The organism is Tenacibaculum litoreum, assembly GCF_964513915.1.
In the GTDB taxonomy this organism is placed as follows: domain Bacteria; phylum Bacteroidota; class Bacteroidia; order Flavobacteriales; family Flavobacteriaceae; genus Polaribacter; species Polaribacter litoreum.
This window is the reverse complement of the sequence record NZ_CAZEQS010000002.1, coordinates 1-461373: the sequence shown is the minus strand read 5'-3', so window position 1 is coordinate 461373 and position 461373 is coordinate 1. Positions and strand designations below refer to the sequence as shown.

Sequence of the window (461373 nt, the reverse complement as noted above, 5' to 3'; positions counted from 1 at the left end):
AAAGGAACAAATTCAAGCTTTAAAAGATGCTGAAAAAATATGTTTCGATTTAGGATTAACTACCGTTGACGATGCTGGTTTAGATAAAGAAGTTATTGAATTAATTGACAGCTTACAACAATCGGGTGATTTAAAAATGCGTGTATATGCAATGATTTCTAACAATCAAAAAAACCTTGATTATTACCTCAACAAAGGAGTTATAAAAACTGACAGACTAAATGTTCGTTCTGTAAAAGTCTATGCCGATGGTGCTTTAGGATCACGAGGAGCTGCCCTTAAAGATGAATATTCCGACAAAAAAGGTCACTTTGGAGCTTTGGTTAACTCGTATGAAAACTTACAAAAAGTAGCCAAAAGAATTGCAAATTCAGAATATCAAATGAATACCCACGCTATTGGAGATTCTGCCAACTATGTAATGTTGAAAACCTACAATGAAGTATTGAAAAACAAAAACGACAGACGTTGGCGTATTGAGCACGCTCAAATAGTAGACGTAAAAGATTTTGACTTATTCAAGAATGTACTTCCATCTATTCAGCCAACGCATGCCACTTCTGATATGTATTGGGCTGAAGAACGTGTTGGTTCAGAAAGAATTAAAGGTGCTTATGCTTATAAAGATTTATTAAAAGAATATGGAAAAGTTGCTTTAGGTACCGATTTTCCTATTGAACATGTAAGTCCATTATATACATTTTATGCAGCAACCATCAGAAAAGATTTAAAAGGTTATCCTGAAAAAGGCTATCAAATGAACAATGCATTATCAAGAAAAAATGCCTTAAAAGGAATGACAATTTGGAATGCTTACGCAAATTTTGAAGAAAAAGAAAAAGGAAGCATAGAAGTTGGTAAAGTAGCTGATTTTATCATTTTAGATAAAGACATCATGAAAATCGATGGAAAAGAAATTCCAAATACAAAAGTTTTAGCAACCTATATTAATGGAGAAAAAGTAAATTAAAAATGCATCTTTTTCTATTCGCTGTAGTCTGATTTACAAAATCAATAAATCATGACACAACTACAACGAAAACAAGAATTTTACAGGCAGTTAACCTTAGCTAAAAAGGCACTTAAAAGCAAAAGCTTTCAGGTGTCTTTTTATCATTTAGAAAACGCTCATGTATTAGGACAAAAGCATGTTTATAGACACACCCTATCTCATTATTGGATGCTAGTTTACGGAATAAAAACAAGCAGTAGTAAAGAAATTATTGGACAATTTTTTAGAATTATAGCTTCAATTTTATTTACTTTAATTTGGGTTCCTACAGGGAATACAGGAGGTACAAATATTTCAGCAGTCAAACCTATTCCTATTAGAAAAGAACTTCGAAAATATTTTTAAAAATAAATGCATCTTTTTACTCTTTTTCTAGTCTACTATATAAACACACAAAACATATAATATCATGAAAAATAATAATCAATGTAGCTGCACTTGCGAAGGATGTAAAACAGGTGACTGTTCAAATTGTACTTGTGAAAATTGCACATGCAACAATTGTAACTGTTAATTAAATTAACTTTTTAATATTTTGTCATTCTGAATATAATGAAAGTAAAACGTTCATTTTATTCAGCGTGACATTTTTCGTAAATTTATACTATGACAACGCAACAAGTTTGGAAAAAATACGCAGATGATGTAAAACACTTTATTTTAAGTAAAGTGAAAGACTCTACTGTGACTGATGATATCTTACAAGAAACATTTATAAAAGTTCACACAAAACTTCATACATTAAACGATATTACCAAACTAAAATCTTGGATTTTTACGATTGCTCGCAATACAATGATGGATTACTTCAAAAACACTAACCAAACAGTTGAATTAAAAAATTTTGAAGCTCAAACAGACATAAAAGAACACGAACATACCGAGAAAGATTGTTTACGCGGAATCTTGCAAAGCTTACCAAAAAAGTATAGAGATCCGCTTTTTTTATCAGATATCAAAGGACTAAAACAACAGGAAGTTGCTGATACTTTAAAACAAAATTTACCTACAACAAAATCTCAAATTCAACGTGCTCGTAAATTAATTGCCCAAGGTTTTATGGATTGTTGTGGGTTTTCACTTAACGAAGATGGGAAATTGGTAGGTGAAATTCAAGACAAAGAAGATTGTAAAGTTTGTAAGTAAGTTATATATTCAACTTTTCTTCTAACTTATTTTTCAACTTATGGTTTCATTCTTTATCAACTTTTATCGTTTTTGTAAACTTGTTTTTATAGGTATCAAAAAAGATACTGAATTTAGATATTTATTCTTTTTTCTCTCTTTACTATTAACAAGTTCTACTATATTCTATCACAAAATTGAGCATTGGGAGGTTATAGACTCTTTATACTTCTCTGTGATGACAATGGCAACTGTAGGTTATGGAGATTTTGTACCCACACATAACATTAGTAAAATATTTACTATTATTTACACTTTTCTATCTATCGGAACTTTTGTAGCCTTTACAGCAAAAATTGTTCAATTTACATTGCAAAAAGACAATCGAAAAACACCTTTGCATAAGATAACCTCCAAGTTTAAAAATAAGAATCCTTAATTTTTTTAAAACTTTCGTAACTTTGTGTAAATTCAACACTAAATGAAGATATCACAAAATATAAAAGTTGCTGTAGATGCTGTTGTTTTTGGCTACCAACAAAAAGAACTTTCTGTCTTATTAATAAAAAGAGGGATTGAACCTTTTAAAGGAACTTGGGCATTGCCTGGTGGATTAGTTTTAGAAAACGAATCACTAGAGCATGCTGTTGAAAGAGAGTTATTAGAAGAAACAGGAGTTACTATTGATTATCTTGAACAACTATACACATTCGGAACTCCCAAAAGAGACCCTAGAAATAGAGTTATTTCTGTTACCTATTTTGGCTTGGTAAGTCCCAATCATTTTAAAATCAGTGCGAATACAGATGCTGCTGAAGTGCAATGGTTCCCTATTCATGAATTACCCAAATTAGCGTTTGACCACAATATTATTTTAACCACAGCTTTACATAGACTTCAAAACAAAATAAACTACCAACCTATTGGTTTTGAACTACTAAAAAAAGAGTTTCCTTTTTCTGATTTAGAAAATTTGTATCAAACAATCCTTGATAGAAAAATCGATCGACGCAATTTCAGAAAAAAAATAATGAGCTTCGAAATACTTACCGAAACAGACAAAATACACCAGCCATCTAGTGGTAGACCTGCAAAGCTTTTTAAATTCAATGCTAAGAAGTATAAAGAATTAGAAAAAAAAGGGTTTCACTTCGAAATTAAGTTTGCGTAAAAAAAACACTAAAACATTTTTTATTTTAAAAAACCATACTATATTTGTGTAAAAATTACGCAATATGATTTTAAACTTAGATAAAAACTTTACTCCCTACGGGACGAAAAACAGTATAGACTATAACTTCTTTACTTTTTTAGGAGGAGAACCACATATTAAAATCATTTCTGAATTTGAAAATGTAACAGAAGTAACAATTACACATCGTATTCAGTCTTTTAATGATATAGGTACGTTATTATTAGCTACCAATGCGCTCAAAAATATGGGAATAAAAAAACTACATGTGGTACTTCCCTATTTTCCAGCTGCTCGTCAAGACAGATTGATGGTATCTGGGGAACCTTTATCAGTAAAAGTATATGCAGATATTATAAATGCTCAGAATTACGAGTCTGTAACTATTTTCGATCCACATTCGGAAGTAACTCCTGCCCTATTGAATGACTGTAAGGTTGTTGACAACCATAAATTCATAAAGCAAGTAACACAACAACTATCTGATGATTTAATACTAATTTCTCCTGATGGTGGTGCTCTAAAAAAGATATATAAAGTTGCTGCACATCTTCAAAACTATGAAGTAGTTGAATGCTCTAAAAGCCGAAATGTAAAAACCGGTCAACTAACAGGTTTTAAAGTATATACTGATAACCTACAAGGTAAAGATTGTTTGATTGTAGATGATATATGTGATGGCGGCGGAACCTTTTTAGGACTAGCTAAAGAACTAAAAGCTAAAAATGCAGGGAATTTATATTTAGCCGTAAGTCATGGAATATTTAGTAAAGGTTTCGAAGAGCTTGAAAAATATTTTACTAAAATTTTCACTACAGATAGTTTTAAAACTACTGAAAATAAGAATTGTATACAAATTGAATTGGGAAAATTGCTATAAGACCATAAAAAAATTGCTATGAAAAATAAAATCATTAAATGATGAATGATGTTAAGTACATAAAAGGAGATGCAACCCAACCAAAACAAGAAGGTAATAAAATTATTGTTCATGTTTGTAATGATATTGGTGGTTGGGGAAAGGGTTTTGTAATGGCAATTTCTAAAAGATGGAAAGCTCCAGAAAAAGAATATCGTAACTGGTATAAAACCAAAGAAAATTTTAATTTAGGAGAAGTTCAATTTATACAAGTTGAAGAAGATTTATGGGTTGCAAATCTTATAGGGCAACACAAAGTTAGGAAAGATGAAAATGGTAATCCACCAATTCGTTATGAAGCTATTCAACTGGGATTACAAAAAGTATATGAAAAAGCAAAAGAGTTAAACGCATCTGTTCACATGCCAAGAATTGGCTGTGGATTGGCTGGTGGAACGTGGGATAAAATAGAGCCTTTAATAATAAAAGAGCTCATAAAAAAATCTATTTCCACTACAGTATATGATTTTGACTAAAAATCTAAACTATGAATGAGAAAAACACAAAAAGAATAAGTAAGTTTTTAAGCCTAATATTAAGGCATCAACCAGAAAAAATTGGATTGACCTTAGATATAAATGGATGGGCTTTATTAGATGAGCTAATTACTAAGTCGGAAAATAATGGTGTTTCTTTTACTAAAGATGAATTGGATTTTGTCATAAAAACAAACGATAAACAACGATTTTCATTTAACGAAGACAAAACAAAAATAAGAGCAAACCAAGGACACTCTTTAAAAAATGTAACAATAGTAACTGAAACAAAAACTCCTCCTCCTTTTTTATACCATGGAACGGTTGCTAAATTTATTCCTTCAATAAAAGAAAACGGATTGCAAAAAATGAGCAGACAACATGTTCATCTAAGTTCCGATTTAGAAACTGCAAAAAAAGTAGGTAGCAGAAGAGGTAAACCTATAATCTTGACTGTGCAATCAGATGATATGCATAAAAAAGGGTTTAAATTCTTTTTATCAGAAAATGGAGTTTGGTTAACTAGTTTTATTCCGACTGAGTTTATCAAATTTGAAGATTTATAATTATGAGAACATTTGTTATTGGAGATATCCATGGAGGACTGAAAGCTGTTCCACAAGTTTTAAAAAAAGCACAAATCACCCCTAAAGATACACTCATTTTCCTTGGTGATTATGTAGATGGTTGGAGTGAGTCAGCACAAGTAATTGATTTTTTAATAGAGCTAAACAAAAAATATAAATGTATTTTCATTAAAGGAAATCATGATTTATGGTGTGAAGACTGGTTGAGAACTGGTGAAGGTGAAGCTATTTGGTTAGCACATGGAGGTGAAGAAACCAAAAAAAGCTACGAATCTTATTCAGAAGAACAAAAACAAAAACATCTGGTATTTTTTCAACAAATGAAGCCTTACTATATCGATGACAAAAACCGTTTGTTCATTCACGCTGGTTTTACCTCTATGCACGGAGTTGAAAAAGAGACTTTCAAATTAAATTATCATTTTGATAGAACCTTATGGGAAACTGCTTTAGCTACTGATAAAAACTTATCTGAAAAATCTGAACTATACCCAGAAAGGTTCAAACACTATTCAGAAATATACATTGGCCACACACCAACTATACGCTATAATTCATCAACCCCTATAAACGCTTTAAACCTATGGAATATTGATACGGGAGCTGCATTTACAGGATGTTTAACAATTATGGATATTGACAGTAAAAAGTTTTGGCAAAGTGATCAAGTAAAAACTTTGTATGCAAACGAAAAAGGAAGAAACTAGAAGATATTTTTCGTCTATGTCAATTGATTTTAAATAAAATCCTTAAAAATCATATATGGAGTGTAACTTTATATTTCAAATTCAATACATCTAATTTAAACCTCTGCGCACTGTAAAGTCATTTCCATAATGGCTGTAGAATAAAAAAACACTGTACTTTCTTTCATTTCTTCTCCTTCACAATACTCCTTATAAAGTTGAAGAAAAAGTTCAGAATTAATACTCCCCCATCTATTAAGTATTGAATTTTGCATCGCTTTTCGAATTATGCTGTCACTTTTTTTTCGTAAACTGTACTCCATGAAGGGAGTGAATGATTCGGTTATTTTTGGAAAAGTAACCTTCTCAGAACAGCCCTTTTTAGCTAAAAATTTTCTTTCTAATATTCGGTTTTTCCTCCAGTTCTCAGGTAGACTCCTGCAAAACCAAATAATTTCTTTAGAACAAAAAGGATCAACAGGCCATACTCCTCTACGTAGATACAATGCTGCACCATAGGCAACAGCTTCTTTTGAAGAAGTTGGTATTAAAGAGCGTGGTGCTCTATCAATAGATTTTTGAGAACTTAAATATATATCAATAACCTCTTTATTAATAAAAGCAGGAACTTTTAAATCTTCAAAAGAAACTTCTCTTAAAATATCTTCTTTTTCCATTAAATCTAGTTCATCCCAATGAGGAAAAAAGAGTTCATCTCCACCAACTCCAGTATACATTATAGTTCTTCCTGGCTGAATACACTCCTGTAACAACTTATCAGTTACTTCATAATAACACTCTTCCCAAGGCATTATTAATTCTTTTTTTACTCGGATACTATCTGCATCCAACGGTGGATAATTTTCAGCTATTATTTCGTAATCAGTATACCCAAATTTTTCAATCATCTCTGCTCTCCTTTCTTGTTGTATTACTCCTTCTTTTCCAGGAACTAAAATACCACACGTATTAATAGACTTATTACTTATCGTTGAGCAAACTGCAGATACAACACCACTATCTAATCCACTGCTTAATTCAGAAACAACATGTGCTTCAGGTGTAAGCCATCGATTAGCTGATTGAGACATTATTTTTTCAAACATTGATAGAACATCTACATTAGGTTTTAACTCCTTCTTATTTGGAGGTTTTATCTCTTTAGGGTAATCTATCTTAATAGAAGTACTTTCTTTATTTTTACTTTCCCAATTTGCGACAGCTCCTTCTGTAAGCATATACATATCTGAAAAGATTGTTTTTGCTGAATAAGGTGTTTCAAAAGCAGTTAAGAAATGAGCTAAACGTTCTTTATCTATTTTTTTACTCTGCATAGATTTACAAACTATTATAGGGTCCCATCCTCCAACAAGACCTTGTTTAGATACAGTAAGGAAAATTGGAGCTGTAGCCCATCTACCATTTTTTATTGACACTTTTAGATTATTAGATGTTGTAGATAAGCTAATTATCATAAAATGCAAAGGCCACTCTTTCATTTCCAACATGATATCCGAAAAATACTTCGTATTTATATCTCCTATTTCAGGAAAAGATAACTTTATTTGTTCAGAATATCCGTTTAATCTTTCTCGTACAATAAAAATCATTTCAGAGTTGCCCTTAAAAGCAAAATATTCTAAAGCAACATGATTAAAAGGTTCTATAAAACTTTGACTACTTTTCCATCTATAATTTTCGACTTTCCACGACTCTTTAAGCGCATCTTCTGAAAGGTAAAATTTTAGCATAATAATATAATTATTGAACTTGTTTTTTTACAAGAAAGAGATAAGCTTCAACCTACCTCTTTCTTATAGAAGTTTAGCTTTCTCTTTTTTGTCTCTTATCACCCGTATTAGATGTTTTCTTAGACATTTCAACACCGTAATGTTCTTCTTGTTCGTAAACTTCATTAATAATAGAACTTGTCGTTGCTTCAACGAACAATTCTTCACCAGTTTGAATTTTAGGGATCATAATACTTATAAATTATATTTTTCCTACTCTATTGGATAGGCTTTTCAGAATCCGCCTCCACATTTAACTGCGTGGAACAGGTTTATTAAAAATATCGTCACTTATTTTGTCATTACTTTTATTATGTAGAATAACCTTTTTGTTTCCATTATTAAGCCTTAATAATGGAAGTTTTAAAGTATCTCTTTAATACCTAACAAAACATAAACAACTGTATTACAGGTATTAAAGTTAAAAACTAACATGTATCATATTAATTTAAATGTCATGTTCGAGCTCTTTTACTATGTAGATGTGAACTATTTGGGTTTATTCGTAAGAAACAAGCATACATAAATTACAAATTACCTTTTATACAAATCCTAATAAAGAAACTCACAAAACCATAACAACCTCATTAATAAGTGTTTTAAATTAAAATAAAGACACAATAAGTGAGTCCTCATTAAACAATCTCTAAAGGCTACTTTTGAAAACTAGCTTTAGATACATCATGAAACAGAATTAAACCTTAACTTATGAGAAAGTAAAAACTAACAACCTAAACTTTGATAGAATTATAAACGTTTAAATAAAAATAGAAATATATTGTATGAATAATTTAATTTGCGTAAATTTGACACAAACAAAATAACAAACTATGAACCCATTATTATATACAGACGGTTATAAAGTAGACCACAGAAGACAATACCCTGACAACACTACTTTAGTATATTCAAACTGGACACCAAGAAAAAGTAGAATTCAAGGAGTTGAAAAAGTAGTTTTTTTCGGACTACAATACTTCATCAAAAAATATATCATTGAAGAATTTCAAACTAACTTCTTTAACAAACCAAAAGAAGAAATTTGCAAACAATACAGTAGAAGAATCAATAATTATTTAGGTGAAAACTCAGTAGGTATTGAACATATTGAAGCATTACACGATTTAGGGTATATTCCTATGACTTTTAAAGCATTGCCTGAAGGTGTTGAAGTTCCAATTAGAGTACCAATGTTTACCATGTATAATACTTTGCCAGAATTCTTTTGGCTAACCAACTATTTTGAAACCTTATTATCTACTACAGTTTGGTTACCATGTAATTCTGCAACCATCGCAAAACAATACAGAAAAATATTAGATAAATATGCGCAAGAAACCTCATCTGTTCCTGAAATGGTAGATTGGCAAGGACACGACTTTTCTATGAGAGGAATGGCTGGTTTAGAAGCTGCAGAAATGAGTGCTGCTGGTCACCTATTAAGTTTTACTGGTACAGACACAATTCCTGCTGTAGACTTTTTAGAAAAATATTACAATGCTGATTCTGATAATGAGCTGATAGGCAGTTCTGTTGCGGCAACTGAACACTCTGTAATGTGTATGGGAACCAATAGTGGTGAAGAAGAGACTTTTAAGAGATTAATTAAGGAAGTATATCCAAACGGTATCGTTTCTATTGTTTCTGATACTTGGGATTTATGGAAAGTACTTACCGAATATTTACCAAACTTAAAAGAAGAGGTCTTAGCCAGAGACGGTAAAGTAGTGATTAGACCTGACAGCGGTAATCCTGTGGATATTATTTGTGGAAACCCTAACGGTAAGACAGAAGTAGAGCAAAAAGGAGTTATACAACTGCTTTGGGAAGTTTTTGGAGGAACAACCAACGAAAAAGGCTATATGGAATTAGATAGTCATATCGGAGCTATTTATGGTGATAGTATTACCCTTGAAAGAGCAACGCAAATTTGTGAACGTTTAAAACAAAAAGGGTTTGCCTCTACTAACGTAGTCTTAGGAATAGGTTCTTTTACCTATCAATACAACACCAGAGATACCTTTGGATTTGCTATGAAAGCTACCTATGGAGAAGTAGATGGAGAAGGAAGAGAGATTTTTAAAGATCCAATTACCGATGACGGAACAAAAAAGTCTGCTAAAGGGCTATTAAAAATAACTCTAGAAGATGGAGAATATAAATTACACGATCAAGTAAGCTGGAAAGAAGAACAAAAAGGCGAATTACAAGAAGTTTTTAGAGACGGAAAATTGTTAGTTGATGAAAAACTAAGTGAAATAAGACTCCGTACTAAAAACAGTGTATTAGAATTTTCAGAATAACAAAAAAGCAGGAATAAAACTCCTGCTTTTTTTATTTAGAAGCCTCACAAAAATACTAAATACCAACACCTTACAAAAAACTCAATTTGCTTAACTCTTGATTTTTTCATATCTTAATTGCAACTAAAAAAGAAACTTATGACAGATCAAGAACAGAAAAGACTCGATACAATGAATTCCGTTTTAGTTAAAATGGAAGACATTAAAAACACTCAAAAAAGTTTAATTGAAAAAATTGGAGTTGTTGAAGTTCAACTATTCGATATCCAGTCAAAAGATTTAGACAAAGAACTCGAAAAAGTAATGGTAAGAGCTTCTGATACCTTAAATATTATAAAACAAGCTACTGAAGCTTTTGAAATGAAACGAAATCGTTTAGAAAACGAAGCATAAATAAAAAATCCGCCTAACAGCGGATTTTATTTTTATCTTCTCTTCTTTTTGAAACCTTTATTCTTTCTTCTAGAAGGTTTTGATGGTTTATACGTTACGGTATCATCAAATGTATTTTTAGCTTTTCCTGCTTTATTTTTACGCCACGAAGTATCTTCTGGAAGTAATTTTTTAAGCAAATCGTTACGTCCTACTTTGTTTAACGTATCTTTAATCCATTGCTTATTCTCTTTTTTATACCAAAAGAAAAACTTGTGCTGATCTTCTTTCTCCTTTTTGGTTTTTGGAGTTTTTACCTCTTTTAAAGTATACGGATGATATCCACTGTAATAAATTACTGTAGCTACCGTCATAGGTGTTGGCGTAAACCCTTGTACCTGTTCTAGCTGAAAGCCCATATCTTTAGTCTCAGCAGCTAAGTTTGCCATGTCTTCTGCCTCACAAGCTGGGTGACTTGATATAAAATAAGGAATTAATTGAAGTTTTAATTTCTTTTTGATGTTGATACGATCAAAGCGTTCTTTAAATAAATGGAAGTATTTAAACGACGGTTTACGCATCAATTTTAATACAGGGTCAGAAGTGTGTTCTGGCGCAACTTTTAATCGCCCAGAAACGTGCTTTGTCATCACCTCTTCAGTATATGCATCTAACTCTTTAGGATCAGCATTTTTATTGAACTCAGGTACTAACATATCGTGTCGAATACCACTACCAATAAATGATTTTTTCACTTTCGGATGCGCATCAACAGCTTGATATAATTCCGTTAACGGTTTATGTGAGGTATCTAAATTACTACAAATTACTGGTGAAATACACGACGGAGCAACACATTTGTCACAAATCGATTGTACTTTACCTTTCATTTTATACATATTCGCAGAAGGTCCTCCAATATCAGATAAGTAACCTTTAAAATCATCCATTTGGGCTACTTGATCTACTTCTTTTAAAACAGATTCTTGACTTCTACTTGCAATAAACTTTCCTTGGTGTGCTGAAATAGTACAAAAACTACATCCTCCAAAACATCCACGATGAATATTAATAGAAAACTTAATCATTTCAAACGCAGGTATCGGTCCACGTTTGTTATACTTTGGATGTGGCAATCGTGTAAAAGGCAAATCAAACGAAGCATCAATTTCTTCCTCCGTCATTGTTGGAAACGGTGGATTAATCATCAACTTTTTATTTCCAACCTTTTGAAAAATACGACGTGCGTATAATTTGTTAGACTCCTGCTCTATCACTTTAAAATTAGAAGCATACGCCTTCTTATCTTTCAAACAAGCTTCATGCGAACTAATTTCTACATCATCCCAGTTCTTATTCTTGGGAGTTTTTTCATTACCATCTAATAAAACAGCTGTCTGCTTAATGGTTTTTAAACTCGAAAACGGCACACCTTTTTGCAACAACTCAACAATTTCTCTTAGTGGTTGCTCTCCCATTCCATATACCAACATATCAGCTTTAGACGTTTCTAAAATCGTTGGTAGTAATTTATCAGACCAATAATCGTAATGAGTAACACGACGTAACGAAGCTTCAATTCCACCAATTAATACGGGAACATCTGGAAACTTCTCTTTTAAAATTTTAGAGTATACTGAAGTAGCATAATCAGGTCTGAACCCTTTATCTCCATTAGGGGTATAAGCATCCTTATCACGACGGCGTTTACTAGCCGTATAATTACTAACCATCGGATCCATACAACCACCAGTAACTGCAAAAAATAATCTTGGAGTTCCTAGCTTTTCAAAATCTTGTAAATTATCATGTACACTTGGTTGCGGAACAATTGCCACACGCAAGCCGTAACTCTCTAAAATACGTCCAATTACTGCAGGACCAAATGATGGATGATCTACGTATGCATCTCCACTGAATAGGATTACGTCTAATTCATCCCATCCTCTTAACTTCACCTCCTTATTTGTAGTCGGTAACCAATCTGAAAGTCGTCTAATTCTCATGCCGCTGCAAAGGTACGGGGTTTTATTTACACTACAATACAGTAAAAAACTGAAAACTACATTATAAACACATCTAACAAAAAAAGAAAATCGTAATTTTTAATTAGATTTATCTCCTAATTAATTTAAATAAACCTTAAAAATGAAAAAAAGCATTCCTTTTCTACTACTATTATTTTTATCATTTCAAACTTTCTCACAAATACAAGCAGAAAAAATTACCCCTCCTACCAAAGGTAAATCTGTAATTTACTTTCTTAGAACAACTGGTTTAGGAGCGCTAATGAACATCAGGTATTTTGATAAAGAACAATACTTAGGAAGATTTAATGGTGTTAACTATTTACGTTATGAATGCGATCCAGGAGAAAAAGTATTTTGGATTAAAGCAGAAAACATTGATGTTTTAGAAGCTAATTTAGAAGCTGACAAAGTTTATTTAGTTGAAACCAATGCTGTAATGGGTGCTTTTTCTGCTGGTGCAAAATTTAAACTAGTGGATTTCAATAAAAAGAATCAAGTAAAAAGAATTAATAAACTTTTAGAAAAAAAAGAGCCTAAAACTTTTACTCAAGAAACTCTAAATGAACAATTACAAAAAATGAAAGATGTTGTAAACAAGGGCTTAAAAAAAGTAAGAAAAAAAATAGAACGCAAAAAAACGACTAAGCTGTCACCTAATATGAATTATCAAGTATAAACTACTCACACCTTTTAGTTTAACTTCCCTTTAACAATTAATTAAGATAATACCGAAAGTAGTTTTACTAATTTCCGCCCTTATTTATTCAATTAATTTTTACAATGACTAAAAAAATACTTTCAACTATTTTAGTGGTATTTTTTGCTTTAGGATTTTCTTTGAATGCGGAAGCACAACGAAAGAAGAAAAAAGACGCAAAAAAAGAAACTACTGCTAAAAAAGACAAACCTAAAAAGGGTGGTATACAACCTTATGAAAAGGTAGTTACCAAAAAACACAAAACAGACGAAGGTTTGTTTAAAGTACACTCAAAAGATTCTAAATATTTATTTGAAATTCCAGATTCTCTTCTGAATCGTGAAATGCTAATGGTTACTAGAATTGCCAAAACGGCTAGCGGTATTGGTTTTGGTGGTGGAAAACAAAATACACAAGTACTACGCTGGGTAAAAAACAAAAAACAAATTTTACTAAAAGTAGTTTCTCACAATGTTGTTGCTGACACCATTTTACCTGTACACGAAGCTGTAGTTAATTCAAATTTTGAGCCCATCCTATTTGCTTTTCCTATCAAAGCATTTAGCAAAGACTCAACAGCTACCGTAATTGATGCTAGTCCTCTTTTTGAAGGTGATGTAAAAGCAATTGCTTTTCCTCAAAGAAGCAGAAAGCGTTATAAGATTTCTAAAATGGATAAAACGAGATCTTATATTGACAGAATTAGCAGTTATCCTCAAAACATCGAAGTTAGAAATGTAAAAACTTACATTGCTGGAAATCCTCCTTCAAATTCAAGTGTAGGTTCAGTAACTATGGAGTTGAGTAACTCTATGATTTTACTTCCTAAAACACCTATGAAAAGGCGTTATTTTGACGAGCGTGTAGGATGGTTCACTAGTTCTCAAACAGATTACGGTTTAGATGTTCAAAAAAGTAAATCGGTTACGTATTTAGATAGATGGCGTTTAGAAGTAAAAGACGAAGATTTAGAAAAATTTAAAAGAGGTGAATTAGTAGAGCCTAAGAAACAAATTATATACTACATTGACAGAGCTACTCCAAAGAAATGGCGTAAATACATCAAACAAGGTATTGAAGATTGGCAAGTTGCTTTTGAAGCTGCTGGATTTAAAAATGCCATCATCGCTAAAGATGCTCCTACTAAAGAAGAAGATCCTGATTGGAGTCCTGAAGATGTACGCTATTCTGTAGTTCGTTACTTAGCTTCTCCAATTCCTAATGCAAATGGACCTCACGTTAGTGACCCTCGTTCAGGAGAAATCTTAGAATCAGACATTAACTGGTATCACAATGTAATGACCTTATTACACAACTGGTATTTTGTACAAACAGCAGCTATTAATCCAGAAGCAAGAACAAATCAGTTTAAAGACGAAATCATGGGGCGTTTAATCCGTTTTGTTTCTTCTCACGAAGTTGGACATACTATCGGATTACCTCATAACATGGGAAGTTCTGTTGCGTATCCTGTAGATTCTTTACGTTCTGCTGAATTCACTAAGAAGAACGGAACAGCTCCTTCAATTATGGACTATGCTCGTTTTAATTATGTGGCACAACCAGAAGACAAAGGTGTAGCATTAATGCCTAATATTGGACCTTACGACAAGTATGCTATCAATTGGGGATATAGACCAATCTTAGATAAATCTGCTAAGGAAGAAAAATCTATATTAAATAAGTGGATTAAAGAAAAAGCTGGAAATCCTGTGTATAGATTCGGACACCAACAAGTTCGTAACATCATTGACCCTAGTTCTCAAACAGAAGATTTAGGTGACGATGCCATGAAAGCAAGTGCTTATGGTATTAAAAACCTACAACGTATTTTACCTCGTTTAGAAGAGTGGACTACTGAAGATGGTGAAACTTACGAAGAGTTAAAAACTATGTACGGACAAGTAGTTGGTCAGTTTAATAGATATATGGGACATGTGAGTTCAAACATTGGTGGTGTATATGAGTATTTTAAAACTGCTGATCAAGATGGAGCTGTATACATTCACGTTCCTAAAGAGCATCAAAAAAGAGCTTTACAATTTGTAAATAATGAATTGTTCAAAACTCCTACCTGGTTAATTGATGAAAATATCATTAGTAAAACACAACACTCTGGAGTTATTGAGCGCATTAGAGGTTTACAAGTACAAACCTTAAATAGAGTTTTAAAAACTGGAAGGTTAACACGTATGATTGAGAATGAAACTTTAAACGGAACTAAAGCTTATTCTCTTATTGAAATGATGGGTGATTTACGTAAAGGTATTTGGAGCGAAGTATACGCTAACAAAACCATTGATCCTTACCGTAGAAATTTACAACGTGCACATTTAGACAGATTGGACTTTTTACTTAACAAAGCGAAAGATCAAAAAGCACCAAAAAGTGACCGAGGTTACTTTAAACAAACAGCCGTTACTATCAATCAATCAGATATTAAACCAGTAGTAAGAGGAGAATTAAAGCGTTTACAAAGAGATATTAAAAGAAGTATTCCTTCTGCTCGTAATACGATAACTCGTTACCACTTACAAGATGCAGCGGATAGAATAGACACTATTCTAAATCCAAACAAATAATTTTTCTTAAATAACAGCAATCTAATAGGTTGCTGTTATTTTTTTTACATTTACCTTCCATCTACTAAAAAACTACAATGAAAAAAAACTTAGTTCTATTATTTATAATTGCAGTTTCATTTGCTAGTTGTACTAAGAAAACAACGGCAAAAAAAGCTGAAAAGACAGAAAACACTTACGTTAAAGACCACTACACTAAAAAAGAGGTAAAAATTACAATGAGAGACGGCGTGAAGCTACATGCCACCATCTATTCACCAAAAGATACTAGTAAAACCTACCCTATTTTATTACAACGTACTCCGTATAGTTGTCAACCTTATGGAGAAGATAAATTCAGAAAAAAAATTGGTCCTAATCCAGTTTTAATGAAAGAAGGAAACATTATTGTATACCAAGATGTTCGCGGACGTTGGATGAGTGAAGGAGTATACGACAACATGCGTGCTTACATTCCTAATAAAACAGAAAAACAAGCCGATGAAACTACCGATACCTATGACACTATCGATTGGCTAGTTAACAACGTAGCAAATAATAATGGTAAAGTAGGTACATGGGGAATTTCATATCCTGGTCACTACGCTACTGTTTCAACTATTGATGCACATCCAGCTTTAAAAGCTGCTTCACCACAAGCTTGTATTGGAGATTTCTTTTTCGATGATTTCCATCATAACGGAGCCTTCTTATTAAGCTACTTTAAAGCTATTTCTTTATTTGGAACTTATAAAGATCAACCTACCGATTCTGCTTGGTACTCTTTCCCTGATATGAAAACTCAAGATCAATATCAGTTTTTCTTAGACAAAGGACCATTAAAAAACTTAAACGAATATTTTCAGTACGACAAATTAGACACCAAAGTTGTTGAAAATAAAGAGCGTATTGATGATTTCTTTTGGAAAGAAATTGTAGAGCACCCTAATTACGACTCAGTATGGCAAAGTAAAGGAATCATTCAACATTTAGATAAGGTTCCATCTACTGTAGCGACGATGATTGTTGGAGGTGAATTTGATGCTGAAGACTTATATGGTCCATTGGAAACCTACAAAAACATTGAAAAAAATCAACCAAACAATTATAATACAATTGTTTTTGGACCTTGGGATCATGGCGGATGGTCTAGAAATAAAGTAGCTAACAAAGTTGGTAACTACTACTTTGGAGATTCAATCTCTTTAAAATTCCAAAAAGAAGTAGAAACAAAATTCTTTAATCACTTCTTAAAAGGTGATGGTACTAAAAATTCTGGATTACCAGAAGCTTATGTTTTTGATACAGGTAAAAAAGCGTGGAAATCATACGATGCATGGCCACCAAAAAATGCTCAAAAACAAACATTTTTCCTTTCAGAAAACCAAGAATTAACAGCAACCCAAAAAGGAATAGATAAAGTTAGTTTTATTAGTGATGTTAAACGTCCTGTTCCTTATTCAGAAGATATTAAAACGGTATTTACTCCGCGTAAATATATGACAGACGATCAGCGTTTTGCTGCACGTAGACCTGATGTATTGGTATATGAAACAGAAGTATTAACTGAAGATTTCACACTTGCTGGTGATATTTTAGCAAAACTACAAGTAGCTACCACAGGTTCTGCAGCCGATTGGATTGTTAAGGTTGTTGATGTACACCCTGCTGATTTAAAAAATGACAACAAAGAAATGCAACCACATTTAAAACTAAGCAACTACCATTTAATGGTGCGTAGCGAGGTAATGCGTGGACGTTTTAGAAATAGTTTTTCAAATCCAGAACCTTTTACACCAAATAAGAAAACAACAGTAAATATTAAGCTACAAGATGTTTTCCATACGTTTAAAAAAGGGCACAAAGTTCAAATACAAGTGCAAAGCACTTGGTTTCCTTTAATCGATTTGAATCCGCAAACCTATGTAAACAATATTTATAAGGCAGACGAAAAAGATTTTAAAACACAAACACATTCTGTATTTACCGACTCTAGTATAGAATTTACTGTATTAAAATAACAATAAGCTTTTTTCTATTTAAAAACTCACAACACTTAGGTATTGTGAGTTTTTTTTATCAAAAAAACAGCTTATTTATTAGTGAGTTTTCTACGCAACCTTTTCACACTTTGTACATCTATTTTAAAATGTATAAGCCCTAAAAGTGATAAAGAAGCAACCACTCCTTTTAATAACCATCGGATCTTTTTTCTCTTGCTCCAAAGACAATAATAAAGTTATTGATGACATACCAAACTCAAAGAACATAGAAGAACAAATAATAGGCAGATGGATGCCCGTACAAACACTTCTAAACGATCAGGTAACATACGATAGAAATATCCATACTGAATTTCTCAACGTATTAGGCATCAACTCATTGTTTAAAATAAATCAGTATATTTAAAACACTGATAAATAAATACTTTAAATGAAAAGGAAAATTGAAATTATTGGTTCGTGTATCACTTGGTTTGCGGTTATGACTCAATTTGTTTTAATGATTTTAAACAGACAAACAGATATACCTGAAACAATTATTCGTTTTTTTAGCTTTTTTACCATTCTAACCAACACACTTGTAGCTTTATACTTTACCAATAAGATTACAAAAAACCTTAGTATATTTAACAAAAAAGGAGCTTTAACAGCCATTACCTCCTTTATTTTAATTGTCGGACTCGTATATCAAATCATACTTCGAGCTACATGGAATCCCACAGGATTACAACTAATAGTTGATGAATTATTACATACTTTAATTCCCTTTTATATGTTAATTTATTGGTTATTGTATGCTGAATCCAGTAACTTTAAGTTAAAACCAATCTTACCTTGGTTAGCGTATCCAATAATTTATATAGTTTGTATTATGCTTAGAGGTGAATTTTCAGGCTTTTATCCGTACCCTTTTCTTAATGTTTCAAAAATTGGTTTTCAACAATCAATAATTAATATTTCAATAATACTTATCGTATCACTCATTCTTATGAGCTTTTTAATATTTGTAGGAAAAAAACTAAAATCAATAAAACTATAAACCACTAATAATGAAAAAAAATATTTTCTTAACACTATTTGTATTTGCTATGATTTCTTTCTCTTGCTCTTCAGTAAAAAACATGAATAGCGATAAACTTTATGAGTCTAAATGGGAACTTGAGTATATTTCAGGGCCTCGAATTGCTTTTCAAGGATTATACCCTAATAAAAAGCCTCAAATAACTTTTAACAAAGAAAAACAAAGAGTTGAAGGTAATAATAGCTGTAATGGATATTCAGCACCATACACTTTAGAAGCTAACTCAATTTCTTTTGGCCAACCAGGGCCTACTACTTTAATGTTTTGTGGGCAAGGTGAACAAGTGTTTTTAAAAACAATAAAAAAAATTAATAAGTATAACATTGATGCTGAAGGTAAGCTTAACCTAATGATTGATGATGTACCAATGATGCGATTTAAAAAAACTAAATAAAACATGAAAAACCTTATACCAATACTACTAAGTGCTTGCCTAGTAATTTCAGCATGCTCAAATAAGAAAGAGAAGAAAACTCCTGAAGAAAAAACCGTTACTACTACCGATTCAATTCCAAAAGCTTCTTCTGTTACTACTAAAAACACAATAACAGATGCTTATTTCAAAGCGCATGGAGTTGAACCTTTTTGGAGCTTGACTATTTCTGACAAGATGATTAAACTAAAAACACTTCATAATTCAGATTCTATTCTAACACCGCATACAGAACCTATTTATGCACAAGACAGTAATGTAAAAATGTATAATTTACACACCGAATTAGCTGAGGTTCGCATTCAAATTAGTCAAATGGAATGTATCAATGCTATGTCGGGTAAATCATTCCCTTATTCAGTGACCGTAAATTACAAAAAAGGAAAGGATAAGGAGTTTACTACCTTAGAAGGATGCGGAGAATACATCACCAATTATCGATTACACGATATTTGGGCATTAGAAGAGTTAAATGGCACAAAAGTTAGCAAAGACGATTTTGGTAAAGAATTGCCATATATAGAAATAAATTCTGGTAAGAATACCTTTATGGGAACTTCAGGCTGTAACAGGATCACTGGTAAACTTTTTTCTGAAAGAGAGAGAATTCGATTTACCAACATTGCTTCAACAGAAATGTTATGTACTAAAGGAAATGAAAAAGAACAAGAGTTTACAAAAGCCCTAGCAAGCACCATCTCTTACACAATTGGTAATAACCGATTAACACTTTTGAATCCTGATAAAACCTTATTGGTATTTAAAAAAGTTGATTAATAACTACAAAGACTCTCAATATGCTATTGAGAGTCTTTTACTCTCAGCACCTAATAAAACCAATCATCAAAGCAACTATACAACTCTTTTGTAGATAGTATTCATAATTAAAAACTATGAAAAGCTATAAAATAACTATGCTATTACCTCCTTAATTGGTGTATTTTTCAATAGGTTTGATACGCTAACACTGTATAAAATATAACCGATTATGAAAACTGGAATAATAACTGGGTGCAGTAGAGGAATTGGATTTGCTATTGCCAATCTGTTAACTGAAAACCTCAACTATAAAATTATTGGAACCTCTACTTCAGGAAATTCTCCAATTACAAAATCAAATTTTGAAGTCCTTCAACTAAATCTTTCTGAAAGTGATTCCATAGATGATTTTATCAAAAAGATTAAAAATACCAAGATTGATTTTCTTATTAACAATGCCGGAATCTTACTAGAAAACTGGAACGATGCATCCATAAACATCGAACAATTAAAACAAACGTTTAATGTAAATTTATTTGGAACAATTGAATTAACTGAAAAATTAATTCCTAACTTTAAAAAAGAAGGACAAATAGTTAACATTACATCTGATTGGGGTTCATTTAGTGAAAAGAATTTTGATGAGTTTCAACCTCATTATAAAATGTCTAAAGCTGCTTTAAATATGTACACAAAGCTATTAGCTAAAAGACTCGAAAAACAACAAATAATTGTTTCTGCTCTTGATCCTGGATGGACCCAAACCGATATGGGAGGAAATGAAGCATCTAGAAAACCTAACGATGTTGCAAAAGATGTTAGAGACTTAATAACTAACAACTCTAAGAGTGGATATTTTTGGCATCAAGGAAACATCAGAGAATGGTAAAACATCATGCTTTTACTTAATTAAAATTAACTCTAAGCTTAAAAACTACCAAGATGACACTAAACGAAATTGAACTAAAAACAATTGATATAAAACCAATCAAAGATTTTTATGCAAATGTCTTGGAACTTCCAACTATGCAGAGTGACAATAAATCAATTCGTATTAAAATTGGTACTTCCTATTTAAAATTCATAGAAGATTCTAAAAACCCTTCACCCGACTATCACTTGGCTTTTAACATCCCCGAAAATAAGTTACAAGAAGCCATCGAATGGTCTGCAGACAAGTTTGAATTCGTAAAAAAAGAAAACGAGGTACTGATTACTAACTTCGAGAACTGGAACGCCAATTCAGTATATTTTTATGATGTTGACGGAAACATATTAGAGTTTATTGCTCGACACGATTTAGACAATGCCACTACAGAACAGTTCAATAGCAATCAAATTTTAAACATAAGCGAGTTTGGAATTGTAAAAGACCGTCCTGATATATATGGAAAGTATTTGATTGACACTTACGGACTCCATTTATTTGAAAAAAATCATAACAGTGAAACATTCACTGCCCTTGGTGATGACAACGGACTATTAATCATAGTTAAAACGAACCGAAATTGGTACCCAACAGAAACTCCATCTAAAGCTAGTACCGCTACTATTAAATTAACCAACTCGGGTACCGAAACTATTTTAAAGATAACAGCATAAAAATGTATTTCACATCAGAAACATTCCCCATAAACAATATAAATGGGCTATCAAGCCCATTTATGTATACTCTTTCATAAGCAATTATTTGTATTAAAAATTAAAGTGTGGTTCCACCATCAACAATAATCTTCTCATTTCTTAAAACTTGTGATTTATCTGAAAGTAGAAACTCAACAATTGGAGCAATATCAGTTGGTTGAACAATTCTACCAATAGGAGAAGTACTTGAAAAATGTTCTAAAAGATTATCAATAGCCTCATCACTCATTCCTGACTTTTTCTGAATTGGACTTTCTGTAACCCCAGGGCTCACAACATTCACTCTAATTCCTTTATCTGCAAGCTCTATATTTAAAACCCTCGCTATACTTTCCAAAGCTGCTTTACTAGCAGTATATACGCTTGTATTAGAAAAAGATTTAAAAACAACAACAGAAGTATTTAAAACAACACTTGAAGGATTCTTAAGAATTGGAATGAATTTTTGAACCGTAAAAAAAGCTCCTTTAAAATTGATGTTCATTGTTTCATCAAACAATTGTTCAGAAGTTTCTTCAAAAGTAGAAGCTTTAAAAATACCTGCATTCACAAACAATCCATCAATTTTTCCAAACTCATTTTTAACCTTAGCTACTAAATTATCAATCTCAACTAATGAAGATGTGTCTGATAAAATACCTACCGAATTATTTCCTAAATCAGCAACAGCTTTATCTAAATTTTCTTTTGTTCTCCCTGTTATTATTACTCTATAGTTTAAATTTAATAAATATGCTGCACAAGCAAAACCAATACCTGATGTTCCTCCTGTAATTACTATAATTTTGTTATTCATCATGTGTTTTTTTTGCAAAATTGACGAATAACTTTACATTTGACAAGTACTTACCTTTTAGTAAGTAACTGACCTACAAGTCGGAAAAATGTACTTTTATATGAAAACAGAAGAAAAAATAATTGAAAAAAAATATCAACAGGCTAAAGAATGTCCAATAACCCTATTTATGGAACAAATTGGGGGTAAGTGGAAACCAGTAATCATTTGGCTTTTACTTTTAAATGAGGTAATGAGATTTAACGAACTAGATAAAGCTATTGATGGGATTAGCCAAAAAATGTTGTCTCAACAATTAAAAGACCTCGAAAAATTAAACATAGTAAATAGGAAAGTATATCCTGTAATACCGCCTAAAGTTGAATATAGCCTAACTGAAAAAGGGAAATCTTTAAAAGAAAATTTAACTATGATAATGGAGTGGAGTAACAAAAACCTACAATAAACTTCACAAACCAAAAACACTATTAATTTAGCTACTACAGCTTTCACTTTTTTATACTTAAAAAAAGCACTTTTATACCCTATTATTAAAGTGTAAAAGCATCAATTGTATCTATACAAACTAGTTATTAGTAACTTTAGAAGATAATTCTGCTATTAAATTCATGTGTTAGAAATCCACTAACTATTTTATTGCTATAACAAGTCTTTTCTGTTAATGCAATAAGATATAGTCTGGATTACTTGTTAACTATCACACAAAAGGTTAGCAAAAAACTACACACAACAACGGTTACTAAGTAATAACTACTACTTAAAATAATCAATTATAAAACTTTTTATCAACATCAAAACTAACTAAAGCTATGTCTAATCAAACCACTATTAAAGGAAATGTATCGTTTAACCAATCTAATAAGGTCACTGCAATTGTAAAATTGTGGGAGGCAAATAATAAAGAAGCAATTGGTGAGCATATCATTGCTCCAGAAACAAAAGGAAGGTTCACCATAAAAGCAACCCCTAAATCAAAAGATACTGTTCTCTATATTACTGCTGAACTGCAAAACTCTAAAGTAATGCTACTCTCTGTACTGTCACCTAATTTTGAAGAAGAGATTACAAAAAATGGAGTTATCATAAACGAGTTAACAACCGTAGCCTCTGCTTTTACCTGTGCTCAGTTTTTTAACGGACTTCAGTTAACTGGGAATCTACACGGAATAAGAATTGCCGCTAAAAACACTCCTAACCTTATCAATCCTGTAACAGGAACGTATGGTGAGGTATTAACGGATCCTTTCAATATTACACAAAACGAAACACTGGCTCGATTAAATACATTAGCAGCGTTAATCACAGCCTACGGCACGGTAGAGGTTGAAGGATACAATTGGAAGGAAAACTTCATGAAGTATACAACACCACTAGGAGGTAAAAAACCACAAAATACTGCCGAAGCTATGATTGGTGTCGCCCAATCGCCTTGGTTATATCCAGCGGATTTATTTCATCTTTTTGACAAAGCCTATCCATCACCAGAAGATGGTTTCCCTGCCAAACCTAACAGCAAAGTTCCTACAAGTCGACGCAATGCTCCTTTTGTGCCTTATTTAAGTTTTGCTCCTGAGGATTTCGCTATGATTTTAGCTTTCGGTCAAGGAGGAATCTGTGCTCCTGGAAAACTATCTCTTGACAAAGAAGGAAACTTATGGACGGGGTTAAACTGGATGCCAGGAGCACAAAATGGCGTGTATCAAGGTATCGGGGGCGGACTTGTAAAATTGGACTCTACTGGTAAATTACTATCTCCACCTGTTACGGGTTATACCGGAATGGGCGTTGATGGTGCTGGTTGGGGTACGACTGTTACCAAAGACGGTACTTGCTGGGTAACGAGTTTTAATGGTTCTATTGGTGTGTATAAACTAGAAGACGGTTCACCTGTCGTTGAAAAAGTTCCAGAACATATAGCGGAAGCTTTAAATGAAATTGGAGGTTTACAAGGTATTGGAGTAGCTCCAAACGGTGATATTTGGATTGTTGGAACCTCATCTAACATCATGCTTCATTTTCCTGACGGAGATCTTACCAGAGGTAGAGTTGTTGTAAATGAAAAACTTAATGAAGCGCTTTCTGCTCCGTTTGCTGCTTCGATAGATGCTAACAATCGTGTATGGATTAGTAATACCAACGGTGTATCGCTAGTTCGTTATGCTCCAAATGAAAAAAACAGACCTGTAGAACGCTTTATACTTGCTGGTGGCGGACGTGGAGTTGCTTTGGACTCCAAAGGAAATTGTTGGGTAGCCTGCAATACAAGTCCAGACTTCCCTCATACCACTACTACAGATGGCGTTTCTATTATTGAAGGATTTGCGCTTGGGTATCCGCACTTACAACAAACAGTGGGTCGTAAGAATAAAACAGGATCCGTTTTTATGATTCCTGCAGATGCTACACCTATAGACACAATTGATAAAATTACCCACAAATCTAATTTAACACCTTACGGAGATGGTGAACTAAATGCTCCTTGGGGAGTATCCATTGATGGTAACGATGATGTTTGGGTTGCCAATTTTATGGGAAGAGGCGTATCGTTTATGGCGGGTGCTTCACCAACTGGGCGAACCGAAGATTTTACTACAGGAGAGGTAATTCACACCATCCATTCGGGGAGTATACAAATGCTGACCGATGTAGTAGTTGACCAAGCAGGAAATCTTTGGTGTGCCAATAACTGGAACCTACCTCAAACGGTGATGGAAGCAAAACCCGACCCTGCTTATTCTACTTGGGGTGGCGGTTCTGGGGTCGTAGTGGTTTACGGAATAGCCAAACCTGCTCAAACTCCGCTTACAGGTCCAGTTAGAGCTGTTTAAAACCTATAATACTAAATAAGCGTCTTTAAAACAGACTCTTATCAAACCAACTAAAAACACTATTAATCAATCATTTACCGTATTTTTGTTTTTAGTTAAGTAAAATAGTCTACATATAGTTATATGTATGCAAAATTTCAGTTTATATATCTTATTATTCATATAAAAACTCAAAACTAGATTTGATTTCTGAAAAAAAACATAGACCAAATGCACCACTTAATCAATTTGTAGATTTTATATGGATTGGACAAGCTCCTGAATTAAATATTGAATCTAACCATTATGCTCCTTTGTTTACAGAACTAATATTTAATTATGGTGATATATTTCAAGTTGAAGGGCAAAATATCGAAAGTTTCAAAAGCAAATTTGTCCATCAAATAATCTCAGGATTAAAAACAGAACCTTTTAAAACCAAAGTATCAGGGACTTATAACTGCGTTGGTTTCATTTTGAAACCTTTTTGCTATAGTTATCTTATAGATAAATTAGGAACTCAAGATTTTGAACACCTCTCTGAAATCATTTACGAATCTCTTTTTGATTGTAAAACACCAAATTTTATAAAATTAGAATCTCATTTAGTAAATCTCTTTAGTAAACATCAAATGAATTCAAATCTAATAAAGTATGAAGAATATATTTCAAAAAAAAACATACATAATGGAGTAATTAAAGATTTTAATCTATCAATTGATATTTCTCAAAAAACCTTTACTCAAAAATTTAAAGAACATTATAAAATAACTCCTAATCAATATTTTAAACTTAAAAAAATTAATAAGGCTATCCAGTTAATTCAGAATAACAAAACTTATAATTTAACTCAAGTTGGTTTGAGTTCTGGATTTTATGATCAATCGCATTTTATTAAGACTTTTAAAAAATTTTGTGGCTATAGTCCTAAAAAATATTTAAAATCTAATCAAAGGTAAATTTTGTACAATTTTTTCTTCAAAAACTATATGAATTTTGCACTTGAAATTTTCAAACGATAATTATGGATAAAATAAATAAAGTATTTATTGCAACAAGTTTAGATGGTTACATTGCAGATAAAAATGGCAATTTAGACTGGCTACACTGTATTCCTAACCCAAATAATAATGATATGGGGTATATGGAATTTAATAAGGAAATTGATGCACTTGTTATGGGGCGTACAACTTTTGAAACTGTTCTTGGTTTTGATGTCGAATGGCCATATGACAAACCAGTATTTGTACTAAGTAATAAACTTAAAAAAATTCCTCAAAGCCATAAAGAAAAAGCTTTTCTAATTAAAGGAACTTTAACGGAAGTTTTAAATCATATTCATAAAAAAGGATTTAGCCGATTATATATAGACGGGGGGACCACTATTCAAAACTTTTTAAAAGAGGACCTAATTGACGAAATGGTTCTTACAACTATTCCTATTTTATTAGGTGGTGGATCTTCTTTATTTGGAGAACTTTCTAATAAATTAAACTTTGAACTAGTTGGAACTAAAACATATTTAAATCAAATAATTCAAAATCGCTACAGAAGAAAAAAAGAAATATAAAACTCCAACATTATATAGAAACTAATTATATTAAATAATCTATTGGGTTGTGTGTTTGATATATTCTTTGTCCACTCTAACAATGCATCTTCAAACACATAACTCTCCATATTCAAACAAAATTCTACAACCACTTCAAAAACTCCTCTCTAGGGATTTCTTACCCCCTATACCTAAATGTATTTATTATACTCTTTTTATTTTTTTATATTTGGATAAAAAAGTGCTATTATACCTCTATTTCGTTAGTGTAAAAACACTAAAAGCAGTTATATAAACAAGTTGCTAGTAATTTGAAATGACCGAAATTTTAAAGAAATACTTAGTTACAAAATGGTGGATTCCGATATTGCTTTTCGGAATTTCTATCGTTCTTTTCATTAGTGGAGCAATTCTACCAAATACTGAATTTGGATTTTATTCTCTCGTTTTTTTTGGGGCTGTACTGCTAATTTCATCGGTTTGGCAATTATTCAAAGGAAAAATAATAATTGGATTTTTACAATTATCAATTTTGGGAACACCTTTTTTATTCTTGGGGTTTATGACTTATCTGTTTACTGGAATAATGAACAAACCTGACGGAGAATTAGTTTTAGATAGAATTGAACCATTGATTAAAGAAAAAACAGACTTGATTATTCCTCAGGATTTTGAGGTTTTGGAAAATCTTATCGAACATACAGAAGGAGCTTTTAACTCTGATTATTCTATTGGACTGACAATTAAATACAAAGAATCTGATGAGAAAAATATTTTAGAGCAAATTCTTAACAGTGCGGAATTGGAATCGGATAAAGGTTCGTGGAAAAAATACGACAACGGATTTGATTTTGAACATAATTACGACGAAATAAATAGAGCTGAACCGTTTTATTTCAAAGTAGATACTTTAAACAATAAAATAGAATTGAATTTAAGTCACTTATGAATAAAAAACTACTGCTAACAATGTATAACCACAGTTACAACGGATTCGGACGTAGTCGAATCCACTCGGAATTGCTAACGTCTGTGCTAAACCAAAAATAAACGCTAATTTAACCCGTAACTAACGGTTATACAAGACCGTTGTAACCAATTTTGTCCATACACATGACTAAGGAACTAAAAAATGATTTAATAGTAATAATTATATTATTTATCGGAGCATTGTATTTGTTTCTAAACCCTGAAAAAATAAATGAAACCGAACTTAAACAAATCGCAGGAATATTAGAAAAAAAACCTGAATTATGTGAAGATTGTGGAAATATGGGAGACAATAATATTCGATTCAAATTAAAAACACATCCATTTGAATTTGACATTGAGGGTTATTCTTATGACAATATTAATAACAAAGAAAAATTTCTATCATTAAAAAAAGGAGAACCACTAATAATTTTAGTTAGAAAAGAAAGAACTACAAGAGAGAAAATCAATCGTGATATTGATTGTTTTGATATTCGATCTCCAGATGGTTTAATTTATTTAAAAGTATCAGAAGTTAACAAATACTACAATAACTCTTGGAAATTAATTCTATCTATTGGTTTTCTGTTTATAATAATTGTATTGTTGAAGAAAATAAAAATAAAAAATTTGAAAACTAAATATCATTCATAACAACCTCAAAAACTCCTCTCTAGGAATTTCTCTCGCGCCTAAACTTGCTAAATGGTCGTTATACACTTGGCAATCGATGAGTTTGTAACCTCCTTTTTGTGCTAAATGGATAAAAGCTACTTTGCTCATATTACTTACTTTGCTAAACATACTCTCGCCACAAAACACTCCGTTTCCTAAATCTACTCCGTACAAACCTGCCACCAATTTATCGTCCACCCATACCTCAATAGATTTTGCATAGCCTTTATCGTGAAGGTTTATGTAAGCATCTTCCATTTCATCGGTAATCCAAGTACCTAATTGATCAAAACGATTGATGTGTCGGCAATTAAAAATAACATCGTCAAAAGCCTTGTTTTCTGTTACGGTAAAACCACCTTTTTTCAATACCTGTTTCATCGATTTAGAAATCTTCACCTCCTCAGGAAACAACACCATACGCTCCCACGGAGAATACCAAACAATCGGCTCCCCCTCATTAAACCATGGAAAAATTCCATGTTGGTAGGCATACACCAATCGTTCAACCGATAAATCACCGCCCAAAGCCAATAAACCATCATCAGTAGCCAACTCATACGGAGGAAACTCTATTTTTTCAGAAAGCCAAATCATTCGTTACATTCTTTTTTACAAAAATACTATATCCGTGAATTCAACATAAAAGTTTTATTAATAAAAACGTGGTATAGTCGCCATCAGCGAAGTTCGCTGGCGTTTCCTCAACACAACGAAACCATCAGCGAAGTTCGCTGGCGTTTCCTCAACACAACGAAACCATCAGCGAAGCTCGCTGGCGTTTCCTCAACACAACGGAACCTTCAGCGAAGCTCGCTGACGTTTTCTCAACGCAACGAAACCATCAGCGAAGCTCGCTGACGTTTCCTCAACACAACGGAGCCATCAGCGTGACGCGCTGGCGTTTCCTCAACACAACGGAATCATCAGCGTGACGCGCTGGCATTTCCTCAACACAACGGAACCATCAGCGTGACGCGCTGACGTTTCCTCAATAAACTCTTAAAACAAGGTAAGTCCTAACAAATAAATTACGCTACCTACCACCATTGCAATTAACGTATAGGGTAAAATTTCTTTTGCTTTTAGTTTTGTAATTCCTAATAAGGGTAATGCCCAAAAAGGCTGTAACATGTTAGTTATTTGGTCTCCGTATGCTAGTGCCATAATTGCCTTAGGTAACGGAACCCCTAATTTTAATGCACTTTCTACCACAATAGGACCTTGTACAACCCATTGCCCTCCTCCACTCGGCACAAAAATATTGACCAAACCAGCACTAAAAAAAGTAAATATGGGTAAGGTAGTTGCGGTTGCTATCGACACAAAAAAATCAGAAATTAAAGTAACCATTCCCGTACTTTTCATCACCCCCATAATACCAAAATACAACGGAAACTGAATTAAAATTCCAGATACATCACTAATCGATTCCCCTACAGCGTTGGTAAACTTTTTAAAACTTCCGTGTAGCATAATTCCTAACCCTAACATAAAAAAGTTAATTAGGTTAGGTGTAATTTTTAACTGCAGAATGTCTGCCCAATAACAATAACCAAACGCCACTAAAATCAACACACCAAAAGCAATGGCTAACCATTGAGAACTATCTAGTTTTTCTGCTTGGGTACTAACCTTTTCATCAGTATGCATTTTATATTCTGGTAAATTAATCGCTGTAGGAGCTGCTTTCTTTCCTAAAAAATAAAAGGTTGCCGATACTGCAGCTACTACCACGAAAAAAATCAGCAAATTCCACCAACTAAAAATCGTTTGAGAATAATCAATCACATCTGGTATTTGAGCTAAAACCTCATCCGAAGAAACCGATTTCATAATACTTTTAATATGTCCGCTTTCGTTAATTTTTATGGGTGCAGAACCTGAAATTCCACCATGCCAAACCATCAATCCCATATAACCCGCCGCTCCAATAATTGGGTAATTTAGTTTGATATTGTGTTGTTGCGCATGTTCTGCTACTTTACGTGCCAACAAAGCTCCAAAGATGAGCCCTAACCCCCAATTAAAGAATGCCACCAACATAGTAGTACAACTTACAATAGCTGCACTGTTTGCTGTGTTTGTACAGAATTTTGTTACTTTTAAAATTAAATTACTCACAGGCTTACTCAACACCAATACATGCCCTAAAACCAAAATCAACATCATTTGATAGGCAAAAACAAGTAATCCGTTAGACCAAATTCCGTTTTCCCAAAATTGTAACACCTCTAAAGAATAGTTTACTACTGAGCTTTCTTCTGGTTTTGTAAAAAACAGCGCTAGTAAAAGAGTTACCAGTGTTAATAATATGGCGATGGTAAAAGGTGAGGGTAAATATTTTTTAAAAACATTTTCTATAACCTGCGTAATTTTCATAGTATAGGGTTTGATTTGCTAAAATAATTAAATAGACTGAATCTTATTTTAACTAGTTTTGCAGTATGGTTAAAGAACTTCAATTACGTGTTAATCTAGTAGAAGAACGCAAAGACAATATATTACAGCTAAAAGCTGCTAAAAAGCTAGGTATTAGTATTGCTGATATTACTAGCGTAAAGGTGTTACGTAAATCGATTGATGCACGTAAAAAAGAAGTTATTTTTAATTATAAAGTAGCGGTATACGTTAACGAACCGCAACCTGATACTCCTGATTATATTTTTGAATATAAAGATGTATCGAATGCGAAAGAAATTCATATTGTAGGTTTTGGTCCTGCGGGAATGTATGCAGCGCTTCGTTGTATTGAACTAGGGTATAAACCTATCGTATTAGAACGTGGTAAAAATGTACAAGATCGTCGTAGAGATTTACGTGCCATTAACCAATTTCATGAAGTAAATCCAGATTCTAACTATTGTTTTGGTGAAGGTGGTGCTGGAACGTATTCTGACGGAAAGTTATACACCCGTAGTTTAAAGCGCGGTGATGTTCGTAAAATATTTGAAAATTTAGTATATCACGGTGCTACCGATCAAATTTTGGTAGATGCGCATCCGCACATAGGAACGAACAAACTTCCGAAGATTATTCAAAACATTCGCGAAACGATTTTAAAACATGGTGGTGAAGTTCATTTTGAAACCCGTGTGACCGATTTTATCGTTAAAAACAATAAACTACAGGCTATACAACTACAAAACGGGACTGAAATGGCTGTTAATGCTGTTGTTTTGGCTACTGGGCATTCTGCAAGAGATATATACGAGTTATTGCATAAAAAAGACATTTTGCTAAAAGTGAAATCGTTTGCTATGGGGGTTCGTGTAGAGCATCCGCAAGAAATTATTGATCAAATTCAATATAGTTGTTCAGGTCAACGTGATGAGTTATTGCCTGCTGCTGCGTATAGTTTAGTACATCAAGTTGGAAACCGTGGTGTGTATTCATTCTGTATGTGTCCTGGTGGATTCATTGTTCCTGCGGCAACTGCCAATGGTGAAGTGGTGGTAAACGGAATGTCGCCTTCGCGTCGTAATAACAAGTTTGCCAACTCTGGTATTGTAGTTGAAATTAATGTTGACAAAGACTTACCAAAGTATGAGAAATACGGAGTTTTAAAAGGCTTACAATATCAAAAAGATTTAGAAAAGTTAGCGTTTAACGCAGGCGGAAAAAGTCAAGTTGCCCCAGCACAACGTTTAACCGATTTTGTGGAAGGTAGATTATCTTCTTCTTTAAATGATTGTTCGTATCAACCAGGGTTGAATTCTTCTCCGCTACACTCATTACTTCCTAAATTAATTGGAAGCAGATTACGTAAAGGTTTTGCGGCTTTCGGACAAAAGATGCACGGGTATTATACTGCGGAAGCAAACATTGTTGGAGTGGAGTCTAGAACCTCATCACCCGTAAATATTCCAAGAAAAGAAAACCTTGAACATCCACAAATTGAAGGGCTCTTTCCTTGTGGTGAAGGTGGTGGTTATGCTGGTGGTATTATTTCGGCCGCAATGGACGGTGAACGTTGTGCTGAGGCTGCCATTGCAAACCTGTAATAATTAACAAATATTTGTTGGTGTAATTTCCAATTACCTCGTACTTTTGCTATTCCTAAAAATTAGAGGCTTTTTTAGCGATGAGTAAAAAGAATAAAAAAAATAACAAAAAGAAAATAGATAAGCCGCATTATAAACGTTTGCACAACTACTATAATCGCACTGGTTTTTACATGTTCATTTGGATTAGCTTGAAGAAAGCTTTTTGGCCAATTGTTGGAGCTGTTGTTGGTATATTATTATTTAACAAGTATGTTTATAATATTAACGATGGTTTACAACATATGACCGAAACTTTTTCTAGAACTGGAGTTTTAGTTACTTTTTTTATTTCGGAAACAATTTTAGGATTAATTCCGCCAGAGATTTTCATCGCATGGTCTAAGAAAACAGCTGACCCTATTGTAAATATTTCTTTGTTAGCTACCTTATCTTATTTAGGAGGTTTGTGTGCTTATTTTATAGGTAGAGCTTCTTTAAAGATTGACTCTGTAAGAAATTATTTAGAGGTTAAAATGGCTAAAAACCTTAAAAACACAAGTAAATGGGGAGGTTTTTTAATTTTGGTAGGTGCTCTATTACCACTACCTTTTGCCATTAGCTGTTTAACTGCTGGTATGATTAAATATCCTTTTAAAAATGTTGTTTTTGTAGGCTTATTTCGTTTTGCTCGTTTTGCTATTTATGCATGGGCTATTTTTTCAGTAGTAAATTAACTTAAAACAATTATGGGACTAACTAACAACGATATTTTTAAAAAGCTACGAGTAGCACATAAACTAAGAGATACTGATATTATTGACATCTGCGCTTTGGTAGATTTTAAAGTTTCTAAATCGGAAATCAACGCAATCTTTAGAAAAGAAGATCATCCTAAGTATGTGGAGTGCGGAGATCAGTTTTTACGTAACTTTTTAAACGGATTAATTATTCATTTAAGAGGTCCGATGCCTGAGAAAAAGCCAACAAAAAAGTAACCACACCACTAACACTTATATAATTAAAAAACCTTCTGAATTAAATCAGAAGGTTTTTATTTTCCCCTTAAATTTCTCAATCAATAATTATTTATTGAATGATTATGATACAAATATATAACTGTCTTTTGATACATTAAAAGGGATATCCGTAAGTATAAATGTAGTTTTCCGCAAAACAAAAAAAGAGCGCTAATTTAGCGCTCTTTTTGTATTCATAGTTTTCTAAATATTCTTTTAGAAAGGTAAATCATCTGGTTCGTTTGCAGATAAATCTGGAGCTGGCTCAAATTGGTCAGCTGGTGGAATGTTTTGAGAAGAAGCTTGTGCTAAATTTTCAATTCTCCATCCTTGAACAGAGTTGAAGTATTTTGCTTCTCCTTGTGGGTTAATCCACTCTCTACCTCTTAAATTAATAGAAACTTTTACGTCTTGCCCTACTTGATAATTATTTAATAAATCACATTTATCTTGAATAAACTCAATCATTATCATTTGTGGGTACTGCTCATCAGTAGTTACGACCATTTCACGCTTTCTAAATCCATTAGATCCGAATGTTTGCGTTTCGTTAATTAATTTGATTTTCCCTATTACTTCCATTTCTAATCTATTTAATTAAAAGTACCTTCCAAGCACTTTCTACATCATTATTCTTTAAATACTCTTGTGCAAAAGTATGTTTTTTTTCAGTTGAAACCCCCACAAATTGTGAATGTTCTTTCGCAAAGTTATTAACAGCTTCCTCGTTAGGTAGCTGTTCTACATTACCTAACATACCTAAATTATTTCCTGTTAATACGCTACTATTTCTTATTTCAGCAGGTATTTGGTCTACTCCAATTCCTAAGGTAGTTAATGGTTTTGGTATTTCAAAAAAGCCATCTCTAGCTCTACTATAATAATTTCCTCCTGCTCTGGCTACTAAATCTATTTTATGTTGATCTATACTACCATCTTCTGCTAACACATCTTCATTTACATGTAATTTTACTACCTCACACACAATTAAGTTTCCTGCTCCACCTTCTTCACCTGTATAAATGATATCTTTTACTTTACATTCAAATTGTACAGGAGACTCCGCTACTCTAAACGGTTTTACCTCATCTGATGGTAACATTGTAAAACCAGCTTTTACAAACTCATTTACTCCTTTAGGGTACATCGTACTACTCAACGACATTTGCTGAACAATATCGTAATTTACAATATTAATAACCACTTCTCTGGTTGCTTCAGCATTGTCTAAAGTATGTTTGGTTTTATTTCCTCTTACACTACGTGCTGGAGAAAAAATCATAATTGGTGGGTTTGCCCCAAATACATTAAAAAAACTAAATGGTGATAAATTTGGGTTTCCATCTGCATCTACAGTACTTGCAAAAGCAATAGGTCTTGGAGCTACAGCTCCTAATAAATATCCATGCAGTTTAGAAGTTGGTATATCTTTAGGGTTTATTGATAACATTCTATATAATTTTAGTGTAAATATACTACCTATTTATAAATTTAGTTATTCTAGAGAATAGTTTATATTTGATTGATGGCTTTTTTTAGAAACACTTATTGGGTAAAGCGTATTGCAATTAGTATTTCCTTACTTATCGTTTTATTTATTTTATGGAATACTTACGTGTTTTTTCAAAAATTTAAAAAGGATGAACGCGCTAAGATGGAGATTTATGCCACTGCTATTAAAGAAGTGGTATCTAACCCAAATTCAGATGGTAACTTTAACTTAGTAAACAAAGTTTATGAAACCATAGAGAATATTCCTTCTATTTTGGTTGATAAAGATGGACAGATAAAGCAGTTCCACAACTTAGATTCTATAAAATCTACAGACCCAAAGTATCTTCAACAGCAATTGAACATTATGAAAAAACAGAATGAACCAATTGCTATAGAGTACTTAGGTATTAAAGAACATATTTACTACAGAAATTCTGATCTTTTATACAAACTTAAGTACTACCCGCTCGCCTTAGTACTAATTTTAGGTTTGTTTCTCACCATTATTTACATGGTGTACAAGTCTAACAAAGTTGCTGAACAAAATAAGTTGTGGACAGGTATGGCCAAAGAAACAGCACATCAAATAGGAACGCCACTTTCTTCTTTATTAGGTTGGATAGCTATTTTACGTGCTGAAAATGTTAGCAGTGATTATGTTGATGAAATTGAAAAAGATGTGAGACGCTTAAACACCATCGCAAATCGCTTTTCTAAAATAGGATCTCTTCCTGAGTTAAAACCCAACAACGTTGTATCGATTACTAAAACTGCTTATGACTATTTAGAAAATAGAAGCTCTAAACAAATTTCTTTTTCTTTTACAACTGAAGCAGAAGAAATCCGAATCAATTTAAACACCGAATTATATGGTTGGGTAATAGAGAACTTAATTAAAAATGCTATTGATGCTATGCAAGGCAAAGGAAGTTTATCAGTTAGCATTAGTGAAAGCTCTAAAAATGTAAAAATCCTAATTTCAGATACTGGTAAAGGGATACCTAAAACACAGTTTTCACAAATATTCAACCCTGGATTTACCACAAAAAAACGTGGTTGGGGACTAGGTTTATCTCTCTCTAAACGTATTATTGAGGATTACCACAACGGAAGAATACACGTATTAAAATCTGAAATAGGAAAAGGAACTACTTTTGAAATCTTATTGAATAAGGTTTAACTGTCTGCCTTTATTTTACTCATTAATAATCCATAAAACAATCCTCCAGCTCCCCATATAAGCCCCCCTACAAGCACTCTTTTTAAAGTTATTTCTTCTCCTTCAATCCATGGAAAAACAATAATCATCATTATAAACATAATTATTCCCCAGGCTATCCCCTCTTTAATCCACTTTTTCATAGCTCTTTTTTATTTATTCAAAATTCTTAGCAATCCCTTCAGCAACAGCTACAAACTCTTCGTTTGTTAACTTTTCTTTCTTTACAAATCGAATGTCCTCCATAGTTTGCAACGGAATTAAGTGTACGTGTACATGAGGTACTTCTAAACCAATTACACTCATTCCTACACGTTCGCACGGAATTGTTTTTTCAATCGCTTTGGCTACTCTGTAAGAGAAAGACATTAATCCGTCGTACTCTTCTTTCGATAAATCAAATAGTTTATTTTCTTCACGTTTAGGAATTACTAACGTATGTCCTTTTGCATTTGGATTGATATCTAAAAAAGCAAAAAAGTTATCATCTTCAGCTATTTTGTACGATGGAATTTCTCCGTTTATAATCTTTGTAAAAATACTTGCCATGTTTTTTAATTTAATTTTACAGTAAAAGTAAAAAAGAAATCGGGTTCTAGCGAAGCTAAAACCCGAATAAATCTTTACTCTTTTGTATTTGTTTTTTCTCTTATCGAGAAATCTCCATTACTTCAAACTTCATAATTCCGTTAGGCACTTGTATTTCGGCAACATCACCTACTTTTTTACCTAACAATCCTTTACCAATTGGTGAGTTTACAGATAACTTTCCGTTTCTTACATCACTTTCGCTATCTGCTACTAGCGTATACGTAAACTCCATTCCGTTAACTGTATTTTTAATCTTCACTATTGAGTGGATTAAAATTTTTGATGTGTCTAACTGACTTTCATCAATAATACGAGCGTTTGCTACCACATTTTTTAGTTTTGCAATTTTTGTTTCTAGCAACGATTGCTCTTCTTTTGCAGCGTGGTATTCTGCATTCTCACTCAAGTCTCCTTTATCACGAGCATCTGCTATTTCTTGAGAAACACGTGGTCTTTCTACTTGCTCTAAATGCGCTAATTCTTCTTTAAGTTTCTTTAATCCTTCTTCCGTATAATATGATACATTACTCATCTCTTCTCTCTTTTTAAAATCAACAAAATTTTATACACTTTCCTTAACGTTTTACAAGAAGCATATAACTTTTCTTCCTAAAACCCTGTGGGTTAAATTTAAAAATCTCACGCCGTTTAGGAATGAGATTGTCTTACAAATGTACAAAATATTTGTAACTTCGTTGCGTTACAATAACAACTTCTATACTAAAAAATGAAAAAAATATTTTATTTATTTCTCGTGATAATTTGTTTTAGCTGTAGTGATAACACTCCTATTAACAATTGCTTTTCTGGAATAAAAATGAACGCTATTATTGATTTATCACTTCCAGAGTTTAGTGGTTTATTAGTTCCTGGAGGAGAATCGCAAAACGTGATACAGGGAAGAAATGTTTTTATTTTTAGAACAGGAACTTCTGGTTACAGAGCTTTTGACCAACAATGCCCTGAAAAAAACTGTAGTTCTTTAATGACTTTCAACGGAGTGGAAATAACCTGCCCTTGCGACAATAAAAAGTATAACTACCTTTCAGGAGGTGCTCCTTTAGATGGTGAAGGTTGTAATGCTTTAATGTATTTTGTTACTCCTATTAGTAACAATCAGTTAAGAATATCTCGTTAATACTATTTGTACTAACAATTAGATTCTTATTTTTGCAGCAACAACAACACAATTAACACATTTATCGTGAAAAACTACTTTTCTTCAGACTTTAAATTGGGTGTTCTAGGAGGCGGCCAATTAGGAAGAATGTTACTTACCGAAACGCAAAAATTTGACATCTACACTGTTATTTTAGACGGAAACGCTGACGCTCCTTGCGCTCAAATATGTAACGAATTCCATCAAGGAGATTTATTAGATTATGATACTGTTTACAATTTTGGAAAACAAGTAGATTTGTTAACCATAGAAATTGAAAACGTAAATATTGATGCTTTAGATGCTTTAGAAGCTGAAGGATTAACCATTTTTCCGAAGCCTAAAAACTTAAGAACTATTCAAAATAAAGCACATCAAAAGGTGTTTTATCATGATAATAACATCCCTACTGCTGATTTTTCTAGATTTACTTCCTTAGAAGAGTTGAAACACGCCATAAGTAACGAAGCTGTTACTTTTCCTTTTGTATGGAAATCAGCTCGATTTGGATACGATGGTAATGGAGTAAAAATAGTTCGTGCTATTAACGATTTAGTAAACCTACCTACTGGTGAGTGCATTTCTGAAAAACTAGTTCCTTTTAAAAATGAATTAGCAGTTATTGTTGCTAGAAATGCAAGTGGAGAAACTAAGACCTACCCGGTAGTTGAAATGGAATTTCACCCAGAAGCAAATCAGGTAGAATATGTTATTTGTCCTGCAAGAATTGAAGATGCTGTTGCCAAAAAAGCACGCGAAGTTGCTTTAAAAGTTGCGGATGAATTTGATTTTGTTGGATTGTTAGCTGTGGAAATGTTTCAAACTAAAGATGACAACATCTTAGTAAACGAAGCTGCCCCAAGAACTCATAATTCAGGACATTATTCTATTGAAGCAAGTTATACTAGTCAATTTGAACAACACTTACGTAGTATCTTAAACCTTCCGTTAGGGAGTACCGAAAGTAAGGTTGCAGGAATTATGGTAAATTTAGTGGGTGCAGAAGGTTATACTGGTGATGTCGTATACGAAAACATTGAAGAGATTTTAAAGATTGACGGAGTTACTCCTCATATCTACGGAAAAAAGACAACAAAGCCTTTCCGTAAAATGGGACACGTAACTATTGTGAATGAAGATATAAATGAAGCGAGAAAAATCGCTCAACAAGTAAAAGAAACTATTAAGGTAATAGCAAAATAACCTCTCGACTAGGCTCGAGATGACAAAAACATAAATTTATGGTAGGAATTATCATGGGAAGCGATTCTGATCTTCCAATTATGCAAGAAGCAATTGATATTTTAGAGAGTTTTGACATTCAAGTAGAAGTAGATATCGTATCTGCACACAGAACTCCTGAAAAATTATTCGATTATGCTAACAATGCACACAAGCGTGGTGTACAAGTTATTGTTGCTGGTGCTGGGGGTGCTGCTCATTTACCTGGAATGGTAGCAAGTATGAGTCCGTTACCAGTAATTGGAGTTCCTGTAAAAAGTAGAAATTCTATTGATGGTTGGGATTCTGTTTTATCTATTCTTCAAATGCCAGGTGGTGTTCCTGTTGCAACTGTAGCTTTAGACGGAGCAAAAAATGCAGGTATTTTAGCCGCACAAATTATTGGAGCTTCTGACAAATGTGTCTTAGACAAAATTATCGCTTACAAAGAAGGCTTAAAACTGAAAGTTGAAAAAGCTTCAGAAAGAGTAAAAAAATAAGTACTTAGCTACACATAAGTTGAAATTCTTATGTGTAGCTATTTGAAACTTACATTCCTATAAAACTGTTACCAAAACGGTCTTTACTCTCTGGAGTTTGAGAAGTTAAAACCATATCATCTACCCAAAGGTATTGAGTTTTAGGAGCTCCTTAGTTCCAGTAAGTAAATTTTAAACTTCTTACTGCTTTAGCATCGCTAAACTTTAAGGTTTTTAAATATGTTGTTTCTTTCAACGATTCTCCATTTCCCCAAACCATACAACAGCCTCACCTCCATCATCCTTAGATTTTAAATTCCTCCTTATTATAACCAAAATTCTACTATCGTATAATTTTTATATGGTAATTATATACTTAATTTAGTACCATTAAAAAATAGTGACTTAATAAAAACGCAAATTTATGATATACAGAAAAGTTATTGTCTTGTTTTTACTTGCTTTTTTAACCTGTTGTAAAAGTGAAGATTCTGTGGTTCTTGTAGAAGATGAATCCGATGAAACTAATTTTATCTTTACTGATGATTTTGAGGGAGATATTGACAATACATTTTGGCTCGGTAACGGAGTATCTGTTGACTATGGCATCGAAGACCCTACGAATACTGATAATAAAGTAATGAAAATGAGTTATATTTTTAATAGTGAAGGAAATGGCGATTCTTGGACAGAGTATGACTTTAAACTTCCCATACATGCTACCGAAGTTGAAATTGTATTTGACATGTATACACCTTCTAACTATTACCATTTTGAAAATAATCATAAACTATTTGCTTTATGGTCTGGGGTCTATGGTAAATCTAAAGCCAACATTAGTGTTTCGAGTGAAATGTGGGGTAACAATAGTGGAGGTGCATCCCCCTCTATTTATATTGGAGTAGATCAAAATAACTATGGTCATGCAATGCTTTCTGAATATCCCTTAATTTTAGAAGATGGTGAGGGTACTTGGTCTAATTACAAAATTTCTCTTAAGCTTGCTGATAATGAGGCTAAATACGGTTCTTTAGAAATTTATAAAAACAATACTCTTATAACATCTACAAACCATCCAGATTTAACAAAACCTTACTCAAATGCTCCAGAACCATCAAAACTAATTCATTATGCTTTCTCTGGTAACTTTATAAACCAAGGTACTATTTTAGGGTGGGCAAATGGTGATGAATTAAGATCCTATAATCAAGAGATTCATTTTTTAATTGATAACTTTGTTTTAAAAGCTAACAAATAGAATTAAAATTAATAATTAAACTCAAAAAATGAATCCACTTCTAAAAGATTTTAATACTCCCCCTTTTTCTCAAATTAAAGAAGAAAATTATAAACCTGCTATAAAAGAAACTATACAAATAGCTAAAGACGAAATTGATGCTATTGTAGAAAACTCTGAAGCTCCAACTTTTGAAAATACTACAGTTGCTTTAGATAACATAGGTAATAAATTAGATAGAGCTACTTCTATCTTTTTCAACTTAAACTCTGCTGAAACAAATGAAGAAATTCAAAAAATAGCAAAAGATATTTCTCCTTGGTTAAGTGAGTTTGAGAATGATAAAGTTTTGAATGAAAAGTTATTCAAACGTGTAAAAACTGTGTACGATCAACTTTCTGATTTAAACTTGACTCCTGAAGAAGAAATGTTGCTAGATAAACAGTATAAAAGTTTTACACGCAATGGAGCTAACTTGAAGGAAGCTGACAAGACTGAGCTTCGTAAAATTGATGCTGAGTTAGCAAAATTATCGTTACAGTTTGGAGAGCATGTATTGGCAGAAACCAATGCGTTTGAATTATTAATTACGAATGAAGATGATTTAGCAGGCTTACCAGAAAGCGCTAAAGAAGCTGCTAAAGAACTTGCTAACTTAAAAGGTAAAGAGGGTTGGATGATTACCTTAGATTATCCTAGCTATATTCCTTTTATGACCTATGCTGATAATAGAGAATTGAGAAAAAAGTTAGCAATAGCTTTTGGTAAAAAGGGTTTCCAACAAAATGAATACAACAATGAGCAAATTGTAAAAGACATTGTAACCTTACGCCACAAACGTGCAAACCTATTAGGTTATAAAACCCACGCTCATTTTGTATTAGAAGATCGTATGGCAGAAACCCCTGAAAAGGTTATGGAGTTTTTAAATGAATTGTTAGAAAAAGCAAAACCTGCTGCACAACGTGAGTTTAATAATTTAGAGGCCTATGCTAAAAAACTAGACGGAATAGACCAGTTACAAAAATGGGATGGTGCTTACTATTCTGAAAAACTAAAAAAAGAGTTGTTTAATTTAGATCAAGAATTACTAAAACCTTATTTTAAGTTAGAAAATGTAATTGATGGTGTATTTACTGTAGCTAACAAATTGTATAACTTACAATTTGAAGAAATTGACACTATTGATAAGTATCATGAAGATGTTAAGACGTATGCTGTAACTGATACTGATGGTAATTTTGTTTCTTATTTTTACGCTGATTTTCATCCAAGACCAGGAAAACGCAACGGTGCGTGGATGACTTCGTACAAATCACAGTATATGAGTAATGGTACAAATGAAAGACCACAAGTCTCTATCGTTTGTAACTTTACCAAACCTACGCAAACCAAGCCTTCTTTATTAACTTTTAACGAAGTTACTACCCTATTCCACGAGTTTGGTCACGCCTTACATGGAATGCTTGCTGATACGACTTATAAAAGCTTATCAGGAACTTCTGTTTCTTGGGATTTTGTAGAATTACCTAGCCAAGTTTTAGAAAACTGGTGTTACGAAAAAGAAGCGTTGGAGTTGTTTGCAAAACATTACGAAACTGGAGAAATTATTCCTATGGAATATGTTGAAAAAATTAAAGAATCTGCGAGTTTCCATGAAGGAATGCAAACCTTGCGTCAATTAAGTTTTGGTTTATTAGATATGTCTTGGCATTCTGGAGATTCTCCTGAAACAATTACTAATGTTAAAGAGTTTGAAACAAATGCTTTTGCTGAAACTAAATTATATCCTGATGTAGCTGAAAACTGTATGAGCACTTCTTTTTCTCATATTTTTCAAGGCGGATACTCAGCTGGATATTACTCCTATAAATGGGCAGAAGTACTAGATGCCGATGCTTTTGAATATTTTAAAGAAAAAGGTGTTTTTAATAAAGAGGTTGCGGATAAATTCAGAAACAATGTATTATCTAAAGGAGGAACAGAAGAACCTATGGAGTTATACAAACGTTTTAGAGGTAGAGAGCCAAAACCAGATGCTTTATTAAGACGTGCTGGATTGATTGACAAGAATTAATAAATAAAATTTTATAACTTTAAATAGTTCCTTTTACATAAGAAAGGAACTATTTTTTTTAGAAAAAATTAACACAATTTCACATATAAAAAGTTCGCTAAGCACTTACTTTTGTTTCCCTACAGTTATAAAAAATGAGCTTGAATAAAAATAGCATATTTAGTAAAATCGCCTCTTTGTCTTTGGTGGTTCTTCTTATGCTTCCTATTCTTATAAAAGCTACCCATCATCATGAAAATGAAGCACACCATAATAACTGTAAAGAAAAATCTACTCACTTACACGAATCGGTAAACGACCATTGTGATATTTGTTATTTTTCTTTTGCTTCTTTTGATGTACCTACACAAAATTTCTCACAAGTTTTAGCTATTCTTCCTGGTAAGATAATAGTAGATAATTACAAGTCGATTATCTTATCTTCTTATCATTCTCTGAATAGAAAACTTAGAGGACCTCCAACTTACTCATAACATATTAATTTTAGAACATACTTAACTCTTTCTTGTATTAAGAATAGTTGTAAATGTAAATGTACATGCATGTGAACCTACTAGGTCTGTGTTGTGTTTACTATTTACTTTTTCTATTAGTTAACTGTCTGTTCTATATTATTTAATCAATAGTTGAGCACTTACTGTTCAACTGCTACAATTCGTTTTTAATTCTATTTACAATGACAAAACAAAGCTTAGGTGCTTTATTTTGTGTATTGTTTCATGCTATTCTTTTTAGTCAGAAAACTAATTCTGTTACTATTAAGGTAATTGATGCAACAACACAAAGTGAGTTACCCAATGCTCACGTGAGTATCGGTTCAAAGCACGCGTACACAAACACTAAAGGAAATAGTACTTTTTTCAAACTTTTAAACAAAGAGTATCTCTTAACTGTTACTCATGTTGGATATGTTACTTATCAAGAAAACATTTCTCCTACAAATTCAGTAATAGTTATCCCTCTCACACAAAACAACTCAGTATTGAATGAGGTGATAATTTCTCAAACCCCTAGAAAAACACTAACAAAATTCTCCAGTAATACACAAAGGATTGATGTTGGTTTTTTAGAGAAAAACAGAGACAATAGTTTAATGCAAACTCTTAAAGATATACCAGGAGTTAGCACAATAACTATTGGTTCTGGTCAATCCAAACCTACCATTAGAGGTTTAGGTTTTAATAGAGTTGTGGTGGTTGAAAACGGTATAAAACACGAAGCGCAACAATGGGGAGCCGACCATGGTTTAGAAATAGATCAATACAATATTGATAATATAGAAGTTACTAAAGGAGCTGCTTCTCTGCTCTATGGTTCAGATGCAATATCTGGTGTAATTAGCTTGAAAAACAACTTACTACCCGATGTAAATTCTTTTTCAGGAGAGTTAAACCTTACCAATAGAAGTAATAACGATTTTTATGGTGTTTCTTTAGGTATTAGACAACGTTATAATCATTGGTATTACAAAGCTAGAATAACTCATGAAGATTATGGCGACTATAAAGTTCCTACTAAAAAAATTACGTACGATAATTACATTTTTGACTTACATAAAAATTACTTACGTAACACAGCAGGATACAATCATAATGTTGGGGTTTATATAGGTTATGTTTCAGATAATATTAGTTCTATAACTTCATTTAGCAATGTAAATTCTAAAAATGGTTTTTTCGCTAATGCTCATGGTCTAGAAGTTAGAACCTCTAAAATAGATTACGATCGTAATCATAGAGATATTGATTTACCCCATCATAAAGTCAATCATTTTAAAATAACGAATAATACCAGTTTTCTATTCCCCAATTACACGTTAGATGTTGAGCTTGGGCTTCAAAATAATCATCGCGAAGAACATTCAGAACCTGTTCCGCATGGTTATATGCCCAAGCCGTCATCTACAATGGAACGTTTATTTAAAAAGAACACTTATAGTCTTAATGTAAAAAATCAATTACACAGTTTTGAAAAACATAAAATTACCACGGGTATAAACTTAGAATATCAAGATAATGCTATTGATGGTTGGGGATTTCTTATTCCTGAATACACACGCTTTACAGTTGGAGCTTTTGTATACGATCAAATTAAGCTCAACAACAATTTATATTTAGATGGTGGTGTACGCTACGATTATGGTATAGTAAAAACACAACCATATTACGAATGGTTTTTATCTCCAGTTACCGACGACAATGGAAATACTACTCAACAACAACTACAGCGTTCAGAAAAAAAGAATTTAACCTTTGGGAGCTTTAGTGCTTCTGCTGGATTGAGTTATGGGCTTAAAAACACGTCGTATAAAATAAATGTAGGTAAGAGTTTTAGAATTCCTTTAGCAAACGAATTGGCTTCTGACGGAGTAAACTATCACATGTATCGATATGAAGAAGGAAGTCTTGATTTAGAGCCTGAAAGTTCTTATCAAATAGATGGAGAGTTTAAAGCTAATTATAATAAAGCCTCTATTCAAATCACACCTTTTGTCAATTATTTTGATAATTATATCTATTTAAGTCCAACTTCAGAGTACTACGAAACGCTTCAAAAGTATCAATACAGTCAAAGTCGAGTTTTTAGATATGGTGGTGAAATTATGATCCAATATGAACCTATCAATAAATTTTCGATCACTGGTTCTTTAGAGTATGTAAAAGCAAAGCAGTTAAGCGGGAAAAAGAAAAATTTCACACTTCCTTTTTCTCCTCCATTAACAGGAGTTGTCTCGCTTGAATATACATTGAATCCTTGGTTAACTTTTGGCGATACTAAACTATTCTCAAGTGTACGATTGGTTTCGGATCAAAACAACATTGTACCTCCTGAAAAAACGACAAGAGGGTATTCATTAATAAATGTTGGCTTGCATACTAGTGTAGACCTTTTCTCTAAAAAACAACCTCTTAAAATTCAAGGGAGGTTAAATAACATTTTAAATAACAAAGTATTCGACCACACGAGTTTCTATAGGCTTATAGAAGTTCCTGAACCTGGAAGAAACTTTTCAATAACAATTATACAAACATTTTAATCATTTAATTTTTTTAATCATGAAAAACACATTTAAATCAGCAATCTTATTCTTTGTAAGTCTTTTAATTATTTCTTGTAGTGATGAAGATAACATACCAGAAACTTTTGATGAAAACATCAATACAGAACGCTTTAAAAGCATAGAGTTAGGTAATTCTGATTTTGTTTTACCACAATCAAACGTAGATGTTCATATTGAATTTGACTATGAAGGAACTAGTAGGATTTCTAAAATTTATTTTGATGTTGAAGCTTTTGATGTTCCAAAAGTCAATACAGGTGAGCTAATTTGGGAATTAAATAATCACTTAGTTCCTGTTGATCGTTATGAAGGTCAATTAAACCCTCACATACATTATCATGTATATTTTGATGAAGAGAACAAATACAATCCTTCTTTTACACCTGCTGAAGGAGTTTATAAGTTTAAAATTACAGTTGAACATGAAGACGGAACTAAAAGTGCCATCACTAAAAAGTTACATATCATTCAAAAATTTAAAGACTTAGAAATTGGTGATAACAACTCAATCGCTTTTGGAAAAGATGAGTTACACACAGAATTTGAATATGTTTCTGGTAATAATACTGTTACTGAAATTAAATATGAGTTTTGGTTCGAAGAATGGAGAGAAGGACAAAATGTTGAAGTTGGAAAGTGGGATAAAGTAATTTCTATTTTACCTAAAGAATTGTATGAAGGAGTTAAAAATCCACACATACATTATCACTACGATTTAATTCCTGGAGCTCCTGTAGGAAGCTACTGGTTAAACATCTACGCTAAAGAAAGCGGTGAAAGTGAAATGGTAAAATTGTCTATTCCAATCGAAATAAAGTAATCATACCCCAAAAGACTACTTGGTTTTTCAAGTAGTCTTTTGTAATAACAAACCATTATGAAATTATTAAAAATAACTAGTGCTTTTCTGCTACTAATCTTATTAAATGTAAGTTGTAGTAGTGAATCAGAAGAGCCTGATACTGAAAAACCAACTATTACCATAAATTACAACGAAGGTTTTCCCAAGTCGTGTACTGTATTAGAAAAAGGTAAGGAATACACAATACGCGTAAAAGTATCTGATAACATTGCATTGGCTACTTATGCTATCGATATCCATCATAACTTTGACCATCACACACACGATGATCAAGGTTCTAGTTGTGAATTATCTCCTATAAAAGATCCTGTTTCTCCTTTAATTTTTATGGAGAACTATACTATTGACAATAATCGCAAAGAATATGAAATAGTGCAAAACATTACAATTCCTACTGATATTGATTCTGGTGATTACCATTGTCAAATTTCTGTAATTGATGTTACTGGATGGCAAAGTAGAACTTCGGTAGATATTAAAATTGAATAAGTTCTATTTTTTATTCTTTTCCTCAATCCACTTGCTCATAAATTTTGTAGCCTGTAAGGTTTGATGTTGTAACAAACTTCCAAGAAAATTTTGTGTACGATGTACGTCAAGGTTTTCTTGGATTTTTTTTAACCTATTTACAAAAAAGATTACTAATTAAAAAAAGGAGTATAAACTTTACACCAGTTCAGTTTTGAGTTACTGGACACAAAATGAACCTCCTAAAAACAACTCTTACTTTAAAAGCTTTCGAGAGCACTCAGCTATATCTTGATATAACTAAACATAGACTTCTTTCTCTCATACTCTTTAAAAACTTACAAGGAATCCCATAAAACTCTACATTTTTTTGGTGATAAAACATCTAAAACAGATGACTGTTGAAGCATAATTAATTGATCTAATTTATTTACTTTAGCTTCTTTTTTAAAATAAATCATTATGAAAAAAATTATTTATGCCTTAATTGGTTTGTTTATTATTGGCTGTAGCAGCAGTGACTCTATTACCGAATACTATATTAATATTCAAATAGATAAAATACCACAGGAATATGCAAACCAGTATAACTTTGCTGATTTTAAAATAGCTATTTATTCTAGTAAAGAAGATTATTTCAATGAAACTAACCCAATACATGTTGGTAATTTTGATAGTTCAGGAAAATTCTCAATATCAAAAAACATCACCTCAAATAGTTATTATGTAGACATTTTCACTCCAGATTTTGTACTCAGTAATTGGCAACCTAGTGATTTAAATGTTGATTCTTCAAACATTATTGTATTCTTAGGGAATGATGTTGAAGATTTTTATGTACCTGTTGGTGTAAACGACCAAAGAGCTTTTGTTGGTGAATGGAATTTTATGAAGTATGATGGTCATTATAATCATGGTAGTCATGATAGAACTGAAAGAAGTAAGTTAATCATCAGTAAAGATTTTTCTATAACTTCATATGAAAAATATAATGGTATAGATTTTACAGTAACCTACCTATATGCAAATGGTATAAAACACATTTCAACTAATCCAGAACCCTATGAAAACAATTATCCTTATTGGGGAGTAGACAAGACTACAGGGAACGGCGGACTTCACAATTATGATAATATTATGTTATACTTTACCCCTAATACCAATAAAACAACTATAACATTTATTGATGTTGCTGATGAATGGGCTATGTATTATAAATAAAAAAAGAGCTTTCAAATTTGAAAGCTCTTTTTTTATTTATTTTTTTCCTCAATCCACTTGCTCATAAATTTTGTAGCCTGTAAGGTTTGATGTTGTAACAAACTTCCCAGAAAATTTTGTGTACGATGTACATCAAGGTTTTCTTGGATTTTTCTAACTCTCTTCATAAAAGGAATCTCTAACATTTCTTTATCATACAGTGAATTAATAATCTCTATACCTTTTTGTTGAGATTTTTTCCAAAGAATATCATAAGTATACAGCTCAATAGCTTTGTTAGCAAACTTCTCAAAATCATCCTCTATAAATCCATTCCAAGGTAAATCAGCATGCATTCCTTCTGCTCCTATCGAAGTGGTAACACTTGGGGTTCCACATTCCATTGCTTCAGTTAACTTCCCTTTAATTCCCGCTCCAAAACGAATTGGCGCTAACACTACTCTAGCATTTTTAACTACTTCTAGTGCATCTTCTGCAAAACCTTTAACTATAAACCCTTCTTTTGGTTTATGCAATTGCTTAATTTGTTGCGTAGCATAAGCTCCATAAATATGCAATTCTGCTTTGGGTAGTTGTTTCCTGATATGTTTCCATATTCTTTTTAATTGTAAAACGGCATCGACATTTGGAGCATGAAAAAAGTTTCCAACAAACACAAAATGTTCTCGTTCTTCAAAAGACTTCCAATTCTGAATAACTTCAGCATCTATTTTATCCAACAAAAAAGGCAAATGATATAACAAAGCTTCATCAATCTTAAAAACCTCTTTCAAAAGCTGGATTTCATAAGCTGAAATAATCAGACTCATATCACAACGTAAAATAGCAGCTATTTCTCTCTTTGCTTCATCTGACTTCAACAAAGCTTCTGTCGAAAATTGTTTTCCTTTTTTTAATTGTTGATGACGTGTTTTGCGTAAAAAGTGTAAATCTTCTGTATCCAAAACCCGTAAAGCTTTCGGATAATGTTCTGCAACACGCCAGCCGAATTGTTCTTCCATCATAAAACGATCGAACAATACAACATCAGGTTGCAGTTCTTTAACAAAATCATCAAAAGAGCTTGAATTCAATTCAATCGATTGCTCTTGAACTCCTAACTCTGATAAGTTTAAAGAATTTTCAGTTTTTTGAGCAGGAGTTGCAAAAGTGATGGTATAGTTTTGATTTTTAAAAACGTTGAGCAACTGTAACATTCGGTTACCAGCTCCGGTAGTTTTTTCAATCCAAACATACCCAATTATTAAAAGTTGTTGCATTAATTCTTAGTTCGCTAACTGTATTTTGTACTTACTTTGTACACTTTTAGCCCAGTTAATTACTTGCTCAACTTCTTCTTTAGTTAAACGAGCATCGGCATGTGTCCAAGTATATGAATCTAATGGCATTTTTCCTTTTTCTACTTCCTCCCAAACTTCTTCCATCTTATGTTCTTTTCTTTTTAGAGAATAGGTAGCCCATTCAGAAAAATTCAATTCTTCTTTTCCATGATTTATATGGTCAGCCAACCAATAGTTCACTGGCGTAATACTACTATACCAAGGATATCGGGTTGAATTACTATGACAATCAAAACATGCTTTTTTTAGTATTTTATGTACTTGATCATTTGGTTTAGTCTCTTTTATAAAAGGCTCAACTGTAGTTATTTTTCCTTCATTTTTTTCTGGCTGAAAAAGTTGTGCAATTACCAATAGTATTAGTAATAATCCTATAATTTTTTTGAGAATTTTCATACAACGAATTTAAGTTTTAAAGATATGAAAACTAATTTTATCGACAAATAATTGTACTTTTGTACCTCATTATTTATGAAAAAATAAAACACAACTCATGAAATACGATTTAATCGTTATTGGTTCTGGTCCAGGAGGGTACATTGCTGCTATCAGAGCCGCTCAATTAGGTTCTAAAGTTGCTATTATCGAAAAATACTCAACTTTAGGTGGAACTTGTTTAAATGTTGGATGTATTCCTTCAAAAGCTTTATTAGATTCTTCTCATCATTACTATGATGCAGTAAATCATTTCGAAGAGCATGGTATCTCTGTTGAGAAGCCTTCTTTTGACTTCGGAAAAATGGTAGCTCGTAAAGCAAATGTAGTAGAAACTACTACAGGAGGTATCAAATATTTAATGGATAAAAATAATATTGAAGTTTACGAAGGTTTAGGATCTTTTGAAGATGCTACTCACGTAAAAATCACTAAGAATGATGGTGCTGAAGAAGTAATCGAAGGTACTAACATTATTATAGCTACTGGTTCTAAACCATCTTCTTTACCTTTTATTACTATAGATAAAGAGCGTGTAATAACTTCTACTGAAGCTTTAAAACTTCCTGAAGTTCCTAAGCACTTATTAGTAATTGGTGGTGGTGTTATTGGTTTAGAATTAGGGTCAGTTTACAAGCGTTTAGGTGCTGAGGTAACTGTTATCGAATTTATGCCTGCAATTACTCCTACTATGGATAAAGATGTTTCTAAAGAGCTTACTAAAGTTTTAAAGAAGCAAGGTATGAAAATCAATACTAGTCACGGTGTGACTTCTGTTGAAAGAAATGGTGATGAAGTAGTGGTAAAAGCTACCAATAAAAAAGGTGAAGAGGTTACTTTCACTGGTGATTACTGTTTAGTTTCAGTGGGTCGTCGTCCGTATACTGAAGGATTAGCTTTAGAAAAAGCGGGTGTAAAAGTTACTGAAAGAGGAATGGTTGAAGTAAATGATCATTTACAAACTAACGTTTCTAACATTTATGCAATTGGTGATGTAGTTCGTGGAGCTATGTTAGCACATAAAGCAGAAGAAGAAGGTGTTGTGGTTGCTGAATATTTAGCAGGACAAAAACCTCATATTGACTATAACTTAATTCCTGGAATTGTTTATACATGGCCAGAAGTAGCAGCTGTTGGTAAAACTGAACAAGAATTAAAAGACGCTGGTGTTGATTATAAATCTGGAAAATTCTCTATGCGTGCATTAGGGCGTTCTCGTGCAAGTGGAGATTTAGACGGGTTTGTAAAAGTATTGGCTGATAAAAATACCGATGAAGTATTAGGAGTTCACATGGTAGGTGCTCGTGTAGCTGACTTAATTATGGAAGCTGCCGTAGCGATGGAATACAGAGCTTCTGCGGAAGATTTAGCTCGTATTTGTCATGGACATCCAACATACTCTGAAGCAGTAAAAGAAGCAGCGAAAGCAGCTTGGGATGGACAACCATTAAACGCTTAATAAAAAGCTTTAAAACATATTTTAAAAGGCAATCTCATTTGAGGTTGCTTTTTTAACTTTATATAATATCTTATTTCTATTTTAACTATGGTTGAATTTAAAAAAGTAACAAAGCTTCCAAATTTTTCACATCAGCTTGACAATAAAATATTATATTCTGAACATAATGAAGATATTGAAGTAAATTATAAATCTACCTATACATTAAAATATGTTATTGAAGGCTCTAAGTGCTATAATCTAAATAATAAAGACATTCATGTTTCTTCTGGACAATATTTAATCTTAAACGATAATAATATTAACACTAAAGCCTTTCAAGGCACTAAAGGGTTTTCTCTTTTCTTATCTCATCAATTAATATCAGAGATATACAACAATTTGTATTCTAATAGTAATTATTCTTTAGATTTTTTTGAGTTCCCACAATCAAGTTACAACAGTGAAGTTGGTAATCAGCTATATAAAACAATCTTTCTTTTTAACAATAATCCTTCTGTTTTTAAACTTCAAATGCACGATTTGTTTATTAAGCTTTCCGAAGTTGTAATTAAAGAACAAGTAGATTTAGAAAAGAGGTTTTCTGAATTAAAAATCATTAAATACAATACAAAAAAAGAAATTTTCAAACATGTTATTTCTACTAAAGAATTTATAAATGATAATTTTAATCTTAAAGTTACATTAGAAAAATTAAGTACAAGTATTGGTGTTAGTAAATATTATCTGCATAGATTATTCAGTGAGGTAACAGGAAATACTCCTTTAGAGTATTTGACTTTTGTCCGTTTAAAAAATGCGCAGCAACAATTAGAACATTCAAAAAAATCTGTTTTTGAAATTGCTATTGATTGTGGTTTTGACAATACTCCGTACTTTTCAAATATTTTTAAAAGTTATTTTGGAATTTCCCCTACTACTTATAGGAGAAACAAAATCAGCAAGATTTTATAAATCTTACTTTACAAGCTTAGTTATTTTTGTTATAAAGAGAATAACTTATGTTAAAAAGAATAGCTCATATTACTGACTCACATTTAGATGAGAAACTACCTAAAGAAAATAAAATTTCTACAAGAAATAGATTAAGTAATGTTCTACAGGATATTTTAAAACAAGGTATTAAAGAAATTGTATGTACTGGGGATATCGGTGAAAATAATAGCTTAGATTTCTTCTTTACTCAATGTAATGGTTTTAATCTATCTGTCACACTAGGCAACCATGACTCTTTAAGAAAAGTTCAAAAATATTTAAATTATGAAAAGACAAAAGAGCCCAACAAACTATATTATAGCCGACAAGAATTACATCGAAAATACATTTACTTAGATTCTTCATCGGGTCAAATTGATAACAGTCAATTTGCTTGGTTAAAAAGAGAACTTGTTAGTTCTACACCTATTATTATTTTTATACATCATCCAATACTTGGTCTGCCCTTAAAAGTAGATGAGATTGGTTGTTTAAGAAATAGAGAAGATGTTTTATCATTACTTTCCATACAACCCTACATGATTACTATTTTTTGTGGTCATTATCATATGGATAGTTTCATTTCTTATAAAAATATTGAACAATATATCACACCAGCAGTATCATTTCAAATTAAAAGCTCCAGCTGCTCTATAAAAATTGATAGTGAAACTTATGGCTATAGGATAATACATATTGAGAACAACAAGGTTACATCTAAAACGCAGCTATTTTATGAGTCAAACTAAAAAACAATCTTTAATAGAAAGTATCATTAATGTATCAATTGGCTTTTTTATAACTATACTTTCTTTAAACATTATCTTCCCTATTCTTGGAATAGAAAGTAATTCTAAGAAAAACATTGTTTTAACCTTTTATTTTACACTACTAAGTATTATAAGAAACTATATAATTAGAAGGTTTTTTAACAAAAAAAACCGAACTAATTAGAGCTCGGTTTTATATTTGTATGACGTTATTTTTTATTGAATTCCGTAGAAAGAACTCATGTTATCTTCAATATCAGACGCTTTTTTAACCGCCTCATACATTTGGAAAGTTTTGTTCTGTCTTTCGTTAGCAATACGCTTTCTGTACGTGTCGTAATTAGGTAATGCTGTTGGTAATTCTCTCTTTTCAATAACAAAAGCGAATACACCTTTATCTCCTACAACATTTTTAACTACTTCATTCTCTTTTGCGTTGATCATTGCTCCTACTACTTTTGGTTCGAAACCTACACCTGAAATAGTTGGTGATTGTAAGTTTACATCGGTAGCAACTCTTACTGTTTGACTTACAGACTTAGCGATTTCATCTAATGTTGAACCACTAATTTTATCTTCAATCATTTTTGCTTTGCGCTCGTTTGTTAAGATAGGACGTACACTTGCAGTTGCTTTATCAACTGGCATTAATCCTTTTTCCGTTTTAGTAGTTAATACAGCTACTACATATCCACCTTCAACATCAAAACGTTTGAAGTCTCCTTCGTTTACTTCTTTATCAAATGCCCAAGTAATAATTTGTCTTTCATTACCTACACCTGGTACGTTTTCGTCTAATGACTTTAATCCTACTGCTGGTAAAGAACTTAAGTTCTTTTCTTTTACAGCTTCCTCAAAAGCTTTTCCATTTGCTAATTCTAATGCAAATGTTTCAGCATTTTGGAAAACCGTATTTTCTGTTTCTTCTGAAGCTTCAATCTTACGTCCAAAAGTAGCTAGTTTAACTACTGGTTGGAAGTTCTTTTGTCCATCAATTTTAATTACGTGGAATCCGAACTGAGATTTTACAACTCCCATATCACCTTCTTTTCCTTCAAAAACAAAGTCTCTGAATGATGGTACCATTCTGTTATAAGCAAACCAATCATAGAATCCTCCTTTTTCAGCAGAACCTCGATCTGATGACATTTCTTTTGCTAAATCTGCAAACTTAGATTTATCTGCTTTTACAACAGCTAATAAACTGTCTGCTGTTTTCTTAGCTTCTTCTTCTGTTTGAACAACTGTTGCATCAGCACTAGCAGAACCTACAAAAGGAATTAAAATATGACTTGCTTGTGCAGAATCTGGTAATTGTTTTACCTCAGTAATTTTAGATAACTTAAAGAATCCTGCATCTTTGTATGGTCCAAAAACATCTCCTTCTTTACCGTTGAAAACTTCTTCAGCAATTACTTGAGGAACTTGAACTTTAAACTTATAGTTATTATCTAATCTTAAATCAGAATCGTTTTCTTCTAAGAACTCGTTATAATTTGTAGTGTTTTTTAATCCTTTAACAGGTGTATTGTTTACTACTGAATCATCAATTAATTTAGCTACATTAGCTTTGATAGCTTCTTCATCAGCTTCAGTAGGCTCTATATTAAACTTTACAAAGTTAATATCTCTTGAAGCTTCAACCTGAAAAGCATCTTGATGTTGGTTTATATAGTTTTGAACGTCGCTTTTCTTTAAAATTACTAAACTATCTGCGATTGTTGTATATGGTACATATACATACTTACCAGATACTTTTGTATTTTCAGTTAAGTATTTAGATTCTCCTTCTTTTAAAGAAGCCCCTAAACCAGCTGCTACTAAGTTATCGTATGTTGTTTTCTCTATATTGCTTTTTATAGAAGCCATATATTTTTGCCATGCACCCCATTCTTGTCCGTTCTCTTCTTTAATAGTAGCTAAATGCTCTTTTAACTTGTTTTTATCGAAAATTCCTGAGGTTTGGAATCTAGCATCATTTTGAATTACTGGAGTTTCATATAAGGCGTTTAAGATATCTGCATCTCCAACAGTAATTCCAGCTTCTTCTAATTGCTTTTTGTATATTTTTTGACGGATTAAATTATTCCATACTGCTTTTGCAGCTTGCATCTCAGACATGTTATTTCCTGTTTGTGCTTTATAAGCTTCTAAAGCTTCAGCAAACTCTTGACGAGAAATGGCTTCACCATTAACTTCACCTATTTCGTTTACTTTACTTGCGCTAAAAAAGTCTGATATTGTAGAAGGGTCTAATACAAAAGCAAAAAGTGCTAAACCAATTACAAGAATTAAGAACATTGAACGTTCTCTAATTTTCGATAAAATTGCCATACGTAATTTATTTTATTAACAGTGTGCGAAAATACAATTTCACATTAAATAATGCAATGTTTTTTTACGCTGTTTTTGAGGGAGTTCTAGGTAAAAGAAGGAAAATTAATCTTCTTTACGAATTACTTTAAAATAAATTTCATCAATCTTGGTTGCGCTTACTTTTAAGATTTTAATTTGGAAGTTTTCTATATGTAAGACTTCATCTTGCAGTGGTATTGTTTCAGTGTGGTTTAAAATAAAGCCTCCTATGGTTTCATAGGCTTCCTCTTTCGGAATTGCTAAACCGTATTCTTCATTTAGATAATCCACCTCTAAACGAGCTGAAAAATTAAATTCGTACTCACTAATTCGTTCTTCTAATAATTGCTGCGTATCGTGTTCATCTTCTATTTCTCCAAATAACTCCTCCACAACATCTTCAACCGTGATAATACCTGAAGTTCCACCATACTCATCAACTACTACTGCAATACTTTTACGCTTTTTTATTAAATTATTAAGCACATCGTTAATAATCATAGACTCTGGGACAAACTCTACAGGTAACAAAATCGACTTAATAGTCCGTGGTTTTTTAAAAAGTTCAAAGGCATTTACATAACCTAAAATATCATCTAATGAATTTTTATAAACCAAGATTTTTGACAATCCTGTTGTGATAAACATTTTTTTAAGATTGGTCACAGTTTCGTGCAAATCAACCGCTACAATTTCAGTTCTAGGCACCATAATTTCACGAGATTTCACCTTATGAAACTCTAATGCATTTTGAAACATTTGAATTTCAGAATCTACCTGTTCTTCATCATTTCCTGCGTCTAATTGTTCTGAAATATAGTGTCCAAGTTCTTCTTTACTAAACTCCGTTTGAATTTCATCTTCTTTTGTTCGGAAAAAAACATGCAAGAAAAAATCTGAAATTTTAGTAATTACCCATGTAACTCCATAAAAAATCACATAAAAAACATAAGCAGGTATAGCAAAGAACTTTAGCATTTCATTCGCATAAATTCTAAAGATGGCTTTTGGTAAAAATTCTGCTGTTACCAAGATAATTACTGTTGAAATAAGTGTTTGCGTTAGTAAACTTATATCTGACAATACATAGTTTACAACCGTATAATCAGAAGGCAAAAAAGATTGGAACCATCTCATTAACAATTCCCCCATAAAGTAACTATAAATTACTAAAGCTACGTTATTACCTACTAACATAGTAGTAATAAACTTTGAGGATTTTTCTGTTAACTTGGTTAGTATTTTAGAAAGTATTCCTTCTCCCTTTTTCTCTAACTCTATATGAAGTTTATTTGCCGAAATAAAGGCTATTTCCATACCAGAGAAAAAGGCTGAAAATAAAATAGAAGTAAGAATAATTAAGAGTTCGGGTTGCATTTAACGTTCCTTGTTTCTTTTTTCTACTTTTCTCCTAAAATGTCGTTTAAAGAAGAAAATTAATATGATAAAGATAGCAAATCCAAACATAATAAACGCTTCTTGTCTATCAGAATTCCATTTCAAAATTCCTTCAACAAAAAAGATTACCCCTATAATCAAGTATCCGTATTGTAAATATTTCCAAAGTGCGTTCATTATATATCTTTTTGTGTTGTTTCTATATCTCCTGTAATATCTTTAGCTATCCATTTGGTTAAGTCTTCGCTCGACTCAAACCCAAAGCCGTTAATTTCAGATTCAGGAGTTGTAAATCTAAAACCATCTTCTGTGAAAAAGTAATGTTCTTTTTGATCCCAGAACAACTGATTGGTTTCTAATTTTGTTTGATTGGTATGATTCGTAATAACCACATTTCCTCTAATTTCAGATATTTTTGTCTTATTATAAGTTAGTGCATAGTTACCTGAAATTGTTGTTGAGTCTATTCCGTTTTTATCTATAGTTACAATTTCGATTCCTTTAGGAAACTCACTATATGGATGATCTTTTCTGTTTGAATAGTCATAAAAAACTGGTGCTTTTGTTTTTGAACTTATTCTTCCAGAATCTTTATGAACATGATAGATATTTACTGCCGAACCTACTGGTAAGTTTTTATCTGCCAAAAAATCTCGCACCTCTTTCTTTGAATTGGTACAAGAAAAAAACATTGCCACCAAACAAATGGTAGCAATGCTATTGTATATATGTTTTGCTCTTTTAAGCATTAACTTCTATTAAGGTACACGAACAGTTTCTCCAATCCAACATCCTACTCTATAACTTGCTCCTGAAGACATTCCTTTTTGGAAAATTAACTTTTTAGATGGTACATTCTTTTTGTAACTAGAAATATATCTTCCAGCTCCACATCCTGGATCAACTTTATTAGCTTTTAAAGCCTTATTTAAAGCTGCTACATATACCATTCTTTTCTCAAATTCATCACTACCACAAGAGTTTGCACTTCTTTGGTATAAACTTGCAATGAATAAGTATGCTTTACCCATGTTAGGATTATATTTTAAAGCTTCATAAGCTAAAGCTCTTGCTCTACTTCCTCCTGCACTTTGAGCTTCTCTTAACTTGTACTTAGCCTTTTTAAACGGATCTGTTTCTAAGTCAAATGCTTTTTTTCTCATTTCAGCAGCCCCGCTGTTATCTCCGTTCTTAGCTAAAACTCCTGCTAAGAAGTTATAAGCATCTGCAGACTGTGTTACTTTAGCATACTCATTTGCTAACTTCTCAAATAAAGGATCTGTTTGACACTCTTTATTATACATTCTTGACACTGCTCTTTTTAACCAAACACCATCTGTTTTGTTTTCTTCGAAATCTCTAGAGTATATAGGTATTAATCTTTCACATGTTGCTATCTTAGAGATTTTTGCATCTAAACCACCTTCAACTTGACCTAAAGATGTTGAGTTAATTGTATAAGCTCTTAAGTTTCTTTTCTCTCTAGAAGTAATTGTTCCTACAGAATCTTTCTCTTGTAATTTTGCAATCTTCTTACTGTAGTCTTCTAACTTTTCATCTACAGATTCCATTACATCATCATAGGTATCGAATACTTTTTGTGGATCTGTATCTTGATACTTATCTGCTATCATTTGGAAATATCTGAAGATATTTTTAACTCCCATGTCTTTTGGAGAAATGTTGTAAGCCTTCTTTAAGATTTCAAAAACTTCATCATCTGACGCCAATTTATTTTCAATTAAGAACTCAGCATAATCACTGTGAGCTTTTGCAGCTCCTTTGTCTGGAAAATTAGATAATCTTGTTTCATATACTTTCTTTGCTAAAACAGGATCTTTTAAACTTTCAGCAACTTTAGCTCCATACTTGTAAATGTTAATAGATAATGTAGCGCAGTTATCTAACAAGTATTCTAAATTAGGTTTTGCTTGAGTATATTTCTTAGTTGTAGCATCTCCTTTAAAAAGGTTATACTTGATATGACATTCTTGGCTTGCTTGCGCTTTCGCTCCATTTACGGCTACAAACAAAAATAATCCTGTTAGTAAATACGTAATTTTTTTCATCGTTCTCAGTTTTTGTTAATCTATTTTATTCTTATGGAACCACTTAAGACTATTCAAAGATAAACTTAATCTTACGTTAAAGTAGTTTTCTTTTATTAAGTTATTGTTAGTCGTTCCTCTTTGCCCGTACTCAAATCCAACATTTACGTTTGATAATTGTCTCGGTAATGGCAATCCTAATCCAACATTTATGCCAAAGTCTTTTACAGCAGTAAAATTATTGGTCGACTTCACTAATAATCCCGTGTCCTCAAAACGCAAACCTGCTCTATAGGTCACTCTATCCCAATAACTTGAAATCGAATTAATTTTTGGAATATAGTATCCTCCTATAGCAAACTTACTTGAATCATCATATTTATGTGATGCTCCATTAGCTATAAAAACACTATTACTTCCTAAAGCACTTTGGAATTCTTGGTTAATTCCTATATACCATTTATTTTCCTTCCCTAAACCAAAACCATAAGTACTTTTTAAAGGTACATTTATATTTCCATCTAAGGTTCTATTAAATAATTCTTCTCTAGGAATTTCTTGTCCAGATCCGCTAAATGATAATGAGTACATTTTCTCAGACCCTTTTGCAGATAAATCCGTAGACATTGTAAATGAGGCTCCTGTAGATAATTGTAATTTATTTTTCAGTTCTGTTTTATATTGTAACCCTAGCTTAAATTGTCCTCCTCTAACATTGAAAGACTCTTCGTGTTTAGTTGCCAATGCAACATTGGCTCTTTGGTTTAAAATATTATTCTCTATGTTTCCAAAAATAAACCCTGCTTCAGCCCCAATAGATAATCCTTTATAGGCGTACATACCAAAACTTGCATATATTTTGTTAGCACCTCCTTCTCCTGTAAATAACGTAATATCATCAGCATTAACATCATCTAACAAAGAATATCCTACAGATGAAAAAGGTTGTAATCCAACAGATAACCCTGCTTTTTTACCAATAGGGAAACCTAATGATATGTATCTTAAATTTGTTGAGTTTCCTGTTTGAGAAGCGTTTTGCTCTTTAACAGTTAAAAAAGTTAAGCTTCCTCCTATGGCATAAGTTGCAGCTCTTAAATCAGCATTTGACGCTGGGTTTGTAAAATTTAGGTGATGATAATCTTTCATTGCAACACCAATACCTCCCATAGAAGCTTGCTCTACTGTTACTGCCTCAAAATTTTCACCAATACCAAAATAAGAATATGGTGAAGCACTGTTTCTTTGTGCTAAAATTGCTGACGTAGTTAGTACAAAAACTCCTAATATAAATCTCTTAATCATTCGCTAAATTGTGTATCAAAATAGTATGTAACCCCTCCAAAACAAAATTTGGATGGGCAAATATGACACTTTTTAATTGTTTAGACAAAAAATATGTATCCCCTCCTGTTAAAACTACTGTTAAATCTGGATATTTTTTTTGATATTGTGCTATAATTCCGTCTATTTCATTACAAACTCCATTGATAACTCCTGAATGGATTGAACTTTCAGTATCTGTACCAATAAAGTTTTCTAATTCATTTGCTTTTAGTAACGGTAATTTAGAAGTAAAAGTATGTAATGCCTTATACCTCATAGCTATTCCTGGTGAAATGGCACCTCCTAGATAGTTTCCTTCATCAGTTATAAATTCATATGTTATACAAGTACCAGCATCCAATATCAATACATTTTGATTTGGATATTTTTTTATTGCTGCTGATGCTAGTGCTATTCTATCTACTCCTAATGTTTTTGGCGTTTTATATAAGTTTTCAAATGGAACTTTTGTGTTTGAATCTAAAAAAACTGGATTCAAGAGTTCAGCTATTTTTTTCGTTTCCTCATCTGTAAAATTAGCTACAGATGACACAATACTATGCGAAATTGAAAAATTTGAAATTATTTTTTTCAGTTCTGGAATTATATTTATTTTTTCAAAAGTAAAGACTTCTTTAATAGTATCTGTTTCAAAAACAGCTACTTTAACTCTTGTATTGCCTACATCAATAATTAGGTACATATTTCATTTCTTAAAGCTTGTAAATTTACGTTACATTTTTTTAAAGTTTTTACTTTGTATAATTAAAAAACGATTGTATATTTGCATCCGCTTAACGAAAGTAGCAACTGGTGCCTTAGCTCAGTTGGTAGAGCAAAGGACTGAAAATCCTTGTGTCCCTGGTTCGATTCCTGGAGGCACCACAATAAAACTCGTAGCGCTTGTTGCGAGTTTTATTTTAAAGATGTTACTTTTTAAGCTATGACTGGTGCCTTAGCTCAGTTGGTAGAGCAAAGGACTGAAAATCCTTGTGTCCCTGGTTCGATTCCTGGAGGCACCACGATAAAAACCCGAACAAATTTGTTCGGGTTTTTTAGTTTTTAAAATGAAAAACTCGGTAGTTTACCGAGCTTCACTATCTATTTTAACCTAAATTTCATTTCAATAGGTAAATGATCTGATGCTTGCTCAAATTCTTTTAACACAGTTCCATCTATATATTCTATAGAGTCTTCAGTATAAAAAATATAATCAATACGCTCAACCGGATTTTTTGTATCAAATGTATTTTCAGGGTTTTCAATAAAGAAAGCTGCATTACCCACTCCTTCCATTGCAAACATTTTTTGAATAATAGCTTCACTATCTCTTGCTTTTGAATTAAAATCTCCTAATAAAATTGTAGGGTACTTATTTTTATACTTATTAAAAAGATTCATCACATACTCAAACTGTCTTACTCTAGTTGTTTTATCAAATGCTTCTAAATGTAAGTTTATTACCACCACCTCTTTTCCGTCTAAAGTAATTTTTACCACTTGTACCAATCTATCTAAATACAAAGCATCTCTATAAAAAGGGTTATCAGCTACTCGTTCTAAAACTATACGCTCATAATCTTTTAGCTCATATTTGCTTAAAATCGATTGCCCCGAAACTATTTTACCAAAGTGCATACTTGGTGGCCAATATGGAAAAGGCACGTAATGTTCATCCCAATTTACACCTCTAGCCACATAATTATAACCTAGTTCTGCTAATTTTTCTTCTTGGTTTACTTCATAGGATCTTGCCGCATTGTAATCAACTTCTTGAAGTGCTATAATATCTGGGTTCACTTTTTTTACTTCTGTAAGTACCTTTTTTAAATTTGAATCAAATAATTCTTTAGGCTTTGCTATTGCTAGGTTATTTGTCATTCCACTTAAATAACCAATATTATATGTTACTATACTATATATTGAATCATTATCAGTTGCACTCGCATACTCATGTGTAATAATTTTAGCATATTCTGCTTCATCCATTGTTGGAGATGATGCCCAGAAAAAAAACACTGCAAATAATCCTACTAATACTAGCAAAAACCTTAAAACAATTCTGAAAATTGACTTCATAAAAAATAAAAAAAGTGTTAAAAACAATTTCAAATTTAAACTTTTTTAATCTGGAACGGTCTTAGAAGCATAAATAATTAATGAACCTTAAAATTTAATAACATGAAGAAATTACTAACACTCTTGATTTTAGCAGTTAGTTTCACTGTTACTACTCAAGCACAGAAACGAGATAAGACTAAACATGAAGAGTTAAGTACTGAACAAAAAACAGAGTTAGCTGTAAAAAAAATGACATTACAGCTCGATTTAACTGAAGCGCAGCAAAATCAAATAAGACCCTTAATAGCAGAACAAGTTGCAGAGAGACAAAAAATGTGGGCAAAAAGAAAAGCAATGAAAGAAAGCGGTAAAAAAGCCACTGCGGATGAACGCTATGCTATGAAAAGCCATATGCTAGACAAGAAAATTGCTCATAAATCTGAAATGAAACGTATTTTAAACAAACAACAATACGAGCGTTATGAAAAAATGAATGCTAGAAAAATGAAGAGACATAAAAAGAAAGCTACTCATAAAAAGCATCAAGAGGAAAAGTAAGTCTAACCTCTTAGTAGATTAGTTTTTGATTGAAAAAAAGCTCGGTTTTGGAAACAAAACCGGGCTTTTTTACTTTTTCACTTACTCTTTAAACCAACTTGAATATTTTACGTAATTGTTCGCAATCCTGTCAATTTCTCCAGAAATGAGTTCTTTAGAAATATCTTTTACTTTTTTTGCTGGTACTCCTGCGTAAATACTTCCGCTTTCAATATGTGTATTTTTAGTTACAACAGCACCTGCTGCAATTATAGAGTTTGACTCTACAATACAATCGTCCATTATAATACTTCCCATACCTACCAACACATTATCATGAATAGTACATCCATGTACTAGTGCATTATGACCAATAGAGACATTATTTCCTATGGTAGTTGGTGATTTTTGATATGTTGCATGTATAACTGCGCCGTCTTGCACATTTACTTTGTCTCCCATTTTTATGTAATGTACATCTCCACGAATTACTGCATTGAACCATACACTGCATTCTTTTCCCATTACTACATCTCCTACAATAGTTGCATTTTCAGCAATGTAACAATCCTTTGGAATTTGTGGGTGTTTCCCTCTTACTGGTTTTATAATTGGCATAATTTTATTTAAAATATGATAATAAATTTGCTTTTTTAGATGCTGAGACCATAATTTCTTTCCCATTTGACAGCACAACACTTCCTCCTTTTCCTTTTTTATACTTTGTTATTTCATTAACGTTGACTAAAAACGATTTATGAACCCTAACAAAAGAACTGTCTTTTAAAGCTTCTTCAAAATATTTTAGTGTTTTACTGACTAATTTTTTAGAATTCTCAAAATAGATTTCGGTATAATTATCATCTGCTTTACAAAACAAAATTTCATTCACCAGTACTACTTCAAATCCATCCTGTTGTGGAATAGTAATCTTTCCATTTACTTGATGCGTTGTTTTTGGAGTTAACACAGCTGTTTCTAACTCATTTTCTTTTTCCTTAATTTCAGTTACAATGCTTACTGCTTTAATCAACTCATCTATCGAAATAGGTTTTAACAAATAATAAGTTGCTTGATTGTTTAATGCCTCAATAGCGTAATGATCATAAGCAGTTACAAAAACCGTTTCAAAAGTTTGGTTTTCTACTTTTTCTAACAAATCAAAAGCATTTCCAAAAGGCATTTCTACATCTAAAAACACCAAATCTAATTCGAGTTTTTCAATTAGCCTTTGTGCTTCTTCAATATTACTTGCTTCTCCTAACAACTCAACATTAGGACAATATTTAGCTATATAATTTCGTAGAATATCTCTACTAATTTGCTCGTCTTCAACTATAATTGCTTTTATTTTCATCGCTAATTTTTATCTTTTTTTAGTATCAATTCTACTTTAGTTCCACTTCCGTCTTCAAAAGCATCTGAAACCACCACTGATATTTTGTCTTGATACATATCATTTAAAATAGCAATTCTATTTTTTATTGTACTCATTCCTTTTGATTTCTGTTTGAGTTGGTTCTTCGTCTTCATTTCTATTGATTTCTCTCTTCCAATTCCATCGTCTTCAATTAAAATTGTAATAGAATCATTGTTTTTGGGAAGCATTGAAATTTGAAGTTTTCCTTTTTCTTTTTTGTATCGAAGTCCATGCCAAATAGCATTTTCTATATACGGCTGTAATAACATAGGTGGAATCGAGTATTCATCTAAAGGTATACTTTTATCTACATTGATGTTATAATCAAACTTGTCTTTAAATCGGTTATGCTCTAACTTCACATACAACTCTAACAACTCAATTTCTTTCGTTAGCGGAATGAAATCTTCATCTGAGTTTTCTAACACCGAACGCATCAATACTGAGAACTCTGATAAATATCGATTCGCACTTCGCTCGTCATTTACTGCAATAAAACTATTCACTGAGTTCAATGCATTGAAAATAAAGTGTGGATTCATTTGCGAACGCATCGATTTCAATGCTAATAAATTATTCGCTAACTTTTGTTGTTTATTCGTTCTGAACATAAAATACACCAACAAAACCATTAATAAAAAACCTCCTATTAATGAATAAATAATCCATTTTTGACGTTTATTACTTTCTTGAACCAATTGCTGATCTTTATATGCTAAATTTATTTTACTATCTGCTAATTCTTTGTCTTTTTCTAAACTCGCTATTCTGTTTTGATTATCTGAAATTCGCTTACTAAAACGTTTTACTTGCTGAATTTCCTGTTCTTTTCGTGAATACAGAGTATCTACCAATTCAACATAATCTTGATACGTTTTTAGGGCTTCCGTATAATCTCCAACTGTAGCATATACTTCCGACAAACGCTTAGTAGCATCTTTTTGAATGATTAAGTCTTTGTTTTTATCAGCATCTGCAATACTCTTTTTTAAATATGGAATTGCTTCTTCATATTCAGATTTTTGCATGTAGGCATTCCCTATTTTATAGTTGATTTTCTGCGAGGTAATTGAATCGACCAAAGATTCGTTATTTTCTGCCTCAACAACTATATCATCTGCTTCTTTTAGGCTTTCTTTTCGCAACTGAATTTCTTCATCATATCGCTGAGACCTATTATAAAAATCGGCTACTTTTTGTTGTTCTTTTAACGAACGTTTTTTGTTTTCTTCGGATGCTAATTTTAACGAGTTTTTAAAATAACCATCTGCTTTTTGAGTGTTCCCTTGTGCTGCAAAAACTTCTGCTAACTTAGAGTTTAAGTCTGTTATTTTAGGAGTGATTAGGTTCTTTTTCGCAATTTCCAGTGCTTTTTCATAATTAGCTTTTGCTTGATTGTAATTCTTCTGTACTAAATGCACGTCTCCTAATCCTTGGTAAGCAGTTAAACGCAAATAATTATTAAGTACTCCGCTTTGTAAGCTTTGTAAATAATTTTGTTCACTTTTGTTATAATCTTCTGATAAAAATGCTGCTTTTGCCAGTTTCAAACGAACTCTAGGTGAATTTACTTCTTGTAAAGAGATTTGATAATTCTCAATAGCTAAATCATATTGTTTCCAATAAAAATATACATCTGCTAATTCTTTGAATACATTAGCTCTCTGACTTTTACTCGGATTCGTCAACAATGTCTTTTCAACAAAAGACAAACTTTTATCAATATCTTTCTTTTTATAAAACTCAACTGAATCTAAGTATTGTGAGTATAAACCTATTTGTTTTCTTGTACTATAAGAACTTAGTTTTGATTTTCTTTTGGGTGTAAATCCTTCTACTTCTACTTTTATATCTTCATCATCTTTAATCGTATAAAAAACACGATTAAAATTAGGGTGTGATACTTCTAATTGACTTCCTGCTGTAGCTTTTACGGTATAACTTCCTGTTATTTCAGAAAATAGATAAGTTCGTCCGTTTACTTCTACTATTGCATCTTTAATAGGCTGACGCGTTTCTCTACTTACTACTTGAACTTTTACTAAAAATTCTTTCGATAGTTCTTTATCTACTTGGGAATAAACTGATGAAAACTTCAGTAAAAGTATAGGGAGTAATAATATGTAAAAAAGCTTTTTCATTCTTTATATCTTACTGTAAACATACATACAAAAACCCACACAAAAAAACGCCTACCCTACTAAAACACTATAAAAAATAGTCAAAAAGTGGAGCTTACTCATTTAATTAATCATTTACCTAAACGAAATAACCTGTTCACTCATTCTTCATTTTTTAAGAAGAAAGTTGAATGTAGTTTTGAGTAGAAATTAACACCAATCAAACTTTTACCCAATTAATAACTAAAAACAAAAATTATGAAAACGCACGCATTAAAAGTATTTTTATTTTGCTTAGTACTACTAACGGCAACTACGTTTGCTAATGAAAATCAACCTACAAGAAAAGTAAAAAAACAAACCGTCAAAGTTGCTTTATTACTGGATACAAGTAATAGTATGGACGGACTTATCAATCAGGCAAAAGCACAATTATGGGAGATTGTAAATGAGTTATCATATGCTAAATGCAGTGGTATTACTCCTAACTTAGAAATTGCTTTGTACGAATACGGAAACTCTAACTTATCTCCTAGAGAAGGATATATTCGACAAGTTTTACAATTTACTAGTGATTTAGATGAGATTTCTGAACATCTTTTTTCTTTAAGTACAAATGGTGGAAGTGAATATTGTGGGCAAGTAATACAAACGTCTTTAAACGAATTAGATTGGGGAGCTAATAAACGTGATTTAAAAATGATTTTTATCGCCGGAAACGAACCTTTTACACAAGGAAAAATTAATTATAGAGATGCCATTACCAATGCCAAAGAAAAAGATATTACTATAAATACTATTTTTTGCGGTGATTATAATCAGGGAATTACTGGAAGATGGCAAGACGGGGCTATTTACGGAGGTGGTGATTATATGACTATCAATCAAAACAAGCATATTGTACATATTGTAACTCCTTATGACAACGATATTATTATTTTAAATAAACGTTTAAACGACACCTATATTTACTATGGTTCTTATGGATATTCTAAATACAGTAACCAAGCAAAGCAAGATATGAATGCTGAGAGTTTAGATGAAGCTGTAGTAGTGAAACGTGCCGTAACTAAAAGTTCTAAACTATATAAAAATGCTGAATGGGATTTGGTGGATGCTTCAGAAGAAAAAGAAATTGATTATAGCTCTTTAAAAAAGAAACAACTTCCTAAACAGTTACAAAACAAATCCGCTAAAGAGATTAAGATGTATGTGGAGAAAAAACGTAAAGAACGTGCTGAAATTCAGCAAAAAATTCAAGAATTAAATAAAAAAAGAAAGACTTATGTAGCAAAAAAACAACGTGAAAGTTCTAAGAAGAATGAATTAGAAAGTGTTATGATTAAAGCTATCAAAAAACAAGCAAAAAAGAAAAATTACTCTTGGTAGTTTTGATTGGGGTTTGGTTAGTTGAAGCGGAGTTCTCACTCCGCTTTTTTTATTTTACCAACAAATCTTGTCCAATACTGATGTTATTGTCACTTAATCCGTTTACTTCTTTTAATCGTTGTACCGAAATATTATACCTTCTTGATATAGAATAGAGGGTATCTCCTTTTTTAACTTTATGAGAAGTTGTTTTATAAGTTGGTGTTTTCGCTGCTAAAGAACCATCTCGTCTTACTCTATCATATTTATCTAGGTTGTACTTTCTAATAATCGATATTAACTTTTGAGGATATTTTCTGTCCGTTGCATATCCTGCTCTTTTCAATCCATAGGCCCAACCTTTATAGTCTGTATGTCTTAACCTGAATAAGCTTGCATATCGTTTACGAGTTAATAAAAACTGCGAGTGGTCTTCATACGAAGTTTCAGGATATTTGTATTTTCTAAAACACTCTCCTTTTTCATCATCATCATGAGTTACACTATGCCCTTCCCAACCTCTATGGCATTTAATTCCGAAGTGATTATTCGATCTACGAGCTAACTGGCTTCTACCACTACCCGATTCTAACACTCCTTGTGCTAAAGTAATACTAGCAGGAATACCGTGTTCGTGCATTTTCTTAACCGCAATCGGTGCAAACTTTTGAATATATGCCTCGGTATGATTTGTTGTAGTTTTTAATGGTTTTTGTATCTGTTCTAACTGCGGTAATTCAGGTACTTTTTCTTCTCTGGGTTCTAAAACTACCTCATTTGGTGTATTCTTCACTACATTTTTACCTGATCCACAACTTGTCAATATTAAAGCACATGTTGCTAAAAAAACTACCTTTATTCTCATTAAACCTTTATTAACTCTTGTTTTTTATTCTTTAATTTCTGATTTACTCCTGCTATTCCTTGCAAACCTCCTGTATGAATTGTTAGTATTTTACTGTTTCTCGGAAATGTGTCTTTTGCCACTAAATCTAATATTCCAAACAACATTTTTCCTGTATAAATAGGATCTAGTAAAATACTTGTTTGCGCTTTAAATTCATTTATAAAACGGATTAATTCCTCATTATATTTTCCGTAGCCTCCAAAATGATACTCACTTTGTAAACTCCAATGATCATTCTTATTTACATAAGCCTTAATTTCTTCTACTAAAAAATCACCTTTTAACGCAGGAAATCCAATTACTTTTTGATGTTTTTTAGCTGCATTTATCAATCCAGAAATGGTTCCTCCTGTACCTACTGCACAACAAATATAATCGAATTTTTCATCTTCATTTGTTAAAATCTCTTCACAACCTTGTACCGCTAAAGCATTCGTTCCTCCTTCTGGAACCAGATAAAAATTACCAAATTCATTCTTTAGTTGATTAATAAATTCTTCGGAGGTTTTATTTCGGTACGCTTCTCTAGAAACAAACTTGAATTGCATTCCGTTTTCGTATGCATTTCTCAAAGTTTCATTTTGATAAAGAGTCTTCGTTACATCTTTTCCTAGTTCATCACCTCGAATAATCCCGATGGTTTTAAATCCCGAAATTTTTCCTGCTGATGAAGTAGCTGCAATATGATTTGAAAAAGCACCTCCAAAAGTTAACAAGGTTTCTTTACCTTGTCTTTTAGCATCTTCAATATTGTACTTCAGTTTTCTGAATTTATTCCCTGAAACAAATGGATGGATGGTGTCTTCCCTTTTTACAAAAAGTTCAACTCCTTTTGTTTTTAAAATAGGCAAGTGAATTTGTTGATTCTCAGGTATAGGGATTTCTAGTTGAAACAGCATTTTAAAAAATTATCAATGCAAAAGTAAGTCTTTAATCTATTTCTAGCTTATATCCTACTCCGTGAATATTGGTAATTTTTATAGAAGTGTCGTCTTGTAACTTTTTACGAAGTTTAGAGATATAAGTATCTAAACTTCTTCCAACAACTACTCCGTTATCTTCCCAAACTCTTTTGGTTAATTCTTCTCGTTTTATAATCTCGTTAGGTCTACTAATAAAAATTTCTAACAGCTCACATTCTTTTTTAGATAAGCTAATTTCTGTAGCCTGTTTTACTAATTTGTTCTGCTCAGGGTAAAACTTAAAAATCCCTAAACTTACTACATTAGTTACATTATCTGTTGCTGTTGTTTTGCTTTTTCTTTTCTTTTGATACGCCGCTACGCTGAACACTAAAGTTAAAAATAACAACCCATAAAAAATAAACTGACTGTTATTTGATGTATTCTTTTTAAGAAATTGAACTTCTATAAAATAACAATCCTTTGGCAACGCTCTTCCTTTACAGGGTATAATCGATTTTTCTTCTCTTTTTCGCATTTCATAACTATACACTACTTCTTCTTTAGTACAGCTTTCTACCTCTAAAATATAATCTGTTGGAAAATTAGACTTTTTAAAACTCCTGTTTACCAAAATCACTAAGCTATCAGGCTGAATTTTTAAACTGTCTTGAAAGCTTAATTTATAGGTTGCCTCATTTACCTGTTGTATGGGTAATACTAATGAGGAAGTATCTCCATTACTTAATAATAACTGGTGTCCTACATTTCTAAGTGAAACTTTTACACGTTGTGAAAAATTTTCGTTAGTAGCACACGAAGTAAATAGTGTAATTACAACAAATAAGTAGATACTTATTTTGTTAGTTATTAAATTAGAATTCTTACTCATACTGTTTACAAATATCCTACTTTTCAATGGCTTTAGGCAATAGTTGACATTTCTTTTACACTTTTTTGACATTTTTCACTCAGTTATTCCGACCAGAAGGAGTAATCTTATTAAAATCAGTAACTCACAATTTTGAGATTTCTCAGTCGCTCATAAAATCGCTTATTCGAAATGACATTATTTTATTATATTGAAACTCGAAAATTGAAATGAATAAAATTGCTGAAACTTCCGATTATCCTGCCTTAAAAGGAATATAATAGTAATTTTATTCTGCTTATAAACTATTACTAATAAAAATTGAAAAAAATATTAGCATATCTATTAATCCTAAACATTTTCTTTACTCCTGTATATCTTTTCTTTGTAATAAGAGATATAAATAGAGCCGTTCATATAGACGATTACAAGCTGATTAATGTAAAAATAACAAATATTATATATGATCATGACTCTAAATCTGGTGATTATATTTATATAAAATATCAGCCATATGATAATAACAATGAAATCGACGATATTAGATTTTCTCTAAAATCAAAACAATACGAACATTTCAAAAAAATGATAAAAAGAGGTGTTTCCTGGGAAGTTTTCAAAGCAAAAACACCTCCTGAAGTAGGAGATTGCATATGGGTTTGGCATAATAATACTGCTGAGGATTTCTATGCTTTTGGAAAAAATGATTCATTTGAAAAGAACAGGCAACTAATAATCAAAACGCTGATTATTTTCATTACGCTAACATCGATAAGTATAATAACTATTAGTTTTGGATTATCGAGAAAACTTCTTGAAAAAAAAGAAGGTTCTTTAGAGGACTTGAAAACCAAATTTCGCAAGAAATAACTGCAGGTGCAACTACTCATAGCCAAGACCGTTAAAACCCAGCAACCTGTTCTTCTACTTGCTCCCACTCTTCCATTAACTCATCAACTTTTGCCTTTTTAGCTTTGTAGTTTTCAAAAAAGTTAGGGCGTGCAGAAACTTCATCGTAATTCTGAGCCAGTTCTAAATCTATTTTTTCAATTTCAGCTTCTAAATCTGCGATTTGTGTTTCTATTTTGTTCAGTCTGTTTTTTAACTTTTTCAGCTCCTTTTCTTGCTCCCTTGATAATTGATAAGCTTCTTTTTTAGAAATGTCTTTTTCTTCTTTTACTACGGTTCTTTTTTCAGCATCACGTAAACTTTCCATTTTGTGTTGCTCTAAGAAATAATCAATATCACCTAAATATTCTTTTATTTCTCGGTCTTTAAATCCGTATACAGTAGTCGTTAATCCTTGTAAGAAATCACGGTCGTGAGATACTACGATTAACGTTCCGTCAAAGTTTTGTAAGGCTCTTTTCAGTACATTTTTAGAAGCTATGTCTAAGTGGTTGGTAGGCTCATCCATTATCAACACATTAAAAGGTGATAACAATAACTTACACAAGGCTAAACGGTTTCGTTCACCTCCTGATAGTACTTTTGCTTTTTTATCTACCGCTTCTCCACCAAACAAAAACGAACCTAACATATCTCGTACACGCATCCTATTACTATCGGTAGCAGCATCTTCCATAATCTCTAGCACTGTTTTCTCAGGTGGCAATTCTTCCGACTGATTCTGTGCAAAATATCCTATCTCAACATTATGTCCTAGCTTTAGGTTTCCTTCAAATGGAATCTCCCCTACCATCATTTTCGCTAAAGTAGATTTTCCTTGTCCGTTTTGTCCTACAAAAGCAATTCTACTATTACGCTCAATCAATAAATTAACATCTTTCAACACTTCTTTTTCACCGTAACTCTTAGATAGGTTTTCAGCCTCTACAATAATTTTCCCTGGCTCTTTCGAAATAGCAAAACGAACATTCATTACTGCGTTATCGTCCTGATCTACTTCAATACGTTCAACCTTATCAAGCTTTTTAATAAGTGATTGTGCCATCGAAGCTTTGTTGGCTTTCGCTCTAAACTTTTCAATCAGCTTCTCAGTATGTTCTATTTCTTTTTGTTGATTTTTTTGCGCTTGTAATTGCTTTTCTTTGATTTCGGCTCGTAATTTTAAAAACTCTGTATAGGGCTTTTTATAATCATAAATCTGTCCTAATGAAATTTCTATGGTACGGTTGGTTACGTTATCTAAAAACATCTTATCGTGTGATACTAACACGATGGCTCCTGCATAATTTTTTAAGAAATTTTCTAACCAAATAATTGACTCAATATCTAAGTGGTTGGTAGGTTCATCTAGCAATAAAATATCATTATTCTGTAAAAGTAGTTTTGCTAATTCAATACGCATACGCCAACCTCCAGAGAAAGTATCTGTCAGTTTATCAAAATCTTCTCGTTGAAAACCTAATCCTTGTAATATTTTTTCCGTTTCTCCTTGATAATTGTACCCTCCTAATAATTCGTAACGCTCTGTTTTTTCGTTTAAATCGATAATTAGCTGATTGTATGCTTCACTTTCATAATCGGTTCTTTCAGCTAATTGTCTATTTATCTCATCTAACTCTAACTCAATTTCTTTTATTTCAGTAAATGCTTGATATGCTTCTTCTAAAATAGTTCTTCCATGTACAAAATCAATATCTTGACGTAAAAAACCAATGCGTACGTCTTTATCAAACGCTAGCGTTCCTCCACTATTCTCAATATCTTTAGAAAGTACTTTTAATAAGGTTGACTTTCCAGCTCCATTTTTTCCAATCAATCCTATTCGATCTCCTTTTGTTAATTTAAAGGTGATTCCTGAGAACAAATCTGTTCCCATAAATGAAACTGATACATCGTGTACGTTTAACATATTTTTAGCAAATTACTTTGGTTTTGTAACTAGAGTTACAAACGAGAGTTTTATTTTTGTTGAAATTTGTGCAAACTTACAAAAAGCAAATAGTTAATTGAACTTAATACCTATAAGAAATGTTTGGAAAAGGAAGTAAATTGTATAGTATTTTTAATGGTAAATGCCCTCGTTGCCATGAAGGAGAGTTTTTTAAATACAAACTTAACTTCAACCCTAAAAAGGTTACTACTTTACACGAAAATTGCCCAAAATGTAATTTAAAATATATGATGGAACCTTCTTTTTTCTTTGGTGCCATGTATGTAAATTATGCTCTTGCCGTGGCTCTTTTTGTTGCTATTTTTATTATTGCAAAAATGTTTATTGGTTTATCTATTTTACATAGTTTTATAGCAATTGTAGTTGTTTCCTTAATATTAACACCTATTACGCTACGACTTTCAAGAATTATTTGGATTAACCTTTTTGTGAGTTACAAAAAAGACGCTAAAGAATTACAGTCAGAAAAATAAGCTATTTTAGGAGTAAGCTATTAACTTTTAGCTTCTAGTTCCTTAAAAGTATAACAATATAAAAAGGTTCGCTATTCAGCGAACCTTTTTATATTTATTTCTTTATCTAATTCTTCACCTTTTTCTAGGTGATTAAACAAGTTTTCAGCAACCGTTGGTGCAATCATTACACCTCTCGTACCTAAACCGTTTAAAACGGCTAATTTTGAGTATTGTGGGTGTTTTCCAACTAAAGGCCTCCTGTCTTTTACAGTAGGGCGTATTCCTGCTGATTGTTCAATTACGGTATAGGGAACTGCTATTATTTTTTGTAGTTTTTCTTCCAACTCTTTTCTTCCGTCTTCTGTTGGAATAGATGTTTTGTCTGTCCAGTTAAAAGTGGCACCTACTTTATAATTATCGTTACCTAACGGCATTACAAAAACACTTCCTTTTAATAAAAAATCTATTTGCAATTCGGGAGCATGAATTGTTATCGTTTCTCCTTTGGTACCATTTAAGGGTAAGTAATTAAAAAATGGGTTTTTCTTTAAACCAAATCCTTCACTAAACACAATTCGTTTAGCTGTGATTTTATCATAACTAACTTTGTCTTCTTGTATATTTACTTTTGAATAGTCAAAGGCTTCTTCTACAAGACTTTTTAACGACTTGATATATTCTTTGTAAGCTTTTACTAACAGAGGTGTATCAATTCTCCCTGTACCTTTTAGTTCTCCAAATCCATAATCACCTATAATTCCTTTGATTTTTTCTTTTGAAATCTTTGGATTCATGTAGTGAGACAACATCGGTTTATCTGAGGCTATGAACCAGTTGTTTTCATCTCCCACACTAGTGAATACTTTTTTAGTGGTGAACTTATAATCTAAGGTAAGTTGTAACTTTTCTTCTAACTCTTTATAAAAAGGGATTGCTTTTTCCAGTTGCTCATGCCCATTCCAAACAGGTGTGAATCGTTTTAAAATTACAGGATTGTATACTCCTCCTGCGACTACTGAAGATATTTGTGAGTCATTTTCAAAAACGATAAAGCTTTTATTGTTTTTAATTAGTTGTTCTGCAAAAGCTATTCCTGATAAGCCTAAACCAACAATGATGTAATCTACCTCTGTATTCATAGTTCAAAAGTACTATTATTACAACAAAAAAGAGCTTGCAATGCAAGCTCTTTTTTGTTTGTATTGAAAAGGAATATTAATAATTCCACATATCCATTTCTCTATTACGGATACCTTCTTTAATTCTGTTTGCTTCTAACAATTGAAATAAAGAGTTTCCTCGTATATAATCTGAAATAGCTCTGTCTCCGTAGATATTCTCTTCTTTTAAGATTGTAGAATTGAAACGTCTAGCATTTAACAGGTTGTCATACGACAATGGTTGTGCTGAATTTTCAGGATTGAATACTTTAGAGTTGTGTAAAGTTTCTCTCGCATCTGGGAAAAACACCCAAAATAACTCATACACATTTTCTTTATCATCAATCTCCTCAACTCCCATAACCTGTACATCTGGTCCCATTGGAGCTAATGCTAATAAACGATATTTTAACTCTCCTTGACGTTTGTCAAAATACCATAATCCTTTTAACATATACCCTCTAATATCTTGAGATTGTATGTAGTAATCATCTACATAATCACCATTCTGGCGTTGATTATGAACCATCATCTGAATTTCGTCCATCCCAATCTTAGTGGTAAAATAAGAATCGTTATACACTTCTTTTATTTCACCGTTTTTAATACCCTTTAAAAGGGTATCAAATAAAGAACGTCTTGTTAATCCAGCATTCATAGTATCAATTGGGAAATAATAAGGTAGATTAATTTTTTGGTTTAGATCTACATACTCCCACACCACTTTAGACCACAAGACATCTCTATCACTAATATAGCCATAAGGAAGTGGTTTGTCATCTTCCGAAGCAATTTGAGCTTCAGATTTAACTCCAATTTCATCTACCTTTTTAGCATTTAAAAGGTTAGCTTGTGCATTTGCATAGCTTGTTATGGCAAATGCGAATAAAACCATATAAAAACGCTTCCAATTCATACTTTCTTGTTTTTACTTATTAATTTGTAATTTCTACACTAACAGGTAATACCTTTTTAATTTTATAGTTAGAACCTGATACTGATGCTTTAATATCAAAAATAGTAATCACATCATTTCTTCTTGCTTTGTTAATAGCTGCTTTTGCTCTTGAATTCAAAGTTCTTCCACTTATTGAAATAGCAACTTGCCCTGGCACTTTAATTTTAAAGCTAGATACGTTTAATTTTAAATCGAATAAGAAGTCTGGTAAACCAGCTGCAACACTTATTCTTCCTAAACTTGCTTTAGGCATTTTCACAGTACCGTATTGTCCTCTTACCATACCTACCGCTGGTGGTATGTCTTTAATTCTAAATTTCTTAACAGAACGTACACCTTTAGATGCACCAGTTGGAGTTCCTGTAACTACAATGTTTACTTCACTACCTTTCCCTGGGTTCATTACATATTTATCTCCTTTAACTCTTCTTAAACCAGGTGCTTTTGCTGATATTTTGTTTCCAGGAACACCAGGAATAGAGATTGTCATTGGGTTAGATAAACCACGGTATACAACATTCATTTTATCTGCAGCTACTAATGCTTCATTAGGTCTAGGAATAACCGCATAAGCTCCTTTGATATCTATCTTTACAATAGAATCTCCTTCTTTAAATTGGAACTCTCCTTTTAACTCCTTATCTCCTACATTTCCAGCTGGACCGTCTAAAATAACTTGACCTGCTTGAATTTTTTCTTGCTCAACTTCTTTATCGTTAATAATAACTTTCTCTGCAGTTAAATTAGGATCTTTTTTACCTAATACAATTCTACCAGATAAGTTTTCTCCTGGATAGTAAGCACTTTTGTCAAACACAACCATAGCTTCATACTTGGTCATAGACACAGCACTTTGTAACTCTCCTTGTAATAAAGCTGTTAAAGCATCAGATTCAGTAGCTTTAATATCTGCTTGGATTTGAGTTAACTTAGTTAAAGATGCAATTAAAGGAAATCCTTCAAAGTGATATTTTAACCAATCAATTTTCTTACCATCTTTGTTTTCTTCTTTATCTGTACTAAAGCGAGCAGCAATAACTCCTGCAACTTCTGTACCTTCTAAAGCCGTTACTGCATCATTTCTGAATGCATCTATCTTAGCAACAAATTCTTGTCCTGCTTTTGATATTTTACCTCCTTTAAAGAATAATTCATCTAAAAACTTAGACTTATCCATTGTTTCATATGCTTGCTTGTCTTCTAAATCACCAGTCATTTGGCTCTTTAAATCTCCAACATAAGCATATAATTCATCCGCAGCTACTTTTAACTTGTCTGTTTTCTCTTTAGCTTCACCATATTGTTTAGCTTGTTCTGCTGCTTTTTGAGCTAACGTTTCGTAAGCTGTTTTATTTTTCTCAGTAGCCTTTTCGTTTGCTACTGTTAACTTTTCATTCATTAATCCAAAGGCTGATAATACCTCTTTACTCATGTTCATTGCTAACATTGCAATAAACACTAAGTACATAAGGTTAATCATCTTCTGCCTTGGTGATAGTTGTCCTCCTGCCATATTAATTAGTTTGTTTAGTTAATAAATTAGATAAACTAATTAATTATTTATTAGACATTGCTGTTAACATTCCTCCATAAACTCCATTTAATGAAGATAAGTTTGTTGCTAACGACTGCATTTGCTCTTGTAAACGTTGAGAATTTTCTACCATAGCAGAATTTAAATCAGCTTGCTTACTAGCATTTTCAACTTGTGTTTGATATAAACTGTTTAAAGACTCCATTTGAGCTGCTGCTCTAGACATTTGCTCATTGTAGCTATTAGTAGCTGAAATCGATTGAGAAGCTGAAGCTAATGGCTCAACTGCTCCTTGGAAGTTTTTAATGCTATCACCTAAACGAGATACTAACTGAGCATCTAACTTAGCTTCGCTTAAGATATTATCTAATTTTTGAGATAACATGCTTTGTGCTTCTTCTGGAGATGCTTCTTTTCCTTTTTTACCTCCTAATGATTGACCATCTGCTAACTCTGGGTATACTTTTGTCCAATCTAAATCGTCTTCAACTGCTTCAAACGCTGACAATGCGAAAACTGCTGCTTCAACAATCATACCTACCATTAATACTTCATTTCCAAAAGGCCAGTGTAAAATTTTAAATAATGCTCCAATGATAACTACTGCGGCTCCTAAACCGTAAGCCATATTGAACATTTTCTTAGTTGATTTTGATTGTGCCATAATTCTTGATTTTTAAATTTTGGGGATTAATATTTATTCTTGTTTTCTTATTAATTACTCTTATTTGTACCTAAATAATCTTGTACTGTTCTGAATCCGATGTAACTTCTTGCTGTATCTGCATATTCCCAGTCACGAGAACTTACTTCTAAAAAGTATGCTACATCTTTCCAAGATCCACCACGGATGATTTTTCTTCTGTTTTCTTTGATCTCTACGTTAGGGTTCATTGTAGACCCCATGTAGTAAGACATTTGGTTATAAGCTGTGTTTGTCCACTCAGAAACATTACCTGCCATATTAAACAATCCATACTCATTAGGGTTATAAGACATCGCTTCTACAGTATACAAAGCTCCATCAGCTGCATAGTCTCCACGAACTGGTTTAAAGTTTGCTAAGAAACATCCTCTATCACTCGTTGTACTTGGCCCACCCCATGGATATTTACCATAGTCTAAGCCACCACGTGCAGCATACTCCCACTCAGCCTCTGTTGGCAATCTGAATGCAGGTACTAAACCTAACTTCTGTCTTGATCTTTGAAAATTATTTTTTGTTTGAGTTCTCCAGTGACAAAATGCTTTTGCTTGATTCCAAGTAACTCCTACCACAGGGTAGTTCTCATACGCTTTATGCCCAAAATATTCTTGATGCATTGGATCATTATATGAATAGTTGAAATCTTTAATCCATACTGTAGTATCAGGATATATGTTAATAACCTCGTCTCTTAAAAAGTCTTTTCTATTTTTACCCGTTCTAGCAGCAGCCTCATTATCGAACCAGTAATATCTGTAGTTTAACAACTTTGTATTAAAAGTTCTGATCCCGTTTAAAGCCTCATCTTTTTTAATATATAAAGAATCCATTACTTCAACATAATCTGCATCTGGGTATTCTTGAGAGTCCCAAATAAGCTCTTCTTCCCAGTTCAATGGCTTTAATGAATCTAAGCCTTCTCCTAATTCGTAATAGTTTTCACGCATGTATTTTTCATACGGGGTCTCATTTACTGTATCTTTTGATGCAAAAGCATATAATTGAATTCCTTGTGCATTTTTACCAGAATTGGCTGCTTCATCTCCTCCTAAAGAGGCAAATTCAGCTTGATAAGCTAACTTAGTTCTTGTAATTGAATCTCTTACCCAATGAACAAATGCTTTGTACTCACTATTAGTTATTTCTGTTTCATCCATATAAAATGGCTGTACAGTAACAGTCTTAGTTGGAGCATTCATAGCTCCCATAGGATCTTCATCTTGTTTACCCATAGTAAAAGATCCTCCTGGAATTTTAGCCATCCCATATGGTTTTTCTGCAAACCATTTTCTTTTAGACTTTACTCCTACCAATTCTCCTCTATCTCCACTTGAACCACAAGAGTAGATGATAGATGCTAACAATGCAAGTACTGTTATTTTTTTCATATTATATCTTTCTTATAAAAGAGGCGTAAACCTATTATTTTTTTTATTAAAAAACAATTACGAGTTATTATTTTTTACAGAACATACAACTTTCTTCTAAACAAGCTTTTGTAACGCTTTATACCACCTTTCTGGTGTTTTTTGCTGTAATGCCTGTTCATAATCTCGATAGTTACATGGTATTAACGCATGTCTTTTGTGTTTATTATTCGAAATTAAATTTATTTCCATCCACCAACGACCACTTTTATCACTCTTATAAAAGTTTATTGGGTCATCGTCATTCAAAAGTACTGTAAACTTTTGGTAACTTTCTTTTGTAGCAAACGGGTAATCTTTAGCTCTTGAATTTACTCCTTCTATAAAGTACCAAATTACTTGAGCTATTAAATTTGCTGTTTGACAGTTTGAGTCTAACTTACTATTATACTCGTATATCCCAAAGGATGTTACTTTATCACTAATCCCTGCATAACGTGCAATAGCACATATTTCCTCTCCATAAAAACCATTTGGCGAAGCATTCTTATTAGCAGGAGCTTCGCTTTGTCGTACACAACCTATATCTATACTCACAACATCTGCATCACGCATTATAGGTTCTACTAACGTTACATCTTTCACTTGTCCTAGCCTATAAGCATCAAAGTATAGTTTATCTAGTAAATTTATTTCTTCTTGAGAATTAAAATATGTTTGATAGCCTATATTACTAAAGTTAAAAAGATTATTTGGTTGCTCCATTACAATCCTACTTACATAAGATCTAGAACTTAGCTCATCTTCTAATGTTCCTAAATCAAATCGACTATCCACAGCTACTAAATTAACTGTTTGCTCTAACTCATCATAAGCTCTGTAGTTTGCGTAAGTTAAATCTTGGCCTCCTCCAATTATTATTGGAAGTATATTTCTTTTCAACAAAAATGCTACTGATGACTTAACAGCAAAATAGGTGTCATCAAGTGTATTTCCTTTTTCTATATTCCCTAAATCAGCAATATGTGTATGCCAATTACCAGGAAATAACTGATATAAGTGTTTGCGAATTTCGTGTAGCTCTTTACCACTACCAGAATTATCTATTGCACCTCTATCATCTTTAACCCCTAAAATTGCGATAGTAACTTCTGTTAAATCTGGAAAACCATCTTGAACAGTATGAAGTTGAATATTTCTTCCTAATACAGAAGATGGCTGTAAAACTACGTGAGCAGCTACAGAGTCTTCAATAGGTGTAAAGAAGTCTATATTCATTATAAGGGGGAATTTAAGAGTCGCAATATACTAAACTATTTTTTTTCTGAAAGCTTCTTTATTTTTTTTTGGTTGCTTTCTTTTTAGCTGCTTTTTTCTTAGGCGTTTTAGCCTCTATCATTTTAACAGCCTCTTCTTGTGTTAGTTTTTCTATTTCTGTTGTTTTAGGAAGCTCAACTTTTATCTTCCCTTTTATCACATTAAAACGTCCCCAACGTGCTTTTTCTACACGAATACCCACTTCTTCAAAATTGTGGATTAGCTTTTCACGTTCTTTTCGTTTTTTATCCTCAATTAATTCTTCTAAATCTGCTTGACTTAAATTATCAAAGTCATATTTTTTATTTACGTTAATAAAAATAGAATTCCATTTAATAAACGGTCCAAAACGCCCTACTCCTTTTTGAATTGGCATACCCTCGTATTCTCCAATAGGAGCATCTGCTTTCCTTTTTTCTTCAATCAACTCAATAGCTCTATCCATATCTACAGACATTGGATTTTCTCCTTTATCTAACGACACATATTTACCATCAAACTTAATATAAGGACCAAATCTCCCATTAGCTACAACTACCTCTTTATCTTCATAGTTCCCTAGTGTTTTTGGTAACTTAAATAAATCCATTGCTTCTTCATAGGTAATCGAATTCATTGTTTGATCTCCTTGTAAGCTTGCGAAACGAGGTTTCTCTTCATCAGTAGCCTCTCCTATTTGCACCATTGCTCCGTAACGTCCTAAACGTACATATACATTCTTACCACTTTCCGGATCAACTCCTAACAAACGTTCTCCTTTTGCTCTTTCTGCATTCGCGGCAACATCTTCTACAACAACATGAAAGTTTTTATAGAAATCTTTAATCATCGCTATCCAATCTTCTTTTCCTTCAGCTATTTCATCAAACTCATTTTCTACTTTAGCTGTAAATCCATAGTCTAAGATAGTATCAAAATTAGCTACTAAGAAATCGTTTACTATATTCCCTATATCTGTTGGTACTAACTTCCCTTTATCAGAACCTACTCTTTCAGTTAAAACTTGCTCTGATACTTCTTGATTCACTAAACTTAGTTGTGTGTATTTTCTTTCTTTACCTTCAACTGTTCCCTTCTCAATGTACTCTCTTCTTTGAATAGTTGAAATAGTTGGCGCATACGTAGAAGGACGACCGATACCTAACTCTTCTAATTGTTTTACTAACGATGCTTCTGAAAACCTTGCTGGCGGTCGTGTGTAACGCTCTGTTGCTGTAATAAGATCATTAGTCAATTGTTCTTTCACTTTCATTTTAGGCAACATTCCTGCTTGCTCTTCCTCTTCATTATCCGTACCTTCCAAATACACTTTTAAGAAACCTTCAAAAGTAATAACCTCTCCATTTGCAGTAAATTGCTTTTTGTTTTTATCGTTGTCTATCTTTACAATAGTACGCTCTAACTGAGCTTCACTCATTTGTGAAGCTAATGTACGCTTCCAAATTAAGCTATATAATCTTGTTTGGTCATACTCACCTGTAATTTCATGATTCTCCATGTTAGTCGGACGAATCGCCTCATGCGCTTCTTGCGCTCCTTTAGATTTAGTCGCATAATTACGTGGCTTACTATATTCTTCCCCATAAGAAGCTATAATTTCTTCTTGAGCAGCATTTTTTGCATCATCAGATAAATTTACACTATCTGTTCTCATGTAGGTTATTAACCCTGCTTCATATAAACGTTGTGCTACCATCATGGTTTTAGCAACAGGAAAGCCTAATTTCCTTGACGCTTCCTGTTGTAAGGTAGATGTTGTAAATGGTGGTGCTGGAGATTTTTTTGCTGGTTTTTTTTGTAAATCAGCTACAGAGAATTCTGCTCCTAAACAAGAATTCAAGAAGTCTTCAGCTTCTTTTTTTGTTGAAAAGTTTTTCGCTAATTTTGCTTTAAACTTTTTCCCTTCTGCATTTACAAACTCCGCGTCAACACGATAAGAAGCTACCGGTGTAAATCCTTCAATTTCTCTTTCACGCTCCACTATTAAACGTACTGCAACCGATTGTACCCTACCTGCTGATAATCCCGGTTTTACTTTTCTCCATAGAACAGGCGATAATTCATATCCTACAATTCTATCTAACACACGTCGTGCTTGTTGTGCATCAACAAGGTTATAATTAATTGTACGTGGATTTTCTATTGCTTTTAAAATTGCTTTTTTAGTAATAGAGTTAAAAACAATACGTTTAGTGTTTTCATCTTTTAGTTTTAATTGTTCCGCTAAGTGCCATGCTATAGCCTCTCCCTCGCGGTCTTCATCGGATGCTAACCAAACAGTTTCTGCTTTCTTTGCTAAGTCTTTTAGTTTTTTTACCACCGCTTTTTTATCGGTAGAAACTATATACTTCGGTTTGAAATCTCCTTCTACATTTACACCCAACTCCTTTGATGGTAAGTCTGCAATGTGTCCAAAACTCGATTCAACCTGAAAGTCCTTTCCTAAAAACTTCTCTATTGTTTTCGCCTTAGCAGGTGACTCAACTATTACTAAATTTTTTGCCATACGTCTTATATCTCTTATCTCATTTTACACCTTAATAATATAGGTATAATTCAGTTTGCAAAAGTATATAGTTTTTTTTTAATGGGTCGTTTTTAACAAAATTTTACTTTTTCTTAAAAAAACAATCCATGTCAATTTGTCACAAATTACACTTTTTGGTTGTATCTTTGCAGCCTATTTTAGTACGATTTAACGATTTATGGAACACGTAGAGAAAGTAATTGATGAGAAAAAACAAGGAAAAGCCCTTGTTACAGATCACAAAGAAGGAAACAACAAGAAGCTTTTTATTGAAAGTTATGGTTGTCAAATGAATATGAACGATAGCGAAATTGTGGCGTCAATTTTAGCTGAACAAGGTTTTAACACTACACAAAACCTAGAGGAGGCTGATTTAGTATTGGTAAACACCTGCTCTATTCGTGAAAAAGCAGAAACCACTGTTCGTAACAGGCTTCAAAAATACAACGCTGTTAAAAAAACTAACCCAACTATGAAGGTTGGTGTATTAGGTTGTATGGCGGAACGATTAAAGGAAAAATTTTTAGAGGAAGAAAAAATCGTTGACTTAGTTGTTGGTCCTGATGCTTATCGTGACTTACCTAATTTAATTGAAGAAGTTGATGCGGGTCGTGATGCTGTAAATGTAATTTTATCAAAGGAAGAAACTTATGCTGATGTTTCTCCTGTTCGTTTAAACTCTAACGGAGTTTCTGCATTTGTATCAATTACTCGTGGTTGTGATAATATGTGTACATTCTGTGTGGTTCCTTTTACTCGTGGTCGTGAACGTAGTCGTGACCCTAAGAGTATTATTGAAGAGATCCGCAGCATGCAAGAAAAGAACTTCAAAGAAATTACCTTATTAGGACAGAATGTTGATTCTTATTTATGGTATGGTGGTGGATTGAAAAAAGATTTCAAAAAAGCATCTGAATTAGCACAGGCTTCTGCAGTAGATTTCGCTCAATTATTAGATATGTGTGCTACTGAGTTTCCTAAAATGCGTTTCCGTTTTTCTACTTCTAATCCACAGGATATGACGCTGGATGTGATTCATGTTATGGCAAAACACCAAAACATTTGTAAGTATATTCACTTACCTGTTCAAAGTGGAAGTAATAATATGCTAAAAGCTATGAACCGTCAACACACTCGTGAAGAGTACATGGAATTAGTTGACAATATCTACAAAATTGTTCCTGAAATGGCTTTAAGTCAAGATATGATTGCCGGTTTCTGTGGAGAAACTGAAGAAGATCATCTTGATACTTTAGACATGATGAACTATGTAAAATATAGCTTCGGATTTATGTTTGCATATTCGGAAAGACCAGGAACCTTAGCAGCTAAGAAAATGGAAGATGATGTTCCTTTAGCTATCAAAAAACGTCGTTTACAAGAAATCATTAACCTACAACAAGAACATAGTTTATACAGAGCTAAAGAACATGTAGGCAAAATTCAAGAAGTTTTAATTGAAGGAACTTCAAAAAGAAACGAAAACGAATGGAAAGGTCGTAACACACAAAACACCGTTGTTGTTTTCCCTAAGGAACACTATAAAATGGGTGATTTTGTAAATGTAAAAATTGAAGATTGTACTTCTACTACCTTAAAAGGTACGGCTGTTGGATATTCAGAAAACAATTAATTTTTAGTAAAAGTTTAGTCGTTTAAGAGTTTGAATACTTATTTCTTTCAAATTTTTGAATCAAAAAACTTTAAAACTATATAAATGGAAAATTTACAAGCTATAAAACAACGCTTTGGCATTATCGGTAACGATGTACAACTAAATCGCGCTATTGAAAAAGCGATTCGTGTTGCTCCTACTGATATTTCGGTACTAGTTACTGGTGAAAGTGGTGTTGGAAAAGAAAATATCCCAAAAATAATTCATCAATTATCACACAGAAAACATGCAAAATATATTGCTGTAAACTGTGGTGCTATTCCTGAAGGAACCATTGACAGTGAATTATTTGGGCATGAAAAAGGAGCTTTTACGGGAGCTACACAAACAAGAAAAGGGTATTTTGAAGTTGCAGATGGTGGTACTATCTTTTTAGATGAAGTTGGTGAATTACCATTAACAACTCAAGTCCGCTTGTTACGTGTATTAGAAAATGGAGAATTTATAAAAGTAGGATCTTCACAAGTACAAAAAACAAATGTTCGTATTGTAGCTGCAACCAACGTGAATATGCACGAAGCTATTTCTAAAGAGAAATTTCGTGAAGATTTATATTATCGTTTAAGCACTATAGAAATTCCGCTACCTCCTTTAAGAGAACGTGGAGAAGATATACATTTACTGTTCAGAAAGTTTGCTGCCGATTTTGCTCAAAAATATAGAATGCCAACTATCAGGTTAGGTGAAAATGCTGTAAAGGTTTTATTGAATTATCATTTTCCTGGAAATATTCGTCAATTAAAAAACATTGCAGAACAAGTATCGATAGTTGAAGAAGACAGATTCATTACTCCAGAAAAACTAGTTCAATATTTACCTGAAAACCGTAGTAACTTACCTGCTGTTGTCGGAGGTAAAACTACCAGTCAATCCGATTTTGCTAATGAACGAGATATTATGTATAAAATCTTGTTTGATATGCGTAATGACATTAATGATCTAAAAAAATTGACATTAGACTTAATGCAAAGTGGAAATTCTGAACAGGTTCAAGAAGACAATCATCGCTTAATTGAACGCATATATCAAGATCAAGATTTATCGGAAGCTTCAAACATTGAAGTAGTACAAATTCCAAAATCACCTTCTCTTCAAAATGATTATGACTATGCAGAAACAATTGAAGAAGACGAAAGCTTATCATTACAAGAAAAGGAAATTGAAATGATAAAAAAGTCTCTCGAAAAAAATAACGGAAAACGTAAGTTAGCTGCCAAAGAATTAGGAATATCCGAAAGAACTTTATACCGAAAAATTAAGCAATACGACTTGTAATCTATTTGTTTACTTTTACAACTCATTCAATTTTAAATGAAAAAAACTCTTTATATAATATCGTTATTTATTGGTTTAACAACTATTATTGGTTGTGGCGCATATTCCTTTACGGGTGGAAACACAGGAAATGCAAAAACAATTCAGGTTGATTTTTTCCCTAACCAAGCACCATTAGTTGAACCAATACTAAGCCAAAAATTCACACAAGATTTACAAGATTTATTTACACGTCAAACTAATTTAACCTTGGTTAATTCTGGTGGTGATTTACATTTTTCTGGTGAAATTGTTGACTATCGTATTACACCAATGAGTGCAACAGCTCAACAAACAGCTGCTCAAAACCGATTAACAATCACTGTAAATGTAAACTTTATAAATGCTTTAGAAGAGAAAGATAACTTTGAAAAACGTTTTTCTTTTTACTACGATTACGGAGCTAATCAACAGTTAACAGGAGGAGTTTTAGAAACTGCTTTAGATGAGATTATAGAACGTATTACGCAAGATATTTTTAATGCCTCAGTGGCAAAATGGTAATTTTTTGAATAAGGATTTATACATACAGTTATTAGAAAAGCCTGAATTAATTTCGCAAGAACATCTTTCAGACATTACTGATATTATTCAAGAATATCCTTATTTTCAATCAGCTAGAGCGCTTCGTTTAAAAATTTTAAAAAATCAAGAAAGTTATAAATACAACAACGAGTTAAAAATAACGGCAGCTCACACCAGTGACAGAACTGTTTTATTTGATTTTATTACTTCGGAAGCTTTTAAAGAAGCCCCTAAAAAAGAAGAAAAAACTAGTTTAAAAGATAAAATTCTTCCTAAAAGAAAACAGACAAAAGTTTCAGCAGTAGAGGAAGATTTAGCTATTGGTAAACCACTTTCTTTCACACAGAACGAAACTTTTTCTTTCAATCAATGGTTACAGCTATCATCAAAAAAAGCTATTGTTAGAACTTTAGATAATAAACCTTCAGAAGAACAAACAAAGAAAACTCCAGTTAAATCTGAGTACGAAGCTATTATTGATCGTTTTATTGAAACGGCTCCAAAAATTTCTCGTCCTAACAAAACAAATACTTCGGATATAAAAATATCCGAAAATCAACAAAATAATCAATTAGCTACCGAAACTTTGGCTAAAGTATATTTAGAACAAAAGAAATATGATAGTGCTATTCAAGCATATAAAATATTAAGTTTGAAATATCCAGAAAAAAGTGGTTTCTTTGCAGACCAAATTAAAAGAATACAAATTTTACAAAACAATAAATAGATGACAACGTATACTTTACTTTTAGTTTTAATATTGATTGTTGCAATAGCATTAATCTTAATTGTAATGGTTCAAAATCCTAAAGGTGGAGGATTATCTTCATCATTTGGAGGCGGTGGAGCTCAAAATATTGGAGGTGTACAAAATACGAATAGCTTTTTAGACAGAACTACTTGGACATTAGCTATTACTATGTTTGCTTTAATCTTAATAGCTAACTTTGCTATTCCAAGAGGAAATGCAGCTGACGCTCCTCAATTAAATGAAACTTTAAACAATATTGAAACTACAACAACTCCTGCTACACCAGCAGCGACAGATACTGCTAAAGACAGCGCTCAATAGTTTCTAAAAAATAGAATATAAAATGCCAACGTAAATGACACGTTGGCATTTTTTTTATTTGTTAATCTAATGTATTAGAAAAATTGTCAGCAAAAATCTATTGGCATAATTTCTGACAAAACTTAACCAGTAAAAATTAATTTAATCAATCAAAATATATAAAATGGGATTAAACATTAAACCTTTAGCAGACAGAGTTCTTGTTGAACCAGCTGCAGCAGAAACTACTACAGCATCAGGAATTATCATCCCTGACAACGCAAAGGAAAAACCACAAAAAGGTACTGTCGTAGCCGTAGGAAACGGAACAAAAGATGAGCCTTTAACTGTAAAAGTTGGTGATACTGTTTTATACGGAAAGTACGCTGGTACTGAGCTTAAATTAGAAGGAAAAGATTATTTAATTATGAGAGAAAGCGACATCTTCGCTATTATCTAAAATTTCTTTGCTATTAGCATTCTGCTATTAGCCAACTAAACAAAATTAAAAAACAGGTCGAAAGCTATAAGCTAAGACTAAAAAACTTAAACAAAATGGCAAAAGATATAAAATTTGATGTAGACGCTCGTGATGGATTAAAGCGCGGTGTAGATGCATTAGCAAATGCAGTAAAAGTAACTTTAGGACCTAAAGGACGTAACGTTATTATTTCTAAATCTTTCGGAGCTCCTCATGTAACTAAAGATGGAGTTTCTGTAGCTAAAGAAGTAGAGTTAGAAGATGAGTTAGAAAACATGGGAGCTCAAATGGTAAAAGAAGTAGCTTCTAAAACTAACGATTTAGCAGGTGATGGTACTACTACTGCAACTGTACTAGCTCAAGCAATCGTTAAAGAAGGATTAAAAAATGTTGCTGCAGGTGCAAATCCAATGGATTTAAAACGCGGTATAGATAAAGCTGTTGCGGCTATTACAGAAGATTTAGCAAAACAATCTAAAGAAGTTGGTGATTCGTCAGAAAAAATTAAGCAAGTAGCTGCAATTTCTTCTAATAACGATGCAGTAATTGGTAATTTAATCGCTGAAGCATTTGGAAAAGTTGGAAAAGAAGGGGTTATTACTGTTGAAGAAGCAAAAGGAACAGATACTTATGTTGATGTTGTTGAAGGAATGCAATTTGATCGTGGATACTTATCTCCATACTTTGTAACAGATGCTGATAAAATGATTGCTGACTTAGACAATCCTTATATCTTATTATTCGATAAAAAGATTTCTAACTTACAAGAAATCCTTCCAATTTTAGAGCCAGTTGCTCAATCAGGAAAACCTTTATTAATTATTGCTGAAGATGTTGATGGACAAGCTTTAGCTACTTTAGTAGTTAACAAATTACGTGGTGGATTAAAAATCGCTGCTGTAAAAGCTCCAGGATTTGGTGATCGTAGAAAAGCAATGTTAGAAGACATCGCTATTTTAACTGGTGGTACCGTAATTTCTGAAGAAAGAGGTTTCTCTTTAGAAAATGCAACTTTAGATTTATTAGGAACTGCTGAAACAGTAACTATTGATAAGGATAATACAACAATTGTAAATGGTTCTGGTGACGAAGCACAAATCAAAGCTCGTGTAAACCAAATCAAAGCACAAATTGAAACGACTACTTCTGATTACGATCGTGAGAAATTACAAGAGCGTTTAGCGAAGTTAGCTGGCGGAGTTGCTGTACTATATGTTGGAGCTGCTTCTGAAGTAGAAATGAAAGAAAAGAAAGATCGTGTTGATGATGCTCTACACGCTACAAGAGCTGCTGTAGAAGAAGGTATCGTAGCTGGTGGAGGTGTTGCTCTAGTACGTGCTAAAAAAGTATTAGAAACAATTACTACAGAAAACTTAGATGAAACTACAGGTATTCAAATTGTAAATAGAGCTATTGAATCTCCTTTACGTACGATTGTTGAAAATGCTGGTGGTGAAGGTTCAGTTGTAATCAATAAAGTTTTAGAGGAAAACCAAAACTTTGGTTACGATGCAAAATCTGAACAATATGTAGATATGTTAGAGGCTGGTATTATTGATCCTAAGAAAGTAACTCGTGTAGCTTTAGAAAATGCTGCATCTGTTGCTGGAATGATCTTAACTACTGAGTGTGCTTTAGTAGACATTAAAGAAGATAACCCAGGTGGTGGAATGCCTCCAATGGGTGGTGGAATGCCAGGAATGATGTAGTCGAGAAGCTCGACACCTAAATATTTAAAAACCTCGAGATAATTCTCGAGGTTTTTTGTTATCCAAAGTCTCACTCTTATGGATAAAAGTAAAAAAGTCTGAAAATATTACATGGAAGAACACAAATCAGCATCAAAAAGAATACAACAAACATAATAGTCTACTTAACAAACAATTACATTTTAATAATTACAATATTCTTCTTATGTAAATTGTGGGTATTGAAACCCCAAAAACTAAATTAATTATGTTAAAAAAATATGGTTCTATTGTATTTGTTTTTTCTATCTTATTAATAGCTTGTTCAAGTGAAAGTGAGGATGAATTAATAGAGGGTAACAGTTCTTATGAAACACCAACAATACTAAATAAAAGTACTGGCACATTTCAAATCACTGATCACTTTAATAATTGGCTTCAACAAAACGGATATGACTCTTATAATTTTAAAGGGAGTGTAGGTTATAGTTATGGTGGTAAAACTTCTAGCTCTGAAACGTTAAATAATCAGCCTGTTATCTTTATACATGGCAATAGTGATAAAGCTGACGGTTGGGAAGACCCCATTAACTATTTTTTAAATAACGGATACAACTCCAACGAGTTGTATACTTTTACTTGGGGAGATGCTAACCCTTACAATGCTTCTTCAAACTACCATAGTAAAGAATTTTTAGAAAGAGTTAGAGCTTTCATACAAGCTGTAAAAAGTTATACAAATGCTCAAAAAATAGATGTTATAGGACACTCAATGGGAGTTACATTAGGTAGAAAGGCACTTAAAGGAGGCAATGCTTATGATGAAAATTATGGTTCCTATAGCTTAGGCAGTCCATTAGATTATGTAGATACTTTTATAGGAATTGCTGGCGCAAACCGAGGTTTAACTTCATGCTATTATTCTGGTACTGGAGTTCCAACCTGTAATGATGTAAACGGTTTTTATCCTGGATATCTTCTTTGGGGAACAGGTCCTTATGGTGTTTCTGATTTTTTAACCGAATTAAATAGCAACCCTGTAAAAGAAGCTAATAATGTTTATTCTATATGGAGCTCCGCTGATCAAGTTATTGGCTATGGCTGCATTGTTTACGGAAAAAACACCTGTAGAATTAACACTCAAGACGGAGAAAAGTATTATGATTCAGCTCCATATGGACATTTTGGAGTTAAAAACTTATCAGGATACTATCAATTACAAATGGTAAAATACCACAGTACTTATTAGGTAATTAGTTTGTTTATTAACCAAAAACCCTCGAGAAAATCTCGAGGTTTTTATTTGGCCTAGTTTTTGTTATTCTTCTAGTTTAATACTAAAAATATAACACTATGAAAACAAAAGACTTATTACTTGTTATTTTAACTTTAATTTCTTTAAGCTTATCTGCTCAAGAAGAAAAACAACCGAAAGTAAAACCATTTGATATTATAGTTGATAACAACGAAATAAAATCAAACCAATTGCTTTTAGATTTTTTACAAAAGGATTTTAGACTTAAAAGTATGCAACTAAGTAAATTGATAGATTACCTAAGAATAAGCAATACAAGTAACCTCGAAAACTCTAATACAAGGAAATTAAAAGAGTTTGGTAAACCTAGCCCTACAGTAACTACAATTATTATTGATAATGAAGTTATTTTAGGAGATGGTATTAACAGACTCTATCTTTTAGACCAAATAAGAATGAAAGAAATAAATAAAATAGTCAGGTCTAATCCTGGTTTTGACCAAAAAATATATATCTATAAATTGTAAAAGATATTTCAAAACAAATACCATAAAAACCCTCAAGATTCTCTCGAGGGTTTTTATTTATTTTTAAATCTTACGCTCCACAACATAATCAATCATTTGAAGTAAGGAACTTTTATATTCTGAATCAGGAAAATTATCTAAAATAGCCAATGCTTTGTTTTTATAATCGTGCATTTTGGCTGTTGTATATTCTAAACCACCATTTTCTTTCACAAAAGCAATTACTTCTTTTACTCTTTTTTTGTTTTTGTTATGTTTTTTTACCGAATTGATTAACCACGATTTTTCTTTAGAAGAACAAGTATTCAATGTGTAAATCAGTGGAAGTGTCATCTTTTGTTCTTTGATATCTATTCCCGTTGGTTTTCCAATTTTATCTTCTGTGTAATCGAATAAATCATCCTTAATTTGAAAAGCGATACCTATATACTCTCCAAACTTTCGCATTTGCTGCACTGTTTCATTATTCGCACCAACTGATGCCGCACCAATACCACAACAAGCTGCAATTAATGTTGCTGTTTTTTGGCGAATAATTTCAAAATACACCTCTTCAGTAATGTCGAGTTTACGAGCTTTTTCAATCTGTAACAACTCTCCTTCACTCATTTCTCGAACCGCTATAGATATGAGTTTTAGTAAATCGAAATCTTCATTATCTATAGAGAGTAGTAATCCTTTTGAAAGTAAATAATCACCTACTAAAACAGCTATTTTATTCTTCCAAAGCGCATTGATTGAGAAAAAACCACGACGTCGGTTACTATCATCGACTACGTCATCGTGTACCAATGTTGCTGTATGAATTAATTCTACTACTGATGCTCCTCTATATGTACGTTCATCAAAACCGCCATTAGAAACCATTTTTGCTACCAAAAAAACAAACATTGGTCGCATTTGTTTTCCCTTTCTGCGAACGATATAATAAGTAATTCTGTTTAATAATGGAACTTTAGATAACATCGAGTCTTTGAACTTAGTTTCAAAGAGTTCCATTTCTTTAGCAATCGGAAGTTTTATTTGCTCTACTGGCTTCATTCGGATATCAAAAGTAAGGAATTAATCTTTAACTTTTATTTGCTAATTGCCCACAAGCCGCATCAATATCTTTTCCTCTAGAACGACGCACATTTACCACAATATCATTCATTTCAAGATTAGATATATAATTGTTTAAAGCTCTATCTGATGCTTGTTGAAACTCTCCATCATCTATAGGATTATATTCAATTAAATTGACTTTGCACGGAACATATTTACAGAACTGTACCAACGCATCAATATCTTCTTTTCGATCGTTAATTCCATTCCAAACAACGTACTCATACGTTATTTTTCGTCTAGTTTTTTCATACCAATACTCCAAAGACTCTTTTAAATCTTTTAATGGAAAAGTAGCATTGAATGGCATAATAGATGTTCGAACCTCATCTATAGCTGAGTGTAATGAAACTGCTAAATTAAAACGCACTTCATCATCTGCCATTTTTTTAATCATTTTAGGTACACCAGAAGTTGACACCGTAATTCTACGAGCTGCCATTCCCAAGCCCTCTTCTGAAGTTATTTTACCAATAGCTTTAATTACATTGTTGTAATTCATTAAAGGCTCTCCCATTCCCATAAAAACAATATTTGATAGTTTATGGTTATGGTATAGTCTACTTTGTTTGTCAATTGCTACAACTTGATCGTAGATTTCATCTGCATTCAAATTACGCATACGTTTTAAACGAGCTGTTGCACAAAATTTACAATCTAAACTACAACCTACTTGACTAGACACACAAGCTGTGGTACGTTTTTCAGTAGGAATTAAAACAGATTCTACAATTAACCCATCATGGAGTTTAATTGCATTTTTAATTGTACCATCATTACTACGTTGCATTGTATCAACTTCTATATGATTGATTACAAAGTTCTCGTCAAGCATTTTTCTTGTTGCTTTAGATAAACTTGTCATATCATCAAACGAATGTGCTGCTTTATGCCATAACCATTCATATACTTGGTTACCTCGAAAGGCTTTATCTCCGTTTTCAACAAAAAAATCACGGAGTTGTTCCTTAGTTAATGCACGTATGTCTTTCTTCTTTACTTTCATCAGGTACAAAAATACACAAAACCTCACAAGTAACTTGTGAGGTTTTGTTAATGGTTAAAAAACTATTTTATAAAATTAACATCGCATCTCCGTACGAGTAAAATTTATATTTTTCTTTAATTGCTTCTTTGTATGCTTCCATAACAAAATCGTGTCCTGCAAATGCAGATACCATCATTAACAATGTAGATTTTGGCGTGTGGAAATTCGTCACCATACAATTAGCTATGCTAAAATCATATGGAGGAAAAATAAACTTGTTAGTCCATCCTTCAAAAGCATTTAATTGGTTACTTGAAGATACTGATGATTCAATAGTTCTCATCACTGTAGTACCTACTGCACACACTTTTTTCTTGCTAGCAATAGCATTATTTACCATATCTGCACTGACTTGTGGAATAATAATTTGCTCAGAATCCATTTTGTGCTTTGATAAATCTTCAACCTCAACCGGATTAAAAGTACCTAAACCTACATGCAAAGTTGTTTCTGCAAAGTCTACTCCTTTAATTTCTAAACGTTTCATTAAGTGTTTAGAGAAGTGTAATCCTGCTGTTGGTGCTGCTACTGCCCCTTCATGCTTAGCAAAAATAGTTTGGTAACGATCTTCATCTTCTGGCTCTACCTCACGTTTTATGTATTTTGGTAATGGAGTTTCTCCTAACTCGATTAATTTCTTTCTAAATTCATCATAAGGACCATCAAATAAGAAACGTAATGTTCTACCACGTGAAGTAGTATTATCAATAACTTCAGCTACTAAACTTTCATCGTCTCCAAAGAATAATTTATTACCTATTCTTATTTTTCTTGCTGGATCTACTAATACATCCCACAAACGATTTTCAGCATTTAACTCACGTAATAAAAATACTTCAATACGAGCTCCTGTTTTCTCCTTGTTTCCGTACATACGGGCTGGAAAAACTTTCGTATTGTTTAACATCATTACATCTCCTTCATCAAAATAATCGATTAAATCTTTAAATAGTTTATGCTCGATTTTTTGTGTGTCACGGTGCAATACCATTAATCGTGCTTCATCTCTGTGCTCTGAAGGATATTCTGCCAATAATTCTTTTGGCAATTCAAAATTAAAATTTGATAATTTCATTTGTAAAATTTTCTTAACGATGGCAAATATACAATTTCAACATAGGGGTTGTCAAGCGATTGCCCTATTATTTTATGGTAACATTCTGAATTCCTACACTAAGCATATCTTTCCAGAAATTTCTATAAGATTTAGTTACTACTTCTGCCTCTAAAACTCCTAAAGAAACTTTTAAAGCTAGCGGAGCAAATGCCATTGCCATTCGATGATCATTATAAGTAGCTATTTGAATATTCTCTTTAATTTTTAAAGATGGTTTTAAGTGTAAACTTTCATTAGTGACTGAAATATCTGCTCCTAATTTTGTTAACTCTTCACGTAATGCTTCTAAACGATCAGTTTCTTTAATTTTTAATGTGTGTAACCCTGTTAAATCACAAGCAATGCCTAAACCAAAACAAGTAACTGCTATGGTTTGCGCTATATCTGGTGCATTTTTTAAATCTTCTTTTAATACTGCTGAACTATGTTCTTTTTCTTTCGTTAAAAGAATTGAGTTTTCTTTAAAAGTAGTCGTCACTCCAAAATGCTTATAAATTTCTTCCAAGCAACTATCTCCTTGCAAACTGTCTTTTTTATAAGCCGATAATTTCACAGAAGAACCAACTTTACTCAATGCTATAATCGAATAAAAATAAGAAGCTGAACTCCAATCAGACTCTACTACAATTGTTTGTTTCTCTACTGTTGATTTAGGTTTTATTTTAATAACCTGCCCTTCAAATTTAGCTTCAACTTCTAATTGAGCTAATAATTGTAAAGTCATATTGATATAGGGAACCGATGTGATTTTTCCTACTAACTCAATTTTAAGCCCTTTTTCTAAGCTTGGAGCAATTAGCATTAATGCTGAAATGTATTGACTACTTACATTTCCATTAATTGAAACTTTCTCTTTTGTTAGTTTTCTTCCCGATATTTTAAGTGGTGGATATCCTTCTTTTTCTACATATTCTATATCTGCTCCTAAATCATGAAGCGCATTAACCAAAATTTCAATTGGTCGATTATGCATTCGGTCTGATCCTTGCAATACTTTTGTAACACCTTCTTGTGTTGCAAAAAAAGCAGTTAGAAAACGCATAGCAGTTCCTGCATGTCCAATGTCTGCAATCGTATTATCAGAAGTTAACGCTCCTTGTAAATGATGTGTATCATCAGAGTTTGATAAATTTTCTATCTGTAAATCTGGATATAATTGCTGTAAAATCAACAATCTATTTGATTCACTTTTTGACCCTGAAATGGTTATATGAGTACCTGAATTAAAATCTTCAGTTTTTAATCTTAAATCCATAAAAAACTACTTCGTTTTTTTATTTACAATGTATATGCTATAAATAAGTGCGATTACAATCTTGCTCAACCAAAAACGAATCCACTGTTTATTTGCAAAGTGCACATTGTATACTGTTTCAAAGTCTGCTGAAAAAACAGCCCCTCCCGTTTTAAACAATAAAGAAAAAACAGCTACGATTATTAAAAATGGGGTTCCTACTTTTAAAACATTAATCCAAAAATTTCCTTTTTGTATATTTTTAATGAGACTCATTTATTGTAGTTTTTTGTTACTATGATGACGATCGTGATCTCTTTTAGTTTTAATATCTAGCTTCTTATCAAAGGCTTCTTGTAAATTTACGCCTGTTTGGTTCGCTAAACACAACACTACAAACATTACATCGGCCAATTCTTCACCTAAATCTTTGTTTTTATCACTTTCTTTTTCACTTTGTTCTCCATAACGACGCGCAATAATTCGAGCTACTTCTCCAACTTCTTCTGTTAGTTGCGCCATATTTGTTAACTCGTTAAAGTAACGAACTCCGTGATTTTTAATCCAATCATCTACTTGTTTTTGTGCGTCTTGTATATTCATGTTTTCTGCTTTCTTATTAAATATTCAAAGATAAAAACTTCTATTTCTTAATTGATTCGCCAAGGCGGATTTTTTCTGTGTTCTCCTGCTTTAAACAGAATTAATCTGTTACCATCTGGATCTAACAAATGGGCTTCTCTCCATAACCATGTTTGATCTTTGGGTAATTGGGTGAATTGAATTCCTTTTTCTTGTAATTCCCCTACTAATTCATCTAAATTCTCATCTTCAAAATACAATGTAATTCCTTCTCCTTTAGGTAACTTCTCTACTTGATGAATTGAGAAGGTTGCATCTCCATCAGGTACTTCAAATCGGACATATCTAGGACTTGCATCTACAATAAGATGCAAGCCTAGTTTTTTATAAAATAGTACAGATGCATTTACATCTATAGACGGAATTGTTACTTGATTTAAGTTCATGCGATTACTTTTTCTCTTTTAACAATTCGTACTAACATTAATAAAAATAACACTCCAATCCCCGATAATACAATCATAAAATTCCATGTATTATCAAATCCAATATTATCTATTAATTGCATTCCTGAATTGTGTCCAAATATGTGTGACATAGAAAATGCAATACTATAATATGCCATGTATTCTCCTTGATTTCCTTTTTTTGCTCGCTCCATCACAAAGGCATTTGAAAAAGGAAATGCGATCATCTCTCCTATTGTCATCAGTAACATTCCTACAATTAAAATTCCTACCCAACCGGTTAAGTTAATTACAACAAAACTTAATCCTGTTAATAGTAAACCAAAAAACATTAAAAACTCTTTGGTATACTTACTTTCTTCCAACCATTTAATAAGTGGCATTTCTAACAAGAAGATAAAGAATCCGTTAAGCCCCATTAATAAGCCTATTTCTAACTCAGTTAAATGATGAACATCTTTGTAATATAAAGGCATTGTTGAGAAGTATTGCAAGAAGATAAATCCGAAAATGAACATCCCTACAAAAAATACCCAAAAAGCCTTATCTGAGAATACTGATTGCGGATTTTCTACTTTTGTTTCATCTAAAGCTTTTGCTTTCTTAGGGTTTAATACATTCACCAGTAAAACAGTTGCTAAAATACAAGTAACTCCATCTACCCAAAACAGCCCACTATAATCCAGTGAGGTTATAATTAATCCACCAACCGCAGGACCTGCTGAGAAACCTAAGTTAATTGCTAAACGAATTAGCGTTACCGAACGTGTTTTATTTTCTGGTTTGCTGTAAGTACTTAACGCAACAAACATAGCTGGTCTAAACGTATCTGCTACTAACATTACTAAGAAAATGCCAATACAGAAACCTGCAAAGGTATTTACAAACTGTAAGGCTATAAAAAGTAACCCCGTCAAAAACAAGCTTGTCTTCATTACTTTATAAAAACCTATTTTATCGGTTAACTTACCTCCTAACCAAGATCCCAATACAGACCCTAACCCGAAACAAGTCATAATCCAACCCACATCTTTTAAAGTAAAGTGTAGGCTTTTAGTTAGGTACAATGATAAAAACGGAATCACCATGGTTCCTGCTCTGTTTATCAATGTTATTAATGAAAGCCACCAAACTTCGTTTGAGAGCCCTTTAAAGGTGTTTAAATAGTTAAAGTATAGTTTTTTCATATGGTTAAAGTTTGGTTGTTCTTACTAGTTATAAAAGTAAAAAGTCCGACTTTTCAGTCGGACTTTTTGTAATCATTATATTTTATATAAACATAGTTATAATACATACATCGCCCGATCGTTTCTGTGTCTTACCACAGTCGACTTACATTGCTTATATGTATTAAAAATTGTCATTATTATTTCTTGATTGAGCTGTAAAACTAGTAAAAAAATAAATATACCAACAAAAAAAGTTTTAAATAATTTCGTAAAGTGTAGGTTTACTAGGTGTAGCATCGTTTTCAAATGGCGCTACCATCAAGTTTAAAAAATAGGTTCCGTCTTTTATTTTATTGGATACATATATAAATTCTGTTATGGTTGCCTGCATTCTAATTTCTCCTTGTGTATTCCAAAAAGCATTATGTGCTAACAATTTTCCACCGTCTTTTTCTTTGTCTACCGATGGTAAATCAATTAGTAAATGTTCTATTCCTTTTTCTTTTAAGTATACAGCAGCTTCTTCTAACAAATAAGTTGGATTTGTATTTGAATAACGCATCGATTTTTTGTCTGATAGGTTCGGTAAGGTTCTTATTACAATTGCATCTCGCTTTTTGTTTCCTAAAACATTTTGTAATTGTTTTTTTGAAATTACAAAGTCCTTATTTTTTAACTGTTCTGGAGCAATAGTCACCACTTCTGCTAAGAAGAAAAATTTTGATAGTTCTTTGTTTACTGAATAAACTTCTTCTGTAATATGCCCCACACATTCGGTATGTGTAATATGTGAGTGCGGATTAAACTGGATATTATTAAAGTTTACATCAGCTCCTTGTTGTACACTTCCAATCCAATTGCCATCAGAAACAGGAAAAATTTTAGGATCATCTAAATACCAAGCATTTACATTTTCTTTTGAGGTATCAATGGCTATTGAAATGTCTAGTGGTTTTGATAAATCTATTTTGTACTTTCTTGAGTTGTATTCAATTGTTGCTATCATACTCAAATATACCTAAATTATGAATAACTCACTAGCCAATCCATCTGCTAAGAACTTTCCTTTTTCTGTAGTCTTCAAAACTTCATTTGTAATGACTAATAGCCCTTGATTAATAAACTTCTCAGCATTTTTAAGGAGATTTTTTCTAAATTCTTCCCCGAAATCCTCCTCAATTTTCTCTAACGACACTCCCCAAATGGTTCTTAATCCTGTCATTAAATATTCATTAAACTGATCTTTCTTTGTAAGTTCTTCTTGTTCTAAAGGGAGTTCTCCCTCTTGGATTGCTTTGATATATTTTGCATTGTTAGCTACATTCCAACTACGATGTGTTTTATTAAACGAATGTGCTGACGGGCCAATTCCAATATATTTTTTACCTAACCAATAACTGGTATTGTGTTTTGAAAAATAGTTCGGTTTTCCAAAGTTGGAAATTTCGTAGTGAACAAATCCATTTTTAGCGGTTTCTGCTACCAGAATATCAAAATGTTCTTTGGCTACAGCTTCCTCTACATCTGGGTATTTCCCTTGCTTGATAAACGAATCTAACGCTGTTTTAGGCTCTACCGTTAACGCATATGATGAAATATGATTGATACCGAAATCAAAAGCTATTTGCAGATTTTCTCTCCAACGTTCATTACTCATATTCGGAACTCCGTAAATCAAATCAATAGTAATATTATCAAAACTGCCAGTGGCAGCTGACAGACATTTTTTTGCTTCTTGTGCATTATGGGCGCGGTTCATTAACTGCAAATCTTCTTCAAAAAAAGATTGAATTCCAATACTTAAACGGTTAACAGGAGTTTTAGATAATTCAATAATTTTTTCTTCTGATAAATCATCTGGATTTGCTTCTAAGGTAATTTCTGGATTTGATACTACTGTATAGTTCTGATAAACAGTATCTATCAACAATTGTAATTCTTCAATCGACAATAAACTCGGTGTTCCTCCTCCAAAATAGATGGTTTCTATTTCTTCGTGTTGTAGTTCTTCCTTTCGAAATTCTAGCTCTTTCACCAAACAAGAAACTAACTCCTCTTTCTTTTTTAAAGATGTAGAAAAGTGAAAATCGCAATAGTAGCACGCTTGCTTACAAAATGGGATATGTAGATAAATTCCTGCCAAATCAGTTATCAGTTATCAGTTATCAGTTATCAAGATTATTTATTAATTCTTGTTTTCTTTAAAATTGAAAATAAAATTTTAGCTATTTCATCAGCTTTTTCAAACAACTCCTCATACTCACCTATTCTTAACTCTTCACTATCTTTTAACAAAGACAACCAATATTTAGTTTCTAAACATTCTTTATAAGCTATTGAAATTTTTGCTGAAAAATCTGCTTTAGAAATTGCTCCATTTGCTTCTACAATATTTGCTCCAACAGAGGTTCCACTTCTCAATACTTGTTTAGATAATACAAACTCTTTGTTTATAGTCATTAAGCTCTTACTTAATTTTATAATAGAGAGCGCAAAATCGTACGATTTATTTTGAAGTGGGTTATTCTCTAATTTCATAGCTATAAATTAATAATTTGTTACTGTTAATTGAGCATTGATAAAATTAGTTTTTGATTTTTTTCGGGTTCTGTTTTACAAACGCTGCCCAACCTGTATAGTTCTTACCTCCTACTTTAGTTCCTGAATTATAGTAGTGACATACGGCAGCTGCCAAACCATCAGTAGCATCTAAATTTTTAGGCAACTCTTTTAAGTTTAATAGCGATTTTAGCATTAACGCTACTTGTTCTTTACTAGAGGTACCTTTTCCTGTAATTGCCATTTTAATTTTCTTAGGTGCATACTCCGTTACAGGAATTTGACGTGACAATCCTGCTGCCATGGCTACTCCTTGTGCACGTCCTAGTTTTAACATGGATTGTACATTTTTACCAAAAAAAGGAGCTTCTAACGCTATTTCATCTGGATGATAGGTATCAATCAACTCAATAGTACGTTCAAAAATGATTTTCAACTTTAGGTAATGATCATCATATTTTTTTAAAAGTAATTCATTCATTTGAACAAATTCCATCTTTTTCCCTACTACCTTTATAATTCCGAACCCCATAATAGAGGTTCCTGGGTCAATACCTAATATAATTTTTTCTGTCTTCAAACTCTCGTTTATTTAACTTCTAAAGAAGTAAATTTAAATGTGTTCCCATCAAACAATCCTTTGTCAGATAGTTTTAAGGATGGAATTACCAACAACGCCATAAAAGATAAGGTCATATACGGAGCTCGTAACTTACTACCTAGTTGTTTTGCCATGGCATCCAATTCTGCATAAGCTTTTCCTATTTCAACCGCTGGTTTATCTGACATAATTCCTGCTACAGGAAGCGGAACTACTTTTTCTTCAGAAGATGTTACAGCACAAACTCCTCCTCTATTCTCGATTAGTAAGTTTACCGCCTTACAAATTAATTCATCTGAAACTCCAACTGCGATAATATTGTGAGAATCATGACCTACTGAACTCGCTATTGCTCCTTCTTTCAATCCGAAATTTTTAATAAAAGCTATCGAAGGTTCCGCATTTTGATAACGGTTCACTACTGTCATTTTCAATACATCTTTCTCTACATCTGAAACTAAATTTCCGTCTTTTATTAACGAATCTGCTTCTATTTCATTTGTTACTAATTCTCCATCCAAAGCCTCAATAACTCGAATCTTTTCAGACGTTGAATGAAACTCAAAATCAACAACGTTTTTTTTATCAGTATCAAAATTATTCAACACTTCAAAATCTACATGCTCTACAAATGATTTTCCATTTTCAGCCACTAATTCACCATTAATGTATGTTTGGAGTACTTCAAACTTTTGCAAGTCTTTTACTATAATAAAATCGGCATCATCTCCTTCGTTTAACGTCCCTACATCAAGATTATAATGTTTTACTGGATTGATACAAGCTGCTTGTAATACTTTAAACACATCCATTCCTTTTGCTACTGCACGCTCACATAACTGATTGATATGCCCTAATAACAAATCATCTGGATGTTTGTCATCCGAACAGAACATCATATTCTCATAATATTCAGGGAGTAGATTTATCAATGCTTCAAAGTTTTTTGCGGCACTTCCTTCTCGAATGATTACTTTCATTCCTTTTTGAAGTTTTTCTAAACCTTCTTCATACGTAAAACATTCGTGGTCTGTATAAATTCCTGCTGCTATGTACTTATCTAAATCTTCTCCTCTTAGTCCTGGTGCATGTCCATCCACTGGCTTGTTGTAGTGTTTTGCCCAAGCTATTTTTTTTAGCACTTCTTCATCTTGATAAATAACTCCCGGGTAATTCATCATTTCTGCTAAATATTTGATATCAGGATTCTGCATCATCTTTTTGATGTCTTCTGAATCAATTACCGCTCCGGCACTTTCAAAAGAAGTTGCTGGCACACAAGATGGAGCACCAAAATTGAATTTTAACGGAACTTTTTTTCCGTTTTCAATCATAAAATCAACTCCTTTTACACCCAATACATTGGCTATTTCATGCGGATCAGATACAGTTGCCACAGTACCATGTGTTACAGCTATTTTAGCAAATTCCGATGGCACTAGCATTGAACTTTCAATATGAATATGAGCATCTATAAACCCAGGTAAAATATAGTTTTCTTCAGCATGGTCTACTTCTTTTATTTTTGTAATCTTTCCTGCTTCAACCTCAACTTCTCCTTTGAAAATTCTTTTGTTTTTTATATCGACTATATTTCCCTGTACAATCATGCTAAAATTTATTTATTGCTAAAATACTGAGTATTTTTCATAAAAAAAGCATCCGTAACGGATGCTTTCTTGGTATTTATTTTTTTTAAAGGTTACGCTATTGGTCCTCCTTTAATAATTTCCTCGCTTGCCATTTCTTCAAACTGAGCAAAATTCTTTCTAAATGAATTCGCTAACTCCATAGCTTTTGCATCATAAGCATCTTTGTCTGCCCATGTTTGCTTTGGATTTAACACTTCATCAGGAACATTATCACAAGTAGTTGGCATTGATAATCCAAAAATTGGATGTTGTACAAATTCAACATTTTCTAAATTACCTTGTAAAGCTTCAGTAATCATAGCACGAGTGTACTTTAATTTCATTCTGCTACCAGTACCGTAAGCACCACCTGTCCATCCAGTATTAATTAACCAAACGTTCACACCTGCTTCTTGCATTTTCTTGCTTAACATTTCAGCGTAACGTGTTGGGTGTAATGGCATAAATGGAGCTCCAAAACAAGCTGAAAAACTTGGTAATGGCTCGTTAATTCCTGCTTCTGTACCTGCTACTTTTGCTGTATATCCAGAAATAAAATGATATGCTGCTTGACCAGGTGTTAATTTAGATATCGGAGGCAATACACCAAAAGCATCTGCTGTTAAAAAGAAGATATTCTTTGGATTTGCACCTTTAGATGGTTTTTGAATATTTTCAATGTGATAAATAGGATAACTTACACGAGTGTTTTGTGTAATTGATGTATCATGAAAATCTACATTCCCTTTATCATCCATCACAATATTTTCAAGGATTGCTCCTCTTTTAATTGCTCCGTAAATCTCTGGTTCTTTCTCTTGAGATAAGTCGATTACTTTTGCATAACATCCTCCTTCAAAATTGAAGATTGTGTTTTCAGCAGTCCAACCATGCTCATCATCACCAATTAAACTACGATTTGGATCGGTAGATAAGGTCGTTTTACCTGTTCCTGATAATCCGAAGAAAATAGCAGTATCTCCATCTTTACCAACATTTGCAGAACAGTGCATTGGTAATGTGTTTTTAAATACTGGTAAAATAAAGTTCAACGCAGAGAAAATACCTTTTTTAATTTCTCCTGTGTATCCTGTACCTCCAATTAATGCTACTTTTCTAGTAAAGTTTAAGATAGCAAAGTTGTGTTGACGTGTTCCATCTACTTCTGGATCTGCCATAAAACCTGGAGCGTTTACTACTGTCCATTCTGGAGAAAAGTTTTTTAATTCCTCAGCTGTTGGACGTAAAAACATGTTGTATGCAAACATGTTACTCCAAGGATATTCGTTTACAACACGAATATTTAACTTGTAATCTTCATCTGCACATGCATAACTATCACGTACAAATACCTCTTTGTTTGATAAATAGTTAGTTACTTTATCGTATAGCTTGTCAAATTTTTCTGAATCGAAAGGAATGTTAATATCTCCCCACCAAACTTGGTCTTTAGTTATATCGTCTTTAACGATAAAACGATCCATTGGAGAACGACCTGTGAACTCACCTGTTTTAACAGCTAATGCTCCAAAACTGGTTTCTACTCCTTGTTCTTTTTCAATAGTGATGTCGTGTAACTCGTCTGAAGTTAATTGATAACGAACCGTAGCGTCTTTTATGCCTAAGTTATCTAACGATATCGTTTTCGTATCAAGATTTGTCATCTTAAAAGATTTTAGTTGTGTTTAATTTTGGACAAAAATAGTTCTTTTTGATTAAAAAGATGAATCATACAAAGATTTTATCAACTTTAACTTTTAATAACTTTTTTAAAAAAGCTATATGTTAATAGGCTCCAACCCACGATTAATAGTATTCCTCCTAAAGGTGTTATAAACCAAATTGCTTTTGCTGGAACATTCGCTAGGTAAATTAGATAAATTGATCCTGAAAACAATAAAATTCCGGCTATTAAAAAATAGCTAATCCTGTTCTTTTCTTTGTTAGTAAACCCAGTAAACATGTTTACAAAAAGTAATAATAGCACATGAAAAAACTGATAACGTACAGCGGTTTCAAAACTCTCTAAAGCTTCTGGTGTTAATCTTGTTTTTAAAGCGTGAGCTCCGAAGGCTCCTAAAATAACAGCAATTACTCCTAAAATCCCTGCTATTGTTAAATTTTTATACATTATCTCAGTTTTTGTTTAAATTTAAACTTTTTTAGCGATATTGTCGCCTCAAAATTTATTGATAACAAAAATACATTATAATGAGAAATATATTGATAATTGGTGCTGGTAGATCAAGCTCTTCACTTATAAAATATTTATTAGATAAATCTTCACAAGAAAAACTACATATAACTATTGGTGATGTTTCATTAGAAAGCGCTCAATCTAAAGTTAACAATCATTCAAATGCTACAGCAATACAGTTAGATGTTTTTAACGCCGAGGAACGCTCACAAGCAATTCAAAAAGCAGATATCGTTATTTCAATGTTACCTGCTCGTTTTCATATTGAAGTAGCTAAAGATTGTATTGCTTACGGAAAGCACATGGTTACCGCCTCATATATTTCTGATGAAATGAAAGCTTTAGATGAAGAAGCTAAAGCTAAAGGATTAGTATTTATGAACGAAATTGGTCTGGATCCAGGAATCGATCACATGAGTGCTATGCAAGTTATTGACCGCATAAAGGAACAAGGTGGAAAAATGTTGTTATTTGAATCTTTTTGTGGTGGATTGGTAGCTCCTGAAAGTGATACTAATTTATGGAATTATAAATTTACTTGGAACCCAAGAAATGTGGTATTAGCTGGTCAAGGTGGAGCCTCTATGTTTATACAAGAAGGAACTTACAAGTACATTCCATACCAAAAATTATTTAGAAGAACTGAATTTTTAACCATTAATGGTAGTGGAAAATTTGAAGCGTATGCTAACCGTGATTCTTTAAAATATAGAAGTATTTATGGTTTAGAAGATATTAAAACCATGTATAGAGGAACAATTCGTAAAGTTGGATTTTCTCGTGCTTGGAACGTATTTGTTCAATTAGGAATGACTGATGACACTTATACTATTGAAGACTCAGAAAACATGAGCTATCGTGATTTCACAAATCTTTTCTTAGCATATTCTCCTTCCGATTCTGTTGAATTAAAATTCCGTTCGTATACAAAGATTGATCAAGATGATTTAATGTGGGATAAATTTGTAGAATTAGATATATTCAACCCAAATAAAAAAGTAGGATTAAAAAACGCAACTCCAGCTGAAATTTTACAAAAAATATTAATGGATTCTTGGACTCTTGAAGCTAAAGATAAAGATATGATTGTAATGCACCATATTTTTGGATATCAATACAAAGAAGACAAGTACCAAATTGAAAGTAGTATGGTGATTAAAGGTGATGACCAAACTTACACTGCAATGGCAAAAACTGTTGGACTACCTGTAGCTATGGCTACAGTACGTATTTTAAACGGTGATATTACCACTCCTGGTGTACAATTACCTATTAATAAAGAGGTGTACGAACCAATTTTAAAAGAATTAGAAGATTACGGAATTAATTTTGTTGAAAAAGAAGTACCTTATTTAGGGTATAACCCTGAGAGTATAAAGGGATAAAAAAATAAATAACGAATAAAAAGGCACCTAAACAAGGGTGCCTTTTCTTTTTTAGTTAAAAAGAACTAATTATAAAGTTAGTATTTTTACATTTCAATACTACACTAACAAATGGCCGAAAGTATTCTAACAGAACATATTAAAGGTTACACTTCTTTTTCCGAAGAAGAACTATCTGAAATAGTAACATTTTTCAATCATCAATCCTACAAGAAAAAAGAAACCTTACTATTTACTAGCCAACGATGTGATAAACTATTTTTTGTTGCTAAAGGTTGCTTGCAATTATACTTTATTGATGATTTAGGCTATAAAAAAACAACACAGTTTGCTTTAGAGAATTGGTGGCTAACAGACTTTTTAGCTTTTCAAAACCAAAAACACGCTAACTTTACGATAGAAACAATTGAAAGTTCTGAGGTTTTATCAATTTCCTTTTCAAAATATAACGAGTTATTAAATAAGTTTCCTTTATTAGAAAAATACTTCAGAAATATATACGAAACAGCTTACGGAGCTGCTTTAATGCGCTTAAAATACATAAACAGTTACTCTAAAGAAGAAATGTTTTTTAGATTTAGAGAAGACTTTCCTGAGTTTGTACAACGAGTACCCCAATATTTATTAGCAAGCTTTTTAGGGTTAACTCCTGAATATTTAAGTGAAATTAAAAGAAAATAACATTTCTTAAGCTAGTTTATTTTTTACTGAAATCTTCTTAACTACCTTTGTACTTATATTAATTTAAGGGCATAATATTATTATGAAAAATATGAAAAAAATCGTCGTTGTTGGCGGCGGTTTTGCTGGATTAGAACTTATAAAAGGATTAGGGAATTCAGAAAATTATCAGATTATTTTAGTAGATAGTAATAACTACAACTTCTTTCCTCCTTTAATCTACCAAGTATCCACAGGTTTTATGGAGCCATCTGCAATTAGCTATCCATTCAGAAAAATTTTAAGAAAATTTAAAAACGCCCGTTTTCGACTCGGCACCCTTGAAAAAGTTGTCCCAGAAGAAAACAAAATTGTAGTAAGTAATGGAGATATAGAGTATGACATCTTAGTAATGGCTACTGGTACAGAAACTAACTTTTTTGGAAATAAAAGCATTCAAAAGTATAGTTTACCAATGAAAACTATTAGTGATGCCTTATCTCTTAGAAATGTAATTTTAACTCGATTTGACCGTGCTACTAGAATCCACAATCTAGAGGAAAGAAAAAAGTGTTTAACTTTTGTAATTGCAGGAGCTGGACCTACTGGAGTTGAACTTTCAGGAATTTTATCTGAAATAAAAACTTCTATCATCATAAAAGATTACCCCGAACTAGACAAAAATGACTTTGGAGAAATACATCTTATTGATGGCCAAAATTCTGTTTTAGCTCCAATGTCTAAAAAAGCACAAGAATACACTTCAAAAAAATTAAGTGAACTAGGTGTTAAGCTAACAATGAATACAATGGTTAATGACTTTGATGGCGAAACCGTGTATTTGTCAAACGGAGAAGAAATACATACTAAAAACCTTATTTGGGCGGCTGGTGTATCTGCAAAAACATTTGATGGTTTTTCACAAGAAAGTTTTGGTGCTGGTAGAAGATTAAAAACAAATCAGTTTAACCTAGTGCATTCATATGATAATATTTATGCTTTGGGAGACTGTGCCTTAGTTTTAGGAGATGAAAACTACCCTAACGGACACCCACAATTAGCACAACCAGCATTACAGCAGGCTAAAAACTTAGCTAAAAATCTTAATAGAAAAGATAATAACTGGAAGACTTTTCAATACAACGACAAGGGTTCTTTAGCTATCATTGGACGAAATAAGGCTGTACTTGACTTTCCTGGACAAAAACAATCCTTAAAAGGTTTTGTTGCATGGTTAATTTGGATTTTTGTACACATTATGGGGCTTGTAAACTTCAAAAACAAAGTAAGAACTCTATACAACTGGTTAGGCTATTACATATACAAAGACCAATATTTTAGAATGATTATTAAACCTACTCAGAGAGATACTAAATAAAATACGCATGAAAAATTTAAGCATTGTTGCAATACTAATTTTTACAATTATTACTGTTAGTTGTAATTCAGAAAAATCGAAAACCAATAAAAAAACTGAAGAAGTTGAACAAGTTATATCTCCATCTGATACACTAACTAAACACCTAAAACCATTTAATCCTGATCTACCAACAATTGGACTTTTAATGTTTAACGGAGTTTTACAAGGAGAAGTTATAGCAACGTCAGATGTTTTTGGTAAAGTAGACAAAGATGGCAAACAACTTTTTAATGTAATAGCTATTGCTGAAACAGCTAAACCTATTACTACCGAAGAAGGAATGCATTTTGTTCCTGACTATACTTTTGATAATTGCCCTAAACTAACAGCTTTATTTGTACCAAGCGCATACGACATGTACGCACAAGTACACAATAATAAAGTTGTAGATTTTATAAAAACAAAAAATCAAGAGACCCAATACACTGTTAGTAATTGTGCTGGGGCTAATTTAATTGGTAAATCTGGTATAGCAGATGGTCATAAAATTGTTACATGGATTGGTGGTGGTGAGCAACTACAAAAAGACTATCCAAATTTAAAAGTTCAAAACGACAGCTTGGTGACTTTTGTTAAGGATGGTAAGTTTTTATCTTCAAACGGAAATTTAGCAAGTTATATTTCAGCGTTAGAGCTTCTTGAAATTATGACAAATACTGAACATAGAAAATTTGTTGAAAGCTATCTATACTTGGATCAACTTAAAAACTGGGAACAATAAACATTAGTTATAAATTTTCTTTTTCAAACATAAGCATCAATTTATTGATGTTTTTTTTATTATCAGTTCTAAAAAAATAATACATACATTTACCCCGATAAGTTCTTTACATACTTCATCAACCGAAAAGGTTTTACTTAGCTGTAGATTAATAGGGAATCGTGTGCAAATCACGAACTGTCGCGCAACTGTAAGTAACACACCAAAAGTTTTTATCCTTAGTATATCCACTGCCAAAAGCGGGAAGGATGATAAAAGCTGTTATAAGTCAGGAGACCTGCCTATTCGGATATTGACAATGCTTTCGCGATTTGAAGCTTTTGGGTCATACCGATGATATATTTTAACGCACACTTTCTTCTATGAAATGCTGTGCTTTTTTGGTATGTCATTATTTTTTCTCAAACATCTTATCGTTTTTTAGCATTGCGAAGCATCTAAAAGAACTTTTAAAATTAATGTTTAATTATAAAAGTTTAAAAGAAAATGCAAACGCACATTCTTGGCTATCCGCGTATTGGTAGCAACAGAGAACTCAAAAAAGCCTGCGAGCAATATTGGTCAGGTAAAACTAGTTTACAGGAACTTCTTGAAACAGGAAGAAACATCTGTCAACAAAATTGGAAAACACAACAAGAAGCAGGCATAGACCTCATTCCTTGTAATGATTTTTCTTATTATGACCAGGTTTTAGACATGACGCTTACTGTTGGCGCAATTCCTAAACGTTATAACGAAGTAGCCTTAAAAACTTCAAATTCTGAACTTGATCTTTACTTTGCCATGGCAAGAGGATATCAAAAAGATGACCTTGATATTACTGCTATGGAAATGACTAAGTGGTTTGACACTAATTATCATTATATCGTTCCTGAATTTTGTAAAGACCAGGAATTCAAACTATTTTCTAACAAAATTGTTAATGAGTTTGTTGGGGCAAAACAGGCGGGAATTAATGCCAAACCTGTAATTATTGGTTTGGTTAGCTACCTTCTTTTAGGTAAAGAAAAAGAAGAAGGCTTTGATAAATTAAATTTAGCTTCAAAACTACTTCCTGTGTATATTGAAATTCTACAAGAACTTCAAACACAAGGAGCTGAGTGGATTCAGTTTGACGAACCTTTTTTAGCATTAGATTTGAGTGAAAAAACCAAAGAAACGTATCAAGTTATCTATAATGAAATTAGAAAAAAGTTTCCTAAACTAAAGTTTATAGTTACTACTTATTTTGAAGGTTTAAAAGACAATCTTTCGTTAGCTAATACACTTCCTATAGACGCATTGCATATCGATTTAGTTCGTTGTGAAGAACAACTAGATGATGTATTGAATACTCTTCCTGAAAATAGAATCTTATCCTTAGGAATTGTAGATGGAAGAAACATTTGGAAAAATGATTTTGAAAAATCATTACAGCTTATTCAAAAAGCTACTGATGTATTAGGTTCTAACAGAGTTTTTGTAGCTCCTTCATGTTCTTTATTACACACGCCTTGCGATTTAGAGTTAGAAACAACTTTAGATAATCAAATTAAACAATGGTTAGCTTTCGCTAAACAAAAACTTACAGAAGTAAGCTTGTTAAAAAAACTATCTGAAGGAACTACTGATAAGGTTATTTTAAATGCTTTTGAAGAAAACAAAAAAGCTATTGCCAATAGAAAATCTTCAACATTAATTCACCACAATGATGTAAAACTTCGTGTTGACTCTATTAACGAAACAGACTCTAGAAGAAAAAATAGTTTTTCAATTCGTAAAGAAGCACAAGAAAAAGTATTGAATTTACCACTATTCCCTACTACAACCATTGGTTCATTCCCTCAAACTAAAGAAGTAAGAAGTTGGAGAGCTCAGTTTAAAAAAGGTATCTTAGGCAGTGAGGATTACAAGTATTTACTAAAAGAAGAAACTCAAAAAACCATTCAATGGCAAGAAAAAATAGGACTAGACGTATTAGTTCATGGTGAATATGAGCGTAATGACATGGTAGAATATTTTGGTGAACAACTTGCTGGTGTAACTTTTACAAAAAAAGGATGGGTACAAAGTTATGGTAGTCGCTGTGTAAAACCTCCTATTATTTATGGGGATGTTTACCGACCTCATCCTATGACCGTTTTCTGGTCACAATACGCTCAATCTTTAACTAACAAATGGGTAAAAGGTATGCTTACAGGTCCTGTAACGATTTTACAATGGTCTTTTGTTCGAGATGATCAACCTCGTAACATTACTTGCCAACAAATTGCACTGGCTATACGAGATGAAGTTAGAGACCTAGAAAATGCTGGTATTCGAATTATTCAAATTGACGAACCTGCTATTAGAGAAGGACTTCCTCTTCGAAAATCAGGTTGGAATGATTATCTAAAATGGGCTGTAGAAGCTTTTAAAATCTCTTCTTGTGGTGTAGATGACGCTACTCAAATACATACACATATGTGTTATTCAGAGTTTAACGATATCATTCAAAACATTGCTGATATGGATGCCGATGTAATTACTATTGAATGTTCTCGCTCTCAAATGGAACTATTGAATGCCTTTGCCGATTTCAAATATCCGAATGAAATTGGTCCTGGTGTTTACGATATCCATTCACCAAGAGTTCCTTCAAAAGAAGAAATGGTTGAATTACTACAAAAAGCACAAAAAGTAATTCCTGCTAACCTACTTTGGGTAAATCCGGATTGTGGTCTTAAAACTAGACATTGGGAAGAAACAGAGAAAGCTTTAATAGCTATGGTTTCAGCTGCAAAAGAAGCTTCTAATAAACATACCTCAAAAACCCTAGAAACAGTCAACTAATATTAATTAACTAAAAGGTGCCTAAAAATGATATTTTACATTTTTGGGCACTGATTATCTCAAAAACCCTCAGTAAGAAATGACTACAGAAGAAAAAATAGCACAATCAGAAACTCGAATTTTTAAAGCCGTATTTCCTAACACAACAAATCATTACGATACCCTTTTTGGAGGTACTGCTATGCAATTAATGGATGAAGTTGCTTTTATTACTGCGACACGATTTTGCAGGCAAAAAGTAGTAACTGTTAGTAGTGATAAAATAGATTTTAAAAAGCCAATTCCTGCAGGAACTATTATTGAATTAATAGGACAAGTTAGCTATATAGGTAACAAAAGTTTAAAAGTTACCGTTAAAATTTTTACTGAACATATGTATTCACATCACAGAGAAAAAGCCATTGAAGGTGAATTTACATTTGTTGCTATTGATGAAAACAAAAATCCTATTGCAGTAATAAAAACTGACACTGATAAATTACATTACTCACAACAAGAACATCATTAAAGCCAAATAAAAATTTCGAAAATGTAATCATGCAAAAGATTACATTTTCAAATAAAAATCTTTTGTAAGGTTAATATAGGCATCAGTATACTGGTGCCTTTTTGTCTCTATTATCAACTCTTCTTCTTGGATTGGAGTTTCTGCAAAAGATAACTCTAATAAACTACGTTTGATTTCTGTAGTAGGAGTTCCTTTTACTCGACAAACTCTGTTTAGATATAAATTATATTTTTTAGCTAGTTCAATAAAGTTTTTTTCTTCTTTAAACGGTATAATAGTTGAAAACTTCCCATACTCGGACAATATTTCACTAACTCCTTTTAATAACTCTTCAAAAGATAATGAACTCGTAAAGCGTGCTTTGTTTCGTGCTACATCTTCTGTTTCGTAGTTATCAGTATAAAATGGTGGATTGGATACAATTATATCATACTCTTCTTCATCTTCAGACATTTCTTCTGCAAATTCCACAAAAGAAGCATTGTAACAAAAGAGTCTATCTCCCCAATCAGACTGTTCAAAATTCTCAACCGTTTGTTCATAGGCGTCTCCATCCAATTCTACTGCATCAATAGTCATAGCATCGCTTCGTTGCGCTAACATTAATGAAATAACACCTGTACCCGAACCAACATCTAATATTGTGTCTGGAAACTCTCCTAAATTACACCATGCACCTAACAATACTGCATCGGTACCAACTTTCATTGCAGTTTTATCTTGATGTACCGCAAACTCTTTAAATTGAAATGGTTTCATTTATAAAAATCTTCCAAGGATTTTCTCTGCATTGAAAAACAAATACAATACAATAATTAATAAAATTACTAAGAACAATCCTCTTTTAGGATTTCCTCTTTTTCGATTACCGAAACGTCTTTTAAACTCCATCTGTTTGTTTTCTAATTTTTACCCCGGTTACTTAAAGTATTACTTCCTAACTTTAGTTCTACAAAGCATTTAGCTACGCTGAATATTACTCACCTACTTTCGTAGCTCGTAACATTTCTCTTTTTCCTGGAGGCCCAGGTAAGCGCTCTACATCAAACCCTACTGCTTGCATTGCTCGTCGTACACTTCCTTTAGCTGAGTAAGTTACTAAAACCCCTTCTGGTTTTAACGCAGCAAACATAATTCTAAAAATATCTTCTGTCCATAAGTCAGGTTGTACTCTTGCTCCAAAGGCATCAAAATAAATTAAATCAAATTGATTTTCATCAGTAATTTCAGCAAAAAACTGTTTACGCTTAGTCAATGAAAAATTGGGAGTAATATTGTGCTTTTCTTCCCAAGAAGCTTCGTGAATTTTATCAAAAAGGTCTTGTTTGTCACCTGCCTCTAACTCTGAAACATAATTTAGTTTCTCTACTTCTTCCTTGGCTACTGGATAAGCTTCAACACCAACGTAATCAATATTTCTATCTGCTTCTAAAAGCGTAATAAAACAATTGAGTCCTGTACCAAAACCTATTTCTAAAATAGAAACACTTTTAGTATCTACATACTTTAGTCCATTTCTAATAAATACATGATATGCTTCTTGTATTGCGCCATGCTTAGAATGATATTGCTCATTCCAATCTGGTAAATGAATGGTTGTAGAACCATCGGACGTTATGATAATTTCTCGTTTTATAACTAAACTATTTAATCAGTAACTTTTTAATTCTTGGTATTGGCCCTGTGCAAGTTGTTTTATGACAAGCAATACAACTATTTACTGCTTGGTTAAAATTTTGTTTTAAAGAATCTTTTGATCCCGAATACACTTGCTGTAAATTTTGAATATACTGTTTTGAAAAAGCTTCAAAACTTGCATTCCTATCTGCTGGATCAGTTAAAACTGCAGAGTGAATATTCAAGTAATTTTCAGGAAATTCACCTATTGATTCTCCTTCTAGAATCTTATTCTTAATTGTCATATTTCCTTCATACATAGCATTCATTAAAGCTGCCATTTCTGAAGATTGATACATAATAAGTTCTTCTTTTTGTTCTTCCTTTTTCTCTTTACAAGAAAAAAGCGCCAAAGACATCAATAAAACAATAATTAATTGTTTCATTATTTCTTCATTAATACTCCATCTGCCTCAAAAGCATAAGTATATTTTGGTTCTGTAATTTTTGCTATCTCTTCTTCCGATTTTCCTGCGTCTTTAGCATAATGTTGTAATTCATCTACAGAAATCTCAGTAACAAAAGCTTTACCATTTACTATCACCTCTTTATTATCTGCATTTAAAGGCATAAAAAAACCATAATCTTTAAAACGTACCATTGATTCTTGTTCTTCGCCCAAATCTAACTTCATCCAACATCCCTTTTTCTTACATACCTCATTAATTGTTGAAGCGAATTTTATGTTTAGGGTATCTCCTTTTTTTAAATTTTTGAATTTAGCTCGCATTTCTTTAGCAGAAATAGCTTCTCCGTCTGAAATTTCTTCTCCAAATGATGCATATTCTACTTTTTGTTCTTTAGCATTGTTTACATCAGGGGTTTCATTCTTTTTTTCAACCTTACAAGAAATAAATGCTATGCTCAAAACCATAGCAAAAACTAGTAGTCTTTTCATTTTCAAAATTTTAAAATTAACATTCAACAAATATACTTATATTTCTTCTAGCAAGGTGCTAAACTTAAAATATACCACTAGATTTCGTATCTTCGTGGCACTTCTAAAAACAACAACACAATGAATATTGATATTGAGCTTATAAAAGAGTCAAAAATAGATAAGGTAGATTTTAACAACTTAGCATTTGGTCGCACTTTTACTGACCATATGTTAGTCTGTGATTTTGCCGACGGAGAATGGAAAACACCTAAAATTATGCCTTACGGACCTTTATCTTTCGAACCTTCGGCTAGAGTTTTTCATTATGGACAAGCTGTTTTTGAAGGAATGAAAGCTTACAAGGATGATAATGATGATGTGTTTTTATTTCGTCCAGATGAAAACTTTCATAGAATTAATAAATCTGGTGCTCGTTTAGCAATGCCTCCAGTTCCTGAAAATGTATTTTTTGAAGGGTTAAAAAAACTTCTTGAATTAGATAATGCATGGATTAAAAAAGGAGTAGGGAACTCATTGTACATTCGTCCGTTTATTATTGCTTCTGAAGGAGCTATTGCTGCTTCACCTGCTGAAGAATATAAGTTTATAATTATTTGTTCGCCTGCTCAATCATATTATGCTGGTGAAGTTAGAGTTATTTTTGCTGAAGAGTATAGTCGTTCTGCTGATGGTGGTGTTGGTTTTGCTAAAGCGGCCGGTAACTACGCGGCACAATTTTACCCTACTAGTTTAGCTCAGAAAGAAGGTTACCAACAAATTATTTGGACTGATGCTAATACTCATGAATACCTAGAGGAAGCGGGAACAATGAATACCTTTTTTAGAATAGGAGACAAACTTGTGACTGCACCAACTAATGACCGTATTTTAGATGGTGTTACTCGTAAATCGATTATTCAACTCGCTAAAGACTATAATATAGACATTGAAGTAAGAAGAGTTTCAGTTGCTGAAATTAAAGAAGCTGCAAGACAAGGTGAACTAAAAGAAATCTTTGGTTCTGGTACTGCTGCCGTTATAAACCCTATAAAAGGATTTAAACACCAAAATGAAGCTTTTGAATTACCTGAAGTAAGTGATTCTTATGCTTCTTTCTTTAAAGATAAACTACTTAACATTCAGTATAACAAATTGGAAGACAAACATAACTGGAGAGTCAAAATTTAATCATTTCATTAAAAAAAGCTATATTAGTAAACAGAATTAAGTTATTTTAACAAAAAATTCTAAAGAAATGAGAAATATTATACCTGCTTTATTATCAATAGGAGTTGGTTTTTTTATTTCATTTTTTGGATTAGATTTTTATTCTAATTCATTAGAAAATGAAAATGAAATCATAGCCCAAAGTAATGAAATTACTGCTCCTGTAGAGACTGTAGAAACTTCTAAAGAAGAAGAAGCTCCTAAAGAAGATTTAACTGTCAATGAATCTTCAACAGGTTCAATTTCTGTTGATACTGGAGATATTCAGAAAAGTTTTGATAATTGGGAAGCTTATACAAAGGAAAACATTGACTTAATGTCAACTTTTACTCCTTTGGATGATGAAGGAGCTGTTATGGAAAAAGGAATCTTTTTAACCTTACTTCGTACTGGAGCTTACATTCCTATTAAGTCTGAAAAAGATGGTAAAGTACAATACCAACTTACAGGCATTAACGATTCTGCAGATGAAAAAATCAAGAAATCAATTGTTAGTAAAGCTTCAATAGCTCATCAATACTTTAAAATGGAAGGTAAAAAACTTCCTGATTATAATTTTGTTGATTTAAAAGGTAAAGCACACAATAAAGCCGATACAAAAGGGAAATTGTTAGTATTAAAATGCTGGTTTATTACTTGTAAGGTATGTGTTGAAGAGTTTCCTGAACTAAATGAATTGGTAGATAAATATAAGGATGATAAAATAGAGTTTGTTAGTTTGGCTTTTGATAAGAAAGATGAACTTGTTGAGTTTTTAGAAACTAAAGAATTTAAATACCCAACTATCCCTGAACAAAAAGAGTATATGGCTAAAAAGCTAAAAGTAAAGCAATATCCTACTCACTTAATTGTAGATGCTAATGGTATTATTATTAAAATGGTTAATAATGTTAAAACATTAACATCAGAATTAGAAAGAATTATGGGTAAATAATTATAGAAGAACAAAATGTAAAAAAAGCTCCTCAATGAGGAGCTTTTTTATTTATCTAAAATTTCTTTAATGTTTGGTTTGAAGTAATTTGGTCCTTTTAGTACCTTACCGTCTTCACGATAAATTGGCTTACCATCTTCTCCTAATTTACTCATATTACTTCGTTGTATCTCATTAAATACTTCCTCTATTTTATGTTGCATTCCATGTTCTATTATAGTTCCACATAAAATATACAACATGTCACCTAAAGCATCAGCTACTTCAACCAAATCATTGTTTTGAGCAGCTTCTAAATACTCTTCATTCTCTTCTTTCATCAAATTATAACGAAGTAAATTTCTTTCTTCTCCTATATTAGCGGTGGGGTCATTTTTAATTCCTAACCCAAATGCACTATGAAATTCATGTACTGCTTCGATTCTTTTTTTCATTCTGTATAACTTATATAATTTGTAATTCTGTTTTTACTTTTTGAAAATTAAATCTTGTCCAATCTTCAATATGACTCTTAATTCCTTCTTCTTTAAAATCTGATAAATTTTTATTTCTGATGCCTAAAAAATTTACCCCTAAGTTTTTTGCTGTTCTTAAATCCCAAATTCCGTCTCCTACCGAAATAATATTTTTGAATTCTTCTACTTGAAAATAACTTTTTGCTTTCTGAATCGCTGAACTTACAATTTCTTCTCTTGTGAACAAATTATTTGATGCTTCTACTAAATTTGGCACAAAGTTTATATCTGCCTGTTCTAATTTAATTAATGCTGGTTTTAATAATGATCCTGTTGCAAAACAAATAGCATAATCGGTTTCTTTCATGAAAAAATCAACTACCTCTCCTGCTCCTAATATCTCTTTAGTTTTTGTTAATGACAACAGTAATTCCGTCATTTTTTCTTCAAATTCAGGAATAAAAGAAAGACTAAAAGTTGTATTAAAATTGTCCTCATAGTTTCTTTTTAAAATATAACTATCAGTCATATTCTTATAGCTTTTCCAATCTTGGTTTACTTTAGTTATCCCAAAATCTTTCATTGCCTCTACATATGCTTTTTGATGTTGATTCTCACTTTTAGTTAATGTATCATCAATATCAAACACTATTAAATTTTCTTTTTTCATTAAGTTGCCATTTTTAAAACTCTAGCTGGTACAATTTTTAGTACCCAAGCTATCGACCTCCATCTTTTTGAGATATAAGCTACTCGTTTTTTTCGTTTTATTGCTGAATAAATTTGATCAACTGCTTTTTCTAGAGGAACCAACCAAAAAATACCATCACCTAACGCCATTGCAGTATCAACAAATCCTGGACGAATATCTGTAATAAAAACTTTTTTTGTTTTAATAGATTTTGTTTTGATATACAAGCTCTCTAAATACGCTTTTTGATATGCTTTAGAAGAAAAGTAATCTGGTGCTGCTCTATTTCCTCTAATAGATGCTATAGAGGAGATTCCCACTAAATGCCCAAAACCTTGTTTTTTAAATAGCTTATAAGCTAAAGCATATAGTTTAGTTACTCCTAAAACATTTGTGTTTATGGTTTGTTCTTGTTTATCCCAGTTCAACTTTGGGTTTACAAATCCAACTCCTGAAGATTGTATCACCAAATGAACTTCTCCTAATTCATCCACTAACTCATTAAACACTTTTTCTACTTCATCAACTTGTTGGATATCATTTTGTTTAATGAGCACTTGGTTGGAATACTTCTTCTTTAACTCTTCCAATTTTTCGAGTCTTCTCCCCGTTACTGCTACAATATAATTTTCTTGTATTAGTTTTTCTACAAGCCCTTTTCCAATACCAGAAGTACCTCCAAAAATAATTGCTGTTTTAGTTTTCTCCATTCTAAAATCATTCTTTAACTTTGCTAAAAATACAATTTTATGTTTATACTTATTGCTGCTAAAATGTTTACTACAGGCAGAATCATTTTTGCGAGTTTATTTGTCATAGCTTTTGTTATTTTGATGTTTTTTAGCTACAAAAAGGACGCAAAAAACAATAAGAAATACTACCAAAATGCGGCTATTTATGTGGCAATAGGAATTGCAGTAGTAATTGCACTGTTATTCTTATCAAAACTACTAACGAAGTAATTCTAATTCATTTTTGATATTTCACTTAATTTTGAGTGATCTAACACAGTGTTACCTGCTTCGTCAAAATAAAATGATGATGTATATTTCACATCTATTTCAAGAGAGGAAAAATTGTATGAAGTAATTTGATATACTTTTTGCCCGAAGGATTCTTCATGATACTGCATTAAAACATAAAGGATTCCGTTTAACTCACTTATTTCTTTATTTGAATATTTATGTAACGGACTTTTCTCGTCTATTTCATGTACGACTGTCCAAACGGTAGGCAAATACATAATTTTATTTCTTTCTAGTTTGAGTTCATAAAATTGTCGTTTGTATTCTCCGTTTGATTTTTTTTCTGAAAGGGATAAGGTTACTGTTATTTCAGGCTCTATCATTACTGTTTTACGACGATTCATTAACCGAAACATTAGTGCTCTACCTTCTTTAAAATCTCTTAAAATTAAATTATCACTAAAACGAATAGATGCTTTTGCTTTTGAAAAACGCCCGTATAACAATCCTGTAATAAAAGAAAAACTTAACAAACCAATCATTGCCTCAAAAGCTGCAATTACATTTGCTGCAATACCTTTAGGGGCGATTCCTCCATATCCAACCGTTGTTAAGGTTTGTGCACTAAAGAAAAGCCCATTTAAAAGATCAGCTAAAAAATTTCCTTTTGAGGGTGTTATTTGTTCTATCCCTATAAAAACATACACAAACGCAAAAAGAACATTCAACAGCAAGTACCCTAAGATTATCAAAGCAAAAAACTGCCACCATGGTAATTCAATAAAAAAAGTATACAAATCATCTGCTCCGAACCTTCTATTTGCATGTACCACATTAGAACTACCGTCTGCGTTAATTATTCTTTGTGCATTACTACTGGAGTTATAACCTAAACCAGGGTCTTTTACTTTTTTTGCCATTTATCTTTTATTAATACCTCTAAAAATACAAAACCGATTCTGATTAGAATCGGTTTTGATATTTTCAACTATTTTAAAACTGAACTTCTTAGTTTTTAACTGGTAAGAAGTTATAGTTTTTAGCATAGAAATTCATTTGCTCTTCAAAAGTTTCTGGTTGGATAATCTTAATATTAGTAATATTACCATCAGCGTCTGTTACTGGCTCTAATACAGGATTTACAAATCCGCTATAAGGAGCAGATGTAAACTGAGCATTACGATCTAAAACTTCTTTATGAATATCTTGATCTACTTTTACTCCATAACCTTCTACTAATGCTTTTGCAGCTTCAAAATCTCCTTCAGATTTAATTCTTTGTGCTTCTTTTAATAAACGACCAAAAATCTCACGAAGCTTTTCATAATCATTAATGTTATAAAAAGTTTTTCCATCTCTGGTAACTTTTTCAATTACATTATCTTTCGCTCCTTGTTCAAAAGCCCAAGCTGAAACCCATTGACGGTTAACCATGTGATCTTCTTCAATATCATCTCCTAAATTAATTCTAATTAACTGCGTCATTAATCCGTTTCTGATATATCCATCATAAGCAGCTTTACCTACTTTTTGCCAGTCATCAACTAAACCTAATTCTTGTAATTTAGGATCCATTAAATAATAAAGTCCTACTAAATCCGCTCTACCTTCTTCCATTGTAGAAGCATAGTTCTTTAACGTTTCTTTTGGTTGGCCAATTCCATCATTAATTACACCTGAAGCATGTCCGATTACCTCATGTAATGCTGTGTGTAATTTATCAGCTAACTTACCGTATTTAATCTCTAAATCGATTTCTTCTTGATCGTTAGCAAATTCTTTTAAACGTCCAGTTCCTCCAGCATTGTTATAAGAACCTATAATATTTCCTAACGATACCGATTTAGAACCGTGTTGTTGACGAATCCAGTTATTGTTCGGTAAGTTCACTCCAATTGGTGTACTTGGAGATGCATCTCCTGCTTCACCAGCAACATTTACTGTTTTATACGAAACCCCCACAACATCTTTCTTTTTGTGAGTTGGATCTAATGGAGAATTATCTTCAAACCATTGTGCATTGTCTGATAATACTTTCATCTTTTTAGACATATCGAAGTCTTTGATCTGTACAATTGTTTCGTACGAACCTCTGTACCCTTTAGGGTCATTATATACTTCAATAAAACCATTAATCCAATCAATATTTCCTTCGGTAGATTCTACCCAAGCAATTGCATATTCGTCCCAAGTATGTAAATCTCCTGTTTTATAGTATTCGATTAACAACTCTAACGTTTTTGCTTGTTTTTCGTTTTCTGCTACTTCTTTAGCTTTTCCTAACCAATAAATAATTTTATCGATTGCTTGTCCGTACATTCCACCAGACTTCCATACTTTCTCCACTAATTTTCCGTCCTCACGAACTAACTTCGAGTTTAATCCAGCCTCAATTGGTTGTCCTTCTGGGCCTTTATCAGCTTTAGCATAAAAATCTTCTACATCTTTACTTGTAATATCTGCTCCGTAAAAATTTACTGCTGATGCTAATACATTATCTACTCCAGCTTTTTTGTTTACTTTTTTAGCATCTTTATCATTAAAAATAACTTCTAATGCTTCTGTAGATAACTCAGTATTAGTTTCTTTTAATAAAGTTTCTAAATACTCTTTAGAAAATGTAGGTTTTAACTTATCGTTAGAGTAATGGTGGTGGATTCCGTTTGAAAACCATACTCTTTTTAAATAGGTAGTGAATGCTTTAAAATCTTCACTTTCTTTATCTCCTTTAAAGTTATTATTAATGTTTTCTAAAGCAGCTCTAATTTCAAGATTGTGACGATAGTTTTGATCCCACATAATATCACGCCCAGATAAACCAGCTTGTGTTAAATAGTACACTAATTTTTTTTCTTTTAGTGTTAACTCATCAAATCCTGGAATTTGATAACGTAACACTTTTATATCAGCAAATTGCTCAACAACATACTCAAACTCTTTTGCCTTTTTTTCTGCTACTTTAGGCTCTTTTTTTGCATCTACACCACAAGAAGTTAGCACTCCTGCTGCTGCAAACACACAAAGCATTTGTTTTAGTTTCATTTATATAGTTTTTAATTTATTTTTTTGAACGCTAAAATTACAAAATTTAAACTTCATGGTATCGGAAACAGTCGGTTGTATGGTCGTTTACCATTCCTGTCGCCTGCATGTGTGCATAAATTACTGTTGAGCCAACAAACTTAAACCCACGTTTTTTTAAATCTTTTGAAATCGCATCAGAAAGCTCTGTTGTTGCCGGTACTTCTTCTCTCTTTTCAAACTTATTTATTATCGGTTTTCCGTTAGTAAAATCCCAAATATATTTTGAAAACGTCCCAAACTCTTCTTGTACCTTCATAAAAGCTTGAGCATTAGTTATAGTAGCCTTTATCTTCAGCTTATTTCTTATAATTCCAGCATCTTGAAGCAATTCTTCATATTTATTTTCAGAGTATTTTGCTATTTTTTTATAGTCAAAATTATCAAATGCCTTTCTAAAGTTTTCTCTTTTCTTTAAAACTGTAATCCAACTTAAACCAGCTTGGAAAGTTTCTAGTATTAAAAACTCAAACAACTTATCATCATCATATACAGGTACTCCCCATTCATTATCATGATATTCAATATATAGTGGATCATTATTAACCCAAAAACACCTTTTCTTCATATTCTATTATTTAATGCTGAAAATTACTGTTAAACAAATTAAAAATCAATCAAAAATGGAATAATTTTTGCAACTTTATAATTACAAATCACACTGATTATGAAAACTTTACAACACATTCTTTTTCTTAGCATTATTGGAACTATGATATGGGCTTGCAGTTCCTCGCCTATAAAAAATACTTCTAACGCTCCTAAAGAAGAACCTGTTGTAATTGCTAATGATAGTTTAGAGTATGAAATCATAATTATAGACCCTGGTTTTACCACTTATTTAAATAGTATTGCAAAACCTGAAGGCTTTTACTCACAACAATATTTAGAAAATAAAAACCGTTTATATGTAACTACTTGGAATTACCGAGCAAGAAATCCTTTACAATTCAATTCAAACATTTATGAAAATGTAATTGATTACAGCCCACATATTGATTATGGTTACGAAGTAAATTACAAACTATTTAATTATTTTGAGTTTGCTCAACGAAAATACCGCATGAACTTAGGTGTGGGTATAAATCGTTGGAACTAGCAACTCTATAATAAAAGGCGTCTTTCGAAAAACTGTATATTTGCTCAAAAAAAATTAACCATACAACATGAAGTTTTTAAGAAATTTACTCGCCTCTATTCTAGGTTTTTTTATTGCCATATTTTTACTGTTTGTTTTCTTTTTTGCAGTTGCTTCCATTGTTGGGGCTGAAGAAAAAATTGTCGTAAAATCAAACTCAGTTTTAGAGTTAGATTTATCAACCCCCATTAAAGATTATGCACCAAAAGAAAACAATCCCATTGCAGAAGCTTTAGATTTAACAGATGAAAAATTAGCTTTAAACAAAATTATCAACGCTATTGAAAATGCGAAAAACGATAATAAAATTAAAGGAATAAGTATAAAAACAGCTTTTGTAAATGCTGGTATTGCACAAACACAAGCTATTAGAAACAAAATTGAAGAGTTTAAAGAGAGTGGTAAGTTTGTATATGCTTACAATGATATTTATACTCAAAAAAATTACTACTTGAGCTCTGTTGCTGATAGTTTATTCTTAAATCCTATTGGTGTTATTGATTTTAGAGGTTTATCTACCGAAATTTTATATTTCAAAGATTTTGAAGATAAATATGGAATTAAAATGGAAGTTATTCGTCATGGAAAATATAAGAGTGCTGTTGAGCCATTTTTGGAAAACGAAATGAGTGAGGCTAATCGTGAACAAACCACTTCATTTTTAAAATCTATTTGGTCAGAAATTACAGATGATATTAGCAAGAGTAGAAATATTTCTATTGAAAAACTAAACCTTATTGCTGATAATTACAATGGAAGAAATGTTACCATAGCAAAAGAGAACAATTTAATAGATGCTTCTATTTATGAAGATGAATATGAAGAAAAATTAGCAACAGAGTCTGATAGTAAAAAAGTAAACATTATTTCCATTGAAGACTACATCAGTTCTGGGAAAGGAAGAATTTCTTCAACTTCTAAAGATAAAATTGCTGTAATATACGCACAAGGGGACATTATATACGGAGAAGGAAGTGAAGATTATGTTGGACAAGGAATTATAAACAAAGCTATCAGAAAAGCCAGAAAAAATGATAATGTAAAGGCTATTGTACTTCGTGTAAATTCTCCTGGTGGTAATGCCTTAGCTTCTGAACTTATATGGCGTGAACTAGAATTAACAAAAAAAGAAAAACCTATAGTCGTTTCAATGGGGAACTATGCTGCTTCTGGAGGTTACTATATTGCTTGTAATGCTAACAAAATTATTGCAGAACCTACTACAATTACTGGATCTATTGGAGTTTTTGGAGCCATTCCTAACTTTAGTCAATTCACTGATAAAATAGGTATTAATGCAGAACAAGTTTCTACTAACGATAGTCCTTCTTATAGTGTTTTTGAACCAATGAATAAAAAGTTTTATGATGTTACAAAAGAGGGAATTGAACAAATGTATACCACTTTTGTAAACCGCGTTTCTAGTGGTCGTAACATGACTTTTGAACAAGTTAATGAAATAGCTCAAGGAAGAGTTTGGACAGGTAAAGAAGCTATTGAAAATGGTTTAGTTGACCAACTAGGAGGATTAAATGACGCCATTAAAGTTGCCGCTGAATTAGCTGAAGTTCAAAATTTCAGAGTTCGTAATTACCCAAATTACAAAACTGATTTGAAAGAGGCTCTAAAATTTTCTCCATTTATGAAAGCTTCAAAAGAAGAAATACTTAAAGAAACTTTAGGTGATGAAAATTACCAATTATACTACAATTTACAAAAAATGAAGAATTTAAAAGGAATTCAAGCTAGAATTCCATTTGTTTTTCAAGTGAAATAAAATCAAAAAGAAAAGCCTCGACAATGTCGAGGCTTTTTAGTTTTAATAGTTTAGTCTATTCGTAACTATAAGTAGCATTTATAGCAATTGATTCTTCACCTCCAACAGCTAACCCTTTCCCTGTTAAAGGATACCCATCTGAATCATAAGTGTAATCTACAGTTAAAGTACCTATAACGTTATCATCTGCGTCTTTATAGATAATCTTCGTTACGTTATTTAATGGCAATAATCTTCTAGCTTTAATTACTTCTGAAGCCTGAGGGTTCACACCAAAACTAACATCAACTCCATCTAAAATTTCTATAACTCCAGCAGATTCTAAAGTAGAAAAATACATATTTGGCTTATCGTCATAAAACATTTCTGCTGTATAACTTTTAACAACATTCATTTCAGTTTCCCAGTCATAAACCTCAACTTGAAATAAAACTTTACTAGGATTTTTGTTAGAATCATATTCTAATGCCATTCCTGTTTCATAAATATTATATGGTGATTGATACAACTCTTCTATTGAAAGGCTTTCTGAAGGATCGCTATCTTCTGTTACTTTAATAGTACTCCCATTATTGTTATAGTTTATTAAAGTAGCGTCTGTTCCATTTGTTCCAGAAATACTTACCAATTCTTTTTCAGCATTATACATAAACTGAGTAGTAATTGTTTCATTTTCTTGGTTTGTCGCTGCAACAGTTTTTAATCTTTTCTTTTTAGCTTCTCCGTTAACTTCATCAAAATCGTCTGAAGCAGAGCTACTACATGAGGTTAATAATGCCACTCCTAATCCAATAGCAAAAACATACTTTAATTTTTTCATTTTTTGTGATTTTTAATGAACTCATTTTTATTGTTCAAGCAAAAACTAAGCATTCCCCCCTACATAAAGTCTTTAAGACAATTAAAAAAATGAGTAAAAGAAAAAACAGCAATTTTTAGCAATTTGAAAAATATAAAAACAAGTTCGGTTTATATTGTTTTTAAATTTCACACAAAAGTAGCTGTATAAAAAAATACCTGCAATAAAAATTACAGGTATTTTTCACTATGTTTTTGTTTCGTTTATTACAGACCGAAACTCTCTTTTACTTTAGACACATAATCTAATTTTTCCCAAGTAAACAATTCAACTTCTATTGTTTTACTTTCTCCATTAGGTTGTGTAAATATTTTTGAAACTACTTCATTTTTTCTTCCCATATGACCATAAGCTGCAGTTTCGCTATACATTGGATTACGTAACTTTAGACGATCTTCAATAGCATGTGGACGCATATCAAAAATTTTAGAAACTTTTTGAGCAATCTCTCCGTCAGTTAAGTCAACTTTTGAAGTTCCATAGGTATCCACAAAAATTCCCATTGGCTCTACTACCCCAATCGCATACGATACTTGAACTAGTACCTCATCAGCAACTCCAGCAGCTACTAAATTCTTTGCTATATGGCGTGTTGCGTAAGCAGCAGAACGATCTACCTTACTTGGATCTTTTCCAGAGAATGCACCACCACCATGTGCTCCCTTTCCTCCATAAGTATCAACAATAATCTTACGACCTGTTAACCCTGTATCTCCATGAGGACCTCCAATTACGAACTTTCCTGTTGGGTTAATGTGATATTTAATATCATCATTAAATAATGCTTGAATTTCAGGAGTTAGTTGTGCTTTAACTCTAGGAATTAAAATCTCAACAATATCTTTTCTAATTTTTGCTAACATTGTTTCGTCATCAGCAAAATCATCATGCTGAGTAGAAACTACAATTGCTTCAATACGTTGTGGCACATTATCGTCGGAGTACTCAATTGTCACCTGACTCTTAGCATCTGGACGTAAATAAGTAATTTCTTTACTTTCTCTACGTATAACTGCTAATTCCTTTAAGATTATATGTGATAAATCTAACGCTAACGGCATATAATGCTCAGTTTCGTTCGTTGCATACCCAAACATCATTCCTTGATCTCCTGCTCCTTGCTCTTCCTTAGAAGCTCTATCTACTCCACGGTTAATATCATCTGACTGTTCATGAATTGCAGATAATACTCCACAAGAATTACCATCAAACATGTACTCACCTTTTGTATATCCAATTTTATTAATTACCTCACGAGCAATCTTTTGAACATCTAAGTAAGTAGAAGACTTTACTTCTCCCGCTAATACTACTTGACCAGTTGTTACTAATGTTTCACATGCTACTTTAGAATCTGAATCAAAAGCTAAAAAATTATCTATCAAAGCATCAGATATTTGATCTGCTACTTTATCTGGATGTCCTTCAGAAACACTTTCCGAAGTAAAAAAATATGACATAAATACTTCTTTTTAAAATTTAACTAAAAGAAAAAACTTGGATTGCTAAGTCGCTAAAAGGAGTAGAAAATTACTGCTTTAGCATTTTTATTCTGAACTCTTGTTCAATGAGGTTGCAATCAGTCAAATTTTTCCTCAAAAAATATTTGGCAAAGTTATAGATTATTTTACACACTTAAAAACAAACTTACAAGTAAATAGAAAGTATTGATATTATGATAATAAAAAGTAATTTTTGTAAAATTGTATTGGTAAAATATTTGTTTACATTTGTAGTGAATAAACAAGAAATTAACTTAGATAAAAAACATAAATAAAATGGCATTAGAAATTACAGATGCTTCTTTTGAAGAAGTAGTATTAAAATCTGACAAACCAGTATTAGTAGATTTTTGGGCAGCTTGGTGTGGACCTTGTAGAATGGTATCTCCTATAGTTGATGAAATTAGTAATGAATATGATGGAAAAGCTGTAGTTGGTAAGGTAGATGTAGATGCAAATCAAGAATTTGCTGCTAAATACGGTGTAAGAAACATTCCTACCGTATTAATTTTTAAGAATGGTGAAGTTGTTGATAAACAAGTAGGTGCCGCTCCTAAAAAAGCATATACTGATAAAATTGATGCTGCTTTATAACATATAAATAGTATTTTAATTTGATATTATAGGAAAGGTTTGGCAATTGCTAAACCTTTTTTTTATTTTGAGCTAATGAACAAACAACTAAAAATCATGTATAAATACCTCCTATTTTTTTGTTTATCCTTAAGTATAGCTTGTAAAAAAGAGCAAAATAAACTTCTAAAAATCACTAATGGTATTTCTTTAGAACTTGCTCAATTTAGAAAGCAACAAGTATCTGATGTTGTATACAATCTTAATTTTTCAATTCCTTTAAAAAAGGAAGATCCTATTCCTTCAGAACTTAAGATTAACCTCAATCTTACCAATGCTGAGAATGATCTAATCTTAGATTTTAACGAAAAAACAAATCGTTTAAAAAGTATACAGGTTAATAAAATAAACACTCCTATAATACACACTATGGAGCATATTATTATTGATAAAGATTTATTAAAATCAGGAGAGAATACTATTGATATAAATTTTGATGCTGGTGAACTTTCTTTAAACAGAAACAAGGAATACTTATACACTTTATTAGTTCCTGATAGGGCTAGTACATTATTCCCATGTTTCGATCAACCTAATATTAAAGCTCATTACAATCTTACTATAATTGCTCCAAAAGATTGGAAAGTTTTATGTGGTGCTTTTGAAAAGCAACAACTGGAAAAAGGTGATTTTATTGAACATCAATTTAAACAAACAGACAAAATGAGCACGTATTTATTCTCTTTTGTTGCGGGTAAGTTCAATGAAAACAATACTAATCCTGGTGCTTTTAACATGCGGTTTTTATTTAGAGAATCAGATAGCACAAAAATTAAGGAAAGTTTAGCTGCTATTTTTAACACGCATCAAAATTCTTTAGAGTTTTTAGAAGAGTATACACAGTATAAATTTCCGTTTCAAAAAATGGACTTTGCCTCTCTTCCTCCATTTCAATATGGTGGAATGGAACATACAGGAGCGATACAATATAGAGAAAGCTCTCTCTTTTTGGATGAAAATGCAACACAAACCCGCAAATTAAATCGAGCTAAATTAATTGCTCATGAAACTTCTCATATGTGGTTTGGTAATTTAGTAACCATGCGTTGGTTTAATGATGTTTGGATGAAAGAAGTCTTTGCCAACTTTATGGCTGACAAAATTATGAATCCTGTGTTTCCTGAAATAAACCACGATTTAGGTTTTATGATGTCTCACTATCCAAGTGCCTATTCTGAAGACCGCACCAAAGGTTCAAACCCTATAAGACAACAGCTAGATAATTTAAAAAATGCAGGTTCTTTATATGGTCGCATCATTTACAACAAAGCTCCTATTATGATGCGTCAACTCGAGCTTTTATTGGGCAAAGAAAACTTTCAGAAAGGAACTCAACAATATATTGCCACCTATGCTAATGACAATGCAGACTGGAATGATTTAGTGACTATTTTTGATGATTTATCTCCTAAAGACATTAAACAATGGAGTAAGGTTTGGGTAAACTCTCCTAGTCGTCCAATAATTTCTGATTCTATTAGTTATAATGACGGAAAAATAAGCACTTTTAACATCCATCAAAAAGCTGAAGACAAATCAAACAATACATGGGAACAATCTTTCGCTATTGGTTTGGTTTATAAAGATGAAATAAAAACAATTCATGTTGACGTAAACAAACATACTAACACAATTAACGAAGCAATTGGTTTACCTATACCTAAAGAAATTATTTACAACTATAATGGTTTGGGCTACGGAATCTTCCCTCTAAACACAACCGATATTCATTTAATTAAAAATGATGTTGCGCGAGGGCATTCTTATATAAACCTTTACGAAAACATGCTTCATGGGAACATTACTCCTTTGAATACTTTTAATTTATTTTTAAAAGGAATTCAATCTGAAAAAAACGAGTTAATTGTTAATTATTTATCTAGAGGCATCAATGCTATTTTCTGGAAGTTTTTACCAAAAGAACAACATCATAAGCTTTTAAACACCACTGAAAGTACAGTTTTTAAGCTACTTCAAAAAAAGCTTCCTAAAAATATTAAAAAAACACTGTTTAACTTATACTGTAATCTTGCATATAATGAAACAGGAAAAGAGAATTTATTTCGATTATGGAATAAAACTCTTGTAATAGATAACTTAACTTTAAACGAAACTGACTTAATTAAGTTAGCAACGAAGCTTTCTATCTACAAACATGCTAAATCAGAAGAAATAAATAAGCAGCAACTTGAAAACATTAAAAATAAAGACAAAAAAGAACGCTTTTTATGGTTACTTCCAACGCTATCTAATAATGAAAAGTTAAGAGATGATTTTATGCTTTCACTAAAAGAAGCCAAAAATCGTGAAAAAGAATCTTGGGTAGAAGCCGCTTTAGCTTCTATACACCATCCTTTACGTCAAAAATCTTCCTTCAAACATCTTAAACTTTGCTTAGATTTGTTAGAAGAAATACAACTTACAGGAGATATCTTTTTCCCTAAAAACTGGTTAACGAGCTCACTTGGAAACTACACTTCTAAAGAAGCTAACGAGATTGTTCAAGAATTTTTAAACAAGAATAAAAACTACAATCCTATTTTACTTAAAAAGTTATTAATTGTAGTTGATGATATCGACAGATCACAACATAAAATTAAACTATAAACCGATTTATTTTTTATTATACAAAAGGTTTGGCAATTGCTAAACCTTTTTTTTATCTTCGGAATTAATATGATTGACCTTAAAAACACAAGTTCTGAACTTAAAAATCTCGAGCTACTTGCTAAACAAGTAGTAGAAGGTTTTATCACAGGAATGCATAAAAGTCCGTTTCATGGATTTTCAGTTGAATTTTCTGAACATAAACTCTATAATAAAGGTGAAAGTACTCGCCATATAGATTGGAAGTTGTTTGCTAAAACAGAAAAGCTGTATACCAAAAAGTATGAAGAGGAAACGAATCTTAGATGTCATTTAATTATTGATAATTCTGCTTCCATGCATTACCCTGTTAGTAAAAACCAATCAATTGATTACTTAAATAAAATTGGTTTCTCTGTTGTAGCTGCTTCTTCATTAATGGATATTTTAAAACGACAGCGAGATGCTGTTGGTTTAAGTATTTATTCAGATACTTACGAATATTATGCTCCTGAAAAAGGAAGTGAACGTCATCGCAAAATGCTTTTAAATCAACTAGAGCTGTTATTATCCTCTAAATCAAATACCACAACAGAAACCTATCAATACCTACATGAAATAGCTGAAAAAATTCATAGAAGGTCTTTGATTTTCTTATTTACAGATATGTTTCAGACTAATAAAAATGAAGAAGAACTTTTTAATGCTTTACGACATTTAAAATTTAATAAACACGAAGTTGTGTTATTCCATACCTACGATAAAAAAACAGAATTTTTATTTGATTTTGACAATACTCCTAAAAAATTTGTGGATGTTGAAACTGGAGAAGAAATAAATTTATACGCTGAAAACGTACAACAAAAATATCAAGAATTAAGCAACATCTTCTTCAATAACCTAAAAAACAAATGCTTACAATACAAGATAGATTATGTTCCTGTAGATATAAATGAGGGTTATGATAAAGTCCTTATCTCTTATCTTATCAACAGACAGAATTTTTTATAAAATAACTCTTTTTTATTTAAAAAAAGGTTATATATTTGCATCCGCTTAGAGCAACGGTCTGGTAGTTCAGCTGGTTAGAATACATGCCTGTCACGCATGGGGTCGCGGGTTCGAGTCCCGTCCAGACCGCTAAAGTTTCTCTAAAAAATACAACATATTGCTTCAAGCAACGGTCTGGTAGTTCAGCTGGTTAGAATACATGCCTGTCACGCATGGGGTCGCGGGTTCGAGTCCCGTCCAGACCGCTAAAAGCTTCTCAATTTTTGAGAAGCTTTTTTCTTTTTTACTTTTTTTTCAAAAAAAAGTTTGGTTTAGTTAAATTTATTTCTAAGATTTGTCCCGTACAAAGAACACAAATACAATGATGTTACAAAACGTATGGCAAGGTTTCTATTTTTACTTTTACTTTTTTAGTAAGAGACGAGACTTTGTATCATATTGTTAACCTAACAAAAAATAATATATCCAATCAAAGTCTCGAATTTATCGAGGCTTTTTTTTTGATTTAAAATGAAGAAAATAGCCATTCAAGGAATACAAGGAAGCAACCACCATATTGTTGCAAACAACTATTACGGAGAAAACATCGACCTAGACGAATGTTTATCTTTTGATGTACTAGTTGATAGCCTTTTAAACTCAAGAAGTGAGCAAGCTATTATGGCGTTAGAAAACACCATCGCTGGCTCAATCATCCCCAATTATGCCCTAATCGACAAGTATAATTTGCACATTTCTGGTGAGTATTACCTACCTATACACCATCATTTAATGGCATTACCAAACCAGAAGATTGAAGATATTACTGAGGTTTGTTCACATCCAATGGCTTTATTACAATGTAAAGAGTTTTTCAAACAACATAAACATATTAAACTCATTGAAGATGTTGACACCTCTGCTGTAGCTAAAAGAATTACAGAACAACAACTAAAAGGAGTTGCTGCTATTGCGCCTAAAATGGCCGCTGATATTTTTAAACTATCAGTTATTGAAGACGAAATTCAAACCATTAAAAATAATGCTACTCGTTTTGTCTTTCTTCAAACAAACCTCCCTAAAAACGGTAAAAGTGAAATTAACAAAGCTTCATTAAAGTTTGAATTAGACCATAAAAGAGGGAGTTTAGCAGCGATGTTAAACGTAATGAGCGATTGCAAACTAAACCTCACCAAAATACAATCATTACCCAAAATTGAAACCCCATGGAAGTATGCTTTTTTTGTGGATGTAACTTTTGATGATTACGAAGATTATGAAAAAGCAAAAGCCATCATACAAATTATGGCAGAAGAATTTAAAATATTAGGTGAATACAAAAACGGAAGATTATGATACAGTTTGCTAATAGATTACAAACCGTACAAGAATACTACTTCTCTAAAAAGTTACAAGAAGTACGTCAATTAATTTCAGAAGGTAAACCAATTATAAATATTGGAATTGGAAGTCCTGATTTACAACCTCCAACATCAGTATTAAAGGCTATTCAAAATAGCCTACAAGATACTGGAGCGCATAGCTATCAGAGCTATCAAGGCTTACCTGAGTTTAGACAAGCTGTTTCAAATTTTTATCAAAAAAACTATAGAGTTACCATAAACCCTGCAAACGAAGTACTTCCTTTAATGGGAAGTAAAGAAGGGATTATGCATATCTCATTAGCTTTTTTAAACGAAGGAGATCAGGTATTGATACCTAATCCAGGATACCCAACTTACAGCTCTGTAACCAATTTACTAGGAGGGAAATCAATTTTTTACGACCTTGAAGAAGATACTAACTGGCAACCAAATTTTGAAGCTTTAGAAAAACTGGATACTTCAAAAATAAAATTGATGTGGGTAAATTACCCGCATATGCCAACGGGTGCCGATGCCACCAAAGAAACTTTTAAAAAGTTGATTGACTTTGGAAAAAGACATAACATAGTTATTGTAAATGACAATCCGTATAGCTTTATATTAAATGAACACCCTCAGAGTATTTTACAAATTGAAGGAGCAAAAGATATTGCTCTAGAATTAAACTCTGTAAGTAAATCTTTTAACATGGCTGGATGGCGTGTAGGGATGTTATTAGGTAAACCTGAATTCTTAACTGAAATTTTAAAAGTAAAAACTCAAATGGATTCTGGTATGTTTTACGGAATTCAAAAAGGAGCTACCAAAGCATTAGAGTTAGACAAAGATTGGTTTACCCAACTAAATAACATCTATAAAAAAAGACAAAAACTGGTGTTTGAGTTAGCAGAAAAACTGGGGTGTACCTACGACAAAAACGCATCTGGAATGTTTGTTTGGTGCAAACTTCCTGAAGGAAAAACATCTGAAGAAATAATTGATGATTTGTTATACAACAAACACATTTTTGCTGCTCCAGGAACTATTTTTGGAAGTCAAGGTGAAGGTTATATTCGCTTTTCATTATGCGTTCCAGAAGAAAAAATTAACGAAGTAATAGCTAGAATATGAAAAAAGAACTCAGTTTAATAAAGACCTATATAGAAGGGTACAACTCTTTTGATGTAGATAAAATGCTTTCAGTTTTAAATAAAAGCATTGTTTTTGAAAATTACACTAACAATTCATTGACTTTAAAACTCAATGGAATAAACCAATTTAAAAAACAAGCTGAGAAAGTGCTATTATTTTTTTCAAAAAGGAAACAAGAAATAGAAGAAATTATCACAAAAGAAGAACATTATGAAGTTCATCTTAAGTATACAGCAACATTACAAGTTGACTTATCTGAAGAACTTAAAAAAGGTAATCAATTAAACCTAAAAGGTAAAAGTATTTTCTTCTTTCAGAACGACACAATAACTAAAATAGAAGATTACAGTTAAAATGAACGTATTTATCATAGGACTAGGATTAATCGGCGGAAGTTTTGCCTTAGATATTCAGCAAGGATTTAAAAATGCTACTATCTACGGAATAGATTCCAACGAAGAGCATGGAGACCTTGCTTTAGAAAAAGGGATCATCCATGAAAAAGCGACTTTTTCAGAGTTGAAAAATGCAGATATAGTCATTATTGCTATTCCTGTAGATGTTTCACAAGAGGTTATTTTGAAAACATTAGATAACGTTTCTGATACTTGTTTGGTTTTCGATGTAGGTTCGACTAAAGAACTAATTTGTGATGCCGTTAAAAATCACTCGAAACGAAGAAATTTTTTAGCAACACACCCTATTGCTGGAACGGAATTTTCAGGGCCTAATGCGGCTTTGACAAATTTATTTAGAAACAAGACTAATATTATTTGTGAAGTAGAAAAAACTGCATTCAAATTACAGGAAAAAGCATTAGATATATTCTCGAAATTAGGAATGCGTATTCGATACATGGACCCAAAGTCACACGATAAGCATATTGCCTATGTATCGCATTTATCACATATTAGCTCTTTTATGCTTGGTAAAACTGTCATTGAAAAAGAGAAAAATGAACGTGATATTTTTGATATGGCTGGTAGTGGATTCGCTTCCACTGTACGTTTGGCAAAAAGCTCACCAGCAATGTGGACACCTATTTTTGAGCAAAACAAAGAAAATGTTATTGAGTCTCTGAATGAATATATTTATAACTTACAACAATTCAAGACTTTATTAGAAAACAACGATTTTCCAGAAATATATACGGAAATGGAAAACACAAATTATATAAAACAGATTTTAAACGGAATTCAAGAGGTTGTACCTCAATAATAAAAACTAAAATGGAGAATACAAAAGAGTTAAGAACATGGTTAGATGCTTTCGGATTAGGGCATCCACTAGTAATTGCAGGACCTTGTAGTGCAGAAACAGAAGAACAAGTATTACAAATTGCACATGAATTAAAAGACACTGATGCTACTGTTTTAAGAGCTGGTATTTGGAAACCTCGTACCAGACCAGGTAATTTTGAGGGTGTTGGTGCTTTAGGACTAAAATGGTTACAAAAGGCAAAACAAGAAACAGGAATATTAATTGCTACTGAAGTAGCCAACAAAGACCACGTAAAACTTGCAATTGAGCACGACGTAGACATTTTATGGATTGGTGCTCGTACTACTGTAAGTCCTTTTATTGTTCAAGAGATTGCAGATGCTTTAGAGGGGACAGATAAAATCGTACTGGTAAAAAATCCTGTGAACCCTGATTTACCACTATGGTTAGGTGCCATAGAACGTTTATATGCCAAAAACATTAAAAAACTAGGTGTTATTCATAGAGGTTTCTCTACCTATGAAAAAACAAGATACCGTAACAATCCCGAATGGCAAATTCCTATTGAATTACAAAACCGTTTCCCTGATTTACCATTAATTTGTGATCCATCACATATTGCTGGTCGTCGTGATATTATTTTTGATGTTTGTCAAACTGCCCTAGATTTAAACTTTGATGGTTTAATGGTTGAAACTCATTATGATCCAGATAATGCATGGAGTGATGCTGCACAACAAATTACTCCTAAATCACTAGTTCAAATGATGATTGATTTAAAAGTTAGAAAAGCCACAGATACAGAAACTGAATATAGAAACGCACTGAACACTCTACGTACTCAAATTGACGTAGTAGATCATCAATTAATTGAAATGTTAGGTAAACGTATGAAAATAGCAGATTCAATTGGTAAATTGAAAAAAGAGAAAAATGTTGCTATTTTACAAACTAAACGATGGAATGAAATACTAGGTAAAATGATTTTAGAAGGTGATGAACGTGGTTTAAGTGAAGAGTTTGTACTTAAAATGTTCAAAGCAATACACCAAGAAAGTATTAATCATCAAGAGAAAATTATTAACAGTTAAATATCTAAAAGACCGCTAACAAAATAGCGGTCTTTTTTATTCTATTTATTGTATTTTCATCCTACCAAACTTTAGCTAAATGAAACCTATTCATACAATTGATGATGTTATAGACATACTACAAGATATTATTAACGAGTCTATAGAAAACAAAAGCCCATTAGGCTATTTTGCTGCTTTATACCAAAAAGTAACAATAAAAGTAAAAGAAGGCATACAAAACGATTATTTTGATGATAACCAACGAATGGAAAAACTCGATATAATTTTTGCTAAAAGGTATATAGAGGCTTATTACAATTACCAAAACAATAAACCTATCACTTCTTCTTGGAAAAAAGCTTTTGGCATAGCTAATAAATATTGGTATGTAGTTTTACAACATTTACTAGTTGGCATGAATGCACATATTAATTTAGATTTAGGAATTGCAGCTGCAGAGGTTTCTAAAGAGAAAGACATTCAAAATCTGCATAGTGATTTCAATAAAATAAATGATATTTTATCCTCTTTAGTTAACGATGTTCAAAATGATTTAGCCAAAGTATATCCTTTTTTAAAGAAAATTCTTATCTGGACTAAAGATGTTGATGATTTTTTAGTTGACTTCAGCATGGAATTAGCAAGAAACGGTGCTTGGGATTTTGCTGTAGAATTAGCCAATACACCAGCTATTGATTTTGATAATACCATACACAAGAGAGATATTAAAATAACCGAAAAAGCAGACTTGGTTATTTCTCCAGGTTTTATCCCAAAATTAATTTTTATGATTATTAGAGTTTCAGAAAAAGGAACAGTAGCTCAGAAAATTAACGATTTAACAGATTAAACAATACTAAAACATTCAATTTTTATTCTCATCTTTGTTCTATGACAGGAACGGTTTATAAATCTACAGGAAGTTGGTATTGGGTAAAGTCTGAAGGCGAGCTATATAAGTGTCGTATTAAAGGGAAATTCCGTCTTAAAGGAATCAAAAGTACAAACCCTATATCTGTAGGTGATATTGTTAATTTTTCATTAGAAACTAAAAACGATGAAGAAACAGGTTTAATTACCAATATTCACGAACGTAAAAACTACATTGTTCGTAAATCTGTAAATCTATCAAAGCAAACTCATGTAATTGCTTCTAATATTGATCAAGTATTTTTATTGATTACGATAGACAACCCTCCTACATTTACAACATTTATCGATCGTTTTTTAGTCACTGCAGAAGCCTATTCAATCAAAACTGTATTAGTTTTTAATAAAATTGATTCTTATGAAATTGAGCAACGTGCTGAAATTTTATATCTAAAAGACATTTACGAAGCCATCGGTTATGAGTGTCTTGAAGTTTCTGCTACCAAAAACATTAATATTGATAAAATTAAAGAATTAATGACAGGCAAAGTAAGTATGTTTGCTGGTCACTCGGGCGTTGGAAAAACCACCTTGGTTAACGCTATAGAACCTTCTTTAAATTTAAAAACAAAAGAAATTTCTGAACAACATAAGCAAGGACAGCACACTACCACATTTGCTGAAATGTTTGATTTAAGTTTTGATGCTCGCATTATAGACACTCCAGGGATTAAAGGTTTTGGTGTAGTTGATATGGACAAAGATGAATTAGGCGATTATTTTCCTGAGTTTTTTGCTTTAAAACAACATTGCAAGTTTAATAATTGTATTCATATCAATGAGCCGCAATGTGCCGTTAAAGAGGCTTTAGAGAATGAAGAAATAGCTTGGTCTCGTTATAAAAGTTATCTACAAATTTTAGAAGGCGAAGACGAACACTACAGAACTGATATTTGGGAGTAAAACATTTTTTAGTCTAGCCTATACAAAGGCTCAGAACATCCAAATAACCAAAAAAATTCAACAATCTATATATAATGAAAATTGTAATTCAACGCGTTTCAAAAGCTAGCGTTACTATAGAAGGTGAAAGAGTAGCTGAAATACAAAATGGCCTTTTAATTTTACTTGGAATTGTTAATGAAGATACTCAAGAAGATATTAAATGGCTGTCAAATAAAATAACAAACCTTCGGGTTTTTAATGACGATGAAGGTGTTATGAATAAATCGATTAAAGATATAGATGGAGATATCATTGCTGTAAGTCAATTCACCTTACATGCCTCCACTAAAAAAGGAAATCGCCCTAGCTATATTAAAGCAGCAAAACCAGATATTGCCATTCCTCTATATGAAAAATTTGTTCAACAACTTGAAGTTGATTTAGGAAAAAAAGTACAAACAGGCCAATTTGGAGCCGACATGAAAGTAGAATTACTAAATGACGGACCTGTAACCATCATTATCGATTCTAAAGACAAAAAATAATTTCCATGGGAATTATTTTTAATTATATTTGTACCTGATTTATAATCATTATTAAAAACACAAAAATGAAAAAAACAATTTTAGCTATTGCTTTTATTGCAATTGGAGCAGTTTCTTGTAAGACAGAAAAAAACAAAACTGCTGTTAGCGACGAAGTTAAAGAAGTTGCAAAAACAGAAAACATCATCAATACTTATAAAGCTAATGTTGCAGAATCTACTGTAACTTGGAAAGGAAGCAAGCCAACTGGTTCTCACAACGGTGTAGTAAGTTTAGAAAAAGGAACTTTAGAGGTTGAAAACGGAAACGTAAAATCTGGAGAGTTCATTATCGATATGACTACAATTTCTTGTGAAGATTTAGAAGCTGGAAACGGTAAAGAAAAATTAGAAGATCACTTAAAAGCTAGTGATTTCTTTGATGTTGAAAAATTCCCAACTGCTAAATTTGAAGTAGCAAGTTCTGAATTAAAAGACGGAAAAGTACACGTTACTGGTAACTTAACACTTAAAGATGTTACAAAGAGTATTACTATTCCTGCTACTGTTACTGAAGCTGACGATATGGTAACTTTTAAAAGTGATGTTTTTAGTATTGACAGAACTGACTTTGGTGTTACTTACAAGTCTAAGAAAATTGATGCTGCTTTAAAAGATAAGTTTATCAACGACTTAATGGAAATTTCTTTTGAAGTAAAAGCTAAGAAATAATTTTAGTTTTTAAGAACTAAAAAGGGTTGACAATTGTCAACCCTTTTTTTTATTCCTTTATAAATTCTTCTACTTCAAATAATTCTTTAAAGTGCTTTATAATTTTCTCTTTTACTTCTTCTTCTGAAACCTTTCTTCCTAACTCAACCTCCATTGAAGTAACAGCCTTTCCACGGATTCCACAAGGAATTATATTATCAAAATAACCTAAGTTAGCATTTACATTCAAGGCAAAACCATGCATGGTAACCCATCTACTTGCTCTAATTCCCATAGCACAAATTTTTCTTGCAAATGGTGTACCTACACCTAGCCACACTCCTGTTTCTCCTTCACTTCTTTCCCCTTCCAATTCATATTCAGCAATTGTTAAAATAATTGATTCTTCTAACAAACGTAAATACTTATGAATATCAGTAAAAAAATTTTCTAAATCTAAAATTGGATAGCCTACAATTTGTCCTGGACCGTGATAAGTTATGTCTCCTCCTCTATTAATTTTATAAAAAGTTGCTTCTTTTTCTTTAAGCTTCTCTTCATTTAATAAAAGGTTATTTATATCTCCTGATTTTCCTAAGGTATACACATGCGGATGTTCAACAAATAAAAAATAATTAGGAGTTTCTATTTCACTATCTCCGTTTCTTCTTTCTCTTTTTAATGATACTATTTCATCTAAAAGGTTAGTTTGGTAATCCCATGTTTCTTTGTAATCTTTTCTTCCTAGATCACTAATTCTTATTTTTTTATTCATAAATTGTACCGCTAAACTACCTTACAAAGGTAGGGAAATTTAAAGTTTTACTGTTATAAACTATAACGTATATCAATTACAAAAATCATGTTAAAAAAAAGTACCCTTCCTTTTTTATTTGCTTTCTATCTGTCAATAGCTAACTTGTTTTCACAACAACTATGGACAAGAGTTCATAAGGATGCCATTACTCAACAAAAAAAAGAAGTTTTTAATACTAATTCTTTACCAAAGCAATACGTTTTGATGAATTTGAATTTAGATGGTTTTAAAAACACATTGCCTAATCTGCAATCTAAAAACACTTCAAATTCAGGAGTAATACAACTTCCAAATGCTAATGGACAACTAGAAAGATTTTCTATAAAAGAAACCTCTTATCTAGCTCCTTCTTTAGCTGAAAAATTCCCTATGATTAAATCTTTTTCGGCTCAAGGAATTGACAATCCTTCATCTTCTGCCAAGATAAGTATTGGAAAAGATGGAGTTCACGCAATTATTTTTTCTGCAAATGAAGGTACTTCATATATAAACCCATATACTAAAGATTATAGGGAGTATATTATTTACAAAAAAAGTAGTTTGACATCTGGTAAAGATGAGTTCTTGTGTAAAGTTGAAGACACTGTACAAGAAGAAAACACATCGCCACGTCAAAGAAGAAACGCTAATGATGGTAACTTACGAACTTATAGAATGGCCATAGCTTGTACTGGTGAGTATGCACAGTTTCATATAAATAATCAAGGAGTGTCATCATCTGCTAGTGATGCAGAAAAAAAAGCAGCCGTATTATCTGCTATGAACACTACAATTACCCGTGTTAATGCTGTTTATGAAAGAGATTTAGCTGTAAGGATGGTTATCGTAGATAATAATGATGCTTTAATCTTTTTAGATGCAAATACAGATGGCTTAACAAATGATAGTGCTGGAACCTTGATTGACGAAAGCCAGGAAAAATGTGATAACATTATTGGCGATGCTAATTATGATATAGGCCATACATTTAGTACTGGAGCTGGAGGACTAGCTCAACTAAACTCTGTTTGTGTTACAAACTATAAAGCTCAAGGAGTTACTGGTAGAAGCCAACCTATTGGCGATACATACGACATAGACTATGTTGCACACGAAGTCGGACATCAATTTGGTGCAACTCATACATTTAATAATTCTTGTGATGGAAACAGAAGTACTAACACTGCTGTTGAACCTGGAAGTGGTTCTACAATTATGGCTTACGCTGGTATTTGTTCACCAAATGTACAAAATGTAAGTGATGATTATTTTCATGCAGTTAGTATCGCTCAAATGTGGAGTCATGTACAAGGATCAGGAAGTTGTGCAACCTCAACAAGTACAGGAAATAATGCTCCAACTGCTAACGCTGGAAACGATGTAAGTATTCCTAAATCTACTCCTTTTATCTTAAAAGGACAAGCTACTGATGCTGATGGAACAGCTTCTTTAACATACTCTTGGGAGCAAATTGATAATGAAACTGCAACAATGTCTCCTTTACCTACTAACACTGGAGGTCCAATGTTCAGATCATTACTTCCATCTTCATCACCTAACAGATATATGCCTGCACTATCTACAGTATTAAGTGGCAATACTTCTACCACATGGGAAGTTTTACCTTCTGTAGCAAGAGAATTAGATTTTGCTTTAACTGTAAGAGATAATCATTCAGGTGGAGGAAGCTCAGCTAGAGATGATATGAAAGTAACTGTAACAGATGCTCAGCCATTCTTAGTTAATAGTCAACCCACTTGGGCACCTAATACAGCAAGAGAAATTAAATGGCTAGTTGGTGAAACAAATATTTCTCCTATTAACTGTCAGAACGTAAACATCAAATTGTCTACAAATGGAGGAACTTCTTTTGATGTAATACTTCTTGAAAATACTCCTAATGATGGAACAGAAACAATAACTCTTCCTAATATAGCTACAACAAACAATGCTATATTAATGATTGAAGCTGCAGATAATATCTTTTACAACATTACCCCACAATTTAAAATAGATACGACCCCTGACTTTGCTATCTCTAATTTAAGCGGAGATACTTCAATTTGTGGAACAGCTTCTAACAATATTAAAATTGAATTAGATTATGTAACCTCAAACGGATTTGATGAAGATGTTACCTTTTCAGCTTCAGGAACTCCAGAGAATTCAACTATTTCTTTTGACAAAAAAACTGTTAATACTGATTCTAAAATCATAATTACTATTGATAATATTAATAATATTCCTACTGGAGATCATGTAATTGATGTTACAGCTTCATCAGGATCAATAACAAAATCAGTAAGCCTTAATATAAATAAAAACAACAACATTTGTAAATCCACAGGAACAACAGAGTCTCAAATAAGCATTACTAATGTAACCTTTAATGACATTAACAATGACTCTGATAAAACAACTGGATATTCTGACTTTACTAATGAAAGCACATTAGTTGCTAGAGGTGCAACTTATGATTTATCAACTATAATTAAAACAGATGGCAATAGTAATATTAAAACTTTTGCTTGGGTAGACTGGAATCAAAACTGTGTTTTTGATACTAACGAAGCTTATGAAGTGATATCTAACAGTGTTTCTATAAGTGTACCAGAAAACGCTCCTCTGGGCTCAACAACTTTAAGAGTTTCTACCAAACTTAACTCATCACCTAATGCTTGTGAATCTAATATTAATGGTGAAGTTGAAGACTATACTGTTACCGTTGAAGAGAGCTTTGCTACAGACAATACTTTATTTGATGACTTACAAACATATCCTATCCCTTCAAACGGAGAACTCACAGTGAGCTTTAAGGTAAAAGACAAAGAGTCAACAATTATTAGGCTTTTTGATTTCAGAGGTAGATTACTTGAAACGCAAAAATTCTCAACTATTTCTAGTCAGTTTAATGAAAAAGTACAATTAACTAAAGCTGCTAGTGGACTTTACCTTTTACAAATTGAAAATGCAGGTAAACAAGTAACAAGAAAAATAGCTATTAGATAGTTTACAAGCTAAAAAATAATAACAAGAGCAACCAAATTTGGTTGCTCTTGTTATTTTATTACAAATTATACTTCACTGTAAACATAGCTATTCTGGGTTGAATTACATACGAAGAATTACTCACATAAATATCATTACTGCTATTCTGGTTCAACCCTGTTGAATTTAAAAGGTTAGTAACTCCAACTTTATATTCCCATTTACTATCTTTTTTCTGATACGTAAAGTCTGCCTTTAAAAAACCATAACTATCAATTGTTTCTCCATTATTTAGCACTCTATTATACACATACTTTGATGTAAAAATAAATTCTTTTAAGAAAAAAGCGTCAACGTTTATATACGGACTATGTGTTGTAAAAGTATTTTCAACTCCTCCAATATCTGAGTTATTAATAGACACGTTATAACCAACATCAAAATTCGGAGCTTCTTTAAAGTTTGTACTAAATTTAGAGGTATAGCTTTGTGAAAATGTTTTCGCTAATCGATTTTTTGTTTCCCCAGTTTGACGATCGGTAATTAAACTATTCGATTTTCCATAAGACACATTACCTCCTAATCGTAACTTAAATTTTCTAAAACTCTTTTGAAAATTTGCCCTTGCAGAAATAGACTCATCAGGAAAAGCAGAGTTTACCGAAGTTCTTACTTGGTTAACATCAATAAACTCTGTATTACTCTTAATTTCTTTAATACGTTTACTATAGTTAATTGTCCCAAAAACATTGGTATAATTAAACATATTAAAACTAAAATAATTCAAATTTATATTATGGTATAATGAGTTATCAAGAGTTCTATTTCCTGAATATAGACTATTATAATTATTAAAAACATAACCTTCCGCTAATTTATTTACATCAGTAAAACTAGTTTGCATGGCATAGTTTAAACGTAGTGTCTCTGATTTTTTTAAGTTAATTTTTACCGAAGCATCTGGTAACAACTTGATAAAGTTATCTTCATAAACAGAACCTAACTGCGTGTTTTTTGACACGTAGTTATGTAATGTAAAACCTTGATTAAAGGTAAAAATACCTGTTATGAATTTATAATGTAAGCCCATATACAAATCATCAAAAGAAAAATCTACATCATTACCTGTATTTGGCTCAGTAATTTCATTTTTATTTCCTTCTAAAATTTCAAAAATAGTAGAGTTAAATTGTTGATTACTTAAGGTCGCTCCAAAAGTCATATTTAAATTACTCTTAGAATTTAACACATAATAGTAATCTAATTTTGCATCTAACTTGTTTGTTTTTATTCTTTTATTCTGACTTACATTAAATAAATTATGATCCCCCGGATTTGGATTAACATTGGTCAACGATAATAGGTTATAAAAAGATAATTTTTCTAGTTCAGCATTGTAAAATGGATCTTCATTTTGCCATAAATGTTGCGCCTCAAAAGCAAAAATATTTTTATCATTTAAGGTATAATAATAATTTAAGTTTTGATTAATTGAAAACGGACTTTGCTCTGAAACTTGATGAATAGGCACTACCTCATCATCTGCATTTAAATATGTCCTTGATGATAATGTTGTTTGTAGTTGCTGTTGCTTTGAAACCTTAGCAAAAATATCATAATCAAGTTGATTGTTTGCGTTTGGCTTAAAACTTGAGCTTATTTTAAACAAACCTAAATCACTTTTTTGATTTGTTACATCTTGTGTTTGTTCGGTATCAATATACTTTATTGAAGACGGATTATTCTCATCATATGGAGGCAAGTTATTTATATCAACTCCAGCATTTGAGTACATACGCTCTGTAGTTTCCTCCATATCTGTTTCATTTCCTGAATAGATAGCAAATCCACTAATATCCCAAGTTTTCTTTGGAGAATAACTAAAGTTTAAAGCACCAAATTTTGATTCAATCTCTTTCGCTCTATTATTTCTTAAAGTTAAGAAAGCAATATCATTAGAACCTACATTAAAGTTTGTTCCGTTATTATCTCCAAACTGTCTAAAGCCTCCTGTAAACTTAAAATAATCTCTCATTGTAAAAGGCACTTCTCCAATATTGTTTACATCAGTTATAATGTTTAAACTATACTTAGGGCTATAATAAAATAACTTTGGATGTGCTATATACCGACTATCTTCCATACCTAACCCTAAACCAGCAGCAACTTCTCCAAACCAAAAGTTCTTTTTTCCTTCTTTTAATTTAATATTTATAACAACGTTATCCTCATTGTCAGTAACACGACTCATTTGCCCTACTTCACTATGATTTTTAAGTACTTGAACTTTATCTACCGCATTTGCGGGAATATTTTTAGTAGCTAATTTAGAATCTCCATCAAAAAAATCCTTTCCTTCAACCATCACCTTTTTTACAGTCTTCCCTTCAACTTCAATTTCACCATCATCATTTACTTCAACTCCAGGTAATTTTTGAAGTACGTCTCCTAATTTTTTTTCCGTTCCACTTTTAAAACTATCCGCATCATATACAATTGTATCACCTTTTACCGTAACTGGCATTTTATAAGTGATATTTACTTCATCTAAACTGTTATCTTCTTCTAAAGTAAGATCTTTAAACAAATTACTATCTTTCGTCTCTACATTAACTTCTGCTGTTTTTAAACCTATATAACTTACCTTTATACTGTAGGTAGCATTTTGAGCTAAATTTAATTTATAATTCCCCTTTGCATCAGTGAATCCGTAGGAATCTAACTTTTTGGTAGCTTTGTTAATAGCAATTACGTTTGCCATTTCAAGCGGAGTTCCTATACTATCTTTCACAACTCCTTTTAGTGTAATTTGGGCATTAACAGCCCAGGTAGCTATGCAAATAGCTATGAATAATATTTTTTTCATTACATGATTTTATTATTAAGTAAGTGGCTTTTTTAAACTATAGCACACTAATACTATAAATAAGAGATAGGATTTAAGTTTAATACAATAATGACTACCCTTGTATCTCTATACTAAAAGAGTTTCCGTCTTTACTTTTTCGTTTGTTTTTGAAACGCTCCATCATATCCTTCGTATGTTCATCCATTATGTTATCAAATTCTTTTTGAGTAACCTTCTTCCCCTTAGTAGGCTCTTTTATTTCTATTTTTTCTGACGGATTTAAAACGATTTCAGTACAAACAATTGTTTGTTTTCCATCTTGTACTTCTAAGATCAACCCTGGCAAACCCCAAAACTGTCCTGGACCATTACTAATAGGAATTTCAGGAGTATACCATGCCACAGTTTCAATAGTTACTTCTTCTTTCTTTTCTTCTGTTTCTCCATCAGTCATAGACATTGAAGTTCTGGTTTCTTTTCTAGTTTTAGTAGCTTTATAACAGGTATAGTTTCCTATATTTTTTGTTTCTCCTGTCATTTTCCAATCAAAGCTCTCTAACTTGTCTTTTATTAAAAAACGTTTACCACTTATTTCTGTTTTATTTACATATCTTTTATCCTTTATGTTTTTGTACAAAACATCAGTTCCACCTCCACTTCCCATTACTTGAATTTGCACTCCTCCTACTTGAGCTTGTGGTGAAGAAAGCTTTTTGTTTTGTTTATATGTAGAAGTTGACTTATTAAAATTTAACGTATATGTTTGCTGAAACTGCTTCATTAATTGTGCTTGCAATTTTTTTTGCATTTCAGAGTTTGGTACTCCTTTTTTATCCCCTATTTTAAGGTCAATTTTTCGATGTGTCTTGTAAGTAGCTTTTCCTTGAAAACTTTGTGAAAACATTGATGCACTTAGTAACAATATTAATAATGTGATATTTCTCATTTCTTTAGTTTTATATTCAACACTACAAATATGCTTAGCTATATTATCTTTTTGAGTTAATGAGTGTTAACGAGTGTTAACCGTGTTTTTTATTCACTTTAACACTTTATCTTTGAAACATGAATACAAAAAAACACCGCTGGATATTATATTTAATTAGCGCTACAATTGTTGTTACAATTCTGATACAGTTTTATTGGAATTACAAAAACTACCAACAAAACAAGCAACGTGTTATAAATGAAATTCAATTAAGTTTAGATAATGCTGTTGAAGAGTATTACGCTGCTTTAACTAAGCAAAACTTTTTTGCAATAGTAGAAGCTGACAAAACAACTTCAAAAAACAACCTTAACGACCAAAACATTTGGAAAGAAGTTTTTTCTTCTCAAGTTGAGAAAAAAAAGGACAGTATACAGTTTAAAATTTCTTCTTTTGATATTAAAACTGACAACCCGAAAGAGTTTAAAGAGATGAACTCTTATTTTGTTGATTCACTTCTTAATGATATGAGGCATGAGATTAACGACTCCACTTCTAAAAAGTATTCTAAAATCACCCAGATTACTCAATTTAATAAAGATCATACATCTGGTATTCATCTTGATTCTTCAAGAATTAAAGAAGTAAAAGTCTTTAAGGGTAAGAGAGCTACTGATAGCTTAAAATTAATAAAAGGATTACAAACCATTTTTATTTCTGTTCAAAATGATTCTTTAGATCATGTGAAACTGGATTCAATTATAAAAAAGCAATTAACAACTAAAGGTATTTCAACTTCTTTTTACTTAAATCACTTTAAACATGATACCCTTTTTTACTCATCAAAAAAAGAAGAAGCACCTACACTAAACCTACAAAGCGATGCTAAGTCTACTTATGTTAAAAGTGATGAAAAGCTAACCTTATTATATGAGAACCCGTCAAGTGAAATTCTTAAACGAAGTTCGACAGGAATTATACTATCTCTTTTACTTTCATTGGCTGTTATTACAAGTCTATTTTACTTATTAAAAGTCATCAATCAACAAAAAGAACTTGCTGAAATTAAAAACGATTTAATTAGCAACATTACTCACGAATTCAAAACACCGATAACTACCGTTTCAACTGCACTAGAAGCTATTAATAATTTTAATGCTATAGATGATAAAGAAAAAACTAAAAAATATATTTCTATTTCATCTGTACAGATAGAAAAACTTCATTTAATGGTGGAAAAATTATTAGAAACAGCTACACTTGATAGTGAAAAATTACTTTTAAAGAAAGAACCCGTCAATTTAGTTGAATTGATAGAAAACAACGCTAAAAAACATCAGTTTACCAACTCAGAAAAAACAATTCAATTCTCATCAAACAAACATGAAATAGTCACAGATATTGATGTATTTCACTTTGAGAATGCCATTTCAAACTTATTGGATAATGCTATCAAATATGGCGGAAACAAAATAGAGGTACACATTAACCAAGTATTAAACGCTATTGAAATAACTATTGCTGATGACGGTAAAGGAATTGACAAAAATCAACAAGAAAAGATATTCGATAAGTTTTATCGTATTCCTAAAGGGAACACTCATGACGTAAAAGGTTTTGGAATTGGCTTATATTATACCAAAAAGATTATTGAAAAACATGGTGGTGTTATATCCTTAACTTCAAAACCGAATAATACCCTTTTTAAAATTGTTTTAAATGATGAGTAAAATTATTACAGTGCTGTTAGCTGAAGACGAACCTAGCTTAGGACAAATTGTAAAAGAAAGTTTAGAAACTAGAAATTTTGAAGTATTTCATGCACTTAATGGTGAAGAAGCTTATGAAATTTACCAAACTAACTCACCTGACATTTTGGTTTTAGATGTAATGATGCCTAAAAAAGATGGCTTTACTCTTGCTAAAGAAATACGACAGGAAAACAAACACCTTCCTATTATTTTTTTAACTGCAAAATCACAAGCTAAAGATGTTGTTGAAGGTTTTGAACACGGTGGAAACGACTATCTTAAAAAACCCTTCTCCATGGAAGAATTGATTATTCGTATTAATGCACTATTGGATAGAATTGAGTTAAGAAGGAACTACGATGCAATTAACATTGGTAATTATATTTTTAATTACACCAAACAAGTTTTGTCTTTTAATGGTGAGATTAAAAAATTAACACATCGAGAATCAGAATTACTGTTTCATTTATCACAAAGAAAAAATGAAATTTTAGACAGATCTTTTATCTTGAAAAAGCTATGGGGAGATGACGATTTTTTTAATGCTCGAAGTATGGATGTCTTTATTTCTAAATTAAGAAAGAAGTTAAAACATGATGAAAATATTCAAATTGTAAACGTAAGAGGTTATGGCTATAAATTGATCTGTTAAATTGTTTATGAATTCCTTTTTTTATGTAATTTTACCGTCCCCTAATCTGGCAGTGCCAGCAATATTAAAAAACATTTTACACAGACAATTATTATGCACGTAGCAATTGCCGGGAACATTGGCGCGGGTAAAACCACTTTAACAAAATTATTAGCAAAACACTATAATTGGGAAGCTCATTTTGAATCAGTTGATGAAAATCCATACTTAGACGATTTCTATGCTGAAATGGAACGTTGGTCTTTTAATTTACAAGTTTACTTTTTAAATAGTCGTTTTCGCCAAGTGTTAGAGCTACGTAAATCTGGTAAAAAAATAATTCAAGATAGAACTATTTACGAAGACGCTCATATTTTTGCTCCCAACTTACATGCTATGGGGCTTATGACTAACCGAGATTTCAGTAATTATTCTTCGTTATTTGAATTGATGGAAAATTTAGTAACACCACCAGATTTATTAATTTATTTACGTGCAGATATTTCTACATTAGTAGGTCAAATTCATAAACGTGGTAGAGAATACGAAAACTCTATTAGTATTGATTACTTAAGCAGATTAAATGAACGTTATGAAGCTTGGATTAGTCAGTACACCAAAGGTAAATTATTAATTATTGATGTTGATAATTTAGACTTTGTCGACAATCAAGAAGATTTAGGTTATGTCATTGACCGAATAGATGCTCAAATAAACGGATTATTTTAAGCATTAAAACTTAATACAATAATAAATAAACCCTTTGTTTTCTAACATGAGAACAAAGGGTTTGCTATTACCTCCAATACTTTATAATTTCCTTCTTAGGTCAAGCTTATTACTACTTCTCAAAGAGTGTTATAATTTTAAAATTGTACCTCCCTTTTTTATAAATAGTCACATAGTCACCTTACTTTTTCTTATCAAATAGCTAATATTTGTGACAACTTATTTAAAAAAAAGCCTATTAACCTCTATTAGTTTAATCATTTACGGGTAACTGAAAATGTAATTTTTAAACTTAAAAAAATAGAGTAAGCAATTAACCTAAAATAAATAATCATGAAAAAAACATTTTTTCCTGTTGAAGAAATTGAAAAATTTTCAATCTTTCAAATAAACAACTTAAATACCATTAAAGGGGGAACTATTCAAACTTCTGCTAGTTATTCAGCAATTGTTGATCCAGATGAAGATGATAATGTTATTATAGCAAAACGTTTATCTCCTGAATCCTCTCTATTAGTTCCAAGTCTTAATCCTTAAAATAAACATCACAATATTAATTATTCTCATACTCAACCATACATTAAACAAAATGAGTATGAATATAATTTTTTCACAGGCAGCTGAAAATGTGATTTTAAACTAAAAAATAGAGTAAGCAATTAACTTAAAATTAATAATCATGAAAAAAACATTTTTTTTACCAAAAGGATTGGAAAAGTTTTCAAACTTACAAACTAACAATTTAGGCCTTATTAAAGGAGGTGCTATTTATGTTGAAGAAGAAATTTATTATCCTACTAGTGGTGGTGGAAGAGTATGCCCTGACGGATTAGTTTGGAGTGACAAACTACAAAAATGTGTAGGAATTATAGAAGTTGAAGCTGAAAAAGAGGTCTTTAAATTATAGAATAACTTTATAAAATCTTCTCAAGGAAATTGTACTTCTGTATAATTTCCTTGTTTTAATCAATATTTTTCAAATTATGAATTTTAATTCTTTAGCCATAAAAATTGCTAGTAGGTGTAACCTTAATTGCTCATACTGCTTCATGTATAATCTTGGAGATACTACTTACAAAAGCCAGCCAAAGTTTATGTCTACAGAAGTAGTTGATAATATCATTGAAAAAACGAAAAACTATATAAAAAAATATCAGAAAAAAGAATTTTCTTTTATTTTTCATGGAGGTGAACCTCTACTTGCTTCCAAAGATTTTTTCATAAATTTTATAAACAAGGTAAAAGAAATACAAAACGAGCTTACTGACGTTTCTTTTTCATACGACTTGCAAACAAATGGCGTCCTTTTAGATAAAAATTGGATAGAGCTATTTAAAAAATTAAACATTTACCCTAGTGTAAGTATTGACGGCACAAAAAAAGCACACGATATGTATCGAGTAGACCATAAAGGAAATGGTAGCTACGATACCGTTTTTGATAGTATTAAGTTATTAAAAAATGAAATGAATTTTGCTGATATCGCTTGTGTTATTAACATTGAAGAAAGTCCAAAAGAAATTTATGATAGCTTCAAGAAAATGAATGTTAGCTATGTAAATTTTTTAATTCCCGATTACACACACGACAATTTTCCTTTCGACAAAGACAAAACCTTAATGGCTGATTGGTTAATTAATTTATTTGATATTTGGATTGGCGACTCTAAAAGATTTAAAATTCCACTATTTTTAGGCCTACTAAACTCTCTTATGAGAGTTAATGAAAAAGCAAAAAACGAATCAACTGTTTTAGTTATAGAAACAAATGGAGAAATCGAGGCTATTGACTCTCTAAAAGCTTGTGGTAATGGTTTTACAAAAACGGGACTAAATATTAAAGAAAATAGTTTTCAAGATATACAGCATACATCTTTGGGTAAACTATATTTTAATGATTTTAATACTAAGCTTTGTAAACAATGCTTGGAATGCCCATTAAATGAAATTTGTAAAGGAGGCAGATTAGTTCATCGTTATAGCAAAAAAAGCGGTTTCAATAACCCTTCTGTTTACTGTAACGATCTAATCAAACTGATAGCTCATATACAAAAGTTTTTCATGTCATGTTATCCTGAATTACACGAAAAAGAAAATATAGAACCTATAAAACCTAAGGAAATCACAAATTATCTTTCTGCTTTTTATAAAAACACGAACTCTCCTTACAAAGAAGAATTGGAGTCTTTTTCTAAAGAAGATAAAGTGTTTGTTGTCTAAATATCTTAGACCATTACTCTTTTAAACTCACTTAATAGAATAGCTGTTGCAGTAGCTACGTTTAAGCTTTCAGTTTGTTGTAAATCTCCAAACCTAGGAATAGTTACACTGTTTTTTACAATTTCTGCAATTTCAGATGAAATACCATTTGCCTCATTTCCCATTACTAAAATAGCCTTTTGAGGTAATGAGGTCGTATATACATTATCACCATGCATATCTGCAGTATAAATAGGTAGTGAAGTATTCTTTAAAAACTCTGATAAATCAACATATGAAACATGAACTCTTGTTAGCGACCCCATTGTAGATTGCACCACCTTTTGATTATAACAATCAACCGTGTTTTTAGAACACACCAACTCAGAAACACCAAACCAATCACATAAACGAATAATTGTTCCTAGATTTCCTGGGTCGTTTATACCATCTAATGCGACCAAAAAGTTACTTTTATTAATTTCTTCTTCTTTTGGAATTTTAAACACTCCTAATACTTTATTTGGTGTTTTTAGAGTACTGATCTTTTTTAATTCGTTTTCAGAGATTAAAGTAATTTCTATATTTTTATTGGAAATAAATGACTCATCTGTAACATATAATTGTTCTAGTTCCAAGGAAGAATTTAGCAGTTCTTTAACCACCTTTACCCCTTCTGCAACAAATAATTGATACTTTTGTCTATACTTTTTTTGCTGTAAACTAGTTATTAACTTTATATTGTTTTTAGATAAACTCATTAAATTATTTTTAACACTCTAAAACCACTAAAAAATAGTATTTTTGATTCTTAATACGAGGCGTAAAGTTAATGAAAAAACTTTCTTTCTTCTTTTTATTAGTAGTCTTATTCAGCTCATGTAGCACGATTAAATATGTTAAAGAAAACGAGTTATTGCTAGCCAAAAACACGGTATATATTGACAGTGTAAAAAACTCAAGTGAAAACATCTCTGAATTACTATTACAACGTCCTAATGCTAAGGCTCTGGGTATGCCTTTATCATTACATTTTTATAATTTAGGAAATCCTGAAGCACCAAAAACACCAAGTGAATGGGCTAAAAAAAATCCAAAAACCTATAATTTTTATAAGAATATATTTTCAGAGAAACAAAGTATTGCTGTAGCTAAAACATTTATTGGTTTTAATAATTGGTTTTTAACTAGTGGACAAGCTCCCATTATAATTGATGATAAAAAAACTAACAGAACTGTAGATAATTTAAAAGCTTATTTCCAAACTGAAGGATACTTTAGAGCAAAAGTTTCCTCAAAAAAAGACACTATAGGTAAAAGGAAAGGAGAAATTAGTTATCATATTACAAAAGGAAATCCTTCTTACCTTGACACTATAAAAACCTTTATTACATCGCCAGTTTTAGACTCTCTATACCAGCTTACAAAAAACAAAAGCTACTTAAAGTCTGGAGATCATTATAAAAATGACAACTTCATAAAAGAAGCTAATCGACTTGTAAAACTTTTTAGAAATAAAGGAATATACCAATTCAATGAAAATTATATTTCATTTGAAAATGACACTTTAAAAAATTATGAAAAAACTGATGTAGATATTAATATTTCTGATAAAACAGTTCCTTTTCAAATTCAAAAATTAAAGAAAGTAAATGTTTTTACTGATTACACTTATAGTACTAGAAACTCTAAACATAAGGATACTACCTCTTACGAAGGAATTAACTTTTATGCTCTTCGAAAGTTAAAATACAACCCTAAGTATTTATCTCAATCTATATTTATAAAACCAAATACTGTTTACAGTGATTCGCTAAGAAATTTAACTCGTACACATTTAAGAGGACTGAAAAATTTCAAAGCCACTTCTATTCGATATAATGAACTAAGTGAAAATGAATTAGAAGCCAATGTATATTTAACTCCTATTGAAAAATATACGTTAGGTTTTGAAACTGAGTTATCACGTTCAAACATTCGTAATTTTGATGTTTCTTTAAAATTTTCATTAACGAATAGAAATACCTTTAAAGGTGCTGAACTTTTTAAATTATCAACTTTTGGTTCTTATTTTAACTCAAACAATGGACCTGGTTGGGAAATTGGTTCTGATATTTCATTAGAAGTACCTCGCTTCATGGCTCCTTTCGGGCTAAATAAACTAGTACCTAAAAGAATGTTTCCAAGAACTAAATTTTATTCAGGGATTGGAATTCAAAAAAATATTGGTTTAGACAAACAAAACATATCTGTTGGAATAGATTATAAATGGGACTATGACAAGAAAAAGTCTATTCAACTAGAACTTTTAAATACCCAGTATATTAGAAACCTAAATGTTGATAATTATTTTTCAATTTATAATTCAGAATATCGAAAATTAGCTGAAGTTGCTGAAATTTATGACCCATCATATACTTTTCCTGACAACACACCTAGTAGCTCTAATGAGATAATTAGTTTTGTCTCAAATGTGCTTACTGATACCGATTTTGCAGCTTCAAACCCTAATGAGTTTCAAAATGTTTTAAACCTTGCTAACAGATATAATATTGTAACTTCTGACTTTTTAATTCCTGAGATAGCCTACGGCTATACCTACAATAACCAAGAAAGCATTAAGGATGCTAGTTTTTCTTTCTTTAAGATTCGAATAGCTAATTCAGGAAATATTATGGGACTTTTATCTAAAAAGACAAATAACTCAGGACAAAAAACTGTATTCAAAATCCCTATCGCTCAATACTTTAAAACGGATATCGAATACAAAAAATATTGGGATTTAGGTGATAACAATGTATTAGCACACAGAACTTTTCTTGGAGCTATTTTTACTTACGATAATTCTGGTGTTCCTTTTTCTCGTAGTTATTTTGCAGGAGGTTCTAACGATATACGCGCCTGGAGAACATACGACTTAGGCCCTGGTACACGAGCTCCTGTTCTTGAATATAATATAGGTAGTTTAAAGTTTTTAACTAGTTTCGAGTACCGTTTTGACGTTTTTGGCTCTTTAAAATCTGCCTTATTTGTAGATGCAGGAAATATTTGGGATATAACCAATACGGAATTTGTTGATGACCCAGCTAAATTTAATGGTTTCAAATCGTTAAAAGATATAGCTGTTGGTGCTGGTTTTGGACTTCGCTATGACTTTAAATTCTTAATTGCAAGATTAGATTTAGGGTTCAAAGCACACGAACCATACCTAACTAATAATAAGTGGTTTCAAAACTTCAATTTCTCTAACTCTGTACTAAACATAGGTATTAATTACCCCTTTTAACAAAGTACTTTCTGTTAAAAATTTATCGCAACTTGTATAAAAAAGTGTAGATTTGTTCCATAATTTATGTAACACACTACTAAACAAATAAAAAATGATTAAACCTGGAGTTGCCACCGGAAAAGAAGTTCAAGAGATTTTTGAATTAGCAAAACAAAAAGGCTTTGCTTTACCAGCTGTTAATGTTGTAGGATCAAACACAATTAATACGGTTTTAGAAACAGCTAAAGAACTTAACTCGCCTGTAATAATCCAGTTCTCTAATGGAGGTGCTCAATTCAATGCAGGTAAAGGCTTATCAAACGATAATGAAAAAGCTGCTATTGCAGGTGCAGTAGCAGGTGCTAAGCATATACATTTATTAGCAGAGGCATATGGCATTCCTGTTATTTTACATACCGATCATGCTGCTAAAAAATTATTACCTTGGATTGATGGTTTATTAGATGCTAGTGAGCAATTTTATAAAGAAACAGGAAAACCTCTATACAGTTCTCACATGATTGATTTAAGTGAGGAACCAATAGAAGAGAATATTGAAATTTGTAAAGAATATCTTGCTCGTATGAGTAAAATGGGGATGACTTTAGAAATTGAATTAGGAATTACTGGAGGAGAAGAAGATGGTGTTGACAATACGGATGTTGATAGCTCTAAATTATATACTCAACCAGAAGAAGTAGCTTATGCTTACGAAGAGTTGATGAAAGTTAGTCCGCAATTTACTATTGCAGCTGCCTTTGGAAATGTTCATGGAGTATATAAACCAGGAAACGTAAAATTAACTCCAAAAATTTTAAAGAACTCACAAGAACACATTTCAGAAAAATATAATGTTCCTCATAATACAATTGACTTTGTTTTCCACGGAGGATCTGGTTCTACTTTAGAAGAAATTCGTGAAGCAATTAGCTACGGAGTTATAAAAATGAATATCGATACCGATTTACAATATGCATTTACTGAAGGTGTTCGTGATTATATGAAAGAAAAATCTGCATATTTGCAATCTCAAATTGGTAACCCTGAAGGTGATGATGTTCCTAACAAGAAATATTACGACCCTCGTAAATGGTTACGCGAAGGAGAACAAACTTTTAAAGCTCGATTAAAGAAAGCTTTTGAAGATTTAAATAATGTAAACACATTATAAAATTCTTTGAAAAAAGAAAAACCAAACAACTAAAGAATAAAAAACTAAATTATGGCTTGGTTTAAACGTACAGACAAAGGGATTCAAACCCCAACAGAAGAAAAAAAAGACACACCTAAAGGCTTGTGGTATAAAACCCCAAGCGGAAAGATAATTGACACTGATGAACTTAAAAGAAACCTATACGTAAGTCCAGAAGATGGATACCATGTACGTATAGGAAGTAAAGAATATTTTGAAATATTTTTTGACGATAATAAGTTCACAGAACTTGATCCAAAGCTATCTGCTAAAGACCCATTAAAATTTGAGGATACTAAAAAGTACCCTGAAAAATTAAAGGCTGCTCAGAAGAAAACAGGATTAAAAGATGCTGCACGTGCTGCTGTTGGTAAATCAATGGGAAAAGATTTAGTAATTGCTTCAATGGATTTTGCTTTTATTGGCGGGTCTATGGGAAGTGTTGTTGGTGAAAAAATAGCAAGAGCTATAGATTATTCTATCAAAAACAATATTCCTTTTTTAATGATTTCTAAATCTGGAGGAGCCCGCATGCAAGAAGCTTTACTTTCTTTAATGCAATTAGCCAAAACTTCTGCAAAACTAGCACAATTAGCAGAAGCTAAAATTCCATACATATCTTTATGTACCGATCCAACTACTGGAGGAACAACAGCTTCATTTGCTATGTTAGGTGATATAAACATTGCTGAACCAAATGCTTTAATTGGATTTGCTGGACCTCGTGTAGTAAAAGATACAACTGGTAAAGATTTACCTGAAGGTTTCCAACGTTCTGAATTTTTATTAGAACACGGTTTCTTAGATGCTATTTACGAACGAAAAGACTTAAAAAAACAGGTAAACTTGTATTTAGATTTAATACAAAATCAACCTGTAAGAGCATAACAAAAAAGCTAGCGTTTGCTAGCTTTTTTGCTTTGTAACTTTTTCATTTCCATTCCAAAAAATAATCGTACATTTGCAACTTCAATGTAAATGCATTGAGTACATAATAATCATTTAAATAATATTGGCATGTATTTAACAAAAGAAGTTAAAGAACAAATCTTCGCAAAACACGGTAAAGGAGCAAATGATACTGGTACTGCAGAAGGTCAAATTGCGTTATTTACGCACAGAATTAACCACTTAACTGAGCACTTAAAGAAAAATCGTAAAGATTTTAACACAGAACGCTCGTTAGTACGTATGGTAGGTAAGCGTAGAAGCTTATTAGATTATCTAAAGAAAAAAGAGATTAATAGATATCGTGCGATTATTAAAGAATTAGGAATTAGAAAATAATTCTACAAGAAAAGAGGCTCTATAAACGTGCCTCTTTTTTATTTTTACATGAAGTTTATTTCTGACTAACAAACAGAAATTTATATATAAAAAGCTCAAAATTACTAACAACAATTTTGATTTTCCATTGGAGCAACAACAACACAACAACAAACAAAAACGAATTAAAATTTAGAAGAATTAATTTATGATTCCAAAAGTATTTAACCAAGTAATAGATCTTGGAGATGGGAGAACCATCACATTAGAAACAGGAAAATTAGCAAAACAAGCAGATGGTTCTGTTGTTGTAAGAATGGGAGATACAATGTTATTAGCAACAGTTGTATCAGCAAGAACTGCAAATCCAGGTATTGACTTTTTACCATTAACGGTAGATTACCGTGAAAAATTTGCCGCTGCGGGTCGTTACCCTGGTGGATTTATGAAGCGTGAAGCACGTCCTTCAAACGAAGAAATCTTAACAATGCGTTTAGTAGACCGTGTATTACGTCCACTATTCCCAAAAGATTACCATGCTGAAACTCAAGTGATGATTCAATTAATGTCTCATGACGAAGAGGTAATGCCAGACGCTTTAGCTGGTTTAGCTGCCTCTGCTGCAATTCAATTATCAGATATTCCTTTTGAAACACCAATTTCGGAAGTACGTGTGGCAAGAATTAACGGAGAGTTTGTTATTAACCCTAGCTATACACAATTACAAGAGGCTGACATTGATATGATGATTGGTGCTTCTGCTGACTCTGTAGCTATGGTAGAAGGTGAAATGAAAGAAATTTCAGAAGAAGAAATGGCTGACGCAATTAAATTTGCACACGAAGCTATTAAAATACAATGTGCTGCTCAAGTTGCTTTAGCTGAAGCTGCAGGTAAAAAAGAAACTCGTGAGTATGAAGGTGAAAGAGAAGATGGAGAATTAGCTCAGAAAATTCACGATGCAGCATATCAAAAATGTTATGATATTGCTAAAAAAGGTACTTCTAAACAAGAAAGAGGTTTAGCTTTTTCTGAAGTTAAAGAAGAAATTACCACAATGTTTACCGAAGAAGAATTAGAAGACTTTGGAGACTTAGTTGGAAAATACTTTAACAAAGCACAAAAAGCTGCAGTTAGAGACTTAACTTTAAACGAAGGTTTACGTTTAGACGGACGTAAAACTACTGATATTAGACCTATTTGGTGTGAAGTAGATTATTTACCAAGAACTCATGGTTCTTCAATCTTTACACGTGGAGAAACTCAAGCATTAGCTACTGTAACTTTAGGTACTTCTAGAGATGCTAACATGGTAGACTCTCCAACATTACAAGGTGAAGAAAAGTTCTACTTACACTACAACTTCCCTCCTTTTTCAACTGGTGAAGCACGTCCTTTAAGAGGAACGTCTCGTCGTGAAATTGGTCACGGAAACTTAGCTCAAAGAGCTTTAAAAGGAATGATTCCTGAAGATTGCCCATACACTGTTCGTATTGTTTCTGAAGTATTAGAATCTAACGGTTCATCTTCAATGGCAACTGTTTGTTCTGGTACTATGGCATTAATGGATGCTGGTGTTCAAATGAAAAAACCAGTTTCAGGTATTGCAATGGGATTAATTTCTGACGGTGATCGTTATGCTGTTTTATCTGATATTTTAGGTGATGAAGATCACTTAGGTGATATGGACTTTAAAGTAACAGGTACTGCAGACGGTATTACTGCTTGTCAAATGGATATTAAGATTAAAGGATTATCTTATGAAATCTTAGTAAACGCATTAAAACAAGCTCGTGATGGTCGTTTACATATCCTAGAAAAATTAACTGATACTATCGCTACTCCAAATGACGATGTTAAATCTCACGCACCTAAAATGGTGAATAGAGTAATTCCTAACGATTTAATTGGAGCGTTTATTGGACCTGGTGGAAAACACATCCAAGAGTTACAAAAAGAAACAGAAACTACTATCGTTATTAACGAAGACCCTGTAACAGAAGAAGGAATTGTTGAGATTTTAGGAACAAACCAAGAAGGTATAGATAAAGTTATAGCTCGTATTGAATCTATGATGTTCAAACCTGAAAAAGGTTCTGTATACGAAGTAAAAGTTATAAAAATATTAGATTTTGGTGCTGTTGTTGAATATACAGAAGCTCCAGGAAACGAAGTTTTATTACACGTTAGCGAGTTAGCTTGGGAACGTACAAACAACGTTACAGATGTAGTAAACATTGGTGATGTTATTGACGTAAAGTACTTTGGTGTTGACCCTAAAACTCGTAAAGAGAAAGTTTCTCGTAAGGCATTATTACCTAAACCTGAAGGTTATGTGGCTAGACCACCAAGAGATAATAATAGAGACAATAGAGGAGGTCGTGATAACCGTAACCGCGATAATCGTCGTGATGACAGAAAACCTAGACAAGATAAAAAAGAATCTTAAGACTCTATTTTAGATAAAAAAAAGCAACCTTAAAAGGTTGCTTTTTTATTTTTATATACTTCTTTAAATGAAGAAAGGCTGCTAAAATTAGCAGCCTTTAACTTAGAGTTGTTTCAGATCATTCCCCAATAATCATATAAAAATCTTACTCTATAAAGAAATCCACTACTATAACAAGTGAAAAATAAAATACCCTACCTTTTTTTGAAAAATTTATTTAAATAAAAAATCTTTTTTTAGCTTTTCTTTTTTTAGTTTTAGTTTTCTTTGCATCCCATTCATGAAAATACAACGAATTACATACATTTCTATAGGAACCAATCAAGGAGATAAGCTAGCTAACATTCAGCAAGCAATTAACTTAATTGCTGATAAAATAGGCGCTGTATTAAAAGTAGCATCTGTATACGAAACTGCTTCATGGGGATTTGACAGTAATAATTTTTACAATACATGTATTAAAGTTTCAACGTATTTACCTCCTGAACAATTAATACTTAGATTACTCTCTATAGAAAAAGAGCTTGGAAGAACTCGAAAAAATACCGAAGGATATTCTGATAGGTTAATAGATTTAGATATTTTATTATTTGATGATGAAATTATCTTTTCTAAAACCTTAATCGTACCACATCCAAGAATGTTAGAACGTAAATTCGCTTTAGTTCCTTTGGTTGAAATTGCCCGCAATGTTATTCATCCAATAGAAAAAAAACATTTATATATTTGTTTAGAAAATTGCTCTGACACTTCTGAAATTACCAAATTGGATGTAAAATTAGAAAGACCTGTTCCTATTACCGAAAAGTATAATTACATTGCTATTGAAGGTAATATTGGAGCTGGAAAAACATCATTAGCCAATATGATGTCTGATGAATTCAATGCAAAAATTGTTTTAGAACGTTTTGCAGATAATCCATTCTTACCAAAGTTTTATAACGACAATGAACGCTATGCTTTTCCTTTAGAAATGAGTTTTTTGGCAGATAGATACCAACAACTTTCTGATGATTTAGCGCAGTTTGATTTATTTAAAAATTTTATTGTTTCTGATTACTATATTTTTAAATCACTCATTTTTGCACAAGTCACTTTACATAGTGATGAGTATAAATTGTATAGAAAAATGTTTGATTTAATGTATAAAGAAATTACAAAGCCAGATTTGTATGTATACTTATATCAAAACACAGAACGCCTGCTAGAAAACATTAAAAAACGTGGACGTGAGTATGAGCAAAATATAGAAGCGAGTTACTTACAAAAAATCCATGACGGATATAGCAACTTTATTAAAACACAACCTGATTTAAATATTCTAATTGTTGATGTTTCTGATTTAGATTTTGTAAACAATCCTAATGATTATGAGACAATTATTAATAAGATAAAAAATTACAACGCATAAAAAAAGCAGCTGTTAAAGCTGCTTTTTTTTATTTCTGAATTAACTCTAGCTTTTCAGCGAAATAGTCACAAAAATCGCGCATGGTAGCACTCATTTTTTCGTCGTTTGTAGCTCTTTCAAAAGAATTTGCCATAGATACTAAGGTTTGATGAAAAAATTGCTTCATTTCATCTACAGGCATATCCTTTGTCCATAAATCCATACGTAACGTATCTTTTTGTTTATGATCCCAAACAGATAGCATAATTGCTTTTGATGCTTCATCTTTTATACCTCCGTCTTCTGCATTCCAAGTAATTTCTTCTGGAATTCTATTTTCGTCTAACCCTACTTTAAATGTTATTTTTGATGTATGCTCTATCGCCATTATCTTTTTGGTTTATATCTTGAGTTTTTGAAGATTTCCTCTTCACTTGTTTGTAATAATTTATGCAAAGATACATCATTCTTTTGCATGTATGAACGTACGATTTGCCAACCAATCCACTCTCCTATTCTTCCTGGTGATTGACTATCTTCTTCCATATAAAACTTAGAAAAAGGAGCTAAATCTAAAAAGCGTTTATCAACATCTTTGCTTGTACTATACAATAAATCTTTTTCTATAAAATACATCCATATTTGCTCCTCATTACTTTTTGCCCAATCAAGTTTTTTTTGTGAATATCCTATTTTTATAGCATCAGGTACGTTAGGTAAATAAGCATCTAACAAATACATTTTTTTTCCTCGATAAATCATTTTATCTATGAAGCTCCTCTCTATACTTGGCAACATTTGTTTTCCTATAATAGCTTTAGCAACGTCTACAACAACATGTTCTTTAGTGTTATTTTGTTTTACATAAGCTGGATAATCATTATAAAACTCATGTTCTTCTCCTAAGTAAGCATCCAAAGAAATTAACAATAAACTATCCGTATATACAATTCTGTTATTATAGTCGATATTCGTTAGCATAGTAATCACTTTAGGGCTAACAAATCTTGGGTTATAATATTTTACATGCTTAAATAATGATGTTAACTTTTCTTTTTCCTCTTCAACACCTGAGAAAACTTTTTGAGTTTCAGTAAATAACTCTTGCTCATCTTTATTGTTAATCTTGTTTATCCAAACACTATCTGGTTGAGGAGGAAAAAGCATCGGATATTTTTCCTTTACCTTAGTAAGCTCGTTTGGTTTTGTGTTATAAAAATCAACATCAAAACGATCTAAGTCAATATTTACGTTAATATTAGATACATCAACATCTAACTTGTTACTTTCATCATTTTTACATGAAAGACTTATAAAAACTAAGGCAACTAGTGCTAAAATTTTTCTCATGAACTTTAGTATATTTACATTCTAAATTACAACGTCGAAATTACTAAATTAGTTTTTACCACTTAACTGTAAACTCGTAAAATATCACAAAAATGAATACTCCTAAGGTTGCTGAACACATTATAAATTGGTTAAAAGATTACGCTACTAATGCAAAAGTGAATGGTTTTGTTGTAGGAATTTCTGGTGGTATTGATAGTGCAGTTACTTCAACTTTATGTGCTAAAACTGGTTTACCTACGTTGTGTGTTGAACTACCTATTCATCAAGCCAAGAGCCAAGTAAGTAGGGCTAATGAACATATTAAATTATTAAAAGAACGTTTTAGTAATGTGAGCGAAGCTGAAGTAAATTTAACATCTACTTTTGAAGACTTTAAAACTGTAGTACCACAAGTTGAGCCTTCTGCTAAAGTTGATTTAGCTTTGGCAAATACTCGCGCTCGTTTACGTATGACAACCTTATATTATTTTGCTGGTTTACATGGTTTATTAGTTGCAGGAACTGGTAATAAAGTAGAAGACTTTGGTGTTGGGTTCTACACTAAATATGGTGATGGTGGTGTAGATTTAAGTCCAATTGCTGATTTAGTAAAATCAGAAGTTTATGAATTAGCCGCTCATTTAGAAGTACCTACATCTATTCAAAAAGCACAACCTACTGATGGTTTATTTGGAGATAGTAGAACAGACGAAGACCAAATTGGAGCTTCATACGATGAGTTGGAATGGGCTATGGAAATGCAAGATGCTGGTAAAACTGCAGATGACTTTTCTGGTAGAGAATTAGAAGTATATAAAATATATACGCGTCTCAACCGAATTAATCAACATAAAATGATTCCAATTCCTATATGTGAAATTCCTGAAAAATTAAAGTAATAATTAAATTGACTTTTCTTTTAAATTTAATATTTATTAAGTCACCTCTAGATTACACGGTTTAGTTTTTCAAAAAGACGCTTTTTTAACCCTGTATAATTACTTATTTCTTCTAGATTAGGAACAGCTTTTTGCTCTTGACTCTCTTGCATAATTTCTTTAATTTTTTCTTCAATTAATACTCTACGCAAGTTTAAAATAGCATCGGTAACTAACTTTGGAAGAATTTTAACTGTTTCTGTTACAAAAACTTCTTTACGCTCCCAATCACTTAGATTATATTTTTCTTCATCCATCAAAATATTAGTTACTAAACTAGATATTTGCGGATTTTCATGCATTACCAAATGATCTACTTTAATTTTTTCATCTTGATTTAATTGATGAATTAACTCATAATAAGTTAATCGAAATATTTCGTTGGTAAACTCTATTTCGTCTTCTTGTAAGTTCAAATACAACTCGTTTGAAACCGTGTTTTGATATTCTTCTTTTTCTAAAAACGGACGCCCTCTTTCATCAACTGCATCTACCCAATTTACAAAATCAACAACTTCATTTCCATATAACAACAATATTCTAATAACTTCTTTTTCAAGAATATTTAATTGATTGATGCTTTGCTGTAACTTTCCTTTCCCTCCTTTTATGGCTTCCATTGAAGCCTGCCCTTGCTCTTGAAAATATTCTGGAGGTGGTTGATTAGGGTCTTGACCTGCACTATTCTTTCTCGTTGCTGTTGCTCCTTTTTTTAACAACTGGGCTAACTCACTAAATAGTACTCTCTCAGAAATATCCATAATACGTGCACACTCTTGTACGTACACTTCTCGTTGAATACCATCAGGAATTTTAGAAATACTCGTAACAATATCTCGAATCAATCCTGCTTTTTTTACAGGGTCATTCGCTGCTTCTTTCATTAATAAAGAAACTTTGAATTCAATAAAATCTTGTGATTTTTCTTTTAAATATTCTTTTAACTCAGCATTAGAGTGCGCTTTGGCAAAACTATCAGGATCTTCACCTTCAGGAAAGGCTACTACCCTTACATTCATTCCCTGCTCAAGAATTAAATCTATCCCACGAATTGAGGCTCTAATTCCTGCTGCATCACCATCAAAAAGCACCGTTATATTCTGTGTTAATCGATTTACCAAGCGAATTTGATCAGGTGTTAATGCTGTACCTGAAGAGGCTACAACATTTTCAATTCCTGATTGATGAAATGAAATTACATCTGTATACCCTTCTACTAAAAAACAATTGTCTTCTTTAGCTATTTCTTTTTTAGCTTGGTATAGACCGTAAAGGATTTTACTTTTATGATAGATATCACTCTCAGGAGAATTCAGGTATTTTGCGGCCTTTTTATCGTTGGTAAGTATTCTACCCCCAAAACCTAAAATACGTCCCGACATACTGTGAATAGGAAACATCACACGTCCTTTAAATCGGTCAAACTTTCTATCTTCTGTTCCTCCTTCTTTTACAATTGTTAAACCAGTAGATTTTAGATATTTTAAATCGTAACCTTTGTCCAGCGCTGCTTTGGTAAAATTATCCCATTCATCTTTACAGTACCCTAAATCAAACTTTTCAATAGTGTCTTCTCTAAATCCTCTCTCTTTGAAATAAGACAACCCAATGGCTCTTCCGTTTTGTGTATTCATCAATACATCATGAAAGTAGTCTTTGGCAAATTTTGAAACCAAAAACATACTTTCTCGCTCATTTATCTGCTGTTTTTCCTCATCAGACTGCTCGGTTTCTTCAATTTCAATATTGTATTTTTTAGCTAACCAACGTATCGCTTCTGGATAGGTATAATGCTCGTGTTCCATTAAAAATGAAATTGCATTCCCTCCTTTTCCTGTACTAAAGTCTTTCCAAATTTGTTTTACAGGTGACACCATAAAAGAAGGGGTACGCTCGTCAGTAAACGGACTTAACCCTTTAAAGTTACTTCCTGATTTTTTTAACTGCACGAATTCTCCTATCACTTCCTCTACTCGAGCGCTCTCAAAAACTCTATCTATGGTTTGTTGGGTTATCATATTCTATAAAAATATAGCAAACAAATATACTACTAGTTTTAAAAGTTAGTTTATTGTTATAAAACTCTTGGCAAATTTAATTTGCTAAAAACATATAATTACATAATTTTGGCAAAAATTCCCCTTATGATGAAAACAATTACCCCCTTTTGTTTTGCAACATTATTTGCATTTAACATTTATTCACAAGAAACTATTCGAATTCCTGATATTGGTTTAGAAGAATGTTTAATCAATTTAAAAATTGATTCTAACGGTTTAAACGGTAGTATTACAATTAGTGATGCAGAATATGTTACTAATTTAAATGTTAATGATCCTGTTACAAACAAAGACTTACCTAACGTTTATTCTAAAATTAAAGATTTAACTGGTTTAGAAAGTTTTCCTAATTTAAAACGTTTGGATTGTTTTGGTAACGAGATTAAAAAGATTGATTTATCGCAAAGCTCTTCTATTAGTTTCTTAAACTGTAGTGAAAACAAAATTGAGCGTTTAGATGTTAGCAAAAATTCTAACTTAACTTATATAAGTTGTGATTATAACAAATTAACCTCTTTAATACTTGGTGAAAACCCTAATATTCAAAGTTTATATGCTAGTTACAATCAACTTACTACCTTAGATGTTTCAAACTGTCCTAACTTAGAAAGTATGGATGTTACAGGAAACAAGATTAAAACTATTATCGTTAGTGAAGAGCAACTAGCTAACATTCCTCAAGGATGGTATAAAGACGAAAAAACTACTTATGCAACAAGTAATGGTGTTGTTGCTGACAACAAGGTTACAGAAGAGATTGTTGAAGAAATTGTTGTAGAAGAGGCAGAAAAAAAGATAGTAGAAATTACTGAAGATGAACCTAAAGAGGTTAAAAAACCTGTACAAAAGTATGCTGAAAGCTTTAAACAATTAGTTATTTCTGAATATGAAAAAAGTGTTTTAAACGAAAAATACTTAAAGCAGATAAGAGAGGATCTTATGTATAAGTATGACATTAAAGATGAAGAAATTACTAAATGGATACAGCAATATAGTAAGCTTCATAAAACAGAATAACAATTTAGTTTATAAAATAAAAAAAAGCCATCAAAATTTGATGGCTTTTTTTTATTTCTTTCGGTAACTATTTTTAAGATGCTGCTCTTAATTTCTTTAATGCCGACTTTGTTAATTTCGACTCAGCATATTCTTTTGTTACCTTAAATTCTTTCTCTTCAGAACTTGGCATATCGAACATCGCATCGGTTAAAATAGCCTCACATAACGAACGTAATCCACGAGCTCCTAACTTATACTCTACAGCTTTGTTAACAATAAACTGTAATGCTTCTTCAGTCATTGAAAACTCAACATCATCCATTGAAAACAACTTAGTATATTGCTTTATAATTGAGTTTTTAGGCTCTGTTAAAATAGCTCTAAGTGTTTCTTCATCTAACGGATTCATATAACTCAATACTGGTAAACGACCAATGATTTCTGGAATTAATCCGAAAGATTTTAAATCTAATGGTGTAATGTATTGTAATAAGTTATCGTGGTCGATTTTATCTTCTTCTACCGAAGCACTATAACCAACCGCTTGCATATTTAAACGCTTGCTAATAAATCTATCTATTCCAGAAAAAGCTCCTCCAGCAATAAATAAAATATCCTTTGTATTTACTTCAATAAACTTTTGTTCAGGGTGCTTTCTACCTCCTTTAGGAGCCACGTTTACAACTGCACCTTCTAATAACTTTAATAAAGCTTGTTGCACACCTTCTCCAGAAACATCACGTGTAATTGATGGATTGTCTCCTTTACGAGCTATTTTGTCTATCTCATCAATGAATACAATACCTCTTTCAGCTTTTTCAACATCGTAATCAGCTGCTTGTAACAAACGACTTAAAATACTTTCTACATCTTCTCCTACATAACCTGCTTGTGTTAACACGGTAGCATCTACAATAGAAAATGGTACGTTTAGCATTCTTGCAATTGTACGAGCTACTAAGGTTTTTCCTGTTCCTGTTTCTCCTACTAAAACGATATTTGATTTTTCAATCTCAACTTCATCTTCATCATCTCTGGTTTGTAACAATCTTTTATAATGATTATATACTGCCACAGACATGGCTTTTTTTGTTTGATCTTGCCCTATAATATATTCATCTAAAAAAGCTTTAATTTCTCTTGGCTTTTTTAAGGTAAGATCTTTTGATAAATCACTTGTTTTAGCTTCAGCTATTTCCTCTTCTACAATTCCATGAGCTTGCTCAATACATTTATCACATATATGCGCATCTAAACCTGCGATTAATAAATCGGTTTCTGGTTTTTTACGCCCACAAAAGGAACATTGTAAATTTTCTTCTTTCGACATCTTATCAGCTTATTGCCAACAGCTCACTGCTATTAGCTGTTTATTATTTTCTAGTTAAAATTTCGTCTACCATTCCGTAAGCTTTCGCTTCGTCTGCTTTCATCCAATAATCTCTATCAGAATCTTGATTTACTTTTTCTACTGTTTGACCTGAGTGTTTTGATATTATTTGATACAACTCATCTTTTAATTTTAAAATTTCACGAGCTGTAATTTCAATATCAGACGCTTGTCCTTGTGCTCCACCTAATGGTTGGTGAATCATAATACGAGAATGTGGTAACGCCGAACGTTTTCCCTTTTCTCCTGCACACATTAACACAGCTCCCATAGAAGCGGCCATACCTGTACAAATTGTTGCTACATCTGGTTTAATAAACTGCATAGTATCGTAAATACCTAAACCAGCATATACTCCACCACCTGGAGAGTTAATATAAATTGAAATATCTTTATTAGCATCTACACTTTCTAAGAATAACAACTGTGCTTGAATTATATTAGCTACTTGGTCATTAATTCCAGTACCTAAAAAGATAATTCTATCCATCATTAAACGAGAAAAAACATCCATTTGAGTAATATTCATCTGGCGCTCTTCCATAATATATGGTGTTAAACTACTTGTAATTTTTCCGTAGTAGTTGCTATTTATTCCGTGGTGCTTTGTTGCGTATTTTTCGAACTCTTTTCCGTAATCCATTTTTAAAATGTTTTTGGGTTATAAAGATGTAAATATAAGAACTATTTCGTTAGTATTTTGTTACAGTTAATGGCTAAAAAAACCTGAATGTACATTCAGGTTTTTATTTATAACATCAGTTGTTAACTGTTACTTGTATACTTCTTTAATGAAATCTTCGTAAGAAACTTCTTTAGTATCAAAGCTCATGTTTTCTTTATAAAAAGCTAATAATTTTTGAGAAATTAATTGCTCTTGTAAACGACGTGCTTCGTCTTGATTTTGTAAGATTCTTCCCGCGATATCTTCTAATTCTTTTTCTTCTGGATTCATGTTTCCAAATTGAGCCATTTGAGCTCTAATAAATCCTTTTGCATAGTCTACTAACTCTGCATAGTCTAATTTGATGTCGTTATCCTTCATAATCTTCCCTTCGATTAATTGGTAACGTAATCCTTTTTCAGACTTGTTGTATTCTTCAACAGCTTGTTCAGCAGTTAATTCTTTTTCTCCTGCAGTTTGTAACCACTTTTGTAAGAATTCAACTGGTAAATCAAACTGAGTGTTATCTACTAAGTTCTCAGTAATTGCGTTTAACAATTGTTGATCTGCTTGTTGTTGGAATTGCTTTTCTGCGTCTTCTTTAATTTTTTCTTTTAATTCAGTTACAGTTTTTACACTTCCATCAGCAAATAACTTATCAAATAACTCTTGATCTAATTCTGCTGGTTCTATCTCAGTAATTTCTTCAATAGTAAATGTTACAGGAATGTCTAAATCGTGAACCTCGTCGTGAGATACACCTAAAGCTCCTTGTAACTTGTGCTCGTCTTCAAATAAGTTTTTAGTTTTTAATTCTAAAACGTCACCTACCTTAGCACCTACAAACTTTTTTAAGTTTGTTTTTCCTTTAATATCTTTTACAGAAATTGTAGATTTTTTGTTGATTTCTTTCTCTTCGTTTACGAAAGTACCAGTTACGTTAGTCTCTTCAGCAACTTCGTCTTTTGCAGACATTTTACCGTAACGAGATTGAATATTTTCAACTTCTTTCTCAATTAACTCGTCTGTAGCAACAATGTTATATTGAGTTACTTTGTTTTTTGGTTGTAAGTTTACGTCGAACTCAGGAGCTAACCCTAATTCAAACTCAAAAGAGAATTTATCAGCATCCCAATTGAAATCTTCTTGAACTCTTGGTAATGGATTACCTAAGATATCTAACTTCTCCTCAACTAAGAATTTGTTTAACGACTCTTGTAAAAGCTTGTTTACCTCATCAATCATTATTGATTTCCCGTATTGCTTTTTTACCATTCCCATTGGTACATGACCTTTTCTAAACCCAGGAATGTTAGCTGTTTTACGGTAATCGTTTAATACTTTTGTTACTTTATCTTGATAATCTTCTGCAACAATATCAACTTTTACAACTGCATTTAATGCATCTACGTTTTCTTTTGTTATATTCATCTTAAAAATCTGTTTCTTAAAAAATCGGGTGCAAAATTACTACTTTATTTATTGATAACCAAGACTTTTAGTTATAAGAATATTATCTTTTTTACCTCCCTTATTTTCTAGTTTTTAATGTTTTAGGTTACTTATTCGTCTCCTTCTTTTAATAGTGAAAACATTAATGATCTGAAAATTGACAGCAATACACTGAACAAGAGCGCTGTAAAAAATCCGCTAACTGCAAATCCTGACACTAGTTTATCTGCCAATAATATAATTACTGCATTAATTACAAACAAGAATAATCCTAGTGTAACGATGGTTGCTGGTAATGTAAAAAACACTAGTAACGGACGTACAAATAGGTTTAACAAAGCAATTACTAACGCTACAATTACTGCGGTTGTATAACTTGCTACGGTTACTCCTGGTAAAATATTTGCCAAAACAATTACTGCCAATGCAGTTAATAATACTTTTAAAAATGTTTTCATTTTTCTTTTTTATTTAATTGGTTATGAATTATAAATTTACTCTTTTTAACTGAAACTATTAATTCATAACACTTCATATACTTTACCACAACCATACCAAAAGTAGAAAACTGCTGTTTTGGCAGGTTCAAAAACTTTGTTTATTGCTTGATTTACTTTAAATTCGTTCAAAACACAAAAAAATAATTTACCAACCCAAACCACATATTAACAATTACACACCAATACTTACCATTAACCAAAACATAATTAATTATTGAATCCTGATTTCAACAAAAAAACTATTGAAACCTTAGCTAAAAGAGCTGCCTATAAATGTTCTAATCCTGAATGTAGAGTAAATACTGTTGGACCAAATTCAAATCCTGAAAAATCCACAAAAATTGGAGAAGCTGCTCATATATTTGGCGCAAGAATTGGTTCTAAAAGATATAATTCCGAGATGAACGACACTGCAAGAGCCGAAATTACAAATTCAATTTGGCTATGTAGAAACTGTCATAAGCTAATAGATACAGATGAAACAAAATACACTCCAAATATTTTATTTGCTTGGAGAGAGAAACATGAAGAATACATATCTTCAACATTAGGAAACAACACAGATCAAATTATCTACAAAGAACAAACTTCAATTCTTGCAGATTTTAAAGACTACCCTCCAATTATTAAACGAATCATACTTGACAAACCCTACGGTTGGGAATATCGTTTAACAGCTGAACTAATGCGTTATTTCAACACTCCTCTCTTTAGAAAACTAAAAGACTTAAAGGAAGGTTTATATTTAAAAAACATTACCACAATTGAACCAGAAAAATCATTTACTTGGATTCAAGACAGACTTAATGAGATGTCCAAAATAGCCACACCTGCAAAAGGACTACTTAAACTCTTGACAAAAAGCTGGGGAAAACCAGGTGAACCTGGCGACATTAAAGAGATCCATCATGCTACTAGCTTAATTAGAGATTATCTTGAGCATGTTATTTCTTTTGAAGAAAAAATTCATTTTGTAAATCCTCCTGAAGAATACGAAAGACCAGTTTCTTTACTTAAAAACTTAATAGGCTCTCAAATCAGAAAGCTTTCAAGCATACCTTCAGACCTTGATAATATTATTTCTTTATCTATTGAATACGAAAAAGAAAACAACACACCTAAGGAAATAAAAAAAGTGTTTGTTTTTGACTTACCTCAAAACTGGGAGATAGAATTCCATAAAGAGCTAATAAAAGCAAAAAGAAATCAGAGTCTTAATAAAAATGAAAACTCAGGATGCCTCTCATTTATAATATTTATTATCATAACTATGATAATCTTTTTATTATTTTAAACACAAATTCTTCCCTTCTAACCAAGGTTACCAACCTGTTAAACTTTATTTTTGTTTACACAAAAACTCCATTCCAAAATGCTCAAAAAACACTTAGCTTCCTACAACATTCTTTCCGAAGAAGAAATAGACAACTTTGTAAATTTAGTTAGGTATAAAAAACTTAACAAAGGTGATTTTTTTATACAAGAAGGTAATACTTGTAAAGAAGTGGCTTTTATTACTTCGGGTATTTTCAGATCCTTTTATCATTCGTCTGACGAAAAAGAAGTTACCTATTGTTTGCTATCAGAGAACTCTTTTGTTACCGCTTACTCGTCTTTTATTTCTCAAACAAAAACTAACGAAAATATTCAAGCATTAACCGATGCTGAGCTATACAGCATTACCAAAGAACAATTTGTAGCACTAGAAAATTCAAGTACTAATTGGTTACGTCTTTTTAAAATTTTTGCTGAACAAGAATATATAAATCTTGAAAACAGAATTTTTGTTTTGCAAAATGAAAGCGCTGAAAACCGCTACAAGAAACTACTAGAAACACACCCTAGCTATTTACAAACCATACCACTACAATATCTTGCTTCTTATTTAGGCATTACGCAACGACATTTGAGTCGAATTAGAAAATCGGTTTTTTATTAGACAATTGTCCTTTTTAAGCTTGTAAAACCAACCGTACTTTGCTTCATAATCTTAAATATATTATGAAGAATATTTTATTAATAAACGGACATCCTGATAAAAATAGTTTTAACCATGCACTAGCAGCTTCTTACAAAAGAGGCGCTTTGGAAACTGACGCTAAAATCGAAGAAATTACCATTACTGACTTAAACTTCAATCCTAATCTTAAATTTGGTTACCGAAAAAGAACGGAGCTTGAACCAGATTTACAAGATTCATTAGCTAAAATTAAAAAAGCAGATCATATCGTATGGTTCTTTCCTGTTTGGTGGGCAGGTTACCCTGCAATGATGAAAGGTTTTATTGATAGAGCTTTTTTACCCGGAATTACTTTTCAGCCTGTTGAAGGGAAACCTTTTCCTGAAAAGCTTCTAAAGGGTAAAACTTCTCGACTTATTATAACTTCTGATACACCTAGTTGGTATGATTACTTGTTTATGAAAAGACCTGCCATTAGACAATTTAAAAAAGGAACATTAGAGTTTTGTGGCATTAAACCTGTTAAAACTACTTTCTTTTCAGTAATGAAAGACTCAACTCCTAAACAAAGAAATTTGTGGCTAAATAAAGTATATACTTTAGGCAAGAACCTACTGTAACAGACCTTACTCTACAAGTTAAAAATGTTTTTAGCTTGTAGAGATTTAAACCTTCTAGTTTTTAAATAACTTTGCTAAAACTTCAATTAAAAACCAAAATGGATACTAGCAAAATTGTAACATCAATAAAAGTCACCGATTTAAATCAAAACGAAGTTGATTTACTTGATAAATATGCTAACAAAATTCTATTGCTTTTATTTTACAATAATGCTTGCTTGGGTTGTACTGGTAGAGCCATTCCACTAGCATATAAGTTTAAACAAACTTATCAAGACATTGAGGTTATTGGTATTCATAGTAACTTTAATAGCAACACTGTTTCTAAAGAAGACATTCTAAGTATTTTTACCATCAACGAGCTTCCATTCCCTATTTATATAGATAACAATCACAAAATGTATGATTTTTTTAATTCGGAAGGAACGCCACAGTGGGTACTACTAACCCCTAAAGGTGAAGTATATCGATCTATCTTTGGATCGCAAGATAATGCACAAAACAGGCTGTATTATGCTTTAGAAAGCCTGACTGAAAATGGAGGTTAAATTTAAAAGTAACTATTGGTAATTATTTTTTCAGAACTTCTGATACTTGAGTTGCGATTGCTTCTTTTACCTCTTTATCTTCTAACAACAAGTGTATTAAGTTATCTTTTACCTTGTTTTTTATATCTAGCAGATTGTATTTAGATGCAGGCTCACTAGCTTTATCTATATTGTTAAGAAACATTTCTCCTTTTCCTGTAAGTAACCATGTTGGGTTTATTTCTGGAAAAGAATGTAGAATTTTGTTTAACACATTACTTTTAAATGACGATTTTCTTCTTATTGCAGTACCAATAGAATTATTAGACACATCTATAATCTCTTCAAAAGACCTAATATTTAGCCTTTTATAATTAATTACTTCTTCTACTCTCTTATAAGTTTCATCTACAAAATCGCTCATTGAAAAATAACTTTTTTCTAAATTTTATTTAATTTTGTTTCTGTATTTAGATTTTTGTTTGTATTTTTACTTCGTAATAAGTACAGGATACGTACAAATATAAATTAAAAAGTGCTATCTACTTCTAAAAAACAACTTGAGTTTTTATGATAACTGCTATACAACGAAAAGAATTAGAAAAAATTAAACCACCTAAATACCGCGAAAAGGTAAAAAACTACCTGAGCAAAAATGGTCATGATTTTTCTTTGGAAACTATACAGAAGGTATATTCTGGTAAAAGAAAAAACTTAACTATTGAAAAAGCTATTGTGGTTGTTTTTCACAATTACATGAAAGACCAACAAGCAATAGACAATAATATAAACAGCTTAATTAACGAAATAAACAGTGATTTCCCTTAATAATTTTTTGTTTTTCGCCGGGGGGCGAGTATTTTAAGCGAGGGACTAGGAATCAATAAATTCCTCCTCGCTTTTTACTTTAGAAAAGTTATAGCTTCTTTATAAAAATCCTCTGGATTTTCAGCATGTAGCCAGTGCCCAGCATTGGCTACTGTTTTTATCACTGCTTTTGGAAAATGCGCCTGAATTAATGGCTCATCTTCTTTTGAAATATATCCTGAATTTGCTCCGCGTAAAAACAACGCCTCTCCTTCAAAAACAGTAAAAGAAGGTAACGCTACTCCTACTTCACTATTATTTTCAGTTAATGATTTTAAATTGAAACGAAATGCTAATTCGTCTTTTGTTTTTCGGTATACATTTTTTGCTAAAAATTGACGGATTCCTTTTTCTGGGATTAACTCAGCCAGTTTTTCATCCACTAACTTACGTGAAGTTTGTACCGAAAAATCTACAGAGTTTAATGCCGCTAAAATTTCGTGATGATGTGGCGGATACATTCTTGGAGAAATATCAGCAACAATTAACTTGTTTACTAGCTCAGGATATTCAGTTGCAAACAACATTACTGTTTTTCCTCCCATGGAGTGCCCTAGTAAGTCTACTTTTTCAAGCTTATGATATTGAATATAGTTATATAAATCACCCACCAACAACTCATAATCAAAAGCATCAGCATGAAAGCTTCGTCCATGATTACGCTGGTCTACTAAATGTACCTCAAAACCATCTTCTGCAAACTTATTGGCATGTGATTTCCAATTATCACCCATACCAAAGTATCCATGTAAAACAAGTAACGGTTGTCCTTCTCCAATTATTTTTGAGTGTAATACTTCCATAGTTATTGCAAACGATGTAAATACATATTCACAACATTTTCTAGGCCTAAATACAAACTTTCTGAAATTAGTGCATGCCCAATAGATACTTCAGCCAAATGAGGAATATTTTGTTTAAAAAATTGAATGTTATCTAAACTTAAATCATGACCAGCATTAACTCCAAGCCCTACTTCATTTGCCAAAACAGCTGCTTCTGCGTACACTTTTACAGCTTCTTTATTTCCTTTTTCGTACTGCGTAGCAAATTCTTCAGTATATAACTCAACTCTATCAGTTCCTGTTTTAGCAGCAGCTTCAATTAGTTTTAAATCTGTATCAATGAAAATTGATGTTCTAATTCCTGCTTCTTTAAATTCAGCAATTACATCTTTTAAATACGATTGATGAGTTATAGTATCCCAACCAGCATTAGATGTAAGTTGATCAACACTATCAGGCACCAACGTTACTTGTGTTGGTTTAATTTCTAATACCATTTGCTTAAACTTATCAATTGGGTTTCCCTCAATATTGTATTCAGTTGTTACAATTGATTTTAAATCATAAGCATCTTGGTAACGAATATGTCGTTCATCTGGTCTTGGGTGAATTGTAATTCCTTCCGCTCCAAAATCTTGTATATCGGCTGCTACTTTTAGTAAATTAGGTACGTTACCCCCTCTAGAATTACGAAGTGTAGCTATTTTATTAATATTAACACTTAACTTTGTCATGCTATAAAATTAGACTACAAAGGTAACGCATTCCAACATTTTAAACTATATTCGTAGTAATGAAAATCAACGATTTTATATTAAAAGAAATTAAAGCACTCTCACTAAACAGCACCGTAAAAAGTGCTCAAAAGCTGTGTAATGATTTGCCTATAACCCATATTCCTGTTGTTGAAAATAACAGGCTGGTAGGTTGTTTGCCTGAAAGTGATATTCAGACTATTGAAAATAAAGATGTTACTCTTAGAGAATACACTTATTTATTAGATCATTTTTATACAAATGAGAATGCTACTCTACTCGATTTAATTTCCTTATTTGCAGATAACGACTCAAATTTAATTCCTGTTCTTGATAAAAGCTTGTATTATGTAGGTTATTATGAATTGAGTGATATTTTAGATGCTTTTGCTAACAGCCCATTTTTACATTACGAGAGTGATACTTTGATTATTGATAAGAATAAAACAGATTATTCTATGAGTCAAGTAGCACAAATTGTTGAAGCTAGTAACGGTAAATTATTGGGCGCATATATTTCTTCTGAAAATATAAATAGCGTTGAAGTTACTCTTAAAATTGTTTCTGAAGAGATGAATGAAATTATTCAAACATTTCGCAGATACGGTTACAACGTTATTACACAACACGAAGATGATTTTTATTTAGAAGAACTTAAAGATAGAGCTGCTTATTTAAGGAAGTACTTAGATATGTAATTTTTTCAATAACCAAACAAAATTCCAACAGTGAAAAAAGTCGCTATTTACGGACAAGCTTATACCACACTTGCAGAAAAAGAAGTAAAAATTCTTTTAACTGTTTTAGAAAAACATAACATTGTTGTTTTTTTTGAACAACAATTCTATAATTTATTTGTTGAAAATAATTCGCTAAACAAAAAGTATCCTACCTACGCACATTTTAATGATTTATCAAATACTTTTGATGTGATGTTTACCATAGGTGGAGACGGTACTATTTTAAGAGCAGTAACCTATATTAGAGATTTAGATATTCCAATAATGGGAATTAACACTGGTCGCTTAGGTTTTTTAGCTACCATTCAAAAAGACCAAATTGAGGAAGCTATTAATTTAATGTTGAAAAAAGAATACACGCTTCAAGAACGCTCTTTATTACAAATAGAAACATCTCCTGCTACAGAAGATTTTGCTGAACTTAACTTTGCACTTAATGAAGTAACTATTGCTAGAAGAAACACTACTTCTATGATTGGCATTAAAACCTCATTAAACACAGAGTATTTAACCAACTATTGGGCTGACGGACTAATTATAGCAACCCCAACAGGATCTACAGGTTATTCTCTTAGTTGTGATGGACCTGTAATTTTACCAAATTCAAAAAGTTTTGTTATTACCCCTATTGCACCGCACAATTTAAATGCGCGTCCAATGGTAATTCCTGATGACACAGAAATTCTTTTGGAAGTTAGTGCTCGTGAAAAAGATTTTTTAATTTCTTTAGACTCTCGTATTACTACAGTTCCATTAGACACTAAAATAAAAATAAAGAAAGCTTCATTTACCATAAAAAGTGTTCTACCAAAAAATCAATCTTATTTGAATACCTTGCGTGGAAAACTTTTATGGGGAGAAGATGTACGAAATGAATCGTTATAACCATAGTGATTACAATAAAACCGTAAAAAAAAAGTTAATCAAAAAGACGGATTATTAACTTTTTAAAGCAAATTCAATTCCCTATATTTGCACGCTATTTTACAATGAGAGGACTTATTTTATTAATATTATTGGCTTGTGTAGTAACACCTTTACAATCGCAAACACACGAAATTGGTTTTTTTGCCGGTGGATCTAACTATGTTGGTGATATAGGTAGCACTAATTACATATCGCCTAACGAGTTTGCTGGCGGACTTGTATACAAGTACAACTTAAACCCTAGAATTGCTTTAAGAGGAACTTATACTTACATTCCTGTTTCTGGTAACGATAATGATGCCGATAATGCTTTTCGCCAAAATAGAGGTATTAGCTTTTCAAACACTATTCATGAGTTTGCTGCTGGAGTAGAATTTAATTTCTTTGATTATAACATCAACGATTACAGAACTACATTTACTCCTTACATCTTAGCTGAAGTTGCCGCTTTTAACTACAAAAGCCCGGAACCAACTTCATCTAGCAATACGATACTTTTAAAAAATAAATTTTCTTACACTGTACCTGTCGGTATAGGACTTAAAGGAAGATTAGCAGATAACTTTGCTATCGCATTTGAAACAGGTGTACGATTTACATTTGTAGACGATATAGACTTTACAACAGATAGAATAAACTCATTAGACTTTGGAGGTAATGGAAACGACTGGTATGTATTCTCAGGTGTTTCTATTGTATATACCTTTGGAAGACCGCCTTGTTTTGGTGGAATAGCAGAATAGATTATGGAAGAAAAACTACAGCGCATTGACTTACAAAAAGTACCAAACCACATTGCTATTATTATGGATGGTAATGGTAGATGGGCAAAAGGTAAAGGAATGCAACGTGTTTTCGGACATAGAAATGCTTTAACTGCCATTAGAGAAACAGCTGACACAGCTTCTGAACTGGGTATTAAGTTTTTAACTTTATACGCTTTTTCTACCGAAAACTGGAATCGCCCAAAGTTAGAAGTAGATGCTTTAATGAGCTTACTAGTAACTACCCTTAAAAAAGAACTCCCCGAATTTCAACGTAAAAATGTAAGAGTAAATGCTATTGGTAATTTGGCTAACTTACCTAGCAATGCTCAAAAAGTATTAAACAAAGTTATTGATGCTACTAAAAACAATACTAAAATCACTTTAACCTTTGCTTTAAGCTATGGTTCAAGAGAAGAAATTGTTAACGCAATCAAAAACATATCAAAAAAAGTTGTTAATAACGAGATAGAAATTGAAAAAATTAACGAGAAAATTATAAATAATCATTTATATACGTTTAATTTGCCCGACGTTGATTTAATGATACGTACAAGCGGGGAACAAAGAATAAGCAATTATTTACTTTGGCAAATGGCTTATGCCGAGTTGTATTTTACTGATGTATTATGGCCTGATTATAGGAAAGAACATCTTTACGACGCAATAATTGATTATCAAAACAGAGAAAGAAGATTTGGAAAAACCAGTGAACAGATTGAAACCAATGAATAAATATTCGTATTTACTAGTATTTTTTATCACCCTTTTTGCGGTGAGTACTCAAGCACAAAACACAACTCCTAAAGACAGCACCGTCACAAATGTTATTTCCTATGAAAAAGGAAAAGAATATATTTTAGGAGGCATAACTGTAACTGGATTACAAAAATTTAATGAACAAACAGTAAGAATATATACTGGTTTAGTAGAAGGACAACCAATTAAATTACCTGGTGACAAACTTACTAGTGCTATTAAAAAGTTATACGAAAGCAAACAATTTAGTGAAGTAGATGTTTATTTATCTAAACGTGATGGTGAAACTGTATACCTTCAATTTGATGTGACTGAATTACCTCAGTTAACTACAGTTACAATTTCAGGAGTAAAAAAATCACAAATAAAAGAGATAAAAAAAGAAACTGAATTAAAAAAGGGAGCAATGGTTACAGACAACCTTATTGTAACCACACGTAACTTTATTAAAAAGAAATATACTGATAAAGGTTTCTTAAAAACCAAGGTTTCTTTAGATACTAAAAGAGATACTTCAGATGTTAACACCGTTAGCATGGCTATTTTTATTGATAGAGGTGATCGCATAAAAATTAAAGAAATAAACTTTACTGGTAACGAAGCTATGTCTGATGCTACTTTACGAGGCGCTATGAAAAACACCAAACGTAAAATTTTTGGTCGTTTTTGGAAGGCTTCAAAGTATATTTTAGACGATTACAAAGAAGATTTAAAAAGCATTCTTGAAAAGTATAGTGAAAATGGATATCGCGATGCTAGAGTTTTATCTGATAAAGTTGTTTGGAATGATGATAACACTATAAACCTTGAAATTGAAGTTGAAGAAGGTCGTCAATACCGTTTTGATGAAATAGTTTTTATAGGAAACAAAGAGTACACAGACGAATTCTTAAGTAATATCTTACGAATTGACAAAGGAGATATTTATAACGGAAAAGTTTTAAAAGAACGTATTTCTGGAGATGGTACTCCTAATTCTCAAGACATCCAGACACTATATCACAATAATGGTTTCTTATTTTCTCAAGTAAACGCTGTAGAAACTAAAGTAGAAAATGATTCTATTACTGTTGAAGTTCGTATTAGAGAAGACGAACCTGCAACTATAAAGAAAGTTACAGTAACAGGAAATGACAAAACAAATGACCATGTAATCTATAGAGAACTACGTGTTAAACCAGGTGATTTATTTAGTCGTCAAAACATTATTAGATCTATTCGTGAAATAGGTCAATTAGGTTTCTTTGATACAAATGTAACTCCTGATGTTAAACCTAATTATCAAAATAAAACAGCAGATATTGATTTTTCTGTAGTTGAAAAAGGAGGAAGTCAAATTGAACTACAGGGTGGTTATGGTGGTGGTTCTTTCATAGGTACTTTAGGGTTATCTTTTAACAACTTCTCTGTTAGAAATATTTTTAATAAAGAAGCTTACAAACCTCTTCCTATGGGAGATGGGCAAAAACTATCTTTACGTTTACAAGCTAGTAGAACATACAATACCTATAGCTTCTCTTTTACTGAGCCTTGGTTAGGGGGTAAAACTCCACAATCTTTATCATTCTCTGTGTATTTATCAAATCAATATCGTTTTGATTATACAACCTACGATGTTAACAAAGATGAAAGCTTAAGTATCATTGGTGCTTCAATTGGATTAGGAAAACGTTTAAAGTGGCCTGATGATTACTTTACTCTTTCTCAAAACATTAGTTACCAAAGGATAGAACTACAAGATTATGGATATCGTGTAGGTTCTTCAAACAATATTCTTAGTCAAGGAGATTTGAATAACTTAGCTTATACATTTGCATTAAGCCGTAACTCTGCAGGTCCTAGTTTAATTTTCCCTACTTATGGTTCTGAATTTACAATAAAGGCTAAAGCTACTTTCCCTTACTCATTAGTAAACGGAAAAGACTATACTGAACCAACAAATCCAACACCTGATGAACGTCAAGCTTACTTAGCTGATAAATATAAATGGTTAGAGTATTACAAGATTTCAGCAAAAGGTAAATGGTATACATCCTTAGCTAATAAACTAGTGTTAATGTCTAATTTTGAAATGGGGTATTTAGGCTCTTATAATGATGATTTAGGTTTAACGCCAGTTGAAAGATATTTTGTTGGAGGAGATGGTATTGCTCAAGGGCAATTAGATGGACGTGAAACAATTGGTTTAAGAGGTTATGAGAATAATCGTATCTCTTCTCTTGATGGGGGTGCTATTTACAACAAATTTCAATTAGAATTACGTTACTCTATTACAGATAAACCTTCTGCATCTATTTATACAGTAGGGTTTTTAGAAGCGGGTAATTCTTATGACAATTTTAGCGAATTTAATCCGTTTAAATTAAAACGTTCAGCTGGATTAGGTGTTCGTATATTTATGCCTGCATTTGGATTATTAGGTATCGATTTCGCACATGGTTTCGATCCGTTACCTGGTTTAACTGAAAAGTCAGGTTGGCAAACGCATTTTATAATTGGAAGACAGTTCTAAAATCATGCATTTATAATGCGTCTAGGTTTTGGCACGGTTTTTTCTAAACACATTATACAAGATGAAAAAAAATATTTTATCAATCGTTCTTTTACTTGTAACAAGTATAACCGTTGCCCAAAAAAATCAACGTATCGCTTATATTGATATGGAGTACATACTTCAAAGTATCCCTGCATATTTAGAAGCTCAAAACTCCTTAGATGCTAAAGTTGAAAAATGGAAAGCTCGATTAGACAAAGAGGCTCGTGCTATTGAAGTTTTAAAAACTGATTTAACTAATGAGAAAGCCATTTTAACTAAAGATTTAATCGAAGAGCGTGAAGAAGACATCAGTATTAAGCAAGAATCTTTACGAAGATTAGAGTCTTTATATTTTGGTCCAAACGGTGATATGTATAATTTAAGAAAGCAACTAGTAAAACCTGTACAAGACCAAGTATACAACGCTGTACAAACAATTGCATCTAGAAAAAAGTACGACTTTGTTTTTGACAAATCTAGCGATTTAGTTATGCTATATTCCAACAAAAAACACGATATTAGCGACCTTGTTGTTCAAATGATTAATATAGATCAAAGAAGGCAAGCTAAGAAGGATAAAATTGAAGCTAAAAAGTCATTACTTAAAAATGACAACTTAAGTGATGAGCAAAAAGAAAAAATAGCTAAAAGAGAAGAATTAAAAAAGAAAAAAGAAGCTGATAGACTTGCTAAAATTAAACAAATTGAAGAAAAAAGAAAGCAACGTTTAGAAGAAAGAGCTAACAAAAGAAAGCTTTTACAAGAAAAGAGAAAAGCCTTATTAAAAGCTCAGGAAGAAGCTAGAAAGAAAAAAGAAGAAGAAACAAAAGAGAACAAATAAATCAAGAATAAAATAACATTAATTAAATTAAACAAAGATGAAACATTTAAAAACGTTATTATTAGTTGCAATTTTTACGATTGGATTAGGTGGTGTGGCGAATGCACAAAAAACTGCACATATTAACACTGATAAATTATTAGCTGAAATGCCTGCTACAAAAGCTATGAAAGCTGAGCTAGAGAAGCTAAACAAAACATACCGTGACGACATTGAAACAATGTATAAGAAACTAGAAGCTAAAATGAAAAAATATGAAGCTGAAGGTAAAAGTCAAACACAAGAAGTAAACCAAAAAAGAGCTGTTGAAGTTCAACAAGAAAGATTAAGAATTAGTCAAGCTGAGCAAGCTGCTGGTAAAGAAATGCAAAAGAAATACCAAGAAAAAACTATTCCTATTTTAAAGAGAGCTGAAGACGCTATTAAAGCTGTTGCTGCTGAAAAAGGAATTATCTATGTTTTAGATGCTGCTCCAGGTAAAGGTTTAATCGTTTACGACAAAGGAGAAGATATTTACGATGCTGTAAGAGCTAAATTAGGATTCTAAAAAAGAATACATATATTTATATAAAAATCCTGCTGTTTAAACAGCAGGATTTTTATTTTTGTTATGAGTATGAAAACTATTGCACAACAACCTATTGGTATTTTTGATTCTGGTATTGGCGGCACATCTATATGGAAAGAAATTCACCAACTCCTACCACAAGAACATACTATTTATCTATCAGATAGTAAGAATGCCCCTTACGGTCAAAAATCAACAAAAGAAATAATTGATTTGTCAATTAAAAACACCAAATTTTTAATTGAAAATGGAGCTAAAATCATTGTTGTTGCTTGCAATACAGCTACTACCAATGCTATTGAATATTTAAGAAGTAATTACAAAATTCCTTTTATTGGTATAGAACCTGCAATTAAACCTGCTTCATTAAATACCCAAACAGGTACAATTGGTATACTTGCCACAAAAGGCACTTTAAATAGTGCTTTATTTGAAAAAACCACTTCTAGTTTAAATGATGAAATAAATATTATAGAACAAGTTGGTGAAGGCTTGGTTGAGCTAATAGAAAATGGTAAAATTCACTCTGATGAGATGACCTTTTTATTAAAGAAGTACATAACTCCCATGTTAGAGAAAAAGTGTGATTATATTGTTTTAGGTTGTACACATTACCCATATTTACTACCCCAAATACAAAAAATTACTGGAAAAAAAGTCAAAATTATAGATTCAGGTGAAGCTGTTGCTAAACAAGTTAAAAATATTTTAACACAACAAAATCTACTCAATCTAAGTAACGAGATACCAAATAATACTTTTTATATTAATAAAGATAAAAGTGTTTTAGAAGTTATGCTTAAAAACTATGAAAACAGTAAAATTAGCTTTCTTGATTTTTAATATGTAAAACTTCCATTGATATTAGGACACGCTGCTGCTCTTCTTTTAGTGCAGAATAAATTTATCCCTAATGATAATTGATGAAAGCCTCCATTTGAAAATACCACATCTCCTGTTTGTTGTGTATATGTGTAAGCAAACATCCAATTTTTGTAGTTAACTCCTACAATAGGGGTTATATATTGAGAGTCCCCAAAAACATTTCCTCCGAAACTTCTTCTATAAGATAATGCTGCCCATAACTGAGCTGCACTTAAAGTTTTGTATACTTTAAAGTTTATATCTGCTATCTTCTCTTCAGTTTGTTCTTTATACTGAAACATTAATGAAGGTTCAAATTGTAGTTTTTTCTTATCTCCAAAGAAATACCCTCCTCCTAAAATATAATTTCTAAGATTATACGATTCAAAATCTGGATTTAAATTATTCTTTGCTGACAAAAAAATGTTTTTTACAGTAAAATAAGATGATAGCCCGTTTTTATGGTATGCCATTCCAAAATCAGCATTAAAATAAAAATCACTTTCTATAACCTGACTTACTGTAGGATCATTTACAAAAGTTCTTTGATCTCTTTCATTTTGGACTACAGAAAAAGACAATCCAAAAGACAATTGATTAAAAAGATTTTCATTTCCCATGTCAATATGGTATGCATAGGTTCCCTGAATGCCTTTTTGAGAATGATACCCATTTTTATCATTAAAAAGAATTACACCTAATCCAGTATTAGAATACTCTCCTAATTTTGCATGGAAACTAGCTGTTTGCAATGCTGGTGCATCATCTACTCCCAGCCATTGTTGGCGTGCCGTTAATCTTATTTTCCCGCAATCACCTATACCTGCAGCTGCAGGATGTAATAAGTATACATTGTCTGATAAATAATCTGCATAAATAGGTAATGTTTCTTGTCCTGAAACTCTATAGATTATACATAAAAATAAAAAAGTGATAGTAGCAATTCTTCCCCCCATAAATTTTGTAAATAGTAAAAGAACTCCAAATATAGTTAAGAGATATTATAATTTATGTTAATTTTTAAAAATAAGAGAGATTTAGACTTAAATAATACTTTTATAATTAATTTTTTTTCTTAAATATTGATGGACTAACATTTTTTACTTCTTTAAACTTCCTATTAAAGTTAGATAAGTTATTAAAACCACACCTATATGCTATCGAGCTGATTGCAAGACTTTTATCTGAAACTAATAACTTACATGCATTTTCAATGCGTAATTCGTTTAAAAAAGTAAAATATGTTTTATTTGTTCGTTGTTTAAAGTATCTACAGAAAGCATTAGGCGTCATATTTGCTTTTTCTGCAATCTCGTACAAATCTATATTTTTATCAAAATTATTCATTGTAAAATCCATAACATTACGCATCCTCTTTCCTTCATTATCTGTATATTTCTTTGGATAAATAAAATTAGCTAATTCAGCTGTCTTTGAATTAACTAATATTTTCAAAACCTGAAGTAAACCTATAAAACGATTAAGATTACTTGATTGCTGTAGCTCCAATAAAATATCCATCACTTGTTCTCTATTTTCTAACAGTCTAAACCCTGATGTGGATTTTTCAAAAAAAGGAATCAACTCTTTAAAATCATCCAGCAAGAAAAAATTCTTTCCAAATGAGTCTTTTGTAAAGAAAAGCGAAATCATAAAAGATTCTTTAATAACAGAAGCATCACTTTTAAAAACATGTGGTAAATTACTTCCTATTACTAGAACATCTCCTGATGAGTATTTATTTATAGTATCACCAACAACTAATGTACCTTCACCTCTAACTATTATGCATAACTGTATTTCTTCATGTTGATGAAATTTATCATAAAAATATTGTTCTTTATCTTCTTGATATATTAATCCAATATTTTGAGTTTTTGGTATTTTAAAGGGTAAAACTTTCATTGATAAATTGCTATTCTTATTCAAAAATATGCAAATACTATTAATATAATACAACAAAGACATTATATAGGTTAATATAGTATCACTATCAGATAATTTCAAGTTAAAACTCTCTTTATCTTACACATAACTTTGCAATAAAAAAACAATATTACAATGAGTATAAATTGGAAGGGTGTAATGCCAGCAGTAACTACAAAGTTTACAAATGATGATACTTTAGACTTAAAGATGTTTGAAGTGAACATAAAAGCACAACTTAATGCTGGTGTACATGGAATAGTATTAGGTGGTACTTTAGGAGAAGCTAGTACATTATCTGATGATGAAAAAAGAACACTAACAAGAACTACGGTTCAGTTAGTTAACAACCATGTTCCTGTATTAATAAACATAGCAGAACAAACAACTAAAGGAGCTATTGAAGCCGCCCAAAAGGCTGAAGAAGACGGAGCCAAGGGGTTAATGATGCTCCCTCCTATGCGGTATAAATCTGGTGATAGAGAAACTGTTGAATATTTCAAAGCAGTAGCAAAAAACACATCACTTCCAATTATGGTGTATAACAATCCTGTTGACTATAAAATTGAAGTTACACTAGATATGTTTGAAGAATTATTAAAATGTGATAATATTGAAGCTGTAAAAGAATCTACCCGAGATATTTCTAACGTAACAAGAATTAAAAACCGTTTTGGAAATCGTTTAAAAATAATGACAGGTGTTGACACTTTAGCTTTAGAAAGCCTATTAATGGGAGCTGATGGATGGATTGCTGGTTTAGTTTGTGCTTTTCCTAAAGAAACTGTTGCTATTTACGAATTACAAAAAGCAGGACGCATACAAGAAGCTTTAGAAATTTATCGCTGGTTTTTACCGTTGTTAGAATTAGATATAAACCCTAAATTAGTACAAAACATTAAACTAGCAGAAGTAGCTACAGGTATAGGTACTGAAAATGTACGAGCACCAAGGCTACCTTTAATTGGTGAAGAGCGTAAACACGTTTTAAGCGTAATAGAAACAGGTTTAAAAAACAGACCAACATTACCTGATTATAAATCGTTAGCTATTTAAATCTTCATCATTTATTCATTAATTTATCTAATATGATTACAGGAAAGAACTACATAGGAAGTCAATTAGTTGCATCAGGGAATAAAACGTATAAAACATTTAACCCTGAATCAAATCAGGAAAATGAGCATATTTTTACCGAAGCAACTCAAAAAGAAATTAATAATGCGGTCGATTTAGCTTCAAAAGCATTTAAAGAGTATAGAACTGTTTCTGGCGAAAGAAAAGCTGAATTTTTAAATGCTATTGCTGATGAAATTTTAGCCTTAGACAATGAATTGATACAAACTTATTGTTCAGAATCAGGATTACCAGAAGGACGTGCAAAAGGAGAGCGAGGAAGAACTGTATTTCAATTACGTTCTTTTGCTGATTTAGTTGAAGAAGGCTCATGGGTAGAGGCTACTATTGATACTGCTATTCCTGATAGAGAACCAAGCCCTAAATCAGATTTACGCAAAATGAACATTCCCTTGGGGCCTGTAGTTGTGTTTGGTGCAAGTAATTTCCCTCTTGCCTATTCTACAGCAGGTGGAGATACTGCAGCTGCATTAGCTGCTGGTTGTCCTGTAATAGTTAAGTCACACCCAATGCATGCAGGTACAGGTGAACTTATAGCTTCGGCTATTATTAAAGCCGCAGAAAAAACAGAAATGCCTAATGGTGTTTTTTCTAACATAAACTCTAGTGGTATTGAAGTAGGACAGCAATTAGTCGCTCACCCAAAAGTAAAAGCTGTTGGCTTTACAGGTAGTATTCGTGGTGGTAGAGCTCTGTTAGATTTAGCTGCAAAACGTGAAGAGCCAATTCCTGTGTTTGCTGAAATGGGAAGTATTAACCCAGTTATTATGCTTCCAAAAGCATTACAAAATAGAGCGGAAAACTTAGCGACAACTTACGCTAACTCTATTACGTTGGGTACGGGGCAATTTTGTACAAATCCTGGGTTAATCTTAGGAATAAAAAGTGATGCTTTGGATAGTTTTATTAGCTCTTTAGCTAAAAAAATTGTGGAAATCAATCCAACTTGTATGCTACATCCTAACATTGTTGGAGCATATGAGAATAACAAAACTAAAGCTATTGCTCAAGAAGGCTTAGCTGTAATTGCTAATTACAAAGAAAACACACAACCTAACTATGCTTCACAAATAATCACAACAGTTGAAGGGAAAACATTTTTAGATAATCCAACTTTACACCAAGAAGTATTTGGTCCATATTCTATGGTAGTTCAATGTGAAGACGAAAAACAGTTAGAAGAAATAATTTCAAATTTAGAAGGACAACTTACTGGAACTCTTATTTCTGATGCTAATGAAGTAGCAAACTATCCAACTATAATTGCTGCTTTACAAAACAGGGTTGGAAGAATTATTTTTAACGGTGTTCCTACTGGAGTAGAAGTTTGCCCGTCAATGGTTCATGGAGGCCCTTATCCTGCATCAACAGACAGTCGATTCACAGCTGTAGGAGTCCACTCTATTAAACGTTGGGTGCGTCCTTTTAGTTATCAAGATTGGCCAAACAATATATTACCTGATGAACTAAAAAATGAAAACCCTTTACATATTTTACGTTCTGTTAACGGTAAACTAACAAAAGAAGATATAGTATAACAAAATTTAATAATTTCTTTAGAAAATCTCTGAGTACAAAACCTTACTTTTGGAGCATCTAAAGAAATTGAAACAAAGCCAGCTTCGTCTTTCCAAATAGAAAAATTTGAAGGGTTTTTTCTACTACAGAATACAAGCTGGCGATTCAATTTTAAGATGAAAAAAACTTTTTTTTGCGTTGACGCACATACTTGTGGAAACCCTGTTAGAGTGGTTGCTGGTGGAGGTCCTAATTTAATAGGTAACAACATGAGCGAAAAACGTCAACACTTCCTTAAAGAATATGATTGGATTCGTAAAGGTTTAATGTTTGAACCTCGCGGTCATGATATGATGAGTGGCTCAATCTTATTTCCTCCTCACAACCCAGAAAATGATTTTGCTATTTTATTTATTGAAACTTCTGGATGTTTACCAATGTGTGGTCATGGAACAATTGGAACAATCACTATAGCAATTGAAGAAGGTCTAGTTACCCCTAAAGTTCCAGGAAAAATTAAAATGGAGGCCCCTGCTGGTTTAGTTGAAATTGAATATCAACAAACCGGTAAAAAGGTAAATTGGGTTCGACTAACTAATGTAAAAAGCTATTTAGCAGCTGAAGGACTAATAATAGATTGTCCTGAATTAGGAGAAATTACTTTTGATGTTGCCTATGGAGGAAATTATTACGCAATTGTAGATCCTCAAAAAAACTTTTCAGGAGTTCATGATTTTACTGCTTCTAAAATTATTCAATACTCTCAAGTTATTAGAGACCGTATTAATGAAAAATATCCTAATATGTTTATCCATCCAGAGAATGATACAATCAGAGATGTAACTCATATGTTATGGACAGGAAATCCAATTGACCCAACCTCATCAGGAAGGAATGCTGTTTTTTATGGTGACAAAGCGATTGACAGAAGTCCGTGTGGCACAGGAACCTCTGCTCGTTTAGCTCAACTATATGCCAAAGGAAAGTTGCAACTTGGAGAAGAATTTATTCATGAAAGTTTTATTGGAAGTAAATTTATTGGTAGAGTAGAAAAAGAAACTACTTTAAATGGTAAACCAGCTATTATTCCTAGTATTCAAGGGTGGGCTAAAATATACGGATACAACACCATTATTATTGATGATGAAGATGATCCTTATGCTCATGGTTTTCAAGTTATTTAATATTTTTATACGTTACAATATGTCATCTCGAGCATAGTCAAGAATTTTTATGAATAAAGATATTATTATCATCGGTGGCGGTATTATAGGTTTATCTACCGCATACTACCTTCAAAAAGAAGGCCACAAAGTAACCATAATCGAAAAATCTAATTTTTCATCGGGAGCTTCGTTTGTTAATGCAGGAATCATTACTCCCAGCCATATCGTTTCTTTGGCTGCTCCGGGAATGATTACAAAAGGACTTAAGTGGATGCTCAGTTCTACCAGTCCATTATCTATAAAACCTCGTCTAGATTTCGACTTTTTACAATGGGCTTGGTTTTTTAAAAAATCAGCAACTCGTAAAAAAGTTGCAACTTCTATTCCTGTTATCAAAGACATTAATTTATTCAGTCGAGAATTATACGAAGAAATAAAGGCTTCAAAAGATTTTGACTTTCATTATCAGCATAAAGGATTGATGATGTATTATAAAACTGATAAAATGGGTGAAGAGGAATGGAATGTTGGAAAACTTGGTATTAAGGAAGGACTAAAAGTTGAGCTTTTGACTAAAGAAGAAACTCAGAAGTTAGAGCCTAATATTCAATTGAATATTAAAGGGGCTGTATATTACCATTCTGATGCTCACATGACTCCAAATGAGTATATGAAACAAATGAAACTATATTTAGAACAAAATGACGTTACTTTTTTGTCTAATCAAGAAGTTTTAGACTTTCATATTTCTAATGGTAAAGTAATGTCTATCAGAACAGAAAACAATACTATTGTTGCAGATGAGTTTATTTTAACCACAGGGTCTTGGACACAAAAACTAGCTAAAAAACTTGGGATTAATATTCCTGTTCAAGCAGGTAAAGGATACCGAATTAATGTAAAAAGTAAGACCAATATTACAATCCCTGCTATTTTAACTGAAGCTAAAGTTGCAGTAACTCCTATGAATGGATTTACACGTTTTGGAGGCATGATGGAAATTGCTGGTATCAATAATAAAGTCAATAAAAAAAGAGTACATGCCATAGTTGATGCTAGTAAAAGTTACTATAACAATTTAAACATCAATCAAGAAGAAATAAACAATGTTGAAACTGGCTTACGACCTTGTTCTCCTGACGGTTTACCTTACATAGGCAGACTATCAAAGGTTAAAAATGTAACTGTAGCAACTGGACATGCTATGATGGGATGGAGTTTAGGTCCTGCTACGGGTAAATTAGTTTCTGAGATTATTGATATTAAAAAAACAAGTTTAGATATCACTCCATTTAATGTTGAGCGTTTTAACTAAACTAAAAACTCAAGAAGCTAAAACAATAGCTCTTGAGTTTTATTTAAAACAAACAATAAAAAAACAGACTTTTAAATATCTTTTACGTAGACTTTATCTATAAATTTCGAAATCAAGAGTCTAGCAACTCCCATATAACTAAGTTTAAATTTTACTTTATCGCCTACTTTATATTTTGTTTTTCCTGATTCATTTTTATTCAGACCTACATCAATCACTAACATATCTGAAGTAATTCCTACAAAAGAAATATCCTTATCTTCTACTTCTATATCATCTTTATCAACATCTAATAAACCAAAATCTAAAATAGCTTTGTAAGATGTTTCTTGTACATCATTTTCGTCATATTCTGAAGTGTGTCCAATACTTGCTTCACTAATAATACCATCAGGCACTATTTTTTTCTTTTCTAACTCTATCACATTTGCATAAAACTCAAATGTTTCTGTATGCAAATCTTTAAATCGCTTATTTTCTAACGGACTTACTCCAAAAAATGCAGCTTCTCCAATTCTAAAATGATTAATGTCTTTTGGAACAACTTTATTTTCTACCAATGGTAATGTAATTGATGTTCCTCCAGAAACGTACTTTAAATCTTTATTGAATTTTGCCGATATAAGCTCTTTATATAACGATAATTGTAATAGCTTATCATATGTAGGTTCCACTCCATACATGCATCCTAAATTTGAACCTATACCTATTACTTCGATATTAGATAAGTTAAATACTTTTTCATAAAACCCTAAAATGTCATCTCTTTTTACTCCTTCTCTTAATTCACCCATTTCAATCATAATAATAATTTTATGGATTTTATTTTTCTTCTTTGCTGCTTCATTAAGCGACTCTATAGTAGATAAAGAACTGTTTAAAGAAATATCTGCGTACTCTACCACATCATCTGCATAAATATTTGCTGGTGGTTTTATATATATGGTACGTAAATCTGGATTCACCTCTCTTAAGTTTCTTAAACTTGTTAACCTAGAGTCACCAATTGAATTTATTTTTTCTGTTACGTCAGAAGTTAAAATTGCTTTTAAGAATGTTTTATCTCCTGAGAAAACTTTTGTCACCAAGCTCCATTCAATATGATTTTCTTCAAAAAAGTCACTTAATTTCTTTATGTTATCTTTTATTCTTTCAGAATATATAATTAATTCTGCCATAATTATTTTGTTATTATTCTTGGTAAATTCTCAGGAAGTCGTGTTAATAATTCATAATTAATGATTTGTATCGAATCGTTAAATGATGAAACTGTTATTTCAACATCACCTTGACTTCCTATTAATACAACTTCATCTCCTTTTTCAATAGTATCAGCATGTGTTATATCTACTGCCATCATATTCATATTGATAGTTCCTATTATTTTATGTCTTTGTCCTCTAATTAAAACTTTTCCTTTATTACTAAGAGAACGGCTATATCCTGAAGAATACCCAACAGGAATAATTGCTATTTTGGTTTCTTGGTTTGTAAAGTATGATGTACCATAGCCAATAAACTGACCTGCTTTTATCGTTTTAACATCCATAACTTCTGTTTTCCAAGATATGATTCTTTTTAGCGGATTTTCTACAATTTTCTCTTTAGTTAAATAGTGAACTAATATTTCTTTTGTAGGAAAAAAACCAAATTGTAAAATCCCAACTCTTACCAAATCCAACCTTGTTGTTGGATATCGAATTGTAGCTGCTGAACTTGCTAAGTGGTAAGTTGGATTAAACAAATCAAGTTCTTTTATTCTCTTTGTTACATTTTTAAATTTTTTCTTTTGGTCAGTTATTCTCTTGTAATTTGATATACTTTCTGCTCCTGCCAAATGAGAACAAATTCCTTTAACATCAACAAATTCTTTATGCTTCTCAATATATTTAAGAACTTTTGTTGCTTCTTTCGGAATAAACCCTGTTCTGTTCATTCCCGTTTCGATTTCTAAATGAATTTTCGCTCTTCTTTTTACTTTTTTTGCTGCTTCTATCGCTTTTTGGAGTCTGTTTTCTTCAAAAACAAAAAATTCTACCCCATTTTCTATTGCCCATGGTAACTGACTGTTTTCAATCATTCCCATTATCATAATAGTTACATCTTCATAAGGTAGTGTTTTTTTTACATCAAAAGCCTCATTAGCATCAGAAACACTAAAGTGCCTTACACCGTACTTATACGCCAACATACAGTAGGTTTTAATTCCATGACCGTAAGCATTTCCTTTTACTACAGATGAAAAAACAGTAGTTTCTCCTATTATTCCACGTATAAAATTGATATTATTTTTTATTGCTGATTCAGATAATTCTAAATAAGATGTATGAGTCATTATTATTGAACTTCTTTTAAAATATTATAAAATAGTTGTGCTCCTGTAACTGTTATTTCATCAGGGAAATCATAGTCTGGATTATGTAGTGCTGGAGTATTCTTTCCTGCTCCTAACCCAAACATAGCTCCTTTATATTGCTGTGTAAACAATCCAAAGTCTTCACCCCATTTAAACGGGGTGTTTATTTCATTAATTGATAAATTTAGTTTTTTTGCTGCCGATTTTATATATACAACGGCTTCTTTGTTATTTTTATTTGCGTAAAATTCTTCAAACCAAGAAGTATTAATACTTAACTTTTCTTTTTCTTCAAGCTTTTGAAGTAGTTCTTCAAGGTTATTCTGTTTTTCTTTCATTAAACGTGTACTCCAACTTCTTAATGTAAGATGTACTTCTCCATACCCAGCTGATACTCCATAGGCTTTTTCTCCCATGGTTATATAAACAGGTGTAGCTAAGTAAAAATCAGGATTTTCAGGTGTATTTTTAGTTTCTGTTTTTATAAAATGAAGAATTTCAGCAATTGCGTTAGCTGGATTGTACCCTTTTTCTGGTTCTGCTGCATGTGCTGTTTTTCCTTCTAAAGTAATTACAACACTTTTTACATTGCTGGTAAACTCATTTTCTTTTACAACTATTTCTCGTTTAGTAAAACCAGGTAAATTGTGCAACGCAAAAACATAATCTATATTTAATTGTTTAAAACATAAATCTTCTAAAACTGACTGTGCTCCTCTTCCATTTTCTTCTGAAGGTTGAAAGAGCAACAACACTTTTCCTTTTGGCAAAGGATTTTCTGTAAGTAGTTTTGCTACTCCAAGTAAAATTGTTGTATGCCCATCATGTCCACATTTATGCGAGACCCCTTCATTTACAGACTTATGTTCAAAAGTATTGACTTCTTGAATGGGCAACGCATCAATATCAGCTCTTAGCATAACTGTTTTTCCCTCTTCATTTCCGTTAAATATTGCTAGTAACCCTGTTTTGGCTACTGGTAACACTTTACAAGATGTGTGTTCCTCTAAAAAAGTTTGTATTCTTTTCTTAGTTTCGTATTCTTCTTCAGAAACTTCAGGAAACTTATGTAATTCTTTTCTTACCTTCTCTAAAGTATTCTTTAGGCTTTCCATGTTTTTTGGTTATTGGTTAACTGAATTATTGAAAATACGATAGCAGATAATGTAATTCCAAAGAAATTTGCATCTAAACCAAAAGGTAGTTTTACCTCTAAAATAATTAATAGTAAAGTGGTAAGTCCTCCTGAAATCATAGCGTAAAAAGCGGCAATTGGTGATGGCTTTTTTAGTAATAATGTTCCTAAAACAGGAACTAACAAACCTGATACCATAAAAGCATACGAATACAACATTAACTCTAATACATTTTGCATTTTTGTTGCCAATACAATCGCTAAACCTCCTATTAAAAAGGTTATAAATTGTGAGTTTTTTATACTGATACTCTTCTTGAAATACCCAAAAATATCCGTTGTTAAATTCCCTGAAGCTGCCATTAAACAACTGTCTGCTGTAGACATGATTGCCGAAAAATAAGCCGACATCATTAATCCCATTAAACCTACTGGTAAAATACTTCTTAATAACAATGGAAGACCTAATTCTGCATCTAATTCTACCCCAGGAGCATATCCTATACTTGCAAACATTCCTTGTTCGTAAGCTACTCTTGAAAATAATCCTAAAGCAACTCCCATAAATGCCATTATTGGATATTCAAAAAACCCCGCTATTTTCCATGCTTTTTTTGCTGTTTTTTCATCTTTACATGCATAAATTCGTTGGTATAAAGTCATTCCAACAAACCAAATAGGTACTATAGTAATTATCCAGTTAAACATATCAATAAACGAAACGTTTGTTAGTGACAAAAAGCTGGCTGGTAAAATTTCTTTAATTCCATTCCATCCTCCGACTTCCATATAGCCAATAGGAATTCCAATACCTATTAAACCTACCATTAGAATTATCCACTGAATGGTATCTGTATAAATCACAGCTTTTATTCCTCCAATAACTGTATACACCACTGCAATGACTCCCATAATTAAAACTGCATTTGTTATAGATATTGACGGGAATGTAGCTGATGCTAGTTTTGCTCCTGCTAAAATTTGTGAACTTGTAAAACCAATGTAACCTATTAACGAAATAATTCCTGCCATTAGAGCTACTTTTGTATTGTAGTGAAAAGCTAATGACTCTGGAAACGTTAAAAAATGATGTTTTTTAGCTATGGGATATACTTTTGGGATTAAAAAAACGGCGCTTATCCAAGCACCTAATAATCCTGTAAAAAGCATCCAGCTACCGGAGAGTCCCATTAAAAAACCAAGACCTCCTAAGCCAATAGAAAAACCTCCTCCAACATCCGTTGCAACAACAGATAGTCCTATATGACCTGCTGACATGTTTCTTCCTCCTACATAGTAATCGTCTTTTGATTTGTTTTTATTCATGAAGTAAACCCCTACTCCAAGCATAAAAACCAGATATATCACAAATATTAATAGATCAATAAAATGTATATCCATATCTTATTTTTCCTGCTCTAATAAAAACTGCTCTTTGTACTGAGCCTTTTTTAATTGCTCCCTTCTGCTTACAGATGGTTTTGTGTATTCTTTTCTTTCTCTTATTTCTTGTAATACTTTTGTATTCCTATATTTTCTTCTGTAGCGTTTAATCGCCCTATCGATGTTTTCACCTTCTTTTACTTGTATTATTAACATATTTATATCTTTTTAAATTATTATTTCTACTTTCAATCAATTGAACAAAGTCGAAACTAACCTAAATAAGTTTGTAATACTTTGGTTCTCGATCTTTGTTTTAACCTTCTAATTCCTTTCTCTTTAATTTGACGAACACGTTCTCTTGTTAAATCAAAAGTTTCTCCTATTTCAGTTAAACTCATAGGTCGGTAATTTTCTAAACCATAAAATAGCTTTATGATATCGGATTCTCTAGGAGATAGTGTTTCTAAACTTCTACTAATTTCCAACTGTAAAGATTCTTGCATTAAGTCTTTATCTGGTTTAGGAGCTTCAGAAGCTTTCATAACATCGTATAAATTTGATGTTTCTCCTTCTTTTAGAGGTGCATCCATAGAAATATGCCTCCCTGAATTTTTCATTGACTGTTTTACGTCTGAAACCGTCATATCTAAAACTTTAGCAATTTCTTCTGGAGTTGGCATGCGCTCATTACTTTGTTCAAGCTTAGATACTGCCTTATTAATTTTACTAATGCTTCCTATTTTATTCAACGGTAAACGAACCACACGAGATTGTTCTGCTAAAGCCTGTAAAATAGACTGACGTATCCACCAAACTGCATACGATATAAACTTAAATCCACGTGTTTCATCAAAACGTCTTGCTGCCTTAACCAAACCTATATTTCCTTCATTAATTAAGTCAGAAAGCCTTAACCCTTGATTTTGATATTGTTTTGCTACCGACACTACAAAACGTAAGTTAGCATTTACCAAAGTTTCTAGTGCTCTTTGGTCACCTGCTTTGATTTTTTGAGCTAACTCAACCTCTTCATCTGCAGTAATCAAATCAATCTTACCTATTTCTTGTAAGTACTTCTCAATAGATTTTGATTCTCTATTGGTAACTTGTTTTGTTATTTTTAACTGTCTCATATTATCTCTTTAGTCTCATTTCTAAATACGGAGTGGTAAATCCTAGCTTTTCGTATAAAAACTTAGCTGGATTGTCTTTTTCTACATGTAAAGCAATATCTCCTTTACAGTTTTCAATAGCATGTGTCATTATTTTTCTTCCAACTCCTTTTCCTCTATATTCATTATGAGTGGCTATGTACACTAAAATGTTTTCTGGGATATACTCATCCATTCCAGTTTTATTTATTACCACTGCTCCTACAATTTCACCTTTATCTTCTATCGTAAAAACATACCCACCTAATCCTGTTCGCTCTTTTGCTGCATAGTCTATTGCTTTACGAATTGCTGATTTTTCATCTCCATATTTTTCAAGGTGTTTGTATAAAAAGTTAGTTACTCTTTCTATTTCTAAAGGGGTTATACGATTAAATGCATCGTAAGTTTTTATTGTCATAATTTTATTTTTATAAAAAAGAATAGGTATGTAATAATTATAAGTTCCTTTAGTTCTTTTTCTATTGAAACTTAAATAGCAGTAAATACAAAACCTATTTATTTTGGTATTTGTCTTTTAATGCGGAATACTTTTTAGAAAAGTGTACGATTATCTGTAAACGGATACTCGTAAGGTCAAAAAAAACATTTTATAAATCTATTTTTTAACTGGTAAATAGTTCTACAAAGTGTTTTTAAATATATTAGAGAAACTTCTCACAAAAGGAGGAGTTATTGTAAACTTAATTTAGAGCCCTGGTGGGATAAACTTGTCCGATTGATTACGGAACACAAGGTAGTTGAATGTAAAAACTCGTTGATTTTTTTTCTCGTGTGTAGTATCTACCATATCGTACAAAGGTACGAATTTTATAGATAATTTCAAAATAGCTACTGTAAAAGAACCTCTTACAATGCTTTGTAGATTTTTAACATAACGTAACTTAATAAAAAAGCACCTCAGATTGTTCTGAAGTGCTTTTTAATTATAACCTAATTTTTAATTACTTTTTAAAATTAGTAATCCCGTTTTCAAGCCAGTTATAGTATTCATCTACATCTGGTGTGTATGCTATAGGATCAATTATATTTGATTCATCATGATTCATTAATACATAAAATGGCTGTGAGTTTGCTTTATACTTAATGGTTTGCATTTCACTCCATTTTTGACCAATATATTTTAATTTCTTTCCTGGGTTTAACTTTGATTCTACCACCTCATCTTCTTCTAACGGTCTTTTATCATCTACATATAAAGAAATTAAGACTACTTTGTTTTTCAACACGTCTAAAACCTTTGGTTTTACCCAAACGTTCTGTTCCATTTTTCTACAATTTACACAAGCATGCCCTGTAAAATCTAACATTACTGGCTTTCCTACTTTTTTAGCATAGGCTAGTCCTTTATCATAATCATGAAACGACATAATATCATGCGGTGGCATTAAATGCGCTCCTTCTGGTAAACTCTCATGTCCATTTTCTTGATTACCTGAACTTACTACTGCTTGTTTTGTAAATCCTACTCCATAAGGTGACTCACTATAATGTTGTGGCGGTGGAAATGCACTGATTAAATTCAACGGTGCACCCCATAATCCAGGAATCATATAGATAGTAAAAGATAATACTATCAATCCTAAACTTAATCTTCCTACTGATATATGACTAATTGGACTATCGTGTGGTAATTGTATTTTCCCGAAAAGATAAAAAGCTAAGGCTCCAAAAATAGCAATCCAAATTGCAATAAATACTTCTCTTTCTAATAAGTGTAATTGCAATACCAAATCGGCATTTGATAAGAACTTAAATGCTAAGGCTAATTCTAAGAACCCTAATACTACTTTTACCGTGTTTAACCATCCTCCTGATTTTGGCAATGAATTTAACCATCCTGGGAAAGCTGCAAACAATGCAAATGGTAGTGCAATAGCTGAAGAGAACCCTAACATTCCAACAATAGGTGCTATTCCTCCTTTAGAAGCAGCTTCTACTAACAATGTTCCAACAATTGGTCCTGTACAAGAAAAAGACACAATTGCTAAGGCTAATGCCATAAAAAAGATTCCAATTAAACCTCCTCTATCAGCTTGAGAATCTACCTTAGTTGCCCACGAACTTGGCAATGTAATTTCAAAAGCACCCAAGAAAGACACTGCAAAAATTACCAAGACTAAAAAGAAAATTAAATTAAACCATACATTAGTTGATAACGCGTTTAAGGCATCGGCTCCGAAAATAAAAGATACTCCAGACCCTAATAGCACATAGATTACAACAATACATAATCCATAAATAATAGCATTCCTTATTCCTTGTGATTTACTTTTACTTTGTTTGGTAAAAAAGCTTACCGTCATCGGTATCATAGGAAATACACATGGAGTTAACAATGCTGCAAACCCTGATAAAAAAGCTATAAAGAAAATAGCCCATAAACCTTTCTTTTCCTCTTTTTTACTTTCTTTTGATGCAACTTTATCTGTTGTTTCTTTTACTTTATCTGCAGAAGCTTTAACTGCTGTAGCTTTTGTTAAATCAAACACTAAATCTACCTCTTTTGGAGGCAAGCACATCTCATCAGTACAAGCAATAAACTCTACAAAAGCATTTATTTGGGTTAAACTAGCATCAATCAGTTCTACTTCTTGTTTAAAAACTGCTTTGTGTGCAAAAGATTTAATATTCATTCCTTCATCACCAAAAAGTGTTGTAAACTTAATTTCTCCCTCTGGCTCTGTAGTATTTCCTACAATTTTAATTTTTCCTCCATCATCATCATAAGTAAAAGTTGTTGGAATAGGTCCTCCACTCGGAACTTCCTGTGCATACAAATGCCAACTTCCTTGAATTGTCGCGGTACTTACTAAGTTATACGTTGTTTCAGAAATTTTCTCTACACTCGTTTTCCATTCTATTGGATTGTGAATTTGGCTCATTGCCGAAAACCCAACAGTAAAACAAAGCAAAAATGCTAGTATTTTTTTCATCGTATTTGGGGAAAAGGATTAATTTACATTAAAAATTAGTTCTACTTCTTTTGGAGGTAAACAGTTCATTCCTGTACACACCATATACTCTACCGCTCCTTTAACAGTAAACTTCTCTGTAGTTTTTAAACGGATTCTCTGTGTAAAAGTAGCTTTAGTATCGAAATATTTAATTTTCATTTCAAAGATTGGATCGTCCACTACATGTCCTGCTTCTTCTTTAGTATTTCCTTTTTTCAAGTATTTAGTATCTCCTTCAAAAGTAAATAAGGTTGGAATTGGCCCTCCTTGTGGGATCTCTTGAGAATACAAGTGCCAATCTTTTTGAATTGTTGCAGTTGCTACTAACTCAGCTTCTTTATCGGATATCTTTTTTACAGAAGTACTCCATTTTACTGGGTCATGAACTTGAGCAAATGAAGCGCTAACAGTAACCAGTAATAGGATTAAAAATAATTTTCTCATTGTTTTTATTTAGTTGCATTATCTTCAATCTGTAAATGTAATGCCTTTATTAGCTAAAACACAAAAGATTAAAAAAAGTTTAACATTAACAAGTAGACACAAAACAAAAAAGGCTTTCAATTAAATTGAAAGCCTTTGCTTAGTAGCGGGAACTGGACTCGAACCAGTGACCTTCGGGTTATGAGCCCGACGAGCTACCTACTGCTCTATCCCGCGATTTGCGGTTGCAAATATACACCTTTTTCTTTGTACTATCCAAATAAAAAGCTAATAATCCTTACTTTGATTCTAAAGGTGGAACTACATCCTAACAAACTAAACAGAAATATCAACATTGCCTCAAAAAATATTTCGCCTAATAAAATATAATAAATGATAGTTATTACTAGATTATGCTCAAATCACAGAAGAAAAAATCAATGCTATTATCAATACAATTCAGTAAAATATAATCAAACAGGAGCAAATAGAGATGGATTTAGGATTTCTAAGACTTAAAATAAAATTCATAAGAATTGTGTTTAAGCATTAAAACATACCTACACGGATTTTTAATCACAAAAAAAAGGCTTTCAATTAAATTGAAAGCCTTTGCTTAGTAGCGGGAACTGGACTCGAACCAGTGACCTTCGGGTTATGAGCCCGACGAGCTACCTACTGCTCTATCCCGCGATTTGCGGTTGCAAATATACATTCTTTTTCTGGATCTACCCAAATAAAAAAGTATTTATTTTTCATATAAATATATTCCCCTAAATAACAAGTACATAAAAATAAATACTTCTTACATAAAACAACCTATCTTTGCACTATGACACATAAAGCAGGATTTGTAAATATTATTGGAAACCCAAATGTTGGGAAATCTACCTTGATGAATGCACTAGTTGGTGAAAAGCTATCTATTATTACCTCAAAAGCACAAACTACTAGACACCGTATTTTAGGTATTGTAAATGGAGACGATTATCAAATTATTTTTTCTGATACTCCAGGAATCATTAAACCTGCTTATGAATTGCAAGAGTCTATGATGGATTTTGTAAAATCTGCTTTTGAAGATGCTGATGTACTTATTTACATGGTAGAGGTTGGTGAAACCGCCTTAAAGAATGAAGCTTTTTTCAATAAAATCATCCACAGTAAAATTCCTGTTATTTTATTATTAAACAAAGTTGACAAATCGACTCAAGAAGAAGTTGAAGCCAAAATTGAATATTGGAAAAAGAAAGTTCCAAACTCATTTGTATATGTAATTTCTGCTCTTGAAAACTTTAATGTAGATACCGTTTTTTATAAAATTATTGAGCTTTTACCAGATTCACCTCCTTTTTATCCAAAAGATCAGTTAACTGACAAACCTGAACGTTTTTTTGTGAATGAAAAAATTCGTGAAAAAATTCTTCAACACTACAAAAAGGAGATTCCTTATTCTGTAGAAGTTGAAACTGAAAGTTTTGTTGAAGAAGATAATATTATAAAAATCCGTTCTGTTATCATGGTAGAACGTGAAACACAAAAAGGAATTATCATTGGTCATAAAGGAAGCGCCATTAAACGTGTTGGAACCGAAGCTCGTAAGGACCTTCAGCAGTTTTTTGACAAAAAGGTTTTTTTAGATTTATATGTAAAAATCAATAAAAACTGGCGTTCTAATGAACGTCAATTAAAACGATTTGGATACAAAGACTAACCTCTTTTTATTGTTCGTAACAACTGTTTGGTATACTCTTTCAATTCATCCATTTGTTTTTTTCCTGTTGATTTCCCCAGACTTCCTACTAAGTATAAAGCAACCCATACAATGGGTAAAACAACCAGCATTACTATAGGTAACATTGTTATCTTTTTTAGAGACCAATTGCTATAAGCTATAATAGCAAAAATCACAAAAGCTGTACCCACCAAAAAGTGTAAAAACATGAAAAAAGTCCACACTTGAGGTTTGGGACCAAACAATCCTTTTATATTTGATGAAGTCTCTGAAACTTCCTCTATTTCAATATGCAACTGCGGTGACCATAAATGAGATTCATTTTCTGGTACATCAATTACCACATGATTATCTACAACTTTCATTTTATATTTAGAAACGTCATTTAAATGCTTCTTTATTTCTTCTAACAAAACCTGAGAATTTATTTCATACTCTAATTGAAAACGAGGTTTTAAAAAAATCTGGTTGTATAATTTATCATCCATTAAATAAAATATTAGGTGCCAACAATATAGCAAAAACTATATACTATCTAAAAAACATTACAAATCGTATACTAAATTGTATCTTTGCACAAATTTTTTGCAAAATGAGTATTATTGCGATTGTAGGAAGACCAAATGTAGGTAAATCCACTTTATTTAACCGATTAGTAAAACGTCGTGAAGCTATTGTTGATTCTGTTAGCGGAGTTACAAGAGATCGTCACTACGGAAAATCTGAATGGAACGGAAAAGAGTTTTCTGTAATTGATACTGGTGGTTATATAGTTGGATCTGATGATATTTTTGAAGGAGAAATACGTAAACAAGTTCAGTTAGCTATTGATGAAGCTGATATTATTGTTTTTGTAGTTGATGTTGAACAAGGTATTACACCTATGGATGCTGAGGTTGCCAAAATTTTACGTCAGGTTGAAAAACCACTGTTTATGGCTGTAAATAAAGTTGACAATGCAATGCGTGATGCTGATGCTGTTGAGTTTTACAACCTTGGTTTAGGAGATTACTACACTATTTCTTCTATTAATGGAAGCGGAACAGGAGAGTTATTAGACGCTATTGCGGGAGAAATTCCTGAGCCTGAAGAAGACGAAGAAAAACAAGATGAGTTACCTCGTTTTGCTGTAGTTGGACGTCCAAATGCAGGTAAATCATCATTTATCAATGCTTTAATTGGTGAAGATAGAAATATCGTAACCAACATTGCAGGAACCACACGAGATTCAATCGATACAAAATACAATCGTTTTGGATTCGAATTCAATTTAGTTGATACAGCTGGAATTAGAAAAAAATCGAAAGTAAAAGAAGATTTAGAATTCTATTCAGTAATGCGTGCTGTACGTGCAGTTGAGCATTGTGATGTTGCAGTATTAGTTATTGATGCAACTCGTGGATTTGAAGGGCAAGATGAAAAAATATTTTGGTTGGCCGAGAAAAACAGGAAAGGAGTTGTCATTTTAGTAAACAAATGGGATTTGGTGGAAAAAGAAACCAACACTATGCGTGATTTTGAGGCTAAAGTTCGTCAGGCAATTGCTCCTTTTACAGATGTACCAATTATCTTTATTTCTGCATTAACCAAACAACGTATTTTTAAAGCTATTGAAACTGCTGTTGAAGTTTTTGAAAACAGAAAACGTCGTATTCAAACAAGTAAGTTAAACGAAACGATGTTAGAAATTATGGAGCATAACCCGCCTCCAGCCACAAAAGGTAAATTCATAAAAATAAAGTACTGTATGCAGTTACCAACGCATACACCTCAGTTTGCTTTCTTTGCTAATTTACCTCAGTATATTAGAGACCCTTACAAGCGTTATATCGAAAATCAGTTACGCGAACATTATAACTTTAATGGAGTACCTATTAGTATTTATTTCAGGCAGAAATAAGTTTAACAATATTTAACTCTTAGAAAGTAGTTTTTTCTTTTTATTTGTAGCTCTTTGAAAATCATTTTGCTATAAACAATGAAAAAACTACTTTTTATTTTTACCCTATTACTTACCAGTTCAATTTTTGCTCAATCCTATCCGTTTAAAATTACTGGTACAATTAATTCTGAAAAAGACAAAACTGCTATTGAGGCAGCAACAGTTCATTTAGAAAAAGCTAGAGACAGTTCTATTGTTACTTATACTATTTCTAACGATAAAGGAAAGTTTTCTTTAGAAGGAAAGTCTTTTAGTAAAGATGTAAAACTCTTTATTTCTTATGTTGGAATGGACAGTTACTCAAAATCAATACAGCTAGATAAAACCTCTAACCTTAATTTAGGAACAATATATTTAAAAGAAGAAAGTAACATACTTAGTGAAGTAGTTATACAATCACGAGCTCCAATTACTGTTAAAAAGGACACTTTAGAGTTTAATGTAAAGTCTTTTAAAACTAAAAAAGATGCTAATGTTGAAGATCTTTTAAAAAAACTTCCCGGTGTTGAAGTAGATGAAGATGGAAAAATTACTGTAAACGGGAAAGAAGTTAATAAGATTTTGGTTAACGGTAAACCTTTCTTTGGAAACGACCCAAGCATTACTACTAAAAACCTAACAAAAGACATTATTGAAAAAGTTCAAATAACAGATACTAAATCTAAATCAGAAGCTTTTACTGGTGAAAAAGGAGATGCAAATAACAAAACCATTAACCTTACCATAAAAAAAGAAAATAATAAAGGTTGGTTTGGTAGAGTATCTGGTGGCGCTGGAACTGACAAACGTTTTGAAGGAGCCGCCATGGTAAACCGTTTTGATAACAACCAACGATTTAGCGTATTAGCCAGTACAAACAATATCAATTCTCCAGGATTTAGCTTTGGAGAAATTCAAAAAATGTTTGGAGGTAGTAATATTTGGTTTGGCGGAGACGGCGGCTTTAGCGTTAACGGAAGGCGTTTTGGTGGTGGTAGCGGTATTATAAAGTCAAAAACCGCTGGTGCAACCTATGCTGACGAATTTGGTAAAGGTTTAGACGTAAATACCAACTACTTTTACTCTGGAAGTACTTCTAACAATGAATCAAAAAGCAATAGAGAATATACGCTTCCAGACAGGAAGTACTTTTCTAACTCAACTACTATTTCTGATGATGAAAACCACAATCATAGTTTTGACACTGATTTTGACATTGAAATAGATTCTACATTCTTAATCAACATTAAGCCCACTTTTGTATTTAACAAAAGAGAAGGAAGTAGTCGCAGACAAGAAGAATCTTTAGATAAAGACAACACACTTACTAATAGCTACGTGAGCTCTGCTTACTCTAAATCGGAAGCAAACAATTTTCAAAACAGATTAGATATTACAAAAAAACTAGGAGCAAAAGGTTCGTTTATTAAAGCCTCAATAAGTAATCGTATCGACAAAGCAGATACCGAAGAAATTAACAAGTCTACAATTGAAACTTTTGGAAGTAACCCTAGTACAGAAAATAGAGACCAAAAAAGCACTATTGAAAACAACTTAATGGGACTTACCACACGCCTAACCTATCGTTTTCCTCTTATTGCCAAAAAATTCTTTTTAGATACTAAGTATCGTTATCAACGTGATGAACGAGAAAACAAAGAAAACACCTTCGATTTTAACTCTACTACGCAGCAGTACAGTGATTTTAATACTGGATTAAGTTCTGACTTTATATACAACGATATTACTAAAACTCCCTCTGTAGAATTGGTATACAGAACTAAAAAATGGCGTTTAAATTTTGGAACTGGTTTTGTTAACAGAACCTTAGAAAACAATGATAAATTACGTCCTGAATTGAACTTAAAAAAAGAATATAATAATTTAGATTTAGATGCTAGTTTCAGATATAGATTTGACTCTAAAGCTTCTATTTACTTTGATTATCGTTTAAATAACAATGCTCCTAACATTAATCAAATACAACCTTTTTCTGATGTAACCAACCCTTCTAATATTATTACTGGTAATCCAAACCTAAAACCTACTCAAAATCACAGAGCATATATCAACTTTAACAAATTTAACTGGCAAGCCCGTACTGGTTTTTGGTTTTATTTAAGTGGTACTCTTTATCAGAATCAAGTAATAACTAATACTTCTATTGATGATGATTTAGTAAGAAACACTACCTATGAAAATACAGATGGTGGTTATGATTTTTGGGGAGGTGGTAGCTACAGTAAAAAAATAAAATTAGATTCTATTGTAAGCCTTCAACTTAGAGCTGGTACAAATGTTAGAGCTAGTAAAAATTTCAATATTTTAAATGACATCAAGGAAGGAGCTAAAACAACTTCAATAAGTCCTGTTTTTAGAGCTACTTTAGATTGGAATAAGGTCGCTTCTATTGAAGGAAACTATAATATTTCCTTTTCAAATACCAAGTACGATATAAACACTAATCAAAATCAAAATTTCACTAGACATTCTGTTAATATAAGAACCAAAACTACTGTTCCTAAAAAATTAGAATGGAGAAATGATATTCGCTATACATACAATCCTAACGTAATTGGGTTTAATAAATCAGCTTGGTTTTGGAATGCTACTCTTGCCTACTCTATCTTAAAAGATCAAGGTACTATTAGCTTAAAAGCTTATGATTTATTGAATCAAAACACCAACGCACAACGTAGAGCCACTTCAAACTATATAGAAGATTCTGAAAGCACCGTATTACAACAATATTTTATGCTAGGGTTTAGTTGGAAATTTAATAGCTTAGGTAAAAAAGGGAAAATAAAAAATTACGATTTTCATTTTTAAATCTCCCTTCAAAAAAACATAAAACTCTTATCAAAAACTGGTAAGAGTTTTTATTTTTTAACCCCATACCTAAGCATTATATTTAACATATAATTTAACTTTTCACCCCATTTATATCGTTCCCTTTTTTTGTTAATTTATCCCAATACATACTTATTTAAATTAAAAAATTAGCTATACAATGCCCAAATACAATTTATACAAATTAACAGCAATAATTCTATTCTTCATATCTTGCTCTAAGTCAGAAGACAATCAACTACCTCTTTCTACGCAACTAACTGTAAAAATTAGTTCAACTAATCCGTTAAACAGCAAAATAGAATGGACTAATACTGGTAATTTACAAAACAAAACCACCTATTACGACCTTTACTTAGGCGATGAATTAATCGCTGAACATATTGACGGGAACACTTTCGAGTTTGAAGAACTTAAAGGCTTAACTGAATACCAAGGTAAAGTAATCGCCAAAGACATAAATAACAAAACTATTACTTCTACTGAATACAAGTTTTTTACTGATAAAAAACAATTTGAAGGTAATGTAGAGTTAAAAAGTCAAGAAGATATTGACAGTTTTACCTCAAAAGGATACAATATTATTAATGGAAACTTAATTATAAATGGAGAAACTTCCAACATAACAACCCTTTTTAGTTTTACCGACCTTAATCAAATAAATGGTGATTTGTTTGTTGTAAACACCACACTTGAAAACTTAAACGGTTTGGAAAATACAACATTAGCTTCTCCTGATGCAAGACTTGTTATTATTAACAATGATGAGTTAACAAATATTGAAGCTGTACCTAATGTTACTAGTGTAAGTTCTCTTCGTATTTTAGGTAATAATTTATTACAAAGTTTAAACGGGCTTCATAACTTAAAAACTATTCAACAAGAATTATCAATTGGCTTAAACCCTGCAATAACCAATTTAAATACGTTACAGAACTTAAGTTTTGCACATAAAATAAACATTACGGGAAATGACGCTTTAGAAAATTTACATGGGCTAGAACAAATAAAAGATATAAACACTATTGTAATTAAAAATAATACTTCCTTAAAAACTATGGAAGGTTTACAAAACTTAACATCTTGTGAACTATATTTTACTATTGAAAATAATGGTCAACTTCATAGTTTAAAAGGCTTGTCTAAATTAACAAGTACAGGTGCTATTAAAATTATAAACAATGCTTCATTAAATAACATTTCTGATTTATCAAACTTAAAATCTGTGAGCTATTTAATAGAAATAAAAAACAACATCAAGTTAATTTCTCTTGATGGTATTCAAAACGTAGTTTATGATAACAGCTTAACAGGAAAGAAGCTTTATATTCAAAATAATCCTGAAATTACAACCTTGGAAGCTATTTCTAATTACACCTTTGAACGTGGAGTTATTAATATTTCAAACAATAGTAAACTCGATAACTTCTGTGGATTAAAAAAGTTACTAACCGAAATTACCCACAAAGAATTTGATGAAAACAACTTTATTTACAACAATGCGTATAATCCTAGCTCAGAAGATATTTTAAACAAAAAATGCTCTTCCTCTCGTTTTTAGGTTTAACTAAACACGCAAACAACCGTAACAATTAGTAGTACACTCAATCGTTTCTATTTTAAACATTTTTTATGGAAACGATTGTTAAAAATTAAAAAACAGTGACTTTAAAAGCTACTGTTTTTTGAAAGGGAATGGTAATAAAGACGACTACATGCTTACAATTTTGTAAATTTGTATAGACTCATTTTTTCATTCTATGAACATAAGACGAACAAAAGACATTCAAAATATAGAGCTCCCTTTTAAACTTAAAATAAGTTTTGAAAAAATTGTTGCTTTATTTCAAAAGTATGCAGCTAAAGAGCATGAGAGACATCCATATCATGAGTCTTCTAAAAATATAGTTAGAGAAGCAAAAAAAGCTCCTGAGTTAATAGATGGTTTTTCTGATGAATCTATATTAGAAAAACATAAGGATACTATTGAGTTGTTGCTAGAACCTTTATTTCCTGAGTTATTATTAGAGAATGAAATTAAAGCAGTTAGTATTCCATTTACTTTTACTTCTTTTAAGTTCACAAATCGGTTTGAAAAAATTTTACAAAATGCTGGAGATGACTACGAATTAAAAGTTCGTCATTTTGAAAATGATTTAATGTATAAATATGCTTGTAGTATCATATTAACTGATGTCTATAACTACTCTATCGACATAAAACGTCCCTTTTATTTTGATATTCCTGATAAAACAACCAACACAGTAAAAAAATATCGTGCAGCTTTTAATGCTGACTTCATGGAGATTTATCCAACCGAAAATGCTCCGAAAATAACTGAAGAAGATATTAAGTTTTTACTTGATAACTTTGATGATATTGACATTTGGAAAGAAAAATTCCCTCCTGAATCCTATATCTTTAAGGGGTTTGGAATAATGAATCTATTTGATGTTACAACCGATGAAATTATTTCAGAAATAAGAACCAGTCTTATAAAAAAAGATGATGACTTAGTTAGTACATTACAAGGAATATTCCGTAGATTTTTTGGCATAAATGACTTATCCCTAGGGTTTTCCATTTTCGAAACCGATTCTAACAACTTTTCTTCTTCACATATAAATAAAGAAGAAAGCCTTGTTTTAAACTATGAGAAAGATGTTTCTTGTGATTGTATTTTTTGTAATTATATTTTAGAAAAACTTTTTATAAACAACGAAACTCTTGCTATTTCTGATGTAGAAAAATACGGTAAACAAACCGAAAACAAGAATTTTTACGAACGTTTAAAAAACAAAAATATTGGTAGTATTATTTTAGTTCCAATACAAGCTTCAACCAATAATAGCTTAGCAATTATTGAGTTTGCTTCACCAAGACCTTTTGAACTAAACTCTATCAATCAAAACAAACTACAAGACTTAATTCCGCTGTTTAAAATAGCAGTTGATCGTTTCTCAGAAGAACATCAAAACATACTTGAAGCTACAATTCAGGAAAACTATACCTCAATTCACCCAACTGTAAAATGGCGTTTTTATGAGGCTGCTGAAAGATTCCATAGAGAATCATATGAAGCAAAGGAAAAAGTTAAAATTGAAGATATTATTTTTCCAGACGTACACCCTTTATATGGTCAATCTGACATTAAGGGTTCATCTATTGCTAGAAATAAGGCTATTAAAGAAGATTTAACTACTCAACTTTCTTTGGCTATTTCTGTCTTATTAGAAGCTTGTAAAATTGAAAGTCTTCCTATTTATAAAGAATTACGATTTAGGGTTGAAGAATATTTATCTGAAGTAAAAAAAGGATTGAAAGCTGGTGATGAAATAGCCATTTTAGACTTTTTGAAACGCGAAATCTACCCTGTATTTAATCATATAAAAATGGTTAATAACGATTTAAGCTCCTTGGTAGAATCTTATATTAATCGTTTAGATCCTAACTTACAAGTAGTATACGAAAAGCGAAAAGCCTATGAAGACAGTGTTACTTTACTAAATGATAAGTTGGCTTCTTTTATTGACGCTAGACAAGCAGAAGCACAACAAATGTTCCCTCATTATTTCGAACGTTATAAAACCGATGGTGTTGAGTATAACATGTATATAGGGCAGTCATTAACTAAAGAAAAAAAATATGACGACCTATACTTGTACAACCTTAGATTATGGCAATTACAAGTAATGTGTGAAATGGAAAACATAGCCTTAAAAGCTACTGAAAAAATGGAACACAAACTTAGAGTAGCTTCTCTAATTTTAGTCCACAGTAATCCATTGGCTATAAAATTTAGAATGGATGAAAAGCAATTTGACGTTGATGGTGCCTATAATATTAGATACGAAATAATAAAAAAACGTATTGACAAAGCTCATATAAAAGGAACAGAAGAACGACTAACTGTTCCTGGTAAAATAGCAATTGTATACTCCCAAGAAAAAGATGCAGAAGAATATTACAAATACATCAAATACTTGCAATCTAAAAAACTCTTGGGTAGTGTAGAAAAATTAGATATAGAGGATTTACAAGGTGTTTCTGGGTTAAAAGCATTACGTGTAGAAGTTATCTACAATAAAAATTATGATACTCAAAAAACAATGACTATCGATGAACTAATTCAAGAGTTCAAATAATAATTATTACAATAACACTGAAACTACCTCTCCTACTTTCGAGGCTTGTTCTTGCATATAAAATGCAATTGCAAACGATATTACACTTACTAAAATACCAATCATAAAAACGGTATAAGTAATTCGTAATATCTTATATTTTCTATTTAAAACCAATCCTAAGAAATATAAATCTTTGGTAAGAGAACCGTACAAATAATCACGGTCTTTCATCATTTCGCTCATAGCCCAATCAAAATCTGGCAACTTCATTTGATGAAAGTTTCCAAAGAATAAAAGGTTTACTTTTTTGTTAGCTACATCTTCTTTAGTAAATTTTCCTTCTGTAACATTGGGTCTTGTTGCTAAAACTGACAATACTATTGATATTACTGTGAAAAACACAAAAACTATGGTAGGTGTTATTAAATAATGATTTGACGGATTATCTAATTTTGGGATTAACGTCGATAATGTCATCGAAATAATAATTGCATTTACAGATAGTAAAATATTTGCCTTTGTATCGGCAATATCACTTAACGTAATATGATTACGAAGTGCCACACGAAACATAGTTTCAATACCTCGCTCTGGTAACTCAATCTTATTTTTTTTATACGCTAACTCCTCTTTTTTCTGCTTCAACTTAGCTTCTTCTTGTGTCTGCTTTTGTTTCCTTTTTAAAAGCTGAGCTATGTTTTTACTCTTTTGCTTCTCCCAAAGTTTAGAAGCTTTACTAGTGTAAAAACGGTGCTTTGTTAAAAATTCAAGATTAGAATCATCCCATTCAACCGTTTTTATTTTTTTATCACATACCAACTCTCTTTCCTTTCGCAGTAACTCATTAAAATCACTGTAGTTTTTACTTCCAACATGAGAACAATCAGCATCTCTCAAAACTTTTTCTAATTCAGTTACAGGTTTAGTTCCCATTTTCGTTGAAGTTATCAACTTAGAAACTTCGTCTATAACACTATTTGATGCTTCTTTACCTTGTAAAAAGTCTGTTGCTATTTTTATACTTTCCTCTTCATGATTTTCAGGGTTAACCGTATATCCAACATCATGAAACCATGCTGCTAGTGTTAAAACTTGTTGCTGTTCTTCTGAAAAATTTTCTCCTTCAATTAACTCAAGTGATTTTTCAACCACTCGTTGAGTGTGAGCTATATTGTGATATACAAAGTTTTTATCTAATTTCTCACTTAGCAAATCAATTACAAACTGCTCTGTTTCTTGTATCAAACTATTCATGAAAAAGGTTTTTGCTAAAATAATAAATTATTAACCAGTATTAATTTTTAATAAAGTGATAAAAAAGCGTATTTTTAAAAGAGTTTTTTTACACAAAATGACACACGAACTTAAAGAAATAATACAACAAGCTACTATAAATCAACAACAAGGTATACAAAATGTATTAGCAACAGTTGTAGATTTAGACGGCTCTTCTTACAGAAAACCAGGAGTTAGAATGTTACTATCTTCAGACGGAAAAATAATTGGAGCCATTAGCGGAGGCTGTGTTGAAAAAGAAGTACAACGTAGAGCACAATCGGTTTTTGAAAACAACAAACCTAAAGTAATAACCTATGACGGTCGTTATCGTTTAGGTTGCGAGGGAATATTATATGTTCTTTTAGAACCTTTTTACCTTTCAACTGAATTTATTCGTGCTTTCTCAGAAAACAATATTCAAAGAAAATCGTATAACATCACATCTTATTTTCAAAAAGAAGATGAATCTTATGGTAATTTTGGCTCTGTAATTAAGTTTAACAATCAACAAACCTATTCTTTTAATAAAGAGTTTTATCCTGAAAAAACAGACCATTTAACTAGCTTCAAACAAACTTTACAACCTTTATTTCGTTTACTTATTATTGGCGGAGAACACGACGCAGTAAAACTTTGCACTCAAGCCACTCAGTTAGGCTGGGAAGTTGATGTTGTTACTTCCATTAAGGATCCAAAAGAACTATCTGATTTTCCTGGAGCTAAATCGGTAGTTGCACAAACTCCAGAAGTAATTCAACTTTCTCAAGTAAATAACAACACTGCTGTTGTTATTATGAATCATAATTTTACATACGATTTACGTTGGTTGATTAAGCTACAAGAACAGAATCCTGTTTACATTGGTATTTTAGGAGCAGCCAAAAGACGAGAAAAGTTATTCAATGAGCTATTTGAATTTTCTCCAAATGTTTCTGATGAATTTTTGGATAAAATTCACACTCCTTCTGGATTAAATATTGGAGCAGAAACCCCAGAAGAAATTGCTTTATCAATCTTAGCAGAAATATTATCGGTAATTCGTAACAAGGAAGTATTTTCTCTAAAAAAGATTACTGGACGAATCCACAATTAATACAATGCAAAAAACTGCGATTCTTATATTGGCTGCAGGCAGTGCTTCCCGAATGGGAAAGATAAAACAATTACTTCCTTACAAAAATACTACGTTACTAGAATGGGCTATTGAACAAGCTCTAAAATCGACAGTAAAAGATGTGTTTTGTGTATTGGGAGCTAATAAAGATGAGATTGAAAAGCAACTTACAACAAAAACTATTGAAGTCATTTACAACCCTAATTATAAAGACGGATTAAGTACTAGCATTGTAGAAGGAATTAATCTTTTACAAAAGCACTGCTTTGACAATACTTTAATAATGTTAGCAGATCAGCCTCATGTTACCTCTGAATATTTGAACTCTATAATTGAAACTTCAAAAAACAATCCTTCTAACATAATTGCTTCTAGTTACCAAGGTAGTGTTGGAGTTCCTGCTCTTTTTCCGAAGAAATATTTTAATGATTTATTAAACCTAAAAGGAGATAAAGGAGCTAAGAATTTTCTGCTACAACACAACAACAATGTTATTAAAGTAAACTCCTCTCAAAACTTACTAGATATTGATACTCCTGAAGATTATCAGCATTTACTAAAGCAATAGTTTTAGCTTAAAAAGCCTTATTTTTACACAACCAAAAAACTAAACATGAACTTAACCAAGTTTTGCATGTATCTAGCTATAATTACCATAGTTAGTGCTTGTGCATCCTATAAAGCTAAGTACGCAGATAAAGCCTCTCCAAAAACAATTCAAACAGATAAAGAATTAATGCATTCTTTTTATTTAATTGGAGATGCCGGTAATGCCGAAATGGGGCAAACTACCCCTACACTAACCTACTTTCAAAAAGAGTTGGCCAAAGCTACTAAAAATGCTACTACCCTATTTTTAGGAGACAATATATATCCATACGGAATACCAAGTAAAAAACATAAAGATAGAGCCTTAGCTGAACATCGCTTACAAACACAAATTGATGCTTTGCAGGACTTTAAAGGAAAAACAATTTTCATTCCTGGAAATCATGATTGGTATAATGGTGTTGATGGTTTAAAACGTCAAGAAAAAATGGTTGAAAAAGCGTTAGGTAAAGACTCTTTTCTGCCTGAAGGAGGTTGTGGATTAGACAAAGTAAAAATTAATGACGAATTAACGTTAATTCTTATTGATAGTCGTTGGTTTATTATGGATTGGGATAAAGAGCCTAAAATGAATGATAATTGTGATATTAAAACACGTGAACGTTTCATTCAAGAGCTCTCTAGTTTATTTAAGAAAAATAGATATAAAAATGTAGTAGTTGCTGTACATCACCCATTGTACAGTAACGGACCACATGGAGGAAGCTTCTCTGTAAAAGACCACATGAAGCCTACACCAATTTTAGGTACGTTGAAAAATGCACTACGCTCTCATGCAGGAATTCAAACTGATATTTTCAATAAAAACTACAGTGATTTTATTAATCAAATACAAGCAGTATCTGATGATTTCACAGATAATGTTGTATTCGTTTCTGGTCACGATCACAACTTACAATACATAGAACAAGACGGATTCAAACAAGTAATTAGCGGTTCGGGCTCAAAACAATCAGCTGCTTTAATTGGTTATGGAGCACAATTTACCTACGGTAATCACGGGTATGCTAAATTGAACTACTACAAAGATGGTTCAGCTATTATTGAGTATTATGCCGCCAACACCAAAGACGGTCACAAACTTCTGTTTAGCAAAGAAATTATAAAACCAAGACAAACAAAAACCTATTCAAACTTTCCTGAATACGAAGAGCATAAGAAATTTGTAGAAACCTCAATTTACCCTCCAGAAGCTACAAGCCTTAGTGGTTTTCATAAATTTATGTGGGGAGATTTAAACAGAGACAAGTACGGAAAAACAGTTAAAGTTCCTGTACTAGAATTAGAAAATGTCTATGGAGGTTTAACTCCTATCAGAAGAGGTGGTGGTAATCAAACAAATTCGTTACGATTGGAAAACCCTGAAGGAAAACAGTATGTATTACGCTCAATGGTTAAAGACGGGAGTCGTATTATGGGTGGTATTTTAAAAGGTACTTTTTTGGTTGATGTAGTTCAAGATATTTTTACCATGTCGCACCCATACGCAGCTTTTGTACTTCCTGATATGGCAGAAGCTGTAAACATTTACCACACCAACCCAAAACTATATTACATGCCTAAACAACCTGCTTTAGGGAAGCATAATGATATTTTTGGAGGGCAATTATACCTATTAGAAGAACGACCTGCTGGCGACCGAAGTGAATTAGACAACTTTGGAAATTCAGATGATATTATTAGCACATTTGATGTGTTAGAAAAAATTAGAAAAAACGGAAAACACTCTATTGATCAAGAATGGGTGGTTCGTTCGCGTTTGTTTGATATGGTAATTGGTGATTGGGATAGGCATGAAGACCAATGGCGTTGGGCTACTTTTAAAACTGAAGATGGTAAAAAGTATTATCGTCCTATTCCTAGAGATAGAGATCAACCGTTTTCTAAGTTTGATGGAGTTATGATTCCACTATTTCAGCAATTTGCTCCCTTAGTAAAGAACATGCAAACTTTTGATAATGACATCAAAAACATGAAGTGGTATAACAATTACGCTCGTTTCTTTGATGCTGCCTTTTTAAATCAATTAACACTTGATGATTGGAATAAACAAGCTGAATATATTCAACAACATTTAACCGATGAAGTAATTGAAAAATCAATTCAACAATTACCAAAAGTTATTTATGATATTGATGGAAAAGAGACCATTGCTAAAATAAAAGCTCGAAGAGATAAATTAAAAGAAATTGTAAAACGTTATTATACCAAACTAAACAAAGTTGTACATGTAGTTGGTACAGATAAAGACGATAAATTCATTATTAAACGTTTAAATGATGAGGAAACTAGCGTTACTGTTTTTAGAAAAGAAAATGAGATTTATAACCGTATTTTTAAAACAAAAGAAACTAAAGAAATACAAATTTATGGTTTAAATGGAGATGATGAGTTTTTAATTTCTGGTGATGTGCACGATGGAATTTTACTACGAATTATAGGTGGTCAAAATCACGATGTGTATACCGATAATTCATCCGTTGCAGGTTGGGGAAAGAAAACTAAAATCTATGATTTTAAATCAAAGAAAAATACGATAAATCCAAGTTCTGAAACTGCAGATTTACGTTCTGATAGTTATTTTAAAAATACCTATGACGCGCACGACATTAACAACAATACAACTATTGTTTTTCCTAGCTTAGGTAGCAACCCAGATGATGGCTTCTTTTTTGGTGCTTCGGTAACCTACACGCAACAAGGATTCAAAAAACGTCCTTTTGCAAGTCAACATATTTTAGCGGCAAACTATTACTCTGCTACTGGAGGATACGATTTAGAGTACAATGGTGAATTTACTGAGCTAATTGGCAATTGGAGCTTACATTTGCGTGCTAAAGCTACTAGCGATAATTATTCCTTTAATTTCTTTGGGTGGGGTAACGAAAGTATTTATGATCAAAGTTTTGATTTAGATTATTACCGTGTTAGAAAAGAAGAAATTAGTTTTTCTCCTTCGTTATTAAAACGATTACGTGGAGGAAGTATCTTTAAAATTTCAGGAATTGTTGAAGCTATTGAAGTGGAAGATACTCCAAATCGATTTATCAATAATTTTGACAATCAACCTACTGCTATTTTTGACACTAATTATTTTTGGGGAGGTGAATTAAACTTTAATCACAACCGAGTAGATAATAGTAGTTTTCCTTCCAAAGGTATGAACTTTGATTTAGCTGTTGGGGCTAAAGCCAACTTAGACGATTTCGACAGACGTTTTGGTTACATTAAAAGTTCTTTGGCTATGTATCAAAACCTAGTATTCAACCGTTCATTAGTTTTTGCTTCTGAAGTTGGAACTCAAATTAATGTAGGAAATCGTTTTGAAGTTTACCAAGCAGCTACTTTAGGTGGTGAACGTAGTTTACGTGGATTTAATAGAGAACGTTTTTCTGGAACCGAAAGTTTTTATCATAGTAACGATTTACGTTTACGTTTTGGACGCATTCGTACAGGAATTATCCCTATAAAAGTTGGTGTTACTGGTGGTTTTGATTACGGTCGTGTATGGTCTCCGTACTCTCCAAATTCAAAGAAATGGCACACTAGTTATGGTGGTTCTTTTTGGCTAAGCGGAATTGACTTATTCACTGCAAATATTTCATACTTTAAAGGAAATTCACAAGAGGACAGAGTAGCTTTTAGTATTGGTTTTTCTTTTTAATTCTTAAAAAATATGACACAACAAATTGTATTAATTACAGGAGCTTTATTTGGTATGCTTGCTGTAATATTTGGAGCTTTTGGAGCACATGCTTTAAAGAAAATTTTAACTGAAGAACAATTAAAATCATTTGAAACAGGTGTAAAATATCAAATGTATCATGCACTCGTTTTATTATTCGCTGGAAGTTATTTTAATGTACCTAGTTCAGCAATATATTACGCTTTTGTAATTGGAGTTATACTGTTTTCCTTTAGCATTTATGGTTTAGTATTATCTGACGCAAAAGGTAAAAAAATGAAGTTTTTAGGTCCTATTACTCCTTTAGGTGGTTTACTACTAATTGTTGGATGGGCACTTTTAATATATAACATAAGCCAAACCATACACGTTTAATGTGTATGGTTTAGCTAACATGTATAAACAAAAATCATATTGTTAGTCAACACCTTGAGCGTCACTGATAATTCTATCAATAAATTCAGTTTTAATATATAATTGTCTAGCTAAGTTATATAGCACATCAACTTCAGCAGCATCTATGCTTCCATCCGCATAAGAAATAATAGATAAATCTCTTAGAATATTTAATTTTTGCATCACAGAAATTACAATGTCTAACTCTTTTGCTAGCGCTATAATCTCATCAATAATATCTTGCTCTGTTAATCCTTTAATAGTTAACATACACTGAGCAAAAACTGACGGAGATACCACACTACTCAACGCCTGTATTTCAGAATCATCAACAACTCCATCTGCCTTTGAAATCATATAACCACCTAAGAACATAAAACGTTGGATTTTTTCTGAATGTTCAGTTTCATTTCCTAAATCTTCTGGTTCCATTAACGACATAATTCGTTGTATTTCTAACTCCATCGCTTCCTCTGTTATTTCTCCATTAATTTCAGGATTGAATAACTCATACGTTTTACTCTTGTTAAACAACTCTAAAGCTTTAATACGAAGTGGGCTAAACGGGTGACTACTATACCAATCTGACGGATCGTGTGTGTCATCATTTAAAACTTCTTCTAAATCTGAAAACTGATTGATATACTCGGTTAATTTAAAATCTAAAGAATCAGAAGTTACTCCAGACGATAGTTTAAAGAATGTTCTTGCCGCCGCCTCAAAACTCTTACAGCATAGTAAACCAGCTCTATCGGCACTAATTTCAGCGTTACGATTCCATGCATATAATTTCATCGCATGAATCGGCGCTAAATCGTTTGCGCCTTCGTCTAAAATATGTTTTACTGGATAGTTAAAATGCTCGAATAATACATGTCCGATTTCATGACCAATAACAAAAGCTAACTCGTCTTTACTAAAACGCTCTAAAATTCCTGAAGTTAAAATAATGTACAGTTTATCTTTATCTGGCGGATAACATGATGCGTTGAATTTATCGTTTTGATACACAAAAAACTCTATATCTGCCTTTAATTTCAGCACCTCTTTACAGTGATTCCCAATTTCATGAAGTACAGGCGCTAACATTTTTGTTAAGCGTAAACTTGATTTTAACAAATGTCTTCTCGATTTAAAAACTGGATTGTTTTCTCGTATTTTTTCTAAAGTTTTTTGAATCAACTCATCCTCTTGAAACTCTAAAACATAATCACGATCACCGTCATACACCAACGCATTTAAATCAATGTCTGCTCTAGTGTTATCATACACCTCTTGAATATTCTCTGTTACATTTTTAAGGTTTAATTCGTTAATTTCTTCAATACGTTTTGTGTATTGTTCTGCTAATTCTTTAGCTACATTTTGAAAATGAACACTTGCTTGGTGAATTAACTCATTATCGCCTTTTTCTTGTGCAAGATTCAAATCTTCCATCATCTTATTTTGCGCCTGAGTTAATGCATCTTGATGCTCTTTTTCTAATTCTGATAGTGTGGTAGATTGATACATACTTTTTCTTTTTTAAGCTCCTACTGGAACTGTTGAGTTAGACAATTTTAACAACCTTCCTTTTAGGTCAAAAATTCCTAAAATTTGATCCTCTCCTTTTTTAGCAACGATATTATTTCCTGATACCTCAACCTCATATCCTTTTTGAGCTAAGTAACAAAACAATGCATGCTTGTGTTCAAAGTCCATTCGAGTAATTGTTTTTGAGAAATGTGAACAAATTAAAGCAGGAATGTTTATCTCTTTTTCATCAACCATATCCGTATATAATAAAACATACACAGTAAGTCCTTTAAAAGGTAATGGAGCGTAGCAGCTTGCCTGATTTACTCCTGTTGCTACGAATGAGAAATAATGTCCTGGATCGTGTTCTGTTTCTATTTTTGAGGAAAGTAAGTCTTCTATTCCATGGCGTTCTCCTAGAGCTTTCATTTGTAATGAAGCTTCTAAAAATTGTTCTGGAATACCACTTTGTTTATTTGCCCAAGCCCATAACCATGATTTTTCATTGTGAGAATATGTTCCTAATACCTGCATTTTAAAGGTAAGATCACCATAGGTTACCGTTCCCTGAAGCATATCACAATTCCAAGGTAAATCCTCAACAATATCTGCTAAGTTATCTTGCTTTTCAAAAGCTAAAGCTACATATTGATTATGCAACTGAGGTAAGCTCAACTTTATTGTGTTATCTCCCTTTCCTCCTACAATATTATTCGGATTTTCTGTACTCTCAACACTAGCTTCACTTCCTGCAAAATCTTCTAAATGAGTTTCTAAAAGGTGTACAATTCTTTCTGTTTTCTCTTCCACCTTATCAGCATTCATAATTGGACTGTGATTAATGGTTAACACCCCATCTACAAAAGTGATTGCTCTTTCTAAGTTATGTTCGTTATTTTCATTAACTATCCTTACTTCTTTTAATCCATTCTTTAGCAACTCTCCCCCAATTTCATCAATGTTTACAGCTTTGATTGCTTCAATTAACGGTTGAAAATATATTTTTGGAAACGTATCATTGTAAAGGTGCGAAAACTTATCTTCTACCAGTGTATCCCATGCTATGTTTAGTGATACGTTAAACCCTGCTTTATTGTTTATTTCCGCTTCTAATGCTGGAAACGATTCGTTTTTAAATGTTTGAACTGCTCTTTTTTCTTTAAGACCCATTTTTTAATAATTTTATTATTCTACAATACTTTTTCTATCTTTTCAATAAAAAGATTCTCTAATTCTTTTGGCAATACTTTAGTAATTACAACACCAATTTTCAACACACTTCCTTCTTTACTTACTTGTAATGTTTCTGTGTTAGTAATAGCAATAGTTTTTATTTCTTTCCATGCTACTAACCCCATTTCATCTTCTACTATTAGTTGTTTTGCTTTTAATAAGCTTGTAATAACATCTTTACAGTTTAATCGAGCATTTGCTTCTTGTAATACTAATTTTTCAAATGATAATTTGATAGTTGCTTCTAACAAAGGTTCTTGCTCAAGAATCCATCTTTTTAATTGTAAAGTACTAATGGGGTCTTCTCCTAACGGACGACTAATGCTTCCTTTAGATAAAGAAACTGCCATTTTTTTAGGATGTTTAATTCGTAAAACGGATACTTCTTGAAGATCGAAAAACAACACTTCTTGTTCTTCGGTTCTCATACATACAAATGTTTGATATTCTTCTTTTGTGATATCTACCACAAAACCTTCTATATAAAGTCCGTTTTTTAATGATAAAGCAACTTTTAATTGCTTCTTATCACTAAACATACTATGAATTATAGCTGCTGGTGATTGTGCTTTAAATTGATTGATATAATCTGTTTCCATAGCAATTTTGTTTTTTATTGTGAATTACTAGACTATAGGTTATTCTCTAATAAATCAACAAGCACATCTGTTCTATCTTGAACTTTATCTGCGTTTAAAATTGGACTATGGTTTACTTGTAAAACTCCTTCTTCAAAAGTATAAGCATGCGTTGGGTTGTGGTGATCGTCTTTGTTGGTAATAACTACTTTCTTTAACGATTCTGACAATGCTTCTTTCCCCATATCATCAGTTGCTATGGCTGAAAAAGCATCAATAAGTGGTTGGAAGTAAATTTTAGGGTAACTGTCATCATATAAGTGTAAAAACTTATCTTCAAACATGGTATCCCATTCTACATCTATTGTTACATCAAAACCTGCTGCATTGTTTATTTGCTCTTTTAATGCAGGATATTTTTCTTCTTGAAAAGTTTTTGTAAATCTTTTTTCTTTAAGTCCCATATGATTGTTTTTTAAGGTTACTTTCTATTATTTACCTCAAAACTACATGGAACTTTAGTACTCTTTTAATGAGTTTTATATGTGTTACTTTCTATTTTGTATTCGTATTAAAGTTCTCTAAAAACTGTTTTAAATACGTCTTCTTTCTTGATGATAAAGGAATGTTTTCTCCGCTTGATAATTTAACTGTATTAGCACTTACTGAAGCTAAATACTTTATATTAATTAAGTGAGATTGATGCACTCTAGCAAAGGCATGTGTACTTAAAATATTTTCATAATACTTTAAGTTTCTAGCACTCATTATTTTTTTATCTGTAGTATAAAAAAGCGTATAACTTCCGTCTGATTGACAGCGTACAATATCATCTACATGTAAAAAATGTTGCTCTTCGGTAGTTTTAATAAGTAATGTTTTTTGAGCTTCTTTTTTATCTAACTCATTTATTTTACTTAGTGCCTGTGTGTACTTTTTTTCTTTTTCAAAATCGGCTCTGAAACGCTCTACACAAGCATTTAATTCGTCAGAATCTATAGGTTTTAGTAAATAATCTACCGTGTCAAACTTAATTGCTTTTATAGCAAACTCATCGTAAGCTGTGGTAAATATCATTTTAAAGTTTATGGTTTCTAAGGCTTCTAATATTTGAAAAGCATTTCCACCAATCAGCTCGATATCTATAAATACCAAGTCTAAATTATTGTTACTCAAAAAGTCTATAGCCTCATCTACATTATCAATTTTAGCTACAATTTCTATATCTTTTTGTGTGTATTGCAACAATTTTGTTAATGTATTTAATGCATTAAACTCATCCTCTATTATAGCAGCTTTTATCATTTTATAACTTTAATTTAAATACAACTTTTGTTCCTGAAGGATTACCCTCTTTGTCATGCAAATCTTCTATAGTAAAAGATTTTTCTTCTCCTTTATTTCTTGTCTGTAGTCTTTCAATAAAAATATCGGTAGCGTGTAAATCTTTCGCAATTTTTTCTTGACTCTTTTTTTGTTTTCTTCCTACTCCATTATCTTCAATTTCAAAAAACAGTTCTTGTGCTGTTTTTCGAATATTGAGACTCAATATTCCTCCTGATTTCTTTTCTTTTAAACCATATTCAATAGCATTTTCAACAAAAGGTTGTAATAGCATTGGAGGTACTTTTACTTGTTTTGTATCACAGTTATCAGAAATATGTATGTGATAATTAAAACTATTATTGAAACGTAATTGCTGTGTATCTATATAGTTAGAAATCATAGCTAGCTCTTCTTCTAAGCTAATTTCTTCTTTCCGAACATAATCAAAATTTTGTCGAATGAGCTTTGAGAACTTAGCTATATAGTTTGAAGATTTTACAGGGTTTCCTTCTAAAGTAATGTTTTGAATCGCCGCTAAGGTGTTGAATATAAAATGTGGATTCATTTGAGCTCTTAGCAAACGTTGTTCTAATTTAGATGCTTTATTAGCTGCTCTTAGCTTGTTATTATATCCTATAAACAGGGCTGTAATTAGAATAAGTACCAACGATACAATTACACTAATTCCTAACCACCAATTTTGTTTGTTTATTTCTTTCTGATGGGTTAATGCTATTTCTTTTTCTTTGATTTTATAATTCACATTAGCAAAGTGAAGAAGCTTTTTATTTTGCTTTTTATTCTTTACCACCTCTATACTATCTCGTATTATTTGATGGTTCAATGCTTTTTGGTACTGTTTTTTAAGAATTGCTATTGATATTAGCTTATCTCGTATTTCTAATTCTTCTGAAAGGTTATTTTTACTCTTATAGATTGACATCGCTTTGTTGTAATTTACCTCTGCCGAATCTAGCTTATTGGCTACCAAAAAAAGAGTTCCCAAGCCTTTGTATGGAGCTCCATTAATTGTTTTAATTTTTTGATTAAGTTTTGCTGCTCCTCGTAAAAACTTCTCCGATTCTTCAAAACGTTTTGCTTCCAAATACGTGTACCCAATATTATTAAGAACACTAACAATCGTCTTAGGGTCTTTTGCTGACTCACCTAAAGCTAATGCTTCCGAAAACTGTTTTAGTGCTTTGTTATATTGTTTTAACTTCAAGTAAACTCCTGCAATATTACTTTTAATTGCTATGATTGAATTAGGATCGTTTGAATCTGTAAATAACTCCTCAGACCGTTTTATATAAAACAATGCTTTTTCATAATCTTTTAAAATAAAGTGAAGGTTGAATAGTTGATTATTTGCCTTAGCCTGCAATCTGGTATTTTCTATTTTCTTACCTATTTCTAAAGCTTCCAACGCGTACTTTTGAGCATCTTCTAACTCATTTAACTTCATACAGGTGGCACTTAATGTTATTAAGCTTCTTCCTTTATTATAATCGTCTTTTAGTTTTGTGAATAATCTATACGTTTCTAAATGAATGTTTTTTGCCTCTATTAATTTATCATTTAGGTAAAATAATTCTCCTTTACTAAACAATAGTAAAGCCCTGTTTTTAGAATTTTGTTTCTTTTCTAGTAAACTATCTATTTTTCTTAGCCCTTCTTTTGGTTTTTGCTGAGAAATACTATCAATAGTGTATAAATATTCTTGTAAGTTTTTGTCTACATTATTTCTCGTACATGCTGTAAAAACAAAGCAGATATAGGCAATATGTAAAAAGTATTTTTTCTTAAGCAAAGGCATTTTTCGTGAGTAATTAGCCAACTAAAATAATTATATATTTTCATTCCACCTCCATATCCATCACTTTAACAAAACGTTTATAAAATAATAGTATGCGATTATAAAACACCCAAAAATGAAAACGCAATTTCTATGATATTTGACTAAAAAATTAAATAATTAATAATGAGTACAGTTGAAACTATAGAAGAAGTTATTAAAACAGGATCTTGTGATTTAACAAGTTTTGAAAAGATTGAAGAGATTTCTAAACCTAAAGTTAGTATTGATGGAGCCTACCTTTTAATTTATAATTGGCCCGACGACCCTGATGGAGCTAACACTACTATTCACGTTGATCTTACCTATTTATTTATACATAACGATCAAGAATACAAAGCTATTACAAGAACTAAGTTTTATGATTTTGATGTTGCTAAGTTTGAAAACTTACCTAAAAAATACTTTATAACCGAATATCATAAATTAGTAGAGCAAGCTTTGATATTATCTAAACAAAAAATTGAAGAAAAATTTGAAGAACCTTTAAGCTCTATTATTCCGTTTAGTTTTAGCCGAGAAGATTCTATTTTATTAGCTATAAATGCAGGATATTCTAGACAGATTGATTACGTATAGACACCCAAACTAGGTGTTGATTATTCCCCTAATTCTCTCAGTTATCAATGTGCATTCATTGGTAACTGATTTTTTTAGTCCTTTAATACAAATTCATACAGTTTACTACTACCAATTTTATCAGCTTCATCTGTTATGTAAAGAGTTGTATTATCTTTAAAAGTAATACCTTCTTTTTGAGAAATATGATTGAATGTATATTCTTTTACATCTCCGCTAAAAAAATCGTCTCCGTTAAAATTAGTAAATACTAATACCGATTGATGTGTTAACAAGACCACTTTTTGTTTATCTGGCGATATCGTTGCTGCTGTAATTGCACAATGTACATCATCACAGTTTGAATATTCAGCTATATACTTAGCTGTATATTCTCCTTTTGTCGCAGGAACTTTGTACAGTATTGTTTTTCCGTACTTATTTTTAACCCTACTTTTTGTAAAAATGTAAAGAAACCCATCTTTATAAATTAAAGATTCTGCATCAAAAAAACGGTCTTTCTTTTTAGGCGGAAACTTAGTTTGATTGGGATATGAAAACTTTATTTTCTCCACCTCTACATTCTCTCCTTTTAACAATTCTTCTTCCTTAATTTTTAGAATTACTAAGTTCTTTCTTTTATTATTATTGTTACCAAAATCGGCGATGTATATGTTTCCTTCGCTATCAGAAGTTAGGTCTTCCCAATCGTGATTCTTTACTGCTAATACTCTTTTTTGTAAAATTTTTCCTTGGGTACTAACTTTAAACAATTCAGCTGCATTACCACTATCGTTATGCATCCATAGTACATTTAAGTTGTTGCTTTTCTCTACTCCAGAAACCTCTTTTAAATCTCCTGACAGGTACGACACTAACTTCAGTTCTCCATAATTGGTACAACTAGTAATTAAAAAAGTGGTTAATAATAAGAGAATTAGCTTTTTCATATCATAAGTTTTGTATCTATAAAAAAAATTATGTAAGTAAATATTATCTTTAATATCCTTAGTAAAAAAGGTATTTATTATTTTATACTCTTCTTTGTATAATTCTTGTAAAATTCTACTTCTATTAGTAGAACCACAAGAAGAAAAAATTAATATAATTAGAGTAAAATTAATTACACTTAGTACCTTTTGCATCGCTTTTCACATATATTTCATTGTTAATAATTTTTTGTATTGTTGTTTTTCCCGAATCACTTAACACTTGATAAGCTTATGAACTTTCCAATCCTCCCCACGACATGGCTTTATAGTAATCCATAGATTGTTGGTGATTGTCGTGAATAGATAAAATTATAAAAAATATGTCTAAAAGTTAACTTTCAGGCATATTAGCTTTTTTAATACACAGGGCGATTGTCTTCTTTTAAATAAGCTTTAATCACTATAGAGTCTCCTTGATTTAATGTAAACTCTTTTACATTTACAGAATATCTAGAAGGGAAAAAGAACCTTACATTAAACTTATTTTTAGGACTAGCGACAATATGCAACGGAACTGTTTTTTCTTCCTTATTAAAGTTTAAATCATAGTAAATATTATTTATTGTTAAACCTGCATTTAAATCATTTTTATATTCAAAATCATAAGCTTTAACATTGATACTTGAAAAACCACTTTTAGAAGTATATCTTTTTAAACTATATGTACCCTCCTCTATAATATTAACTCTTTTAGTTACTTTACATGAAGCATAAAGAATTAAAAAGGCTAGAATTATAACTGTTTTAATTACATTTAGTACTTTTTGCATCTTTAACATCTCTTAGATCAGTATTAACTTATCATAAAAAGTATATATAATTTTCCATTTACCTTTTTTCTTTTGCATTATGAAAACAGGAGTTTCAAATTTACTTTGCTTACAAAAAATAGCTAAATCATCAATAATCAAGGGCAAACTAATTAAGTACTCTTTTTTGTTAGTTAATTTTAAATTTTCACTTAAAATTCTATTCTTATCAATTTTGATTTTCTTTGAAGACAAAATTAATGTATGAAACTCTTCACGAACTTTCTTATTTAATAGAACCTTTAATGTATCTTCAGAAATGTATGACGGAATACCTCTAGATTCAATTATTGAGTCTATATTTTTTGAATTAAAATATCGAGCAATCTTTGTATCTATAAAAAATTTTTTGTGTAAGTAAATATTATCTTTAATACCCTTAGTAAAAAAGGTATTTATTATTTTATACTCTTCTTTGTATAATTCTTGTGAAATTCTACTTCTATTAGTAGAACCACAAGAAGAAAAAATTAATATAATTAAAGTAAAATTAATTACACTTAGTACTTTTTGCACCACTTTTATTGAATCTTTCATTTTTTTACTCTATCCAAACCGAATTAGCACAAATAGTTTCCCATTCTCCATTTACTTTTTGTAGTAATTTAAACTCTCCTCCATATGTTTGAGTGGAATAATAGATAGCCATAGTATTATTTCTAAATAAAATAGGCATGGAAATAAATGAGGTTACAAGTCGCTCCTTCTTCTTTGTTGTTTTCTCTTTAAGATTAGGAAATAATTTATCTATTCTCTGAACAGAAACACTTTTGACTTTTTGTTTTAAAAAAGCCACTTCTTCTTTAGGTATTTTAACTGGAGAGTCAACACCATTACTACATAAATAAAACTCTAAATATTCATTTTTTACATATGATTCTATAGGTATATTTCCTTCTTTTATTATTGTTTTATAATAAATATTTCCTCTTGATTTTTTTAAGACAGAACTCAGAACTTCATATTCAGCATTCATATTGTCAGCTGCCTCTTTGTAAGAAGAACAACTAGTTATAAAAATTACAACAATTATTATTTTAAGGACATTTTGTGCTTTTGGCATTACTATTGGCTTGTTATATTATTAATCTATTATATCATCATTTTTTAAATACGTCTTAATTATAATTGAATCTTTTTTCACAACTTTTACTTTCTTTATTCTATTGCTTTTACTACCAACAAAATGAAATGAAATGTCAAATTCATTCTCTGCCTTTACATCAAGTGCTATTGGAGAAAAGTCGTTATTCTCATATTTAAAATTAACATACACATTGTTTATCTCCGCAAAACCTCCAATCTTTTCTTTAGAATTATAATCATAAGCTTCTAAGGTTAACGTAGTACTCTTATTAGATTTTAATCTTTTTATACTGAAGAGTTCATCATTAACTAAAACATTTTTTGAAGTCTTACAACAATAAAAGCTTAGTAATAAGCTAACACTTAGTGCTTTTAATATGTTTTTCATTTTCTATAAACATCATAAATTAATCTACAATATTTTCGTCTGGTAAGTGAGCTTTGACGACTATAGAATCTTTTTCTTTAATAAGAAGTTTTATATCTATGCTTTGCTTACTTGGATAAAGTATTGACAAGTTATGTTTTCCTAACCCCAAACTAAATACTGTGCCTTCTAGATATACATTATTAATTACTTTGGTTGATGGTAATAACAGGTCTTTTTTAATATTATCATAAGTTTTTACTGTTACACCAGTAAAAAAACCTTTAGATTTATATCTTTCTATTTTATAGTTTTTATTGTTTGTATTATATTCTTTAGATGTTTTACATGATGTTATACAACAATAAAAGGTAAGTAGCAAACTAACACTTAGTGCTTTTTGCATTACTATTTGCAAGTCTTTCATTTTTTATGATTTTTTCAATTTTTGTTTTATCTGAATTACTTAAACTTTGGTAGGCACTAGACGATTCTAACCCACCCCAACCCATAGCAGCATAATACTCCATAGGCTGTTGATGATTGTCGTAAGCGGAATAAAAGAATAGGTTAAAAAAAGGAGTGGGTTTCCACCAGTCATGGTCGGATGATTTATTCTTCCAACCATGACTGAGCGTTCGCTAGCTTTTTTTATTATTTGATCACTTAACTCTCACTCTTTATTTTCTATTTTTAATCGATATACCATAATCAATTAAAAACAAAACACCTCCTACTAACAATATTAAGTACGAATAACCATGACTTATAACATAATATGTATCGTGTATATTTACAATTAGGTTTTTGTTAAACGTTATAATTAATAATATTAGCAACATTAGTACAATTATTATCTTATTTCTTCTATTCATAATTTTTTTCAATTTAGAAAAATGAAATCCTATAACAATCTGTAAAAAAGGCTTTCCTGAAATTAAATTCTTCATTTATTGTTAAATCAGGTATAGTTTCTTCTAAATACTGTAAAGGAAAAGCATTATAATTTAAAATTTCATTTATTTCTTTATTTATTATTCCCTCTATCTTGTCATTTAACTTAACATTAGAATAAATCTTTCTTTTTTCTAAACTTCCTTTTAACTCTACTATATGGTAAAATGGAATGAAAAAACTTATATAAATATTAATTGTATTGTATGACTTTTTATTTAAAATTATTTCTAACATAAAAGATGGAAAATTTCTATCACTTTCGTTTAATAAAACTTCTAAACCTAATAAATTTCTTAAATTTATGGCTAGTCTATTAAGTTTATCATTTTCAAAATAAGTCCATTTTTCCAATAGTTTCAAAAAATTTTTTCTCTCTATAGTTTCATCAAAATATAAATCCGATTCATTTATATTTTTAGGATAGTAATGATATGCACTAGTAATTAAAAAGTGTTCAAATAGATCTTTCATTGTTTTTATTTTTTTAATCACAGTTATCACTAAACCAAGTACTAGTTCTATATTTAGTAACAATTCCTGTAAACCCTAGAGGAGGTGTAAAGCTCGCACTTCCCCCAATAACTTCTCCATTCCTCATTTCATCTCTTAAGTATTCCCATATTTTAGCCCTGACCTGAGACTCAGTAGCATCGGTAGCTAAGAAGTAAGCTACTGCTCTTCTATGTGCCTGTTGCAAAGCATCTGCTGATAGTTCAGCTCCTCTTCCATTAGCTAAATTACCACCATTTACATCTGAGAATCTAGGGGTTGTAAAATAAATGGGTTGGCTAAATAATATATCTCTATTATGCCATGTTCCATAAGGGTCTTTATATTTTATCCTAAAAGTGATTCCTTTAACCCCAGCAGTCTGCGTATTGGTAGTTCCAACTTGGCTATAGTTAAAACTTTTACAACTTGGCGGTGCAACTACTTCCTCGCTTGTACTACTTGAAGAACCTCCACCGCCTCCTGGAGGTAATTGATCTTCATCTGATACATCATTTCCACATTCTCTTGTACTATATAAATACTCTCTATCAACTTCTATTCCATCAGCATAAGTAACTAAATACCAATTTACAACTTCACAATTTTCTCCTCTTCCTTGTAAATTAGCTTGTTTACTAGTTGAATATAAATTAAAACTACTAGTAAGTAAAGTGTTTGAACCTGAAAAAGTTATTTTATCAACATTTATACTTTCCTCAAAAATATTAGTTAATCTATCTGATACATAAACTTTAAATTCCTCTATATAATTTCCTTGAACTTCTTTTTGAAAGAGCAAGTAAGGGTATATGTACTTTATTTTACTATCATTCGAGTTTATTTGGACAGGAATATTATTTCCTACAGGCACATATACTTGTTCGTTAATAATTTTTGCTTTGTCCCAATTAGCATCCCCTATAAAAAAAGAGTTTTCTTCTAATAAAGTATTATGGTTTTTGTTAAACCATGCATGAGCTTTCGCTATTTCAGTATCAACAAATGTTGTAGTTTCATCTTGGCAGTTCCATAGCAACAGCGAAACCCCGAACAGGAAAACGCCTAGTTTTAAAAGGTTAGCAATTTGTTTCTTTCTTTTTTTCATACTATTTATAGTTTTAAAATTAGTTACAATTTTTTATTCAAAAGTAGTTGTTCATGGTTTTTTGCACAATAAGGGTTTCCCCTAATTGTTTTAGCTTCTTCTCGGGGATAACCCTGAGTTTTCTTTAACATTTTAGTATAAAAAACTAATAATCTGCTACTTGATTCCAAAATAAAGCATAAAAAATTAGAAACAGGTAAGTCAGTGACGTACTAAAAGTAAATCACTGACTTACTTTTTCAGTACGTCAATTGTACTGTTATCAGTATTTTAACTCTCAAAAAAAAGGCTTTTTGTACATTTTTTCATAGAAACCATCAGCGAAGCTCGCTGAACAATCCTCAACGCAACGGAACCATCAGCGAAACTCGCTGAACGTTCCTTTAAATAACAAAATTCTCCACAAGTATCTTCACAACCTACTTAGTAGGCAAACTTTAACAATTGTTAACTTTTTTAGAAACTTTTATACTCTTAAATTGCTAATGCTATGAAAGTTACCAAATCACTTTCTATAAATATTTAGTATTAATTTAAAAAATTAGCTTATGAACAGTCCGTATTTAAACCGGTATCGTAACGGTGAATATCTACAATACATGAAAGATATTTTACAACTTGTAAACTTACAAGATGTTGATGCATTAGCATTAACAAACCCCACTAACGAATTAACAACTATTGTTAATCGTATTGATTCTTTGTACCAACAAGTACAAGGTAGCAGCTTAACACAAGAAATAATAGCCCTTGACACTAGAAGAGATAAGGCTATTACAGGAATTAGAACACTTGTGAGTGCTTATGCAAATCATTTTAACGAAGCTACAATAAGTGCCGCAAACGCACTTCTTGCTACTGTAAATACCTATGGTACCGATATAGCTCGTAAAAGTTACCAAGAACAAACCGCTATCTTAGATAGTATTAGTAAAGATTTTGAAACTGAACCTGAGCTTATTCAGGCTATTTCTTTGCTTGATATAGCTACTTGGGTTGCTGAATTAAAAAATGCCAATACAGAGTTTTCTACCAAGTATATTGAGCGTGTAGGTGAAACAGCGGCTTCACCAGAAAACAATATTCAAGAGTTGCGTACTGAAGCTTCGCTTACTTACAGAAAACTTGTATTACACTTTGAAGCTCATGCAACGCTTTCAGAAAAAGAAGCCTACCCAACCTTACTTAATGAGATTGATGTGTTGGTTAAACAATATAATTTAGTAGTAGATAACAGATCCAAGTCTAGTACTCCTGCTACTGAAGAAGCATAACATTAGTTGATTTCGTATTTCTTTTATAGCATACAAAAAGGCTCCTGAATAACTCAGGAGCCTTTGATATGTTCTTATAATATATGATTATAAGGTTACTGTTTTTCCTATACTATTTGAGTAGGTTTTATTAGTAACAGTATCTACATAGTTCCAGTCAGTTTGTATACCTGCTGCTGTTACTGTAAGTTTCATATATCCTCTTTGAGAGAAATTACTGTATTGTAAATCATCTATCAACAAGCCTAATGCAGCTTCTAAATCTGTTGCAGATGCTCCTAAGTAGGTTTCTAACCCTGGTGATGATACCGAACTTGTAGCTACCTCTACTGCTACTTTTTCTCCTGAATTATTTTTCAAATCGCTATACCATGCATTGTGAGTATCTCCTGCTAGCACTACTACATTTTTACTTTTAAAGCTTGCTAAAATGCGTTCTCTTTCCATAAAATAACCATCCCAAGCATCTAAGTTATATGGTAGTACCGTTTCTATTCTTGCTCTCTCTTCTGCTGTTAACGTAGGATCGTTTTGTAAAGCTCTTGTTTTAATAGTTACCAACTCTGTAATAGAAGTTTTAAGCAAATTAAACGTTTCTTCACTTGCTGATCCTGTAGCAGATACTTCTGCCAATAGTTTTGCTAAAAGTGTTAGTAGTTCAGCAGGAATTAACATTTTCCCCATTAAAACTTGCTGTCCTATAATTTGCCATGTACTATTGCTAGCCGCTAGTTCACTTTCTAACCATCCTAATTGGGTAGTTCCTAAAAGGGTACGTTGTGGGTTTAACCATGCTTGCTGAAAAGCCGCTGCATCAAACTCGCCTTTTTCATTATAAAATGCTGAATATTCTAACTGCTTATCTCTTCCTACAATACGGGTATCTAGCATAATTAAATCTACCAGACTTCCAATTTTCAAGTTTCTGTAAATAATTGAATTATCTACCAAATTCGTCATGTTAGGTAAATACTCGCTGTATGCCTTTAATGCACTTTGTTTTCTTGAAGTAAAGCTTCCTTCATTTTCTTGATGATTTTCAGCTCCGTCTTTATACGTATCGTTTGCTACCTCATGATCGTCCCAAACACAGATAAAAGGTTTTCTTCTATGTAACTCTTTTAATTGCTCGTCTGAACGGTATTGACGGTAACGAGTACGATAATCATCTAACGAAATAATTTCTCCTTTTGGTTCTGGTGTTCTAAACGAACCGTAAGTGTTCTCACCATACTCGTATATGTAGTCTCCCAGATGGATAACAACATCTGCATCCGATTTTTTTATCTCTTCATATACGTTAAAATAGCCATAAGCAAAGTTTGCACAAGATGCTACTGACAATTTTACTTCGCTAATTGATTCGCTAAACGTTAGGGTTTCTCCTACTGGTGATGTTGCTTTATCGTCAACACTTACAAAACGGTAGTATAACTTTTGTCCTGCATCTAAATCTTTAATTTCAACAGCTACGGTAAAATCTCTTGAAGCATCGGTAGTTACTTCTGCTTGACGAACAACCTCTTTAAAGTTTTTGTCTTTTGCTATTTGCCAAATTAAGGTTGCTGAAGTGTTTTTGGTGCTATAACGAGTCCAGATGATAACTTGTGAGTTTGTAGGATCAAAACTAGCAACTCCTTGCTCAAAGTTTTTCTCTGCTAAGTTATCTGGAATAGGTAGTTCATCAATATCATCATCTTTACAACTAATAAAATTAGGAACTAAAAGTAGTCCTCCAGTTGCTAATAATGAGTTTCTTAAAAAGCTTCTTCTTTTAATGTTAGTCTTCATACGTAGGGGTCATTTAATTTTCCTGCATAAGTACTATTTCAACGTTGCTTTAACGTTAACTAACCTTTACCAAATAAATGAAGTTACTACCAGCCTCCTGTGGCTCCACCACCACCAAAGCCTCCGCCTCCGAAACCTCCGCCGAAGCCGCCTCCGCCTCCAAAGCCACCTGACGATCCTCCACCGAAGCTTCCTCCGCCAAAACCGCCTCTACCAGCGTTGCTTAAAATAATGGTTTCTAAAATACCTCTTGCTACATCCGATTTTCTATAGCCTCTTCCTCCTCCACGGTTTCCTCTACTTCCGCTTGAAATAATGATAAAGAATACTACCAGAATGATGATAAAGATAATAAAGCTAAAGTCTGTTTTTTTAGATTGCTTTCTAGAGCCTTTGTATTCACCACTCATTACTTTAAAAACAGCATCTACTCCACTGTTTAACCCAGCGTAATAGTCACCTTGTTTAAAGTAAGGAATAATGTCGTACTCTATAATTTGTCGAGAAACATAATCGGTTAATAAGTGCTCTGTTCCATAACCTGTTCGTATCGTTACTTTACGATCATCTTTTGCCAATAACATGAACACTCCATTGTCTTCCTTCTTTTGTCCTATTTCCCATTTGTGTGCCCAGTTGGTAGCTAAATATCCTATTTCTTCTCCTTTAGTTGAGCTTATAATTGCTACCACTACTTGGGTTGAAGTGGTATCAGCATACCTAATCAGCTTATTTTCTAAACTTTTCTTTTGATTGGGTGATAAAAGATTAATATAATCGTAAACACTTGTTTGCTCTTTAGGTGTCTCAGGAATTTGAAACCCTTGTGAGAAAAGAGTGTGTCCACATAAAAATGCAATAAAAAAAAGAACAACTTTTACCTTCTGTAACTTGTTTGTTCTTTTATATAATGACGTTTTATTTTTTATCATATTTCTTCCTTCTGTGAAGGTTTTAGCCTTTTGATATTTCATTGCTTAGCTCATCTTCATCATCTGTAGTCCATGGAAAGTGAGCCTGTAATTCTTTTCCTGCTTTTAGCACACCATCTATAATTCCTTGTTTAAAGTTTCCTTGTTTAAACTGATTTTGGATGGCTTCTTTGGTTGTTTCCCAAAAGTTTTCTGGAACTACCTTATTAATACCTTCATCACCATAAATCACAAATTTATGATCGTCAACGGCAATGTACAATAACACACCGTTTCGTTGCTGAGTATTAAACATTTTAAGCATTTGAAATACTTCTAGTGCTCGGTCGTAATGAGAAACATCAGTAGTTTTCTCTATATGTACACGAATTTCACCAGAAGTATTTCGTTCTGCTTCTCTAATAGCCTGAACGATTTCCTCTTCTTCTTTGGCAGTAAGAAAATCTTCTACTTTAGACATATATTTTTAGAATTTAAAATCTACATCAGGAGCATTCTCTGAACCTGCATCTGATTTATAACGTGTCATTTCTGTTAAATTGAACATACCTGCTAGCATGTTTCCTGGGAACATTTTAATGTGCTTATTGTAAATGTTTACAGCTTCGTTGTAACGATCACGTGCTACATTAATTCTATTTTCTGTTCCTTCTAACTGACTTTGTAATTCTAAGAAGTTTTTGTTTGCTTTGATATCTGGGTAACGTTCTACAGACACTAATAATTTAGATAAAGCTCCGCTTAACCCTGTTTGTGCTTGTTGAAATTGTGCCATTTTTTCTGGCGTTAAATCTCCTGCATTAATATTTACTGAGGTTGCTTTTGCTCTTGCATTAATTACGTCTGTTAACGTACTTTTTTCAAAATCGGCTGCTCCTTGTACAGTCTTTACTAAGTTACCAATTAAATCATTTCTTCGTTGGTAAGAACTCTCTACATTAGACCATGTAGTTTTAGCATCTTCTTGGTATGTTATTGCTGTATTATAGAATCCTTTTGCCCATGAATAAATTCCAAATACTAAAACTCCTATAATAATTAAAGGCACTAACCATTTTTTCATAATTTTTGATTTTTTGTAATTATAATTGATTTTTGATTTTTATTAACTCTGCTTTTACAGTTTCTAATCTACTAATAATTTCCTGATTATTTAAGACTCCTTCTGGGTTTTTCTTTAGTTTTTGTTTTGCGCCATCTAAAGTAAAACCTCTTTCTTTTACAAGGTTGTAAATAATTTTAAAGTTTTTTACGTCTTCTTGTGTAAACAACCGATCGCCTTTGGCGTTTTTTTTAGGATTGATGATTTCAAACTCTTTATCCCAAAATCGTATAAGTGAACTATTCACCCCAAAAGCTTTAGCAACTTCTCCTATTTTATAATATCGTTTATCGGGTAAGTCTACATACATTTTTCACAGCTTGTTACGTGTTTAGTCATACGACTGACCTTTTTGTTGTGAAGCTTTTTGCATAGCTGCAAACTCTTCTGGAGTTAAATCTCCGTAATAATAGTAAATAGGGTTTACTGGTCTACCATTTTTATGTACTTCGTAATGTAAATGTGGTGCTGCTGAACGCCCTGTGTTTCCAACATAACCTATTAAATCACCACGCTTTACTTTTTGTCCTCTCCTGGCTAAAATTTTACTCATGTGAGCATAAATGGTTTCATAACCATATCCATGATCAATATAAACCACTTTACCAAAAGTAGAACTTCTATGTGCTTTTTTTACAATACCATTTCCTGATGCAAAAATTGGAGTACCTGTTGGCGCAGTAAAATCCATTCCGTTATGCATACGCCACGACTTTAATATAGGGTGTAAACGCATACCATAACCTGATGCCATTCTTTTTAAATCTTGATTTTTTACAGGCTGAATCGCTGGTATTGAAGCTAACATTTTTTCTTTTTCTTTAGCTAACTCTACAATTTCATCTAACGATTTAGATTGTACTACCATTTGCTTTGATAAAATATCTAACTCTTTGGTTACTTTTTTTACCATTGAGCTATTATCAAAACCATCTAAGTGTTTGTACCTATTTACACCACCAAAACCTGCTTTTCGTTGCTCTTCAGGGATTGGACTTGCCTCAAAATAGGTTCTATAAATATTGTTATCTCTTTCTTGTAAATCGGTTAAGATTTCAGCACTTTCTTCCATTTTTTTAGAAAGTAACTCGTAATGTAATTTTAAGTTTTCTAATTCTCTCTTCTGAGCTCGCTCTTTTGGAGACATTAAAAACTGGCTAAAACCTATAAAACCAAAAAAAGCAATTAATAAAAAACTAAGTAGCCCCAAGAAAGTTTTCTTATACTTTTCACTTCTCTTAACCTCTATCTTTCTATATGATAAAGTGTCTGGGTCATAATAATATTTTACTTTTGCCATAATGCTAAATGTACTATTTTTGTGCTTTTTAAATTAAGCATCCTTTGAGGGGATGTACAATTTGAAAACTCACAAATTTACAAAATCTTTTAAAACTTCTTTTTACAAGCAGTTTTTTAAACATATTTTAACAAAATACAGATACCCAGAGTTGTATGAAATCTCAAGATATTAGAGCTAAATTTTTAGATTTTTTTAAATCAAAACAACACGAAATAGTTCCTTCAGCACCCATGGTGTTAAAGAACGATCCTACTTTAATGTTTACCAACGCTGGTATGGTACCATTTAAAGAGTTTTTCTTAGGAAACTCAACTCCTAAAAATGGTAGAGTTTCTGATACTCAAAAGTGTTTACGTGTTTCTGGTAAACACAACGATTTGGAAGAGGTTGGTTATGATACCTACCACCACACCATGTTTGAAATGTTAGGTAACTGGAGTTTTGGTGATTATTTTAAGAAAGAAGCTATTGCTTGGGCTTGGGAGTTATTAACTGAAGTTTATAAAGTAGATAAAGACATTTTATACGTAACTGTTTTTGAAGGTGATGAAAAGGACGGTACAAAAATGGATCAAGAAGCATACGATATTTGGAAGCAATACATTGCTGAAGATCGTATCTTAATGGGAAACAAAAAAGATAACTTCTGGGAAATGGGTGAACAAGGTCCTTGTGGTCCGTGTTCTGAAATTCATGTTGATATTCGTTCCGCAGAAGAAAAAGCTAAAATTGATGGAAAATCGTTAGTAAACGAAGATCATCCTCAGGTTGTTGAAATTTGGAACTTGGTATTCATGCAATACAATCGTAAAGCAGATGGTTCTTTAGTAGAGCTTCCAGCGAAACATATCGATACCGGTATGGGATTTGAGCGTTTATGTATGGTATTACAAGGAGTTCAGTCTAACTACGATACCGATGTATTTACTCCTTTAATTAGAGAAATAGAAACAATTACTGGTACTACTTATGGTAAAGATGAAAAAATTGACATTGCTATTCGTGTAATTGCTGATCACGTTCGTGCTGTTGCTTTTGCAATTGCAGATGGTCAATTACCAAGTAATAATGGTGCAGGTTATGTAATACGTAGAATTTTACGTCGTGCTATTCGCTACGGGTTTACTTTCTTAAACAAAAAAGAGCCTTTTATTTATAAGTTAGTAGAAACCTTAGCTCATCAAATGGGAGGTGCATTCCCTGAAATTAGAAAACAAAACACTTTAGTACACAATGTTATTAAGGAAGAAGAAACTTCTTTCTTACGTACATTAGACCAAGGGTTATTATTATTAGATCAAGTTATTGCAACTACTAATGGTAAAACTGTTTCTGGTAAACGTGCTTTTGAATTATACGACACTTACGGATTCCCTCTTGATTTAACACAGTTAATCGCTCGTGAAAAAGGATATGAAATCAATGAGGAAGAATTTAATGCAGGTATGAAAGCTCAAAAAGAGCGTTCTCGTGCTGCTTCTGCTAGTGAAACTGGTGATTGGGTTGTTTTATTAGAAGATGATGTTGAAGAGTTTATTGGTTACGATATATTAACCACTAATGTTAAACTAACTCGTTATAGAAAAGTTACTACTAAAAAAGATGGTGATCAATACCAACTAGTGTTTAACATGACTCCTTTTTATCCTGAAGGTGGTGGGCAAGTTGGTGACAGAGGGTATGTTGAATCTCCTAATGGTGATATTATTTACGTGCTTGACACCAAAAAAGAGAATAATGTTATTATTCATTTTACAAAGAATTTACCTAAAAACTTAAACGAAACTTTTAAAGCTGTTGTAAATAAAGAGCATAGACGTTTAGCTGCTAGTAACCACTCGGCTACACACTTATTACACCAAGCTTTACGTACTATTTTAGGTGACCATGTAGAACAAAAAGGTTCGTTGGTTAGTCCTGATTATTTACGTTTTGACTTTTCTCACTTCTCTAAAGTAGACAGTGATCAATTAGAGGCTGTTGAGGAATTCGTAAATGCTCGTATTCGTGAAAATCTTCCATTACAAGAGCAAAGAAATATCCCAATGCAACAAGCTATTGACGAAGGTGCTGTAGCTTTATTTGGTGAAAAATATGGTGATAGTGTTCGTACCATTCGTTTTGGACAATCAATGGAATTATGTGGAGGTACGCACGTGCAACAAACTGGTGATATTTGGTATTTCAAAATAAAATCAGAAGGTGCTGTTGCAGCTGGAATTAGAAGAATTGAAGCAATTACCAATGTTGCTGTTGGTGATTATTTTGAAGATGTTGAGCGCAACTACGACGCTATAAAGCAATTATTGAAAAACCCTAAAGACGTTGCTAAATCGGTTAGTAGTTTACAAGATGAAAATACTGCTTTAAAAAAGCAAGTTGAGCAACTATTAAAGGATAAAGCTAAAAACATGAAAGGTGAACTTAAAAACCAATTACAAGAAGTAAATGGAGTTCAGTTCTTAGCAACTAAAGTAGATTTAGACCCTAACAGCATTAAAAACTTATTATTTGAGTTAGGTGGAGAAATTAACAATTTATTTGTAGTATTTGCTACTGCTCCTTCTGCTGAAAAGGCAATGTTAACTTGTTATATTTCTAAAGAGTTGGCTAATGAAAAAGGGTATGATGCTGGAAAGGTAGTTAGAGAGTTAGGAAAACTAATCCACGGTGGTGGAGGTGGACAAAATTTCTTTGCAACTGCTGGTGGTAAAAACCCTGGTGGAATTCCAAAAGCATTAGAGAGAGCTAAAGATTATATCGCTTAATACATACTAAAAAAGGTTCAGAAAATTCTGAACCTTTTTTTATATATGAAATATGGAATATATTACTAAAGGAGAGTTAAATTCTAATCTTGAAATTTTCCACAAATCTAAAAGGATTTATCACTCAACGTTGACTAAAAAATGGTTTAAATCAGATGTAATTAAAGTATATAATTCAGAAAACTCTTTGCTTGTTGAAATAAAAATTAAAACCTTTACCAATGAGTATATTCTAAGTTACATCAATAACAATCTGCTAAATGGTAAATTATTTTTAAAAAACTCTAAGAAGATAATAGTAAATGACAAGCTAACTTTCAATTATATAAAAAACTGTATACCATATAAATCAAATATACTTTTAAATCAAAAAGAAATTGCCAAGGTAGAAACCAAACTTTTAAGTTTTAACCACAATCATAAAATTACATTCAGTAATGAAAACAAAGAACATATCAAATATTCTTTAATTTTATTTCTCATCTCTAATACTTTCTTAGACTTAGAATAATTATTGCAGTGCGTTTTTATATGTACTTATCGCTCGTTCTCTCGCAAACTTATGTTCTACCATTGGCTGTGGATAGGTTAGCTCATCAAAATCTTTCACCCATTTTCTAACATATTGTAAATCTTTATCAAACTTTTTTAATTGAGATTCTGGGTTAAACACTCTAAAATACGGAGCTGCATCGCAACCCGTACCTGCTGCCCATTGCCAATTTCCGTTATTTGCTGAAAGATCATAATCTAATAGTTTTTCTGCAAAGTAAGCTTCTCCCCAACGCCAATCAATCAATAAATGCTTGCATAAAAAGCCTGCTGTAATCATTCGTACCCTGTTGTGCATATATCCTGTTTTATTCAGCTCTCGCATCCCTGCATCAACCATAGGATACCCTGTTTTACCTTCACACCATTTTTTAAACTCTTCTTCGTTATTTCTCCAAGGAACAGCATCATACTTTTGCTTGAAATTCTGAGTAACTACTTTCGGGAAATGATATAAAATTTGCATAAAAAACTCACGCCAAATCAACTCACTTAAAAAAATTTGGTTGGTCTTTAAAGCAAAACGAATCATTTTTCGGGTACTTACCAATCCGAAACGCAGGTATGGCGACAAGTATGACGTTTTATCTTCAGCAGGAAAATCTCTCACCTCATCATACACCTCTAAATTAGATAGGTTGTATGGTTTTACTTTAATCATACTTTCTTCAAAACCTATGTAAACTAATGACGGAAACTCAAAAGAGAATTGATAGAAGTTAACAAAACCTATCGTAAACTCTTGTGTATCTCTCTTTTCTGAGAAATTTTGTAACCATTTATTCTTATACGGAGTAAAAACTGTATACGGAGTTCCGTCGTTTTTTAAAACTTCGTTTTCTTCAAAAGTTACTTGATCTTTAAAAGCATTAAATGTTATTCCTTTTGATACTAAAAAGTCTTCTACTTCCTTATCTCTTTTAATAGCGTAAGGTTCGTAATCTTTATTTGTGTAAACTTTCTCAATTATATATTCTTCAGTTAGTTTTTTCCAAATTGCTAACGGTTTTCCTTTTTTAACTAACAGAGAAGATTTATGTTTTTTCAGCTCTTCATCTAGGTTTTGTAAGGTTTCGTGAATAAAAGTTACTCGTGCATCATTTTTAGGAAGGCTTTCTAAAATATCTTCATCAAAAATAAATAACGGAACTACTTTATTACCTGATTGTAGCGCTTCATGCAACCCTTTGTTATCTTCTAAACGTAAATCTCGACGAAACCAAAAAATCGATACTTTATCTTCCATTAAATAATTTTTCTAACGTACTATAACGGTGTTTAAAAATTCCTTTTAACTGCCTTTTTATAAAGATTGATTGAGCTATATGACCTAGAAAACCGAAAGGTATTTTATACGATATTTTATCTTTCATTAAAGTTCTTCCTTCTGGTAATTCTTCAAACCAATGTTCGTGATGCCACATGCTATAAGGACCAAACCGCTGTTCATCTATAAAAAACTGTTGTTCTTTTACTTGTGTAATTTCGGTAACCCAACTAGACTTAATCCCTGGTAAAATTCCTATTTTATACGTAATTATTTGTCCCGCATATGCTTTTTTATCAATATCAGAAGTAATTTGAAACCCCATATGTGACGGTGTTATTTTTTGCAAATTTTCTGGAGCACTGAAAAAATCCCACGCTTTTTCTAACGGAACGTTTAATATTTGCTCAGTGGATAATGTATAAATTCCTGAATGCTTTTTAAAGTGAATCATTATAACAATTTGGTAATTTTCTTGCTCATTGGCTTTGTTATTGAATAAAAAACATCAACTAACCTTCCTTCTTCATCTACCAAATATTTTTGAAAATTCCATTTTACCGAAGAACTCATTTTTCCGTTTTTCTCTTTTTGTGTTAGCCATTGGTATAACGGATGTTGATTTTCTCCTTTAACCTCAATTTTTTCTGTCATAGGAAAATCTACTCCATAGGTTACACTACAAAACGATTGAATTTCTTTTATTGTTCCTGGTTCTTGGCCTCCAAATTGATTACATGGCAATCCTACAATTACTAATTTATCCTTATGTTTTGTGTATAACTCTTGTAAACCTTCATACTGATTTGTAAAACCACATTTTGAAGCTACATTTACAAATAATATTTTCTTTCCTTTGAATTGATGAAGATCTAGGTTATCTCCATTAATACCTTCAATTTTTATATCGTATAACGATTCTTTAGGCTCCACGGTTTGTGCTTTGCCTGAAAAACTAAATAATGCCATGATTAAAAATATTTTTACTGTGTTCATTTTATTGAATTGCTATTTTTATGATTTCTAACGAAAAGTCTTCGTCTTTTTTATTTCCTATTAAAATTGCTACTTCTTTTATTTGGTTAGCAGAAAAATTACCAAAGTTTAACTTTCTACCTCTAAAAGCAGGATAAAACCCTGTTAGTGGTAATATAATTTCTTGTTCTTGTGTATTTGTTCTAAATACTTGTACATAAGAGTAACGCTGAGACTCATTTGATTTTAATCGTAGCTGATACTGTTTTCCATCTCCTTTCACTCTTAATATAATCTTTGAGTGTTGTTTGCTTAAATTTATGTCTATTGGCATTCTCGTCATAGCAAATCCACCATTATTTTCAGTAGAAACTCTTCCTGAAAAAGCTAAACGTCCTTTCTCATTAATTTTTACAGAAGAGCTAGAAATACCTCCCATTACAGTATCGTTAACGATATACCATCTTTGAGCGTTATTATCTTTATCAAAAATTATAATTTCATCATTCAAAAACATAAGAAAACTTAGAATTAAAAGCCATTTCATTCTTTACTTTTTTAAATTTTTACACTTACAATTCCTGCATCCATAGGAATTATTTGCCCAGTAATTGCTGATGCTTCGTCAGACAATAAATAAGCGGCTAAACTTGCCACTTCTTCTGCTTTTAAATATTTTTTTAACGGATGTCTGTCCTGCATACTCTCTTGTTGCTTTTCATTTCGCAACAAACGAGCTGCCAAAGGTGTATCTGTTACCGTAGGAGCAATTGCATTGAATCTAATTTTAGTCGCATATTCTGCCGCTAGCGATTTTGTAAGTCCTTCTATTGCCGATTTACTTGTTGCAATGCTTGCATGAAAAGGCATTCCTAAAAACGAAGCTACAGTGCTAAACAACACTACACTTCCATTATTTTGAGTAAGCGAACTTTCATAAGCTTTCAACGTTTTAATTGCTCCAAGAACGTTGATCTCTAAATCGGATTGAAAGTCTTCTAATTTTAATCTTGAAAAGGATTTTAGATTGATACTTCCAGGACAATAAACTAATCCGTGAACTTCTTCTAATTCCGGAAGTTCATCTTTGGTAACATCACATGTGTAATGTTTTATATTTTCATGAGTCACTGGTACTGTCCTACTAATATTAATAATTTTGTGTGAATCTTTTAATTTATTAATAATAGCTTCTCCTATACCGCTACTTCCTCCTACTACTACAATTGTTTTCATACTTACGCTTTTATTAAATGATTAATCATTCCTTTAAATACAAATGCGTGAAAAGGTAAAACGGCATACCAGTACATTCTTCCCCAAATTCCTTTAGGCCTAAAAACTGCTCTTTGATATAGTTTGTCTTTTACTATTTTAAATTCTAACCACGCTTCTCCAGGTAATTTCATTTCAGCAAATAAAATCAACCGCTTATTCTTTTTATCTGCCAATAACACTCTCCAAAAATCGAGTGGGTCTCCTGGTTCTAATTCTGTTGGGTGCCTTCTTCCTCTTCTTAAACCTACACCTCCAAAAAGTTTATCTACATATCCTCTTATCTTCCAAAGAAAATTGAATTTATACCATCCTGTTTCTCCTCCTATACTCCAAATTTTATGTAGTGTCTCTGTTTCATTTTGCACTTCTCTAACTCTAATATCTTTAAAACATCCGTATTGAGGTATTTGAATATGTTTTGCTAGTTGGTCATGAAAAACACCACTACTCATAGCATCTTTCCAACTAGAAATTACTTCGTTTTGTTCTATTTTTTGAAAAGCTAATGCTACCGCTTCTTTATAGGTTATTGGCGCTACATTAAGTAACATATTAATAGCACTTGGTTTTGCTATTACTTCAACCTTCATACTATCCACTAGGGCTTGCGCCAGGTTAAAAGAGGTTGATGTTACAAAATATAACCAATAGGAAGACAGCTTTGGTGTTAAAACTGGGAGTGTGTAAATATATCTTTTAAAACCTCTTACCTCAGCAAACTGCGATAACATTTCTTTATAGGTTAATATTTCAGGACCGCAGATATCAAAAGATTTATTGTGTGTTTCTTTAACCTGTAAACTATTTTCTAAAAAAGCTAATACGTCTCTAACCGCAATAGGTTGTGTTTTTGTTTTTAGCCATTTAGGAGTTACCATTACTGGAAGTTTTTCTACAATGTCTCTTATAATTTCAAAAGAAGCACTTCCGCTTCCTACAATAATTCCTGCTCTAAAAGTTGTTAATGCATAACTGTTTGATTGTAGCTTTTTTTCTACTTCGTATCTTGACTGTAAATGTTTAGATAATGAATTATCATTTACAATTCCGCTTAAGTATACAACTTGTTTACAGTTGGTAGGCTCTATCAAACTTTTAAAGTTCTCTGCACAGGTTAACTCTAAGTTTTCAAAATTTTCTGATGTCGTAGCCATCGAATGTATTAAATAATACGCTGCATCGATATCTTTTGGAAAACTTGTATTTTCTGTATTTAAAAAATCTACTTTTATAAAAGTAACATTCGAATTATTTTCAAACTCATCTGGTATTCTATCTAAATCACGAACACAACAAACTAACTGGTGATTACTTTCTAGTAATCTAACAATTAATCGTTTTCCTATATAACCTGTTGTGCCTGTAACTAAGATTTTCATTCCTTTGGTCTTTGATATGATAATCTTGTATAGTTTTCTGCAACCATATAAGTGTCTAAACCATTAATGGCAGCTACTTTTTCAGTAGATAAATTTAACAAACCATCTTCTGACAACATAGAGTTTTTAAAATACAAATCAGTTACTTCGCCTAACACTAAAATAGTTCCGTTGACTTTTATATGATGCTCTTCTAAAAACTTCATTCCTATTTGTAAAGGTGATTCCGCTACAAAAGGAGCATAAAAATCATTCTTAAACTCTTCTGACAATGCTGTTTTATCAAATTCTGAAATTTCCGAAGGATATTTAGCTGAGGTATGATGCGCTTCCTCAATTATTGCTTCATTAATAGCATTGATTGTATAATATCCTGTTTCTTTTATATTGTTATACGTATTCCTAACAACGGTTGTAGGACGTAATACAAACCCTAAAATTGCTGGACTTGAACCATAATGCACTACCGAACTAAAAACTGCAACATTGGTTATGTTGTCGTTAGATTTTGTTGCAATAAGGTTTGCTGGTTTATAACCAGAAATGCTATTCATCAAATTTATTTTATACAGATGAGGAAACTCGTCTATTTGTTGACGTGTAATGTGCATTATATTGTGTTAAAATTATTGATTTTCACTTTGTTTGCTTTTAAGTCATGCATTAAGTTATACAAACCAAAAAATGTTCGGTTGATATAAATGAAGTGTTTTGAACCTCTATTTCCATTCATCTTTTTAAGCTCGGTACTTTTAGCATATTTCTGACCTAAATCTGCTATCTTGCAGAAGAACTCCTGATCTGAAAAATCAAATTCTTCTTGCTGAAAAGGTTGTGTAAAAAGCGATAACATTTCATAAAACAATGCTTTAAAAAATGTAATTTCTTCAGGCCTATCGTCTTTTCTTAAGATTTCTAATTCATAGAGTTTACTTTCAAAAAAAGCTGGATTATCTATATTATCTCTTTTCGCTAGTTCGAAATAAGGCACATAAAAACTTTCAGGAACTTCTTTCATACATCCAAAATCTATAACAATCAATTCATTTGATTTGGATACTAAAAAATTCCCGGGATGCGGATCTGCATGTACTTTTTTTAGCTTGTGCATTTGATACATGTAAAAGTCCCACAAAGCCTGCCCTAGTTTATTTGCAATGTCTTCAGTTTGTTCTTCTTTAGTAAATTCTGACAGGTGTACTCCATACATCCAATCCATTGTTAAAATTCTATCTGATGACAAGTCTGGATAGTATTTTGGAAATTTTAAGTTCGGAATGTGTTTACAGGCATCAGCGATTTCATTACTCTGTGCAAGTTCTAATTCGTAATTAGTTTCTTCCAAAAGCTTTTCTTCAACTTCTTTAAAGTATTCATCTGAACCTTCTCCCTTAATGTTAAACATTTTCATCGCAATAGGTTTCACCATTGCCAAATCGGTCGAAATACTATCAGCAACTCCAGGATATTGAATTTTCACAGCTAGTTCTTTTCCATCTTTTGTAGCTTTATGAACTTGTCCTATGCTTGCTGCATTCACAGATTCTACTACAAACGTATCAAAAACTTCATCTGGTGTTTTGTTGAAGTATTTTTTAAACGTTTTGGTTACTAAAGGCCCCGACAATGGCGGAACCGAAAATTGTGATAATGAAAACTTTTCTACATAAGCATTGGGTAAAATATTTTTTTCCATGCTTAGCATTTGTGCTACTTTTAATGCTGACCCTTTTAGCTCTTTTAATCCATCGTAAATATCAGTAGCATTATCTTCATTGAGCTGTTTTTTTGCTTCTTCTTCTGATTTGGTGATTTTATTTCCGTAGTATTTAGCATAATTTACACCAACTTTTACTCCTGTTGAAACTAACTTCGTAGCTCGTTCTATTTTTGATGTAGGTATTTTGTTTAAGGTTTTCATGTCATTGGTGATTTTTCTTTCCACAAAAATTTCGCTAAATCAATCACACTTTTTACAGGTGCTATTTGTTGAATATCAAAACTAGCCTTTACTGACTTCTCTATAAAAAGATCCGTTTTCTCAAAGTTTGGCGATTCGTCTTCTACCCAAAATCTTAAAATAAGCAATAGCTGCATCCAATACCCTTCTGCAATAGTTTTATCTTGAATTTTGTTGATTTTATCATTTTTAAAATCAATTTTTTCAAGGCTTATTTCATTTACAAAATGAATAAACTCAGTACGTAGTTCTTGAAGCACTTTTAATTTCGAAAAATCTGTTTTTATCCTTTTTAACTGTGCCAACACATACGACCTGTTTACTGTCAACAATTCAAAAAAGGTAAAATAAAAGCTCAGTAATTTATCTTTCGGTGAATAATCTTTGTAAGCTTCTGTTTTGTGTAGTAAATGAATGGTTTCTTTAGCGAAAATTCCAAAAACAGCTTTTTCTAAGCTTTCAAAGCTTGAAAAGTGTTTATAAAATTCTGCTTCTTCAAAGTTATTTTCTTTCGCAAAAGAAAATATTGAATTCGGTTGACCTGATGATAGTACCGTATTCATGTACCATTCTATTATTTTTTCTTGTGTTATATTCTTTTTTTTTGCCATAGTTTAATTGTTTAATACAATATATGCGTTGAGACTGGTTGCAATCGTCATCCATATTAAATACGGAAGTATAAATAGGGTATACCACTTTACTTTTTTTACATACTTAAAAGTGAAATAACCAATAAGTAACCATAATAAAGCGATTACAACTAAGCCTAGTTTTGTTAGATGTTGATTAAAGAAAATATAGTTCCAGCTTACGTTTAAAACCCACTGATCTATATACAAAATGAGCACTTTTTTATTTAAAAACTCATACTGAAAACTCACTTTTGTCATGTATACAGAAAACAAAACCATAATGGTTGTCCAAGCCACTCCAAAAACCCAACCTGCTGGTGTCCATGGAGCTTTATTTAAAGACAAGTACCAATCTGTCCTTGGTCCTTCATTCATTAACCAAGCCCCAATAGCTAAAGCCGAAAAATTAGCAATTAGGAATATTAAAAATCGTATGTATTTATTTTCTTTCAAGTTTTTTATTTTTTAAGAAATTGAAGATTAACTGTATTGAAAACAGCAGGGTAAATGCATAAAAAATATCTTCAAATGGTATAGTGAAAATTCTAAAATCCAAATTCTCTGCGTTATTGTACCAAACTACTGGTTCTTCTATAAAGCTTCCTGTTAAAATTCCGTTGACAATTAAAAAAGGAATTAATATCACTAAGAAACTAGGGTAGTATTCTTGCAATGTGCTTAAGTGATTTTTTAATGCATAACCTAACAATAATAAGAACAGTACAAAATTTACTGTGGTATACCACTTTCCGAAGTTAAAAATCAACAATAAACTCACTAAAACAATGAGGAAAAAGCTTATAATTACTGTCATTGATTTTGACATTTTAAACTTTGGAAATAAAAACTTTAACGCTTCATGTGTAAACAAACACGCGTATGGAATACAGAAGAAAAACATCCATTCTTCTATGGGCATATTCAGTAGCTTTAGCGACAAATGATAGTCTGGATTAAATCCCCATACTCCCATTTGCGTAAACCAACTGTCCCAGATTAAAAAAAACAAGGCAACTAACAAAATACTAAGCGCTGCTTGTTTGAAATATTGTATAAAGTGTAGTTTTTTTTCAAAAACACTATACAATAGCGGAATACTTAAACTGCCTAGATTTAATATTAGATATAAATACTGACTCACTGTCTTTTATTAAAATATTTAAAGGGTACAAACAACATTCCGAAACATTCTCCGTCGTGTTTTCCCATGTGTTTGTGATGAATTTTATGTGCTTTTCGTAATCCTTTTAAGTATTGGTTATTCGTTTTATCAAACCACTTAAATCTTCTATGAATTAACACATCATGTACCAAGAAATAAGCAATACCATACAACAGAATACCTAATCCTATAAAAAACAAAAAGTTTAACTCTGGTCGAATTCCGAAGTAAAATAATAAGATACTAGGGATTGCAAAGACCACGAAAAAAGCATCGTTTTTTTCAAAAACATGTGGATACCCTGGTTGATGGTGGTCTTCATGTAAATACCAACCAAAACCGTGCATCACATATTTATGTGTGCACCAAGTAACACCTTCCATAACAATAAACGTTAGTGTAGTTACTGCTATGTAAATTGCTATATTCATAATGATGTATTGTTAATTATATATGTGTGTAAATAACTTACACTGTCTTTTTTTTGAAGCACCTCTTTTAAAAACTGCTTGTCTTTTTTAATAGAAGATGTATATCCTAAAATACCTGGTGTATTTTCTTGTATTACTAACCTTATATACCTTAGATGGATATTGTTAGGGTTCTTTAAAATTAACTCTTCTAATTTGTTTTTATTAGTATTAAAAACTTTTAGTTTACTCCAAGGCATTTTTTTATATTTTGCCTGCTTCATTTCAAGAGAAATTACATACCCCTGAATACTTACTTCTTTACTATTTTTATAATTGGCTATGTAGGCTAACTCAGCTTCTTTTGTAGTCAAATTATGATATTTTACTACAAAATCAGGAGTGTTTTTAAAACCAATAAACGATATAAAGAACAGTACTCCTAAGATAATGCTTTTTATCATATTAAGTTCAATTTATACTTTACATAACTTCTTGCCAATAGGTTAATTTTCATCGGGTTTGAAATTCGAATTCTAGTATCCATTATTTTTGTTGAAGGTGTATCTTTTAGCTTTTTTAATAGTTTTTTGTAATACCTGTATGCCATATACACTCCAAATTTTGCTTCAACTGGTAACTTTAAAATTCCGTTTTTATAAGCAAAGTCAAAATCATCTTCTATTTCTTTAATAATCGTATTTTTTCCTTCTGCACTTAAATCTCCAAAATTGATATTTGGAAAATAAGATCTATTTAATTCGTTAAAATCTTCTTTTAAGTCTCTTAAAAAATTTACTTTTTGAAATGCTGACCCTAAACGCTTTGCAGGCTCTTTTAACTCCTCATATTTTTGTTCATCTCCATTTACAAAAACTTTAAGACACATTAACCCCACAACATCAGCAGATCCATAGATGTAAGCATTGTATTCTTCTGTAGTTGTATATTCTGTTTTGTACAAATCAGCTTTCATACTTTTTAAAAATGCTTGTACCAACTCATCAGAAATTTTATACTTATTTACGGTGTATATAAACGAATTTAAAATAGGGTTTAAGCTAATCCCTCTATTCTTAGATTCGTAATAATCTCTTTCAAACTTTAATAATAATTGTTCCTTATCGTACTGATGGAAAGAATCTACTATTTCATCTGCAAAGCGTACAAAACCGTAAATATTATAAATATCTGTACGTATTTTTGGTGATAACATCTTCGTAGCTAACGAAAATGAGGTACTATATTTTTGAGTTACCAACTTACTACACGCGTAAGAAACCTCATCAAACAATTGTTTCATCTTTGTACGTTTTTAAAATTAAATCTGAAGCTATTTTTCCTGAAATTAAAGACGGAGGAACTCCTGGTCCTGGCACCGTTAATTGTCCTGTAAAAAATAAATTCTTTACTTTTTTACTCTTTATCTTTGGTCTTAAAAATGCTGTTTGTGTTAAAATATTAGCTAGCCCATAAGCATTTCCTTTGTACGAATTATACTCTTTCACAAAATCATTAACACAAAAGCTTTCTTTAAACAATACATGTTCTTTTACTGATTGCCCTGTTAACTTTTCTAACCTCTCTATTATAACATCGAAATAGTGTTCTCTCAACTCTCGTGTATCTTCTAAACCTGGAGCTAACGGAATTAAAAAAGTGGCTGCTTCTTTTCCATTTGGCGCAAAAGAACCATCTGTAATAGAGGGAAAGCTCGCATAAAATAATGGTTCTTTTGGCCAACTAGGAACATCATATATTGTTTTTGCATGCACATCAAAATCTGTATCAAAAAACAGTGTATGATGACATACATTTTTTAATTTCTTATCAAACCCTACATAAAAGAGTAATGATGAAGGTGCAAATGTTTTTTTATCCCAATAACTTTCTGAATATTGTCTTAGATATTTAGGCAGTAAAGTTTCTGTATGATGATAATCTGCTCCACTTAACACTATATCAGATTCCTTTAATTTTCCATCAACCGCAACCCCAATCGCTTCTCCTTTATCATTTACTACAATTTCTTCAACATTTGCATTGGTTTGAAACTCTACTCCTAAGCTAGTAGCTAGAGTTGTCATAGCCTCAATAACTTTGTACATTCCTCCTTTTGGATGCCATGTACCTAAGCCAAAATCGGCATAATTCATAAAATTATAAAAAGCTGGGGTGTTACTTGGTTTTGCCCCCAGAAACAATACTGGAAACTCTAATATTTGAATTAGCTTTTTACTCTTAATTTTCTTTCTTACTTCATGTCTGATAGTAGAAAAAAACTGAAATATTTTCCCCATAGTAACAGGAGTCACCAGCTCTAGAGGAGAAATCCCTGGTTTATAAACTAAGTCGTTTATAGAAACATCATAATTATATTTTGCTGATTTTAGAAAAGACTTCAGGTGTTTTGAACTTCCTTTTTCTTCTTTTTCAAAAACCTCATAAATCTCATCTAATGTTCCTGGAATTATAATTGAATCTTTTTCTCCAAAATACACTTCATAAGCAGGACTTAACCTTTCTAACTCGTAGTAATCTGAAGGCAGCTTTCCAAAGTCTGTAAAAAACTTTTCAAAAACATCTGGCATCCAATACCATGTAGGGCCAATATCAAAAGTAAAACCGTTTTTTAACAATTGTCTCGCTCTACCTCCAATTGTAGCATTTTTTTCCAATACTACTACTTCATATCCAGCCTTAGCTAAATAACATGAAGCTGATAAAGATGAGAATCCTGAACCTATTATGTATACTTTTTTTTTCAAATTATTTCTTATAAATATAATTAAATTAACTACAAACGAGAAACATTTCTCGCTTGTAGTCAACAACTTAACACCTTAACTAAGGCAAAAGAACACTATCTACTACATGAATTACCCCATTCGTTCCTTGTACATCGGTCAATGAAATTACAACAGACTGTCCTGAACTTGTATCTAATTTTGCTCCACTTGATAAATCAACTGTAACCATATTACCATCAAACATTGTGATTTCTTGATTATCGCTTAATTCGTCTGACTGAACATTCCCTCCTGCAAATACATGATATTTTAAAACCGCTTCTATGGTTCCTATCGGAATATCTGCTAACGAATTCCAAGAATCGTTACTATCTAACAATGCTTGAAATGCTGCATTTGTCGGAGCAAATATTGTATATGGTCCTTCTTGACTTAATAAAGAAACAAAGTCAGTAGTATGACGATCATCTGTCAAAGCTGCAACCAAAGAGGTAAAACCACTGTTATTTAATGCTAAAGTCACTACATTAGCTGGCAACATTACTTTATCTATTGTATGTATAACCCCATTTGAAGCCATAATATCTGTTGCAATTGGTTTTGAATCTCCATTAAATTCTACAGCTCCATCAACTTCCACTTGCAATGACAACATCTCATCGTTTGGACCTGTAGACAATGTATTCACATACGTATTGGATAAATCAGCTGCTTTTACTTCTCCACTTATCACATGAAATAACAACACTGATTTTAATGTTTCTACCGGAATATCATCTAAAGAACTCCATGAGTCATTACTATCTAACAACGCTTGAAATGCTGCATTTGTAGGAGCAAAAACCGTAAAAGATCCTTCGGCTTGTAAAGCGGATACTAAATCAGCCTTTTGTAAAGCAGACACAAGAATACTTAAATTGGAATCTGCAACTGCCACATCAACTATAGTTTTGGGCTTTTCTACCACTGGATCGTCATCATCGCTACACGATGTTAACAAACCAAAACTTAAAAACAGCCCCAAAAAAAACACAGAGGTTAAATTTTTTACTTTCATAATTCTACACTTTAAAATTAATGCTTACTCTTTTTATTTTTTATAGTCTATTTTTCAGCCTCGATAGACTTTGTTTATTTTTAAGTAAAAAACATTAAACAAAATAAGTTTTACTAAAAAAATATGTCTTGAAAATCAAAACATTAGTCAAAATTACACTTTTTGTTTAATAAAAACAAATAAAAAATAAACAAAATAAAATAATTCAAAAAAAATTAGAATTGATTTAGGAATACTTTTAATGAAGAATACACTGTTATTTTCGCTTTAAAATCAACATTATCAACTGCCATAGCTTTATTCCCTATTGCTATCAATTCGTGATTTGTATTTTCAAGCACCTCCTCAATTTCTGAAAAGTATTCCTCTACCTTATCATCATATGGTTGAACAGTCATAGAAGTAATGAAACAGACCTTCTCTTTACTTTTAAAAAAACAATCTAAGTTATCTAAAGGTAAGCTTTGTCCTAAATAAATTGTGTTATACCCTCTTAATATAAGCTCGTAATTCAAATACATCAACCCTAGTTCATGAATTTCATTTTCAGGCAAAAACAACACATAACTCACTTCTGAATTACTATTAGAATACTCTAATTTCTCTATATTAATTTGAATTTTCTGCACTATTAAGTTAGAAATAAAGTGCTCATGAGCAGGCAACAATGTATCTGTTTGCCACAACAGACCTATATGATTTAAAAAAGGCACAAAAACATCCTTAAAGATCTCTCTAAACGTTTTTCTTTTAAGCAATCTATTATAAGCATTGTTAAATAATGTTTTATCAAACTGAAACATTGCTAACTTAAAAGAATTTATTGCTTCATCATTTACAGCCATTTTAAAAGCTAGCTCTCTGGCTTTTAAAACAATTGTATCATCAGACATTTCTGCTATTTTAGAAATCTTAATATTGTTTTTATTCAACAGTACAACATTTAGCAATTTTTGTAAATTCTCTGAAGAATAATAACGAATATTGGTATCCGTTCTCTCTGGCGATAACAAATTATAGCGCTTTTCCCAAATTCGTATCGTATGAGCTTTTATTCCTGAAATATTTTCAAGGTCTTTAATCGTGAATGTCGATTTAATATTGTTCAATTTATTTTAAATTCTTTTGAACAAAGATACAAATTTTAACGAATTACAAATCTACATCACTTCTTATGAAGATTTTATACTTATTTTTGATTGTTATTTTTCTTAAAATTTATGAATCTTCAGACGCAAATACCACTTACTAAACAAAAGTATAATCAAATTAATTATCAGTCAAAACTACTTTTACTTGGTTCTTGTTTTTCTGAAAATATTGGTAACAAACTGAACTATTATAAGTTTCAATCAAAACAAAATCCTTTTGGTATTTTATTCCACCCTAAAGCAATTGAAAACTTAATTACAAAAGCATTGAACAGAGAAGAATATACTGACAAAGATATTTTTTTTCACAATGAACGCTGGCACTCTTTTGAAGCACACTCTAGTTTAAGCACAATAGATAAAGATGAATTATTAAATAACTTAAATTTATTTTTACAGCAAACTTTTGAGCAACTACAAAACACTACACACCTTATCATTACACTAGGAACAGCTTGGGTATACAGAGAAATTACCTCAGACACTTTAGTTGCTAATTGCCATAAAGTTCCTCAGAAAAATTTTTTAAAAGAATTGTTAAACGTTGATGAAATTTCTGAAAGCTTAGAAGCTGTTAACTCTCTAGTTAAGTTAGTAAATAAAAACATCTCAGTTATTTACACGTTATCTCCTGTACGACATTTAAAAGATGGTTTTACGGAAAACCAACGTAGTAAAGCACACTTACTTTCAGCTATTCATAAAGTAGTAGAGCCTAGAAATGCTATTTACTATTTTCCTTCTTATGAAATTGTGATGGATGAGTTACGTGATTATCGTTTTTATAATGAAGACATGATTCACCCAAACAAAACTGCTGTGAATTACATATGGGAAAAATTTAAACAGGTTTGGATTACAGAAGATTCATATCAAACGATGCAGCAGGTTGAAACCATTCAAAGAGGATTAAACCACAAACCTTTTAACCCAGAATCTGAAGCTCATCAGTTATTTTTGAAAAAGCTACAACAAAAAAAGGAAACACTTTTACAAGCATTTCCTTTTATGTATTTTTAATCTTTTATTTATTTCACTAAATATTGATCTACATTTTGCCAAGGCCCTCCGTTAATTACATCTACTCCATGGCTTTGTAAAAACTGTGCTGCTTGACCACTTCTACCTCCACTTCTACATACTGCTATCACTGGTTTATTCCACGATTTAATCTCATCTACATTTGTAGGAATTGTTGCTAAAACAATATGTTTTGCTCCCTCACTATGCCCTTCATTCCATTCTGCTAAAGTTCTTACATCTAAAACAACTGCTCCTTTAGCTAAATATTCCTGTATTTCGTTACTCATATTTTTCTTTCTAAATAAATTAAATAATCCCATGTTATACTTCTTGGTAATTTTCCAACAAAAGTAAACCGTTTTCAATTAACGTTGTGTAACTCTTGTTACTTTTCATTTTTTCAAGATAATCACGTAACGTTTCTTTTATTGAAAAATTGTTTAACGTTGCCAGTTCTAACAACTCTAACGGTAATAACCAATCATTTTTAAAACTTGTATTTACTTCATTAAAAATTTCTTCAATATCTTTTTCAGAAATCGTGCCACTTTCTCTCATACCTCTCACTTTGTCATACAAACTATATAACTTTTTATCTGACTCAGAATATTGAATTTTATGCGTTTTGGTTTCCGATACCTTCCCTACATCTCCAAACGATGCTACATCAGCAGGACCAGCAAAAGCAGACACCACTTCTACACCTACAGCCATATCGTATACCCCCCAATCTGGGTGAAATAACAACGTGTCTCCATAAGTTACTGTACAGTTTTTGAAAGAAATTAATAAAATTCTACCTCGTAAATCCCTTGTTCCTGTTATTACTTCTCCTACAACTTTTACTCCACCTTCAAACTCTAAAGTAACTTGCTCTCCTTCATAAATCCCATAGGCTTTCAAATCACGCGGACTCATATTTTCTATCGGAATATTAATCCCTTTTAGCTTTCCTACAGGACTTCCAAAACCTTCTGCATGGTAATTTGTTCCGTGACCTATTAATTCTTTATCTCTATTTGCTAACGCAGTAGGACCTGTTGTTTGTATATAAATGGCTTTATTATTCTCATCAGTTATTACATTAGAGAAAACTCCAGACACTTGAATACCTGTACTTAACTCGATAGTTCCTAAACTTTTAGAATCTATTAATTTTTCTATTCCTTTTAATCCTCCAGTTCGTATAGCCATTTTATTAGCAAATTGCTCCAACACTAAACTTAAATGAGCAAAATCTGGTGTAACAAATAACTGAGGTTGAGGTTTTGTAATATCAAAACTCACATTAGCAGCATCTAAAGTATAAGGAACTTTCTGTACTTCATCTTTCATACACCATTTACTCTCACCTATTGAAGACAGCAGTCCTGCTCCATAAATTTTCGGATTTTCAAGAGTTCCTATCAACCCATACTCCACTGTCCACCAGTGCAAGTTTCTAATTTGAGCCATTTCTGAAAGCTCTCCCATATTATCTTGCAACCACTCTACTTTTTCTTGTGCTTCATCAATATCTTTTTGAGTAGAATTAGGATCTTCTTTTAAGATAGACAACAAACGAATAGCTTCATACATTTCGTAATCTTTTGCAGAAGAAATTGCTTTTGCTCCAATTTCACCAAAACGGCGTAAATATTCAGCATATTCTGGGTTTGCTATAATTGGTGCATGACCTGCCGCTTCATGGATAATATCAGGTGCAGGAGTATATTCTATATGATCTATTGTGCGCATATCAGATGCTATTACCAGCACATTATACGCTTGAAATTCCATAAAAGCATTTGGTGGTATAAAACCATCAACAGATACTGCTGCCCAACCTATTTCTTTCAAAATGCGGTTCATTCCTTGCATATGAGGAATTTTTTCTACTGAAATACCTGTTTTTTTCAACCCATCTATATACGAAGCATGGGCTACCTTCCCCAAATAATCTACATTCATACGCATTACATAGCGCCATACCGCTTGGTTTTGTGCTGTGTATTCATCATACGGTTGTTTTACCACAAATTTATGTAAGTGCTTGGGTAACTTCTTAGTAACTTCGTTTAACTCAAAGTGAGGCTCCATAATGTTGTTTGTTTTGCTGTGTAAATTTAAGTTTTTTATAGTTCACAAAAAATTGATATCCGTTAAATTATATATTTTGTACTTTTACTTTTGGGACTAATACAAAGAACTTATTGATGAAAATTAAAGGAGGTTTAAAAACTCGTTTACTCATAGGAATAGCTATAGTTGCTTTTGCCTATTTACGTAAATGCAGTCAACAAGAGGTAAACCCTTATACAGGAAAAACACAAGCTGTTAGCTTATCTCCAGAACAAGAAGTTGCTATCGGACTACAACAAGCACCTATAATGACTCAACAACATGGAGGTTTATACCCTAACGAAAACGCTCAAATACTTGTAGATAAAGTGGGTGCAAAACTTGTAAACAACACGGTAGCTAAAAAATCTGGTTATCAGTTCGATTTTCACTTATTAAGAGATGAGAAAACTATTAATGCTTTTGCTTTACCTGGAGGGCAAGTTTTTATAACTCATGCTTTATTTACTCAATTAAAAAATGAGGATCAATTAGCAGGAGTTTTAGGTCATGAAATAGGTCATGTACTTGGAAAACATTCTAACGAACGAATTACAGATGCTAATTTTTGGAAGCTTTTAACCATGGGAGCTTCAGTAGGAGCTGATTTAGGGCAATTGGCTAATAGTATTGGACAACAAACTTTATTAAAGAACGGTCGTGGTGACGAGTTAGAAAGCGATGAATTAGGTGTTAAATTAATGATTGACGCGGGTTATAACCCTGAGAATTTAATTGGCGTAATGGAAATTTTAAAAGCTGCAGCTGGTCCAAATAGAGTTCCTGAATTTCAAAGTACCCACCCTGATCCTGAAAATAGAATTGAAAAAATTAAAGAAGCTATACGTAAATACAAAAAATAAAAATCTTTTCGCTCTTATAATTTTTGTAACAAAAAAAAATTAAGAGTACTTATTAGTATAACACAAAAATTATTTGCTATGAGCTTTGGTTTTGGTCCAGCATCAGAAATGAACAAAACTGTTCAACACCTTAAAAGAAGTAAGCCTAATACATTAAAAAAATTAGGTCAACTCACTAATGAAAATAATTACACTATAACAGATAAAAAAGCCTCTCAAAAACAACTTAATGAAATAAGAAAAAAAGTAAAGAAAGAAAACCAAAAAGCTTTACTTAAAAAAGTATTGTTTTTCACTCTTTTTCTTATTCTTTTAATTTACTTTATATACTTTTAAAAAATTTACTATGAGTTTCGGTGGAGCGGTATCCGCAATGATAACCAGTTTAAAAAACAATAAAAGAAAAAGAGTTAGTGCTTTTGATAAACTAGAACGGTTTCAAAAAGAAAACAGTGATAGATTATATTTTAATAAATCTGCTAGCAAAAAGGAACTTGAAAAAATCCGCCTACAAACCTTAAGAAAAAACAGAAATCTATTTATTAATAATAGTATTGCTCTTTTTATAATCTTCTCAATACTAATATATATTGCTTTTGTTTTTGTGAATTCCTAAAATATTCCCCAAAAATCTTTCTTACTTTTGCAGTGCAACACACAAGAAATGAACAAAAAAGTAATTTTAATGATTTTGGACGGGTGGGGAATTACCCAAGATCCAAAAGTATCAGCTATATATAACGCAAAAACTCCCTTTATAAATTCGTTATACGATAAGTTTCCGCATGCACAATTAAGAACTGATGGTGAACATGTTGGTTTACCTGATGGGCAAATGGGAAATTCGGAAGTTGGGCATATGAATTTAGGTGCTGGTAGAATTGTATATCAGAATTTAGCCAAAATTAACAAAGCTGTAAATGAAGGAACTTTAGCACAAGAAAAGGAACTTCTAAACGCTTTTGAATATGCAAAGGCAAACAATAAAAACGTCCATTTTTTAGGGTTGGTTTCTAATGGTGGAATTCATTCACACATAGATCATTTAAAAGGACTTTTAACTGCAGCAGATAACTACGATTTAAAGAATGTGTACTTACACGCTTTTACTGACGGTCGTGATTGTGATCCTAAATCAGGGAAGTATTTCATCAACGATATTCAAGAACACATGCAAAAAACCACGGGTGAATTGGCAACAATTACTGGTCGTTACTATGCTATGGACCGTGATAACCGCTGGGAACGTGTGCAACTTGCTTACGAAGCTTTGGTAAACGGAAAAGGAACTTTTTCTTCGGATGCTTTAACTAGTATTCAACAAAGCTATGATTCAAATGTTACTGATGAGTTTATCAAACCAATTGTGATGGTTGATGAAAATCAACAGCCAAAAACCGTAATTAAGGAAGAGGACGTTGTTATTTTCTTCAATTTCAGAACAGATAGAGGTCGTCAATTAACAGAAGCTTTGAGCCAAAAAGATTTTCCTGAATTTAATATGAAAAAACTCCCGTTATATTTTGTTACCATGACAAACTATGACGATACTTTTAAAAACATTCATGTTATTTACGACGGAAAAAATATTGAAAACACTTTAGGTGAAGTATTAGAATCAGCTGGAAAAAGTCAAATTAGAATTGCCGAGACAGAAAAGTACCCCCACGTAACTTTCTTTTTCTCTGGTGGAAGAGAAAATGAGTTTACAGGAGAAAAACGTTTGCTATGTCCATCTCCAAAAGTAGCTACCTACGATTTAAAACCCGAAATGAGTGCTTATGAAATTCGTGACGCTATTGTTCCTGAACTAGAAAGCGGCAATGTTGACTTTGTATGTTTAAACTTTGCAAATGGAGATATGGTGGGACATACAGGTGTTTTTGAAGCTGCTGTTAAAGCTTGTGAAGCGGTAGACAATTGTGTACAAGATGTGGTAACTGCTGCTTTAGATAACGATTATACCACTATTTTAATTGCTGATCACGGAAACTGTGAAACAATGATTAACCCAGATGGAACACCGCATACAGCGCACACCACCAATCCTGTTCCTATGATTTTAATTGACAAGGAGTTAAAATCAATAAAAAGTGGTATTTTAGGCGACGTTGCTCCAACCATTTTAAAATTAATGGGGGTTGAACAACCTAAAGAAATGACACAACATTCGCTTATTTAAAAATATATCTTATGAAATGAGCCATAACTAAGGAGTTAATAAAACCGAAGTGATTATTGGCAAATTACATCTGATGTATTAAAAACAATAAAAATTAAACAGATGAAAAAAATCGTATACCTTTTTACAGCTTTACTAATAGTTTCTTGCGCATCAACACCAAAAAACCTTGCCACTAAAAACGAGAATGGAAATTTAGTTGGTATTGCTACTAAAAAAGATTTTCAACAAGAGCCATACGGAAGTGATTGGTTCAACGATTTTTATTCATATTACGAAACAGATAAAGCTACCGTAGAAAAACTAAAACCATATCTAAAAGACATAAAAATAAAAGGTTTTATGGGAACTTGGTGTGGAGATAGCAAAAGAGAGATACCTAATTTTTATAAAATTTTAGACGAAGCCGAATTCGATTATAAAAACCTTGAATTAGTTACAGTAAACCGTCAGAAAAAAGCTAATGGCTTAGAAGAAGGTTTCAATGTGATTCGAGTTCCAACCTTCATTTTTTATAAAGACGGAAAAGAAGTTGGTCGTTTTGTAGAACACGCTATTGAAGATAGCTCAGTTGAAGAAGATTTCTTAAAAATACTATCTGGTCAAGAATACGAACATCCATATCAAAAATAACTGTAAATTTGCGCCTCAATATTTTTACCATGATTAAACCAAAAACTAGAGAAGAAATTGAATTAATGCGCGAAAGTGCCTTAGTAGTATCAAAAACCTTAGGTATGCTTGCCAAAGAAGTAAAGCCTGGTGTTACTACATTGCAACTTGATAAACTTGCTGAAGATTTTATTCGTGAGCAAGGGGCTATTCCTGGTTTTTTAGGTCTATATGATTTCCCTAACACACTTTGCATGAGCCCAAACTCACAAGTGGTTCATGGAATTCCAAATAACACACCTTTACAAGAAGGTGATATCATCTCTATTGATTGTGGTGCTATAAAAAATGATTTCTACGGAGATCACGCTTACACTTTTGCTGTAGGTGAAATTGCTCCTGAAACTCAAAAACTACTTGATGTAACTAAAGAAAGTCTATATGTAGGTATTCGTGAACTTAAAGTAGGGAATCGTGTTGGTGATGTAGGTTTTGCTATACAAAACTTTACTGAAAAACATGGTTATGGTGTTGTTCGTGAACTAGTAGGACACGGTTTAGGGCGTAAAATGCACGAAGACCCAGAAATGCCAAACTACGGACGTAGAGGTCGTGGTAAAAAATTTATAGAAGGTATGGTAGTTGCTATTGAGCCTATGACCAATATGGGAACTCATAAAATCCGTCAACATAGTGATGGATGGACAATTACTACCTTAGATGGCAAACCATCAGCACACTTTGAACACGATGTAGCCATAGTTGATGGTAAACCAGAGTTACTATCTACCTTTAAGTATATATACGATGCTTTAGGTATTGAAAGTAATGAAGAAGACGAATTTAGACAACAACCATTAGTTATATAATTTGTGTCTTTATTTAAAGCAATACTTAATACTATTCCTAGACCCATATTAATCAAAGCCAGTTATTGGGCTCGTCCTGTTATTACTTGGTGGTTAAAAGGAGACAACTTTACAGATCCGATTGACGGAAAATCATTCAAGAAGTTTTTACCTTACGGATATGGAGTTCAACGTAAAAATGCACTATCTCCTTCTACATTGTCGCTAGAAAGGCATCGTTTAATGTGGCTTTTTTTACAACAGGAAAGTAACTTCTTTTCTTCAAATAAAAAGTTAAAAGTGCTACATATAGCTCCTGAACAATGTTTTTTAGATCTTTTTAGAAAACAGCAAAATTTAGAGTATACAACATCTGATTTAGAATCACCTATAGCAGATGTAAAAGCAGATATTTGCGATCTTCCTTTTGAAGACAACTCTTTTGATGTAGTATTTTGTAATCATGTATTAGAACATATCCCTAACGACACAAAGGCGATGCAAGAATTGTATCGAGTAATGAAAGTTGGTGGATTTGGTATTTTCCAAATTCCGCAGGATTTATCAAGGGAAATTACTTTTGAAGATGATTCTATTACCGACCCTAAAGAACGTGCAAAAATATTTGGTCAATACGACCATGTACGTGTATACGGTCATGATTATTTTGACAAACTACGTTCTATAGGATTTAAAGTTGATGAAATAGATTACACAAAAAAAATCGCTCCAGAAAAACTAGAACGATTTGCTTTAATGAAAGGTGAAATTTTACCTGTATGTTATAAAAACTAGTTCACAAACTCTACTAGCTCTCCTGCATTATCATGATATAACAATACCACTTTAAGCGCTGGGTGCTCTTCTAAAAACACTTTAGTCTTTTCTAACCCCATTGCTAAAAAAGCGGTCGCATATGCATCTACATCAGCACAATCTCCTTTTAATCGAACCGACACACTTAATAAATTACTTTCCTCTGCTAACCCTGTTTTTGCATTTACCGTGTGTACTATCTTTTTTCCTTCAGTATTTACCTTGTACTTTCTATAATTCCCCGAAGTTGCCATAGATTCATTATCCAACTCAATTATTTTTTGAACAGAACGTGTTCCATCAACATTTGGCTTTTCAATTGCTACTTTCCAAAGCTTTCCGTCTTTTGTTCCTCTTGCTCTTATCTCACCCCCTATTTCTACTAAGTAATCATGAATATTTTTCGATTCTAAAAATCTACCAACAACATCAACTCCATACCCCTTAGCAAAAGCATTAACATTAAACTCTATATTTTCACTATCTCTATAAACTTTTCTATTTTTTAACACAACTTTATCAAACCCTACATTCTCCATCAAAGCCGCAATTTCTTCAGAGGTCAAATCTTTCTTTTCTTTTCCTGAACCAAATCCGTAAGCATCTATTAACCTACCAATAGTCGGATCAAAATAACCATCAGTTTCTTTATAAATTCTTTTAGCCTTTTCAAAAACCTCTACAAACATATCATCAACTACTACAGTAGTGTCTCCTTGGTTAATTTTTGAAATATCAGAAGTAGGCATATACGTTGACAATGATTTGTTCACCAAATTAAACAAACTATCAATAGATTTTTGATAATCAACCTTGTTCAAATAAGTTATATGATACGTTGTACCAAAAACAGCTCCTTGTAACTTAGTTGTGTTTTGTTTTTTTTCTTCTTTACAAGCTACTACTAACAATAATAAAACTAACAAAAGCGTTATCCTTTTAATCATCTTTAAAAATTTAGCCACAAAAATAATGCTTTCACACTTCATAAAAGATTGTTAATTCTCTTTTTTGTGGCTTCATTTTTATAAATTTGCTTAACTATTAATAAATACATCTAAAAAAAATCAGAATAAAATGAGAAAAGTATTTTTATTCCTTACTGCTTCGATTTTACTAGCATCTTGTGCTTCAACAAAAGAGTTAGAAGCTATAAAAGCAAAACACGAACAGACAAAAGAAGAGTTATTAGCTGTAAAAGCTAACTTAACGAAATGTTTAGTCGAAAAAGAGAACTGTGAAGACAAAGCATTTTCTTTAGAGTCTAGAGTAACAGAATTAAAGAAAGATAAAGAAAACACTTTACAACAAGTTGAGAACTTAACTGTATTAACTAAAGGTGCTAATGACAATATTAAAGAAACATTAGCTCAGTTAAGTAAAAAAGATAAGTACATCAACAAAATTAGAGAAGCTGCTTCTAAAAAAGATTCTTTAAACTTAGTGGTTGCTTTTCACTTAAAGAGAGAATTACAAGACGGTATTGACGACGAAGACATTGAAGTAAATGTTGAAAAAACAGTAGTATTTATTTCAATTTCTGATAAATTATTATTTAAAAGCGGAAGCTACACTATCAACGACAAAGCTTCTAAAGTGTTAGAAAAAGTTGCAACTGTAGTTAACGGACAACCTCAAATGGATGTAATGGTAGAAGGACATACTGACAACACTCCTGTTGCTGCTGGGTCTACTTTAAAAGACAACTGGGGATTAAGTGTTTTACGTTCAACTGCTATTGTTCGTGAATTACAAGGAAAATACAATGTAGCTCCTGAAAGATTAATCGCTGCTGGTAGAAGTAGTTATGTTCCTTTAGTAGAAAACAACAGTCCTGCTAACAAAGCAAAAAATAGACGTACAAAAATTATCATCTTACCAAGATTAAATCAATTCTTTGATTTATTAGATCAGAAAGTAGAATAGTTTTTAAATATATAACTTAAAAAAGCATGCCTAAGGCATGCTTTTTTTATGCTCTTTGCTTAGTTAAAATATATAGTAGTAAAATTAAACTAACACGCTATTTGTCAATCAAATAATTAATCGTACATTTGCAGACCTTTTTAAAGGATAAAATTTAATTATTAATAAACAAAAACTAATCGTGTAATTATGAACACATTAAGTTACAAAACAGTATCAGCTAATAAAGCTACCGTAAACAAAGAGTGGGTTTTAGTTGATGCGGACGGGCAAACATTGGGTCGTCTAGCTTCTAAAGTTGCAAAACTTATTAGAGGTAAGTACAAGCCAAATTATACTCCTCACGTAGATTGTGGAGACAACGTTGTTATTATCAACGCTGAAAAAATCAACTTAACTGGTAACAAGTGGGCTGACAAGTCTTACATCCGTCACACAGGTTATCCAGGAGGTCAAAGATCATTAACTGCTACAGAAATGTTCGAAAAAGATCCTACAAGATTAATCGAAAAAGCAGTAAAAGGTATGTTACCTAAAAACAAATTAGGTAGTGCGTTATATAGAAACCTATATGTTTACGCAGGGACAGAGCATGATCAAGAAGCTCAAAAACCTAAAAGTATTAACCTTAACGATCTTAAATAATTATGGAAACTGTACACAAAATAGGTAGAAGAAAAACAGCTGTTGCTCGTGTTTATGTTTCTCAAGGAAGTGGAAACATCACTATCAACAAAAGAGAGTTTAAAAACTATTTCACTACACCAACTTTACAATACAAAGTTCAACAACCTTTAATGTTAACTGAAAACTTAGAGGCTTACGACATTAAAGTAAACGTATACGGTGGTGGTGTTACTGGTCAAGCTGAAGCTATTCGTTTAGCAATTACTAGAGCATTAGTATCTATCAACGAAGAAAACAAAGCTGTATTAAAGCCAGAAGGATTATTAACTCGTGATCCAAGAATGGTTGAACGTAAGAAATTCGGTCAGAAGAAAGCACGTAAGAAATTCCAGTTCTCTAAACGTTAATATTTTACTGAACTTGTTTCAGTATTTAAATGTTTCGAGACTGTTATTTATAAATTAATTTTTAACAGTTTAGTATCTAAATATTTCAGACTTAATAACTACTGAAATATTGCGAAAACAGAACGTAAACACATTTATTAAAATGGCAAACATTCAAGAATTATTAGAAAGTGGTGTTCACTTTGGACACTTAACTAGAAAGTGGAACCCTAACATGGCTCCATACATTTATACAGAACGTAATGGTGTTCACATCATCGATTTGTACAAAACTTCAGCTAAAATTGACGAAGCTTCTGCTGCGTTACAAAAAATAGCTAACTCAGGACGTAAAATCTTATTCGTTGCAACAAAAAAGCAAGCTAAAGATATCGTTGCTGAAAAAGCTAAAGCTGTAAACATGCCATATATTACTGAGCGTTGGCCAGGTGGTATGTTAACAAACTTCGTTACTATCCGTAAAGCCGTTAAGAAAATGACTTCTATTGATAGAATGAAGACTGATGGTTCTTTTGATGCATTATCTAAAAGAGAAAAATTACAAATTACTCGTCAACGTGAAAAATTAGAAAAGAACTTAGGTTCAATTTCTGATATGACTCGTTTACCAGGAGCTTTATTTGTAATTGATGTAAAGAAAGAACACATTGCTGTTGCTGAAGCACAAAAATTAAACATTCCAATCTTTGCAATGGTTGATACAAACTCGGATCCAAGACCAATCGATTTTGTAATCCCTGCAAATGATGATGCTTCTAAATCTATCGATAAAGTATTATCGTATGTAACTGATGCAATTGCTGAAGGCTTAACTGAAAGAAAAGCTGATAAAGAAAAAGCTAAAGCTGAAAAAACAGCTGACGCTCCAGCAAAAGAAGAAGCAAAATAATTTTTTAATTTAAAGGTTTCATTACATTGGAACCTTTAAATTTTTACAACTTTGTACAACAATATATTTACAACTAAAAAATAACGATAGAAATGTCAGTAAAAATTAGCGCTGCAGACGTAAAGAAATTAAGAGAAACTACCGGAGCTGGTATGATGGATTGTAAAAAAGCATTAGTAGAAGCTGAAGGTGATTTTGATAAAGCTATTGAAATTTTACGTAAAAAAGGACAAAAGATTGCTGCTAAAAGAGCAGATCGTGAGTCTACTGAAGGTGTGGCAATCACTAAAATTAGCGATGACAACACATATGGTGTTGCTATCGTATTAGCATGTGAAACAGATTTCGTAGCTAAAAACGATTCATTCAAAGCTTTAGCGCAAGAATTTGTTGACATCGCTTTTAACCACAAAACAAAAGAGGAGTTCTTAGCTGCTGATTTTGGTGGTGTAACTGTTGCTGAAAAATTAATCGAGCAAACAGGAGTTATCGGTGAAAAAATCGATATCACTGCTTTCGAAAGAATTGAAGCACCATACGTAGGAGCTTATACTCACGTTGGTAAAATTGCTGCAATGGTTGGTTTAACTGCTACTGTAGATAACGCTGCTGAGTTAACTAAAGATTTAGCTATGCAAGCTGCTTCAATGGGAGCAAGTACTTTATCTTACAAAGATTTTGATCCTGCGTTTGTAGCTTCTGAAACTGAAGCTAGAATTGCTGCTATCAAAAAAGATAACGAAGAGTTAGTACGTTTAGGTAAAACTTTAAAGAACGTTCCTCAATTCGTTTCTCGTTTACAGTTAACTGATGAAGCTATAGCTAAAGCTGAAGAAGAAGCTAAAGAGCAATTAAAAGCTGAAGGTAAACCAGAACAAATCTGGGACAAAATCTTACCAGGTAAAATGGAAAGATTTATCTCTGACAATACAACTTTAGATCAAGAACAATGTTTATTAGATCAAAAGTTTATTAAAGACGAAAAGAAAACTGTTGCAGAATATGTTTCTTCTTACGGTGATGTTGAAGTTAAAAACTTCGTAAGAGTTACTTTAGGATAATTCTCAACAACGATTTTATATGAAACCATCCATTTTTTGGATGGTTTTTTTATACAACTAATTTAGATTCATTTTCAACTCAATTTTAAATACATTAGCACTTCATCAAAAAAAACAGCTATGACAAGAGAAGAACATTTAAAATTTTGTAAAATTTGTAATAATCAAAAATTCGATAGTCAAAAAGGAATTATTTGCGGGCTAAGAAACTCTATTGCAGATTTTGAAGATACTTGTGAATCATTCGACGAAAACACACAGCTAAAAGAAAAACTTTTAGCAAAAAATAGTGAAAACGAATTAAGCAATCAAACTGCTAGTCAAGGTACGCGTTTTGCCAATTATCTTCTTGACAGAATATTTATATTAATAATCAGCTTTTTCTTAGGCTTTATACTTACTCTTCTCCTTACTATTATTTCTCCTAACTCTGCTGGGTATTTTGAGCAAATGGGAAAACTGGAAGAATTTGTATGGGGATTTATCATAGGAATGTTCTACTACTCTTTTTTTGAAGCTTTAACTGGTAGATCGATTGCTAAGTTTATAACAGGAACAAAAGTTGTTGATGAAAATGGTAACAAACCTACATTTGACGCAATACTATTAAGATCATTATGTAGATATATCCCTTTTAATGCTTTCTCTTTTTTAGGATCTGATGCTGTTGGTTGGCATGATTCTTTTTCAAAAACTCGTGTCATTAAAGTTAAGTAATAAAGAGTAACACTATAGTCACCCTCCTACATTTTCAGCATAAAACTCTCAAAAAAAATATGTAGCTTTGCACAACTTTCAACAAAACAAATGCAATACAAAAGAATTCTTTTAAAATTAAGTGGTGAGGCACTAATGGGTGAACGTCAATATGGAATTGACCCAAACAGACTTAAAGAGTATGCCCAAGAGATAAAACAAGTTTTAGATAAAGGAGTAGAAATAGCCATTGTTATTGGTGGTGGAAATATTTTTAGAGGAGTTGCTGGTGCTAGCCAAGGTATGGATCGTGTACAAGGTGATCACATGGGAATGCTAGCTACTTGTATTAATGGGTTAGCTTTACAAAGTGCCTTAGAAGATCAAGGAATTCACACTCGTTTACAAACTGCAATTGAAATTAAAGAAATTGCAGAACCTTATATAAAACGTCGTGCTAACCGTCATTTGGAAAAAGGGCGTGTTGTAATTTTTGGTGGAGGAACAGGAAATCCGTATTTTACAACCGATACAGCAGCTGTATTAAGGGCTATTGAAATTAATGCTGATGCTATTTTAAAAGGTACTCGCGTTGATGGTATTTACACAGCAGATCCTGAAAAGGATAAAGATGCAGTTAAATATAAAAACATTACTTTTAAAGACGTTATAGAAAAAGGCTTAAAAGTAATGGATATGACAGCTTTTACTTTGAGTGAAGAAAACAAATTACCAATTATTGTTTTTGATATGAACAAGCAAGGAAACTTATTAAAACTTGTTTCTGGAGAAAATATTGGAACAATAGTTGACAACGAATAAATCGAAAAATTACCCTCAACCTATTTGAGGTTTTTAAATACGAACAAAATGAACGAAGAGATTGATTTTATTTTAGATTCGACTAAAGAGGCAATGGATAAAGCTATTAGCCACTTAGAAAAAGAATTAGTAGGTATTAGAGCTGGTAGAGCTACTCCTGCTATGTTAAGTACAATTATGGTAGATTACTACGGTTCTCAAACGCCATTATCACAAGTAGCAAACGTAAATACTCCTGATGCTAGAACTATATCTGTTCAGCCTTGGGAAAAAAATATGTTACAAGAAATCGAAAAAGCTATTATGCTTGCAAACATCGGTTTCAATCCTATGAATAATGGAGAAAATATTATAATTAATGTTCCTCCGTTAACAGAAGAGCGTCGTAAAGGATTAGCAAAACAAGCAAAAGCTGAAGCTGAACACGCTAAAGTAGGAGTTCGTAATGCCCGTAAAGATGCTAATAACGAAATTAAAAAAGTTGATATTTCTGACGACATGAAGAAAAATGCTGAAGCTGAAGTTCAGAAATTAACTGATGATTATGTGAAAATAATCGACGAAAAGTATACTGTTAAAGAAAAAGAAATTATGACTGTATAATTTCTTTTAAGAAATAGTTAAAAAAGAGCGTCATATGACGCTCTTTTTTTCGTTTAATTAATTCATTTAACATAACTTTGCTGAAATTTTTTTTGGATGACTTTTTGGACTAAAATCGCAGGGTTCTTATTGCGAAATCGTTACTTAGTTTTAATTACTATTGCTATAATTACAGGGCTTTTAGTCACTCAGATGAAATATATGCGCTTCTCCTATACAGAAGCCAATTTACTTCCTACCGATCATGAGGTAAACATTGAATACAACAAGTTCTTAGAAATTTTTGGCGAAGAAGGTAATCTCATCATCTTAGGCGTAAAAGATTCTACAATATTTACACCTGCTAAATTTAATGCATGGAATAAACTTGTTAAAGATTTAGATAGCTTACCACAAGTAGACTTTACCGTTTCTATTGCTGATGTTCAACAATTAAAAGCAGACAGGAAACAAAGAAAATTTGTTGTTGAACCACTTTTTGAAGAGGCTCCTTCAACCGATAAAGAAATAAAAAATATAAAGAAGCAACTTTTTGAAAAGCTTCCGTTTTATAACAACCTACTATACAACGACAAGGGTACTTTACAAACAGCTATTTATTTAAATAAAGACATTGTAAATACACCTATACGTAAGGATTTTGTTTTTGATGTGTTAATCCCAACCATAAACTCTTTTGAAAAAGACCATAAAATAGATGTTCATGTTTCTGGTATGCCTTACATCAGAACCTTAAACTCTCAGAACATTACTGATGAAATGGGAATTTTTGTTATTGGTGCATTATTAATAACTGCCATTATCTTTTTCTTCTTTTTCCGTTCATTTAGAGCAACTTTTATTACGTTACTTGTAGTAAGTATTGGAGTAACTTGGGCTTTTGGTTTTATGGGGTTATTCCGCTATGAAATTACTGTATTATCTGCTTTAATTCCACCATTAATTATTGTAATTGGTGTACCTAACGCAGTTTTTTTAATTAATAAGTATCAGCAAGAAGTAAAAAAACACGGAAACCAAGCAAAATCATTACAACGAGTAATTTCAAAAGTTGGAAATGCCACTTTAATGACCAACATTACTACCGCTTCTGGTTTTGCTACTTTTATATTTGTTAAAAGTAGACTTATGCGTGAGTTTGGTGTTTTAGCCTCAGTAAACATCATAAGTATTTTTATTCTGGCATTATTAATCATTCCAATTATATATAGTTTTATGCCTCTTCCGGAGAAAAAACATTTAAACCATTTAGAAAAAAAATGGATGGGTAATGTTGTCTCTTGGATGGAACGCATGGTAAAAAAACAAAGAATTGCTATTTATATCACAACTGTTTCTATAATCATTTTAAGTATGATTGGGCTATACATGATTCGCGTATCAGGTAGTTTGATTGAAGACATGCCTAAAGGAAAACAGTTTTATAAAGACATTAAGTTTTTTGAGTATGAGTTTGGAGGGATTATGCCTCTAGAAATTTTAATTGACACCAAGAAAGAGAAAGGTGTTATGAAGCTTTCTACTTTAAAAAAGATGGAAAAACTCAATGAAACTATTGAAACTTTTCCTGAATTATCCAAGCCTATTTCTATCACAAACCTTGTAAAATACTCAAAACAGGCTTACTATAACGGAAACCCTAAATATTATCAACTTCCAACAAGTCAAGAAAAGAGTTACATTTTTTCATATACTAAAAACTCAAATAGTAACTCTGGAATGCTAAAAAACTTTGTAGACAGTACTGGTCGTTATGCACGTATCACTACCTTTATGAAAGATATTGGTACCGATAAAATGGATATCATCCAAGAACGACTACAAGCTGTAATCAATAAGCAATTTCCTGATGAAAAATTTGATGTTTCATTAACAGGGAAAGCATTAGTATTTTTGAAAGGAACTAACTATTTAATTAAAAACTTAGTTATTTCACTATCGTTGGCTATTATATTAATTTCAATTTTTATGGCGTGGATGTTCCGTTCGCCTCAAATGATATTAATCTCACTAATTCCTAACATGCTTCCGTTATTAATTACTGGTGGGTTAATGGGATTCTTTGATATACCTATAAAGCCTTCAACAATTTTAGTATTTAGTATTGCTTTCGGTATTTCGGTAGATGATACTATTCACTTCCTAGCTAAATATAGGCAAGAGCTACTGGCCAATAACTGGAAAATAAAACCTGCTGTATACTCAGCATTAAGAGAAACTGGAGTAAGTATGTTCTATACTTCAATAGTCCTTTTCTTCGGTTTCTTAGTATTTACTGTTTCAAGTTTTGGTGGTACTATCGCATTAGGAGGTTTGGTTTCAATTACATTATTATTAGCCATGGTTTCAAACTTACTATTGTTACCTTCTCTCCTACTTTCGTTTGAAAAGAAAATAGCAAACAAAAAAGTTTTAAAAGAAACTAAGTTTAAAATATTGCCTCCAAAAGAAGATAAGTAAATCTAATTGATACCAAATATTCAAAGCAACCATATTGTTTAAAATGATTGTTTTTCCTATTAAAGTTAACCTATAAAAGTTAACTCTTTATTCTTGTGTCTCTTTATTGCTAATTAACAGCAAAAAAGTATCTTTGCTTGATTTTATTGAAGATATAAAGACATGAAAAGAAGTAGCGTTAAAGATTTATTACAATCTGACAAATTTTTACAAGAAGTACACGTAAAAGGGTGGGTAAGAACTTTTAGAAGCAATCGTTTTATTGCTCTAAATGATGGTTCTACTATTAATAATATTCAGTGTGTTGTAGATTTTGAAAATACCAACGAAACTTTATTAAAAAGAATAAATACTGGAGCTGCTGTTAGTATCCAAGGTACTTTGGTTGAAAGTCAAGGTAAAGGACAAACAGTAGAAGTTCAAGTAAGTAATTTAGAAATTTTAGGAGATTCAAATCCTGATGAGTATCCAATCCAGCCTAAAAAACATAGTTTAGAATTCCTACGTGAAAATGCACATTTACGTGTAAGAACCAATACTTTTAGTGCTGTAATGCGTTTACGTTCTGCATTATCATTTGCAGTACATCAATATTTCCAACAAAATGGGTTTTACTATGTAAACACCCCAATTATTACTGGTTCTGATGCTGAAGGTGCTGGTGAGATGTTTAAAGTAACTCAATTTGAAGCAAACAAAGCTCCTGTAAACGAAGAGGGAGAAATTGATTATTCAAAAGATTTCTTTGGAAAAGAAACTAACCTAACAGTTTCTGGTCAGTTAGAAGGTGAAACCTACGCTATGGCATTAGGTAAAATATATACTTTCGGACCTACTTTTAGAGCTGAAAACTCAAATACAACTCGCCACTTAGCAGAATTCTGGATGATTGAACCAGAAGTAGCTTTTAACGACTTGGACGCTAATATGGATCTTTCTGAAGACTTTATTAAATATGTACTACAATATATATTAGATAACTGTAAAGATGATTTAGCTTTTTTAGATAATCGCTTGGCACAAGAGGAAAAAACAAAACCTCAAGCACAACGTAGTGAAATGGGCTTGATTGAAAAATTAAAATTTGTTGTAGATAACAACTTTAAACGTGTAAGCTACACAGAAGCAATTGATATTTTAAGAAACTCTAAGCCTAATAAAAAGAAGAAATTTCAATTCCCTGTTAACGAATGGGGTGTTGATTTACAATCAGAACACGAGCGTTATTTAGTTGAAAAACACTTTAAATGTCCTGTGATTTTATTCGATTATCCAGCAAATATAAAAGCATTTTACATGCGTTTAAATGAAGATGGTAAAACAGTACGTGCTATGGATGTTTTATTTCCTGGAATTGGAGAAATGGTAGGAGGTTCTGAAAGAGAAGAACGCTTAGATGTTTTAAAAGAAAAAATGGCAGAGCTTAATATTCCTGAGGAAGAATTATGGTGGTATTTGGATACTCGTAAATTTGGTACAGCAGTACACTCTGGCTTTGGTTTAGGTTTTGAGCGTTTAGTTTTATTCGCAACTGGAATGAGCAATATTCGTGATGTAATTCCATTTCCAAGAACACCTCAAAACGCTGAGTTCTAAAAAAATCATAAAACTTATAAATATCAATCGTCATTCCTTTACGAATGGCGATTTTTTTTGTCCTATTTCATATCTTTGTATATATGCTAAAACAAAGTTTACATCAAAAATTACTTCAAAAATTATCTCCACAACAAATACAGTTGATGAAGTTAATTCAATTGCCTACGCAAGCTTTTGAAGAGCGTTTGAAACAAGAAATTGAAGAAAATCCCGCATTAGATACTGGTAAAGACGAACCTGAAAATTTTGAGGATACTTTAGCCAATGATGTTGATTATGACGATTCGGGTAATGAAAAAATAGATGCTGAAGATATAAACATTGATGAGTATTTAAGCGATGATGAATACCCTAGTTATAAAACGCAAACCAACAACTATTCTTCAGACGATGAAGACAAGCAAATTCCTTATGCAGCCGGTACTAGTTTTCATCAATCTTTAAAAAATCAATTAAATACTTTTAGAATTGATGAAGAAGAACGAGCTATTGCTGAATTTTTAGTGGGTAGTATTGATGATAGCGGTTATATTCGTAGAGATATTATAGATCTAGTTGATGACTTAGCTTTTACCCAAAATGTTTTTACGAATGAGGAAAAGGTACAAGATGTTTTGGTAAATGTTGTTCAAAAGTTAGACCCTACTGGTGTTGGTGCTTTAAATTTAAAAGAGTGTTTAATTATTCAATTAAAAGCTAAATCTGAAAATGAAAGTAGAGCATTAGCAATAAGAATTTTAGAAGAAGCTTTTGATCATTTTGTTAAAAAACACTACAAGAAACTTCTAGAAAAATTCAATATTTCTGAAGAACAATTAAAAGATGTTATTAGCGAAATAAGCAAACTAAACCCAAAACCTGGAAGTTCTTACGCTGGAAATAATAAAATTGCAGAGCAAATTGTTCCTGATTTTTCAATTAAAATTATTGATGGTAACTTAGATTTAACTTTAAATGCTCGTAACGCTCCAGAATTGCATGTTTCCAGAGAATATAACAATATGCTAAAAGGGTATCAAGACTCTAAAGAGAAAACTAAATCTCAAAAAGATGCTGTACTCTTTATAAAGCAAAAACTAGATGCGGCAAAGTGGTTTATTGATGCTATAAAACAACGCCAACAAACACTTTTAGTGACTATGAATGCGATTATGCATCGTCAAGAAGAATATTTTTTAACTGGTGATGAGCGTAAGTTAAAACCTATGATTTTAAAGGATATTGCTGACGAAATTGGCATGGATGTATCAACTGTTTCTCGTGTTGCTAGCAGCAAATATGTTTCTACACCTTATGGTACAAAATTGATTAAGGAATTCTTTTCTGAATCGATGAAAAACGACCAAGGAGAAGATGTTTCAACTAGAGAAATTAAGAAAATTTTAGAAACTGTAATTAAAGAGGAAGACAAGCGAAAACCTCTTACCGATGAAAAATTATCTAAAATTTTAAAAGAAAAAGGATACCCTATTGCTAGAAGAACAGTTGCTAAATATCGTGAACAATTAGACATTCCTGTCGCAAGATTACGTAAAGAAATTTAATGCGCTGGCATAAATTCATATCAACTATTCTTCATCCTATTGTAATGCCTACTATAGGGATTATATTGTATTTTCTACTTTCACCAATAAGTTTAAACAAACAACAACAATACACAATATTGGCAATAGTTTTTGTTGCTACATACCTTATTCCTATGCTTTTGCTAGTTTTCTTAAAGTCTATTGGTTATATAAAATCTTTTCGAGTACATAGTATCAACGAAAGAAAGTTCCCTATTTTCTTTATGATGACTTTATTTTTGATTTTAGGAAAAATGTTTGCTAGTATGAGTATAGTAAAAGACATTAGCTACCTATTTTACGGAACTGTATTTGGTTTAGGGCTGATTTATTTACTATTTCCTTTTAAAATTAAAGGGAGCCTTCATTTATTATCAATGGGAGTTGCTGTTGGCTACTTCTTATTATTCCAACAAATACAAACTGTTTATATATTACCTATTATTATAGCTTTTATTTTTTTAGCTGGCCTTCTTGCAAGCTCCAGATTGCATTTAAAAGCTCATAAAGTAAGAGAAGTCTACTTAGGTTTTTTTATTGGCTTATTTAGCCCTTTCATTGCTTATTATATATTATAGTAGATAAAAGCTTAAACCAAGTTTAACTATTTTACTATCTATTGATTTTCCATTTAGAGTTACATTCTTAAACATTCGTGACAATCCGTAATATACATGGAAATTAAATGTACCATAACCTGCTGACAAGGTTAGACCTGTTTGCCATTTATTGTAGTTTTCAACGTTTGAAAAACTAACTTGTCCTGTTGGTGAATTGTATCGAAAGCTATTACTTATGTTATAAGAAACTTTAAAACCTGCATAAAAACGCCAAAATGAATACGTATTTGCATCTGAAGATCGCCATCTAAACTGAATAGGCATTTCTAAATTGTGAAGTTTTATTTTATTGGATGATATATTAGGATCAGTTTCATACTCTTTTACGTTTCCTTCTAATACTTTTAATTCATGACTAAATGAATCATAGTTATATCCTAACCCAATGGCTATAGCTGTTTTTCCTTTTCTATTCAAAGGTATATCTTTCATATAACCTAACCCTAACCCGTATGAGAATCCTGTTCTACCCAATTCTTCAGGTTGATCTTGTAATAAGTTATATGTAATATCAATATACAACTGATCTTCCCAATACTTATCACCTAACTGTAAAGAATCTTTCTGACAAAAAACACTTAAAGACAGAAAAAACATTAAAAAACTTACGATGTACTTCATAGATAATTATCTAACGATAAATATACTTTTTTTGTATAAAAAAAGAGCAATCTAATGATTGCTCTTTTTGTTTTATTTAAAAGTAATTACTTCTTAATAACATCTCCTTTATGAGTAGATAAACTTAATTTAAGAGCGTTAACATCTCTTAATTTCTCACGAATATCGGCTAATGTACCTACACTCGACTCTCTATCTGCTTTTATTGAAGTTGTCATAAAAGGTACTTCGGCTTCAGAAACATTATCTCTTTCAAGATAAATGAACGACGGTACTTCATCTGGAGTAGCTATTTTGTCGTTTAATTGTATTCTATTATATCCTGTACCATACTTTGGGTCTTTAGCTTTACCAACATAAATTGTACTCACTAAACTTTTACGTTCAAGTTTTTTTACCTCACTTGCGCTTGGTAAACGAGGTGAATCAATCTGTAAATCTGTTTCTCTCATGGTAGTAGTTACCATAAAGAAGAATAATAACATGAAAACAATATCTGGTAAAGATGCCGTAGATACAGCTGGCAATCCTTTTTTCTTCTTTTTAAATTTAGACATACTCTATTGTTTTACTATTATTGAACATTTGTTGGGTCTGTATCAGAAATAATTTGAGGGTAACTCGCCTTAATATCTTCAACTTTCTTTCTTAATGACTCATCTTTTCTTGCGCTGTCTTTAAAAGCTTGTTCTAATTCAGTAAAGCTCATACCATATTTTTCTTGGCATAATCTATTACGTAACTCTGTATAAGCTCTTAACAACTCATTTTGTACAGCAACATAAGTACCATACTCAGTTCCTCTATCACTCTCAACAGAGATTACTGCTTTAGTTGGATGATCTGATGATTCAGGATCCTTATCACCTTTACAGTAATTACAAGTAGTTCCTGCTTCCATTCCTGGCATTGGATTACCAATACCCCCACCATTATCAATAAATTTCATAGCCGCATCTTTTAAGTCTTTCAACTCCATCACCTGATCTTCAACTAAAAGTTGATTATTTCGGTTGATACTAACTTGAAAAATATTTTTTTCTTTAATAATTGGTGGTTTTACATCAGTCTTTTCAGCTAACTTTTTAGGGATACCTGAATCAACATCCATTGTAGTTGTTACAAGGAAAAAGATAAGTAGCAAGAAGGCAATATCTGCCATCGAACCTGCATTAATTTCTGGGTTTTCTCTTCTTGCCATACTAACTTACGATTTAACGATTCCTTTTAATAAATCCCAAACAAAGAATGCACCAGCTATTCCTCCTAAGAAAATGCTGTATGTAATTCCTGTTCCTACCCATTTAGATGTACTCCCTTGAGCTGCTAACTCTCCTCCGTCTGCTCCGATTACTTGTGCATCTGAAGATAAGAAATAAGAAACAGCAAAAAGAACTGCTAATGCTAAAACACCTAATAATACTTTTTTTAATGCTGCAGGATTTTTAAACATCCCCCACATTGAGGCTAATACTGCAGTCACTACCACTCCAATCAATAACCAAAAAGAATAAGTTACTAAAGGAGATACGGCGCTTGATACAGCCTCTACATCTTCTTTATCTATTCTTGCTACATTTAAGAACAATGCAGCACCGATAAGTGAAATTGCAGCTACTAGTAATGTTAATATTTTACTATTCATATTGATTGATTATTTTTTATACTTAGCTAATAAATCGATTAAAGAGATAGATGCGTCTTCCATGTTGTTAACGATACTATCAATCTTCGAAATAATGTAGTTATAGAAAATTTGTAAAATAATCGCTACGATAAGACCAAATACTGTTGTTAATAATGCAATTTTAATACCACCTGCTACTACGGCTGGAGAAATATCGTTTGCTACAGCAATTCTATCAAATGCATCAATCATACCAATTACAGTTCCCATGAATCCTAACATTGGTGCTAAAGCGATAAATAAAGATAACCAAGAAACGTTTTTCTCTAATAATCCCATTTGTACTCCACCGTATCCTACAACAGCTTTTTCAGCAGCATCTAATCCTTCATCAGCTCTTTCTAAACCTTGGTAAAAGATAGAGGCAACAGGACCTTTTGTATTTCTACAAACTTCTTTAGCAGCTTCTACACCACCTGAACTTAATGCTTCGTCAACGCTAGCTACTAATTTTTTAGTATTAGTTGTAGCCATGTTTAAATAAATAATTCTTTCAATTGCAATAGCTAAACCTAAAATTAAGGCTACCAATACAATTCCCATAAACTTAGGGTCTCCTTCAATAAAACGTTGCTTTAACTCTTGGTGAAAAGTTTTCTCAGCTTCTTGAGCATAAGTTGATTGAATAGCTCCTAAAAACATAAATCCTGTAATAGTTAGGATATTTACTACTTTTTTCATTTTGTTATAATTAATTTTAAATAGTTAACGGGTTAAAAATACAAATTTTACTATGAATATCTTATTTTTTTACAAATAAGTAATTCTTTACTTGTACTTATTACGCTTTTAATTTTACAGAGTGGCAAGTAACAAAAAAATGTTGGTACATTAAAAAAAATCTATAGGATTTCTATTAACCACACCTTTTTTAACTCTTTTCTATAGTATTTCAAGCAGTTACAAACACAAAATTAACGATTTATTTACAAACTAAGCCATTTCTCCTCTAAGAGGTGTTTGAAAATAATGCGTAAATTCTTCTTTTGAAAGCTTTTCTCCTAACAAATACATCATTTTAGCTATGGCTGTTTCTGTTGTAATATCCTTACCATCAACAATACCAATACGTTTTAATTCCGAACTTGTTTCATAATGTCCTAAAATTACACTTCCTCCTTTACATTGAGTTACATTAACAATGTAAATTCCTTTATTTACTGATTCTTCCAACAAATCAACAAACCATTTTTCGGTTGGAGCATTTCCTGATCCATAGGTTTCTAAAATAATTCCTTTTAAATCTGGAATATTCATAAAACTTTTAACTACAGATTCTGTTATACCAGGAAATAACTTTAAAATGGCTACATGATTATCTAAATTCTTTCTTACTACTAAATCTTTTTTATCTCCCTCTGGCTTAAGTAGTAATGGGTAATTAAAATTTAAATGCACACCACTTTCTGCTAAGGGTGGATAATTCATAGAAGCAAAAGCTTCGAATTGTTCAGCATTTATTTTTGTAGTTCTATTTGCTCTATATAATTTATATTCAAAATATAATCCTACTTCTTGAATTACTGGTTTACCATTTTCATAGGCTGATGCAACCTGTATAGAAGTAATTAAATTTTCTTTGGCATCTGTTCGTAAATCTCCAATAGGCAATTGTGATCCTGTAAAAATTACAGGCTTTTGTAAGTTTTCAAACATAAAACTTATTGCAGATGATGTATACGACATAGTATCTGACCCTGTTAACACAACAAACCCGTCAAACTTGTCATAATTATCAGAGATTATTTCTGCTATTTGTATATAATAATCCACACTCATGTTAGAAGAATCAATAGGTTCGTCAAACGATATCGTATTGATTTCACAATTCAGCTGCTGTAATTCTGGAATTTTGCTTGATATTTGACTAAAATCAAAAGCTTTTAGTGCTCCTGTATTATAGTCTTTAACCATACCAATAGTTCCTCCTGTGTAAACTATTAAAATTTTAGGTTGATTTGTCATTTTGACATTTTTTTATACCGTTAATAATTTGGAATAATTTATGTTGTAAATTTAACCAACAAAAATGATACAAAATTTTAAAACTATATAGATTATGATAGGATTTTATATTCTAATTGGTATTATATCTCTTTTCAGTTGGTTAGTGAGTAATACATTAAAAAGCAAGTTTAAAAAATACTCTCAAGTTCATTTACGAAATGGAATGAGTGGTGCTGAAATTGCTCAAAAAATGCTAGCTGACCATGGAATTTCTGATGTACAGGTAATATCCACACCAGGTAGATTAACGGATCATTATAATCCACAAAACAAAACTGTAAACTTAAGTGAAGCTGTATATAATCAACGAAATGCTGCCGCTGCTGCAGTTGCTGCACACGAGGTAGGACATGCTGTACAGCATGCTAGAGCTTATCAATACCTACAAATGCGATCTAAACTGGTACCTATGGTAAGTATTACTTCTCGTTTTTCTCAATGGATGGTGATTGGTGGTATTGCTTTTGGTGCTGCTTCTGGTAGTACAGGTATTGGCTTTTATATTGCACTAGCTGGTTTAGCTTTTATGGCTTTAGGTACTATTTTTAGTTTTATAACTTTACCTGTTGAATATGATGCAAGTAATAGAGCCTTAGCTTGGTTAGAAAATAAAAACATGGTTACTCGTGAAGAACTAGCTGGGTCTAAAGATGCTTTAAAATGGGCTGCAAGAACGTATTTGGTAGCTGCTCTAGGTTCTTTAGCAATGTTATTATATTGGGCTTTGCAAGTTTTAGGAAATAGAGATTAAAATTCAATGTAACAATTTGGAAATTTGATAATCTAATATAAAATCACCGTTTTGATTTCATCAAAACGGTGATTTTTCTATGTTCTTGTCACTCTATTCTAGTTTCTAAAAAAACTAGTCATTCAACTTCAATACCGCCATAAACGCTTGCTGTGGAATTTCTACATTTCCTACTTGGCGCATGCGTTTTTTACCTTTTTTCTGCTTTTCTAAAAGCTTACGTTTACGAGAAATATCTCCTCCGTAACATTTTGCAGTTACATCTTTACGTAAAGCTTTTACAGTTTCACGAGCAATAATTTTTGCTCCAATTGCTGCTTGAATAGGAATATCAAATTGTTGTCGCGGAATCAGTTCTTTTAACTTCTCACATATACGTTTTCCTATTGAATACGCATTACTATCATGTAATAAAGCTGAAAGCGCATCAACGATTTGTCCATTAAGTAACATATCTACACGAACTAACTTCGATTTTTGCATTCCTATTGGATGGTAATCGAACGACGCATATCCTTTAGATACGGTTTTTAACCTATCGTAAAAGTCAAAAACGATTTCTGCCAATGGCATATCAAAAATTAACTCCACTCTCTCTGGAGTTAAATAGGTTTGATTTACAATTTGTCCGCGTTTTTCAATACAAAGCGACATTACTTGTCCTACGAAATCAGCCTTTGTAATGATTGAAGCTTTAATAAATGGCTCTTCTACTCTATCTAATTTTGAAGGATCTGGTAAATCTGATGGGTTATTTACTATAATAACTTCATCAGGGTTTTTCTTCGTGAATGCATGGTAACTTACGTTAGGAACCGTAGTAATTACCGTCATATTAAATTCACGTTCTAGACGCTCTTGAATAATTTCCATGTGTAACATACCTAAGAATCCACATCGGAAACCAAACCCAAGTGCTGCTGAACTTTCTGGTTGAAATACCAAGGAAGCATCATTTAATTGCAGCTTTTCCATTGAAGCGCGTAACTCCTCATAATCTTCAGTATCTACAGGGTAAATTCCTGCGAATACCATTGGTTTTACATCTTCAAACCCTTCAATTCTATCAGTAGTTGGATTTGCAAAATCGGTAATAGTATCTCCTACTTTTACTTCCTTTGCTGCTTTAATTCCTGTAATTAAATACCCTACATCACCTGTTTTAATCTCATTTTTTACAACTTGGCTTAGTTTTAAAGTTCCAACCTCATCGGCTCCATACTGTCTACCAGTAGCCATAAACTTTATTTGTTGATTCTTTTTGATAGAACCATCAATTACTCTAAAGTAGGTTTCAATTCCACGATACGAATTGTATACTGAATCGAAAATCAATGCTTTTAAAGGTGCATCAGGATTCCCACTAGGTGCAGGAATTTTTTCAATAATTGCCTTTAAGATATTATCTACTCCAAAACCTGTTTTTCCACTTGCGTGAATTACATCCTCTGGCTCACACCCTAATAAATCAACAATATCATCTGTTACCTCCTCTGGGTTTGCTGAAGGTAAATCTACTTTATTTAATACTGGAATAATTTCCAAATCATTTTCTAACGCCAAATACAGGTTAGAAATAGTTTGCGCCTGAATACTTTGTGCCGCATCTACAATTAATAATGCTCCTTCACATGCTGCAATAGAACGAGAAACTTCATAAGAAAAATCTACGTGACCTGGAGTATCGATTAAGTTTAGAATATAATTTTCTCCTTCATAAACATAATCCATTTGGATAGCATGCGATTTAATGGTAATACCTCGTTCACGCTCTAAATCCATATTGTCTAACAACTGGTTTTGCTTTTCACGCTCGGTAACCGATCCTGTAAAATCTAACAATCTATCGGCAAGAGTACTCTTACCATGATCAATATGTGCAATAATGCAAAAATTTCTTATGTTCTTCATTCGTCGTATTCTAACTACTTGTAATTTGCAAAGATACTTTATTTGCAGGGTACTACAAACAAAATAAATAGCGAAAATTAAACATCTTCTTTAACTTATTTAACTAAGTACACCACCACATATACCTAATCCGATTATCAGGTACAAAACAGCTAGTATGTAAAATATTTTTGAGGCTGTTTTACTTTTTTTTCTGATAGCTGCGCCAATAACAGCCAATAATACGGGTGGACCAAACATAATTAAGCCTATAATTACGAATAAACCTGAAAGGTCACCTACTTCTAAAAATATCATATTCTTTTTCTTATATTTCTTTTCTTAACTCTTCTAAATACTCTTTTTTATCATCTCTATAAAACAAATTCATTGTTTCAAAAGGAATAATTTTATTGTCTTTGTTTACTATATGTACGCATGATTTTTTTACCGCTCGTACATCAAAATTATAAGCATCAATAAACTGCATGATTATAACTCTAAATAAATTATCGTACCCTAACTCTGGTGCATCAATATTAGGCAGACAACACATTATTGATTTTAAATTTTCTTCTGCAACTTCAACAGAATTCCCTGTACTGAATAACTCTATCATTTTCCCATGCAATGCTTCATCTTGCTCATAAATTATGGTGTTTTTACTATTATCTAACAAATCATTGGGGTTAATATATCTAGTTAACGGAAAAACTTCTCCTCCCAATTTAAGAGCATATCCCATTACCAAAGCATCAGGATTACAAGGTACTGGAATTAAATCGTCAGCATTAAAAACGTCAGTTTGCTCCATTATTTTTCTTCTTACTTCAGTAAGCGTCATTCTATCAGTTTCAGGATTAAAACTTTCCAACCTTCCTGCTATTTGTGTTGGTTGAAAAGTAACTCCTCTCACACATTTTTGCTGCAAGGCATAATCGATAATTTTCCCTATTTCGTGATCATTTAATCCTTTTTGAAGAGTAACTACTAAAGTTGTTGATAGATTTAACTTATTCAAGTTATCAAGTGCTTGCTTGCGAATACTATTCAAATCTGCTCCTCTCAACTCTCTTAGCACACTATCCTCAAAGGAATCAAACTGTAAGTAAACTTCAAAATCTGGCGTATATGTTTTCAATCGTTCTGCAAAAACAATGTCTTTAGCTATTTTAATTCCGTTAGTATTCAACATTAAATGCCTAATTGGAAGCGATTTTGCGTAATCTAAAATTTCCCAAAACTGTGGATGTATGGTTGGTTCTCCTCCACTGATTTGTACCACATCAGGTTCTTTTTCATTTTTCACCACAGCATCCAACATTGCTTTTACTTCTTCTAATGTTCGATGGCGCCCATAAGTAGGTGATGAACCTGCATAACAAGTAGGGCAAGTTAAGTTACATCTATCGGTAACCTCAACAACGGTTAAACATGAATGTTGTTCATGATCTGGACATAAACCACAATCGTAAGGACATCCATAATCTGTTTTTGTATTAAACGTATAGGGCATCTCACTGGGTTTGTTGTAATTTCTGATGTTTTTATAATATTCAATATCATCTGCTATTAACACTTTTGAGCTCCCATGTTCTCTACAGCGTTTAAGCATATAAACGTTATCATCTTCAAAAACAATTTTTGCATCTACTCTTTTTAAACATTCAGGACATAAGCTCAATGTAAAATCATAGTAGTTATATTTTCTTTCTGGCATTTTTTATTTTTTGAATTATAAATTTCGTGTAATATACATAACAAACTATACATAGTATTTGAATAGTACTTAAACCAAGTATAAAGAAAGTATTTGGTTTTAAAAACTCTATAAAAAAACGAAAACCAAAATAAGCCAACATAAAAAACTTAAAAAGTTCTCCTGATTGTAAAACGTATTCCTTTTGTAGGTATCTTAAACTTATGAATAGTATTATTAAAAACACCAACTCATACAAGGCTATTGGATGTCTTAAAACACCATCCCCTAAATCCATTCCTAAAAAGAATTTAGTTTCTACTCCGTAGGTAAACTCATTTATTCCTGAAAGGAAACATCCAATCCTCCCTATAAAAATCCCCACAATTATTGGAAGCACAAACAAATCACCAGATGACCTTTTTTCTCCAATTATTCTTTTTGCTAATTCAACACCTAACAAACCACCAAATAAACCTCCCATGATTGTTTTAATATTTAAAATCTGAATCATGTTTTTTGTAGAAAAAGTGACTAAAGGATTTTCTAATATCCCAACTAGTCGAGAACCAATTAAAGCTCCAGCTGCAGCCCCTAAAATAATTGACAACCTATTATTAGAAGAAATATAATCTTCTCTTTTCTTACGTAAGAAAACATAATAACGAAAGGCTAAAAAGAATGCTAAATATTCTAAAACAAGATGAATATTAACCATATAACCAAATAAAACAGGTTCAAAAGGTAGTTCCAATAAAAAAGTTTGTGAGTTAAAAAGCGAAATATACGTAATTACTCAAAAAAAAGTAACTTTGCAGCATGGTAAAAATAGGTAACATAGAACTTCCTGATTTTCCGCTGTTATTAGCGCCAATGGAAGATGTGAGTGATCCACCGTTTAGAGCTTTATGTAAAGAAAATGGTGCTGATGTAGTGTATACTGAATTTATTTCTTCGGAAGGATTGATTCGTGATGCAGCTAAAAGTGTAATGAAGCTAGATATTTACGAAAAAGAACGCCCTGTGGGTATTCAAATTTTTGGCGCCAATCTAGAATCTATGTTACGTTCGGTTGAAATTGTTGAAAAAACGAATCCAGATATTATTGATATTAATTTTGGTTGTCCTGTAAAGAAAGTAGTTTCTAAAGGGGCTGGGGCTGGAATTTTAAAAGATATTGACTTAATGGTTTCTCTTACTGAGGCCATGGTTAAACATACTAATTTACCTATTACTGTAAAAACTCGTTTGGGTTGGGACCATGATTCTATTCGAATTATTGAAGTTGCTGAACGTTTGCAAGATGTTGGGTGTAAAGCTATCTCTATTCATGGTCGTACACGTGCTCAAATGTATAAAGGTAATGCTGACTGGGCTCCTATTGCTGAAGTGAAAAATAATCCTAGAATGCATATTCCTGTATTTGGAAATGGGGATGTTGATTCTCCTGAAAAAGCCATGGAAATGCGTGATAAATATGGATTAGATGGTTGTATGATTGGTCGTGCTTCTATTGGATATCCTTGGTTTTTTAATGAGGTAAAACATTATTTTAAAACTGGTGAACATTTATCTAAACCAACAATTTCTGAACGTGTTGATATGGCTCGTCGTCATTTAGAAATGGCTATTGACTGGAAAGGGGAACATCTAGGCGTTGTAGAAACAAGAAGACACTATACAAACTATTTTAAGGGAATTCCTCATTTTAAAGAACACAGAATGAAAATGGTTACTTCTGATGACCCTAAAGATGTTTTTGCTGCTTTTGACGAAGTACAAACTAAGTTTGGTAATGCAACAATTCCTGAAATAGGATAGATGATAGGTTTACGTTTTATCGTTCAATAAAACTTTTTGAAATTCTAGAACTTGCGATTTTTGCTGCTAAATATCCTAAAGCTGAAATTGTAATAACTACTACCAATAAGTTTAACCACTTAAACTCTACTGGATATGCTAGATTTTGTGTAATCATTAACAGCTCAAAACGTTGTTGTATGATTACAAGGATAACACCTAAAACGATTCCTATCCCCATTCCTACAAGTGTTAATAAAAACCCTTGTAGCACAAATATCTTTTTTATATCATCTATACTACTTCCTAAATTAAAAAGAGTTTTTAAGTTTTGACGTTTATCGATAATCATCATAATGATTGATCCTATCACATTAAACAAAGCAATAGCAACAATTAATGTAAAGATTAAATATGAAATAAAGTTTTCTGTATTAATTACTTTATAATACAAAGTATTTAACTGCGCACGAGTTTGCACTTTTAATTCATTTCCTAAAACACTTTGTAAATTCTCTTGAAATGCATCAAGATCTACGTCTTTTTTTAAGCGAAGCTCAACTCCTGTAATTTGGTTATCGTTATATCCTAACAGTTCTTGAGCAAGTGAAGTTTCAGTAAACACATATTTGTTCTGAAATTCTTCCGACCCTGTATATACACCTACTATTTGTGTTGAAACAGATCGAAAAGCATTATTAGCATTAATAAATCCTTTTCCTGGTTTAGGTACTAAAATTTGAAGTGCTTCTCCAAAATTAAAAATCCCTAATGATAATTTATACGATATCCCATACCCTACTACTGCTGTATTCTTATATTCTTCGTCAATCCAAGTTCCTACTGTCAGCAAAGAATCTGTCGGAATAATTTTTGAATAATTAGAGTCTACTCCTTTAATTTGAGCTATATGTTCTTTGTTTTTGTATTTTAAAAACACACGCTCTTCCACTACTTTCGAAGCAGCTTCTATCTCTTTATTTTGCTGTAAAATACTATCTATTTTTTGAGAATACAGAAAAGTCTTCCCCTTAGATGCGGTAATTTTTATATCTGGATCAGAAGCATTAAGTAATGAATCACTAAACGTTTTTAATCCTGAAAAACCAGACAATACAACAAACAAAGCCAAGGTGCCCACTACAACACCAAAAACAGCAATTGCTGTGATTATATTAATTGCATTAGTACTTGTTTTTGAAAACAAGTATCTCTTAGCTATGTATAAAGGGAAGTTCAAGCATTAATAAATTTAGCTAGCCAAAGTAACAAAAATTATTAACGTTTTTGACGACGAGGCAAAACATCTGGATTTTTTATAGGGTCTACGTCTTTTCCTTTTAAAGACTTGTCAATCTCTTCTATATAATCCAAACTATCATCTCCAAAGAACAACAATTCTGGCATTCTTCGTAATTGATTTTTTGTTCGTTGTGCTAATTCATGACGAATTAAAGGTGTATTAGATTTTACTCCTTCAATAATTTCATCTCTTTTTTCAGAAGGGAATACACTTAAGTATACTTTTGCTACTCCTAAATCGGCAGTAACAGAAACTTTAGAAACCGATATAATCACTCCCTTCATTCCATCTTGAGCAGCACGTTGTAAAACGTCTACCAAATCCTGTTGCAACACTCCTGCTATTTTTCGTTGTCTATTTGTTTCTTCCATGTTGCAAATTTAAGCATAAAATTACGGAGTGTAAATTTTATTTTTTATGGCATACATAACTAAGCCCACTCTATTTCTTACATTTAGCTTAGTAAATAAACTATCTCGATAACCGTCTATAGTTTTTGGACTTAAAAACATTTTTTCAGCAATTTCCTTATACGTCAATTCAGAGCATGCTAACTTCATAAAAGTTATTTCATTATCCTTAAACGCTAAGTTATTTCGTGAGTTCTTTCCTGAAACGGAGTCTAATAATAATGTGGTAACATTTTTTGTGTGATAAAATCCGTTATCCATCATTTCTAACAACGCTTTCTCTAGGATTTCTTTTTTAGTATCTTTTAACAAGTACCCTACAGCACCTGCTTTTAACATTTTTAAAATAGTACCGTCAGCATCTTCTACAGACAGCGCCATAACATGAACTTGAGGATAGTTATTTACTATCCATTCTGTAGTCTCAATACCATTCATCACAGGCATATTAACATCAACTAAAACTAAATCTGGTATGTTTTTGGGTGATGCTAAAAACTTCTCTTCAACTTCTTTACCATTTTTGCAAGTGTAAAGCACCTTAAATTTATCAAAAGTATTTACCATACCTTCAATAGCTTGTGACAATAACGTATGATCATCTACAACAACAACTGAGTATTTCATAATTTCATGGGTTATATTGGTTATTAGTTGTTGGGGAAATACACTAAGGTTCTTTAAATATAGTAATTTATTATTAAACTTGTGCCTTTTTGAGGCTCTGACATAAACTTTGTTTCTGCATTAATTAGTTTTGCTCTCGCTTTTATATTCTGCAATCCTAAGCCTTTAAACCTAGCTCTTTCCATGTCAAAACCCACCCCATTATCTTGAGCTTTTACTTCTATTGAGTTTTCCTTATAACTTAAAAAAACTTCTAATTTAGATGCTTTAGAATGCTTTATAGTATTAGAAAAAAACTCTTGAAGGATTCTAAAAATAACTATTCCGTGCTTTTGATTAATCTCTTGTTCTTCTCCTGTAATTGTTAACCTAGCATCAATATAATTTAGCCTATTAAATCGCTCTACTTCTAAATTTAGTGCATCTTTTAGTTTTATATTATTTATAAAATCAGGATTAATAATTTTTGACAGCGCTCTTACTTCCGTTAAGCTTTTTGCTATAATTTCAGATATTTCTCCCATATTTTCAGGAGAAGCGTGTTGTAACTGTATTTTAGCTAAAGTTAGGAGTTGTCCTATATTATCGTGCAACTCCCAACTAATATTCCTTAAAGTCTCTTCTCTTATTTCTATCTGAGCCTCGGCAATCTCTCTTTCGTAACGTTTTTTATTTTTATCTCTTTCTTGCAACAGCTTATTTTTACGACGTTGAAATACCGTAAATAATGTCACTAAAAAAATGATAATAATGACTATTACTATTGTAGTAACTATTAATATTCTACCTTCTTGTTGCTCCATATTAATCCAAAAGATATAATGATATTCATTAAAACAATTAACGAGTGTAAAATCGGTAATAAATCTTTATTTTTCATATAATTCCAAAAACTAAAAAATGGAATTGCTGGCAAATGAAAAACAATAAGCCCTACTGACACCCAAAAAGGCAACAATCTTTTGTAGTTTATTATTTCGTCAGATAATAAGAGTTCTTGTAAATATAAAAAGACTAATACTCCTACATTAAATGAACCTATTATAACTGCATAATTAAAGTAATCTCTATTAACAAAAGTAACACACCAAACAACTACAAGTAAAAACAGAAGGATGTAAGAAAACTTTAAAGTTTTTTTATCCTTTAGAACACTTTTAAAAAGATAAAACAGTGTAAAATATTCAAAAACAGTATAAAAATGATACATCCAAAAATTTGGTTTCTTTATTCTACTTAGATATACCCCCATTAATTCAACTATTAATGTCATTACTAAAAACAGCATCAATAACTTCAAAAAAAGAGTTCTTTTTTTCATATAGAAAAGAATACTTAAGAAAGCTACGACGAGCTGAGAATATAAAGGAACATCAAATAAAGATATCATTCTTAATAGTGTATTAATAAGGCGGTTCTAAATGTCCATGATTCCCTGCTCCACTTAACAACTCATCATCTTGAGGTAAAGCAAACATAAACCCAGCTTTATTTTCTCTTACTGTTTTCATTCTATAATTATAATCATCTCTCTTCCCTTTTTCAAACTCTTCTCTTGTATTATATATCCATTTATACCCGTGTTTTGCTAGCATTTCTTTAAACGTTACTAATTTCCCTTGTTTTGCAGATTGTACAGGGTCAAAAGCTATTTGCTTTCCATCAATTGTAGTTGTAGGAATGTAAATTAAACTACTATAACTTTTTCCGGTATCGTTATGATTTTCTTTAGCTGTAGATATAAAACTAATTCCCGTAATTTTAATTTTTGCTTTTTTACTAAGGTTTTCTACGTGTCCTAAATACTTTTTAAACTGTACAAAATCGAATGTGTTTGCACGTGTATCTTCATATCCTAAAGCTTCTTCTAGTGGAGCTATTCTTGTTCTATCATAGCTTGACAGCATTTGAATAACTTCCTTGTAGTTTAGCATTTCTTTTGTTCTTCCTTCATCAGAGTAACAAAAAGTACCTTCTGGCACTTGAGACTGCCAATCATCACAATCACATTTATTGCCATTTATCTTATCACATGAAATAGCAAAACTCATTACAAGAGTTAACAATAATAATTTAAGTTGGTTAGTGTTTTTCATAATAAAATTGATTTTTTGATTTTCTAAATATAACGGCTTATTTCTTAATAAAAAAAACAGAATCGTACAGAAACCCTTTAAAACCGGAGTTATCAACTGGTTACTCAAGATTCTACAATCCACAAACAGGAAAAACCCCTTGTCTCTACAAATGTTTTAACTATTCCTTTTTCATGGCTTAAACTCTTGTTTTTTTCTTGTAAAAAAAGTTAAACATCCTTTCTACACTAATTTTACTACAGAAAAAGAGTTTTTACTTGGAATATTAAAAAAGTGTTCTTAAAATCTTTACTCATAATTTTCAAAAACACATAAATAATCTGTAATATAAGATTGTAGAGAAGTGATTTTTATTAAATTTTTCATAACATTTCAAATCTAATAACAATAACTATACAAAACAAAAACTTTTATTCCCTAAAATATACAGGAGAAAAACCACCTTTAAAACCTAGGGCTATTACATTTTTTTTACAGTTCTACTCCTCGAAAATATACTTTAGATTTCTTTCAATTTTGCCTTCAGTTATTTCGAAATACTAGGCGACAACCGAAAAGCCTCATAATAAACAGAGTAGGTACACAAAATAAAAAATATGCCAAATTTAGTTCCAGAATTAAACAGTTTAGACTTCAATGTATATGTTGGAGGTCCTTTACAAGCTGCAATACAAGCACAAACAGCAGCTTCTATGGCCACTGTAAATTTTATTAAAGAAGTAGGTTTTGAAAAAGACAATGATCCTGCTAATCCAGATTCATTACGTTATGTTGATTTTCAATATGAAAAATCAGTACCTAACCCTGATTACGATCCAAATGAAGCCATTGGTCCTGACAATCTAAAATTCATAAAAAGCGAAATTGAAATCAAAGTACCATTTTTAACGATGCTTACCATTCCATCAATTCGTATTGATGAAGTAAACATTGATTTTAATGCTCGTTTAAGCTCTACTGAAACGAGAAACGTATCTTCTGAGTTTGCTGCTAGTGCAGAATTAGGAATCAATTACAAAATCGTAAACTTTAAAGCATCTGCTTCATACAAAAGAAACACCTCTCAAGGCGTTAAGGTAGATAAAACATATAACCTTGGTGTAAAAGTTCGTGCTGTAAACGACGAATTACCTGAAGGATTAAGTAGAATCTTAAATATGTTAGAGGACAGTATTGCTGCTGTAGCTTAACATTTATAACGAGGTTGTACCGTACCAAACCGTACAACCTCTTTTTAAAAACTTTTTATTATGGTAAATTTAAATGAATATTTAGGTGGAATCGCCACCAGCATTGCAGAAGCACGTTTAATGTCTGATTTGAAATCTTTAGAGATTGCTGAGAAGTTTTCACGTCATGAACTCTTGAAACATTTTTCTATCCCTCGTTTTAAAGCGCAAAATATTGAACTTACAATTCCTGTAGCGATTGGAGAATTAGAAGAGACTTATGAGGCCGATTATGAACCTATTGACAATATTTCTTTCAATTCGCAAACCTATACAATTTTAAAAGATGCTTCAAAAATCACTGCTTTTGATAGAAAAACGTCTACTTTTCTTCGCTCAATAATAGCACAAAGAACAGATGAACTTGAAAAAAACATAAAAGCAACTGGAGAAATTGACTCTGTACTATCAAGATTTTCACAACAATTATCTGAAGAATTCATTTCTATTTATAATGAAAAAGTTAGTTATGATGTATTAGTTAAGAAACTTAACTCAGAATTAAGACCATCTATTAAAAGTAGGCAGATAACTCAAAAAAACACAAAAGTTATTGTAGAAGCTCATAAACTAAACGAAATCAAACCTGAAAATATAGTTCAGATTAAAATGACCTTAAATGAAGAAGGCATGGAGTGGTATACCTCAGAAAATGAAGATGGTGTAAGGGAAACCAAACTATTACCAGAATAGTTATGAGAAAATCAATTACAAAAATAACCAATCAACTCAAAACTCAATTGAATGAAATACATGAATTGGCGAATCAAATTGAGAAAAAAAATACACAAAGCACTAAAAATATTCGCGATTGGTTGTTAGCTACAGAAGAAGTTTTAAAAGCACTTAACTTACCAGAGTCATCAAAATTTGCAGTTAAAAGAGCCATGTTAAGTTCATTCATCCCAAATAGTAGAAATAAGAAAAAAGAGATTCTACAATTAGGAGCATCAACATTAACAGAAGCTCAACAAGACTTATGGGAAGTATACACTCCCTATGCTACCATTTTAGATAATTCAACAACCTTAATAGAGCAACTTTTAGCTGTAATTTACCAAACCAAACAGTTTAAATACGACACAAATGAAGATTTTACACAATTCCTAGAACAACTTTGGAGATTTTGTTGCAATCACGAACAACTCAAAGGGATTAGTTCACAAATACTTTCAATGATAAACCAATCGGATGTACTTATTATAATGGCTGAGAAAATAGCAATAGAAAGTTTATAGATAGTTCGCTATATTTTTTACTTTTACCTTATGAACAAAATCGAACATATTGGTATAGCCGTTAAAGATTTAGAAAAATCTAACTCGTTATTTGCTTCTCTTTTTGGAGAATCACATTATAAAATTGAAGAAGTTGCTAGCGAAGGTGTAAAAACTTCATTTTTTAAATCAGGACCTAATAAAATTGAATTATTGGAAGCTACAAAGCCTGACAGCCCTATAGCAAAGTTTATAGAAAAAAAGGGAGAAGGAATTCATCATATTGCTTTTGCGGTTGATAACATAAAAGAAGAAATTAAGCGTTTACAAGGTGAAGGTTTCATAGTTTTGAATGAAACTCCTAAAAAAGGAGCCGATAATAAACTAGTAGCTTTTTTACATCCTAAAACTACTAATGGTGTACTTATTGAGTTATGCCAAGAGATAGAAGAATAGGAACTATTTAAAAATTAAATATTTGTATCTTGCAACGCCTTAAAATCAGTATTTACTAATGACAACCTCTTTTGATTCTTTTCAAAAACGCCGATTACAATCTTCATACATATCTGTAGTAGTAAGTATTGCACTTGTACTTTTTATGATTGGTGTTTTGGGCCTAGTCCTTTTAAAATCAACAAAAGTTGCGAATCATTTTAAGGAAAAAGTAGTTATGACGCTTTTCTTAAAAGATGAAGTTGCTGATAAAAACATCAATACTCTTAAAGAATCTATTAAAAAAGAAGAGTTTGTTAATAAAGTGGTTTACATTTCTAAAGAAGATGCTGCCAAAGAATATAAAAAAGATTTAGGCGAAGATTTTTTACAGTTTTTGGGAGATAATCCGTTAAAAAATGGAATAGACATTTATCTGAAAGCAGATTTTGTGACTCCTGAAAAAATGAGTGAGCTTGAAAAATCTTTTGATAAAAATAAATTTGTTGCCGAAGTAAGTTATGACAAACCATTAGTGCAATTACTTACCAAAAACATCCAACGCATTAGCTTTTGGTTATTGGTGTTAAGTGGTTTTTTCGGATTGGTTGCTATTATTCTAATAAACAGTTCTATCCGATTATCGATTTACTCAAAACGATTCAATATAAAAACCATGCAAATGGTAGGTGCTACAAAAAGCTTTATTCGTAAACCTTTTATTTGGCAAAGTATAAAACTAGGATTATTAGGAGCTTTTATAGCAATAAGCGGATTAGGTATTTTAATTTATTATGTAGACAAATACATCCCTACATTAGAACTACTCACAGATTACGTTGCTTTAGGGTATGTGGCTGGTGGAGTTATACTTATTGCATTTTTTATTACGTGGATTAGTACCTTCTTTGCTACACAACGATTCTTAAATTTACAAACTAACGATTTGTATTACTAAAATATTTATGAAAAAAGACAATTCACCAAAACAAGAATTTCTATTCGGTAAACGAAATTATATCATTATGCTTATTGGTATCGCTGTAATTGCCTTAGGCTTTATTTTAATGGCAGGTGGCGGTAGTGATGATCCTAATGTATTCAATCCAGAAATATATAGTTGGCGTAGAATTCGTTTAGCTCCTACCTTAGTAATTATCGGATTAGGTATAGAAATTTATGCTATTTTTGCCAATCCTAAAAAATAAGCATGGATTTATTAGAAGCAATTATCCTTGGAATTATCCAGGGTCTTACTGAATTTTTACCTGTATCCTCTAGTGGTCATTTAGAATTAGCTAAAGCTTTATTTGGAGACACTTCTGTGCCTCAAGAGAGCTTAACTTTCACCGTAGTTTTACATGCTGCGACAGCATTAAGTACCATTGTAGTGTTTAGAAAAGAAATTGCTGAAATTTTTAGAGGATTATTTCAGTTTAAATGGAATGAGGAAATGCAATTTTCTGTAAAAATTATTCTTTCTATGATTCCTGCTGTGGTAATTGGTTTAGCTTTTGAAAAGGAATTGGAAAGCTTTTTTGGAGGAAAAATTTTATTAGTAGGTTTCATGCTTTTAGTAACTGCTGTATTGCTTTTATTAGCTGATAAAGCTAAGAACACTAACAAAAGTGTTTCTTTTAAAAGTTCTGTAATTATAGGAATCTCTCAAGCAATCGCTATGTTACCTGGAATTTCACGTTCGGGAGCTACTATTTCAACATCTGTGTTATTAGGTGTAGACAGAACTAAAGCTGCTCGTTTTTCATTTTTAATGGTGGTACCACTAATTTTAGGAAAAGTAGCTAAAGATATTTTAAGTGGAGATATTAATTTTCAGAGTTCAGAAATTGTTCCTTTATCTGCTGGGTTTATTGCTGCTTTTATCTCAGGATTATTAGCGTGTACTTGGATGATAGCTTTAGTTAAGAAGAGTAAATTATCATACTTCTCTTTATACTGTGCTATTGTAGGTTTAATTGCCATTGGCTATTCTTTATTTTTCTAGATGACTGCAGAAGATTACAAAAACGGACAGGTTTTATTAATTGACAAACCTTTAGAATGGACTTCTTTTCAAGTAGTAAATAAACTTCGCTGGCATATTCGTAAACGTTTTGATATTAAAAAAATTAAAGTAGGACATGCTGGAACGCTTGATCCCTTGGCGACTGGTTTGTTAATTATTTGTACTGGCAAACAAACCAAAAACATCAACGAATATCAGGGACAGGTAAAAGAATATACAGGTACGTTTGTTGTTGGTGCTACAACACCAAGTTACGATTTAGAAACCGAGATTAACGAGACGTTTCCTACAGAACATATAACAGAAGAATTACTACACAAAACTACAGAACAGTTTATTGGTAAAATTCAGCAAAAACCACCTATTTTTTCTGCTATTAAAAAAGATGGAAAACGTTTATATGAATTAGCCCGCAAAGGTGAAACTACTGAAATTAAAGCTCGTGAAGTAGAAATTAACGAGTTTGAGATCACTAAAATTGATTTACCTAATGTTGAGTTTAGAATCGTATGTAGTAAAGGAACTTATATTCGTTCTATTGCTAACGATTATGGGAAAGCTTTAAATTCTGGAGCACATTTATCTGTTTTAAGAAGAACTAAAATTGGAGATTTTTCTGTAGATAATGCGTTAAGTGTTGATGAATTTATAGAAAAGCTAACTCATAATGAGTAGGTATAAAAAACTAATAAAGAAATTTAAAACAAGTAATAAAAAAGAGCAACAATTAATAAAGTAGTAAAGACCATTATAAGGTTCAGTCTTTTTTTGTCTTTTTTTGCTTTGATTCTGATTTTTTCTTTTATCTTTTCTAGTTCTTCTTCAGGAACTTTTACAAATTTTAAGTTATTATTATTGCCTGTATAATTCTGTTTATTTTTAAATAGCCTTTTTCTATCCAGTAAACTCTTCTTATTTTCTCTTAAAGTTGAACTAATTTTACTCATATGTCCCTCTCCTGCCATAGTAATTACTTTACTATAGGACGAAAAAAAACAATAATGTTACAAAAATCGACTATACCAACTTTCTGTAATTGGCACTTCCCAGTAATTTTCTAATTCTATTTTAGTTTGTACCAAATTATCAAAAACTATTGTTTTAGCTGATACAGACTTCTTTTTAAGCAACTTTTTAAATTCTTTAACGTCTTTGTACTGAATAAATTCTCCTTGCTTAAAACACACATTCATCTTATCTAACAACTCTACTTCGTATTCTTGTTGTAGTTGTAAAATAAATGCTACTTGTTTATCAATATCTGCATTCGTTAATACTGAACCTTCTTCAACAGAAAAAATAATGAAACGATCATATTTCAGTTCAAAAGAAGCTTTGAAATCAGCATCTTCAGACTTCCACCCGTCTACAAAACCTTGTAACTTTTCTTTTAGCCCGTCAATTTCTTGTGGGTAAAATTTTCTACTTGATGGATATACCCAAACTTTTGCCTCTTCTGATAAACTACTGAATTCTACAAACATATTTATTCATTATGGGCGCAAAGATACAGAAAACAATTCCCCTTTTCGACAAAAACAAAAAGGGGAATCTCTAGCTATTTTATATGTTTTATTACTGAAGCATTGACACTATATCTTCCTGTGTATTTTCTCCTTTGTTTTTATTGTACCAAACTTGTAAATCTGTTTTAAAATCAGCATCCAAGCTACCATGTTTTTCTTTATAATCAACAACCATTTTAGTAGCTGTAGTAGGTCTTGGTCCCCAAGTATTGATTACTTCATTTTCTTTATTTAAAGCAATTAACTTAGGAATTGATCTTCCTCCATTGGTTAAAAAAGCATCCATCAACTCTAAGTTTTCATCTCTTAAAACCAATTTAAAATTGATGTTTGGATTTTCTTCTGCTATTTTGTTTATCACAGGAATATTTTGTGCTGCATCACCACACCAACCTTCAGTTAATACCAACCAAGTTTGTGGTTCTTTTACATCTTTAATTTTAGCAAGTGTTTCTTCGGTTAATTTTACCGTTTTGTCTAAACGCTTCATACGTTTATCATTTAACTTACTATAGTTTAATAAATCATCTGACTGATTAGGTCCAGTAGATTTTCCTTCTGCTAACAAACCGCTTACTAAATTTCTGTATTCTGTATAAGACAATGCTCTTTCTAAGCTATTTTGAATAATTTTTTTCATCGTTAACATATATTGTTATTACAAAAATATTTCATCTATAATAAAGAATATGTAACCTAAGTTACACTTCACTATAAAACTTGAATAACATAGACGAAAGCATAAATACAACCTTACACTTCTGCTGATTCTTCTGCCTTAGCTTGTAAATTGGTAATGATATCTTTAGTCATAGAAGCTAAATCAAACTGATGTCTCCATCCCCAATCTTTTCTTGCTGCTGAATCATCAATTACTTGAGGCCAACTATCAGCAATCGCTTGTCTAAAATCTGGATTATACGTGATGGTAAATTCTGGAATGTATTTTTTAATTTCAGTAGCTATTTCAGCTGGTGTAAAACTAATTGCCGCTAAGTTATATGAAGTTCTTGTTTTAATATTTTCTTCATCCGCTTGCATTAACTGGATAGTTGCATTGATAGCATCATCCATATACATCATTGGTAAACGTGTATTTTCTGACAAAAAGCACTCAAAAGTTCCTTTTTCTAACGCATCAAAGTAAATATCTACCGCATAATCAGTAGTTCCTCCACCTGGTAAAGTTTTCCAACTTATAATTCCTGGGTAACGAATACTTCGTACATCTACTCCATATTTATCATGATAATAATTGCACCAGTGTTCTCCTGCTACTTTACTTATTCCATAAACCGTAGAAGGCTCCATAATGGTTTGTTGTGGTGTATTCATTTTTGGTGATGTTGGTCCAAAAGCAGCCATTGAACTAGGCCAGTATATTTTTTGAATATGCTTTTCTTTTGCCAACTCTAACACCGCCAATAACGAAGTCATATTTAAATCCCAACCTTTTAATGGATACTTTTCCGCGGTTGCTGATAACATGGCAGCCATTAAATACACTTGGGTTACTTTATATTTTTGAACAACACTTAAAATTTGCTCTTGATTGGTAGCATCGATGATTTCAAAAGGTCCTGAACTCATCATTTCTGCATTTCCTTCTCTAATATCTGAAGCTATTACATTATCTGCCCCATAAATAGAACGTAATTTTTGGGTTAATTCTGTTCCTATTTGCCCGCAAGCTCCTAAAATTAATATCGTTTCACTCATTTTAAATTATTCAAAAATAGATGTTTGCAAAGTTATTAAATTTAAGATTTCGCAAAAAGCATTTGTTCTTTTTTAACTATCTACAAAAGAGATGGCTAATCTACTGATTTCAAACTTCTAATTTAATTCTACAAAGAATACCAAGTAAAATATGTACTTTTATCGCTTAATTATTTTATTAAAATGAGTCGTTTTTTATTTGTTATTGCTTCTTTATTTTTTTTAGCTACTTCTTGTAAAAAAAAGAGTGAGCAAAAGGAAGAGTTACCTACTAAAACTGAAATGAATATTTCGGTTAAACATACTGACTACTCTGAAATAAAAGAAAAGTACGTTGATGAAATTAAACCTTGGAAAGAATACTTTATTGTTGAAGATTTTTTGCACGAGTTGAAAAATACAACTCCTACTGAGGCTTTAAACAATGCTTTAGAGTTAAAAACACTTACCAAACAATTTAAGGATAGTTTAAATATAGAACCTCTTAAAACACCTGCTTTTAAAGCTCGTATTAATGTTTTTGAAAATGAAACTTTACGTTTAGCAGACATGACTTTTATTCCTTCTATTTCTGCCCAACAGGTTAACAATCAAGTTGAAAAAATTATGATTCTTTTCAGTAGTGTTAATGATAAAATTAATACGGTTTACACTAAGAAACAATTTGATAGTGAAATAAACCTTGACAGCTTATTTAAGAATCAATAGTTTTTAAAGCTTCGTATATTAAATTACTTTCAAAACCTCTGTACAAAAGATAGTCTGCAATTTTCTTTTTTCGTTTAAAATGATTGGTTTCTGAAACCGATGCATTTTTTTTCTCTACCAATTCATAAAGAGTTTTTATATATGCCTCTTCGTCAATTTCTTTCAAAGCTGATTTTATATTATAAGCAGAAATATCTCTAAATTTCAATTCTCTAACGATTCGGTCTTTTCCCCATTTTTTTATTCTGAATTTCCCTCTTGCAAAACTTTTTGCAAAGCGTTCTTCATTCAGAAAATTATGCTCTAACAAGTGCAGTAAAATATGCTCTCTTGCTTCTGGAATTAAGCTATAATCTTTAAGTTTTTTCTCTACTTCTTTATGACATCGATCTTGATACACACAATACTGCTCTATCTTCCTTTTTATTTCTTCAACTGTAAAAACCGGTTTGTTCATAGCACGAAAATATAAATTCTATTTCCATTGATTCAAAAAAGAGATTACCTTTTCTTTATAACTAGCTCCTATTGGAATTTCTTTTGAATTTATTTCAATATCGTTAATTGTAAAAGCTGATATTTTATTCGTATTGATAATATAAGATCTGTGAACTCTTAAAAAATTACTATTTAATTTTTCTTTAATATCGCTTATCTTATACTTAGTTACAACGCGTTTATCATTAACAGTATGAACTTTTACATAATCTTTTAAACTCTCTATAAATAATATATCTCCAATAAAGACTTTGTGATACTTACTTCCTGATTTCAACAACAAAAACTCTTCTGTGTTTTCACTTTCTTTAGTTATAGGTATATCACTCTCCTTTATTGACCTCAAAAAACGATCTATTGCTTTAAAAAAACGCTCGAAAGTTATTGGTTTTAATAAGTAGTCTAGCACTTCCAAATCATAACTTTCAAGGGCGTAATCTCTGTAGGCTGTTGTAAAAATTGTTTTTGGAGGGTTTTTAATTGTTTTTAAAAAATCTATTCCTGTAATGTTTGGCATTTTTATATCTAAAAACAATAAATCTACTTCTTGAGAACTTATAACTTCAAATGCTTTAAGTGCATTATCACAGCTCCCAACTATTTCAAGTGCTGGTATTTTTGATATATGATTCTCTATTAACTCTCTTGCTAAAGGCTCATCATCAACCACTAAACATTTTACTTTCATCAACTATTTAATTTGAATAAATCTTTAAAACTACATTAAATTCATTTCCTTCATTCTCTATTGTCAAGCTATATTGGTCTTGATAGATTAAATCTAATTGTTTTCTAACGTTTGACAAGCCTATACTCTCTTTTTTTAGGACATAATCTTTGGAAACCGTATTAGATATTTTAAACTTAAAGCTATCCTCTGAGCTTAAAAGCTCAATTTTAATTTCAGGCGACCCACTATCTTCTCCTGCACCGTGTTTAAAAGCATTTTCAACTAACGATAGCAATATCAATGGTGGTATCTTGATATCTTTTTCTACATTATTTATTAAGGAAACTTTTAAACGTGAGTCGTACCTTAGTTTTTCTAACTCTATATAGTTTTCTATCAATTTAATTTCATTAGAAAGTAATACAAACTTGGTATTGCATCTATACAATACATAATCTAACATTTCTGATAATTTACCTATTGAGGTTGGTGTTTTTGGCGAGTTACTCAAAGACAAACTATAAATATTATTAAGGGTATTGAATAAGAAATGTGGGTTTAATTGTGCTTTTAATGTTTTTAATTCTGCTTCCGTTTTTTCTTTTTCAAATACCAGTTCTTTTTCTTTAACTCTCTTATAATCCATAAAATATTTTACTGAAAGAAAAATCAAAGTTGTTAAATACATATTCGGAATATAACCAAACAACAACTTTTTCCAATCGATTAAAATCTCCAAAATAGGCTCTTGTGTAAACACTCCTTTCCTTATTAATGTTTCTCCTACATGTACAACCAAGATTCTATTAAACGCTGCAAATAAATATGTTGCTATTAAAAACAAAACAACTGTCATTACATATTTTTTCCTCAACAAAAACTTTGGAATAACATAATAGGCTAAGAAATAAGATGTAATTATCTTGGGAATCATATGACACATAGACATCACAAAAGTTCCTAAAAAAGAAAACTCTTCTTGGTATATAAGTGAATCTTTAGGAAAGTCTAAAACAAGAAACACACACCAAAATAGTACGTGTTGTAACACCCTACTCTCTGAAAAAAACTTAATAATTGCTTCTCTTGTAATCATAGTTTGTAAATATATAAATACCTTGAGTACTTATGACTCCAAATCGACAAACTAGAGCTTTTACCCCCTGAACAAAACCTTTCTCCCCCTTAAATTCTTCACCTATTGAATAGTTATTTATACGTCGATTATTTGTAGTGTTTTATCTATTACAACAAACCCGCATGTCTTTTAAATTCATCTTTGCTGCATAATTCAAATATTAAGTAATAATGAAAAAGTCTTTATTTATTCTACTACTATTTATTTCTATTCAGTTACCTGCTCAAATAACACTTACAGGTAAAGTTGTAGAAAGAAACACCAAACAACCTTTAGAGTTTGCTACTATTATTTTAACCAACCCAAATACAAATGAAGTTGTTGCTGGTGAATCTACTAATAGCCAAGGAGAATTTTTAATGAATATTAAAAAAGGCCAATATGATATTAAAGTAGAGTTTATTGGTTTTAAAAATCATTCAATGAATAATGTTTCACTAACCAAAAACCAATCACTTCAAACTATTCTTCTTCAAGAAGACTTACAAGCCCTAGATGAAGTAGAAATTACAGCCGAAAAATCTACTACGGAGTACAAACTAGATAAACGTGTATTCAATGTTGGTAAAGATTTAGTTTCTAAAGGTGGTTCTGTTAATGATGTTTTAAATAACGTTCCGTCAGTAAGTGTAGATATTGAAGGAGGTATAAGCTTACGAGGCAATCCGAATGTTCGTATTTTAATTAACGGGAAGCCTTCTGTTTTAACAGCAAACAATGGCTTAGAATCAATTCCTTCCGAAAACATAGAAAAGGTTGAAGTAGTTACCAATCCTTCTGCTAAGTATGACGCAAGTGGAACAGCTGGAATCATCAATATCATTTTAAAGAAAAATAAAAATGGTGGTTTTGGTAGTTCTTTACAGTTAACCACAGGAATTCCTGACAATCATAGCATCAACTACAATATGAACTACAAAAAAGAGAAATTTAATTTATTTTCTAATATTGGGTACCGTTATATGTCTTTCGATGGAAATGGTTATTTGAACAGAACTAACCTCGATAATGGGACAGTAACCTCTTATTCTAACAGAGTAACTAATACTACTAGAAGCCGTAGTACTTTTAACCTTTATTTTGGAAGTGATTATTACATTAATGATAAAAACACTCTTACCCTAAGTTACTACCATAGAAACAATACAAGTAAAAACAATGTTGATTATACCTTTAACTTTTTAGACAGCACACAACAAACAGATAGTATCCTTACTACACAAGAATCATATAAAGAACCTCAAAAAGCAAATCAAATTGAATTAAATTACGTAAAAACATTCACTAAAAAAGGGCAGAAATTTACCGCTAACTTTCAATACGATTTTTGGAATGATGACGAAAATGAATTAGTCAAAGAGCAACAACAATTCCCTGCGACCTCAGCTGTAAATATTCTACGAAGTAGAGACATAGAAAGTAGTAAAGATTTTTTATTCCAAACTGACTTTAAACTACCTATCTCAGAAAAATCACATGTAGAAATGGGAATAAAGGGAGAAATTAGAAATATTGATAGTGATTATAAAGTTTGGGATAATGCTGTTATAATTGATAGTTTAAACAATTTATTAAAGTATAATGAACGTATTTACGGAGCCTATATTCAATATGGAAACAAAAAAAACAAACTTCAATACTTATTAGGCTTACGTGCTGAACATGCCAATACTGGAAGTACCGACAGAAACAATCAATTTAAAACTAGTAAAAAGTATACTGATTTATTTCCTACTGCCCATTTTACATACAGCTTTAATCAAGCTACTAATTTGCAATTAAGTTATAGTAGAAGAATTAGACGCCCTAGTTTTTGGCACTTAAACCCTTTTGGTGGAATTTCTGACCGCAGAAACATACGTGTAGGTAACCCAGATTTAAACCCCATGTATACCAATTCTTTTGAGTTAGGTTTATTAAAAAGATGGAATAAATTCACTTTAAACCCATCAATATATTACCAACGAACTACTAATGTGTTTGAAACTTTAGTATCAACAAATTCTTTTGGAGCTTTAATATCCAAACCTATCAACTCAGGAATAGAAAAAAGATTTGGTGCAGAATTAGCCATTCGATATTCTCCTTATAAATGGTGGAGATTATCAAGTGAATTCAACTATTATTCTTTCAATCAAAGAGGAATATACACTGTTGATGACAACACATGGTCTACTCGTTTAAATTCTAGAATGAAGTTTTCAAGATTAACTATTCAATCTAGCTTAAATTATCTTGGAGAAAGACAAAGCGGACAAATTTTTACTGAAGCTCAGTATAGAGCTAACATAGGTGTGAGCAAAGATTTTTGGAACGACAAAGCCACACTTACTTTAAACATGAACAACATTTTTGATTCTAGAGTAAGTAAACAGTTAATTACTGGTGAAAATTACATCGCAACAAGATATAGTAAACCTATTGGTAGATATTCTTCTGTAACTTTTACTTATCGATTTAACAGAACGAAAAAGGACAGAGATCGATTACCTGATTAACTTTTTGTTCTACACAATTAAAAAAGGGTTAAAAGTAAATTACTTTTAACCCTTTTTATAGTTAACAAAAAATCAATTATAAAACGCTACGTAACCACATTTTAAACTTAGTGATTAAGTAGAATAATATCGGTACTACAATTAATGTTAAGAAGGTTGCTATAAACAATCCGTAAATAACAGTCCATGCTAATGGACCCCAGAAAATTACATTATCCCCTCCAACATATATATGTGGATTCAACTCACTAGCTAAGGTAAAGAAATTAATATTTAAACCTGTTGCTAATGGAATCAATCCTAAAATGGTTGTGATTGCCGTTAATAATACTGGACGTAAACGTGCTTTTCCTCCTCTAATAATAGCTTCTCCTAAAGTATGTACATCTACAAACTCATCTGCAGATAATCCATGCTCTACTTTCTTTCTATCTATTAATAACTGAGTATAATCGAGTAATACCACCCCATTGTTTACCACAATACCGGCCAGCGAAATAATCCCCATCATGGTCATCATAATTACGAACGGCTTAGCTGTTATAATTAATCCTCCAAATACACCTATTAAACTTAAAAAGATAGCTAGCATAATAATTGCTGGCTTAGAAACAGAATTAAACTGGAAAATTAAAATCAAGAAAATTAATCCTAACCCTCCAAAAAATGCTTTCATTAAGAATGCCATTTGTTTGTTTTGCTCTTCAATTTGCCCTGTGTAATCAACTTTTACTGAATCTGGTTTTTCAGTAAACGTCTTCATTTCATTTTGAATTTTAGACACAATAGCTGCTGCATCTGTATATCCTGGAGCTAAAGCTGAATATACTGTTACCACTCTTTTTACATCTTTATGCTTAATTGCACTAAACCCAGAGGTATTTGTTTGTTCTGCTACTGCTGATACAGGAATTTCTTTAATTGTACCTGAAGACATATCTCTAAAAGTAATTTTCTGATTGAAAATTGCACTTTTATTGTATCTGTTTTCTTTGTTAAAACGAACATAGATATCATAATCATCTCCATCTTCTTTATAAACTCCTGCTTTTGAACCAAAAATAGCGTTACGCAACTGGTTTCCTACTTGTGATGAACTTACTCCTAATTCTCCTGCTTTTTTACGATCAACATTTACCAACATTGATGGTTTAGATTTGTTTACATCAATCTTTAATTCATCAATCCCTGCAATACTCTTTGAATTGATAAAGTCTCTCATCTTTTCAGCAGTATTGATTAATTCTGCATAATCGTTTCCTTCTAACTCTATATTGATAGGATATCCTGCTGGTGGACCTACTGCTTCTTTTTCTACTGAAATTTCTAGTCCTGGATAAATTCCTTTTAATGCTTCGGTAACTTTTCTTTGTAACTCTTTACTATCTGCTCCTCTACGATATTTGTATTCACGCATGGAAGCAGTAATTTTTCCTTTATGAGGCATTTCCGCAGTTGAACCTCCATCTGTTTGTGGGTTTCCAGATCCTGCTCCTACTTGTGAAACGGCACTTTCTACTAAGAAATTATAACCATTATCAACATATTCTGGTGAGTTTAATACTTTATATACACGCTCTTCCAAATCTTTCATTATCAGATTTGTCTTTTCAATATCAGTTCCTTGAGGATACTCGATATACACAATAATCTGGTTTGGTGTGTTGTCTGGGAAAAACTCAACTTTAGTACGTTGACTTCCTATTGAGGCTCCAAAACCTCCAAAAGCAATAAATAATAAGACTAAAGTACCTAAAGAAATAATGTATGGTCTCCATCCTCTCAAGGCTGCTCTCAACATTCTTTCATAAAAACGTTCCCAACGCGGTAATACTGTATTTTGAAAACGATTTGCCCATGGACGTAAAGCTAATCGGTAAATCCACAACATAATAGCTGTAAAAATCATTACCGTTCCCAATGCTCTGTAAGTTCCACCTAAAAGTGCTATTAACAACCCTATCACTGCCATTACTGACGATAAGATTATAATACGTCTTAATGGCATATTTTTATCTTCAACACTCATAAACTGCGATACTAGCACAGAGTTAAAAAATATTGCCACAAATAATGATGAACCTAATACTACAGATAATGTTACAGGGAAATAAATCATAAATTGTCCCATGGTTCCTGGCCACATTCCTAATGGAATAAATGCTGCTACTGTTGTTGCTGTAGAGATAATAATTGGAAATGCAATTTCTCCAATTCCCTTTTTAGCAGCTTCAATTCTAGGCATCCCTTCATCCATTAAACGATATACGTTTTCAACGACTACGATTCCGTTATCTACCAACATTCCTAATCCCATAATTAACCCAAAAAGAATCATAGTATTCATCGTATATCCTAGCCAACTCAATATCATTAGTGACATGAACATTGACATTGGTATTGCAAATCCAACAAATAAAGCATTTTTGAACCCTAAGAAGAACATTAGTACTAATACTACTAAAATTACCCCAAAGATGATGTTATTTACCAAATCATCTACCTGACCAATAGTTTTTGAAGATTGATCGTTAGCTATGGTTACTTTTAAATTACTTGGAAATATATTGGCTTTGGTATCTTCTACAATTTTCTGAATTTTTTCAGCAGCCTCAACCATGTTTTTTCCTGAACGTTTTTTTACATCCAGCATTACTACTGCTTCTCCAAACTCACGAGCATAGGTAGTTTTATCTTTATCTTTAAAAGAAACTTTTGCAATATCTTTAAGGTAAATTGAATTCCCTTTTTCTGATTTTACAACAAAATCTTGTAATTCTTGTGGATCTTCAATTTCTCCTAAAATTCTAACAGTACGTCGTTGTCCACTAGCAATTAAATTACCTGCCGACATTGTTAAGTTACCTCCGTTAATTGCACTAATTACATCTTGGAAACTTACTTGCGCTGCCATCATTTTGTAAATATCAACAGCTACCTCAACTTCTTTTTCTTCAGCACCACGGATATCTACTTTTTTAATTTCTTGTAAATCTTCAATTTCATCCTCCAAATACTCACCAAATTCTTTTAATTTATCTACTGGATAATCTCCCGAGATATTGATATTTAGAATTGGCATTTCTTCAGAAATACTTAGCTCAAAAACATTCGGTTCTACTTTAGCTCCGTTAAACGTAGGCCAATCTTCTCCAGACGTTTCTTGATCTATTTCATCTTTTACTTTTTGCTTAGCTTGATCTACTGATATGTTTTCGTCAAACTCAACAACTACCATTGAGTAATCTTCTTGCGATGTAGACGTAATTTCTACTACATTGCTTACCGTTTTAAGTCTATCTTCTAACGGATCGGTAATTAATTTCTCAATGTCTTCAGCTGTATTTCCTGGATACAGAGAACTTATATAAATTTTGGTTTCTCTAATTTCTGGGAAATTTTCTCTTGGCATACTTAAAAAGGCAGAAATACCTGTTATAAGTATCATAACCATCATTACATAGATAGTTGTTTTATTATTTATTGCCCAAGAGGATAAACCAAACTCTTTATCTACTTGTTTTTTTTGTTTTTTATCAGTCATTAGACTTTAGTTTTTAGTCGTTAGTGTTTTTAAGGTACTTTTGAAGACTGCTTATCATCTTTGATAATTCTTCTAATCTTTCTCTTAAATTATTTTCTTCTTCTATTGAAATATACTTTTGATTTTTAGCGATTGCTACACAAACCACACATTCTTTAACAGAACCTAATGCTATTTGCAAAAATCTAGAAAATTGCGGGTTTGTATCTCCTGAGCCTTCTGCAATATTTAATGCAACAGAAGTGGCTGCCCTTATGAATTGTGACGTTAATCGATAGTTTTCTTCTTTTGGAAACGTATTGCTAACTTTATAAACAATATCTACAAAATCAAGTGATTTTTGATACACTTTTAAATCTTCGAACTGGAATTTAATCTCTTTCATTCTACCGACTAAAAAACTATTTACTAACAGCTAACACCTTAACCTCTTGTCCGTTTTTTACACTACGAGCTCCTTCTTCAATAATTTTTGTTCCGCTTTCAATTCCGCTTAAAACTTCAATAATATCTCCTTGCGTTTTCCCTGTAGTTATAATTGTTTGCTTAGCTGTTCCTACCTGATCTTTGATATCCTCTACCACATACACATATTGTTCACCATTAGCATTTTCAGAAATAATACTTTGCGGAATTAAAATTGCATTTTCATTAGAGTAATCGTTGATTTTTAACTTTGCTGTTAAATTAGGCTTAATCTTACCCTCATGGTTAGGCACTCCTACTTCTACCTTGAACGTTCTATTTGCTGGATTAATAAAATTACCTGCTTGACGAATTTTAGAAGTTAATTTCTCTCCTAAAACAGGAAACTCAACCTCTACATTTTTTCCTTTCTTAATAGAAGTAATGTAACTTTCAGGTACATCTGTTTCGATATACATGTTTTTTAAGTTAACAATTCTAAAAACTTCCGATCCCATTCCTGGTGCTACTACAGTTCCTTGCTCTTTTATTACATCATCAATTACTCCTGAAAAAGGTGCTGTAATTACTGATTTTGCTAACTGTCTTCTTAACTGACTAACGGCATTTGTTTGTGCTTCATAATTAGTTTTTGCTTGTAAAAACTGAATTTCAGATCCTATTTTTTGATCCCACAAACGCTTTTGACGCTTATAGGTTGTTTCTGCTAATGCAGCTTGTGCCTCTATTTGAGCTAATTGATTAGCTAAACCTCCATCGTCAATTTTTGCTAAGGTTTGTCCTTTCTTAACATACTGACCTTCTTTTACATAAATACGTACTAGTAGCCCTGGCATTTCTGGGTAGATTAATACATTTTGCTTTGTTTGTACTGCCCCTTGTAATTCTAAATAGTGATTAAAAACTTCTTCCTTTGCCGAAAGAACTGTAATTAATGGAATTTTTTTGTTTGTATCTAATTCAGAAATTTTATCATTTAAAATCTTAATTTCATCAGATAGTGTTTGCATTTGTGTATCTAACGATGCTTTTTTCTCTCTAATTTTGGCTAAATCGTTAGATGCTATTACGTCTTGTACAGACTGCTCTTTTTTACCTCCACATGAGGCTAAAAGCAATGTGATTACGAATAGTGAATATATTTTTCTCATTATAGTTGATTTTATTTTAGTAGTATGTTTAATGCGTTTTCTAATTGTGCTTTTTTAGCAATTACGTTCAACATTGATTGTACATAATTGTTCTGTTGTGTGTATAACTGATTTTGTGCTTGTAGTAAATCAAAACTTGAAGAAATTCCTTCAAAAAATTTTACTTGTTGCTTTTTTTCTATTCGTTCAGCTAACGCTAAATTTTTCTTAGCTGTTTCGTAGTTTTCAATTCCTAATTGATACTCACTTTTAGCTCTCTCTACTTGTAAGTTTAGTTTTTGTTTTGCTTCTTCTAATCGAATATCTGCATTTTCTAATGCTATTTTTGCTTGTGCTGTTCTAGAGCTTCTTCCAAAAGAACTGAAAATAGGCACATTTAATGTAACTCCCAATACAGATGTATTTACCCATTTTTGTGAAGTTTCGAAAAAAGAAAATGAATTTGAGTTCGCTACTGCATTGTAGTTAACAAATGCAGACAATGTTGGTAATGCTTTGCTTTTCTCTAACTTCATTAACAAACGTTTACTTTCTCTATCGTTTTGAGCTATTTTAAAATCGATATGATTATCAATATTAAATTGAGTAGCTAATAAACTTAAATCGGTATTATCAATAACCAAATTATCTAAGGTAGAAGTTAATGTTAATTTTGTTTCAATCGAGTTTCCTAAAGAAACATTCAACATTTGGTATGCAATTTCCTTTAGTCGTTCGGCGTTTCTTAAGTTACTTTCAACATTACCTAAAGTAATTTGTAATTGCTCTACGTTTTCTAACTCTGTCAACCCGTTATCGTATGTTTTCTGAGTTTCATTTAAGTTTTTCTCTAATATCTTCTTGTTATTTTCTAAAATTTCAATTGATTTTTCAGTAACTAATACATTTCCATAAGCGTTAATTACAGCTTCACGTGTTGCTAACTCTGTCTTTTCCTTTGCTTGTTCAGAAATTTTCAAGTATGTTTTTGCTGATTGCAATCCTACCAAATATGAACCATCAAAAATTAACTGAGATAATGTTACTCCAGCATTCACCGAATGCTTCGCTCCAAAATCAGGAAAACCATCATTATTAAAATCTACAGCATCAAACAACTGTTTTAGGTTATTTTGATAATCAACTTTTCCATTAACTTGTGGTAAACCTATCGTAGTCGTTTCCCATTTTTTCTTTTTAGCTGCTTCTATATCATTTAAGGATACTTTATTGTCGTAACTGTTTTTTATAGCATAATCAATCGCCTCTTGCATTGATAAACTCATTTCTTTTTCTTGAGCAGTTATGTACCCCGTAAAAAAGAACACAAATACACCGTATATGTATTTCCTCATTTTTTTTAGTTTTTGTTTATGTTTCTTAATTGTTTTTCTAATTCCTTTACTCCTTTTGGGGTAGCTATAGCTCTGATATGATACTCTAAAATTTCATACTCAATTTCCATAACTTCCTGCATATCGTTGCTGTATAGTTCACTTTCAAACACACCAAAAACTAGTGTGAAATAAAAATTAACTAATAATTCCCCTTTAATGTTTGCCCTATATAAACCTTGTTCTACTCCCTTTTTTAGGTTGTCAATATTACAATCTCTAAACATACACACCTCTCGTTCTATTAGTTTTGTATATGTTTCCGGATAGTATTTTTTTAATTGATACATAGGTGAAGTTTTCGCATTTTTAAACATTTCTTTAAAAATAGCCTTCACTGCAAACTCCTCTTCTACAGCATTATAATTCTGACTTTTAACTGCATCAATCGCTTCACTTATTGTATTATGTACCGATTCTGTACTAGCATCTACCAAAGCTGTTTTATTTGAAAAGTACTTGTATAATGTTTTCTTAGACATTCCAAGTTCCTTCGCAATATCATCCATCGTTGTGCTTTTAAACCCAAGGGTTAAAAACATTTCTCCTGCTTTATTAATTATTTTATCTCTCATAATTGCTTGCAAATGTACAACAGGAAACTCTAGAAACAAAAAAAGTTTCCAGAGTTTTAATCTTTTTTTAACATTACGTTATAGTTAAAATTTATCTTTACCTTATTTTTACAAAAATTTTCAAATTTGGACATATTATCATATCAATCAGACTTTATAACTTTTTTAGAATCTCAGAAATTTTCAAGAGAACCTAAAAACCTTTACGAACCAGTAGATTACATCTTAAGATTAGGAGGAAAAAGAATTCGCCCAATGTTAACCTTAATTGCTGCTGATGTTTTTTCAAACGACTATCAAAAAGCATTACCAGCTGCATTTGCTGTTGAAGTTTTTCATAACTTTACTTTAGTGCATGATGACATAATGGATGATGCTCCTTTAAGAAGAGGAAAGGAAACTGTACATGAAAAGTGGAATATAAATACTGGGATTTTGTCAGGTGACGCTATGCTTATTCTAGCTTATCAATATTTTGAAAATTACGAACCTGAAACTTTTCAAAAGCTAGCACAATTATTTAGCAAAACTGCCTTAGAGGTTTGTGATGGACAGCAATTAGATGTTGACTTTGAAACTAGAAATGATGTAACCATTGATGAATATATTAAAATGATTACATTAAAAACATCTGTTTTAGTTGCTGCTGCTTTAAAAATGGGTGCTATTGTTGCAAAAGCAGATGAAGAACAAGCTCAACACTTATATAACTATGGTTTGAACCTAGGTATTGCTTTTCAATTACAGGATGATTACTTAGACACTTTTGGAGATCCTGAATCTTTTGGAAAACAAGTTGGTGGTGATATTATTGAAAACAAGAAAACATACCTTTATTTAAAGGCTTTAGAAGTAGCAAATAGTACTGACAAAGAAAATTTACTAAATCTTTACAACGGAAAACAAAAAAATAACACTGAAAAAGTAACCACTGTTTCGGCTATTTTTAAAGAAAATAATATCCCAGAAGAGACACACAAACTTATTGAGTACTACACAGATAAGTCATTTGAAAGCTTAAGCTACCTTAACATTTCTGATAAGCATAAAGAAGGTTTACGTGCTTTTGGTAAAAATTTAATGAGCAGAAAAGTGTAAAAAAATAGGTATTTATTTAAAAAAGTTTTTATTTTTGCAATCCAAATTTAACGGGTCCTATAGCTCAGTTGGTTAGAGCACCTGACTCATAATCAGGTGGTCCTTGGTTCGAGTCCAAGTGGGACCACTTTTAAAGCATCAACATTACGTTGGTGCTTTTTTGTTTTACACACTAAAAATCAACACATTAAGACCTCAACCCCACTAACATAATCAATTGTTTTTACTAAGAAGGACCTCCTGATTAGTAGTAAGGAACCCCTTTCTATTTTTTTTATTTTCACAACATAAAAAAAGGGCTCTAAAACTGTTTTTTTTCATTCTTACGAATTTTTTACGAAACTTTCTTAACATAATTAATACTCAAGCATCATAATAAATTTTAACACACGTTACTTTCTTAAAATACAAAAACAACTATCAATCATAATCTTCCCAATTAATAGAAATATAAAATTTTAGATTTCCTAAAGTGATCCAAAAATTTTACTTTTGAATATAAAGAACAGAGAAATGATTAAGGATAAGGACAACGATAATAAGGAATTTGAAGAAAGAGCTGATTATATAGATATTAATAATCTAATTAATTGGACTGTTGACACACCTTTCTATCAAAAAATTCAAAAAAAAATTATAGAAAGGGGTGCTAAGCTAATTGTTGGTCCAAGAGGCACAGGTAAAACACATCAATTTAGATATGCATATTTTAACTGCCTAAACAGCAACACTAAACCGCTACCCTTGTACATTTCTTTTGGTAAATATTACCATTTAGAGCCCTTATTATTCAAATCTGCTAATGCTATTACAGTTTTCCACACTTGGATTTTAGCTAAAATTTGCTTGGCAGTTATAGACACATCTGATGCCTTAAAAAATGATATTTCAGAAATATTTAGCGAAAGAGATATTGAACTATCTGAAATAAAAGATTTTATTGAAAATGCTGAACGAAATTTAATCAACACTAGTAACGATCAATTAATTTCTAAAATTAGTATTCAATTTGTAATTAATTTAATAGAAAATTTGATCAAAAAATCTAAGAGAAAAAGATGCATTTTATTATTAGACGATGCAGCTTTAACTCTTACTCCTGATTATATGATTGAATTTTTTGATGTATTTAGAAGTTTAAAAACCCAATACATATCTCCAAAGGCAAGTGTTTATCCAGGTACCACCCAATATGGTCCAAGATTTCATATTGGGCAAGATGCTGAAGAAGTTTTAGCATGGTTAAATGTTGAAGATGAAAATTACAGTTCTTTTATGTCTGAAATATTACACAAGAGATTAAATATTTCAGATTTAAACAATGATATTGTTGAACTTTTCAAGTACGCTTCTTTTGGTATACCAAGAGCTTTTATAACATTACTTAGAGCATTTATCCATTCAAACGGAAAAACCACTCAACAAAAATTCAATAAAGTAATTGAAAACCAAAAAAATTTATTAGAAAAAGAATACTTATCACTTGCTTTAAAATTACCACAATATAAGTCCATCATAAGAATAGGCTACGATTTTTATGAAAATGTAATATCATTAGTAGAGGAGGCTAACAAACATAACCCTAGTGAGAAAAAAATTCACATAGGTATATTACAAGATAAATCGACTCCAAAAACCTCTAGAATGATTAAGTTTTTAGTTGAAGCGGGGTTGTTATACCAAATTCAATCATTAAGTGATGGTCCAGATCGAATATTTGATAGATACATCCCTCACTACCTTTTTTTACTAAATGCAAAAGTTTTTACCCACACTAAAGGTTTTAACCCAAAATCAATGTTGGATTCAATATCTAAAAAAACAGATAAACGACCAATTAGAAAACAATATAACACTGTACTTGATAAAAATGTTATTGAAAATTTAAAGTTAGATCTTCCATCATGTAATAATTGTGGTACAGAACGAATTTCTGAAGATCAAAAGTTTTGCCACAATTGTGGAGCTCCTCTCATCGGGCAATCTACTTTTGAGACAACACTTAAAACAAAAATAACTGATCTACCATTACCAAAATGGCAGATAGATGTAATATTAAGAGATACAAATTTAAAAACAATAGAAGATATATATTCTTCACAAAACTTAGCTAAAGATTTAAAAAATGCAAAAGGTATCGGTAAAGTAAGAACTACAAACATTGACAAGCTAGTAAAAGAACTAATCGATGAATTTTTAGCATAATGAATAAAAAGAAAAAATCTGAGTATATCTTTAAAATAAATGATAACGCAACTACAATTTCGAATTTTTCAACTAATAGTTGTTTTGACTCTGGTTATACAGAAACTAATTCATCCCCTATAGATAATTGTATTGAAAAAATTAATCAACTTAACTTAATTCATACACAATACTTAAGTATACCTAACTCGACAGATAAATTACCTACAGTTTACAACCTTGTTTTATTAGGCTATATCTCTGCAATAGAAAGTTACATTAGGGAAATTGTACGAAAAATAATCAACATAGATAAGTTTTCACGAATCCATTGTGAAGAAGAAGAATTAAGTTATGGTGCCGCTATTAATTACCCTTTAAATCTACTCCCCGAAGTAATCTTGGAAAAGGCCTCTTTTGCTAGTAAAGATAACATTATTAATTCCTTTAAAAAGTATTTAGGTTTAAAAGGTCACCAACCTGATGAATTACTAACAACTCTTGATGAATTTGAAAAAATTTGCCACTTGAGACATTGTATCGTACATCGATTTGGTAAATTAGGAAGTCAAAATGCTATTAAATTTGGATTAGATTCACATTCTGATTTAATTGAAAAACCACTAAAGCTTGATGTATCTATGGTATATAATTTATCAATAATTTGCACAAACACTGTTTTAGTCATAAACAAATATCTTCATAATAAAATCTTACAAAGAACAGCTTTAAAAGAATCTAACAGCTGGGAATGGGATCTCAGAAAAGATAAATCAACTTTTAAAAAATATCATGATTTATTTAATAGTTTATTAAAACCACATCCCGATTCATCTTTAAAAAATTCTTATGATGAACTTAAAAAATACTATAATTCACAATAAAACTTAAAGTCATCTCTAATAATAATCTAGACTTAAACAATAGAAAAAAGGTTATTTTAGACAATTTATTTACGAATTTTTTACGAAATAACCTTTTCAGTAAAACTTTCAAGTAATTGACAAGCAATCAATTAACCAGCAAAAATATAGTATCTCATAATCAGGGGGTCCATGGTTCGAGCCCATGTGGGACCACCTTTAAAGCTTCACTTTTTGTGAAGCTTTTTTGTTTTCACTAATTAATATTAATGGAATTCTGTTAATTCATCTATTTTTTTAGTCTTCTTTAACCTAAAACCTATAGCTAACTCATTTCCAACACCCAAGTAATAAAAAAACGTATTTTTTTCGTATCTTTAAATCACTCCTCGAGAAGTTTTTCCCCAAGAAAAATAAATTAATAATTTACTAGCGATTTAATTTTACAGTATAACAAACATGTTGAATTAATCAACAACAAAGAAATAAGATGAAACAAAACTAACACTACAACTCTTCATTAGTTACATCACTCTCAGTAAACCTTTATCGCACAAACTTTATAGAGATGACTACTAAAGAAACCGAACTTAAGGAAAGTATAGGCTTATTTACCACAAAAAAAGAGCCTAGAAAATCTTTCGCTACTTATCAAAGAAATCAAAATAAGTTCTACCTGAGTACTTTAAACTTAATTGATAGAAAAGCAGCTATTATGTTAAAAGTGAATGCTACAATACTTTCAGCATCTGTTATTTTTTTCAACTACATTACTGAGATTAACTTCGGTATTAAGATTGCCATTATATTAATTATAACGTCTTTTACCTCTTTAATTTTTTCCATATTAGCTTCTAAACCCAATAGTTTAGCCTTTTACAAACGGTTTAAAAGAGATGTTGTTTCTAAATACAAAAAAAGAGAGGAAAACCTTTTTATGATTGGTATGTCAAGTGGCAAAACATTGGAAGAATACGAAAAAGCTTATAACAAAGTTTTAAACAGTCAAGAATTACAAATAGGGAATCAAGTTCGAACTATGTTTTTATTAGAAAAAGAAATGAAACGTGGGTATTTTTATTTAGAACTGGCCTATAGCAGTTTTTTAATAGGACTTCTTATTTTAATTTTAGTCCTCTTTTTTGCTAACGTTTAAATTTATTCAATAAAGACTTCGCTTTTTTTAGAACGAAAAAGAAAAAATCCAATTCAATTAACAACTAATATTGCTATTTATAATCTAAATTGTTTGAACAATAAAAACAACAGAAAAACGAGTTAAATTATAAAGCTTAAGAATAATAAACTTCAACATAAAAGCTATCTAACAAGATATTTAAATGATATACATCAGTTTTATAGCATGATTTTCATTATTTTTAATAATAATTAATTGACGTACAATTAACTACAACATTAAAATCGACTTATGCTACGTTTTAATTTGATGATTGAACAGTTGAAATCTTTTTTTATAGAAATTGGGGAATTAGCTTTTTTTACCTCTCGTTTCTTTAAAGAGGTTTTTAAACGACCTTTTGAATTAAAGGAATTGATGCTGCAATGTTATCAAATAGGTTATCGTTCGTTACTATTAGTTAGCATTACTGGTTTTATAATAGGTCTGGTTCTTACTTTACAAACTCGCCCAACTTTAATGGAGTTTGGAGCTGTATCTTGGATGCCCTCTATGGTTGGTATTTCAATTGTAAGAGAAATAGGCCCAATTATCACGGCTTTAGTATGTGCAGGAAAAATAGGCTCTGGTATTAGCGCCGAATTAGGTTCTATGCGTGTTACCGAACAAATAGACGCCATGGAAGTTTCTGGTATAAATCCTTTTAAATATTTAGTAGTTACTCGAGTTTTAGCCGTTACCCTTATGCTTCCTTTATTAGTAATTATAGCTGATACTGTTGCTTTGTTTGGATCCTTTTTAGTTGAAAGCACAAAAGGAGATGTCTCTTTTATTTTGTATTTTAATCAAGTATTTGATGCTATAAAGTTTGGAGATGTAGTTCCAGCTACAATAAAGTCGTTTTTCTTTGGAGCTGCAATAGGAATTATTGGTTGCTTTAAGGGGTATAACTGTAAAAAAGGAACCGCTGGCGTAGGTAAAGCCACAAATACAGCCGTAGTAACTGCATCTTTATTACTTTTTATTATTGATTTTATAGCCGTTTTTGTAACAGATATCTTTTTTGAATTATGACGAGTACCCTTAACAAAAAAGTAGTTCTAGAAATTAAAGACTTACACAAAGCCTTTGGAGACAACCATGTGCTTAATGGGTTTAATATGCGGCTTTATGAAGGTGAAAACTTAGTAGTTATGGGAAAATCGGGTTCTGGAAAATCGGTTATGATTAAATGTTTAGTAGGTTTAATGGAAGCAGATGAAGGGATCATTTCAGTGATGCGTCACGATATAACTAAACTAGACCAAGAAGCCTTAGATATTTTACGAACAGATATTGGTTTTCTATTTCAAGGTAGTGCCCTATATGATTCTATGACTGTCCGTGAAAATTTAGAGTTTCCATTGCGAGGTCGTACAAGAAAGAATAAAAAATTAATTGACACAGAAAAACTGGTTTTTGAAGCTTTAGAAAATGTTGGATTAACACATACAGTAGACATGATGCCTTCAGAATTATCTGGTGGTATGAAACGACGAGTGGCTTTAGCCCGAACACTTATTTTACAGCCAAAAATTATTTTATATGACGAACCTACAAGTGGATTAGACCCGATTACTGCAAAAGAAATCATTATCTTAATGCAAGATATTCAAAAAAAATACAATACATCGTCACTTATTATTACCCACGATGTTGATTGTGCCCGTGTTATTTCAGATAGAATGATATTACTTATTGACGGTATTGACTATGCTACAGGAACGTTTAAAGAACTATCTAACTCTGAAGACCCCAAGGTTAAAGCTTTTTTTAAATAAGTATTATGAAAACAACAAACTCACAAAAATTTAGGTTAGGATTATTTATATCTATAGGTACAATTATTTTTGTTTTTGCTATTTACCTTATCGGGCAACGCCAAAGCATGTTTCAAAAAAACTTCACTATCAGTACTTATTTTCAAAATGTTAATGGGTTACAAAATGGTAATAATGTTCGCTATTCAGGAATAAACATTGGTACGGTAAAAGATATAATCATGATTAATGACTCTACAATAAAAGTAAACATGGTTATTGACAAAAAAATAGCCATTCATATAAAAAAGAATGCGGTTGCAACTATAGGTTCTGACGGACTGGTAGGAAATATGATTGTAAATATAGTACCAGGTAAAAAACCTGAAGCTTTAATTAATAACGGTGATGTTATTAGATCTTATAGTAAAATAGGAACTGATGATATTTTAAACACCTTAAGTGTTACCAATGAAAATGCTGCAATACTAACAGCGGACCTTTTAAAAATAACCGACAATTTGCTAGAGGGCAAGGGTACTTTAGGCGTTTTACTAAACGATACCATTATGGCTAAAGACATGAAACAATCTGTTAGCAACCTAAAGAAAATAAGTTACCAAGCATCAAACACTATTAATGAATTAAACCACATTATAACTTCATTAAAAACAGACGATGACACCGTTTTAGGGATGTTAATTAATGATTCTATTTCAGGTAAAAAATTAAAAAACATTGTAAATAATATAGATGCTTCCACTGTAAAAATTGATAGTCTTGTAGGAAATATTAATGTTTTGGTTAATGATTTTAACTCTAGTAAAGGTGCTTTTAATTATATTACAAAAGATACCTCTTTGGTAAACAACCTAAAATCTACAATTCAAAATATAAATGAAGGGACAGAAAAGTTTAATGAGAACATGGAAGCTTTTAAACACAACTTTTTAACACGTGGATATTTTAGAAAATTAGAAAGACAAAAGAAAAAAGCTGAAAAGAAAAAATAGCTAGTTCTCAACTCTTCAAACAAGAGTTACTCTTTCTTTTTTGAATCATCTTTTTTGAAACCAATTTTCCTTCTTGATTCTTGGTCTTTTCTTTTTAACTCTGCTTCTAACCTTTTATACCTACTTATATCTTTAATCGTTACAACCACAGCGGCAATATAATTTTCATTATCAATTATAGGTCTTCCACTCAACAATACTCTTCTTATTTCATTCGTTTCTTTGTTCATCAATAACACATCAATATCATTAGTCACTTTACCCTCCAAGGCTAGTTCAGCTGGTAGGTTTTGAACAGGAAAAACTTTACCATCATATGAGTTCAACACTTTAAAATGACCTGAAAAGTCAATAGATATTTTTGAATCATCTTCTATTCCAAAAAGCTCATTAGCAACTTCATTAGCCAATATAACCTGTTTATCGGTATTTGCTACTAACACTCCATCACTAATATTTTCTATAATCATATTCAACTTTTGTTGATTTTCATACAACTGATTCATTCTTTTTTCATCCTCTTCTTGAAGCAATAAATCTTTAGTAATATCTCTAGCCACAGCATATAATGTTCCTGTATCTGTATCTGAGGTAGCATTCCAAGACAACCATTTAATACTTTTATCCTTACAAACCCATCTATTATTAAAACTTACCAAGTTTGCTCCCTTTTCTAACTTCTTAATTGCCTCTTTTGTTTTTTCTATATCTTCAGGAAAAATATAGGTAGCAAACGGAGTACCCAAAAGCTCTTCTTTTGTATACCCTAGAAGATTACTTAACGAAGTATTAACTTTTAAAAACTTCTCATTAGACGCAATAACCAAACTATCTGTAGAGATATTAAAAAAGGTATCTGCCTCTTTTTGCGACTCCATAATCGCCTTTCTTTCTGTAATATCTGTAGATATACTTCCAATAGCATATACTCTATTAGAAGTATCAAATAAGGGAAATTTTACAGATAAATATATATGTGGTCCGTCAGGTTGCTCTACTATTTCTTCTATTTGAATTTCTTTTCCTGCTTTTATTGCCTCTAAATCAGCTTCAAGATATCTATCTGCAATTTCTTTTGGTAAAATATCATGGTTCGTTTTTCCTATTAAACTTTCCTCTGAGGTACCAAAAATTAATTGATACTTCTCATTTACTAATATATACTCACCGTTTATTTTTTTTACAGAAATGACATTGGTTGTGTTGTTTATTATCGATTGTAATAATCTTTGATTTCTTAAAAGCTCACCTTGCGACTTTTCTTTTGCTTTGATTTGTGTTTTTAAAACCAAAAAAACAATCGTTAACATTCCTAAAATAACAACTATTAATCCTAATGAAACCCAATTCCACCATGCATTAGTAGTATTAAAATTTATTTGTTTTAAATAAATAATACCCAGTGCTATAACCATAATACTATTTATGATATAACCATACAAGTTCTTTCTTTCCATTGAGGTTTTCATTTACGCACGATATTTATTATACTAATATATTGAATTTTAGAAACATAAAGAACGACAACCATCACTTAAAACACTAAAAACTAACATTTTTTAAGTCAATTTAACCTCTTTACATAAATTCTCTTAAGTCTTGCACACATCATTACTAGCCTTCGATTTATAATATATTTTTCAGTAAACTATCATCAAAAGCTCCAAAAACAGAATTGAATATTAGATATCCCGACCCCCATTTTTGGTTAAAAACTTTAATGCTTGAAAAGTTCTCTTTTTTGAAAACCCCTTTTTAATCAGTATCTTTGCACTCTTATGATAAAAAAACTCAAAGACAAAAAGAATAAACGAATATTTAGTTTTAACTTTTTAGTTTTTAGGAATCAGTCAGATAAATTCATTCCTCCCTCAGAATAATCATCTTTTTTTTAAGCTAAAAAGAGATTTCCCTTATCCTTTCACTTGAAAATGTGCTTTTACAAGTACACTTTCTTCACATTTATTAAAATAAACAATGAATTTCACAAAAAAAAGCCTAGCCTTAGTCGCTTTTTCTTTTGTTACAGTTATGTTTTCACAAGAAAAGCCTGAGGTTAAAATTGGCGGAGCACTACGATTTAACTACAACCTGTCTTCTTGGAAAGATGGTCAAAAAAAACGTGGAGGCGATTTCGGTTTCGACGTCTTCAGAATTAACGCTAAAGCAAAATACAAAGGAGTAAAACTTAATGCCGAGTACCGTTTTTACTCTCAAAGTTTTGGGGGCGGTATGCTCAAACAAGGTTGGTTAGGGTATGATTTTAATGAAAAAGACAACATTCAATTAGGATTAACGCAAGTACCTTTTGGTATTACTCAATACAACTCTCATAGTTGGTTTTTTGGTATTAACTATTACCTTGGTTTAGAAGATGACCATGATATGGGATTAAAATTTACCCATAAAGGGGAAAAGTGGGAATACGCTTTGGCTTTTTTTAAAAATGCTGAAGAACTTAGTTTTGGAAGTAACTCTGATGTTTCTGACAGCCGATACTCATACGATGTTGCCTCAATAGACATTGATGGAGATGGAGCCCTAGACTTAAGGTACAAAGAAACAAACCAATTAAATGGTAAAGTAAATTATCACCTCGGAAATAAAAACATACAACACAAAATAGGTTTTTCTGCACAATATGGTGGACTCTATAATTTAGATACTGAAGATACTTCTAGCCATCATGCCTTTGCCTTACACTATCAATTAAACGCAAAAAACTTTGATGCTAAAGCCCAAGTATCTACCTACAAATACAACACAAAAAACACTACCTATAGTGATCTTATAGCCTTAACTGCTTATGGAGCTCCTTACCTTACTGCCACTGAAGCAACAACATATACTTTAGGTACAGCTTACACTTTTCCTGTAAAATGGAAACCTATTTCTAGCATACAAGTATACAATGACTTTGGTTATATGGATAAAACAGCTGAGAATTTTAAAGACAGTATTATGAATGTTTTCGGATTCTTGGTAACAGCTGGTAATGTGTATACTTATATAGATTTTGCTGCAGGAAAAGATCATCCTTGGTTAGGACCTGTATGGACAAATGCTTTAGCCAATGGAACACCTAATGCTGATTGGGACATGAGATTTAACATAAATATCGGATACTATTTTTAATAGAATAAACATTAACACATGAAGAAAGCAAAAAAAATAATTAGAAGTGACGAACGGAAATCAATTTTTGGACTCGAAGTTAACGGACCTGTATTCTTCACATCTTCAATTGTAATTATACTTAGTGTAGCTTTAACTTTACTTTTTAAAGAAAGAGCCCAATCTTATTTTGATACAGCACAGACTTTTATAGCCAACAAAACTGGTTGGCTATTTATCTTAGCCGTGAATATTTTTGTGGCATTTATGCTTTACTTAGCTTTTAGTAAATATGGGAGCTTGCGTATTGGTGGAGCAAAAGCAAAACCAGAATTCTCAACTACCTCTTGGTTTTCAATGCTCTTTAGTGCTGGTATGGGTATTGGATTACTCTTTTGGAGTATTGCTGAACCTGTTTATCATTTTTCTTCTCCTCCTTTAGCTGATCCAAATACAGCTGCTGCTGCTAAAGAAGCTATGAACGTCACTTTTTTACACTGGGGGTTACACGCTTGGGCTATTTATGCTTTAGTAGGTTTATCATTAGCTTATTTTACGTATTCTAGAGGGCTACCTTTAACAATTCGCTCTGTTTTTTACCCTTTCTTAGGAGATAGGATTTACGGTAGAATTGGTGATATTATAGATATTTTTGCTGTTTTAGCCACTGTTTTTGGTTTAGCAACTTCGTTAGGATTAGGTGTTAAACAAGTTGCTGCTGGTTTGGAACATGTTTTTGGTTTAGATTCAGGTATCTCATTACAAATATGGCTAATTGTTGGAATTACATTAATTGCCACTATTTCAGTGGTTTCGGGAGTTGACAAAGGAGTAAAGTTCCTTAGTGAAATGAACATGCGTATTGCAGTACTCTTATTGCTTGCTGTGGTAATTTTAGGACCTACCATTTTCATTTTAAAATCATTTGTTCAAAATACTGGTAGTTATGTAAACAATTTAATTAACCTTTCTACTTGGGCCGAAGCTTATACTGGAACAGAATGGCAAAATTCATGGACTATTTTTTATTGGGGATGGTGGATTGCTTGGTCTCCTTTTGTAGGTATGTTTATTGCCCGTGTTTCTAAAGGAAGAACTATTAGAGAGTTTATTCTTGGAGTATTAATCGTTCCTACATTAATCACTTTATTTTGGATTACTGCTTTTGGAGCAACCTCTTTACACGAAATTTTAGGAGGAGATCCTACTATTGCTAATGGTGTAAACGATAATGTAGCCACCGCTCTTTTTGTCTTCTTAGAAGACTTCCCTTTTTCAATGGCGTTAAATATTATTGCTATTATACTTATTGCTAGTTTCTTTGTTACCTCATCAGATTCTGGTTCTTTAGTAGTAGACAGTTTAACTTCAGGCGGAAAAATTGACGCTCCTGTAGGACAAAGAATATTTTGGGCTCTTGCAGAGGGAGCCGTGGCTGCTGTATTATTATTAGGAGGAGGTTTAAAAGCACTTCAAACGGCTTCTATTGCCACAGGTCTTCCTTTTACCTTACTTTTGTTATTAATGTGTTACTCTCTCTTTAAAGGATTAAGAGAAGATTACAAGGAACACCTTAAACGCTTAAATCAAAAAGAAAAGGAAGAGTATCAAGAAACTATAAAAAGATTAATAGATTCGAAAAAACAAAAATCTTAAATTATGAAAATTAAAAATATACTAGTAGCCTTAGACCTTTCTGAACTAGATGTTACACTTATTAAGTATTGTAGCATGCTTGCAAAAAAACATGAAACAGAAAATGTATATTTTATTCATAATGTAAAAAGGTATGAAATAAGTAATTTATTTTCTGAACAGTTAGAAAACATAAGCATTGAAGATATTATTGAAGAAGAGTTAGATAACAGTATTAGCAAACATTTTGATGCCGATTGTAATTTTGAATTATTAGTTTCTGACGATGCTTATACAGAAAGTTTAATTAGTTATGTTGCCAATAAATATCATGCTGATTTAATTATTCTAGGTAATAAAAATACATATAAAGGTTCTGGTTCAGTTTCAGGAAAGTTATTACGAATGGCAAAATGTAATATCCTTTCTATTCCTAAAGAAGCCAACCTAAATCCAGAAAACCTAATGGTTGCAACCGATTTTTCTTCGGCTTCTCTTAAAGCTTTTAATACCGCTTCTTCTATTAACAAAAAGAAAGAGTCTGTTTTAAAAGTATTAAATGTTTTTAAAATTCCTCAGCTATTTTTCCCTTATATCAAAGTAGATAAAGCTCGCGAGAAAGTGGAAAAACATGTTGGATTACAATTTGAAAAACTGCTTAATAAAACTAAAGTCTCAAACGTAGAAACTATAAAAGCTTCAGCTGGTGAAGACAGTATCTCTGAAAAAATAAGAGCTGTTGCTGAGAAAGATAAAACGGATATTTTGTTTGTTGCCGATAAGGGTCACAACAACTTCACTTCTCTTTTAGTGGGAAGTGTTACTGAAGAATTATTCACTCATGATTTACACGTTCCTTTATGGGTGGTAAAGCGTTACATCGCTTCTTAAATTATAAAATAAAAAACGGAGCTCAATATTGAACTCCGTTTTTTATTTTCTATTCGGTTAATCCTTTTTTTTCTGATTTTGAAATCTTTTTTACTGTAGTAAAAAGTGTTTGCTTTAAATCTTGATATTCGTTTAAAAACTTACTAACCTTTGCTATCAACCTTCGGTGTTCGTTTTTGTAAACTTCTTCTTCTATTACTTGATCTACTCCATCTACCATTACCTCTAGCCCTCTTTCATGAGCTTCTACAATTTTGGTTAACTCTTCCGTTTTTTTTCTTGAATTACTCAGCGACTCTACTATTTTAGTGGTTTTCTTAAATTGCTCTGGTGCTATAAGCTCAAAAATGTATTTCCGTATTAAGTCTTCAAAAAAAAGCTGTTCGTCTTTTAAAAACGAGAGTTCAGACAACCATTGTTTTGACATTAAGTGCATATCTTCTGCACTTAACCACTCTACATATTTTAATTGTGTTTCTGTTGTTTTCATCGAGTTAGTTTTTAGGTTAAACTTCTATACCATTAACTCCTTTATAGCATGTAACTTTGGAATACAAACATTCCAATTCTTTTCTTTTTGAATTTTCAATCTAAAAGCATCTAAAGCTGTTTGCTCTCCATGAATAAGAAATACTTCTTCTGGTATGTTTTTAATATCACTTAACCAATTTAATAAGTCTTCTTGATCTGCATGTGCCGATAAGCTTTCTATACTCTCTACTCTTGCTTTTACAGGAAAATATCTTCCATAAAATTTTATTTCATGACATCCTTCTTGCAACTGCCTTCCTCTTGTTCCTTCTGCCTGATACCCTACTAATAAAACTGTTGTTGTTGGTTCATCTATCAATTGTTGTAAATAAGTTAAAACCCTACCTCCTGTTACCATTCCACTTCCAGCAATTATTATTTTTGACCTAGGATCATCTATAGTTTCCCATGTTTCTCTGTACGACTCTATAATATTTATATGGTTACACATCGCTTCGTATTCAGCCATGGGTAATTTATGCCATTGAGGATATCTTTTAAAAACCTCTAAAACGTTATTTCCCATTGGACTGTCAACGAAAATTGGTATGCTTGGTATTTTATTTTTCTTATAGAGCTTCCACAAAACATACATTAACATTTGTAATCGCTCAACAGCAAAACTAGGAATGATTAAATTCCCTTTATTTTCTATTGTTTCTTTGATGAGTTTCGATAGAATTTCTTCTATATTTTCTTTTGGATGCAATTTATGACCGTACGTACTTTCTAAAAAAAGATAGTCTGCCCAAACCGGTTTTTTGGGCTTCTCTAGTAAGTAATCCTTTACCCTTCCAACATCTCCTGAAAACACAAATGTTTTTTCATTAATATTTAATTCTATAAAAGTAGCTCCTATGATATGCCCATTATATTGAAACCTGTAAGAGATTTCTTCAGAAAAAGAAACCCATTTTCCTTCTTCTTCGACTTGAAATAAACTTATGGTATTTTCCGCTTCAGTAATCGTATAAAAAGGTAGTACCGGATTATGTTTACTATAATTTTCTTCTGCAGCTTTTTGTGCTTCTTCTTCATGAATTTTAGCACTATCTTTTAAAATAATTGCTGCAATAGCTAATGTTGGAGCGGTACCTATAATTTTCCCTCTAAATCCTTGCTTATATAAACGAGGTAAAAAACCCACATGATCTAGATGTCCATGAGTTAATAATACAATATCTATTTTCTTTACATCCACAGGAAGCTCTGCCCAGTTTAATTCTCTAAGTTCCTTTAACCCTTGAAACATACCACAGTCAATCATAATTTTCTTACTGTAGACTTCAATCAAAAACTTTGATCCTGTTACAGTACCTGCAGCCCCTAAAAAATGAACTTTCGCAAAAGTTAACATACCTCCTTCTTTTTAAACACTACACAATTGTTGTATTTCTGATAGAATCCTACTTTTTCTGGTATCTGAAACACCTAAATGATCTAGATAAAAGCTGTCTTTTATCAATTCTCTACATAACACTACATCTCTATTTAACAAAAACTGTTTTTCTCTTTTAGTTAACAGTGTAGAAACCGTTATTGGATATAGTCCTAACCTATCAATTATATCTTTTAAGCTATTTTCTTTCGGGTAATCCCAACTTAGCAAATACAAACCCGCACAATTACCATACTTCTCAGCATCATCCGTAAATCGTGTATTTGTAACTACCCAACCTTGAGTTAAGGTTGTTTTATGCTTATTGAAAGTATTCCAATGATTTTTTACATCTTGGTAACGAGAATGGATATACAAAGGAATTTTAACATTACAGACAAGTCCTTGCTCACTGTGAAATTTACATTCCACAACAGTAGTTTCATTGTTTTTATGTGCCAATACATCAACCTCATGTTGCACACATTCTCCTTGTAAAACCTCTCCTATTTTTACTTTATATCCAGAATATTTTAAAATTGCTGCTACAAAATGTTCAAAAGGAAAACCTGTCGGTCCTAACTCGTATATTGCTTTTTTTAATTTGTATTTTGAAGCAAATACATTCTTTTTTTTCTTTAGTAAAGCAAAAGCTCTATTGTAAATTTCTTTAGTAGTTATTCCCTCATATAGCTCATCTTGAACTATTTTTAAAATTTCAGATACTAAAGCGTCGTCTGCTCCAGTTCTTTTAAGCGACTTTTTTAATTTGGTTAACGAGAATAGCACAACCTCTCCAGAAGCCTTTACTATTGTTATTTTATTTGGGCTAGTTTCCATTATCAAAGAAATCTCTAATCAAGGCTTTTACTTGATTATCTGTCATACTATCAACCCTTTTTACTGTTTTAACCTTCGCATCTAGTTCTTTATAAGAGCTTTCAAGCTCTTTCTTAAATTTTTCAAAAGTTTCTGCAGGACCAAAAATAGCTAACGAATCAGCATTATTAACTTCTTCTGCAAGCTCATCAAAATATCTTTTTGTTTGATGCTTTTCTCTTTCTAAGTACCTACTATCCTGAACCACATCTTGCGGACCTCCTTTAAATCGAGTTCCTGAGCCTCCATGAATACGAAACGTTTCTATATTAGATTGTATCGTTTTCATATTTTCTGTTCCATTTTCAATGGTTACAACAAGAGCTTTCTCTTTATCTAACCAAACTCCTACGTTTTTCATTGTTTTACTTTTTAGTTTCTTAAATCATGTAACACCAACACAGGTACCTTTAACTTATACCCTACTTCTTTTACTAATGGTTTAGAGAATATAGTATCAAAAAATGCGTGCTTTTTATTTATAAAAGCCACCATATCACTCTCTCTACTTTCTACAAAACATTTTATTGCTGTAGACACAGTTACACAAGATAATGTATGAAATGAAAATTTTAAACCTTCAAGATATTCATTCAACATCTCCTTATGCTCTTTTTGATTTTCATCTATATCATCGTTATTAGTAATATGTAATACTCTTAAAGATGCATTACAGGCTCCAACTATATCAATTAAATAATCTAGCTCTCTTTTTTTATAATGTGTTCTATAACTTGTTGGGAAAACAATCTCTTTTGGTATTTTTCTCTTGGCTTTTTTTGGCACTACTAAAACAGGACAATTACGAATCTTCTCCATTACCTGTATTGCATTACTCCCAAATACAGAACTATTGTCATTAGTTTGTCCTTTTGTAGCCATTACAACCATTTCTATATCCTTTTGTTCCACTATTTCTTCAACTGCATTCAGTAGTGATTTATTTTTTTGTGATATGTAATCAAACTCATGAAAAGGATTCCCCTCCTCTTTAGATTCTATTAATTTTGATATTTTATTAAGCCCTTCTAATGATTTTTTCTTTGGTTCATCATATCCTTTCTCTCCTGGTTTAGGAGGAATTAAGTCTTCTATTAAATTATATGTCGTTTTAAAAACATTTAATATGTAAAAGCTACACCTTTCTGTTCTAAAAAGCTCTAAAGCATATACCATTGCATTATATGATGCTTCAGAAAAATCTGTTAGTAGTAAAATCTTTTTTTTCATTTCGATTTAAATTCGGTTAAAAAGGAACTATTCCGTAAGCTTCATTCAATAAAAACAGCCCTAAGAAAAACAACATCACATATAAGGCTTGTATAAATTTCAAATTGGTTTGTTTTAATAAGTTAATCATTTGCTTAGGAAAAGTAAATAAAACGATTCCTTTAATTAAAGCTAACCAACCAAACAGAGTAATCAAAAGTTTAATGTTTGCCTCCCATATATTATGTGCTAAAACATTAAGCAAACCAATTATAATAGCAAAGAGTGAAAGAATAATTAAAAACCTTGCATCCTGTAAATTATCTACTATTTGTTTTACTCTCTTAGGATTAAAACTTAGTACAAAAAAGAAAATAATACAGTACCATCCCCAAAACTTTAGTAAAAACACTGATATATCCATAACTTAATTAATTTACATCCTTCTCAAAGATACGAATATAACTTATTGATTTACATGACTTTTATCATAAAACCCAACACTTCTTTTAAAATTACCCCTAAAAAACACTTCTCTTTTCTAGGTGTTTTTTCCCTTTATTATGATTCATAAAGTATTAAATTTACTAGTTTTAAAAATTAACCTAACTTCCAAAATGAAAAACAACAAACCCTTCTTTATCCTAATGTTTATTACTGCTTTTCTTTCTTCTTGCAGTATCCTTAAAACAGCTCCTTATGATCAATATTCTTTTCAAAAAACTATTGAAATAAAAATAGACGCCAATCAACTTATAGATAAAGCTGAAAACTCTTACGAAGAAAACAGTAAAGAAATTGAAAAACTACAAAATGAAATTGCTAAAATTGTTGAATACGAAAAATACAAACCTAATAATGAAATAACCTACAAGATGTGGTTATTATTGGCTGACCAAGACAAAAACTTACTTGCTGGATTTTTGAAACGATGGAAAGAAAAGGATAAGCTTTCTCCTTTCTTTATTACAGAAGCTAAAGCACAAATAACTGAAGCTTTTAACCTGTTACTTGAGTATGAAAGCAAAAAAGAGCCTGCTACAAAAAACAAATTACTAGAACTTATTTTTAAAAATTAACCCGCTATGGATTTCGATAAAATATTACAAGAATTAAAAAAATCATTAGTTTCTTTATTTAATGATAAGTTTAGTGAGTTTTCAAAAGAATCAAAAAAAGATATTGAACTATTCTTGAGTGAATCAAAAAGCAAACTAGAAAGATGGACTTCTTTATTAGCACAAGGTAAGCTTACTGTAGAAGATTTTGAATGGCTGGTAAAAAGTCAAAAAGATTTATTTAAAATGAAAACCTTGCAAGCTGCAGGTATCTCAAAAATAAGTTTAGGTCATTTTAAAAACAAAGTTGTTAAAACTATCATTGACACAATAAAAGTCTTAGTTTTTTAAATTTAAAAAGACCATGAATATTTATTTGTTCATGGTCTTTATTTTTTCTTGACGCTCTTCTACTAAAAACCTTGGATTCTCCTGAAATTTCTTCCAAAGAGATAATAGTTCTTTAAAAACTGGTAGTTCAGTAGCCTTATCTCCATATTGAATAATCAAATAAGACAACAAATTATAACAAGCAGTGTATTCTCCACATGCGATAACATTGTTTAACATGTTATTTTCCTTGTCCTTTTGAGTAAACCATAAAGTAGTACCGAACGATGTACTTTTATTTGAATTTTTAATAATAGCTTCGCTTATCTCTCCTGTATATTTCTTTATTTCCTCCCAACCTCTTTCATTCTCTGGTCGGGTTGTTTGATTTCCTGAAGTATCTTTACATCGTAACTCATACACTGTAGATGTAATTATTTTATTTGGAAAAGTACTGTAAATAGCATTTGCATGTTGCCTTCTATCATTTTTAAGAAAAACTACACTTGCCATACGGACTAAAGATTTTGCTCTGTTAAGTATATAAAAACCAACCCTCCTTGGTGGTAAATACAATCTTTGATCTACACCTGTTTCATTTTGCATCAGTTTAGATAACGAGAAAAATAAAAAGTGTGTGAATACTAAAAAAGCCAATATTACAACGCTTATAGTATACCAAACCATCATTTTTTGCACTCCAAAAAACACTGTAACTATTAACATAAATAATAGGGTAAAAGCACTGGACACATATGATACATATTTACTAAACCATGAGTCAGAAGCAAACTTAAAGCCTTTTCCAGGATATGGTGAAGAGACATCACACAAGAAATATAAATCATGACGTTCTGGCTTCCCTTCACATTGATTTTGTGCTTCTGATACAAAAACAGAGGCTCCTTGATTATCAACAATACCTCCATCCATCAAGCCTATTTCTTCTAAATCATTATGATTAGGACTAAAATCATACGGAAACCCCATGGGTTCAAATCCTCCTGGAAAAGCAGTTGACGCTGCAATTACATCTCCTAACTTTATATCATCAATTACTTCTTTATACTTAGTATGTACTTTCCCATTTCCAAACCTTTTTTGGTTTCCTTTAATATTTTGAAACCTAAACTGATGTGTGCTATCAAAATCTGTAGCGTTAAACACCACTCTTTCTAAGTGTGTTTTACCTTGACTTATTACATCTTGAACTTGTCCTAAAGTTGCTTGATTTGTTAGCTTGTTATATTCTATAGCAAAGGCATTAATCGGATTCTTTCGCTTATGTTTATTTTCAGGCTGATTCCAAATTAAAGGCCATCTCAAATGACTAAGTGCATTACTTGTTAACTCATCCTTAGCTAACCATTTATAATACTCATCAAAAAAAACTTGAAAATCTTTTTCTTCAATTTGAGATTGTACATACTTAACCCCAGTAATTGTACCCCCAGAAACAGTAGAAATTGCTTTTACATTTTCTAGTAAACCTACTTTTTCTAATAATGATAGTGTTCCTAAAGAAAAGCAAGCTGCTCTATATCCTCCTCCTGAAAAACATAAGGCTATAGACTTAAATACCTCCATAGTTTTTGTATATTTTTTTATCCTCTTAAACTATGAAGTCTTGCTACATATTTACCAATTACATCAAACTCAAGATTTACTTTAGTACCTATTTTAAAGTTTTTAAAAGTTGTATGCTCATATGTATATGGAATAATAGCCACACTAAACTCATCCTTTTTAGAATTAACCACCGTTAAACTTACTCCGTTTATAGTAATCGAACCTTTTTCAATGGTAACATTTGAGCCATCAAAATCATATGAAAAAGTAAAAACTGTACTACCATCTGCATCTTCTATATTTTTACAAACCCCTGTTCCATCTACATGTCCTTGTACTATATGCCCATCTAATCGAGCCCCTAACTTCATTGCTCTTTCAAGGTTTACCTCGGCTCCTACCTGTAAATCACCTATATTCGTTTTATCTAGTGTTTCTTTTATCGCTGTAACTGTATACTCATCCTTATCAATTGCAACAACTGTTAAGCAAACACCATTATGTGCTACGCTCTGATCTATTTTCAACTCATTAGTTATTGTACTTTTTATTGTAAGGTGTAAATTCTCTTTTTCACGCTCAATACCTTTAACAATTCCAAGAGTTTCTATTATTCCGGTAAACATTCTATAAAAATTTAGTTACTTTTGTTAGCATCAAAAATACAACTTTACCTACGAAAGTAAACTATGGATAAAGCAAACAAAATTATTGTCGGAATTTCGGTTGGGGACATCAACGGGATTGGTATCGAAATTATTTTAAAAACATTTGAAGACAAACGAATGCTTGACTTTTGCACTCCAGTTTTATTTGCTTCAAACAAACTAATTTCATATCATAAAAAGGCTTTAAGACTTAATACCAGTATCCATGGAATTACTTCTTTAGACAAACTTGTACATGGTAAAGTTAATTTATTAAACAGCTGGAAAGAAGAAGTTAAAATAGACCTCGGTAAAACTACAGAAGAAGGAGGTAAATTTGCCTTAAAATCATTACAAGCAGCTGTTGGAGCTTTAAAAAATAATCAAATAGATCTTATTATTACAGCTCCTATTAACAAAGAGAATATTCAATCTGAAGAATTTAAGTTTCCAGGTCATACAGAATACTTAGAAGAAAACTTTGATGGAAAAAGTTTAATGATTTTAATGACAGATGAATTACGTATTGGTTTAATAACTGGTCATATTCCTGTTTCTAAAGTTTCAGAAGCCATTACTCCAGAACTTATAAAATCTAAAGTTGAAATCATGTACAACTCTTTAAAACAAGATTTTAATATTAGTAAGCCTAAAATTGCAGTATTAGGGCTAAATCCACATTGTGGTGACAATGGAATAATTGGTACTGAAGATGACGAAATTATTCGCCCTACTATTACTGAAATTAAAGAAACTGGTAAATTAGTTTTTGGTCCGTATGCAGCCGATGGTTTCTTTGGTTCAAAAACCTATGAGCAATTTGACGGAGTTTTAGCCATGTATCACGACCAAGGTTTGGCTCCATTTAAAGCTTTATCGTTTGGAAATGGTGTGAATTTCACCGCAGGTTTAAGCAAAATAAGAACCTCTCCTGATCATGGAACTGGATTTGATATTGCTGGTAAAAATAATGCCAATCCTACATCTTTTAAAGAAGCCTTATTTACCTCATTACAAATATTTAAGAACCGAAAAGAGTATCAAGAACTTACAAAAAACGCATTAAAAGCAAAATAGTTCATTTTTTTTTCTCAAAACATAAAAGTAAAAACATTTTTTATATCTTTGCACGCTCAAATTGATAGTTGTAGATGAAAGACTTAAAACAATTCAACGTACCTTTTGTAGGTTTAAAAGAAGGAAGTCATTTGTTTGAATATCAAATTGACAAAACGTTCTTTGAAGCATTTCAGTTTGACGAGTTTAACAACGCTAACATAAAAGCTGATATTACATTTGTTAAAAAAAGCACTTTATTTGAACTTGCTTTTAACATAAGTGGAACAGTTAATGTTCCTTGTGATATTACTAATGAGTTATTTGATTTACCTATTAATGGTAATTTAGATTTGGTTGTTAAGTTTGGACCTGAGTTTAATGATGAACATGATGAAATTTTGATACTTCCGCATGAAGCCTATCAAGTAAATGTGTCTCAATATATATATGAGTTAATTGTGTTATCAGTACCGAGCAAAAGAATACATCCAAATGTTATTGATGGCACCATGCAATCGGATGCTTTAAGAAAATTAAAGGAATTAAAAATAAACGAAGAAAAAACTGTTGAAGAAACATCAACAGACCCTAGATGGGATAAATTAAAGGATTTACTAACAGATAAATAAGACATAAAATGGCACATCCAAAGAGAAAAATATCTAAAACTAGAAGAGATAAAAGAAGAACTCACTATAAAGCTTCTGTACCTCAAATAGCTGTTGATCCTACAACTGGAGAAGCTCATTTATACCACAGAGCTCACTGGCATGAAGGAAAACTTTATTACAGAGGTCAAGTAGTATTAGAAAGTGCTGCTGCTGAGGCTTAAAAACTAGTTTAAAAAATTAAAAAACCCTCTACTTTGAGGGTTTTTTTATGTTTTTACATCAAAAATTACTCTTTTTGATGTTTTTTTCTATAAAAAAGTGAAATAATTTTCATTACTTTGAAAACTCGTTTTACTACAAAACAAACAACTATGACTAAAATAACTGCAGCTATAACAGCGGTAGGAAAATATATTCCAGAATATGCTCTAACTAATAAAGAGCTAGAGACAATGGTAGACACCAATGATGAGTGGATTACTACGAGAACAGGAATCAAAGAAAGAAGGATTTTAAAAGGCGAAGGTCTTGGAACTTCTTTCATGGCAATAAAAGCAGCAGAAGATTTACTTCAAAAATCAAATACAAACCCTGAAGATATCGACATGGTTATTGTAGCAACTGCTACTCCAGACATGCCTGTAGCTTCAACAGCAGCTTATACAGCTTCTAAAATAGGAGCCGTGAATGCTTTTTCTTATGATTTACAAGCGGCTTGTTCAAGTTTTTTATATGGTATGTCAACTGCCTCTAGTTATATTGAAAGTGGGAGATATAAAAAAGTATTGTTAATTGGTGCCGATAAAATGTCATCAATTATTGACTATAGCGATAGAGCTACTTGTATCATCTTTGGAGATGGTGCTGGTGCTGTTTTATTTGAACCTAATAACGACGGTTTAGGGTTGCAAGATGAATATTTAAGAAGCGACGGAATTGGTCGTGAATTCTTAAAAATTGATGCAGGTGGTTCAATTTTACCAGCATCAGAAGACACTGTTAAAAACAAGCAACATTTTGTTCACCAAGAAGGAAGAACTGTATTTAAATTTGCTGTTTCTAACATGGCAGATGTTTCTGAAAAAATGTTAACCAGAAACAACTTAACAAAAGATGACATTCAGTGGCTAGTACCACACCAAGCTAATAAAAGAATCATCGAAGCCACTGCTAATAGAGTTGGCTTAGAAGATGATAAAGTAATGATGAATATTCATAAGTACGGAAATACTACTTCTGCTACTTTACCGTTGTTACTTGCTGACTATGAAAAAGAGTTGAAAAAAGGAGATAATTTAATTTTTGCCGCATTTGGTGGAGGCTTCACATGGGGAGCTATCTACTTAAAATGGGCATATAACTCATAACTAAACAACTAAAATTTAGGAAAATGGACATTAAAGAAATTCAAAGTCTTATAAAGTTTGTAGCTAAGTCAGGTGCAAGTGAAGTGAAGCTAGAAATGGAAGATATTAAAATCACCATTAAAACTGGAAGTGACACTCCTGAAACTACTATCATTCAAGCTCCTGCCCCAGCAGCAGCTCAACAAATGATAGCTCCTGCCCCTGTTGCACAACCAGCTACACCAGCTGCAGCCCCAGTAGCAGCTGAATCTACAGACGACTCAAAATATGTAACTATAAAATCACCTATCATTGGTACTTTCTATAGAAAACCTTCTCCAGATAAACCTAATTTTGCTGAAGTAGGAACAGAGGTAAAAGTTGGTGATACTGTTTGTATCATTGAAGCAATGAAATTATTTAACGAAATTGAATCAGAAGTATCTGGTAAGATCGTTAAAGTATTAGTGGATGACTCTTCTCCAGTAGAATTTGATCAACCATTATTTTTAGTAGACCCATCATAATTTTTGGTTTAGAAGTTTTAAGTTTAGAAGTTTAGCATAGCTAAACTCTTAAACAACTAAACCCAATAAACTCATAAACTAAAAGACATGTTTAAAAAGATATTAATTGCCAATAGAGGCGAAATCGCGTTACGTGTAATTAGAACCTGTAAAGAGATGGGGATAAAAACAGTAGCTGTTTATTCTAAAGCAGATGCTGAAAGTTTACACGTACGATTTGCTGATGAAGCTGTTTGTATTGGACCTGCACCAAGTAGCGAATCTTATTTAAAAATGGATCGCATCATAGCAGCTGCAGAGATTACAAACGCTGACGGAATTCACCCAGGATATGGTTTCTTAGCTGAAAACGCTAAATTCTCAAGACTATGTGAAGAGCACGAAATTAAGTTTATCGGAGCTTCTCCAGAGATGATTGATAGAATGGGAGACAAAGCGAATGCTAAAGCTACCATGAAAGCTGCTGGAGTACCTTGTGTACCAGGTAGTGACGGTGTAATTACCACATTTGAAGAATGTGAAAAAGTCGCTGCAGAAACAGGATACCCTGTAATGTTAAAAGCATCTGCTGGTGGTGGAGGTAAAGGTATGCGTGCTGTTTGGAAAGCTGAAGATTTAAAAGATGCTTGGGATTCTGCAAGACAAGAATCTAAAGCTGCTTTTGGAAACGACGATATGTATATGGAGAAGTTAATTGAAGAGCCTCGCCATATTGAAATCCAAGTAGTAGGTGATGCTTATGGTAAAGCTTGTCACTTATCTGAAAGAGATTGTTCAGTTCAACGTCGTCACCAAAAATTAACTGAAGAAACTCCTTCTCCTTTCATGACAGAAGAATTACGTGATGCTATGGGAGCTGCTGCTGTTAAAGCTGCTGAATACATTAAGTATGAAGGTGCTGGAACGGTTGAGTTCTTAGTAGATAAACACCGTAACTTCTACTTTATGGAGATGAATACTCGTATTCAGGTAGAGCATCCAATTACTGAAGAAGTTGTAGACTACGATTTGATTCGTGAACAAATTTTAGTTGCGGCTGGTGTGCCAATTTCTGGTAAAAACTACAAGCCACAATTACACTCAATTGAATGTAGAATTAATGCAGAAGATCCTTATAACGGATTTAGACCTGCTCCAGGAAAAATAACCTCTTATCATGCTCCAGGTGGTCATGGTGTTCGTATCGATACTCACGTATATGCTGGGTACATGATTCCACCAAACTATGATTCAATGATTTCTAAGTTAATTGTTACTGCACAAACTCGTGAAGAAGCAATCAACAAAATGAAACGTGCACTAGATGAGTATGTTATTGAAGGTGTAAAAACAACTATTCCTTTCCATAGACAATTAATGGATCATCCAGATTACGTAGCTGGTAATTATACCACTAAATTTATGGAAGATTTTGAAATGGAATCATAACATATTTCAACATAGAATAAAAAATCAGTGAGTAACTTCACTGATTTTTTTATTTCATAAATTCGCATAATGAATTTTTTATACAATTTACTTCTTTTAATAGTATCTGTTCTGCTTCCGTTTGTGGCTTTATTCAACAAAAAAATAAAGTTATTTTATGAAGGTAGAAAAGAAACATTCTCAAAACTTGACAGTCTTTCAAAAACCGATAAAGTAATTTGGTTTCATGCTGCTTCTTTAGGGGAATTTGAACAAGGAAGACCTATTATTGAAGAGTTAAAACAGCTTTATACAGACTATAAAATAGTTGTTACTTTTTTCTCCCCTTCTGGATATGAAGTAAGAAAAAATTATCCATTAGCTGATGTAATTTGTTATTTACCATTAGACACAAAATCAAATGTTAAAAAATTCATCAAACAGGTACATCCTGAAATGGCAATTATGATAAAGTATGAGTTTTGGCCTAATCTATTATCTGAGTTAAAAAGACATCAGATTCCTACGATTTTAATTTCGGGGATTTTTAGAAAAAAACAATCCTTTTTTAAATGGTATGGAGGTTTTATGCGTGAAAAACTAACTGCTTTTAATCACTTTTTTGTACAAAACAAAACTTCTAAAGACTTATTAAATTCTATTAATTTTAATAACGTAACTATTGCTGGTGATACACGATTTGACCGTGTATACGATATTTTACAACAAGACAACTCTTTAAGTTTTATTTCGGAATTTAAAAATAATCAATATACTGTTGTTGCTGGAAGTACTTGGAAAGAAGATGAAGAACTTATTATAGATTATATAAATAATCATGCTTCCGATGATGAAAAATTTATCATTGCCCCACATAACATTCACAGAAAGCAAATTAAAGAGTTACAAGATTCTATCAACAAAAAAACTATTCTTTACTCTAAAAAAGAAAACAAAAACCTGTCAAAACATCAAGTTTTCATCATTGATACTATTGGCTTACTTACCAAAATATATTCATACGCTGATGTTGCCTATGTAGGAGGTGGTTTAGCAACAGGTTTACACAATATTTTAGAACCTGCTACATATGGCATTCCTGTTGTTTTTGGGGGTAACAAATACAGTAAATTTCAAGAAGCTGTTGATTTACTTAAAATAGGCGGTGCAAAAATCGTTGTAAATACTAACGAATTTTCTAGTAATTTTGCTTCATTAAAATCAGGCAAAAAACTTAGAGAGCAAATGGGGAGTGTTAACCACAATTACATTTTAAAAAATGTAGGGGCAACAAAAACCATTATCACTTATTTAAAAAATATATTATAATGGATTTTATATTACAACCTTGGCCTTGGTATGTTTCAGGGCCACTTATAGCTATTGTACTTTTCTTGTTTTTTTACTTCGGAAAAAACTTTGGTGTATCAACAAACTTAGAAACCATCTGCACCATGGCAGGTGCTGGTAAAATATCAGACTATTTTAAAAAAGACTGGAAAGAGCGTGACTGGGCCATTATCTTTTTAGCTGGTTTATTAATTGGCGGATATATAGCTATTAACTATTTATCTGCAACACCAGGAATTGATTTAAACCCTACCACAGTTAGCGAATTAGCAGATTTGGGGTTTGCTGACGCAGGAAAAACCTATGTACCAAACGAAATTTTCAGTGTAGAAAATATGTTAACCTTGAAAGGTTTTGCAATTTTATTAGTTGCTGGAATTTTAATTGGTTTTGGAACTCGTTACGCAGATGGCTGTACTTCAGGGCACGCAATTACAGGACTGAGCAGCTTTCAGTTACCTTCTTTAATTGCGGTAATTGGTTTTTTTATTGGTGGTTTAATTATGATCTGGGTACTATTCCCTTTAATATTTGGTTAAGATGAAGAATTTAAAATTTTTAGTTATTGGAATAGTTTTCGGAATTATTTTATCTAAATCAGAAGCTGTTTCTTGGTATCGTATTTATGAAATGTTTAAATTCCAATCATTTCACATGTATGGTATTATTGGTTCTGCCGTAGCCCTCTCTACTCTATTTATGTACTTCTTTAAAACTGGAAAAATTAAAGATTACTTAGGTAACCAAATTAATATTAAAGAAAAGAAAAAAGGGTTCATTAGAACATTAGTTGGAGGTACTATCTTTGGCTTAGGCTGGGCATTAGCAGGTGCTTGTCCTGCCCCTGTTTTTGTTTTGATTGGACAAGGAATACTTCCAATGATTATTGTGCTCTTAGGAGCGCTCTTAGGGGCTTTTATTTACGGTTTATTAAGTAAGAAGTTGCCGAATTAAATACGCTTTAATAATCTTATAATTAGTTTTTCTTTTCTCAAGTTACTTATAGTATCTAGTTAGACAGCTATATACTTTTCTACAGCTTCTATCTATACTACTTCTACAACCATATAACCTACTGTTTTTCAGTTTTTTTATTTCAAAAAATAATGTAATTTGCAGCCGATAGAAGAGAAAAATAATAATTGCTAATTTAATCACTATTACATTTTATGAAAAAAACTATGTTAAGCATTGTAATGATGCTGTTTTGTGTATGGGGATACGCACAAGAGTTACCTACAATTATTCCTCCCTCACCTGAAGCAACCTCTTTAGCAAAATTCACTGAAGTTCCTGTATCTCATTATACTGGGTTACCTAATATTTCCATACCTATTTATGATATAGAATCTTCTGGAACAAACATACCAATAAGTCTATCATACCACGCTAGAGGTATTCGGGTAGAAGAAATAGCCTCTAGGATTGGTATAGGATGGGCATTAAATGCAGGCGGTATAATATCTAGACAAGTAAGAGGAAGTATAGATGAGGGGGCACTTGGATATTATACTAAAGATTTTTACAGTGATTTTGGCACAAATGAATCAACAAGATCATACGTATATACTGAATCACTTTCAGGAGCTGAAGGTATAGATTTAGTCCCAGATCAATTTAATTTTCATTTTCCCGGAGGAAGTGGTAAATTCATTTTTGATCAAAAAACTAAAAAACCTCTTATTCAAAGTTACTCTGATATTAAAATAGAATATTCAGGGTTTAAAAAGTGGATAATTACTACAAGCAATGGCTATAAATATTATTTTGGAGAACCAGAAAACAATGATATTTCGAGATATGCTAAAGATGTAGATATATCTCATAATTATGTGTATGCAAATGATGGTTTATCTGATTTAGGAAAATCAGGTTATGATATTATAAACAGCTGGCATTTAATTGACATTGTTAGTCCTGATGGTAAAAAGATTCATTTTAATTATGAAAAAGAAAATTTAACTTATTACAGAAGGTCTTATGATAAATATGACAAAACTACAAACGGAGCGAGTTCTTTTTTCTCAAAAGTTTCCAGTACACAGTTTCAGTTAAAGGAAATAGTTTTTGAAACAGGGAAAGTAATTTTTAACAAATCAACAATTGAAAGAGAGGATTTGAAAGGCTCACATAAACTAGAATCTATAGAAGTAAAAGATTTAAAAGACCAACTAATAAAAAAGTACAAATTAATTCATAGTTACAGTAATGATGAATTAAGTAATAATGTTTTAAGTTATTTAAAAAATATAGAACCTTCTGCAAAAAAACGCCTTTTTTTGAACGCTATAAAACAAGTATCAAAAAGCGGAGAAGAAAAGCATTATTATACTTTTGAATACACTAATAAAGAAGAACTTCCCAATAGATTTTCTAATGCACAAGATCTCTGGGGGTACTATAATGGTAAAAATAATGGCTCTTTTTTAACTTTTTATAATTACGATAGAATAGTAAATAGAGAAGTAGATGAGTTTAAATCTAAGGTAGGATTAATAACTAAAGTTATTAATCCTACAAAAGGTTACAGTAAATTTACATTTGAATCAAATAAAGCTGTTCCTCCTGTATACTTTCATAACTTATATTTTAAAAACCCTAACCAAACATCATCAAGCTCAAAATCGACGAACTTATTAAAAAGTCCAGAGTATAAAGTAGCCAATGGCGATTATGAAAAGACCTTTAGTGTAGGAGACAATGCAGCTAATTTTAGATCACAAATTTCGTTTTTTGGAAGCTTTGGAACCTGTAGTACAACGGCAAACATTTCAGAGTGTAAATACCAAGTAAGCATTGTAGGCATTAATGGTACTTCATATTATAGAAGTATTTATATGGGAATGCATGATTACCCAACCATGTTGTCGGCAGGAGATTATAAGTTTGTAGTAAAAGTAATAGGAGAAGATGATCCACTTGATTCTCAAAACGGGTTTAGCATTGCTTTAAGTTGGGATGAAGTAGTAGTTTCAGAGCCCGATTTAACCTATAGTGGAGGAAATAGAATCAAAGAGATTGAAATTAATAGTATTGACAATGGAAAGATTATTAAATCATATGAATATCTAACGCCTGAAAGAGAGAGTAGTGGGTTGTTATATTCTTTACCTACGTATTATTTTAAAAACGAAACCTTTGATGCTTCAGGAGCAGTGATTACAGCTGAGGCGTATGGAGCAAGACCAGGAAGTCCATATACTTATGAACAAGGGAATCACGTTGGTTATAGCCATATTACAGAATATTTAAATAATGAAAATGAACAAGGTAGAGGAGGAAAAATAAATTATAAATTTACTTCAATGCCCGATGACGGAGAATTTTATAAGCCTCCATACACCTTACCTATAAATAATGAATGGTTAAGAGGCAAACCCATAGAAATTACTTATTTTAAAAAACAAGATAATAACTATTACCCTGTAAAAAAAGAAGAGTACAACTATTCTTATGCAGGTTTTCCTAACTATAAGGCTTTAACAATTCCAATAGATGAAACTAAAGAAAACCCTTTACTATACATAAATAATAAAAAACAATACCACCTACCTTTAATAACATTTAAGTTAAACGAAGATGCCCCTTTAGAATCTAATCATAATGATTATAAGATTTATAATTTAGTAGGTGGAGCTTCAAACCCGATTTCAAAAAAAGAAACAAGTTATTTTCAAGGTAAGGAGTTAATTAGTAGTATAGATTATTTATATAATTACGACAATCATTATCAAATAGCATCTACAGAAACAACTAATAGCAAAGGAGAAGTTTTAAAGACAAAAAACTACTACACTCCTGATGTAACTAGTGTAAATTCTTTAGGACATGATGATTTAACTCCTACGGAAAAAGCCATTATAGATCAATTAAAACTACAGAATAGAATTGCAACTCCTGTTCAAGTAGAAACTTTTAAAGATAATCTATTATATTCTACTCAACGTACAAATTATAACAATTTCAACGGTTTATTTTTGCCCGAGTTTATCCAAACTGCTAAAGGTACACAAACATTAGAAGATCGAATTATATATCATACCTATAATGATAAAGGTAATCCTGTAGAGGTAAGTAAAAAAGATGGTACCCATATTGTATATATCTGGGGGTATAATCAAACTCAGCCTATCGCTAAAATTGAGAATGCTACATTGTCAGACATTTCAACAACTACAATTTCCGATATACAGACCAAGTCAAATGCAGACAATGACAGAACAATAGGAAACGTAGGGTACGAAGGAACTTTACGTACAGCCTTAAACACTTTAAGAACCTCTCTTCCAAATGCTCAAGTAACCACTTTTACCTATGATCCATTAGTTGGAGTAACAAGTATTACCGACCCAAGAGGACAAACCATATATTATCAATACGATGGTTTTAACCGATTAGAATTTATAAAAGATGCCGACGGGAATCTTTTAAAAGAACACAAATACCATTATAAAAACTAATTAACTATGAAAAAGTATATTTTTTTTACAATAGCTATGTTTTTTTCTATATCATTCCAGAATATCCACAGTCAGTCAATCCCTATAGATCCTGATGGAAATACAATATGGTATAGAGATGCAGATGGGGATGGATATGGTAACCCTAACATTTCATATAAAACTTCAACACAACCTAATGGTTATGTACTTAATAATACAGATTGTGATGATAGTGATCCTAATATAAAGGCAGAAAGATTTTGGTATAGAGATAGTGATGGAGATGGATATGGTACATCATCAAATAAAGTACTATCCTGTACAGCTCTATCTGGCTATGTAAGCAACTCTAGTGATTGTGATGACAACAATTCTTCTCTCCCCCGGTATTATTATAGGGATGTTGATGGAGATGGTTACGGAACTTTGTCTAACAAAATATTAGGCTGTTCTGCTCCTTCAGGCTATGTAAGTAATGCTAGTGATTGTAACGATTCAAATGCTAGTCTCCCTAAGTACTGGTATGTAGATTCAGATAGTGATGGCTATGGGACAGGAATTGGAATTTTAGATTGTAATCAACCAACATTAACAAACCCTGATGGTTCATTAGCCTATTCAAATGTAAATGGTGATTGTAATGATAACAATCCTAACATTAAACCTGGAGCTCTTGAAATATGTGATGGTATTGATAATGATTGTGATGGACAGATAGATGAAGCACCTAAACCAAGTACTCCAAGTGCACCTACAGTCACTAAAAATTGTGGAAGTACAGTATTAAAAAGAGGTACTCCACCCAGTGGAATTACTTGGTATTGGCAAAGTAGTAGTTCTGGAATCAGTACCTCTAATTCAAGTACAAGCATTACCAGAACTAGCGGAACAATCTATTATCTAAGAGCTAGAAACAATACTACAGGCTGTTGGAGTAGCACAAGAAGTGTAAGTTATAGTATCAATACCGTACCTAGCACTCCTTCTGCACCTACAATAACAAAAAACTGTGGGAATACAGTGCTTACCAAAGGAAGCTCTCCTACTGGAATTACTTGGTATTGGCAAAGTAGCAGCTCTGGAACCAGTACTACTAATTCAAGTACGAGTATTACTAGAACTAGTGGAACGGTTTATTATCTAAGAGCAAGAAATAATACCTCAGGATGTTGGAGCAGTACAAGAAGTGTGAGTTATAGTATCAATACAGTACCAAGCACTCCATCAACACCTACAATCACTAAAAACTGTGGAAACACAGTACTTACCAAAGCAAGTTCTCCTAGTGGAATCACTTGGTATTGGCAAAGCAGCAGCTCTGGAACCAGTACTGGTAATTCAAATACTAGTATTACCAGAACTAGCGGAACAATTTATTATCTAAGAGCTCGTAACAATACCACAGGGTGTTGGAGTAATGCTAGAAGTGTAAGTTATAGTATCAATACGCTACCTAATACTCCTTCAACACCAACAATTACTAAAAATTGTGGAAGTACAGTACTTACTAAAGGAAGCTCTCCTACTGGAATTACTTGGTATTGGCAAAGTAGCAACTCTGGAACCAGTACTGCTAATTCTAGTACTAATATTACCAGAACTAACGGAACTATACACTACTTAAGAGCTAGAAATAATACTACAGGGTGTTGGAGTAACACAAGAAGTGTAAGCTATAGTATCAATACGGTACCAAGCACTCCAAGTACACCTACAATCACTCTAAACTGTGGGAATACTGTCCTTACCAAAGGAAGCTCTCCTACTGGAATTACTTGGTATTGGCAAAGTAGCAGCTCTGGAACTAGCACCTCCAATTCAAGTATCAGTATTACTAGAACTAGCGGAACTGTTTATTATTTAAAAGCTCGTAATAATACCACAGGGTGTTGGAGTAGCGCAAGAGGTGTTACTTATAGTATTAGTTCCCCACCAACATGGTATGCTGATACAGATGGAGATAGTTATGGTGACCCAAATAATACAACCAGTGCTTGTGAAACTCCTAGCGGATATGTAAGTAATAATGATGATTATGACGATAGCTCAGTAAATATTACCAATATTGCTCCACAAAGATTTTATTTAGATGCTGATGGAGATGGGTTTGGAGATCCAAACAATAGTGTATATTACAGCGTTAAGCCTGCAGGATATGTTACTAACAATACTGATAATTGTCCAAATGAAGCAGGTACCAACAATGGTTGTAGCTACACACCTCCGGTATTTAGCAACGAAAACTATGTGTTTACAAGAGCGTATCAAGAGCCCATGACAAACCCTACTGGAATAACACAAAATAAAGATGTACAAGAAAGTATAATCTATTTTGATGGTCTAGGAAGAGCTAAACAAAGTATAGCAATACAAGCAGGTGGTGTTTTGACGAATAATGAAACTCCTAAAGATATTGTTACTCATATAGAGTACGATGAATTTGGACGCCAAACTAAAGAATACCTCCCCTATGCTGTTGAAAGTGCTAATGGAGCAATTATAACAGGTGATGTTGCATCGGCTACAAAAAGCTTTTATCAAGTAAATTATAGTAATGATTTTACAGGCGTAAGCTTACCTGATGTAAATGCTTATTCAGAAAAACAGTTTGATAGTTCCCCTCTTAATAGAGTACTAAAACAAGCAGCTCCGGGGGAAGCATGGAAATTAGGTAACGGACATGAAATTGAGTTTGTATATGATACTAATATTGCTACTGAGGTTAAAAATTACTATGTAACTACCTCTTTTGCTGATAACACCTATACTCCTACTCTAGAACTTAGCACAGTGAATAATGGAAATTTTATAGCAGGAGAGTTGTATAAAACAGTTACTAAAGATGAGAATCATAATGGTAGCGCAAGTAAACTGCACACCACAGAAGAGTTTAAGAACAAGCAGGGACAAGTAATTTTAAAACGAACATATGCTTTAGTATCTGATATTGAAACAGCTCACGATACCTACTATGTGTATGACGATTTTGGAAACTTAACCTATGTGTTACCTCCAAAATCTGAACCACATTCAGCTAAACCAGATGAAACAGAGTTATCAGAATTGTGTTATCAATATAAATACGACTACAGAAACCGTTTGGTAGAAAAGAAAATACCAGGTAAAGGATGGGAATATATTGTCTATGACAAATTAGATAGACCAGTTTTAACTCAGGATGCTAATTTAAAAGCTCAAGACAAATGGTTATTTACTAAATATGATGCTTTTGGAAGAGTTGTTTATACTGGCTATATGTCAAATAGCGGCAATAGAGCTCATTTACAAAATATTGCTATTACAGGAGACTATACTCAATTTGAAAAAACAACCTCAAAACAAACCTATGGAGGGGCTGATATATATTATACTAAAACTGCAATTCCAAAAGGAGTTACAGGTGTTTATACCATCAACTACTACGATACGTATATTGATTTACCAGATGGTTTAGGACAAACTGTGACTACCAGTTACGGAATAACCTCCACTAGTCGAACTAAAGGTTTAGCAACGGTGTCTAAAGTCAGAGTTTTAGCAACAAACAACTGGATCACTACAGTTACCTATTACGATAAAAAAGCTAGACCTATTTATGTGTATTCTAAAAATGATGAATTAGGTACTATCGACATTGTAGAAAGTAAACTAGATTTTTCTGGTAAAGTGTTAGAAACCAAAGCTACACATATTAAAGGAACTAATTCTCCAATTGTAACTATAGATAGGTTTGAGTATGACCACGTAGGAAGAATGACAAAACAAACTCAAAAAATAAATGCACAAGCTACAGAAACTATTGTAACTAATGAGTATGATGATTTAGGACAACTAAAAACCAAAAAGGTTGGCGGTACTTTACAAGAAGTAGACTATACATATAACGTACGTGGTTGGTTAAAAAACATTAACCAAGATGGTAAAAATGATAAAGATTTATTTAACTTTAGTATCAACTACAACAACCCTCAAAATGGAGCTACAGCCCTGTTTAATGGGAACATAAGTGAAACGAGTTGGAGTACGTTAAATGTAGATACTAGTACGAGGACATACTCTTACGAATACGATGGATTAAATAGGCTGTTAAGTGCGACAGGAGTTTCAACCTCAAATTATGACTTATCGAATGTTACCTATGATAAAATGGGAAATATTCTGACACTTACAAGAAAAGGTCATTTGAACGCAGATGCAACTTCTTTTGGGGTAATGGATAATTTATCATATACCTATGATAATGGTAATAAGCTTTTGAAAGTTAACGATGCAGGAAATAAAACCTATGGATTTAAAGATGGCACAAATACCAATAATGATTTTGAATACGACATAAATGGAAACATGGTTGTTAATAGGAATAAAGGGATTACCAACATCATTTACAATCATCTTAATTTACCAACACAAGTAACCATTAATGGCAACAATATAAGTTTTATATATGATGCCAAAGGAGAAAAGCAGAAGAAAGTTTTAGCTAATAAGACGGTGGAGTATGCAGGAAACTTTGTTTATGAGAACGGAGCTTTAAAGCAATTTTCACATCCAGAAGGTTATGTAAAGAATGATAATGGTACGTTTAATTACGTGTACTCTTATACTGACCATTTAGGAAGTATAAGATTATCCTATTCAGACCTAAATAATGACGGAGTTATACAGGCATCTAGTGAGATTTTGGATGAAAGAAATACGTATCCATTTGGACTTGAACATAAGGGGTATAATTCAAATGTAATAGGAGCTGAGAATGATTACCAAACGTATTTAGGTCAAGAAATGAATAAAGAATTTGGCTTGAATTGGTTAACTTTCAGGTATCGTAATTATATGCCAGAGCTCGGTAGGTTTTTTGGAGTCGACCCAATCTCTGAAAAGTTTTATAATATATCCACATATCAAGTTTCTCATAATAACCCTGTATGGAAAATTGAAATAGAAGGTTTAGAGGGAGAAGAAACGTCTGGAGTTGATATTTCTGCTTCTGCGGGTAATAACCGAGATAGAAGTGCTCATAAAAAAGTAGAGGAAAAAAGCAAACTATTAGCATTCAGGGCAGGAGCGCCATATCAATGGTCAAATAGTTCTAGAGTTGTTGCTAATAGGTTTGCTAATAGAGCTCCAACAAAAGATGGTACAAGTGAAGATATTGTATTAAAACAAAATGGACCTGTGCAGACAGGAGGTCATAAAGATAGAGGTAGTGACCGAGGTGCATTTAGGCATGCATTATGGCAGGCATTAATAGCGAAAGAGTTCGGTTCAGAAGATGCAAAACTTGTAGGGGATACTCATGAAGGAAAACCAGTTGATACTTCAAAAAAATCAGGGATTGAAGGAATATTTGAAGCTGATCAAGTTGCAGATGAATCTAATAATGAGATTGGTAGAGCTTTTGGTGTAGGAAAAGGACAAGATTTAAACACAATAGATATTGCAAAAGGAATTTTAAATATATTCAAGGAAGAAGGTTTATTTACTATCAAAAAAGAAAAAGATGGTACTTTTACAGTGACTAGAACAAAAATAACTGAAAAACAGTATAATCAATTATTAAATAGATGGAAAGATTTGGGAACAGATGGTAAAGATAGAGTACAATTTCCTAAAAACGAATGGGGGTATTAGTTCTATTTATCTAAACTTTCTAAACCAGTTTGTATTTAGAACCGTGTAAAACATTTAATAACCAATGAAGAATATAATTTTGTTAGTTTTAATAACTTTAGTTAGTTGTAAAGAAAATAAAAACACTAGTGAGTTTAATGCTATTATTGCTGAAAGCTATAATAGATGTAATCAAAAGGATAATTGTGTTATTGATATGGGCGAAATTTTCCCTTTTGAATGGGATAAAATGTATGTGTTTTCAATGGATCACTATCCAGAGGCGGATGCAAAAGCTATTTCTAAAATTACAGGAGTTAAATATAATGGTAAAAGAAAGTTTCTAGAAAATAGATCAATTATATTCATTAATGAGGGGCAAATAGTTTATGAGGTATTAACATATTATGAGCCTGAAGGTTATATTGATACTAAACATATGTTTGTTGAGTTTATTTATGGTAATGATTTTCCTCCATATTTTACTAGCGACAACTCCAAATTTAAACTTACTAAGTTTGAAAAAGGCTTGGGTTTTAATTTAGAATATATCCGATAGCTCGGATTTGTAATCCGTGCGAGTATGTAAGTAACTATAAATTAACTTTTAAAATAATAAAGCTAAAGCCACAGCAGAGATGTTGTGGTTTTGTTGTTTTTAGGAGTAGGCTTTTTTGGCGTTGTAATCACGTATTAAGGCATCAATTACTTTAAATATTTGTTGTTGTTCATCTTCAGGCATATTATTGATAGCTTCCACACGTTGTAATATTTTTTTGTCTTTTACAATTACAGAATTATTACCAACCAAGAAATCTAAACTAATATCAAGAGCTTTAGCTATTTTATTAGCTATCTCAACTGAGGTAGTGTAGTAAAATAGTACTTATTGAAAATAAGTTTTGATTTCATTTAAAAATCAAGAAGTTAAATAAAGATGCCGTTCTAAAAAGGATGGCATCTTTTGTCATTTGAAATAGTAAAAATTCGTTAGAAACTATTAAATCTAAGTTTCTTTTCACTTCATGTAGTAAATTAGCACCTAAAAAAGCTATGAATTGTACAAAGTGTAATTCTTCCAATTCTATTAGAAAAGGGTTGCAAAATAATAAGCAGCGGTTTTACTGTAAAAATTGCAAGAAATATTTTCAATCAGATTATAGATATCAAGCATACAAATCAGAAACAAATGATTTCATAAAAAAATTACTTAAAGAAGGTTGTGGAATCAGAAGTATTAGTCGAATACTGAACATTTCTACTAAGACAGTTTTGTCAAGGATGTTAAATATTAGTAAGCAAATTAAAGCCCCATATTTTAATAAGTTCGGTTGTAAATTTGAAATAGATGAACTGTTTATAAAAATAGCCAATGATAAAAAACAGAATTGGTTAATCTATGCTATTGAGCAAAAGACTAAAAATGTTATCGATTTTATTATCGGTAGTAGGAATACGGAAAATTTAAAGTCGATTATAAATAAAGTACTCCTGCTCCATCCTAAAAGGATTTACACAGATGGATTAAATATGTACCCGAGTATTATTCCAAAAGAAATTCACAAACGATTTCAATATTGTACGAATAGAATTGAGCGAATGAATTTGAATTTAAGAACACACATAAAGAGATTAAGTAGAAAAACAATTTGTTTTACTAGAAATCAGAAATATTTAGAAGCCCATTTAAAAATCTATTTCTGGGGATAATTAAGATTAATCTTTTAGCAGTAACGATTCAAACATCTCTGAGTTAGTATTATCTACCACTTTCCAGTTGTAAATTTTAGAAAGTTGGTAAATCTTAGATAATTCTTCAAATAAACGTGTTTTAGCGTCTTTTTGCAGTTTAGACACAGTAATTGTCGATTGAATCTTTTCAATAGCTTTAGCGTTGAGCTTATTTAGTTCTTGCTTAGAAAAAGTATTAAACTGACTTTGTTGTAAATCAAAATATTTAATATCTGGGGAAATGAAAATTTCTTCCTCGGGAATTTTATTAATGATAATTTGTTTTCCAATACTGTCTATCTGAATATCTAATTTCGATAAGTCATATCCCACCTCAACTTTGGCATTCACAGAAAGCATTGCTTTTTTCTCGAATGTAAGATATCCATAAAAATATTTCTTTGCATCTGTAAAGCTATACATCTCAGAAAAGTTCCCTTCTGAAACTACTAGCTTACTTAAGTTCTGAATTCCGTTTAATACAACTTGAATTTCTTCTTGCTCGTACTTTTCTTCTTTCTTTTCATACCAAAATTTTGCAACTAAAAACCCTAATACAAAAACGGCAAGATATTTTAATAAACGCATTGTTTTCTTTTTCTATAAATATAGGAAAAGTATCTATAGTGTATTATGAAACTTGTTTTGTTTCTTTTTCTTCTTTAGGAAATGCTTGTTTATTGAAAATAAATAACAAAGCCACTCCTATAGTAATCCAAGAATCTGCCCCATTAAAAATAGCATTGAAAAACGTGAAGCTTTCACCTTCATAAATAGGAAAGTATAACATATCAACCACTTTTCCATGAAATAGTTCTCCGTAAGGATTATCTGAAAAAAGTGTAGCAACATTATGATAAGAAGAATCAAAAATTACACCATAAAAAACAGAATCGATGATATTTCCTACTGCCCCTGCTAAAATTAATGCTATCGCAATAATAACGGCTGTATGCGCTTTTCTCTTGATAGATTGCCATAACCAATACACAATACCTGTGACCGCAACAACTCTGAATAAAGTTAAAAATAATTTTCCTGCTTTACCACCAAATTCAAAGCCCCACGCCATTCCGTTATTTTCAGTAAAATGGATTCTGAACCAATCGTTAAAAACAACTACTTCTTCTCCTAGCTGAAAATGTGTTTTGATGTAAATTTTGCTAATTTGATCAATTAAAATTGCCAGAACTACGGTAAGTATTGCTATGTGTTTTTTAGACATTTTTTTTATTTAATGGAAACAAAAATAAGAAAACTATTTTTATGTTTTCTTTCTGGTTTATAGAAAGAAAAAGACCAATAAACTTTTAGTCATATTGGTCTTAACTTATATAGATAAAAAAGAAAACTATCCTTTTAACCAAGCTTTTCTTAGTTCTTTTTGTTTTTGTGTTGCGTTCGGGTTATCTTTTAAACTAGTTCCTTTTGTATATGATTGAGTTAAGGTTGTTTTAATAACCACCTCTTTACCATCTCTTTCTAATTTCACCTCAACTTCATTTCCTGGTTGCCACATAAACATTTTGGTAAAAACCTGGTTTGCATTTTCTTTTGTTACCGCAATACCATCTACTTCTTTGATTGCATCGTTAGGTTGTGCACCGTTTTCAGCCCAAAAACTATTATCTTTTACTGCTTCTGTAAATCGGATAGTTTGTGTCGCTTGATCTGGTCTAACAATAATTGCTCCATTATTTTGGATATAATTTGTTTTCACTTTTGACTCATTTAACATTAATCCTGCTTTAGCAAAAAACTCATTATAATTAATTGGTGTACCTCCTACTACATGTGTATTTAAAAACGCTCCTATTGATGGATATGTCATTTCAGTAATTTCTTCAATTAACTTATCATCTTCAAATGGTTTATTTTTTCCGTATTTTAATGATAATTCTTTCATTAATGATAACACACCTCTATCTCCATTACTTTCTTCACGCATTAAAATATCGATACACATACCTATTAAAGCTCCTTTTTGATAAACATTATAATACTGAGAAGCATACGGTTCTTCTAATACATTTTCACTCATTTTAGTGAAACTCATAGAGTCGTTCATAGAAGATGCTGTTTTAATTTTACCCATAATTTTACTGTAAAATTCATCTTCTGTTACCAAACCTTGGTTTACTTGAAATAATGTAGCAAAGTATTCTGTAATTCCTTCATACATCCATAAATGTTTAGAAAATGTTGGTTGATTGTAATCAAAATAATGTACGTCTTCTGAATGTACACTTAACGGAGTTACAATATGAAAAAATTCGTGAGACACTACATCAATCATACTTTTTGCCAATGCTTCATCAGGCATTGCTTCTGGTAACACTACTACTGTTGATGTATGATGTTCTAAAGCTCCGAATCCTTTAGGTGCTTTTTCAGTTCCGTCAGATAGATATAAATAAATATCGTAACGAGCAGTACTGTTAACACTTCCTAAATATGCTTTTTGTGCTTGCATCATTTTTTCCATCACAGCTTTAATTTTTTCAGCTGAGTGTTTTTTATTTGGAGAGTATACACTTAATACAATTTTAATATCACCTACTTTAAACTCTTCAACATCTAGATTTCCATAAAACATAGGATTATCAGTGATATCAAAATAACGTGGTGCAAAATAGCTTGAAGTTAAGGTTGAACCATCTTCACTTGTTTTTGTTCCTACCTCCTGTAAAGCAGAAGTTCTTTTAAAATTAGTAGGTGAAACAACATCTAACTTATATTGATTGTTTTTTAAAGAATCAAAATAACCTACAAATCCGTGAAGATTTAACACATAGTTTGTAGGCTCAATATTTGTTCCTGCAGGTGAAAATGGTGTTTCTCCTCCAATCCCTCCTGAAACTTCCATATCAAAAGTATCGTTTACTAAATAGGTTACTTTTTCTAATTTTTGAGCATTTTTAATTTCCCAAGTATTAGTATCAACTTTTGTAGCTTCTAATTCGTTTCCTTCATAGTCTAAAGCTTTAAAGCTGTCTACATATTTACCAAAATCACTCACAGAATATGTTCCTTGAACAACTCTTGGTAGTCGATATGTTACTTTTTCAACTGTAAACCTACCTGGGTTAATTATTACAGGTACTTTATCATTATCAACTTTTGTTAAATCTAAAGTTGTTACAATTGGGGTTTGAACAGCTAAATCGTTTGTTGTCTTTTTAGTAGAATTACAACTTGTTAATAGTAATGCTGCAATTGCTGCTGTGGTTAGTATACTTTTATTCATTTCTTAGTTTTTAATTAACCATTAGACAAAATGATGCTTCATTTGTTACGTCTAATTATTATAAATTTTTGTTAATTACTTTAATTCAATATTAATATTTGCATGAATAGAATTTATAGTAAGTGTTTTAGAAGCAGATGTCACTTCTTTAGAAAACGGTGATGTTTTTCTTTCTCCATTTATAAGGATTGTTCCATTGTTAGTTTTTAAATCTAACTTACTTTTTGAAGTCATTTGCGCAAAAACATTTCCCTGAAAAAGACCTATGTTTGAGTTTCCTTGAACAGTATTTAATTTTATATTTCCTCTTTCTATATAAATATTTATATCTCCTTTATAACTTTTTGAAGTTACTCCGATAGTTTTTCCATGAATGCTTATATGTTTGTTTTTGGGAACTTTTATAACTGCCCTAGCTCTTTCTAGCCTCCTCGTTATATATTTTCGAAAGACTTCTCTTTTTAATGTTGGAATATTTAATTCAAATGTTATTGTAAGAATCTCTCCTTCTTTTTTGAATAGTATATTGTGTGTATGTGGATTTTCATCTAATAAAATTACTTCAAGTTCTTCATCTTTGGAATTTTCTATAACAATATCGTCCAAACCGTAAGTGACGACTTCGAGTTCGTTTACTAAAATTTTTCTTTTCTGTATTATTTTTTCTTGACAGTAAAGAAGTTGAACACTTATTAGAGTAAATAATAATAGATATTTTTTCATACAAAAAAAGCCTCTAAAAGAGGCTCTATTAATTTTAACTTAAAAAGTTATTGTTTTCGTTTTGCTTCGATACTTAAAGTAGCATGAGGTACTAACTTTAAACGTTCTTTTTGAATTAGCTTACCTGTAACTCTACAAATACCATACGTTTTGTTTTCAATACGAACTAAGGCATTTTTTAAATCACGAATAAACTTTTCTTGACGAATAGCTAACTGCATGTTTGCCTCTTTAGCCATCGTATCAGATCCTTCTTCAAAAGATTTAAATGTTGGCGACGTATCATCGGTTCCGTTATCTGAACCGTTTTTATATGATGCTTGTAGCAATCTTAAATCTTCTTCAGCTTTTTCAATTTTCTTTTGAATGATTTCCTTAAACTCTAGTAAATCACTATCTGAATATCTTATTTTAACATCATCCATAATGCTATATTTTTTCAATTAACATTCTACTTTTAATGGTATCAAACTCAATTTCTGTACCATTTTTTAAATCATCAACAAAAACTAATTCATTTGTTAATGTTTCTGCTTTAATGTAATTTTCATTTGCCAATACCGATTCTCTTAAATCATCAGCTTGTAAAATGGTTAATTTTATTTTATCGGTTACTTCTAAACCTGTGTCTTTTCGTGCGTTTTGAATTCTATTAACTAATTCTCTTGCCACACCTTCTTTGCGTAATTCGTCGTTTATTGTAACATCTAAAGCAACTGTTAACCCTTCTGCATTGGCTACTAACCACCCTTCGATATCTTTCGATGAAATCTCCACATCAGCGGTTCCTAAAGTAATCATTTTATCGTTAATTTCCACAGAAATTTCACCTTCTTTTTCTATTTTGATGATATCTTCTTGTGTAAACCCTTGTATCTTATTAGCTATCAACTTCATATCCTTACCAAATTTAGGCCCTAATGCTTTAAAATTTGGTTTGATTTGTTTTACTAAAATTCCTGAAGCATCATCTAACAATTCTATCTCCTTAACGTTAACTTCTGATTTTATTAAATCTGCCACCGCTAAAATTTCTTCTTTTTGAGTTGCATCCAATACAGGAATCATTATTTTTTGTAATGGTTGACGCACTTTAATTTTCTCTTTAGCTCTTAAAGACAATACTAACGAAGATATTGTTTGTGCATTTTCCATTTTACGTTCTAATGACTTATCTACTAAATCAGCATTGTATTTAGGAAACTCTGCAATATGTACACTTTCAAAACTTTCTTTTCCTGTAGCTTTTGTTAAATCCTTATACAAACGATCCATAAAGAAAGGCGCTACTGGAGAGCCTAATTTTGCTACCGTTAACATACAAGTATATAACGTTTGGTATGCAGAGATTTTATCTTGTGCATATTCACCTTTCCAAAAACGTCTTCTACATAAACGCACGTACCAGTTACTTAAATGATCTTGAACAAAGTCAGAAATTGCTCTGGTAGCCTTGGTTGGTTCGTATTCAGCATAGAATTTATCTACTTTCTGAACTAATGTATTTAATTCAGATAAAATCCAACGATCAATCTCTGGTCGTTCATTAATAGCTATTTCAGCTTCACTATACGTGAAGTTATCAATATTAGCATATAATGAAAAGAATGAATAAGTATTATATAAAGTTCCGAAGAATTTACGCTTTACCTCTTCTATTCCTGCTAAGTCAAACTTTAAGTTATCCCAAGGATTTGCATTTGAAATCATGTACCAACGTGTGGCATCTGGACCATATTCTGACAACGTGGTAAACGGATCAACAGCATTTCCTAAACGCTTTGACATTTTTTGTCCGTTCTTATCTAATACTAATCCGTTAGACACTACATTTTTATAAGCTACAGAATCAAACACCATTGTTCCGATAGCATGTAACGTATAGAACCATCCACGAGTTTGGTCTACTCCCTCTGCAATAAAGTTAGCTGGATAACTTTCTTTATTATCTATTAATTCTTTGTTTTCAAATGGGTAATGCCATTGTGCATATGGCATAGAACCAGAATCGAACCATACATCAATCAAATCACTTTCACGCTTCATTGTTTTTCCTGAAGCAGAAACTAAGATAATTTTATCTACTACATTTTTGTGTAAGTCGATTTTATCATAGTTATCTTCTGACATGTTTCCTACTTCAAAATCAGCAAAAATATCTTCAGTCATCACACCTGCATCTACTGATTTTTGAATTTCTTCTTTTAATTCAGCTACAGAACCGATACAGATTTGCTCTGTTCCGTCTTCAGTACGCCATATTGGTAACGGAATTCCCCAAAAACGAGAACGTGACAAGTTCCAATCATTGGCATTTTTTAACCAGTTACCAAAACGTCCTTCTCCTGTTGATTTTGGTTTCCAGTTAATAGTTTCGTTTAAATCGAACATTTTATCCTTTACATCGGTTACCTTGATAAACCAAGAATCTAATGGATAGTATAAAATTGGTTTATCGGTACGCCAACAGTTAGGATAACTGTGCACATATTTTTCTACCTTAAAAGCTTTATTTTCTGTTTTTAACTGAATTGCTAATTCTACATCTACCGATTTTTCTGGAGCCTCACCTTCTGTATAGTATTCATTCTTTACATATTTACCTGCATATTCTCCCATTTCTGGGCGAAACTTCCCTTGTAAATCTACTAACGGAACTGGATTCTCATTTTCATCTAACACCAACATTGGTGGTACTTCTGGAGTTGCTTGTTTTGCAACTAATGCATCATCTGCACCAAACGTAGGTGCTGTGTGTACGATACCTGTACCGTCTTCTGTAGTCACAAAATCTCCGGAAATTACTCTAAAAGCATTTTCTGGATTTTGATATGGTAAAGCAAATGGTAATAATTGCTCGTATTTAATACCTACTAAGTCTTTTCCTATAAATTCTTTTACAATTGCATATGGAATTTGCTTGTCTCCTTCAGCATAATTTGCTAATTCCGCTACATCTTCTACTTGATTAAACTTCTTCCCAGCAAATTGTTTTGATACTAAGTTTTTAGCTAACACCACTTGAATTGGTTCAAAGGTGTATTGGTTGAATGTTTTTACTAAAACATATTCAATCTTTGGACCAACCGTTAATGCCGTGTTTGATGGAAGTGTCCATGGAGTAGTTGTCCATGCTAAAAAGTGTACATCTCCTTCAACTTGTAAAAACTCTGGTAATGTTTCTTTGATTGTTTTAAACTGAGCTACTACTGTAGTATCCGTAACATCTTGATACGTTCCTGGTTGATTTAACTCATGCGAACTTAACCCTGTCCCTGCTTTTGGTGAATACGGTTGAATTGTGTACCCCTTGTACAACAAATCTTTATTATAGATTTGTTTTAATAACCACCAAACCGACTCCATATATTTTGGTTTATAGGTAATATATGGATCTTCCATATCTACCCAGTACCCCATTTTTTGAGTTAGGTCATTCCAGATATCAGTGTAACGCATTACAGCTTTTTTACACGCTTCGTTGTATTCTTCAACCGTAATTTTGGTTCCAATATCTTCTTTGGTGATTCCCAATTCTTTTTCAACACCTAATTCTACAGGTAACCCATGTGTATCCCAACCAGCTTTACGCTTAACTTGGTATCCTTTTTGGGTTTTATAACGACAAAAAATATCTTTAATGGCGCGTGCCATTACGTGGTGAATTCCTGGTAAACCGTTTGCTGAAGGTGGTCCTTCAAAAAACACAAATGGTTCGTTTCCTTCACGTGTAGTAATACTTTTTTCAAAGATGTTGTTTTCTTCCCAATAGTTTAATATTTCTTCTGCTACTTTTGGTAAATCCAATCCTTTGTATTCAGTAAACTTTTTACTCATTTTGTCGGTATATTAATTGAATGTGCGAAATTACGTATTTTCTTGTAATTGTTGAATTTGAGATATAAAAAAACACCTCATAATTGAAGTGTTTTTTACGTTATTCCTAATTTTCTATGAACAAACTAACTAATTCCTCGTTCTTTTTTAATTTGTTCGTAAGCTGCTTGTATTTTTTGAAACTTCTCTTTAGCTCCTTCTTTATGTTCTTCTCCTAAGTTTTGCAACTTATCTGGGTGATGTTTTTTAGCCATTTTTCGATAAGCTTTCTTTACTTCATCATTCGTTGAATCTTTCTTTATTTCAAGCATTTTATAAGCTGCATCAGACTCATCATAAAACATTGCTTTTATTGAAGAATAATCATGTTCATTAATATACAAATAGCTTGCTATTTTTCTAATTTCTTCTTCCTCTACACTAGTTACTTGTCCATCTGCTTTTGCTATCCCAAACAAAAAATGCAGCAATTGTAACCGTGTAGCATGCGACATGTACTGGCGTATTTGTAAGCAAACCTGACGTGTAGATATTTGCTTTTTAATAATACCGTTAAATAATTTGAATGCATGATTTGCTCGTTCTTTACCATACATTTTCACAAAGTACATACGAACATAATCTAACTCACGCTTATCTATCTTTCCATCAGATTTGATAACTACCGATGCTAATATCAATAAGCTTATTTCAAAATCACCTGAAGTAGCTCTTCCCCTTCTTGGTTGACCTCCTGTCTTTTTTTGATATTCTTGCTGCTCTTGTACAAAATCTTCTACAGAAATTCCATCAATAAAACTTCCTACAGCAAACCCAATAATAGCTCCTATTGGCCCACCTAATGTAAAGCCAGCTCCTGCTCCAAGCCATTTTCCAAATTTTCCCATTGTTTGTTTTTTAGAGGTCACAAAGATAAAACATTACCAATCTATCTCCATACTTATTTCGGGTTGATTGTTGCCGTGAAAAGAAGTATCTTTGCCTTAAATTTTTAATTCAAAAATATGTATCCAGAAGAATTAGTAAAACCAATGCGCGATCAATTAATTGATGCTGGTTTTGAAGCTTTATATACTGCTGAAGACGTTGACAATGCTTTAGCCAAAGAAGGAACTACGTTAGTAATGGTAAACTCTGTTTGTGGATGTGCTGCAGGTACTGCAAGACCAGGTGCTATCGCTTCTTTAGGAGCAGATAAAACTCCTACTAACTTAACTACTGTATTTGCAGGTGTAGAAAAAGAATCTACAGCGAAGGCAAGAGAATATATGATTCCTTTCCCTCCATCATCTCCTGCAATTGCTTTATTTAAAGATGGTAATTTAGTACATATGTTAGAACGTCATCATATTGAAGGTCGTTCTGCACAAGCTATTGCTCAAAACTTGGCAGCAGCGTACGACGAGTTTTGTTAATCTTTTTTTAGACACAAAGCTTTTATACTGAAGAGTAAAGACTAAAAAATCCAGCAGTTTGCTGGATTTTTTATTTTGAAATTCTTCGCACAAAATTCAGATTGACTCTTTGATCTTTCTAAAAAAGTCTTGATTCTTCTGTCTAACAGCAAAGCGGTCTTGGTTCTCCGCTACACCTTCTTAATCACATTGGTAACAATTCCCCAAATAATAAAATTATTTTCTTCTGTAATTTTAATAATTGGATAATCTGGATTTTCGGGCTGTAACCATACCTCATTTCCTTCAACACGCAAACGTTTTACCGTAAACTCTCCATCTAAAAAACAAACGGCTATCTTATTATTTGTAGGCGGAATACTTCTATCAATCACTAACAAATCATTATCATCTAACCCTGCACCAATCATCGATTGTCCACTTACACGTGCAAAAAAAGTAGCCTCTTTGTTTCTAATAAGTTCTTCATCTAACGAAATACGTGTTTCTCTAAAATCATCTGCAGGAGAAGGAAATCCCGCAGAAATCCCTATGTCCATAAAGATAGCTCCCTCACTTTCGTTTAACTCTTTTGGTAAAAAGAAGGTTAATGAATCTGATGCTTTTACTTGTTTTAATTTTCGTAACATCTTATTGTTTGTTGTTGGTCTAAACTTACTTTACCTTGATAATATCCTTAATATTAGTAGTGTATTTTGGTGATAATCGCTCTTGACGCATCTTCCAAGTACGTTGCAAATCTTGATTAGCCAATTTAATCTTATCTGCTTTATAAGTCTGATTAATTTTATCTATTACACTCATTAAAGAAGCATGCTTTGGGTCTTCCTTTGCAAACATATCTAATTGATAATTATCTGAAGGTACCAATCCTGTTACAATTACCCCTGCTCTTTTATATTTAATTCCTTTTTTAAAAATAGCAGTTACCGCTTGTACCGCACTTTTACTTATAGTTAATGTAGAGTTTGTTGGGTACGGAAATACAACCGTTTTACTTGCTCGGTGTTGCTCTGTATCTTTTTTATGATAATCACTACGTAATAGTACAATTACCATATGACAACTAGAGTTTTGCTTGCGTAATTTTTCTGCACAACTTACAGCAAACGTAGAGATTCTTTCTTTAATATTATCTAAGTCAGAAAACGTGTATTCAAAACTTCTAGTTGTTGCTATTGCTTTTTTGTTAGTAGGTTCATCTAACTGTATTTTAGACTCTCCTTCTAAATCTTTTTTCAACTTCCAACCTGTTATTGAAAGGTTTTTCAATACCCAATCATCATTTAACTGTGTAAAATCGTACGCCTTTCTACACCCTTTAGCAAGTAGTCTCTTCTGTATACCTCTACCAATTCCCCAAACACTTTCTATAGGGATCCATTTTAATGCTTTGATCCTTTTTTCTTCGGAATCAATCACGTACACTCCTCCTGTTTCTTTCAGAAATTTTCGAGCAATTTTATTAGCAACTTTACTCAACGCTTTTGTTGGCGCAATTCCTACACAAGTTGGAATACCCGTCCATTGTAAAATTCTACTTCTTATTTCAATTCCATAAGAATTAAAATCATATTCATCAAAACCTTTGAATTGTAAAAAAGCTTCATCAATAGAGTATACTTCCACATCTGGAGAAAATTGTTCTAAAATTTTCATCACTCTAGCGCTCATATCACCATACAACGGATAATTTGACGACAACACTGAGATATTATTATTTTTACAGAACTGATCCCACTTAAAAATTGGGGCTCCAAACGGAAGTTCAAGTTCTTTTGCTTCGTCACTCATTGAAATAACACACCCATCGTTATTACTTAAAATAGCCACAGGCTTCCCTTGCAAATCCGGATTAAAAACCCGCTCACAAGAAGCATAAAAGTTATTACAATCTACCAACGCATACATAGTTGTAAAGGTACAGAATCTTCTGTTTTTACTCCTCTACAAATTCTAAAATATCTGCTGGTTGACAATCTAATGCTTTACAAATAGCTTCTAACGTAGAAAAACGAATAGCTTTGGCTTTTCCTGATTTTAGGATAGATAAATTTGCCGTAGTAATTCCCACAATTTCTGCCAGTTCTTTGCTTTTCACCTTCCGTTTAGCAAGCATTACATCTAAGTTTACAATAATTGGCATACCTATATTGTTAAGTCATTTTCTTCTTTCAATACATTTCCTTTTCCTACAATGAAAGAAATAAATTGTATAAATAAAGCCATTGCAAATATTGGTAGCATTTTACTTATTGAAGTACCTACAGTATATCCTAATATATATCCACTACTATATGATGGATCTGAGCTTGTACTTAAAGACAAGTTTCCATCAATTGCTAAACCTAATACTACTTTAAAACTTAAGACTACAATTCCATAAACAATTAGCCCTTTTCCTACCCTCCTTAATCGCTTACTATTTTCTGTTGTAAAAACATCATCTTTTGAAAAATTAAAAATTACTTGCCTAAAATCAACTGTTAAAAGAACCATATAAATAATTAGAGCTAAAGAAGTAATTGATAAAAAGTAATACACACTATCGGGCCAATTATCTGGTACTTGCATATTAAAAACTAAAGATCTTTCTCCTCCATTAAACAAGTAATAGAAAATTTTATGCAGCCTTTTTATAAAATCGATAAACACACTAACTACTAATAGTGTACAAAAAACCTTTAAAATACTTAATACTGATTTCATATTCAATTTTTGATTAATTAATGCGAGGTCAAATATAATAAAATTATCGAAAAACAATAATTTATTATTTTTTATTGATAATCAAACTTTCCTTATTTTTGTTTCATGGTTAGAAAATTAAAAATTGACGGAATTGATAAAATCATTATCAAACGCCTTGTAAAAGATGCACGTACCCCTATTTTAAGTATCGCCCGAGAAGTAGGAATATCTGGCGCTGCCATTCATCAACGATTACGAAAGTTAGACGAATCGGATTTAATTGATGGTTACAAAATGATATTAAACCCAAAAGCATTAGGATATACTACTACCGCTTTTGTTGGTGTGTTTTTAGATTCTTCTAGCTTATACTCTTCGGCAATTAAACGTTTAAAAGAAATTCCTGAAATTGTAGAAAGTCACTACACTACTGGTAACTACGCTATTTTCATCAAAATACTGTGTAAAAACAACGAAGACTTAATGCATTTGTTAAATAAGGATATTCAAACCATAAAAGGAGTTTCAAGAACCGAAACTTTTATATCTTTAGACCAACAAATAGATCGACAAATAAAAATTTAAAAACCCCGAATGAACGATTTTATCTTCTACTTTAAAATGGGCTTGTTTCATGTGTTAGACTTTAAAGCCTATGACCACATTTTATTCTTAATTGTATTAGCTGTTGTGTATCAATTTAAACAGTGGACAAAAGTTTTATGGTTAATTACTTTGTTTACTATTGGACACTCAATAACCCTAGCCCTTTCAGCGTACGGAATATTAAATGTACGAGCAGATTTAATTGAGTTTTTAATTCCATTAACCATTTTTATTACGGGATTAATGAATGTATTAACGGCTAAGAAGGCATCGGTAGGAAAAGAAAATCAGAATTTATTTTTTGCTTTATTTTTCGGGTTAATTCATGGACTTGGTTTTTCTAACTATTTTAAAATTATGATTGGAAAAACTTCTGATAAATTTTTACCTTTAGTAGAATTTGCCTTAGGTGTAGAAGTAGCACAAATTATTATTGTACTAGGTATTTTATTAATTGGTGCTTTAGTACAATCAATCTTTAGTGTAAACCGTCGTGATTGGATTTTAATCATGTCATCAATCGTAATCGGGTTCGCTTTACAAATGATGTTTGATCGTGTTTTTTGGTAAAAAATTAACGACTAACTAACTCAAATCTAATTACCTTAGCTTATCTAAGAAAAATCGTACTAAAAATTTTGAAGAAAAAACAATTAAAATATGACATTGCCTATTTAAAAATGGCAAATGAATGGGGGCAACTTTCACACTGTATTCGTAAAAAAGTAGGCGCCTTAATTGTTAAAGATCGAATGATTATTTCTGATGGCTATAATGGTACTCCTTCTGGTTTTGAAAATTATTGTGAAGATGAAGAAGGATACACCAAATGGTATGTACTACATGCCGAAGCCAATGCTATCTTAAAAGTAGCTTCTTCTACACAATCGTGCAAAGGCGCTACTTTATATATTACACTTTCTCCTTGCCAACAATGTAGTAAATTAATACATCAAGCAGGAATAAAACGTGTAGTATATGCTAGTGCATATAAAGACCGATCAGGATTAGATTTTTTAGAGAAAGCTGGTGTTGAACTGACCTATTTACCTTATGAACAAGAATAATTTACCTATATATTTATCTATTGCAGTAGTTTTCGGTATTCTTATCGGAACCTTTTTTAGCAATGGAGATTCAAGTAGTCTTATTGGAAAAAGCTCATCTAGTGAACGAAAGATAAAACGTTTGATTGATTACATTCAAAGTGATTATGTTGATGATGTTAACACTGATGAATTGTTAGACGGGGCTATTGCAGAGATGTTAGGTAAATTAGATCCTCATTCAGTATATATACCTAAGGAAAACTTACAATTGGTTACCGAAAATATGCAAGGTAATTTTGTAGGAATTGGTGTTCAATTTCGTATGATTGGTGATACTATTACCGTTATAGAACCTATTAAAGGTGGACCAAGTATTAAAGCAGGAATTAAAGCAGGTGATAGAATTTTACTTGCAGATAAGGATACTCTTTACGGGAAAAAACTGCAAACTTCCCAAATAATGAAAGCTTTAAAAGGGAAACCAAACACTAAAGTTGATTTACAAATTTATAGAAAAACCAATGATAGTATTTTTGATATCACTATTAATCGCGGTAAGGTAAATATCAAAAGTGTTGATGTTGCATATATGTTAAACGATAGTGTTGGTTATATAAAACTAGATCGTTTTGCTCGTAACACCTATATTGAGTTTAAATCTTCTTTAAACAAATTACTCACCAAAGGAATGACTGATTTGGTCTTAGATCTTCGCGGAAATGGTGGTGGTTTTATTGATATTGCTAATGATATTGTAGATGAATTTTTAGAAAAAGATAAGCTTATTGTATTTACAAAAAACAACAAAGGAGATATTGTAGAGTCTTTTGCTACTGATAAAGGTGATTTTGAACACGGTGGCTTGTATGTATTGATAGATGAAAATTCTGCCTCTGCTTCTGAAATTGTAGCTGGTGCTTTGCAGGATAATGACAAAGGAATTATCATCGGGCGTCGTTCTTTTGGTAAAGGATTGGTACAACAAGAAATGGATTTAGGAGATGGTTCCGCAGTACGATTAACTACTGCCAGATATTATACTCCAACAGGACGTTCTATTCAAAAGCCTTATAAAAAAGACGCAGATTCAGAAGAATACAGTCACGATTTTGAGCATCGACTAGAAAATGGAGAGTTGTTTACCAAAGACAGTATTAAAACTGTTGACAGCTTAAAATACACTACTCCTAAAGGAAAAATAGTATATGGTGGTGGTGGAATTATTCCTGATTATTTTGTAGCAGTAGATACCTCAGCTTATGTTCCTACGATTTTCTTCCGTCCTTTAAATGACTTTGCTTTTTCGTATGTAGATGATAATCGTAAAAAACTAGCTTCATTAACAGTTGAAGATTTTATTAACAACTTTGATAAAAACAATGAAATTTCTGATAAATTCTTAGCAAAATTAAAAGACTTTAGACTTTCTGAAAGAACAAAAAATCAACTTCGCAGTAACTTAAAAGTATTGATTGCTCGTGAACTTTTTAGTGACGAAGGTTTATATAAAGTAGATCAGCGAGATGATAAAATGCTACAAAAAGTATTTGAGTTAGAACAAAAACAAAATGAATAAGAAAGTACTTAAAGTAGTCGTGGTAATGTTTGCAATAGTGTTGACTTTTGAATTCTTCAGTTTTATTATTGAAAACTTCATACACGGATGGAATGCTCCTAACTAAAATCTCTTTTTAGCCTAAATTGTAGTCTTAGTATTACTTTGTTATGTACATAATAGTAAATTTGTGCTACATGTAAATTAATAAAGAGTAAGTTACAACGAATGAAAAAATCTACGAACACAAGAGCAACTATTTTACAACAAGCTTTTGAACTTATTTATAAGAAAGGGTATCAATCTACTAGTATTGATGAGATTATAGCTACCACTAAAGTAACAAAAGGTGCTTTTTATTATCATTTTAAAAATAAAAAGCAAATGGGAATTGCTGTTATTAAAGAAGTAATACAACCAAAAACCATTGATTTTTCAGTAAGCTTTCTTTCTTCTTCTAAAAGTTTACATAATTCTTTATATACAATGATTGAAGAGTTGCTTTTACACAATTCTTTTTTAACTATAGAGTATGGTTGTCCTTTAGCTAACTTAATTCAAGAAATGTCGCCTTTAGACAATGATTTTAAAGAAGCTCTTGATGAAACAAAGTCATTATGGACAAATGCTATTGCTACTTCTATTACCAAAGAACAACAAAACAATACTATTAATACAAATAGTAACGCCAAAGAAGTTGCCAACTTTATCATTGCTAGTTATTGGGGAGCTAGAACTCTTGGTAAGTTAAGCAATAAAACAAACACGTATACTCATCATTTAAAGCAATTAAAACTTTACTTAACTACTTTAAAATAATCTTAAACTTAAAAAAACATACTACTTGGTATGTTTTTGTTTTATATTTGCTTTGTCCTAAAAAAACAAGTAATGCAAATACATAATAACTATAGTCCGTCTGTACTCAACAGAAAAGAAATCCAGCAGTTTAAAAAGCTTTTAATTACCTCAAAATTAAAAGAGAGTTTCACTAAAACGCTATATAAAATTGGTATTAAATCTAAAATAAAGTTTGATATTGATACTATAAATATTCCAAATTCTAAGCTATCTAAACTAGCTTTAGAAGAGGCAAATGAGTTATGTAACCCTATATTGCTTTACCATTCTTATAGAACCTTCTTTTGGTCTGCAGGTATTGCTCTTTCAGAAAAGCTACATTATGATCAAGAGTTACTATTTGTTTCCTCAATGCTACATGATATTGGTTTAACGAATACTCACAACCACATATGCAGTAAACAATGCTTTGCCAATTACGGAGGTTCTTTCTCAAATGATTTTGTAAAGAAGTACGACAGTGAAAATAAAGCTTCCGCTATTAAAACTGCTATTGACATGCACTTGTACCCTACTGTAGATAAAAAGAAGTTTGGTAACGAGGCTTATCTACTTTCAAGAGGTGCTGCCATGGATGTTATTGGCTCACACTATTTTCAAGTTCCAACTTCTTTTATCAAAGAAGTTCATAAAACTTATCATAGAAATGGTTTTAAAGAAGATATTATTGAAACCATGGAAACATTAAACCATAAAGAAAATACTAGAGCTGATATTTTATACAAAATGGGATTTGCCTCAATGGCTTCAAAAAATATTTTAGATTCTAAAAAATTTACTTCTTAGAGGTAAACTTTGCTTCCCTCTTACTCTTATAAACCTCTTCAATGGTTGGGTTTTGAGGGTAGCTTTTTATTTGCTCAAGCTTATCACCTGATTTTACAGAACCTGTTTGAAGTATCTTAAAATATACACCTGGTAAGTTTTGCTGCCAAAATTGTTTTACAATCTTCATGTCGTTAAAACGCACCCCTAACTTCATACAAGGTTGACGCGGCTTGGTTACTTCAATAATAACTTCTCCCACTTTAAAAGTATCTCCCACATGCAATTGACTTTCCTCTAAATCCGAAACAGTTAAGTTTTCACCAAACATTCCATAATTCCAATCTAAATTAGGATACAACTCTTTCCAATACGCATAATGATTCTCTGAATAGGCATATACTGCTTGATCTATTCCTCCATGATATTTCCTATCACAAACAGCATCGTCTTTTACTTTTTCTACATCTAAAAAAATAGGAGTTTCAACAGGGAATTTAAAAATTCCTGTCGTCACAGTTTTTCCTTTCCAATCGATTTCTTTTCTTTCTCCTATGTTTGTTGCTACAATTTTCATTTTACTCTGTTTATTCTACTAAAAAATTTTGCAATACATCAGCTATTTTTCGATTATCTGATAGTTGTGGGATTTTATTCTGACCTCCAAACTTTCCTATAGATTTCATATACTCATGGAAACCTCCTTTTTTCACTTTTCTAATGATAAGTGGACGTAAAATTTTCCCTTCAATTAAATCGAAGTAATATACATTCTGCTCTTGCATCGATGCATCAATTTTAGATGCTAGTTCATCTAAATTTTCAGGTTCTTTTTCAAACTCTATAAACCACTCATGATAAGGTAATCCACTTTCTGGATTTACTTGCGGAGCTACTGTAAACTCACTTACATTAACATCTGTTCCTTTTATAGCATCATTCAATGCTTTTTCAACCTCTTTACCTATTACATGCTCCCCAAAAGCAGAAATAAAGTGTTTTATACGTCCTGTTACCTTTATTCTATATGGTTTTAAAGAAGTGAATTCTACAGTATCACCAATATTATACCCCCATAAACCAGCCGAGGTGTTTAAAATAATGACATAATTCACCCCTAACTGAACGTCTTTTAATGAAATTCTTGTTGGATTCTCATCAAAAAATTCATTTGCTGGAATAAATTCATAAAACATTCCTGAATTTAACTGTAACAACATTCCTTTTTCGGTTTGCGAATCTTGATATGCAATAAACCCTTCAGATGCTGGATACAACTCTACATAGTCTATCTTTTTTCCAATTAACGTTTCAAATTTGTTCTTGTATGGTTCAAAATTTACACCTCCATACACAAAGAAATTAAAGTTTGGAAAAATTTCAGAAACTGTTTTTCCAGTTTTCTCAATCAGTCGTTCAAAATACATCTGTACCCACGACGGAATTCCACTAATTACCGTCATGTTTTCTGGCAAGGTTTCTTCAACTACTTTATCTACTTTGATATCCCAATCTTCAATACAGTTGGTTTCCCAGCTTGGTAAACGATTTTTTAAGAGGTAATTTGGAACATAATGCGCTGCTATCCCGCTCAAACGACCTAATTTTACTCCGTTTTTATCTTCTAAAACTGGACTTCCTTGTAAAAAAATCATCTTTCCATCAACAAAGCTAGCATCATTTGTTTCTGTAATATAAAATAACAAAGCATTTCGAGCTGCTTTGATATGTGTTGGCATTGATTCTTTACTTATAGGAATATATTTTGCTCCTGAAGTTGTTCCTGAAGTTTTAGCAAAATACAAAGGCTTTCCTTTCCACAAGACATTTTCTTCTCCTGCTACAACTCTATCTACATAATGACGTAAGCCTTCATAATCGTTAATTGGAACTCTTTTTTTAAAATCTTCGTAATTATTGATTGATATAAAATCGTGATCTTTTCCAAACGCTGTTTTACATCCTTCAGTAACCAAATATTGAAAAACTTTTTCTTGTGTTTTATGCGGGCTGTTTGCCCATTTATACACTTGTTTACGAACAATTTTCGCAAATGGAATTGCTAATATTGATTTTATACTCATGCTCTTTTTCTGTTTACTGAAAATCTATATAGTTTGTTGGATTTACTGGAAACCCGTTATTCCACAACTCAAAGTGTAAATGGGGTCCGGTAGTTAATTCTCCTGTAGAACCTACACTTGCTATTGCTTCTCCTGATTTTACAACATCTCCCTGTTGCTTTAATAAAGTTCCGTTATGTTTATATACAGATATAAATTCGTTGGAATGTTGTATCGTTATTACATAGCCTGTTTCTGCTGTCCATTCTGCCAATATAACCGTACCGTCTGCTACTGCTTTTACAGGTGTACCTGTTTTAGCTACAATATCAATCGCATAATGTTTGTCATTAACATCAAACGGTTGCGATATACTTCCTGTTAATGGTGAAAAGAATACATTTTTAACTCTATTTGCTCCTCCATTATACAAAGGAAACAAGTCTTTACTCTCTATTTTTTCTCTAAACAATGAATCTTCCTTTGATGCTTGTAATTTACTTTCATCAAAAGCTATGGTTTTCATTTCATTTGTTATCGAATCTATCTTTTCTGGCTCAATTTGTCCTGTTAAAACAGGTTTTAAAGCTTTTGTATAACCTTCAAGAACCGACAACCTAGTTTTTAACGAATCTGCTTCGTACGTTAAGCGAGTAGCTTTCTTTTTTAAAGCTGTTGAAGAGTATCCTGGTATGTATTCTCGTATACCTGTGAAAGCAATTAACAAAGTAGTAAGTATAATGAGAAGTATGGAAAACACTCCTCCAAATACAAAAACATTTAATCGTGATAACTTTAAGGAAAACCGTTCTTGAAACGTATCTTCATTTATAATTACTAAGCGATACTTATCAGTAAGTTTTTGTTTTAGCTTTCGCTTTTTTTTATTTTTTGCCACGTTTTATACTTGTTTGGATTTCAAATATACAACGAAAAAACGGCGAAACTATTTTTTATAAAAATTCATCTCATCTATATACTTCCACACCTTTTCAGACAACAAAGGTTTACAGTTTTTCCCTTCATTTATAGCATTGCGAATCATGGTTGAAGATATTTGTACAATAGGAGCTTCTACTCTATGAATTTTCTTATGATCTTTAAATTGGTTTTCTACCACACCGTTTGATACTCTTGGGTAAACATAAATATCATAATCTTCTAAAATAACTTCATAGTTCTTCCATTTATGTAAACTTTTCAGATTGTCTTCCCCCATGATTAAACTAAATTTATGATGAGGAAACTTTTCTGAAATATGAACTAATGTATTTATAGTATAATTTGGTTGTGGTAGGTTAAACTCAATATCTGATGGTTGAATTTTCTCATATTCCTCAGTTGCTAAATACACCATTTCTAAACGATGATGATTATCTAACAACGAGCTTTTCTTTTTAAAAGGGTTATGAGGCGTCACTACCATCCAGATTTCATCTAAATCTGAGTTTTCAACCAGATGATTGGCTATAATTAAATGTCCTATATGAATTGGATTAAAAGTTCCAAAGTATAATCCTATGTTTTTCATATTTATAGATACTAGAATCTAGACCTATGAAGATGCTAGATTTATTCTTTTTTAACTTCTTTTTCTATTCCTAAAAAATCATCTACTAAATCTTCTGCTTCTTGTAAAGCTACAGGTAAATCGTAGTTTTTAATGATTTTGTCAAACTGTGGTGCTGTTGCTAATTCTACTGATGCTTTCGCAATACGCATATTGATTTTATCTTCGCTTTCAGTACTTCTTTTCTTTAAACGAATTTTCAATTCATCAACACTTGGTGGTTTTACAAACACAGCTAAGGTTTCTTCTGGAAATTTCTTTTTTATACGTAAACCTCCAACTACATCAATATCAAAAATCACATGTTTTCCTTGTGCCCAAATTCGTTCAACTTCTGTTTTTAACGTTCCATAAAAATTATCACGATACACTTCTTCCCATTCTAAAAACTCGTCATTTTTTATTTTTTGTTTGAATTCTTTTGCAGAGATAAAATAATAATCTTTCCCTTCAACTTCTTCACCTCTTGGAGCTCTTGAAGTAGCAGAGATTGAAAATTCCAAATTAAAACGTTCTTGCGCCAATAGATGACGTACAATAGTAGTTTTACCTGAACCTGATGGTGCTGAAAACACAAATAATTTCCCTTTAAACTCTTTCGACATTTTTATAAAACGTTTAAAATTTGCTCTTTTATTTTTTCTAACTCGTCTTTCATTTGGATTACTAATTTTTGCATTGGTGCAAAATTAGCTTTTGACCCTGTAGTGTTGATTTCTCTTCCTATTTCTTGTACTATAAATCCTAATTTTTTTCCATTAGAATCTTCGGTTGCTAATTGCTGTAAAAAATACTCTAAGTGATTAGCTAAACGTACTTTTTCTTCGTTAATATCTAACTTCTCTAAATAGTAAATTAACTCTTGTTCAAAACGATTTTCATCAACCTCAACTTTTAAATCTGTTAATGCTTTTTGTAAGCGTTCTTTAACATGTTCTATCCTATCACCGTCTAACTTTTTAACTTCTTCTAAAGCTGATTGAATATTAAGTATTCTTGTTTTAAAATCTTCTTCTAATGATTTTGCTTCGTCTATTCTGTACTGAATAATTTCTTTTAATGCTTCATCAATATGAGCATCTATTTGCTTCCACTCTTCTTCATCTAACTCTTCACGTTCTGTTTTTAAAGCATCTGGCATTCTAACAGCCATTTTCATTAACTCAACATCATCAGAAGTTCCTACTTGAGTTACATTTCTTAACTGCTGCATATACTCTCGTACCACGCCAGTATTCACAGTAGTTGAAGTCTCATCGGCAGTCATTTCTACATAAATAGAAAAATCTACTTTACCACGCACTAAATTACTTGCTAATTTTTTTCGAACATTTAACTCCTTTTCTCTGTAGTATGAAGGAATTCTAGTATTTAAATCTAAATTTTTACTGTTTAAAGATTTAATTTCGATTGTTACTTTTTTAGAGGGTAAATGTAGTACGGATTTACCGTAACCCGTCATTGACTGTATCATAACTTCGGTTTAATAATCCGCAAAGATACGTTTATTTATTGGGAGTTTCTGCTGGACGTTTGGTTACCAAAAATACTCCTAAAAAGATTAACAATGCTGCACCTATTTTAATTACATCTAAATGATCACTTCCTACAATCAATGCATAAATAGCCGCTACCACAGGTTGTAAATACATAAAAACACTTACTGTAGTTGGTTTTAGTTTTGATAATGCAAATAAATTAAACAAGTAAGTAATACAAGTAGTGAATAACACTACAAAACCCGCTTTAAAGAAAATTGAAACAGGCATTGTTTGCCACTGTACTTCTAACAATTCAAAGAAACCGAAAGGAAGCACCATTATCAACCCAAAAAGGTATAGCCATTTTACAAAAACAATAGGATTGTATTTTGCTATTAGTTTTTTTACAACCACCAAATACATACCATAGGATGCTGCATTAATAAATACTAAAAAGTTTCCTAACACCATATTAGTCGCATCTCCTTTAAGTGGATTTCCGTAAGCTATTAAAATTACTGCCCCAACCATCCCAACAATAACTCCTGCAATTTTTCTTAGAATTAATTTCTCTTTTAAAAGAATACTAGCAAAAATTAACACTAAAATAGGAGTGGTCACCATCATAACTGATGCATTGATTGGTGTGGTATAGCTTAATCCTTTAAAAAAGGTAAGCATATTAAAAGCAATACCAAAAAAAGCCGCCATTGCTACTCGTTTGTAATCTGCTTTCTCAATGGATGGTGCTTTTACAAAAAGCCCTAACAACCAAAAAATTATAGCTGCTCCTCCAACACGAAGTAATATAAAACCAAAAGGCTGAATATATCCTTCCATTACTTCTTTGGCTACAGTAAATGTAATTCCGTAAATAAGTGTTGCGATAGATGCTGCAGTAAGTGCTAACGCTCTTTGGTTCATTTTTAATAGTTTTAAAAACAAGTGCAAAGATGATGATAATATTCTTCTTTTCTACTACTTTTTTATCCCATACCAATCTTTAAATATCTCTTTTATATAAACTAAAAAAGCACTGCAAATGCAGTGCTTTTCCCTTTGGTTGATTAACTTTTGATTAGTCCACTAAAGGTGGTATTCTTAATACTTGTCCTGGATAAATTTTATCAGGATGTGTTAACATTGGTTTGTTTGCTTCAAAAATTACTGGGTACTTCATAGCGTCTCCATAAAACTCTTTTGCAATTTTACTTAATGAATCTCCACTTACTACTGTATGGAATTGAGCCATTGCAGCTTCTTCGATAACTTCAACCTCTTTAACTGTCATATTATCTTCTACAGAAGCAATTCCTTCTGTATTACCTACTACTAAAACTACTTTTTCTTTAGTAGCTAAGTCTACTGCTTCCCCTGTTACTGTAGCCTTATCATCTTCTACATTAACAGCTAAATTTTCAACAGAAAGTTCTAGTTTATTTACTGCGTCTACTAATTTCGCAGCTTTTTCTGTTGCTTCTTCTTCAGTTGTTTTTCCGATACCGAAAACTTTTGCTCCGGCATTTTTAATAAATGAAAAAATTCCCATTCTCGTTTTTGATTTTTTGTTAATATTCTTTTTACTGTCTGACTAAGATACAATTTTTATACCAAAACTCGTATTCCAAAATAATTTAAAAAGAGTCTTTTGAAAACTAAAAAAGCACCCAAACACGGGTGCTTAATCTATTATATTTTGTTATTCTCTACTCTTTATTAAAAGAATTCCAACCTTGTGCTTTTAATTCAATTTCTTGATTAGCACGTGTTACCAAATTAATTCCTTCATTTTTCTCAGTAATGTGCCCTATAACTGTTAAACTAGGATTTCCTTTTATTTTGTCATAGTCATCTATAGAAACCGTAAACAATAATTCATAATCTTCTCCACCACTTAAAGCTATCATGGTACTATCCATATTAAACTCTTCAGAAGTAGAAATAACCTGCGGATCTAATGGTAATTTATCTTCATATATTTTACATCCTGTTTTACTTTGCGTACAGATATGCATAATTTCAGAAGATAATCCATCAGAAATATCTATCATTGAAGTTGGTTTTACCTCTAACTCTTCTAATAATTTAGGAATATCTTTACGTGCCTCAGGTTTTAATTGACGCTCAATTATATAAGTATACTTATCTAAATCTGGTTGATTTTGAGGATTCACTTGAAACACTTGCTTTTCACGTTCTAATACTTGCAAACCTAAATATGCTCCTCCTAAATCACCCGAAACTACTATTAAATCGGTAGGTTTAGCTCCATCCCTATATACAATATCTTCTTTATTAGCAGCACCAATAGCTGTAACAGAAATTAATATTCCTTTTGTTGAAGAAGTAGTATCTCCTCCTACTAAGTCTACTTTATAAGTATCACATGCTAGCTGTATTCCTGCATATAATTCCTCTATAGCTTCTAACGGAAAACGATTAGATACAGCAATAGATACTGTAATTTGTTCCGCATTAGCATTCATAGCATACACATCCGATAAGTTAACCATTACTGCTTTGTACCCTAAATGTTTCAAAGGCATATAACTCAAGTCAAAATGTACTCCCTCTACTAACAAATCAGTTGTAATTACAGTTTCTTTACCTGATGTATTAATTACAGCAGCATCATCTCCAACTCCTTTTACAGTTGAAGAATGATACATTTTAAAATGTTTTGTTAAATGGTTTATTAACCCAAACTCTCCAAGCTCAGCTAACGAAGTTCTTTCTTGATTTTTATCTTCTAACATGCTGCAAAGATAACGACTAACAAACAAAAAGAATCATTTTACTTAAGGTAATCTATACAAAATAAAAATAGGGTTTTGTTGTTTTTGTATGTTATATAAATAGTTAATTACTTAATTTAGTGCTTATAAAACCCTACTACTCATGAAAAACCTTCGAATACTAGTTGTTTTAATCGGAATATTATTTATATATGCCTGTTCTTCTCCAAATGAAGATCCTGTAAGTGATCAGGATAACGATGGTATTGTTGACGCTCAAGACAACTGTCCAGCAACCGCAAACCCAAACCAAGAAGATGCAGATGATGATGGCATTGGTGACGTATGTGATGATAACACACCCACTAATAAAAAACCATGTAAAAATGGAATGGCAGATGGTTTTCCTTGTAATGGCTACGACCTCCTATTAAATATCCCTGTAAACACGTTTAATGCAGCAGAAGTAAATGATAGTTGGGGATGGACAGACCCAACTAACAATAAAGAATACGCTATTGTAGGCTTAGATAATGGTACCGCTTTTGTTGACATAACTGATACTGAAAACCCAGTATATTTAGGTAAACTTCCTACTCCTACTATTAGTAGCGCTTGGAGAGATTTAAAAGTATATAAGGATCATGCGTTTATAGTTGCTGACAATAACCAAGGTGATACAGGGCATGGTATGCAGGTGTTTGATTTAACTAGATTAAGAAATGTAACCAATCCTCCTAACACATTTACAGCAGATACACATTTTACCGATTTTGGGAAAGCGCACAATATTGTAATTAATGAAGATACTGGTTATGCATATCCTGTAGGTACTGATAGAGCTGAAACATACAAAGGAGGCCCTTTATTTATCAACATCCAAACCCCTAAAAACCCTGTAAGCGAAGGTGGTTGGGGAACCGATAATTACAGTCACGATGCCCAAGTAGTTACTTATAATGGCCCTGATACCGATTATGCTGGTAAAGAAATTTTAATAGGAAGTAATGAAAATGAAATTGTGATTGTTAATATTACCGATAAATCAAATCCAGTAACTATCTCTAAAATTTCATATGCTAATGTGGGGTACACTCATCAAGGTTGGTTTACTGAAAATCAGCAATATTTTATTTTAGGAGATGAGTTAGATGAGCAAAAATTTGGTAACAACACAAGAACAATTGTTTTTGATTTTTCTGATTTAGATAACCCTAAACAACATTTTACTTATAACGGACCTACCAAAGCAATCGACCATAATTTATATGTGAATGGAACTACTCTTTATTTAGCCAATTATACTGCGGGTATTCGTTTTATTGATATTTCTAACATTGAAAGTAAAAACATTACTGAAGTAGCTTATTTTGATACCCACCCAGAAAATGACAATGCTAATTTTAATGGTGCTTGGAATGTATACCCTTACTTTAAAAGCGGAAAAATTGTTGTAAGTGATATTAACAGAGGCTTATTTATTCTTAAAAAACAATAAATGCTTAAAAAACTTTCACTATTACTTTTCTCTTTGATTGTTTGCAACTGTAGCAAAGATGATGGTATACAATTTAACTCCTCTTCAAAAGCTCCTGAAGTTAGCTTAATTAAAACTCTTGGAGGTTCTGTAAACGAAAGTGGCAGAAGTGTAATAAACACTTCTGATGGAGGTTATATTGTAGCTGGCTACACTCAAAGTATTGATGGAGATATAGAAACCACTAGGAACACAATTCAATATGATTTTTGGGTCTTAAAATTTAATACAAACGACAATCTTCTATGGCAAAAAACCTATGGAGGTTCAAAAGATGACAAAGCATTTAAAATCATTCAAACAAATGACAATGGTTTTGCTATTGTAGGCTATGGAAAAAGTAATAATGGAGATGTAAATACAAACGAAGGGTTTGATGACGTTTGGGTATTAAAACTAGACAGCAGCGGTACAATAGTGTGGAAAAAAACTACTGGTTTCTCTGGAGCTGATCAAGGCTTTTCAATTATTCAAACTTCTGATGGAGGTTATTTTATTGGAAGTATTTTAGATGTTACTGCGTCAGGAGGCTTGGGCAATTCAAAAAAAGCAGCAAAGCACGCTGGTGGAGACTATTGGGGAATTAAGCTCAACACTAACGGAGATATTGAATGGAGGAAGTACTTTGGAGGAACAAATACTGATACTTGTTACGACGTAGCTGAAGCCACCGATGGCTATCTATTAATTGGCTCTTCTGATAGTAATGATGTAGATATAAAAAACAATAAAGGCTCTTACGACTTTTGGATTGTTAAAACTGACAAAAGCGGAAATTTACTTTGGGAAAAATCTTTTGGTGGTACAGAAATTGATGAGGCTAGAGCAATAACAAAAACCAATGATGGAAATTTTATTATCGTAGGAGATACTCGTAGCTCTGATAAAGATATATCTCAAAATAATGGTGGTGCTGATTTATGGGCTATAAAAATAACTAGTCAAGGAAAATTACTTTGGGAAAAGAATTACGGAGGAACTAGTTTTGATGTCGGTAGATCAATTAAAAAGACATTAAACGGAGACTTTCTAATATCTGGAAGTTCAAGAAGCGCTGACAACAATTTCACTAACAAAGGTCAAAATGACGCATTGATTATGAAAATAGACACAAACGGGAATCTATTATGGCAAAAGACAATAGGAGGTACAGAAATAGATTTTTGTTACGATGCAGTTGAGTTAACAAACGGAAATATTATTGCTGTAGGTGAAAGTAGTAGTAATAATCAAGACATAACAATAAACAAAGGTTTTTCGGACCTATTAATTATCAAACTAAAATAATAAATGAAATATTTTTTAACTTTCTTTCTTAGTGCATTACTTTTTTCTTGTAGCTCAGATAATGATGAATCTATCAAAGAAGTTTCAGTAAAGCTAAAATTTAGTCAAAACTGGGATGGTACTTTAATTGAAAAATCTGACCTAGAAAACACCGAGTTCACCAACAAAACAGGAAGTAAACTCTCTATAAGTAGACTACGCTATTTAATCTCACGCATTAGCCTTGTTAATGGCGCAGGAGATACAACAAAGTTTGATAGTTACAAGCTAATTGATGTAAGTAAACCGGACAGTTTAACCTATACTCTTTCTGAAAAAATATCAGAGGGAAGCTATAAGCTACTTTTTGCCTTCGGTTTTAATAATAGTGATAATCAAAGTGGAGTATATCCAGATTTAAACTCTGCTGATTGGAATGTACCCGATATGATGGGAGGGGGATATCACTTTATGCAACTAGATGGTAAATACAAAGACACTTTAGGAGTAGAAAATCCATATAATTTTCATGCAGTAAGAGCTTACAATAAAGAAAAAGACTCTATTCCAGACACTTCTTTTGGAGTTGAAACTGGTTCTATCCTATTAAAAAACAATGCTACTATAGAAATAAAAATGAATGTAGCTGGGTGGTTTAAAAGTCCTAATGATTGGGATTTAAACGAAAAAAGTGTTGATTTAATGATGGATTTTGAAGCTCAGAAAGAAATTTCTGAAAATGGGAAAAGTGGTGTATTTAGCTTAGGAAATATTTCTCAATAAAATGATAAAAAAAAGTATACATCTTACTTTACTAATACTTCTTTTAATAAGTTGTTCTTCAAAAGGAGAAGAAGAGAGTGTATACACACCTGTTCAAACTAGTTTAGAAATCCCTGAGTTATTTCAACAAAAATTAATAGCTCCTGTTATTCCAACTAACAATCCTTTAACAATAGAAGGAATTGCCTTAGGTAAAAAGTTATTTTTCGACCCTATTTTATCAAAAGATAATACACAATCTTGCGCTAGTTGCCACGACCCAAAAAACGCTTTTACCGATGATACTCGTTTTAGCGAAGGTATCGACGGAAAATTCGGAACACGAAACTCAATGCCGCTATTTAATTTAGCTTGGAATTTTGATGAACGTTTTATGTGGGACGGAAAAGAACTCAGTATTGAACGTCAAGCATTTTCACCAGTTCGTAATCCAATTGAAATGCATAGTGATTGGAAAAATGTAGCTAAAAAACTACAAGAACATGCTGAATATCCTACGCTTTTTAAACAAGCTTTTGGAGCATTAAAAATAGATTCAACCTTAGTTACCAAAGCAATCGCTCAGTTTGAAAGAACCTTAATTTCTGGGAATTCAAAATTTGACCAATACCTTTTAGGTAAAGTTGAGTTAACTCTGGAAGAACAAAACGGGTTTAATGTGTTTATGGATGAAACTAGAGGAGATTGTTTTCATTGTCACGGAAGCGACAACAATCCTTTATGGACAGACAACAAATTTCACAACAATGGCTTAGATGAAACTTTTACTGATTTGGGGTTAGGCGCTGTTACAGGTGATCCAAATGATCATGGAAAATTTAGAAGTCCTTCCTTACGAAACTTGAAATTTACCGCTCCTTATATGCACGATGGACGATTTGCTACTTTAGAAGAAGTAATTAACCATTATTCTGAAGGGTTAAAACTATCTTCTACAATTGATCCTTTAATGAAAAAAGCTAACCAAGGAGGTGTGCAACTTTCAGATAAAGATAAAGCAGACTTAAAAGCTTTTCTTTTGAGCCTTTCCGATGATGATTTTGTAAACAATCCTAAATTTCAACAATAATCTTCTAACAATCAGCAAGTAGATTTAAAGTATAAACAATTTTTATCGCTTAATAACTATATTCATTTCAAAAAATGATATAAATCATATTTTGTCATTATCTTTGCAGTCACTTAGATTTAATCTATTTAAACGATGATAAAAGTTTCAGACACAGCAAAAAAGAAAGTCATTGAACTAATGACCGATGACGGATTTGATACCAGAACCGACTTTGTTCGTGTTGGGGTGAAAAGTGGCGGTTGTTCAGGATTATCATACGACTTAACTTTTGACAAAACCCAACAAGAAAACGATAAGGTTTTTGAAGATAACGATGTAAAAATTGTTGTTGACAAAAAGAGTTTTTTATACCTAGTTGGAACAACTTTAGAATATTCTGGAGGTTTAAACGGTAAAGGATTCGTTTTTAACAATCCTAATGCTAACAGAACTTGTGGTTGCGGAGAGAGCTTCTCTCTATAAGCCTATACATCACAAAAAGAATACAAAAAACTGATGAGTAAATACACCGAGGACGATTTAAGAGAAGAATTAAAAACCAAAGAGTACGAATATGGTTTTTATACTGATATTGAAAGTGAAAAGTTTCCTAATGGGATAAACGAGGATGTCGTTCGTGCCATTTCTAAAAAGAAAAATGAGCCAGAATGGATGACTGAATGGCGTTTAGACGCTTTTAGAGTTTGGGAACAAATGGAAGAACCAGAGTGGGCTAATGTTACCTATAAAAAACCGAGTTTCCAAGATATTTCTTACTACTCAGCACCTAAAAAGAAACCTAAACTAAACAGTTTAGATGAGGTGGATCCTGATTTACTAGCAACTTTTGAAAAATTGGGAATTTCTTTAGAGGAACAAAAAAAATTAGCTAATGTAGCAGTTGATATTGTAATGGATTCTGTTTCTGTAGCTACTACTTTTAAAGAAACGTTAGCTGAAAAAGGAATTATTTTCATGCCTATTTCTGAAGCAATTCAAGAGCATCCAGAATTGGTAAAAAAATATATTGGTTCAGTGGTACCACCAACTGACAATTTTTATGCAGCATTAAACTCTGCTGTATTCTCTGACGGATCTTTCTGTTATATTCCGAAAGGAGTTCGTTGTCCTATGGAATTATCTACTTACTTCCGTATTAACGAAGGAGGGACTGGTCAGTTTGAACGTACTCTAGTTGTTGCTGATGAAAGCAGTTACGTTTCTTATTTAGAAGGATGTACAGCTCCACAACGTGACGAAAATCAATTACACGCAGCAGTTGTTGAGCTTATTGCTTTAGACGATGCTGAAATAAAATATTCAACAGTTCAAAACTGGTTCCCTGGTGATTCAGAAGGTAAAGGTGGAGTTTTTAACTTTGTTACCAAAAGAGGATTGTGTGAAACCAATGCTAAAATTTCTTGGACACAAGTAGAAACTGGATCTGCTATTACATGGAAGTATCCTAGTTGTATCCTTAAAGGGAACAATTCAGTAGGTGAATTTTATTCGATCGCAGTAACTAACAATCATCAGCAAGCTGATACAGGTACTAAGATGATTCACTTAGGAAAGAATACTAAGTCAACCATTATTTCTAAAGGAATTTCAGCAGGTAAATCACAAAATAGTTACCGTGGTTTAGTTCAGGTAAATTCTAGGGCAGAAAATGCGCGTAACTTTTCACAATGTGACTCATTATTAATGGGGAACGAATGTGGTGCACATACTTTCCCTTATATAGAGGTTAAAAATAAATCCGCTCAAATTGAACACGAAGCTACTACAAGTAAAATTGGTGAAGACCAATTATTCTATTGTAATCAACGTGGTATTGATACAGAAAAAGCTATTGCATTAATCGTAAACGGATTTAGTAAAGAAGTATTAAATAAGTTACCTATGGAATTTGCTGTAGAAGCTCAAAAACTACTAGAAATTAGTTTAGAAGGAAGTGTAGGCTAACCAAAACCGCAATAAAATGAAAAAAATATTTTTATTAGCTCTTATAACTATTGCTACATTTAGTTGTAAAAATGCTAAAAAGGAACAAACTACAGAAGATAAAACAGTTGAAAAACCTCAAGTAAAACTTCATGTTTTAGATGGTGGCTCAATTTTAGTTAACAAACTTGAAGTTTTTTCTCAAGATACAACATACACAGGACAGTCTAAACAGTTCTCTGATGCTTACTATGTAATATCTCACCCTAAAGGAAATTTAATGTGGGATGCTGGTTTACCTGAAACTTTAATTATAGACAAACCTTTTACAGAACCTTCTGGCACCTTTACTTTACAACGTAAAGATTCATTAAAAAACCAGTTAAAATCAATAGGGTTAACTATTAACGATTTTAAATACTTTGCATTATCACACCCTCATTTTGATCATACTGGTCACGCAAATGAATTAAAAAATGCAACTTGGTTAGTTCAAGAGAATGAGTATGATTTTATAACTAATGATTCTGCAAAAGTTAAAGATCCTGACACTTATAATTCTATTAAAGAATTAAAGAATGTAGAAAAAATTAATGGTGACCATGATGTTTTTGGAGACGGTACAGTAGTTATCAAATATATGCCAGGTCATACAATTGGTCATCAAGCTTTATATATTGAAGCTGGTTTAGAAAAACCTATCTTATTAACAGGTGATTTATATCACTTTGAAGAAAATAGAAAGACTAAAGGTGTTCCTTCTTTTAATTACAATGTTGAGCAAACTCTAGAAAGCATGGAGAAGTTTGAAGCTTTCGCAAAAGAAAAGAATGCTGAGGTAATTATACAACACTCACCTAAAGATTTCAAAAAATTACAAAATCTATTAAAAAAGTAACTATACAGTAATGTTAAAAATAGAAAACTTACACGCACAGGTAGAAGATAAAGATATTCTTAAAGGAATTAACTTAGAAGTAAAAGCAGGAGAGGTTCATGCGATTATGGGACCAAACGGTGCAGGTAAAAGTACCTTATCATCTGTAATTGCTGGTAATGAAACTTACGAAGTAACTTCTGGTTCTATTGAATTAGAAGGTGAAGATATTAGCGAATTAGCTCCTGAAGAAAGAGCTCATGCTGGTGTATTCTTATCATTTCAATACCCTGTAGAAATACCTGGTGTTACTGTTACAAACTTTATTAAAACAGCAATTAACGAATCTCGTAAAGCTCAAGGTTTAGAAGAAATGCCTGCTAAAGACATGCTTAAGAAGATTCGTGAAAAATCAGAGTTATTAGAAATTGATCGTAAATTCTTATCTCGTTCCTTAAACGAAGGATTTTCTGGTGGTGAGAAAAAACGTAATGAGATTTTTCAAATGGCTATGTTAGAACCTAAACTAGCTATTTTAGATGAAACTGATTCTGGTTTAGATATCGATGCTTTACGTATTGTTGCTAATGGAGTTAACAAATTAAAATCTAAAGATAACGCTGTTGTGGTTATTACTCACTACCAACGTTTATTAGATTATATCATTCCTGATTATGTACATGTTTTACACGATGGAAAAATCGTTAAAACGGGTGACGCTTCTCTTGCTTTAGAGCTTGAAGAGAAAGGGTACGATTGGATTAAAGAAGAGGCTAATAGTTAGAAAAGTTGAAAAGTAAAAAGTGAAAAGTTGCTCATAAAACAAGCATCTTTTCAGCTTTACAAACTTTTATACTTTATAAACTTTACAACTAAAAATAATGGAGTTGAGAGAAAAAATATTATCATCATACGTAGCTTTTGAAGACAGTGTAAACATTAATTCAGATTTACACGAAATAAGAACGAAAGCACTACAAAATTTTGAAAAACTAGGCTTTCCTACTAAAAAACTAGAAGCTTGGAAATACACTTCTTTAAATTCAATTTTAAAAGAAGATTATAGTATTTTTCCTGATAGAGATGCTTCTGTAGAGTTTGCTGATGTAAAAAAATATTTCATCCACGAAATAGATAGCTATAAAATAGTTTTTGTAGATGGAAAATACAGCTCTTTTTTATCAACTACTACTCATGATGGAAAAGATGTTTGTTTATTATCTGCTGCTTTTTCAAAAGAAAAATACAAACCTATTGTTGAAAAATATTTTAACAAAATAGCAAAACAAGATAATTTAACATCTTTAAATACTGCTTTTGCTACTGAAGGTGCATTTATTCACATTCCAAAAAATGTGGAGGTTGAAAAACCTATTCAGATAATTAACTTTACTACAGGTAAAGAACATGCAACGATGTTACAACCACGTAATTTAATTGTGGTTGAACAAAATGCGCATGTTCAAATTATAGAACGTCACCAAAACCTTAATAATAATGCTGTATTAACTAATACTGTGACTGAGATTTACACAGACACACATGCTACAGTAGATTATTATAAGATTCAAAATGACAACAATGAGGCTTCTTTAGTTGACAACACATACATTGAACAACAAAAAGAAAGCACTTGTTCTGTGCATACTTTTTCTTTCGGAGGAAATATCACTCGAAATAACTTAAATTTCTATCAAAAAGGAGAGCATATAAACTCTATCTTAAAAGGAATTACTATTATTGAAGGTAAACAACATGTTGACCATCATACTTTAGTAAATCACATAGAACCTAACTGCGAAAGTCACCAAGACTACAAAGGTATTTATGCTGATCGTTCTACTGGTGTATTTAATGGTAAAGTTATTGTTGAAAAAGAAGCACAAAAAACCAACGCTTATCAGCAGAACAACAATGTTTTAATTAGTGATAAAGCAACTATAAATGCAAAACCTCAATTAGAAATTTTTGCTGACGATGTAAAGTGTTCACATGGTTGTACTATCGGTCAATTAGATGATCAAGCATTGTTTTATATGCAACAAAGAGGTATTCCTAAAAAGGAAGCAAAAGCGCTATTAATGTATGCGTTTGCTAATACTGTTTTAGAGAGTGTTAAAATACCAGAAGTTAAAAAAAGAATTACCAAATTAATAGCCAATAAACTAGGCGTTAACATTGGTTTTGAACTATAAAACAAATAAAAAGGCATTATTAAACATAATGCCTTTTTAATTCTTTAATGTTATGAAATCTAAGTTTTTTAAAAACTTGTCAATTCCTTACCCTTATTTATTTCATACCAAAAGAAATCTTATCATTGCTTCTGCATTAAGCATAGTAATATTCCTAATTAATTATTACTTTACTCAAAATACTATCACAGATAAACCATATGCCTGCTTAACGGCTAGCGTAGTTACTTTTTTGAGCATCTTATTTTTTACTGAATTTGTTCCTAAAGTTTTTTTCACTGCTGAAATTAAAGAAAACTGGAACACTGTAAGAGAGTTTTTCTTTACAATTGGCATACTTATTTCTATAGCTATTTTTCAAAATAGTTTTTTATATCCTTTTAAAAGTGGTGTTAAAAGCAACTTTTTTTTAAGCCTTATTAATACTTTCTCTTACGTTATTTTAATAGGTACGATACCTATACTTATCATTATATGGATAAATTATGTTATCATCTTAAAAGAGAATTTAAGAAGTGTTAAAGCATACAATAAAGAGTTAGAAAAGGAATTAAAACAGAAAGACAAAGAAGTTGTTTTATCGATAAAAACAAATAATGTAAACGAAACATTAATACTTGACCTTACTACTTTTTTATTTGCTAAATCTGAAGGGAATTATGTAGACGTTTACACCAAAAATCTTAATTCAGTCGATATAAAACCCTATAGAATATCAATTCAAAAACTGCTCAATAGTTTATCAGATTATTCCTTTGTTTTAAGTACACATCGTTCTTATATAATCAATATTAAAAACATAAGAAGAACCTCTGGAAACGCAAGAAACTATAAAATTTCATTTCCCGATGTTTCACATGAGGTTCCTGTATCAAGAAGTAAGTTTAAATTATTTAAAGAGGAGTTTGACAAGTATTATAAATAGATTTTTTTATAATGTGTATCCTACTCCCATTCCAAAAAACAACCTTGAATCAAAGTCTCCTGGTCTGAATCTTCCACTATCAGTAATTCCTTTTAACGAACTCCAAATATCAAAAGTTACTGTTACCCTATTAAAAGTATAACCTAAAGAATTTATCATTCCATAATTAAAATAAGAATATGAGTGCTTATATTTTTCATAAACGTTTAAATGATCTACATATAAACTCCCTTTAGATTTTAAATTCGTATACCCTAAAAAAGTTTGAACCGACATATAAAATCTCCTTTTGTTAAATGGATAAAAACTAAAATCGAATAAACCAACAACTGATAAATCCCTTGTATAACCATCAACATGATCTGTGAACATGTTTTCGTTTTCATTTATAAAACTGTTTTGATATGCAGCCCCAGCCATTAAAGTTATTTTTTTACTTTCTAATAGCTTCCTTTTTGCTTTAAAAACTAAACCATAATGTTCTCCAAAACTAGTATTGATTATATCAGTTGTGTAACCTAATTCCAATTTCCACTTTCTAGTAGTATTAGATTCTTGAGCGTTCATTATAAAACAACTCAATAATAGTATATATAAGATATTCTTCATTTTTTTCTTATTCAATAATTTGTAATCCTTTTTTAAAACCTTGTATTGGGCTATTTCTATGTGAAGTGTTTTCAAATCTTTCATAACTAAAATTAAAATCATTATAGTTACTCAGCTCAAGTTGATTCGCCAAAGCATCAAAAGACGCATTCATACCAACTCCTTCTATGTCTCCCATAGACATATAAATACTTTTTCCTGCTAATAAATTCAATTCCTTTACCTCTACTTCTAAATCGAATATAAAAGAGTTATACCACATTAAATTAGGACTTACAGCTATTGCATTATCAAAAGGATTTTTTTGTCCCTCTTGCATCATTATATATAAAGCAAAATAGCCTCCTAGTGAATGTCCGTAAATTGTTTTAGTCAAACTCATTATTTGGTAATCTTCCTCAATCATAGGTATTAACTCAGAATTTAAAAAGTCAATAAATCTCTTTGCCCCTCCAGAATCTCCATCAAAATCTCTATCGTACGGGTAAGAATAATCTGTTCCTCTTTCGTTATCGCCAACATAACCAATACTTACTATAATGATATTCTCTTTGTTTTCTGAGCTTAGTATTTGCATACATTCATTGTAATAATCGTCACCATCTAGTAAATAAATTACATGATAATCTTTGGCAGTATCAACTTCTTTAAGGCTTCCTATTTTAACAGCGTATTTAAAATTTGTTGAGTTTGATTTTATAGTAAATTTTTGCTGTTTTATATTAGAAGGTAAATCTTCTTCAATACAACTCGTAAAGAAAAAGAGTATAAAACTTAAAAATAAGAACGGTCTTTTTGTGTAAGAATACATATTCATTTTTGATATTTTTTATTAATTCATATCAAAAATATCTCTCCTATATTCCTTCATAAATTATTAAAAGATATATGGTATGAAATGTTCCTTATTTGTGATAAAAAGACATTTTTAATTATATAAAAAGCTTACTAAAATTATTCATTTAGCTTTATAAATTGTTTTTCTTATCTTTATAAGAAACAGTTCTATCATGAATAACTCACTTAAAACAGTTGCTTTAATTTCCGGAATAGTAATTTTAGCGTACGGAGTATACACTCTTTTTAAACCAGAAACTCAAATTTCTATTGGCGATGTAGATCTAATAGAAGCTCAAGATAATACCAACTCTTATATTACCATCGCTGTTGGAATTATTGTTATTGCCTTAAGTTCAGTGATAGGTAAAAAATAAAAGCTACTTTTTTCAATTTAAAAACCACCTTTTAAAGGTGGTTTTTTACTTATATAAAATTTTATGTAATGAATTAAAATTAGCTACGTCAAAAGTACCGTAAACTAATTTATTTACTTAAAATTTAAAAAATGCGAAAAACAATTACCCTCACTTTTACCTGTTTACTACTTTTCGTAAGTATTCAATCAAAAGCACAAACCGATGTATATGATGCACTTTTAAAAACCTACGTTAGCCCTGAAGGAGATGTAGACTATAAAGGATTAAGAAAAAATCGTGCTTTGTTAGATATTTATATTAAGCATTTAGAAAATACCATACCAAGTAACAAATGGTCTACAAATGAAGCTAAAGCTTTTTGGATAAACGCCTACAATGCATATACTATTAAATTAATTTTAGACAGTTATCCTCTAAAGAAAATTACCGATATAAAACGTAAAGGGAGAAATGCATGGAAAATTCCATTTGCATCAGTTGGTAAAAAATTGTACTCACTTGACTACATTGAACATAAGATACTTAGAAGATGGTATGACGACCCTAGAGTTCATGTTGCTTTAAATGCAGCTTCTAAATCTGGACCTAGATTTGCAAACTTTGCTTTCACAAAGGAAAATATAGAAAAGGAATTACAAAATTTAATAAAAGCTTTTATAAATGATACTACGAAAAACAACATAACCCTAACCAAAGTTGAAGTATCAAAAATATTTCAATGGTACCAAGAAGATTTTACTTCTCGCAACACCTTAGTCGATTATATCAATAAATATTCAAGTATTAAAGCTAATGATAATGCTGAAGTTGTCTATTTAGAATACGATTGGAACTTAAATAGTAAATAATTAACATTCCTCTTTATATATTAAAGTAGCGGAAACAATTACTGTTTCTGTTACTTTTTTATACATGTTGATCTATTAAAATTGTATTACCGTCAGGATCAAAGAAAACAATACTTGCTGGCCCTTCAGTATCTTTATCTACTTCTTTTTTTAACTTAATATGGTTCTCTTTCAAATGCTTTTGAATAGCTCTTACATCATCAAAATCGTCTAATTTATTGGCGTTTTCATCCCAACCTGGGTTAAACGTAAGAATATTATTTTCAAACATACCTTGAAACAATCCAATCAATGAATTACCATTTTTCATAATCAAGTAATTTTTTTCTATTTGCCCTGCAAAAACAGTAAATCCAAGCATTTCATAAAAATCTTTTGATTTATCAATATCCTTTACAGCTAAACTAATTGAAAAAGCCCCTAATTTCATAATCTTATATTTTTAATTTCTTTCTTCAAACGGTATAATGATTCCTTTTTCTACGTAATTTTTAAGTCCATTTAATAGCAACGCCCAACAATAAGAAGAATGCTTAAAGTGATTACTTTGTTCAGTCCAACCTTTATGAAAAAAATGTACCCATGTGACTCCTTCATCCTTTTCAAACAAATCAAAACCAAAAGTGGTTGGATTCCAATCTTCATCCGACTTCGTCATTTTTATATAAAAAGATGTGTTTTTTTCGCACTTAATTACTTCTCCATACCAATTGTATGGTTCTCCAAAGAAAAAATTATACTCTGCTCCCAACTTGGGCACACCACTACATTTTAACGGCCACCAATGTACCAAATCATCCGGGTTAGTTATTGCCTTATAAACTTTGTTAGATAACTCATTTATAGGAAAGTTATGGTAAACGGTAAATCCTTCTTCAGTAACTTTCATAATAACCTGATTTTATAGTTATTAAAGTTACTAAAAAAATAAACAAACTCCCCATACAACATGTTGTATGGGGAGTTTAACTTACTAATAACTTTTTAAATTATATTACGCAAACATTATTAAACTTTATTCAGGACAATGTCCATTTAAACAATCTGCTCTATATTCAAAGCTATTATTATCACTTCTTTTTATCCAATATACTAACTCTGTTGTAGAAGCATTTACTGATGTATTACTTTGACCATTAAAATAGTCAACTTCCTCATCTGCATCTTCATCAAAAGCATTCCACCAATAATCACTATTTCCACTTCCCCAGTCAAGAGAAGGAGTAGTAACTGAATACTTCAATACAATTCTATAAATATATTCTCCACTTGCTCCATCATATACTTTACTCCAGCTATAACTCTTATGGCTATAATCTGGTCTATTTATTGCTTCACTAGATACCTCTATCACATTATCATCCTTTACCATTACCGTTGCTTTTAACCCCCACTTATTGTGAAAATAGATATACTTAATATTATACCAATCTGGTGTTTGAACTATGACCTTCTCTCCTCTATAATCATTTCTTGCTTCATTTTCTTGAACCGTACCAAAATCACTAATCAAATCCCTTTCACTACAAGAGATAAACACCAATGCTATAAAGCAAACTATCAAGGTTTTTACTGTTTTAATTTTTTTCATAATTTTTCATTTTTATAGCGTAATATAATTAAGTAACTATTTTTTTAATTACTTTGTTCGAAATTTAATAAAAAATATAAAACAAGCAAAATCCCACACTTTCATGTAGGATTTCAATATCAAAAAATCTAATTGTCTAAATTTATAACAATATCGACTACATTTCTAAGGCTTTCTTAGGATTGTTATCCATTAATAATTCTACTGGATTTTCTAATGCTTCTTTTACAGCTACTAAGAACCCAACAGACTCACGACCATCAATAATTCTGTGATCGTACGATAACGCTACATACATAATTGGCTGAATAACTACCTCACCATTTACCGCCATTGGACGATTAACGATGTTATGCATTCCTAAAATTCCACTTTGTGGAGGGTTGATAATTGGTGTAGATAACATAGAACCAAATACACCACCGTTAGTGATAGTAAAGGTACCACCCGTCATTTCATCAACTGTAATTTGTCCGTCACGAGCACGTAATGCTAAACGCTTTACTTCACTCTCAACACCTCTAAATGTTAAGTTTTCAGCATTTCTAATTACTGGCACCATTAGCCCTTTAGGACCTGATACTGCAATAGAAATATCTTGGAAATCGTGGCTTACTTTGTAATCTCCATCAATCATAGAGTTTACATCTGGATACATTTTTAAAGCTCTTACCACTGCTAAAGTAAAGAATGACATAAACCCTAAACCTACACCGTGTTTTGCTTTAAACTCTTCTTTATACTCGTTACGTAAGTCAAAAATTGGCTGCATGTTCACTTCATTAAATGTAGTTAACATCGCTGTTTCGTTCTTTACAGAAACTAAACGTTGTGCCACTTTACGACGTAACATAGATAATTTCTTACGCTCTGTACCACGAGATCCCATTCCTGGAGTTCCCATTGAAGGCACTGCTTTTACAGCATCTTCTTTTGTTACACGACCGTCTTTACCAGTTCCTTTAACATCAGATGCACTCATTCCTTTTTCAGCTAATACTTTCTTAGCTGCTGGAGATGCTGTACCAGTTGCATATGTTTCTTTTGCAGGTTCAGCTTTTGGTGCCTCTTTTTTCTCTTCAGCTTTTGGTGCCTCAGTTTTTGGCGCTCCAGCTCCATCAGGTTTTGCAGCATCCATATCAATATGACAAACTACTGCTCCTACTGCTACTGCATCACCTTCTTCAGCTTTTAAAGTGATTATTCCGCTTTCTTCCGCAGGTAATTCTAACGTTGCTTTGTCAGAATCTACTTCGGCAATTGGTTGATCTTTCTCAACGTAATCACCATCTTCAACTAACCAAGTTGCGATTTCTACTTCTGTAATTGATTCCCCCGGAGAAGGAACTTTCATTTCTAAAACCATCAGTTCTAAATTTTATATATCTGAATTATTTTATTTCTTTTATTTGGGCGTTTCCCTCTCGGGTCGGGCTTTTCGCGCTACACGGTAGCTTGCTTCAATCCCTAACGCTTTTATTTTTTAATCAAAAACCTTATCTATAATAGCTTGATGACGTCTTTTAAAACGTGCACTTGAACCTGCAGCCGGTGCCGAACGATACTCTTCTGAAGCACATTCTAACCTAGCCAATTCAAAACGTTCTAACATATAACTCCAAGCTCCCATATTTTTAGGTTCTTCTTGTGCCCAAACATAACGTTCTACATTTGGATACTTGTCCATTACTTCTTTAATTTTATCATTATGTAATGGGAACAATTGCTCTATACGAACTAAAGCTACGTCTTCTCTTCCTAATTTTTCACGCTCTGCTAATAAATCATAGTAGAATTTACCTGTACAGAACACCATTTTCTTAGCTTTTGACGTATCAATAGTATCGTCAATTACTTCTTGGAAAGTTCCGTTTGCTAAATCTTCAATAGGATTTACTGCTTTTGGTAAACGTAATAAACTTTTTGGCGTGAAAACAATTAACGGCTTTCTAAAGTTACGTTTCATCTGACGACGTAATATGTGGTACATATTTGCTGGCGTAGAACAGTTAGCTATTGTCCAGTTGTCAGTAGATGATGATTGTAAGAAACGCTCTATTCTTCCTGATGAGTGTTCTGGTCCTTGACCTTCATACCCATGAGGTAATAACATTACCAATCCATTTTGTAATTTCCATTTATCTTCTGCTGAAGAAATATACTGGTCGAACATAATTTGTGCTCCGTTGGCAAAATCACCAAACTGAGCTTCCCAAATTGTTAACGTGTTTGGAGCAGCCATCGCATATCCATAATCAAAACCTAACACTCCGTATTCTGATAAGTGAGAGTTGTAAATAGTCATCTCTCCTTTATTCTTTGGATTCGTGTTTAATAAGTTTACACGATCTAAGGTTTCTTCATCACGCATAATTGCATGACGGTGAGAGAACGTTCCTCTTTCAACATCTTCTCCTGAAATACGCACATCATATCCTTCTTCTAATAATGTACCATATGCTAAGTTCTCAGCCGTCCCCCAATCTAACAAGTTATCTTCAAAAACCATTTTTTCACGACCTTTTAAGATACGTTCTGCTTTACGAACAAACTTGTGTCCTTCTGGTGTTTTTGAAATAACTCTTGCGATATCTTTTAAATCATCTACTGAGTATGTTGTATCTACAGGTTGTAACATATCTTGTAATTGCTTACGTACAAACCCATCCCATACATCAGGCATGAACTCTTGAATTTTAGACGTTTTTTTCTTTTTAGATTCTGTAAATTCAGCTTCTAAGTGCGCCTTAAATTCATCTGTTATTTTCTGTAAGTAGTCCGCTGTTATGCTTCCTTCTTCAATTAATTTATTAGCATAAATTTCTCTTGCATTTTTGTGCTTAGAAATTGCTTTATATAGTTTTGGCTGTGTAAAACGAGGCTCATCTCCTTCATTATGACCGTACTTACGATATCCTAATAAATCAATAAAAATGTCTTTATTGAACTTCATACGATATTCAACTGCCATTTCCATTGCATGGCACACTGCTTCAGCATCATCAGCATTTACATGTAGTACTGGAGATAACGTTACTTTTGCCACATCAGTACAATATGTACTTGAACGTGCGTCTAAGTAATTGGTTGTAAACCCTACTTGGTTATTTACCACAATGTGGATAGTACCTCCTGTTTTGTATCCATTTAATTGTGCCATTTGCACAACTTCATATACAATTCCTTGTGCTGCCACTGCGGCATCACCATGTACTAAAATTGGAAGTACTTTATTTTCGTTTCCTTTGTAGTCTTTCTCTATTTTAGCTCTAACAATTCCTTCTGCAACTGCATCAACTGTTTCTAGGTGAGATGGATTTGGAACTAAATTCATCTTCATCTTTTGTCCACCTTGATACGCTTTGCTTAAAGTTAAACCTAAGTGATACTTAACATCTCCATCAATTTCTTGATCTTCAAAATCTTTCCCTTCAAACTCACTAAATAAATCGCGAATTGGCTTTTTGAAAATGTTTACTAAAGTATTTAAGCGCCCACGGTGTGCCATTCCTAACACACACTCTTCTACTCCATATTCTTCAGCCGCGTCTCTCAACGCTACACTTACTCCTGGGATTAACGTTTCACCTCCTTCTACAGAGAATCGTTTTTGCCCTACATACTTCGTTTGTAAAAAGCTTTCGAAAGTTGACGCTTGGTTAAGCTTCGTAAGAATATACTTCTTAGACTCTACATCATAACTAGGATGGTTTGCGTTTTTATTCAAACGCTCATTCCACCATTTTAACTCTTCAGGATTTCGTACATACATGTACTCTACTCCGATGCTTTCACAGAAAACAGATTTTAAATAGTTTATGATTTCTGCTAAACTTTTAGGTCCTATACCTAAAATCTCTCCCGCACTAAAAACAGTGGATAAATCTGATTGATTTAGTCCAAAGTTCTCAATGTCTAACGTTGGAGTGTATGTTCTTCTATTTCGTACTGGGTTTGTTTTGGTAAACAAATGACCACGGGTACGGTAACCATTGATTAAATCGATTACTAAAAACTCTTTACGTACTTCTTCAGGGACTTCTACCGAAACTTCTTCATCTGTTAATGAGTAATTCTCGTTAGCCAAATCATATCCTTGAAAAAAACTTCTCCAACTTGGTTCTATCGCATCAGGATTTTTTTGATATTGTTCATACAAATCACCTATAAAACCTGCATGTGCTGCGTTTAAGAACGAAAACTTGTCCATATATTTTGTTATACTTTTCTATCTATAAGAATAATGGTGACAAAAGTACAACTTTTACGAAAAATACCATTCCTTTTTAGTCTAATTTTAAACTCTTTAACGAGTATTAGCTTTTTGTTAAATTTCAGTTAAAAGCACATTTTTTAAAAAATAAATTGCTGAATTTCAGAAATAAAAGATTTTACTTGTACTTTTTATTAAAAATAATTTGCAGATATAAAAAAAGCCCTTAAATTTGCACTCGCATTTTAAGACAAGCATGTTTTAAATTCCTCCTTAGCTCAGTTGGTTAGAGCATCTGACTGTTAATCAGAGGGTCCTTGGTTCGAGCCCAAGAGGGGGAGCAAAAGGCAACGTAGAAGCCGATAATTTCTACAACACATATATATTGTTCTATATGAACATTCCTCCTTAGCTCAGTTGGTTAGAGCATCTGACTGTTAATCAGAGGGTCCTTGGTTCGAGCCCAAGAGGGGGAGCAAAAAGTAAAAGCCAATCTACAATAGATTGGCTTTTTATTTTAACTTAACTTAAACTTCACGCAGTAGCCTTACTTACCGAAAAAGACAAACTTGACTACTGTGTTCTTATATATTCAAAAATTTAAAAAACAAAGATTATTATTTAACTTTATTGCGCACTCCAACCTCCATCTAAAGCAAATGAAGTTCCTGTAATTGTTGATGACGTTTCTTTTGCTAATAGCAAAGCCATATCAGTAATTGTTTCTAACGGAACAAACTGTTTTACCACCTGTTTTTTTAGCATTACTTTTTCTACAACTTCTTCTACAGACATATTATGTGCTTTAGCTTGGTCTTTTATTTGACCTTCTACTAAAGGTGTTTTTACATACCCTGGGCAGATTGCATTACATGTTATGTTATAAGGCGCTCCTTCTAATGCCAAGACCTTAGTCATACCTATTACACCATGTTTTGAAGCCACATACGCTGTTTTAAATTCTGACGCTCTTAAACCATGAACTGACGAAACATTGATGATTCTACCAAATTCCTGAGCTTTCATAAAATTCCATGCTTTTTTGGAAGCATAGAAAGCTGCATTCATATTAATAGCAATGATATTTTCATACCTATTATTCGGAAAGTCTTCAATTGGAGCAACGTACTGTATTCCTGCATTGTTAATAAGCACATGCAATGCTCCAAACACTTTTATTGTTCGCTCAATTAATTCTTCAACCTCATCAGCAACAAGTAAATTCGCATTTGAAAAAGAGACCTCTACATTATACTTCCTCCCAACTTCCTTAGCTATTTTATCACCATCAGCTTCTAAACCATGAAACATAATACTATAGCCCACCTTAGCAAAACCTTCTGCAATACCCAAACCGATACCACTAGTGCTTCCTGTTATCAACGCTACCTTATTCATGATTCAAAAATTTTTCAAGTGTTTTATTAAATGCTTCTGGCTGATCTATAACTACTCCATGCCTTGAGTTTTCAATTACTGATAATGTTGCATTCTGCATTCTTTTTACATATTCTTCCTTAAAAGATACTGGTGTATAATCCATATCAGAAGCTACCACTAGCGTTCTTGTTTTAATTTCTTCCAGCTCATCTCCTAAGCCCCAATCCATCAATGTGACAAATGAATTATAATACGCATCATAATTATTTTTTTTACATCTATCTTCAAATTCACTTCTCATTTCAATCTGAGTATCTTCAGGAAACATATTATAAGCAATTTCTTTTGCTAAAGGTGTTAACCCTTTTGTCTTTAAAAACTCAGTTCTTGAACTCAACAGATCTTCACCTATTTTTCCCATTTTATTAAAATCTGGACCACTATTTACAATAACCAAATTATGTATGATTTCTGGATAGTTAGAGGTTAATTGAAAAGCTACTGCTCCTCCCATAGAAAATCCTATGACCGTAACTTTTTCTATTTTTAAAACATCTAGCAATTGTTTAACATCTTCAGTCATAAATTCAACTCCATAGTCTTTAGAGGGAATGGAAGTTTTTCCATGCCCCCGAAGATCTACTACCACAACACGATATTTTTTTGAAAAGAAAGGAATTTGCGCATCCCAATCTGCTTTGGTAGAACCTAATCCATGAAGAAACAGAAGAACGTCTCCTTTTCCATATTCTTCATAATCAAGCTCTATATTGTTTACTTTTACTTTTGGCATACTTTATAAGCTTAATAGATTTGGTTTTTATTTTTTCTTAAATGCGTTAAAGTTATATTTAAGCTCGAATGAAACCAATCTCCTTACTTCCGGAGAAGCTACAAACTCTCTTATGCTAGCATCGAAAAGGTTCGTTACATTTACACCTACTGACACATTATCGTTTAAATTATATCCTAGGTTAGCATCTACAGTAAACCCTCCTAAAGGACCATAATTCCATGTTCTTCCTATACGTGTATTTTCAACGATTTCATTTACTCCATCTCCATCTAAGTCTTGTGTTTTAGCGGCAACATTGATTCCTGAAAAGAAGTCATAGTCTTGCACCCAACGTCCGAAAAGGGCTCCGTAAAATTTCTTTCCTCCATAATGTAATCCTAGACTCAATTTATTTTCAGGTGTATTGATAGGCAACTCACTTTCTAAAACAACTCCATCTAAATTACCATCATTGTTCATATCATTTTTATCTAAACTACGTCCGAAATACGAATAGTTTAACGATGTTCTAATCGCATCCGTAAAATAGTAGTTCAACCCAAGGTCGAATCCGTAAGTGTCTACATTTCCAAAATTGCTATACGTTAACAAAAGTGGTGATGCACTGGCTCCTGCCGAAACCTCATCAATAGGTTTATCTCCCATATGAGTTACATAATTACCATTAGCTGCATCGACTATATTACGCAAAGGACTTATGAAGTTTTCCGACATATTATAATATGCACTTGCATCAATATAAAACTTATCAGTAAGCTTGCCTTTATAACCAAACTCAAAAGAGTTGATGGTTTCTACATCTAACTTATCGATTTTAGTTCCATCGGTTAACGTAAATCCTTCTCCGTTTCCTAACACTAATCCTCCAAATAAGTTTCCTTGTAAGTTTAATATTGATGGTACTGCCATACCTCTACCATACGTTAATCTAAATGTTCCTTCACCAATTGTTTTAGTAACTGCTGCTTTTGGCAAGAAGTTAGTACCATATAAATCATGATTATCTGCTCTTATACCCGCTAAAAAGTTCCAGCCCGATTCTAATTTATATTCAAACTGGCCATACACTCCTTTTTGAGCGATATCAATCGAACCATCTTGATCTAACAAATAAGTACCTTTAGAATCTGCCATATCTAACTGGTATTGCGCCCCTGCTGTTACATAAAACTCCCCCCAATTATTGTTATACTGCGCCTCTGCATTGAATCTTTCAGATGCATCTTTAAAAAGCGCTCCTCTTGGAACCGCTATACCATAAGCGGGAATCCACTGTTCATATAATGCACGACTCCAAGCTTCTTCTTCTGAAAAACCATTTTCAACAAACGACACATAGTTTTGTGTACGCTGATTAATTGCATAAGTTTCATCTGTTTTACTCCATGTATAATATGCATTTGCGAAAAAGTTTTTAGACACATATTTTAATTGAGCAATATCTAAAGTCCAATCTTTAATTTGGTTACGACCAGCATTTGTAACCGCTAAATTGGTGTTATTACTATGCCCATAATATGCTGTAATTTCTGAACTACTAGTAGGCTTGTAGTATAACGAAGCTCCATATTTTAAGGCATTAAAATCACGATCTAAGTTTTTCTCTCCATATGCTTTTGTTCCAACATATACGCTATCTACATACTCAAATTCTGTTCCTTGTGTACTTTCTAAATGAATCTTGTATGCAAACTTATCACTTAACACCTGCGCATGACGCAACCTCCCTGTAACTACATTTTGACTCCCTGCTCCAATTGCAATTGTAGTTCCTTCTGAAGTTCTCGGGTTTTTAGTTATTGTACTTACCAAACCATTATGAGCATTCGGCCCATACAATGTTCCGTTTGGTCCCAATAAAATCTCTACACGCTCAACATCATCTTTAGTAACTGTTGAAAACGAACCATAAGGTAATCCTGTTGCAATTAACATAGAAACTCTATCGTCGGTCATTTGTAAATTCTTTGAGTTGAACGCTGAGTTAAACCCTCTAATATTAATACCTGTTCCTAACACTCCGCTACGCACAAAATCAACTCCTTTTTGTCTTGCTGCCAATTCACCTATGTTAAAACTTGGAAAATCCTGAATATCTTTAGCACTAATTACATTAACAGTTGCTGGTACTTCTGTAATTTTTTGTGGTTTTTTATTTGCTGTTAGTATAACTTCATCTAAAACACTACTTGCTTCTTTTAAAGAAATATTTAGTTGTGTTTTCTTTCCTTTTTGAATAGCTACTGTTTTGGTTACACTTTCAAAACCCACAAATGAGACAAGCACATTATAAGATCCTTCTTCAATATTTTCAATTGCAAATTTCCCATCAAAATCGGTATCAGTCCCCTTATCTATACTTTTAATATACACTGTAGCACCTGGTAAAGGCACTCCATTTGTATCTGTAATTATCCCTTCAACACTTCCTGTACTCTGAGCATTCACTGGTAAAGAGCTAATTAAGACTAAAAAGAAAAATAGTTTTTTCATAATTTTAGATTGTTATTAAGTTTGTTTCTCTTGCAATCTATTGGGAAATAGAAAATAAACTATTTGAAAAACAAAAACTATAAAGTGTGACTTTTAATTACTTTTATTTTTTTAAGCATAAAAAATCACAAAAAAATTAGATATAAAAGTAAACTACTCTATATGAGACTTTAATTTTAAAAAAGCTTCTGGGAGATTATCTGACAGTTTATTTATCACCTTAAACATTAACTGCTTTTGATTTATGGTGGGTTGAATATTTGTTAAAGGCTGCTTTATTTCTTCTAGTAAACGGCTTGAATTAATCTTTCCTTCCATGTATCTTGAAAGCGAAATACTCCATGAAATATTAGGAACATAATTGCTTTTCTTCTGACGTTCTTTTTCTTTTTCAATCAAATTAAATTTTGAAGCCAACTTTAACACTTCATCATATTTTTCTTCTGTGACTAATACATTAATATATGATGTGAAGAAATGATGCCAGCGATGTTTCAATACTTCTTTTTTATACTTTCTTAAAAAGGTTTTTGCTGTTGCTTCGGCTATTTTATGTTTATGGAGTTCTGAAAGCACCCGAACTTTATAAGAACAATACCCTATTTTTTGATGATAATTATGAATTTCTTTATAGAGCCCTTCATACTTTTCAAGTAAATAATATGCTTCTTCAGGTTTGTTATTTCGCAATAAAATAGCTACCAAATTATTCAGATACATTAAGGTGTCATTATTATTCTGTCTAATAGAAAGATACCCATAGAATTCTGCTTCTTCGAACTCATTTTGTTTTGAATGCAACAAAACTCGACTAGCATAATAGTTAGAAAGCAGACGCCTTGAATACATTTTCCCTTGACTGAAATAGACGTCTATCTGATTGAAAAGTAATTTCAACTTATCATTCTCATTATAATTTGTATACATAAACGCCAACAACACAAATGCTTGATAGCGATTTTTACCATCGATAGATTCATCTTTAAACACTTGCAGCAACCAATCTTCTAAATGTTTTGTTTCATTATTATTTAAAGTATACTGATTGGTAATTTCTGTAGTTGCTTCATACAATTTTTCGTGTATTTCTTTTGCCGCTATATAATTAGCCTCATACTCCTTAATGAAGTTAGCTACAATTTTGTGATCTTTATAACGCATTCGCACCAACAAATACGATTTGTATTCTTTAGCAAGATTATAAAGGCTCTGAAAATTATGCTCGATGGATTTGTAAGTAATTATATACTGAAGAAATTCTTTTTCCTCTTGTGAAGTGATAGCATCGGTTAAAATCTTCTTTTTTAACGATATTAACCAATCTATAGTAACATCAACATCTATACTTCTAAGTTTTTTTTGAGTCCAGTTTTTTACATATGAATACTTTCGTTTATCTATAGAAGTATCAAAATCTGTAAAACCATTTTTTGACAATGCATTTTCTATAATAAGATCACTTATTACACATTTTTCTTCTCCTTTAAACTGATACACTGTTTGAAGATATTTTGCTTCATTTGGCAAAATAGTTTTACTAAACTCTGTGAATTTTTTAAGTTTCGTTTTCATTAATCACTTTCTACAAATTCTTGTATGAGCAAGTTAACTTTTTTAAACTTTTCAAATTGCGCAAAATGCCCAGAGTTTTCTACATACTTTACAGTAGCATTTTTAATTTTATCTTTCGCAACATCTCCTACATCTTGAATCGTTAATGTTGGGTGTAAATATCTATTCGGGATTAACATGTCTTTATCTCCAAAAACAACCAAAGTTTTTATAGAAATTTTCTCCAAATCGTCATGTACAGGATCATCTAACATTCCAAATACACTTTTTACAATAGCATTACAGTGTGCATCAAAATCGGATGCTTGTTTAATTCTAATACGATCTTCAATCATTTTTGAAACCTCTGTTGGTTGTTCAAAAAAGTTAAGCGCATAATTTTTTGCAATTTGCTCGTTTGTTGTGTTCTTTACTACTTCTGCTGTGTATACACTTTTAAGAATATTTCCTTGATCTTTCGTAAATTTCTCCAATCCTGCTGGGGCTATCAATACTAATTTTTGCACCACATCTGGATTTTTCAATGCAAGTTTCATACTCGCCTGCCCACCCATAGAATGTCCGACTAAAACTACATTTTTTAATCTTTTCTTTTTGATAAATTTAGATACAATATCAGCAAAAAAAGTAGGTGTATAGGCTACTTCTGGTTTTGAAGATTTACCATGACCAGGCAAATCGACAGCAACACAGGTATAATTCTCTTTTAGAGCTTCTATATTTTTAGACCAAGCATCTGCATTACTACTTAAACCATGTAAAAAAAGTAAAGTCTTGGCTCCTTTTCCTTCTTTAAGATATGTAATTTCTATACCATCAATTTTTACACATCTAGTTTTAAATTCATAGTCTGAAAGCATTTCTTTCATTGTTTTTTTTGTGCTTTGTGCTAATGCAATGGCGTTTATCAATGTAAAAATCAACACCAAACTTATCTGTTTCATCTTTTATGTTTTAATCGAATTAAAATAGCGCAACAAATCTTTTCTCGACACTTTACCTACACTTGTTAAAGGTATTTCATCTAAAAAGAATATATATTTTGGATGTTTATATGACACCAATGTTCCCTTTAATTCTACTCTTATATCTTCAACTGTAATTTCTTTATTTTCAAGTGTTATGAAAGCCACCCCTATTTCTCCCCATTTTTCATCTTTCATACTTAACACTACAGCTTTTTTAATTCCTGCTAGTGTTTCTAAGTGCGCTTCTATTTCTTGCGGATAAATGTTTTCTCCTCCAGATATATACATATCATTTTTTCTCCCTTTCATATACAGATAACCATCTTCGTCCATATACACAAAATCACCTGTAAACAGCCATCCTTTCTTAATAGTATTATTGGTTTTTACAGAGTTATTCCAATACCCGGGAGTTACAATATTACCTCTTATACACAATTCACCTACTTCATTGAACTTTACTTCCTCTCCTTCTTTATTTACTATTTTGGTTTCTAAATAAAAATTAGGTTTGCCTATTGAGTTAGGTTTTAACGCTGCCATTTTATGGTGAAGTGATGTTATACTAGGGCCTGCTTCTGTTAAACCATACCCTGGACGTATGTATATGTTTTTTTCTTTCTTCCAATATGACACCATTTCAGGTGGTACCTTTTCTCCACCAGAAATAATATAACGCAACTCTTGAAGACCAATCTTTTTAAAAACAGGCGTTTTTTGCATCATTAACAACATTGTTGGAAGTGCCATAAACAATGTTGTTTCATTTAACTCTAGCAAACACAAAACCTTTTCCGCATCAAACTTTTCTAGCATCCCTATATGTGCTCCTTTGTGCAATAACGGAGTAACAAAAACATTCCATCCTGATGTATGATAAGGCGGTAAAGTATTTAGTGTTGAATCTCTAAATGTGATACCCAACTGCATAGAAGTGTTCAAACTATTCCAAAACAACATTTTATTAGTGTATAACACTCCTTTTGGGGCTCCTGTAGTACCTGAGGTGTAAAATATAAATAATGGATTTTCTTCCTTAATAGTATAGTCTTTTCTTACAACTTCAACCTCTTTATTTTTATAGAAATATTTTACATCATTCATTAACAGTATAGAAGTATTCACCAACTCTAAACTCTCAAACTTCTCTATAAAGCTCTTACTGTAAACAAGTAGTTTTGGTGTACAATCATCTACTAACTTTTGTAATTCATTTGCTGAAAAGCGATAATTCAGAGGCACTAAAATAGCCCCCATTCTTTGACAAGCAACAAAAAGAACGATATACTCTAAACCGTGTTCTGCTAAAACAGCAACTCTATCTCCTTCTTCTATACCCCTTTTAGTAAACTTAGCTACTAATCTATCCGCATACATATCTAAATCACTATACGTATAGTTTTCATGAGTATCATAAGAAGTAAGCGCTACTTTGTTAGGCGTATAATCTGCCCACTTAGCTATCCAGTTTAACGTGCTCATTTGTTTTTTTAGCGTCTAATTTATAAAATATATACCCCACCACAAGTGATGCAACTATACCAAAAGCAGCAGAAACTCCCGGATTATTCACAGGCTCTTGCATGTAAGGTGTAAGTCTACCATAATAAATACCAAAATGTACTATGATAGCAGTAATACTTGCTATGAAAACTGACCTTACAGACACATTTTTCAAGAAAGTTCCAAACAAAACTGGCACAAATGCAGCTGCAAAATAAGCGTATACTCCATTTTGCGCAAAGATTGCCACACTTACATCTGGATTTTTAATTTGCTCCCAACTCAACAAAAAGCTTACGATTGCTAAAATGACAATCACTATTTTATTCACTGCAATTGTATTTTCACCAATCTTGTCTTTAAAAATAGGCTCCAATATATCCGAAGTAATTGTGATTGACAACGACTGTATTAAACTTTCTAACGTAGAAAGTCCTGCTGAAATAAGCCCCACAACTATAATTAGACCTACTCCAACAGAAAACTTAGCTACCACATACGTTGGTATGATTTCATCCATTTTTAGTGCCCTTCCATCAACTGTTAAATCTGGAAAACTAATTCGCGCATATAATCCTACAATAACTACCAAAAAGAACACAATCATGAAAACGATTCCACTAAACAAGTAGTTATTTATTTTTTTAGCATCTTTTAGTAGCAGTGACTTGGTTATAATATGTGGTTGACAAACAATAGCAACCCCAATAATTACCTGAGTGACAATAATTTCAAAATAATCTCTAAATAAAAAACTTGACGGATTTGTAGGCTTCGTTAAATTAGGATCAATACTTGATAATTTATCCATAAAACCACCAAATCCTCCTTTAAAAAACTCAAAGCCAGACCCCAATAAAATCAATGCAACTACAAACATTATGATAGCTTGAATAGTATTGGTATATACCATCGAATTTGCTCCACCAAACATCATATATCCAAAAACAAATGCAACGATTCCCATCAACACATAAAAAGGATCTACATTTAATGCTTTAGAAATAACCTGTGTGAGTCCTACATTAATTAAAACGATAAACGTGATTAATAACAACGCTATGATTCCAAAGAAAAAAGCATAGTTTTTACTTTCATAACGCTTACCTATCCACTGTGCCATTGTAGTAGCCTTTACAGCACTACCATATTTAGCAAACCCTTTTGTAAAAACAACTAAAGAAATAAACGCAGCAATTGGTAAAACCACGGCAAAAGAAATTACCCCCGAAATACCATAAAGTGAAATAAACCCTGGATTGATAATAAAAGTTGCAGCACTTGTCATAGATGCAGCTAATGATAAGCCCACCACCCAAGCAGGAAATCCTATATTTCCAACAGCGTAATCTTTTATATTTGTATTCTTTCGTGCACCACGCACTACGAAATATAAAATCACAGCAGCATATACTGCTAACAAAACATACATGTAAGTTACTAACTTTTCTGACGCTATCATAAATTATAAGATCTGTTAAAAAACAAATAAAAAAACTTTAAGACATTAAAGCTGATAAATTTAATCTTATTTAAGTGAGACTTTGTTAAAAAAACAGACCATTTATATTATTTTCTTTTAAAAATAAGAATAATTAAAAGTGAGACTTTGTTAAATTAACACTTTTACTCTTATGTTAAGATTTCTAGCTAAAGAACCTCAATATTAAAAGTGCTTCTTTATTTTTACATTATGGAATTTCCTAAGAAACTATATCAAAAAATTACGCAACGGGAGGCACAAAACTCTTTAAGAAGACTTGGTAAAGAAAATTCACTTATTGATTTTTCTTCTAATGATTATTTAGGGTTTGCAAAATCTGAAGTTTTATTTGATAAGACACATAAGTTCTTAGTCGATAATAATAGTAAGATTAACGGAGCTACAGGATCTCGGTTACTTTCTGGAAATCACAAACTATATACAATAGTTGAAAAACAATTAGCTAAACTTCATAATTCAGAAACTTCTTTGATTTTTAATTCTGGTTATGATGCTAATATTGGTTTTTTTGCTTCGGTGCCTCAACGTGGTGATGTTATTTTATATGATGAACTCATTCATGCATCCATAAGAGATGGGATTCAATTATCCAATGCAAAATCTTTTAAGTTCAAACATAATGACACAAAAGATTTAGAAGAAAAAATACTTCGGTTTACTCAGAATAACGATTCAGAAGTTTATGTGATTACCGAATCTGTTTTTTCTATGGATGGAGATTCTCCCGACTTAATAGCAATGTCACAAATAATCAAAAAACATACAAATGTACATTTTGTTATAGATGAAGCCCATGCTTTAGGTGTATTTGATTTTGGATTAGTTCAAAAATTACATTTAGAAAATGACATTTTCGCCCGAATTATTACCTTCGGAAAAGGGTTAGGATGCCATGGAGCTGCTATTTTAGGAAGCGGGCAATTACAACAATACCTCGTTAATTTTTCACGCAGTTTTATTTACACTACAGGATTATCTCCTCATGCTCTAGCTACCATAAAAATTGCATACGAAGAATTAGCTATCAGCAATTCTAAAGCACAACTTCTACAAAATATTCAACATTTCATATCAGAGTCTAATAGGCTTAAATTAAACTTCATTAAAAGTAACTCTGCTATTCATTGTTGCATAATCTCAGGAAATGAACATGTAAAAAGTATTGCTTTACAATTACAACAACATGGTTTTGAAGTAAAACCTATTTTATCCCCTACCGTTCCTATAAACCAAGAACGTTTACGTTTTTGTTTACATGCATATAATTCTAAAGAAGAAATTACGAATGTTTTAAAGAACCTTGCTACTTTTGTTTAAAAAAGTATAATGCAAGATAATTACACCATTTTAGCTGTGTTTGAATACTCTACTGAAGCACAAGTTGTGAAGGCTAAATTAGACTCTGAAGATATCAAAACCATGTTAATGGATGAAAAAACAATTGATTCTGACCCTTTAATTAGTCAAGCCATTGGTGGAGTGAAGCTATTGGTACACAATAATGATCTAGAAAAAGCTGCTACTGTCTATAACGAAATAAGGGATTACGTAAAGGATGAAGAAGGAAATAATATTCATTGTCCAAAATGTGATTCAACAAAAATATTAGTTGCCGATTTACAACGTAAAAACATCTTTTTTATGCTCTTTCCTTTTTTTGAAAGTAAAAAATTCATCTGCAACGATTGTAAAACAATTTTTAAATGAAAAAATACTTTATCACCGGAATCTCAACAGAAGTAGGTAAAACCATTGCTTCTGCTATTGTAACAGAAGCTTTACAAGCAGATTATTGGAAACCTATTCAGTCAGGTGACTTAGAATATTCTGATACTCATAAGGTAGAAAAACTAATTTCTAACTCAACAACTGTTTTTCACCCAAACTCGTATGCACTACAAACACCAATGAGTCCGCATGCATCCGCAGAAATTGACGGAGTTACCATTGAAATTGACAGCATTAAAGAGCCTTCTACTAAAAATCATTTAGTTATTGAAGGGGCTGGTGGATTACTGGTTCCTTTAAACGATAAAAACACCTTGTTAGACGTTATTAAACCTGATTATAAAGTTATTGTAGTTTCTCGTCATTATTTGGGAAGTATTAATCATACCTTATTAACAGTTAGCTTATTAAAAGAAAAAGGGTTTGAAGTCTCATTAATTTTTTCAGGAAACGAACATAAAACAACGGAAAACATTATCAAAAAAATGACAGGTGTGTCTGTAATTGGACGTATTGAAGAAGAACCTTATTTCGATAAGAATGTGATTAAAGAATATGCTGAATTATTTAAAAGCAATTTATAAATGAAACCTGTTACCGCAAAACATCTTTGGTCTTTCCCTTTAATTTTTGGTTTTTTAGGAGGGATTATAGGGCTAGTTTTGCGTTATGCCTTTACAGGAAATATTGCTAACTTTCCTTTTAAGTTTGTATTGCACTCCCATTCACACATTATGTTATTGGGTTTTGTTTTTAACGCTTTAATAGTACTGCTTTTTACAAGGTTTACGAATGGAATTGATAAAACTTCTTATCGATTATATCTTGCATTACAAGTTTGTGTAGCTGTTTTGTTGGTAGGGTTTATTATGCAAGGGTATGCATTGGTTACTATTACATTCTCTACCTTACACTTGTGGATTAGTTATTGGCTAGTTATTAGACTATGGAAACGATTAGTTGGTGAAAAATCAGACCTAACATTAATAAAAGTAGGAATTATCTTTCATTTTATTTCTTCCATTGGTCCGTATGCACTAGGACCATTAATGGCAATGAAAATGCAAGCTTCTCCTTGGTATCAACAAGCTATTTTTTTCTACTTACACTTTCAGTATTTCGGTTCCTTTTTTCTTTGGATGCTTGCCATTCTTTTTCACAGAACAGCTATTGAGCTATCAAAAAAACAAACCATCTTAATTATTAGTGCTCTTGTGCTATTATATGCACACTCATTAAAGTATAGTTTTAATCTTCTTACTATTCAAATTACAGGAGGTATTGGTTCTATAATCCTGATGCTATTTTTCCTGAAACTAAAAAAATCATTTTCAAAGCAAAAACTCACATACCAATTGTTTTTGGGGATTCTACTTTTTATCGGAATCATGAACTGCTTTGGTAGTATTCCTTACTTTTCGAACTTAGTTATAACGAACAGATTTATGCTCATAGCTTGGTTACATTTACTGTTTTTAGGAATGTACCTGTCTTTTATTTGGATAGAATTAAAGACAAAAATCCATCCAAGTATCTGGATTGTTTATACCTTTTTCTTACTTTCTTCAGAAGCCTTTTTAGTTTTTCCTGCATTTTTTTCCGAATTCTTTTCAACCTCAGTTATGTGGCTATTGTTTATTGCCTATTTCGGAGTGGTTTTATGTATTTCTATTGTACATTTGACAGCTCTTTTTCAAAAGAACAAAACATATGAACTTACAAGAACGCGATAAAAAACATTTGTGGCATCCGCTAAAACAACATCAAACACATCCAAATAGTTTAGGAATTGTAAAAGCAAAAGGATGCATACTAACCGACGAACACGGTAACGAATATATTGATGCTATTTCGTCTTGGTATACCTGTATGTTTGGACATTGTAATGATTTCATTACAAATCAAGTTTACCAACAAATGCAAACATTAGATCAAATAATGTTTAGCGATTTCACCCATGAACCTGCCGTAAAATTATCGGAAGAATTGATTAAAATTCTTCCTAAAAATCAAAATAGAATTTTCTTTAACGATAATGGTTCTACCGCAGTTGAAGCTGGTATTAAAATGGCGCTACAATACTATTTTAATAAAGGTGAAAAACGTACAACATTTATTGCTTTTGAAGATGGTTTTCATGGTGATACTTTTGGTGCTATGTCTGTTTCTGGATTATCAGTGTATAACGGTCCATTTGAAGATTTTTTAATGGATATTCAACGTATTCCTGTCCCAAACGGAGAAAATAATAACCTCATAGCCGAACAACTAAAACAAATTATTTCAGAAAACCAAGTTGCTGGATTCATTTATGAACCTTTAGTTCAAGGAGCTGCTGGAATGAAAATTCACAAAGCTGAGGATTTAAATAGCATCTTAGCAATTTGTAAAGAAAATAACATTTTAACTATTGCTGATGAAGTAATGACTGGTTTCGGAAAAACTGGTAATCATTTTGCTTCTGATGAAATTGTTACCAAACCAGATATTATATGCTTAAGTAAAGCGTTGACCGCTGGATTGGTTCCTATGTCAATTACTTCATGTACTGAAGAAATTTATACTGCATTTTTAGACAACGATATTTCTAAAGGTTTTTTCCATTGCCATACCTATTCTGCAAATCCAATAGCTTGTAGTGCTGCATTGGCAAGTATTGAGTTATTACAAACCAAAGAGATTCAGGACAACATCCAATTTATTGAAAGCTCTAATACGTCTTTCTCTGAAAAGATTAAAAATCACCCAAAAGTAAACTCTACAAGATGTAAAGGGGTTATTTTAGCTATCGATTTAAACACCAATTCTGGTCGTTATGGATCGCTTCGTGACCAACTTTTAAAATCTTTTATGGATGAAGGAGTCTTCTTGCGTCCGTTAGGTAACACTATTTATATTCAACCTCCTTATGTAATTACAAAGGAACAGCTTGATAAAATTTATGCAACAATTGAAAAAGTTCTAGATAGTCTCTAGAACTTTTTCCTTTTCTAATAAATTGATCTCTTCTTTAGTTTCTTTAATATGAACATATAAATCTTCATAAATCCATTTCCCATCTACCTTAATTCCTCTAACTACAAGAGTTCCTTCTCCTTTATTTCCTCTTATCGGAATAGAAAAATCTACATTCCCATCATCATTGGTAAGAGAAATATTTCCAGAGGGAATTCCATATTTTTCGATTGGCTCTCCTAAGTTTTCAATAACCAACTCGTTTTTAGATGCCTGCTCAATAGCATATTCAACAGGAGTAGAACTTGTCATTATTTTCGACACTCCGAAAAATGCTGCTCCCACACCTAAAACAATTAATAAAATAAACCCTAAACATCCTGTTAATGGTATAAACCACAACCAGTTTCTTCCAAACCAACTTTTTTGATGTTGCTCACTCATAACTTCAATAATTTTATCCCAAGATAAATATTTTTATTTTCTTTAGAATACTTGATTTTACCTTTATTTTTGCTGAAATTTTATAGTGTTGAAAGAACTTATCTCAATAACATCATTTGCATCTGTTTCAGCCTTAGGAAGTGATCCTGAAAAAATATGGGAGAACTATCTAAACAACCATCACTTTTTAACCTTAAAAGAGTTTGATGACTTTAAAACTTGGGTTGCACAATTAACTGATCAGGATAAACACGCTATTGAAGATGTTAAAAATTCAGATAATAAATATAAAAACTTAGACCCATCTGTTTTATACACGTTGTTTGTTGCTAGAAAAGCAATGGAGCAGACCAATTGGAAAGCTTCTGATAACTTCGGAATTAATATAGGTTCTTCTCGAGGAGCAACTTCTTTATTTGAGAAATACCATAAGGAGTTTTTGGCAACAGGTAAATCATCTACTTTAAGCTCTCCAACCACTACTTTAGGAAATATTTCTTCTTGGATTGCACATGATTTACAGAGTAACGGACCAGAAATTTCACATTCTATAACTTGTTCCACAGGGTTGCATTCATTACTTAATGGAGTGGCTTGGTTACAATCTGGAATGTCAGAAAAATTTATGATTGGTGCTAGTGAAGCTTCTCTAACTGATTTTACTATTGCTCAAATGCAAGCATTAAAAGTATATTCTAAAGAAAACGATGAATATCCTTGTAAAGCTTTTGACCTAAATAAAACCAAAAACACAATGGTTTTAGGTGAAGCTGCTTCAGTTTTTTGTTTAGAAAAAGGAACTAAAGAAAATGCTTTAGCTTTTATTGAAGGAGTTGGATATGCTACAGAAGTTTTAAAACACAACACTTCTGTTACCACCGATGCTGAATGTTTTCAAAAATCTATGAAAATGGCATTGGGCACCATTTCTCCAGATGAGATTGACGCCATTGTAATGCATGCACCTGGAACAATTAAAGGAGATCAGTCAGAAATTAATGCGATTCAAAAAGTATTTTGTAACAAAACTCCGTTTTTAACTACCAATAAATGGAAACTCGGTCATACGTTTGGTGCTTCTGGCTTGTTAAGTTTAGAATTAGCCGTACTAATGTTACAGCACCAACAAGTAGTTGAAGTTCCTTTTGCTGAACCTCAACAAACTCCTAAAAAACTCAATAAAATATTAGTAAATGCTGTTGGTTTTGGAGGGAATGCAGTTTCTGTTTTAATTACAAAATAAAAATTGTCGTTTTCAGGCAATTTATATACTTTTAGTCACTCATTTAAATAATTGCTTTATGATGGAATGGTTTTCTGAATTAACCTCTTTTCAACAAGTTTATTGGGGAATAGCAGGTGTCTTTACATTAATTTTTGTGTTTGTTCTTATTGGAAGTTTTATAGGAGCTGACACTGATGACATTGGTAATATTGATACTGAAATAGATGCCGACACTGGTGCTGGTTTTCAATTTTTCACCTTTAAAAATATGGTTGCATTTTTCACCATCTTTGGGTGGAGCGGTATTGCTAGTATGGATGCTGGATATTCAAATACAACTACCCTTTTTATTTCTATTATCTGTGGTTTAGTAATGATGACTATTATGGCTACCTTATTTTACTACATTAGTAAGTTAACAGATAGTGGTACCTTAAAAATGAAAAACGCACTGAATCAAATTGGTGAAGTGTATTTAACCATAGGAGCTAACCGCTCTAAAATGGGTAAAGTACATATTAAAGTACAAAACTCGCTTCGAGAACTAGAGGCCTTGACAGATAATGACTCTGACTTAACACAAGGAATGATTGTTAAAGTAACCGAAGTAACCTCAAATGGAATATTAATCGTTGAATCTCAAAAATAAAAATTGACTATGTTAAAATTTACATTATTACAAATTGATGGCTTTGGGTTTGCAGGCCCTATTGGACTTGTTATTGCCATTCTATTTATTTTTATCTTACTAATAACTTTAATAAAACGCTATAAAAGGTGTCCTTCTGACAGAATCTTAGTTGTATATGGTAAAGTTGGTGGCGGACAATCTGCTAAATGTATTCATGGTGGGGCTGCATTTATCTTTCCTGTAATTCAAGATTATGAGTTTTTAGACTTAACTCCTATTTCTATTGAAGTAAATTTGGTAAATGCGCTTTCTAAACAAAATATTCGTGTAAATGTTCCTTCTCGCTTTACTATTGGGGTTTCTACAGAACCTGGAGTAATGCAAAATGCTGCTGAGCGTTTACTAGGTTTAGCTATGAATGATGTTCAGGAACTAGCTAAAGAAATTATTTTTGGTCAACTACGTTTAGTGGTTGCTTCAATGGATATTGAAGAAATTAACTCTGATAGAGATAAATTTTTAACTAACATATCACAAAGTGTAGAATCAGAATTAAAAAAGGTTGGTTTAAAATTAATTAACGTAAACATTACTGATATTGTTGACGAATCAGGATATATCGAAGCATTAGGTAAAGAAGCTGCTGCTCATGCAATCAACGCCGCTCGTAAATCTGTGGCTGAGAAAAATAGAGATGGTTCTATTGGTGAAGCAAATGCTGTACAAGATGAGAGAACTCAAGTAGCTGCCGCTAATGCACAAGCTGTAGACGGAGAAAACACTGCAAAAATTGCTGTTGCAAACTCTGACTCATTACGTCGTCAAAGAGAAGCAGAGGCTGAAAGAGTAGCTATTGCTTCTGAAAAAGTACAATCAGCAAAAGCTTTAGAAGAATCATATGCTGCTGAGAAAGAAGCTGAAATTGCCAGAGCTGAAAGAGAACGTTCTTCTCAAATGGCAGATGTAATTGTCCCTGCTGAAATTGATAAACGAAAAGTAGAAATTGACGCAGAAGCGGAAGCAGAAAGAATTCGTAGAAAAGCTAAAGGAGAGGCAGATGCTATTTTATTCAAAGCACAGGCAGAAGCTCAAGGTTTATATGAAGTATTAACCAAACAAGCAGCTGGTTTAGACCAAATAGTTCAAGCTGCTGGTAACGACTCTCAAAACGCTGCTTTATTATTAATTGCTGATAAATTACCAGAATTAGTAAAACTACAATCTGAAGCTATTAAAAATATTAAGATTGATAAAGTTACTGTATGGGAAAACGGTGGAGGAAAAGATGGAAAAACCTCAACTTCAAACTTTATTTCTGGGATGTATAATGCGGTACCGCCATTACAGGAAATGTTTAATATGGCAGGTATGCAACTGCCCGATTATTTAAAGGGCAAAGAGCTTCCTAATGATGGCTCAAAAATGATTGAAGAAGGCGATTCTCCTTCCGAAGAAAAATAAGACTCATAAAATTCCGCTTTCGAAGCGGAATTTTTTATTTTTACCACCACAAACAACTCGAATTTATGACTGAAATTAGACACGATTGGACGAAAGAGGAAATTCTAGAAGTATACAATAAGCCTTTAATGGAGCTTTTGTACGAAGCTTCAACTATGCATAGAAAATACCACGACCCAAACACAGTACAAGTAAGTACATTAATTTCTATAAAAACTGGTGGATGTTCTGAAGACTGTGGATATTGTCCGCAGGCAGCACGTTATCACACCAATGTTGAAGGAAATGATTTGATGACTGTAAACCAAGTTAAGGCACAAGCTTTACGTGCAAAAGAAGGTGGTTCATCAAGAGTTTGTATGGGAGCAGCATGGAGAAATGTAAAAGACGGACCAGAATTTGACCAAGTGTTAGAAATGGTACGTTCTATTAATAAACTAGATATGGAAGTGTGCTGTACCTTAGGTATGGTTACCGAAAACCAAGCAAAACGTTTAGCAGAAGCTGGTTTGTATGCTTATAACCATAATATTGATACTTCAGAAGATTATTACGACGATGTAATTTCTACACGTGCTTTTAAAGATAGAGTAGACACTATTGAAAATGTACGTAAAACAAATGTAACTGTTTGTTCTGGAGGGATTATCGGTATGGGAGAGTCATTAGAAGACAGAGCTGGAATGTTAGAAACCTTAACTCGCTTCTCTCCACACCCTGAATCTGTACCTATCAATGCATTAGTTGCTGTTGAAGGAACTCCGTTAGAAGAGCAACCTCCAGTAAACATTTTTGAAATGGTTCGTATGGTAGCTACTGCTCGTATTGTATTACCAGACTCACAAGTACGTTTATCAGCAGGTAGAACGCAAATGAGTAGAGAAGGTCAAGCAATGTGTTTCTTTGCAGGAGCTAACTCAATTTTTGCGGGAGATAAATTGTTGACTACTCCAAATCCTGATATTAACGAAGACATGAAAATGTTTGAAGATTTAGGTTTAAATACGCAGAAGCCTTTCTTTAAGCATGAACAAAGAGAGTCTGTTGAAGCAGAAAACTCTCAATACCAATCGTTAGGTGAAAAACCAAAATGGACAAGACCAGATCATAAAATTGAGCGTAACGAACAAAAAAAGCAAGAGGCTAAAGAAATAAGAGCCTAATCTTAAATAAAAAATAACCGTCAAATTAATTTGACGGTTATTTTTTTATCATTTTCACAAACAACTCCATACCTTTTCTACCTTTTGATGAGTTATAACAAGGCTCTATACTCCCTGTAAAATAGGGTATGAAGTAATCCTCATATTCTTGTTTACTACCTCCAAAAGGAGGGTGATCTTCATTTAATTTAGCATCAAATAACAATCCAACTAATTTTCCTTTTTCAGCAAGTAATTCATGTGTTTTTTGTGCATACTCTAGTCGAAATTCAGGATTGATAGCGCAGAAAAAAGTTTGTTCTATAATTAATTCAAAAACATTTTCTAATTTAAAAAAATCAGCGTGAATTAAATTTTCCTTCGGGAAGCTAGGAACTCTGTTTTGAATTCTTTTTAAAGGTTCTTTGGCAATATCAACTACAAAAACATTCTTAAATCCTTTATTAAATAAATACTCCGCTTCGTATGAGTTCCCTCCACCAGGTATTAAAATTCGAAGATTTTTATCTTCTAATTGATCAAAATACTCTTTTAATGGACTAGATATTTTTCCTAAATCCCATCCTGTTTTGTTATTTAAGTACTTATTGTTCCAAAATGTTTCTGACAACTCTATCATTTCTTCTTACTTTCATTTTCACAAATTTAGAAATAATGTTTTATGCTTATTTATTTAACTACTGTTAAAAAGAATGCCTTGTTATTAAAGAGCTTAATATCAAAAAAAAGCGATGTATAAAACACCGCTTTTTTATTAGAAGTCAAACCCTATATAAAACTGCCAGACTCTATTTTTGGGTTTATCTTCATCATAAATATCATTTAAACCTAGATGGTACCTTACTCCTAAACTTACTCCACTATTTGTTTTAAAACCTCCACCAAAATTCAATCCCCAATCAAAATTTCTAGGATCAAACTCTTTTGAGGTATCATACAGAATAAAGCCACTATCAAAAGTTTCTTTATGTGCTATTGAAAGTCCTATTTGAGGTCCTGTCTCTAAAAAAAAGTTTTCAGAAGGGTATAGTTTTACCATTAAAGGAAGATTTATATAATCTAACTCTTGCTTATAAGTACCACTTCCATCTATAATTTTATATCCTTGTTGTGAATACAGTAATTCCAATTGAAGTGAAACATTATTTCCTATAAATGACTCTCCATAAAAACCTATATGGAAACCATGTAGCTGTTCTGTTTCAGAGTCTCCATTAAAACTCACTGCAGACAAGTTATATCCTCCTTTAATACCAGCTTTGGACTTTTTACTACTATCTTGTGCAACTATAGATGCACTAATCATTGTTATAAATAATATTACTAACTGAATTTTTTTCATTTCTTATCGATTTAATTTTACAACCTACCTTCCACCATTAGCCTGTAAATCTGCTATACATTGGCTATCTAGTGTTGGAATTTGATTTGATGAGAATAAGTTCCCAATACCTTGACTAGTCTCTGCTGCCCAATACATTAAACAACTTTCTTCGTTACAATGTTTTGGATGATCTGCATCTTCATGGTCTGTCTGCAAAGGAGTTCCTAAATTTGTAAGTCCTAAAATATGTCCGAATTCATGATGAATTACACTAGATTCTAATAAACTTCTTTCTGGTTCAAATGTACCATTACTTAGTTCTCTAATAGTTTCTTCAAAAATCACAAATGACGTGTTATAATATGCGGTACCTAAAACAAAAGAAGAATCGGAATCTTTTGAAGATTTACCATTTACAAACAATGCCCAAACCGCTATGGTATTTTGTGTATTATAATAAGTTCTATACTGATTTTCAATAGCTACAATATCGTTAATTGTATATACTTCTTTTCCAGTATCAGGTATTAGTTTCGTATATAACTCTACTCCGTTTGATTTAAAAGTTCTTTCTTCAATAAAGCTTTTAAAATTATTCTTTGCTTCTTCTGTAGGCTCAAAACCTTCAATATAAGCTAGCTCAACAATCATTTTTTTATAGATGTTATTTGATAATAAATCATTTGCTGATGCTCCTGTAGGCTTTCTGTTCTCTTTTACAGCCTCAGCACTATCATTAATTATTGATTCACTTTCTGTTGAGCATGCCCAAAACAAAACACTGAACAATAAAACTATAAAAAACTCTTTTCTCATTATTATTCCTTTACCTTACTTACGTAATTTTAGTGTCATTGGTTTTTAAAACTTTAGGCTACTACTAGAGTAGCCATAAAGTTCCAAAATCAACTAACTTAAAAAATATTTAATTCTTTATATCTTTTTAAATGTTAATGTTACTGAAGTATCTATTTTACTTTGTAATGTTAGTAAAGTACTTGTATAAGTAGTTACAACCCATTCATTATTTAAAGCGCTTACAGCTGTTCCGGTTCCAAACTGAACTTCTAAAAGGACTCTTGTATCTGACTCTACATCATATTCTCCTTCAATGTTTTCTAAAGTTGTGCTTACAATATTTCTTGCTATTAATTTTCCATCATTAGTAAACTCTATAGTATATGCAGCATATTCTTCAGCTTTTTCCACTCCTGCCTCAATAAAGCTTTCTACCTTAAATTTAGCTTTACTTATAATGGTTTCTAATTCGTCAGCTGCTTCTTCTGCTGCTTCCTCCTCCTCTTCATAAGAAGTACACTCTTCAACAGCATCTTCAAATTCAGAATCACTATTAATTTCCACAAAACTACCATTGCTTAGAGTTACAATTATTGGATACTTCACAGAGAATAACTCATTTGAATCTAAATTATCCACAAAGTTGTACAACTGCTTCTCTGATTCAATTACAACAGTACCCGTTTGCTCTAAGTTAATATCATAGGTTAGCATTGATATTGGAAATTCTATTTTTGCACAAGAGATAGCGTCTTCCATTTCATCTGATGCTTCATCACATTTTCTATTTAATTCTTCCAATTCTGTTTGTGAAGTAATAGTTACTTCTGTATAGTTATTTAACTTTACTGTTATTGGGAAATTAAAAACTACTGTATCATCATCATCATTAAACTCATCCATTATTTCAAGAACTAAACTATAGTCTAGTTCATTTATAATAGTTACTTCTTTACCATTTACAATTGCTGTCACTGGAAACAATAACTCAGCACATGAATTTCCATCTAAAAAATCATCTTCTGATCCATCGTTCATACCTGTTCTTTTATACTTCTTTGCCGTTTCAGAAGTTGGGGTATTTGCATTTGGATTTGTACCTACTTGTTCATTTTCTTCTGATTGACATGAAGTAAAAATTGTCAAAGTAGCTAATGCAAGTATGGTTATTAATTTTATCGTTTTCATCTTAATAAATTTTAATTTTTTAAACATTTGTTTTTTGAGCTCTTTCTGTCCTTTAGAAAACTATAAATCGTTTTACCCTACCTTTGTTTTCGATTTTTTTTCTATTTTAACTCTATAAAAGCATTCATATGACTAAAAAATCACTGTGTAATGAGGAAGACTTTAACGAGTTTTATAAAACTAATATTCAATTCGTTACCAACTTCTCATCTTATAAATCTAATGATAAAGATACTGCCCTAGATTTAATACAAGAAGCTTTTTTAAAAATGTGGGAAAAATGTTCAGAAATATCATATGAAAAAGCAAAATCGTACTTATTTACCAGTGTAAACAACCTTTTTTTAAACAAATTAAAGCATGAAAAAGTTGTTTTAAACTATGCTAAAAACTCTCCTTATTTGGATATAAATAATCAAAGTCCAGAATATTTATTAGAAGAAGAAGAATTTAAAAACAAATTAAAAAATGCTATCGAAAATTTAACAGAGGCTGAACGAGAGGTATTTTTAATGAATAGAATAGACGGTAAAAAATATCGAGAAATTGCTGAGTTACTAAATATCTCGCAAAAAGCCGTTGAAAAAAGGATGTCTTCAGCATTAAAAAAATTGAGATCAAAAATAGAATTATTGTAAGGGTAGGGAAATTTACTTCTTTATTGTCTAAAAGTTAGTTAAGCACAAAATGAAAGATGAACAATACATATTAAAATGGTTAAATGGAGAAATCTCCGATGAAGAACTGTCTCTATTAAAGCAAGATAAAAACTTTAAAAATCTTGAAAAAATAGCGCATTACTCTTCTCACATAGAAACTCCTAAAGTGGATATTGAAAAGGCTTTTAAAGAGTTTGAATTGAAAAAAGCTACTACTAAAAAAAGCAAGGTCGTTCCATTAAACTACAAGAACTTTTATAAATATGCTGCCGCAGTTATTGTTTTACTAGTTTCTTCTTATTTCTTACTTTTCAATAATTCAGTAAACTTTAGTACGCAATATGCAGAAACAAAAACCTTTAACTTACCAGACGAATCTGAAGTGATTTTAAATGCAAATTCTAATGTATCTTTCAACAAAAAGGATTGGAAAAACAGTAGAGACATACAACTTAAAGGAGAAGCTTTTTTTAAAGTCAAAAAAGGAAAATCTTTTACCGTAAATACTTCTGTTGGAAAAGTTACTGTTTTGGGAACCCAATTTAACGTTAAAGAAAGAAAGAATTATTTTGAAGTAAAAACCTACGAAGGTTTAGTTAGTGTGAACTACAACAACTCACTAATTAAATTAGCTAAGGGAAAAAGATTTAAGGTTATAAATGGTAAAATTGACACTTTAAATACTTTTAATATTAATAATAAATCTTGGTTACAAGATGAGTCTAATTTTAAAAGTACTCCTTTACAATTTGTGCTAGACGATTTACAAAACCAATATGGTTATGTTATAAAAACTAAGGATGTTAATTTAGAACAACTTTATACTGGTGGTTTTACCCATAAAGACATAAATGTAGCTTTGCAAGCAATTACAATTCCTTTACAGTTATCATATAAAATAGAAGAAAAAAGAATTACTATTTACAAGAATGGTCAATAAAAAAACTACTTTTTTATTTCTCTTCCTATTTTCCTTTGCTATCAAAGCACAGGACATTATTACCAAAACTTTACTGAAAGATGTCTTAATTGAAATTGAAAAAAAGCATCAGGTAACTTTTACTTATTCCGATAAGGATTTAGAAAATGTATACATTACCAAGCCTGATGATAGCTTATCATTATCTGAAACTATAAACTACTTAGAGTCTGTTACCATCTTTAATTTTAAAATTTTAGATAATCGGTTTATTACTGTATCATACTTGGAAAAGAAAATTCCTGTTTGTGGAACGATAGTAGACAGTAACACACTTGAACCATTAGTTTTAGCTACTATCTTAGTTAATAATACTAGTAATGGAGCTACATCTAATAATAACGGTGAATTTAATATCAACTCAGTTCCTGCAAATGCAAATATTTCTATTTCTTACGTTGGATACAAACCTATTATACTACCTGCCAAAGATTTATTCTCTCAAAACTTGTGTAAAGAAATACATCTAGAAAGTTTGTCAGAAGAGTTATCAGAAGTAATTATTCCTAACTTTTTAACTACTGGTCTTCAAAAAAACATTGATGGAAGTACCGTTTTAAAAACTAAAAAATTTGGAATTCTTCCAGGTTTAATAGAGCCTGACATTTTAAAAACAATTAAAGTACTTCCTGGTGTAGAAAGTGTGAATGAAAGCGTATCAAACATTAATGTGCGAGGTGGAACAAACGATCAAAACTTAATTCTTTGGGATGGAATTAAGATGTACCATACGAGTCATTTTTTTGGTTTAATTTCTGCATATAACCCATATTTAACAGAAAAAGCTACAGTTATCAAAAATGGCACTAGTACAAAGTTTAGCGATGGTGTTTCCAGTACCGTCAACATGCAAACCAACAACAAAATTACTAACACATTCTCTGGAGGAGCTGGTTTTAATTTGCTAAGTGCAGACGCTTTTTTACAGGCTCCTATAACTAAAAAGCTCGAAATTCATGCCTCAGCTAGAAGATCTTATACCGATTTTTTTGACACCCCAACCTATGACAAATATTTTAGTAGAAGCTTTCAAGAAAACTCTATAGCTTCCAATAAAGAAAATGAAGCCTCTACTGATTTCTATTTCTATGATTACTCTTTTAAAGTATTATATGACATCAATAAAAATCATTCATTAAGAGCTAATTTAATAAGTATAAAAAACAACTTAGAATACACAGAAGAATATACAAACAATGGTTCAACAGTAGAAGAAAACAGTAATTTAAAACAAGAGAATCTTGGAGCTAATATTAGTTGGAATGCCAATTGGTCGCCCAAATTTTCTACAGAACTCTCTACTTTTATTTCTGATTATAAAATAAATTCATCAGACTTTAATAGAGAGACTGATCAATTTCAAACTCAATTCAACAATGTTTTAGAATCTGAAATTAGGTTTATTGCTAATCATCATTTTTCAGATGTTTTTCAACTTACAAACGGTGCTGTTTTTAATGAAATAGGTGTTGCCAACAAAACAACTGTTAATGCTCCTACATTTTCTAAATCTGTAAAAGACGTTTTACTTAAATCTGCTCTTTTTTCTGAAGTAGTTTATCGTAAAAATAACACTTATGCTAGAGTAGGTTTTCGTGCTAATTATTTTCACGATTTTAATAAACTTATCATAGAACCAAGGATTAACTTAAGACAACAACTTTATAATAGTCTATTTTTAAAATTAGAAGGAGAGTTTAAAAACCAAACAACTGCACAGAAGATAGATTTTCAAGATAACTTTTTAGGTATAGAAAAAAGAAGGTGGGTTTTGGCCGACAATGATAAAACGCCTATTATTAAAAGTAAGCAAGTATCTTTTGGAGCAGAGTATTCAAAAAACAACCTACAAATAGAACTTACTGGTTTTTATAAGTTTGTTAATGGTATTACTGTTGCCAATCAAGGTTTTTATAACAATGTCCAAACACTAAATTCTATAGGAGACTACAAGGTAAAAGGTGTTGAATTTTTAATTAATAAAAAAACTAAAAAACTTAGCAGTTGGTTAAGTTATACCTTTGCTGAAAATAATTATACATTTAAAACTTTTACACCTGATACTTTTCCTAGTAGTTTAGATATTACACACTCTTTTAGTAGTGCTATTAACTATAACATTACCAACAATGTTAAGCTCTCTTTAGGTGCTATTTTACGTTCAGGCACACCATATACAAAACCTGTTAAAGACAATGAGACCATTCAAGATGGTAATAGAATTATTGTAAACTATGATACTCCAAACAAAGAAAGACACCCTAATTTCTTCAGAATTAATGTTTCTGGAAGCTATAACTTTAATCTTACAAAAAATTTAAGATCAACTATAAGAGTTGGTTTCACTAATATTAGCAACAGAAAAAATATTATAAACACCTATTATGTTGTTGATGAAAACAACACTGATAATGCTAAGGAGATAAATACTTACTCATTACCCTTTACACCAAATATTAGTTTCAGAGTTAATTTTTAAAATCCACTCATGGTTTGGCTTAATTTTTAACATTGTTAACTCAAAAAAACATCATAACATTTTCTTAACTTTGCTTCTCGAAAAAATTGAATGTATGGGATTACAGTTGCAACAAATAGACAGAGTAGAAACCATTACTAAAGAAGACTTTATTAAAAAATACTTCAAACCTCAAAAACCTGTAGTTATTGAGCGTTTTATTGAAGATTGGCCGGCTTATAACAAGTGGTCTCTGGAATATATGAAAGAAGTAGCAGGCGATAAAACAGTTCCGTTATATGATGATAGGCCTGTAGATTATAAGGATGGTTTTAATGAGCCTCATGCAACCATGAAAATGAGTGAATATGTAGATTTACTAAAACGTGAGCCTACTAAGTTCAGGATTTTCTTATGGAATATTTTAAAAGAAGTTCCTCAGTTACAAAAAGATTTTACTTTTCCTGATTTTGGTTTGCGTTTAATGAAAGGATTACCAATGCTATTCTTTGGAGGTCGCGATTCTTATACATTTATGCATTATGATATTGATTTAGCTAATATTTTTCACTTTCATTTTGAAGGGAAAAAGAGATGTATTTTATTTGACCAAAAGCAAAATAAATTCTTATATAAAATCCCTCATTCGTTAATTACTCGTGAAGACATTGATTTTAACGATCCTGATTTTGAAAAATGGCCTGCGCTAAAAAATGCAAAAGGTCATATTGCAGAGCTTGAACACGGTAATGTATTGTATATGCCCGAAGGATATTGGCATTATATGCGTTATGTAACTCCTGGTTTTTCAATGAGTTTGCGTGCTATTGCTCGTAATCCTAAAAACTTAGGAAAAGCTGTCTATAATGTATTTATTATGCGTACGGTAGATAATTTTATGCGTCGTATTAAAGGTCAAAAGTGGATTGACTGGAAAAATGAACAAGCTATAGTTAGAACAAATAAAGCAAATAATATTGCATCATAAAAAAAGCGCCTATTGGCGCTTTTCTTTTATCCTTATTTTCCAAAGAGTCTTTGAAAAAAAATTTTAGTTTTGGTTTTAGTTTCTTGAAATTCTTCGTTAGCATCTTCTGCAAAATCGGCAATATGTTCACTCGCCTCTCCTGCCACTTCTGAAGCTTTTTCAGTGATATTCTCTAACACTTCTTCGGCTTCATTAGTTAATTCGTTTGCTTTTTCCTTAGCTTTTTGAATTGATTCATCGGAAATAATTTCTTCAACTTTTTCTTTTACATCTTCTACTATATCTACCAAGTGTTCACCTGTTTCTCCAGCCAACTCACTAGCTTTTTCTGTTATGTTATCCATAACTTCCTTAGCTTTATTTAAGTTATCCTTTGTGTTTTTATCGTTAGACATAGTATAAATATTAAAAAAGAATGTTTAGAACCAACCCTTTTGGTTTACTTGATAAGTTTCTATAAACTCTTCGTCAGATTTTGTTAAATAGATGATTCCTTCAATAAAAGGAATAATTCCTGCTAATCCACAAGTTATAAAAGTAGCTACAATTTGTATGATTCCTTCTTTAGTATAACCTAAAATAAACTTATGTATTCCTATCGAACCTATTAAAATTGCTAAAATACCTGCTAACACACGTTTACTTTCTTGATTAGGAACAGTATTCCCGTTTTCATCAATTACATTCATTTTTTTATTTTTTATTTATTAGACGGTGCTAAATTTATAAAAAAGCTTCGTCTTTTGGCTCCCATAACTCAATTTTATTTCCGTCTAAATCTACAATCCACCCAAACTTTCCATAATCGTACTCTTCTATTTTATCAATCACAGTAACTCCTTTTTCTTTCAACTCTTCTAATAACTCTACTAAATTTTCAACTCGATAGTTAAACATAAAATCTTTTTTAGAGGGTTCAAAGTAGTTAGTATCATTACTAAACGGGCTCCATTGTGTTGAAGCTTTTTTACCTTCATTGTCTTTCCACCAAAATGTACAACCCCAATCGTCTGTATTAAAACCTAAATTACTTTTATACCAATCTTTTGTTGCTTTAGGGTCTTCAGTTTTAAAAAAGATTCCTCCTATACCTATTACTTTACCTTTTTTCTTCATTTTATTTCTTTTTTACGACTGATTCATAAATAGAAATCCATTCATCTACAGTCATTTTTGTACATAATTCTGAAATTAATTCGTACGGAATATCATCCAGCTTTTTAAAACGAATGCAGCTTTTCCCCATATCTAGTTTCCTTTTTGAATATTTAGGATATTCTGCTACAAACCAATCATGCAACTCTTTTTTGGCATAAATTCCACTATGATATAGATTTATTGAGTTTTTTTGTGAGGCAAGATTCAAGAAAGGAAGTGGTAATTTTGGATCACAATGATAACCTTCGGGGTATTTTGAATGTGGAACATAATACCCAATCATATTATAATTGATTCCTTCTTCAAAACCTCGAGGTAAGGTTTCTTTGATAATTTTACAAAGCTTTTGTAAAACTTCTTGTCGTTCTTCAGGAACTTGAGAAATATATTCTTCTACTGTTGATGCTTCATATTTCATGTTATATGAATTTGAAGCATCAAGTTAGCAAAATTTTTCTTTAATTTTATCTACAATAGTTTGCGCTAGCTTTTCTTTACTTTCTATGGTCCAACCTGCAACATGAGGAGAAAGCAACACATTTTCTGCTTTTATTAAATACTGAAATGCCTCGGGCATTTCTTGATTTGTAAATAGGTTTTCAAACGATTTTTTTTCATACTCCAATACATCTAATCCAGCTCCTAAAACTTTTCCTGATTGTAAGGCTACTACTAGATCTTTTGTAACTACTGATTTTCCTCGAGCTGTATTTAACAACCAAAATGGTTTTGAAAAACTATTGATAAAATCTAAATTAACCATATTCATTGTCAGTTCTGTTTGTGGAGTATGTAAACTTAAAACATCAGCTCTTTTTTGAAGTTCTTCTAAAGAAACTTGTGTACAGTTTTCATCACCAGCATTCGATTTAATATCGTAACAAATTACTTCAACATCAAATCCACGTAGTTTTTTTGCAAAGGCTTTCCCCATATTTCCATAGCCAATGATTCCTACAGTTTTCCCATCCAACTCTATACCTCTGTTTTCTTCTCGTAACCATCTACCTTCTCGTACCTCTTTATCTGCTTTATTAAGTTTGTTAAATAAAGAAAGTAACATTCCTAACGTATGTTCTCCAACTGCATTTCTATTACCTTCTGGTGCTGAAATTAAATGTACTCCTTTTTCTTCAGCATAATCACAATCAATATTTTCTAAACCTGCTCCAACACGTCCTATAAACTTAAGGTTTGTTGCTTTATCTAAAAACTGTTTATCAATCGTAAATCGACTACGAATAATAACTCCATCGTACAAATGAATTTTAGCTTTAATTTCTGATTTTGAAGAGGTATAATCCTCATGATTTTCAAAACCTAAATTCTTTAGTTGATTTATTAAGAGAGAGTGATTAGTGTCTAAATGAAGTATTTTCATTTTAAAAATATGGTCTTAAACAAAAAAGTCTCCCAAAAAGGAAGACTTTTATATTAATATTGTTCTTCTTCGTTTGGAAAGTCTTGACTTTTTACATCAGCAATATACTGTTCAAATGCATTTGTCATTCCAGTATATAAATCTAAGTATCTACGTAAAAAACGAGGGTTGAACTCATGCGTCATTCCTAACATATCGTGAGTTACCAATACTTGTCCATCTACACCTGCTCCTGCTCCAATTCCTATAACTGGAATCGTTAAAGCTTCAGCAACTTTTTGTGCTAACTTTGCTGGAACTTTTTCTAATACAATAGCAAAACATCCTAGTTTTTCTAACATTAAAGCATCTTTCATTAACTTTTCTGCTTCTTCTTCCTCTTTTGCTCTTACTGTGTAAGTTCCGAACTTATAAATGGATTGAGGTGTTAATCCTAAATGTCCCATCACAGGGATACCTGCATTTAAAATTCGTTTGATAGAGTCTTTTATCTCTTTACCTCCTTCTAATTTTATTGAGTGCGCTCCACTTTCTTTCATGATTCGAATAGCTGAGCGTAATGCCTCTTTAGGATCTGATTGATAACTACCAAAAGGTAAGTCTACAACTACTAGACAACGATCAATTCCTCTTACTACAGAACTAGCATGATATATCATTTGATCTAATGTAATAGGTAATGTAGTTTCATGACCAGCCATTACATTTGATGCTGAATCTCCCACTAAAATTACATCTATTCCTGCACCATCAACAATTTTTGCCATGGTATAGTCGTAAGCTGTAAGCATTGAGATTTTCTCTCCATTGGCTTTCATTTCAACAAGAGATTTAGTGGTTATTCTTTTATATTGTTTTTTTGCTACTGACATTTCTTTTGTTTTATGGATTGTAAAAATACATAATTATTCAATGGTTTTATTTATTCTAGACTTATAAGCATTTTGTTTTTCACTTTTTTAGCCTAGTTAATCTTCTGTTAATTAAACTTTATCCGCTTATTTTTTTAATAGTTTTACCTTGCCAAACTAAACTAACATGCAAAAAATATTTACTTTATTAATCGTTTTTGTTCTTACAACAGTTGTAAGTGCTCAAGAAAACTCAGAAAAAAAAGCTATAAAAAAAACCATTGAAACTTTTTTTGATGGATTGCATAAAGGTGACAGCACACTAGTAAGTTCTACACTTAATTCTACAATTAAAATTCAAACTACCTTTACAAATAAAGAGGGTAAAAATGTTTTGATTACCGAAAGTAGAGTCAAACTACTTACCAATATTGCTAATAAAAAACCTGAGCATACTTATTTAGAAAAACTGGTATCGTGGGATATAAAAATTGATGGTAACTTGGCTTCTGTTTGGACACCTTATGAGTTTTACCTAAACGAAAAGTTTAGTCATTGTGGAGCAAATTCTTTTCAGCTTTTCAATAATAATGGAAAATGGGAGATCATATACTTAGTTGATATGAGACGTAGGAATAATTGTAAAGTTCTTAAACAATAGTCTTATGAAAAAAGTTGGATTTCTTTTTTTGTTTATTTCTTGCTTTGGTTTTGCACAAAAGTCTGAATTATTCTTACCTCAGTTATTTAATGGGTTACCTAATGTTAGGGATTTTTCAATGAATAAAAATCAAAATGAGTTTTATTTTACTGTTGAAAGTTATTTAAAAGAGTACTCTTTTATTGCTTATTCAAAAAAAGTTAATGGAAAATGGCTAGAACCTAAAGTTGCTAGTTTTTCTGGTCAATATAAAGACTTGGAACCTTTTTTATCTCCTGATGGGCTGAAACTTTTCTTTGCTTCTAATAGAAAAAACAATGACTCTGGAGAAGTGAAAAAAGATATGGATATTTGGTATGTAACACGGAAGTCTTTTTCTCATGATTGGTCTGAACCTATAAATATCGGTTCAATAATCAATACTTCTGCCAATGAATTCTACCCTTCAGTTACAGATAAAGGAGATTTATTTTTTACAGCAGAATATGAAAACTCTAAGGGTAAAGAAGATATTTATGTAAGTAGACTTATTAATGGTGTTTACACCAAACCTGTTTCTCTTGGTTCCGGAATAAACTCTGAGAAATATGAGTTTAATGCTTTCGTAGCACCAGACGAAAGTTTTATAATTTTTACCTCATATGGTAGAAAAGATGATTTAGGAAGAGGAGATCTGTACATTAGTAAAAAAGGGAGTAATAATGAATGGTTACCCGCGGAGCATTTAACAAATCTTAATTCAAAAAAACTAGACTACTGTCCTTTTGTAGATCTTACAAATAATAAAATTTACTATACAACTAGTAAAAGTAAAATCTCAAATAAATTAAATAAAAAGAAGAACCTTAAAGAAATAATTGACTTTATTAAAAATAATCCTAATGGGTTAAGTAGAGTTTACATTACCCATTTCACCAAAAAATAACTTATCTTTGATTTAATGAATCTAACAAATCTTTCAAATACTTTATCTCCTGATAAATGGGTAGACAATTATGCTGATTACCTGTTTAATTATGCTGTTGTACGTGTAAACAACTCAAATGTTGCTAAAGATTTAGTACAGGAAACTTTTTTTGCTGGATTAAAATCTGCAAAAAATTTTGAAGGAAAGTCTACAGAACGAACATGGTTAGTTTCAATTTTAAAAAGAAAAATAATAGATTACTATCGAAAAATAAACTCAAAGAAAGGGCAAGCTGAAGTACGAATGAGTTTTTATGACAGCGGTGAAAACGAAGGTAGCTGGATTGAAGAACGAGTACCGCAAACTTGGGGTAACGATGCTGATAAAGATATTGAAAATGAAGAATTAAAAAATCAGTTAGACGAGTGCATTGATAATCTCCCAGAAAAATACGCTATGGTTTTCAAAATGAAAACCATACAACAGTTTGAAACTGAAGATATTTGTAAGGAGCTAAATATTTCTCCGTCAAACCTATGGGTTATCATTCATAGAGCAAGAACACAATTAAGAGGCTGTATGGAAAAAAACTGGTTTAATAAGTAAAAATATAATGTTCAAATTTTTTAAAATTACATGTGATGAGGCGACAACCATTTGCGACAAAAGTCAATATGGAGAGGCTTCAGTATATGAGAAGTTACAACTTAATTGGCATTTGTTCGTTTGTAAAGTATGTGCTTTATACTCTAAACAAAACAAAAGAATGTCACAAATTTTGAAAGTAAAAACTAATAACTGTAATAAAGATAAAGCTTGTTTGTCAAGCAAAGACAAGGAAGAATTAAAAGAACAATTAAGTAAACTTAATTAGACAATTTTGGTTTTTTAAAAACCATTTTTTGATTTTTTGTTAGATTGAAACGGAATTTATTATAGTGATAAATTCCGTTTTTTTAATTTTGCGCATTAAAAACAACCCACATGCACTTTTTACCTGAAGAATTAGATAATTATGTTGTTAAACATTCTCAAGCCGAACCGAAAATACTACAAGAACTAAGTAGAGAAACTTGGCAAAAGGTGTTAAATCCTCGTATGTTAAGTGGAGCCTTTCAAGGGAGGGTTTTATCAATGATTTCAAAACTAATTCAACCTAAATCAATTTTAGAGATAGGTACATACACTGGGTATTCTGCTTTATGTTTAGCAGAAGGGTTATCTAAAGACGGTATGCTTTATACAATTGATAAAAATGAAGAATTAGAGGAGCTTCAACATAAATATTTTCAAAAATCTGACTATAAAAACCAAATAACACAATATGTTGGTAACGCTTTAGATATTATTCCTTCTATTGATTCTAAATTTGATCTAGTATTTATAGATGCGGACAAATCTAATTATGTGAATTATTTTCACTTAATTATTGAAAAAATGAATAAAGGAGGGGTTATTTTATCTGATAATGTCTTATGGAGTGGAAAAGTTATTGAAGAGCTAGATCCTAAGGATATTGACACTAAAATTCTTTTAGAGTATAATAGGCTTTTAAATGAAGATGATCGCTTAGAAACCGTGTTACTACCCATACGAGACGGCTTAACTATTAGTAGAGTTTTATAGAATTAAAAAAGCAACCTTAATAGGCTGCTTTTTGTTTTTATAACTATGAAAAAGGTTTAATTATGAGTTAATCTTTCTGCAATAAACAACTCCTTTGTGTAGTCTTCAATAAATGCATCTATTTGACATTTTTCTATCCCTGGAACACAAATAATGTGAGCCATATCGTTTTCTGAAGCCAATTGGTATTTCTTACACAAAGCATTAGATGGTTTTTCTAACACCACTGTAAGTGCTTCATTATTCCTCCATGCCTTAATTCCTATCTCTCTTAATCTCATCTCAGTATATGCCGCAAGTTCTTGTGATTTTCTTGCTCTAGCTATCAACCCTTCTTTTCCGTACTTTTCTATAAAAGCCCATAAAAGTAGAGGTGTTAATCCATTTCTTGAACCTGTAATCGTGGTATCTAAGGTCCCTACATACGAAACCGAATTTACGATTCTATTTCTATGTTTACGTTTTGCTAAAACTATTCCACATGGTATCGGTCCTCCAATAAACTTATGTCCAGATATAGAAATACTATCAATTCCCTCAGCAAAATCAAACTTTGGTTTAGGGTCGACAAAAGGAGCAATACACCCTAGAAACGCTGCGTCACAATGAATATAATAATCTTTAATGGCATACTTTTTAATAATTCCTTTAATTTTATCTAAATCATCTACTGCTTCGGTCATTGTTGTACCTATGTTTAAAAAGAAAATTGCTGGCTTATCTCTATGAAGTGTTATAAGACTTTCTAAATCATCATAATCAATCTCTCCATTGTCTTGGCTCCTTACTACAATATTTTTTAAGTTTAGTAAGTGTAAGTTCTTTTTAACACTATAATGTGTAGATTCACTATAATATACTACTGGATTATTAAAGCTTTCTCTTGCTAAATACAAACCATAAAGGTTACCTTCTGTACCTCCGTTGGTAACATATCCCCATACATCATTAGTTGAAGAGGATAATATGTCTGCAAAAAAGCTAATAACTTCCCTTTCTACATCTTTAGTATCTATTGATAAGGTTGAAGGAGATTCTGGGTCACCTACATTATTAATACATAAATTTAAAAAAGGCGCAAATTCACTGTAGTTAAAATCTTTAGCTAAAGGATAACCTAAAAAGTTAGATGAAGCCTCACTTATTCTATCATAAATTTCTTTTATTCTACTCATATCTACCTAGTTTAAACATTATTAAATTACTTAACAAATATACTTTTAAAGAACAAAAAACTATTTAACACATTCAAATAAAGAAAAAACAACTATTTTTAAAAATTAAACAGAAATAAAACCTGTTTACAATATTGAAAATATTTTAAAACAGAAAAACTTACCATGGATCAGTTAGATAATGTAGACAAAAAACTATTGGAAGAATTACAAAAGGACTGTAAACAATCTATAAAACAACTAGCAAGTAAAGTAAACCTTTCTATTACTCCAACTCATGAGCGAATAAAAAAAATGGAAGTAAGTGGAATTATAGATAAGTATGTTGCTTTATTAAACTTAGAAACTATTGATAAAAGTTTGATAGTGTATTGCCAAGTAACTCTTGTTAAGCATCAAGAAACTGCTTTTAAAGAGTTTGAAGATTATATGTCTAAAATAGATGAAATAGTAGAAGTATCTTATATAGCTGGAGTCTACGATTTTTTATTGAAAATTGTTTTAAAAGACATGAATGAATATCAGGATTTTGTATTAAAGAAATTATCACAATTAGAAGTTATTTCTAACATTCAAAGTTCTTTTGTCATGAAACAGGTAAAAAACACTACAAAAATAAAAATGGTGTAGTTTGCAAACTACACCATTTTTATTTTTTCTTAACGGTTCCTTTTTATAGGACCAGTGAAATCGTCAATATTGTCTTTTACTTCGTTTACTTCCTTATTAATATCTCTTACAAAATCTGTATCTATACCTTGCTTTTTTGCACTATCATTAATCTCTTTTTTAATATCATTCGTCGCATCCTTAATTTGACGCATACCTTTCCCTAGTCCTCTTGCTATTTCTGGAATTTTATCTGCTCCAAATAACATGACAACTATTAACAAGATTACAAAAATCTCAGGACCTCCAATAAATAAAAATGTTCCATTCATCACTGCAAAGATAATTAAATTCAATCTGGTATTCTTTACTGAACAAAAAAAAGCCAAACAATATTTGTTTGGCTTTTAATTTTTATGATTAAAGCGTCTTAATCTGCAAGAATAATTGCTTTATTGTCTTTCATTTCTATAGTTCCAGACTTAATTTTTAAAGTTAAAACTTTATCATCTTCTGGTAACCTTTCAATACTTCCATGTAAATCATCAAAAACTAAATGATCTTGAGTATGTACATGTACTTTTACTCTTCCTTCATTTAAAACAGATACCACTGGTGCGTGATTATTTAACATTTGGAATTCTCCATTTACACCTGGTACTACTACAGAATCAACTTCTGATGAAAACAAGATAGCTTCTGGTGTTACAATTTCTAAATACATATTTTAATGCTTTAGGGCTTTAAGCTATTGCTTAAGGCAATTAATTATGCTTCTGCTAACATTTTCTCTCCAGCATCAATTGCTTCTTGAATTGACCCTTTTAAGTTGAATGCTGCTTCAGGATACTTATCTAATTCACCATCCATAATCATGTTAAATCCTTTGATAGTATCTTTAATATCTACTAGTACACCTGGAATTCCTGTAAATTGCTCTGCTACGTGGAATGGTTGAGATAAGAAACGTTGTACACGACGTGCTCTGTGAACTACTAACTTATCTTCCTCAGATAATTCTTCCATACCTAAGATCGCAATAATATCTTGTAGTTCTTTATAACGTTGTAAAATTTCTTTTACTCTTTGTGCACAGTTATAGTGCTCATCTCCTAAAATATCAGCAGTTAAAATTCTTGATGTAGAATCTAATGGATCTACCGCTGGGTAAATACCTAACTCTGCAATTTTACGAGACAATACTGTAGTAGCATCTAAGTGAGCAAACGTTGTTGCTGGTGCTGGATCCGTTAAATCATCCGCAGGTACATAAACCGCTTGTACAGATGTAATAGATCCTTTCTTAGTAGAAGTAATACGCTCTTGCATTGCTCCCATCTCTGTTGCTAATGTTGGTTGGTATCCTACCGCTGATGGCATACGACCTAATAAAGCCGATACCTCTGAACCTGCTTGTGTAAAACGGAAGATATTATCTACGAAGAATAATACATCTTTTCCTTGTGCTTCACCTGCTCCATCACGGAAATATTCAGCAATTGTTAATCCAGATAAAGCTACACGAGCACGTGCTCCTGGTGGCTCATTCATCTGACCGAATACGAAAGTTGCTTTAGAATCTCTCATTCCTGGCTTATCAACTTTAGATAAATCCCATCCTCCGTCTTCCATAGAATGCATGAAATCATCACCATATTTGATAATTCCAGATTCTAACATCTCACGTAATAAATCATTTCCTTCACGAGTTCTTTCACCTACACCTGCGAATACAGATAAACCTCCGTGTCCTTTTGCGATGTTGTTAATTAACTCCTGAATTAATACTGTTTTTCCTACTCCTGCTCCTCCAAACAATCCAATTTTACCTCCTTTTGCATAAGGCTCAATTAAATCGATTACTTTAATTCCTGTAAATAGTACTTCGGTAGAAGTTGATAATTCTTCAAATTTTGGTGCTTGACGGTGAATTGGTAAACCAGCATCACCTTCTTTAGGTAAATCTCCTAATCCATCAATAGCATCACCTGTTACATTAAATAAACGACCGTAGATATCATTACCTATTGGCATTTGAATTGGGTTACCTGTAGCAAATACTTCTTGCCCTCTTTGTAAACCATCAGTTGCATCCATAGAAATGGTACGAACTGTATCTTCACCAATGTGTTGTTGAACTTCTAAAACTAAAGTTGAACCGTCTGCTTTTTTAATTTCTAACGAATCATAAATCTTTGGTAATTCAGCATTTTCTGTATTAAACTCAACATCGATTACTGGACCAATAATTTGAGAAACTTTACCTGTTATTGTAGACATTACTATATGTAATTAAAGTTATTTTATTTACTATATGAGTTTTAACTCATTTTTTCAAGGTGCAAAGGTAATTTTTTTAGTGGAATTTAAAAAACCTTTCGTAGTATTTTTCCATAAAAAAAAGCCTCACATTTGTGAGGCCTTTATTGATCTTATAATTGTAATTAAATTACTTTACTAATTTAATCTCAACACGTCTGTTTTCAGCTCTACCAGCTCTTGTTTTGTTATCAGCAATTGGGTAGTCTTCACCAAATCCAGCAGAAGTTAATCTTTTTGAATCGATTCCTCCTTTAGTGATTAAGTAATCTAAAACAGCTTTAGCTCTTTTTTCAGATAATCTTTGGTTTAAAGTGTTAGATCCTGAACTATCAGTGTGACCTTGAATGCTAAAGTTAGCTTTAGGGTACTCCTTCATAATTCCTGCGATTAAATCTAATTTACCAGTAACTCCTGTTCTGAATGAAGTCTTACCTGAGTTAAAGTAGATAGCTCTTGCGAACTCATTTAATTTCTTAACAGCTTCTTCTTTGATTACTACTTCAGGACATCCGTTGTTAGATGCTACACCTGCTTCGTTTGGACACTTATCGTCTTTGTCTAATACTCCGTCTCCGTCAGTATCTGGCCAAGGACATCCGTTGTTAGCAGCTGGACCAGCTTCGTTTGGACACTTATCTTTTCCGTCTACAACACCGTCTCCATCAGCATCAGGACAACCGTTGTTAGCTTTAGTTCCTTTTTCAGTTGGACAAGCATCATCTTTATCAGCGATACCATCTCCATCAGCATCAGGACAACCATTTAAAGCAGCTAAACCTGCAACTTCTGGACATGCATCGTCAGAATCTTTGATTCCGTCTCCGTCAGTATCAGGACATCCGTTGAATTCTTTTAAACCTGCAACTTCTGGACAAGCATCGTCCTTGTCATATACTCCGTCTCCGTCAGTATCTTTTCCTCCGAACTTAAATACTAAACCAATTGAGTGTTGGAAGTGATCTCTAACTTTATCAGCAAATTCTTTCTTTCCACCTGTTTGGAAGTTTAAACCTAAGTTATCGTTAAACCAAACGTTGAATCCAGCACCAGCATTTAACATACCTTCTCCTTCATCAGCTAATGAAGTATAACCTCCACCAACGTATACATAAGGATCCCACCAACCAGTGTTACCAAATAAATTGTTTAAGTCATACTTTACGTTAGCATCAATAGCCCAGTAAAGCTCATCCATATCATCTTCAGTACGGAAAGTCTCAATCTTGTTTAACGACCCTGCTAATTGTAATGTAAATCCATCGTTTAAGTATCTATCAACAGTTACTCTTGAAATTGATGGTAAGATATTCCAGTCACTAGTACCGATATAATCTTTAGCATAATCTCCAAAATCTGAAGGGATCCTAACGTCTACTGCGTTAACCCCGAAACCAACCGCCCAAGGGTTGTCTGAATCCTGTGCGCTAACGTTTACTGCGGCAAACGCAAATAAAGCCATCACAGCTAATTTTAATTGTTTCATTATTAAAAATTTAAATTAAAAGTTCGTTTATATATTACGCAAATGTAAGTTGTTCAAACTTATTTACAAAAACAAATCTACAAAAACTTACAATAAATGCAAGTTTTTGACCGACTATTTTATATCACTTTCAACTCTTTCCCAACCTTGATAAATGCGTTTATTGCCTTATCTAAATGCTCTTTTTCATGAGCTGCTGATAACTGTACTCGAATTCTTGCTTGCTCTTTTGGAACTACTGGATAGAAAAACCCAATCACATAAATACCTTCTTCTAACAATCTATTTGCCATTATTTGTGACAATTTAGCATCGTACAACATTACAGGTACAATCGCTGCATCAGCTCCTACTAAATCAAATCCTGCTTTTTCCATTTCCTTACGGAAATAGTTGGTATTCCACTCTAATTTATCTCTTAAAGTTGTGTCATTTGATAACAAATCAAACACTTTTAAAGATGCTCCTACAATGGCTGGTGCTAATGAGTTTGAGAACAAATATGGACGAGAGCGTTGACGTAAAATCTCAATAATTTCTTTCTTTCCTGTAGTATATCCTCCCATGGCTCCACCAAGTGCTTTACCTAAGGTTCCTGTAACAATATCAACACGATCCATTACATTTTTTAACTCTACAGTTCCGCGTCCAGTTTTCCCAATAAATCCAGCAGCATGACATTCATCTACCATTACCATAGCATCGTACTTATCAGCTAAATCACAAATCTCATCTAACTTCGCTACGATTCCGTCCATAGAAAAAACACCATCGGTTACAATAATTTTAAAACGATGTCCTTGTTTATTCGCTTCGATTAACTGTTCTTCTAAAGAAGCCATATCATTGTTATTATAACGATAACGTGCTGCCTTACACAAACGAACTCCGTCAATGATAGATGCGTGATTTAAACTATCAGAAATAATCGCATCTTCTTTAGTTAATAAAGGTTCGAAAACACCACCATTTGCATCAAAAGCTGCTGCATATAATATAGTATCTTCTGTAGTATAAAAATCTGCAATCTTTTTTTCTAATTGCTTATGAATATCTTGCGTACCACAGATAAAACGTACAGATGACATTCCAAACCCATGCGTATCCATTGTATCTTTTGCTGCTTGAATTACTTCAGGGTGATTAGATAACCCTAAGTAATTGTTTGCACAAAAGTTAATTACCTCTTCTCCTGTAGAAATTTTAATAACTGCATCTTGTGATGAAGTAATGATACGTTCTGATTTATACAATCCAGCATCTTTAATATCCTGAATTTCCTGTTGTAATTGTTCTTTTATTTTCCCGTACATAAGTTATGTTTGAAAGTTGTTTGCTATAAAAGGTCAAAGTTAGGTTTTAAACTTCTTCAACCAAAATTTCTTCATCAATATATATGAGTAGTTTTTTTAATACCTTAAAATTCATCGTTTGCAATACTCTTGAATACCTCAATAATTGTTGATGGTATACTTTGGAGGGCTTTCCTGTTTTATAATCAATAATCACTACTTCATTGTTTTGATTAAAAATCAACCTATCTGGAATTACAATTTGACCATCAACATCTACAATTTCTCTCTCATTAAACACCACAGCTTTTCCCGAAAAATATTCTTTTAGCTCAGAGTGCCCAACTATTCTTTGGATGTTTTTTATTACTTCTAATGATTTTTCTTGTGGTAATATTCCTTGTTGTTCATAACGATAAACCACCTTATCTACATCTTCTTTTGTAATGATTTCTGCCATCATTTCATGAATCAAATTACCAAACTCAATAGCTTTTCCTTGTTCAGTATCCCACAATTTTGATGCACTTGCTAACATGTGAATATTATGTTCCTTCCAAGGAGTAGATATAAAACCTTCCTGTATTTGAACTCCTGATTTCTTTTCTTTTTGAACACTCACCCTTTTCTTATCACCAAAAGAATAATCTAAGACTTCATCATTCCATTCACCTAACTTCTTTAAATAATTAATAAAAACTCCAGAATAAAAATTAGTATTCTCTTCTCCTTTTGACGAAATCTTCTTTTCTGTTACAATATACAATTGTTCAACTGCTCTAGTAAGAGCAACGTACAACAGATTAAAGTTATCTAACTCCAACTCTTCTCTTTGCTGCTGGTAAATTTCCATACCTCGGTCATTTACATAATTCAAATCTTTATTAAAAGGAACTAATAATTCTTTGAATCCATCAAAATTTTCTGGCAGCTCATTTAACCAAACTTTCGGGTTCACTTGTCTGTACACATCTAAATCATACGGAAAAATAACTACCGGAAATTCCAAACCTTTTGATTTATGAATTGTCATAACTTGTACTGCGTTTCCACTTTCAGGAGCTACAATACTTAGTTTATCTTTTTTTTCTGACCAGAAATCTAGAAACTCTTGAATACTAGTTCCTTTTCGTTGCTGCTCTAACACCACATCTAAAAAAAACTGCACATAGGCATCTGATGTAGTAATTAATTGAAAACCTCTAATAATCTCTTCTATTTTTTCGTAAAAAGGTAGCTGATGAAACATCGACAATTCAAAAGATATTCCATATTTTTTTAATTCTAAAAAGAGTTTTTCATTTGGTTGATGTATTAAACTATCGATAAATAAATGTTTATCTTTCGCTACTCTTAAATGTTCTTGCAAAAAATAAAGCATTTCTAGGCAGGTTTCCTTGTCATTTGGATGCTGAATTACTTGTAAAACATTTGCTATAAAATTAACTTTTGAACTATTTTCTAATAATAACGTCTCTGAAGAAATAATATTAACTCCATTTTCTGACAAATAGTTTGCTACAGCAATTCCATCTTTCTTTTTACGAACTAAAATACAAATCTCATTCAGCGTAAAGTCAGCTTCTAAATTTTTAACAAGCTCTAAAATTTTCTTCGGATACTTGTTTTTTTCCTCTTCTTTATCTTCTTCTTTCCCTAAAAAGGAAAGCGACACAAAACCTCCTTTTTTAGCTGTTGTTAACTGTTTATTCCCCTCAACAAATAACTCCTTATACGAATCGTTTTGTAGAAAGTTTGCAGTGTGTTGAAAAAACTGATTATTAAAATTTATCACCTCAGCATAACTCCTAAAATTGGTTTCTAAGGTTTTTACTTCTTTCGAAATTTGAAAAGGATTATCTTTTTCTGAACCTAAACCTATAAATTGTTCTGATTTCCCTCCTCGCCAACGATAAATTGCCTGTTTTCCATCACCTACCAGTAACAAATTACTGTTTTCTTGTGCCAATGCATTATCGATTAGCGGGATTAAATTTTGCCATTGCAAGGTTGACGTATCTTGCATTTCATCAATAAAATAATGCATAAATCGCTGCCCTATTCGCTCATAAATAAACGGAGCAGGCTGGTCTTTGATGTTTTCAGAAATTAAATGATTAAACTCCGCATTCAATCGTAAGTTATTCTCTTCCTTTAAATGTGTTAACTCTTGATTGATATTATTTAAAACTGCTAATGGAATAATACTTTTCAATGCTAGTTTATTCATTGAAAATTGTTGATACAGTTGCTCAGATTCCATGTACAATTTTAAAAGCTCTGGCAGGACTCCTTCAATAACTGATATAATATCTTCTGATTTTGATTTTGAATAAAAAGAACCTTCTTCTATCCGTTCTCTTAATTTACTTTGGTCAAAAAACTTTGCCTTTTCTGGGTTTTTAGCTAGTGCTACAAAATGATTTGGCAACATTGATCGATAAAAATCTTTATGATCTAACTGTACTAATTGAATAGCCTGTAAACCTTCTTCTCCAATTTCTTTCCAGCGTTTTTTTATTTGTGTTTGATGTTTTGACAACTTGGTTTTTAAATTGGTAAAATCGGTAAGTTGCCTATCAGCTAATTTTTTAAAATGTTTTGTATCATCTTCATTCAACAAAATTTTGGCGAACTCATTTAATTCACGAGAAACATCCCAAGATTTATCATCATCTGCTTTATCTAGAGAAAAGTCTATTAATAATTTAGTTAATGCTTCATCACTTCCTATTTTAGAAATCAATACATCTACCGCTTCATTTAGTAAAGAAACAGCATCCATTTCTACTTCAAAATTAAGTGGCAACCCTAAATCATAAGCAAAACTTTTTATGATTTTATGGGTAAAGCTATCGATGGTAGTAATTGAAAATGCGGAATAATTCCGAAGGATTTCGTCTAATATTTTTTTACTTCGTTCTTTTACTATAATTCTATCAAGTGAAGTTTCTTCTAAAATAATATCTAGTAAATCATTACTATCTCCTTCTGAAAAAACTTGTAAATTATGCAACACACGCTCTTTCATTTCGCCAGCAGCTTTATTAGTAAACGTGATTGCTAATATTTTTTGAAAGCGAAAAATATCTTCAGATTGCAGTAACACCTTTAGATACTCTTTTACTAAAGTGAAGGTTTTTCCACTACCTGCAGAAGCGTTGTATACTTGAAAAGTTGACAGATTTTCTAACAAAGTAAAATATAATTAAGTAAGCAATTTAACCAAAAAAAGATTCCCGCTTTTGCGGGAATAGTACTTTTTATGTTTTACACTAAAGTTTTTCTAACCTAAACCAACATCTAACGACATCATTACTATAAATCCTCCTATAAAACCTAAGGTGGCTATATCTGTATATTTATCACGTTGTGTTTCTGGAATTACTTCTTCAACTACCACAAAAATCATTGCTCCCGCTGCAAAAGCAAGTGCATATGGTAGAATTGGTGTAAAAAACGACACAGCTACTGCACCTAAAACTGCCGCCATAGGCTCCACTATAGCTGATAATTGTCCATACCAAAAACTTTTAAAACGACTTACTCCTTGTCTTCTTAATGGCATTGCCACTGCAAATCCTTCAGGGAAATTTTGAATCCCAATACCAATAGCTAATGAAATAGCCGCGATAATCATTTCAGTTTGCTCTACTCCTACCATTGTCGAAGCTGCTCCAAACAACACCCCTACTGCTAATCCTTCTGGAATGTTATGCAAGGTAATTGCCAAAACCAACAATGTTGTTTTGTGCCAGCTTGTTTTTACACCTTCAACTTCGTGTTCTTTAAAGTTAATATGCAAGTGTGGTAATATTTTATCCATACCAAATAAAGCCAAAGCTCCCAAAGCAAAACCGACTGCAGAAGGAAGTACTTTTAAAAACCCTTCTCCTGGGCTATTATCTATTGCTGGAGCTAATAAACTCCAAAAACTTGCTGCAACCATTACTCCTCCAGTAAAACCAAGCATCCCATCTAAAACAGCTCTGTTCATTTTTTTAAAAAAGAACACTAAACTTGCTCCTAAAGCTGTTAAACCCCAAGTGAATAGTGACGCATATAATGCAGCTTGAATTGGGTGTTCTTTACCAAAATTTACTAATTGATTAAATAAATTCATTTATAAAAAGTTATTTCTTGTTATGTGCTTAACGTGATTTTTGAATATATAAGTTACTTGCTATTTTATTGGATACTGTGAGAGTTTTCTCATCCATTTCTATAACTAAAGACCCATCAAAAGGTTCTTTTTCTAACACTTTTATTTGTTTACCTAATGCTATTTCTTGCTTGTCTAAAAAGCGTAAAAACTCCGAAGAACTATCATCAACACCAACACAAACACCTATTTCGTTTTTCTTTAAAGTAGACAACAAACTTTTTTCTATTATTTGCAAGTTTCCTTCTTTATCTGGAATGGGGTCTCCATGAGGATCTCTTTTTGGATAATCTAAAAAAGCATCCAACTCATTAATTAATTTTGGAGATTTAATATGCTCTAACTGTTCTGCTACTTCATGTACTTCATCCCAAGAAAAATTGAGTTTATCTACCAAGAAAACTTCCCATAACCGATGTTTACGAACAATATTCGCTGCTATTTTCTTTCCAAAATCAGTTAATGTTACTCCTTGATATTTTTTATAGCTAACCACGTTTTTTTCTGATAACTTTTTAACCATATCAGTTACTGAAGATGCCTTTGTTTCTAACTTTTTTGCAATCGCATTTGTACTAATTCCTTTCTTGTAATCAGCAGCTAAATGATACATTGTTTTTATATAGTTTTCTTCAGACTGGCTAAACATCGTTATATTTTTAGGTATGCAAATATATAGTTTTTGATTTAATTAAACATATTTTTAGTCAAGACTAAAAATTAATTTATATTTGCAAAAATATTAAGTTTCAAAAACTGTTCAACAGTAAACTATTTTCAACATGAAAAATCACATAGCCTTAGCAGTTATATTATTATCAAGTATTGTAAACGGACAAATAATTAAAGGAAGAGTTACTTCTTCTTCTGGAGAAACCATACCATTTGCTAATGTATTTATAAAAGGAACAGAACACGGAACTACTACAGATGAGTCTGGAAACTATATATTAAAAACAACAAAAAACAAACTCATATTAGTTGCTTCTAGCATTGGTTTTTTATCAGAAAGAAAAACTATCAGTATAAACCCTAACGAGGAGAAAACAGTAAATTTTATATTAACTGAAACTGCAGAGATTTTAGATCAAGTTACTGTTACTGGAACACGTACTGATAAACGCAGAACTAACAGCCCAGTTATAGTTAATGTTATTAATAGCCAAACCTTGTCAGATGTACAAGCTTGTAACTTATCTGAAGGGTTAAAATTCCAAACTGGTTTACGTGTAGAAACTGATTGCCAAACTTGCAACTACACGCAACTTCGTATGAACGGCTTAACTGGTGGGTATTCACAAATTTTAATTAACGGCCGCCCTATTTTTAGCCCATTAACTGGATTATACGGACTAGAACAAGTACCAACAAATATGATTGAACGTATAGAAGTAGTCCGCGGTGGTGGTTCTGCCTTATATGGTTCAAGTGCTATAGGAGGAACTGTAAATGTAATTACAAAGATTCCGAAGAAAAATAATTACAGTATTGGTTACACTTATCAAAATATTAAAGGAGTTTCAGATCACATAATTGCTGGAAATGCCACAATAGTAAATGAAGAAAGAAATGCTGGCGCTTCGTTTTTTATCAATAATAGAAAAAGAGACCTGTATGATGCTAATGGTGATAATTTTTCTGAATTGCCTGAATTAAAAAATAATTCATTTGGTACTAATTTATTTTTCCTCCCTACAGATAATCAAAAAATAGAGGTTAACTTTAGTAAAATGAATGAATATCGTTATGGTGGAGAAATGATAGAAAAAGCTCCTCATTTTGCGCTACAATCAGAAGAACGTGTTCATGATGTTTATATAGGAAATATTGATTATCAAATTAACTTTAATGATGATAAAAGCTCTATAATTTCTTATTTAGCCACACAATATACCGATAGAGAGCATTATACAGGAATTCGCCCAGACATCAACACTCCTGAAGACACAGAACATTTAACTAAACCACCATATGGAAACTCCACGACTACTACTTTTCAAGGAGGTTTACAATTCAATTATAGGTTAGAGAAATTTTTAGGCGGAAATAATGTACTGACTTTAGGTGGTGAATTTGTACAAGATGATGTTTTTGATGTTATAGAAGCATACGAGTATAAAGTAGATCAACTAACTCAAAACTTCGGATTCTTTTTCCAAAGCGATTGGGAAATCAACAAGCAATTAAATTTACTAACAGGTGTTCGCTACGACAACCACAAATTAAACACCTTAAAACAAAACGGAACTGAAAAAATTATTGTAAATAACGTTGCTAGCCCTCGAGTATCTTTGTTATTTAAACCTTTTGAAAACACACAAATCAGAGGAACCTGGGGAACTGGTTTTAGAGCACCACAAGCTTTTGATACTGATTTACACATAGCTTTTGCTGGCGGTGGAATTTCTCGAGTATTATTAGCCGACAACCTAAAAAGAGAACGTTCAAATAGTTACACCTTGTCTTTTAATTACGACAAACCTACTGAGCATTACATTTACGGATTTACTTTTGAGAGTTTTTACACCAACTTAGAAGATGCTTTTTATTTAGAGTCTATAGGAGAAGATGAGTTTGGTGAAGTTTTTGAAAAAAGAAATGGTGATGGTGCCGTTGTAAAAGGTATCACTTTAGAAACACGATTAAATTATGATGGTATCTTGCAACTAGATGCGGGCTTTACCTATCAGTCAAGCAAGTATAACTCAGCCGTTAACAATTCAGACGAACTATCTTTAAAAAAAGAGTTTTTACGTACACCTAACACCTATGGGTATGCTACTGCGACTTATACTCCAAACCAAAAATTTAAAACAGCTTTAAATTTAGTGTATACAGGAAATATGGAAGTACTACATTTAGCTTCTCCACAAAACCTAACAGCAGATGAGTACTTTACCTCTCCTTCTTTTTTTAACTTAGGAATTAACACTAGTTATACTTTTAATTTAGAAAAACTAAGCACTAATTTAGAGCTTACTACTGGAATTAAAAATATTTTTGATGCATATCAATCAAAGTTTGATATAGGTAAAGAGCGTGATAGTAATTTTATTTACGGTCCAGCTACACCGAGAACCTTTGTTTTTGGCTTAAAATTTACAAACAATTAATACTCTAATAACATATCAGAAGCTAGTTAACATTAACTAAACATTCTAATAATACAAACGTAATTCCTACGTAACATTAGCTTTACTATTTAACTTGAATTTTGCGGGATAAATAAACAGAATTCAAAGATTAGAATGAAAAAAATATTATTTATAGCTTTTTTAAGCTTATGTAATCTAGCATTTTCTCAAGGCAAAGGCTCTATTAACGGTACAGTTACTGATAAAGAAATGAGTGGAGAGGCGTTACCTTTTGCGAATGTCTTTATTAAAGGAACTTCTATCGGGGGGACAACCGATATGGATGGCAAGTATACTCTTAATGTACCTGCAGGAAATCAAACTATTGTTTTTAGTTTCGTTGGTTATCAAACTATTGAAAAACAAATAGTAGTAAAAGAGAATGAAACAACTACAGTTAATCAAGAATTAGGTGCTAATGAAGGGGTAGCATTAGACGAGGTTAAAATTAACGCTACTGTTAGTAGAGAAAAAGAAACTGCTTTACTATTAGAACAAAGAAAAGCTACAGTAATTAAAGAAAGTATTGGAGCACAAGAATTATCTAAAAAAGGAGTTAGTGATGCTGCTGCTGCAACTACAAAAATTTCTGGTGTTAACAAAAGTGAAGGTTCAGGAGATATCTATATTCGTGGCTTAGGCGACAGATACTTATCTACTACTATGAATGGATTACCAATTCCTTCAGACGATGTAAGCAATAAAAATGTTAACTTAAGTTTATTCAACACAAATGTTATTCAAAATGTAGGTATTAGTAAAACATATGCTACCTCAAGTTATGCCGACCAAGCATCAGGAAATGTAGATATTGCTTCTAAAGAGTACACAAAAGATATGTTTTCTATAGGTATAAGCGGAGGTGTTAACACAAACGCTATTGAAGTTGACAACTTCAGAAACACTATTATTAGTGACGATGTAACTTTTGGGTTCCACCAAAAGAAATTCGCTCTTCAAAACCAAATGACTTTACAAGGATGGGATACTAAAAAAGGGGAAGCACCAATTAATTACGGAATTTCATTGTCAGGAGCCAAAAGGTTCAACTTATTTAACAAAGAGTGGAAAATCTTAGCTTCTGCTTCACATTCAAAATCATCTGAATATAGAAATGGCTTATTTAAAGCTTACAGATCTAATGTATTAAATAACTCATTTACCGATGTTGAAAACTTCATTGCTAAGACAAATTCTACTGGTTACATAAGAGTTGACTTAAAACTAAACGATAATAATAAATTAAAGTACAACACTTTATTTGTTAACAAAGGTGAAGATGGGTTATATGAACAAGGTAGAAATGGAGAAGGATATGTATTTGACCAAGATCCACAAGAAGAGGGAGCTTTTGTAAGAGACCAAAACTTTAAACAAACCACTATGTTTGTTAACCAATTAATGGGAGAACATAAGTGGAATAAAAACAATCAATTAAACTGGGCTACAGGTTATAATTTTGTTTTAGCAGAAGAGCCAAACCGTATTAGAAATGAAGTAAACATTTTAGATATTAATTCTAGTCCATTAATTCAATTTGCTCATGTTGGAGATTACCAACAAAGAAAATCTTCTCAAAAAATTGAAGATACTGAATACAATGCTTTAATAGAAAACCAATGGTCTTTAGGGTATACTGCAGATGAATATGAAGAAAAACCTTATAAATTGAATTACGGATTAAACTTCCGTAAAAAAGAAAGATCTTTTAACTCTTTATTTATCGGATTTAGAGCAAAAGATTTTACAGCTTCTTCTGTTGATCAAATCTCAGAGACTTTACAACAAGGAACTAATGCTGGTTTAATTTTAAGAGAACAGCAACCAGATTTATATCAAGGAGAATTATTTGTTTTAGCAGCTTACACAAACTTCGATTTTAAGTTTGACAACAAATTATCTGGTAATATTGGATTACGTTTTGAGAGAGATGAAATCGATATGGCATGGAATGTAGCTAACCGTCCTGGCAGATTTGGATCAACTAATAGAGTTTACGAAAGCTTATATCCAAGTGTAAACTTAAAATATGAATTAAACGATAGAAACTTTATCCGTTTTGCATCAAGTGTAACTCAAACGTTACCTGAATTTAAAGAATTGTCTCCTTTCGAATACGTTTCTCCAACTGGTCGTGTTATTGGGGGTAACGAAGATTTAGAAAAATCTGACATATATAATGTTGATTTAAAATGGGAGTTTTTCCCAAGCAGAAGCCAATTAATTTCTGCAACAGCTTTTTACAAACAAATCAACAACCCTATAAACTTAACACAAGATCAAGGTTCATCTGGTTACTTTAAATTCTTCAATACAGGTGAACAAGCTGATATTCTAGGTTTCGAATTTGAAGGTAGATTAGATCTTTTAAAGAATGAAGACGAAGAAACGGTATTAAATGCTACAGCTAACTTAACTAAGATGTGGTTTAATCAAGATTTATCTCCTAGATATCAATTTAAAGGAAAATCTGAATCTGAATTACAAGGAGCTTCAGACTTTATTGTTAATGGTTCTTTAAGCTATTCAAACAATAAAGAAAACGAATTCATTGCTACTTTAACTGGTAACTATGCTTCAGATAAAATTTACGCTCTAGGTGCACCTGAAGATTTTGACAATAGCGCTACTCTTTACAACGATGAAATTATTGAAAAAGGTTTTATAACTCTAGACCTTGTATTAAGCAAGCAAATCTTTAAAGGGTTTACTGCCAAGTTAGTTGGTAAAAACTTATTAGACCCTAAAATTGAACAAACTCAATTAGTTCGTGATTTAAACACCTTAATTGAAACTAATGAAACTGTACTTTCTTACAAAAAAGGGAGACAAGTTTCTCTAAGCTTAAATTATACATTCTAGACCTCTTTAACTTTAAATTAATATTAATGGTTTTATATAACAATCAATTAATATTCAGTTAAAAGAAACAAAAGATATAGGTTTTTTATTTGTACAATAAAATTAAACTAAAGAAATCAAAATGAAAAGATCATTTAAATTATTAAGTATAGCAGCTCTTTCTGTTGCAGCTTTAACTTTTACAAGTTGTGGTAGCGATGACCCAGCAATTTTACCTCCTGATGTTTCTGATGTTGTAGAGAAGTTACAAAACGGAATCATGAGCGGTGAGCTTTCTGAAGATTATACATTATCAAATGCCTCTTATGCGTTAACTAGCTCTTTCGTTATCAAAGACGGAGCTACATTAACTATTCCTGCAGGAACAAGTATTGTTGCTGATGCTAAAGGAACTGATGTTTATATTGCTGTTTTACAAGGTGGAAAAATCAACATTAACGGAACTAACAGTAACCCAGTAGTTATGAGTTCTAGTGATGGTAAACCAGGTGACTGGGGTGGTTTAACTATTTGTGGTAAAGCTACTACTACCGCTGGTACTAATGTTACTGCTGAAGTTGGTGGATTTATTTACGGTGGTACTCAAGATGACGATAATTCTGGTGTTATCAAAAACTTAGTAATTAAAGGTACTGGTGCTCAAATTAACACTGAATCTCAATACAACGGAGTATCTTTCTATTCAGTAGGTTCTGGAACTACAGTTGAAAATATTGCAGTTTTTGATGGAGCTGATGATGGAGTTGAATTCTTTGGAGGAACTGTTTCTGCTAAAAATATATATTTAGAAAACTTAGAAGACGATGCTATTGACTGGACTGAAGGATGGAATGGTACTGTTGAAAACTCTTATGTAGTAAATACAAAAGCTGGTTTCTCAACTGTTGTAGAAGCTGACAAAGACAACAAAAATCCTAAGTTAGTTAACTTAACAGCTAAATCAATTGTTGGTGGTACTGCTTTACAATTTAAAAAGCAATCTGGTGCTACTATTACAAACTTATTCTTAGAAGGATATGATGACAATATCGATATGAAAGACGGTGGTCCTTTAGCAAACGTTATTATCGAAGGAGAATCTGCAAAATTAGACACTGAATACAAAGCAGGAACTAAAGTTGATATCTCTGGTTGGTCATTCATCAATGGTGAAATCGTTGAAATTACTCCTTTAGTAGGTGAGGTTACTGGAAACGTTACATTAACTTCTGATAAGACTTACAACTTAACTGGGTCTTATATCGTAAAAGACGGAGCTACTTTAAATATTGAAGCGGGGACAAAAATTATCGTTGACCCAAAAGGAACTGATGTTTATATCGCTGTTTTACAAGGTGCAAAAATCAACATTAACGGTACTGTTGATGCTCCTGTAGTGATGGCTTCAGCTGCTGGAAAACCAGGAGACTGGGGAGGTTTAACTATCTGTGGTAAAGCTACTACTTCTGCTGGTACAGATGTTACAGCTGAAGTTGGAGGATTTATCTATGGGGGTACTCAAGATGACGATAACTCTGGTGTTATCAAAAACTTAGTAATTAAAGGTACTGGTGCACAAATTAACACTGAATCTCAATATAACGGAGTTTCTTTCTACTCAGTAGGTTCTGGAACTGTTGTTGAAAACATTGCTGTAATTAACGGTGCTGATGATGGAGTTGAGTTTTTTGGAGGAACTGTTTCTGCAACTAACCTATACTTAGAAAATAACGAAGATGACTCTGTAGATTGGACAGAAGGATGGAACGGAAAAGTAACTAACACTTATATTTCTCATACTATTGCTGGTTTCTCAACTGCTTTTGAAGGAGATAAAGTTAACAACAATCCTCAGTTTGAAAACTTGACAGCTATTTCTACTGTTGGTGGTACGGCTTTACAGTTTAAAAAGACTTCTGGAGCTACTATTACTAACATTTGGTTAGAAGGGTATGACAAGAACATTGACATGAAAGATGGAGGTCCTTTAGCAAACGTTGTGATTGATGGAGAAGCTGCTTCTACTACAGCTGACTATAAAACGGGAACTAAAGTTGATATTTCAACTTGGTCTTGGAGAGAAGCTGGGTTATAATAGCTAACTCAATATATAATTTATTAAAAACCGAGCGTATTGCTCGGTTTTTTTTATTTCTATTTATTTACTTTTTGTTAATCCCTGGTTAACTGATAAACAAGAAAAAAACTTGATTTTTATAATGTTTAATTATAAAATATAAAAACTATGAAAAAAATTACTTTATTATTTTTATTCACTATTCCTTTATTTTGCTTTGGACAGTCATACAAATACCACAGGGTTAAAGATTTAGGAAACTCTATTTCTGTTGCAACTGAATCTTTTTGTAATGATTTAGGTTCAAAATATCATAAACTGAATATATATTTAGTTTCTAAACTAGAAGTAAATGAAGTTTATTATTTTCAAGATGTAGATGGTCTAAATTTTTATGGAAAAATAGTTCAGGCTGAGGATAGTTCAGATCAAGATGCTGATGAATTTATCAATGAAAGTAATGTTAGTAATGTTATAAACATTACTTGTAATACAGACACTGATGGAGATGGGATAAATGATATTGAAGACAATTGTCCTAATATTTCAAATGCAAATCAAAATGACATCGATAATGACGGTATTGGTGATGCATGCGACTCACAAGATAATAGAGATTCAGATGGTGATGGGGTACAAAACTGGCAAGACAACTGCCCTAACCAAGCAGGTCCTTCTTCTAACAATGGATGTCCTGTTGGGGATCCTGATTTTATTGTCACTAGCATATCTATTAATGCTGGAGGAACTTATACTAGTACAGATACTTCTGGAGCATTAACTCTTAGAACTAACCAAAACCATAAATTCTGTGTTAACATTAAAAATATAGGAGTTGCAACTGGTACAATTAATAACACGGCTTTAATTTTAACAAACAGCTCAAGCTTAAATAGTTCAAGTATTGTTGCTAACCTTCCTTATCCTAATTCTTCGTTAAGCATAGCACCAAATCAAACTAAAGAAATGTGCTCAGAAGTATATATATGGGATAATTATTTAGGCTACAACCTTTCTAACTTTAATTATTTACATGCTATAGCAGACTACAATGGAAATACGTCTGAATCTAATGAAGGCAACAATCAGGCTTATGCTAGTGTTAATTCCTCTTCTTTTAAAACTCCAACTCAGTTAACCATCCATGATGTAAATGGAAATAAAATCAATGAGACTACAATCAACAATAAAACAGAAGAAACTGATATTATTAAAAGTCTACCTGAAGGTTTCTACTTTATTGATAAAGACGGTAAAAAAAGTAAAATTTATAAAGAGAATTAATATTCTTTCTCTTTATAAAAAAACCGAGCAAATTGCTCGGTTTTTTTGTTTATTATTTTACACCCGAAAGCCTATATAAAAAATCTTCTAGTTTTTTTAATTCTTTTGGCGGGTTGCCAGCATCAAATGTGATTGATTTGTATTCCTTATCAGCTATTTTGATAGTAAATTCTGCATGCAAAGCTCCATCGGTTATTCTTTTTTCACTTGGTGCTTTTAAATTGCTTATTTCTTCTAAATTTAACTCATTAATTATAGCTTTTAACTCTTCTAGTTGTCCTTTAGTTACTTCTTTGGTTCCTTCCTTTTGATACGTTTTGTATGATAAGTTATTTCCTTCAACAGTTAATTGCACCATGCTTCCTCTTGTTTGAGCTTCATAAGCTATTTTATCAAACTCTTTCGTTTTATTTTGTGCTGCACAGTTCATCATCAATAAAAATACTACAGGAGTTATTATTTTTAGGTATTTCATCTATTTCTTACTTTTTAGTTTATGATAATAAAAAGACGCTCTTTTACATAAAGAACGTCTTAATATATGAATTTCGTATTGGAAAAAGATTAGTCTGCCATAGTAGCTCTAAATCCTCCTGGAGCAAATACTGCATCCATTCTAGCTTTTTGACCTTCTGTAAACATATACATACAGCTGTCATCAGAATAATCCATAAAGTTCATAGTCATGTTAGCACTTCCACATTCAATTACTGGGTAAGTAGGGCATCCTCTACTATTTCCATCAGCATCAGGAGTATCAGCAACAAAGTCGCTAGCACCACATCCACCATCACCCCAAATGTGACGTAAATTTAAGTAGTGACCAACTTCGTGTGTTGCAGTTCTTTGGTTGCGCCCTACAAAACTGTGTGCTAAAACTACACCATCAGTAGACCAGCTACCTCCTGGGAATTGTGCATATCCTAAAATTTGCCCTCCTCTATATGGCATAACGTTAACAATCCAAATGTTTAAAAACTCTTGTGGGTTTACAACATCACTACCACCTGAAGAAGTAAATTTCATTGAATCATCTGGTCTCCAACTTCTCTTTTTATCATTTTGAACTCTGATTACATCTTCTATAACAAAATCGATATTTACATTTGCTTCAACTCCAGCAAACTCAGCAGGCATTGCCCCTCTATTAGGATTCTGCATGTTAAAGTCTTCATTTAATGCATCAATTTGATCTTGTAATACTGATAACGATAAGTTTTCACTTGCTTGACGGTAAATTACGTGATAAACAACTGGTATCTGTATCTTTCCATTTACTAATCTAGCTTGTACTTCACCAGACTTAACTTTTTGTAAGTACGATGCTGTAAAGTTTTCAATATTTTCCATTTTGCTTTTTAAGCTAGGATCATTAGCCATATTTGCTTCTAGAACATCGTTAGCAAAACATTGCTTTTCTGCTTTTTGCAACGTTGTTACATCTGCCTCTGGTTCTAAATCTGGATTTTGCTCGTTTGTTTGGCAACCTACTAAAATTCCAGCAGCAATTGCCATGGTAAGAAAAATTCTTTTCATGTTGTGAATGTTTAAAAATTAGTATTAGAAACACTAAAAGTGTTGTTTGTTTTGTTAAAAAACTACAAACAAAATTCTTTTAAAGAAGATAAATTGTTAATATTTTATTATTTCAATAATAATTTGAAGGGTTTTTTAACGATACGCAATATATAATTTTCAACACACAATCAAAACTTTTTTTTCTCACTCATTTACAACACCTTACTCCCTTTAAACATCACTTGCGAGTAATAATGGATAATAACATCTTTTTTAAAGCCCTTGATAATGAATGGGGTAAAAAAAGTCATTTTTAATCATCAAGCATAAAAAAAGGTGCCTAATTAGGCACCTTTTATATTCTATATTAAAGTAAATGATTACTTAAGTTTTTTCTTAACTGCAACTTCAGTATAAGCTTCTAATGTATCTCCTTCTTTAATATCGTTATATCCTTTTATTTGAAGACCACAATCGTATCCTTTAGTTACTTCCTTAACATCGTCTTTAAAACGTTTTAACGAAGCTAATACACCATCATGAACTACAATTCCATCTCTAATTACACGAACTTTAGCATCTCTTGTAATTTTCCCTGTAATCACCATACATCCTGCAATGTTACCAATCTTAGAAATTTTATAAACTTCTCTAATTTCTACATTACCAAGAACTTCTTCTTTCATTTCAGGAGATAACATTCCTTCCATTGCATCTTTCAGGTCGTTGATAGCATCATAAATGATTGAGTATGTTCTGATATCAACTTCTTCTCTATCTGCTACCGAACGTGCGTTTCCTTGCGGACGTACGTTAAATCCAACGATAATTGCATCTGAAGCAGTTGCTAATAACACATCAGATTCGGTGATTGCTCCAACTCCTTTGTGAATAATATTCACTTGAATTTCTTCTGTAGATAATTTTTGGAACGAATCTGTTAAAGCTTCTACAGAACCATCTACATCTCCTTTTAAGATAATATTTAATTCTTTGAAGTCTCCTAATGCAATACGACGACCAATTTCTGCAAGTGTTAATGTTTTTTGCGTTCTAACTGATTGTTCACGTTGTAATTGAGAACGTTTTGCTGCTATTTGCTTAGCTTCACGTTCATCTTCAAATACATTGAACTTATCACCAGCCTGTGGCGCTCCATCTAAACCTAAAATTGATACTGGTGTAGAAGGTCCTGCTTCTTTTACTTTTCTTCCTTTATCATCAAACATAGCTCTTACTTTACCACTATGTTTTCCTGCTAACATGTAATCTCCAATTTTTAATGTACCTGCTTGTACTAATATTGTAGATACATATCCTCTACCTTTATCTAATAAAGCTTCTACTACAGCTCCGTTTGCATTTTTATTAGGGTTTGCTTTTAACTCTAATACTTCTGCTTCTAATAATACTTTTTCTAATAACTCATCAACCCCTTGTCCTGTTTTAGCAGAAATTTCTTGTGATTGAATGTTACCTCCCCAATCTTCTACTAATAAATTCATAGAAGAAAGTTGTGTCTTAATATTATCTGGATTCGCGTTAGGCTTATCTATCTTGTTTATTGCAAAAATAATTGGCACTCCTGCTGCTTGCGCGTGAGAAATTGCCTCTTTTGTTTGTGGCATTACATCATCATCGGCAGCTACTACAATAATAACTAAATCGGTTACTTGAGCTCCACGAGCACGCATTGCCGTAAAGGCTTCGTGACCTGGTGTATCTAAGAAGGCTATTTTCTGATCTCCTACCTTTACTGCATAAGCACCAATGTGCTGTGTAATACCTCCTGATTCACCTTCAATAACATTCGCATTACGGATGTAATCTAGTAATGATGTTTTACCGTGATCTACGTGTCCCATTACTGTAATAATTGGTGCACGAGTTATTAAATCCTCAGGCTTATCTACTACTTCTTCAATAGATTCTTCAACTTCAGCTCCAACAAACTCTACAGTATAGTTAAATTCTTCTGCAACAATTTGTAATGTTTCAGCATCTAAACGTTGGTTCATTGTTACCATCATTCCTAGCATCATACAACTAGAAATAATTTGAGTAACAGGAACATCCATCATCGTAGCAACTTCACTTACTGTAACAAACTCTGTTACTTTTAACACCTTACTTTCTGCTTGTGCTGCTTGTAATTCTGCTTCACTTTGCTGACGGTGTGCGTCTCTTTTATCTCTACGATATTTTGCACCTTTTCCTTTCTTAGATTTACCTTGAAGTTTTTCTAAGGTTTCTCTAACTTGTTTTTGGATTTGTGCTTCTGTTAGCTCTTCTTTTGGAGCAGTAGTTGGTCTTCTACCTCTTTGACCTCCTCGGTTTCCACCTCTTTGGCCTCCTCGGTTTTGACCACCTCTATTGTTTCCTTGTGGTTTTGCTCCTGATCCTGGAGTTCCAGGTTTGCTAATTCTCTTACGCTTCTTCTTATCTCCGTCTGTCTTATTAGCTTCTGGTTTTTTCTTTTTTGGTCTTTCAAATTGTTTTAAATCAATTTTTTGACCTGTAAAATTAGGACCTTCTAATTTCTTATACTGAGTTTTAATTTTCTCAGCATTTTCTGGAGTAACCTCAGTTTCTTTTTCTGATTGCTTCACCTCTTTAACCTTTTTTTCAACAGTCTTTTTTACTTCTATAGGCTGTTCTTTTTTTACTTCCTTTTTAGGAGTATCAACTGTTTTTTCCTTCGGCTTTTCAGTTTTTGGAGGCTCTGGCTTTTTCTCTTCAACCTTTACTGGTTCTTCTACTTTTTTAGTTTCTTGAACTGGTTGAACAGGCTCTTCTTTCTTAGGTTCCTCTACTTTCTCCTCTTTTTTTGTAGGCTCTGGTTTTTCTGGTTTTACTGCTTCTGGTTTATCTTCAACAGCTTTACCAGTTTCAACATCTATCTTACCTACTGTTTTAAGTTCTAACTTTTCAGCTTTGGCTTTTAAAACTTCTTGTTTTTTAGCTTCTTCCTCTAATCGTTTTCTTTCTTGCTCTTGCTCTAATTGCTGACGAATTGCCTCTTTCTCTTTTTTCTTTTCTTCGCTAACTTCTTTAGAGGCCACCTTTTTAGATTTATCAGTTTGAAAACCATCAAATAAAATTTGATATTCTTTATCTGATATTTTGGTAGTAGGGCGAGCTTCTATCTCATAGCCATTTTTAGCTAGGTGTTCTACAGCTCTATCTAAAGAAATGTTTAGTTCTCTTAAAACCTTATTTAGTCTTAATTTTTTGCCTTCAGCCATATATTGTTTTATACTTTTTATTGAAAAAACACACTTTACACGTAAAACGCATAGTTATGCTTTTTTTCTGCTTTTTGCTAGATTTTATATGAGTAAATCCACATAGGAAACTAGCTTCCTTTATAATTTATATTTAGTCTTCGAATTCTTCTCTTAAAATTCGTTGAACATCTAAAATTGTTTCTTCTTCTAAATCGGTTCTTTGTACTAACATTGATACGTCTTTTTCTAAAACGCTCTTTGCTGTATCTAAACCTATTTTCTTGAATTCTTCAATTACCCAAGCTTCGATTTCGTCAGAGAATTCTGTTAATTCTACATCTTCCTCTTCAATTCCTTCTCTCTGAACATCTATTTCGTAACCTGTCAATTCACTTGCTAAACGAATGTTAACACCTGCTCTACCAATTGCTTTTGATACTTCTTCTGGTTTTAACAAAACGTTTACACGTCCTTTTTTACCGTTTTTCTCTTCTTCATACATTTGAATGTCTACAGAAGTTACTTTTGCAGGACTTAATGCTCTTGCTACGAATAACTGTTCGTTTTTCGTATAATTGATTACGTCTATATTTTCGTTTCCTAATTCACGAACGATACCGTGAATACGAGAACCTTTTACACCAACACAAGCTCCAACAGGGTCAATTCTATCATCGTAAGAATCTACTGCTATTTTTGCTTTGTCTCCAGGAATTCTTGCAACACCTTCAATAGTAATTAAACCGTCGAAAACTTCAGGAATTTCTTGTTCAAATAATTTCACTAAGAACGCTGGCGAAGTTCTTGATAAAATAATAGCAGGTTTATTACCTCTTAATTCTACTGATTTTATCACTCCTCTAACTGCATCTCCTTTTCTAAAGAAGTCTGAACGAATTTGTTCACTCTTTGGTAAAACAATCTCGTTTCCTTCGTCGTCCAACAAAATTACAGCATTATGTCGAATATGGTGTACTTCTGCACTATAAATTTCTCCTTCTAAATCTTTAAATTGTTTAAAGACGTTTGTGCTATCGTGTTCGTGAATTTTAGAAATTAAGTTTTGACGTAAAGCTAAAATAGCACGTCTTCCTAAATCTACTAACTTTACTTCTTCAGAAACATCTTCACCAATTTCAAAATCTGGCTCAATTTTTCTTGCTTCTGAAAGTTCAATTTCCTCATTATCGTCTTCAGACATTCCATCTGCTACCACCACACGGTTCCTCCAAATCTCTAAATCTCCTTTATCTGGGTTGATAATGATATCAAAGTTTTCATCTGACCCAAATCTACGTTTTAAGGCAGCACGAAATACTTCTTCCAAGATAGACATTAATGTTACTCTGTCTATGCTTTTATTATCTTTAAACTCCGAAAATGATTCTATTAACGCAATATTTTCCATTTCATTCTCTAATTAAAATATGATCTTCACTTTTGCTTCTTTAATATCTTGATACGCTAGTGTCTTTGTTTTCTCTACCGTATGTTTCCCTTTACCTATTGGTTTAGGTTCTCTTGTTTTCCATTGTAACGTAATATTATCTTCTGTTACCTCGGTTAATGTTCCTTCGAATTCTTCAGTTGCTGTTTTAACTTTTAGAATTCTATTGATATTCTTTTTATACTGACGCTTAACTGTTAATGGCTGAGCAATATCTGGTGTTGTAACTTCTAACGAAAAATCTTCTTCTTCTCTATCTAAATTATGCTCTATATTTCTACTAATACGAATACATTCGCTTAGAGGTACACCAGAGTCACCGTCTACTATTACTTTTATTTTATTGTCTGCCAAAAATTGTAAATCTATTAAATATAATGATTCGTTTTCTTGTAAGGCTTCTTGTAATAATTCTTTAACTCGTTCTTGATTCATCTTAGGTATAAAAAGAGGGGACTCTCGTCCCCTTCATCTATCTGATTAATAAATTTGCTGCAAATATAGTAAGTTATTCATTAACACACAAATATCTTTTATTTGTTAATTGTTTTTTCGTATATTTAAGAGACTATCTCTCTTTAAATCTTCTTATTATGAAAAAAATACTAGTACCAATCGATTTTTCAAAACCTTCGGAATATGCTTCGAAGTTAGCCTCGACAATAGCTAAAAAAGCTAATAGCGAAGTTCATCTACTTCATATGGTTGAACTTCCTACTGGATTTGTAGACATGGGATCAGGAACTAATTTTAGTATCCCTGAAAGCATGTTGTATATTAGAAAAGTTAGAGATAGAATGCTTGATTACAAAAAACAGTTTTTTCCTAAAAACAACAATATCAAACATGCTATCCGATTTCAAAGTCCTTATGATGGAATTCAAGATTACTCTAAAAAGAATGGAACAGATCTTATTATTATGGGGGCTAAAGGTCACACAAATTTAGAGGAGATTCTTATAGGCTCTAACACTGAGAAAATTGTAAGAAATTCTGACATCCCTGTTATTGTTACTAAAAAAAATGGGGATCATTTCATCCCTAAAGACCTTGTGTTTGCTTCAAGTTTTAAACCTGATAAAACACAAGCTTTTGAACGATTTTTAGAATTTGCTGAAAATTTTGACAGCAAAATTCACCTATTAAAAGTAAACACTCCTCAAAAATTTGAAAACACTCAAGAAACCAATAAACGAATTAAAAAATTTATCGAAAAATATGATTTAAAAAATTACACTATTAACGTTTACAACGATTCTTCAATCGAAAAAGGAATTTTAAACTTTTCTAACAAGATTAATGCAGACATTATTGCATTAGCAACCCACGGAAGAAGTGGCTTAGCTCACATTTTTAATGGAAGCATTACTAAGCATTTATCTAAAAAATCAATAAAACCTATGCTTACCTTTAAAGTTTAATAAAACTTCCAACAAATTAGAAACGCTAAGACGATCGTCTTAGCGTTTCTTTTGTTTGATTAGTTTTGGTTTCAAGGGTATGTTTAGAGAGGCTTTTTTATCAGACCTCTCTAAACAACTCATAATTCAGATTACTTTCTCTTCTTAGGTCGCATTGCTATAACTTTTTTATTAACAACGCCTCTACTCGTAATCATTCTTACAATCAAGGCTTGATTTTGAACATTTGACAAATCAATTATCATTTGTTCTTTAGTTCCTTTGATATAAGAATTATTTTCAACTCTCTTAATCAAAATACCGTTCATACTATATATTTCGATAGCTATATTAGTATCAAACTTATAATTATACTCCAATGTCAACTCATTTTCAAATGGAACAGGATAAGCACTAAAACTTAACGGTTCTTGTTGACTAGCCTCAGCAACCTCTTCTGAACAATTTACAGATCCTCCAGGAGTAAACGTTCCTCCATCATCAGTTGATTCATGACATCTACAAACTTCTTCACAAGTTACTGCATGAGCAATTACATATATTGGTCCGCTAGCTTCAATAGGACCTACCGTATAATTCGATACATAATCTAAAGTGCTTGTATTGAAATTAAATTGTCCAGGCGCTACTGTTTCTTTACCATTTTTTGTAGGATATTTCTCACACCCTATATACACATGTGCCACACTCATTACATATCCTTCAAATAAATTATACTCAACCGATACGTATCCATCTAAATAAGTAACTGTTACTTCTCCTGTTTGATCTCCATTTGATGGATTACATTGAGCTGCCCCTGTATATAAAGGTATAGTATACGTGCCTTCTTCAGCAAAATAATTTGTCCAACCCCAACGGTTAAAGCCATCATCTAAGAAACATGTATTATTATCAGCTCTTGCAAACGCAGTTCCACAATTTTCAAACAGATCTGTTTTGTTTGACATTGTTACTGTCTCAGTAACACTATTACCACAATCATCCGTTGCTGTGAAAACATAATCTGCGTACTGAACACAACCTTCTTCTCTTATGTTTGTAGGATACGCCACCAAGTCTCCACCAACAGAACAGTTATCTGTCCATTTAGCATTTAACATTTCTGGTAATCCTTCATCACATAATTCAAGACTTTCAGGTAAATCAACTATTACAGGATCAGTCTCATCGTACATTCTCGTTACACGGATTACGACTTCTGCTGCTGGATTTTCACAATCGTCAGTAGCGTTGAACATGTAGTCTCTATATTGAGTACATCCGTCTTCGCCTGCCATCACTTCGCCGGCTACTCCGTTGATGCTGCCTGATTTCTCTCCACCAATGCCACA

General features: G+C 31.8%; 453 protein-coding genes, 9 tRNA genes, 1 pseudogene and 1 riboswitch (1 of these 464 only partly in view). Of the genes and pseudogenes, 232 read left to right on the top strand and 231 right to left on the bottom strand.

Annotated features, from left to right (window positions below; all coding sequences use genetic code 11):
• The 9 genes from ACKTTR_RS03470 to ACKTTR_RS03430 all read left to right on the top strand — a co-directional run.
• Positions 1-970: the 3' portion of an amidohydrolase gene (locus ACKTTR_RS03470; protein ID WP_408026539.1), read on the top strand. 644 nt of this gene lie to the left of the window's left edge; 970 of the gene's 1614 nt are visible here — the last part of the coding sequence; its start codon lies beyond the left edge, outside the window; it ends in the stop codon at positions 968-970.
• Between the two features lie 51 nt (positions 971-1021).
• Positions 1022-1357, top strand: coding sequence for a DUF3703 domain-containing protein (locus tag ACKTTR_RS03465; RefSeq protein WP_133534685.1), 336 nt, complete (start codon positions 1022-1024; stop codon positions 1355-1357).
• A gap of 261 nt (positions 1358-1618) precedes the next feature.
• Positions 1619-2158 (top strand): sigma-70 family RNA polymerase sigma factor, encoded by a 540-nt coding sequence (locus ACKTTR_RS03460; RefSeq protein ID WP_133534686.1) that lies wholly within the window; start codon positions 1619-1621, stop codon positions 2156-2158.
• 40 nt (positions 2159-2198) lie between these two features.
• Positions 2199-2576, top strand: coding sequence for a potassium channel family protein (locus ACKTTR_RS03455; RefSeq protein ID WP_133534687.1), 378 nt, complete (start codon positions 2199-2201; stop codon positions 2574-2576).
• A gap of 42 nt (positions 2577-2618) precedes the next feature.
• On the top strand, positions 2619-3308 hold the full coding sequence (locus ACKTTR_RS03450) for an NUDIX domain-containing protein (RefSeq protein ID WP_408026538.1): 690 nt from the start codon (positions 2619-2621) through the stop codon (positions 3306-3308).
• A 64-nt stretch (positions 3309-3372) separates the two neighbouring features.
• The gene (gene prs / locus ACKTTR_RS03445; RefSeq protein WP_408026537.1) at positions 3373-4209 is read left to right on the top strand and encodes a ribose-phosphate diphosphokinase; all 837 of its coding nucleotides are present in this window, start codon (positions 3373-3375) and stop codon (positions 4207-4209) included.
• A 41-nt stretch (positions 4210-4250) separates the two neighbouring features.
• Positions 4251-4724: a macro domain-containing protein gene (locus ACKTTR_RS03440; RefSeq protein WP_408026996.1), complete on the top strand. Its 474-nt coding sequence runs from the start codon at positions 4251-4253 to the stop codon at positions 4722-4724.
• An 11-nt stretch (positions 4725-4735) separates the two neighbouring features.
• Positions 4736-5290, top strand: coding sequence for an RNA 2'-phosphotransferase (locus ACKTTR_RS03435; RefSeq protein WP_408026536.1), 555 nt, complete (start codon positions 4736-4738; stop codon positions 5288-5290).
• A gap of 2 nt (positions 5291-5292) precedes the next feature.
• Complete coding sequence (locus ACKTTR_RS03430; protein WP_408026535.1) at positions 5293-6018, top strand: metallophosphoesterase family protein; 726 nt, start codon at positions 5293-5295, stop codon at positions 6016-6018.
• A 95-nt stretch (positions 6019-6113) separates the two neighbouring features.
• Here the strand turns inward: ACKTTR_RS03430 and ACKTTR_RS03425 are convergent, their stop codons facing one another.
• Positions 6114-7748 carry an adenine nucleotide alpha hydrolase family protein gene (locus ACKTTR_RS03425; RefSeq protein ID WP_408026534.1) on the bottom strand — a complete coding sequence of 545 codons (1635 nt, stop codon included), beginning with the start codon at positions 7746-7748 and terminating at the stop codon, positions 6114-6116.
• 73 nt (positions 7749-7821) lie between these two features.
• Complete coding sequence (locus ACKTTR_RS03420) at positions 7822-7977, bottom strand: hypothetical protein (protein ID WP_408026533.1); 156 nt, start codon at positions 7975-7977, stop codon at positions 7822-7824.
• 640 nt (positions 7978-8617) lie between these two features.
• On the opposite strand from ACKTTR_RS03420, the gene ACKTTR_RS03415 reads away from it, so the two are divergent.
• Together ACKTTR_RS03415 and ACKTTR_RS03410 are read left to right on the top strand one after the other, a co-directional pair.
• Positions 8618-10090: a nicotinate phosphoribosyltransferase gene (locus ACKTTR_RS03415; protein WP_408026532.1), complete on the top strand. Its 1473-nt coding sequence runs from the start codon at positions 8618-8620 to the stop codon at positions 10088-10090.
• Between the two features lie 138 nt (positions 10091-10228).
• A complete protein-coding gene (locus ACKTTR_RS03410) occupies positions 10229-10483 on the top strand; it encodes a hypothetical protein (protein ID WP_047788492.1) in 255 nt (84 codons plus the stop codon).
• A gap of 32 nt (positions 10484-10515) precedes the next feature.
• Here the strand turns inward: ACKTTR_RS03410 and ACKTTR_RS03405 are convergent, their stop codons facing one another.
• Entirely contained in the window at positions 10516-12468 is a 1953-nt protein-coding gene (locus tag ACKTTR_RS03405) for a YgiQ family radical SAM protein (protein ID WP_408026531.1), read from the bottom strand.
• A 142-nt stretch (positions 12469-12610) separates the two neighbouring features.
• On the opposite strand from ACKTTR_RS03405, the gene ACKTTR_RS03400 reads away from it, so the two are divergent.
• From ACKTTR_RS03400 to ACKTTR_RS03360, 9 genes are all read left to right on the top strand, one after another.
• Positions 12611-13168 (top strand): hypothetical protein, encoded by a 558-nt coding sequence (locus tag ACKTTR_RS03400; protein WP_408026530.1) that lies wholly within the window; start codon positions 12611-12613, stop codon positions 13166-13168.
• A 104-nt stretch (positions 13169-13272) separates the two neighbouring features.
• Positions 13273-15771 carry a zinc-dependent metalloprotease gene (locus ACKTTR_RS03395; protein ID WP_408026529.1) on the top strand — a complete coding sequence of 833 codons (2499 nt, stop codon included), beginning with the start codon at positions 13273-13275 and terminating at the stop codon, positions 15769-15771.
• A 77-nt stretch (positions 15772-15848) separates the two neighbouring features.
• The gene (locus ACKTTR_RS03390) at positions 15849-17771 is read left to right on the top strand and encodes a CocE/NonD family hydrolase (protein WP_408026528.1); all 1923 of its coding nucleotides are present in this window, start codon (positions 15849-15851) and stop codon (positions 17769-17771) included.
• Between the two features lie 145 nt (positions 17772-17916).
• A complete protein-coding gene (locus ACKTTR_RS03385) occupies positions 17917-18159 on the top strand; it encodes a hypothetical protein (RefSeq protein ID WP_408026527.1) in 243 nt (80 codons plus the stop codon).
• 24 nt (positions 18160-18183) lie between these two features.
• Positions 18184-18792: a Pr6Pr family membrane protein gene (locus ACKTTR_RS03380; protein WP_408026526.1), complete on the top strand. Its 609-nt coding sequence runs from the start codon at positions 18184-18186 to the stop codon at positions 18790-18792.
• Between the two features lie 10 nt (positions 18793-18802).
• On the top strand, positions 18803-19228 hold the full coding sequence (locus tag ACKTTR_RS03375; RefSeq protein ID WP_408026525.1) for an META domain-containing protein: 426 nt from the start codon (positions 18803-18805) through the stop codon (positions 19226-19228).
• A gap of 3 nt (positions 19229-19231) precedes the next feature.
• Positions 19232-20044, top strand: coding sequence for an META domain-containing protein (locus tag ACKTTR_RS03370; protein ID WP_408026524.1), 813 nt, complete (start codon positions 19232-19234; stop codon positions 20042-20044).
• Between the two features lie 211 nt (positions 20045-20255).
• Positions 20256-20915, top strand: coding sequence for an SDR family NAD(P)-dependent oxidoreductase (locus tag ACKTTR_RS03365; protein WP_408026523.1), 660 nt, complete (start codon positions 20256-20258; stop codon positions 20913-20915).
• Positions 20916-20968: 53 nt separating this feature from the next.
• Positions 20969-21628: a VOC family protein gene (locus tag ACKTTR_RS03360; protein ID WP_408026522.1), complete on the top strand. Its 660-nt coding sequence runs from the start codon at positions 20969-20971 to the stop codon at positions 21626-21628.
• Positions 21629-21728: 100 nt separating this feature from the next.
• Here ACKTTR_RS03360 and ACKTTR_RS03355 read toward each other — a convergent pair whose 3' ends face one another.
• A complete protein-coding gene (locus ACKTTR_RS03355; RefSeq protein ID WP_408026521.1) occupies positions 21729-22466 on the bottom strand; it encodes an SDR family oxidoreductase in 738 nt (245 codons plus the stop codon).
• Positions 22467-22566: 100 nt separating this feature from the next.
• On the opposite strand from ACKTTR_RS03355, the gene ACKTTR_RS03350 reads away from it, so the two are divergent.
• From ACKTTR_RS03350 to ACKTTR_RS03325, 6 genes are all read left to right on the top strand, one after another.
• Positions 22567-22911: a winged helix-turn-helix transcriptional regulator gene (locus ACKTTR_RS03350; RefSeq protein ID WP_408026520.1), complete on the top strand. Its 345-nt coding sequence runs from the start codon at positions 22567-22569 to the stop codon at positions 22909-22911.
• A gap of 364 nt (positions 22912-23275) precedes the next feature.
• Positions 23276-25294: an NHL repeat-containing protein gene (locus ACKTTR_RS03345; RefSeq protein ID WP_408026519.1), complete on the top strand. Its 2019-nt coding sequence runs from the start codon at positions 23276-23278 to the stop codon at positions 25292-25294.
• A 182-nt stretch (positions 25295-25476) separates the two neighbouring features.
• Positions 25477-26232 (top strand): helix-turn-helix domain-containing protein, encoded by a 756-nt coding sequence (locus ACKTTR_RS03340; protein WP_408026518.1) that lies wholly within the window; start codon positions 25477-25479, stop codon positions 26230-26232.
• Positions 26233-26297: 65 nt separating this feature from the next.
• A complete protein-coding gene (locus ACKTTR_RS03335) occupies positions 26298-26843 on the top strand; it encodes a dihydrofolate reductase family protein (RefSeq protein WP_408026517.1) in 546 nt (181 codons plus the stop codon).
• A gap of 298 nt (positions 26844-27141) precedes the next feature.
• The gene (locus ACKTTR_RS03330; RefSeq protein WP_408026516.1) at positions 27142-27774 is read left to right on the top strand and encodes a hypothetical protein; all 633 of its coding nucleotides are present in this window, start codon (positions 27142-27144) and stop codon (positions 27772-27774) included.
• Between the two features lie 164 nt (positions 27775-27938).
• Positions 27939-28451, top strand: coding sequence for a hypothetical protein (locus ACKTTR_RS03325; protein WP_408026515.1), 513 nt, complete (start codon positions 27939-27941; stop codon positions 28449-28451).
• Here the strand turns inward: ACKTTR_RS03325 and aat are convergent.
• Both aat and ACKTTR_RS03315 read right to left on the bottom strand, forming a co-directional pair.
• Positions 28446-29069 (bottom strand): leucyl/phenylalanyl-tRNA--protein transferase, encoded by a 624-nt coding sequence (gene aat / locus ACKTTR_RS03320; protein WP_408026514.1) that lies wholly within the window; start codon positions 29067-29069, stop codon positions 28446-28448. The two genes, ACKTTR_RS03325 and aat, sit on opposite strands and share 6 nt — an antisense overlap.
• A 405-nt stretch (positions 29070-29474) precedes the next feature.
• Positions 29475-30854: a short-chain fatty acid transporter gene (locus tag ACKTTR_RS03315; RefSeq protein WP_408026513.1), complete on the bottom strand. Its 1380-nt coding sequence runs from the start codon at positions 30852-30854 to the stop codon at positions 29475-29477.
• Positions 30855-30919: 65 nt separating this feature from the next.
• Here ACKTTR_RS03315 and ACKTTR_RS03310 point away from each other — a divergent pair, with 65 nt between their 5' ends.
• The 3 genes from ACKTTR_RS03310 (at position 30920) to ACKTTR_RS03300 (ending at position 33453) form a co-directional block, all read left to right on the top strand.
• Entirely contained in the window at positions 30920-32476 is a 1557-nt protein-coding gene (locus ACKTTR_RS03310) for an NAD(P)/FAD-dependent oxidoreductase (protein ID WP_408026512.1), read from the top strand.
• Between the two features lie 80 nt (positions 32477-32556).
• A complete protein-coding gene (locus tag ACKTTR_RS03305; RefSeq protein WP_121146097.1) occupies positions 32557-33192 on the top strand; it encodes a YqaA family protein in 636 nt (211 codons plus the stop codon).
• A gap of 12 nt (positions 33193-33204) precedes the next feature.
• A complete protein-coding gene (locus ACKTTR_RS03300; RefSeq protein ID WP_408026511.1) occupies positions 33205-33453 on the top strand; it encodes a DUF1456 family protein in 249 nt (82 codons plus the stop codon).
• Positions 33454-33690: 237 nt separating this feature from the next.
• Here ACKTTR_RS03300 and ACKTTR_RS03295 read toward each other — a convergent pair whose 3' ends face one another.
• Both ACKTTR_RS03295 and ACKTTR_RS03290 read right to left on the bottom strand, forming a co-directional pair.
• The gene (locus ACKTTR_RS03295) at positions 33691-34056 is read right to left on the bottom strand and encodes a DUF3127 domain-containing protein (RefSeq protein WP_408026510.1); all 366 of its coding nucleotides are present in this window, start codon (positions 34054-34056) and stop codon (positions 33691-33693) included.
• Positions 34057-34063: 7 nt separating this feature from the next.
• The gene (locus ACKTTR_RS03290) at positions 34064-34924 is read right to left on the bottom strand and encodes a flavin reductase family protein (protein WP_408026509.1); all 861 of its coding nucleotides are present in this window, start codon (positions 34922-34924) and stop codon (positions 34064-34066) included.
• A 75-nt stretch (positions 34925-34999) separates the two neighbouring features.
• Here ACKTTR_RS03290 and ACKTTR_RS03285 point away from each other — a divergent pair, with 75 nt between their 5' ends.
• Complete coding sequence (locus tag ACKTTR_RS03285; protein WP_408026508.1) at positions 35000-36148, top strand: sensor histidine kinase; 1149 nt, start codon at positions 35000-35002, stop codon at positions 36146-36148.
• Here ACKTTR_RS03285 and ACKTTR_RS03280 read toward each other — a convergent pair.
• The 3 genes from ACKTTR_RS03280 to greA form a co-directional block, all read right to left on the bottom strand.
• On the bottom strand, positions 36145-36330 hold the full coding sequence (locus ACKTTR_RS03280) for a hypothetical protein (protein WP_408026507.1): 186 nt from the start codon (positions 36328-36330) through the stop codon (positions 36145-36147). The two genes, ACKTTR_RS03285 and ACKTTR_RS03280, sit on opposite strands and share 4 nt — an antisense overlap.
• Before the next feature lie 13 nt (positions 36331-36343).
• Positions 36344-36736 (bottom strand): HIT family protein, encoded by a 393-nt coding sequence (locus tag ACKTTR_RS03275; protein ID WP_408026506.1) that lies wholly within the window; start codon positions 36734-36736, stop codon positions 36344-36346.
• Between the two features lie 100 nt (positions 36737-36836).
• Positions 36837-37310, bottom strand: coding sequence for a transcription elongation factor GreA (greA, locus tag ACKTTR_RS03270; RefSeq protein ID WP_047788513.1), 474 nt, complete (start codon positions 37308-37310; stop codon positions 36837-36839).
• A 285-nt stretch (positions 37311-37595) separates the two neighbouring features.
• Between greA and ACKTTR_RS03265 the strand changes: the two genes are divergently transcribed.
• The 9 genes from ACKTTR_RS03265 (at position 37596) to ACKTTR_RS03225 (ending at position 47363) form a co-directional block, all read left to right on the top strand.
• Positions 37596-37916, top strand: coding sequence for a Rieske 2Fe-2S domain-containing protein (locus tag ACKTTR_RS03265; RefSeq protein ID WP_408026505.1), 321 nt, complete (start codon positions 37596-37598; stop codon positions 37914-37916).
• 66 nt (positions 37917-37982) lie between these two features.
• The gene (locus ACKTTR_RS03260) at positions 37983-39140 is read left to right on the top strand and encodes a 5-(carboxyamino)imidazole ribonucleotide synthase (RefSeq protein WP_408026504.1); all 1158 of its coding nucleotides are present in this window, start codon (positions 37983-37985) and stop codon (positions 39138-39140) included.
• Positions 39141-39178: 38 nt separating this feature from the next.
• Positions 39179-39658 carry a 5-(carboxyamino)imidazole ribonucleotide mutase gene (purE, locus tag ACKTTR_RS03255; RefSeq protein WP_099215934.1) on the top strand — a complete coding sequence of 160 codons (480 nt, stop codon included), beginning with the start codon at positions 39179-39181 and terminating at the stop codon, positions 39656-39658.
• Positions 39659-40061: 403 nt separating this feature from the next.
• Positions 40062-40895, top strand: a complete 834-nt coding sequence (locus ACKTTR_RS03250; RefSeq protein ID WP_408026503.1) for a hypothetical protein — start codon at positions 40062-40064, stop codon at positions 40893-40895.
• A gap of 28 nt (positions 40896-40923) precedes the next feature.
• Positions 40924-42951, top strand: a complete 2028-nt coding sequence (locus ACKTTR_RS03245; protein ID WP_408026502.1) for a M3 family metallopeptidase — start codon at positions 40924-40926, stop codon at positions 42949-42951.
• Positions 42952-43085: 134 nt separating this feature from the next.
• Positions 43086-43424: a hypothetical protein gene (locus ACKTTR_RS03240; protein ID WP_408026501.1), complete on the top strand. Its 339-nt coding sequence runs from the start codon at positions 43086-43088 to the stop codon at positions 43422-43424.
• A 203-nt stretch (positions 43425-43627) separates the two neighbouring features.
• Positions 43628-45988: a TonB-dependent receptor gene (locus ACKTTR_RS03235; protein WP_408026500.1), complete on the top strand. Its 2361-nt coding sequence runs from the start codon at positions 43628-43630 to the stop codon at positions 45986-45988.
• A 19-nt stretch (positions 45989-46007) separates the two neighbouring features.
• Positions 46008-46832 (top strand): hypothetical protein, encoded by an 825-nt coding sequence (locus ACKTTR_RS03230; RefSeq protein WP_408026499.1) that lies wholly within the window; start codon positions 46008-46010, stop codon positions 46830-46832.
• A gap of 57 nt (positions 46833-46889) precedes the next feature.
• The gene (locus tag ACKTTR_RS03225) at positions 46890-47363 is read left to right on the top strand and encodes a DUF4625 domain-containing protein (protein WP_408026498.1); all 474 of its coding nucleotides are present in this window, start codon (positions 46890-46892) and stop codon (positions 47361-47363) included.
• A 317-nt stretch (positions 47364-47680) separates the two neighbouring features.
• On the opposite strand, the gene ACKTTR_RS03220 is transcribed toward ACKTTR_RS03225, so the two are convergent.
• Complete coding sequence (locus ACKTTR_RS03220; protein WP_408026497.1) at positions 47681-47803, bottom strand: hypothetical protein; 123 nt, start codon at positions 47801-47803, stop codon at positions 47681-47683.
• A 1-nt stretch (position 47804) separates the two neighbouring features.
• On the opposite strand from ACKTTR_RS03220, the gene ACKTTR_RS03215 reads away from it, so the two are divergent.
• Positions 47805-48563, top strand: coding sequence for a hypothetical protein (locus ACKTTR_RS03215; protein ID WP_408026496.1), 759 nt, complete (start codon positions 47805-47807; stop codon positions 48561-48563).
• 32 nt (positions 48564-48595) lie between these two features.
• On the opposite strand, the gene ACKTTR_RS03210 is transcribed toward ACKTTR_RS03215, so the two are convergent.
• The gene (locus ACKTTR_RS03210; protein WP_408026495.1) at positions 48596-49822 is read right to left on the bottom strand and encodes a glycosyltransferase; all 1227 of its coding nucleotides are present in this window, start codon (positions 49820-49822) and stop codon (positions 48596-48598) included.
• A 6-nt stretch (positions 49823-49828) separates the two neighbouring features.
• Positions 49829-50299 (bottom strand): heme-binding domain-containing protein, encoded by a 471-nt coding sequence (locus ACKTTR_RS03205; protein ID WP_408026494.1) that lies wholly within the window; start codon positions 50297-50299, stop codon positions 49829-49831.
• A gap of 97 nt (positions 50300-50396) precedes the next feature.
• On the opposite strand from ACKTTR_RS03205, the gene lpdA reads away from it, so the two are divergent.
• The 4 genes from lpdA to ACKTTR_RS15755 all read left to right on the top strand — a co-directional run bounded on the left by lpdA (position 50397) and on the right by ACKTTR_RS15755 (position 53726).
• Positions 50397-51797, top strand: a complete 1401-nt coding sequence (gene lpdA, locus ACKTTR_RS03200; protein WP_408026493.1) for a dihydrolipoyl dehydrogenase — start codon at positions 50397-50399, stop codon at positions 51795-51797.
• 87 nt (positions 51798-51884) lie between these two features.
• The gene (locus ACKTTR_RS03195) at positions 51885-52751 is read left to right on the top strand and encodes a helix-turn-helix transcriptional regulator (RefSeq protein ID WP_408026492.1); all 867 of its coding nucleotides are present in this window, start codon (positions 51885-51887) and stop codon (positions 52749-52751) included.
• 47 nt (positions 52752-52798) lie between these two features.
• Positions 52799-53521 carry a metallophosphoesterase family protein gene (locus ACKTTR_RS03190; protein ID WP_408026491.1) on the top strand — a complete coding sequence of 241 codons (723 nt, stop codon included), beginning with the start codon at positions 52799-52801 and terminating at the stop codon, positions 53519-53521.
• Positions 53508-53726: a DUF7220 family protein gene (locus ACKTTR_RS15755; protein ID WP_456243488.1), complete on the top strand. Its 219-nt coding sequence runs from the start codon at positions 53508-53510 to the stop codon at positions 53724-53726. Before ACKTTR_RS03190 ends, ACKTTR_RS15755 begins: the two co-directional genes overlap by 14 nt.
• Positions 53727-53758: 32 nt before the next feature.
• On the opposite strand, the gene ACKTTR_RS03185 is transcribed toward ACKTTR_RS15755, so the two are convergent.
• The 7 genes from ACKTTR_RS03185 to ACKTTR_RS03155 form a co-directional block, all read right to left on the bottom strand.
• Positions 53759-55876, bottom strand: a complete 2118-nt coding sequence (locus ACKTTR_RS03185) for a peptidylprolyl isomerase (protein WP_408026490.1) — start codon at positions 55874-55876, stop codon at positions 53759-53761.
• Positions 55877-55981: 105 nt separating this feature from the next.
• The gene (locus ACKTTR_RS03180; RefSeq protein WP_408026489.1) at positions 55982-57274 is read right to left on the bottom strand and encodes a hemolysin family protein; all 1293 of its coding nucleotides are present in this window, start codon (positions 57272-57274) and stop codon (positions 55982-55984) included.
• Entirely contained in the window at positions 57275-57472 is a 198-nt protein-coding gene (locus ACKTTR_RS03175; protein ID WP_330487512.1) for a hypothetical protein, read from the bottom strand. It abuts the gene before it with no gap.
• Positions 57472-58044 (bottom strand): LPS export ABC transporter periplasmic protein LptC, encoded by a 573-nt coding sequence (lptC, locus tag ACKTTR_RS03170; protein ID WP_408026488.1) that lies wholly within the window; start codon positions 58042-58044, stop codon positions 57472-57474. Before lptC ends, ACKTTR_RS03175 begins: the two co-directional genes overlap by 1 nt.
• Positions 58045-58053: 9 nt before the next feature.
• Positions 58054-59364, bottom strand: coding sequence for a hypothetical protein (locus tag ACKTTR_RS03165; RefSeq protein ID WP_408026487.1), 1311 nt, complete (start codon positions 59362-59364; stop codon positions 58054-58056).
• 15 nt (positions 59365-59379) lie between these two features.
• On the bottom strand, positions 59380-60648 hold the full coding sequence (locus ACKTTR_RS03160) for a hypothetical protein (RefSeq protein ID WP_408026486.1): 1269 nt from the start codon (positions 60646-60648) through the stop codon (positions 59380-59382).
• Positions 60641-61372 (bottom strand): type III pantothenate kinase, encoded by a 732-nt coding sequence (locus ACKTTR_RS03155; protein ID WP_408026485.1) that lies wholly within the window; start codon positions 61370-61372, stop codon positions 60641-60643. The genes ACKTTR_RS03160 and ACKTTR_RS03155 overlap by 8 nt, the downstream gene beginning before the upstream one ends.
• A 109-nt stretch (positions 61373-61481) precedes the next feature.
• Here ACKTTR_RS03155 and ACKTTR_RS03150 point away from each other — a divergent pair.
• Positions 61482-61554, top strand: a tRNA-Phe gene (locus ACKTTR_RS03150).
• 64 nt (positions 61555-61618) lie between these two features.
• Positions 61619-61691: transfer RNA gene (locus ACKTTR_RS03145), tRNA-Phe, on the top strand.
• 79 nt (positions 61692-61770) lie between these two features.
• Here the strand turns inward: ACKTTR_RS03145 and ACKTTR_RS03140 are convergent.
• Positions 61771-62748 (bottom strand): endonuclease/exonuclease/phosphatase family protein, encoded by a 978-nt coding sequence (locus ACKTTR_RS03140; protein WP_408026484.1) that lies wholly within the window; start codon positions 62746-62748, stop codon positions 61771-61773.
• 102 nt (positions 62749-62850) lie between these two features.
• Here ACKTTR_RS03140 and ACKTTR_RS03135 point away from each other — a divergent pair, with 102 nt between their 5' ends.
• On the top strand, positions 62851-63288 hold the full coding sequence (locus ACKTTR_RS03135) for a Spy/CpxP family protein refolding chaperone (protein ID WP_408026483.1): 438 nt from the start codon (positions 62851-62853) through the stop codon (positions 63286-63288).
• Positions 63289-63369: 81 nt separating this feature from the next.
• Here the strand turns inward: ACKTTR_RS03135 and ACKTTR_RS03130 are convergent, their stop codons facing one another.
• Genes ACKTTR_RS03130 through ACKTTR_RS03120 form a run of 3 tightly spaced genes read right to left on the bottom strand, consistent with a single transcriptional unit; the run spans position 63370 to position 66828 of the window.
• Positions 63370-63885, bottom strand: a complete 516-nt coding sequence (locus tag ACKTTR_RS03130) for a gamma carbonic anhydrase family protein (protein WP_408026482.1) — start codon at positions 63883-63885, stop codon at positions 63370-63372.
• A gap of 4 nt (positions 63886-63889) precedes the next feature.
• Entirely contained in the window at positions 63890-64624 is a 735-nt protein-coding gene (locus ACKTTR_RS03125; protein ID WP_408026481.1) for a LytR/AlgR family response regulator transcription factor, read from the bottom strand.
• A gap of 2 nt (positions 64625-64626) precedes the next feature.
• Positions 64627-66828: a tetratricopeptide repeat-containing sensor histidine kinase gene (locus ACKTTR_RS03120; protein ID WP_408026480.1), complete on the bottom strand. Its 2202-nt coding sequence runs from the start codon at positions 66826-66828 to the stop codon at positions 64627-64629.
• A 237-nt stretch (positions 66829-67065) separates the two neighbouring features.
• On the opposite strand from ACKTTR_RS03120, the gene ACKTTR_RS03115 reads away from it, so the two are divergent.
• Positions 67066-68196, top strand: a complete 1131-nt coding sequence (locus ACKTTR_RS03115) for a vWA domain-containing protein (RefSeq protein ID WP_408026479.1) — start codon at positions 67066-67068, stop codon at positions 68194-68196.
• A 49-nt stretch (positions 68197-68245) separates the two neighbouring features.
• Here ACKTTR_RS03115 and ACKTTR_RS03110 read toward each other — a convergent pair whose 3' ends face one another.
• From ACKTTR_RS03110 to ACKTTR_RS03100, 3 genes are read right to left on the bottom strand one after another with little or no spacing between them, the layout of a single operon-like run.
• Positions 68246-69040 (bottom strand): glucosaminidase domain-containing protein, encoded by a 795-nt coding sequence (locus ACKTTR_RS03110; protein ID WP_408026478.1) that lies wholly within the window; start codon positions 69038-69040, stop codon positions 68246-68248.
• On the bottom strand, positions 69040-69981 hold the full coding sequence (locus ACKTTR_RS03105; protein ID WP_408026477.1) for a 1-aminocyclopropane-1-carboxylate deaminase/D-cysteine desulfhydrase: 942 nt from the start codon (positions 69979-69981) through the stop codon (positions 69040-69042). Before ACKTTR_RS03105 ends, ACKTTR_RS03110 begins: the two co-directional genes overlap by 1 nt.
• A gap of 31 nt (positions 69982-70012) precedes the next feature.
• On the bottom strand, positions 70013-70876 hold the full coding sequence (locus tag ACKTTR_RS03100; RefSeq protein ID WP_408026476.1) for a winged helix-turn-helix domain-containing protein: 864 nt from the start codon (positions 70874-70876) through the stop codon (positions 70013-70015).
• 300 nt (positions 70877-71176) lie between these two features.
• On the opposite strand from ACKTTR_RS03100, the gene ACKTTR_RS03095 reads away from it, so the two are divergent.
• Positions 71177-71725, top strand: a complete 549-nt coding sequence (locus ACKTTR_RS03095) for a hypothetical protein (protein WP_408026475.1) — start codon at positions 71177-71179, stop codon at positions 71723-71725.
• Positions 71726-71756: 31 nt separating this feature from the next.
• Here ACKTTR_RS03095 and ACKTTR_RS03090 read toward each other — a convergent pair whose 3' ends face one another.
• Positions 71757-73673: an ABC-F family ATP-binding cassette domain-containing protein gene (locus tag ACKTTR_RS03090; protein ID WP_408026474.1), complete on the bottom strand. Its 1917-nt coding sequence runs from the start codon at positions 73671-73673 to the stop codon at positions 71757-71759.
• A 119-nt stretch (positions 73674-73792) separates the two neighbouring features.
• On the opposite strand from ACKTTR_RS03090, the gene ACKTTR_RS03085 reads away from it, so the two are divergent.
• Complete coding sequence (locus ACKTTR_RS03085; RefSeq protein WP_408026473.1) at positions 73793-74188, top strand: DUF983 domain-containing protein; 396 nt, start codon at positions 73793-73795, stop codon at positions 74186-74188.
• Positions 74189-74259: 71 nt separating this feature from the next.
• On the opposite strand, the gene ACKTTR_RS03080 is transcribed toward ACKTTR_RS03085, so the two are convergent.
• From ACKTTR_RS03080 to topA, 7 genes are all read right to left on the bottom strand, one after another.
• Entirely contained in the window at positions 74260-75309 is a 1050-nt protein-coding gene (locus tag ACKTTR_RS03080) for an NAD(P)/FAD-dependent oxidoreductase (RefSeq protein ID WP_408026472.1), read from the bottom strand.
• A gap of 76 nt (positions 75310-75385) precedes the next feature.
• A complete protein-coding gene (porN, locus tag ACKTTR_RS03075; RefSeq protein ID WP_369919289.1) occupies positions 75386-76246 on the bottom strand; it encodes a type IX secretion system ring subunit PorN/GldN in 861 nt (286 codons plus the stop codon).
• 19 nt (positions 76247-76265) lie between these two features.
• Positions 76266-77801, bottom strand: a complete 1536-nt coding sequence (gene porM, locus ACKTTR_RS03070) for a type IX secretion system motor protein PorM/GldM (protein WP_408026471.1) — start codon at positions 77799-77801, stop codon at positions 76266-76268.
• 43 nt (positions 77802-77844) lie between these two features.
• The gene (gene porL / locus ACKTTR_RS03065; RefSeq protein ID WP_274639177.1) at positions 77845-78486 is read right to left on the bottom strand and encodes a type IX secretion system motor protein PorL/GldL; all 642 of its coding nucleotides are present in this window, start codon (positions 78484-78486) and stop codon (positions 77845-77847) included.
• A 50-nt stretch (positions 78487-78536) separates the two neighbouring features.
• Complete coding sequence (gene porK / locus ACKTTR_RS03060; RefSeq protein ID WP_408026470.1) at positions 78537-79916, bottom strand: T9SS ring complex lipoprotein PorK/GldK; 1380 nt, start codon at positions 79914-79916, stop codon at positions 78537-78539.
• Between the two features lie 96 nt (positions 79917-80012).
• Positions 80013-81173 carry a formimidoylglutamase gene (locus ACKTTR_RS03055; RefSeq protein WP_408026469.1) on the bottom strand — a complete coding sequence of 387 codons (1161 nt, stop codon included), beginning with the start codon at positions 81171-81173 and terminating at the stop codon, positions 80013-80015.
• 58 nt (positions 81174-81231) lie between these two features.
• Positions 81232-83718, bottom strand: a complete 2487-nt coding sequence (gene topA / locus ACKTTR_RS03050) for a type I DNA topoisomerase (RefSeq protein ID WP_408026468.1) — start codon at positions 83716-83718, stop codon at positions 81232-81234.
• Positions 83719-83917: 199 nt separating this feature from the next.
• Here topA and miaB point away from each other — a divergent pair, with 199 nt between their 5' ends.
• The 9 genes from miaB to ACKTTR_RS03005 all read left to right on the top strand — a co-directional run bounded on the left by miaB (position 83918) and on the right by ACKTTR_RS03005 (position 92255).
• Positions 83918-85372, top strand: coding sequence for a tRNA (N6-isopentenyl adenosine(37)-C2)-methylthiotransferase MiaB (gene miaB / locus ACKTTR_RS03045; RefSeq protein ID WP_408026467.1), 1455 nt, complete (start codon positions 83918-83920; stop codon positions 85370-85372).
• 84 nt (positions 85373-85456) lie between these two features.
• Positions 85457-86689, top strand: a complete 1233-nt coding sequence (locus tag ACKTTR_RS03040) for a sigma-54 interaction domain-containing protein (protein WP_408026466.1) — start codon at positions 85457-85459, stop codon at positions 86687-86689.
• Between the two features lie 36 nt (positions 86690-86725).
• The gene (locus tag ACKTTR_RS03035; protein WP_408026465.1) at positions 86726-87232 is read left to right on the top strand and encodes an LptE family protein; all 507 of its coding nucleotides are present in this window, start codon (positions 86726-86728) and stop codon (positions 87230-87232) included.
• A 4-nt stretch (positions 87233-87236) separates the two neighbouring features.
• Positions 87237-87980 carry a hypothetical protein gene (locus ACKTTR_RS03030; RefSeq protein ID WP_408026464.1) on the top strand — a complete coding sequence of 248 codons (744 nt, stop codon included), beginning with the start codon at positions 87237-87239 and terminating at the stop codon, positions 87978-87980.
• Complete coding sequence (secG, locus tag ACKTTR_RS03025) at positions 87981-88325, top strand: preprotein translocase subunit SecG (RefSeq protein ID WP_408026463.1); 345 nt, start codon at positions 87981-87983, stop codon at positions 88323-88325.
• A gap of 163 nt (positions 88326-88488) precedes the next feature.
• The gene (locus tag ACKTTR_RS03020; RefSeq protein WP_047788560.1) at positions 88489-88764 is read left to right on the top strand and encodes a co-chaperone GroES; all 276 of its coding nucleotides are present in this window, start codon (positions 88489-88491) and stop codon (positions 88762-88764) included.
• Between the two features lie 95 nt (positions 88765-88859).
• Positions 88860-90494, top strand: a complete 1635-nt coding sequence (gene groL, locus ACKTTR_RS03015; RefSeq protein WP_408026462.1) for a chaperonin GroEL — start codon at positions 88860-88862, stop codon at positions 90492-90494.
• Between the two features lie 247 nt (positions 90495-90741).
• Positions 90742-91722, top strand: a complete 981-nt coding sequence (locus ACKTTR_RS03010; protein WP_408026461.1) for an alpha/beta hydrolase family protein — start codon at positions 90742-90744, stop codon at positions 91720-91722.
• A 104-nt stretch (positions 91723-91826) separates the two neighbouring features.
• The gene (locus ACKTTR_RS03005) at positions 91827-92255 is read left to right on the top strand and encodes a hypothetical protein (protein ID WP_408026460.1); all 429 of its coding nucleotides are present in this window, start codon (positions 91827-91829) and stop codon (positions 92253-92255) included.
• Between the two features lie 63 nt (positions 92256-92318).
• On the opposite strand, the gene ACKTTR_RS03000 is transcribed toward ACKTTR_RS03005, so the two are convergent.
• From ACKTTR_RS03000 to ACKTTR_RS02930, 15 genes are all read right to left on the bottom strand, one after another.
• Positions 92319-93296, bottom strand: coding sequence for a polyprenyl synthetase family protein (locus ACKTTR_RS03000; RefSeq protein ID WP_408026459.1), 978 nt, complete (start codon positions 93294-93296; stop codon positions 92319-92321).
• Positions 93297-93324: 28 nt separating this feature from the next.
• Positions 93325-94365, bottom strand: coding sequence for a 23S rRNA (adenine(2503)-C(2))-methyltransferase RlmN (gene rlmN, locus ACKTTR_RS02995; protein ID WP_408026458.1), 1041 nt, complete (start codon positions 94363-94365; stop codon positions 93325-93327).
• A gap of 67 nt (positions 94366-94432) precedes the next feature.
• Positions 94433-95482 carry a tRNA preQ1(34) S-adenosylmethionine ribosyltransferase-isomerase QueA gene (queA, locus tag ACKTTR_RS02990; RefSeq protein WP_408026457.1) on the bottom strand — a complete coding sequence of 350 codons (1050 nt, stop codon included), beginning with the start codon at positions 95480-95482 and terminating at the stop codon, positions 94433-94435.
• Positions 95483-95549: 67 nt separating this feature from the next.
• The gene (locus ACKTTR_RS02985; RefSeq protein ID WP_408026456.1) at positions 95550-96779 is read right to left on the bottom strand and encodes a 3-phosphoshikimate 1-carboxyvinyltransferase; all 1230 of its coding nucleotides are present in this window, start codon (positions 96777-96779) and stop codon (positions 95550-95552) included.
• Between the two features lie 6 nt (positions 96780-96785).
• Positions 96786-97034: a hypothetical protein gene (locus ACKTTR_RS02980; RefSeq protein ID WP_408026455.1), complete on the bottom strand. Its 249-nt coding sequence runs from the start codon at positions 97032-97034 to the stop codon at positions 96786-96788.
• Positions 97035-97361 (bottom strand): nucleotide pyrophosphohydrolase, encoded by a 327-nt coding sequence (locus ACKTTR_RS02975; protein WP_408026454.1) that lies wholly within the window; start codon positions 97359-97361, stop codon positions 97035-97037.
• A gap of 47 nt (positions 97362-97408) precedes the next feature.
• Positions 97409-97786, bottom strand: coding sequence for a VOC family protein (locus ACKTTR_RS02970; RefSeq protein ID WP_408026453.1), 378 nt, complete (start codon positions 97784-97786; stop codon positions 97409-97411).
• The gene (locus ACKTTR_RS02965) at positions 97783-98994 is read right to left on the bottom strand and encodes an MDR family MFS transporter (protein WP_408026452.1); all 1212 of its coding nucleotides are present in this window, start codon (positions 98992-98994) and stop codon (positions 97783-97785) included. The genes ACKTTR_RS02970 and ACKTTR_RS02965 overlap by 4 nt, the downstream gene beginning before the upstream one ends.
• A gap of 238 nt (positions 98995-99232) precedes the next feature.
• Positions 99233-99982, bottom strand: a complete 750-nt coding sequence (locus ACKTTR_RS02960; RefSeq protein WP_408026451.1) for a cyclase family protein — start codon at positions 99980-99982, stop codon at positions 99233-99235.
• Between the two features lie 12 nt (positions 99983-99994).
• Entirely contained in the window at positions 99995-101119 is a 1125-nt protein-coding gene (gene hemW, locus ACKTTR_RS02955) for a radical SAM family heme chaperone HemW (protein ID WP_408026450.1), read from the bottom strand.
• Positions 101120-101154: 35 nt separating this feature from the next.
• Positions 101155-101514, bottom strand: a complete 360-nt coding sequence (locus tag ACKTTR_RS02950; protein WP_408026449.1) for a four helix bundle protein — start codon at positions 101512-101514, stop codon at positions 101155-101157.
• A gap of 46 nt (positions 101515-101560) precedes the next feature.
• Positions 101561-102115 carry a crossover junction endodeoxyribonuclease RuvC gene (gene ruvC, locus ACKTTR_RS02945; protein WP_133534773.1) on the bottom strand — a complete coding sequence of 185 codons (555 nt, stop codon included), beginning with the start codon at positions 102113-102115 and terminating at the stop codon, positions 101561-101563.
• An 8-nt stretch (positions 102116-102123) separates the two neighbouring features.
• On the bottom strand, positions 102124-103746 hold the full coding sequence (gene ade / locus ACKTTR_RS02940) for an adenine deaminase (RefSeq protein WP_408026448.1): 1623 nt from the start codon (positions 103744-103746) through the stop codon (positions 102124-102126).
• Positions 103747-103838: 92 nt separating this feature from the next.
• Positions 103839-105431, bottom strand: coding sequence for a phosphoenolpyruvate carboxykinase (ATP) (gene pckA / locus ACKTTR_RS02935; protein ID WP_408026447.1), 1593 nt, complete (start codon positions 105429-105431; stop codon positions 103839-103841).
• A gap of 86 nt (positions 105432-105517) precedes the next feature.
• The gene (locus tag ACKTTR_RS02930) at positions 105518-105898 is read right to left on the bottom strand and encodes a DUF423 domain-containing protein (protein WP_408026446.1); all 381 of its coding nucleotides are present in this window, start codon (positions 105896-105898) and stop codon (positions 105518-105520) included.
• A gap of 80 nt (positions 105899-105978) precedes the next feature.
• On the opposite strand from ACKTTR_RS02930, the gene ACKTTR_RS02925 reads away from it, so the two are divergent.
• The 6 genes from ACKTTR_RS02925 (at position 105979) to ACKTTR_RS02900 (ending at position 113469) form a co-directional block, all read left to right on the top strand.
• Positions 105979-107349: a saccharopine dehydrogenase family protein gene (locus ACKTTR_RS02925; RefSeq protein ID WP_408026445.1), complete on the top strand. Its 1371-nt coding sequence runs from the start codon at positions 105979-105981 to the stop codon at positions 107347-107349.
• Positions 107350-107460: 111 nt separating this feature from the next.
• Positions 107461-108030 (top strand): Crp/Fnr family transcriptional regulator, encoded by a 570-nt coding sequence (locus ACKTTR_RS02920; RefSeq protein WP_408026444.1) that lies wholly within the window; start codon positions 107461-107463, stop codon positions 108028-108030.
• A gap of 82 nt (positions 108031-108112) precedes the next feature.
• Positions 108113-109387, top strand: coding sequence for an NAD(P)/FAD-dependent oxidoreductase (locus ACKTTR_RS02915; protein ID WP_408026443.1), 1275 nt, complete (start codon positions 108113-108115; stop codon positions 109385-109387).
• A gap of 7 nt (positions 109388-109394) precedes the next feature.
• Positions 109395-110150 (top strand): DJ-1/PfpI family protein, encoded by a 756-nt coding sequence (locus ACKTTR_RS02910; RefSeq protein WP_408026442.1) that lies wholly within the window; start codon positions 109395-109397, stop codon positions 110148-110150.
• 111 nt (positions 110151-110261) lie between these two features.
• A riboswitch (cobalamin riboswitch) is annotated at positions 110262-110449 on the top strand.
• 187 nt (positions 110450-110636) lie between these two features.
• Positions 110637-112961 carry a 5-methyltetrahydropteroyltriglutamate--homocysteine S-methyltransferase gene (gene metE / locus ACKTTR_RS02905; RefSeq protein WP_408026441.1) on the top strand — a complete coding sequence of 775 codons (2325 nt, stop codon included), beginning with the start codon at positions 110637-110639 and terminating at the stop codon, positions 112959-112961.
• 79 nt (positions 112962-113040) lie between these two features.
• Positions 113041-113469: an acyl-CoA thioesterase gene (locus tag ACKTTR_RS02900; protein WP_408026440.1), complete on the top strand. Its 429-nt coding sequence runs from the start codon at positions 113041-113043 to the stop codon at positions 113467-113469.
• Between the two features lie 39 nt (positions 113470-113508).
• On the opposite strand, the gene ACKTTR_RS02895 is transcribed toward ACKTTR_RS02900, so the two are convergent.
• The 5 genes from ACKTTR_RS02895 to ACKTTR_RS02875 form a co-directional block, all read right to left on the bottom strand.
• Positions 113509-114228: a tRNA1(Val) (adenine(37)-N6)-methyltransferase gene (locus ACKTTR_RS02895; protein ID WP_408026439.1), complete on the bottom strand. Its 720-nt coding sequence runs from the start codon at positions 114226-114228 to the stop codon at positions 113509-113511.
• The gene (locus ACKTTR_RS02890) at positions 114229-114360 is read right to left on the bottom strand and encodes a hypothetical protein (protein ID WP_262706942.1); all 132 of its coding nucleotides are present in this window, start codon (positions 114358-114360) and stop codon (positions 114229-114231) included. It abuts the gene before it with no gap.
• Between the two features lie 85 nt (positions 114361-114445).
• A complete protein-coding gene (gene mnmD, locus ACKTTR_RS02885) occupies positions 114446-115105 on the bottom strand; it encodes a tRNA (5-methylaminomethyl-2-thiouridine)(34)-methyltransferase MnmD (protein ID WP_408026995.1) in 660 nt (219 codons plus the stop codon).
• A gap of 7 nt (positions 115106-115112) precedes the next feature.
• On the bottom strand, positions 115113-115532 hold the full coding sequence (locus tag ACKTTR_RS02880; RefSeq protein ID WP_408026438.1) for a hypothetical protein: 420 nt from the start codon (positions 115530-115532) through the stop codon (positions 115113-115115).
• Positions 115532-116044, bottom strand: coding sequence for a DUF4920 domain-containing protein (locus ACKTTR_RS02875; RefSeq protein WP_274639143.1), 513 nt, complete (start codon positions 116042-116044; stop codon positions 115532-115534). Before ACKTTR_RS02875 ends, ACKTTR_RS02880 begins: the two co-directional genes overlap by 1 nt.
• A gap of 120 nt (positions 116045-116164) precedes the next feature.
• On the opposite strand from ACKTTR_RS02875, the gene ACKTTR_RS02870 reads away from it, so the two are divergent.
• Both ACKTTR_RS02870 and ACKTTR_RS02865 read left to right on the top strand, forming a co-directional pair.
• Complete coding sequence (locus ACKTTR_RS02870; RefSeq protein ID WP_408026437.1) at positions 116165-117214, top strand: branched-chain amino acid aminotransferase; 1050 nt, start codon at positions 116165-116167, stop codon at positions 117212-117214.
• 67 nt (positions 117215-117281) lie between these two features.
• A complete protein-coding gene (locus tag ACKTTR_RS02865) occupies positions 117282-118187 on the top strand; it encodes a TlpA family protein disulfide reductase (RefSeq protein ID WP_408026436.1) in 906 nt (301 codons plus the stop codon).
• Between the two features lie 47 nt (positions 118188-118234).
• On the opposite strand, the gene ACKTTR_RS02860 is transcribed toward ACKTTR_RS02865, so the two are convergent.
• The 3 genes from ACKTTR_RS02860 to ACKTTR_RS02850 are packed head-to-tail and all read right to left on the bottom strand — an operon-like array spanning position 118235 to position 120043.
• Positions 118235-118621: a pyrophosphohydrolase domain-containing protein gene (locus ACKTTR_RS02860; protein WP_408026435.1), complete on the bottom strand. Its 387-nt coding sequence runs from the start codon at positions 118619-118621 to the stop codon at positions 118235-118237.
• Positions 118622-118631: 10 nt separating this feature from the next.
• Entirely contained in the window at positions 118632-119312 is a 681-nt protein-coding gene (locus ACKTTR_RS02855) for an HAD family hydrolase (protein ID WP_408026434.1), read from the bottom strand.
• A complete protein-coding gene (locus ACKTTR_RS02850) occupies positions 119312-120043 on the bottom strand; it encodes an SDR family NAD(P)-dependent oxidoreductase (protein ID WP_408026433.1) in 732 nt (243 codons plus the stop codon). The genes ACKTTR_RS02855 and ACKTTR_RS02850 overlap by 1 nt, the downstream gene beginning before the upstream one ends.
• A gap of 39 nt (positions 120044-120082) precedes the next feature.
• Between ACKTTR_RS02850 and ACKTTR_RS02845 the strand changes: the two genes are divergently transcribed.
• Positions 120083-120295, top strand: a complete 213-nt coding sequence (locus ACKTTR_RS02845; RefSeq protein WP_408026432.1) for a hypothetical protein — start codon at positions 120083-120085, stop codon at positions 120293-120295.
• A 2-nt stretch (positions 120296-120297) separates the two neighbouring features.
• On the opposite strand, the gene ACKTTR_RS02840 is transcribed toward ACKTTR_RS02845, so the two are convergent.
• The 3 genes from ACKTTR_RS02840 to ACKTTR_RS02830 form a co-directional block, all read right to left on the bottom strand.
• Positions 120298-121218 carry an ion channel gene (locus tag ACKTTR_RS02840; protein WP_408026431.1) on the bottom strand — a complete coding sequence of 307 codons (921 nt, stop codon included), beginning with the start codon at positions 121216-121218 and terminating at the stop codon, positions 120298-120300.
• A gap of 88 nt (positions 121219-121306) precedes the next feature.
• Positions 121307-123340, bottom strand: a complete 2034-nt coding sequence (locus ACKTTR_RS02835; protein WP_408026430.1) for a dipeptidyl-peptidase 3 family protein — start codon at positions 123338-123340, stop codon at positions 121307-121309.
• Positions 123341-123386: 46 nt separating this feature from the next.
• Positions 123387-123947, bottom strand: coding sequence for a DNA-3-methyladenine glycosylase I (locus tag ACKTTR_RS02830; protein ID WP_408026429.1), 561 nt, complete (start codon positions 123945-123947; stop codon positions 123387-123389).
• Between the two features lie 99 nt (positions 123948-124046).
• Between ACKTTR_RS02830 and ACKTTR_RS02825 the strand changes: the two genes are divergently transcribed.
• Positions 124047-124478, top strand: a complete 432-nt coding sequence (locus ACKTTR_RS02825) for a DUF6146 family protein (RefSeq protein WP_408026428.1) — start codon at positions 124047-124049, stop codon at positions 124476-124478.
• 67 nt (positions 124479-124545) lie between these two features.
• Positions 124546-126294, top strand: a complete 1749-nt coding sequence (sppA, locus tag ACKTTR_RS02820) for a signal peptide peptidase SppA (RefSeq protein WP_408026427.1) — start codon at positions 124546-124548, stop codon at positions 126292-126294.
• A gap of 55 nt (positions 126295-126349) precedes the next feature.
• On the opposite strand, the gene ACKTTR_RS02815 is transcribed toward sppA, so the two are convergent.
• Complete coding sequence (locus ACKTTR_RS02815) at positions 126350-127114, bottom strand: hypothetical protein (RefSeq protein WP_408026426.1); 765 nt, start codon at positions 127112-127114, stop codon at positions 126350-126352.
• Between the two features lie 245 nt (positions 127115-127359).
• Positions 127360-128613: a methionine adenosyltransferase gene (metK, locus tag ACKTTR_RS02810; RefSeq protein WP_408026425.1), complete on the bottom strand. Its 1254-nt coding sequence runs from the start codon at positions 128611-128613 to the stop codon at positions 127360-127362.
• Positions 128614-128931: 318 nt separating this feature from the next.
• Between metK and trxA the strand changes: the two genes are divergently transcribed.
• From trxA to ACKTTR_RS02740, 14 genes are all read left to right on the top strand, one after another.
• The gene (gene trxA / locus ACKTTR_RS02805; RefSeq protein ID WP_028892415.1) at positions 128932-129249 is read left to right on the top strand and encodes a thioredoxin; all 318 of its coding nucleotides are present in this window, start codon (positions 128932-128934) and stop codon (positions 129247-129249) included.
• 75 nt (positions 129250-129324) lie between these two features.
• Positions 129325-131895 carry a M1 family metallopeptidase gene (locus ACKTTR_RS02800; protein ID WP_408026424.1) on the top strand — a complete coding sequence of 857 codons (2571 nt, stop codon included), beginning with the start codon at positions 129325-129327 and terminating at the stop codon, positions 131893-131895.
• A 69-nt stretch (positions 131896-131964) separates the two neighbouring features.
• Entirely contained in the window at positions 131965-132885 is a 921-nt protein-coding gene (locus ACKTTR_RS02795; RefSeq protein WP_408026994.1) for a DUF58 domain-containing protein, read from the top strand.
• 55 nt (positions 132886-132940) lie between these two features.
• A tRNA-Asp gene (locus ACKTTR_RS02790) sits at positions 132941-133014 on the top strand.
• Positions 133015-133056: 42 nt separating this feature from the next.
• Positions 133057-133130: transfer RNA gene (locus ACKTTR_RS02785), tRNA-Asp, on the top strand.
• A 265-nt stretch (positions 133131-133395) separates the two neighbouring features.
• Entirely contained in the window at positions 133396-134220 is an 825-nt protein-coding gene (locus ACKTTR_RS02780; RefSeq protein ID WP_408026423.1) for a prephenate dehydratase, read from the top strand.
• Positions 134217-135359 (top strand): pyridoxal phosphate-dependent aminotransferase, encoded by a 1143-nt coding sequence (locus ACKTTR_RS02775; protein WP_408026422.1) that lies wholly within the window; start codon positions 134217-134219, stop codon positions 135357-135359. Before ACKTTR_RS02780 ends, ACKTTR_RS02775 begins: the two co-directional genes overlap by 4 nt.
• Positions 135356-135733: a nuclear transport factor 2 family protein gene (locus ACKTTR_RS02770; protein ID WP_408026421.1), complete on the top strand. Its 378-nt coding sequence runs from the start codon at positions 135356-135358 to the stop codon at positions 135731-135733. The genes ACKTTR_RS02775 and ACKTTR_RS02770 overlap by 4 nt, the downstream gene beginning before the upstream one ends.
• 1 nt (position 135734) lies before the next feature.
• Positions 135735-136598 carry a prephenate dehydrogenase gene (locus ACKTTR_RS02765; RefSeq protein ID WP_408026420.1) on the top strand — a complete coding sequence of 288 codons (864 nt, stop codon included), beginning with the start codon at positions 135735-135737 and terminating at the stop codon, positions 136596-136598.
• A gap of 11 nt (positions 136599-136609) precedes the next feature.
• Positions 136610-137692, top strand: a complete 1083-nt coding sequence (locus tag ACKTTR_RS02760) for a chorismate mutase (protein ID WP_408026419.1) — start codon at positions 136610-136612, stop codon at positions 137690-137692.
• Between the two features lie 79 nt (positions 137693-137771).
• Complete coding sequence (locus ACKTTR_RS02755) at positions 137772-138524, top strand: DUF5995 family protein (protein WP_408026418.1); 753 nt, start codon at positions 137772-137774, stop codon at positions 138522-138524.
• A 41-nt stretch (positions 138525-138565) separates the two neighbouring features.
• Positions 138566-139507: a ribosome small subunit-dependent GTPase A gene (rsgA, locus tag ACKTTR_RS02750; protein ID WP_408026417.1), complete on the top strand. Its 942-nt coding sequence runs from the start codon at positions 138566-138568 to the stop codon at positions 139505-139507.
• Positions 139508-139581: 74 nt separating this feature from the next.
• Positions 139582-140034 carry a D-aminoacyl-tRNA deacylase gene (gene dtd / locus ACKTTR_RS02745; protein WP_408026416.1) on the top strand — a complete coding sequence of 151 codons (453 nt, stop codon included), beginning with the start codon at positions 139582-139584 and terminating at the stop codon, positions 140032-140034.
• A gap of 65 nt (positions 140035-140099) precedes the next feature.
• A complete protein-coding gene (locus ACKTTR_RS02740) occupies positions 140100-140744 on the top strand; it encodes a YceI family protein (protein WP_408026415.1) in 645 nt (214 codons plus the stop codon).
• Between the two features lie 49 nt (positions 140745-140793).
• On the opposite strand, the gene lipB is transcribed toward ACKTTR_RS02740, so the two are convergent.
• Positions 140794-141498 (bottom strand): lipoyl(octanoyl) transferase LipB, encoded by a 705-nt coding sequence (lipB, locus tag ACKTTR_RS02735; protein WP_408026414.1) that lies wholly within the window; start codon positions 141496-141498, stop codon positions 140794-140796.
• An 87-nt stretch (positions 141499-141585) separates the two neighbouring features.
• Between lipB and ACKTTR_RS02730 the strand changes: the two genes are divergently transcribed.
• Positions 141586-144528: a zinc-dependent metalloprotease gene (locus tag ACKTTR_RS02730; protein WP_408026413.1), complete on the top strand. Its 2943-nt coding sequence runs from the start codon at positions 141586-141588 to the stop codon at positions 144526-144528.
• Between the two features lie 58 nt (positions 144529-144586).
• Here ACKTTR_RS02730 and ACKTTR_RS02725 read toward each other — a convergent pair whose 3' ends face one another.
• Entirely contained in the window at positions 144587-147373 is a 2787-nt protein-coding gene (locus tag ACKTTR_RS02725) for a carboxypeptidase regulatory-like domain-containing protein (RefSeq protein WP_408026412.1), read from the bottom strand.
• 94 nt (positions 147374-147467) lie between these two features.
• A complete protein-coding gene (locus tag ACKTTR_RS02720; protein WP_408026411.1) occupies positions 147468-148301 on the bottom strand; it encodes a GLPGLI family protein in 834 nt (277 codons plus the stop codon).
• A 119-nt stretch (positions 148302-148420) separates the two neighbouring features.
• Here ACKTTR_RS02720 and ACKTTR_RS02715 point away from each other — a divergent pair, with 119 nt between their 5' ends.
• The 6 genes from ACKTTR_RS02715 to ACKTTR_RS02690 all read left to right on the top strand — a co-directional run bounded on the left by ACKTTR_RS02715 (position 148421) and on the right by ACKTTR_RS02690 (position 153613).
• Entirely contained in the window at positions 148421-150013 is a 1593-nt protein-coding gene (locus ACKTTR_RS02715; protein ID WP_408026410.1) for a sensor histidine kinase, read from the top strand.
• Complete coding sequence (locus ACKTTR_RS02710; RefSeq protein WP_408026993.1) at positions 150006-150686, top strand: response regulator transcription factor; 681 nt, start codon at positions 150006-150008, stop codon at positions 150684-150686. The genes ACKTTR_RS02715 and ACKTTR_RS02710 overlap by 8 nt, the downstream gene beginning before the upstream one ends.
• Positions 150687-150779: 93 nt before the next feature.
• The gene (locus ACKTTR_RS02705; RefSeq protein WP_408026409.1) at positions 150780-151394 is read left to right on the top strand and encodes a deoxynucleoside kinase; all 615 of its coding nucleotides are present in this window, start codon (positions 150780-150782) and stop codon (positions 151392-151394) included.
• Between the two features lie 333 nt (positions 151395-151727).
• Entirely contained in the window at positions 151728-151931 is a 204-nt protein-coding gene (locus ACKTTR_RS02700) for a hypothetical protein (RefSeq protein ID WP_408026408.1), read from the top strand.
• A 142-nt stretch (positions 151932-152073) separates the two neighbouring features.
• On the top strand, positions 152074-152301 hold the full coding sequence (locus ACKTTR_RS02695; protein WP_408026407.1) for a hypothetical protein: 228 nt from the start codon (positions 152074-152076) through the stop codon (positions 152299-152301).
• A 76-nt stretch (positions 152302-152377) separates the two neighbouring features.
• Positions 152378-153613 carry a radical SAM protein gene (locus ACKTTR_RS02690; RefSeq protein ID WP_408026406.1) on the top strand — a complete coding sequence of 412 codons (1236 nt, stop codon included), beginning with the start codon at positions 152378-152380 and terminating at the stop codon, positions 153611-153613.
• A 5-nt stretch (positions 153614-153618) separates the two neighbouring features.
• On the opposite strand, the gene ACKTTR_RS02685 is transcribed toward ACKTTR_RS02690, so the two are convergent.
• A complete protein-coding gene (locus ACKTTR_RS02685; protein ID WP_408026405.1) occupies positions 153619-154353 on the bottom strand; it encodes a TrmH family RNA methyltransferase in 735 nt (244 codons plus the stop codon).
• Positions 154354-154424: 71 nt separating this feature from the next.
• Here ACKTTR_RS02685 and tamL point away from each other — a divergent pair, with 71 nt between their 5' ends.
• The 6 genes from tamL (at position 154425) to folK (ending at position 163178) form a co-directional block, all read left to right on the top strand.
• Positions 154425-156878: a translocation and assembly module lipoprotein TamL gene (gene tamL / locus ACKTTR_RS02680; RefSeq protein WP_408026404.1), complete on the top strand. Its 2454-nt coding sequence runs from the start codon at positions 154425-154427 to the stop codon at positions 156876-156878.
• Between the two features lie 94 nt (positions 156879-156972).
• A complete protein-coding gene (fbaA, locus tag ACKTTR_RS02675) occupies positions 156973-158031 on the top strand; it encodes a class II fructose-bisphosphate aldolase (RefSeq protein WP_408026403.1) in 1059 nt (352 codons plus the stop codon).
• 51 nt (positions 158032-158082) lie between these two features.
• Complete coding sequence (gene accD / locus ACKTTR_RS02670; protein WP_408024470.1) at positions 158083-158940, top strand: acetyl-CoA carboxylase, carboxyltransferase subunit beta; 858 nt, start codon at positions 158083-158085, stop codon at positions 158938-158940.
• Positions 158941-159069: 129 nt separating this feature from the next.
• Positions 159070-159339 carry a 30S ribosomal protein S15 gene (rpsO, locus tag ACKTTR_RS02665; protein WP_047788611.1) on the top strand — a complete coding sequence of 90 codons (270 nt, stop codon included), beginning with the start codon at positions 159070-159072 and terminating at the stop codon, positions 159337-159339.
• 187 nt (positions 159340-159526) lie between these two features.
• Entirely contained in the window at positions 159527-161767 is a 2241-nt protein-coding gene (locus tag ACKTTR_RS02660; protein WP_408026402.1) for a polyribonucleotide nucleotidyltransferase, read from the top strand.
• Between the two features lie 280 nt (positions 161768-162047).
• The gene (gene folK / locus ACKTTR_RS02655) at positions 162048-163178 is read left to right on the top strand and encodes a 2-amino-4-hydroxy-6-hydroxymethyldihydropteridine diphosphokinase (protein ID WP_408026401.1); all 1131 of its coding nucleotides are present in this window, start codon (positions 162048-162050) and stop codon (positions 163176-163178) included.
• Positions 163179-163206: 28 nt separating this feature from the next.
• Here the strand turns inward: folK and gldC are convergent, their stop codons facing one another.
• Positions 163207-163545: a gliding motility protein GldC gene (gene gldC / locus ACKTTR_RS02650; protein WP_047788614.1), complete on the bottom strand. Its 339-nt coding sequence runs from the start codon at positions 163543-163545 to the stop codon at positions 163207-163209.
• Positions 163545-164507 (bottom strand): gliding motility lipoprotein GldB, encoded by a 963-nt coding sequence (gene gldB, locus ACKTTR_RS02645; RefSeq protein WP_408026400.1) that lies wholly within the window; start codon positions 164505-164507, stop codon positions 163545-163547. The genes gldC and gldB overlap by 1 nt, the downstream gene beginning before the upstream one ends.
• 92 nt (positions 164508-164599) lie before the next feature.
• Here gldB and nadE point away from each other — a divergent pair, with 92 nt between their 5' ends.
• Positions 164600-165388 carry an NAD(+) synthase gene (gene nadE / locus ACKTTR_RS02640; RefSeq protein WP_408026399.1) on the top strand — a complete coding sequence of 263 codons (789 nt, stop codon included), beginning with the start codon at positions 164600-164602 and terminating at the stop codon, positions 165386-165388.
• Between the two features lie 47 nt (positions 165389-165435).
• Here nadE and dnaG read toward each other — a convergent pair whose 3' ends face one another.
• Positions 165436-167445, bottom strand: a complete 2010-nt coding sequence (gene dnaG, locus ACKTTR_RS02635) for a DNA primase (protein WP_408026398.1) — start codon at positions 167443-167445, stop codon at positions 165436-165438.
• Positions 167446-167571: 126 nt separating this feature from the next.
• Here dnaG and ACKTTR_RS02630 point away from each other — a divergent pair, with 126 nt between their 5' ends.
• Positions 167572-168504, top strand: a complete 933-nt coding sequence (locus ACKTTR_RS02630) for a leucine-rich repeat domain-containing protein (RefSeq protein WP_408026397.1) — start codon at positions 167572-167574, stop codon at positions 168502-168504.
• A 73-nt stretch (positions 168505-168577) separates the two neighbouring features.
• Here the strand turns inward: ACKTTR_RS02630 and clpX are convergent, their stop codons facing one another.
• The 4 genes from clpX to ACKTTR_RS02610 form a co-directional block, all read right to left on the bottom strand.
• Positions 168578-169816, bottom strand: coding sequence for an ATP-dependent Clp protease ATP-binding subunit ClpX (gene clpX / locus ACKTTR_RS02625; RefSeq protein WP_408026396.1), 1239 nt, complete (start codon positions 169814-169816; stop codon positions 168578-168580).
• A 43-nt stretch (positions 169817-169859) separates the two neighbouring features.
• Positions 169860-170519 (bottom strand): ATP-dependent Clp endopeptidase proteolytic subunit ClpP, encoded by a 660-nt coding sequence (gene clpP / locus ACKTTR_RS02620; RefSeq protein ID WP_408026395.1) that lies wholly within the window; start codon positions 170517-170519, stop codon positions 169860-169862.
• Between the two features lie 129 nt (positions 170520-170648).
• On the bottom strand, positions 170649-171971 hold the full coding sequence (tig, locus tag ACKTTR_RS02615; protein ID WP_408026394.1) for a trigger factor: 1323 nt from the start codon (positions 171969-171971) through the stop codon (positions 170649-170651).
• A gap of 131 nt (positions 171972-172102) precedes the next feature.
• Complete coding sequence (locus ACKTTR_RS02610; protein WP_408026393.1) at positions 172103-172450, bottom strand: phage holin family protein; 348 nt, start codon at positions 172448-172450, stop codon at positions 172103-172105.
• Between the two features lie 256 nt (positions 172451-172706).
• On the opposite strand from ACKTTR_RS02610, the gene ACKTTR_RS02605 reads away from it, so the two are divergent.
• The 4 genes from ACKTTR_RS02605 (at position 172707) to ACKTTR_RS02590 (ending at position 175620) form a co-directional block, all read left to right on the top strand.
• Positions 172707-173786, top strand: coding sequence for a hypothetical protein (locus ACKTTR_RS02605; RefSeq protein WP_408026392.1), 1080 nt, complete (start codon positions 172707-172709; stop codon positions 173784-173786).
• A 78-nt stretch (positions 173787-173864) separates the two neighbouring features.
• Positions 173865-174431, top strand: a complete 567-nt coding sequence (locus ACKTTR_RS02600; protein WP_408026391.1) for a Crp/Fnr family transcriptional regulator — start codon at positions 173865-173867, stop codon at positions 174429-174431.
• A gap of 62 nt (positions 174432-174493) precedes the next feature.
• Complete coding sequence (locus tag ACKTTR_RS02595; RefSeq protein WP_408026390.1) at positions 174494-175072, top strand: NAD(P)H-dependent oxidoreductase; 579 nt, start codon at positions 174494-174496, stop codon at positions 175070-175072.
• 98 nt (positions 175073-175170) lie between these two features.
• The gene (locus ACKTTR_RS02590; protein ID WP_408026389.1) at positions 175171-175620 is read left to right on the top strand and encodes a TlpA family protein disulfide reductase; all 450 of its coding nucleotides are present in this window, start codon (positions 175171-175173) and stop codon (positions 175618-175620) included.
• 22 nt (positions 175621-175642) lie between these two features.
• Here the strand turns inward: ACKTTR_RS02590 and ACKTTR_RS02585 are convergent, their stop codons facing one another.
• Positions 175643-176023 carry a hypothetical protein gene (locus ACKTTR_RS02585; RefSeq protein ID WP_408026388.1) on the bottom strand — a complete coding sequence of 127 codons (381 nt, stop codon included), beginning with the start codon at positions 176021-176023 and terminating at the stop codon, positions 175643-175645.
• Between the two features lie 146 nt (positions 176024-176169).
• Here ACKTTR_RS02585 and ACKTTR_RS02580 point away from each other — a divergent pair, with 146 nt between their 5' ends.
• On the top strand, positions 176170-176427 hold the full coding sequence (locus ACKTTR_RS02580) for a hypothetical protein (RefSeq protein WP_408026387.1): 258 nt from the start codon (positions 176170-176172) through the stop codon (positions 176425-176427).
• Between the two features lie 74 nt (positions 176428-176501).
• Here ACKTTR_RS02580 and ACKTTR_RS02575 read toward each other — a convergent pair whose 3' ends face one another.
• Positions 176502-177269, bottom strand: a complete 768-nt coding sequence (locus ACKTTR_RS02575; RefSeq protein ID WP_408026386.1) for an alpha/beta fold hydrolase — start codon at positions 177267-177269, stop codon at positions 176502-176504.
• Between the two features lie 2 nt (positions 177270-177271).
• Positions 177272-177985, bottom strand: a complete 714-nt coding sequence (locus ACKTTR_RS02570; RefSeq protein WP_408026385.1) for a pyridoxine 5'-phosphate synthase — start codon at positions 177983-177985, stop codon at positions 177272-177274.
• A gap of 59 nt (positions 177986-178044) precedes the next feature.
• Between ACKTTR_RS02570 and ACKTTR_RS02565 the strand changes: the two genes are divergently transcribed.
• The 8 genes from ACKTTR_RS02565 (at position 178045) to murI (ending at position 185984) form a co-directional block, all read left to right on the top strand.
• Positions 178045-178704, top strand: a complete 660-nt coding sequence (locus tag ACKTTR_RS02565; protein ID WP_408026384.1) for a CBS domain-containing protein — start codon at positions 178045-178047, stop codon at positions 178702-178704.
• Positions 178705-178734: 30 nt separating this feature from the next.
• Positions 178735-179631, top strand: a complete 897-nt coding sequence (locus ACKTTR_RS02560; RefSeq protein WP_408026383.1) for an NAD kinase — start codon at positions 178735-178737, stop codon at positions 179629-179631.
• A gap of 104 nt (positions 179632-179735) precedes the next feature.
• On the top strand, positions 179736-180416 hold the full coding sequence (gene porG, locus ACKTTR_RS02555) for a type IX secretion system protein PorG (RefSeq protein ID WP_408026382.1): 681 nt from the start codon (positions 179736-179738) through the stop codon (positions 180414-180416).
• Between the two features lie 3 nt (positions 180417-180419).
• Entirely contained in the window at positions 180420-181172 is a 753-nt protein-coding gene (locus ACKTTR_RS02550) for an isoprenyl transferase (RefSeq protein WP_408026381.1), read from the top strand.
• Positions 181165-183708, top strand: a complete 2544-nt coding sequence (gene bamA / locus ACKTTR_RS02545) for an outer membrane protein assembly factor BamA (protein WP_408026380.1) — start codon at positions 181165-181167, stop codon at positions 183706-183708. The genes ACKTTR_RS02550 and bamA overlap by 8 nt, the downstream gene beginning before the upstream one ends.
• 61 nt (positions 183709-183769) lie before the next feature.
• Positions 183770-184573, top strand: coding sequence for an OmpH family outer membrane protein (locus ACKTTR_RS02540; protein ID WP_408026379.1), 804 nt, complete (start codon positions 183770-183772; stop codon positions 184571-184573).
• A gap of 37 nt (positions 184574-184610) precedes the next feature.
• Positions 184611-185120, top strand: a complete 510-nt coding sequence (locus ACKTTR_RS02535; RefSeq protein WP_408026378.1) for an OmpH family outer membrane protein — start codon at positions 184611-184613, stop codon at positions 185118-185120.
• A gap of 69 nt (positions 185121-185189) precedes the next feature.
• On the top strand, positions 185190-185984 hold the full coding sequence (murI, locus tag ACKTTR_RS02530) for a glutamate racemase (RefSeq protein ID WP_408026377.1): 795 nt from the start codon (positions 185190-185192) through the stop codon (positions 185982-185984).
• On the opposite strand, the gene ACKTTR_RS02525 is transcribed toward murI, so the two are convergent.
• Positions 185981-186961, bottom strand: a complete 981-nt coding sequence (locus ACKTTR_RS02525) for a PorP/SprF family type IX secretion system membrane protein (RefSeq protein ID WP_408026376.1) — start codon at positions 186959-186961, stop codon at positions 185981-185983. The genes murI and ACKTTR_RS02525 overlap by 4 nt on opposite strands.
• Positions 186962-187067: 106 nt before the next feature.
• Positions 187068-187910: an AraC family transcriptional regulator gene (locus tag ACKTTR_RS02520; protein ID WP_408026375.1), complete on the bottom strand. Its 843-nt coding sequence runs from the start codon at positions 187908-187910 to the stop codon at positions 187068-187070.
• A gap of 156 nt (positions 187911-188066) precedes the next feature.
• Between ACKTTR_RS02520 and ACKTTR_RS02515 the strand changes: the two genes are divergently transcribed.
• The 4 genes from ACKTTR_RS02515 to ACKTTR_RS02500 all read left to right on the top strand — a co-directional run bounded on the left by ACKTTR_RS02515 (position 188067) and on the right by ACKTTR_RS02500 (position 193067).
• Positions 188067-188987 (top strand): dihydrodipicolinate synthase family protein, encoded by a 921-nt coding sequence (locus tag ACKTTR_RS02515; RefSeq protein ID WP_408026374.1) that lies wholly within the window; start codon positions 188067-188069, stop codon positions 188985-188987.
• 32 nt (positions 188988-189019) lie between these two features.
• Positions 189020-190606 (top strand): aldehyde dehydrogenase (NADP(+)), encoded by a 1587-nt coding sequence (locus tag ACKTTR_RS02510; protein WP_408026373.1) that lies wholly within the window; start codon positions 189020-189022, stop codon positions 190604-190606.
• Between the two features lie 156 nt (positions 190607-190762).
• Complete coding sequence (locus ACKTTR_RS02505; RefSeq protein WP_408026372.1) at positions 190763-191770, top strand: 4-hydroxyproline epimerase; 1008 nt, start codon at positions 190763-190765, stop codon at positions 191768-191770.
• Between the two features lie 49 nt (positions 191771-191819).
• Complete coding sequence (locus tag ACKTTR_RS02500) at positions 191820-193067, top strand: NAD(P)/FAD-dependent oxidoreductase (RefSeq protein WP_408026371.1); 1248 nt, start codon at positions 191820-191822, stop codon at positions 193065-193067.
• Positions 193068-193138: 71 nt separating this feature from the next.
• On the opposite strand, the gene ACKTTR_RS02495 is transcribed toward ACKTTR_RS02500, so the two are convergent.
• The 11 genes from ACKTTR_RS02495 to ACKTTR_RS02445 all read right to left on the bottom strand — a co-directional run bounded on the left by ACKTTR_RS02495 (position 193139) and on the right by ACKTTR_RS02445 (position 203189).
• Positions 193139-194245, bottom strand: coding sequence for an alanine racemase (locus ACKTTR_RS02495; protein WP_408026370.1), 1107 nt, complete (start codon positions 194243-194245; stop codon positions 193139-193141).
• Positions 194246-194247: 2 nt separating this feature from the next.
• The gene (gene alr / locus ACKTTR_RS02490; protein ID WP_408026369.1) at positions 194248-195402 is read right to left on the bottom strand and encodes an alanine racemase; all 1155 of its coding nucleotides are present in this window, start codon (positions 195400-195402) and stop codon (positions 194248-194250) included.
• Positions 195403-195404: 2 nt separating this feature from the next.
• Positions 195405-196538, bottom strand: coding sequence for an amidohydrolase (locus ACKTTR_RS02485; RefSeq protein ID WP_408026368.1), 1134 nt, complete (start codon positions 196536-196538; stop codon positions 195405-195407).
• The gene (locus tag ACKTTR_RS02480) at positions 196526-197884 is read right to left on the bottom strand and encodes a sodium:solute symporter family protein (protein ID WP_408026367.1); all 1359 of its coding nucleotides are present in this window, start codon (positions 197882-197884) and stop codon (positions 196526-196528) included. Before ACKTTR_RS02480 ends, ACKTTR_RS02485 begins: the two co-directional genes overlap by 13 nt.
• 78 nt (positions 197885-197962) lie before the next feature.
• The gene (gene rpsU, locus ACKTTR_RS02475) at positions 197963-198157 is read right to left on the bottom strand and encodes a 30S ribosomal protein S21 (RefSeq protein WP_099215800.1); all 195 of its coding nucleotides are present in this window, start codon (positions 198155-198157) and stop codon (positions 197963-197965) included.
• Between the two features lie 56 nt (positions 198158-198213).
• Positions 198214-199077 carry a sigma-70 family RNA polymerase sigma factor gene (locus ACKTTR_RS02470; RefSeq protein WP_330487649.1) on the bottom strand — a complete coding sequence of 288 codons (864 nt, stop codon included), beginning with the start codon at positions 199075-199077 and terminating at the stop codon, positions 198214-198216.
• 1 nt (position 199078) lies between these two features.
• Positions 199079-199516 (bottom strand): GNAT family N-acetyltransferase, encoded by a 438-nt coding sequence (locus ACKTTR_RS02465; RefSeq protein ID WP_408026366.1) that lies wholly within the window; start codon positions 199514-199516, stop codon positions 199079-199081.
• 544 nt (positions 199517-200060) lie between these two features.
• Positions 200061-202052, bottom strand: a complete 1992-nt coding sequence (locus ACKTTR_RS02460; RefSeq protein ID WP_408026365.1) for a protein-disulfide reductase DsbD family protein — start codon at positions 202050-202052, stop codon at positions 200061-200063.
• A gap of 18 nt (positions 202053-202070) precedes the next feature.
• Entirely contained in the window at positions 202071-202517 is a 447-nt protein-coding gene (locus ACKTTR_RS02455; RefSeq protein ID WP_408026364.1) for a protein-disulfide reductase DsbD domain-containing protein, read from the bottom strand.
• A gap of 143 nt (positions 202518-202660) precedes the next feature.
• Positions 202661-202733, bottom strand: a tRNA-Met gene (locus ACKTTR_RS02450).
• Positions 202734-203116: 383 nt separating this feature from the next.
• Positions 203117-203189: transfer RNA gene (locus tag ACKTTR_RS02445), tRNA-Met, on the bottom strand.
• A 130-nt stretch (positions 203190-203319) separates the two neighbouring features.
• Here ACKTTR_RS02445 and era point away from each other — a divergent pair.
• A pseudogene (gene era, locus ACKTTR_RS02440) lies at positions 203320-204210 on the top strand (GTPase Era); the annotation flags it as partial.
• On the opposite strand, the gene ACKTTR_RS02435 reads toward era, so the two are convergent.
• Positions 204207-204719, bottom strand: coding sequence for a GTP-binding protein (locus ACKTTR_RS02435; RefSeq protein WP_408026363.1), 513 nt, complete (start codon positions 204717-204719; stop codon positions 204207-204209). The pseudogene era and the gene ACKTTR_RS02435 sit on opposite strands and share 4 nt — an antisense overlap.
• Positions 204720-204823: 104 nt before the next feature.
• Between ACKTTR_RS02435 and der the strand changes: the two genes are divergently transcribed.
• From der to ACKTTR_RS02415, 4 genes are all read left to right on the top strand, one after another.
• The gene (gene der / locus ACKTTR_RS02430; protein ID WP_408026362.1) at positions 204824-206131 is read left to right on the top strand and encodes a ribosome biogenesis GTPase Der; all 1308 of its coding nucleotides are present in this window, start codon (positions 204824-204826) and stop codon (positions 206129-206131) included.
• 78 nt (positions 206132-206209) lie between these two features.
• The gene (locus tag ACKTTR_RS02425; RefSeq protein ID WP_408026361.1) at positions 206210-208981 is read left to right on the top strand and encodes an outer membrane beta-barrel protein; all 2772 of its coding nucleotides are present in this window, start codon (positions 206210-206212) and stop codon (positions 208979-208981) included.
• Between the two features lie 181 nt (positions 208982-209162).
• Positions 209163-210563 (top strand): hypothetical protein, encoded by a 1401-nt coding sequence (locus ACKTTR_RS02420; protein ID WP_408026360.1) that lies wholly within the window; start codon positions 209163-209165, stop codon positions 210561-210563.
• A 199-nt stretch (positions 210564-210762) separates the two neighbouring features.
• Positions 210763-213147, top strand: a complete 2385-nt coding sequence (locus tag ACKTTR_RS02415; RefSeq protein WP_408026359.1) for a GAF domain-containing protein — start codon at positions 210763-210765, stop codon at positions 213145-213147.
• Positions 213148-213153: 6 nt separating this feature from the next.
• Here the strand turns inward: ACKTTR_RS02415 and ACKTTR_RS02410 are convergent, their stop codons facing one another.
• Positions 213154-214383, bottom strand: coding sequence for a Pycsar system effector family protein (locus tag ACKTTR_RS02410; RefSeq protein WP_408026358.1), 1230 nt, complete (start codon positions 214381-214383; stop codon positions 213154-213156).
• A gap of 97 nt (positions 214384-214480) precedes the next feature.
• On the opposite strand from ACKTTR_RS02410, the gene ACKTTR_RS02405 reads away from it, so the two are divergent.
• The 4 genes from ACKTTR_RS02405 (at position 214481) to ACKTTR_RS02390 (ending at position 220190) form a co-directional block, all read left to right on the top strand.
• Positions 214481-215500: an XdhC family protein gene (locus ACKTTR_RS02405; RefSeq protein ID WP_408026357.1), complete on the top strand. Its 1020-nt coding sequence runs from the start codon at positions 214481-214483 to the stop codon at positions 215498-215500.
• Positions 215501-215504: 4 nt separating this feature from the next.
• The gene (locus ACKTTR_RS02400) at positions 215505-216089 is read left to right on the top strand and encodes a nucleotidyltransferase family protein (protein WP_408026356.1); all 585 of its coding nucleotides are present in this window, start codon (positions 215505-215507) and stop codon (positions 216087-216089) included.
• A gap of 66 nt (positions 216090-216155) precedes the next feature.
• Complete coding sequence (locus tag ACKTTR_RS02395; RefSeq protein WP_408026355.1) at positions 216156-219794, top strand: ShlB/FhaC/HecB family hemolysin secretion/activation protein; 3639 nt, start codon at positions 216156-216158, stop codon at positions 219792-219794.
• A 12-nt stretch (positions 219795-219806) separates the two neighbouring features.
• Positions 219807-220190: a DUF423 domain-containing protein gene (locus ACKTTR_RS02390; protein ID WP_408026354.1), complete on the top strand. Its 384-nt coding sequence runs from the start codon at positions 219807-219809 to the stop codon at positions 220188-220190.
• A gap of 42 nt (positions 220191-220232) precedes the next feature.
• On the opposite strand, the gene ACKTTR_RS02385 is transcribed toward ACKTTR_RS02390, so the two are convergent.
• The 6 genes from ACKTTR_RS02385 to ACKTTR_RS02360 form a co-directional block, all read right to left on the bottom strand.
• Positions 220233-221723, bottom strand: coding sequence for a M48 family metallopeptidase (locus ACKTTR_RS02385; protein ID WP_408026353.1), 1491 nt, complete (start codon positions 221721-221723; stop codon positions 220233-220235).
• A 12-nt stretch (positions 221724-221735) separates the two neighbouring features.
• Positions 221736-222896, bottom strand: coding sequence for a DUF6882 domain-containing protein (locus ACKTTR_RS02380; protein ID WP_408026352.1), 1161 nt, complete (start codon positions 222894-222896; stop codon positions 221736-221738).
• Positions 222897-222916: 20 nt separating this feature from the next.
• Positions 222917-223558, bottom strand: a complete 642-nt coding sequence (locus tag ACKTTR_RS02375) for a hypothetical protein (RefSeq protein ID WP_408026351.1) — start codon at positions 223556-223558, stop codon at positions 222917-222919.
• A gap of 32 nt (positions 223559-223590) precedes the next feature.
• The gene (locus ACKTTR_RS02370) at positions 223591-224001 is read right to left on the bottom strand and encodes a hypothetical protein (protein WP_274633299.1); all 411 of its coding nucleotides are present in this window, start codon (positions 223999-224001) and stop codon (positions 223591-223593) included.
• A gap of 91 nt (positions 224002-224092) precedes the next feature.
• A complete protein-coding gene (locus tag ACKTTR_RS02365; RefSeq protein ID WP_408026350.1) occupies positions 224093-224842 on the bottom strand; it encodes a LytR/AlgR family response regulator transcription factor in 750 nt (249 codons plus the stop codon).
• Position 224843: 1 nt separating this feature from the next.
• Positions 224844-226679: a tetratricopeptide repeat-containing sensor histidine kinase gene (locus ACKTTR_RS02360; RefSeq protein ID WP_408026349.1), complete on the bottom strand. Its 1836-nt coding sequence runs from the start codon at positions 226677-226679 to the stop codon at positions 224844-224846.
• Positions 226680-226844: 165 nt separating this feature from the next.
• On the opposite strand from ACKTTR_RS02360, the gene ACKTTR_RS02355 reads away from it, so the two are divergent.
• A complete protein-coding gene (locus ACKTTR_RS02355; RefSeq protein WP_408026348.1) occupies positions 226845-227297 on the top strand; it encodes a hypothetical protein in 453 nt (150 codons plus the stop codon).
• A 74-nt stretch (positions 227298-227371) separates the two neighbouring features.
• Here ACKTTR_RS02355 and ACKTTR_RS02350 read toward each other — a convergent pair whose 3' ends face one another.
• From ACKTTR_RS02350 to ACKTTR_RS02315, 8 genes are all read right to left on the bottom strand, one after another.
• Positions 227372-228421 carry a hypothetical protein gene (locus ACKTTR_RS02350; protein WP_408026347.1) on the bottom strand — a complete coding sequence of 350 codons (1050 nt, stop codon included), beginning with the start codon at positions 228419-228421 and terminating at the stop codon, positions 227372-227374.
• Between the two features lie 203 nt (positions 228422-228624).
• Complete coding sequence (locus ACKTTR_RS02345) at positions 228625-229038, bottom strand: hypothetical protein (protein WP_408026346.1); 414 nt, start codon at positions 229036-229038, stop codon at positions 228625-228627.
• 12 nt (positions 229039-229050) lie between these two features.
• On the bottom strand, positions 229051-229614 hold the full coding sequence (locus ACKTTR_RS02340) for a hypothetical protein (protein ID WP_408026345.1): 564 nt from the start codon (positions 229612-229614) through the stop codon (positions 229051-229053).
• A gap of 4 nt (positions 229615-229618) precedes the next feature.
• Entirely contained in the window at positions 229619-230140 is a 522-nt protein-coding gene (locus tag ACKTTR_RS02335; RefSeq protein WP_408026344.1) for a hypothetical protein, read from the bottom strand.
• A 21-nt stretch (positions 230141-230161) separates the two neighbouring features.
• Entirely contained in the window at positions 230162-230551 is a 390-nt protein-coding gene (locus ACKTTR_RS02330; RefSeq protein ID WP_408026343.1) for a hypothetical protein, read from the bottom strand.
• A 19-nt stretch (positions 230552-230570) separates the two neighbouring features.
• Entirely contained in the window at positions 230571-230957 is a 387-nt protein-coding gene (locus ACKTTR_RS02325; protein WP_408026342.1) for a hypothetical protein, read from the bottom strand.
• A 461-nt stretch (positions 230958-231418) separates the two neighbouring features.
• Complete coding sequence (locus tag ACKTTR_RS02320) at positions 231419-231958, bottom strand: hypothetical protein (RefSeq protein ID WP_408026341.1); 540 nt, start codon at positions 231956-231958, stop codon at positions 231419-231421.
• Between the two features lie 13 nt (positions 231959-231971).
• Positions 231972-233084, bottom strand: coding sequence for a hypothetical protein (locus tag ACKTTR_RS02315; protein ID WP_408026340.1), 1113 nt, complete (start codon positions 233082-233084; stop codon positions 231972-231974).
• Positions 233085-233632: 548 nt separating this feature from the next.
• Between ACKTTR_RS02315 and ACKTTR_RS02310 the strand changes: the two genes are divergently transcribed.
• Positions 233633-234358 (top strand): DUF6261 family protein, encoded by a 726-nt coding sequence (locus ACKTTR_RS02310; protein ID WP_408026339.1) that lies wholly within the window; start codon positions 233633-233635, stop codon positions 234356-234358.
• Between the two features lie 87 nt (positions 234359-234445).
• On the opposite strand, the gene ACKTTR_RS02305 is transcribed toward ACKTTR_RS02310, so the two are convergent.
• The 6 genes from ACKTTR_RS02305 to ACKTTR_RS02280 form a co-directional block, all read right to left on the bottom strand.
• The gene (locus ACKTTR_RS02305; RefSeq protein WP_408026338.1) at positions 234446-236149 is read right to left on the bottom strand and encodes an alkaline phosphatase D family protein; all 1704 of its coding nucleotides are present in this window, start codon (positions 236147-236149) and stop codon (positions 234446-234448) included.
• A gap of 86 nt (positions 236150-236235) precedes the next feature.
• Entirely contained in the window at positions 236236-237123 is an 888-nt protein-coding gene (locus ACKTTR_RS02300) for a TPM domain-containing protein (RefSeq protein WP_408026337.1), read from the bottom strand.
• On the bottom strand, positions 237104-237541 hold the full coding sequence (locus ACKTTR_RS02295) for a TPM domain-containing protein (protein ID WP_408026336.1): 438 nt from the start codon (positions 237539-237541) through the stop codon (positions 237104-237106). Before ACKTTR_RS02295 ends, ACKTTR_RS02300 begins: the two co-directional genes overlap by 20 nt.
• A 6-nt stretch (positions 237542-237547) precedes the next feature.
• Positions 237548-238144, bottom strand: a complete 597-nt coding sequence (locus ACKTTR_RS02290) for a LemA family protein (protein WP_408026335.1) — start codon at positions 238142-238144, stop codon at positions 237548-237550.
• A gap of 19 nt (positions 238145-238163) precedes the next feature.
• Positions 238164-238493 (bottom strand): MerR family transcriptional regulator, encoded by a 330-nt coding sequence (locus tag ACKTTR_RS02285; protein WP_047790038.1) that lies wholly within the window; start codon positions 238491-238493, stop codon positions 238164-238166.
• Positions 238494-238514: 21 nt separating this feature from the next.
• A complete protein-coding gene (locus ACKTTR_RS02280) occupies positions 238515-239483 on the bottom strand; it encodes a M23 family metallopeptidase (protein WP_408026334.1) in 969 nt (322 codons plus the stop codon).
• A 155-nt stretch (positions 239484-239638) separates the two neighbouring features.
• Here ACKTTR_RS02280 and alaS point away from each other — a divergent pair, with 155 nt between their 5' ends.
• Together alaS and ACKTTR_RS02270 are read left to right on the top strand one after the other, a co-directional pair.
• Entirely contained in the window at positions 239639-242254 is a 2616-nt protein-coding gene (gene alaS / locus ACKTTR_RS02275; protein WP_408026333.1) for an alanine--tRNA ligase, read from the top strand.
• A 52-nt stretch (positions 242255-242306) separates the two neighbouring features.
• Positions 242307-242765 (top strand): hypothetical protein, encoded by a 459-nt coding sequence (locus ACKTTR_RS02270; protein WP_408026332.1) that lies wholly within the window; start codon positions 242307-242309, stop codon positions 242763-242765.
• Here the strand turns inward: ACKTTR_RS02270 and ACKTTR_RS02265 are convergent, their stop codons facing one another.
• The 17 genes from ACKTTR_RS02265 to ACKTTR_RS02185 form a co-directional block, all read right to left on the bottom strand.
• Positions 242766-244052 carry a cryptochrome/photolyase family protein gene (locus tag ACKTTR_RS02265; RefSeq protein WP_408026331.1) on the bottom strand — a complete coding sequence of 429 codons (1287 nt, stop codon included), beginning with the start codon at positions 244050-244052 and terminating at the stop codon, positions 242766-242768.
• Positions 244042-244527 carry an SRPBCC family protein gene (locus ACKTTR_RS02260; protein WP_408026330.1) on the bottom strand — a complete coding sequence of 162 codons (486 nt, stop codon included), beginning with the start codon at positions 244525-244527 and terminating at the stop codon, positions 244042-244044. The genes ACKTTR_RS02265 and ACKTTR_RS02260 overlap by 11 nt, the downstream gene beginning before the upstream one ends.
• Entirely contained in the window at positions 244527-245069 is a 543-nt protein-coding gene (locus ACKTTR_RS02255; RefSeq protein ID WP_408026329.1) for a glutathione peroxidase, read from the bottom strand. The genes ACKTTR_RS02260 and ACKTTR_RS02255 overlap by 1 nt, the downstream gene beginning before the upstream one ends.
• A 1-nt stretch (position 245070) precedes the next feature.
• On the bottom strand, positions 245071-245595 hold the full coding sequence (locus ACKTTR_RS02250; RefSeq protein WP_408026328.1) for a CIA30 family protein: 525 nt from the start codon (positions 245593-245595) through the stop codon (positions 245071-245073).
• A gap of 11 nt (positions 245596-245606) precedes the next feature.
• The gene (locus ACKTTR_RS02245) at positions 245607-246284 is read right to left on the bottom strand and encodes an SDR family NAD(P)-dependent oxidoreductase (protein ID WP_408026327.1); all 678 of its coding nucleotides are present in this window, start codon (positions 246282-246284) and stop codon (positions 245607-245609) included.
• A gap of 2 nt (positions 246285-246286) precedes the next feature.
• Entirely contained in the window at positions 246287-247705 is a 1419-nt protein-coding gene (locus ACKTTR_RS02240; protein WP_408026326.1) for an SDR family oxidoreductase, read from the bottom strand.
• The gene (locus tag ACKTTR_RS02235; RefSeq protein WP_408026325.1) at positions 247702-248259 is read right to left on the bottom strand and encodes a flavin reductase family protein; all 558 of its coding nucleotides are present in this window, start codon (positions 248257-248259) and stop codon (positions 247702-247704) included. Before ACKTTR_RS02235 ends, ACKTTR_RS02240 begins: the two co-directional genes overlap by 4 nt.
• Before the next feature lie 56 nt (positions 248260-248315).
• On the bottom strand, positions 248316-249626 hold the full coding sequence (locus ACKTTR_RS02230) for an ABC1 kinase family protein (protein ID WP_408026324.1): 1311 nt from the start codon (positions 249624-249626) through the stop codon (positions 248316-248318).
• The gene (locus ACKTTR_RS02225; protein ID WP_408026323.1) at positions 249623-250276 is read right to left on the bottom strand and encodes a TetR family transcriptional regulator C-terminal domain-containing protein; all 654 of its coding nucleotides are present in this window, start codon (positions 250274-250276) and stop codon (positions 249623-249625) included. Before ACKTTR_RS02225 ends, ACKTTR_RS02230 begins: the two co-directional genes overlap by 4 nt.
• A gap of 3 nt (positions 250277-250279) precedes the next feature.
• The gene (locus ACKTTR_RS02220; RefSeq protein WP_408026322.1) at positions 250280-250753 is read right to left on the bottom strand and encodes a TspO/MBR family protein; all 474 of its coding nucleotides are present in this window, start codon (positions 250751-250753) and stop codon (positions 250280-250282) included.
• Positions 250740-251441, bottom strand: coding sequence for a lycopene cyclase domain-containing protein (locus ACKTTR_RS02215; RefSeq protein WP_408026321.1), 702 nt, complete (start codon positions 251439-251441; stop codon positions 250740-250742). Before ACKTTR_RS02215 ends, ACKTTR_RS02220 begins: the two co-directional genes overlap by 14 nt.
• Positions 251438-251893, bottom strand: coding sequence for a sterol desaturase family protein (locus tag ACKTTR_RS02210; protein ID WP_408026320.1), 456 nt, complete (start codon positions 251891-251893; stop codon positions 251438-251440). Before ACKTTR_RS02210 ends, ACKTTR_RS02215 begins: the two co-directional genes overlap by 4 nt.
• A complete protein-coding gene (locus ACKTTR_RS02205) occupies positions 251890-252336 on the bottom strand; it encodes a hypothetical protein (protein WP_408026319.1) in 447 nt (148 codons plus the stop codon). The genes ACKTTR_RS02210 and ACKTTR_RS02205 overlap by 4 nt, the downstream gene beginning before the upstream one ends.
• Positions 252333-253175 (bottom strand): phytoene/squalene synthase family protein, encoded by an 843-nt coding sequence (locus ACKTTR_RS02200; RefSeq protein ID WP_408026318.1) that lies wholly within the window; start codon positions 253173-253175, stop codon positions 252333-252335. Before ACKTTR_RS02200 ends, ACKTTR_RS02205 begins: the two co-directional genes overlap by 4 nt.
• Positions 253159-254640, bottom strand: coding sequence for a phytoene desaturase family protein (locus ACKTTR_RS02195; RefSeq protein WP_408026317.1), 1482 nt, complete (start codon positions 254638-254640; stop codon positions 253159-253161). Before ACKTTR_RS02195 ends, ACKTTR_RS02200 begins: the two co-directional genes overlap by 17 nt.
• 79 nt (positions 254641-254719) lie before the next feature.
• Complete coding sequence (locus ACKTTR_RS02190) at positions 254720-255679, bottom strand: fasciclin domain-containing protein (protein WP_408026316.1); 960 nt, start codon at positions 255677-255679, stop codon at positions 254720-254722.
• A 215-nt stretch (positions 255680-255894) separates the two neighbouring features.
• Positions 255895-256788, bottom strand: coding sequence for a MerR family transcriptional regulator (locus ACKTTR_RS02185; protein ID WP_408026315.1), 894 nt, complete (start codon positions 256786-256788; stop codon positions 255895-255897).
• Positions 256789-256899: 111 nt separating this feature from the next.
• Between ACKTTR_RS02185 and ACKTTR_RS02180 the strand changes: the two genes are divergently transcribed.
• Positions 256900-257850: a GSCFA domain-containing protein gene (locus tag ACKTTR_RS02180; RefSeq protein ID WP_408026314.1), complete on the top strand. Its 951-nt coding sequence runs from the start codon at positions 256900-256902 to the stop codon at positions 257848-257850.
• Positions 257851-257858: 8 nt separating this feature from the next.
• On the opposite strand, the gene ACKTTR_RS02175 is transcribed toward ACKTTR_RS02180, so the two are convergent.
• Positions 257859-258140 carry a rhodanese-like domain-containing protein gene (locus ACKTTR_RS02175; protein ID WP_408026313.1) on the bottom strand — a complete coding sequence of 94 codons (282 nt, stop codon included), beginning with the start codon at positions 258138-258140 and terminating at the stop codon, positions 257859-257861.
• A 34-nt stretch (positions 258141-258174) separates the two neighbouring features.
• A complete protein-coding gene (locus ACKTTR_RS02170; RefSeq protein ID WP_408026312.1) occupies positions 258175-259932 on the bottom strand; it encodes an aromatic amino acid hydroxylase in 1758 nt (585 codons plus the stop codon).
• A gap of 116 nt (positions 259933-260048) precedes the next feature.
• On the opposite strand from ACKTTR_RS02170, the gene ACKTTR_RS02165 reads away from it, so the two are divergent.
• The 7 genes from ACKTTR_RS02165 (at position 260049) to ACKTTR_RS02135 (ending at position 265253) form a co-directional block, all read left to right on the top strand.
• Positions 260049-260816: a M48 family metalloprotease gene (locus tag ACKTTR_RS02165; RefSeq protein WP_408026311.1), complete on the top strand. Its 768-nt coding sequence runs from the start codon at positions 260049-260051 to the stop codon at positions 260814-260816.
• Positions 260817-260894: 78 nt separating this feature from the next.
• Positions 260895-261152, top strand: a complete 258-nt coding sequence (locus tag ACKTTR_RS02160) for a hypothetical protein (RefSeq protein WP_408026310.1) — start codon at positions 260895-260897, stop codon at positions 261150-261152.
• Between the two features lie 10 nt (positions 261153-261162).
• Positions 261163-261432, top strand: a complete 270-nt coding sequence (locus ACKTTR_RS02155; protein ID WP_408026309.1) for a hypothetical protein — start codon at positions 261163-261165, stop codon at positions 261430-261432.
• Positions 261433-261480: 48 nt separating this feature from the next.
• Positions 261481-262998 carry a 2,3-bisphosphoglycerate-independent phosphoglycerate mutase gene (gene gpmI / locus ACKTTR_RS02150; protein WP_408026308.1) on the top strand — a complete coding sequence of 506 codons (1518 nt, stop codon included), beginning with the start codon at positions 261481-261483 and terminating at the stop codon, positions 262996-262998.
• Positions 262999-263100: 102 nt separating this feature from the next.
• Positions 263101-263631 (top strand): thioredoxin family protein, encoded by a 531-nt coding sequence (locus ACKTTR_RS02145; RefSeq protein WP_408026307.1) that lies wholly within the window; start codon positions 263101-263103, stop codon positions 263629-263631.
• A gap of 29 nt (positions 263632-263660) precedes the next feature.
• Positions 263661-264479 carry a type I methionyl aminopeptidase gene (gene map, locus ACKTTR_RS02140; protein WP_408026306.1) on the top strand — a complete coding sequence of 273 codons (819 nt, stop codon included), beginning with the start codon at positions 263661-263663 and terminating at the stop codon, positions 264477-264479.
• Positions 264480-264482: 3 nt separating this feature from the next.
• Complete coding sequence (locus ACKTTR_RS02135) at positions 264483-265253, top strand: class I SAM-dependent methyltransferase (RefSeq protein WP_408026305.1); 771 nt, start codon at positions 264483-264485, stop codon at positions 265251-265253.
• Here ACKTTR_RS02135 and ACKTTR_RS02130 read toward each other — a convergent pair.
• Positions 265250-266221 (bottom strand): FAD:protein FMN transferase, encoded by a 972-nt coding sequence (locus tag ACKTTR_RS02130; protein ID WP_408026304.1) that lies wholly within the window; start codon positions 266219-266221, stop codon positions 265250-265252. The genes ACKTTR_RS02135 and ACKTTR_RS02130 overlap by 4 nt on opposite strands.
• Before the next feature lie 130 nt (positions 266222-266351).
• Here ACKTTR_RS02130 and ACKTTR_RS02125 point away from each other — a divergent pair, with 130 nt between their 5' ends.
• The 12 genes from ACKTTR_RS02125 to ACKTTR_RS02070 all read left to right on the top strand — a co-directional run bounded on the left by ACKTTR_RS02125 (position 266352) and on the right by ACKTTR_RS02070 (position 278507).
• Entirely contained in the window at positions 266352-267200 is an 849-nt protein-coding gene (locus ACKTTR_RS02125) for an OmpA/MotB family protein (RefSeq protein WP_408026303.1), read from the top strand.
• A 189-nt stretch (positions 267201-267389) separates the two neighbouring features.
• The gene (rplM, locus tag ACKTTR_RS02120; RefSeq protein WP_408026302.1) at positions 267390-267845 is read left to right on the top strand and encodes a 50S ribosomal protein L13; all 456 of its coding nucleotides are present in this window, start codon (positions 267390-267392) and stop codon (positions 267843-267845) included.
• Positions 267846-267847: 2 nt separating this feature from the next.
• A complete protein-coding gene (gene rpsI / locus ACKTTR_RS02115) occupies positions 267848-268234 on the top strand; it encodes a 30S ribosomal protein S9 (RefSeq protein ID WP_028892298.1) in 387 nt (128 codons plus the stop codon).
• A 142-nt stretch (positions 268235-268376) separates the two neighbouring features.
• Complete coding sequence (gene rpsB, locus ACKTTR_RS02110; RefSeq protein ID WP_125065928.1) at positions 268377-269123, top strand: 30S ribosomal protein S2; 747 nt, start codon at positions 268377-268379, stop codon at positions 269121-269123.
• A gap of 92 nt (positions 269124-269215) precedes the next feature.
• Entirely contained in the window at positions 269216-270184 is a 969-nt protein-coding gene (gene tsf / locus ACKTTR_RS02105; RefSeq protein WP_408026301.1) for a translation elongation factor Ts, read from the top strand.
• Between the two features lie 120 nt (positions 270185-270304).
• The gene (locus ACKTTR_RS02100) at positions 270305-270901 is read left to right on the top strand and encodes an RDD family protein (protein WP_408026300.1); all 597 of its coding nucleotides are present in this window, start codon (positions 270305-270307) and stop codon (positions 270899-270901) included.
• Positions 270902-270991: 90 nt separating this feature from the next.
• Positions 270992-271702, top strand: a complete 711-nt coding sequence (gene pyrH / locus ACKTTR_RS02095) for a UMP kinase (RefSeq protein ID WP_408026299.1) — start codon at positions 270992-270994, stop codon at positions 271700-271702.
• A gap of 48 nt (positions 271703-271750) precedes the next feature.
• Complete coding sequence (frr, locus tag ACKTTR_RS02090) at positions 271751-272305, top strand: ribosome recycling factor (protein WP_408026298.1); 555 nt, start codon at positions 271751-271753, stop codon at positions 272303-272305.
• Positions 272306-272401: 96 nt separating this feature from the next.
• Positions 272402-274765, top strand: coding sequence for an efflux RND transporter permease subunit (locus ACKTTR_RS02085; RefSeq protein ID WP_408026297.1), 2364 nt, complete (start codon positions 272402-272404; stop codon positions 274763-274765).
• A 162-nt stretch (positions 274766-274927) separates the two neighbouring features.
• Entirely contained in the window at positions 274928-276361 is a 1434-nt protein-coding gene (asnS, locus tag ACKTTR_RS02080; RefSeq protein ID WP_408026296.1) for an asparagine--tRNA ligase, read from the top strand.
• 83 nt (positions 276362-276444) lie between these two features.
• Positions 276445-277908: an RNA polymerase factor sigma-54 gene (gene rpoN, locus ACKTTR_RS02075; RefSeq protein WP_408026295.1), complete on the top strand. Its 1464-nt coding sequence runs from the start codon at positions 276445-276447 to the stop codon at positions 277906-277908.
• Positions 277908-278507, top strand: a complete 600-nt coding sequence (locus ACKTTR_RS02070; RefSeq protein ID WP_408026294.1) for a hypothetical protein — start codon at positions 277908-277910, stop codon at positions 278505-278507. Before rpoN ends, ACKTTR_RS02070 begins: the two co-directional genes overlap by 1 nt.
• On the opposite strand, the gene ACKTTR_RS02065 is transcribed toward ACKTTR_RS02070, so the two are convergent.
• The 6 genes from ACKTTR_RS02065 to ACKTTR_RS02040 all read right to left on the bottom strand — a co-directional run bounded on the left by ACKTTR_RS02065 (position 278502) and on the right by ACKTTR_RS02040 (position 282822).
• On the bottom strand, positions 278502-279170 hold the full coding sequence (locus tag ACKTTR_RS02065) for a porin family protein (protein ID WP_408026293.1): 669 nt from the start codon (positions 279168-279170) through the stop codon (positions 278502-278504). The genes ACKTTR_RS02070 and ACKTTR_RS02065 overlap by 6 nt on opposite strands.
• A gap of 86 nt (positions 279171-279256) precedes the next feature.
• Positions 279257-279727 (bottom strand): ExbD/TolR family protein, encoded by a 471-nt coding sequence (locus ACKTTR_RS02060; protein ID WP_099215733.1) that lies wholly within the window; start codon positions 279725-279727, stop codon positions 279257-279259.
• Positions 279728-279744: 17 nt separating this feature from the next.
• Positions 279745-280371, bottom strand: coding sequence for an ExbD/TolR family protein (locus tag ACKTTR_RS02055; protein ID WP_330489295.1), 627 nt, complete (start codon positions 280369-280371; stop codon positions 279745-279747).
• A 6-nt stretch (positions 280372-280377) separates the two neighbouring features.
• Positions 280378-280815: a hypothetical protein gene (locus tag ACKTTR_RS02050; protein ID WP_408026292.1), complete on the bottom strand. Its 438-nt coding sequence runs from the start codon at positions 280813-280815 to the stop codon at positions 280378-280380.
• A 9-nt stretch (positions 280816-280824) separates the two neighbouring features.
• Positions 280825-281538 carry a MotA/TolQ/ExbB proton channel family protein gene (locus ACKTTR_RS02045; protein WP_121146257.1) on the bottom strand — a complete coding sequence of 238 codons (714 nt, stop codon included), beginning with the start codon at positions 281536-281538 and terminating at the stop codon, positions 280825-280827.
• Positions 281539-281790: 252 nt separating this feature from the next.
• Positions 281791-282822, bottom strand: coding sequence for an asparaginase (locus ACKTTR_RS02040; protein ID WP_408026291.1), 1032 nt, complete (start codon positions 282820-282822; stop codon positions 281791-281793).
• A gap of 94 nt (positions 282823-282916) precedes the next feature.
• On the opposite strand from ACKTTR_RS02040, the gene ACKTTR_RS02035 reads away from it, so the two are divergent.
• Positions 282917-283615, top strand: coding sequence for a zinc metallopeptidase (locus ACKTTR_RS02035; RefSeq protein WP_408026290.1), 699 nt, complete (start codon positions 282917-282919; stop codon positions 283613-283615).
• Positions 283616-283729: 114 nt separating this feature from the next.
• On the opposite strand, the gene lepA is transcribed toward ACKTTR_RS02035, so the two are convergent.
• The 4 genes from lepA to ACKTTR_RS02015 form a co-directional block, all read right to left on the bottom strand.
• On the bottom strand, positions 283730-285526 hold the full coding sequence (lepA, locus tag ACKTTR_RS02030) for a translation elongation factor 4 (RefSeq protein ID WP_408026289.1): 1797 nt from the start codon (positions 285524-285526) through the stop codon (positions 283730-283732).
• Positions 285527-285625: 99 nt separating this feature from the next.
• Positions 285626-285823 carry a hypothetical protein gene (locus tag ACKTTR_RS02025; protein ID WP_133537986.1) on the bottom strand — a complete coding sequence of 66 codons (198 nt, stop codon included), beginning with the start codon at positions 285821-285823 and terminating at the stop codon, positions 285626-285628.
• Between the two features lie 10 nt (positions 285824-285833).
• Positions 285834-287225 carry a radical SAM protein gene (locus ACKTTR_RS02020; protein ID WP_408026288.1) on the bottom strand — a complete coding sequence of 464 codons (1392 nt, stop codon included), beginning with the start codon at positions 287223-287225 and terminating at the stop codon, positions 285834-285836.
• Positions 287206-287958, bottom strand: a complete 753-nt coding sequence (locus ACKTTR_RS02015; protein WP_408026287.1) for a prolipoprotein diacylglyceryl transferase — start codon at positions 287956-287958, stop codon at positions 287206-287208. The genes ACKTTR_RS02020 and ACKTTR_RS02015 overlap by 20 nt, the downstream gene beginning before the upstream one ends.
• A gap of 65 nt (positions 287959-288023) precedes the next feature.
• Here ACKTTR_RS02015 and dusB point away from each other — a divergent pair, with 65 nt between their 5' ends.
• Positions 288024-289025, top strand: coding sequence for a tRNA dihydrouridine synthase DusB (gene dusB, locus ACKTTR_RS02010; RefSeq protein ID WP_408026286.1), 1002 nt, complete (start codon positions 288024-288026; stop codon positions 289023-289025).
• Between the two features lie 16 nt (positions 289026-289041).
• Here dusB and ACKTTR_RS02005 read toward each other — a convergent pair whose 3' ends face one another.
• From ACKTTR_RS02005 to ACKTTR_RS01980, 6 genes are all read right to left on the bottom strand, one after another.
• Positions 289042-290244, bottom strand: a complete 1203-nt coding sequence (locus ACKTTR_RS02005; RefSeq protein ID WP_408026285.1) for an ABC transporter permease — start codon at positions 290242-290244, stop codon at positions 289042-289044.
• A gap of 38 nt (positions 290245-290282) precedes the next feature.
• On the bottom strand, positions 290283-290678 hold the full coding sequence (rbfA, locus tag ACKTTR_RS02000; protein WP_121146264.1) for a 30S ribosome-binding factor RbfA: 396 nt from the start codon (positions 290676-290678) through the stop codon (positions 290283-290285).
• A gap of 21 nt (positions 290679-290699) precedes the next feature.
• Entirely contained in the window at positions 290700-291347 is a 648-nt protein-coding gene (locus ACKTTR_RS01995) for a response regulator transcription factor (protein WP_099215718.1), read from the bottom strand.
• A gap of 50 nt (positions 291348-291397) precedes the next feature.
• On the bottom strand, positions 291398-292147 hold the full coding sequence (locus ACKTTR_RS01990) for a sensor histidine kinase (RefSeq protein WP_408026284.1): 750 nt from the start codon (positions 292145-292147) through the stop codon (positions 291398-291400).
• Complete coding sequence (locus tag ACKTTR_RS01985; RefSeq protein WP_408026283.1) at positions 292120-292665, bottom strand: hypothetical protein; 546 nt, start codon at positions 292663-292665, stop codon at positions 292120-292122. The genes ACKTTR_RS01990 and ACKTTR_RS01985 overlap by 28 nt, the downstream gene beginning before the upstream one ends.
• An 82-nt stretch (positions 292666-292747) precedes the next feature.
• Positions 292748-293440, bottom strand: a complete 693-nt coding sequence (locus ACKTTR_RS01980) for a hypothetical protein (protein ID WP_408026282.1) — start codon at positions 293438-293440, stop codon at positions 292748-292750.
• A gap of 596 nt (positions 293441-294036) precedes the next feature.
• Between ACKTTR_RS01980 and ACKTTR_RS01975 the strand changes: the two genes are divergently transcribed.
• Genes ACKTTR_RS01975 through truB form a run of 8 tightly spaced genes read left to right on the top strand, consistent with a single transcriptional unit; the run spans position 294037 to position 299022 of the window.
• Complete coding sequence (locus ACKTTR_RS01975) at positions 294037-294630, top strand: DUF2589 domain-containing protein (protein WP_408026281.1); 594 nt, start codon at positions 294037-294039, stop codon at positions 294628-294630.
• A gap of 60 nt (positions 294631-294690) precedes the next feature.
• Positions 294691-295362, top strand: a complete 672-nt coding sequence (locus ACKTTR_RS01970; RefSeq protein ID WP_408026280.1) for a hypothetical protein — start codon at positions 294691-294693, stop codon at positions 295360-295362.
• Between the two features lie 2 nt (positions 295363-295364).
• Positions 295365-295907: a hypothetical protein gene (locus ACKTTR_RS01965; RefSeq protein ID WP_408026279.1), complete on the top strand. Its 543-nt coding sequence runs from the start codon at positions 295365-295367 to the stop codon at positions 295905-295907.
• 30 nt (positions 295908-295937) lie between these two features.
• Positions 295938-296342 carry a methylmalonyl-CoA epimerase gene (gene mce, locus ACKTTR_RS01960; protein ID WP_408026278.1) on the top strand — a complete coding sequence of 135 codons (405 nt, stop codon included), beginning with the start codon at positions 295938-295940 and terminating at the stop codon, positions 296340-296342.
• 58 nt (positions 296343-296400) lie between these two features.
• Positions 296401-297279, top strand: coding sequence for a cell division protein FtsX (locus ACKTTR_RS01955; RefSeq protein ID WP_408026277.1), 879 nt, complete (start codon positions 296401-296403; stop codon positions 297277-297279).
• A gap of 7 nt (positions 297280-297286) precedes the next feature.
• On the top strand, positions 297287-297529 hold the full coding sequence (locus ACKTTR_RS01950) for a DUF3098 domain-containing protein (protein WP_047789969.1): 243 nt from the start codon (positions 297287-297289) through the stop codon (positions 297527-297529).
• Positions 297530-297531: 2 nt separating this feature from the next.
• The gene (locus ACKTTR_RS01945; protein WP_408026276.1) at positions 297532-298326 is read left to right on the top strand and encodes an undecaprenyl-diphosphate phosphatase; all 795 of its coding nucleotides are present in this window, start codon (positions 297532-297534) and stop codon (positions 298324-298326) included.
• Positions 298327-299022, top strand: a complete 696-nt coding sequence (gene truB / locus ACKTTR_RS01940) for a tRNA pseudouridine(55) synthase TruB (protein ID WP_408026275.1) — start codon at positions 298327-298329, stop codon at positions 299020-299022. It abuts the gene before it with no gap.
• A gap of 23 nt (positions 299023-299045) precedes the next feature.
• Here the strand turns inward: truB and ACKTTR_RS01935 are convergent, their stop codons facing one another.
• From ACKTTR_RS01935 to ACKTTR_RS01920, 4 genes are all read right to left on the bottom strand, one after another.
• Positions 299046-299294 (bottom strand): hypothetical protein, encoded by a 249-nt coding sequence (locus tag ACKTTR_RS01935; protein ID WP_408026274.1) that lies wholly within the window; start codon positions 299292-299294, stop codon positions 299046-299048.
• Positions 299295-299351: 57 nt separating this feature from the next.
• The gene (locus ACKTTR_RS01930; protein WP_408026273.1) at positions 299352-299831 is read right to left on the bottom strand and encodes an ABC transporter ATPase; all 480 of its coding nucleotides are present in this window, start codon (positions 299829-299831) and stop codon (positions 299352-299354) included.
• A gap of 91 nt (positions 299832-299922) precedes the next feature.
• The gene (locus ACKTTR_RS01925; protein ID WP_133538004.1) at positions 299923-300513 is read right to left on the bottom strand and encodes a thioredoxin family protein; all 591 of its coding nucleotides are present in this window, start codon (positions 300511-300513) and stop codon (positions 299923-299925) included.
• A gap of 113 nt (positions 300514-300626) precedes the next feature.
• Positions 300627-301592 carry an NAD-dependent epimerase/dehydratase family protein gene (locus tag ACKTTR_RS01920; protein ID WP_408026272.1) on the bottom strand — a complete coding sequence of 322 codons (966 nt, stop codon included), beginning with the start codon at positions 301590-301592 and terminating at the stop codon, positions 300627-300629.
• Positions 301593-301775: 183 nt separating this feature from the next.
• Here ACKTTR_RS01920 and ACKTTR_RS01915 point away from each other — a divergent pair, with 183 nt between their 5' ends.
• A complete protein-coding gene (locus tag ACKTTR_RS01915; RefSeq protein WP_408026271.1) occupies positions 301776-302300 on the top strand; it encodes a hypothetical protein in 525 nt (174 codons plus the stop codon).
• Here ACKTTR_RS01915 and ACKTTR_RS01910 read toward each other — a convergent pair.
• The 3 genes from ACKTTR_RS01910 to ACKTTR_RS01900 are packed head-to-tail and all read right to left on the bottom strand — an operon-like array spanning position 302287 to position 304564.
• A complete protein-coding gene (locus ACKTTR_RS01910; RefSeq protein ID WP_408023666.1) occupies positions 302287-302757 on the bottom strand; it encodes a regulatory protein RecX in 471 nt (156 codons plus the stop codon). The two genes, ACKTTR_RS01915 and ACKTTR_RS01910, sit on opposite strands and share 14 nt — an antisense overlap.
• 18 nt (positions 302758-302775) lie before the next feature.
• Positions 302776-303486, bottom strand: a complete 711-nt coding sequence (locus ACKTTR_RS01905; protein WP_408026270.1) for a LytR/AlgR family response regulator transcription factor — start codon at positions 303484-303486, stop codon at positions 302776-302778.
• 7 nt (positions 303487-303493) lie between these two features.
• The gene (locus tag ACKTTR_RS01900; protein ID WP_408026269.1) at positions 303494-304564 is read right to left on the bottom strand and encodes a sensor histidine kinase; all 1071 of its coding nucleotides are present in this window, start codon (positions 304562-304564) and stop codon (positions 303494-303496) included.
• Positions 304565-304776: 212 nt separating this feature from the next.
• Here ACKTTR_RS01900 and ACKTTR_RS01895 point away from each other — a divergent pair, with 212 nt between their 5' ends.
• Positions 304777-307104, top strand: a complete 2328-nt coding sequence (locus tag ACKTTR_RS01895) for a TonB-dependent receptor domain-containing protein (RefSeq protein ID WP_408026268.1) — start codon at positions 304777-304779, stop codon at positions 307102-307104.
• Positions 307105-307180: 76 nt separating this feature from the next.
• Here the strand turns inward: ACKTTR_RS01895 and ACKTTR_RS01890 are convergent, their stop codons facing one another.
• From ACKTTR_RS01890 to ACKTTR_RS01870, 5 genes are read right to left on the bottom strand one after another with little or no spacing between them, the layout of a single operon-like run.
• On the bottom strand, positions 307181-310648 hold the full coding sequence (locus ACKTTR_RS01890; protein ID WP_408026267.1) for an efflux RND transporter permease subunit: 3468 nt from the start codon (positions 310646-310648) through the stop codon (positions 307181-307183).
• A 13-nt stretch (positions 310649-310661) separates the two neighbouring features.
• The gene (locus tag ACKTTR_RS01885) at positions 310662-311033 is read right to left on the bottom strand and encodes a four helix bundle protein (protein WP_408026266.1); all 372 of its coding nucleotides are present in this window, start codon (positions 311031-311033) and stop codon (positions 310662-310664) included.
• Positions 311034-311049: 16 nt separating this feature from the next.
• Positions 311050-312225, bottom strand: a complete 1176-nt coding sequence (locus ACKTTR_RS01880) for an efflux RND transporter periplasmic adaptor subunit (protein WP_408026265.1) — start codon at positions 312223-312225, stop codon at positions 311050-311052.
• A gap of 11 nt (positions 312226-312236) precedes the next feature.
• A complete protein-coding gene (locus tag ACKTTR_RS01875; protein ID WP_408026264.1) occupies positions 312237-313559 on the bottom strand; it encodes a TolC family protein in 1323 nt (440 codons plus the stop codon).
• Positions 313560-313564: 5 nt separating this feature from the next.
• Positions 313565-314173, bottom strand: coding sequence for a TetR/AcrR family transcriptional regulator (locus ACKTTR_RS01870; protein ID WP_408026263.1), 609 nt, complete (start codon positions 314171-314173; stop codon positions 313565-313567).
• A 126-nt stretch (positions 314174-314299) separates the two neighbouring features.
• Between ACKTTR_RS01870 and ACKTTR_RS01865 the strand changes: the two genes are divergently transcribed.
• The 8 genes from ACKTTR_RS01865 to ACKTTR_RS01830 all read left to right on the top strand — a co-directional run bounded on the left by ACKTTR_RS01865 (position 314300) and on the right by ACKTTR_RS01830 (position 322268).
• The gene (locus ACKTTR_RS01865) at positions 314300-315271 is read left to right on the top strand and encodes a polyprenyl synthetase family protein (protein ID WP_408026262.1); all 972 of its coding nucleotides are present in this window, start codon (positions 314300-314302) and stop codon (positions 315269-315271) included.
• Between the two features lie 53 nt (positions 315272-315324).
• A tRNA-Ile gene (locus ACKTTR_RS01860) sits at positions 315325-315398 on the top strand.
• Positions 315399-315784: 386 nt separating this feature from the next.
• Positions 315785-317476, top strand: a complete 1692-nt coding sequence (locus tag ACKTTR_RS01855; protein ID WP_408026261.1) for a zinc ribbon domain-containing protein — start codon at positions 315785-315787, stop codon at positions 317474-317476.
• Positions 317476-318339: a hypothetical protein gene (locus ACKTTR_RS01850; protein ID WP_408026260.1), complete on the top strand. Its 864-nt coding sequence runs from the start codon at positions 317476-317478 to the stop codon at positions 318337-318339. The genes ACKTTR_RS01855 and ACKTTR_RS01850 overlap by 1 nt, the downstream gene beginning before the upstream one ends.
• Positions 318340-318886: 547 nt before the next feature.
• A complete protein-coding gene (locus ACKTTR_RS01845) occupies positions 318887-319474 on the top strand; it encodes a hypothetical protein (protein ID WP_408026259.1) in 588 nt (195 codons plus the stop codon).
• Positions 319475-319747: 273 nt separating this feature from the next.
• Positions 319748-320530 (top strand): MlaE family ABC transporter permease, encoded by a 783-nt coding sequence (locus ACKTTR_RS01840; protein ID WP_408026258.1) that lies wholly within the window; start codon positions 319748-319750, stop codon positions 320528-320530.
• Positions 320527-321276 (top strand): ABC transporter ATP-binding protein, encoded by a 750-nt coding sequence (locus tag ACKTTR_RS01835; protein ID WP_408026257.1) that lies wholly within the window; start codon positions 320527-320529, stop codon positions 321274-321276. Before ACKTTR_RS01840 ends, ACKTTR_RS01835 begins: the two co-directional genes overlap by 4 nt.
• A gap of 5 nt (positions 321277-321281) precedes the next feature.
• The gene (locus tag ACKTTR_RS01830) at positions 321282-322268 is read left to right on the top strand and encodes an MlaD family protein (RefSeq protein WP_408026256.1); all 987 of its coding nucleotides are present in this window, start codon (positions 321282-321284) and stop codon (positions 322266-322268) included.
• A 26-nt stretch (positions 322269-322294) separates the two neighbouring features.
• Here ACKTTR_RS01830 and ACKTTR_RS01825 read toward each other — a convergent pair whose 3' ends face one another.
• Positions 322295-323725: a PAS domain-containing protein gene (locus tag ACKTTR_RS01825; RefSeq protein WP_408026255.1), complete on the bottom strand. Its 1431-nt coding sequence runs from the start codon at positions 323723-323725 to the stop codon at positions 322295-322297.
• 520 nt (positions 323726-324245) lie between these two features.
• On the opposite strand from ACKTTR_RS01825, the gene ACKTTR_RS01820 reads away from it, so the two are divergent.
• Genes ACKTTR_RS01820 through ACKTTR_RS01810 form a run of 3 tightly spaced genes read left to right on the top strand, consistent with a single transcriptional unit; the run spans position 324246 to position 327908 of the window.
• Complete coding sequence (locus ACKTTR_RS01820; protein WP_408026254.1) at positions 324246-325403, top strand: hypothetical protein; 1158 nt, start codon at positions 324246-324248, stop codon at positions 325401-325403.
• 18 nt (positions 325404-325421) lie between these two features.
• Positions 325422-327038 (top strand): BCCT family transporter, encoded by a 1617-nt coding sequence (locus ACKTTR_RS01815; protein ID WP_408026253.1) that lies wholly within the window; start codon positions 325422-325424, stop codon positions 327036-327038.
• Positions 327039-327041: 3 nt separating this feature from the next.
• Positions 327042-327908 carry a universal stress protein gene (locus ACKTTR_RS01810; RefSeq protein WP_408026252.1) on the top strand — a complete coding sequence of 289 codons (867 nt, stop codon included), beginning with the start codon at positions 327042-327044 and terminating at the stop codon, positions 327906-327908.
• Between the two features lie 49 nt (positions 327909-327957).
• Here the strand turns inward: ACKTTR_RS01810 and ACKTTR_RS01805 are convergent, their stop codons facing one another.
• Genes ACKTTR_RS01805 through ACKTTR_RS01780 form a run of 6 tightly spaced genes read right to left on the bottom strand, consistent with a single transcriptional unit; the run spans position 327958 to position 332329 of the window.
• A complete protein-coding gene (locus ACKTTR_RS01805) occupies positions 327958-328398 on the bottom strand; it encodes a hypothetical protein (protein ID WP_408026251.1) in 441 nt (146 codons plus the stop codon).
• A gap of 24 nt (positions 328399-328422) precedes the next feature.
• A complete protein-coding gene (locus ACKTTR_RS01800) occupies positions 328423-329796 on the bottom strand; it encodes an MBL fold metallo-hydrolase RNA specificity domain-containing protein (RefSeq protein ID WP_408026250.1) in 1374 nt (457 codons plus the stop codon).
• Positions 329797-329808: 12 nt separating this feature from the next.
• Complete coding sequence (locus tag ACKTTR_RS01795; protein ID WP_408026249.1) at positions 329809-330657, bottom strand: restriction endonuclease; 849 nt, start codon at positions 330655-330657, stop codon at positions 329809-329811.
• On the bottom strand, positions 330647-331057 hold the full coding sequence (locus ACKTTR_RS01790; RefSeq protein ID WP_408026248.1) for a hypothetical protein: 411 nt from the start codon (positions 331055-331057) through the stop codon (positions 330647-330649). Before ACKTTR_RS01790 ends, ACKTTR_RS01795 begins: the two co-directional genes overlap by 11 nt.
• Positions 331058-331068: 11 nt before the next feature.
• Positions 331069-331926: a universal stress protein gene (locus ACKTTR_RS01785; protein ID WP_408026247.1), complete on the bottom strand. Its 858-nt coding sequence runs from the start codon at positions 331924-331926 to the stop codon at positions 331069-331071.
• Between the two features lie 16 nt (positions 331927-331942).
• Positions 331943-332329 (bottom strand): hypothetical protein, encoded by a 387-nt coding sequence (locus ACKTTR_RS01780; protein WP_408026246.1) that lies wholly within the window; start codon positions 332327-332329, stop codon positions 331943-331945.
• A gap of 193 nt (positions 332330-332522) precedes the next feature.
• On the opposite strand from ACKTTR_RS01780, the gene ACKTTR_RS01775 reads away from it, so the two are divergent.
• Both ACKTTR_RS01775 and ACKTTR_RS01770 read left to right on the top strand, forming a co-directional pair.
• On the top strand, positions 332523-332984 hold the full coding sequence (locus tag ACKTTR_RS01775; protein WP_408026245.1) for a hypothetical protein: 462 nt from the start codon (positions 332523-332525) through the stop codon (positions 332982-332984).
• Positions 332985-332990: 6 nt separating this feature from the next.
• Complete coding sequence (locus tag ACKTTR_RS01770) at positions 332991-333314, top strand: hypothetical protein (RefSeq protein ID WP_408026244.1); 324 nt, start codon at positions 332991-332993, stop codon at positions 333312-333314.
• Positions 333315-333335: 21 nt separating this feature from the next.
• Here the strand turns inward: ACKTTR_RS01770 and ACKTTR_RS01765 are convergent, their stop codons facing one another.
• Positions 333336-334880, bottom strand: a complete 1545-nt coding sequence (locus ACKTTR_RS01765; RefSeq protein ID WP_408026243.1) for a patatin-like phospholipase family protein — start codon at positions 334878-334880, stop codon at positions 333336-333338.
• 17 nt (positions 334881-334897) lie between these two features.
• Complete coding sequence (locus ACKTTR_RS01760) at positions 334898-335488, bottom strand: riboflavin synthase (protein WP_408026242.1); 591 nt, start codon at positions 335486-335488, stop codon at positions 334898-334900.
• A 63-nt stretch (positions 335489-335551) separates the two neighbouring features.
• Here ACKTTR_RS01760 and pdxA point away from each other — a divergent pair, with 63 nt between their 5' ends.
• From pdxA to ACKTTR_RS01700, 12 genes are all read left to right on the top strand, one after another.
• The gene (pdxA, locus tag ACKTTR_RS01755; protein ID WP_408026241.1) at positions 335552-336586 is read left to right on the top strand and encodes a 4-hydroxythreonine-4-phosphate dehydrogenase PdxA; all 1035 of its coding nucleotides are present in this window, start codon (positions 335552-335554) and stop codon (positions 336584-336586) included.
• A gap of 74 nt (positions 336587-336660) precedes the next feature.
• The gene (locus ACKTTR_RS01750; protein ID WP_408026240.1) at positions 336661-337197 is read left to right on the top strand and encodes a YceD family protein; all 537 of its coding nucleotides are present in this window, start codon (positions 336661-336663) and stop codon (positions 337195-337197) included.
• Positions 337198-337205: 8 nt separating this feature from the next.
• Positions 337206-337400 (top strand): 50S ribosomal protein L32, encoded by a 195-nt coding sequence (gene rpmF, locus ACKTTR_RS01745; RefSeq protein ID WP_047789948.1) that lies wholly within the window; start codon positions 337206-337208, stop codon positions 337398-337400.
• Positions 337401-337550: 150 nt separating this feature from the next.
• The gene (locus tag ACKTTR_RS01740; RefSeq protein WP_125343248.1) at positions 337551-338546 is read left to right on the top strand and encodes a beta-ketoacyl-ACP synthase III; all 996 of its coding nucleotides are present in this window, start codon (positions 337551-337553) and stop codon (positions 338544-338546) included.
• A 23-nt stretch (positions 338547-338569) separates the two neighbouring features.
• The gene (gene accB / locus ACKTTR_RS01735) at positions 338570-339052 is read left to right on the top strand and encodes an acetyl-CoA carboxylase biotin carboxyl carrier protein (protein WP_408026239.1); all 483 of its coding nucleotides are present in this window, start codon (positions 338570-338572) and stop codon (positions 339050-339052) included.
• An 87-nt stretch (positions 339053-339139) separates the two neighbouring features.
• The gene (gene accC / locus ACKTTR_RS01730; RefSeq protein WP_408026238.1) at positions 339140-340480 is read left to right on the top strand and encodes an acetyl-CoA carboxylase biotin carboxylase subunit; all 1341 of its coding nucleotides are present in this window, start codon (positions 339140-339142) and stop codon (positions 340478-340480) included.
• 69 nt (positions 340481-340549) lie between these two features.
• Positions 340550-341788: a 3-deoxy-D-manno-octulosonic acid transferase gene (locus ACKTTR_RS01725; protein WP_408026237.1), complete on the top strand. Its 1239-nt coding sequence runs from the start codon at positions 340550-340552 to the stop codon at positions 341786-341788.
• Positions 341788-342348: a YeeE/YedE family protein gene (locus ACKTTR_RS01720; protein ID WP_408026236.1), complete on the top strand. Its 561-nt coding sequence runs from the start codon at positions 341788-341790 to the stop codon at positions 342346-342348. The genes ACKTTR_RS01725 and ACKTTR_RS01720 overlap by 1 nt, the downstream gene beginning before the upstream one ends.
• A 1-nt stretch (position 342349) precedes the next feature.
• Positions 342350-342763: a DUF6691 family protein gene (locus tag ACKTTR_RS01715; protein WP_408026235.1), complete on the top strand. Its 414-nt coding sequence runs from the start codon at positions 342350-342352 to the stop codon at positions 342761-342763.
• A gap of 215 nt (positions 342764-342978) precedes the next feature.
• Positions 342979-346269 (top strand): RHS repeat protein, encoded by a 3291-nt coding sequence (locus ACKTTR_RS01710; RefSeq protein WP_408026234.1) that lies wholly within the window; start codon positions 342979-342981, stop codon positions 346267-346269.
• 6 nt (positions 346270-346275) lie between these two features.
• Entirely contained in the window at positions 346276-351882 is a 5607-nt protein-coding gene (locus tag ACKTTR_RS01705) for a DUF6443 domain-containing protein (RefSeq protein WP_408026233.1), read from the top strand.
• A gap of 64 nt (positions 351883-351946) precedes the next feature.
• Positions 351947-352420, top strand: a complete 474-nt coding sequence (locus ACKTTR_RS01700) for a hypothetical protein (protein WP_408026232.1) — start codon at positions 351947-351949, stop codon at positions 352418-352420.
• A gap of 99 nt (positions 352421-352519) precedes the next feature.
• On the opposite strand, the gene ACKTTR_RS01695 is transcribed toward ACKTTR_RS01700, so the two are convergent.
• Positions 352520-352672 carry a hypothetical protein gene (locus ACKTTR_RS01695; RefSeq protein ID WP_408026231.1) on the bottom strand — a complete coding sequence of 51 codons (153 nt, stop codon included), beginning with the start codon at positions 352670-352672 and terminating at the stop codon, positions 352520-352522.
• Between the two features lie 242 nt (positions 352673-352914).
• Between ACKTTR_RS01695 and ACKTTR_RS01690 the strand changes: the two genes are divergently transcribed.
• Positions 352915-353571 (top strand): IS1 family transposase, encoded by a 657-nt coding sequence (locus tag ACKTTR_RS01690; RefSeq protein ID WP_408026230.1) that lies wholly within the window; start codon positions 352915-352917, stop codon positions 353569-353571.
• A 6-nt stretch (positions 353572-353577) separates the two neighbouring features.
• Here ACKTTR_RS01690 and ACKTTR_RS01685 read toward each other — a convergent pair whose 3' ends face one another.
• From ACKTTR_RS01685 to ACKTTR_RS01655, 7 genes are all read right to left on the bottom strand, one after another.
• Positions 353578-354180, bottom strand: a complete 603-nt coding sequence (locus ACKTTR_RS01685) for a DUF4230 domain-containing protein (RefSeq protein ID WP_408026229.1) — start codon at positions 354178-354180, stop codon at positions 353578-353580.
• 43 nt (positions 354181-354223) lie between these two features.
• Positions 354224-354817, bottom strand: coding sequence for a lipoprotein signal peptidase (locus ACKTTR_RS01680; protein ID WP_408026228.1), 594 nt, complete (start codon positions 354815-354817; stop codon positions 354224-354226).
• 126 nt (positions 354818-354943) lie between these two features.
• On the bottom strand, positions 354944-356839 hold the full coding sequence (locus tag ACKTTR_RS01675) for a M61 family metallopeptidase (RefSeq protein WP_408026227.1): 1896 nt from the start codon (positions 356837-356839) through the stop codon (positions 354944-354946).
• A gap of 75 nt (positions 356840-356914) precedes the next feature.
• Positions 356915-357562, bottom strand: a complete 648-nt coding sequence (locus tag ACKTTR_RS01670) for a DUF4097 family beta strand repeat-containing protein (RefSeq protein ID WP_408026226.1) — start codon at positions 357560-357562, stop codon at positions 356915-356917.
• Between the two features lie 47 nt (positions 357563-357609).
• Positions 357610-357987, bottom strand: coding sequence for a TraR/DksA family transcriptional regulator (locus ACKTTR_RS01665; protein ID WP_121148680.1), 378 nt, complete (start codon positions 357985-357987; stop codon positions 357610-357612).
• Between the two features lie 4 nt (positions 357988-357991).
• The gene (gene ileS / locus ACKTTR_RS01660) at positions 357992-361399 is read right to left on the bottom strand and encodes an isoleucine--tRNA ligase (protein ID WP_408026225.1); all 3408 of its coding nucleotides are present in this window, start codon (positions 361397-361399) and stop codon (positions 357992-357994) included.
• A gap of 125 nt (positions 361400-361524) precedes the next feature.
• Positions 361525-362286 carry a TerB family tellurite resistance protein gene (locus tag ACKTTR_RS01655; protein ID WP_408026224.1) on the bottom strand — a complete coding sequence of 254 codons (762 nt, stop codon included), beginning with the start codon at positions 362284-362286 and terminating at the stop codon, positions 361525-361527.
• Positions 362287-362403: 117 nt separating this feature from the next.
• Between ACKTTR_RS01655 and ACKTTR_RS01650 the strand changes: the two genes are divergently transcribed.
• Positions 362404-362814 carry a BrxA/BrxB family bacilliredoxin gene (locus ACKTTR_RS01650; protein ID WP_073182156.1) on the top strand — a complete coding sequence of 137 codons (411 nt, stop codon included), beginning with the start codon at positions 362404-362406 and terminating at the stop codon, positions 362812-362814.
• A gap of 170 nt (positions 362815-362984) precedes the next feature.
• Here ACKTTR_RS01650 and ACKTTR_RS01645 read toward each other — a convergent pair whose 3' ends face one another.
• From ACKTTR_RS01645 to ACKTTR_RS01630, 4 genes are read right to left on the bottom strand one after another with little or no spacing between them, the layout of a single operon-like run.
• Complete coding sequence (locus tag ACKTTR_RS01645; RefSeq protein WP_125066010.1) at positions 362985-363443, bottom strand: LexA family protein; 459 nt, start codon at positions 363441-363443, stop codon at positions 362985-362987.
• 25 nt (positions 363444-363468) lie between these two features.
• Positions 363469-364725, bottom strand: a complete 1257-nt coding sequence (locus ACKTTR_RS01640; protein WP_408026223.1) for a Y-family DNA polymerase — start codon at positions 364723-364725, stop codon at positions 363469-363471.
• 28 nt (positions 364726-364753) lie between these two features.
• The gene (locus ACKTTR_RS01635) at positions 364754-364960 is read right to left on the bottom strand and encodes a helix-turn-helix domain-containing protein (RefSeq protein ID WP_408026222.1); all 207 of its coding nucleotides are present in this window, start codon (positions 364958-364960) and stop codon (positions 364754-364756) included.
• A 2-nt stretch (positions 364961-364962) separates the two neighbouring features.
• On the bottom strand, positions 364963-365523 hold the full coding sequence (locus ACKTTR_RS01630) for a DUF2975 domain-containing protein (protein WP_408026221.1): 561 nt from the start codon (positions 365521-365523) through the stop codon (positions 364963-364965).
• A 105-nt stretch (positions 365524-365628) separates the two neighbouring features.
• On the opposite strand from ACKTTR_RS01630, the gene ACKTTR_RS01625 reads away from it, so the two are divergent.
• From ACKTTR_RS01625 to ACKTTR_RS01600, 6 genes are all read left to right on the top strand, one after another.
• Positions 365629-366090, top strand: a complete 462-nt coding sequence (locus ACKTTR_RS01625) for an Lrp/AsnC ligand binding domain-containing protein (RefSeq protein WP_047789927.1) — start codon at positions 365629-365631, stop codon at positions 366088-366090.
• 9 nt (positions 366091-366099) lie between these two features.
• Complete coding sequence (locus tag ACKTTR_RS01620; RefSeq protein WP_028892203.1) at positions 366100-366681, top strand: HupE/UreJ family protein; 582 nt, start codon at positions 366100-366102, stop codon at positions 366679-366681.
• A gap of 65 nt (positions 366682-366746) precedes the next feature.
• On the top strand, positions 366747-367178 hold the full coding sequence (locus tag ACKTTR_RS01615) for a deoxycytidylate deaminase (protein ID WP_099214653.1): 432 nt from the start codon (positions 366747-366749) through the stop codon (positions 367176-367178).
• Positions 367165-368736: a S41 family peptidase gene (locus ACKTTR_RS01610; protein ID WP_408026220.1), complete on the top strand. Its 1572-nt coding sequence runs from the start codon at positions 367165-367167 to the stop codon at positions 368734-368736. The genes ACKTTR_RS01615 and ACKTTR_RS01610 overlap by 14 nt, the downstream gene beginning before the upstream one ends.
• 207 nt (positions 368737-368943) lie before the next feature.
• A complete protein-coding gene (locus ACKTTR_RS01605) occupies positions 368944-369534 on the top strand; it encodes a TetR/AcrR family transcriptional regulator (RefSeq protein WP_408026219.1) in 591 nt (196 codons plus the stop codon).
• Positions 369535-369606: 72 nt separating this feature from the next.
• Positions 369607-370362 carry an HD domain-containing protein gene (locus ACKTTR_RS01600; RefSeq protein ID WP_408026218.1) on the top strand — a complete coding sequence of 252 codons (756 nt, stop codon included), beginning with the start codon at positions 369607-369609 and terminating at the stop codon, positions 370360-370362.
• Here ACKTTR_RS01600 and ACKTTR_RS01595 read toward each other — a convergent pair.
• The 9 genes from ACKTTR_RS01595 to thiL all read right to left on the bottom strand — a co-directional run bounded on the left by ACKTTR_RS01595 (position 370352) and on the right by thiL (position 378211).
• Entirely contained in the window at positions 370352-370918 is a 567-nt protein-coding gene (locus ACKTTR_RS01595; protein ID WP_408026217.1) for an MOSC domain-containing protein, read from the bottom strand. The genes ACKTTR_RS01600 and ACKTTR_RS01595 overlap by 11 nt on opposite strands.
• Before the next feature lie 10 nt (positions 370919-370928).
• Positions 370929-372425: a GH3 auxin-responsive promoter family protein gene (locus ACKTTR_RS01590; RefSeq protein WP_408026216.1), complete on the bottom strand. Its 1497-nt coding sequence runs from the start codon at positions 372423-372425 to the stop codon at positions 370929-370931.
• 13 nt (positions 372426-372438) lie between these two features.
• Complete coding sequence (locus tag ACKTTR_RS01585; protein WP_408026215.1) at positions 372439-373302, bottom strand: M23 family metallopeptidase; 864 nt, start codon at positions 373300-373302, stop codon at positions 372439-372441.
• A gap of 48 nt (positions 373303-373350) precedes the next feature.
• Entirely contained in the window at positions 373351-373935 is a 585-nt protein-coding gene (gene nadD, locus ACKTTR_RS01580; protein ID WP_408026214.1) for a nicotinate (nicotinamide) nucleotide adenylyltransferase, read from the bottom strand.
• 41 nt (positions 373936-373976) lie between these two features.
• Positions 373977-374579, bottom strand: a complete 603-nt coding sequence (gmk, locus tag ACKTTR_RS01575; RefSeq protein WP_408026213.1) for a guanylate kinase — start codon at positions 374577-374579, stop codon at positions 373977-373979.
• Between the two features lie 2 nt (positions 374580-374581).
• Positions 374582-375448 carry a YicC/YloC family endoribonuclease gene (locus ACKTTR_RS01570; RefSeq protein ID WP_244210675.1) on the bottom strand — a complete coding sequence of 289 codons (867 nt, stop codon included), beginning with the start codon at positions 375446-375448 and terminating at the stop codon, positions 374582-374584.
• A 31-nt stretch (positions 375449-375479) separates the two neighbouring features.
• Positions 375480-376379 carry a DMT family transporter gene (locus ACKTTR_RS01565; protein WP_408026212.1) on the bottom strand — a complete coding sequence of 300 codons (900 nt, stop codon included), beginning with the start codon at positions 376377-376379 and terminating at the stop codon, positions 375480-375482.
• Between the two features lie 154 nt (positions 376380-376533).
• Positions 376534-377004 (bottom strand): peptidoglycan-binding protein LysM, encoded by a 471-nt coding sequence (gene lysM / locus ACKTTR_RS01560; protein WP_167712895.1) that lies wholly within the window; start codon positions 377002-377004, stop codon positions 376534-376536.
• Positions 377005-377161: 157 nt separating this feature from the next.
• Positions 377162-378211: a thiamine-phosphate kinase gene (gene thiL / locus ACKTTR_RS01555; RefSeq protein ID WP_408026211.1), complete on the bottom strand. Its 1050-nt coding sequence runs from the start codon at positions 378209-378211 to the stop codon at positions 377162-377164.
• Positions 378212-378353: 142 nt separating this feature from the next.
• On the opposite strand from thiL, the gene ACKTTR_RS01550 reads away from it, so the two are divergent.
• The 10 genes from ACKTTR_RS01550 to ACKTTR_RS01505 all read left to right on the top strand — a co-directional run bounded on the left by ACKTTR_RS01550 (position 378354) and on the right by ACKTTR_RS01505 (position 388768).
• Positions 378354-379688 (top strand): choice-of-anchor B family protein, encoded by a 1335-nt coding sequence (locus ACKTTR_RS01550; RefSeq protein WP_408026210.1) that lies wholly within the window; start codon positions 378354-378356, stop codon positions 379686-379688.
• Entirely contained in the window at positions 379689-381014 is a 1326-nt protein-coding gene (locus ACKTTR_RS01545) for a hypothetical protein (protein WP_408026209.1), read from the top strand.
• 3 nt (positions 381015-381017) lie between these two features.
• Positions 381018-381776 (top strand): MbnP family protein, encoded by a 759-nt coding sequence (locus ACKTTR_RS01540; RefSeq protein ID WP_408026208.1) that lies wholly within the window; start codon positions 381018-381020, stop codon positions 381774-381776.
• 1 nt (position 381777) lies between these two features.
• Positions 381778-382845: a cytochrome-c peroxidase gene (locus tag ACKTTR_RS01535; RefSeq protein ID WP_408026207.1), complete on the top strand. Its 1068-nt coding sequence runs from the start codon at positions 381778-381780 to the stop codon at positions 382843-382845.
• 135 nt (positions 382846-382980) lie between these two features.
• Positions 382981-383310: a HesB/IscA family protein gene (locus ACKTTR_RS01530; RefSeq protein ID WP_408026206.1), complete on the top strand. Its 330-nt coding sequence runs from the start codon at positions 382981-382983 to the stop codon at positions 383308-383310.
• Between the two features lie 33 nt (positions 383311-383343).
• Positions 383344-384792: a Fe-S cluster assembly protein SufB gene (sufB, locus tag ACKTTR_RS01525; protein WP_408026205.1), complete on the top strand. Its 1449-nt coding sequence runs from the start codon at positions 383344-383346 to the stop codon at positions 384790-384792.
• A gap of 16 nt (positions 384793-384808) precedes the next feature.
• The gene (locus ACKTTR_RS01520; RefSeq protein ID WP_408026204.1) at positions 384809-385669 is read left to right on the top strand and encodes an N-acyl homoserine lactonase family protein; all 861 of its coding nucleotides are present in this window, start codon (positions 384809-384811) and stop codon (positions 385667-385669) included.
• Positions 385670-385679: 10 nt separating this feature from the next.
• The gene (sufC, locus tag ACKTTR_RS01515; protein WP_408026203.1) at positions 385680-386432 is read left to right on the top strand and encodes a Fe-S cluster assembly ATPase SufC; all 753 of its coding nucleotides are present in this window, start codon (positions 385680-385682) and stop codon (positions 386430-386432) included.
• Positions 386433-386529: 97 nt separating this feature from the next.
• Positions 386530-387843 carry a Fe-S cluster assembly protein SufD gene (sufD, locus tag ACKTTR_RS01510; RefSeq protein WP_408026202.1) on the top strand — a complete coding sequence of 438 codons (1314 nt, stop codon included), beginning with the start codon at positions 386530-386532 and terminating at the stop codon, positions 387841-387843.
• 52 nt (positions 387844-387895) lie between these two features.
• The gene (locus ACKTTR_RS01505) at positions 387896-388768 is read left to right on the top strand and encodes a LytTR family transcriptional regulator DNA-binding domain-containing protein (RefSeq protein WP_408026201.1); all 873 of its coding nucleotides are present in this window, start codon (positions 387896-387898) and stop codon (positions 388766-388768) included.
• 6 nt (positions 388769-388774) lie between these two features.
• On the opposite strand, the gene ACKTTR_RS01500 is transcribed toward ACKTTR_RS01505, so the two are convergent.
• On the bottom strand, positions 388775-389377 hold the full coding sequence (locus ACKTTR_RS01500) for a hypothetical protein (protein WP_408026200.1): 603 nt from the start codon (positions 389375-389377) through the stop codon (positions 388775-388777).
• 7 nt (positions 389378-389384) lie between these two features.
• Complete coding sequence (locus ACKTTR_RS01495) at positions 389385-390194, bottom strand: alpha/beta hydrolase (RefSeq protein WP_408026199.1); 810 nt, start codon at positions 390192-390194, stop codon at positions 389385-389387.
• Positions 390195-390387: 193 nt separating this feature from the next.
• On the opposite strand from ACKTTR_RS01495, the gene ACKTTR_RS01490 reads away from it, so the two are divergent.
• Both ACKTTR_RS01490 and ACKTTR_RS01485 read left to right on the top strand, forming a co-directional pair.
• Complete coding sequence (locus ACKTTR_RS01490; RefSeq protein ID WP_408026198.1) at positions 390388-390591, top strand: hypothetical protein; 204 nt, start codon at positions 390388-390390, stop codon at positions 390589-390591.
• Between the two features lie 131 nt (positions 390592-390722).
• Positions 390723-391442, top strand: a complete 720-nt coding sequence (locus tag ACKTTR_RS01485) for a DUF547 domain-containing protein (protein WP_408026197.1) — start codon at positions 390723-390725, stop codon at positions 391440-391442.
• 58 nt (positions 391443-391500) lie between these two features.
• Here the strand turns inward: ACKTTR_RS01485 and ACKTTR_RS01480 are convergent, their stop codons facing one another.
• The 5 genes from ACKTTR_RS01480 to ACKTTR_RS01460 form a co-directional block, all read right to left on the bottom strand.
• Complete coding sequence (locus ACKTTR_RS01480) at positions 391501-391872, bottom strand: VOC family protein (protein ID WP_408026196.1); 372 nt, start codon at positions 391870-391872, stop codon at positions 391501-391503.
• A 12-nt stretch (positions 391873-391884) separates the two neighbouring features.
• The gene (locus tag ACKTTR_RS01475; protein WP_408026195.1) at positions 391885-392331 is read right to left on the bottom strand and encodes an SRPBCC family protein; all 447 of its coding nucleotides are present in this window, start codon (positions 392329-392331) and stop codon (positions 391885-391887) included.
• 126 nt (positions 392332-392457) lie between these two features.
• Positions 392458-393033, bottom strand: a complete 576-nt coding sequence (locus ACKTTR_RS01470) for a hypothetical protein (protein ID WP_408026194.1) — start codon at positions 393031-393033, stop codon at positions 392458-392460.
• Positions 393034-393190: 157 nt separating this feature from the next.
• Positions 393191-394399 carry a 2-oxoglutarate dehydrogenase complex dihydrolipoyllysine-residue succinyltransferase gene (gene odhB / locus ACKTTR_RS01465; RefSeq protein WP_408026193.1) on the bottom strand — a complete coding sequence of 403 codons (1209 nt, stop codon included), beginning with the start codon at positions 394397-394399 and terminating at the stop codon, positions 393191-393193.
• A gap of 117 nt (positions 394400-394516) precedes the next feature.
• On the bottom strand, positions 394517-397243 hold the full coding sequence (locus tag ACKTTR_RS01460; RefSeq protein WP_408026192.1) for a 2-oxoglutarate dehydrogenase E1 component: 2727 nt from the start codon (positions 397241-397243) through the stop codon (positions 394517-394519).
• Between the two features lie 270 nt (positions 397244-397513).
• On the opposite strand from ACKTTR_RS01460, the gene ACKTTR_RS01455 reads away from it, so the two are divergent.
• Together ACKTTR_RS01455 and ACKTTR_RS01450 are read left to right on the top strand one after the other, a co-directional pair.
• Positions 397514-397587 (top strand) — tRNA-Asn (locus tag ACKTTR_RS01455).
• A 61-nt stretch (positions 397588-397648) separates the two neighbouring features.
• Positions 397649-397722: transfer RNA gene (locus tag ACKTTR_RS01450), tRNA-Asn, on the top strand.
• A gap of 151 nt (positions 397723-397873) precedes the next feature.
• Here the strand turns inward: ACKTTR_RS01450 and ACKTTR_RS01445 are convergent.
• From ACKTTR_RS01445 to ACKTTR_RS01415, 7 genes are all read right to left on the bottom strand, one after another.
• A complete protein-coding gene (locus ACKTTR_RS01445) occupies positions 397874-398644 on the bottom strand; it encodes a 3-hydroxybutyrate dehydrogenase (RefSeq protein ID WP_408026191.1) in 771 nt (256 codons plus the stop codon).
• On the bottom strand, positions 398637-399419 hold the full coding sequence (locus ACKTTR_RS01440; RefSeq protein WP_408026190.1) for an alpha/beta fold hydrolase: 783 nt from the start codon (positions 399417-399419) through the stop codon (positions 398637-398639). Before ACKTTR_RS01440 ends, ACKTTR_RS01445 begins: the two co-directional genes overlap by 8 nt.
• Positions 399420-399446: 27 nt before the next feature.
• Positions 399447-401915: a TonB-dependent receptor gene (locus tag ACKTTR_RS01435; RefSeq protein WP_408026189.1), complete on the bottom strand. Its 2469-nt coding sequence runs from the start codon at positions 401913-401915 to the stop codon at positions 399447-399449.
• A 153-nt stretch (positions 401916-402068) separates the two neighbouring features.
• Positions 402069-403487, bottom strand: a complete 1419-nt coding sequence (locus tag ACKTTR_RS01430; protein WP_408026188.1) for a hypothetical protein — start codon at positions 403485-403487, stop codon at positions 402069-402071.
• A complete protein-coding gene (locus ACKTTR_RS01425; RefSeq protein ID WP_408026187.1) occupies positions 403487-404431 on the bottom strand; it encodes an alpha/beta fold hydrolase in 945 nt (314 codons plus the stop codon). Before ACKTTR_RS01425 ends, ACKTTR_RS01430 begins: the two co-directional genes overlap by 1 nt.
• A gap of 3 nt (positions 404432-404434) precedes the next feature.
• On the bottom strand, positions 404435-405937 hold the full coding sequence (locus ACKTTR_RS01420; protein WP_408026186.1) for a class I adenylate-forming enzyme family protein: 1503 nt from the start codon (positions 405935-405937) through the stop codon (positions 404435-404437).
• Positions 405912-407420: a sodium/pantothenate symporter gene (locus tag ACKTTR_RS01415; protein ID WP_408026185.1), complete on the bottom strand. Its 1509-nt coding sequence runs from the start codon at positions 407418-407420 to the stop codon at positions 405912-405914. Before ACKTTR_RS01415 ends, ACKTTR_RS01420 begins: the two co-directional genes overlap by 26 nt.
• A 231-nt stretch (positions 407421-407651) precedes the next feature.
• On the opposite strand from ACKTTR_RS01415, the gene ACKTTR_RS01410 reads away from it, so the two are divergent.
• The 5 genes from ACKTTR_RS01410 to bioA are packed head-to-tail and all read left to right on the top strand — an operon-like array spanning position 407652 to position 412166.
• Positions 407652-408779: an aminotransferase class I/II-fold pyridoxal phosphate-dependent enzyme gene (locus ACKTTR_RS01410; protein WP_408026184.1), complete on the top strand. Its 1128-nt coding sequence runs from the start codon at positions 407652-407654 to the stop codon at positions 408777-408779.
• A gap of 9 nt (positions 408780-408788) precedes the next feature.
• Complete coding sequence (locus ACKTTR_RS01405) at positions 408789-409169, top strand: putative signal transducing protein (RefSeq protein WP_408026183.1); 381 nt, start codon at positions 408789-408791, stop codon at positions 409167-409169.
• Complete coding sequence (bioD, locus tag ACKTTR_RS01400) at positions 409166-409774, top strand: dethiobiotin synthase (protein WP_408026182.1); 609 nt, start codon at positions 409166-409168, stop codon at positions 409772-409774. Before ACKTTR_RS01405 ends, bioD begins: the two co-directional genes overlap by 4 nt.
• Positions 409775-410923, top strand: a complete 1149-nt coding sequence (locus ACKTTR_RS01395; protein ID WP_408026181.1) for a hypothetical protein — start codon at positions 409775-409777, stop codon at positions 410921-410923.
• Positions 410901-412166 (top strand): adenosylmethionine--8-amino-7-oxononanoate transaminase, encoded by a 1266-nt coding sequence (bioA, locus tag ACKTTR_RS01390; protein WP_408026180.1) that lies wholly within the window; start codon positions 410901-410903, stop codon positions 412164-412166. The genes ACKTTR_RS01395 and bioA overlap by 23 nt, the downstream gene beginning before the upstream one ends.
• Here the strand turns inward: bioA and ACKTTR_RS01385 are convergent.
• Entirely contained in the window at positions 412152-412589 is a 438-nt protein-coding gene (locus ACKTTR_RS01385) for a cytochrome c oxidase assembly factor Coa1 family protein (RefSeq protein ID WP_408026179.1), read from the bottom strand. The genes bioA and ACKTTR_RS01385 overlap by 15 nt on opposite strands.
• 88 nt (positions 412590-412677) lie before the next feature.
• Between ACKTTR_RS01385 and ACKTTR_RS01380 the strand changes: the two genes are divergently transcribed.
• The 4 genes from ACKTTR_RS01380 to bioB all read left to right on the top strand — a co-directional run bounded on the left by ACKTTR_RS01380 (position 412678) and on the right by bioB (position 417069).
• Positions 412678-413832 carry a beta-ketoacyl synthase N-terminal-like domain-containing protein gene (locus tag ACKTTR_RS01380; RefSeq protein WP_408026178.1) on the top strand — a complete coding sequence of 385 codons (1155 nt, stop codon included), beginning with the start codon at positions 412678-412680 and terminating at the stop codon, positions 413830-413832.
• Positions 413833-413890: 58 nt separating this feature from the next.
• Positions 413891-414463 (top strand): hypothetical protein, encoded by a 573-nt coding sequence (locus ACKTTR_RS01375; protein WP_408026177.1) that lies wholly within the window; start codon positions 413891-413893, stop codon positions 414461-414463.
• Positions 414464-414472: 9 nt separating this feature from the next.
• Positions 414473-415906: a flotillin family protein gene (locus ACKTTR_RS01370; RefSeq protein WP_408026176.1), complete on the top strand. Its 1434-nt coding sequence runs from the start codon at positions 414473-414475 to the stop codon at positions 415904-415906.
• A 65-nt stretch (positions 415907-415971) separates the two neighbouring features.
• Positions 415972-417069 (top strand): biotin synthase BioB, encoded by a 1098-nt coding sequence (gene bioB, locus ACKTTR_RS01365; protein ID WP_408026175.1) that lies wholly within the window; start codon positions 415972-415974, stop codon positions 417067-417069.
• A gap of 37 nt (positions 417070-417106) precedes the next feature.
• Here bioB and ACKTTR_RS01360 read toward each other — a convergent pair whose 3' ends face one another.
• The 4 genes from ACKTTR_RS01360 to ACKTTR_RS01345 form a co-directional block, all read right to left on the bottom strand.
• Positions 417107-417688: a class I SAM-dependent methyltransferase gene (locus ACKTTR_RS01360; protein WP_408026174.1), complete on the bottom strand. Its 582-nt coding sequence runs from the start codon at positions 417686-417688 to the stop codon at positions 417107-417109.
• Positions 417689-417823: 135 nt separating this feature from the next.
• On the bottom strand, positions 417824-418411 hold the full coding sequence (locus ACKTTR_RS01355) for a porin family protein (RefSeq protein WP_408026173.1): 588 nt from the start codon (positions 418409-418411) through the stop codon (positions 417824-417826).
• A gap of 24 nt (positions 418412-418435) precedes the next feature.
• The gene (locus tag ACKTTR_RS01350) at positions 418436-419209 is read right to left on the bottom strand and encodes a membrane metalloprotease (protein ID WP_408026172.1); all 774 of its coding nucleotides are present in this window, start codon (positions 419207-419209) and stop codon (positions 418436-418438) included.
• Positions 419210-419326: 117 nt separating this feature from the next.
• Positions 419327-420379, bottom strand: a complete 1053-nt coding sequence (locus ACKTTR_RS01345) for a hypothetical protein (protein ID WP_408026171.1) — start codon at positions 420377-420379, stop codon at positions 419327-419329.
• A 128-nt stretch (positions 420380-420507) separates the two neighbouring features.
• On the opposite strand from ACKTTR_RS01345, the gene ACKTTR_RS01340 reads away from it, so the two are divergent.
• From ACKTTR_RS01340 to ACKTTR_RS01325, 4 genes are all read left to right on the top strand, one after another.
• On the top strand, positions 420508-421017 hold the full coding sequence (locus tag ACKTTR_RS01340; protein ID WP_408026170.1) for an RNA polymerase sigma factor: 510 nt from the start codon (positions 420508-420510) through the stop codon (positions 421015-421017).
• 49 nt (positions 421018-421066) lie between these two features.
• A complete protein-coding gene (locus ACKTTR_RS01335) occupies positions 421067-421978 on the top strand; it encodes a FecR family protein (RefSeq protein ID WP_408026169.1) in 912 nt (303 codons plus the stop codon).
• Complete coding sequence (locus tag ACKTTR_RS01330) at positions 421968-424496, top strand: TonB-dependent receptor (protein ID WP_408026168.1); 2529 nt, start codon at positions 421968-421970, stop codon at positions 424494-424496. The genes ACKTTR_RS01335 and ACKTTR_RS01330 overlap by 11 nt, the downstream gene beginning before the upstream one ends.
• A gap of 94 nt (positions 424497-424590) precedes the next feature.
• Positions 424591-425463, top strand: coding sequence for a cupin-like domain-containing protein (locus tag ACKTTR_RS01325; RefSeq protein WP_408026167.1), 873 nt, complete (start codon positions 424591-424593; stop codon positions 425461-425463).
• A 32-nt stretch (positions 425464-425495) separates the two neighbouring features.
• On the opposite strand, the gene ACKTTR_RS01320 is transcribed toward ACKTTR_RS01325, so the two are convergent.
• The 6 genes from ACKTTR_RS01320 to panB are packed head-to-tail and all read right to left on the bottom strand — an operon-like array spanning position 425496 to position 428874.
• Positions 425496-425858 carry a hypothetical protein gene (locus ACKTTR_RS01320; RefSeq protein WP_408026166.1) on the bottom strand — a complete coding sequence of 121 codons (363 nt, stop codon included), beginning with the start codon at positions 425856-425858 and terminating at the stop codon, positions 425496-425498.
• A 24-nt stretch (positions 425859-425882) separates the two neighbouring features.
• Positions 425883-426152 (bottom strand): TM2 domain-containing protein, encoded by a 270-nt coding sequence (locus ACKTTR_RS01315; protein WP_121148530.1) that lies wholly within the window; start codon positions 426150-426152, stop codon positions 425883-425885.
• A gap of 34 nt (positions 426153-426186) precedes the next feature.
• Positions 426187-426579: a VOC family protein gene (locus ACKTTR_RS01310; protein ID WP_408026165.1), complete on the bottom strand. Its 393-nt coding sequence runs from the start codon at positions 426577-426579 to the stop codon at positions 426187-426189.
• Position 426580: 1 nt separating this feature from the next.
• On the bottom strand, positions 426581-427039 hold the full coding sequence (locus tag ACKTTR_RS01305; protein ID WP_408026164.1) for a DUF1801 domain-containing protein: 459 nt from the start codon (positions 427037-427039) through the stop codon (positions 426581-426583).
• A gap of 24 nt (positions 427040-427063) precedes the next feature.
• On the bottom strand, positions 427064-428002 hold the full coding sequence (locus tag ACKTTR_RS01300) for a 2-hydroxyacid dehydrogenase (protein ID WP_408026163.1): 939 nt from the start codon (positions 428000-428002) through the stop codon (positions 427064-427066).
• A 53-nt stretch (positions 428003-428055) separates the two neighbouring features.
• On the bottom strand, positions 428056-428874 hold the full coding sequence (panB, locus tag ACKTTR_RS01295; RefSeq protein WP_274640859.1) for a 3-methyl-2-oxobutanoate hydroxymethyltransferase: 819 nt from the start codon (positions 428872-428874) through the stop codon (positions 428056-428058).
• Positions 428875-429040: 166 nt separating this feature from the next.
• On the opposite strand from panB, the gene ACKTTR_RS01290 reads away from it, so the two are divergent.
• From ACKTTR_RS01290 to ACKTTR_RS01270, 5 genes are all read left to right on the top strand, one after another.
• A complete protein-coding gene (locus ACKTTR_RS01290; protein ID WP_408026162.1) occupies positions 429041-429514 on the top strand; it encodes a nuclear transport factor 2 family protein in 474 nt (157 codons plus the stop codon).
• A 4-nt stretch (positions 429515-429518) separates the two neighbouring features.
• The gene (locus ACKTTR_RS01285) at positions 429519-430439 is read left to right on the top strand and encodes a TolB family protein (protein ID WP_408026161.1); all 921 of its coding nucleotides are present in this window, start codon (positions 429519-429521) and stop codon (positions 430437-430439) included.
• Between the two features lie 15 nt (positions 430440-430454).
• Positions 430455-431027 (top strand): sigma-70 family RNA polymerase sigma factor, encoded by a 573-nt coding sequence (locus tag ACKTTR_RS01280; RefSeq protein WP_408026160.1) that lies wholly within the window; start codon positions 430455-430457, stop codon positions 431025-431027.
• Positions 431028-431034: 7 nt separating this feature from the next.
• Positions 431035-431295, top strand: coding sequence for a hypothetical protein (locus tag ACKTTR_RS01275; protein WP_408026159.1), 261 nt, complete (start codon positions 431035-431037; stop codon positions 431293-431295).
• Between the two features lie 110 nt (positions 431296-431405).
• Complete coding sequence (locus ACKTTR_RS01270; protein ID WP_408026158.1) at positions 431406-432047, top strand: O-methyltransferase; 642 nt, start codon at positions 431406-431408, stop codon at positions 432045-432047.
• Positions 432048-432103: 56 nt separating this feature from the next.
• On the opposite strand, the gene ACKTTR_RS01265 is transcribed toward ACKTTR_RS01270, so the two are convergent.
• The gene (locus ACKTTR_RS01265) at positions 432104-433222 is read right to left on the bottom strand and encodes a histidine decarboxylase (RefSeq protein ID WP_408026157.1); all 1119 of its coding nucleotides are present in this window, start codon (positions 433220-433222) and stop codon (positions 432104-432106) included.
• Positions 433223-433387: 165 nt separating this feature from the next.
• Between ACKTTR_RS01265 and ACKTTR_RS01260 the strand changes: the two genes are divergently transcribed.
• Positions 433388-433852: an Lrp/AsnC family transcriptional regulator gene (locus ACKTTR_RS01260; protein ID WP_408026156.1), complete on the top strand. Its 465-nt coding sequence runs from the start codon at positions 433388-433390 to the stop codon at positions 433850-433852.
• 29 nt (positions 433853-433881) lie between these two features.
• On the opposite strand, the gene ACKTTR_RS01255 is transcribed toward ACKTTR_RS01260, so the two are convergent.
• The 8 genes from ACKTTR_RS01255 to ACKTTR_RS01220 all read right to left on the bottom strand — a co-directional run bounded on the left by ACKTTR_RS01255 (position 433882) and on the right by ACKTTR_RS01220 (position 443739).
• Entirely contained in the window at positions 433882-434163 is a 282-nt protein-coding gene (locus ACKTTR_RS01255) for a Sec-independent protein translocase subunit TatA/TatB (RefSeq protein WP_125069124.1), read from the bottom strand.
• A 98-nt stretch (positions 434164-434261) separates the two neighbouring features.
• Entirely contained in the window at positions 434262-434555 is a 294-nt protein-coding gene (locus tag ACKTTR_RS01250) for a FoF1 ATP synthase subunit delta/epsilon (protein ID WP_125343190.1), read from the bottom strand.
• A gap of 44 nt (positions 434556-434599) precedes the next feature.
• Positions 434600-436111 (bottom strand): F0F1 ATP synthase subunit beta, encoded by a 1512-nt coding sequence (gene atpD, locus ACKTTR_RS01245; protein WP_408026155.1) that lies wholly within the window; start codon positions 436109-436111, stop codon positions 434600-434602.
• A gap of 169 nt (positions 436112-436280) precedes the next feature.
• Entirely contained in the window at positions 436281-437636 is a 1356-nt protein-coding gene (locus ACKTTR_RS01240; protein ID WP_408026154.1) for an OmpA family protein, read from the bottom strand.
• 119 nt (positions 437637-437755) lie between these two features.
• Positions 437756-438949, bottom strand: coding sequence for a glycine C-acetyltransferase (kbl, locus tag ACKTTR_RS01235; RefSeq protein ID WP_408026153.1), 1194 nt, complete (start codon positions 438947-438949; stop codon positions 437756-437758).
• 46 nt (positions 438950-438995) lie between these two features.
• On the bottom strand, positions 438996-442124 hold the full coding sequence (locus tag ACKTTR_RS01230; RefSeq protein WP_408026152.1) for a UvrD-helicase domain-containing protein: 3129 nt from the start codon (positions 442122-442124) through the stop codon (positions 438996-438998).
• A gap of 90 nt (positions 442125-442214) precedes the next feature.
• Positions 442215-443051, bottom strand: coding sequence for a ZIP family metal transporter (locus ACKTTR_RS01225; RefSeq protein ID WP_408026151.1), 837 nt, complete (start codon positions 443049-443051; stop codon positions 442215-442217).
• Between the two features lie 28 nt (positions 443052-443079).
• On the bottom strand, positions 443080-443739 hold the full coding sequence (locus ACKTTR_RS01220; RefSeq protein WP_408026150.1) for a metal-dependent transcriptional regulator: 660 nt from the start codon (positions 443737-443739) through the stop codon (positions 443080-443082).
• A 133-nt stretch (positions 443740-443872) separates the two neighbouring features.
• On the opposite strand from ACKTTR_RS01220, the gene ACKTTR_RS01215 reads away from it, so the two are divergent.
• The 4 genes from ACKTTR_RS01215 to ACKTTR_RS01200 all read left to right on the top strand — a co-directional run bounded on the left by ACKTTR_RS01215 (position 443873) and on the right by ACKTTR_RS01200 (position 452426).
• Complete coding sequence (locus tag ACKTTR_RS01215) at positions 443873-446203, top strand: TonB-dependent receptor (protein WP_408026149.1); 2331 nt, start codon at positions 443873-443875, stop codon at positions 446201-446203.
• A gap of 135 nt (positions 446204-446338) precedes the next feature.
• A complete protein-coding gene (locus tag ACKTTR_RS01210) occupies positions 446339-449086 on the top strand; it encodes a TonB-dependent receptor (RefSeq protein ID WP_408026148.1) in 2748 nt (915 codons plus the stop codon).
• A gap of 121 nt (positions 449087-449207) precedes the next feature.
• The gene (locus ACKTTR_RS01205; RefSeq protein WP_408026147.1) at positions 449208-451160 is read left to right on the top strand and encodes a hypothetical protein; all 1953 of its coding nucleotides are present in this window, start codon (positions 449208-449210) and stop codon (positions 451158-451160) included.
• Between the two features lie 150 nt (positions 451161-451310).
• On the top strand, positions 451311-452426 hold the full coding sequence (locus ACKTTR_RS01200; protein WP_408026146.1) for a thrombospondin type 3 repeat-containing protein: 1116 nt from the start codon (positions 451311-451313) through the stop codon (positions 452424-452426).
• A gap of 52 nt (positions 452427-452478) precedes the next feature.
• Here the strand turns inward: ACKTTR_RS01200 and ACKTTR_RS01195 are convergent, their stop codons facing one another.
• The 5 genes from ACKTTR_RS01195 to rimP form a co-directional block, all read right to left on the bottom strand.
• On the bottom strand, positions 452479-452901 hold the full coding sequence (locus tag ACKTTR_RS01195) for a hypothetical protein (protein WP_408026145.1): 423 nt from the start codon (positions 452899-452901) through the stop codon (positions 452479-452481).
• A gap of 89 nt (positions 452902-452990) precedes the next feature.
• The gene (locus ACKTTR_RS01190; RefSeq protein ID WP_408026144.1) at positions 452991-453962 is read right to left on the bottom strand and encodes a M43 family zinc metalloprotease; all 972 of its coding nucleotides are present in this window, start codon (positions 453960-453962) and stop codon (positions 452991-452993) included.
• 362 nt (positions 453963-454324) lie between these two features.
• On the bottom strand, positions 454325-457189 hold the full coding sequence (gene infB, locus ACKTTR_RS01185) for a translation initiation factor IF-2 (protein WP_408026143.1): 2865 nt from the start codon (positions 457187-457189) through the stop codon (positions 454325-454327).
• Between the two features lie 133 nt (positions 457190-457322).
• Positions 457323-458579: a transcription termination factor NusA gene (gene nusA, locus ACKTTR_RS01180; RefSeq protein ID WP_408026142.1), complete on the bottom strand. Its 1257-nt coding sequence runs from the start codon at positions 458577-458579 to the stop codon at positions 457323-457325.
• Between the two features lie 12 nt (positions 458580-458591).
• On the bottom strand, positions 458592-459053 hold the full coding sequence (gene rimP / locus ACKTTR_RS01175) for a ribosome assembly cofactor RimP (protein WP_125343178.1): 462 nt from the start codon (positions 459051-459053) through the stop codon (positions 458592-458594).
• A 158-nt stretch (positions 459054-459211) separates the two neighbouring features.
• Here rimP and ACKTTR_RS01170 point away from each other — a divergent pair, with 158 nt between their 5' ends.
• Positions 459212-460039 (top strand): universal stress protein, encoded by an 828-nt coding sequence (locus ACKTTR_RS01170; RefSeq protein WP_408026141.1) that lies wholly within the window; start codon positions 459212-459214, stop codon positions 460037-460039.
• Between the two features lie 131 nt (positions 460040-460170).
• On the opposite strand, the gene ACKTTR_RS01165 is transcribed toward ACKTTR_RS01170, so the two are convergent.
• Positions 460171-461373: hypothetical protein (locus ACKTTR_RS01165; RefSeq protein ID WP_408026140.1), on the bottom strand; the 1203-nt coding region annotated here is incomplete at its 5' end.

What these genes read in the sequence shown, in the direction of transcription:
- mce (WP_408026278.1), top strand. Translation starts at nt 295,938, where the DNA reads ATGAACAAAATCGAACATATTGGTATAGCCGTTAAAGATTTAGAAAAA.
- ACKTTR_RS01435 (WP_408026189.1), bottom strand. Translation starts at nt 401,915, where the DNA reads ATGAAAAAACTATTTTTCTTTTTAGTCTTAATTAGCTCTTTACCAGTG.
- ACKTTR_RS01950 (WP_047789969.1), top strand. Translation starts at nt 297,287, where the DNA reads ATGAAAAAAGACAATTCACCAAAACAAGAATTTCTATTCGGTAAACGA.
- ACKTTR_RS02285 (WP_047790038.1), bottom strand. Translation starts at nt 238,493, where the DNA reads ATGTATGTAGACTTACCCGATAAACGATATTATAAAATAGGAGAAGTT.
- ACKTTR_RS01445 (WP_408026191.1), bottom strand. Translation starts at nt 398,644, where the DNA reads ATGAATAAGGTAGCGTTGATAACAGGAAGCACTAGTGGTATCGGTTTG.
- metK (WP_408026425.1), bottom strand. Translation starts at nt 128,613, where the DNA reads ATGTCATATTTTTTTACTTCGGAAAGTGTTTCTGAAGGACATCCAGAT.
- ACKTTR_RS03380 (WP_408026526.1), top strand. Translation starts at nt 18,184, where the DNA reads ATGAAAAGGAAAATTGAAATTATTGGTTCGTGTATCACTTGGTTTGCG.
- ACKTTR_RS02535 (WP_408026378.1), top strand. Translation starts at nt 184,611, where the DNA reads ATGAAACATTTAAAAACGTTATTATTAGTTGCAATTTTTACGATTGGA.
- ACKTTR_RS02180 (WP_408026314.1), top strand. Translation starts at nt 256,900, where the DNA reads ATGAATCTTCAGACGCAAATACCACTTACTAAACAAAAGTATAATCAA.
- ACKTTR_RS01460 (WP_408026192.1), bottom strand. Translation starts at nt 397,243, where the DNA reads ATGGACAAGTTTTCGTTCTTAAACGCAGCACATGCAGGTTTTATAGGT.
- sufD (WP_408026202.1), top strand. Translation starts at nt 386,530, where the DNA reads ATGGAGTTGAGAGAAAAAATATTATCATCATACGTAGCTTTTGAAGAC.
- ACKTTR_RS01530 (WP_408026206.1), top strand. Translation starts at nt 382,981, where the DNA reads ATGATAAAAGTTTCAGACACAGCAAAAAAGAAAGTCATTGAACTAATG.
- ACKTTR_RS01260 (WP_408026156.1), top strand. Translation starts at nt 433,388, where the DNA reads ATGGATCAGTTAGATAATGTAGACAAAAAACTATTGGAAGAATTACAA.
- ACKTTR_RS02250 (WP_408026328.1), bottom strand. Translation starts at nt 245,595, where the DNA reads ATGAAATGGCTTTTAATTCTAAGTTTTCTTATGTTTTTGAATGATGAA.
- aat (WP_408026514.1), bottom strand. Translation starts at nt 29,069, where the DNA reads ATGATTTGGCTTTCTGAAAAAATAGAGTTTCCTCCGTATGAGTTGGCT.
- infB (WP_408026143.1), bottom strand. Translation starts at nt 457,189, where the DNA reads ATGGCTGAAGGCAAAAAATTAAGACTAAATAAGGTTTTAAGAGAACTA.
- ACKTTR_RS01315 (WP_121148530.1), bottom strand. Translation starts at nt 426,152, where the DNA reads ATGAATGTAATTGATGAAAACGGGAATACTGTTCCTAATCAAGAAAGT.
- ACKTTR_RS03355 (WP_408026521.1), bottom strand. Translation starts at nt 22,466, where the DNA reads ATGAATAACAAAATTATAGTAATTACAGGAGGAACATCAGGTATTGGT.
- ACKTTR_RS03315 (WP_408026513.1), bottom strand. Translation starts at nt 30,854, where the DNA reads ATGAAAATTACGCAGGTTATAGAAAATGTTTTTAAAAAATATTTACCC.
- ACKTTR_RS03350 (WP_408026520.1), top strand. Translation starts at nt 22,567, where the DNA reads ATGAAAACAGAAGAAAAAATAATTGAAAAAAAATATCAACAGGCTAAA.
- ACKTTR_RS01675 (WP_408026227.1), bottom strand. Translation starts at nt 356,839, where the DNA reads ATGAATAAAAGTATACTAACCACAGCAGCAATTGCAGCATTACTATTA.
- panB (WP_274640859.1), bottom strand. Translation starts at nt 428,874, where the DNA reads ATGTCAGTAGCAAAAAAACAATATAAAAGAATAACCACTAAATCTCTT.
- der (WP_408026362.1), top strand. Translation starts at nt 204,824, where the DNA reads ATGAGTATTATTGCGATTGTAGGAAGACCAAATGTAGGTAAATCCACT.
- ACKTTR_RS02695 (WP_408026407.1), top strand. Translation starts at nt 152,074, where the DNA reads ATGAAAAAAACATTTTTTTTACCAAAAGGATTGGAAAAGTTTTCAAAC.
- accD (WP_408024470.1), top strand. Translation starts at nt 158,083, where the DNA reads ATGGCTTGGTTTAAACGTACAGACAAAGGGATTCAAACCCCAACAGAA.
- ACKTTR_RS03225 (WP_408026498.1), top strand. Translation starts at nt 46,890, where the DNA reads ATGAAATTATTAAAAATAACTAGTGCTTTTCTGCTACTAATCTTATTA.
- ACKTTR_RS01785 (WP_408026247.1), bottom strand. Translation starts at nt 331,926, where the DNA reads ATGAAAAAAAAGATTTTACTACTAACAGATTTTTCTGAAGCATCATAT.
- ACKTTR_RS03325 (WP_408026515.1), top strand. Translation starts at nt 27,939, where the DNA reads ATGACTAAGGAACTAAAAAATGATTTAATAGTAATAATTATATTATTT.
- ACKTTR_RS03215 (WP_408026496.1), top strand. Translation starts at nt 47,805, where the DNA reads ATGAAAAAAATTATTTATGCCTTAATTGGTTTGTTTATTATTGGCTGT.
- ACKTTR_RS01545 (WP_408026209.1), top strand. Translation starts at nt 379,689, where the DNA reads ATGCTTAAAAAACTTTCACTATTACTTTTCTCTTTGATTGTTTGCAAC.
- ACKTTR_RS03140 (WP_408026484.1), bottom strand. Translation starts at nt 62,748, where the DNA reads ATGAAGTCAATTTTCAGAATTGTTTTAAGGTTTTTGCTAGTATTAGTA.
- topA (WP_408026468.1), bottom strand. Translation starts at nt 83,718, where the DNA reads ATGGCAAAAAATTTAGTAATAGTTGAGTCACCTGCTAAGGCGAAAACA.
- ACKTTR_RS01535 (WP_408026207.1), top strand. Translation starts at nt 381,778, where the DNA reads ATGATAAAAAAAAGTATACATCTTACTTTACTAATACTTCTTTTAATA.
- ACKTTR_RS01595 (WP_408026217.1), bottom strand. Translation starts at nt 370,918, where the DNA reads ATGAAAATTGTAGCAACAAACATAGGAGAAAGAAAAGAAATCGATTGG.
- sufB (WP_408026205.1), top strand. Translation starts at nt 383,344, where the DNA reads ATGAGTAAATACACCGAGGACGATTTAAGAGAAGAATTAAAAACCAAA.
- ACKTTR_RS02850 (WP_408026433.1), bottom strand. Translation starts at nt 120,043, where the DNA reads ATGGAGAAAACTAAAACAGCAATTATTTTTGGAGGTACTTCTGGTATT.
- secG (WP_408026463.1), top strand. Translation starts at nt 87,981, where the DNA reads ATGACAACGTATACTTTACTTTTAGTTTTAATATTGATTGTTGCAATA.
- ACKTTR_RS02585 (WP_408026388.1), bottom strand. Translation starts at nt 176,023, where the DNA reads ATGAGCGATTTTGTAGATGAAACTTATAAGAGAGTAGAAGAAGTAATT.
- ACKTTR_RS02855 (WP_408026434.1), bottom strand. Translation starts at nt 119,312, where the DNA reads ATGAAAAAAGAAAATTTAATAGTGTTTGATATTGATGATACATTAACT.
- ACKTTR_RS01570 (WP_244210675.1), bottom strand. Translation starts at nt 375,448, where the DNA reads ATGATACAGTCAATGACGGGTTACGGTAAATCCGTACTACATTTACCC.
- dtd (WP_408026416.1), top strand. Translation starts at nt 139,582, where the DNA reads ATGAAAATTGTAATTCAACGCGTTTCAAAAGCTAGCGTTACTATAGAA.
- ACKTTR_RS01590 (WP_408026216.1), bottom strand. Translation starts at nt 372,425, where the DNA reads ATGAGTATAAAATCAATATTAGCAATTCCATTTGCGAAAATTGTTCGT.
- ACKTTR_RS01795 (WP_408026249.1), bottom strand. Translation starts at nt 330,657, where the DNA reads ATGGAAACTAGCCCAAATAAAATAACAATAGTAAAGGCTTCTGGAGAG.
- ACKTTR_RS01305 (WP_408026164.1), bottom strand. Translation starts at nt 427,039, where the DNA reads ATGAAATATGAAGCATCAACAGTAGAAGAATATATTTCTCAAGTTCCT.
- lpdA (WP_408026493.1), top strand. Translation starts at nt 50,397, where the DNA reads ATGAAATACGATTTAATCGTTATTGGTTCTGGTCCAGGAGGGTACATT.
- ACKTTR_RS02130 (WP_408026304.1), bottom strand. Translation starts at nt 266,221, where the DNA reads ATGATTAAAAGGATAACGCTTTTGTTAGTTTTATTATTGTTAGTAGTA.
- ACKTTR_RS01410 (WP_408026184.1), top strand. Translation starts at nt 407,652, where the DNA reads ATGGAATTTCCTAAGAAACTATATCAAAAAATTACGCAACGGGAGGCA.
- ACKTTR_RS03310 (WP_408026512.1), top strand. Translation starts at nt 30,920, where the DNA reads ATGGTTAAAGAACTTCAATTACGTGTTAATCTAGTAGAAGAACGCAAA.
- ACKTTR_RS02770 (WP_408026421.1), top strand. Translation starts at nt 135,356, where the DNA reads ATGAAAAAAGAACTCAGTTTAATAAAGACCTATATAGAAGGGTACAAC.
- ACKTTR_RS01760 (WP_408026242.1), bottom strand. Translation starts at nt 335,488, where the DNA reads ATGTTTACCGGAATAATAGAAACTCTTGGAATTGTTAAAGGTATTGAG.
- sppA (WP_408026427.1), top strand. Translation starts at nt 124,546, where the DNA reads ATGAAGTTTTTAAGAAATTTACTCGCCTCTATTCTAGGTTTTTTTATT.
- clpX (WP_408026396.1), bottom strand. Translation starts at nt 169,816, where the DNA reads ATGTCGAAAGAAGAAAATTTACAATGTTCCTTTTGTGGGCGTAAAAAA.
- ACKTTR_RS03040 (WP_408026466.1), top strand. Translation starts at nt 85,457, where the DNA reads ATGGAAAATTTACAAGCTATAAAACAACGCTTTGGCATTATCGGTAAC.
- ACKTTR_RS02160 (WP_408026310.1), top strand. Translation starts at nt 260,895, where the DNA reads ATGAGCTTTGGTTTTGGTCCAGCATCAGAAATGAACAAAACTGTTCAA.
- pdxA (WP_408026241.1), top strand. Translation starts at nt 335,552, where the DNA reads ATGGATAAAGCAAACAAAATTATTGTCGGAATTTCGGTTGGGGACATC.
- ACKTTR_RS02255 (WP_408026329.1), bottom strand. Translation starts at nt 245,069, where the DNA reads ATGAACACAGTAAAAATATTTTTAATCATGGCATTATTTAGTTTTTCA.
- ACKTTR_RS01215 (WP_408026149.1), top strand. Translation starts at nt 443,873, where the DNA reads ATGAAAAATCACATAGCCTTAGCAGTTATATTATTATCAAGTATTGTA.
- ACKTTR_RS02100 (WP_408026300.1), top strand. Translation starts at nt 270,305, where the DNA reads ATGACAAGAGAAGAACATTTAAAATTTTGTAAAATTTGTAATAATCAA.
- ACKTTR_RS02570 (WP_408026385.1), bottom strand. Translation starts at nt 177,985, where the DNA reads ATGACAAAGTTAAGTGTTAATATTAATAAAATAGCTACACTTCGTAAT.
- ACKTTR_RS03115 (WP_408026479.1), top strand. Translation starts at nt 67,066, where the DNA reads ATGAAAACGCACGCATTAAAAGTATTTTTATTTTGCTTAGTACTACTA.
- ACKTTR_RS02295 (WP_408026336.1), bottom strand. Translation starts at nt 237,541, where the DNA reads ATGTCTAAAGTAGAAGATTTTCTTACTGCCAAAGAAGAAGAGGAAATC.
- ACKTTR_RS02405 (WP_408026357.1), top strand. Translation starts at nt 214,481, where the DNA reads ATGACACACGAACTTAAAGAAATAATACAACAAGCTACTATAAATCAA.
- ACKTTR_RS03370 (WP_408026524.1), top strand. Translation starts at nt 19,232, where the DNA reads ATGAAAAACCTTATACCAATACTACTAAGTGCTTGCCTAGTAATTTCA.
- ACKTTR_RS02035 (WP_408026290.1), top strand. Translation starts at nt 282,917, where the DNA reads ATGATAGGATTTTATATTCTAATTGGTATTATATCTCTTTTCAGTTGG.
- ACKTTR_RS02540 (WP_408026379.1), top strand. Translation starts at nt 183,770, where the DNA reads ATGAAAAAAAATATTTTATCAATCGTTCTTTTACTTGTAACAAGTATA.
- ACKTTR_RS03085 (WP_408026473.1), top strand. Translation starts at nt 73,793, where the DNA reads ATGTTTGGAAAAGGAAGTAAATTGTATAGTATTTTTAATGGTAAATGC.
- rlmN (WP_408026458.1), bottom strand. Translation starts at nt 94,365, where the DNA reads ATGAAAGTAAAGAAGAAAGACATACGTGCATTAACTAAGGAACAACTC.
- queA (WP_408026457.1), bottom strand. Translation starts at nt 95,482, where the DNA reads ATGAAATTATCAAATTTTAATTTTGAATTGCCAAAAGAATTATTGGCA.
- ACKTTR_RS01670 (WP_408026226.1), bottom strand. Translation starts at nt 357,562, where the DNA reads ATGAAAAAATATCTATTATTATTTACTCTAATAAGTGTTCAACTTCTT.
- ACKTTR_RS02565 (WP_408026384.1), top strand. Translation starts at nt 178,045, where the DNA reads ATGAAAATCAACGATTTTATATTAAAAGAAATTAAAGCACTCTCACTA.
- ACKTTR_RS01495 (WP_408026199.1), bottom strand. Translation starts at nt 390,194, where the DNA reads ATGAATATGTATTCTTACACAAAAAGACCGTTCTTATTTTTAAGTTTT.
- greA (WP_047788513.1), bottom strand. Translation starts at nt 37,310, where the DNA reads ATGAGTAATGTATCATATTATACGGAAGAAGGATTAAAGAAACTTAAA.
- porN (WP_369919289.1), bottom strand. Translation starts at nt 76,246, where the DNA reads ATGAATTGGAAGCGTTTTTATATGGTTTTATTCGCATTTGCCATAACA.
- ACKTTR_RS01470 (WP_408026194.1), bottom strand. Translation starts at nt 393,033, where the DNA reads ATGAAAAAAATTAAAACAGTAAAAACCTTGATAGTTTGCTTTATAGCA.
- ACKTTR_RS03160 (WP_408026486.1), bottom strand. Translation starts at nt 60,648, where the DNA reads ATGATTAAGAGATTTATATTAGGAGTTTTTGTACTAACTACGTCAGCA.
- ACKTTR_RS02420 (WP_408026360.1), top strand. Translation starts at nt 209,163, where the DNA reads ATGCCCAAATACAATTTATACAAATTAACAGCAATAATTCTATTCTTC.
- ACKTTR_RS02270 (WP_408026332.1), top strand. Translation starts at nt 242,307, where the DNA reads ATGGAATATATTACTAAAGGAGAGTTAAATTCTAATCTTGAAATTTTC.
- ACKTTR_RS02240 (WP_408026326.1), bottom strand. Translation starts at nt 247,705, where the DNA reads ATGAAAATCTTAGTTACAGGCACAACAGGTTATATAGGAAAACGATTA.
- ACKTTR_RS01170 (WP_408026141.1), top strand. Translation starts at nt 459,212, where the DNA reads ATGAAAAAAATACTAGTACCAATCGATTTTTCAAAACCTTCGGAATAT.
- ACKTTR_RS01965 (WP_408026279.1), top strand. Translation starts at nt 295,365, where the DNA reads ATGAGAAAATCAATTACAAAAATAACCAATCAACTCAAAACTCAATTG.
- ACKTTR_RS01825 (WP_408026255.1), bottom strand. Translation starts at nt 323,725, where the DNA reads ATGGAAAGAAAGAACTTGTATGGTTATATCATAAATAGTATTATGGTT.
- ACKTTR_RS02230 (WP_408026324.1), bottom strand. Translation starts at nt 249,626, where the DNA reads ATGAAAACCTTAAACAAAATACCTACATCAAAAATAGAACGAGCTACG.
- ACKTTR_RS02895 (WP_408026439.1), bottom strand. Translation starts at nt 114,228, where the DNA reads ATGAAACCATTTCAATTTAAAGAGTTTGCGGTACATCAAGATAAAACT.
- ACKTTR_RS02985 (WP_408026456.1), bottom strand. Translation starts at nt 96,779, where the DNA reads ATGGATTTAAGATTAAAAACTGAAGATTTTAATTCAGGTACTCATATA.
- ACKTTR_RS01805 (WP_408026251.1), bottom strand. Translation starts at nt 328,398, where the DNA reads ATGAAAACAACAGAAACACAATTAAAATATGTAGAGTGGTTAAGTGCA.
- ACKTTR_RS03125 (WP_408026481.1), bottom strand. Translation starts at nt 64,624, where the DNA reads ATGAAAATAAAAGCAATTATAGTTGAAGACGAGCAAATTAGTAGAGAT.
- ACKTTR_RS01240 (WP_408026154.1), bottom strand. Translation starts at nt 437,636, where the DNA reads ATGAAACAATTAAAATTAGCTGTGATGGCTTTATTTGCGTTTGCCGCA.
- ACKTTR_RS01250 (WP_125343190.1), bottom strand. Translation starts at nt 434,555, where the DNA reads ATGTATTTAGAAATTGTAACACCAGAAGCTATCTTGTTTTCATCAGAA.
- ACKTTR_RS02345 (WP_408026346.1), bottom strand. Translation starts at nt 229,038, where the DNA reads ATGCAAAAAGTACTAAATGTAATTAAAACAGTTATAATTCTAGCCTTT.
- alr (WP_408026369.1), bottom strand. Translation starts at nt 195,402, where the DNA reads ATGACTCATACATCTTATTTAGAATTATCTGAATCAGCAATAAAAAAT.
- ACKTTR_RS01440 (WP_408026190.1), bottom strand. Translation starts at nt 399,419, where the DNA reads ATGCCAAAAGTAAAAGTAAACAATATAGAGCTTGATTATGAAGAATAT.
- ACKTTR_RS02860 (WP_408026435.1), bottom strand. Translation starts at nt 118,621, where the DNA reads ATGAAAAAAAGAATCGAAGCAGTACATGAATTTCATAGTGCATTTGGG.
- ACKTTR_RS01270 (WP_408026158.1), top strand. Translation starts at nt 431,406, where the DNA reads ATGCACTTTTTACCTGAAGAATTAGATAATTATGTTGTTAAACATTCT.
- ACKTTR_RS01565 (WP_408026212.1), bottom strand. Translation starts at nt 376,379, where the DNA reads ATGAACCAAAGAGCGTTAGCACTTACTGCAGCATCTATCGCAACACTT.
- ACKTTR_RS03290 (WP_408026509.1), bottom strand. Translation starts at nt 34,924, where the DNA reads ATGTTATCAATAAACCCTAAAGATATACCAACTTCTAAACTGCATGGA.
- ACKTTR_RS01895 (WP_408026268.1), top strand. Translation starts at nt 304,777, where the DNA reads ATGAAAAAGTCTTTATTTATTCTACTACTATTTATTTCTATTCAGTTA.
- ACKTTR_RS01335 (WP_408026169.1), top strand. Translation starts at nt 421,067, where the DNA reads ATGAAAGATGAACAATACATATTAAAATGGTTAAATGGAGAAATCTCC.
- ACKTTR_RS01680 (WP_408026228.1), bottom strand. Translation starts at nt 354,817, where the DNA reads ATGTCTAAAAAACACATAGCAATACTTACCGTAGTTCTGGCAATTTTA.
- accB (WP_408026239.1), top strand. Translation starts at nt 338,570, where the DNA reads ATGGACATTAAAGAAATTCAAAGTCTTATAAAGTTTGTAGCTAAGTCA.
- ACKTTR_RS01540 (WP_408026208.1), top strand. Translation starts at nt 381,018, where the DNA reads ATGAAATATTTTTTAACTTTCTTTCTTAGTGCATTACTTTTTTCTTGT.
- ACKTTR_RS02900 (WP_408026440.1), top strand. Translation starts at nt 113,041, where the DNA reads ATGACTACAGAAGAAAAAATAGCACAATCAGAAACTCGAATTTTTAAA.
- ACKTTR_RS03110 (WP_408026478.1), bottom strand. Translation starts at nt 69,040, where the DNA reads ATGAGAATAAAGGTAGTTTTTTTAGCAACATGTGCTTTAATATTGACA.
- ACKTTR_RS02045 (WP_121146257.1), bottom strand. Translation starts at nt 281,538, where the DNA reads ATGAAAAAAGTAGTAAATATCCTAACTATTACAGGATTTATGTTTTTA.
- ileS (WP_408026225.1), bottom strand. Translation starts at nt 361,399, where the DNA reads ATGAGTAAAAAGTTTACTGAATACAAAGGATTGGATTTACCAAAAGTA.
- pckA (WP_408026447.1), bottom strand. Translation starts at nt 105,431, where the DNA reads ATGACAAATCTTGATACGAAAACGATATCGTTAGATAACTTAGGCATA.
- ACKTTR_RS02830 (WP_408026429.1), bottom strand. Translation starts at nt 123,947, where the DNA reads ATGAAGAAAAGGTGTTTTTGGGTTAATAATGATCCACTATATATTGAA.
- ACKTTR_RS02815 (WP_408026426.1), bottom strand. Translation starts at nt 127,114, where the DNA reads ATGAAAAAATTAAAGTATGTTTTTGCTATTGGATTAGGAGTGGCATTA.
- ACKTTR_RS03285 (WP_408026508.1), top strand. Translation starts at nt 35,000, where the DNA reads ATGGCTTTTTTTAGAAACACTTATTGGGTAAAGCGTATTGCAATTAGT.
- ACKTTR_RS02065 (WP_408026293.1), bottom strand. Translation starts at nt 279,170, where the DNA reads ATGAAGTACATCGTAAGTTTTTTAATGTTTTTTCTGTCTTTAAGTGTT.
- ACKTTR_RS03395 (WP_408026529.1), top strand. Translation starts at nt 13,273, where the DNA reads ATGACTAAAAAAATACTTTCAACTATTTTAGTGGTATTTTTTGCTTTA.
- ACKTTR_RS02280 (WP_408026334.1), bottom strand. Translation starts at nt 239,483, where the DNA reads ATGGCAAAAGTAAAATATTATTATGACCCAGACACTTTATCATATAGA.
- ACKTTR_RS01275 (WP_408026159.1), top strand. Translation starts at nt 431,035, where the DNA reads ATGTTCAAATTTTTTAAAATTACATGTGATGAGGCGACAACCATTTGC.
- ACKTTR_RS01340 (WP_408026170.1), top strand. Translation starts at nt 420,508, where the DNA reads ATGACTAAAAAATCACTGTGTAATGAGGAAGACTTTAACGAGTTTTAT.
- lipB (WP_408026414.1), bottom strand. Translation starts at nt 141,498, where the DNA reads ATGAATAAAAAAATAAGAATTAGTGATCTAGGAAGAAAAGATTACAAA.
- ACKTTR_RS02310 (WP_408026339.1), top strand. Translation starts at nt 233,633, where the DNA reads ATGAACAGTCCGTATTTAAACCGGTATCGTAACGGTGAATATCTACAA.
- ACKTTR_RS01415 (WP_408026185.1), bottom strand. Translation starts at nt 407,420, where the DNA reads ATGATAGCGTCAGAAAAGTTAGTAACTTACATGTATGTTTTGTTAGCA.
- ACKTTR_RS01490 (WP_408026198.1), top strand. Translation starts at nt 390,388, where the DNA reads ATGAATAACTCACTTAAAACAGTTGCTTTAATTTCCGGAATAGTAATT.
- rpoN (WP_408026295.1), top strand. Translation starts at nt 276,445, where the DNA reads ATGCTAAAACAAAGTTTACATCAAAAATTACTTCAAAAATTATCTCCA.
- ACKTTR_RS02765 (WP_408026420.1), top strand. Translation starts at nt 135,735, where the DNA reads ATGAACGTATTTATCATAGGACTAGGATTAATCGGCGGAAGTTTTGCC.
- ACKTTR_RS02190 (WP_408026316.1), bottom strand. Translation starts at nt 255,679, where the DNA reads ATGAAAGTAAAAAATTTAACCTCTGTGTTTTTTTTGGGGCTGTTTTTA.
- ACKTTR_RS02410 (WP_408026358.1), bottom strand. Translation starts at nt 214,383, where the DNA reads ATGAATAGTTTGATACAAGAAACAGAGCAGTTTGTAATTGATTTGCTA.
- ACKTTR_RS02515 (WP_408026374.1), top strand. Translation starts at nt 188,067, where the DNA reads ATGAGTATAAATTGGAAGGGTGTAATGCCAGCAGTAACTACAAAGTTT.
- ACKTTR_RS02915 (WP_408026443.1), top strand. Translation starts at nt 108,113, where the DNA reads ATGAAAAATATGAAAAAAATCGTCGTTGTTGGCGGCGGTTTTGCTGGA.
- ACKTTR_RS02870 (WP_408026437.1), top strand. Translation starts at nt 116,165, where the DNA reads ATGAATATTGATATTGAGCTTATAAAAGAGTCAAAAATAGATAAGGTA.
- ACKTTR_RS03440 (WP_408026996.1), top strand. Translation starts at nt 4,251, where the DNA reads ATGAATGATGTTAAGTACATAAAAGGAGATGCAACCCAACCAAAACAA.
- ACKTTR_RS01280 (WP_408026160.1), top strand. Translation starts at nt 430,455, where the DNA reads ATGAATCTAACAAATCTTTCAAATACTTTATCTCCTGATAAATGGGTA.
- ACKTTR_RS01925 (WP_133538004.1), bottom strand. Translation starts at nt 300,513, where the DNA reads ATGAAAAAAATTATTCAAAATAGCTTAGAAAGAGCATTGTCTTATACA.
- ACKTTR_RS03305 (WP_121146097.1), top strand. Translation starts at nt 32,557, where the DNA reads ATGAGTAAAAAGAATAAAAAAAATAACAAAAAGAAAATAGATAAGCCG.
- ACKTTR_RS01485 (WP_408026197.1), top strand. Translation starts at nt 390,723, where the DNA reads ATGCGAAAAACAATTACCCTCACTTTTACCTGTTTACTACTTTTCGTA.
- ACKTTR_RS02335 (WP_408026344.1), bottom strand. Translation starts at nt 230,140, where the DNA reads ATGCCAAAAGCACAAAATGTCCTTAAAATAATAATTGTTGTAATTTTT.
- ACKTTR_RS02355 (WP_408026348.1), top strand. Translation starts at nt 226,845, where the DNA reads ATGAGTACAGTTGAAACTATAGAAGAAGTTATTAAAACAGGATCTTGT.
- ACKTTR_RS02365 (WP_408026350.1), bottom strand. Translation starts at nt 224,842, where the DNA reads ATGATAAAAGCTGCTATAATAGAGGATGAGTTTAATGCATTAAATACA.
- ACKTTR_RS03185 (WP_408026490.1), bottom strand. Translation starts at nt 55,876, where the DNA reads ATGGCAATTTTATCGAAAATTAGAGAACGTTCAATGTTCTTAATTCTT.
- fbaA (WP_408026403.1), top strand. Translation starts at nt 156,973, where the DNA reads ATGATTAAACCTGGAGTTGCCACCGGAAAAGAAGTTCAAGAGATTTTT.
- ACKTTR_RS01605 (WP_408026219.1), top strand. Translation starts at nt 368,944, where the DNA reads ATGAAAAAATCTACGAACACAAGAGCAACTATTTTACAACAAGCTTTT.
- ACKTTR_RS03090 (WP_408026474.1), bottom strand. Translation starts at nt 73,673, where the DNA reads ATGTTAAACGTACACGATGTATCAGTTTCATTTATGGGAACAGATTTG.
- ACKTTR_RS01265 (WP_408026157.1), bottom strand. Translation starts at nt 433,222, where the DNA reads ATGAGTAGAATAAAAGAAATTTATGATAGAATAAGTGAGGCTTCATCT.
- ACKTTR_RS02455 (WP_408026364.1), bottom strand. Translation starts at nt 202,517, where the DNA reads ATGAGAAAATTATTTTTAATCCTATTACTGGTTACTGTTAGCGCTTCA.
- nadD (WP_408026214.1), bottom strand. Translation starts at nt 373,935, where the DNA reads ATGAAAAACATAGGATTATACTTTGGAACTTTTAATCCAATTCATATA.
- ACKTTR_RS02175 (WP_408026313.1), bottom strand. Translation starts at nt 258,140, where the DNA reads ATGAGTAACGAAATACAGGAATATTTAGCTAAAGGAGCAGTTGTTTTA.
- ACKTTR_RS02875 (WP_274639143.1), bottom strand. Translation starts at nt 116,044, where the DNA reads ATGAAAAGACTACTAGTTTTTGCTATGGTTTTGAGCATAGCATTTATT.
- ACKTTR_RS02380 (WP_408026352.1), bottom strand. Translation starts at nt 222,896, where the DNA reads ATGGGTCTTAAAGAAAAAAGAGCAGTTCAAACATTTAAAAACGAATCG.
- ACKTTR_RS01715 (WP_408026235.1), top strand. Translation starts at nt 342,350, where the DNA reads ATGAAGAATTTAAAATTTTTAGTTATTGGAATAGTTTTCGGAATTATT.
- ACKTTR_RS02415 (WP_408026359.1), top strand. Translation starts at nt 210,763, where the DNA reads ATGAACATAAGACGAACAAAAGACATTCAAAATATAGAGCTCCCTTTT.
- ACKTTR_RS01370 (WP_408026176.1), top strand. Translation starts at nt 414,473, where the DNA reads ATGTTAAAATTTACATTATTACAAATTGATGGCTTTGGGTTTGCAGGC.
- tig (WP_408026394.1), bottom strand. Translation starts at nt 171,971, where the DNA reads ATGAATATAACAAAAGAAAACGTAGATGCATTAAATGCAGTTGTAAAA.
- ACKTTR_RS03335 (WP_408026517.1), top strand. Translation starts at nt 26,298, where the DNA reads ATGGATAAAATAAATAAAGTATTTATTGCAACAAGTTTAGATGGTTAC.
- ACKTTR_RS02205 (WP_408026319.1), bottom strand. Translation starts at nt 252,336, where the DNA reads ATGATAAAAAGCATTATCTTAGGAGTACTGTTCTTTATATCGTTTATT.
- ACKTTR_RS02435 (WP_408026363.1), bottom strand. Translation starts at nt 204,719, where the DNA reads ATGGATGATAAATTATACAACCAGATTTTTTTAAAACCTCGTTTTCAA.
- ACKTTR_RS02400 (WP_408026356.1), top strand. Translation starts at nt 215,505, where the DNA reads ATGCAAAAAACTGCGATTCTTATATTGGCTGCAGGCAGTGCTTCCCGA.
- ACKTTR_RS02200 (WP_408026318.1), bottom strand. Translation starts at nt 253,175, where the DNA reads ATGAAACAATTGTTTGATGAGGTTTCTTACGCGTGTAGTAAGTTGGTA.
- ACKTTR_RS03000 (WP_408026459.1), bottom strand. Translation starts at nt 93,296, where the DNA reads ATGAAGCCAGTAGAGCAAATAAAACTTCCGATTGCTAAAGAAATGGAA.
- ACKTTR_RS01880 (WP_408026265.1), bottom strand. Translation starts at nt 312,225, where the DNA reads ATGAGAAAAATATATTCACTATTCGTAATCACATTGCTTTTAGCCTCA.
- ACKTTR_RS02835 (WP_408026430.1), bottom strand. Translation starts at nt 123,340, where the DNA reads ATGAAACTAAAACAAATGCTTTGTGTGTTTGCAGCAGCAGGAGTGCTA.
- ACKTTR_RS02425 (WP_408026361.1), top strand. Translation starts at nt 206,210, where the DNA reads ATGAAAAAACTACTTTTTATTTTTACCCTATTACTTACCAGTTCAATT.
- porM (WP_408026471.1), bottom strand. Translation starts at nt 77,801, where the DNA reads ATGGCAGGAGGACAACTATCACCAAGGCAGAAGATGATTAACCTTATG.
- lepA (WP_408026289.1), bottom strand. Translation starts at nt 285,526, where the DNA reads ATGAAGAACATAAGAAATTTTTGCATTATTGCACATATTGATCATGGT.
- ACKTTR_RS03100 (WP_408026476.1), bottom strand. Translation starts at nt 70,876, where the DNA reads ATGAGTAAGAATTCTAATTTAATAACTAACAAAATAAGTATCTACTTA.
- ACKTTR_RS02610 (WP_408026393.1), bottom strand. Translation starts at nt 172,450, where the DNA reads ATGAAAACATTTTTAAAAGTATTATTAACTGCATTGGCAGTAATTGTT.
- ACKTTR_RS02630 (WP_408026397.1), top strand. Translation starts at nt 167,572, where the DNA reads ATGATGAAAACAATTACCCCCTTTTGTTTTGCAACATTATTTGCATTT.
- ACKTTR_RS02590 (WP_408026389.1), top strand. Translation starts at nt 175,171, where the DNA reads ATGGATACTAGCAAAATTGTAACATCAATAAAAGTCACCGATTTAAAT.
- ACKTTR_RS01790 (WP_408026248.1), bottom strand. Translation starts at nt 331,057, where the DNA reads ATGAAAAACGTAGGAGTTTGGTTAGATAAAGAGAAAGCTCTTGTTGTA.
- ACKTTR_RS01425 (WP_408026187.1), bottom strand. Translation starts at nt 404,431, where the DNA reads ATGAAACAGATAAGTTTGGTGTTGATTTTTACATTGATAAACGCCATT.
- ACKTTR_RS03330 (WP_408026516.1), top strand. Translation starts at nt 27,142, where the DNA reads ATGACCGAAATTTTAAAGAAATACTTAGTTACAAAATGGTGGATTCCG.
- ACKTTR_RS01600 (WP_408026218.1), top strand. Translation starts at nt 369,607, where the DNA reads ATGCAAATACATAATAACTATAGTCCGTCTGTACTCAACAGAAAAGAA.
- ACKTTR_RS15755 (WP_456243488.1), top strand. Translation starts at nt 53,508, where the DNA reads ATGAGTCAAACTAAAAAACAATCTTTAATAGAAAGTATCATTAATGTA.
- truB (WP_408026275.1), top strand. Translation starts at nt 298,327, where the DNA reads ATGACTGCAGAAGATTACAAAAACGGACAGGTTTTATTAATTGACAAA.
- ACKTTR_RS02340 (WP_408026345.1), bottom strand. Translation starts at nt 229,614, where the DNA reads ATGAAAGATTCAATAAAAGTGGTGCAAAAAGTACTAAGTGTAATTAAT.
- ACKTTR_RS01220 (WP_408026150.1), bottom strand. Translation starts at nt 443,739, where the DNA reads ATGTTTAGCCAGTCTGAAGAAAACTATATAAAAACAATGTATCATTTA.
- ACKTTR_RS01360 (WP_408026174.1), bottom strand. Translation starts at nt 417,688, where the DNA reads ATGATAGAGTTGTCAGAAACATTTTGGAACAATAAGTACTTAAATAAC.
- ACKTTR_RS01855 (WP_408026261.1), top strand. Translation starts at nt 315,785, where the DNA reads ATGATTAAGGATAAGGACAACGATAATAAGGAATTTGAAGAAAGAGCT.
- ACKTTR_RS03105 (WP_408026477.1), bottom strand. Translation starts at nt 69,981, where the DNA reads ATGCTGTTTCAACTAGAAATCCCTATACCTGAGAATCAACAAATTCAC.
- ACKTTR_RS02235 (WP_408026325.1), bottom strand. Translation starts at nt 248,259, where the DNA reads ATGAATAGCATTTCTGGTTATAAACCAGCAAACCTTATTGCAACAAAA.
- ACKTTR_RS01920 (WP_408026272.1), bottom strand. Translation starts at nt 301,592, where the DNA reads ATGAGTGAAACGATATTAATTTTAGGAGCTTGCGGGCAAATAGGAACA.
- ACKTTR_RS01915 (WP_408026271.1), top strand. Translation starts at nt 301,776, where the DNA reads ATGAGTCGTTTTTTATTTGTTATTGCTTCTTTATTTTTTTTAGCTACT.
- ACKTTR_RS01870 (WP_408026263.1), bottom strand. Translation starts at nt 314,173, where the DNA reads ATGAGAGATAAAATAATTAATAAAGCAGGAGAAATGTTTTTAACCCTT.
- ACKTTR_RS02165 (WP_408026311.1), top strand. Translation starts at nt 260,049, where the DNA reads ATGAAAATTAAAGGAGGTTTAAAAACTCGTTTACTCATAGGAATAGCT.
- ACKTTR_RS02465 (WP_408026366.1), bottom strand. Translation starts at nt 199,516, where the DNA reads ATGACAATAAAAACTTACGATGCATTTAATCGTATAACCCCTTTAGAA.
- ACKTTR_RS01780 (WP_408026246.1), bottom strand. Translation starts at nt 332,329, where the DNA reads ATGGATATATCAGTGTTTTTACTAAAGTTTTGGGGATGGTACTGTATT.
- ACKTTR_RS01420 (WP_408026186.1), bottom strand. Translation starts at nt 405,937, where the DNA reads ATGAGCACGTTAAACTGGATAGCTAAGTGGGCAGATTATACGCCTAAC.
- ACKTTR_RS02325 (WP_408026342.1), bottom strand. Translation starts at nt 230,957, where the DNA reads ATGAAAGACTTGCAAATAGTAATGCAAAAAGCACTAAGTGTTAGTTTG.
- dusB (WP_408026286.1), top strand. Translation starts at nt 288,024, where the DNA reads ATGGTAAAAATAGGTAACATAGAACTTCCTGATTTTCCGCTGTTATTA.
- ACKTTR_RS02210 (WP_408026320.1), bottom strand. Translation starts at nt 251,893, where the DNA reads ATGAATATAGCAATTTACATAGCAGTAACTACACTAACGTTTATTGTT.
- ACKTTR_RS01910 (WP_408023666.1), bottom strand. Translation starts at nt 302,757, where the DNA reads ATGAACAAACCGGTTTTTACAGTTGAAGAAATAAAAAGGAAGATAGAG.
- ACKTTR_RS01190 (WP_408026144.1), bottom strand. Translation starts at nt 453,962, where the DNA reads ATGAAAAGAATTTTTCTTACCATGGCAATTGCTGCTGGAATTTTAGTA.
- ACKTTR_RS02840 (WP_408026431.1), bottom strand. Translation starts at nt 121,218, where the DNA reads ATGGCAAAAAAAGTAAAAGACCCTGGTTTAGGTTATAACTCCAGTAGT.
- lysM (WP_167712895.1), bottom strand. Translation starts at nt 377,004, where the DNA reads ATGGGAATTTTTTCATTTATTAAAAATGCCGGAGCAAAAGTTTTCGGT.
- ACKTTR_RS01980 (WP_408026282.1), bottom strand. Translation starts at nt 293,440, where the DNA reads ATGAAAAACACTAACCAACTTAAATTATTATTGTTAACTCTTGTAATG.
- ACKTTR_RS02920 (WP_408026444.1), top strand. Translation starts at nt 107,461, where the DNA reads ATGGCCGAAAGTATTCTAACAGAACATATTAAAGGTTACACTTCTTTT.
- ACKTTR_RS02040 (WP_408026291.1), bottom strand. Translation starts at nt 282,822, where the DNA reads ATGACAAATCAACCTAAAATTTTAATAGTTTACACAGGAGGAACTATT.
- rplM (WP_408026302.1), top strand. Translation starts at nt 267,390, where the DNA reads ATGAACACATTAAGTTACAAAACAGTATCAGCTAATAAAGCTACCGTA.
- ACKTTR_RS01815 (WP_408026253.1), top strand. Translation starts at nt 325,422, where the DNA reads ATGAAGAAAGCAAAAAAAATAATTAGAAGTGACGAACGGAAATCAATT.
- ACKTTR_RS01475 (WP_408026195.1), bottom strand. Translation starts at nt 392,331, where the DNA reads ATGAAAGTTACTGAAGAAGGATTTACCGTTTACCATAACTTTCCTATA.
- ACKTTR_RS01800 (WP_408026250.1), bottom strand. Translation starts at nt 329,796, where the DNA reads ATGTTAACTTTTGCGAAAGTTCATTTTTTAGGGGCTGCAGGTACTGTA.
- ACKTTR_RS02580 (WP_408026387.1), top strand. Translation starts at nt 176,170, where the DNA reads ATGATAACTGCTATACAACGAAAAGAATTAGAAAAAATTAAACCACCT.
- ACKTTR_RS02155 (WP_408026309.1), top strand. Translation starts at nt 261,163, where the DNA reads ATGAGTTTCGGTGGAGCGGTATCCGCAATGATAACCAGTTTAAAAAAC.
- porL (WP_274639177.1), bottom strand. Translation starts at nt 78,486, where the DNA reads ATGGCACAATCAAAATCAACTAAGAAAATGTTCAATATGGCTTACGGT.
- ACKTTR_RS01765 (WP_408026243.1), bottom strand. Translation starts at nt 334,880, where the DNA reads ATGGAGGTATTTAAGTCTATAGCCTTATGTTTTTCAGGAGGAGGATAT.
- ACKTTR_RS02930 (WP_408026446.1), bottom strand. Translation starts at nt 105,898, where the DNA reads ATGTATAAAAATTTAACAATAGCAGGGATTTTAGGAGTAATTGCTGTT.
- ACKTTR_RS02575 (WP_408026386.1), bottom strand. Translation starts at nt 177,269, where the DNA reads ATGGAAGTATTACACTCAAAAATAATTGGAGAAGGACAACCGTTACTT.
- ACKTTR_RS01500 (WP_408026200.1), bottom strand. Translation starts at nt 389,377, where the DNA reads ATGAAGAATATCTTATATATACTATTATTGAGTTGTTTTATAATGAAC.
- ACKTTR_RS03245 (WP_408026502.1), top strand. Translation starts at nt 40,924, where the DNA reads ATGAATCCACTTCTAAAAGATTTTAATACTCCCCCTTTTTCTCAAATT.
- ACKTTR_RS01375 (WP_408026177.1), top strand. Translation starts at nt 413,891, where the DNA reads ATGATGGAATGGTTTTCTGAATTAACCTCTTTTCAACAAGTTTATTGG.
- ACKTTR_RS03135 (WP_408026483.1), top strand. Translation starts at nt 62,851, where the DNA reads ATGAAGAAATTACTAACACTCTTGATTTTAGCAGTTAGTTTCACTGTT.
- ACKTTR_RS01330 (WP_408026168.1), top strand. Translation starts at nt 421,968, where the DNA reads ATGGTCAATAAAAAAACTACTTTTTTATTTCTCTTCCTATTTTCCTTT.
- ACKTTR_RS03080 (WP_408026472.1), bottom strand. Translation starts at nt 75,309, where the DNA reads ATGAATACAGAGGTAGATTACATCATTGTTGGTTTAGGCTTATCAGGA.
- ACKTTR_RS01205 (WP_408026147.1), top strand. Translation starts at nt 449,208, where the DNA reads ATGAAAAGATCATTTAAATTATTAAGTATAGCAGCTCTTTCTGTTGCA.
- ACKTTR_RS03120 (WP_408026480.1), bottom strand. Translation starts at nt 66,828, where the DNA reads ATGAAAAAGCTTTTTTACATATTATTACTCCCTATACTTTTACTGAAG.
- ACKTTR_RS01405 (WP_408026183.1), top strand. Translation starts at nt 408,789, where the DNA reads ATGCAAGATAATTACACCATTTTAGCTGTGTTTGAATACTCTACTGAA.
- purE (WP_099215934.1), top strand. Translation starts at nt 39,179, where the DNA reads ATGGTAGGAATTATCATGGGAAGCGATTCTGATCTTCCAATTATGCAA.
- ACKTTR_RS01325 (WP_408026167.1), top strand. Translation starts at nt 424,591, where the DNA reads ATGGGATTACAGTTGCAACAAATAGACAGAGTAGAAACCATTACTAAA.
- rpsO (WP_047788611.1), top strand. Translation starts at nt 159,070, where the DNA reads ATGTATTTAACAAAAGAAGTTAAAGAACAAATCTTCGCAAAACACGGT.
- ACKTTR_RS02780 (WP_408026423.1), top strand. Translation starts at nt 133,396, where the DNA reads ATGAAGAAAATAGCCATTCAAGGAATACAAGGAAGCAACCACCATATT.
- murI (WP_408026377.1), top strand. Translation starts at nt 185,190, where the DNA reads ATGAAAACTATTGCACAACAACCTATTGGTATTTTTGATTCTGGTATT.
- accC (WP_408026238.1), top strand. Translation starts at nt 339,140, where the DNA reads ATGTTTAAAAAGATATTAATTGCCAATAGAGGCGAAATCGCGTTACGT.
- ACKTTR_RS02480 (WP_408026367.1), bottom strand. Translation starts at nt 197,884, where the DNA reads ATGAATAAAAACAAATCAAAAGACGATTACTATGTAGGAGGAAGAAAC.
- frr (WP_408026298.1), top strand. Translation starts at nt 271,751, where the DNA reads ATGAACGAAGAGATTGATTTTATTTTAGATTCGACTAAAGAGGCAATG.
- gmk (WP_408026213.1), bottom strand. Translation starts at nt 374,579, where the DNA reads ATGTCGAAAGAGTTTAAAGGGAAATTATTTGTGTTTTCAGCACCATCA.
- sufC (WP_408026203.1), top strand. Translation starts at nt 385,680, where the DNA reads ATGTTAAAAATAGAAAACTTACACGCACAGGTAGAAGATAAAGATATT.
- ACKTTR_RS01740 (WP_125343248.1), top strand. Translation starts at nt 337,551, where the DNA reads ATGACTAAAATAACTGCAGCTATAACAGCGGTAGGAAAATATATTCCA.
- lptC (WP_408026488.1), bottom strand. Translation starts at nt 58,044, where the DNA reads ATGCTTAAAAGAGCAAAACATATATACAATAGCATTGCTACCATTTGT.
- ACKTTR_RS02660 (WP_408026402.1), top strand. Translation starts at nt 159,527, where the DNA reads ATGATTCCAAAAGTATTTAACCAAGTAATAGATCTTGGAGATGGGAGA.
- ACKTTR_RS01985 (WP_408026283.1), bottom strand. Translation starts at nt 292,665, where the DNA reads ATGAAAAAAAGAACTCTTTTTTTGAAGTTATTGATGCTGTTTTTAGTA.
- rsgA (WP_408026417.1), top strand. Translation starts at nt 138,566, where the DNA reads ATGACAGGAACGGTTTATAAATCTACAGGAAGTTGGTATTGGGTAAAG.
- ACKTTR_RS01635 (WP_408026222.1), bottom strand. Translation starts at nt 364,960, where the DNA reads ATGCCAATTATTGTAAACTTAGATGTAATGCTTGCTAAACGGAAGGTG.
- ACKTTR_RS01850 (WP_408026260.1), top strand. Translation starts at nt 317,476, where the DNA reads ATGAATAAAAAGAAAAAATCTGAGTATATCTTTAAAATAAATGATAAC.
- ACKTTR_RS03365 (WP_408026523.1), top strand. Translation starts at nt 20,256, where the DNA reads ATGAAAACTGGAATAATAACTGGGTGCAGTAGAGGAATTGGATTTGCT.
- ACKTTR_RS02965 (WP_408026452.1), bottom strand. Translation starts at nt 98,994, where the DNA reads ATGAAAAAACTATACTTTAACTATTTAAACACCTTTAAAGGGCTCTCA.
- gldB (WP_408026400.1), bottom strand. Translation starts at nt 164,507, where the DNA reads ATGAGAAAAATTTTAGCACTAGTTGCCTTAGTTTTTATAAGTCTTTCA.
- ACKTTR_RS02085 (WP_408026297.1), top strand. Translation starts at nt 272,402, where the DNA reads ATGACTTTTTGGACTAAAATCGCAGGGTTCTTATTGCGAAATCGTTAC.
- ACKTTR_RS01320 (WP_408026166.1), bottom strand. Translation starts at nt 425,858, where the DNA reads ATGTCTAACGATAAAAACACAAAGGATAACTTAAATAAAGCTAAGGAA.
- ACKTTR_RS01840 (WP_408026258.1), top strand. Translation starts at nt 319,748, where the DNA reads ATGCTACGTTTTAATTTGATGATTGAACAGTTGAAATCTTTTTTTATA.
- ACKTTR_RS01890 (WP_408026267.1), bottom strand. Translation starts at nt 310,648, where the DNA reads ATGACTGATAAAAAACAAAAAAAACAAGTAGATAAAGAGTTTGGTTTA.
- ACKTTR_RS02360 (WP_408026349.1), bottom strand. Translation starts at nt 226,679, where the DNA reads ATGCCTTTGCTTAAGAAAAAATACTTTTTACATATTGCCTATATCTGC.
- ACKTTR_RS03280 (WP_408026507.1), bottom strand. Translation starts at nt 36,330, where the DNA reads ATGAAAAAGTGGATTAAAGAGGGGATAGCCTGGGGAATAATTATGTTT.
- ACKTTR_RS01290 (WP_408026162.1), top strand. Translation starts at nt 429,041, where the DNA reads ATGCAAAAAATATTTACTTTATTAATCGTTTTTGTTCTTACAACAGTT.
- ACKTTR_RS02710 (WP_408026993.1), top strand. Translation starts at nt 150,006, where the DNA reads ATGAGTAAAATTATTACAGTGCTGTTAGCTGAAGACGAACCTAGCTTA.
- prs (WP_408026537.1), top strand. Translation starts at nt 3,373, where the DNA reads ATGATTTTAAACTTAGATAAAAACTTTACTCCCTACGGGACGAAAAAC.
- ACKTTR_RS03360 (WP_408026522.1), top strand. Translation starts at nt 20,969, where the DNA reads ATGACACTAAACGAAATTGAACTAAAAACAATTGATATAAAACCAATC.
- ACKTTR_RS03230 (WP_408026499.1), top strand. Translation starts at nt 46,008, where the DNA reads ATGAAAAACACATTTAAATCAGCAATCTTATTCTTTGTAAGTCTTTTA.
- ACKTTR_RS02245 (WP_408026327.1), bottom strand. Translation starts at nt 246,284, where the DNA reads ATGAAAACAATTGTAGTAGTAGGAGGAAGTAGCGGTATAGGAGAAGCT.
- ACKTTR_RS02960 (WP_408026451.1), bottom strand. Translation starts at nt 99,982, where the DNA reads ATGATAGCAACAATTGAATACAACTCAAGAAAGTACAAAATAGATTTA.
- ACKTTR_RS01625 (WP_047789927.1), top strand. Translation starts at nt 365,629, where the DNA reads ATGGTTAGAAAATTAAAAATTGACGGAATTGATAAAATCATTATCAAA.
- ACKTTR_RS02060 (WP_099215733.1), bottom strand. Translation starts at nt 279,727, where the DNA reads ATGTCTAAATTTAAAAAGAAGAAAAAAGGATTGCCAGCTGTATCTACG.
- ACKTTR_RS02385 (WP_408026353.1), bottom strand. Translation starts at nt 221,723, where the DNA reads ATGTATCAATCTACCACACTATCAGAATTAGAAAAAGAGCATCAAGAT.
- ACKTTR_RS02470 (WP_330487649.1), bottom strand. Translation starts at nt 199,077, where the DNA reads ATGAGACAGTTAAAAATAACAAAACAAGTTACCAATAGAGAATCAAAA.
- ACKTTR_RS02025 (WP_133537986.1), bottom strand. Translation starts at nt 285,823, where the DNA reads ATGATATTTTTAGAAGTAGGTGACCTTTCAGGTTTATTCGTAATTATA.
- ACKTTR_RS01935 (WP_408026274.1), bottom strand. Translation starts at nt 299,294, where the DNA reads ATGAGTAAAATTAGTTCAACTTTAAGAGAAAATAAGAAGAGTTTACTG.
- ACKTTR_RS02315 (WP_408026340.1), bottom strand. Translation starts at nt 233,084, where the DNA reads ATGAAAAAAAGAAAGAAACAAATTGCTAACCTTTTAAAACTAGGCGTT.
- bioD (WP_408026182.1), top strand. Translation starts at nt 409,166, where the DNA reads ATGAAAAAATACTTTATCACCGGAATCTCAACAGAAGTAGGTAAAACC.
- ACKTTR_RS02795 (WP_408026994.1), top strand. Translation starts at nt 131,965, where the DNA reads ATGATTGACCTTAAAAACACAAGTTCTGAACTTAAAAATCTCGAGCTA.
- ACKTTR_RS01355 (WP_408026173.1), bottom strand. Translation starts at nt 418,411, where the DNA reads ATGAAAAAAATTCAGTTAGTAATATTATTTATAACAATGATTAGTGCA.
- ACKTTR_RS03450 (WP_408026538.1), top strand. Translation starts at nt 2,619, where the DNA reads ATGAAGATATCACAAAATATAAAAGTTGCTGTAGATGCTGTTGTTTTT.
- ACKTTR_RS03055 (WP_408026469.1), bottom strand. Translation starts at nt 81,173, where the DNA reads ATGAATATAGACTTCTTTACACCTATTGAAGACTCTGTAGCTGCTCAC.
- gpmI (WP_408026308.1), top strand. Translation starts at nt 261,481, where the DNA reads ATGAACAAAAAAGTAATTTTAATGATTTTGGACGGGTGGGGAATTACC.
- ACKTTR_RS02725 (WP_408026412.1), bottom strand. Translation starts at nt 147,373, where the DNA reads ATGAAAAAAATATTATTCATAGCTATTTGCATAGCTACCTGGGCTGTT.
- ACKTTR_RS03420 (WP_408026533.1), bottom strand. Translation starts at nt 7,977, where the DNA reads ATGATCCCTAAAATTCAAACTGGTGAAGAATTGTTCGTTGAAGCAACG.
- ACKTTR_RS01685 (WP_408026229.1), bottom strand. Translation starts at nt 354,180, where the DNA reads ATGCGTTTATTAAAATATCTTGCCGTTTTTGTATTAGGGTTTTTAGTT.
- bamA (WP_408026380.1), top strand. Translation starts at nt 181,165, where the DNA reads ATGAATAAATATTCGTATTTACTAGTATTTTTTATCACCCTTTTTGCG.
- ACKTTR_RS02705 (WP_408026409.1), top strand. Translation starts at nt 150,780, where the DNA reads ATGCACGTAGCAATTGCCGGGAACATTGGCGCGGGTAAAACCACTTTA.
- ACKTTR_RS02305 (WP_408026338.1), bottom strand. Translation starts at nt 236,149, where the DNA reads ATGAAGACTAACATTAAAAGAAGAAGCTTTTTAAGAAACTCATTATTA.
- ACKTTR_RS03430 (WP_408026535.1), top strand. Translation starts at nt 5,293, where the DNA reads ATGAGAACATTTGTTATTGGAGATATCCATGGAGGACTGAAAGCTGTT.
- ACKTTR_RS02125 (WP_408026303.1), top strand. Translation starts at nt 266,352, where the DNA reads ATGAGAAAAGTATTTTTATTCCTTACTGCTTCGATTTTACTAGCATCT.
- ACKTTR_RS02775 (WP_408026422.1), top strand. Translation starts at nt 134,217, where the DNA reads ATGATACAGTTTGCTAATAGATTACAAACCGTACAAGAATACTACTTC.
- ACKTTR_RS01905 (WP_408026270.1), bottom strand. Translation starts at nt 303,486, where the DNA reads ATGAAAGTAAAATGTTTAGTGGTTGATGATGAGCCTTTAGCAAGAGAG.
- ACKTTR_RS03300 (WP_408026511.1), top strand. Translation starts at nt 33,205, where the DNA reads ATGGGACTAACTAACAACGATATTTTTAAAAAGCTACGAGTAGCACAT.
- ACKTTR_RS02225 (WP_408026323.1), bottom strand. Translation starts at nt 250,276, where the DNA reads ATGGCAAAAAAAAAGAATATAACACAAGAAAAAATAATAGAATGGTAC.
- ACKTTR_RS02050 (WP_408026292.1), bottom strand. Translation starts at nt 280,815, where the DNA reads ATGAATAGTAAAATATTAACATTACTAGTAGCTGCAATTTCACTTATC.
- rimP (WP_125343178.1), bottom strand. Translation starts at nt 459,053, where the DNA reads ATGAATCAAGAACGAGTTAAAGAATTATTACAAGAAGCCTTACAAGAA.
- ACKTTR_RS01700 (WP_408026232.1), top strand. Translation starts at nt 351,947, where the DNA reads ATGAAGAATATAATTTTGTTAGTTTTAATAACTTTAGTTAGTTGTAAA.
- ACKTTR_RS03400 (WP_408026530.1), top strand. Translation starts at nt 12,611, where the DNA reads ATGAAAAAAAGCATTCCTTTTCTACTACTATTATTTTTATCATTTCAA.
- ACKTTR_RS01620 (WP_028892203.1), top strand. Translation starts at nt 366,100, where the DNA reads ATGAACGATTTTATCTTCTACTTTAAAATGGGCTTGTTTCATGTGTTA.
- ACKTTR_RS01955 (WP_408026277.1), top strand. Translation starts at nt 296,401, where the DNA reads ATGACAACCTCTTTTGATTCTTTTCAAAAACGCCGATTACAATCTTCA.
- ACKTTR_RS03205 (WP_408026494.1), bottom strand. Translation starts at nt 50,299, where the DNA reads ATGAAAATTCTCAAAAAAATTATAGGATTATTACTAATACTATTGGTA.
- dnaG (WP_408026398.1), bottom strand. Translation starts at nt 167,445, where the DNA reads ATGATAACCCAACAAACCATAGATAGAGTTTTTGAGAGCGCTCGAGTA.
- ACKTTR_RS02950 (WP_408026449.1), bottom strand. Translation starts at nt 101,514, where the DNA reads ATGAAATTAGAGAATAACCCACTTCAAAATAAATCGTACGATTTTGCG.
- map (WP_408026306.1), top strand. Translation starts at nt 263,661, where the DNA reads ATGATTAAACCAAAAACTAGAGAAGAAATTGAATTAATGCGCGAAAGT.
- ACKTTR_RS02910 (WP_408026442.1), top strand. Translation starts at nt 109,395, where the DNA reads ATGAAAAATTTAAGCATTGTTGCAATACTAATTTTTACAATTATTACT.
- ACKTTR_RS02525 (WP_408026376.1), bottom strand. Translation starts at nt 186,961, where the DNA reads ATGGGGGGAAGAATTGCTACTATCACTTTTTTATTTTTATGTATAATC.
- ACKTTR_RS02730 (WP_408026413.1), top strand. Translation starts at nt 141,586, where the DNA reads ATGTTAAAAAAAAGTACCCTTCCTTTTTTATTTGCTTTCTATCTGTCA.
- ACKTTR_RS02505 (WP_408026372.1), top strand. Translation starts at nt 190,763, where the DNA reads ATGAAAAAAACTTTTTTTTGCGTTGACGCACATACTTGTGGAAACCCT.
- ACKTTR_RS03405 (WP_408026531.1), bottom strand. Translation starts at nt 12,468, where the DNA reads ATGAGAATTAGACGACTTTCAGATTGGTTACCGACTACAAATAAGGAG.
- ACKTTR_RS01395 (WP_408026181.1), top strand. Translation starts at nt 409,775, where the DNA reads ATGAAACCTGTTACCGCAAAACATCTTTGGTCTTTCCCTTTAATTTTT.
- trxA (WP_028892415.1), top strand. Translation starts at nt 128,932, where the DNA reads ATGGCATTAGAAATTACAGATGCTTCTTTTGAAGAAGTAGTATTAAAA.
- ACKTTR_RS01550 (WP_408026210.1), top strand. Translation starts at nt 378,354, where the DNA reads ATGAAAAACCTTCGAATACTAGTTGTTTTAATCGGAATATTATTTATA.
- ACKTTR_RS01820 (WP_408026254.1), top strand. Translation starts at nt 324,246, where the DNA reads ATGAATTTCACAAAAAAAAGCCTAGCCTTAGTCGCTTTTTCTTTTGTT.
- ACKTTR_RS01650 (WP_073182156.1), top strand. Translation starts at nt 362,404, where the DNA reads ATGTATCCAGAAGAATTAGTAAAACCAATGCGCGATCAATTAATTGAT.
- ACKTTR_RS02600 (WP_408026391.1), top strand. Translation starts at nt 173,865, where the DNA reads ATGCTCAAAAAACACTTAGCTTCCTACAACATTCTTTCCGAAGAAGAA.
- ACKTTR_RS01665 (WP_121148680.1), bottom strand. Translation starts at nt 357,987, where the DNA reads ATGGATGATGTTAAAATAAGATATTCAGATAGTGATTTACTAGAGTTT.
- ACKTTR_RS01690 (WP_408026230.1), top strand. Translation starts at nt 352,915, where the DNA reads ATGAATTGTACAAAGTGTAATTCTTCCAATTCTATTAGAAAAGGGTTG.
- ACKTTR_RS03035 (WP_408026465.1), top strand. Translation starts at nt 86,726, where the DNA reads ATGAAAAAAACTCTTTATATAATATCGTTATTTATTGGTTTAACAACT.
- ACKTTR_RS01875 (WP_408026264.1), bottom strand. Translation starts at nt 313,559, where the DNA reads ATGAGGAAATACATATACGGTGTATTTGTGTTCTTTTTTACGGGGTAC.
- ACKTTR_RS01505 (WP_408026201.1), top strand. Translation starts at nt 387,896, where the DNA reads ATGAAATCTAAGTTTTTTAAAAACTTGTCAATTCCTTACCCTTATTTA.
- ACKTTR_RS01830 (WP_408026256.1), top strand. Translation starts at nt 321,282, where the DNA reads ATGAAAACAACAAACTCACAAAAATTTAGGTTAGGATTATTTATATCT.
- ACKTTR_RS03020 (WP_047788560.1), top strand. Translation starts at nt 88,489, where the DNA reads ATGGGATTAAACATTAAACCTTTAGCAGACAGAGTTCTTGTTGAACCA.
- ACKTTR_RS02020 (WP_408026288.1), bottom strand. Translation starts at nt 287,225, where the DNA reads ATGCCAGAAAGAAAATATAACTACTATGATTTTACATTGAGCTTATGT.
- ACKTTR_RS01345 (WP_408026171.1), bottom strand. Translation starts at nt 420,379, where the DNA reads ATGAAAACGATAAAATTAATAACCATACTTGCATTAGCTACTTTGACA.
- ACKTTR_RS02375 (WP_408026351.1), bottom strand. Translation starts at nt 223,558, where the DNA reads ATGGAAACAGATTATATCAATCAATTTAAAGCACAATCACCAGCAGCT.
- ACKTTR_RS01610 (WP_408026220.1), top strand. Translation starts at nt 367,165, where the DNA reads ATGAACAAGAATAATTTACCTATATATTTATCTATTGCAGTAGTTTTC.
- metE (WP_408026441.1), top strand. Translation starts at nt 110,637, where the DNA reads ATGCAAACGCACATTCTTGGCTATCCGCGTATTGGTAGCAACAGAGAA.
- ACKTTR_RS01750 (WP_408026240.1), top strand. Translation starts at nt 336,661, where the DNA reads ATGAAAGACTTAAAACAATTCAACGTACCTTTTGTAGGTTTAAAAGAA.
- rpmF (WP_047789948.1), top strand. Translation starts at nt 337,206, where the DNA reads ATGGCACATCCAAAGAGAAAAATATCTAAAACTAGAAGAGATAAAAGA.
- ACKTTR_RS03195 (WP_408026492.1), top strand. Translation starts at nt 51,885, where the DNA reads ATGGTTGAATTTAAAAAAGTAACAAAGCTTCCAAATTTTTCACATCAG.
- ACKTTR_RS01990 (WP_408026284.1), bottom strand. Translation starts at nt 292,147, where the DNA reads ATGGAGCAACAAGAAGGTAGAATATTAATAGTTACTACAATAGTAATA.
- ACKTTR_RS02970 (WP_408026453.1), bottom strand. Translation starts at nt 97,786, where the DNA reads ATGAACTTAAATCAAGTAACAATTCCGTCTATAGATGTAAATGCATCT.
- thiL (WP_408026211.1), bottom strand. Translation starts at nt 378,211, where the DNA reads ATGTTAGAAGATAAAAATCAAGAAAGAACTTCGTTAGCTGAGCTTGGA.
- kbl (WP_408026153.1), bottom strand. Translation starts at nt 438,949, where the DNA reads ATGTACGGGAAAATAAAAGAACAATTACAACAGGAAATTCAGGATATT.
- ACKTTR_RS01720 (WP_408026236.1), top strand. Translation starts at nt 341,788, where the DNA reads ATGGATTTTATATTACAACCTTGGCCTTGGTATGTTTCAGGGCCACTT.
- ACKTTR_RS02845 (WP_408026432.1), top strand. Translation starts at nt 120,083, where the DNA reads ATGTTTATACTTATTGCTGCTAAAATGTTTACTACAGGCAGAATCATT.
- ACKTTR_RS02825 (WP_408026428.1), top strand. Translation starts at nt 124,047, where the DNA reads ATGAAAACTTTACAACACATTCTTTTTCTTAGCATTATTGGAACTATG.
- ACKTTR_RS02925 (WP_408026445.1), top strand. Translation starts at nt 105,979, where the DNA reads ATGAGAAATATATTGATAATTGGTGCTGGTAGATCAAGCTCTTCACTT.
- bioA (WP_408026180.1), top strand. Translation starts at nt 410,901, where the DNA reads ATGAACTTACAAGAACGCGATAAAAAACATTTGTGGCATCCGCTAAAA.
- ACKTTR_RS02485 (WP_408026368.1), bottom strand. Translation starts at nt 196,538, where the DNA reads ATGGAAAGCCTAAAGAATACTTTAGAGAAGGTAAGAAAAGAATTACAT.
- ACKTTR_RS02390 (WP_408026354.1), top strand. Translation starts at nt 219,807, where the DNA reads ATGACACAACAAATTGTATTAATTACAGGAGCTTTATTTGGTATGCTT.
- odhB (WP_408026193.1), bottom strand. Translation starts at nt 394,399, where the DNA reads ATGGTTTTAGAAATGAAAGTTCCTTCTCCGGGGGAATCAATTACAGAA.
- ACKTTR_RS01630 (WP_408026221.1), bottom strand. Translation starts at nt 365,523, where the DNA reads ATGAAATCAGTATTAAGTATTTTAAAGGTTTTTTGTACACTATTAGTA.
- ACKTTR_RS02690 (WP_408026406.1), top strand. Translation starts at nt 152,378, where the DNA reads ATGAATTTTAATTCTTTAGCCATAAAAATTGCTAGTAGGTGTAACCTT.
- ACKTTR_RS02460 (WP_408026365.1), bottom strand. Translation starts at nt 202,052, where the DNA reads ATGAAAAAAATACTAGCATTTTTGCTTTGTTTTACTGTTGGGTTTTCG.
- ACKTTR_RS03130 (WP_408026482.1), bottom strand. Translation starts at nt 63,885, where the DNA reads ATGCCAATTATAAAACCAGTAAGAGGGAAACACCCACAAATTCCAAAG.
- ACKTTR_RS02975 (WP_408026454.1), bottom strand. Translation starts at nt 97,361, where the DNA reads ATGAATATACAAGACGCACAAAAACAAGTAGATGATTGGATTAAAAAT.
- ACKTTR_RS03175 (WP_330487512.1), bottom strand. Translation starts at nt 57,472, where the DNA reads ATGAACGCACTTTGGAAATATTTACAATACGGATACTTGATTATAGGG.
- ACKTTR_RS03210 (WP_408026495.1), bottom strand. Translation starts at nt 49,822, where the DNA reads ATGCAACAACTTTTAATAATTGGGTATGTTTGGATTGAAAAAACTACC.
- ACKTTR_RS02370 (WP_274633299.1), bottom strand. Translation starts at nt 224,001, where the DNA reads ATGGGACTTAAAGAAAAAAGATTTACAAAAACTTTTCAAGAAGAAAAA.
- groL (WP_408026462.1), top strand. Translation starts at nt 88,860, where the DNA reads ATGGCAAAAGATATAAAATTTGATGTAGACGCTCGTGATGGATTAAAG.
- ACKTTR_RS03390 (WP_408026528.1), top strand. Translation starts at nt 15,849, where the DNA reads ATGAAAAAAAACTTAGTTCTATTATTTATAATTGCAGTTTCATTTGCT.
- ACKTTR_RS01210 (WP_408026148.1), top strand. Translation starts at nt 446,339, where the DNA reads ATGAAAAAAATATTATTTATAGCTTTTTTAAGCTTATGTAATCTAGCA.
- ACKTTR_RS01480 (WP_408026196.1), bottom strand. Translation starts at nt 391,872, where the DNA reads ATGAAATTAGGGGCTTTTTCAATTAGTTTAGCTGTAAAGGATATTGAT.
- ACKTTR_RS02350 (WP_408026347.1), bottom strand. Translation starts at nt 228,421, where the DNA reads ATGCAAAAGGTACTAAGTGTAATTAATTTTACTCTAATTATATTAATT.
- ACKTTR_RS01945 (WP_408026276.1), top strand. Translation starts at nt 297,532, where the DNA reads ATGGATTTATTAGAAGCAATTATCCTTGGAATTATCCAGGGTCTTACT.
- ade (WP_408026448.1), bottom strand. Translation starts at nt 103,746, where the DNA reads ATGATTGTACAGGGAAATATAGTCGATATAAAAAACAAAAGAATTTTC.
- ACKTTR_RS02495 (WP_408026370.1), bottom strand. Translation starts at nt 194,245, where the DNA reads ATGGCAGAATTAATTATATATTCTGAAAGAATAAAAGATAACATAAAG.
- ACKTTR_RS01645 (WP_125066010.1), bottom strand. Translation starts at nt 363,443, where the DNA reads ATGTTACGAAAATTAAAACAAGTAAAAGCATCAGATTCATTAACCTTC.
- ACKTTR_RS01810 (WP_408026252.1), top strand. Translation starts at nt 327,042, where the DNA reads ATGAAAATTAAAAATATACTAGTAGCCTTAGACCTTTCTGAACTAGAT.
- ACKTTR_RS02550 (WP_408026381.1), top strand. Translation starts at nt 180,420, where the DNA reads ATGGAAGAAAAACTACAGCGCATTGACTTACAAAAAGTACCAAACCAC.
- ACKTTR_RS01350 (WP_408026172.1), bottom strand. Translation starts at nt 419,209, where the DNA reads ATGAGAAAAGAGTTTTTTATAGTTTTATTGTTCAGTGTTTTGTTTTGG.
- ACKTTR_RS03295 (WP_408026510.1), bottom strand. Translation starts at nt 34,056, where the DNA reads ATGGAAGTAATAGGGAAAATCAAATTAATTAACGAAACGCAAACATTC.
- ACKTTR_RS01970 (WP_408026280.1), top strand. Translation starts at nt 294,691, where the DNA reads ATGGTAAATTTAAATGAATATTTAGGTGGAATCGCCACCAGCATTGCA.
- pyrH (WP_408026299.1), top strand. Translation starts at nt 270,992, where the DNA reads ATGCAATACAAAAGAATTCTTTTAAAATTAAGTGGTGAGGCACTAATG.
- ACKTTR_RS03155 (WP_408026485.1), bottom strand. Translation starts at nt 61,372, where the DNA reads ATGTACCTAATTATTGATGTAGGCAATACAAGAGTTAAAGTAGCTGTT.
- ACKTTR_RS03435 (WP_408026536.1), top strand. Translation starts at nt 4,736, where the DNA reads ATGAATGAGAAAAACACAAAAAGAATAAGTAAGTTTTTAAGCCTAATA.
- ACKTTR_RS03190 (WP_408026491.1), top strand. Translation starts at nt 52,799, where the DNA reads ATGTTAAAAAGAATAGCTCATATTACTGACTCACATTTAGATGAGAAA.
- ACKTTR_RS02880 (WP_408026438.1), bottom strand. Translation starts at nt 115,532, where the DNA reads ATGAAACAATTAATTATTGTTTTATTGATGTCTTTGGCGCTTTTTTCT.
- ACKTTR_RS02890 (WP_262706942.1), bottom strand. Translation starts at nt 114,360, where the DNA reads ATGGAGTTTAAAAGACGTTTCGGTAATCGAAAAAGAGGAAATCCTAAA.
- ACKTTR_RS01885 (WP_408026266.1), bottom strand. Translation starts at nt 311,033, where the DNA reads ATGAAAGAGATTAAATTCCAGTTCGAAGATTTAAAAGTGTATCAAAAA.
- ACKTTR_RS02070 (WP_408026294.1), top strand. Translation starts at nt 277,908, where the DNA reads ATGCGCTGGCATAAATTCATATCAACTATTCTTCATCCTATTGTAATG.
- ACKTTR_RS01725 (WP_408026237.1), top strand. Translation starts at nt 340,550, where the DNA reads ATGAATTTTTTATACAATTTACTTCTTTTAATAGTATCTGTTCTGCTT.
- bioB (WP_408026175.1), top strand. Translation starts at nt 415,972, where the DNA reads ATGACTGAAATTAGACACGATTGGACGAAAGAGGAAATTCTAGAAGTA.
- ACKTTR_RS01930 (WP_408026273.1), bottom strand. Translation starts at nt 299,831, where the DNA reads ATGTTTGTAGAATTCAGTAGTTTATCAGAAGAGGCAAAAGTTTGGGTA.
- ACKTTR_RS01430 (WP_408026188.1), bottom strand. Translation starts at nt 403,487, where the DNA reads ATGAAAACGAAACTTAAAAAATTCACAGAGTTTAGTAAAACTATTTTG.
- ACKTTR_RS01225 (WP_408026151.1), bottom strand. Translation starts at nt 443,051, where the DNA reads ATGAATTTATTTAATCAATTAGTAAATTTTGGTAAAGAACACCCAATT.
- porK (WP_408026470.1), bottom strand. Translation starts at nt 79,916, where the DNA reads ATGAAAAAAATAACAGTACTTGCATTGTTAGCATCTATCATCTACTCT.
- clpP (WP_408026395.1), bottom strand. Translation starts at nt 170,519, where the DNA reads ATGGATTACGGAAAAGAGTTCGAAAAATACGCAACAAAGCACCACGGA.
- ACKTTR_RS03220 (WP_408026497.1), bottom strand. Translation starts at nt 47,803, where the DNA reads ATGATTTATTTTAAAAAAGAAGCTAAAGTAAATAAATTAGATCAATTA.
- ACKTTR_RS01310 (WP_408026165.1), bottom strand. Translation starts at nt 426,579, where the DNA reads ATGAAGAAAAAAGGTAAAGTAATAGGTATAGGAGGAATCTTTTTTAAA.
- porG (WP_408026382.1), top strand. Translation starts at nt 179,736, where the DNA reads ATGAGAGGACTTATTTTATTAATATTATTGGCTTGTGTAGTAACACCT.
- ACKTTR_RS02145 (WP_408026307.1), top strand. Translation starts at nt 263,101, where the DNA reads ATGAAAAAAATCGTATACCTTTTTACAGCTTTACTAATAGTTTCTTGC.
- ACKTTR_RS01770 (WP_408026244.1), top strand. Translation starts at nt 332,991, where the DNA reads ATGGATTTCGATAAAATATTACAAGAATTAAAAAAATCATTAGTTTCT.
- ACKTTR_RS02055 (WP_330489295.1), bottom strand. Translation starts at nt 280,371, where the DNA reads ATGGCAAGAAGAGAAAACCCAGAAATTAATGCAGGTTCGATGGCAGAT.
- ACKTTR_RS01300 (WP_408026163.1), bottom strand. Translation starts at nt 428,002, where the DNA reads ATGAAAATACTTCATTTAGACACTAATCACTCTCTCTTAATAAATCAA.
- ACKTTR_RS02300 (WP_408026337.1), bottom strand. Translation starts at nt 237,123, where the DNA reads ATGAAATATCAAAAGGCTAAAACCTTCACAGAAGGAAGAAATATGATA.
- ACKTTR_RS02500 (WP_408026371.1), top strand. Translation starts at nt 191,820, where the DNA reads ATGAATAAAGATATTATTATCATCGGTGGCGGTATTATAGGTTTATCT.
- ACKTTR_RS01705 (WP_408026233.1), top strand. Translation starts at nt 346,276, where the DNA reads ATGAAAAAGTATATTTTTTTTACAATAGCTATGTTTTTTTCTATATCA.
- ACKTTR_RS03425 (WP_408026534.1), bottom strand. Translation starts at nt 7,748, where the DNA reads ATGCTAAAATTTTACCTTTCAGAAGATGCGCTTAAAGAGTCGTGGAAA.
- ACKTTR_RS01520 (WP_408026204.1), top strand. Translation starts at nt 384,809, where the DNA reads ATGAAAAAAATATTTTTATTAGCTCTTATAACTATTGCTACATTTAGT.
- ACKTTR_RS02800 (WP_408026424.1), top strand. Translation starts at nt 129,325, where the DNA reads ATGAACAAACAACTAAAAATCATGTATAAATACCTCCTATTTTTTTGT.
- ACKTTR_RS01200 (WP_408026146.1), top strand. Translation starts at nt 451,311, where the DNA reads ATGAAAAAAATTACTTTATTATTTTTATTCACTATTCCTTTATTTTGC.
- ACKTTR_RS03375 (WP_408026525.1), top strand. Translation starts at nt 18,803, where the DNA reads ATGAAAAAAAATATTTTCTTAACACTATTTGTATTTGCTATGATTTCT.
- ACKTTR_RS03415 (WP_408026532.1), top strand. Translation starts at nt 8,618, where the DNA reads ATGAACCCATTATTATATACAGACGGTTATAAAGTAGACCACAGAAGA.
- ACKTTR_RS02395 (WP_408026355.1), top strand. Translation starts at nt 216,156, where the DNA reads ATGTATCTAGCTATAATTACCATAGTTAGTGCTTGTGCATCCTATAAA.
- ACKTTR_RS02760 (WP_408026419.1), top strand. Translation starts at nt 136,610, where the DNA reads ATGGAGAATACAAAAGAGTTAAGAACATGGTTAGATGCTTTCGGATTA.
- ACKTTR_RS03275 (WP_408026506.1), bottom strand. Translation starts at nt 36,736, where the DNA reads ATGGCAAGTATTTTTACAAAGATTATAAACGGAGAAATTCCATCGTAC.
- ACKTTR_RS01195 (WP_408026145.1), bottom strand. Translation starts at nt 452,901, where the DNA reads ATGAAATACCTAAAAATAATAACTCCTGTAGTATTTTTATTGATGATG.
- ACKTTR_RS02865 (WP_408026436.1), top strand. Translation starts at nt 117,282, where the DNA reads ATGAGAAATATTATACCTGCTTTATTATCAATAGGAGTTGGTTTTTTT.
- alaS (WP_408026333.1), top strand. Translation starts at nt 239,639, where the DNA reads ATGAAATCTCAAGATATTAGAGCTAAATTTTTAGATTTTTTTAAATCA.
- rpsB (WP_125065928.1), top strand. Translation starts at nt 268,377, where the DNA reads ATGGCAAACATTCAAGAATTATTAGAAAGTGGTGTTCACTTTGGACAC.
- ACKTTR_RS03010 (WP_408026461.1), top strand. Translation starts at nt 90,742, where the DNA reads ATGTTAAAAAAATATGGTTCTATTGTATTTGTTTTTTCTATCTTATTA.
- ACKTTR_RS02510 (WP_408026373.1), top strand. Translation starts at nt 189,020, where the DNA reads ATGATTACAGGAAAGAACTACATAGGAAGTCAATTAGTTGCATCAGGG.
- ACKTTR_RS01775 (WP_408026245.1), top strand. Translation starts at nt 332,523, where the DNA reads ATGAAAAACAACAAACCCTTCTTTATCCTAATGTTTATTACTGCTTTT.
- ACKTTR_RS03455 (WP_133534687.1), top strand. Translation starts at nt 2,199, where the DNA reads ATGGTTTCATTCTTTATCAACTTTTATCGTTTTTGTAAACTTGTTTTT.
- ACKTTR_RS03235 (WP_408026500.1), top strand. Translation starts at nt 43,628, where the DNA reads ATGACAAAACAAAGCTTAGGTGCTTTATTTTGTGTATTGTTTCATGCT.
- ACKTTR_RS02740 (WP_408026415.1), top strand. Translation starts at nt 140,100, where the DNA reads ATGAAAAAAACAATTTTAGCTATTGCTTTTATTGCAATTGGAGCAGTT.
- ACKTTR_RS01285 (WP_408026161.1), top strand. Translation starts at nt 429,519, where the DNA reads ATGAAAAAAGTTGGATTTCTTTTTTTGTTTATTTCTTGCTTTGGTTTT.
- miaB (WP_408026467.1), top strand. Translation starts at nt 83,918, where the DNA reads ATGGAACACGTAGAGAAAGTAATTGATGAGAAAAAACAAGGAAAAGCC.
- ACKTTR_RS03345 (WP_408026519.1), top strand. Translation starts at nt 23,276, where the DNA reads ATGTCTAATCAAACCACTATTAAAGGAAATGTATCGTTTAACCAATCT.
- ACKTTR_RS01640 (WP_408026223.1), bottom strand. Translation starts at nt 364,725, where the DNA reads ATGTATGCGTTGGTAGATTGTAATAACTTTTATGCTTCTTGTGAGCGG.
- ACKTTR_RS01835 (WP_408026257.1), top strand. Translation starts at nt 320,527, where the DNA reads ATGACGAGTACCCTTAACAAAAAAGTAGTTCTAGAAATTAAAGACTTA.
- ACKTTR_RS02170 (WP_408026312.1), bottom strand. Translation starts at nt 259,932, where the DNA reads ATGGAGCCTCACTTTGAGTTAAACGAAGTTACTAAGAAGTTACCCAAG.
- ACKTTR_RS02330 (WP_408026343.1), bottom strand. Translation starts at nt 230,551, where the DNA reads ATGAAAAACATATTAAAAGCACTAAGTGTTAGCTTATTACTAAGCTTT.
- ACKTTR_RS02290 (WP_408026335.1), bottom strand. Translation starts at nt 238,144, where the DNA reads ATGAAAAAATGGTTAGTGCCTTTAATTATTATAGGAGTTTTAGTATTT.
- ACKTTR_RS01255 (WP_125069124.1), bottom strand. Translation starts at nt 434,163, where the DNA reads ATGAATGGAACATTTTTATTTATTGGAGGTCCTGAGATTTTTGTAATC.
- ACKTTR_RS03240 (WP_408026501.1), top strand. Translation starts at nt 43,086, where the DNA reads ATGAGCTTGAATAAAAATAGCATATTTAGTAAAATCGCCTCTTTGTCT.
- ACKTTR_RS02980 (WP_408026455.1), bottom strand. Translation starts at nt 97,034, where the DNA reads ATGAGTCTCATTAAAAATATACAAAAAGGAAATTTTTGGATTAATGTT.
- rpsI (WP_028892298.1), top strand. Translation starts at nt 267,848, where the DNA reads ATGGAAACTGTACACAAAATAGGTAGAAGAAAAACAGCTGTTGCTCGT.
- ACKTTR_RS03005 (WP_408026460.1), top strand. Translation starts at nt 91,827, where the DNA reads ATGAAAACAAAAGACTTATTACTTGTTATTTTAACTTTAATTTCTTTA.
- ACKTTR_RS02715 (WP_408026410.1), top strand. Translation starts at nt 148,421, where the DNA reads ATGAATACAAAAAAACACCGCTGGATATTATATTTAATTAGCGCTACA.
- ACKTTR_RS03180 (WP_408026489.1), bottom strand. Translation starts at nt 57,274, where the DNA reads ATGCAACCCGAACTCTTAATTATTCTTACTTCTATTTTATTTTCAGCC.
- rbfA (WP_121146264.1), bottom strand. Translation starts at nt 290,678, where the DNA reads ATGGAAGAAACAAATAGACAACGAAAAATAGCAGGAGTGTTGCAACAG.
- ACKTTR_RS01845 (WP_408026259.1), top strand. Translation starts at nt 318,887, where the DNA reads ATGACTACTAAAGAAACCGAACTTAAGGAAAGTATAGGCTTATTTACC.
- gldC (WP_047788614.1), bottom strand. Translation starts at nt 163,545, where the DNA reads ATGGCGATAGAGCATACATCAAAAATAACATTTAAAGTAGGGTTAGAC.
- rpsU (WP_099215800.1), bottom strand. Translation starts at nt 198,157, where the DNA reads ATGTTAATAATACAAGTAAAAGAAGGTGAAAACATCGATAGGGCGATT.
- ACKTTR_RS02755 (WP_408026418.1), top strand. Translation starts at nt 137,772, where the DNA reads ATGAAACCTATTCATACAATTGATGATGTTATAGACATACTACAAGAT.
- ACKTTR_RS01385 (WP_408026179.1), bottom strand. Translation starts at nt 412,589, where the DNA reads ATGAGTGAGCAACATCAAAAAAGTTGGTTTGGAAGAAACTGGTTGTGG.
- atpD (WP_408026155.1), bottom strand. Translation starts at nt 436,111, where the DNA reads ATGTCTACAATAACAGGTAAAGTTTCTCAAATTATTGGTCCAGTAATC.
- ACKTTR_RS03410 (WP_047788492.1), top strand. Translation starts at nt 10,229, where the DNA reads ATGACAGATCAAGAACAGAAAAGACTCGATACAATGAATTCCGTTTTA.
- nusA (WP_408026142.1), bottom strand. Translation starts at nt 458,579, where the DNA reads ATGGAAAATATTGCGTTAATAGAATCATTTTCGGAGTTTAAAGATAAT.
- ACKTTR_RS01710 (WP_408026234.1), top strand. Translation starts at nt 342,979, where the DNA reads ATGAAAAAAACTATGTTAAGCATTGTAATGATGCTGTTTTGTGTATGG.
- nadE (WP_408026399.1), top strand. Translation starts at nt 164,600, where the DNA reads ATGAATACTCCTAAGGTTGCTGAACACATTATAAATTGGTTAAAAGAT.
- ACKTTR_RS02595 (WP_408026390.1), top strand. Translation starts at nt 174,494, where the DNA reads ATGAAGAATATTTTATTAATAAACGGACATCCTGATAAAAATAGTTTT.
- ACKTTR_RS03250 (WP_408026503.1), top strand. Translation starts at nt 40,062, where the DNA reads ATGATATACAGAAAAGTTATTGTCTTGTTTTTACTTGCTTTTTTAACC.
- ACKTTR_RS02520 (WP_408026375.1), bottom strand. Translation starts at nt 187,910, where the DNA reads ATGAAAGTTTTACCCTTTAAAATACCAAAAACTCAAAATATTGGATTA.
- ACKTTR_RS02320 (WP_408026341.1), bottom strand. Translation starts at nt 231,958, where the DNA reads ATGAAAGATCTATTTGAACACTTTTTAATTACTAGTGCATATCATTAC.
- ACKTTR_RS03265 (WP_408026505.1), top strand. Translation starts at nt 37,596, where the DNA reads ATGAACGCTATTATTGATTTATCACTTCCAGAGTTTAGTGGTTTATTA.
- ACKTTR_RS01900 (WP_408026269.1), bottom strand. Translation starts at nt 304,564, where the DNA reads ATGATTACAAGAGAAGCAATTATTAAGTTTTTTTCAGAGAGTAGGGTG.
- ACKTTR_RS03465 (WP_133534685.1), top strand. Translation starts at nt 1,022, where the DNA reads ATGACACAACTACAACGAAAACAAGAATTTTACAGGCAGTTAACCTTA.
- ACKTTR_RS02720 (WP_408026411.1), bottom strand. Translation starts at nt 148,301, where the DNA reads ATGAGAAATATCACATTATTAATATTGTTACTAAGTGCATCAATGTTT.
- folK (WP_408026401.1), top strand. Translation starts at nt 162,048, where the DNA reads ATGAAAATACAACGAATTACATACATTTCTATAGGAACCAATCAAGGA.
- ACKTTR_RS01975 (WP_408026281.1), top strand. Translation starts at nt 294,037, where the DNA reads ATGCCAAATTTAGTTCCAGAATTAAACAGTTTAGACTTCAATGTATAT.
- ACKTTR_RS02265 (WP_408026331.1), bottom strand. Translation starts at nt 244,052, where the DNA reads ATGGAAGATAAAGTATCGATTTTTTGGTTTCGTCGAGATTTACGTTTA.
- tsf (WP_408026301.1), top strand. Translation starts at nt 269,216, where the DNA reads ATGTCAGTAAAAATTAGCGCTGCAGACGTAAAGAAATTAAGAGAAACT.
- ACKTTR_RS02685 (WP_408026405.1), bottom strand. Translation starts at nt 154,353, where the DNA reads ATGAGTTTATCTAAAAACAATATAAAGTTAATAACTAGTTTACAGCAA.
- ACKTTR_RS03165 (WP_408026487.1), bottom strand. Translation starts at nt 59,364, where the DNA reads ATGAAAAAAATTACGTATTTACTAACAGGATTATTTTTGTTTGTAGCC.
- asnS (WP_408026296.1), top strand. Translation starts at nt 274,928, where the DNA reads ATGAAAAGAAGTAGCGTTAAAGATTTATTACAATCTGACAAATTTTTA.
- ACKTTR_RS03460 (WP_133534686.1), top strand. Translation starts at nt 1,619, where the DNA reads ATGACAACGCAACAAGTTTGGAAAAAATACGCAGATGATGTAAAACAC.
- ACKTTR_RS01655 (WP_408026224.1), bottom strand. Translation starts at nt 362,286, where the DNA reads ATGGGAAAATTTGGAAAATGGCTTGGAGCAGGAGCTGGCTTTACATTA.
- tamL (WP_408026404.1), top strand. Translation starts at nt 154,425, where the DNA reads ATGAAAAAACTTTCTTTCTTCTTTTTATTAGTAGTCTTATTCAGCTCA.
- ACKTTR_RS02700 (WP_408026408.1), top strand. Translation starts at nt 151,728, where the DNA reads ATGAAAAAAACATTTTTTCCTGTTGAAGAAATTGAAAAATTTTCAATC.
- ACKTTR_RS02260 (WP_408026330.1), bottom strand. Translation starts at nt 244,527, where the DNA reads ATGATTCACTTTAAAAAGCATTCAGGAATTTATACATTATCCACTGAG.